The sequence below is a fragment of the Serratia sp. CY52157 genome (assembly GCF_052168495.1).
Classification (GTDB): Bacteria; Pseudomonadota; Gammaproteobacteria; order Enterobacterales; family Enterobacteriaceae; genus Serratia; species Serratia ureilytica.
Genome location: NZ_JBJNMO010000002.1, coordinates 54509 through 509080 on the forward strand (window position 1 = coordinate 54509; position 454572 = coordinate 509080).

General features: G+C 59.7%; 425 protein-coding genes, 14 tRNA genes, 4 other RNA genes, 4 pseudogenes, 2 riboswitches and 1 other annotated feature (1 of these 450 running past the window's edge). Of the genes and pseudogenes, 231 read left to right on the forward strand and 216 right to left on the reverse strand.

Annotated features, from left to right (window positions below; all coding sequences use genetic code 11):
- Positions 1 to 238, forward strand: partial view of a DNA polymerase IV gene (gene dinB / locus ACJ8IP_RS09950; RefSeq protein WP_033641978.1) — the end only. It extends 824 nt beyond the left edge of the window; the window shows 238 of its 1062 coding nt (coding positions 825-1062); the start codon falls outside the window, past its left edge; the stop codon is at positions 236 to 238.
- A 42-nt stretch (positions 239 to 280) separates the two neighbouring features.
- Here the strand turns inward: dinB and pepD are convergent, their stop codons facing one another.
- The gene (gene pepD, locus ACJ8IP_RS09955) at positions 281 to 1741 is read right to left on the reverse strand and encodes a beta-Ala-His dipeptidase (protein WP_046688291.1); all 1461 of its coding nucleotides are present in this window, start codon (positions 1739 to 1741) and stop codon (positions 281 to 283) included.
- A gap of 339 nt (positions 1742 to 2080) precedes the next feature.
- Between pepD and gpt the strand changes: the two genes are divergently transcribed.
- The 6 genes from gpt to ACJ8IP_RS09985 all read left to right on the forward strand — a co-directional run bounded on the left by gpt (position 2081) and on the right by ACJ8IP_RS09985 (position 7140).
- A complete protein-coding gene (gene gpt / locus ACJ8IP_RS09960; RefSeq protein ID WP_033651025.1) occupies positions 2081 to 2539 on the forward strand; it encodes a xanthine phosphoribosyltransferase in 459 nt (152 codons plus the stop codon).
- Between the two features lie 141 nt (positions 2540 to 2680).
- Positions 2681 to 3928, forward strand: coding sequence for an esterase FrsA (gene frsA / locus ACJ8IP_RS09965; protein ID WP_033651026.1), 1248 nt, complete (start codon positions 2681 to 2683; stop codon positions 3926 to 3928).
- A 60-nt stretch (positions 3929 to 3988) separates the two neighbouring features.
- Complete coding sequence (gene crl / locus ACJ8IP_RS09970; RefSeq protein WP_033641981.1) at positions 3989 to 4390, forward strand: sigma factor-binding protein Crl; 402 nt, start codon at positions 3989 to 3991, stop codon at positions 4388 to 4390.
- Positions 4391 to 4506: 116 nt separating this feature from the next.
- Positions 4507 to 5610 (forward strand): glutamate 5-kinase, encoded by a 1104-nt coding sequence (gene proB, locus ACJ8IP_RS09975; RefSeq protein ID WP_033651028.1) that lies wholly within the window; start codon positions 4507 to 4509, stop codon positions 5608 to 5610.
- 9 nt (positions 5611 to 5619) lie between these two features.
- Positions 5620 to 6873, forward strand: coding sequence for a glutamate-5-semialdehyde dehydrogenase (gene proA, locus ACJ8IP_RS09980; RefSeq protein WP_046688293.1), 1254 nt, complete (start codon positions 5620 to 5622; stop codon positions 6871 to 6873).
- 191 nt (positions 6874 to 7064) lie between these two features.
- Positions 7065 to 7140, forward strand: a tRNA-Thr gene (locus tag ACJ8IP_RS09985).
- A 183-nt stretch (positions 7141 to 7323) separates the two neighbouring features.
- Here the strand turns inward: ACJ8IP_RS09985 and ACJ8IP_RS09990 are convergent.
- The 3 genes and pseudogenes from ACJ8IP_RS09990 to ACJ8IP_RS10000 form a co-directional block, all read right to left on the reverse strand.
- A pseudogene (locus ACJ8IP_RS09990) lies at positions 7324 to 7464 on the reverse strand (integrase core domain-containing protein); the annotation flags it as partial.
- 61 nt (positions 7465 to 7525) lie between these two features.
- A complete protein-coding gene (locus tag ACJ8IP_RS09995; protein WP_089191223.1) occupies positions 7526 to 10618 on the reverse strand; it encodes a multidrug efflux RND transporter permease subunit in 3093 nt (1030 codons plus the stop codon).
- 167 nt (positions 10619 to 10785) lie between these two features.
- Positions 10786 to 11676 (reverse strand): ABC transporter six-transmembrane domain-containing protein, encoded by an 891-nt coding sequence (locus tag ACJ8IP_RS10000; RefSeq protein WP_089191224.1) that lies wholly within the window; start codon positions 11674 to 11676, stop codon positions 10786 to 10788.
- 96 nt (positions 11677 to 11772) lie between these two features.
- On the opposite strand from ACJ8IP_RS10000, the gene ACJ8IP_RS10005 reads away from it, so the two are divergent.
- Positions 11773 to 12369, forward strand: a complete 597-nt coding sequence (locus ACJ8IP_RS10005; RefSeq protein WP_089191225.1) for a TetR/AcrR family transcriptional regulator — start codon at positions 11773 to 11775, stop codon at positions 12367 to 12369.
- A gap of 87 nt (positions 12370 to 12456) precedes the next feature.
- Here the strand turns inward: ACJ8IP_RS10005 and ACJ8IP_RS10010 are convergent, their stop codons facing one another.
- From ACJ8IP_RS10010 to ACJ8IP_RS10030, 5 genes are all read right to left on the reverse strand, one after another.
- On the reverse strand, positions 12457 to 13431 hold the full coding sequence (locus tag ACJ8IP_RS10010) for a hypothetical protein (protein WP_089191226.1): 975 nt from the start codon (positions 13429 to 13431) through the stop codon (positions 12457 to 12459).
- A 380-nt stretch (positions 13432 to 13811) separates the two neighbouring features.
- Positions 13812 to 15059 (reverse strand): MDR family MFS transporter, encoded by a 1248-nt coding sequence (locus tag ACJ8IP_RS10015; protein ID WP_442524388.1) that lies wholly within the window; start codon positions 15057 to 15059, stop codon positions 13812 to 13814.
- Positions 15060 to 15070: 11 nt separating this feature from the next.
- Complete coding sequence (locus ACJ8IP_RS10020; protein WP_048326492.1) at positions 15071 to 15832, reverse strand: ABC transporter ATP-binding protein; 762 nt, start codon at positions 15830 to 15832, stop codon at positions 15071 to 15073.
- Positions 15832 to 16869, reverse strand: coding sequence for a FecCD family ABC transporter permease (locus ACJ8IP_RS10025; protein WP_442524389.1), 1038 nt, complete (start codon positions 16867 to 16869; stop codon positions 15832 to 15834). The genes ACJ8IP_RS10020 and ACJ8IP_RS10025 overlap by 1 nt, the downstream gene beginning before the upstream one ends.
- A complete protein-coding gene (locus tag ACJ8IP_RS10030; RefSeq protein ID WP_089191227.1) occupies positions 16869 to 17867 on the reverse strand; it encodes an ABC transporter substrate-binding protein in 999 nt (332 codons plus the stop codon). Before ACJ8IP_RS10030 ends, ACJ8IP_RS10025 begins: the two co-directional genes overlap by 1 nt.
- Positions 17868 to 18649: 782 nt before the next feature.
- On the opposite strand from ACJ8IP_RS10030, the gene ACJ8IP_RS10035 reads away from it, so the two are divergent.
- Entirely contained in the window at positions 18650 to 18868 is a 219-nt protein-coding gene (locus tag ACJ8IP_RS10035) for a TM2 domain-containing protein (protein ID WP_033641985.1), read from the forward strand.
- Positions 18869 to 18918: 50 nt separating this feature from the next.
- Here ACJ8IP_RS10035 and ACJ8IP_RS10040 read toward each other — a convergent pair whose 3' ends face one another.
- Positions 18919 to 19452 (reverse strand): hypothetical protein, encoded by a 534-nt coding sequence (locus tag ACJ8IP_RS10040; RefSeq protein ID WP_164107223.1) that lies wholly within the window; start codon positions 19450 to 19452, stop codon positions 18919 to 18921.
- A gap of 500 nt (positions 19453 to 19952) precedes the next feature.
- Between ACJ8IP_RS10040 and ACJ8IP_RS10045 the strand changes: the two genes are divergently transcribed.
- Positions 19953 to 21050: a hypothetical protein gene (locus ACJ8IP_RS10045; RefSeq protein WP_164107222.1), complete on the forward strand. Its 1098-nt coding sequence runs from the start codon at positions 19953 to 19955 to the stop codon at positions 21048 to 21050.
- Positions 21051 to 21053: 3 nt separating this feature from the next.
- Here ACJ8IP_RS10045 and ACJ8IP_RS10050 read toward each other — a convergent pair whose 3' ends face one another.
- The 6 genes from ACJ8IP_RS10050 to ACJ8IP_RS10075 form a co-directional block, all read right to left on the reverse strand.
- A complete protein-coding gene (locus ACJ8IP_RS10050; RefSeq protein ID WP_164107221.1) occupies positions 21054 to 21758 on the reverse strand; it encodes a hypothetical protein in 705 nt (234 codons plus the stop codon).
- Positions 21759 to 21774: 16 nt separating this feature from the next.
- Positions 21775 to 22950 carry a hypothetical protein gene (locus tag ACJ8IP_RS10055; RefSeq protein ID WP_164107220.1) on the reverse strand — a complete coding sequence of 392 codons (1176 nt, stop codon included), beginning with the start codon at positions 22948 to 22950 and terminating at the stop codon, positions 21775 to 21777.
- Entirely contained in the window at positions 22947 to 24233 is a 1287-nt protein-coding gene (locus tag ACJ8IP_RS10060; RefSeq protein ID WP_042783748.1) for a hypothetical protein, read from the reverse strand. Before ACJ8IP_RS10060 ends, ACJ8IP_RS10055 begins: the two co-directional genes overlap by 4 nt.
- 53 nt (positions 24234 to 24286) lie before the next feature.
- On the reverse strand, positions 24287 to 24811 hold the full coding sequence (gene cybB, locus ACJ8IP_RS10065) for a cytochrome b561 (protein ID WP_442524429.1): 525 nt from the start codon (positions 24809 to 24811) through the stop codon (positions 24287 to 24289).
- A 269-nt stretch (positions 24812 to 25080) separates the two neighbouring features.
- Entirely contained in the window at positions 25081 to 26682 is a 1602-nt protein-coding gene (locus tag ACJ8IP_RS10070; protein WP_042783749.1) for an ABC transporter substrate-binding protein, read from the reverse strand.
- A gap of 128 nt (positions 26683 to 26810) precedes the next feature.
- Positions 26811 to 27191 carry a winged helix-turn-helix transcriptional regulator gene (locus ACJ8IP_RS10075; RefSeq protein ID WP_042783750.1) on the reverse strand — a complete coding sequence of 127 codons (381 nt, stop codon included), beginning with the start codon at positions 27189 to 27191 and terminating at the stop codon, positions 26811 to 26813.
- A gap of 84 nt (positions 27192 to 27275) precedes the next feature.
- Here ACJ8IP_RS10075 and ACJ8IP_RS10080 point away from each other — a divergent pair, with 84 nt between their 5' ends.
- Positions 27276 to 28043, forward strand: coding sequence for an NAD(P)H-dependent oxidoreductase (locus ACJ8IP_RS10080; RefSeq protein ID WP_033651038.1), 768 nt, complete (start codon positions 27276 to 27278; stop codon positions 28041 to 28043).
- Here the strand turns inward: ACJ8IP_RS10080 and ACJ8IP_RS10085 are convergent.
- The gene (locus tag ACJ8IP_RS10085; protein WP_004940639.1) at positions 28040 to 28288 is read right to left on the reverse strand and encodes a hypothetical protein; all 249 of its coding nucleotides are present in this window, start codon (positions 28286 to 28288) and stop codon (positions 28040 to 28042) included. The genes ACJ8IP_RS10080 and ACJ8IP_RS10085 overlap by 4 nt on opposite strands.
- A gap of 192 nt (positions 28289 to 28480) precedes the next feature.
- Here ACJ8IP_RS10085 and ACJ8IP_RS10090 point away from each other — a divergent pair, with 192 nt between their 5' ends.
- The 3 genes from ACJ8IP_RS10090 to feaR all read left to right on the forward strand — a co-directional run bounded on the left by ACJ8IP_RS10090 (position 28481) and on the right by feaR (position 30674).
- On the forward strand, positions 28481 to 28885 hold the full coding sequence (locus ACJ8IP_RS10090) for an Exc2 family lipoprotein (RefSeq protein WP_042783751.1): 405 nt from the start codon (positions 28481 to 28483) through the stop codon (positions 28883 to 28885).
- 108 nt (positions 28886 to 28993) lie between these two features.
- Positions 28994 to 29635 (forward strand): DsbA family protein, encoded by a 642-nt coding sequence (locus ACJ8IP_RS10095; protein WP_033651040.1) that lies wholly within the window; start codon positions 28994 to 28996, stop codon positions 29633 to 29635.
- A 139-nt stretch (positions 29636 to 29774) separates the two neighbouring features.
- Complete coding sequence (gene feaR / locus ACJ8IP_RS10100; protein ID WP_164107217.1) at positions 29775 to 30674, forward strand: transcriptional regulator FeaR; 900 nt, start codon at positions 29775 to 29777, stop codon at positions 30672 to 30674.
- A 33-nt stretch (positions 30675 to 30707) separates the two neighbouring features.
- Here feaR and ACJ8IP_RS10105 read toward each other — a convergent pair whose 3' ends face one another.
- Both ACJ8IP_RS10105 and leuE read right to left on the reverse strand, forming a co-directional pair.
- On the reverse strand, positions 30708 to 32207 hold the full coding sequence (locus ACJ8IP_RS10105; RefSeq protein ID WP_164107216.1) for an aldehyde dehydrogenase family protein: 1500 nt from the start codon (positions 32205 to 32207) through the stop codon (positions 30708 to 30710).
- Positions 32208 to 32366: 159 nt separating this feature from the next.
- Positions 32367 to 33005: a leucine efflux protein LeuE gene (gene leuE, locus ACJ8IP_RS10110; RefSeq protein WP_004940625.1), complete on the reverse strand. Its 639-nt coding sequence runs from the start codon at positions 33003 to 33005 to the stop codon at positions 32367 to 32369.
- Between the two features lie 237 nt (positions 33006 to 33242).
- Between leuE and ada the strand changes: the two genes are divergently transcribed.
- Both ada and ACJ8IP_RS10120 read left to right on the forward strand, forming a co-directional pair.
- Positions 33243 to 34298, forward strand: a complete 1056-nt coding sequence (gene ada / locus ACJ8IP_RS10115) for a bifunctional DNA-binding transcriptional regulator/O6-methylguanine-DNA methyltransferase Ada (protein WP_164107240.1) — start codon at positions 33243 to 33245, stop codon at positions 34296 to 34298.
- Complete coding sequence (locus tag ACJ8IP_RS10120) at positions 34295 to 35008, forward strand: 2OG-Fe(II) oxygenase (RefSeq protein WP_197801154.1); 714 nt, start codon at positions 34295 to 34297, stop codon at positions 35006 to 35008. Before ada ends, ACJ8IP_RS10120 begins: the two co-directional genes overlap by 4 nt.
- Here ACJ8IP_RS10120 and tehB read toward each other — a convergent pair.
- Positions 35003 to 35866, reverse strand: a complete 864-nt coding sequence (gene tehB, locus ACJ8IP_RS10125; protein ID WP_442524390.1) for an SAM-dependent methyltransferase TehB — start codon at positions 35864 to 35866, stop codon at positions 35003 to 35005. The two genes, ACJ8IP_RS10120 and tehB, sit on opposite strands and share 6 nt — an antisense overlap.
- Before the next feature lie 178 nt (positions 35867 to 36044).
- Here tehB and ACJ8IP_RS10130 point away from each other — a divergent pair, with 178 nt between their 5' ends.
- Positions 36045 to 37148 (forward strand): DUF1615 domain-containing protein, encoded by a 1104-nt coding sequence (locus ACJ8IP_RS10130; protein ID WP_042783757.1) that lies wholly within the window; start codon positions 36045 to 36047, stop codon positions 37146 to 37148.
- A 52-nt stretch (positions 37149 to 37200) separates the two neighbouring features.
- On the opposite strand, the gene ACJ8IP_RS10135 is transcribed toward ACJ8IP_RS10130, so the two are convergent.
- On the reverse strand, positions 37201 to 38880 hold the full coding sequence (locus ACJ8IP_RS10135) for an alpha-keto acid decarboxylase family protein (protein ID WP_123061408.1): 1680 nt from the start codon (positions 38878 to 38880) through the stop codon (positions 37201 to 37203).
- Between the two features lie 671 nt (positions 38881 to 39551).
- On the opposite strand from ACJ8IP_RS10135, the gene ACJ8IP_RS10140 reads away from it, so the two are divergent.
- The 4 genes from ACJ8IP_RS10140 (at position 39552) to ACJ8IP_RS10155 (ending at position 41708) form a co-directional block, all read left to right on the forward strand.
- A complete protein-coding gene (locus tag ACJ8IP_RS10140; protein WP_216474010.1) occupies positions 39552 to 39980 on the forward strand; it encodes a universal stress protein in 429 nt (142 codons plus the stop codon).
- 207 nt (positions 39981 to 40187) lie between these two features.
- Positions 40188 to 40778, forward strand: coding sequence for a lipid IV(A) palmitoyltransferase PagP (gene pagP, locus ACJ8IP_RS10145; protein WP_033642007.1), 591 nt, complete (start codon positions 40188 to 40190; stop codon positions 40776 to 40778).
- A 126-nt stretch (positions 40779 to 40904) separates the two neighbouring features.
- On the forward strand, positions 40905 to 41393 hold the full coding sequence (locus ACJ8IP_RS10150) for a DUF2501 domain-containing protein (RefSeq protein WP_033642008.1): 489 nt from the start codon (positions 40905 to 40907) through the stop codon (positions 41391 to 41393).
- Positions 41394 to 41444: 51 nt separating this feature from the next.
- The gene (locus ACJ8IP_RS10155) at positions 41445 to 41708 is read left to right on the forward strand and encodes a putative hemolysin (protein WP_019454261.1); all 264 of its coding nucleotides are present in this window, start codon (positions 41445 to 41447) and stop codon (positions 41706 to 41708) included.
- A gap of 35 nt (positions 41709 to 41743) precedes the next feature.
- On the opposite strand, the gene ACJ8IP_RS10160 is transcribed toward ACJ8IP_RS10155, so the two are convergent.
- Positions 41744 to 42361, reverse strand: a complete 618-nt coding sequence (locus ACJ8IP_RS10160) for a hypothetical protein (protein ID WP_164107213.1) — start codon at positions 42359 to 42361, stop codon at positions 41744 to 41746.
- Between the two features lie 107 nt (positions 42362 to 42468).
- Positions 42469 to 43158 carry a transporter gene (locus tag ACJ8IP_RS10165; protein WP_164107212.1) on the reverse strand — a complete coding sequence of 230 codons (690 nt, stop codon included), beginning with the start codon at positions 43156 to 43158 and terminating at the stop codon, positions 42469 to 42471.
- A 138-nt stretch (positions 43159 to 43296) separates the two neighbouring features.
- Here ACJ8IP_RS10165 and ACJ8IP_RS10170 point away from each other — a divergent pair, with 138 nt between their 5' ends.
- Positions 43297 to 44079, forward strand: a complete 783-nt coding sequence (locus tag ACJ8IP_RS10170; RefSeq protein ID WP_033642011.1) for a DeoR/GlpR family DNA-binding transcription regulator — start codon at positions 43297 to 43299, stop codon at positions 44077 to 44079.
- A 2-nt stretch (positions 44080 to 44081) separates the two neighbouring features.
- Positions 44082 to 44465, forward strand: a complete 384-nt coding sequence (locus tag ACJ8IP_RS10175) for a VOC family protein (protein WP_033642012.1) — start codon at positions 44082 to 44084, stop codon at positions 44463 to 44465.
- Here ACJ8IP_RS10175 and ACJ8IP_RS10180 read toward each other — a convergent pair whose 3' ends face one another.
- Positions 44466 to 45374, reverse strand: a complete 909-nt coding sequence (locus ACJ8IP_RS10180; RefSeq protein ID WP_004940584.1) for a LysR family transcriptional regulator — start codon at positions 45372 to 45374, stop codon at positions 44466 to 44468.
- A 125-nt stretch (positions 45375 to 45499) separates the two neighbouring features.
- Between ACJ8IP_RS10180 and ACJ8IP_RS10185 the strand changes: the two genes are divergently transcribed.
- The 6 genes from ACJ8IP_RS10185 (at position 45500) to ACJ8IP_RS10210 (ending at position 50047) form a co-directional block, all read left to right on the forward strand.
- The gene (locus ACJ8IP_RS10185) at positions 45500 to 46381 is read left to right on the forward strand and encodes a pirin family protein (RefSeq protein WP_016928920.1); all 882 of its coding nucleotides are present in this window, start codon (positions 45500 to 45502) and stop codon (positions 46379 to 46381) included.
- A gap of 116 nt (positions 46382 to 46497) precedes the next feature.
- A complete protein-coding gene (ycaC, locus tag ACJ8IP_RS10190) occupies positions 46498 to 47124 on the forward strand; it encodes an isochorismate family cysteine hydrolase YcaC (RefSeq protein ID WP_004928476.1) in 627 nt (208 codons plus the stop codon).
- Positions 47125 to 47436: 312 nt separating this feature from the next.
- Entirely contained in the window at positions 47437 to 48612 is a 1176-nt protein-coding gene (locus tag ACJ8IP_RS10195) for a type I restriction endonuclease (protein WP_033651051.1), read from the forward strand.
- Between the two features lie 239 nt (positions 48613 to 48851).
- On the forward strand, positions 48852 to 49181 hold the full coding sequence (locus ACJ8IP_RS10200) for a hypothetical protein (RefSeq protein ID WP_033651052.1): 330 nt from the start codon (positions 48852 to 48854) through the stop codon (positions 49179 to 49181).
- 75 nt (positions 49182 to 49256) lie between these two features.
- Positions 49257 to 49709: a thiol-disulfide oxidoreductase DCC family protein gene (locus ACJ8IP_RS10205; RefSeq protein ID WP_164107032.1), complete on the forward strand. Its 453-nt coding sequence runs from the start codon at positions 49257 to 49259 to the stop codon at positions 49707 to 49709.
- Between the two features lie 86 nt (positions 49710 to 49795).
- Positions 49796 to 50047: a hypothetical protein gene (locus ACJ8IP_RS10210; RefSeq protein WP_033642017.1), complete on the forward strand. Its 252-nt coding sequence runs from the start codon at positions 49796 to 49798 to the stop codon at positions 50045 to 50047.
- Here the strand turns inward: ACJ8IP_RS10210 and ACJ8IP_RS10215 are convergent.
- From ACJ8IP_RS10215 to ACJ8IP_RS10225, 3 genes are all read right to left on the reverse strand, one after another.
- Complete coding sequence (locus ACJ8IP_RS10215; protein WP_099783849.1) at positions 50038 to 50586, reverse strand: GNAT family N-acetyltransferase; 549 nt, start codon at positions 50584 to 50586, stop codon at positions 50038 to 50040. The genes ACJ8IP_RS10210 and ACJ8IP_RS10215 overlap by 10 nt on opposite strands.
- A gap of 95 nt (positions 50587 to 50681) precedes the next feature.
- Positions 50682 to 51413 carry a DUF2076 domain-containing protein gene (locus ACJ8IP_RS10220; RefSeq protein ID WP_033642019.1) on the reverse strand — a complete coding sequence of 244 codons (732 nt, stop codon included), beginning with the start codon at positions 51411 to 51413 and terminating at the stop codon, positions 50682 to 50684.
- Positions 51414 to 51520: 107 nt separating this feature from the next.
- Entirely contained in the window at positions 51521 to 52324 is an 804-nt protein-coding gene (locus tag ACJ8IP_RS10225) for a helix-turn-helix transcriptional regulator (RefSeq protein WP_033642020.1), read from the reverse strand.
- A gap of 117 nt (positions 52325 to 52441) precedes the next feature.
- Here ACJ8IP_RS10225 and ACJ8IP_RS10230 point away from each other — a divergent pair, with 117 nt between their 5' ends.
- Complete coding sequence (locus tag ACJ8IP_RS10230) at positions 52442 to 53212, forward strand: class I SAM-dependent methyltransferase (protein ID WP_147838739.1); 771 nt, start codon at positions 52442 to 52444, stop codon at positions 53210 to 53212.
- A 57-nt stretch (positions 53213 to 53269) separates the two neighbouring features.
- Here the strand turns inward: ACJ8IP_RS10230 and aqpZ are convergent, their stop codons facing one another.
- Entirely contained in the window at positions 53270 to 53965 is a 696-nt protein-coding gene (aqpZ, locus tag ACJ8IP_RS10235) for an aquaporin Z (RefSeq protein ID WP_033642023.1), read from the reverse strand.
- 426 nt (positions 53966 to 54391) lie between these two features.
- On the opposite strand from aqpZ, the gene ACJ8IP_RS10240 reads away from it, so the two are divergent.
- Positions 54392 to 55753 (forward strand): esterase-like activity of phytase family protein, encoded by a 1362-nt coding sequence (locus tag ACJ8IP_RS10240; RefSeq protein WP_164107031.1) that lies wholly within the window; start codon positions 54392 to 54394, stop codon positions 55751 to 55753.
- A gap of 199 nt (positions 55754 to 55952) precedes the next feature.
- Here the strand turns inward: ACJ8IP_RS10240 and ACJ8IP_RS10245 are convergent, their stop codons facing one another.
- Positions 55953 to 57128, reverse strand: coding sequence for a low temperature requirement protein A (locus tag ACJ8IP_RS10245; RefSeq protein ID WP_033651057.1), 1176 nt, complete (start codon positions 57126 to 57128; stop codon positions 55953 to 55955).
- Between the two features lie 310 nt (positions 57129 to 57438).
- On the opposite strand from ACJ8IP_RS10245, the gene ACJ8IP_RS10250 reads away from it, so the two are divergent.
- Positions 57439 to 57723 carry a YdgH/BhsA/McbA-like domain containing protein gene (locus ACJ8IP_RS10250; protein WP_033634035.1) on the forward strand — a complete coding sequence of 95 codons (285 nt, stop codon included), beginning with the start codon at positions 57439 to 57441 and terminating at the stop codon, positions 57721 to 57723.
- A gap of 240 nt (positions 57724 to 57963) precedes the next feature.
- Positions 57964 to 58521, forward strand: coding sequence for a class I SAM-dependent methyltransferase (locus tag ACJ8IP_RS10255; protein ID WP_033642027.1), 558 nt, complete (start codon positions 57964 to 57966; stop codon positions 58519 to 58521).
- Here the strand turns inward: ACJ8IP_RS10255 and ACJ8IP_RS10260 are convergent, their stop codons facing one another.
- Positions 58522 to 58983 carry a GNAT family N-acetyltransferase gene (locus ACJ8IP_RS10260; RefSeq protein ID WP_033651058.1) on the reverse strand — a complete coding sequence of 154 codons (462 nt, stop codon included), beginning with the start codon at positions 58981 to 58983 and terminating at the stop codon, positions 58522 to 58524. It abuts the gene before it with no gap.
- 216 nt (positions 58984 to 59199) lie between these two features.
- Here ACJ8IP_RS10260 and ACJ8IP_RS10265 point away from each other — a divergent pair, with 216 nt between their 5' ends.
- The 4 genes from ACJ8IP_RS10265 to aroL all read left to right on the forward strand — a co-directional run bounded on the left by ACJ8IP_RS10265 (position 59200) and on the right by aroL (position 63637).
- Entirely contained in the window at positions 59200 to 60315 is a 1116-nt protein-coding gene (locus ACJ8IP_RS10265; protein ID WP_164107029.1) for an ABC transporter substrate-binding protein, read from the forward strand.
- The gene (locus ACJ8IP_RS10270) at positions 60308 to 62431 is read left to right on the forward strand and encodes a TonB-dependent siderophore receptor (RefSeq protein ID WP_442524391.1); all 2124 of its coding nucleotides are present in this window, start codon (positions 60308 to 60310) and stop codon (positions 62429 to 62431) included. The genes ACJ8IP_RS10265 and ACJ8IP_RS10270 overlap by 8 nt, the downstream gene beginning before the upstream one ends.
- A gap of 53 nt (positions 62432 to 62484) precedes the next feature.
- Positions 62485 to 63003, forward strand: a complete 519-nt coding sequence (locus ACJ8IP_RS10275) for a GNAT family N-acetyltransferase (RefSeq protein ID WP_164107027.1) — start codon at positions 62485 to 62487, stop codon at positions 63001 to 63003.
- A gap of 109 nt (positions 63004 to 63112) precedes the next feature.
- Positions 63113 to 63637: a shikimate kinase AroL gene (aroL, locus tag ACJ8IP_RS10280; protein ID WP_060659886.1), complete on the forward strand. Its 525-nt coding sequence runs from the start codon at positions 63113 to 63115 to the stop codon at positions 63635 to 63637.
- Positions 63638 to 63673: 36 nt separating this feature from the next.
- Here aroL and ACJ8IP_RS10285 read toward each other — a convergent pair whose 3' ends face one another.
- Positions 63674 to 64411, reverse strand: coding sequence for a helix-turn-helix domain-containing protein (locus tag ACJ8IP_RS10285; protein ID WP_164107026.1), 738 nt, complete (start codon positions 64409 to 64411; stop codon positions 63674 to 63676).
- A 96-nt stretch (positions 64412 to 64507) separates the two neighbouring features.
- Here ACJ8IP_RS10285 and ACJ8IP_RS10290 point away from each other — a divergent pair, with 96 nt between their 5' ends.
- Together ACJ8IP_RS10290 and ACJ8IP_RS10295 are read left to right on the forward strand one after the other, a co-directional pair.
- Entirely contained in the window at positions 64508 to 64912 is a 405-nt protein-coding gene (locus ACJ8IP_RS10290; protein WP_033651063.1) for a nuclear transport factor 2 family protein, read from the forward strand.
- 47 nt (positions 64913 to 64959) lie between these two features.
- Entirely contained in the window at positions 64960 to 65160 is a 201-nt protein-coding gene (locus tag ACJ8IP_RS10295) for a YaiA family protein (RefSeq protein ID WP_164107025.1), read from the forward strand.
- A 24-nt stretch (positions 65161 to 65184) separates the two neighbouring features.
- Here the strand turns inward: ACJ8IP_RS10295 and ACJ8IP_RS10300 are convergent, their stop codons facing one another.
- On the reverse strand, positions 65185 to 65406 hold the full coding sequence (locus ACJ8IP_RS10300; protein ID WP_147838735.1) for a hypothetical protein: 222 nt from the start codon (positions 65404 to 65406) through the stop codon (positions 65185 to 65187).
- 27 nt (positions 65407 to 65433) lie between these two features.
- Here ACJ8IP_RS10300 and ppnP point away from each other — a divergent pair, with 27 nt between their 5' ends.
- On the forward strand, positions 65434 to 65724 hold the full coding sequence (gene ppnP, locus ACJ8IP_RS10305) for a pyrimidine/purine nucleoside phosphorylase (RefSeq protein WP_004940463.1): 291 nt from the start codon (positions 65434 to 65436) through the stop codon (positions 65722 to 65724).
- Between the two features lie 64 nt (positions 65725 to 65788).
- On the opposite strand, the gene rdgC is transcribed toward ppnP, so the two are convergent.
- Positions 65789 to 66700, reverse strand: a complete 912-nt coding sequence (gene rdgC, locus ACJ8IP_RS10310) for a recombination-associated protein RdgC (protein ID WP_004940461.1) — start codon at positions 66698 to 66700, stop codon at positions 65789 to 65791.
- Between the two features lie 216 nt (positions 66701 to 66916).
- Between rdgC and mak the strand changes: the two genes are divergently transcribed.
- From mak to ACJ8IP_RS10325, 3 genes are all read left to right on the forward strand, one after another.
- Positions 66917 to 67831 carry a fructokinase gene (gene mak / locus ACJ8IP_RS10315; RefSeq protein WP_042783773.1) on the forward strand — a complete coding sequence of 305 codons (915 nt, stop codon included), beginning with the start codon at positions 66917 to 66919 and terminating at the stop codon, positions 67829 to 67831.
- Between the two features lie 102 nt (positions 67832 to 67933).
- On the forward strand, positions 67934 to 68167 hold the full coding sequence (locus tag ACJ8IP_RS10320) for a type II toxin-antitoxin system Phd/YefM family antitoxin (RefSeq protein WP_004940455.1): 234 nt from the start codon (positions 67934 to 67936) through the stop codon (positions 68165 to 68167).
- Positions 68164 to 68550 (forward strand): type II toxin-antitoxin system VapC family toxin, encoded by a 387-nt coding sequence (locus ACJ8IP_RS10325; RefSeq protein ID WP_033651066.1) that lies wholly within the window; start codon positions 68164 to 68166, stop codon positions 68548 to 68550. Before ACJ8IP_RS10320 ends, ACJ8IP_RS10325 begins: the two co-directional genes overlap by 4 nt.
- Here the strand turns inward: ACJ8IP_RS10325 and licT are convergent.
- The 3 genes from licT to sbcD form a co-directional block, all read right to left on the reverse strand.
- Entirely contained in the window at positions 68547 to 69395 is an 849-nt protein-coding gene (gene licT, locus ACJ8IP_RS10330) for a BglG family transcription antiterminator LicT (RefSeq protein ID WP_164107024.1), read from the reverse strand. The genes ACJ8IP_RS10325 and licT overlap by 4 nt on opposite strands.
- Before the next feature lie 231 nt (positions 69396 to 69626).
- A complete protein-coding gene (gene sbcC, locus ACJ8IP_RS10335) occupies positions 69627 to 72878 on the reverse strand; it encodes an exonuclease subunit SbcC (protein ID WP_442524392.1) in 3252 nt (1083 codons plus the stop codon).
- Positions 72875 to 74107 carry an exonuclease subunit SbcD gene (sbcD, locus tag ACJ8IP_RS10340; RefSeq protein ID WP_164107022.1) on the reverse strand — a complete coding sequence of 411 codons (1233 nt, stop codon included), beginning with the start codon at positions 74105 to 74107 and terminating at the stop codon, positions 72875 to 72877. Before sbcD ends, sbcC begins: the two co-directional genes overlap by 4 nt.
- 215 nt (positions 74108 to 74322) lie before the next feature.
- Here sbcD and phoB point away from each other — a divergent pair, with 215 nt between their 5' ends.
- From phoB to proY, 5 genes are all read left to right on the forward strand, one after another.
- Positions 74323 to 75012, forward strand: a complete 690-nt coding sequence (gene phoB / locus ACJ8IP_RS10345; protein ID WP_004940438.1) for a phosphate response regulator transcription factor PhoB — start codon at positions 74323 to 74325, stop codon at positions 75010 to 75012.
- A gap of 24 nt (positions 75013 to 75036) precedes the next feature.
- Positions 75037 to 76353, forward strand: a complete 1317-nt coding sequence (phoR, locus tag ACJ8IP_RS10350) for a phosphate regulon sensor histidine kinase PhoR (protein ID WP_042783777.1) — start codon at positions 75037 to 75039, stop codon at positions 76351 to 76353.
- A 14-nt stretch (positions 76354 to 76367) separates the two neighbouring features.
- The gene (locus ACJ8IP_RS10355) at positions 76368 to 77330 is read left to right on the forward strand and encodes a PstS family phosphate ABC transporter substrate-binding protein (RefSeq protein WP_197801165.1); all 963 of its coding nucleotides are present in this window, start codon (positions 76368 to 76370) and stop codon (positions 77328 to 77330) included.
- Between the two features lie 484 nt (positions 77331 to 77814).
- Positions 77815 to 79131, forward strand: a complete 1317-nt coding sequence (gene brnQ, locus ACJ8IP_RS10360; protein WP_021504688.1) for a branched-chain amino acid transport system II carrier protein — start codon at positions 77815 to 77817, stop codon at positions 79129 to 79131.
- A gap of 73 nt (positions 79132 to 79204) precedes the next feature.
- A complete protein-coding gene (proY, locus tag ACJ8IP_RS10365; protein WP_033651183.1) occupies positions 79205 to 80611 on the forward strand; it encodes a proline-specific permease ProY in 1407 nt (468 codons plus the stop codon).
- Positions 80612 to 80656: 45 nt separating this feature from the next.
- Here proY and ACJ8IP_RS10370 read toward each other — a convergent pair whose 3' ends face one another.
- The 4 genes from ACJ8IP_RS10370 to ACJ8IP_RS10385 all read right to left on the reverse strand — a co-directional run bounded on the left by ACJ8IP_RS10370 (position 80657) and on the right by ACJ8IP_RS10385 (position 82966).
- Complete coding sequence (locus tag ACJ8IP_RS10370; RefSeq protein ID WP_025160069.1) at positions 80657 to 80944, reverse strand: HigA family addiction module antitoxin; 288 nt, start codon at positions 80942 to 80944, stop codon at positions 80657 to 80659.
- Positions 80944 to 81222, reverse strand: a complete 279-nt coding sequence (locus ACJ8IP_RS10375) for a type II toxin-antitoxin system RelE/ParE family toxin (RefSeq protein WP_033651073.1) — start codon at positions 81220 to 81222, stop codon at positions 80944 to 80946. The genes ACJ8IP_RS10370 and ACJ8IP_RS10375 overlap by 1 nt, the downstream gene beginning before the upstream one ends.
- An 85-nt stretch (positions 81223 to 81307) precedes the next feature.
- Positions 81308 to 81577: a hypothetical protein gene (locus tag ACJ8IP_RS10380; protein WP_033651074.1), complete on the reverse strand. Its 270-nt coding sequence runs from the start codon at positions 81575 to 81577 to the stop codon at positions 81308 to 81310.
- 132 nt (positions 81578 to 81709) lie between these two features.
- Positions 81710 to 82966, reverse strand: coding sequence for a mechanosensitive ion channel family protein (locus ACJ8IP_RS10385; protein ID WP_197801166.1), 1257 nt, complete (start codon positions 82964 to 82966; stop codon positions 81710 to 81712).
- 246 nt (positions 82967 to 83212) lie between these two features.
- On the opposite strand from ACJ8IP_RS10385, the gene malZ reads away from it, so the two are divergent.
- On the forward strand, positions 83213 to 85036 hold the full coding sequence (gene malZ / locus ACJ8IP_RS10390) for a maltodextrin glucosidase (RefSeq protein ID WP_206358307.1): 1824 nt from the start codon (positions 83213 to 83215) through the stop codon (positions 85034 to 85036).
- Between the two features lie 53 nt (positions 85037 to 85089).
- On the opposite strand, the gene ggt is transcribed toward malZ, so the two are convergent.
- The 3 genes from ggt to ACJ8IP_RS10405 form a co-directional block, all read right to left on the reverse strand.
- Positions 85090 to 86853, reverse strand: a complete 1764-nt coding sequence (gene ggt / locus ACJ8IP_RS10395) for a gamma-glutamyltransferase (RefSeq protein ID WP_442524393.1) — start codon at positions 86851 to 86853, stop codon at positions 85090 to 85092.
- A gap of 235 nt (positions 86854 to 87088) precedes the next feature.
- Positions 87089 to 87691: a peroxiredoxin C gene (locus ACJ8IP_RS10400; RefSeq protein WP_004940403.1), complete on the reverse strand. Its 603-nt coding sequence runs from the start codon at positions 87689 to 87691 to the stop codon at positions 87089 to 87091.
- A gap of 229 nt (positions 87692 to 87920) precedes the next feature.
- A complete protein-coding gene (locus ACJ8IP_RS10405; protein ID WP_025301748.1) occupies positions 87921 to 88502 on the reverse strand; it encodes an ACP phosphodiesterase in 582 nt (193 codons plus the stop codon).
- A 120-nt stretch (positions 88503 to 88622) separates the two neighbouring features.
- Between ACJ8IP_RS10405 and queA the strand changes: the two genes are divergently transcribed.
- The 5 genes from queA to secF all read left to right on the forward strand — a co-directional run bounded on the left by queA (position 88623) and on the right by secF (position 94107).
- Complete coding sequence (gene queA / locus ACJ8IP_RS10410) at positions 88623 to 89693, forward strand: tRNA preQ1(34) S-adenosylmethionine ribosyltransferase-isomerase QueA (protein WP_033642054.1); 1071 nt, start codon at positions 88623 to 88625, stop codon at positions 89691 to 89693.
- 72 nt (positions 89694 to 89765) lie between these two features.
- On the forward strand, positions 89766 to 90890 hold the full coding sequence (tgt, locus tag ACJ8IP_RS10415; RefSeq protein ID WP_016928877.1) for a tRNA guanosine(34) transglycosylase Tgt: 1125 nt from the start codon (positions 89766 to 89768) through the stop codon (positions 90888 to 90890).
- Between the two features lie 33 nt (positions 90891 to 90923).
- A complete protein-coding gene (gene yajC, locus ACJ8IP_RS10420) occupies positions 90924 to 91256 on the forward strand; it encodes a preprotein translocase subunit YajC (protein WP_004940391.1) in 333 nt (110 codons plus the stop codon).
- Between the two features lie 24 nt (positions 91257 to 91280).
- Positions 91281 to 93128 carry a protein translocase subunit SecD gene (secD, locus tag ACJ8IP_RS10425; protein ID WP_442524394.1) on the forward strand — a complete coding sequence of 616 codons (1848 nt, stop codon included), beginning with the start codon at positions 91281 to 91283 and terminating at the stop codon, positions 93126 to 93128.
- Between the two features lie 10 nt (positions 93129 to 93138).
- On the forward strand, positions 93139 to 94107 hold the full coding sequence (gene secF, locus ACJ8IP_RS10430; protein ID WP_019454209.1) for a protein translocase subunit SecF: 969 nt from the start codon (positions 93139 to 93141) through the stop codon (positions 94105 to 94107).
- 65 nt (positions 94108 to 94172) lie between these two features.
- Here the strand turns inward: secF and ACJ8IP_RS10435 are convergent, their stop codons facing one another.
- A complete protein-coding gene (locus ACJ8IP_RS10435; RefSeq protein ID WP_033651081.1) occupies positions 94173 to 94733 on the reverse strand; it encodes a DUF3251 domain-containing protein in 561 nt (186 codons plus the stop codon).
- Between the two features lie 176 nt (positions 94734 to 94909).
- On the opposite strand from ACJ8IP_RS10435, the gene nrdR reads away from it, so the two are divergent.
- The 6 genes from nrdR to pgpA all read left to right on the forward strand — a co-directional run bounded on the left by nrdR (position 94910) and on the right by pgpA (position 99026).
- Positions 94910 to 95359 carry a transcriptional regulator NrdR gene (gene nrdR / locus ACJ8IP_RS10440; protein WP_004940387.1) on the forward strand — a complete coding sequence of 150 codons (450 nt, stop codon included), beginning with the start codon at positions 94910 to 94912 and terminating at the stop codon, positions 95357 to 95359.
- Between the two features lie 10 nt (positions 95360 to 95369).
- On the forward strand, positions 95370 to 96479 hold the full coding sequence (ribD, locus tag ACJ8IP_RS10445) for a bifunctional diaminohydroxyphosphoribosylaminopyrimidine deaminase/5-amino-6-(5-phosphoribosylamino)uracil reductase RibD (protein WP_102948085.1): 1110 nt from the start codon (positions 95370 to 95372) through the stop codon (positions 96477 to 96479).
- Positions 96480 to 96586: 107 nt separating this feature from the next.
- The gene (gene ribH / locus ACJ8IP_RS10450) at positions 96587 to 97057 is read left to right on the forward strand and encodes a 6,7-dimethyl-8-ribityllumazine synthase (protein WP_004940385.1); all 471 of its coding nucleotides are present in this window, start codon (positions 96587 to 96589) and stop codon (positions 97055 to 97057) included.
- A 20-nt stretch (positions 97058 to 97077) separates the two neighbouring features.
- Complete coding sequence (gene nusB / locus ACJ8IP_RS10455; protein WP_004940384.1) at positions 97078 to 97494, forward strand: transcription antitermination factor NusB; 417 nt, start codon at positions 97078 to 97080, stop codon at positions 97492 to 97494.
- A 52-nt stretch (positions 97495 to 97546) separates the two neighbouring features.
- Positions 97547 to 98539 (forward strand): thiamine-phosphate kinase, encoded by a 993-nt coding sequence (gene thiL, locus ACJ8IP_RS10460; protein ID WP_033642058.1) that lies wholly within the window; start codon positions 97547 to 97549, stop codon positions 98537 to 98539.
- Positions 98532 to 99026, forward strand: coding sequence for a phosphatidylglycerophosphatase A (gene pgpA, locus ACJ8IP_RS10465; RefSeq protein WP_033634010.1), 495 nt, complete (start codon positions 98532 to 98534; stop codon positions 99024 to 99026). The genes thiL and pgpA overlap by 8 nt, the downstream gene beginning before the upstream one ends.
- Before the next feature lie 32 nt (positions 99027 to 99058).
- Here the strand turns inward: pgpA and ACJ8IP_RS10470 are convergent, their stop codons facing one another.
- From ACJ8IP_RS10470 to xseB, 4 genes are all read right to left on the reverse strand, one after another.
- Positions 99059 to 100033 carry an aldo/keto reductase gene (locus ACJ8IP_RS10470; RefSeq protein ID WP_033642059.1) on the reverse strand — a complete coding sequence of 325 codons (975 nt, stop codon included), beginning with the start codon at positions 100031 to 100033 and terminating at the stop codon, positions 99059 to 99061.
- Between the two features lie 108 nt (positions 100034 to 100141).
- On the reverse strand, positions 100142 to 102007 hold the full coding sequence (dxs, locus tag ACJ8IP_RS10475; protein ID WP_033651082.1) for a 1-deoxy-D-xylulose-5-phosphate synthase: 1866 nt from the start codon (positions 102005 to 102007) through the stop codon (positions 100142 to 100144).
- Positions 102008 to 102041: 34 nt separating this feature from the next.
- The gene (ispA, locus tag ACJ8IP_RS10480; RefSeq protein ID WP_033651083.1) at positions 102042 to 102962 is read right to left on the reverse strand and encodes a (2E,6E)-farnesyl diphosphate synthase; all 921 of its coding nucleotides are present in this window, start codon (positions 102960 to 102962) and stop codon (positions 102042 to 102044) included.
- Positions 102963 to 102967: 5 nt separating this feature from the next.
- Complete coding sequence (gene xseB / locus ACJ8IP_RS10485; RefSeq protein WP_033642062.1) at positions 102968 to 103231, reverse strand: exodeoxyribonuclease VII small subunit; 264 nt, start codon at positions 103229 to 103231, stop codon at positions 102968 to 102970.
- A gap of 160 nt (positions 103232 to 103391) precedes the next feature.
- Here xseB and thiI point away from each other — a divergent pair, with 160 nt between their 5' ends.
- A complete protein-coding gene (gene thiI / locus ACJ8IP_RS10490; RefSeq protein WP_033642063.1) occupies positions 103392 to 104840 on the forward strand; it encodes a tRNA uracil 4-sulfurtransferase ThiI in 1449 nt (482 codons plus the stop codon).
- Between the two features lie 66 nt (positions 104841 to 104906).
- On the opposite strand, the gene yajL is transcribed toward thiI, so the two are convergent.
- Both yajL and panE read right to left on the reverse strand, forming a co-directional pair.
- Positions 104907 to 105497, reverse strand: a complete 591-nt coding sequence (gene yajL / locus ACJ8IP_RS10495; protein WP_033642064.1) for a protein deglycase YajL — start codon at positions 105495 to 105497, stop codon at positions 104907 to 104909.
- Positions 105460 to 106371: a 2-dehydropantoate 2-reductase gene (panE, locus tag ACJ8IP_RS10500; protein ID WP_033642065.1), complete on the reverse strand. Its 912-nt coding sequence runs from the start codon at positions 106369 to 106371 to the stop codon at positions 105460 to 105462. The genes yajL and panE overlap by 38 nt, the downstream gene beginning before the upstream one ends.
- A gap of 182 nt (positions 106372 to 106553) precedes the next feature.
- Here panE and ACJ8IP_RS10505 point away from each other — a divergent pair, with 182 nt between their 5' ends.
- Positions 106554 to 107045: a YajQ family cyclic di-GMP-binding protein gene (locus ACJ8IP_RS10505; RefSeq protein ID WP_004940373.1), complete on the forward strand. Its 492-nt coding sequence runs from the start codon at positions 106554 to 106556 to the stop codon at positions 107043 to 107045.
- Positions 107046 to 107079: 34 nt separating this feature from the next.
- Here the strand turns inward: ACJ8IP_RS10505 and ACJ8IP_RS10510 are convergent, their stop codons facing one another.
- The 8 genes from ACJ8IP_RS10510 to ACJ8IP_RS10545 all read right to left on the reverse strand — a co-directional run bounded on the left by ACJ8IP_RS10510 (position 107080) and on the right by ACJ8IP_RS10545 (position 115987).
- Positions 107080 to 108444 (reverse strand): MFS transporter, encoded by a 1365-nt coding sequence (locus tag ACJ8IP_RS10510; RefSeq protein ID WP_033651085.1) that lies wholly within the window; start codon positions 108442 to 108444, stop codon positions 107080 to 107082.
- Positions 108445 to 108642: 198 nt separating this feature from the next.
- Positions 108643 to 109533: a heme o synthase gene (gene cyoE / locus ACJ8IP_RS10515; RefSeq protein WP_025301761.1), complete on the reverse strand. Its 891-nt coding sequence runs from the start codon at positions 109531 to 109533 to the stop codon at positions 108643 to 108645.
- 17 nt (positions 109534 to 109550) lie between these two features.
- The gene (locus tag ACJ8IP_RS10520) at positions 109551 to 109889 is read right to left on the reverse strand and encodes a cytochrome o ubiquinol oxidase subunit IV (RefSeq protein WP_004940369.1); all 339 of its coding nucleotides are present in this window, start codon (positions 109887 to 109889) and stop codon (positions 109551 to 109553) included.
- Positions 109889 to 110503, reverse strand: a complete 615-nt coding sequence (locus ACJ8IP_RS10525) for a cytochrome o ubiquinol oxidase subunit III (RefSeq protein ID WP_004940367.1) — start codon at positions 110501 to 110503, stop codon at positions 109889 to 109891. The genes ACJ8IP_RS10520 and ACJ8IP_RS10525 overlap by 1 nt, the downstream gene beginning before the upstream one ends.
- Positions 110493 to 112484 (reverse strand): cytochrome o ubiquinol oxidase subunit I, encoded by a 1992-nt coding sequence (gene cyoB, locus ACJ8IP_RS10530; protein ID WP_033642067.1) that lies wholly within the window; start codon positions 112482 to 112484, stop codon positions 110493 to 110495. Before cyoB ends, ACJ8IP_RS10525 begins: the two co-directional genes overlap by 11 nt.
- A gap of 3 nt (positions 112485 to 112487) precedes the next feature.
- Entirely contained in the window at positions 112488 to 113438 is a 951-nt protein-coding gene (cyoA, locus tag ACJ8IP_RS10535) for a cytochrome o ubiquinol oxidase subunit II (RefSeq protein ID WP_033642069.1), read from the reverse strand.
- Positions 113439 to 113878: 440 nt separating this feature from the next.
- Complete coding sequence (ampG, locus tag ACJ8IP_RS10540; RefSeq protein ID WP_033642070.1) at positions 113879 to 115357, reverse strand: muropeptide MFS transporter AmpG; 1479 nt, start codon at positions 115355 to 115357, stop codon at positions 113879 to 113881.
- 51 nt (positions 115358 to 115408) lie between these two features.
- Positions 115409 to 115987: a lipoprotein gene (locus ACJ8IP_RS10545; protein ID WP_033642071.1), complete on the reverse strand. Its 579-nt coding sequence runs from the start codon at positions 115985 to 115987 to the stop codon at positions 115409 to 115411.
- A 314-nt stretch (positions 115988 to 116301) separates the two neighbouring features.
- On the opposite strand from ACJ8IP_RS10545, the gene bolA reads away from it, so the two are divergent.
- The 9 genes from bolA to ACJ8IP_RS10590 all read left to right on the forward strand — a co-directional run bounded on the left by bolA (position 116302) and on the right by ACJ8IP_RS10590 (position 126940).
- On the forward strand, positions 116302 to 116616 hold the full coding sequence (bolA, locus tag ACJ8IP_RS10550; RefSeq protein ID WP_004940361.1) for a transcriptional regulator BolA: 315 nt from the start codon (positions 116302 to 116304) through the stop codon (positions 116614 to 116616).
- 367 nt (positions 116617 to 116983) lie between these two features.
- A complete protein-coding gene (tig, locus tag ACJ8IP_RS10555) occupies positions 116984 to 118288 on the forward strand; it encodes a trigger factor (RefSeq protein WP_031300019.1) in 1305 nt (434 codons plus the stop codon).
- Positions 118289 to 118726: 438 nt separating this feature from the next.
- Positions 118727 to 119350, forward strand: a complete 624-nt coding sequence (clpP, locus tag ACJ8IP_RS10560) for an ATP-dependent Clp endopeptidase proteolytic subunit ClpP (RefSeq protein ID WP_016928858.1) — start codon at positions 118727 to 118729, stop codon at positions 119348 to 119350.
- Positions 119351 to 119493: 143 nt separating this feature from the next.
- Positions 119494 to 120765 carry an ATP-dependent protease ATP-binding subunit ClpX gene (gene clpX / locus ACJ8IP_RS10565; protein WP_004940354.1) on the forward strand — a complete coding sequence of 424 codons (1272 nt, stop codon included), beginning with the start codon at positions 119494 to 119496 and terminating at the stop codon, positions 120763 to 120765.
- A 194-nt stretch (positions 120766 to 120959) separates the two neighbouring features.
- Positions 120960 to 123314, forward strand: coding sequence for an endopeptidase La (lon, locus tag ACJ8IP_RS10570; RefSeq protein ID WP_019454189.1), 2355 nt, complete (start codon positions 120960 to 120962; stop codon positions 123312 to 123314).
- Between the two features lie 216 nt (positions 123315 to 123530).
- Entirely contained in the window at positions 123531 to 123803 is a 273-nt protein-coding gene (gene hupB, locus ACJ8IP_RS10575) for a nucleoid-associated protein HU-beta (protein ID WP_004940351.1), read from the forward strand.
- 178 nt (positions 123804 to 123981) lie between these two features.
- Complete coding sequence (gene ppiD, locus ACJ8IP_RS10580; RefSeq protein ID WP_033642073.1) at positions 123982 to 125865, forward strand: peptidylprolyl isomerase; 1884 nt, start codon at positions 123982 to 123984, stop codon at positions 125863 to 125865.
- Between the two features lie 138 nt (positions 125866 to 126003).
- The gene (locus ACJ8IP_RS10585; RefSeq protein ID WP_033642074.1) at positions 126004 to 126384 is read left to right on the forward strand and encodes a ComEA family DNA-binding protein; all 381 of its coding nucleotides are present in this window, start codon (positions 126004 to 126006) and stop codon (positions 126382 to 126384) included.
- Between the two features lie 154 nt (positions 126385 to 126538).
- Complete coding sequence (locus ACJ8IP_RS10590) at positions 126539 to 126940, forward strand: acyl-CoA thioesterase (RefSeq protein WP_033642075.1); 402 nt, start codon at positions 126539 to 126541, stop codon at positions 126938 to 126940.
- 47 nt (positions 126941 to 126987) lie between these two features.
- On the opposite strand, the gene queC is transcribed toward ACJ8IP_RS10590, so the two are convergent.
- Entirely contained in the window at positions 126988 to 127686 is a 699-nt protein-coding gene (gene queC / locus ACJ8IP_RS10595) for a 7-cyano-7-deazaguanine synthase QueC (protein ID WP_164107020.1), read from the reverse strand.
- A 94-nt stretch (positions 127687 to 127780) separates the two neighbouring features.
- Positions 127781 to 129517: an SgrR family transcriptional regulator gene (locus tag ACJ8IP_RS10600; RefSeq protein ID WP_047025762.1), complete on the reverse strand. Its 1737-nt coding sequence runs from the start codon at positions 129515 to 129517 to the stop codon at positions 127781 to 127783.
- A 104-nt stretch (positions 129518 to 129621) separates the two neighbouring features.
- Between ACJ8IP_RS10600 and cof the strand changes: the two genes are divergently transcribed.
- Complete coding sequence (gene cof / locus ACJ8IP_RS10605) at positions 129622 to 130443, forward strand: HMP-PP phosphatase (protein ID WP_094142063.1); 822 nt, start codon at positions 129622 to 129624, stop codon at positions 130441 to 130443.
- Positions 130444 to 130506: 63 nt separating this feature from the next.
- Here cof and ACJ8IP_RS10610 read toward each other — a convergent pair whose 3' ends face one another.
- Complete coding sequence (locus ACJ8IP_RS10610) at positions 130507 to 131547, reverse strand: PLP-dependent cysteine synthase family protein (RefSeq protein ID WP_033642080.1); 1041 nt, start codon at positions 131545 to 131547, stop codon at positions 130507 to 130509.
- Positions 131548 to 131669: 122 nt separating this feature from the next.
- On the opposite strand from ACJ8IP_RS10610, the gene ACJ8IP_RS10615 reads away from it, so the two are divergent.
- From ACJ8IP_RS10615 to amtB, 5 genes are all read left to right on the forward strand, one after another.
- Positions 131670 to 132131 carry an Lrp/AsnC family transcriptional regulator gene (locus ACJ8IP_RS10615; RefSeq protein WP_004940330.1) on the forward strand — a complete coding sequence of 154 codons (462 nt, stop codon included), beginning with the start codon at positions 131670 to 131672 and terminating at the stop codon, positions 132129 to 132131.
- Positions 132132 to 132223: 92 nt separating this feature from the next.
- Positions 132224 to 133999, forward strand: a complete 1776-nt coding sequence (gene smdA, locus ACJ8IP_RS10620; protein WP_033642081.1) for a multidrug efflux ABC transporter permease/ATP-binding subunit SmdA — start codon at positions 132224 to 132226, stop codon at positions 133997 to 133999.
- Positions 133992 to 135770 carry a multidrug efflux ABC transporter permease/ATP-binding subunit SmdB gene (smdB, locus tag ACJ8IP_RS10625; RefSeq protein WP_033642082.1) on the forward strand — a complete coding sequence of 593 codons (1779 nt, stop codon included), beginning with the start codon at positions 133992 to 133994 and terminating at the stop codon, positions 135768 to 135770. The genes smdA and smdB overlap by 8 nt, the downstream gene beginning before the upstream one ends.
- A 279-nt stretch (positions 135771 to 136049) precedes the next feature.
- Positions 136050 to 136388 (forward strand): P-II family nitrogen regulator, encoded by a 339-nt coding sequence (glnK, locus tag ACJ8IP_RS10630; RefSeq protein ID WP_004940327.1) that lies wholly within the window; start codon positions 136050 to 136052, stop codon positions 136386 to 136388.
- A 35-nt stretch (positions 136389 to 136423) separates the two neighbouring features.
- Complete coding sequence (gene amtB, locus ACJ8IP_RS10635; protein ID WP_042783788.1) at positions 136424 to 137710, forward strand: ammonium transporter AmtB; 1287 nt, start codon at positions 136424 to 136426, stop codon at positions 137708 to 137710.
- A gap of 90 nt (positions 137711 to 137800) precedes the next feature.
- Here amtB and tesB read toward each other — a convergent pair whose 3' ends face one another.
- Positions 137801 to 138664 carry an acyl-CoA thioesterase II gene (tesB, locus tag ACJ8IP_RS10640; RefSeq protein ID WP_033642086.1) on the reverse strand — a complete coding sequence of 288 codons (864 nt, stop codon included), beginning with the start codon at positions 138662 to 138664 and terminating at the stop codon, positions 137801 to 137803.
- Positions 138665 to 138895: 231 nt separating this feature from the next.
- Between tesB and ACJ8IP_RS10645 the strand changes: the two genes are divergently transcribed.
- The gene (locus ACJ8IP_RS10645; RefSeq protein ID WP_442524395.1) at positions 138896 to 139402 is read left to right on the forward strand and encodes a YbaY family lipoprotein; all 507 of its coding nucleotides are present in this window, start codon (positions 138896 to 138898) and stop codon (positions 139400 to 139402) included.
- Between the two features lie 64 nt (positions 139403 to 139466).
- Here ACJ8IP_RS10645 and ACJ8IP_RS10650 read toward each other — a convergent pair whose 3' ends face one another.
- Positions 139467 to 139781: an MGMT family protein gene (locus ACJ8IP_RS10650; protein WP_033642088.1), complete on the reverse strand. Its 315-nt coding sequence runs from the start codon at positions 139779 to 139781 to the stop codon at positions 139467 to 139469.
- A gap of 156 nt (positions 139782 to 139937) precedes the next feature.
- Here ACJ8IP_RS10650 and ffs point away from each other — a divergent pair.
- The 16 genes from ffs to ACJ8IP_RS10730 all read left to right on the forward strand — a co-directional run bounded on the left by ffs (position 139938) and on the right by ACJ8IP_RS10730 (position 153038).
- Positions 139938 to 140034, forward strand: an RNA gene (gene ffs, locus ACJ8IP_RS10655) — signal recognition particle sRNA small type.
- Positions 140035 to 140399: 365 nt separating this feature from the next.
- Positions 140400 to 141197: a winged helix-turn-helix domain-containing protein gene (locus tag ACJ8IP_RS10660; protein ID WP_033642089.1), complete on the forward strand. Its 798-nt coding sequence runs from the start codon at positions 140400 to 140402 to the stop codon at positions 141195 to 141197.
- Positions 141182 to 141676: a FidL-like protein gene (locus tag ACJ8IP_RS10665; protein ID WP_033642090.1), complete on the forward strand. Its 495-nt coding sequence runs from the start codon at positions 141182 to 141184 to the stop codon at positions 141674 to 141676. The genes ACJ8IP_RS10660 and ACJ8IP_RS10665 overlap by 16 nt, the downstream gene beginning before the upstream one ends.
- 434 nt (positions 141677 to 142110) lie before the next feature.
- Complete coding sequence (locus ACJ8IP_RS10670; RefSeq protein ID WP_226772955.1) at positions 142111 to 142554, forward strand: winged helix-turn-helix domain-containing protein; 444 nt, start codon at positions 142111 to 142113, stop codon at positions 142552 to 142554.
- Positions 142555 to 142584: 30 nt separating this feature from the next.
- Positions 142585 to 143088: a type II secretion system protein N gene (locus ACJ8IP_RS10675; protein WP_042783791.1), complete on the forward strand. Its 504-nt coding sequence runs from the start codon at positions 142585 to 142587 to the stop codon at positions 143086 to 143088.
- Positions 143089 to 143139: 51 nt separating this feature from the next.
- Positions 143140 to 145104 (forward strand): type II secretion system secretin GspD, encoded by a 1965-nt coding sequence (gene gspD, locus ACJ8IP_RS10680; protein WP_164107018.1) that lies wholly within the window; start codon positions 143140 to 143142, stop codon positions 145102 to 145104.
- Positions 145101 to 146597: a type II secretion system ATPase GspE gene (gspE, locus tag ACJ8IP_RS10685; RefSeq protein ID WP_182074074.1), complete on the forward strand. Its 1497-nt coding sequence runs from the start codon at positions 145101 to 145103 to the stop codon at positions 146595 to 146597. Before gspD ends, gspE begins: the two co-directional genes overlap by 4 nt.
- Positions 146587 to 147798: a type II secretion system inner membrane protein GspF gene (gspF, locus tag ACJ8IP_RS10690; protein WP_147880923.1), complete on the forward strand. Its 1212-nt coding sequence runs from the start codon at positions 146587 to 146589 to the stop codon at positions 147796 to 147798. The genes gspE and gspF overlap by 11 nt, the downstream gene beginning before the upstream one ends.
- A gap of 41 nt (positions 147799 to 147839) precedes the next feature.
- On the forward strand, positions 147840 to 148268 hold the full coding sequence (gene gspG, locus ACJ8IP_RS10695; RefSeq protein ID WP_033644207.1) for a type II secretion system major pseudopilin GspG: 429 nt from the start codon (positions 147840 to 147842) through the stop codon (positions 148266 to 148268).
- Between the two features lie 5 nt (positions 148269 to 148273).
- Positions 148274 to 148840, forward strand: a complete 567-nt coding sequence (locus ACJ8IP_RS10700) for a prepilin-type N-terminal cleavage/methylation domain-containing protein (protein WP_233092718.1) — start codon at positions 148274 to 148276, stop codon at positions 148838 to 148840.
- Complete coding sequence (gene gspI, locus ACJ8IP_RS10705; RefSeq protein ID WP_072022489.1) at positions 148734 to 149099, forward strand: type II secretion system minor pseudopilin GspI; 366 nt, start codon at positions 148734 to 148736, stop codon at positions 149097 to 149099. Before ACJ8IP_RS10700 ends, gspI begins: the two co-directional genes overlap by 107 nt.
- Positions 149096 to 149710, forward strand: coding sequence for a type II secretion system minor pseudopilin GspJ (gene gspJ / locus ACJ8IP_RS10710; protein WP_089191259.1), 615 nt, complete (start codon positions 149096 to 149098; stop codon positions 149708 to 149710). The genes gspI and gspJ overlap by 4 nt, the downstream gene beginning before the upstream one ends.
- Positions 149707 to 150609: a type II secretion system minor pseudopilin GspK gene (gene gspK, locus ACJ8IP_RS10715; RefSeq protein ID WP_198793343.1), complete on the forward strand. Its 903-nt coding sequence runs from the start codon at positions 149707 to 149709 to the stop codon at positions 150607 to 150609. The genes gspJ and gspK overlap by 4 nt, the downstream gene beginning before the upstream one ends.
- A gap of 3 nt (positions 150610 to 150612) precedes the next feature.
- A complete protein-coding gene (gene gspL / locus ACJ8IP_RS10720; protein WP_182074071.1) occupies positions 150613 to 151746 on the forward strand; it encodes a type II secretion system protein GspL in 1134 nt (377 codons plus the stop codon).
- Positions 151743 to 152207, forward strand: coding sequence for a type II secretion system protein GspM (gene gspM / locus ACJ8IP_RS10725; protein WP_033651100.1), 465 nt, complete (start codon positions 151743 to 151745; stop codon positions 152205 to 152207). The genes gspL and gspM overlap by 4 nt, the downstream gene beginning before the upstream one ends.
- A 15-nt stretch (positions 152208 to 152222) precedes the next feature.
- Positions 152223 to 153038 (forward strand): prepilin peptidase, encoded by an 816-nt coding sequence (locus ACJ8IP_RS10730; protein WP_187048670.1) that lies wholly within the window; start codon positions 152223 to 152225, stop codon positions 153036 to 153038.
- Here ACJ8IP_RS10730 and gspS read toward each other — a convergent pair.
- Positions 153035 to 153397 (reverse strand): type II secretion system pilot lipoprotein GspS, encoded by a 363-nt coding sequence (gene gspS / locus ACJ8IP_RS10735; RefSeq protein ID WP_147838717.1) that lies wholly within the window; start codon positions 153395 to 153397, stop codon positions 153035 to 153037. The genes ACJ8IP_RS10730 and gspS overlap by 4 nt on opposite strands.
- A gap of 253 nt (positions 153398 to 153650) precedes the next feature.
- Between gspS and gbpA the strand changes: the two genes are divergently transcribed.
- Positions 153651 to 155078: an N-acetylglucosamine-binding protein GbpA gene (gbpA, locus tag ACJ8IP_RS10740; protein ID WP_042783800.1), complete on the forward strand. Its 1428-nt coding sequence runs from the start codon at positions 153651 to 153653 to the stop codon at positions 155076 to 155078.
- Between the two features lie 52 nt (positions 155079 to 155130).
- Positions 155131 to 155649 carry a cytochrome b gene (locus ACJ8IP_RS10745; protein ID WP_033651103.1) on the forward strand — a complete coding sequence of 173 codons (519 nt, stop codon included), beginning with the start codon at positions 155131 to 155133 and terminating at the stop codon, positions 155647 to 155649.
- 281 nt (positions 155650 to 155930) lie between these two features.
- Here ACJ8IP_RS10745 and ACJ8IP_RS10750 read toward each other — a convergent pair whose 3' ends face one another.
- The 3 genes from ACJ8IP_RS10750 to ACJ8IP_RS10760 form a co-directional block, all read right to left on the reverse strand.
- Positions 155931 to 156134: an HHA domain-containing protein gene (locus ACJ8IP_RS10750; protein ID WP_004940313.1), complete on the reverse strand. Its 204-nt coding sequence runs from the start codon at positions 156132 to 156134 to the stop codon at positions 155931 to 155933.
- Positions 156135 to 156184: 50 nt separating this feature from the next.
- Positions 156185 to 156553: an Hha toxicity modulator TomB gene (tomB, locus tag ACJ8IP_RS10755; RefSeq protein WP_004940312.1), complete on the reverse strand. Its 369-nt coding sequence runs from the start codon at positions 156551 to 156553 to the stop codon at positions 156185 to 156187.
- A gap of 159 nt (positions 156554 to 156712) precedes the next feature.
- Positions 156713 to 157066 (reverse strand): hypothetical protein, encoded by a 354-nt coding sequence (locus ACJ8IP_RS10760; protein ID WP_047572432.1) that lies wholly within the window; start codon positions 157064 to 157066, stop codon positions 156713 to 156715.
- A gap of 407 nt (positions 157067 to 157473) precedes the next feature.
- Here ACJ8IP_RS10760 and ACJ8IP_RS10765 point away from each other — a divergent pair, with 407 nt between their 5' ends.
- From ACJ8IP_RS10765 to ACJ8IP_RS10775, 3 genes are read left to right on the forward strand one after another with little or no spacing between them, the layout of a single operon-like run.
- The gene (locus tag ACJ8IP_RS10765) at positions 157474 to 158187 is read left to right on the forward strand and encodes a metal ABC transporter ATP-binding protein (protein WP_042783802.1); all 714 of its coding nucleotides are present in this window, start codon (positions 157474 to 157476) and stop codon (positions 158185 to 158187) included.
- A complete protein-coding gene (locus ACJ8IP_RS10770; RefSeq protein ID WP_164107010.1) occupies positions 158184 to 159041 on the forward strand; it encodes a metal ABC transporter permease in 858 nt (285 codons plus the stop codon). Before ACJ8IP_RS10765 ends, ACJ8IP_RS10770 begins: the two co-directional genes overlap by 4 nt.
- A 25-nt stretch (positions 159042 to 159066) precedes the next feature.
- Entirely contained in the window at positions 159067 to 159945 is an 879-nt protein-coding gene (locus ACJ8IP_RS10775; RefSeq protein WP_164107009.1) for a metal ABC transporter solute-binding protein, Zn/Mn family, read from the forward strand.
- A gap of 105 nt (positions 159946 to 160050) precedes the next feature.
- Here ACJ8IP_RS10775 and ykgO read toward each other — a convergent pair whose 3' ends face one another.
- From ykgO to sdeX, 4 genes are all read right to left on the reverse strand, one after another.
- Positions 160051 to 160191, reverse strand: a complete 141-nt coding sequence (ykgO, locus tag ACJ8IP_RS10780; RefSeq protein WP_004940304.1) for a type B 50S ribosomal protein L36 — start codon at positions 160189 to 160191, stop codon at positions 160051 to 160053.
- A gap of 12 nt (positions 160192 to 160203) precedes the next feature.
- On the reverse strand, positions 160204 to 160458 hold the full coding sequence (locus ACJ8IP_RS10785; RefSeq protein WP_004940303.1) for a type B 50S ribosomal protein L31: 255 nt from the start codon (positions 160456 to 160458) through the stop codon (positions 160204 to 160206).
- 186 nt (positions 160459 to 160644) lie between these two features.
- Positions 160645 to 163791 carry a multidrug efflux RND transporter permease subunit SdeY gene (gene sdeY / locus ACJ8IP_RS10790; RefSeq protein WP_033651107.1) on the reverse strand — a complete coding sequence of 1049 codons (3147 nt, stop codon included), beginning with the start codon at positions 163789 to 163791 and terminating at the stop codon, positions 160645 to 160647.
- Positions 163792 to 163808: 17 nt separating this feature from the next.
- Positions 163809 to 164996, reverse strand: a complete 1188-nt coding sequence (gene sdeX, locus ACJ8IP_RS10795) for a multidrug efflux RND transporter periplasmic adaptor subunit SdeX (RefSeq protein WP_033642108.1) — start codon at positions 164994 to 164996, stop codon at positions 163809 to 163811.
- 142 nt (positions 164997 to 165138) lie between these two features.
- Here sdeX and acrR point away from each other — a divergent pair, with 142 nt between their 5' ends.
- From acrR to mscK, 3 genes are all read left to right on the forward strand, one after another.
- Entirely contained in the window at positions 165139 to 165798 is a 660-nt protein-coding gene (acrR, locus tag ACJ8IP_RS10800; protein ID WP_033642109.1) for a multidrug efflux transporter transcriptional repressor AcrR, read from the forward strand.
- A gap of 11 nt (positions 165799 to 165809) precedes the next feature.
- The gene (locus ACJ8IP_RS10805; protein WP_042783805.1) at positions 165810 to 166163 is read left to right on the forward strand and encodes a DsrE/DsrF/TusD sulfur relay family protein; all 354 of its coding nucleotides are present in this window, start codon (positions 165810 to 165812) and stop codon (positions 166161 to 166163) included.
- Between the two features lie 100 nt (positions 166164 to 166263).
- The gene (gene mscK, locus ACJ8IP_RS10810) at positions 166264 to 169656 is read left to right on the forward strand and encodes a mechanosensitive channel MscK (RefSeq protein WP_442524396.1); all 3393 of its coding nucleotides are present in this window, start codon (positions 166264 to 166266) and stop codon (positions 169654 to 169656) included.
- Between the two features lie 31 nt (positions 169657 to 169687).
- On the opposite strand, the gene rsmS is transcribed toward mscK, so the two are convergent.
- Both rsmS and priC read right to left on the reverse strand, forming a co-directional pair.
- A complete protein-coding gene (rsmS, locus tag ACJ8IP_RS10815; protein ID WP_016928837.1) occupies positions 169688 to 169867 on the reverse strand; it encodes a pleiotropic regulatory protein RsmS in 180 nt (59 codons plus the stop codon).
- A 108-nt stretch (positions 169868 to 169975) separates the two neighbouring features.
- On the reverse strand, positions 169976 to 170512 hold the full coding sequence (priC, locus tag ACJ8IP_RS10820) for a primosomal replication protein PriC (protein ID WP_033642112.1): 537 nt from the start codon (positions 170510 to 170512) through the stop codon (positions 169976 to 169978).
- A 134-nt stretch (positions 170513 to 170646) separates the two neighbouring features.
- On the opposite strand from priC, the gene ACJ8IP_RS10825 reads away from it, so the two are divergent.
- The 12 genes from ACJ8IP_RS10825 (at position 170647) to ACJ8IP_RS10880 (ending at position 184063) form a co-directional block, all read left to right on the forward strand.
- Positions 170647 to 171027, forward strand: coding sequence for a DUF454 family protein (locus ACJ8IP_RS10825; RefSeq protein ID WP_069100196.1), 381 nt, complete (start codon positions 170647 to 170649; stop codon positions 171025 to 171027).
- A 268-nt stretch (positions 171028 to 171295) separates the two neighbouring features.
- Complete coding sequence (apt, locus tag ACJ8IP_RS10830; RefSeq protein WP_019454166.1) at positions 171296 to 171847, forward strand: adenine phosphoribosyltransferase; 552 nt, start codon at positions 171296 to 171298, stop codon at positions 171845 to 171847.
- 92 nt (positions 171848 to 171939) lie between these two features.
- Entirely contained in the window at positions 171940 to 173898 is a 1959-nt protein-coding gene (dnaX, locus tag ACJ8IP_RS10835; RefSeq protein WP_033651109.1) for a DNA polymerase III subunit gamma/tau, read from the forward strand.
- Positions 173231 to 173295, forward strand: a sequence feature (DnaX frameshifting element). (Overlaps the previous gene by 65 nt.)
- A gap of 41 nt (positions 173899 to 173939) precedes the next feature.
- Entirely contained in the window at positions 173940 to 174269 is a 330-nt protein-coding gene (locus tag ACJ8IP_RS10840; protein WP_004940264.1) for a YbaB/EbfC family nucleoid-associated protein, read from the forward strand.
- Positions 174269 to 174874 carry a recombination mediator RecR gene (gene recR / locus ACJ8IP_RS10845; RefSeq protein WP_004940263.1) on the forward strand — a complete coding sequence of 202 codons (606 nt, stop codon included), beginning with the start codon at positions 174269 to 174271 and terminating at the stop codon, positions 174872 to 174874. Before ACJ8IP_RS10840 ends, recR begins: the two co-directional genes overlap by 1 nt.
- Positions 174875 to 175016: 142 nt before the next feature.
- Positions 175017 to 176882, forward strand: coding sequence for a molecular chaperone HtpG (gene htpG, locus ACJ8IP_RS10850; protein ID WP_033651110.1), 1866 nt, complete (start codon positions 175017 to 175019; stop codon positions 176880 to 176882).
- Positions 176883 to 177084: 202 nt separating this feature from the next.
- On the forward strand, positions 177085 to 177729 hold the full coding sequence (adk, locus tag ACJ8IP_RS10855; protein ID WP_004940261.1) for an adenylate kinase: 645 nt from the start codon (positions 177085 to 177087) through the stop codon (positions 177727 to 177729).
- Between the two features lie 165 nt (positions 177730 to 177894).
- Positions 177895 to 179028 carry a sugar diacid recognition domain-containing protein gene (locus tag ACJ8IP_RS10860; protein ID WP_164107007.1) on the forward strand — a complete coding sequence of 378 codons (1134 nt, stop codon included), beginning with the start codon at positions 177895 to 177897 and terminating at the stop codon, positions 179026 to 179028.
- A 119-nt stretch (positions 179029 to 179147) separates the two neighbouring features.
- Positions 179148 to 180413 carry a GntP family permease gene (locus ACJ8IP_RS10865; protein ID WP_042783808.1) on the forward strand — a complete coding sequence of 422 codons (1266 nt, stop codon included), beginning with the start codon at positions 179148 to 179150 and terminating at the stop codon, positions 180411 to 180413.
- Positions 180414 to 180422: 9 nt separating this feature from the next.
- Positions 180423 to 181586, forward strand: a complete 1164-nt coding sequence (locus tag ACJ8IP_RS10870) for a glycerate kinase (RefSeq protein WP_164107006.1) — start codon at positions 180423 to 180425, stop codon at positions 181584 to 181586.
- 119 nt (positions 181587 to 181705) lie between these two features.
- Positions 181706 to 182668 carry a ferrochelatase gene (hemH, locus tag ACJ8IP_RS10875; protein ID WP_004940253.1) on the forward strand — a complete coding sequence of 321 codons (963 nt, stop codon included), beginning with the start codon at positions 181706 to 181708 and terminating at the stop codon, positions 182666 to 182668.
- 90 nt (positions 182669 to 182758) lie between these two features.
- Positions 182759 to 184063 carry an inosine/guanosine kinase gene (locus ACJ8IP_RS10880; protein WP_033651114.1) on the forward strand — a complete coding sequence of 435 codons (1305 nt, stop codon included), beginning with the start codon at positions 182759 to 182761 and terminating at the stop codon, positions 184061 to 184063.
- Between the two features lie 53 nt (positions 184064 to 184116).
- On the opposite strand, the gene ybaL is transcribed toward ACJ8IP_RS10880, so the two are convergent.
- Together ybaL and ACJ8IP_RS10890 are read right to left on the reverse strand one after the other, a co-directional pair.
- Positions 184117 to 185808: a YbaL family putative K(+) efflux transporter gene (gene ybaL / locus ACJ8IP_RS10885; RefSeq protein ID WP_004940247.1), complete on the reverse strand. Its 1692-nt coding sequence runs from the start codon at positions 185806 to 185808 to the stop codon at positions 184117 to 184119.
- Between the two features lie 245 nt (positions 185809 to 186053).
- Positions 186054 to 187274, reverse strand: coding sequence for an MFS transporter (locus ACJ8IP_RS10890; protein ID WP_033651115.1), 1221 nt, complete (start codon positions 187272 to 187274; stop codon positions 186054 to 186056).
- Positions 187275 to 187452: 178 nt separating this feature from the next.
- Between ACJ8IP_RS10890 and ushA the strand changes: the two genes are divergently transcribed.
- Entirely contained in the window at positions 187453 to 189105 is a 1653-nt protein-coding gene (ushA, locus tag ACJ8IP_RS10895; protein ID WP_033642120.1) for a bifunctional UDP-sugar hydrolase/5'-nucleotidase UshA, read from the forward strand.
- A gap of 107 nt (positions 189106 to 189212) precedes the next feature.
- On the opposite strand, the gene ACJ8IP_RS10900 is transcribed toward ushA, so the two are convergent.
- Positions 189213 to 189980: an AraC family transcriptional regulator gene (locus ACJ8IP_RS10900; protein WP_442524397.1), complete on the reverse strand. Its 768-nt coding sequence runs from the start codon at positions 189978 to 189980 to the stop codon at positions 189213 to 189215.
- A gap of 99 nt (positions 189981 to 190079) precedes the next feature.
- Here ACJ8IP_RS10900 and ACJ8IP_RS10905 point away from each other — a divergent pair, with 99 nt between their 5' ends.
- Positions 190080 to 191243 carry a multidrug effflux MFS transporter gene (locus ACJ8IP_RS10905; RefSeq protein WP_164057368.1) on the forward strand — a complete coding sequence of 388 codons (1164 nt, stop codon included), beginning with the start codon at positions 190080 to 190082 and terminating at the stop codon, positions 191241 to 191243.
- A 3-nt stretch (positions 191244 to 191246) separates the two neighbouring features.
- Here the strand turns inward: ACJ8IP_RS10905 and ACJ8IP_RS10910 are convergent, their stop codons facing one another.
- The 6 genes from ACJ8IP_RS10910 to ACJ8IP_RS10935 form a co-directional block, all read right to left on the reverse strand.
- Positions 191247 to 192014: a thioesterase II family protein gene (locus tag ACJ8IP_RS10910; RefSeq protein WP_084587947.1), complete on the reverse strand. Its 768-nt coding sequence runs from the start codon at positions 192012 to 192014 to the stop codon at positions 191247 to 191249.
- A 63-nt stretch (positions 192015 to 192077) separates the two neighbouring features.
- Positions 192078 to 192815 (reverse strand): tryptophan 2,3-dioxygenase family protein, encoded by a 738-nt coding sequence (locus ACJ8IP_RS10915; RefSeq protein ID WP_164107004.1) that lies wholly within the window; start codon positions 192813 to 192815, stop codon positions 192078 to 192080.
- Entirely contained in the window at positions 192812 to 193624 is an 813-nt protein-coding gene (locus ACJ8IP_RS10920; RefSeq protein ID WP_042783815.1) for a cyclase family protein, read from the reverse strand. Before ACJ8IP_RS10920 ends, ACJ8IP_RS10915 begins: the two co-directional genes overlap by 4 nt.
- Positions 193611 to 199319, reverse strand: a complete 5709-nt coding sequence (locus ACJ8IP_RS10925; RefSeq protein WP_442524398.1) for an amino acid adenylation domain-containing protein — start codon at positions 199317 to 199319, stop codon at positions 193611 to 193613. The genes ACJ8IP_RS10920 and ACJ8IP_RS10925 overlap by 14 nt, the downstream gene beginning before the upstream one ends.
- A 68-nt stretch (positions 199320 to 199387) precedes the next feature.
- Positions 199388 to 200323 (reverse strand): diiron oxygenase, encoded by a 936-nt coding sequence (locus ACJ8IP_RS10930; RefSeq protein ID WP_147880905.1) that lies wholly within the window; start codon positions 200321 to 200323, stop codon positions 199388 to 199390.
- A gap of 13 nt (positions 200324 to 200336) precedes the next feature.
- Positions 200337 to 200621 carry a 2Fe-2S iron-sulfur cluster-binding protein gene (locus ACJ8IP_RS10935; RefSeq protein WP_072628252.1) on the reverse strand — a complete coding sequence of 95 codons (285 nt, stop codon included), beginning with the start codon at positions 200619 to 200621 and terminating at the stop codon, positions 200337 to 200339.
- Positions 200622 to 200975: 354 nt separating this feature from the next.
- Here ACJ8IP_RS10935 and dacB point away from each other — a divergent pair, with 354 nt between their 5' ends.
- Positions 200976 to 202442, forward strand: coding sequence for a D-alanyl-D-alanine carboxypeptidase/D-alanyl-D-alanine endopeptidase (dacB, locus tag ACJ8IP_RS10940; protein ID WP_089191273.1), 1467 nt, complete (start codon positions 200976 to 200978; stop codon positions 202440 to 202442).
- A 10-nt stretch (positions 202443 to 202452) separates the two neighbouring features.
- On the opposite strand, the gene ybaK is transcribed toward dacB, so the two are convergent.
- The 3 genes from ybaK to copA all read right to left on the reverse strand — a co-directional run bounded on the left by ybaK (position 202453) and on the right by copA (position 206812).
- Positions 202453 to 202932 carry a Cys-tRNA(Pro)/Cys-tRNA(Cys) deacylase YbaK gene (ybaK, locus tag ACJ8IP_RS10945; RefSeq protein WP_004940240.1) on the reverse strand — a complete coding sequence of 160 codons (480 nt, stop codon included), beginning with the start codon at positions 202930 to 202932 and terminating at the stop codon, positions 202453 to 202455.
- Positions 202933 to 203160: 228 nt separating this feature from the next.
- Positions 203161 to 203967, reverse strand: a complete 807-nt coding sequence (locus tag ACJ8IP_RS10950; protein WP_033651122.1) for a TraB/GumN family protein — start codon at positions 203965 to 203967, stop codon at positions 203161 to 203163.
- A gap of 133 nt (positions 203968 to 204100) precedes the next feature.
- On the reverse strand, positions 204101 to 206812 hold the full coding sequence (gene copA, locus ACJ8IP_RS10955; protein WP_198793341.1) for a copper-exporting P-type ATPase CopA: 2712 nt from the start codon (positions 206810 to 206812) through the stop codon (positions 204101 to 204103).
- Positions 206813 to 206919: 107 nt separating this feature from the next.
- On the opposite strand from copA, the gene cueR reads away from it, so the two are divergent.
- Positions 206920 to 207321 (forward strand): Cu(I)-responsive transcriptional regulator, encoded by a 402-nt coding sequence (gene cueR / locus ACJ8IP_RS10960; protein WP_025301807.1) that lies wholly within the window; start codon positions 206920 to 206922, stop codon positions 207319 to 207321.
- Here the strand turns inward: cueR and ACJ8IP_RS10965 are convergent.
- Together ACJ8IP_RS10965 and ACJ8IP_RS10970 are read right to left on the reverse strand one after the other, a co-directional pair.
- Positions 207318 to 207776, reverse strand: coding sequence for an NfeD family protein (locus tag ACJ8IP_RS10965; protein WP_198793340.1), 459 nt, complete (start codon positions 207774 to 207776; stop codon positions 207318 to 207320). The genes cueR and ACJ8IP_RS10965 overlap by 4 nt on opposite strands.
- A 2-nt stretch (positions 207777 to 207778) precedes the next feature.
- Complete coding sequence (locus tag ACJ8IP_RS10970; protein ID WP_004940203.1) at positions 207779 to 208684, reverse strand: SPFH domain-containing protein; 906 nt, start codon at positions 208682 to 208684, stop codon at positions 207779 to 207781.
- Positions 208685 to 209003: 319 nt separating this feature from the next.
- On the opposite strand from ACJ8IP_RS10970, the gene cfa reads away from it, so the two are divergent.
- Entirely contained in the window at positions 209004 to 210155 is a 1152-nt protein-coding gene (cfa, locus tag ACJ8IP_RS10975; RefSeq protein ID WP_033642134.1) for a cyclopropane fatty acyl phospholipid synthase, read from the forward strand.
- Between the two features lie 112 nt (positions 210156 to 210267).
- Here cfa and ACJ8IP_RS10980 read toward each other — a convergent pair whose 3' ends face one another.
- The 3 genes from ACJ8IP_RS10980 to tesA all read right to left on the reverse strand — a co-directional run bounded on the left by ACJ8IP_RS10980 (position 210268) and on the right by tesA (position 212641).
- Positions 210268 to 211122 carry a co-chaperone YbbN gene (locus tag ACJ8IP_RS10980; RefSeq protein WP_198793339.1) on the reverse strand — a complete coding sequence of 285 codons (855 nt, stop codon included), beginning with the start codon at positions 211120 to 211122 and terminating at the stop codon, positions 210268 to 210270.
- A gap of 77 nt (positions 211123 to 211199) precedes the next feature.
- Complete coding sequence (locus ACJ8IP_RS10985; protein ID WP_004940195.1) at positions 211200 to 211976, reverse strand: SDR family oxidoreductase; 777 nt, start codon at positions 211974 to 211976, stop codon at positions 211200 to 211202.
- A gap of 26 nt (positions 211977 to 212002) precedes the next feature.
- On the reverse strand, positions 212003 to 212641 hold the full coding sequence (gene tesA / locus ACJ8IP_RS10990; protein ID WP_162472522.1) for a multifunctional acyl-CoA thioesterase I/protease I/lysophospholipase L1: 639 nt from the start codon (positions 212639 to 212641) through the stop codon (positions 212003 to 212005).
- On the opposite strand from tesA, the gene ybbA reads away from it, so the two are divergent.
- The 3 genes from ybbA to ACJ8IP_RS11005 all read left to right on the forward strand — a co-directional run bounded on the left by ybbA (position 212612) and on the right by ACJ8IP_RS11005 (position 217491).
- On the forward strand, positions 212612 to 213298 hold the full coding sequence (gene ybbA, locus ACJ8IP_RS10995; RefSeq protein WP_046897614.1) for a putative ABC transporter ATP-binding protein YbbA: 687 nt from the start codon (positions 212612 to 212614) through the stop codon (positions 213296 to 213298). The genes tesA and ybbA overlap by 30 nt on opposite strands.
- Positions 213295 to 215727 (forward strand): putative ABC transporter permease subunit YbbP, encoded by a 2433-nt coding sequence (ybbP, locus tag ACJ8IP_RS11000; RefSeq protein WP_033642137.1) that lies wholly within the window; start codon positions 213295 to 213297, stop codon positions 215725 to 215727. The genes ybbA and ybbP overlap by 4 nt, the downstream gene beginning before the upstream one ends.
- 357 nt (positions 215728 to 216084) lie before the next feature.
- Entirely contained in the window at positions 216085 to 217491 is a 1407-nt protein-coding gene (locus ACJ8IP_RS11005) for a sugar porter family MFS transporter (protein ID WP_033642138.1), read from the forward strand.
- A gap of 64 nt (positions 217492 to 217555) precedes the next feature.
- On the opposite strand, the gene purK is transcribed toward ACJ8IP_RS11005, so the two are convergent.
- The 4 genes from purK to ppiB form a co-directional block, all read right to left on the reverse strand.
- On the reverse strand, positions 217556 to 218623 hold the full coding sequence (gene purK / locus ACJ8IP_RS11010) for a 5-(carboxyamino)imidazole ribonucleotide synthase (RefSeq protein WP_016928803.1): 1068 nt from the start codon (positions 218621 to 218623) through the stop codon (positions 217556 to 217558).
- Entirely contained in the window at positions 218620 to 219144 is a 525-nt protein-coding gene (purE, locus tag ACJ8IP_RS11015) for a 5-(carboxyamino)imidazole ribonucleotide mutase (protein WP_004940188.1), read from the reverse strand. The genes purK and purE overlap by 4 nt, the downstream gene beginning before the upstream one ends.
- A 149-nt stretch (positions 219145 to 219293) precedes the next feature.
- The gene (locus tag ACJ8IP_RS11020; RefSeq protein WP_108680259.1) at positions 219294 to 220016 is read right to left on the reverse strand and encodes a UDP-2,3-diacylglucosamine diphosphatase; all 723 of its coding nucleotides are present in this window, start codon (positions 220014 to 220016) and stop codon (positions 219294 to 219296) included.
- A 10-nt stretch (positions 220017 to 220026) separates the two neighbouring features.
- Positions 220027 to 220521 carry a peptidylprolyl isomerase B gene (gene ppiB / locus ACJ8IP_RS11025; RefSeq protein WP_016928800.1) on the reverse strand — a complete coding sequence of 165 codons (495 nt, stop codon included), beginning with the start codon at positions 220519 to 220521 and terminating at the stop codon, positions 220027 to 220029.
- A gap of 309 nt (positions 220522 to 220830) precedes the next feature.
- Here ppiB and cysS point away from each other — a divergent pair, with 309 nt between their 5' ends.
- A complete protein-coding gene (gene cysS / locus ACJ8IP_RS11030) occupies positions 220831 to 222216 on the forward strand; it encodes a cysteine--tRNA ligase (RefSeq protein WP_147880900.1) in 1386 nt (461 codons plus the stop codon).
- Positions 222217 to 222274: 58 nt separating this feature from the next.
- Here cysS and ybcJ read toward each other — a convergent pair whose 3' ends face one another.
- The gene (gene ybcJ / locus ACJ8IP_RS11035) at positions 222275 to 222487 is read right to left on the reverse strand and encodes a ribosome-associated protein YbcJ (protein WP_033642141.1); all 213 of its coding nucleotides are present in this window, start codon (positions 222485 to 222487) and stop codon (positions 222275 to 222277) included.
- Positions 222488 to 222497: 10 nt separating this feature from the next.
- Positions 222498 to 223364 (reverse strand): bifunctional methylenetetrahydrofolate dehydrogenase/methenyltetrahydrofolate cyclohydrolase FolD, encoded by an 867-nt coding sequence (folD, locus tag ACJ8IP_RS11040; protein ID WP_004940177.1) that lies wholly within the window; start codon positions 223362 to 223364, stop codon positions 222498 to 222500.
- Between the two features lie 205 nt (positions 223365 to 223569).
- Here folD and ACJ8IP_RS11045 point away from each other — a divergent pair, with 205 nt between their 5' ends.
- From ACJ8IP_RS11045 to ACJ8IP_RS11055, 3 genes are all read left to right on the forward strand, one after another.
- Positions 223570 to 223779 carry a hypothetical protein gene (locus ACJ8IP_RS11045; RefSeq protein WP_042783825.1) on the forward strand — a complete coding sequence of 70 codons (210 nt, stop codon included), beginning with the start codon at positions 223570 to 223572 and terminating at the stop codon, positions 223777 to 223779.
- Entirely contained in the window at positions 223776 to 224084 is a 309-nt protein-coding gene (locus tag ACJ8IP_RS11050; RefSeq protein ID WP_072628240.1) for a hypothetical protein, read from the forward strand. The genes ACJ8IP_RS11045 and ACJ8IP_RS11050 overlap by 4 nt, the downstream gene beginning before the upstream one ends.
- 96 nt (positions 224085 to 224180) lie before the next feature.
- Positions 224181 to 224257: transfer RNA gene (locus ACJ8IP_RS11055), tRNA-Arg, on the forward strand.
- A 24-nt stretch (positions 224258 to 224281) separates the two neighbouring features.
- Here ACJ8IP_RS11055 and ACJ8IP_RS11060 read toward each other — a convergent pair.
- Positions 224282 to 224422 (reverse strand): annotated as a pseudogene (locus ACJ8IP_RS11060) (integrase); the annotation flags it as partial.
- A 636-nt stretch (positions 224423 to 225058) separates the two neighbouring features.
- On the opposite strand from ACJ8IP_RS11060, the gene rfaQ reads away from it, so the two are divergent.
- The gene (rfaQ, locus tag ACJ8IP_RS11065) at positions 225059 to 226219 is read left to right on the forward strand and encodes a putative lipopolysaccharide heptosyltransferase III (RefSeq protein ID WP_198793338.1); all 1161 of its coding nucleotides are present in this window, start codon (positions 225059 to 225061) and stop codon (positions 226217 to 226219) included.
- Between the two features lie 51 nt (positions 226220 to 226270).
- A complete protein-coding gene (locus ACJ8IP_RS11070; RefSeq protein ID WP_060659843.1) occupies positions 226271 to 227518 on the forward strand; it encodes an O-antigen ligase family protein in 1248 nt (415 codons plus the stop codon).
- 177 nt (positions 227519 to 227695) lie between these two features.
- Here ACJ8IP_RS11070 and ACJ8IP_RS11075 read toward each other — a convergent pair whose 3' ends face one another.
- A complete protein-coding gene (locus ACJ8IP_RS11075; RefSeq protein WP_072626559.1) occupies positions 227696 to 229192 on the reverse strand; it encodes an NCS1 family nucleobase:cation symporter-1 in 1497 nt (498 codons plus the stop codon).
- 133 nt (positions 229193 to 229325) lie between these two features.
- Here ACJ8IP_RS11075 and ACJ8IP_RS11080 point away from each other — a divergent pair, with 133 nt between their 5' ends.
- The 5 genes and pseudogenes from ACJ8IP_RS11080 to ACJ8IP_RS11100 all read left to right on the forward strand — a co-directional run bounded on the left by ACJ8IP_RS11080 (position 229326) and on the right by ACJ8IP_RS11100 (position 233736).
- Complete coding sequence (locus tag ACJ8IP_RS11080) at positions 229326 to 230042, forward strand: GntR family transcriptional regulator (RefSeq protein ID WP_033651130.1); 717 nt, start codon at positions 229326 to 229328, stop codon at positions 230040 to 230042.
- Positions 230042 to 230909: pseudogene (locus tag ACJ8IP_RS11085) on the forward strand (aspartate/glutamate racemase family protein); the annotation flags it as partial. The gene ACJ8IP_RS11080 and the pseudogene ACJ8IP_RS11085, both read left to right, overlap by 1 nt.
- A pseudogene (gene puuE / locus ACJ8IP_RS11090) lies at positions 230878 to 231732 on the forward strand (allantoinase PuuE); the annotation flags it as partial. The pseudogenes ACJ8IP_RS11085 and puuE, both read left to right, overlap by 32 nt.
- 193 nt (positions 231733 to 231925) lie before the next feature.
- Positions 231926 to 232069, forward strand: coding sequence for a hypothetical protein (locus ACJ8IP_RS11095; protein ID WP_162837200.1), 144 nt, complete (start codon positions 231926 to 231928; stop codon positions 232067 to 232069).
- A gap of 125 nt (positions 232070 to 232194) precedes the next feature.
- On the forward strand, positions 232195 to 233736 hold the full coding sequence (locus ACJ8IP_RS11100) for a glycosyltransferase family 39 protein (RefSeq protein ID WP_042783828.1): 1542 nt from the start codon (positions 232195 to 232197) through the stop codon (positions 233734 to 233736).
- 75 nt (positions 233737 to 233811) lie between these two features.
- On the opposite strand, the gene cysE is transcribed toward ACJ8IP_RS11100, so the two are convergent.
- From cysE to ACJ8IP_RS11150, 10 genes are all read right to left on the reverse strand, one after another.
- Positions 233812 to 234579 (reverse strand): serine O-acetyltransferase, encoded by a 768-nt coding sequence (cysE, locus tag ACJ8IP_RS11105; RefSeq protein ID WP_049866655.1) that lies wholly within the window; start codon positions 234577 to 234579, stop codon positions 233812 to 233814.
- Positions 234580 to 234637: 58 nt separating this feature from the next.
- Complete coding sequence (locus ACJ8IP_RS11110) at positions 234638 to 235858, reverse strand: aminotransferase class V-fold PLP-dependent enzyme (protein WP_042783829.1); 1221 nt, start codon at positions 235856 to 235858, stop codon at positions 234638 to 234640.
- Complete coding sequence (locus ACJ8IP_RS11115) at positions 235855 to 237138, reverse strand: phenylacetate--CoA ligase family protein (protein ID WP_042783830.1); 1284 nt, start codon at positions 237136 to 237138, stop codon at positions 235855 to 235857. The genes ACJ8IP_RS11110 and ACJ8IP_RS11115 overlap by 4 nt, the downstream gene beginning before the upstream one ends.
- Complete coding sequence (locus ACJ8IP_RS11120; protein WP_042783831.1) at positions 237135 to 238142, reverse strand: TauD/TfdA family dioxygenase; 1008 nt, start codon at positions 238140 to 238142, stop codon at positions 237135 to 237137. The genes ACJ8IP_RS11115 and ACJ8IP_RS11120 overlap by 4 nt, the downstream gene beginning before the upstream one ends.
- A complete protein-coding gene (locus ACJ8IP_RS11125) occupies positions 238139 to 241249 on the reverse strand; it encodes a non-ribosomal peptide synthetase (protein ID WP_164057842.1) in 3111 nt (1036 codons plus the stop codon). The genes ACJ8IP_RS11120 and ACJ8IP_RS11125 overlap by 4 nt, the downstream gene beginning before the upstream one ends.
- Positions 241250 to 241257: 8 nt before the next feature.
- Positions 241258 to 241833 carry a DUF6817 domain-containing protein gene (locus ACJ8IP_RS11130; protein ID WP_232097504.1) on the reverse strand — a complete coding sequence of 192 codons (576 nt, stop codon included), beginning with the start codon at positions 241831 to 241833 and terminating at the stop codon, positions 241258 to 241260.
- A gap of 21 nt (positions 241834 to 241854) precedes the next feature.
- Positions 241855 to 246876, reverse strand: a complete 5022-nt coding sequence (locus tag ACJ8IP_RS11135) for a non-ribosomal peptide synthetase (RefSeq protein ID WP_164057843.1) — start codon at positions 246874 to 246876, stop codon at positions 241855 to 241857.
- A gap of 13 nt (positions 246877 to 246889) precedes the next feature.
- Positions 246890 to 254479: a non-ribosomal peptide synthetase/type I polyketide synthase gene (locus ACJ8IP_RS11140; RefSeq protein ID WP_164107190.1), complete on the reverse strand. Its 7590-nt coding sequence runs from the start codon at positions 254477 to 254479 to the stop codon at positions 246890 to 246892.
- Positions 254472 to 255254: a thioesterase II family protein gene (locus tag ACJ8IP_RS11145; protein WP_071883536.1), complete on the reverse strand. Its 783-nt coding sequence runs from the start codon at positions 255252 to 255254 to the stop codon at positions 254472 to 254474. The genes ACJ8IP_RS11140 and ACJ8IP_RS11145 overlap by 8 nt, the downstream gene beginning before the upstream one ends.
- A gap of 80 nt (positions 255255 to 255334) precedes the next feature.
- Positions 255335 to 256558, reverse strand: a complete 1224-nt coding sequence (locus ACJ8IP_RS11150; RefSeq protein ID WP_072628206.1) for an MFS transporter — start codon at positions 256556 to 256558, stop codon at positions 255335 to 255337.
- A 1189-nt stretch (positions 256559 to 257747) separates the two neighbouring features.
- Here ACJ8IP_RS11150 and ACJ8IP_RS11155 point away from each other — a divergent pair.
- Together ACJ8IP_RS11155 and ACJ8IP_RS11160 are read left to right on the forward strand one after the other, a co-directional pair.
- A complete protein-coding gene (locus tag ACJ8IP_RS11155) occupies positions 257748 to 258299 on the forward strand; it encodes a flavodoxin family protein (RefSeq protein ID WP_033642149.1) in 552 nt (183 codons plus the stop codon).
- Between the two features lie 603 nt (positions 258300 to 258902).
- Complete coding sequence (locus ACJ8IP_RS11160; protein ID WP_033644213.1) at positions 258903 to 260351, forward strand: GGDEF domain-containing protein; 1449 nt, start codon at positions 258903 to 258905, stop codon at positions 260349 to 260351.
- A gap of 6 nt (positions 260352 to 260357) precedes the next feature.
- Here the strand turns inward: ACJ8IP_RS11160 and ACJ8IP_RS11165 are convergent, their stop codons facing one another.
- Positions 260358 to 260519: a YnfU family zinc-binding protein gene (locus tag ACJ8IP_RS11165; RefSeq protein ID WP_216594421.1), complete on the reverse strand. Its 162-nt coding sequence runs from the start codon at positions 260517 to 260519 to the stop codon at positions 260358 to 260360.
- Positions 260520 to 260600: 81 nt separating this feature from the next.
- Complete coding sequence (locus tag ACJ8IP_RS11170) at positions 260601 to 261080, reverse strand: cold-shock protein (RefSeq protein WP_004940042.1); 480 nt, start codon at positions 261078 to 261080, stop codon at positions 260601 to 260603.
- Between the two features lie 167 nt (positions 261081 to 261247).
- Here ACJ8IP_RS11170 and ACJ8IP_RS11175 point away from each other — a divergent pair, with 167 nt between their 5' ends.
- Positions 261248 to 261757, forward strand: a complete 510-nt coding sequence (locus tag ACJ8IP_RS11175) for a VOC family protein (protein ID WP_015376923.1) — start codon at positions 261248 to 261250, stop codon at positions 261755 to 261757.
- A 36-nt stretch (positions 261758 to 261793) separates the two neighbouring features.
- On the opposite strand, the gene ACJ8IP_RS11180 is transcribed toward ACJ8IP_RS11175, so the two are convergent.
- The 6 genes from ACJ8IP_RS11180 to ACJ8IP_RS11205 form a co-directional block, all read right to left on the reverse strand.
- A complete protein-coding gene (locus ACJ8IP_RS11180; RefSeq protein ID WP_015376924.1) occupies positions 261794 to 262621 on the reverse strand; it encodes an amino acid ABC transporter ATP-binding protein in 828 nt (275 codons plus the stop codon).
- Between the two features lie 9 nt (positions 262622 to 262630).
- Entirely contained in the window at positions 262631 to 263518 is an 888-nt protein-coding gene (locus ACJ8IP_RS11185) for an amino acid ABC transporter permease (protein WP_004940038.1), read from the reverse strand.
- A gap of 30 nt (positions 263519 to 263548) precedes the next feature.
- A complete protein-coding gene (locus tag ACJ8IP_RS11190; RefSeq protein ID WP_033651141.1) occupies positions 263549 to 264076 on the reverse strand; it encodes a GNAT family N-acetyltransferase in 528 nt (175 codons plus the stop codon).
- Between the two features lie 9 nt (positions 264077 to 264085).
- Entirely contained in the window at positions 264086 to 265006 is a 921-nt protein-coding gene (locus ACJ8IP_RS11195) for an ABC transporter substrate-binding protein (protein ID WP_033642151.1), read from the reverse strand.
- A gap of 26 nt (positions 265007 to 265032) precedes the next feature.
- Positions 265033 to 266358, reverse strand: a complete 1326-nt coding sequence (locus ACJ8IP_RS11200) for an LLM class flavin-dependent oxidoreductase (protein ID WP_042783837.1) — start codon at positions 266356 to 266358, stop codon at positions 265033 to 265035.
- 188 nt (positions 266359 to 266546) lie between these two features.
- Positions 266547 to 267710, reverse strand: coding sequence for a M20 peptidase aminoacylase family protein (locus tag ACJ8IP_RS11205; RefSeq protein ID WP_033651144.1), 1164 nt, complete (start codon positions 267708 to 267710; stop codon positions 266547 to 266549).
- A gap of 345 nt (positions 267711 to 268055) precedes the next feature.
- On the opposite strand from ACJ8IP_RS11205, the gene cspE reads away from it, so the two are divergent.
- Positions 268056 to 268265, forward strand: a complete 210-nt coding sequence (gene cspE, locus ACJ8IP_RS11210) for a transcription antiterminator/RNA stability regulator CspE (protein ID WP_004940030.1) — start codon at positions 268056 to 268058, stop codon at positions 268263 to 268265.
- Between the two features lie 57 nt (positions 268266 to 268322).
- Here the strand turns inward: cspE and ACJ8IP_RS11215 are convergent, their stop codons facing one another.
- From ACJ8IP_RS11215 to crcB, 3 genes are all read right to left on the reverse strand, one after another.
- Positions 268323 to 269513: a multidrug effflux MFS transporter gene (locus ACJ8IP_RS11215; RefSeq protein WP_047025713.1), complete on the reverse strand. Its 1191-nt coding sequence runs from the start codon at positions 269511 to 269513 to the stop codon at positions 268323 to 268325.
- A 6-nt stretch (positions 269514 to 269519) separates the two neighbouring features.
- Positions 269520 to 270116 carry a TetR/AcrR family transcriptional regulator gene (locus tag ACJ8IP_RS11220; protein ID WP_033642155.1) on the reverse strand — a complete coding sequence of 199 codons (597 nt, stop codon included), beginning with the start codon at positions 270114 to 270116 and terminating at the stop codon, positions 269520 to 269522.
- A 289-nt stretch (positions 270117 to 270405) separates the two neighbouring features.
- Complete coding sequence (gene crcB / locus ACJ8IP_RS11225) at positions 270406 to 270789, reverse strand: fluoride efflux transporter CrcB (protein WP_072628201.1); 384 nt, start codon at positions 270787 to 270789, stop codon at positions 270406 to 270408.
- Between the two features lie 78 nt (positions 270790 to 270867).
- Positions 270868 to 270930, reverse strand: a riboswitch (Fluoride riboswitch).
- A gap of 83 nt (positions 270931 to 271013) precedes the next feature.
- On the opposite strand from crcB, the gene ACJ8IP_RS11230 reads away from it, so the two are divergent.
- Positions 271014 to 271442, forward strand: a complete 429-nt coding sequence (locus ACJ8IP_RS11230) for a GNAT family N-acetyltransferase (protein WP_442524399.1) — start codon at positions 271014 to 271016, stop codon at positions 271440 to 271442.
- A 1-nt stretch (position 271443) separates the two neighbouring features.
- Here ACJ8IP_RS11230 and ACJ8IP_RS11235 read toward each other — a convergent pair whose 3' ends face one another.
- On the reverse strand, positions 271444 to 272511 hold the full coding sequence (locus tag ACJ8IP_RS11235) for a diguanylate cyclase (RefSeq protein ID WP_442524400.1): 1068 nt from the start codon (positions 272509 to 272511) through the stop codon (positions 271444 to 271446).
- 218 nt (positions 272512 to 272729) lie between these two features.
- On the opposite strand from ACJ8IP_RS11235, the gene tatA reads away from it, so the two are divergent.
- The gene (tatA, locus tag ACJ8IP_RS11240; RefSeq protein WP_004940019.1) at positions 272730 to 272945 is read left to right on the forward strand and encodes a Sec-independent protein translocase subunit TatA; all 216 of its coding nucleotides are present in this window, start codon (positions 272730 to 272732) and stop codon (positions 272943 to 272945) included.
- 93 nt (positions 272946 to 273038) lie between these two features.
- Here the strand turns inward: tatA and lipA are convergent, their stop codons facing one another.
- From lipA to leuS, 13 genes are all read right to left on the reverse strand, one after another.
- The gene (gene lipA, locus ACJ8IP_RS11245; protein WP_004940018.1) at positions 273039 to 274004 is read right to left on the reverse strand and encodes a lipoyl synthase; all 966 of its coding nucleotides are present in this window, start codon (positions 274002 to 274004) and stop codon (positions 273039 to 273041) included.
- Entirely contained in the window at positions 273997 to 274665 is a 669-nt protein-coding gene (gene lipB, locus ACJ8IP_RS11250) for a lipoyl(octanoyl) transferase LipB (protein WP_033651147.1), read from the reverse strand. The genes lipA and lipB overlap by 8 nt, the downstream gene beginning before the upstream one ends.
- A gap of 134 nt (positions 274666 to 274799) precedes the next feature.
- Complete coding sequence (ybeD, locus tag ACJ8IP_RS11255) at positions 274800 to 275066, reverse strand: DUF493 family protein YbeD (RefSeq protein ID WP_004940012.1); 267 nt, start codon at positions 275064 to 275066, stop codon at positions 274800 to 274802.
- A 104-nt stretch (positions 275067 to 275170) separates the two neighbouring features.
- Positions 275171 to 276382 carry a D-alanyl-D-alanine carboxypeptidase DacA gene (dacA, locus tag ACJ8IP_RS11260; protein ID WP_004940010.1) on the reverse strand — a complete coding sequence of 404 codons (1212 nt, stop codon included), beginning with the start codon at positions 276380 to 276382 and terminating at the stop codon, positions 275171 to 275173.
- Positions 276383 to 276562: 180 nt separating this feature from the next.
- Entirely contained in the window at positions 276563 to 277636 is a 1074-nt protein-coding gene (gene rlpA, locus ACJ8IP_RS11265; protein ID WP_164107194.1) for an endolytic peptidoglycan transglycosylase RlpA, read from the reverse strand.
- A gap of 10 nt (positions 277637 to 277646) precedes the next feature.
- On the reverse strand, positions 277647 to 278759 hold the full coding sequence (mrdB, locus tag ACJ8IP_RS11270) for a peptidoglycan glycosyltransferase MrdB (protein ID WP_004940006.1): 1113 nt from the start codon (positions 278757 to 278759) through the stop codon (positions 277647 to 277649).
- 8 nt (positions 278760 to 278767) lie between these two features.
- Entirely contained in the window at positions 278768 to 280663 is a 1896-nt protein-coding gene (gene mrdA / locus ACJ8IP_RS11275) for a peptidoglycan DD-transpeptidase MrdA (protein WP_033642160.1), read from the reverse strand.
- Between the two features lie 38 nt (positions 280664 to 280701).
- Positions 280702 to 281172: a 23S rRNA (pseudouridine(1915)-N(3))-methyltransferase RlmH gene (gene rlmH / locus ACJ8IP_RS11280; RefSeq protein ID WP_004940002.1), complete on the reverse strand. Its 471-nt coding sequence runs from the start codon at positions 281170 to 281172 to the stop codon at positions 280702 to 280704.
- A gap of 3 nt (positions 281173 to 281175) precedes the next feature.
- The gene (rsfS, locus tag ACJ8IP_RS11285) at positions 281176 to 281493 is read right to left on the reverse strand and encodes a ribosome silencing factor (protein WP_004940001.1); all 318 of its coding nucleotides are present in this window, start codon (positions 281491 to 281493) and stop codon (positions 281176 to 281178) included.
- Positions 281494 to 281687: 194 nt separating this feature from the next.
- A complete protein-coding gene (gene nadD / locus ACJ8IP_RS11290) occupies positions 281688 to 282350 on the reverse strand; it encodes a nicotinate-nucleotide adenylyltransferase (protein ID WP_015376938.1) in 663 nt (220 codons plus the stop codon).
- Positions 282340 to 283374 carry a DNA polymerase III subunit delta gene (holA, locus tag ACJ8IP_RS11295; RefSeq protein WP_033651150.1) on the reverse strand — a complete coding sequence of 345 codons (1035 nt, stop codon included), beginning with the start codon at positions 283372 to 283374 and terminating at the stop codon, positions 282340 to 282342. The genes nadD and holA overlap by 11 nt, the downstream gene beginning before the upstream one ends.
- Positions 283371 to 283931, reverse strand: coding sequence for an LPS assembly lipoprotein LptE (gene lptE / locus ACJ8IP_RS11300; protein ID WP_033633932.1), 561 nt, complete (start codon positions 283929 to 283931; stop codon positions 283371 to 283373). The genes holA and lptE overlap by 4 nt, the downstream gene beginning before the upstream one ends.
- Before the next feature lie 14 nt (positions 283932 to 283945).
- Entirely contained in the window at positions 283946 to 286528 is a 2583-nt protein-coding gene (gene leuS, locus ACJ8IP_RS11305; RefSeq protein ID WP_047572364.1) for a leucine--tRNA ligase, read from the reverse strand.
- Positions 286529 to 286813: 285 nt separating this feature from the next.
- Here leuS and ACJ8IP_RS11310 point away from each other — a divergent pair, with 285 nt between their 5' ends.
- A complete protein-coding gene (locus ACJ8IP_RS11310; RefSeq protein ID WP_025301844.1) occupies positions 286814 to 287296 on the forward strand; it encodes a zinc ribbon-containing protein in 483 nt (160 codons plus the stop codon).
- Positions 287297 to 287336: 40 nt separating this feature from the next.
- Here the strand turns inward: ACJ8IP_RS11310 and ACJ8IP_RS11315 are convergent, their stop codons facing one another.
- From ACJ8IP_RS11315 to miaB, 12 genes are all read right to left on the reverse strand, one after another.
- Complete coding sequence (locus ACJ8IP_RS11315; protein WP_033651152.1) at positions 287337 to 288041, reverse strand: FMN-dependent NADH-azoreductase; 705 nt, start codon at positions 288039 to 288041, stop codon at positions 287337 to 287339.
- Positions 288042 to 288188: 147 nt separating this feature from the next.
- Positions 288189 to 289121: a pyrimidine-specific ribonucleoside hydrolase RihA gene (gene rihA, locus ACJ8IP_RS11320; protein WP_164107195.1), complete on the reverse strand. Its 933-nt coding sequence runs from the start codon at positions 289119 to 289121 to the stop codon at positions 288189 to 288191.
- 113 nt (positions 289122 to 289234) lie between these two features.
- The gene (locus ACJ8IP_RS11325) at positions 289235 to 289960 is read right to left on the reverse strand and encodes an amino acid ABC transporter ATP-binding protein (RefSeq protein WP_004939983.1); all 726 of its coding nucleotides are present in this window, start codon (positions 289958 to 289960) and stop codon (positions 289235 to 289237) included.
- Entirely contained in the window at positions 289960 to 290634 is a 675-nt protein-coding gene (gene gltK, locus ACJ8IP_RS11330; RefSeq protein ID WP_015376945.1) for a glutamate/aspartate ABC transporter permease GltK, read from the reverse strand. Before gltK ends, ACJ8IP_RS11325 begins: the two co-directional genes overlap by 1 nt.
- Positions 290634 to 291374 carry an amino acid ABC transporter permease gene (locus tag ACJ8IP_RS11335; RefSeq protein WP_004939979.1) on the reverse strand — a complete coding sequence of 247 codons (741 nt, stop codon included), beginning with the start codon at positions 291372 to 291374 and terminating at the stop codon, positions 290634 to 290636. The genes gltK and ACJ8IP_RS11335 overlap by 1 nt, the downstream gene beginning before the upstream one ends.
- Before the next feature lie 216 nt (positions 291375 to 291590).
- A complete protein-coding gene (locus tag ACJ8IP_RS11340; protein WP_033642166.1) occupies positions 291591 to 292487 on the reverse strand; it encodes an amino acid ABC transporter substrate-binding protein in 897 nt (298 codons plus the stop codon).
- 395 nt (positions 292488 to 292882) lie between these two features.
- The gene (gene lnt / locus ACJ8IP_RS11345) at positions 292883 to 294412 is read right to left on the reverse strand and encodes an apolipoprotein N-acyltransferase (RefSeq protein WP_042783847.1); all 1530 of its coding nucleotides are present in this window, start codon (positions 294410 to 294412) and stop codon (positions 292883 to 292885) included.
- Between the two features lie 7 nt (positions 294413 to 294419).
- Complete coding sequence (gene corC / locus ACJ8IP_RS11350) at positions 294420 to 295298, reverse strand: CNNM family magnesium/cobalt transport protein CorC (RefSeq protein ID WP_004939973.1); 879 nt, start codon at positions 295296 to 295298, stop codon at positions 294420 to 294422.
- A gap of 84 nt (positions 295299 to 295382) precedes the next feature.
- The gene (gene ybeY / locus ACJ8IP_RS11355) at positions 295383 to 295856 is read right to left on the reverse strand and encodes an rRNA maturation RNase YbeY (protein WP_004939970.1); all 474 of its coding nucleotides are present in this window, start codon (positions 295854 to 295856) and stop codon (positions 295383 to 295385) included.
- On the reverse strand, positions 295853 to 296884 hold the full coding sequence (locus ACJ8IP_RS11360) for a PhoH family protein (RefSeq protein WP_170853105.1): 1032 nt from the start codon (positions 296882 to 296884) through the stop codon (positions 295853 to 295855). Before ACJ8IP_RS11360 ends, ybeY begins: the two co-directional genes overlap by 4 nt.
- Before the next feature lie 258 nt (positions 296885 to 297142).
- The gene (locus ACJ8IP_RS11365; protein WP_116286592.1) at positions 297143 to 297478 is read right to left on the reverse strand and encodes a zinc ribbon domain-containing protein YjdM; all 336 of its coding nucleotides are present in this window, start codon (positions 297476 to 297478) and stop codon (positions 297143 to 297145) included.
- Positions 297479 to 297598: 120 nt separating this feature from the next.
- On the reverse strand, positions 297599 to 299023 hold the full coding sequence (gene miaB, locus ACJ8IP_RS11370; protein WP_033642169.1) for a tRNA (N6-isopentenyl adenosine(37)-C2)-methylthiotransferase MiaB: 1425 nt from the start codon (positions 299021 to 299023) through the stop codon (positions 297599 to 297601).
- A gap of 197 nt (positions 299024 to 299220) precedes the next feature.
- On the opposite strand from miaB, the gene ubiF reads away from it, so the two are divergent.
- A complete protein-coding gene (gene ubiF / locus ACJ8IP_RS11375) occupies positions 299221 to 300402 on the forward strand; it encodes a 3-demethoxyubiquinol 3-hydroxylase (RefSeq protein WP_089191295.1) in 1182 nt (393 codons plus the stop codon).
- Positions 300403 to 300490: 88 nt separating this feature from the next.
- Here ubiF and ACJ8IP_RS11380 read toward each other — a convergent pair.
- From ACJ8IP_RS11380 to nagB, 12 genes are all read right to left on the reverse strand, one after another.
- Positions 300491 to 300565: transfer RNA gene (locus ACJ8IP_RS11380), tRNA-Gln, on the reverse strand.
- Positions 300566 to 300569: 4 nt separating this feature from the next.
- Positions 300570 to 300646 (reverse strand) — tRNA-Met (locus tag ACJ8IP_RS11385).
- Between the two features lie 41 nt (positions 300647 to 300687).
- Positions 300688 to 300762 (reverse strand) — tRNA-Gln (locus ACJ8IP_RS11390).
- 44 nt (positions 300763 to 300806) lie between these two features.
- Positions 300807 to 300881: transfer RNA gene (locus ACJ8IP_RS11395), tRNA-Gln, on the reverse strand.
- A gap of 30 nt (positions 300882 to 300911) precedes the next feature.
- Positions 300912 to 300996, reverse strand: a tRNA-Leu gene (locus ACJ8IP_RS11400).
- A gap of 16 nt (positions 300997 to 301012) precedes the next feature.
- A tRNA-Met gene (locus tag ACJ8IP_RS11405) sits at positions 301013 to 301089 on the reverse strand.
- A 218-nt stretch (positions 301090 to 301307) separates the two neighbouring features.
- A complete protein-coding gene (asnB, locus tag ACJ8IP_RS11410; protein WP_033642171.1) occupies positions 301308 to 302972 on the reverse strand; it encodes an asparagine synthase B in 1665 nt (554 codons plus the stop codon).
- Positions 302973 to 303255: 283 nt separating this feature from the next.
- Entirely contained in the window at positions 303256 to 304698 is a 1443-nt protein-coding gene (locus ACJ8IP_RS11415) for a carbohydrate-binding protein (protein ID WP_342171276.1), read from the reverse strand.
- A gap of 190 nt (positions 304699 to 304888) precedes the next feature.
- Entirely contained in the window at positions 304889 to 305641 is a 753-nt protein-coding gene (locus tag ACJ8IP_RS11420) for an HAD-IIA family hydrolase (RefSeq protein ID WP_004939957.1), read from the reverse strand.
- 67 nt (positions 305642 to 305708) lie between these two features.
- Positions 305709 to 306929, reverse strand: coding sequence for a DNA-binding transcriptional regulator NagC (nagC, locus tag ACJ8IP_RS11425; RefSeq protein WP_019454064.1), 1221 nt, complete (start codon positions 306927 to 306929; stop codon positions 305709 to 305711).
- Positions 306930 to 306956: 27 nt separating this feature from the next.
- Complete coding sequence (gene nagA, locus ACJ8IP_RS11430; RefSeq protein ID WP_033642173.1) at positions 306957 to 308096, reverse strand: N-acetylglucosamine-6-phosphate deacetylase; 1140 nt, start codon at positions 308094 to 308096, stop codon at positions 306957 to 306959.
- 18 nt (positions 308097 to 308114) lie between these two features.
- The gene (gene nagB, locus ACJ8IP_RS11435) at positions 308115 to 308915 is read right to left on the reverse strand and encodes a glucosamine-6-phosphate deaminase (protein WP_004939952.1); all 801 of its coding nucleotides are present in this window, start codon (positions 308913 to 308915) and stop codon (positions 308115 to 308117) included.
- Between the two features lie 334 nt (positions 308916 to 309249).
- Between nagB and nagE the strand changes: the two genes are divergently transcribed.
- The 5 genes from nagE (at position 309250) to ACJ8IP_RS11460 (ending at position 318215) form a co-directional block, all read left to right on the forward strand.
- Positions 309250 to 311286, forward strand: a complete 2037-nt coding sequence (gene nagE, locus ACJ8IP_RS11440; protein ID WP_042783851.1) for an N-acetylglucosamine-specific PTS transporter subunit IIBC — start codon at positions 309250 to 309252, stop codon at positions 311284 to 311286.
- Positions 311287 to 311526: 240 nt separating this feature from the next.
- Positions 311527 to 313191, forward strand: a complete 1665-nt coding sequence (glnS, locus tag ACJ8IP_RS11445) for a glutamine--tRNA ligase (protein ID WP_033642175.1) — start codon at positions 311527 to 311529, stop codon at positions 313189 to 313191.
- A gap of 577 nt (positions 313192 to 313768) precedes the next feature.
- Positions 313769 to 315172 (forward strand): chitoporin ChiP, encoded by a 1404-nt coding sequence (gene chiP, locus ACJ8IP_RS11450; RefSeq protein ID WP_042783852.1) that lies wholly within the window; start codon positions 313769 to 313771, stop codon positions 315170 to 315172.
- 45 nt (positions 315173 to 315217) lie between these two features.
- Positions 315218 to 315544 carry a ChiQ/YbfN family lipoprotein gene (gene chiQ / locus ACJ8IP_RS11455; protein WP_164057452.1) on the forward strand — a complete coding sequence of 109 codons (327 nt, stop codon included), beginning with the start codon at positions 315218 to 315220 and terminating at the stop codon, positions 315542 to 315544.
- A gap of 13 nt (positions 315545 to 315557) precedes the next feature.
- Positions 315558 to 318215 carry a beta-N-acetylhexosaminidase gene (locus tag ACJ8IP_RS11460; RefSeq protein ID WP_047572350.1) on the forward strand — a complete coding sequence of 886 codons (2658 nt, stop codon included), beginning with the start codon at positions 315558 to 315560 and terminating at the stop codon, positions 318213 to 318215.
- A 249-nt stretch (positions 318216 to 318464) separates the two neighbouring features.
- Here ACJ8IP_RS11460 and fur read toward each other — a convergent pair whose 3' ends face one another.
- From fur to ybfF, 4 genes are all read right to left on the reverse strand, one after another.
- Positions 318465 to 318911: a ferric iron uptake transcriptional regulator gene (fur, locus tag ACJ8IP_RS11465; protein ID WP_019454058.1), complete on the reverse strand. Its 447-nt coding sequence runs from the start codon at positions 318909 to 318911 to the stop codon at positions 318465 to 318467.
- 329 nt (positions 318912 to 319240) lie between these two features.
- Positions 319241 to 319780, reverse strand: a complete 540-nt coding sequence (gene fldA / locus ACJ8IP_RS11470) for a flavodoxin FldA (RefSeq protein ID WP_004939938.1) — start codon at positions 319778 to 319780, stop codon at positions 319241 to 319243.
- 264 nt (positions 319781 to 320044) lie between these two features.
- A complete protein-coding gene (gene ybfE / locus ACJ8IP_RS11475; RefSeq protein ID WP_004939936.1) occupies positions 320045 to 320332 on the reverse strand; it encodes a LexA regulated protein in 288 nt (95 codons plus the stop codon).
- 256 nt (positions 320333 to 320588) lie between these two features.
- Entirely contained in the window at positions 320589 to 321362 is a 774-nt protein-coding gene (ybfF, locus tag ACJ8IP_RS11480; protein WP_080273370.1) for an esterase, read from the reverse strand.
- A gap of 224 nt (positions 321363 to 321586) precedes the next feature.
- On the opposite strand from ybfF, the gene seqA reads away from it, so the two are divergent.
- The 4 genes from seqA to ACJ8IP_RS11500 all read left to right on the forward strand — a co-directional run bounded on the left by seqA (position 321587) and on the right by ACJ8IP_RS11500 (position 324979).
- Positions 321587 to 322129: a replication initiation negative regulator SeqA gene (gene seqA / locus ACJ8IP_RS11485; protein ID WP_033651164.1), complete on the forward strand. Its 543-nt coding sequence runs from the start codon at positions 321587 to 321589 to the stop codon at positions 322127 to 322129.
- A 77-nt stretch (positions 322130 to 322206) separates the two neighbouring features.
- The gene (gene pgm / locus ACJ8IP_RS11490) at positions 322207 to 323850 is read left to right on the forward strand and encodes a phosphoglucomutase (alpha-D-glucose-1,6-bisphosphate-dependent) (protein WP_164107201.1); all 1644 of its coding nucleotides are present in this window, start codon (positions 322207 to 322209) and stop codon (positions 323848 to 323850) included.
- Between the two features lie 191 nt (positions 323851 to 324041).
- A complete protein-coding gene (locus ACJ8IP_RS11495; protein ID WP_164107202.1) occupies positions 324042 to 324680 on the forward strand; it encodes a PadR family transcriptional regulator in 639 nt (212 codons plus the stop codon).
- Positions 324680 to 324979, forward strand: coding sequence for a DUF3861 domain-containing protein (locus ACJ8IP_RS11500; protein ID WP_072628180.1), 300 nt, complete (start codon positions 324680 to 324682; stop codon positions 324977 to 324979). The genes ACJ8IP_RS11495 and ACJ8IP_RS11500 overlap by 1 nt, the downstream gene beginning before the upstream one ends.
- 27 nt (positions 324980 to 325006) lie before the next feature.
- Here the strand turns inward: ACJ8IP_RS11500 and kdpE are convergent, their stop codons facing one another.
- The 6 genes from kdpE to ACJ8IP_RS11530 form a co-directional block, all read right to left on the reverse strand.
- The gene (gene kdpE / locus ACJ8IP_RS11505) at positions 325007 to 325696 is read right to left on the reverse strand and encodes a two-component system response regulator KdpE (RefSeq protein WP_016928747.1); all 690 of its coding nucleotides are present in this window, start codon (positions 325694 to 325696) and stop codon (positions 325007 to 325009) included.
- A gap of 16 nt (positions 325697 to 325712) precedes the next feature.
- Entirely contained in the window at positions 325713 to 328409 is a 2697-nt protein-coding gene (gene kdpD / locus ACJ8IP_RS11510) for a two-component system sensor histidine kinase KdpD (RefSeq protein ID WP_442524401.1), read from the reverse strand.
- Positions 328410 to 328482: 73 nt separating this feature from the next.
- On the reverse strand, positions 328483 to 329052 hold the full coding sequence (kdpC, locus tag ACJ8IP_RS11515) for a potassium-transporting ATPase subunit KdpC (RefSeq protein ID WP_197849821.1): 570 nt from the start codon (positions 329050 to 329052) through the stop codon (positions 328483 to 328485).
- Between the two features lie 18 nt (positions 329053 to 329070).
- The gene (gene kdpB / locus ACJ8IP_RS11520) at positions 329071 to 331140 is read right to left on the reverse strand and encodes a potassium-transporting ATPase subunit KdpB (protein WP_164057449.1); all 2070 of its coding nucleotides are present in this window, start codon (positions 331138 to 331140) and stop codon (positions 329071 to 329073) included.
- A gap of 26 nt (positions 331141 to 331166) precedes the next feature.
- Positions 331167 to 332855 carry a potassium-transporting ATPase subunit KdpA gene (gene kdpA, locus ACJ8IP_RS11525; RefSeq protein WP_164107205.1) on the reverse strand — a complete coding sequence of 563 codons (1689 nt, stop codon included), beginning with the start codon at positions 332853 to 332855 and terminating at the stop codon, positions 331167 to 331169.
- Positions 332855 to 332944: a K(+)-transporting ATPase subunit F gene (locus tag ACJ8IP_RS11530; protein WP_016928742.1), complete on the reverse strand. Its 90-nt coding sequence runs from the start codon at positions 332942 to 332944 to the stop codon at positions 332855 to 332857. Before ACJ8IP_RS11530 ends, kdpA begins: the two co-directional genes overlap by 1 nt.
- Positions 332945 to 333385: 441 nt before the next feature.
- Between ACJ8IP_RS11530 and ACJ8IP_RS11535 the strand changes: the two genes are divergently transcribed.
- The 12 genes from ACJ8IP_RS11535 to nei all read left to right on the forward strand — a co-directional run bounded on the left by ACJ8IP_RS11535 (position 333386) and on the right by nei (position 343679).
- Positions 333386 to 333595 carry a YbfA family protein gene (locus tag ACJ8IP_RS11535; RefSeq protein WP_004939916.1) on the forward strand — a complete coding sequence of 70 codons (210 nt, stop codon included), beginning with the start codon at positions 333386 to 333388 and terminating at the stop codon, positions 333593 to 333595.
- Positions 333596 to 333737: 142 nt separating this feature from the next.
- On the forward strand, positions 333738 to 334694 hold the full coding sequence (locus ACJ8IP_RS11540; RefSeq protein ID WP_033651168.1) for a YbgA family protein: 957 nt from the start codon (positions 333738 to 333740) through the stop codon (positions 334692 to 334694).
- Between the two features lie 16 nt (positions 334695 to 334710).
- Positions 334711 to 336141 carry a deoxyribodipyrimidine photo-lyase gene (gene phrB, locus ACJ8IP_RS11545; RefSeq protein WP_442524402.1) on the forward strand — a complete coding sequence of 477 codons (1431 nt, stop codon included), beginning with the start codon at positions 334711 to 334713 and terminating at the stop codon, positions 336139 to 336141.
- Positions 336142 to 336163: 22 nt separating this feature from the next.
- Positions 336164 to 337144: an MBL fold metallo-hydrolase gene (locus tag ACJ8IP_RS11550; protein WP_042783859.1), complete on the forward strand. Its 981-nt coding sequence runs from the start codon at positions 336164 to 336166 to the stop codon at positions 337142 to 337144.
- An 18-nt stretch (positions 337145 to 337162) separates the two neighbouring features.
- Positions 337163 to 337906, forward strand: coding sequence for a type 2 GTP cyclohydrolase I (locus tag ACJ8IP_RS11555; RefSeq protein ID WP_016928738.1), 744 nt, complete (start codon positions 337163 to 337165; stop codon positions 337904 to 337906).
- Positions 337907 to 338065: 159 nt separating this feature from the next.
- On the forward strand, positions 338066 to 338722 hold the full coding sequence (pxpB, locus tag ACJ8IP_RS11560; protein ID WP_071997796.1) for a 5-oxoprolinase subunit PxpB: 657 nt from the start codon (positions 338066 to 338068) through the stop codon (positions 338720 to 338722).
- Entirely contained in the window at positions 338716 to 339648 is a 933-nt protein-coding gene (gene pxpC / locus ACJ8IP_RS11565) for a 5-oxoprolinase subunit PxpC (RefSeq protein WP_069100736.1), read from the forward strand. Before pxpB ends, pxpC begins: the two co-directional genes overlap by 7 nt.
- Positions 339638 to 340378, forward strand: coding sequence for a 5-oxoprolinase subunit PxpA (pxpA, locus tag ACJ8IP_RS11570; protein ID WP_004939906.1), 741 nt, complete (start codon positions 339638 to 339640; stop codon positions 340376 to 340378). The genes pxpC and pxpA overlap by 11 nt, the downstream gene beginning before the upstream one ends.
- Positions 340379 to 340432: 54 nt before the next feature.
- Complete coding sequence (locus ACJ8IP_RS11575; RefSeq protein WP_016928734.1) at positions 340433 to 341164, forward strand: DUF969 domain-containing protein; 732 nt, start codon at positions 340433 to 340435, stop codon at positions 341162 to 341164.
- Positions 341161 to 342180: a DUF979 domain-containing protein gene (locus ACJ8IP_RS11580; RefSeq protein WP_033642193.1), complete on the forward strand. Its 1020-nt coding sequence runs from the start codon at positions 341161 to 341163 to the stop codon at positions 342178 to 342180. Before ACJ8IP_RS11575 ends, ACJ8IP_RS11580 begins: the two co-directional genes overlap by 4 nt.
- An 8-nt stretch (positions 342181 to 342188) precedes the next feature.
- Complete coding sequence (gene pcp, locus ACJ8IP_RS11585) at positions 342189 to 342833, forward strand: pyroglutamyl-peptidase I (protein ID WP_016928732.1); 645 nt, start codon at positions 342189 to 342191, stop codon at positions 342831 to 342833.
- Between the two features lie 54 nt (positions 342834 to 342887).
- The gene (gene nei, locus ACJ8IP_RS11590; RefSeq protein ID WP_442524403.1) at positions 342888 to 343679 is read left to right on the forward strand and encodes an endonuclease VIII; all 792 of its coding nucleotides are present in this window, start codon (positions 342888 to 342890) and stop codon (positions 343677 to 343679) included.
- Positions 343680 to 343736: 57 nt separating this feature from the next.
- On the opposite strand, the gene ACJ8IP_RS11595 is transcribed toward nei, so the two are convergent.
- Positions 343737 to 345029, reverse strand: a complete 1293-nt coding sequence (locus tag ACJ8IP_RS11595) for a citrate synthase (protein WP_033642196.1) — start codon at positions 345027 to 345029, stop codon at positions 343737 to 343739.
- 729 nt (positions 345030 to 345758) lie between these two features.
- Between ACJ8IP_RS11595 and sdhC the strand changes: the two genes are divergently transcribed.
- The 8 genes from sdhC to sucD all read left to right on the forward strand — a co-directional run bounded on the left by sdhC (position 345759) and on the right by sucD (position 355512).
- On the forward strand, positions 345759 to 346148 hold the full coding sequence (gene sdhC / locus ACJ8IP_RS11600; RefSeq protein ID WP_004939893.1) for a succinate dehydrogenase cytochrome b556 subunit: 390 nt from the start codon (positions 345759 to 345761) through the stop codon (positions 346146 to 346148).
- A complete protein-coding gene (gene sdhD, locus ACJ8IP_RS11605) occupies positions 346142 to 346489 on the forward strand; it encodes a succinate dehydrogenase membrane anchor subunit (protein ID WP_004939891.1) in 348 nt (115 codons plus the stop codon). The genes sdhC and sdhD overlap by 7 nt, the downstream gene beginning before the upstream one ends.
- Entirely contained in the window at positions 346490 to 348256 is a 1767-nt protein-coding gene (gene sdhA, locus ACJ8IP_RS11610; RefSeq protein WP_015376974.1) for a succinate dehydrogenase flavoprotein subunit, read from the forward strand.
- 16 nt (positions 348257 to 348272) lie between these two features.
- Positions 348273 to 348989: a succinate dehydrogenase iron-sulfur subunit gene (locus ACJ8IP_RS11615; protein ID WP_015376975.1), complete on the forward strand. Its 717-nt coding sequence runs from the start codon at positions 348273 to 348275 to the stop codon at positions 348987 to 348989.
- Between the two features lie 275 nt (positions 348990 to 349264).
- Positions 349265 to 352072: a 2-oxoglutarate dehydrogenase E1 component gene (sucA, locus tag ACJ8IP_RS11620; protein WP_033644215.1), complete on the forward strand. Its 2808-nt coding sequence runs from the start codon at positions 349265 to 349267 to the stop codon at positions 352070 to 352072.
- 64 nt (positions 352073 to 352136) lie between these two features.
- Positions 352137 to 353351 (forward strand): 2-oxoglutarate dehydrogenase complex dihydrolipoyllysine-residue succinyltransferase, encoded by a 1215-nt coding sequence (gene odhB / locus ACJ8IP_RS11625; protein ID WP_033642197.1) that lies wholly within the window; start codon positions 352137 to 352139, stop codon positions 353349 to 353351.
- A gap of 122 nt (positions 353352 to 353473) precedes the next feature.
- Positions 353474 to 354640, forward strand: coding sequence for an ADP-forming succinate--CoA ligase subunit beta (sucC, locus tag ACJ8IP_RS11630; protein WP_015376978.1), 1167 nt, complete (start codon positions 353474 to 353476; stop codon positions 354638 to 354640).
- Positions 354640 to 355512, forward strand: coding sequence for a succinate--CoA ligase subunit alpha (gene sucD / locus ACJ8IP_RS11635; RefSeq protein WP_004939878.1), 873 nt, complete (start codon positions 354640 to 354642; stop codon positions 355510 to 355512). Before sucC ends, sucD begins: the two co-directional genes overlap by 1 nt.
- 72 nt (positions 355513 to 355584) lie before the next feature.
- Here sucD and ACJ8IP_RS11640 read toward each other — a convergent pair whose 3' ends face one another.
- On the reverse strand, positions 355585 to 357483 hold the full coding sequence (locus ACJ8IP_RS11640) for a bifunctional metallophosphatase/5'-nucleotidase (protein ID WP_164107209.1): 1899 nt from the start codon (positions 357481 to 357483) through the stop codon (positions 355585 to 355587).
- Between the two features lie 684 nt (positions 357484 to 358167).
- Between ACJ8IP_RS11640 and cydA the strand changes: the two genes are divergently transcribed.
- The 22 genes from cydA to pnuC all read left to right on the forward strand — a co-directional run bounded on the left by cydA (position 358168) and on the right by pnuC (position 370550).
- Positions 358168 to 359736, forward strand: coding sequence for a cytochrome ubiquinol oxidase subunit I (gene cydA, locus ACJ8IP_RS11645; RefSeq protein WP_004939873.1), 1569 nt, complete (start codon positions 358168 to 358170; stop codon positions 359734 to 359736).
- A 14-nt stretch (positions 359737 to 359750) separates the two neighbouring features.
- Positions 359751 to 360890, forward strand: coding sequence for a cytochrome d ubiquinol oxidase subunit II (gene cydB / locus ACJ8IP_RS11650; protein WP_015376980.1), 1140 nt, complete (start codon positions 359751 to 359753; stop codon positions 360888 to 360890).
- A gap of 17 nt (positions 360891 to 360907) precedes the next feature.
- Positions 360908 to 361021: a cytochrome bd-I oxidase subunit CydX gene (gene cydX, locus ACJ8IP_RS11655; protein WP_004939868.1), complete on the forward strand. Its 114-nt coding sequence runs from the start codon at positions 360908 to 360910 to the stop codon at positions 361019 to 361021.
- A complete protein-coding gene (gene ybgE / locus ACJ8IP_RS11660; protein ID WP_004939866.1) occupies positions 361021 to 361317 on the forward strand; it encodes a cyd operon protein YbgE in 297 nt (98 codons plus the stop codon). The genes cydX and ybgE overlap by 1 nt, the downstream gene beginning before the upstream one ends.
- Positions 361318 to 361447: 130 nt before the next feature.
- Positions 361448 to 361852 carry a tol-pal system-associated acyl-CoA thioesterase gene (gene ybgC, locus ACJ8IP_RS11665; protein ID WP_004939863.1) on the forward strand — a complete coding sequence of 135 codons (405 nt, stop codon included), beginning with the start codon at positions 361448 to 361450 and terminating at the stop codon, positions 361850 to 361852.
- Positions 361849 to 362532 (forward strand): Tol-Pal system protein TolQ, encoded by a 684-nt coding sequence (gene tolQ / locus ACJ8IP_RS11670; RefSeq protein ID WP_004939862.1) that lies wholly within the window; start codon positions 361849 to 361851, stop codon positions 362530 to 362532. Before ybgC ends, tolQ begins: the two co-directional genes overlap by 4 nt.
- A 12-nt stretch (positions 362533 to 362544) precedes the next feature.
- Entirely contained in the window at positions 362545 to 362973 is a 429-nt protein-coding gene (tolR, locus tag ACJ8IP_RS11675; RefSeq protein WP_004939859.1) for a colicin uptake protein TolR, read from the forward strand.
- 81 nt (positions 362974 to 363054) lie between these two features.
- The gene (gene tolA / locus ACJ8IP_RS11680) at positions 363055 to 364278 is read left to right on the forward strand and encodes a cell envelope integrity protein TolA (protein WP_164107210.1); all 1224 of its coding nucleotides are present in this window, start codon (positions 363055 to 363057) and stop codon (positions 364276 to 364278) included.
- A 133-nt stretch (positions 364279 to 364411) separates the two neighbouring features.
- Positions 364412 to 365704 carry a Tol-Pal system beta propeller repeat protein TolB gene (gene tolB, locus ACJ8IP_RS11685; RefSeq protein ID WP_004939856.1) on the forward strand — a complete coding sequence of 431 codons (1293 nt, stop codon included), beginning with the start codon at positions 364412 to 364414 and terminating at the stop codon, positions 365702 to 365704.
- Positions 365705 to 365748: 44 nt separating this feature from the next.
- Positions 365749 to 366264 (forward strand): peptidoglycan-associated lipoprotein Pal, encoded by a 516-nt coding sequence (gene pal / locus ACJ8IP_RS11690; RefSeq protein WP_004939853.1) that lies wholly within the window; start codon positions 365749 to 365751, stop codon positions 366262 to 366264.
- Positions 366265 to 366273: 9 nt separating this feature from the next.
- Positions 366274 to 367068 (forward strand): cell division protein CpoB, encoded by a 795-nt coding sequence (cpoB, locus tag ACJ8IP_RS11695; RefSeq protein WP_004939852.1) that lies wholly within the window; start codon positions 366274 to 366276, stop codon positions 367066 to 367068.
- A gap of 178 nt (positions 367069 to 367246) precedes the next feature.
- Positions 367247 to 367322: transfer RNA gene (locus ACJ8IP_RS11700), tRNA-Lys, on the forward strand.
- Positions 367323 to 367351: 29 nt separating this feature from the next.
- Positions 367352 to 367427 (forward strand) — tRNA-Val (locus tag ACJ8IP_RS11705).
- Positions 367428 to 367434: 7 nt separating this feature from the next.
- A tRNA-Lys gene (locus tag ACJ8IP_RS11710) sits at positions 367435 to 367510 on the forward strand.
- A 15-nt stretch (positions 367511 to 367525) separates the two neighbouring features.
- A non-coding RNA gene (locus ACJ8IP_RS11715) (RtT sRNA) lies at positions 367526 to 367650 on the forward strand.
- 152 nt (positions 367651 to 367802) lie between these two features.
- Positions 367803 to 367878 (forward strand) — tRNA-Lys (locus ACJ8IP_RS11720).
- Between the two features lie 13 nt (positions 367879 to 367891).
- Positions 367892 to 368015: non-coding RNA, RtT sRNA (locus ACJ8IP_RS11725), on the forward strand.
- 45 nt (positions 368016 to 368060) lie between these two features.
- Positions 368061 to 368136: transfer RNA gene (locus tag ACJ8IP_RS11730), tRNA-Val, on the forward strand.
- A gap of 6 nt (positions 368137 to 368142) precedes the next feature.
- A tRNA-Lys gene (locus ACJ8IP_RS11735) sits at positions 368143 to 368218 on the forward strand.
- A 78-nt stretch (positions 368219 to 368296) separates the two neighbouring features.
- Positions 368297 to 368421: non-coding RNA, RtT sRNA (locus tag ACJ8IP_RS11740), on the forward strand.
- 321 nt (positions 368422 to 368742) lie between these two features.
- The gene (nadA, locus tag ACJ8IP_RS11745) at positions 368743 to 369804 is read left to right on the forward strand and encodes a quinolinate synthase NadA (protein WP_072628167.1); all 1062 of its coding nucleotides are present in this window, start codon (positions 368743 to 368745) and stop codon (positions 369802 to 369804) included.
- A gap of 20 nt (positions 369805 to 369824) precedes the next feature.
- A complete protein-coding gene (gene pnuC / locus ACJ8IP_RS11750) occupies positions 369825 to 370550 on the forward strand; it encodes a nicotinamide riboside transporter PnuC (RefSeq protein ID WP_021504601.1) in 726 nt (241 codons plus the stop codon).
- A gap of 35 nt (positions 370551 to 370585) precedes the next feature.
- Here the strand turns inward: pnuC and zitB are convergent, their stop codons facing one another.
- From zitB to ACJ8IP_RS11765, 3 genes are read right to left on the reverse strand one after another with little or no spacing between them, the layout of a single operon-like run.
- The gene (gene zitB / locus ACJ8IP_RS11755; protein WP_069100742.1) at positions 370586 to 371548 is read right to left on the reverse strand and encodes a CDF family zinc transporter ZitB; all 963 of its coding nucleotides are present in this window, start codon (positions 371546 to 371548) and stop codon (positions 370586 to 370588) included.
- On the reverse strand, positions 371548 to 374748 hold the full coding sequence (locus ACJ8IP_RS11760) for an ATP-binding protein (RefSeq protein ID WP_442524404.1): 3201 nt from the start codon (positions 374746 to 374748) through the stop codon (positions 371548 to 371550). Before ACJ8IP_RS11760 ends, zitB begins: the two co-directional genes overlap by 1 nt.
- The gene (locus tag ACJ8IP_RS11765; RefSeq protein ID WP_033642206.1) at positions 374745 to 375350 is read right to left on the reverse strand and encodes a response regulator; all 606 of its coding nucleotides are present in this window, start codon (positions 375348 to 375350) and stop codon (positions 374745 to 374747) included. Before ACJ8IP_RS11765 ends, ACJ8IP_RS11760 begins: the two co-directional genes overlap by 4 nt.
- Before the next feature lie 212 nt (positions 375351 to 375562).
- On the opposite strand from ACJ8IP_RS11765, the gene aroG reads away from it, so the two are divergent.
- From aroG to ACJ8IP_RS11780, 3 genes are all read left to right on the forward strand, one after another.
- Positions 375563 to 376615, forward strand: a complete 1053-nt coding sequence (gene aroG / locus ACJ8IP_RS11770; RefSeq protein ID WP_025301893.1) for a 3-deoxy-7-phosphoheptulonate synthase AroG — start codon at positions 375563 to 375565, stop codon at positions 376613 to 376615.
- Positions 376616 to 376875: 260 nt separating this feature from the next.
- Positions 376876 to 378066: a YjgN family protein gene (locus ACJ8IP_RS11775; protein ID WP_108680289.1), complete on the forward strand. Its 1191-nt coding sequence runs from the start codon at positions 376876 to 376878 to the stop codon at positions 378064 to 378066.
- A gap of 7 nt (positions 378067 to 378073) precedes the next feature.
- Positions 378074 to 379111: a M48 family metallopeptidase gene (locus tag ACJ8IP_RS11780; protein ID WP_033652342.1), complete on the forward strand. Its 1038-nt coding sequence runs from the start codon at positions 378074 to 378076 to the stop codon at positions 379109 to 379111.
- A gap of 46 nt (positions 379112 to 379157) precedes the next feature.
- Here the strand turns inward: ACJ8IP_RS11780 and gpmA are convergent, their stop codons facing one another.
- The 9 genes from gpmA to modE form a co-directional block, all read right to left on the reverse strand.
- On the reverse strand, positions 379158 to 379910 hold the full coding sequence (gpmA, locus tag ACJ8IP_RS11785; protein WP_016928714.1) for a 2,3-diphosphoglycerate-dependent phosphoglycerate mutase: 753 nt from the start codon (positions 379908 to 379910) through the stop codon (positions 379158 to 379160).
- Between the two features lie 216 nt (positions 379911 to 380126).
- Complete coding sequence (locus ACJ8IP_RS11790) at positions 380127 to 380474, reverse strand: PsiF family protein (protein ID WP_033652343.1); 348 nt, start codon at positions 380472 to 380474, stop codon at positions 380127 to 380129.
- Positions 380475 to 380671: 197 nt separating this feature from the next.
- Entirely contained in the window at positions 380672 to 381715 is a 1044-nt protein-coding gene (gene galM / locus ACJ8IP_RS11795; protein ID WP_042783871.1) for a galactose-1-epimerase, read from the reverse strand.
- Positions 381709 to 382860 carry a galactokinase gene (gene galK, locus ACJ8IP_RS11800; RefSeq protein WP_042783872.1) on the reverse strand — a complete coding sequence of 384 codons (1152 nt, stop codon included), beginning with the start codon at positions 382858 to 382860 and terminating at the stop codon, positions 381709 to 381711. The genes galM and galK overlap by 7 nt, the downstream gene beginning before the upstream one ends.
- Positions 382857 to 383909: a galactose-1-phosphate uridylyltransferase gene (gene galT, locus ACJ8IP_RS11805; RefSeq protein WP_187048709.1), complete on the reverse strand. Its 1053-nt coding sequence runs from the start codon at positions 383907 to 383909 to the stop codon at positions 382857 to 382859. The genes galK and galT overlap by 4 nt, the downstream gene beginning before the upstream one ends.
- Positions 383910 to 384193: 284 nt before the next feature.
- Positions 384194 to 385012: a CPBP family intramembrane glutamic endopeptidase gene (locus ACJ8IP_RS11810; protein ID WP_033652347.1), complete on the reverse strand. Its 819-nt coding sequence runs from the start codon at positions 385010 to 385012 to the stop codon at positions 384194 to 384196.
- Positions 385013 to 385177: 165 nt separating this feature from the next.
- Positions 385178 to 385750, reverse strand: coding sequence for a cysteine hydrolase family protein (locus tag ACJ8IP_RS11815; protein ID WP_033642216.1), 573 nt, complete (start codon positions 385748 to 385750; stop codon positions 385178 to 385180).
- A 95-nt stretch (positions 385751 to 385845) separates the two neighbouring features.
- A complete protein-coding gene (gene modF / locus ACJ8IP_RS11820) occupies positions 385846 to 387333 on the reverse strand; it encodes a molybdate ABC transporter ATP-binding protein ModF (protein ID WP_342204913.1) in 1488 nt (495 codons plus the stop codon).
- Positions 387334 to 387423: 90 nt separating this feature from the next.
- Positions 387424 to 388215, reverse strand: coding sequence for a molybdenum-dependent transcriptional regulator (gene modE, locus ACJ8IP_RS11825; RefSeq protein WP_033652348.1), 792 nt, complete (start codon positions 388213 to 388215; stop codon positions 387424 to 387426).
- Between the two features lie 192 nt (positions 388216 to 388407).
- Between modE and ACJ8IP_RS11830 the strand changes: the two genes are divergently transcribed.
- The 4 genes from ACJ8IP_RS11830 to modC all read left to right on the forward strand — a co-directional run bounded on the left by ACJ8IP_RS11830 (position 388408) and on the right by modC (position 391243).
- A complete protein-coding gene (locus ACJ8IP_RS11830; protein ID WP_004939813.1) occupies positions 388408 to 388557 on the forward strand; it encodes an AcrZ family multidrug efflux pump-associated protein in 150 nt (49 codons plus the stop codon).
- Positions 388558 to 388715: 158 nt separating this feature from the next.
- Positions 388716 to 389489, forward strand: a complete 774-nt coding sequence (gene modA, locus ACJ8IP_RS11835; RefSeq protein WP_187048711.1) for a molybdate ABC transporter substrate-binding protein — start codon at positions 388716 to 388718, stop codon at positions 389487 to 389489.
- Entirely contained in the window at positions 389486 to 390175 is a 690-nt protein-coding gene (modB, locus tag ACJ8IP_RS11840) for a molybdate ABC transporter permease subunit (RefSeq protein ID WP_033642225.1), read from the forward strand. The genes modA and modB overlap by 4 nt, the downstream gene beginning before the upstream one ends.
- On the forward strand, positions 390176 to 391243 hold the full coding sequence (gene modC, locus ACJ8IP_RS11845) for a molybdenum ABC transporter ATP-binding protein ModC (RefSeq protein WP_033652350.1): 1068 nt from the start codon (positions 390176 to 390178) through the stop codon (positions 391241 to 391243). It abuts the gene before it with no gap.
- A 31-nt stretch (positions 391244 to 391274) separates the two neighbouring features.
- On the opposite strand, the gene ACJ8IP_RS11850 is transcribed toward modC, so the two are convergent.
- Positions 391275 to 392093, reverse strand: coding sequence for a pyridoxal phosphatase (locus tag ACJ8IP_RS11850; protein WP_033652412.1), 819 nt, complete (start codon positions 392091 to 392093; stop codon positions 391275 to 391277).
- A 178-nt stretch (positions 392094 to 392271) separates the two neighbouring features.
- On the opposite strand from ACJ8IP_RS11850, the gene pgl reads away from it, so the two are divergent.
- Positions 392272 to 393267 (forward strand): 6-phosphogluconolactonase, encoded by a 996-nt coding sequence (pgl, locus tag ACJ8IP_RS11855; protein ID WP_033652352.1) that lies wholly within the window; start codon positions 392272 to 392274, stop codon positions 393265 to 393267.
- 64 nt (positions 393268 to 393331) lie between these two features.
- On the opposite strand, the gene ACJ8IP_RS11860 is transcribed toward pgl, so the two are convergent.
- Complete coding sequence (locus tag ACJ8IP_RS11860) at positions 393332 to 393814, reverse strand: kinase inhibitor (protein WP_042783877.1); 483 nt, start codon at positions 393812 to 393814, stop codon at positions 393332 to 393334.
- A gap of 32 nt (positions 393815 to 393846) precedes the next feature.
- Positions 393847 to 394815 carry a CDF family Co(II)/Ni(II) efflux transporter DmeF gene (gene dmeF / locus ACJ8IP_RS11865; RefSeq protein ID WP_072628154.1) on the reverse strand — a complete coding sequence of 323 codons (969 nt, stop codon included), beginning with the start codon at positions 394813 to 394815 and terminating at the stop codon, positions 393847 to 393849.
- 78 nt (positions 394816 to 394893) lie between these two features.
- On the opposite strand from dmeF, the gene ACJ8IP_RS11870 reads away from it, so the two are divergent.
- Complete coding sequence (locus tag ACJ8IP_RS11870) at positions 394894 to 395169, forward strand: metal/formaldehyde-sensitive transcriptional repressor (RefSeq protein WP_025301915.1); 276 nt, start codon at positions 394894 to 394896, stop codon at positions 395167 to 395169.
- Between the two features lie 2 nt (positions 395170 to 395171).
- A complete protein-coding gene (locus tag ACJ8IP_RS11875; protein WP_047025679.1) occupies positions 395172 to 395573 on the forward strand; it encodes a YkvA family protein in 402 nt (133 codons plus the stop codon).
- 4 nt (positions 395574 to 395577) lie between these two features.
- Here ACJ8IP_RS11875 and bioA read toward each other — a convergent pair whose 3' ends face one another.
- Positions 395578 to 396852, reverse strand: coding sequence for an adenosylmethionine--8-amino-7-oxononanoate transaminase (gene bioA, locus ACJ8IP_RS11880; protein ID WP_240290296.1), 1275 nt, complete (start codon positions 396850 to 396852; stop codon positions 395578 to 395580).
- Positions 396853 to 396940: 88 nt separating this feature from the next.
- Between bioA and bioB the strand changes: the two genes are divergently transcribed.
- The 4 genes from bioB to bioD are packed head-to-tail and all read left to right on the forward strand — an operon-like array spanning position 396941 to position 400547.
- Complete coding sequence (gene bioB / locus ACJ8IP_RS11885) at positions 396941 to 397978, forward strand: biotin synthase BioB (protein ID WP_033652413.1); 1038 nt, start codon at positions 396941 to 396943, stop codon at positions 397976 to 397978.
- On the forward strand, positions 397978 to 399129 hold the full coding sequence (gene bioF, locus ACJ8IP_RS11890) for an 8-amino-7-oxononanoate synthase (RefSeq protein ID WP_047025677.1): 1152 nt from the start codon (positions 397978 to 397980) through the stop codon (positions 399127 to 399129). Before bioB ends, bioF begins: the two co-directional genes overlap by 1 nt.
- Positions 399113 to 399880, forward strand: coding sequence for a malonyl-ACP O-methyltransferase BioC (gene bioC / locus ACJ8IP_RS11895; RefSeq protein ID WP_047025676.1), 768 nt, complete (start codon positions 399113 to 399115; stop codon positions 399878 to 399880). The genes bioF and bioC overlap by 17 nt, the downstream gene beginning before the upstream one ends.
- Positions 399873 to 400547: a dethiobiotin synthase gene (gene bioD / locus ACJ8IP_RS11900; RefSeq protein WP_033652358.1), complete on the forward strand. Its 675-nt coding sequence runs from the start codon at positions 399873 to 399875 to the stop codon at positions 400545 to 400547. Before bioC ends, bioD begins: the two co-directional genes overlap by 8 nt.
- 24 nt (positions 400548 to 400571) lie before the next feature.
- On the opposite strand, the gene ACJ8IP_RS11905 is transcribed toward bioD, so the two are convergent.
- Positions 400572 to 401294 (reverse strand): ATP-binding cassette domain-containing protein, encoded by a 723-nt coding sequence (locus ACJ8IP_RS11905; protein ID WP_033652359.1) that lies wholly within the window; start codon positions 401292 to 401294, stop codon positions 400572 to 400574.
- A 453-nt stretch (positions 401295 to 401747) separates the two neighbouring features.
- On the opposite strand from ACJ8IP_RS11905, the gene ACJ8IP_RS11910 reads away from it, so the two are divergent.
- The 3 genes from ACJ8IP_RS11910 to ACJ8IP_RS11920 all read left to right on the forward strand — a co-directional run bounded on the left by ACJ8IP_RS11910 (position 401748) and on the right by ACJ8IP_RS11920 (position 404787).
- A complete protein-coding gene (locus ACJ8IP_RS11910) occupies positions 401748 to 401876 on the forward strand; it encodes a hypothetical protein (RefSeq protein WP_255326645.1) in 129 nt (42 codons plus the stop codon).
- A gap of 531 nt (positions 401877 to 402407) precedes the next feature.
- On the forward strand, positions 402408 to 404420 hold the full coding sequence (gene uvrB, locus ACJ8IP_RS11915) for an excinuclease ABC subunit UvrB (protein ID WP_033642236.1): 2013 nt from the start codon (positions 402408 to 402410) through the stop codon (positions 404418 to 404420).
- A gap of 100 nt (positions 404421 to 404520) precedes the next feature.
- The gene (locus ACJ8IP_RS11920; protein WP_004939783.1) at positions 404521 to 404787 is read left to right on the forward strand and encodes a VF530 family DNA-binding protein; all 267 of its coding nucleotides are present in this window, start codon (positions 404521 to 404523) and stop codon (positions 404785 to 404787) included.
- 6 nt (positions 404788 to 404793) lie between these two features.
- Here the strand turns inward: ACJ8IP_RS11920 and yvcK are convergent, their stop codons facing one another.
- Positions 404794 to 405711: a uridine diphosphate-N-acetylglucosamine-binding protein YvcK gene (gene yvcK, locus ACJ8IP_RS11925; RefSeq protein WP_033642237.1), complete on the reverse strand. Its 918-nt coding sequence runs from the start codon at positions 405709 to 405711 to the stop codon at positions 404794 to 404796.
- Between the two features lie 336 nt (positions 405712 to 406047).
- Positions 406048 to 406192: riboswitch (molybdenum cofactor riboswitch) on the forward strand.
- Here yvcK and moaA point away from each other — a divergent pair.
- From moaA to ACJ8IP_RS11955, 6 genes are all read left to right on the forward strand, one after another.
- Positions 406179 to 407165 carry a GTP 3',8-cyclase MoaA gene (gene moaA / locus ACJ8IP_RS11930; protein WP_016928681.1) on the forward strand — a complete coding sequence of 329 codons (987 nt, stop codon included), beginning with the start codon at positions 406179 to 406181 and terminating at the stop codon, positions 407163 to 407165. Its footprint overlaps the riboswitch before it by 14 nt.
- A 24-nt stretch (positions 407166 to 407189) precedes the next feature.
- Positions 407190 to 407705 carry a molybdenum cofactor biosynthesis protein B gene (moaB, locus tag ACJ8IP_RS11935; RefSeq protein ID WP_033642238.1) on the forward strand — a complete coding sequence of 172 codons (516 nt, stop codon included), beginning with the start codon at positions 407190 to 407192 and terminating at the stop codon, positions 407703 to 407705.
- 3 nt (positions 407706 to 407708) lie between these two features.
- On the forward strand, positions 407709 to 408188 hold the full coding sequence (moaC, locus tag ACJ8IP_RS11940; protein WP_164107172.1) for a cyclic pyranopterin monophosphate synthase MoaC: 480 nt from the start codon (positions 407709 to 407711) through the stop codon (positions 408186 to 408188).
- Complete coding sequence (gene moaD / locus ACJ8IP_RS11945; protein ID WP_004939768.1) at positions 408185 to 408430, forward strand: molybdopterin synthase sulfur carrier subunit; 246 nt, start codon at positions 408185 to 408187, stop codon at positions 408428 to 408430. The genes moaC and moaD overlap by 4 nt, the downstream gene beginning before the upstream one ends.
- Before the next feature lie 2 nt (positions 408431 to 408432).
- On the forward strand, positions 408433 to 408900 hold the full coding sequence (gene moaE / locus ACJ8IP_RS11950) for a molybdopterin synthase catalytic subunit MoaE (RefSeq protein WP_072628147.1): 468 nt from the start codon (positions 408433 to 408435) through the stop codon (positions 408898 to 408900).
- 130 nt (positions 408901 to 409030) lie between these two features.
- Positions 409031 to 409741, forward strand: coding sequence for a Bax inhibitor-1/YccA family protein (locus ACJ8IP_RS11955; protein WP_004939761.1), 711 nt, complete (start codon positions 409031 to 409033; stop codon positions 409739 to 409741).
- A 70-nt stretch (positions 409742 to 409811) separates the two neighbouring features.
- On the opposite strand, the gene ACJ8IP_RS11960 is transcribed toward ACJ8IP_RS11955, so the two are convergent.
- The 5 genes from ACJ8IP_RS11960 to cecR are packed head-to-tail and all read right to left on the reverse strand — an operon-like array spanning position 409812 to position 415530.
- Positions 409812 to 410918, reverse strand: a complete 1107-nt coding sequence (locus ACJ8IP_RS11960; RefSeq protein ID WP_047025671.1) for an ABC transporter permease — start codon at positions 410916 to 410918, stop codon at positions 409812 to 409814.
- A 12-nt stretch (positions 410919 to 410930) separates the two neighbouring features.
- Entirely contained in the window at positions 410931 to 412085 is a 1155-nt protein-coding gene (locus ACJ8IP_RS11965; protein ID WP_164107171.1) for an ABC transporter permease, read from the reverse strand.
- Positions 412082 to 413818, reverse strand: coding sequence for an ATP-binding cassette domain-containing protein (locus ACJ8IP_RS11970; protein WP_099785322.1), 1737 nt, complete (start codon positions 413816 to 413818; stop codon positions 412082 to 412084). Before ACJ8IP_RS11970 ends, ACJ8IP_RS11965 begins: the two co-directional genes overlap by 4 nt.
- An 8-nt stretch (positions 413819 to 413826) precedes the next feature.
- Entirely contained in the window at positions 413827 to 414813 is a 987-nt protein-coding gene (gene hlyD, locus ACJ8IP_RS11975; RefSeq protein ID WP_033652365.1) for a secretion protein HlyD, read from the reverse strand.
- A gap of 18 nt (positions 414814 to 414831) precedes the next feature.
- Complete coding sequence (cecR, locus tag ACJ8IP_RS11980) at positions 414832 to 415530, reverse strand: transcriptional regulator CecR (protein WP_033642245.1); 699 nt, start codon at positions 415528 to 415530, stop codon at positions 414832 to 414834.
- Positions 415531 to 415827: 297 nt separating this feature from the next.
- Between cecR and rhlE the strand changes: the two genes are divergently transcribed.
- The 3 genes from rhlE to dusC all read left to right on the forward strand — a co-directional run bounded on the left by rhlE (position 415828) and on the right by dusC (position 419296).
- Positions 415828 to 417207, forward strand: coding sequence for an ATP-dependent RNA helicase RhlE (rhlE, locus tag ACJ8IP_RS11985; RefSeq protein WP_042783890.1), 1380 nt, complete (start codon positions 415828 to 415830; stop codon positions 417205 to 417207).
- A 112-nt stretch (positions 417208 to 417319) separates the two neighbouring features.
- A complete protein-coding gene (locus tag ACJ8IP_RS11990) occupies positions 417320 to 418279 on the forward strand; it encodes a D-2-hydroxyacid dehydrogenase family protein (protein ID WP_108680300.1) in 960 nt (319 codons plus the stop codon).
- Between the two features lie 84 nt (positions 418280 to 418363).
- Positions 418364 to 419296, forward strand: a complete 933-nt coding sequence (dusC, locus tag ACJ8IP_RS11995; RefSeq protein ID WP_033652368.1) for a tRNA dihydrouridine(16) synthase DusC — start codon at positions 418364 to 418366, stop codon at positions 419294 to 419296.
- Between the two features lie 41 nt (positions 419297 to 419337).
- Here dusC and ACJ8IP_RS12000 read toward each other — a convergent pair whose 3' ends face one another.
- From ACJ8IP_RS12000 to ACJ8IP_RS12040, 9 genes are all read right to left on the reverse strand, one after another.
- Entirely contained in the window at positions 419338 to 419604 is a 267-nt protein-coding gene (locus ACJ8IP_RS12000) for a hypothetical protein (protein WP_033642249.1), read from the reverse strand.
- Positions 419605 to 419850: 246 nt separating this feature from the next.
- Positions 419851 to 420897, reverse strand: coding sequence for a ferric ABC transporter ATP-binding protein (gene fbpC, locus ACJ8IP_RS12005; protein ID WP_033642250.1), 1047 nt, complete (start codon positions 420895 to 420897; stop codon positions 419851 to 419853).
- 11 nt (positions 420898 to 420908) lie between these two features.
- On the reverse strand, positions 420909 to 422987 hold the full coding sequence (locus tag ACJ8IP_RS12010; protein WP_089191319.1) for an ABC transporter permease: 2079 nt from the start codon (positions 422985 to 422987) through the stop codon (positions 420909 to 420911).
- Between the two features lie 67 nt (positions 422988 to 423054).
- Positions 423055 to 424086, reverse strand: a complete 1032-nt coding sequence (locus tag ACJ8IP_RS12015) for an ABC transporter substrate-binding protein (RefSeq protein ID WP_047025665.1) — start codon at positions 424084 to 424086, stop codon at positions 423055 to 423057.
- Positions 424083 to 425411: an MFS transporter family glucose-6-phosphate receptor UhpC gene (gene uhpC, locus ACJ8IP_RS12020; protein ID WP_255352674.1), complete on the reverse strand. Its 1329-nt coding sequence runs from the start codon at positions 425409 to 425411 to the stop codon at positions 424083 to 424085. Before uhpC ends, ACJ8IP_RS12015 begins: the two co-directional genes overlap by 4 nt.
- A gap of 60 nt (positions 425412 to 425471) precedes the next feature.
- Entirely contained in the window at positions 425472 to 427013 is a 1542-nt protein-coding gene (locus tag ACJ8IP_RS12025) for an MASE1 domain-containing sensor histidine kinase (protein WP_042783896.1), read from the reverse strand.
- Positions 427013 to 427642, reverse strand: coding sequence for a response regulator transcription factor (locus tag ACJ8IP_RS12030; RefSeq protein ID WP_164107169.1), 630 nt, complete (start codon positions 427640 to 427642; stop codon positions 427013 to 427015). Before ACJ8IP_RS12030 ends, ACJ8IP_RS12025 begins: the two co-directional genes overlap by 1 nt.
- A 123-nt stretch (positions 427643 to 427765) precedes the next feature.
- On the reverse strand, positions 427766 to 428530 hold the full coding sequence (locus tag ACJ8IP_RS12035; protein ID WP_164107168.1) for an arylamine N-acetyltransferase family protein: 765 nt from the start codon (positions 428528 to 428530) through the stop codon (positions 427766 to 427768).
- 89 nt (positions 428531 to 428619) lie between these two features.
- The gene (locus ACJ8IP_RS12040; protein ID WP_046686607.1) at positions 428620 to 429909 is read right to left on the reverse strand and encodes an oligosaccharide flippase family protein; all 1290 of its coding nucleotides are present in this window, start codon (positions 429907 to 429909) and stop codon (positions 428620 to 428622) included.
- 155 nt (positions 429910 to 430064) lie between these two features.
- On the opposite strand from ACJ8IP_RS12040, the gene ACJ8IP_RS12045 reads away from it, so the two are divergent.
- Positions 430065 to 430916: an ATP-grasp fold amidoligase family protein gene (locus tag ACJ8IP_RS12045; RefSeq protein ID WP_164107167.1), complete on the forward strand. Its 852-nt coding sequence runs from the start codon at positions 430065 to 430067 to the stop codon at positions 430914 to 430916.
- A gap of 3 nt (positions 430917 to 430919) precedes the next feature.
- Here ACJ8IP_RS12045 and ACJ8IP_RS12050 read toward each other — a convergent pair whose 3' ends face one another.
- The gene (locus tag ACJ8IP_RS12050) at positions 430920 to 431816 is read right to left on the reverse strand and encodes a LysR substrate-binding domain-containing protein (RefSeq protein ID WP_164107166.1); all 897 of its coding nucleotides are present in this window, start codon (positions 431814 to 431816) and stop codon (positions 430920 to 430922) included.
- 117 nt (positions 431817 to 431933) lie between these two features.
- Here ACJ8IP_RS12050 and ACJ8IP_RS12055 point away from each other — a divergent pair, with 117 nt between their 5' ends.
- On the forward strand, positions 431934 to 432713 hold the full coding sequence (locus ACJ8IP_RS12055) for a HalD/BesD family halogenase (protein WP_047025660.1): 780 nt from the start codon (positions 431934 to 431936) through the stop codon (positions 432711 to 432713).
- Positions 432714 to 432750: 37 nt separating this feature from the next.
- On the opposite strand, the gene ansP is transcribed toward ACJ8IP_RS12055, so the two are convergent.
- Both ansP and ACJ8IP_RS12065 read right to left on the reverse strand, forming a co-directional pair.
- Positions 432751 to 434217, reverse strand: coding sequence for an L-asparagine permease (gene ansP / locus ACJ8IP_RS12060; RefSeq protein ID WP_047025659.1), 1467 nt, complete (start codon positions 434215 to 434217; stop codon positions 432751 to 432753).
- Positions 434218 to 434650: 433 nt separating this feature from the next.
- Positions 434651 to 435088 carry a PACE efflux transporter gene (locus ACJ8IP_RS12065; protein WP_033652378.1) on the reverse strand — a complete coding sequence of 146 codons (438 nt, stop codon included), beginning with the start codon at positions 435086 to 435088 and terminating at the stop codon, positions 434651 to 434653.
- A gap of 112 nt (positions 435089 to 435200) precedes the next feature.
- On the opposite strand from ACJ8IP_RS12065, the gene ACJ8IP_RS12070 reads away from it, so the two are divergent.
- Complete coding sequence (locus ACJ8IP_RS12070; protein WP_033642264.1) at positions 435201 to 436094, forward strand: LysR family transcriptional regulator; 894 nt, start codon at positions 435201 to 435203, stop codon at positions 436092 to 436094.
- 16 nt (positions 436095 to 436110) lie between these two features.
- On the opposite strand, the gene ACJ8IP_RS12075 is transcribed toward ACJ8IP_RS12070, so the two are convergent.
- Positions 436111 to 436674, reverse strand: coding sequence for a DedA family protein (locus tag ACJ8IP_RS12075; RefSeq protein ID WP_164107165.1), 564 nt, complete (start codon positions 436672 to 436674; stop codon positions 436111 to 436113).
- A gap of 50 nt (positions 436675 to 436724) precedes the next feature.
- The gene (locus tag ACJ8IP_RS12080; RefSeq protein ID WP_033642265.1) at positions 436725 to 437402 is read right to left on the reverse strand and encodes a DJ-1/PfpI family protein; all 678 of its coding nucleotides are present in this window, start codon (positions 437400 to 437402) and stop codon (positions 436725 to 436727) included.
- A 91-nt stretch (positions 437403 to 437493) separates the two neighbouring features.
- Between ACJ8IP_RS12080 and ACJ8IP_RS12085 the strand changes: the two genes are divergently transcribed.
- From ACJ8IP_RS12085 to pbpG, 3 genes are all read left to right on the forward strand, one after another.
- Complete coding sequence (locus tag ACJ8IP_RS12085) at positions 437494 to 438438, forward strand: GlxA family transcriptional regulator (protein WP_164107164.1); 945 nt, start codon at positions 437494 to 437496, stop codon at positions 438436 to 438438.
- Positions 438439 to 438483: 45 nt separating this feature from the next.
- Positions 438484 to 439587 carry an adenosylhomocysteinase gene (locus ACJ8IP_RS12090; protein WP_164107163.1) on the forward strand — a complete coding sequence of 368 codons (1104 nt, stop codon included), beginning with the start codon at positions 438484 to 438486 and terminating at the stop codon, positions 439585 to 439587.
- A 151-nt stretch (positions 439588 to 439738) separates the two neighbouring features.
- On the forward strand, positions 439739 to 440668 hold the full coding sequence (gene pbpG, locus ACJ8IP_RS12095; RefSeq protein ID WP_047572272.1) for a D-alanyl-D-alanine endopeptidase: 930 nt from the start codon (positions 439739 to 439741) through the stop codon (positions 440666 to 440668).
- Between the two features lie 34 nt (positions 440669 to 440702).
- Here the strand turns inward: pbpG and ACJ8IP_RS12100 are convergent, their stop codons facing one another.
- The gene (locus ACJ8IP_RS12100; protein WP_072628132.1) at positions 440703 to 441158 is read right to left on the reverse strand and encodes a GNAT family N-acetyltransferase; all 456 of its coding nucleotides are present in this window, start codon (positions 441156 to 441158) and stop codon (positions 440703 to 440705) included.
- Between the two features lie 76 nt (positions 441159 to 441234).
- Between ACJ8IP_RS12100 and ACJ8IP_RS12105 the strand changes: the two genes are divergently transcribed.
- The 3 genes from ACJ8IP_RS12105 to ACJ8IP_RS12115 all read left to right on the forward strand — a co-directional run bounded on the left by ACJ8IP_RS12105 (position 441235) and on the right by ACJ8IP_RS12115 (position 443729).
- The gene (locus ACJ8IP_RS12105) at positions 441235 to 441639 is read left to right on the forward strand and encodes a VOC family protein (RefSeq protein WP_072628131.1); all 405 of its coding nucleotides are present in this window, start codon (positions 441235 to 441237) and stop codon (positions 441637 to 441639) included.
- A 119-nt stretch (positions 441640 to 441758) separates the two neighbouring features.
- A complete protein-coding gene (locus ACJ8IP_RS12110; RefSeq protein WP_239507477.1) occupies positions 441759 to 442688 on the forward strand; it encodes an alpha/beta fold hydrolase in 930 nt (309 codons plus the stop codon).
- A gap of 120 nt (positions 442689 to 442808) precedes the next feature.
- Complete coding sequence (locus ACJ8IP_RS12115; protein ID WP_033642270.1) at positions 442809 to 443729, forward strand: DUF808 domain-containing protein; 921 nt, start codon at positions 442809 to 442811, stop codon at positions 443727 to 443729.
- Positions 443730 to 443771: 42 nt separating this feature from the next.
- Here ACJ8IP_RS12115 and ACJ8IP_RS12120 read toward each other — a convergent pair whose 3' ends face one another.
- The 6 genes from ACJ8IP_RS12120 to ACJ8IP_RS12145 form a co-directional block, all read right to left on the reverse strand.
- Positions 443772 to 443855 (reverse strand): membrane protein, encoded by an 84-nt coding sequence (locus ACJ8IP_RS12120; protein ID WP_016928643.1) that lies wholly within the window; start codon positions 443853 to 443855, stop codon positions 443772 to 443774.
- Between the two features lie 103 nt (positions 443856 to 443958).
- On the reverse strand, positions 443959 to 444501 hold the full coding sequence (locus ACJ8IP_RS12125; protein ID WP_164107162.1) for a GNAT family N-acetyltransferase: 543 nt from the start codon (positions 444499 to 444501) through the stop codon (positions 443959 to 443961).
- Positions 444502 to 444655: 154 nt separating this feature from the next.
- Complete coding sequence (locus ACJ8IP_RS12130; RefSeq protein WP_072628126.1) at positions 444656 to 445468, reverse strand: MetQ/NlpA family lipoprotein; 813 nt, start codon at positions 445466 to 445468, stop codon at positions 444656 to 444658.
- Between the two features lie 130 nt (positions 445469 to 445598).
- The gene (locus tag ACJ8IP_RS12135) at positions 445599 to 446450 is read right to left on the reverse strand and encodes a DUF1460 domain-containing protein (RefSeq protein ID WP_033642273.1); all 852 of its coding nucleotides are present in this window, start codon (positions 446448 to 446450) and stop codon (positions 445599 to 445601) included.
- Positions 446451 to 446554: 104 nt separating this feature from the next.
- A complete protein-coding gene (locus tag ACJ8IP_RS12140; RefSeq protein ID WP_033652386.1) occupies positions 446555 to 447097 on the reverse strand; it encodes a GNAT family N-acetyltransferase in 543 nt (180 codons plus the stop codon).
- Complete coding sequence (locus ACJ8IP_RS12145) at positions 447097 to 447564, reverse strand: acyltransferase (RefSeq protein ID WP_069100124.1); 468 nt, start codon at positions 447562 to 447564, stop codon at positions 447097 to 447099. The genes ACJ8IP_RS12140 and ACJ8IP_RS12145 overlap by 1 nt, the downstream gene beginning before the upstream one ends.
- A gap of 204 nt (positions 447565 to 447768) precedes the next feature.
- On the opposite strand from ACJ8IP_RS12145, the gene ACJ8IP_RS12150 reads away from it, so the two are divergent.
- Positions 447769 to 448359 carry a Yip1 family protein gene (locus ACJ8IP_RS12150; RefSeq protein ID WP_019453944.1) on the forward strand — a complete coding sequence of 197 codons (591 nt, stop codon included), beginning with the start codon at positions 447769 to 447771 and terminating at the stop codon, positions 448357 to 448359.
- A gap of 62 nt (positions 448360 to 448421) precedes the next feature.
- On the opposite strand, the gene ACJ8IP_RS12155 is transcribed toward ACJ8IP_RS12150, so the two are convergent.
- The gene (locus ACJ8IP_RS12155; protein WP_442524405.1) at positions 448422 to 449273 is read right to left on the reverse strand and encodes a DMT family transporter; all 852 of its coding nucleotides are present in this window, start codon (positions 449271 to 449273) and stop codon (positions 448422 to 448424) included.
- Positions 449274 to 449819: 546 nt separating this feature from the next.
- Between ACJ8IP_RS12155 and ACJ8IP_RS12160 the strand changes: the two genes are divergently transcribed.
- From ACJ8IP_RS12160 to ACJ8IP_RS12170, 3 genes are read left to right on the forward strand one after another with little or no spacing between them, the layout of a single operon-like run.
- Positions 449820 to 450602 (forward strand): ABC transporter ATP-binding protein, encoded by a 783-nt coding sequence (locus ACJ8IP_RS12160; RefSeq protein WP_232095495.1) that lies wholly within the window; start codon positions 449820 to 449822, stop codon positions 450600 to 450602.
- Between the two features lie 16 nt (positions 450603 to 450618).
- Complete coding sequence (locus ACJ8IP_RS12165) at positions 450619 to 451575, forward strand: ABC transporter substrate-binding protein (protein ID WP_042783910.1); 957 nt, start codon at positions 450619 to 450621, stop codon at positions 451573 to 451575.
- Complete coding sequence (locus ACJ8IP_RS12170; RefSeq protein WP_147837735.1) at positions 451572 to 452579, forward strand: FecCD family ABC transporter permease; 1008 nt, start codon at positions 451572 to 451574, stop codon at positions 452577 to 452579. Before ACJ8IP_RS12165 ends, ACJ8IP_RS12170 begins: the two co-directional genes overlap by 4 nt.
- Positions 452580 to 452592: 13 nt before the next feature.
- On the opposite strand, the gene ACJ8IP_RS12175 is transcribed toward ACJ8IP_RS12170, so the two are convergent.
- Both ACJ8IP_RS12175 and ACJ8IP_RS12180 read right to left on the reverse strand, forming a co-directional pair.
- Positions 452593 to 454116, reverse strand: coding sequence for a flavodoxin domain-containing protein (locus tag ACJ8IP_RS12175; protein ID WP_164107159.1), 1524 nt, complete (start codon positions 454114 to 454116; stop codon positions 452593 to 452595).
- Between the two features lie 5 nt (positions 454117 to 454121).
- Complete coding sequence (locus ACJ8IP_RS12180) at positions 454122 to 454547, reverse strand: PAS domain-containing protein (protein ID WP_023447580.1); 426 nt, start codon at positions 454545 to 454547, stop codon at positions 454122 to 454124.
- Between the last annotated feature and the right edge of the window lie 25 nt (positions 454548 to 454572).

Below are 454572 nucleotides of genomic sequence, written 5' to 3' on the forward strand. Positions count from 1 at the left end.
GCGCAAGGTAAAGCCGGATCTGCACATCGCCCGGCAGGGCGTGAAGCTGAAGTTTCAGGATTTTCAGCAAACCACCCAGGAGCACGTCTTCCCGGTGCTGAACCGGCAGGATTTGCTGGAGGTGGCGCGGCAGGCGTGGCGCGAGCGGCGCGAAGGGCGCGGCGTGCGGCTGGTGGGGCTGCATGTGACGCTGCTCGATCCGCAGCTGGAGCGGCAGCTGGCGCTGCCTTGGGAATAAAAAAGCCGGCGAGTTGCCGGCTTTTTGCGTTAAGCGCGCAGATTACGCGCGCTCAGGGATCGCTTTCAGCAGCGAGGTCAGCAGCTTCCAGTACAGACCGACGCTTTCGATATGCACTTGCTCATCCGGCGAGTGCGGGCCGGTGATGGTTGGCCCGATCGATACCATGTCCATGTTTGGATACGGCTTTTTGAACAGACCGCATTCCAGGCCGGCGTGGATCACCATGATGTTCGGCGTCTTGTTGAACAGCTCCTGATACAGCTCGCGCACCAGGTGCATCACCGGCGAGTCGGCGTCCGGTTGCCAGCCCGGGTAGCCACCCTTCGGCGCCACGTTGGCGCCGGCCAACTGGCCCAGCGCGGTCAGCATCTCGACCACATAATCTTTGCCGCTGTCGATCAGGGAGCGGATCAGGCAGATGATTTCCGCTTCGTTTTCGCTGGTGGTGACTACGCCGACGTTCAGCGAGGTTTCCACCACGCCTTTGACCGCGTCGCTCATGCGGATCACGCCGTTCGGCGTGCCGTTCAGCAGCGCCAGGAAGCGTTGCTGGCTGTCGGCGCTCAGCGCCTGCGAAGCGCTGGTGGTCGGCTCCAGCAGCACGGTGATGTTCTTCTCTTTGGCGGAGAGTTCGTTCTGCAGCACGGCCAGGAACTCTTGGCTCAGTGCTTTCAGCGCGTCGGCTTTTTCTGCCGGCACCGCTACCACCGCGGAGGCTTCACGCGGGATGGCGTTGCGCAGGGTGCCGCCGTTCAGGTCCAGCACGCGCAGGTTCAGCGCCTCCGCATGGGCGAACAGGAAGCGCGCCAGCAGTTTGTTGGCGTTGCCCAGCCCGACGTGGATCTCGGCGCCGGAATGGCCGCCTTTCAGGCCCTTGAGGGTCAGCTTCAGGGTTTGGTAACCGGCCGGCACCGCTTCGCGCTGCAGCGGCAGGGTAGTGATGAAGTCGATACCGCCGGCGCAACCCATGTAGATTTCGCCTTCTTCTTCGGAATCGGTATTGATCAGGATGTCCGCCTGCAGCCAGTTCGGCTGCAGCCCGAAGGCGCCGTCCATCCCCGCTTCTTCGGTCATGGTCAGCAGGACTTCCAGCGGGCCGTGCTCAACGCTGTCGTCGGCCAGCACCGCCAGGGCGGAGGCCATGCCGATGCCGTTGTCGGCGCCCAGCGTGGTGCCGCGCGCTTTCACCCACTCGCCGGCGATATAAGGCTGGATCGGATCCTTGGCGAAGTCGTGCACGGTGTCGTTATTCTTTTGCGGCACCATGTCCAGGTGCGCTTGCAGCGCCACCGGCTTGCGATTTTCCATGCCTTTGGTGGCCGGTTTGCGCAGCAGGATATTGCCGACCTGATCGCGCTCGGCGTGCAGGTTCTTTTCTTTGGCCCAGGTGAGGATGTGCTGCGCCAGCGCTTCTTCATGATAAGAAGGGTGCGGGATAGAACAGATCTTGGCGAAAATATCCCACAGCGGCTGTGGCGAAAGCTGAGACAATTCAGACACTATAAGTCTCCTGTGACGGCAAGCTCCGACAGGACGGGCGTGCCGCGCGGTTAAGGTGAGCGGGTATCTGTGCGTCGTGGCACGATCGTCAGAGAATATCACTTTATTTCCGGCGGTGCGCGCCCCGTATTGTGCGGTTTAAGCGCTTGATCACACGGCTTCGCGGCGGGAACGCTCGTTTTTTCAGCATCAATCACCGAAAAGCCGCCCGGCGGAAATCGCGAGGTTTTCCTCGGTACAGCTGGAATTCAACGCGGCCAGTCTCTATAATCTCGCGCAACCTTTTTTCCCCTGAACTATAAAGTAAGCCGCTTCACCAGCCGGCTGGGACACGATTCTATGAGCGAAAAATACGTTGTTACCTGGGATATGCTGCAAATACACGCACGCAAGCTGGCGCACCGCCTGCTGCCTGCCGACAAATGGACGGGCATCATTGCCGTCAGCCGCGGCGGCCTGGTGCCGGCGGGCCTGCTGGCGCGCGAGCTGGGCATCCGCTATGTGGATACCGTCTGCATTTCCAGCTATGACCATGACAACCAGCGCGAAATGAAAGTGCTCAAGCGCGCCGAAGGCGACGGTGAAGGCTTCATCGTGGTGGACGATCTGGTGGATACCGGCGGCACCGCGAAAGCGATCCGCGACATGTATCCGAAAGCGCATTTCGTCACCATCTTCGCCAAGCCGGCGGGCCGTCCGCTGGTGGACGACTACGAAGTCGACATCCCGCAGGATACCTGGATCGAACAGCCGTGGGACATGGGCGTCAGCTTCGTTCCCCCTATCGGCGGTCGCTAAGTCCAGCCAGTTCCAGCCCAACGCCCGGTTATGCCGGGCGTTTGCGTTATCTTGGTTTATCCCGCCAGAGTTAGGTACACTACCTCCAGTTAAGTAGGCCTTTTGCGGCCTATCGCCAGATTTACGGAGGCTGTTGTTACCATGGCACAGGCCAACCTTTCTGAAATTCTTTTCAAGCCCAAATTCAAACACCCTGAAACCTCGACGCTGGTGCTGCGCGCGCGCAACAAAGTGAGCGCCGCCATGCATTCCGCATTGGAAGGCGACACTACCGGCAGCTGGTATCGCATGCTGAACCCGCTGCTGTGGGCCTGGCGCGGCGTCAGCCCGATCGAAATCCACGAAGTGCTGGCGCGCATCGCCGCCTCGGACGCCGAGCGCAGCAATCCGCAGCGGCTGGATACCGTGGTGGGCTACCGCAACGGCAACTGGATCTACGAGTGGATCCATCAGGGCATGCAGTGGCAGCAGCGGGCGACGGAGCAGCAGGATCCGCTGGTCGGCGGCGAGTACTGGCTGAAGGCCGCGAGCCTGTACAGCATCGCCGGTTACCCGCACCTGAAGGGTGACGAGCTGGCTGAACAGGCGGAGATGCTCGCCAACCGCGCTTACGAAGAGGCGGCGCTGCTGTTGCCGTATCAGCTGAAAGAGCTGGAGTTCCGCATCGAAGGCGGCGGCTGCGTCACCGGTTTCCTGCACATGCCCGAGAAGGGCGAAGCGCCGTTCCCGACGGTGCTGATGTGCGGCAGCCTCGACACGTTGCAGACCGACTACCACCGCCTGTTCCGCGACTACCTGGCGCCGCACGGCATCGCCATGCTGACGCTCGATATGCCGTCGATCGGCTCCTCCTGCAAATGGAAGCTGACGCAGGACTCCAGCTACCTGCACCAGCAGGTGCTGATCCAGTTGGCCTCGGTGCCGTGGGTGGATCATCAGCGGGTGAGCGCCTTCGGCTTCCGTTTCGGCGCCAACGTGGCGGTGCGATTGGCCTACCTGGAGCCGCAGCGGCTGCGCGGCGTGGCCTGCCTGGGACCGGTGGTGCATCGCCTGCTGTGTGACAGCAGCACCCAGCTGAACGTGCCGGACATGTATATGGACGTGCTGGCCAGCCGCATGGGCATGGCTAACGCCTCGGACAACGTGCTGAAGGTGGAACTGAACAGCTACTCGCTGAAAATGCAGGGGCTGCTGGGGCGCCGCTGCCCGACGCCGATGATCTCCGGCTACTGGGAGCGCGATACGCTCAGCCCGAAAGAGGAGTCGCAGCTGATCGTCACCTCTTCGGTGAGCGGCAAGCTGATCGCCATCCCGCGCACCCCGGTTTACGATAGCTTCCATCGGGCGCTGCTGCAGATGTCCGGCTGGCTGAAGGACAAAATGCGTTAATTAGTTGCTAAATTTTAACAGTTTGTTAAAAAGAGTGGTCTACATTGAGGAGGTTAGAGAATGACGTTACCGAGTGGTCACCCTAAAAGCCGACTAATGAAACGTTTTGCCAGCTTGGGGCCGTACCTGCGTGAAGGGCAATGTGAGAACGACCGGTTTTTCTTTGATTGTTTGGCCGTCTGCGTCAATGTAAAGCCCGCTCCGGAGAAGCGTGAGTTCTGGGGCTGGTGGATGGAGCTGCAGGCGGAAGAGGCGCGCTTCACCTATTCGTACCAATTCGGCCTGTTCGACAAAGAAGGCGACTGGACGGCGCAAAACATTAAGGATGATGAAGTGAGCGCCAAACTGGAAGACACCCTGCGCGACTTCCATCGCCGCCTGGGCGAGCTGCTGGCGACCATGGAACTGGGGCTGGAACCCGCCGACGATTTCAAAGAAAAACTGATCAAACTCTCCGCCTGACCCCGTTTGACCACGTATTGTGCTGATTTCGCGTTGTGCCTGTTGGCATAACGCGTCTCTCCTGTTACAAAGACCTTTGCACTCTTCTTCTCATCATTACACACGGCAGAAATACTATGAACGGCAGCCAGACATTGGTTGTGAAATTGGGCACCAGCGTGTTGACCGGCGGCTCGCTGCGTCTTAACCGCGCCCACATCGTCGAATTGGTGCGCCAGTGCGCGCAGCAACACGCCGCGGGCCACCGCATTGTCATCGTCACCTCCGGCGCCATCGCCGCCGGGCGCGAGCACCTGGGCTACCCCGAGCTGCCCGCCACCATCGCCTCCAAGCAGCTGCTGGCGGCGGTGGGGCAGAGCCGGCTGATCCAGCTGTGGGAACAGCTGTTCTCCATTTACGGCATTCACGTCGGGCAGATGCTGCTGACGCGCGCCGATCTGGAAGACCGCGAGCGCTTCCTCAACGCGCGCGACACCATGACGGCGCTGCTGGACAACCGCATCGTGCCGGTAATCAATGAGAACGACGCCGTCGCCACCGCCGAAATCAAGGTGGGCGACAACGATAACCTGTCGGCGCTGGCGGCCATTTTGGCCGGCGCCGACAAACTGCTGCTGCTGACCGATCAGCAGGGCCTCTACACCGCCGATCCGCGCAACAACCCGCAGGCCGAACTGATCCGTGAAGTGCACGGTATCGACGACGCGCTGCGCGCCATCGCCGGCGACAGCGTCTCCGGTCTGGGCACCGGCGGCATGGGCACCAAGCTGCAGGCGGCCGACGTGGCCTGCCGCGCCGGCATCGACGTGGTGATCGCTGCCGGCAGCAAGCCGGGCGTGGTGGCGGACGTGATCGAAGGCAAACCGGTGGGCACCCGTTTCCACGCGCTGGAAACCCCGCTGGAAAACCGCAAGCGCTGGATCTTCGGCGCGCCGCCGGCCGGTGAAATCACCGTCGACGACGGTGCGGTGGAAGCGATGATGGCGCGCGGCAGCTCGCTGCTGCCGAAAGGCATCCGCGAAGTGAAGGGCGACTTCTCGCGCGGCGAAGTGATCCGCATCCGCAACCAGGCGGGGCGCGATCTGGCGCACGGCGTCAGCCGCTACAACAGCGACGCGATGCGTATGATCGCCGGGCACCACTCGCAGGAAATCAGCGAGATCCTCGGTTATGAATACGGTCCGGTGGCAGTGCACCGCGACGATATGATTGTCAGTTAAGGAGTGAGCATGCTGGAGCAGATGGGGAAGGCCGCCAAGCAGGCCTCCTGGCAGCTGGCGGTTCTGAGCACGGCGAAGAAGAATCAGGTGCTGTCGGTGATGGCCGACAGGTTGGAAGCCAACAGTGAAGCGATCCTGCTGGCGAACGAACAAGACATGGCGCAGGCGCGCGCCACCGGTATGAGCGAAGCGCTGCTCGATCGCCTGTTGCTGACCCCGGCGCGGCTGGCGGCGATCGCCAACGACGTGCGCCAGGTATGCCGCCTGAACGATCCGGTCGGCCACGTGCTTGACGGCAACCTGCTGGACAGCGGGCTGAAGCTGGAGCGCCGCCGGGTGCCTCTCGGCGTGATCGGCGTGATTTACGAGGCGCGGCCGAACGTCACCATCGACGTCGCCAGCCTGTGCCTGAAGACCGGCAACGCAGTGATCCTGCGCGGCGGTAAAGAGACGCACAACACCAACCAGGCGACGGTGAAAGTGATCCAGCAGGCGCTGGAACAGTGCGGCCTGCCGGCGGCGGCGGTGCAGGCGATCGACAGCCCGGATCGCGCGCTGGTGAGCGAACTGCTGCGCCTGGATCGCTATGTCGACATGCTGATCCCACGTGGCGGCGCCGGCCTGCACAAGCTGTGCCGCGAGCAATCGACCATCCCGGTGATCACCGGCGGCATCGGCGTGTGCCACACCTACGTGGATGCCGACGTTGATTTCGACAAGGCGCTGACGGTGATTGAAAACGCCAAGATCCAGCGCCCTAGCGCCTGTAACTCGCTGGAGACGCTGCTGGTGAACCGCAGCATCGCCGCCGAGTTCCTGCCGGCGCTGAGCGCCAAAATGGCGGCGGCGGGCGTGACGCTGCACGCGGCGGAAAACGCGCTGCCGCTGCTGCAGGGCGGCCCTGCGACGGTGGTGCCGGTGAACGCGGAGGATTACGACGACGAATGGCTGTCTCTGGATCTGAACGTATTGCTGGTGGACGATATCGATCAGGCCATCGACCACATCCGCACTCACGGCACCAACCACTCCGACGCGATCCTCACCCGCTCGCTGAGCAGCGCCGAGCACTTCGTGCGCGCGGTGGACTCCTCGGCGGTGTACGTCAACGCCAGCACCCGCTTCACCGACGGCGGCCAGTTCGGCTTGGGCGCGGAAGTGGCGGTGAGCACCCAGAAACTGCACGCCCGCGGCCCGATGGGCCTGGACGCGCTGACCACCTACAAGTGGATTGGCTACGGCGACGATCTGGTGCGCAGCTAAGGCCGGATTGCGGTAATAAAGAGGTCAGGGCGCAGCGGGCTGCGCCCTGATTGTTTTTGGAAAAGGGGGACTGCACGACAGTCTGGTTGCTTGCAAAACAACCAAACGCCCCGGCGGGCTATTGACTCATTTCGCGCGCAGGTCTACCTTGTTCAACGCACTTCCGGCTTGCCCCGCAGGCCCGACTCGATGCCGATATAGCTCAGTTGGTAGAGCAGCGCATTCGTAATGCGAAGGTCGTAGGTTCGACTCCTATTATCGGCACCATCCTACCTATTTTAACGTCTCCCCAAGTCTACTCAAATACCCTTTAAAGCCTTATAATACGCGGTTTGACGGACCTTATTGTCTCTGCTCGTCTACTCACGTTCACAGAAATCCACGGTGAGCTGGGGGTATCAATGGGGGTATTCGCTGTTCGGTAGGAGATACCCTGTAAGCATACCTGTTTTAGTTCCATGCACTTTTTGAGAGTTCCGGGTTTTCAGCCATAAGTCGGTACTCTTCCGGCGTCAGCTTATTCAAGGGTTCATGAGGCCGCTCGTTGTTATATTCCATCAGCCAGCGCTCGGTAACTTCCCGTGTTTCATTCCCGTCCTGAATCGTAATGCGTATTGCTGGCAAAGGGCATTCCTCCCCTTGCTCAGGCAAGTTATAGCTTTGCTTTTTCCAGCATACGCATGACGAATAGATAGAAGACAGGAACAAAGAATATGGCTAATAATGTTCCACTTATCATACCGCCAAAAACGCCAGTGCCGATGGAGTGCTGGGTCTTATCACTGGCGCCGGTAGCGAGTATTAACGGTACAACACCGAGCGTAAAGGCGAGTGAAGTCATCATAATAGGGCGCAATCGCTGCCGGGATGCCAGCAATATTGCGGAAATAATATCCATGCCTTGCATTCGTAGTTGTCTGGCGAACTCAATAATCAAAATGGCGTTTTTAGTAGAAAGCCCGATGATCGTTATCATTCCGACTCTAAAAAACACATCATTTGACATGTCAGCAATGAAGACTGCGCAAACCGCACCGATAAGCCCCAACGGCACAACCAACATCACGGCAAAAGGGGTTGCCCAACTTTCATAAAGGGCTGCCAGCACCATGAACACAACAAGAATAGAGAGCAAAATAAGCAATGGAAGTTGTGAAGCTGACTCTTTTTCCTGGAGCGAACTACCTGCCCATTCAGCTTTAAAGCCTTCGGGGAGATCTCTTGCCAGTCTCTCCATCTCTGCCATGGCAGTTCCACTAGAATGCCCATTAGCGGCACTACCTGTCACTCTGAGTGCGGGATACCCTTGATAGCGATTCAATTGCTGCGGTGACAAAGTCCATGATGAAGACACGAATGTTGAAAGAGGCACCATCTCTCCCATTTTATTTTTGATAGAGATTTTGAGTAAATCCGCGAGTTGCATCCGGTAAGCTATGTCAGCCTGGATAATGACCTGCTGAACACGGCCGTTATCAGTGTAATCATTGACATAGTAAGATCCAGAAGCCGCAGAGAGCGCTTCGCCAATTTCATTAAATGATACGCCAAAAGTTTCGGCCTTCTCTCTATCGACCTTTAATGAAAGACTTACACCCTCAGGTAAGCCATCAATAGCTACCCCTCCCAAAACCCTACTTTGATTAGCGTGCACAAGAAGCTGATCGGTTGCCTGTTTCAATGCGTGATAACCTTTTCCACCGCGATCTTCTATGTACATCATAAACTCTGAGGAAGTTCCCATATCAGAAATAGCCGGTGGCAATTGACTGGTTGTTTTACCATCATCAATATCCTTCATTGCGGCCTCAGCAAAATGAGCCTCATCCTGAGCCGTTGCCCCATTTCTATATGGCCAATCTTTTAGTGTTGTAAATGTCATCGCTGTGTTTTGGCCCGAACCGGAAAAACCAAAGCCAAGGATAGAGACATTATTCTCGATGGCACTACGGGTTGCTATCGCCGCCTCGTAGTGTTTCACAACTTCACGAGTACGCTCCATGGTTGCGTCGGAAGGAAGCTGGATTGATGACATAAAATATCCCTGATCTTCCTCAGGCAAAAACGATGAGGGGAGCTTTTTCAGCCCCAGAAAAAGCAGGCCGCAGAGGACAACATAAAGTAACATTACTCGCCCCCCACGTTTCAATATATATATCAATCCCGTTTCATAACGAATAGTTAACGCATTAAATCTGCGATTAAACCAACGTGAAAAGCGACCCGATTGATTCTCTTTTAGTTCATGTGCTTTCAGCAGGGATGCACATAAAGCTGGAGTCAACGTCAACGCCAAAAACGCGGAGAACAAAATAGATACGGCCATAGAGAGCGTAAACTGTTTGTAAATGACTCCCACCGAACCGCTGGCGAACCCCATAGGGATAAATACTGCGGTCAAGACCAGAGTAATACCGACAATGGCGGGAGTAATTTCTTCCATGGCTTGGTGTGTCGCCTGCTTGGGAGGAAGCCCTTTCTCCTCTATCAGACGTTCGACATTTTCCACAACTACGATAGCATCATCTACAATGATGCCGATTGCCAACACCATGCCAAACATGGTCAGTACATTGATGGAAAAACCACTGAACAGCATAACGGTGAACGTGCCCAACAATGCAACCGGTGCCACGATAGCCGGAATAAGCGTGCAACGGAGTTTATGCAAAAAAAGCAGCATAACGAGGAACACCAAAACCATTGCTTCAATGAACGTTTGGATGACTTTCTGTACGGATAATTTTACAAACGGGGCAGTATCAAAAGGGACTGAAAATTCCATCCCTTGTGGCAACGTGCTTGAAAGCTCTTTAAGTCGCGCATGGATGCCTGCAGCCGTACTGATGGCGTTAGCGCCCGGTGATAGTTTGATGGCAGCAGAGGTTGCTGGTTGGCCATTTTCACGCGTTTCAAATGCATAACTTTGCAAGCCCTGCTCTACGCGAGCAATATCAGCCAGTTTTAAACGACCGCCGCTGACATTCGCTTTAAGGGTGATATTGCGAAACTCTTCGACAGAAGAAAGCTGTCCGCTCACAGTAATAGGGTAAGTTACTTTTTGCCCAATAGCAGCTGGAGCATCACCAATCCGACCGGGTGAAACCTGTAGATTCTGTCGGCTAATCGCGGTAATGACATCATTAACCGATAGCTTGTAGCTAAACATTTTTATCGGGTCCAACCAGACACGCATTGCCTTTTCTGCGCCGAAAAGCTGAACTTTACCTACACCTGGTACGCGGCGCAGTTCATCGGTGATATGACGAGCAAAATAATCACTTAAGTCAGCCTCTTGATACTGGCCTGAAGGTGATTTCAAACCAATCAACATCAGAAAGCCAGAGTTGGCTGACTCCACGTTTATTCCATTCTGCCGCACAACTTGTGGAAGGCGCGCCTCGACCACCTTGATTTGGTTCTGAACGTCTACCTGAGCAAGTTTGATATCAGTACCAGGTTTAAACGTCATTGTTATTGAAGCGACACCCGATGTATCGCTGGACGACTCAAAATAAAGCAGGTTATCTACCCCAGAGATTTCACGCTCAAGCAGTGATATCACGGATGTATTCATGGTATCCGGTGTTGCCCCAGGATAGGTTACAGATATTGTCACACTGGGTGGTGCGACAGCGGGATATTGAGCTACCGGTAACTGGGGGATAGCAAGAACGCCACCAAGTATAATAAATAGTGCGATAACCCAAGCAAAGACGGGGCGTTCAATAAAAAAACGGGACATATAACACCATCCAAATTAATTATAAAGCGGTTATGGATTAATGTGACTGCAAAGCATAAAATGCTATAGTATGCTGAATCAAACTACGGTTCACTTTCCCACCTTATATACACGGTTCTATACGTCAAAAGCATCATGTAATAATAAGGGTGAGCTCACTGTCCAACTTACTCTGATTCTGTATTGACACGCCTACCAATATCCTTGAGTTCGGAATACTTCTCCAGTAATCGAGGTCCATCATCCAGGCTTGTGGCAAACATCCATAAGTAAGTCATTACCGAATAAATATGACCAGCATTGATGTTCACTGAATTGGACATCCATATAATCGTCAGGCTAAACAGCATGGCGACAAGACCACCGACCGACAAATACCCCAATGCTTCACGATCAGAAAGTCTTATGCGCAGCTTGGCAAGCGTAGAATAATGCCGGTTCAAAGATAACGTTGAAGCTTTGTTAACAAAGTCGACCTCTTTTTCAAGGCGATTGTTCAGTTTGTTATAAAGCACCTCATTTTTCCTGGTAAATCCGGACAGAAAACAAGCCAGGAATACCAAGATGGCCAAACATGAAATCCCTGCCCAGAATTCGATGATCAACAACATTACCGCTGCACCTATCATCGATGAAAGTGATGTAATGAGCGTAGGTAAGTGCAACTCAAAGAAATCGACAAATTCTCTGGACAGTGTCACCCGGGCTGCAACGGTAGAGTGGTTAAGATTATTTCTGCGTTGCGCCATAACAACAGAAACCGCCAGAGCAGCATAAATCTTGGCAAAAGTGCGGGTGTCCACGCTTCTACGTGCAGCTCCCAGACACCAGATAAATAAGATCATCAATCCGTAAAGCACTGCATTCAGCGTCTGCCCGGCCATGATGGCATTGATGGCGATACCAGCCAAAATCGGGTACAGAAGATAGGTCAGGTTTTCGGCAACAACCAGAAAAAAGGTGAAGAACAGCTTTTTCTTGTTTCTTTTTGCCAGTAATTTCAATGTATTGCTTGCACTTCCGACTGGCTTTTGGGCTGCGATATTATGACTGCTCATGACGTTTTTTTCTGTTAAAATTAAAAATTGAGCAACCGCTCAATACATGAGTGCATGCTATTTGAGCGCTTGCTCAAAGTCAATGGGAGAGGTTAAATGAAAGCTAAATCAGAGCTCATGAGAGAAAAAATATTGAATGGCGTCGTCGAGCTATTTATCGAAAAGGGCATTGAAAACGTCACTACGCGTGAGCTTACTGAGCATATTGGTGTCTCCAGAAGCCATATTTATCATTACTTTAAAGATTGGCAATCGTTGAGCATCGAAGCCGTTGCTAATTTCATGCGCAGCGAATTGGCAGAGTTTCGCACTATCATCACACCGCTACCAGCTATTCAGAAACTTCAAGAGTTCATTCATGGCATGATCTCAGAAGAACCTGACCCTACCAGAAAACTATATGGTTCGTTATGGTTACTTTCCTCCCACAACGGAGCTTATGCCGAACAGATGCAATTCTTTTTAGAGGAATGGCACAAGGTATTAACTTATATCATTGACTCCGGTATAGAGGAGGGCGTTTTTCAGCGAGTCGATGTACACCGTACAGCACGACAACTGGATGCAATGCTGTTTGGCTACAGCGAACATTTGTTTACTTTGCCCTCTTCAGCTGCGTTATTACAGGCAAAAGAGGATATTGAAAGTTTTATAGAGAGAAATTTACTCATCGATAATATTAAGGTTCTATAAAGAAACTGGCGGCAGTTATTATTGAATGGTGTCGCCAGGTCTTGATTTTGTATTTTTATTAAAATCAATAATAAAATAATTATTATTTCAAAGCATCAAGGATCTGCCTAAACTTAACACGTTGCACCATTGCTTTTTATACTCCCATCTTGGATCTTCCATGCCTAACGAGTAGATTGTCTTAATATTTTTTTCTTTACCTGTCTTTTTCGCTAACTCTATGTTTTTATACATGAGGAGACTCCCCACACTATAGTTGGCAAAGGCTTGATCAACACCACCATTATGGCAGTCAAAAAAAATCCACTCTTTGCATTCGGCCTTAAATACAAGGTCATATGCGCAGGGTACCCCGTTAATCAACAGTACATGGCCAAACACCAGATGGCGTAACTCACTAAAGACGTCTAATAGAATCTCCTCTGAATAACATTCTAGCTTTTTACCCCATCTTTTTTTAAATAAAGAAATATAAATCTCTGATAACGCCTTGTCAGAAAATTTATCAATAGATAAACATTCCCCTCCGTTATTAATGAAGTATTCATATTCGGCTCGTCTTTTTTTATGGGTTTTCTTAGAAAAGTCATCCTTGACTACACAGGTTTTCCTTTTTAATTTCTGCCAATGAATACAATTGGAGAAGTCCCCTTTATGATGATGAGATAGCTGTTTTGTCTTAAATGGCATTAAGATTTTTCCACTGCCCTTTTTAAACGGGATGATGATATCATCAAAAAAAATAGGGTAATTATGCTTCTTAAGAGAAAGCTCATTATTTAGTGAAAAAGCAGCAGCTATAACATCACCTTTCCGTTTGTAAACATAAAAATCAGGGGGAGCAAGACGCTTACTCAAAAAGTCAACCACATCGGGATGCGTACACACGCTCCCGCCGAAAAGAGAGTATGTATAACCATACTCTTCCCTGGTAGATTTTTCCCAGCCTAAAATACGTGCTTTCATATCGGACTTACCGCTATCAAAAAATAAAATGTAACAAAATGAATTAAAACGGTAGTCAAACGAACGAGTAAAAGTGGTGGTACCTTGTAATTTCATAATAAAATCATGTGGTTGAATCGTGATATTCAAGGTGCGCAACAAAATATAAAGCTTGTAATAGTGTAATCGGGTATTCCATGAATTACAAAATAATCATTATCATAGCAATGAGCGTTTAAGAATTGCTAGACCTGTTTTTATAAAGGGCCATATTTTCTGCAATGGTAAGGCTTTATAAAAAATTAGATAAGTAACTATTTGGCTTGTTAATCGAGGATGCTATCGCGAGAGAATTAATGTTTTTTTCAAAAATAACTTCCTAACCTGGTCCCGTTCTTATTTTTTTTGTTCAATCAATAAGTTTCTTACCTAAACATCATCATGAAGAAACCAAATGATATACCGTAAACTTTGTGGATGAGGCCACATCATCCTATTCAGGCTTTCGCGTTCGATGCACCTTGCAGTGGACGACAAATCACGGTCATAGCCGCAGCGCTGCACAAGGGAAACAGTGCCAACAGCAGCCAGGGATAAATGGCCTGCGTTGAAGGTACCAGCGCCTTATCCAGCAACGGACCAAACAACAAATTACCGGTCAGCACCGCGAAGCCTCCGGCGGTGGCTAACGCGCCATAGTGCGCGCCAAGCGTCGACTCATCGGCGAACCGCGGGATCAGATCCTTAGCCGACGGCACCAGTAGCATCTGCCCTAACGTTAAAAGCGTGACCAGACAAGCCGAAGGCATTAACCGCAGCCAGCCAGCCAGCGGCGGTGTCGCGGCGAACATGGCCACACTCCCAAAAGCGGCAGACAGCAGCAAAAAACCCATCGGTAAGATTTTGATCGCTCCTACTCGCCGTGCGAAACGTGCAAGCGGAAGCTGGAGGGCAATGATCAGGACGGAAGCTAACATAAAAAGCGGGCCGAGATCTTTTTCGCTGCCGCCCGTTCGCTGAATTTCAACCGGTAGCGCCAAATAGAGCTGGTTGTAGCTTAAAAGCCACGAACTGTAAGCGATGATAAAGGCGACGAAACGCGGCTGACGGAATGTCGTCCACCAGGGCACTCTTTCTAGCGCCCGCTCGCTGCGATGAGCGGCAGGAAGGCAGAAGTACAGCACCGCCAAGGCGACAACAAAGACCCCAGCCCCTGCAAGTGCCACCTGGCGGAAGCCGAGCCCTGTCAGCAGCGCGCCGACAACCGGGCCCAACACGGCGCCGAGTTCGCCGCACACGGCGAAAAGCGCGAACCACTCCGCGCGGCTGCGTTTTCCGTTTACCTCGCTGTGAGTGCCCGCTTTAGCCAACAGCGCTTCAATCGACGGTGAGAACAGTGCGCCGCCGATGCCGGTTAGGCAAGCCCCCAGAATAATGGGCCACAGGGATTGTCCAAGCGCCAGCAACAAATAGCCCGCAACGCGGATCATGCAGCCGCTCAGGATGACGACCTTTGCACCGTATCGGTCAGAAAGCGTGCCGCCCAAAATAAACATCCCTTGCTGCGAGAAGGTACGCAACCCGAGAATCAATCCGATAACGCCGCCGGAGAGCCGCATGTCGTCGCGCAAGAATATCGCCAGAAAAGGGACGACCGCGTAAAAGCCGATGTTGAAAACAAACTGGCTGCCCAGTAAAACGGGCGGCCGTAGCGTTGTGGCAGGACGAAGGGAGAAAAGAAACATGCCGCCGCATCCTAAACGATAAAATGGATGTGCTTTTTACCATGGAAGCGGGAGATCTCAATTTTCGTTTTCACCCTAAAGACGTCCCAGAGCAGTGCTTCCGACAAAATAGCCTCGGGGGTCCCGGTGGCGATGATTTGCCCGCCCTGCATCACAATCAGCGAATCACAGAACATCGCAGCGTGATTGAGATCGTGAATGGCCACAATGCTGGTGACGGGCAACTCGCTGATCAACTGCATGAGCTGCATTTGATGGTGAATGTCCAGATGGTTGGTCGGTTCATCCAGCAGGATCTCGCTGGGCGTCTGCGCCAGCGCACGGGCAATGTGCACCCGCTGGCGCTCCCCACCGGAGAGACTCAGCCAACCTTGAGCGCTTTTTTCCAGCATGTCCACTCTTTGCAGGGCGGCGGTGACGGTTTCATCATCGTGCGCGCTCCAGTTCGAAAAAGCGGAGTGATGTGGAATACGCCCGAGTTTGACCACGTCGCGAACGCGCATGTTGGCCTCAGTCATGCCATGCTGCTCAACGAAAGCTACCCGGCGGGCAAGCCGCTTTTTGGCGATACGGGCAATGTCTTGCCCATCCAGCGTCACGCGGCCGGCATCCGGGCGCCGCAGGCCCGCTAGGATGCGCAAAAGCGAAGATTTACCGCAACCATTGGGGCCAAGCAGCCCCACGGTTTCACCGCGAGAAACGCTCAGCGAGACGCCATTGACGATGACCTTTTTACCTACCTTCCAGGTAATATTGTCAGCGGATATGCTCATCACTTATTCCTTGAACGGTAAATAATCACGGCAAAGAAAGGCACCCCGACCAGCGCAGTCACCACGCCGACCGGCAGAGTTTGCGGCGCAATCAGCAGACGAGAGGCAATGTCGGCCAGCACCATCAGGATAGCCCCCGCCAACGCGCTGGCAATCAGCAACGTCCGGTGCAGCGGGCCAAAAAAGAAACGCATCACATGCGGAACCACCAGTCCCACAAAGCCGATAGAGCCCGCCATACTGACGATGGTCGCGGTGATGAGTGCGGTGACGGTAAAAAGAGTCAGACGCACCCAGGGCACCGCGATACCGAGCGATGCGGCGGCATCATCACCGAAAGTAAATGCATCCAATGCCCGGGAATAGTAAAGGCATACGGCAAGCCCTATCGCTACCACCGCCAGCACCAGCTGGAATTCAGGCCATCGTACGCCGCTGAAGCTGCCCAACAACCAGAACATCACATCACGCGCCTGCTGCGCGCTAGCCGACGTGCTGATGGTGTAAGCGGTAATCGCATTGAAGAGCTGGGAAGCCGCAACGCCTGCCAGAATAGTGCGTTCATTTCCGCCGCGCGCGCCGTTGGTCAGAAAAGCGACAAAGGCAAAAGCGGCAAATGCCCCGGCAAAAGCACCCGCAGAAAGAGAGACGGCTCCGGTGCCTATGTCCATAACCACAACGGAAACCGCTCCCGTCGATGCCCCGGCAGAAACGCCGAGTACATAAGGCTCGGCCAGCGCATTCTTCAGCAAGCTTTGCAAAACGGCGCCGCAAATGGCTAACCCTGCGCCGCTGCATGCTGCCACCAGTGCACGGCTCAGACGGAAGTCCCAAATCACGCTTTCCTGGATTCGGCTGAGCGGCATTTCAGTCAGCCCCATTTTATTACTGATGGCATAAAAGACGCTTTGCAGCGGGATCGAAAGCTCCCCCACGCTCACGCCAATCGCGATCACCAGGAATAACAGCACCATGGCGAGCAAGATCGTGAAGCTCCGAAACAGCCCCTTGCGAGGCTGAAGAACGGCGGTCGTCATCAGTTCAGTCCCAGTTTTCTGAGTTGTTCGCCCACCTGTTCCGCACCGTAGAGCGTCCTGATTGTCGGGTTCATCGCCTGGCCGTCCATCACCACGATATGACCTTTTTTCACTGCGTCCAGTTGGCTGACGGCCGGGTCGCTTTTTAGGAATTTGATTTTTTCCGCCGCGTTGTCCAGCCCCCAACGATTACGATCCAGACTGGAGACCACGATTACATCCGGATTCGCCGCGATAATACTTTCCCAACTTACCGTCGGCCACTCTGTCTCGGAAGTGATGGCGTTGTGTCCGCCCAGCACATTGGCGATAAATCCGGATGCGCTGTTTTTCCCCCCTACATAGGCGTCAGCTGAAGGGGATGAGCTCGAGAACCAAAAGACAAAGGAGAGATCCTGTTTGTTTTTACCGAACTCCCGGCGCAGGTTCGCCTCACGCTTTTTGAAATCGGCAATAACGGCCCGGCCGCGATCTTCAACGTTAAAAATGTTGGCGAGATCGGCAATTTCTTTATAGAGATAGGCCATATCCCACAACTTCTGCCGGCTGCCATACATGTCGCCGATGGCTTTTTTGGTGGCGCACATGCCCGGTGACACATAGCTGTTCACGCCCAGGGTCACCAGATCTTCACGTTTGGCGACCTTGCTTTCAGGCCCCAGCAACAGCGGTAATTGAGCAGCTACGAAGTCTGGATTCTGTGCAAGCACGGATTCAAGCGTAGGGATTTCTACCGTCAGCGTCTTGATTTTTGCATTCTGTTCAGCCAACTGCGGCAAGACTTTGGTCGGCCAAAATGCACTGGCGATTACCTTGTTTTGCAGGTTCAGCAGGAGCAAAATCTCAACGGTATTTTGCCCCAGCGCCACCACGCGTTCAGGTGCTTGGGAAAATGTCTCTTTATACCCACAGTTTTCGATGGTTAAAGGATAGGTGGTTGCCAGAGCAGAACTGACCGAGGCAAACGCTATACCCAACGCGCAGATGACCTTTTTCATTAGCTATCCTTCATTAAAATCGTTTTCGAAAATCCGGGGTGTTTTTTGAATGAAAATGAAACTCATTACTGAGGCGGGGTTTTATACAATGGCCTATATAGGGTGTCAATGAGAGATGGTACCCGCGCGTTATCATTGACGTGTGCAAGTACATGTGCATGAGTATGCAACCATATTGTACATATGGCTCAAGGTGGTGATCATGGTGTACATAGCAATGCTAAAGCATCCCATCGGCGGAGAACGGCCAATATCATGACTACAAGTACTCTTAAAACGGGTTAAACCTGTTTTTGCTTGAAGTTCATACTGTTTACCCCTCAGTGTACTGTGGTACATAGTGATACGGTAACTGTGCATTTGTTAATTTATTGAATTAAAATAAGAAAATCGATAATGAATAGTGCGCACAGTTTTCCTATAAATCTTTTATGCGCCAGGTTAAGCATCGGAGTTGTTTTAACTTAGATGCTACGGGACGGTGCAGGGACGATTGTATATATAAGTGTATATTTGGGTGTATTTTTAATTAAATGTTATTTAAAACAGTATGTTATTTTTTTATTTCATTCCTATTATCGGCACCATCTCCTCTCCATACTCCCTCTGCTTACCCTTTCTCCGGTTAAACAACCGTTTAATTAATCACTGTTATAATTACCCCTGTTGAGCCTTGATGGATGAATGTTTTCCTCCTCAAGCATTGCGATGCGGCGCTCTGTGGAGCGGCATCCGTTTTTAGGCATGCCGGTGGTTCGGTGAGAAGTTAGGAGAAGTGAACTATGAGCAGAAAAGACAAGCTCGCGGCGGCCCTGTTGGCCATCTTCCTGGGCGGACTGGGCATTCACAAGTTTTACTTAGGGATGAAGTGGTGGGGGCTGTTCTACCTGCTGTTCTGCTGGACGGGGATCCCATCGATTGTCGGCTTTATCGAAGGCATTATTTATCTGTTCCAATCGGAAGAGAAATTCAACCAGAAATACAATCCTGGTCTGATTTAAGGCTTTTCTGACGGCGCTTCCTGTTGCGGGAAGCGCCGTTTTTCATTCCGTTACTGTTTCTTCATCATCATCTTGCCGCGCATCTCTTTGCTCATCATTTTATTCGAGCTGGAGATCACACAGTTATATTGCTTGCCTTGGTTAATGATCATAAAGGTGCTGACCGGATTTTTAAAATCCTTGTCGATGGTGAAATAAATATAGGCCTGCGGTAGTGCAGCCGGTTTAAAGGCGCCGAAAGCATAGATATCCGCCAGGCCCAGCGCAGAGAGATCGACCGTCAGCTCCATGGGTTTCATGGAATCCGGCGATGGGAACATCGACTTGGCCGACATCATCATGGTGCTGCTGTTGATGGTGTAATCGGTTTTGACCTTCATGCCCATATATTTCGATTCCGGCATGGAAAGTTCTTTTTGGCAGGCGGCGTCGTGCTGCGGCGCCGGGCTGCCGTTTTCCATCACGGCGTGCACGTGTTCCAGCATCACTTCCGCGTTGCCGGTGGTAGGTTGTGCATCGGCCGCGTAAGCCGTGCCGCTGAAGGAGGCTACAGAGGTAAGGATAATGCCCGTAACGATTTTCATTGTCGGTCTCCGGAATGCTAATAATGATATTAATTGCGGTGTGTAGCCTATTGGCCTGATAAAACGCAAAGTGACCCGTTCCGTGGAGATAAAATATCCTCGGAATATTGCTGGAAAAGAGTATTTCTTCCTCGCGGCAAGCAAGGTTGTGTTAATTTTTTAAACGTCGTTCTGATTTTTTATTCGGTATTTTTCCTGCATATAAATAGTATGTCTAAACATAGTCAATGTTTAGAATATGTACAAATTATTGCGATTTTTTTCTCTTTACGCTTTCTGTTTTTTAATCGAGCAATAAATATTTATTGAGATACAGAGAGTTATGTTTTTACGCTGGGACCACTCGGTAAAGCGTTATTTATGTGATCTTCATAGTCACAGAAATAACGCTGAAATTATTACCTTTCTATTTAACGGCTAATTATTCATGGCATAGGCTTCAACCCCACTAACCGCCTGAGCTAGAATCAGGCGGTTTTCTCTTCGAAAAGGATATCGCCATGGCCGCTTGGGCGCTTTTGATCGTCGGTTGGTTATTGATTTGGCAGGATCACCCGGTTTGGGGTGTGCTGTGCATCGCGCTGTTTGCCGTGCTGCAATGGGCGAAGCATGCCGCTAAAAGCGGGCAAGAACCTGAAGAAGCGGCAGAGTGGCGCAAGACCGACTGGCGTTCGCAGCCGATTGAGATGGTGCACGCCGGCGACAGCGACCGGCAGATTGGCGGCGTGGGGGAACTGGGCATGGGCGGCCCCAGCTTTTGGACGCTGCTGCTGCGCGACGGGGCGATTGTGCATGGCGCTTGCGCCGCGCCGCAGGACGTGGACGATGGCAAGCTGCGCCTGATACCGACCCGCAGCCGCGAGGGAGAGGAACTGACGGTATACGAGCCCGCCGCCCGGGCGCTGTATGCGTTGCCTGCGTTGACCGATCGCGAGCTGGGAGCCTTGGCCGCCGGTTCCGCTGAGGCGCTGGTGCGGCTGCGGGCGACGTGTCGGCAGGTGGAGGCCACGCCGTTGCACCTTGTGCGCGGTCTGTGGGTGCCGCAGTGGGTAGCGGATCCGGCGGATCGGCTGGAGATCACGTTGCCCAGCGGCCGCGTGCTGGCGGCGCGCTCGATGTTGCCGGCGGATCTGCGCCAGGCGGACGATCCTGCCGCGCTGCTGCACACGCCGCCTTATGAACTGTTGTTGGATAACAGGCCGACCGATCGCTTCGTGCGCGATCTCGAACGCGTGGCGGGATCCCCGTCGGGTGACGGTTTGAGCGTCGGCGGCTGCCAGTTCCGCGGCGAGCATATCGTCGATGGCCTATACCATCTCTACTTCGCCGGCGAGTGGTTCAGCCTGCTCTCTTATGCGCATAAACCGGCGGGCGGTCGCGGTTCGGACACCACCTTTTTCGTCGAGCGGGTCGAGCCGCAAGACGGCGGGGTGTTTGTGATTGAATGGGATGCCTACAGCGTGGGGCCAGGCGGGCGTGAGCCGCGCGTGCCGGCCCCGCCGGTATTGGTTATCGCGGTAAGTTGGCAGGAAACGCCGCTGCAGTTGCCAACGGCCAACAACCGCGTGACCGTGCGCTTGCCCAACGCCACGGCGTAAGGCTTAAGGCAGCACCCTGACTTCGCCGTTGTGCATGGTCAGCACCGCGATCGGGCTGCCGGAGAAGCACTCCCTAAAGATCCAGTCGCTGGGCCGAAACGCCGCCGCAGGCAGCCCGGCCTGCCACTCCTCCCACTGCGGGGTCGGCTTATCCGGCGGTAAAGAGAAAGAGACCAGCCAACCGGCTTCGCAGTGCACCGTTTGGCCGGTTGGACGGGTGAAGGTATGCGCACCTGCCAGCTCCATCACCGGCGGTAAAACCTCGAAGGCGATGATCGGCACGCCGGCCACGCTCTGTGGCTGAGGAAAACGCACGGCAGTCACGCCGTCCATCGTGATGGGGCTGTCTTCGGTGCCGGGCTGGCGTGGTTCCTGGCGGTTCACCCAACTGCCTTTCGGCAGCGTGATTTCACCGAACGGTTTTGCCTCGTCGAGCGTCAGGTAGCTGCGCCGATTCCAGCGTTCTTCCGCCCGCTGGCTCTTGATATCCTGGATGGCGATGCCGATAAGCATCAGCACGCACGCCACCGGATAGACCGCCAGCGCCGAGGCCAGCAGAAAGCCGAGCCAGGAAAGCGGCGGCCGCGGGCGGCCGCAGCGGGCGGCGGCGTAGCGCCAGCCCCACCAGGCGAGCAGGATGCCGGTGGGCAGCAGCGCCAACAACAGCGCCACCAGCCCCGCGGCGCCGGCGCCATAGCCTAACAGCATGGCAGGTTCCTCATGTTCATGGCGTGGTGGATCGATAGCGAACGAAGTAGGGCAGCGCCGGGGTCTCCCCGTCATCGCCATAGTGGCTTTCCGGTTCGATCACGGTTTGGCGTGCGTCGTCGCGCCCGTTGTAGCGGTACTCCAACGGCTGTCGGTAGCGCACTTCGGATGAACGCAGATCGAAAATCAGCGAAAGGCGCGCATCGCCGTTATCCGTTTGGGCGACCAGCTTGTCGTTGCCCGCCCACAGCTGATACAGCGATTTATCGCCGTTTTCCAACAGCACCGCCAACTGCCCGTCGGATTGATAACGCAGAAGCTGATACAGTCCTCTGTCCAGCGTTTGGGCGATCAGGTAGATGCCGCCATCCGGCGCCTGCGCGCTTTCCTTGACGCGCACCGTTAGCCAATGCAGTTCGGCCACCTCGCCGGTTTTGCCGTTAACGGCAATGTGCAAGGCGCCGGAACCGAGCACCGGGTTCATCCAAAACAGCACGCGATCGCCATCAACGGCGGTAAAGATCTCGGGCATGGATTTGCGCTTACCGGAGGCGTAAGCCGTCGGTGACTCCTCCTCGCCGCGCTCAAAGCCCAGCAGCTGTCGCTCATCCAACAGCGCCGGCAGATCCAGCGTCTGCCGCCAATGGGCGCCAAAGTCCGGGCTGTAGAATACGCCTTCGGTGCTGATGAAATACAGCGCGCGCTTTCCCGACAGCGCCACCAGTTTGCCGCCGATAAAGGAAGGCAGATTGTCGTCGCCCTCCGGCCAGGGGATCAGCGCCCCGATGGTGCCCCGTTGCACATCGACCAGCCGGCGCCCTTTGGACAGAAAAAGCATGCACTCCTGCTCGACGCAAACCGCATCGTAGATTGATTCGTCGAGTTGCCCCAGCATCTGCAACCCCTTCGGGCCGGTGAATAACACCTGGCTGAGATAGTTGGCCGCCCAGCCGTAGAAGCTGTTGTAGGCGCTGGTCTCACTTCTTTTGCTGATGAGCAGCAGAGCGCCGTTCTGCGCCGGGTAGCTGTGGATGAGATCGTAACGGGCTATTGTCGGCAACGCCTCGTCGCTCTGGGTCCATTGCCACTGCGCATAGCGTTGTTCAGGGGCGAGGAAATAGACGCCCAGCGCGCTGGCCAAAAACAGCGTCAGGATAATAAGGGGTCTTTTATAAAGCGCTAGCGTCATCATTTCAGCTCCGTCACCTGTTCCTGCCGCCATAGCCTGCGGCGCAGATTGCGCAGGTATTTGAACGTCTTAAACGTGCGGTGCTGCTCAAAAGCGTAGAGGCGGCAGATCTGGGCGAAGCCCTCGATCAGCAGCGCCAGGCCGCTGACCATCAGCATCATCAGCAGCAGAATCGGCGGCAACTCACTGCCGAGGCGCTTCAGGGTCCAGGCATCCAGGTAAAAGCCCGCTGGGGTATCGGCGTTATCCCACACGATCAGACCGAGCATCAAACACATCATGATCGCGCCCAGGATGAAAACGACACGCGCGCTCAGGTTAAGGCCGGCTTCGGTGAAGTAGCGATTGCCGCCGATGAGATAGGTCTGGCGGTCGCGATGATTGATGATCCCACGCACCGTAGGCAACTCGGGGACGGTGTCGTTCTCGCAGTACAACACCTGCAGCGGATCGCCCTTAGCGATGAAAAGCGGATGCTGCCGACGAAATACCGGATGCAGTTTGGTCGTGGGGACGTTGAGCGCGCGGGTCGTCACCGCGAAGTGCGTCTCGTTCTGACGCCACGCGTAAGTGTCCAAATACTGCACCTGCCGCGGGATCTCATAGTGGCGAAGTTCGTAGCTCAGGGCGTTGACCGTCTCGATGCCGGAGGCCTCGACGCCGTCAGGAAGGGGAAGTGCGGTCTGCAGCGGTGCGGTCGTCGGCACGGCGTCTTTGCGGACGGCCCGGTATCTGATGCCGGGGATTTTCAGGCTGAGCGAATCGGGCGGCGTGACGTCTTGCCCCAGCAGCACGCGATCCAGCGCCCTGAGCAGGCGCCTGCGGCCGCGATGCCCGATCAGCAAGAGCTCTGAACCGACGAACAGCACCATGCCGATGCCGATGAGGCCGGCGATGATGGCGATAAAGAACAGGACGATGGTCAGCCAGGAGTCTTCCCGGTCCATGATGAAAAAGGCGGCCGGGAAGCCACCGGCCAGCGCCGCGCCCAGCACCAGCAGGGCGAAATATTTCAGCTTGTATTTAAGCGTTCTGTCGGGTTCCAGCCGGCCTTTCGTGCCGTGCAGCAGCCAGTGCAGCCAGTAGCTGCCGTCACGCAGGCGGTGAGCGCCAATCTTCACCCGATCGCCGGTGGCGAGCGTGGCCAGCAGATTTTCGCTGTCGCTGAAGTCGTCACGGTAAAAAAAGAACGTCTGGCCGGAGGCGATGATCCTCACCAGGTTGTCGGGCGCCGTCTGCTGGCAGGCGCATTGTTCGACGGTCACATTAAAAAATTGGGTTTGCATGTCATTCCCTGTCAGCGGGCGTGGCCCGAAAAGTCATCCCTGGCGCCGGGTATTCAGCGTTTTTTCATCAATGGCAGCATGCGCACCAGCGTATTGTCCTTGACGATGTAGTGATGGAACAGCGCGGCGGCGGCATGCAGGCCGATCAGCCAGTAGCCGAATGAGGCCAGCGTTTTATGCCAGCCGATAATCATCCGCGCCTGCGGCCGATCGGCCACGTCGGTGAACGGCATCGACAGGCCGAACAGATACCACTCCTTGCCGCCCAGATAGCGCGAATACACCCCCAGCACCGGCAGCGTCAGCAGCAGCAGATAAATCAGGGTATGCGTCAGGTGCGCCAGGCCGGTTTGCCACTTCGGCGGTTTGGGCGCGATGGCGGGCGAGGGGCGGCGCCAGCGCAGGAGCAGGCGGGCCAGCATCAGCGCAAACACCGTCACGCCGCTGCTGAAGTGGGTGATAACCAGCGCGTACCACGGTGCGCTGCCCGGTTCGGCAAAGCCCCGCAGCTCGATGGTGACGCAGGTGATGACCAGCAGGATCGCCACCAGCCAGTGCAGGCGAATTTGCCACGGCATATAGGTGTTCTGCACCGGGTTACCTTTTGATGTTAAAGGGTCTATGCGCCGATGGTAACGAAATGTTACATCGGAGGAAAGCGCGTGCGCGCAATTTAGGCAAAACGCCAGGCTCAACTCACTTATTAAGCGATTGGTTTAGTGGGGTATGCGCCAGGCGGTAGAGGGGCATCGTAAGTTGAGAAGCTAATGGACGACAGTTTCCGAGGCTGGCAGCTTATTAAGCGATGAAGCGGATTACGCCGCAGCCCTCGCTGCGGCGCCTGGGATCAGTTCAATTTGGCCTTGGCGAAATCGCTGCCGTTCACGTCCACCACGTAGCCGCTCAGGTTGCTGCGGGTGGCGTAGAATACTTTGCCGGTGGCCAGCGGCAGCCACGGCGCCTGTTTGGCGAAGATCACCTGCGCCTGTTGGTACAGCTTGGCGCGCGCCTGCGGCTGGTTCTCCTGGATCGCCTGCTGGATCAGGCTGTCATAATCCTTATCGCACCAGCGCGCCACGTTGGCGCCGCTCTGCACGCCGGCGCAGCCGAGCAGGGTGGCGAAGTTGTCCGGATCGCCGTTGTCCGAGACCCAGCCGTACAGTGCGCTCTGCTGCTCGCCTTTGCGCAGCCCGGCCAGATACTGGCCCCACTCCCAGGTGACAATCTTGGCCTTCACGCCCACCTTCGCCCAGTCGCTTTGGATCATCTCGGCGATGCGCTTCGAGTTCGGGTTGTAAGGGCGCTGTACCGGCATCGACCAGATGTCGGTCTCAAAGCCCTGCTCCAGCCCGGCCTGCTTCAGCAGCTCGCGCGCCTTCTGCGGATCGTAGGCGTACTCCGGCAGTTTATCGTTGTAGCCCAGCATGCCCGGCGGCAGCAGCGAATTGGCCGGCGTGCCGCTGTCTTTGAACACCGCGGCGACGATCGCTTTCTTGTCCACCGCGTAGCTCAGCGCCTGACGCACCAGCAGGTTGTCGAACGGTTTTTTCTGGGTGTTGAACGCCAGATAGCCGACGTTCAGCCCGGTAATGTCGTGCAGCTGCAGGTTGCCGTCGGCCTTGATGGCGGCGAACTGTTCCGGCAGCGGCGCGGGGATGATCTGGCATTCGTTGGTTTTCAGCTTGGCCAGCCGGGTCTGCGGATCCGGCGTGATGGAGAAGATGAGGTGCTTGCTGGCCACTTCGCCCTGCCAGTAGTGCGGGTTGGCGATGTAGCGGATTAGCGAATCCTGCTTGTACTGCTGCAGCGCAAACGGGCCGGTGCCGATCGGCCAGTTGTCGACGTATTCCGGCGTGCCCTTTTTCAGCATCGCGTCGGCGTACTCGGCGGACAGGATCGAGGCGAAATCCATCGCCCAGTCGGCGACGAAGGCGGCGTTGGGCTGGCTCAGCGTGAAGCGCACGTGGTGTTCGTCCACCGCTTCCACCTTGGTGATCAGCTTATCCAGACCCATGTCGGTGAAGTATTCATAGTTGCCGCCGGAGACCTTGTGATACGGGTTGGCCGGATCCTTCTGCCGCATCACGGTGAACACCACGTCTTCGGCGTTGAAGTCGCGCGTTGGGGTGAAGTATTTGTTGCTGTTGAATTTTACCCCCTGGCGCAGGGTAAAGGTGTAGGTCTTGCCGTCCGGGCTGACGCTCCACTCGGTGGCCAGCGACGGGGCGGGCGTTTTATCGCTTTCGCGCAGCGTCACCAAGCGGTTGTACAGCACCTGCGAGGTGGCGATAAAGGTCGGCCCGGAGCTGGAGAGCTGCGGGTTGAACGATTCCGGCGAGGCAACGGTGCAGTACACCAGCGCATCGGAAGCGGCCAGCGCGCCGCCCGCCGACAGCAGGCCGCAGCCAGCCAGCACCAGCGCGGCGATTGGGTGTTTTAAAAACGTCAAGGCAAGATCCTCAGGTGGAGTGGGCCGTTACCGGCGAATTGAATTAACTATAGATAACGGATGGCGAGACCGGGAACAAGCGTCTCACCTGCGCATTCTGTGCGCCGGACGTTGCTTGCCAAACCGCTTTACTCGCTCTCGCGCTTGTGGTCGGCATCATAGCGCTCGCGAGCGGCGTCCAGCTCGGGGAAATGGTATTCCGCCCAGCGGTCCAGCGCCGTCAGCGTCTCGACCAGCGAGCAGGCGACGGCGCTGAGCCGATATTCCACATGCGCCTGATTTTTTTCACTGAAATCCAGCCGTTCAAGCAGCCCGTTGCGTTCCAGCTGGCGCAGCGTTTGCGTCAGCACCTTCTGCGAAATGCCGTCGATGCGGCGCAGCAGTTCGCCGTTGCGCATCGGGCGCTGCGCCAGCGCAGGCAGGATCAACATCACCCACTTGCCGGAGATCAGCGCCAGCGCATCGCGCGCGGAGCACTTGCTCGAATAGACGTCGCCGGGATAAGCCATTGGGGGTTACCTTCAGGTGCGTAATTGCCAAGGGTGCGATAAAGCCACAGCATAGCAGCACCACCTTACAACGGGAGAAACAGGATGAACGTGCTGATTGTGCTGGCTCACCCCGAGCCGCATTCCTTCAATGCTCATTTGGCCGAACAGGCGCGGCAGGCCTGCCTGGCGCAGGGGCATCAGGTGAAGACGGTCGATCTGTATCAGGAGGGATTTGATCCGCGCGAGGGCGCCGGCCATTACCCCAGCAGAAAGCAGGCGGACAGATTTGATGCGATGCAGGAGCAGCGCCATCACTGGACGACTCAGGCGCTGCCGGCGGAGATCCGGCGGCATATCGAGCTGCTGCACTGGGCGGATACGCTGGTGCTGCAGTTTCCTTTCTGGTGGTTCGGCGCGCCGGCTATCATCAAGGGCTGGATGGATCGGGTGTTCGTTTACGGCGGGATCTACGACAGCCGCCACCGCCATGAGAACGGCGTAATGCGCGGCAAACGGGCGCTGCTGACCGTCACCGCCGGCGCTTCCGCACAGGCCTGCGCGCCGAACGGGCGCGACGGCGATATGCGGCTGATGCTGTGGCCCATCATGCATGCGTTGCACTATATCGGCTTTAGCGTGCTGGAGCCGTTCCTGGTCTATGGCGTGCGCGGCGGGTTGGCGGGCGAGGCTCTGCAGGCGCAAAACGCCGCTTTGGCGCAGGTGACGCAGGCGTACCGGGACGGTTTGAACGCGTTTTCCGCCTGGCCGGCGGTGCCCTTCAACCGCAATGAAGATTTTGACGCCGATCTGGCGCTGAAGCCCGGCGCGCCGGTGTACAGCCCGTTCGTGCGGCATTGCGATCCGGATTAGAATCCGGCCTTTAGCAGTTCCTCGCGCAAATCGTCGATAATCGCCGGTTCGATGTCGGGGAACTGCTGCTGAATATCGGCGATGGCTTCGGCCACGCTCGGGCCGGCGAAGGTGCCGGAGAAGGGCAGCAGCGGCAGGTTGGCGTCGCTGTCCGGCAGTTCGCCGCGGATGGTGCCGGTGATCATGCCCGCTTTTTTTTCCGCCGTGAGGTCGTACTCTCCCACGCTTTTGTCGATCGGTTTCATTGGCCGCCTCGCTGTCGGTGAGTGTTTATCCTGTCTGTTAAAGCATAGTGTTTCAGGCAATGAATACCAATCAATGTATATAATATTAATATAAAACAATGTGATGCGCGTTTTGTCGTTTGACGTTCGCCGGGGGCCGGCGCTATGCTCTTGGCGCTAAAGGAACCTTCCTCACTGACAGGGACAGACGACATGAAAAGACTGAAAAGCGCGGCGCTGTTGTTGCCGCTGTTGGCGCTCAGCGCCTGCACCCATCACCTCAGCAGCGCCGAGCGGCACGCCAAGCACTACATTTATCAAACCCGCGACGATTTCGATCCGCAATTCCGCACCGATGTGAACGGCAGTATTAAGAACGCCGTGCCGATGTTCGAACAGTTCTACCAGCTGGGGAAAAAGGATCGCGCGGCAGGCGTGGCGCGCAGCGAGGCGCAGAAAAAGGCTGACTATCTGGCCAGCCCGGAATTCCAGCAGAACATGGAACACAAAACCATTTTCATCAACCGCACTTACAGCGGCTCCGACAACCCTAAACGCCGCCAGGTGTTCTCGCAGGAAGCGGTGGGCGCGTACTGGGACGGTTACGAAGGGCGCTGAACATAATCCCTCACAAATAGAAGGTAATAAAAACTGGTCTTCTGGCGGTTATTTGATTATAAAAACCGCCGCTAAGGACGATGTTCATAGATGAAACCAGGAGTGTTTATGTTGGCAAAAGTTAAGCGTTCGTTCGCCGCCGCCGTCGTATTGATGTTGGCGCTGCCCGCGGTTCAGGCCGCGGATTACCGCGCGGGCGAGCAATACACCCGGCTGGATAAGCCGGTGGCCGCCGCGCCGGCGGTGGTGGAGTTCTTCTCCTTCTACTGCGGCCCTTGTTATCAGTTCGCCGAAACTTACCGTGTGGGCAGTACCGTGGCGCAGGCGCTGCCCGCGGGCGAGAAAGTCACCAAATATCACGTCAGCCTGATGGGCAAACTGGGCAATGCGCTGACCGAAGCCTGGGCGGTGGCGACGGTGCTGGGCGTGGAAGACAAGATTGAAGGGGCGATGTTCGACGCGGTGCAAAAACAGCGCGCCGTCAACAGCGCCGACGATATACAGCGGGTGTTCACGGCGGCCGGCATCGATGCCGCCACCTATGAAAACGCGCGCCACAGCCTGCTGGTCAAAGGGTTGATCGCCAAGCAGAATGAAGCGGTGAAAGCGTTTGACGTGCGCGGCACCCCGTCGTTCTACGTGGCTGGCCAATACAAGATAGACAATGCCGGCATGGCCGCCACCAGTGTTGAAGGCTACGCCAAAGAGTACGCGGCGGTGGTGCGTTACCTGTTGGACAAACAGCCTTAAGGTGGTTCTCCCTTCGGCACCCGATGATCTGTGATCGCGGCGCCAAATCCCCCGCTCGCCATTGATTGTGTGTTAACGGATTGTTATGGTGATTTTCTGTTCAACGGCGCAGCGCCGCCGGCGTTTGAAGGGAGAGATCATGACGGCATTGGCAACGCTCCGCGACGCCGGCTTCGAAGAGTGGCTGGGCAAAATCAACACCGCCTGCGGCAGGTTCTGCGCGAAAACGCTGGGGCCGGGTTTCAGCGGGGCGATGCAGGAGTTCCGCGCCCATGCGCTGCGTCTGAGCGTGGTCGACGTGGCCCAGGCCCGGCTGTATCGCACGCCGCGTGAAATCGCCCGCAGCGACGGCGCGCACTTTTTTACCGTCTTCCAGCTGCGCGGCAGCGCGTTGATGGAGCAGGGCGATCGCCAAACGATGCTCTCTCCCGGCGACATGACGCTGATCGACGCCTCACAGCCCAGCAGCTTCACCTTCCAGCGCGATTCGCGCCAAATCTCTTTGCTACTGCCGCGCGGCTGCCTGCCGCTGCCGCCGCCTTGCGCGCAGCGTCTGGGGGCGGAGCTGAGCGCGGTGCGCCTCAGCCGCCAGCTGGTGCTGAGCAGCATGCAGGATCCTCAGCTCGCCGCGGCGGAAAGCGAGGCGGTGCTGAATGCGCTGGCGGCGCTGCTGCGCCCGGCTCTGGCGCTCGAACAGGCGCGGCCGGAGGGGCAACACCCGGTCTTTGACAAGGCGCTGGCGCTCATCGACAGGCATATTCAGTCGGCGCAGTTGCGTCCTGAGTGGGTAGCGGACGAGCTGGGGGTATCGTTACGCAGCCTGTATCGGCTGTTCGCCCGTCAGGGGCTGGTGGTGGCGCAGTACATCAGGAACCGCAGGTTGGATCTGTGCGCGCAGGCGCTGCGCAGCGCCGCCGGGCAGGAAAAGCTGGCCGGCATTGGCCTTGACTGGGGCTTTGCCGATCACAGCCATTTCTCGACCGCTTTCAAGCAGCGTTTCGGCATGTCGCCGAGCGAGTACCGTCGGCAGTATCAGTAAGTCAGGGCGCGGGCCAGGCCCGCGCCGCTGCACTCAATAGCGGATGCAGACCGATTTCGACTCGGTGTAGGCATCCAGCCAATCCGGGCCGAAATCACGGCCGCTGCCCGACTGTTTGAACCCGCCGAACGGCATGTTCGGGTCGATCAACGTATGGGTGTTGACCCACACGGTGCCGGCCTGAATGCGCGGCGTAAACGCCATCGCCTTTTGCAGGCTGGTGGTCCACAGGCTGGCGGTCAGCCCGAAGTCGGTGTCGTTGGCTTTGCTCAGTGCCTCTTCGGCGCTCGCCACCCGGATCAGGTTGACCACCGGGCCGAACACTTCCTCGCGCGTCAGGTTCAGCCGGTCATCCGGGTTGATCACCAGCGTCGGCGGAATGTAGAAGCCGTTGGCGTCCGGTCCGGCCGCGCCGCCGATAAGCTCGGCGTTTTTCGCCCGGGCGTCGTCCAGGTAGGCCGCCACCTTGTTGCGGTGCGCGAGCGACACTAGCGGGTTGATTTGCGCCCCGGTATCCATCCCCGGCCCGACCGACAGCGATTTCACCGCCTGTTCGAATCCGGCCACCAACCGATCGTAAATCGGCGCTTCGATATAAATTCGCGAGCTGGCGGCACACACCTGCCCCTGGTTGAGGAAGCTGCCGAGCATCAGGCCTTCGATCACCTGCTGCGGATCGGCATCTTGCAGCACGATGGCCGGGTTTTTACCGCCCAGCTCCAGCGTCACGCGGGTCAGGCGATCCGCCGCCGCGCGCGCGATGCTTTTGCCCACCGGCGTGGAGCCGGTAAAGCTGACTTTGGCGATCAGCGGATGTTCGGTCAGCGCCTTGCCGCACACGGTGCCGCGCCCGGTGACCACGTTGAACACGCCCGGCGGCACGCCGGCTTCGCTCGCCAGTTCGGCGATGCGCAGCAGGGTGAGCGGGGTGGTTTCCGACGGCTTGATGACGATGGAGCAGCCCGCCGCCAGCGCCGGCATCACTTTCCACATGCCGATCATCAGCGGGAAGTTCCAGGGCACGATGCCGGCGACGACGCCGATCGGTTCTTTGCGGGTATAAACCTGATATTTGGCGCCCGGCGGCATCGGAATGGACACGTCCAGCGTCTGACCGGTGATTTTGGTCGCCAGCCCGGCGGTGTAACGCATCCAGTTCAGGGTGCTGCCGACTTCGAAAGCGCGGGCGATGTTGATGGATTTACCCTGCTCCAGGGTTTCGAGCTGCGCCAGCTCTTCGGCGTGCTGCTCCACCAGATCGGCGAAGCGCAGCAGGATGCGTTCGCGCTCGACCGGCAGACACTGCGCCCAGACGCCTTCGCTGAAGGCTTTGTGAGCGGACTGCACCGCCTGCGCCACGTCGTGTTCGTTGGCGTCGGCAGTGGTGGCGATTTGCTGCCCATTGGCGGGGTTATACACCGCCAGGCGGCCTTCCGCGGCGGACGCGCGCCACTGGCCGTCGATATACAGCCCATGCTGACGATCGAGAAAACGCGACACGCTATCCAGCACGGCTACGGTATTGTCAGACATACATCCTCCGATCAGATTCATCAGGTTATCGTTAACCCTGAGAGTCTAGATCAGCGGTAAAGCGGCGGCTTTGCTCTGCCTGACATTCGATTTGTCCTGCGTGTCATTTTGCCGTGACGGAACAGTAAACTGCGGCCGGCGGGCGCCGGCCGGGAAGGATTACGAACTCAGGGTCGCCAGACGGGTGGCGAAACCGAGGAACAGCAGGCCGATCAGGCCGTTGCCGAGCTTCGCCAGGCCTTTCTTGTGGTTGAAGAAATGCGCCAGCATCGCGCCGGAGAAGATCAGCGTGCTCATGTAGATAAAGCTGACGGCTTCGAGGATCAGCGCCAGAATGGTGAACGACAGCCCGGTGTGCGCGTAGTTGAAATCGATGAACTGCACGAAGAACGACACGTAAAACAGAATAGCTTTCGGGTTGGTCAGGCTCAGCGTCAGCGATTTACGCAGAATGCTGTGGCCACCTTCAATTTGCTGCTGTTGCGCCTGCGCCTTCTGCACGAAGGTGGCGTAGAGGATTTTTGCGCCAAGGAACAGCAGGTAAATCGCGCCGAGAAAACGCACCAGGGTAAACAGGAACGGCGTGGTGCGGATCAGCGAAGCCACGCCGATATAGGCGCAAAAGATCAGGATCGCATCGCCGATAAACACGCCCAGCGCCGCGGTATAGCCGGCGCGCACGCCGCGCGATATGCCGGTTTTCAGCACGTACAGCGTATTCGGCCCCGGCAGAATGATGATGAAGACCACCCCGGCCAAATAGGTCCATAAATTCAGGACGCCAAAACTCTCTAACACAATAACCTCTCCATGCGCGCAACTAACAGGCAGAAACACTGGCCACGCCCGTGGCCGGCCGCGATCCTAACGCCGTGCAACCGGGTTGGCAACGTAATAAACTTCATGTTGTTGGTTAAAAATTGTCGAAAGATTGTTGAAAACGTCGGCGACGAATTAAAAAGCAAGAGTCGGCGTGTTTCGCCAACGGCCCGTCACTATGCTGGTTAACATCGAAACCGCAGTGAGGAACGGATGATGAAAAACGTAATCGACAGCGCCGATCCGCGCTGGCTGGCGATTGTCAGCCGCGACAAGCACGCCGACGGCCGCTTTATCTACGCGGTGAAAACCACCGGCGTGTATTGCTCGCCTTCCTGCCCGTCACGCCAACCGAATCGGCAAAACGTGGAGCTGTTTGACGACGCGGAGCAGGCGGAGGCGGCTGGCTATCGGCCCTGTAAACGCTGCCGGCAGGGGCTGACGCCGCTGACGGAACAGCATGCGCGGCAGATAGCGGAGGCCTGCCGCTATATCGAGCAGGCGGAAAAAGCGCCGTCGCTGCAGACGCTGGCGCGCCACGTCGGGTTGAGCCAATACCATTTCCACCGGCTGTTCAAAGCGATCACCGGCCTGACGCCGAAAGGCTACGCCGACGCGCAGCGCAGCCAACGCTTACGCGCCGGTCTTACGCAGCGGGAAACGGTGACCGACGCGATCTTCGACGCCGGTTATGGCGCCAACGGCCGCTTCTACCAGCAGGCCAACGCCGCGTTGGGCATGACGCCGAAGGCCTATCGGGCGGGCGGCAAAGGCATGCGCATCCATTTCGCCGTCGGGCGCTGTTCGCTGGGCGAGATCCTGGCGGCCCAGAGCGAGGTGGGCATCTGCGCCATTCTGCTGGGGGACGATGCGCAGCAGCTGGTGCAGGATCTGCAGGACAAATTCCCCAACGCCGAGCTGATCGGCGGCGACGCGCAGTATGAAGCGCTGATGGCGCAGGTGGTGGGCCTGATTGAAGCGCCGGAGAACGGGTTGGCGCTGCCGCTGGATATTCGCGGCACCGTGTTTCAACAGCGGGTTTGGCGGGCGCTGCAGGCGATACCGGTCGGCGAAACCGTCAGCTATGCCGATATCGCTCGGCGCATTGGGGCGCCCAAAGCGGTGCGCGCGGTAGCCGGCGCCTGCGCCGCCAACATGCTGGCGGTGGCGATCCCCTGCCACCGGGTGGTGCGCAACGACGGCACGTTGTCCGGCTACCGCTGGGGCGTCGATCGCAAGAAAGCGTTGCTGGAAAAAGAGGCGCAGCGATGAGCGGCGCGCTGGCGACCCGGCTGGCCGAATTGGACTGGGCAGCAATTGAACGTGAACTCGATGCGCAGGGCTGCGCGCGTCTGCCGGGCGTGCTCAGCCAAGACCTGTGCCGCGAGCTTTCGGCGCTCTACCCGCAGGATGCGCATTTTCGCAGCCGTATCGTGATGGCGAAGCACGGTTTTGGCCGCGGCGAGTACCGCTATTTCGCCTATCCGCTGCCGCCGCCGGTGGCCGAAGCGCGCAGCCTGATGTATGCGCGGCTGGCGCCGGTGGCCAACCGCTGGAACGCCTTGTTGGGGCTGGCGGCGCGCTATCCCGCCGAACATGAGGTCTACCTGGCGGAATGCCACCGGGCCGGCCAGCGGCGGCCGACGCCGCTGCTGTTGCGCTACGAAACGGGGGATTACAACTGTCTGCATCAGGACCTGTACGGCGAACGAGTGTTTCCGCTGCAGGTGGCGTTTCTGCTCTCCGCCCCCGAGCAGGACTTCACCGGCGGCGAGTTCGTGCTGACCGAACAGCGGCCGCGGATGCAGAGCCGGGCGGAGGTGGTGCCGCTGCAACAGGGCGACGCGGTGGTGTTCGCCGTGCATCACCGGCCGGTGGAGGGAGTGAAAGGCTGTTATCGGGTCAATCTGCGCCACGGCGTCAGCCGAATACGCGCCGGCCAACGCCACACGCTGGGGATTATCTTTCACGACGCGCTATAGCTTGCACGCCAGCAGGGTGGCGAAGCGCAGCGAGATACGGTTGCCGGCGGCGTCGGTCTTGTGCAGTTGGCCGACGTCTTCGTTGTATTTGAGGATCTCCCAGCCGCGATAATAATGCTTCAGCTCACCCGGCCGGAAGGTAAACGGGAACGGCAGCGGGCAGGGATAATCCTCGGTATCCATCGCCGCCACGATCAGGTTATGGCCGCCGCGCAGGGTGCTGTCCTGCATGTCTTGCACGATATGCGGGATCTGTTGCCGCTCGAGGAACATCAAGACCACGGTGGACAGGATAAAGTCGTATTCGCCGCTGAAGCGGTGGGTGTTGAGATCCTGCACCCCGGCGCTCAGGCGGGTTAATTGCTCGGCGTCGATGATCTGGTTGAGGCGGGCTATCGACGGCGCATGCTTGTCCCAGGCGGTGACATCGAAACCTTTCAGATTGAGGTAGAGCGAATTGCGCCCGCCGCCGCAGCCCAGATCCAGCGCTTTGCCCGGCGCGATGCGCGCCGCCGCCTCAACCACTTCGGAGTGAGTGCGCGTCAGTTCGTATTTCTTGTGGTAGTAATCTTCCGGCGTGCAGTAAAACGCCAGCCGGCAGGTCATGTCGGCCGAGAAGGAAACGATGCGGTGCCACTGCTGCGGCGCGATAAACGGCGGCTGGCTTTCTGGGCTGAACTGCCAGGTCTCGGTGGTGGCGCCGTCTTCGGTCATCATGGCGAACGTCAGGCTGCCGCTCAGCACGGTGAGCTTCGCCCAGGTGCCGCTCTGGGTGTTGTGGCGCTGACGAAAGGCTTCCGGCAGCGTTTCGCTGTTCCATTCCGGCAGGGTTTTATAGCAAAGCAACTGCTGCTCCATAGGGGACTCCTCTGGCTGGGCAAGCAAAGTGATTTATATGATGTATATAAAATACATCTTTATCGATCGTTTGAACATAGCAGCCTGAAGGAAAGGCGCGGCGAGATCTTTATACTGGATTGTGCGCGGCGGCTGGGCTAATTTCAGTGCTGTTCATGTCATCACGTTCAGGGAAAAGATGCCGATACGCCGCTTATGCCACCCGAAGCCTCTCCGTTTGCTGAGCCTGGCCGCGCTGCTGGCGCTGGCGGGTTGTACCAGCAAAACCACCACCACCTCGCCGGCGGCGCGCCCCGCCGATGTCAAAGCGCGACTGATGACGCTGATCCCGGCCAATGCCGGCGATCGTCAGGGTTGGGCCACCGATATCACCGCCGCGTTCGCCGCGCAGGGCATCGAGCCGAGCGATGAGAACCTGTGCTCGGTGCTGGCGGTCACCGAACAGGAGTCGACGTTCCAGGCTAACCCGCAGGTGCCGGGGCTGCCGAAGATCGCCTGGAAAGAGATCGACCGCCGCGCCGATCAGATGCACATCCCGAACTTTTTGGTGCATACCGCGTTGAAGATCTCGTCGTCGAACGGCCAGAGCTACAGCGAGCGCCTGGATAAGGTGCGCACCGAAAAGGATCTGAGCGATATCTTCGATGACATGATCGACCGCGTGCCGATGGGGCAGAAGCTGTTCGGTCATTTGAACCCGGTTCATACCGGCGGCCCGATGCAGGTGAGCGTCGCCTTCGCCGAGGCGCATGCCAAAGGGTATCCTTATCCGGTTGACGGTTCGATTCGGCGCGAAGTCTTCAGCCGACGCGGCGGCATGTACTTCGGCATTATGCATTTGCTGGGGTACCCGGCCGACTATAGCCGGCCAATTTACCGTTTTGCCGACTTCAACGCCGGCTGGTACGCCAGCCGCAACGCGGCGTTCCAAAACGCGGTCAGCCGGGCGAGCGCCATTCCGCTGGCGCTGGACGGCGATCTGATCGACTTTGGCAGCGACAAGCCCGGCTCCACCGAGCTGGCGGTGCGCACGCTCGGCAAGCGCCTGAACATGAGCGACAGCGCCATTCGCCGGGCGCTGGAGAAAGGCGACACGGCCGGCTTTGCCGATACCGACCTGTATAAGAAGGTCTATGCGCTGGCGGGCGGCAAGCTGCCGCGCGAGATGCTGCCGGGCATCCAACTGGAAAGCCCGAAAATCACCCGTAAGTTGACTACCGCCTGGTTCGCCAAGCGGGTGGATGAACGCCGCCAGCGCTGCATGGCGCGCGCCGGCGGTTAACCCTAAAGAAAACGCCGCCGGTGGCCTGAGTCACCGGCGGCGCGATCGCGCATCAGGCGCTGCGGCGCGGGTTGGTCAGGCCGAAGTTAAAGCTGTTGCAACGGTTGCAGAACTCTTTCATCACCGGCGGCGTGTCCATCATCGGCACTTTCACCTCGATAAACGCCAGCCTATCCTGCCGCGAGGCGTGTTCCAGGGCCATTTCCAGCTGTTGCGTGGTTTCCACCGCCACGCTGAACGGCTGCGATCGAGTATTCAGCACCGCCGGCAGTTTGGCGTAGTCCCACGGGCTGATGTCGTTGTAGGACGAGCTTTCGCCGAGGATATAGCGTTCGATGGTGTAGCCGTCGTTATTGATCAGGAAGATGATCGGCTTTTGCTCGCAGCGCAGCAGGGTGGACACTTCCTGCGCGGTCAACTGGAAAGAGCCGTCGCCGATGAACAGCAGGTGGCGGCGTTCAGGGGCCGCCATCAGGGTGCCGAGCAGCGCCGGCAGGGTATAGCCGATTGAGCCCCAAATCGGTTGGTTGACCACCTTGACGCCGTCCGGCATGCGCATGCCGCCGATGGCCGCGCCGGAGGTGCCGTTTTCCACCACCACCACGTCATCCGCCCGGATGAAGCGTTGGATGCGCCGCCACAGATAGGCCTGGTCGATAGGCGCGTCGCTCGGCGTCGCCAGCTTCTCATGCGGGCTGGCCAACGGCGTCAGGGGCTGCGCCGGCGCGTCTTCGCTCAGATCCAACAGCGCCTGCAGCAGATCCGCCGTCGACACCGCCGGGTAGGAGGTGTTGCCCAGCTTCATTGAGAACGGTTGGATGTCCACCTGAGCGGCGGCGGGAATGTGCTGGGAGAAATAGCCGGTGGTGGAATCCACCAAACGCACGCCGAAGCTCAGCACGCAGTCCGAGTGGGCCATGTGTTCATACAGTTCGGGGCGCGACAGATTGCCGCTGTAGCCGCCCATCCAACCGGCGGTGTTTTCCGGGATAATGCATTTGGCGGTGGGCATATTGGTCAGCGGAATGGCGAAGCGGTGAGCGACCGCGATGACCAACTGCTGCAACTGGTAGCGATCCACCATTTGATCGACCAACATGATTGGGCGCTGTGCGCGTTTGATTTTGGTTAACAGCGCCATCGCCGCTAATTGCACATTGTATTTATCGCTGGCCGGTAATTGCGGTGCCGTCGCCGCCGCGGCGATTTCAATTTCCACATCGCAAATATCCGACGGCAGCTGTAAATACACCGGTTTCTTCTCTATCCAGGCGCGGGAAATAACGCGTGGGATTTCTTGTGCGGCATTTTCCGGTGTAATCAAGGCTTGCGCAACGGTGAATTGTTTAAAGCAGTTCATGACGTTGTCGAAATTGCCATCGCCCAGGGTATGGTGCAAGAGCTGGTGATTTTTCATCGCATGCAGCGGCGGCGTGCCGGCGATGCAGATAACCGGCGAAGATTCGGCATAGGCCCCGGCGATGCCGGACAGCGCGGCCAGATCGCCGACGCCGTAGGTGACGATCAGCGCGCCGGCGCCTTTCATGCGGGCGTAACCGTCGGCGGCGTAGGAGGCGTTCAATTCATTGCAGTTGCCGACAAACGCCAGCCGCTCGTCGTTTTCCAGCAGCTCCAGCAGGCTGAGATTATAGTCGCCGGGCACGCCGTAAATACGATCGACGTTCAGGGCGTGAAGCTGTTGCAGAATGAATGACCCGATAGTTATTTTCATTGATTGCTCCGAATTATTTATCTTTATTTTGTCAGGCGAAAATCAGCAAAAATAAATTGCTGGCGATGTTGTGTCGTTAGCATTAACAGTTATTTAAAGTGTCGGCTTGTTCAAGACAGGCGTGGCAGCCGATGAATAGGCGGTTTGTATTCGGCGCTTTACGCGATTGAATAATGTATAAATAGTGTGGTTATTATGCAGGTGGACAGTGCGGTATTTTTCCCTGGCGGTATATCGACAGAAAAATGGCGGCGTATTGGCATTTATCATGATGCAGGGCGAAGCATCCGGTACTTTTGACGCCGCGTTAAATCCCATCGGGTGGCGTAACGCTACTTTGCTGGTAAATAAAGGCAGAAGCCGGCGCAAAGGGGCATTTTGGTGATCCGCCGCACGCTTATTTCATGAAACCATCGCGCAACCAATCAAAAACAAAAAATTAACAATGTCGCTTTTTTATTCGCGTCGTGTTGTCAGTTTTACTTTACGGGGCTGCAATGCGCGCCGCCTCGGGCCGGCGTAAAAAAGCGTCGTTACGGGCGCTAATATAACGTGGCGACCATCACATTCCGTGGAGCCGATACGTAAACTTTTCTCTACGTGCGCCTGGATGGCGTATACCTACCAAAGGGCCTGCGTCCCAGCGGGGCTCGCCTGAGGGGGAAATAGCCATGAAAAGCTATCGACGTGTGCTGGTGCTGATCCACGACGAGCGTGATGGGTTGCCGTTGCTGCGCCAAACGGCGGCGATGGTGTATGGGCTGCCTGTCGCCATCACCGTCGGCCACCTGAACGCCGACTATGCCGAGTTGGAGTACGGCAGCGATGCGTTAATCAAGGATCGCCAGGCGCAGGAGGTGATCGCCGCCAAGGCGATGCTGAGCCGGCTGGTGCGCGCCGTCGATGCGCCGGTGGCGGTGAAGCAGATCGTTACCATTCGCCGCTTTAAGGACGTGAGCGATTTTATTCACCAGGCCGGCATCGATTTGGTGGTGGTCGGGCACCAAAACCGCCTGTTCGGCCTTTATTCCTCGTATTCTCTGGCGTTCGTGAACCGCCTCGATGTCGATGTGTTGGTCAAGCACCTGGCCCGCGAGTAGCGAACGACAAAGCGGACTTTTCCCACGGTTTTGCCGTCCGAAAGGCGCTAACATGCAGATGTCGGTGCAACCCGTTATAAACCAATGCGAATTTTCCGATGCTAAGCTTAACCAAGGCGAAACGGGCGTTGGATAAATTGGATACAGCTTGATCTTGCCTGGGCTATCGGTAAAAATCTTCGGCCGTATTTTTACAGGAGCTTTACCATGTTTCTCAAACGGACTCTGTTGGCATGTTCTCTGGCGTTGATATTTCCTGCACTGCCTTCTTACGCTGAGGTTAGTACAGAAAGTGGCAATACCGCGCAGGCCGAAAAACCGGGTCTATGGCAGCGCTTTACCCATAACGTGTCGGAGACCTGGAACAATTCGCCGAACCACGATCTCTATATTCCGGCCATCACCTGGCATAACCGTTGGACTTACGATGACGAACATATCGATAAGTACAACGAGCGCCCGTGGGGCGCCGGTTACGGCATCTCCCGCTACGACAGCGACGGTGACTGGCACGGCATCTACATCATGGCGTTCAAGGATTCCTTCAACAAGTGGGAGCCGATCGGCGGCTACGCCTACGAGAAGATCTGGCGTCCGTTGGATGACAAGGATTTCCGCCTGGGGCTAGGTTTCACCGCCAGCGTCACCGCGCGCGATAACTGGAAATATATCCCTATCCCGGCGCCGCTGCCGCTGGCTTCTATCGGCTATCAGCGGCTGACGTTCCAGGCGACCTACATTCCCGGCACCTATAACAACGGCAACGTGTTCTTCGCCTGGCTGCGCTGGCAGTTCTAAACTTCCTGAATTCCGAAAAACGGCGCGGCGGCGAGATAAAAGGAACTTGTCGCCGCAGGCGGCGTCGGAGAGGTATCCCGGCGCGCTGCGCCGATTGCATGCCGTTCTTACAGGAGTTTTATCACTATGATCACCAAACATCGTTTACTGCTGGCTTTGGCGCTGTCCGCGACCCTGGCCAGCGGCGCCACCCAGGCCGCCGGTCTGATGGATTCTCTCAGCAGCGCGGCGGGCGAACTGAGCAAGTCTGGCGGCGAAAGCGGCGGCGGCATGTCGCTCTCCTCGTTGACCGGCCTGCTGAACGGCGGCGACAAGGCGTTAAGCTCCAGCAGCATGACCAACGCCGCCGGCATCCTGCAATACTGTGTGAAAAACAATGTGCTGTCGGCTAACGGCGCCGAAGGGGTGAAAGATCAGTTGCTCAGCAAACTGGGCATCACCAGCACTGAAAACGCCAAGAGCCAGGATTATCAGCAGGGCCTGGGTGGCTTGCTGCAGACCGGTGAAGGCAAGAGCCTGGATCTCAACAGCCTGGGCACCTCGCAGATCACCGAGAAGGTGAAGCAAAAAGCCTGCGATCTGGTGCTGAAACAGGGCAAATCCTTTATTTCATGATCAACCCACGGCGGAGCGTTCCGCCGTGGGTATTTTGCATAAGCTGGAAAAATGAAAAAAACGTTGATGCTTTCCCTGCTGGCAGGGATGACGATGTTGCAGGGGTGTTCCGTGAAATCCAACGATGCGCCGCCACCGCCGCAGGTGAAACCGATCGGCATGGCGAACCCGGCCGACGTGTATTGCACCAAAATCGGCGGCAAGCTGAACGCCAAAGAAAACGCGGCGGGCCAGTATTCGACCTGTACGCTGCCGAATGGGCAGGAAATTGAAAGTTGGGAGCTGTTCCGCCGCGATCACCCGGTGAAAAAGTAACCTCTGCGGCGCCGGCGACTCTGCCCGGCGCCCGATCAGAATTGCCGATCGCCTATCGACTGCAGCTGCAGGCTGCCGTCCTTTTGCAGCGATAACGGTATGCGCCAATCGCTCCGTTTATCCAGGTTGAACGGCCTGGAGCGGAACATGCAGCCGGTCTTGATGTTCTTGATTTTCATCACGTGTTCCGCATCTGCATTCATTTTAACCTCGAAGCTGCCGGCGGCCGGAATAAAGACTTCCGCCAGCTGCTGCGGCGCGGCGGGCGTTTCCATTTTGACCAACACCGCGAAATCGTTGCCTTGATTGTCCAGCGTCAGCCGATGCAGGCCGGTTGCGGGCAGGCCGGTCGGCTGATGCAGATAGCCGGCTGACGCGGGCCAGGGTTGCCCGGTATTATCGTGCAGCGGCCCGCCGCATTGCTCACGTGCTTCGCGCTGCGGCATTTCGCGCTTGATGGCGCGGTTGTAATCGGTGGGGGCGGCGAGGCTGAATTCGTCGTCATACTGGTGGGTGAGCAGATAGCGCTTGACGCCGAGCACCCCGAGGGCGACCAGCATGAAGAACAGAAATACCCTCAGGCGATTTTTAAAAATCAGCCCAAACAGCTTCCCGGGTAATTGAAACAGCCACCTTGCGATCGTCAATAACATCGTTTTCCCTTTACGCCCAAGCCGTTACGTCTGCGGTAACTTCGCTTGCCTCAGTATAGCCAAAGCGTTGCCACCGGGCGGCATGCGCCATGAAATTCCTGTTTTTTTTATCCTAAACCTTCTTCCAACAGCAACAGCAGCAGGAAGCCGGCAAAGAACATCGCGGCGGCGAACGGGGTTTCCTTTCCGCCTTCATGCGCTTCGACCAGCAGCTCTTCGGTCACCAGGTAGAGCAGGGCGATCAGGCCAAAGGCCAGAAAGGCGGTCAGCCAAAATGCGCCCAGCATGGCCACCGGCGCCCCCAGCAGGCCGCCGATGGGCAACAGCAGCGCCAGGCCAACTATCGCCGCCATGACGCGCAGCCGCCTGCCGAGAAAGTCTTGCAAATCGCCGACGATCGACAATCCCAGGAACAGCACTTCCAGCGTTAACGCCAGCGTCAACAGCAGGCCGGCTTTGGCGCCGGCCGCGAAGGCAATGCCCAGCACCAGCCCATCGATAAAGATATCGACGCCGACCGCGGCGATAAAACCGACCGGCCCCTGCGCTTTTTCGCCCAGCCGCCGAACCAGCAACATTAACAGCACCCCCACAGCGCCGCCCAGCAACACCGCCAAAGGCGACTGCTGTTTGAGATCGGGCAAGATTTCGGTGGCGGCGGCGGCGAACACGATGCCGGCGGTAAAGTGATGGATGACGCGCATCGCGGCGTCGCCGGGGCGGCGATAGAGCGCCATCGCTGCGCCGACGACGGTGGCTGCGGCGGGAAACAGCGTATAAAGCACGGCGGAGGTCATCGCGTCATAATCCCTTATCTGTGATGTCACTTTCAGTCTAGACGAGCTCCGCCGCTTGAGTGTTGCCAAAAAAGTGTTTGTTCGATCGTGTACGTTTGTGTACATTCATGATCACTTTAGCATCGCCGGATTGACATGATGTCCAAACTGTTACCGAATGAGCGCCATCAGGCCATTCTCGACACGCTCCGCCAACAGGGGCGAGTGCTGGCTCTGGAGATGGCGCAGCGGCTGAATACCACCGAAGCGACCATCCGCCGCGACCTGCGTCAGCTGGCGGCACAGAATCTGTGCAAACGCATCTATGGCGGTGCGCTGGCGCCGACGCCGGCCGAAGGCCCCGTTGCGGCGCGCATTGCCCTCAGCGGTGATGAGAAGCTGGCGCTGGCACAGACCGCGCTGGGGGTGATCGGCGAAGAACAGCTGATCTTCCTTGATGCCGGCAGCACCCACCTGTATCTGGCGGATCTGTTGCCGCGCGATCGGCGTTTGACGGTGGTAACCAATGCGTTGAGCATCGCCGGCAAAATGCTGGAACGGCCGGGGATCCGCACCATCCTGATCGGCGGCGAACTGGATGCGCAGGTCGGCGGCTGCGTGGACGCCAAGGCGGCGGAAGAGATCGACGGATTTCATTTCGATCTGGTGTTCACCGGCATTTGCGCCTACGACCCGGCCGGGGGCTTCTCCGCGTTGAGTTACCAGGACGCCACGTTCAAAAAGCGGTTGCTGACGCGCGCCGGCAGCGTGGCGGTGCTGTGCACCCGCGACAAACTCAATACCTACGCCCCTTACCCCTTCCTGCCCGCCGGGCGGGTGGATCATCTGGTGACGGCGCGCGGCGCGCACCCGCAGCTTGAGCAGCAGGTGGCGCAGGGCGGCGGCCAGATCTGGCACAGCGATTTATCGACCGGAGAATGATGATGAAAATAGCCCATGTTGCCCTGTGGACCCGTGACATCGACGCGCAGCTGGCGTTCTGGCAGCGCTATTTCAACGGTGAAGCGGGGGAGGAGTACGTCAGCCGCAATCGGCCGGGGTTCGTTTCCCGCTTCGTCAGCCTGGCGGCCGGGCCAACGCTGGAGATCATGCGCGTGCCGACGTTGCTGCCGGCGCAGGCGCAGGAGGAGCGGGTGGGCTGGGCGCACATCGCGCTGTCGCTGGGGGATGAGCGGCAGGTCGATCGGTTGGCGCAGCGCGCACGGCAGGAGGGCATCTTGCTGTCCGCGCCACGCTGGACCGGCGACGGCTTCTACGAGGCGGTCATTCGCGATCCGGACGGCAACGCGATCGAAATCACCGCCTGATTACTCTTCTTCAATGCTGGCGAACTGCTCACCCAGATAGTCGAGCAGCAGCCGCACCGCCGGCAGCAGGCCGCGGCGCGACGGGTAGACCGCGTGCACGACGCCGCCCTGCGGCTGCCAGCCAGGCAACAGTTGCACCAGCTCGCCGCGCAGCATGTCGTCGCGCATCATCATCGCCGGCAGTTGTACGATGCCGGCGCCGGCGATGGCGGCGGTGCGCAGCATCAGCATGTCGTCGGTGACCAGCCGCGGCGTGTGCTCCCACTCCACCCGTTCACCCTGTGGGCCGGTCAGCCGCCATTGGTGCTGAGCGCGCGCCGGGCCGAGATCGAGCGTCGGGTATTTACGCAGGTCTTCCGGCGTTTGCGCCGGCCCGAGGGTGCGCACCAGCGCCGGGCTGGCGGCGACGCACCAGGTGCGCTGCGCGAGGATCTTCAGCACCAGATCGCTGTCCTCCAGCGGCGGCGGCCGCACGCGGATCGCCAGATCCAACCCTTCCCCCACCACGTCCACCCGGCGGTTGGTGGCCTCCAGATGCACCGTCACCTTGGGATAATCGGCCATAAAGGCCGCCACCATGCTGCCGACGCGAGTGTGCAGGATCGCCACCGGGCAGGACATGCGCACCGTGCCGCAGGGCTCGGCGCGCGTCTGCTCGATCGCCTGCTGCGCGGCTTCCGCTTCCACCAGCATCGCCTTGCAGTGCGCGTAATAGGTTTGGCCGACCTCGGTCACCGAGAAGCGCCGTGTCGAGCGCTGGATCAGGCGCACGCCCAGCCGCTCTTCCAGCAGCGCTACGCGGCGGCTGAGTTTGGATTTGGGAATGCCCAGCGCCCGGCCGGCGGGGGCGAATCCCTGGTGATCGACCACGCTGGCGAAGAAAAACAGGTCGTTCAGATCGGTCAGCATCGCATCCCTTATCGTTCTACCAGTAGAACGCTGAGTGTACATCTTGCCTACTACTGCAGCAAACCCCGGCGGATTAAACTTCTGATATCAACTTAAGGCCGTGAGGTCTGAAACGGGAGTTCAAGATGAAAAAAATCCTCGGTATTCACAACAGCCCGGAAGCACATTGGGTCGGTAACGGTTTCCTGGTGAATTCGCTGTTCTCTTATAACGATTTGGGAGCGGAAATGAGCCCGTTCCTGCTGCTGGATCACGCAGCGCCAACCAAATTCCGCTCCGCCTCCGGCACCCGTGGCGTGGGTCAGCACCCGCATCGCGGGTTTGAAACGGTGACCATCGTCTATCAGGGCGAAGTGGAACACCGCGACTCGACCGGCAGCGGCGGGGTGATTGGCCCCGGCGACGTCCAGTGGATGACCGCCGCCTCCGGCATTCTGCACGAAGAGTTCCATTCGCGGGACTTCTCGCGCAAGGGCGGCACCATGGAAATGGTACAGCTGTGGGTCAACCTGCCGGCCAAGGACAAAATGGCCGAGCCGGGCTATCAGACGCTGCTGAACGCCGATATTCCGGTGGTTCCTCTGGCGGACGGCGCAGGGCAGGTGCGGGTGATCGCCGGTGACTTTGGCGGCCACGCCGGCCCGGCGCGCACCTTCAGCCCGCTTAACGTGTGGGACATGAAGCTGAATGCCGGCCATACCACCACACTGACGGTGAAAGAAGGCCATACGCTGGCGCTGGTGATGCTGCACGGCGCGATCCTGGTTAACGGTGAAGACGTGGTGCGCGAAACCCAAATGGTGCGTTTCGACCGGGCGGGGGATTCGATCACCATCGAAGCCAACAACGACGTCGCGCTGTTGGTGCTGAGCGGCGAACCGATCGATGAGCCTATCGTCGGCTACGGCCCGTTCGTCATGAACAGCGACGCGGAAATCCAGCAGGCGTTCCGCGATTTCAACAGCGGCAAGTTCGGCAGCATGAACGCCGAAGCGAGCGCCGGTTGAACCTTGGCGCCTGGGGCGGACAGTGTTCCCCGGCTCAGGCGCTACACTTAAACCTCAACGCCCCGCCCTGCGGCGGGGCGTTTCATCCGCAACATCAACCCCACAGGAGTAAAACCATGACTGCAAATTACAAGCGCCTCGACAAAGACCAGGCCGCCGTATTGCTGGTGGATCATCAGGCAGGGCTGCTTTCGCTGGTGCGTGATATCGATCCCGATCGGTTTAAAAACAACGTGCTGGCGCTGGGTGATTTAGCGAAGTACTTCAACCTGCCGACCATTCTTACCACCAGTTTCGAAAACGGCCCCAACGGCCCGCTGGTGCCCGAACTGAAAGCCCAATTCCCCGATGCTCCCTTCATTCCTCGCCCTGGCCAGATCAACGCCTGGGACAACGACGACTTCGTCAAGGCGGTGAAAGCCACCGGCCGCAAGCAGCTGATCATCGCCGGCGTAGTGACCGAAGTGTGCGTGGCATTCCCGGCGCTGTCGGCGCTCAATGAAGGGTTCGAGGTCTTTGTGGTGACCGACGCCTCCGGCACCTTCAATGAGCTGACGCGTCAGTCGGCCTGGAGCCGCATGGAGGCCGCCGGCGCGCAGCTGATGACCTGGTTCGGCGTCGCCTGCGAGCTGCACCGCGACTGGCGCAACGACATCGAAGGCCTGGGCACGCTGTTCTCCAACCATATCCCGGACTACCGCAATCTGATGACCAGCTACAACACGCTGACGAACGGCAAGTAACGCGATAGATGGGCAGTATTTGCTGCCCATCATTTGTATTTGGATTCTGTATAAGTACCAGTACCAGCAATCGTTCACTCGCTATAAATTCCCATCTGTTAATACTTCTCTCTTTTTTATTGTGATCGACTTTAGGTCTTTTTGTTCCCATTTTGATTAAGGCTATTTGTTCTGCTATATAACTAATAATTAATGCTAATTCTATTAAATATTGACGGAGTTCTATTTAAGAGCCCCGCTTTGTTGCAAGAAAAGCGCTTTTGAACGTGTAATTTAAGACTACAGCGATTTAACACAGCAGAGGGATGATTGATGAATGCATTCAGAGATAAGCTTAAGGCCCATGTTCTTCATGTGGCCTCGGTAGGTCAGCATTGCAATACTGAGGAAACGACTAAGCAGGCATTAATTTTGCCGTTATTAGAAACCCTAGGCTTTCATCCATATGATCCTACTAAGGTGAAGGCAGAGTATGGTGCTGATTTTCCAGGTGTTAAGGTGGGTGAGCGCGTTGATTACGCCCTTTTTTGCCATGCGGTTCCCGTCATGTTCATCGAGGCGAAGTCTTTCAATCAAAATTTGTCAAATCATAGCCCCCAGCTATCTCGCTATTTTAATGCGACACCGGAGGTTACGGTTTCTGCAATAACCAATGGGAAAGAATGGCGATTTTTCACCGATCTGAAAGATAAAAACATCATGGATGATACACCATTCTTGAAGATAGATTTTAATAATCTAAACGATTCTGATATTGATCAGCTCTATCGATTTAGGCACGACCAATTTCAGCCGGAAGCGCTGCGGACATTAGCTGAAGAAAGCATCTATCTGACTTCATTTACAAAAACTATCAGCGCCAGTCTTCGAGATGTTGATTCTGATTTTGTTCGCTATGTAGCAAGTCGCTCTAACGTTCAGCGTCAGCTAAACCAACGATTTTTGGACACAATAACGCCATTGGTTCGTTTGGCTGTTGAAAAAGCGGTGAGTGCGATGGTCGTTTCTGGTCTGTCAGTGACGTCGGAAAATGTTGTAGCGTCTGAGTCACCAGATGAAGGTGAAGCGCAAAACAGACCGGATCCGCTCGCCCCGATCGTTGATCCCGATAATAGTAAAATAGTGACGACCTTTGCAGAAAGGTGCTTGTTTGACAATGTGGCGATGATCTTGGGCACTGAGGCAGAGCTGATTGCGAAAGACACGGAAAGCTATTACAGCATCCTCTTTCAAGGGAAGACGACGCGATGGGTTCTGCGCTATTTCGACAATAAGCAACGTCCAACCATTTTGCTTCCGCTTGAGATAGACGAGGCCAGACAGGCTGAGATAACTCGCGCCGGCCTGGAGTTGGCTGCAGGGGGGCATATCATTATCGACCGTCCGGAAAATATTTTGCGGCTAACGGGTTTGATCGTTGATTCTTACCAATATTGTATTAATGACGAAAACTTTAGGCAGAAGAGAAAAGATAAGCAGGAAAGTTAGTCCATACCCACTTTAAGCCGTTGATTGGCAAAAGAACATGAAGAGCTTTCCACGTAGGGCGGCATGTGCCGTGCGGAAAGTGGGAAAGATCGGAATGCTTACCAAATCTTCTGTTTTCATCACGTTAGACGCGGGATGTAAGCAAAGCGCAGCGGGGCGAAAAGGTAGCGAAAAGCGGCTTTCTCATGGGCCGGGGGCGGGGTAGCGTAATCCCGAACCCGGCAAATGAGGCTAATTCAATGAAACAAGCAATCAAGATCCTGGCGCTGCCCTGCATGGGCATGGCGCTGTTGTTCAGCGCGAGCGCGATGTCTGCTCCCGAGGCGCCTGCGGCCAAAGCGTTGCCGCCTGTGGCGGATGAACCGATGCGCATGCCGCCTTTCCCGGGCGGGCACCCGCCCAAGCCGGGGTTCTGCCGCGGCGGTGAGCTGTTCTGCGCCACCTCGGCCAGCGACAATCCGGTGGAAACCATCAACAAACTGACGGCGGTGATCCCGGCGGGCAGCGCCAAACATTACGAAGTGCGCGTCGCGGTGGTGGCGGTGCCTGACGCACCGCCCGCGCCTTAACACGCCCCGTCATCCCGCTCTGGCCTGGGCGCACCAGGCGCGTTAGGCTAAGGCGAGCATTTTTCGGGAGGCGGGATGACCCCTTTATCACAGCTGCCTTATCTGCAGCCCGGCGATCGCGCGTTGTTGTTCGACGGCGAATGCAACCTGTGTCATGGGCTGGTGAGATACCTTGTTCGCGCCGATCGGCAGCGGCGCATTCTGTTGGCGACGGTGCAATCCGTCGAAGGACAGGCGATCCTGCAGGCGCTGGGATTGCCGACCGACCGTTTCGATTCCGTGGTCTATGTGGAACAGGGGCGCTGTTGGCTGCGTTCGGCGGCGTTGTTTCGGGCGCTGCGCCAAGTGGGATGGCCGTACCGCGCGCTGGCGCTGGCGCGTTGCTTGCCGCCGCGACTGGAGGACAAGATCTACGATGCGGTCGCCGGCAATCGCTACCGGCTGTTTGGCCGCAACGACGGCAGCGGCCTGCCGGGTGCCGACCAGCCCGGGCGCTATCTGCCTCGACGGCGGGAGCCACCGGCCTGAGCTTTACGCTTCTTTACCATCCAACCGCTTGAAATATCAGCACTCCAGCTCCATATAATGGGTCATTCAGCCAACAAGGAGCGCGCATGGGAATCAGTGAAGAAGAGCACATCCGCCGTTTGACCCAAGAGAAAAACGACATGGGCAATACGGCGAAATGGGTGGCGATCGTTTCCGCCGTCTACTTTGCCTTGATGGTGTTTTATGGCCATCCAACCGGCGTATTGGCGATGTCGGGCGCGGTATTCATCGTCTCTACCGCCACCTGGTTGAAAAAGCGCCAGAAGGTCAAATCTTACCGCATGGCGTTGGCCAAAATCAGCGACGATCAGCCCTGATAGTCGCAGCGCTTTAGCGTATACACCAGGCTCGGCGCCGCGCCGGGCACGTCATCCAGCGTATCCACCCGCTGCATGCCGATCTTTTCCAGCACTCGCCACGAAGCCTGATTCTCCGCACGCACAATGGCGGAAATCTCCTCCAGCGCCAATCCGGCAAAACCGTATTGCAGCGATGCCCGCGCCATCTCGGTGGCCAATCCCATGCCCCAGACGCGAGTATCGAAGCGATAGCCGAGGTTCACGGTGCGCTGCGCCCCGAGCGGTTTCCGGGACAATCCGCCAAAGCCGATAATCCAATCCGGCCGTTCGCGCAGAGCGATCGCCCAGGAACCGTAACCGTGTTGTTGCCACCCGGAAATCCTCTCTTGCAGCGCCGATGCGGCCTGCGCTTCGCTGGTGAGTGGGCCGGCGGGATTGAAACGCTGCGTTTGCGGATCGCCGAAGATGGCGTAGAAACGCGCGAGATCCGCCATCACCGGTGGGCGCATCTGCAGGCGTTCACTGAAGAAAGGGGTGGAAGGATTAAAGCTTGTCATCGTTTCTCTCTGCTGGATAAATGAACAGTGTTCACTGTAGACCAGAATGGCGAAACGGGAAATCCCCCTCTGCGGGTGAGAGGGGGCGAAGGGAATTACAGGAAGGAGTCGTCGTCGTCGCTGTAATCGTCGTCGGCGTAGTCCGTGTCGTCCTGATAGTTGGCGTTCTGGAAGCCGTTGTCCTGGTTGAGGAAGCTGCCGCCATCGCCGTTGTTGAAGGTATCCAGGTTGTTGGAGGCGTCGAAATTGCGCATTGCGCTGTCGTCCAGCGGCGCCGGGGTTTCCTCGATAATATTTACGATTTCCTGTGGTTGCGAATGGCGGAACATGCCGGTCAGCATGTCGGCCAATACCACGCCACCGGCGACGCCCGCCGCCGTTTGCAAGGCGCCTCCCAGGAAGCCGCCGGCGCGTGAAGGCGCCGCCTGCTGCGGTGGGGCATAGGCCGGTTGCTGCGGCTGCTGCGCGTTGTTCCAGGCCGCCGTATTTTGCTGCTGCGCCTGATACTGTTCGCGCGGGCTTGGCGTACTGCGGCTGCCGCCGCCGAACAGGCCGGCCAGGAAGCCGCCGCTGCTCTGCTGGCCGTTGGCGGTTTGCTGCAGCTGCGCCACCTGGGCCTCCAGCTCTTTGACCCGCTGATCCATCTGCTTGAGCGCCGCTTCCTGAATAATCATCGCCTGCGCCATGTAATAAGGGGCGGAAGGCTGCTCGCGAATATGCTGGTTGATTTGCTGCTCTGCCTGGAGATCCCGTGGGCCCGTCTTGGTCTCGGCTTCTTTCAGGCGGCCAAACAGACCATCGATAAGGCGTTGTTCTTCGGATTGCATAGGAGTACCTCAGGAGATAAATAACGGTGCTGGATGATCACTATCATCGGTATCAATTACCCTAGCGCGTTTACATGAACCAATAAATAAATGGCGGGTAAACCTGCCTATGAATTTGTTACCAATTGCGGCAGCGGGATCAGCATCACCAGCTTCAGACCGGCGTGCTCCGCCGGATGGAAGGTGAGTTGGCGATAGCGCAGCGCGCCTCGCTGAGGATGCTCGAACGCTCTTTCGCCGCCTTCGCGCGCCATGACGTCATGTTGCTTCCACCAGTGATTAAAGTCCGCGCTGTTGTGCGTCATGTTGCGCACGAAGGCGCGCATCTCTTCGGTATTTTGATGATGGCTGGTCTCGGCGCGAAATTCGGCCACCACGCGGCGCGCGCGCTCTTCCCAATCGCTGACCAGCGTTTTCGCCAACGGGTGGAAGAACATGAAGTGCAGCAGGTTGGGGCTGTTGGCCACATCCAGCCAGCCGCTGAACAGCGCCGCCGCCTGCGGGTTCCAGGCGACGACGTTCCAGCTCACGTCCAGCAGATAGCAGGGCACCGTCATCTGATGCACGCTTTGCAGCACCGCGTCATTGGCGGTTTCGCGGTGCGCTTCCTGCTCGGGGTCGGCGATACGCGCCAGGGTAAACAGGTAGTGGCGTTCGGCCGGGCCGAGCCGCAGCGCTTTGGCGATGCGCGCCAGCGTGAAAGGGGAAATGGACACCTCGCGGCCCTGTTCGATCCAGGTATACCAGGTGGCGCTGATGCCGCTGATTTGCGCCAACTCTTCGCGGCGCAGGCCGCTGGTGCGGCGGCGCGAAGAGCTGGGCAGGCCGATCATTTCCGGCGTGATGCGTTCGCGGTGCGCGCGCAGAAACGCGCCGAGGGCTTTTGGCCCGGATAAGGCTTCTGATGACATAGCATGGTACCTATTTATACCAGGATAACTGCTCATATTGTACCCGTATAGTAGCCTGATTATAGTAGCCGAAAGCCTTCAGGCACAGGCGCAAGCCGGATAATAACAGGAGCAAACATGAGCAACAGCAACAGCCATAACAATGCGGTAGACCGGCAGTTCGGCGAGCAGGCCAACGCCTATTTAACCAGCGCGGTGCATGCGCAGGGCAAGGATTTGCAACGTCTGGCGCGGTTACTGGCGCCGCACGCCGAAGCGCGCCTGCTCGATCTGGGCTGCGGCGCCGGGCATGCCAGCTTCACCGCGGCGGCCAGCGTAGCGCAGGTGGTGGCCTACGATCTGTCGGCGCAAATGTTGGCGGTGGTGAAGCAGGCAGCGGCGGAAAAAGGCCTGAACAACATTCAGCAGCAGCAGGGCGTGGCGGAGTCTTTGCCGTTTGAGGACGCCAGCTTCGATCTGGTCATCAGCCGCTATTCGGCGCACCACTGGCGCGATGTCGGCCAGGCGCTGCGCGAGGTCAGGCGGGTACTCAAACCGGGCGGCAGCGCGATCTTTATGGACGTGGTCTCGCCGGGGCACCCGCTGCTGGATATCTACCTGCAAACCGTGGAAGTGCTGCGCGACACCTCGCACGTGCGCAACTATGCGCCGGGCGAGTGGCTGACGTTGCTGACCGAGGCCGGGCTGGTGGTACGCGAGGTGACGTCGGATCGATTGACGCTGGAGTTCGGCAGTTGGGTGGCGCGTATGCGCACGCCGGCGCATTTCGTCACCGCGATCCGCGCGCTGCAGCAAAGCGTGTCGCAGGAGGTGGCGGAGCATTTCGCCATCCAGCCGGACGGCTCCTTCACCAGCGATATCATGATGTTTGAAGTGACGAAGGGCTGAAAGCAACGGGGCAGCCGATGAAGGCTGCCCCGTGAAACGCGATCGACTGCGATACGCTTATTTTTTGTCTTCCAGCAGGCAGCGGTAGATCAGGCCGCCGATAATGCCGCCGACCAGCGGCACCAGCCAGAACACCCACAGCTGCTGCAGCGCCCAGGTGCCCTGGAAGATCGCTACGCCGGTGCTGCGCGCCGGGTTGACGGAGGTGTTGGTCACCGGGATGCTGATCAGGTGGATCAGCGTCAGCGTCAGGCCGATAGCCAGCGGGGCAAAGCCTGCCGGCGCGCGCTTGTCGGTCACGCCGTGAATAACGATCAGGAAGAAGGCCGTCAGCACCAGCTCAATCACGATTGCGGCTTGCAGAGAGTAACCGCCTGGCGAGTGTTCGCCGTAACCGTTGGAGGCGAAACCGCCTGCCGTGGCGTCGAAACCGGCTTTGCCGCTGGCGATCAAATACAGCACCGACGCTGCGGCGATACCGCCGATCACCTGTGCGATAACGTAAGGGATCACGTCTTTCGCCGCGAAACGGCCGCCGGCGAATAAGCCGACGGTGACCGCCGGGTTAAAATGCCCGCCGGAAATATGGCCGACGGCATAGGCCATCGTCACTACGGTCAGACCGAAAGCGAGCGCGACGCCGAGGAAACCAATACCCAGCTGTGGGAATGCCGCTGCCAATACTGCGCTACCACAACCACCAAACACCAACCAAAATGTGCCAAAAAATTCAGCAAAAAGTCGCTTTGACATAGATTCCATCCTGCGGAATAGACTAACGGGCGTTAGCACTAAAAACTATAGAACAGCTTTTTAAGTTCATGCAGATATTCTATAGAATTTTCTTAATGCACCTTGAATAACGGCGGTATTAAATCCCTGACATTTTATTTTGTCTATGAGAAAAACACCGTTTTTCGCCGTGTTGACGCGCGTTTGCCGATTTTTTTATCTTTGTTATAAGAATTTACCCTAAGCAAAACGGCGGGCTATTTCCGGGCGGTTTTTTCCAGCGGTTTTCTCCATTCAATACGCTCAGGTTAATTGCTCATTTCTATTTGCCAGCCAACCTTATTGCCTGATGTGCATTTGACGAATTGCCTATTGTCATCTAAGTGTCATGCTAAATTAATATCGTCTTCTGCCTGACAACGCTTCATTTAACCTCGGGTAAAAAATATGAAAATAAAATCGCTCTCCCTGCTGTTGGCTTCACTGTTTCCGGTATTGGCTCACGCTGCCGACATTGAGGTGGCGCGTTATGTGGTCGGCTTCCCCGGCGGGGAACGCGTCGCCTATCAGGGGGCGTTCGCCAAGCATTTCCCGCAGGGATTGCCGGTAGGGATCGGCTCCGGATTGATGTTCAACAAGAAGCAGGGCGACGATTTGGTGCTGACGACGCTGACCGATCGCGGCCCGAATGCCGATGCTCCTGCGGTAGGCAAGCAAGAGGCCAAGATTTTCGCCAATCCGCAATTCACGCCTCTGTTGATGGACATTCGTATCGGCGGCGGCAAGGCCGTAGCCGAGAATGCGCGGCCCTTGCACGACGAAAAAGGGCCGATCGGCGGGCTGCCGTTGCCGGGCGAGCTGATTGGTTCTACAAACGAAGTGGCGTTGAACGACGCGTTGCAGCCGCTGTCCGGCGATCGCCGCGGGTTGGATACCGAAGGGGTGACCGGTGACGGCAACGGCGGCTATTGGCTGTGTGATGAGTACGGCCCGTTTCTGATCCATATCGACGGCAAAGGTAAAATCCTCGCCAAATATGGCCCAACGCCGCAGGCCGGCGAACAGGCGGTGGCGGGCGGTTTGCCGAACATCCTGAAATGGCGTCAGCCCAACCGCGGTTTTGAAGGATTGACCCGGATGCCGGACGGGCGAATTCTGGCGGCGGTGCAGAGCACGCTGGATGTCGATGGCAAAAGCAAAAACAAGGCGCAGTTTACCCGGCTGGTGAGCTTCGATCCGCGCAGTGGCAAAACCGCCATGTACGGCTATCCCATCGATATCGACAGCTATAAAAAAGCCAAAGACGCCAAAATTGGCGATGTCGTGGCGTTGGACAACCAGCGCATCCTGTTGATTGAACAGGGAATCGGTAAAGATAAGTCGATGATAAACAAGATCTATCTGGTGGATCTCGCGCAGGCCAGCGATCTGAGCGCGTTTGACGGCCAGGGTAAAGCGCTGGAGTTCGACGATGCGAAAGATCTGGCTAAACGCGGCGTGAAGCTGGCGCAGAAACGGGAAGTGGCGGATCTGCGTCAGTTGGGCTGGCGCCAGGAGAAAGCGGAAGGGTTGGCGCTGATCGACGATCGCACGCTGGCGGTGATCAATGACAACGATTTCGGCTTGCAGGCCACGCTGGTGGATGCGTCGCCAAAGAGCAAGAAAATCGGCGACTATCAGCTGGAGAAAGGAGGGCGGTTGAGCCTCGACGGTGACAAAACCGACGCCCGCATCGAATTGCGCCCTCTGGAGCAGCCGGAATCGCTGAGTGAGCTCTGGGTGCTCACCTTGCCGCAATCCTTGAAGTGACCGACATCGGGGGCGATTGCGCCCCCGTCAGACCGTTGACAAAGGAGGAAAAAACGTGGTTTTTCCTCCTTTGTGGCCATCAGCCGAAAATCAATAAATTGATTTTCCTTGTTTTTTATCCACTGCTCTCTGCAAACCCGGTAATGGCATGAGGTTTGTCATCAATCTCACAGCGGGGGCGATTGCGCCCCCGTTTGATTCAGGCTTGCGCGTGCCGCTGCGGCGCTTTGCCGCGCGAGATGCTCTCCCACGCCGCCACCACCACCATGATCAGCGTCGTCAGGCCATTGACCATCAGCAGGTCGGTTAAATAGGCGATCGGGGCCAATACCGCCAGCGCCAGCAGCCCAACCAGATGCGACAGCGGGAAGCGGCGATACACCAGCCGTTTGTACAGCGCGTTGGCGAACAGGTAAATCGCCGGTCCGAGCAGCAGCACCGCCGCCGTGGCGTGTTGGATGCGGCCGTCGGGATGGGCGATCACCAGCTCGTTGGCCACGGCGCAGACGATGATCGCCCCCACCAGCGCGACGTGCACATAATGGAAATAAGCGCCCAGCTGGCCGGGATTTTCCGCCTGGCTGATGGCGTGGCTGCCGGCTTTGCTGCTGGTGTCGAAGTAAACCCACCACATCGCCAGGCTGCCGAGAAAGGCCACCAGCGAAGCGATGAGTACCGGCAGGCTCCAGCTTTCCATTTCGCTCAGGGTGGCGCCGGTGATCAGAATGGTTTCCCCCAGCGCCACGATCACGAACAGCTGGCAGCGCTCCGCCAGATGGTGGCCTTCGATGGTCCATTCGCTGCTGCTGTCCGAGCGCCCCAGCACCGGCAGGCGAAAACCGAACATCGGCGAGACGTACTCGCACAAGACGGCGATCGCCCACAGCGCCAGGCGAACATGGCCTTCCGCCAGCCCGCCGGCGATCCAGAAGATGGCGGAGATGCACAGCCAGCCGAGAATGCGGCGAAAGTTTTGTTTTAACGGATGATCGGGCGCCAGCAGGCGCAATACCGTGGCGGAGCGCCCGACCTGAATGGCGACGTAGAACAGGGCGAAGATCAGACCGCGTTCGCCAAACGCCTGCGGCAACGCGGCGGCGGCGAACAGCCCCAGCAGCATGATCGCGAACAGCAACAGGCGGATCTGGCGGGTATCCGGATTGAACCAGTTGGTGACCCAGGCGGTGTATTGCCAGGCCAGCCAGACGGCGAACCACAGCAGCAGGGTTTCCAGCGCGCCGGTTAGCGTCAGGTGATGCAACAGATAGTGGGAAAGTTGGGTCACGGCGAAAACGTAGATCAGATCGAACAGCAGCTCGGAAAATGAGACCGACGCGCCCTGACCGTCACGCACGCGCAGCAGGTTTTGCGACATAAGCGTTCTTCCTTAAAAGGGTAAGCCACAAAATTCAGCGTAGCTCAGCGCGCTCCGGCGGGTAAAAAATCTTAAATAGACGCGGCGCGCATTCTTTATCACGCGCCGTCTTTAATTGTTCATCAAATAGGGGTAAGGTGAAGCCTATAAAGTCATTCTCGCCTGAAAATACACACCCGCTCTCACTTCCTCCTTATTCTCCTCACAATGATTGATGTTCTTTACGTTGCATGACGTCCGTTTTCATTGGCTAGCGGATAATTAACATCACTGACAACGAGCGAATAAACAAGAACACCTGGAGTCAATCATGAAACTTATCCCAAGCATCGCAGCCGTATTGATCGCCGCCGCTTCATTTTCCACTTTCGCCGCGCCGCTGTCGTCGGTAAAACAGGTCAACAGCGAGCAGGCTGCCAATCTGCAAAGCCTCGGCGTCGTGTCGGTTTCCGGCGTTAGCGGCTCACCGCATGACGCCATCACCGCCCTGAAAGAAAAAGCCGCGGCGGACGGCGCCAGTCATTATCGCATTATCGGTCTGGACACCCCCGGGGACTCCAGCAACTGGCGCGGCAATGCGGAAATTTATCGCTAAGCGTTAGCTTTTTACCCTCTGGCCGCGGCAACGCGGCCAAAAAAATAAACGGTCGCAATAATTATCTGAACGGTCGGCGCATAAACCGCTTATTCTCAGATCATTATTGCGACCGTTTTTCTTTGCGCGCCGCTGACAAGGTTGCATTTTATTACAACTGTGTCCGCCGCTTTCGGAATCATGTTAATGATTACTTAAGAAATTCGGCTCACATTGAGGGCTTAACCCAAGGAGGCCTCAATGTTAAATGCGACCCGACTGCAACTGATGAATCACTTCGCTTACCTGCAGCAATTTATGGCTTCACCGCGCACCGTCGGTACGCTGGCGCCTTCTTCCCCGTGGCTGTGTCAGGCGATGCTCAATCAGGTTGAATGGACCCGGGCGCTGTCGATCGCGGAACTGGGCGCGGCGGACGGCGTGCTGACCAAACGCATTCTGGGGCGGATGCGCGCCGATGCGGCGCTGGAGGCCTTCGAGATCCAACCCCATTTCGTGCATCGGCTGCGCGGGATTGACGATCGGCGGCTGCAGGTGATGGGCCATTCGGCGACCCGGATGGCCACGGATTACGACGTGGTGTTTTCCTGCCTGCCGCTGCTGTCGATCCCGGTCAGGATCAGCGTGCGCATTCTTCAGCAGGCCCGGCAGCGGCTGCTGGCGCGCAACGGCACGCTGGTGCTGTTCCAATACAGCCACCTGTCGGAAAAATTGCTGTCGCGCTATTTTCACTGGAAGCGCCTGCGGGTAGTGCGCAACTTCCCGCCGGCGCTGGTGTATGTCTGTACGCCGCGTTAGCTACAGTTTTTTCTCCATCACCACCACCTCTTCGTCATGCTGCCGCCGGCGCTCCAGAGGTTGCCAACCCCAGCCGGCGTACAGCGCTTCCGATTTGTCGGTAATGAGATGCAGAACCGAGTGATGGCGCTGCCGCGCCGCCTCGACGATGGCCATTTCAAGACGGTGGGCGATGCCCTTGCGGCGGTGATCGGGATGCACGAAGACGCCGGCCAGCCACGGGGTGAGATCCTGGCGCTGATGGTCGTCGCTGGGCCATAGGCTGGCCATGCCCACCGGACGATCGCCGTCGATCATCATCAGCGTCAGGTGGTCGTCGCCCGGTCGGCTGCATTGGGCGAAACGCAGCTGGGTGCGCTCCAGCGAGCCGCCGCGCTGTGAACCCCACTGGCCGAATGCCCAGGCGGCGCATACATCGGCAAACTGCGGGCAATCCGACAGCGGAATGATGCGTTGAGTCATGGAGGTCTCCCGGTTTTTAGCTGTTTCCCCGTTCTATTTAACCGATTTCCCCGCCATTTTTTTAACTTTTTAAAGCCGTTATTTTAGCGGTTTCGCCGTGTTTGCCGCACGCCCGGCGCCGTTTCCCGGATTTCTTTTGGCAATGGCGGCGCGGGATTGCAAGTGCTAATGAGAGTGATTATCATGCGCACACTATTTCCCCCTTTCGGCTCAATCATGCGCAATTTCCTCATTTTACTGCTGCTTTCTCTGTGGTTCGGCGTGTTCTCCGCCCAGGCGAAGACGGTGACCGATATCACCGGCCGTCAGGTTGTGGTGCCGGACAATCCGCAGCGCATCGTGGTGGGGGAGAGCCGCATGTTGTATACGCTGGCGCTGCTGGAGCCGGGCAACCCGGCGCAGCGCATCGTCGGCTGGCCGGCGGATCTGGCGCGTTTCGATGCGCAAAGCTGGCAGCTTTATACGCAGCAGTTTCCGCAGATAGCCCAGATCCCCGTCATCAGCGGCAATAACTTTCGCCAGGTCAATGTCGAAAGCCTGCTGCAGCTGAAACCGGATCTGGTGATCCTGGCGCGCTATGCGCGTGAAGACGGCGACAACGATCGGTTGGTTTCTGCGTTGAACAAGGCCGGCGTGGCGGTGATCTACGTCGATCTGCGCATCGATCTGCTGAACAACACCGTGCCGAGCGTGCGGCTGCTGGGCGACGTGCTCAATCGCCGGCAGCGCGCCGAGCAGTTCATCCAGTTTTATCAGCAGCATATGGCGGTGATTCAGCAACGTCTGGCGGGCTATCAGGGGCCGAAGCCCAAAGTGATGCTGCACCTGCATCTGGGGCGGCGCGACACCTGTTGCACCACCGCCGCGCACGGCAACCTTGGCGATCTGCTGACCTTCGCCGGCGGTGACAACATCGCCAACGCCAGCGTCAAAGGGGTGTATGGCGAGCTGAACCCGGAAACCATTCTGAGCGCCAATCCCGACGTGTACCTCGCCACCGGCATGGCTGGGCCGCAGGGCAAACGGCTGTCCGATCTGCGCCTCGGGCCGCAGGTCAGCCGCCAAGAGGCCGCTGACAGCTTCCGCCGGCTGATCGCCAAACAGCCGATGCTGACCAACCTGCAGGTGGTGAAAAACCACCGCGCCTGGAGCGTCTGGCACAACTTTTACCTCAGCCCGTACCACGTGGTGCTGGTCGAGGTGTTCGCCAAAGCGTTTTACCCGGATCTGTTCGCCGACATCAACCCGCAGCAGACCTTCCAACAGCTTTATCAGCAGTTTTTGCCGTTACCTTTTTCAGGGACCTATTGGAGTCAGTTAGATAATGAATAACAACAAACGCGGTTGGTGGTGCGCATTGCCGTTGGCGGCCTGCGCGACATCGCCGACGTGGGCGGCGGAAAAAACCGCGTCGCAGGAAGAAAACCTGGTGGTGATCGGCCGCAAAGACGCCGACGGCGTGCAGAGCTATCAGCCGTTGACCAGCGTCACCGGTACCCGCAGCGAAACCAACCTGCTGAACGTGCCGCAGGCGATCGACGTGGTGCCGCAACAGGTGATTACCGATCAGGCGGTCAGCAGCCTGGACGAAGCGCTGTACAACGTCAGCGGCATAACCCAGGCCAACACGCTCGGGGGCACCCAGGACGCGGTAATGAAACGCGGTTTCGGCGACAACCGCGACGGCTCCATTCTGCGCGACGGCGTGCGCTCGGTGCAGGCGCGCAACTTTACGCCGACCACCGAGCGGGTGGAGGTGCTCAAGGGGCCGGCCTCGATGCTGTACGGCATGGGCGAGCCGGGCGGGATGATCAACATGATCACCAAAAAGCCCCAGCTGCAGCAGCATACCCACGTGGAAGGCTGGGGCAGCAGTTTCAACGGCGGCGGTGGCCAGCTCGACGTTACCGGGCCGCTCGGCACGTCGGGGTTTGCCTATCGGATGATCGTCGATCACGATGAAACCGATTACTGGCGCAACTTTGGCCGCAATCGCCAGACGGTGATCGCGCCCTCGCTGATGTGGTACGGCGAGAACACCACCGTGCGGTTGGCCTATGAACATATGGAATATCTGGTGCCGTTCGATCGCGGCACCATTATCGATTCGCGCACCGGCAAACCGGTGAATACGCCGCGCGATCGCCGTTTCGACGAAGCCTATAACGCCACCCGCGGCGATCAGGACAGCATTACCCTGCAGATCGATCAAACGCTCAACGAGCGCTGGAAAAGCTCGCTGACCTACGCCTACAGCCGCAACAGCTACAGCGGCAACCAGGCGCGCGCTACGGCGCTGAATCCGGTGACCGGTGTGTTGACTCGCCAGGCCGACTCGACCGCCCATGCCGTCAGCCACGCCAACGCGGTACAGTTGACGCTCAATGGCGACGTGGACTGGGGGCGCATCAACCACCAGATGCTGTTCGGCTTCGATTTTGAAGATAACCGCACCTACCGCGGCGACATGATCCGCGGCAAAAAGAACAGCGATTTCAATATCTATCATCCGGTATATGGCCTGATGCCGCCCTCGACCGCGGTCAGCGCCAAAGACAGCGATCAGCGGGAAAATCTCACCAGCTACGGCTGGTTTATGCAGGATTCCATCCAACTGACCGATAAATGGCTGGTGATGGGCGGGCTGCGCTACGACGCTTTCGACGTCTATGCCGGCAAGGGGCGGCCGTTCCAGACCAACACCGACAGCTCGGACGGCAAGCTGGTGCCGCGCGCCGGGGTGGTATACAAGCTGACGCCTTACGTGTCGCTGTACAGCAGCTATACCGAGTCGTTCAAGCCTAACTCCTCCATCGCCACCCAAATTGGTTCGCTGCCGCCGGAGCAGGGCAAGTCGTGGGAAGTCGGCGGCAAGCTGGCGCTGCCGAACGGCGTCACCGGCACGTTGGCGCTGTTCGACATCACCAAGCGCAACGTCATGGTCAATGAGCTGGTGGAGGGCGAAACCGTGACGCGCACCGCCGGGCGCGTGCGTTCGCAGGGCGTGGAGCTGGACGTGGCAGGCAACCTCACCGACTCGCTGAGCCTGATCGGTTCCTATGCGTATACCGACGCGCGCGTGGTGGACGATCCGGACAACAAGGGCAAAGAGATGACCAACGTGGCGCGCCATACCGCCTCGCTGTTCCTGACCCAGAACCTGGGCAGCCTGGGCCTGTACAGCGGCGATGAGGTGCGTATCGGCGCCGGCGCGCGCTACGTGGGCCGCCGCCCGGGCGATGCCGCCAACAGCTTCAATATGGATAATTACACCGTTGCCGATGCGTTCGCCGCTTACACTATGCCGATCAACGGCTATCGGGTGAAATGGCAGCTGAACGTGAAGAACCTGTTCGATAAAACCTATTACCCGTCCAGCGGCGGCAATTTGCGCGTGGCGGTGGGGGAACCGCGTGAGGTAGTGCTGCGCGGCAGTATCGATTTCTGAGCCGCGGGCGGTGAAATTTGCTTAAATAACCGCCCCAACGTTAAGGAGAACCCATGAGCCTGCAAATTCGTTTGGCGCAGCAGCAGGATATCGCGCATCTGATGGCGGTTGAACGCTCGGCGGCGCAGCTGTTTCGCCAGCAGCCGGCGTGGCGCTTTATCGCCGAAGGCGAGGTGATGAGCCCGCAACAGCACGCCGCGTTTATCGTCGAACGCCGTGAATGGCTGGCCGAAAGCGACAACGGCGAGTGCGCCGGTTTTATCGCCGTGCAGGCTCAGGGGAAAGACTGGCATATCGCCGAATTGTCGGTCGCCGGCGCCTGGCAACGGCAGGGCGTCGGCCGCCGCCTGATCGGAGCGGTGGCGGAAGAAGCCAAACGCCAGGGCGCCGCTCGCCTGACGCTCACCACCTTCATTGACGTGCCGTGGAATGCGCCTTATTACCGGCGGCTGGGGTTCCGGCCGCTCGACGACGCGCGGCTCACGGCCGCCTTGCGGCGGCATCTGGATGAGGATCTGGCGCACGGCTTTGCCGCTGGCAGTCGCTGTGCCATGGAATTTACACTATCGTAAATATTGAAATACAGAGCGGGCGGGGTATGATGCTGCCACCACGCCATCGCACCCGCTCGGTATTTTGGTATGCAATGCACTCAAGTCACCGCATAAGGGACAACCCGTAATGACACAAACCCTGTTCATGATAGGCGCTCGCGGAGCCGGCAAGACCACGGTAGGCAGCGCATTGGCGCTGGCGTTGGGCTATCAGTTCGTCGATACCGATCTGTTTATGCAGCAGGCGGCGCAGATGAGCGTGGCGGAAATGGTCGAGCGCGAGGGCTGGCTGGGGTTTCGTCGCCGCGAGACCATCGCGTTGCAAACCGTGACTAAGCCGTCAACTATAGTTGCCACCGGCGGCGGGGCGATCCTGGCGGAGGAAAACCGCCAGTTTATGCGCCAGCATGGCACCGTTATCTACCTGCGCGCGCCGGCCAGCGTGTTGGCGCAGCGGTTGGAAGAGTACCCGGAAGATGCGCAGCGCCCGACGCTCACCGGCAGGCCGATCGCCGAAGAGATGCTCGAGGTGCTGGCCGCGCGTGAAGCGCTGTATCAGGATGCCGCGCATTACGTGATGGACGGCGCCGCCGATCCTCAGCAGGTGGTGGAACAAATCCTCGCGGTGCTGCCGCGCGAGACGGTGAAATAACCTTTTCTTCTCTTCGGGCGCTGGGCGCCCGTTTTCCTATTCCCTTTGCCGAGCGGCCGCAAAGTACGCGCCGGGCGTGACGCCGAAGCGGCGGCGAAAGGCGGCGATGTAGGCGCTGACGTTGTCATAGCCGCAGGCGTCGGCCACCTCGCTGACCGCTTCGCCGCGTGATAATCCCTCCAGTGAACGCAATACTCGCGCCTGTTGGCGCCACAGCGCGAAGCTGATGCCGGTTTCCTGCAGAAAGCGGCGGCTCAGGGTGCGTGGGCTGAGCCCGGCCCAGGCGGCCCAGTCGCGCTGGCTGTGCAGGCTGGCGGGATCGTTCAGCAGCGCCCGGGCGATGTTCAGCAACCGGGCGTCCTGCGGCAGCGGCAATTGCAACGGCGCGCGGCTTGCCGTGTCCATTTCATCCAGCAGCACCTGCAGCAGCCGCCGTTGCGGCGCGCTCATCGGGCCGGCGGAGAACTGCGCGATGCGTTCCACCAGGGCCTGCAATAGCGCTGAGGCGGTGAACAGCTGCGGCGGCATCTCCGGCGCGCTTTCCACCGGCAGATACAGACTCCAGCCCGCCACATCGCCACAGGCCAGCGCCTGATGGGGGCACCCCGGCGGCAGCCAGCCCAGCGCACCGCCGGTGATCGCCCATTGCCGGCCAGGCAGTTCCAGCGCCAGCATGCCGCGCGTCAAGAGATAGATCTGGCCGCCGTCGTGCCGGTGCCAGGGCGTCAGGTGCTTTCTTTCATGCTGAAGGCGTTGGCTGCGGATCTGCGTCATGTTGGCCGTTTAACGTTATTGAAAGTCTTGATGCGGTTATTATGCCATCGCCTGGCCGGGATAGGATCGCCATTCCCCCCATTTCGGAGAAACGTGATGACTCAACTTACCCCGCTGAACCTGGTGCTCGATACGCTGCAGCAGGTGGTCGCCAGCCCGGAACATCGGCCGACGCAGCTCGCCGCCCGTTTCAGCGCAGGCTACCGCCAGCAGGTGGATGGCAAGGTGCTGAACTTCGAGCAGTTTGAGCAACATATGGCGCTGCTGAAACGGCAAACCCGCCGCATGACGCTGAAGGTGCTCGCGGCGGCGGCGCAGGATGAGTCGGTGCTGACCCACCATCTGGTCGAGGTGGAAAAGCGTGACGGCACCTGCAGCCGCGTGCGGGTGCTGGCGCACTTCACCGTGCGTGAAGGCCGCATTTGCGCCTGCGATGAACTGACCGAGCTGTTGACGGGCGCCCCCGGCGATCGCGATCTCGGCTCGCGCGTGCCGGAATGAGGGCGGCTGCTATACTTGCTACTGTGTGAAACACACGGGAGAACGGCATGCGCGAAAATGATCAACCTGCTTATCCACGGAGCGCCCGCGTCGTAGAGGTGTTTCGAGGCGACCCGAACCTGCATCTGCGCCGTTTTGAGGTGCGCACCGACGACATTGAGCCGAATACGTTGCTCAGTGAACATGAAACCGAGCAGGAAGCGCTCGACGCCAAGCACCGCTATGAATACGAGGCGCTAGAGCACTGACCTGCAGCCCAGCGGAAACCGGCGTCAGGCCGGTTTCCTGTTTATGGTTTGGAAATCGACGCCCTTGCTCTCTTTCCCGCGCGGATCGCGCCGCTTGTCCCGCCAGACGCTGCGCACCGACTCCATTGCGCTGTCCGCCCATTTGCCGGTAAGCGTCCCGGCCGCAGTTTGCTCTGCGCCGCGATCGCATTTCGCGTGAAAAACCAGTGACAGATCAACCGCAATCCCCCAATATGGATTTTCCATACAAGATGATGACGCGGGTGCCAGTCTATGCTGAAAGTGAATGAGTATTTTGCCGGAAAAGTGAAGTCTATCGGTTTTGACAGTAGCAGCATCGGTCTTACCAGCGTGGGTGTGATGGAAGAGGGCGAATACACCTTCTCCACCGCGCAGCCGGAAGAAATGACGGTGATCACCGGGGCGCTGAAAGTGCTGCTGCCGGGCGCGCCGGACTGGCAGGTGTTTACGCCGGGCGAGAAATTCTTCGTGCCGGGGCACAGCGAGTTCAACCTGCAGGTGGCCGACGCGACCGCCTATCTGTGCCGCTACCTGAGCAAATAAAGGTTGCTCGTTAGGGGAACGCAGGGCTCAGCGAACGCTGGGCCCTGGTCGTTTCTGAGCGGGATTAACGCTGGGCTTCGCCGCCGAGCGCTTCGATGGTGTTTTTGATCAACGCCGCCAGCTCGCTGGTCATCAGGATAAAGTCGGCGTCAAAGCGCTGAGCGAAGTCATCGCGATCGATATCGTCGTTCTGCTCGCGCAGCGTGTCGGCGAACTTCAGGCGCTTGAGCGAGCCGTCGTCCGACAGCATCAGCTGAATGCGCTCCTGCCAGTCCACCGCCAGTTTGGTCACCAGCTTGCCGGCTTCGATATGCACCGCGATTTCGTCGCTGATCAGATTCTGTTTCTTGCAGCGGATCACGCCGCCTTCTTCCAGAATCGCTTTCAGTTCCGCTTCATCCTGAATGGCGAAGCCGGCCGGCATCTCGCCGGAACGCACCCATTCGGTCAGCGTCAGTTCGATCGGGCTTTCCATGGTCAGCGGCACCACCGGCAGCGAGCCGAGGCTCTTGCGCAGCAGCGCCAGCGTATCTTCGGCGCGTTTGGCGCTGGCGGCATCGACCATGATCAGATCGTTGACGGTGTCTATCCACATGAAGGTCTGATTGAAGCGGCTGAACGCGCGCGGCAGCAGGCTGTGCAGCACTTCGTCCTTCAGCGCGTCTTTCTCGGTTTTCTTCAGTTTGCGGTGTTGTTCCGCCTCCAGGCGCTCAATCTTGGCCTGCAGCTCTTGCTTGATGACCGGCGACGGCAGGATTTTCTCTTCCTTGCGCGCGCAGATGACGATCTGGCCGTTGACCGCGTGCGTCAATGCATCGCTGTGCGAGCCCATCGGGGAGACCCAGCCGGTCTTCGCCATGTCCTGGCTGCCGCACGGCGTGAAGGCGAACGCGCTGAGTTGTTTTTCCATTTCATCCGCGTTTAACGCCACTTCGCGGCTCAAACGGTAAACCATCAAATTCTTAAACCACAGCATAATGTTATCCCAGGCTGGGCGTGCGTTCGGCACGCTGATTCGTCAAAAGCAGGGCGGCATGATAACGAATTGACGCTGAAAAATCGCCCCATTCTCTCTGAATTGCGTCGCTTTACGCAGCGAGAAAGGACGGGACGGAGGGTGGGAAACAGGTGATTCATTTGCGCGCTTACATTAGGCTGTGGCAACGCTGCGCGGCATCGAGGAGAAAAATACGTGCGCATTGGCATCGATTTGGGTGGAACGAAAATTGAAGTGATTGCGTTGGCGGACGACGGGCGGGAGCTGTTTCGCCATCGTATCGCCACGCCGCGCCATGACTACCGGCAAACTCTGGCGGCGATCGCCGGGCTGGTGAAACTGGCCGAGGATCATACCGGCGAACGGGGATCGGTCGGGATCGGCATTCCCGGCACGCTGTCGCCGTTTACCGGGCGGGTGAAAAACGCCAACTCGGTGTGGCTCAACGGCCAACCGCTGGACGAGGATCTGTCTGCGCTGCTGACGCGAGAGGTGCGCATCGCCAACGATGCCAACTGTCTGGCGGTGTCGGAAGCCACCGACGGCGCCGGCGCCGGCGCGAAAACCGTGTTTGCGGTCATCATCGGCACCGGCTGCGGCGCCGGCGTGGCGCTGAACGGCCAGGCGCATGCCGGCGGCAACGGCATCGCCGGTGAATGGGGGCACAATCCGCTGCCGTGGCAGGATGACGATGAGCTGCGCTACGCCCGCGAAGTGCCGTGTTACTGCGGCAAGCCGGGTTGCATCGAAACCTTTGTTTCCGGCACCGGTTTCGCCACCGACTATGTGCGCCTGAGCGGCAATGCGCTGCAAGGGCATGAGATCATGGCGCTGAGCGAGCGGGGCGATGCGTTGGCGGAGCAGGCGATTGGCCGCTACGAAATGCGGCTGGCGAAATCGCTGGCGCACGTGATCAACATGCTGGATCCGGATGTGGTGGTGCTCGGCGGCGGCATGAGCAACGTGGATCGTCTGTATCGCACGGTGCCGCAACTGGTGAAAGGCTGGGTGTTCGGCGGCGAGTGTGAAACGCCGATCCGCAAGGCCGTTCACGGCGACTCCAGCGGCGTGCGCGGTGCGGCCTGGCTGTGGCCGCAACAGCAGCGCTAAGCGTTGCAATAAAGCGCGAGGCTGCTCGCGCTTTAAACCCTTCACTGTACAAAAACTGGACGGCGCTTTATGCTTTAGCTAACTTAGCTAAGGAGGACGCGTATGCCGATTCAGGCCAATATGCACGAAGCCAAATCCAATCTGAGCCAGTTGGCGGACAGAGCCGCGGAGGGAGAAACCGTGATTATTGCAAAAGCAGGGAAGCCGTACGTACAGCTGGTCGCCATCAAGGGGGAAGCGCGCCGCCCTGGCGCCGCCAAGGGCAGGTTCACCGTGCCGGCGGATTTCAACGCCGGGGATGCGGCCATTGCGGCGTTGTTTGAGGGCGATGAATGAAGCGCCTGTTGCTGGATACCCACGCGCTGCTGTGGTGGCTGATCGACGACGCCTGCCTGGGCGTGAACGCCAAAAGGCAGATCGCCGATCCGGGCAATGCGGTGTACGTCAGCGCGGCCAGCATTTGGGAGATCTCGATCAAGCAGGCGCTGGGCAAACTGGCGCTGCCGGAAGACATCTTTGCGATCATCGAGGCCGAGGATTTTCTGTCGTTGCCGATGGACGCCTTTCACTGCCAACAGGCCGGGCAGCTGCCGCCCCATCATCAAGATCCTTTTGATCGCATGCTGATCGCCCAGGCGCAGGCCGAGGGGCTGACGCTGATCTCCGCCGACGCGGTGTTTCCGCAGTACGGCGTTCGGGTGGCGGACGCCCGCCGTTAAGCCGGCTTTTCCTCGCTTTCGCTGCGCACCCGTTCGATATGAATGGTCAGAAACATCATCTCTTCCGTGGTGAGCTGATGCTGATAGTGTTTTTCGATGTGGCGGTTGATCTTACCGGCGCAGGCGAATGACTCGCGGTACTTCTCTTTCACCACCTGATACAGCGAATCATCGTCGCTGTCGACGTAGTTTTTCCCCAGCAGCCGTTGGGCGAAAAATTTCAAGTGGGTCACGAACCGGTGGTAGCTCAGGGATTCCTCGTTGTAATCAAAGCGGAAATGGTACTTGACCAGGTTGAGGATCTCTTGCATCACGCGGGTAATGTGCAGCGTGTTGTGCATCTCGTCGTTAAGCTGGGCGTTGACCAGGTGCAGGGCGATAAATCCGGCTTCGTCCTCCGGCAACGCGGTATCCAGCCGCTGTGCGATCAGGGCCAGCGCCTCCAGCCCGACGGCGAATTCGGCCGGATAGAGTTTTTTAATCTCCCACAGCAGCGCATTTTTGATATCCAGCCCTTGCGCATGGCGCTGCAGGGCGAAGTGGATGTGATCGGTCAGCGTGATGTAGACGATGTTATGCAGCTTGCCCGACAGGCGTTCGCGGGCGAGGGTGATGATTCTGTCGGCGGTGGTGACGCAGGCCAATGGGATCTCGGCGAGCAGCTCTTTATAGCGCTCGGCGATTTCTCCGCCGTTATGGGTGAAGACCTTTTCGATCAGGCTTTCGTCCAGCGTATCGCCGGGCTTCTTTTTAAAGCCGATTCCTTTTCCCATCACCACCGTCTCTGCCTGACGGTCGTCCAGCGTAATCACCACGTTATTATTGAGTATTTTAGCGATTTTCATGGTTTTTCCCGGTGTTTCAGCATCCTGAAAACGAAAAAACCTGACGCCCGGAAGCGATCCCGGGCGTCAGGTTTTGCCTGTATTTTATCTTTCTGCCCTGCGGCCTGAGCGGCGGAGGGGATACAGTAACAATCCTGTTATGCTGGCATAATAACCCGTGCCCGCCGCGGCTCAACGCTTTTCACCGCGGAGTGCCGCCGCGGTCACACTTCTGCGCCGCAAGCCGCGGGATCATTCAAGCCTGAAGTGCGCTTCCAGCCGGCTGACGCCAAGCCCGTTGACCTTTTTCACCTTGATCTGCACCGGAATGCGTTCTTTCATCGCCTCGACGTGGCTGATCACGCCGATGGTTTTGCCGGAGGCGTTCAGGCTGTCCAGCGCATCCAGCGCGGTGTCGAGGGTTTCGGCGTCCAGCGTGCCGAAGCCTTCGTCGAGGAACAGCGAGTCGATGCTGGTTTTATGGCTGACCAGATCGGACAACGCCAGCGCCAACGCCAGGCTGACCAGGAAGCTCTCGCCGCCGGACAGGGTGCGGGTATCGCGCAGCGCGTCCGCCTGCCAGGTGTCCACCACCTGCAGCTCCAGCGCATCGCTGGTCTTGCGCTGCAGCAGGTAGCGCCCGTGCAGCCGGCCGAGCTGCCGGTTGGCCAGATAGACCAGATGATCGAGCGTCAACCCCTGAGCGAAGCGGCGGAACTTGTCGCCTTCTTTCGAGCCTATCAGCTGGTTGAGGTAGCTCCAGTCGTCGTAGTCTTGCTGGCTGCGGGCGATTTGCTCGAACAGCGCCTGCTGATTGAGGCGACGAGCGGCATCGCTTTCCAGCTGATTGCGCAGTTCTCCCTGTCGCAGCTGCAACGTTTTCAACTGTTGTGCCAGCTCGGCCAGCGATTGGGTGAGCGCATCGATATCCGCATTGGCTTCATCCAGCCCTTCAGGGCGGCACTGCCGATGCTGCTCCAGCGTTTGCGTCGCCTGTGTCAGCAGGGCGGCGGCCTCCACCTGTCGCTGTTGCAACCGCTCTTTGCGCTGCTGCAATTCGCGACGCAGGGCGTCGTCCAGCAGCGCGGCGGCGAAGGCGGTTTCATCGGCGAACTCGCTGTCGGCCAGCGCCTGCTGCCACTGCTGCTGCGCCTGCTGCAGCCGCTCCTGCATCTGAGTGAGCTGTTGTTGCAGCCCGGCCTGCTGGCCGGCCAGGCGTTCGCGCAGTTCCTGCGCCTTTTGCCACTGCTCGGCGGCCTGAACGCTGGCCTGTTCGCAGGCGGTTTGTTTGGCGCGCAGCTGTTCGCGCACCAGGGCCACCTGCTGTTCGCCGAACAGCGCCAGCCGCTGCGCACGTCGTTCAGCGAGGGTTTTCTCGCCTTCTTGCCAGCGTTGTTGCAGCTCTTGCTGCTGTTGCAGGCTGTCGGCGTGGGCTTTATGCAGCAGCGTAAAGCGTTCTTCGAGCAACGCCAGCTGTTGCTGCGTCTGCTGCTGCTGCGTTTGCAGAGCGATGAGCGCGTCTTTCGCCTGCTGTACCGCCTGCGCCGCCTGTTCATGCTGCTGCAGCGCCTGTTGCCCGCGCCGTTCTTCGTCGTCGCAGTCGTTCAGCCAGGCGCTGAGTTGCTCGCCATCCGCCAACGTAAAGTCGAACGCCAGCGGTGCGCTAAGCTGCCGCCACTGCTGCTGTTGGGCAGCCAGCTGCTGTTCATCCTGCGCGATGGTTTGCTGTTGGCGCTGCAACTGCTGTTGCAGGTTGTCGTAACGGGCTCGCAGCTCGACGCCTTGTTTTTGCAATGCTTCGGTCTGGACTTTCATTTGCTCCAGACGTTGCGCAGTTTCTGACAGTTTTACCTCTTGGTATTGCTCTACCGCCGGGTGCTCGCATGAGCCGCACAGCGGGCAGGGGGCGCCGGGTTGCAAACGGGCGCGCTCGGCCTCCAGACCCACGATCCGTTGTTCCAGCGCATAGGTTTTTTCAACATCGGCCTGGTGTGCTTTCTGCTGCTTAAATTGCTGACGGATGAGTTCTAGCTGTGGCTCCAACTGGGTCAGTTCATGTTGACCGATGTTTAGCTCTTGCCGCTGCTGTTCCAGCCGTTTAACGATTTGCTGCGACAAAGAGGATAGAGTAAACAGCTGCTGGCGCGTTGGGCGCAGATCCGCCAGGGCGCTCAGGCGCTGGCGCAGCGGGGCCAGCGGCGTTTTCGCCTCCAGTGCCTGCTGCTGTTGCTGTTGAGCGGCCAGCGCTTCACTCAGCGCATTCAACTGCTGCTGAAACTGTGCGGCCTGCGTCGTCAGCTGGCTGCGCTGAGCGGTGAGCTGCTCCAGCGTAGTTTGCTGCTGGGCGCACTGCTGCGCGGCGGCATCGCCGGCCTGTCGCCGCTCGGCCTGGGTCGATAGCAGTTGGGCTATCTGGTGATCGAGCGGGGCGACCTGCTCGTCGATCAGCTGTTGCTGTTGCCGCATATGCTCGGCATGGGTTTGCTGCGCCTGGCGGGTTTTCTCCACCGCCTGCTGCAGCGGGATCAACTGCGCTGACTGCTGTTCCTGCTGTTGCGCCAACAGAGCCGCTTGCTGCTGTATCGTCTGCAGCTCGGCGCGGCAGCGATCGCGTTCACCGCGCAGCGGCCGCAATTTCTCGGCCGGCTCGCTGAGCGTCAGCCGCTGCAGCTGTGGGGCGGCCTCTGCCTGCTCGCGCTGGGCGGTGTCCAGCCGCAATTGCCCCTCGTTTTGCTGTTGCCGGAGGCGTTGCCATTGTTGCAGCCAGCTCAGCGCCTGTTGCTGCCGCTGGGTTTGCTCGCCGAGGGCGCTTTCCTGCGTGCTCAGCGCCGCCAGCTGTTCGGTCAGAGACTGGCGCTGCTCGTCGTTCAGCAGTTCGATGCCGCTGGCGCGTTGGTGCAACGCATCCAGGTCAGTTTTGGCCTGCTTGTGCGACTCGAACACCTGCTCGGACAGCCGCCCATAGATTTCGGTGCCGGTCAGCTCTTCCAACAGCTCGGCGCGATCGTTGGCGTCGGCGTAGAGGAAGGCGGCGAACTGCCCCTGAGACAGCATCATCGATTTGGTGAAGCGGCCGAAGTCCAGTCCGGTGATGGCGGCGGTGAGCTCCAGCTTGTCGCGCACTTTGTCCGCCAGGATCTTGCCGTCCTCGCGGCGCGCCAGTTCGACCTTCGGCGCCTGCAGGTTGCCGTCCGGCGCATTTTTGGCGCGGCGCTGGCTCCAGAAGGCGCGATAGCCGACGCCCTTGACCTCAAACTCGACCTCCGCCAGCGACTCGGCGGTGTGGCGGGTCATCAGCTCATTCTGGCTCGGCGTGACGTTGAGGCGCGGCGTTTGGTGATACAGCGCCAGACAAATGGCGTCCAGCAGGGTGGTTTTGCCCGCGCCGGTCGGGCCGGTAATGGCGAACAGGCCGTTGCTGGCGAAAGGCTCGGCGGTGAAGTCAATTTTCCATTCGCCCTGCAGCGAGTTGAGGTTTTTTAACCGCAGGCTGAGGATCTTCATGAATTTGTCTCCTCGGCGTTGTGCTGCACCGCCTCGACCACCTGGCGGAACATCTGGCGCATCCGCTGTTGGCGCGTTTCGGGCATCTCAGCCTCCTGCGCCAGCCTGCGTTCGAACACCTCGTTGACGCTCAGCTCGTTCAGCGTTTCCTTATCCTGCTGCGCAATCGCCTGGCGGCGCTGCTCTTTGCTGCGCCGCAACAGCACCACTTCCACCGGCAGCTCATCCGCCAGCAGCTGGATGCGGCGCTGGATGTCGCTGAGGTAGTCCTGCGTCGCCACTTCGATATCCAGCCACACCGGCCGCTCGCCGGCATAGTCGGCAAATTGCCGCAGCTGCCGTTCGATCTCGGTCAGATCGCCTTTGATCAGCTGCATGGGCTGGAACTGCGGGATCGTTAACGCGTCAACCCGCTGCAGGGCGCCGTCGGCGAAATCCACCAGGAAGACGCTTTTGGCTTTGCCCAGCTCATCGAAGCTGAGCGGGATCGGCGAACCGCTATAGCGAATATGCTCCGATTTGGCGACGTTCTGCGCGCGGTGAATGTGGCCCAGCGCGATATAGTCGGCGGGCGGGAAGGCCTGCGCCGGGAAGGCGTCGAGGGTGCCGATATAGATATCGCGCACCGAGTCGGAGGTGGTGACGCCGACGGTGGTCAGGTGGCCGGTGGCGACGATCGGCAGCGGCAAGCCCAGCTGGTCGCGGCGCTCGCAGGCCGCCTGATACAGCGCTTGGTAATGTTCGGCGATGGCTTCCTGCAGCGCCTGCTGTTTCTGTGCGCCGGATTCGCCGGCGCGGCTGGTGAGCAGATCGCGCGGCCGCAGGAACGGAATGGCGCACAGCACCGCGCCCGGCTGGCCGTCGCGTCGGTTCAGCACCACGATTTGCTGTTCCGGGGCGCCCTGCGCGCTGGCGATCACCGTGGTGTTCAGGCAGGAGAGCAGCTCCCGCGATTCGTTCAGCGTCGCCACCGAGTCGTGGTTGCCGCCCAGCACCACCAACTGGCAGCCGGTGCGCTGCAGTTCCACCACGAAGCGGTTGTACAGCTCGCGGGCATAGCTGGGCGGTGAGCCGGTATCGAACAGATCCCCGGCGACGATCAGCGCATCCACCTGTTGCTGTTCAATCTGTTCGATCAGCCAGTTCAGAAAAGCCTGGTGCTCGGCGGCGCGGCTTTTGGTGAAAAAGTACTGGCCAAGGTGCCAGTCAGAGGTGTGGATCAGGCGCATGACACTCCCGGATGCAAAGATAATGGCGATGATTATAAAGGCCGCGACGGCGGCTGTCCCGGCGCAATGATGATGACAAGCGGATGATTTTTCTTTACTGCAGGAAATAATCGCTATGCTTACAGCCTATAACAGCCGGTTTTTTTCATAAAAGTGTCACAAAACTGACGCATAATGGCGCCCGAAAAGTCGCTAACACATTGGCAGGATTGACGATGGCAAGACGCATACTGGTGGTGGAAGACGAAGCGCCGATCCGTGAGATGGTGTGCTTTGTGTTGGAACAAAATGGTTACCAACCGTTGGAAGCCGAGGATTATGACAGCGCCGTGACGCGTCTGTCTGAGCCGTTCCCTGATTTGGTGTTGCTTGACTGGATGTTGCCCGGCGGTTCCGGCATTCAGTTTATCAAACATATGAAGCGCGAAGCGCTGACCCGCGATATCCCGGTGATGATGTTGACCGCGCGCGGCGAAGAAGAAGACCGGGTGCGCGGCCTGGAAGTGGGGGCGGATGATTACATCACCAAGCCGTTCTCGCCCAAGGAGCTGGTGGCGCGCATCAAGGCGGTCATGCGCCGCATTTCACCGATGGCGGTGGAAGAGGTGATTGAAATGCAAGGGCTGAGCCTGGACCCGTCCTCCCACCGCGTGATGGCGAACGATCAGGCGCTGGACATGGGGCCGACCGAGTTCAAGCTGCTGCACTTCTTTATGACCCACCCGGAGCGGGTTTATAGCCGTGAGCAGTTGCTTAATCACGTCTGGGGCACTAACGTTTATGTGGAAGACCGTACCGTTGACGTGCATATCCGTCGGCTCCGCAAGGCGTTAGAAACCAGTGGGCATGATAAAATGGTTCAAACCGTTCGGGGCACCGGCTACCGGTTCTCAACGCGCTACTGATCGCGCCGCGCTGGAGAATATGCCGTGTTAGAACGTCTGTCGTGGAAGAGGCTGGCTCTGGAGCTGGCTCTTTTTTGTTTGCCCGCCTTACTGCTGGGGCTGATTTTCGGTTATCTGCCCTGGTTCCTGCTGGCCTCCGCGCTGGCTGCGCTGGTGTGGAATTTCTACAACCAGCTCAAACTCTCCCATTGGCTGTGGATCGACCGCAGCATGACGCCGCCGCCCGGCCGCTGGAGCTGGGAGCCGCTGTTTTATGGCCTGTATCAGATGCAGCAGCGCAACCGCCGCCGCCGGCGCGAGCTGGCGCTGCTTATCAAGCGCTTTCGCAGCGGAGCCGAATCGCTGCCTGACGCGGTGGTGATGACCACCGTCGAGGGCAACATCTTCTGGTGCAACGGGCTGGCGCAGCATCTGCTCGGCTTCCGCTGGCCGGAAGACAACGGCCAGCACATCCTTAACCTGCTGCGTTATCCGGAATTCAGCCACTATCTGCAACAGCAGGAGTTTTCGCGTCCGCTGACGCTGCAGTTGAACAACGAACACTACGTCGAATTCCGCGTGATGCCGTATTCCGAAGGGCAGTTGCTGATGGTGGCGCGCGACGTCACCCAGATGCGCCAGCTGGAGGGCGCGCGGCGCAACTTCTTCGCCAACGTCAGCCATGAGCTGCGCACGCCGCTGACGGTGCTGCAGGGCTACCTGGAGATGATGGGCGACGAAGAGCAGGGCGGTTCGCTGCGCAGCAAGGCGCTCAGCACCATGCAAGAGCAGACCCGCCGGATGGACGGGCTGGTCAAGCAACTGCTGACGCTGTCGCGCATCGAGGCGGCGCCCAATGTCGACATGAACGAGCGGGTGGATATCCCGCTGATGCTGCGGGTGTTGCAGCGCGAGGCGCAATCGCTGAGCGGCGGCAATCATGAGATCACCTTCCGGGTGAACGAACAGCTCAACGTGTTCGGCAATGAAGACCAGTTGCGCAGCGCGGTGTCTAACCTGGTGTACAACGCGGTCAACCACACGCCGAAGGGCACCCATATCGAAGTGAGCTGGCAACAGACGGCGCATGGCGCGCAGTTCCAGGTCAGCGACAACGGGCCGGGCATCGCCGCCGAACACCTGCCGCGCCTGACCGAGCGTTTTTACCGCGTCGACAAGGCCCGCTCGCGCCAGACCGGCGGCAGCGGGCTGGGGCTGGCGATCGTCAAGCACGCGCTCAGCCATCACGACGCGCGGCTGGAGATCCTCAGCGAACCGGGGATCGGCACCCGCTTTATCTTTACCTTGCCCAATCGGTTGATTGTTCCCGCCGCTTTATCAGAGAATGCGGTGAAAAATTAACGCGAGACACCGGTATGACCCGAATAACCCGAGGGCTGTTGCTTTGCCTGGCGCTGCTGGCCGGACGCGGCGCGCTGGCGCAGCCTGACGGCATGTTGGCGGGCAACCTGTCCAGCGTCGGTTCCGACACGCTGGCGAATCTGATGGCGCTGTGGGCGCAGGATTTCAGCCAGCATTATCCCAACGTCAACCTGCAGATCCAGGCCGCCGGCTCCTCGACCGCGCCGACCGCGTTGGCCGCGGGCGCCGCGCAGCTCGGCCCGATGAGCCGGCCGATGAAGGCGGCCGAGATCTCGGCATTCGAACACCGTTACGGCTATGCGCCGCTGGCGGTGCCGGTAGCGGTGGATGCGCTGGTGGTATTGGTGCATCAGGATAATCCGCTGCGCGGCCTCAACCTGCAGCAGCTCGACCGCATTTTCTCCGCCACCCGGCGCTGCGGCGAAAGCCAGCCGCTGACGCGCTGGGGCGAGCTGGGTCTGCGCGGCAACTGGGCGTCGCGTTCGCTGCAGCGCTTTGGCCGCAACTCGGCGTCCGGCACCTATGGCTACTTCAAACTGCGCGCGCTGTGCGGCGGCGATTTTATGCCGCGCGTCAATGAGCTGCCCGGCTCGGCCTCGGTGGTGCAGGCGGTGGCCGGTTCGCTCAACGGCATCGGCTACGCCAGCATTGGCTTTCGCGCCAGCGGCGTGCGGCTGCTGCCATTGGCGGAATCGGGAGAGGACTATGTCGCGCCTACCGCCGCCAACGTGCGCAACAATCGCTACCCGCTGTCGCGCTATCTGTATATCTACATCAACAAAGCCCCCCATCAACCGCTGGAGCCGCTGACCGCCGCGTTCCTCGATCGCGTGCTGTCGACACCAGGCCAAAGCCTGGTCAACCACGACGGCTATCTGCCGCTGCCGCCGGCCACCCTGCAGAAGACCCGTCAGGCGCTGGGGTTGCCACCGCTCGCGCCGGCCATGGCGCAATAAGCGACAAAAAACGGCGTAATTTTCACCTTTTTTTATGGCGAAACGAAGCTCATACCACGCGAAAATCGGCTTTTTATTGGCGATTTCGAGCGGTAAAGCGATATATGCTTCACGTTTTGTGAATTCATTGTTCAAAAATGATACAAATCATGTAGTGTATATTTATTGATAGCCAATATGATCGACTGGTGGCTAAAGTTTATATGGTCGATAGCTCTGCTTTTCGCCGTGCGTCTTGCCTTGAAGCGCTATAAACGTTTACCTTAGCCTTCGTTGTCGGATTAAACCTCCATTTTTATAACTCCTAAAATTTTGCCCATCTTTATGAGCGGCCACTTTCGAATAGGGACATAAACGCCGGATCGACTGCGTTTAGGGTGCTTATTGGCGCGGCGACGATCGGGCATGCCGGCAACCGGGTGGGGCGTCACGCCACCACGCTATCGGACCCTTTTTTTCATTTGAACAGGCAACACGACATCGTATGAGTCATCGTTTAACGTCAAAAGATATCCTGGCACTGGGCTTTATGACCTTTGCCTTATTCGTCGGGGCCGGGAACATCATCTTCCCGCCGATGGTCGGTTTGCAGTCCGGTGAACACGTCTGGACTGCGGCGCTGGGCTTCCTGATCACCGCCGTGGGCCTGCCGGTCATCACCGTCATCGCGCTGGCGCGCGTCGGCGGCGGCATCGACGCCCTCAGTTCGCCAATCGGCCGCGGCGCCGGCTTGCTGCTGGCGACCGTCTGCTACCTGGCCGTCGGCCCGTTGTTCGCGACGCCGCGTACCGCCACCGTGTCCTTCGAAGTGGGCATCGCCCCGCTGACCGGCGACGGCGCCATGCCGCTGTTCATCTATAGCCTGGTGTACTTCGCGCTGGTGATCGGCATCTCTCTGTATCCGGGCCGCCTGCTCGATACCGTCGGCCATGTGCTGGCGCCGCTGAAGATCGTCGCGCTGGCCGTACTGGGCATCGCCGCGCTGCTGTGGCCTGCCGGCGCGCCGATTCCGGCGACGACGGCTTATCAGAGCGTGCCTTTCTCCTCCGGCTTCGTTAACGGCTATCTGACCATGGATACGCTGGGCGCGCTGGTGTTCGGCATCGTTATCGTCAACGCGGCGCGTTCGCGCGGCGTGAAAGACGCCGGTTTGTTGACCCGCTACACCATTCTGGCCGGTTTGATCGCCGGCGTGGGCCTGACGCTGGTGTACCTGAGCCTGTTCAAACTGGGTTCCGGCAGCGGCGCGCTGGTGCCGGACGCCACCAACGGCGCGGTGATCCTGCACGCTTACGTTCAGAACACCTTTGGCGGCCTCGGCAGCTTCTTCCTGGCGGCGCTGATCTTCATCGCCTGCATGGTGACCGCGGTGGGCCTGACCTGCGCCTGCGCCGAGTTCTTCGCGCAATACCTGCCGTTCTCTTACAAGACGCTGGTGTTTATTCTGGGCCTGTTCTCGATGGTGGTGTCCAACCTCGGCCTGAGCCACCTGATCCAGATCTCCATTCCGGTGCTGACCGCGATTTACCCGCCGTGCATCGTGCTGGTGGTGCTGAGCTTCACCCTGCGTTGGTGGCACAGCGCGCCGCGCATCATCGCGCCGGTGATGCTTGTCAGCCTGTTGTTTGGTATCCTTGACGCGGTGAAAGCGTCCAGCTTCCAGCAGCTGCTGCCGGCCTGGACCACTCACCTGCCGCTGGCGGAGCAGGGGTTGGCATGGTTGCCGCCTTCGCTGCTGATGCTGGCGCTGGTCGCGATTTATGATCGGGTGTGCACGCGTTCCCAAGTGACCGCGCACTGATAATCCCCCGGCTTAATCTAGGGCCACGGACATGTCCGTGGCTTTTTTACGTTTAAAACTATGGGTCATTTTCATGCAACAACAGTCACCCACCACTGTCCCCGACAATAAGCTGAAACGCGGCCTCAGCACGCGTCATATCCGCTTTATGGCGTTGGGGTCGGCCATCGGCACCGGCTTGTTCTACGGCTCGGCGGACGCCATCAAAATGGCCGGCCCGAGCGTGCTGCTGGCTTACCTGATCGGCGGCATCGTGGCCTTCATCATCATGCGCGCGCTGGGGGAGATGTCGGTCAACAACCCGCAGGCCAGCTCGTTTTCCCGCTACGCGCAGGACTACCTCGGCCCGATGGCGGGTTACATCACCGGCTGGACCTACTGCTTTGAGATCCTGATCGTCGCCATTGCCGACGTGACCGCCTTCGGCATTTATATGGGGGTCTGGTTCCCGGAAGTGCCGCACTGGATCTGGGTGCTGAGCGTGGTGTTGATCATCGGCGCCATCAACCTGATGAGCGTCAAGGTGTTCGGCGAGCTCGAGTTCTGGTTCTCGTTCTTCAAGGTCGCCACCATCATCATCATGATCGCGGCCGGCATCGGCATCATCATCTGGGGCATCGGCAACGGCGGGCAACCGACCGGCATTCATAACCTGTGGTCGAACGGCGGCTTCTTCAGCAACGGCTTTATCGGCATGATCCTGTCGCTGCAGCTGGTGATGTTCGCTTACGGCGGCATTGAAATCATCGGCATCACCGCCGGCGAAGCCAAGGATCCGAAAAAATCGATTCCGAAAGCCATCAACTCGGTGCCGTGGCGCATTCTGGTGTTCTACGTCGGCACGCTGTTCGTCATCATGTCTATCTACCCGTGGAACCAGGTGGGCACCAACGGCAGCCCGTTCGTGCTGACTTTCCAGCATATGGGCATCACCGTGGCGGCGGGCATCCTCAACTTCGTGGTGATCACCGCTTCGCTGTCGGCGATCAACAGCGACGTGTTCGGCGTCGGCCGCATGCTGCACGGCATGGCCGAGCAGGGCCATGCGCCGAAGATGTTCAGCAAGGTGTCGAAACGCGGCATTCCCTGGGTGACGGTGGTCGTGATGATGCTGGCGCTGCTGCTGGCGGTATACCTCAACTACATCATGCCGGAGAGCGTGTTCCTGGTGATCGCCTCCCTGGCGACCTTCGCCACCGTGTGGGTGTGGATCATGATCCTGTTCTCGCAAATCGCCTTCCGCCGCAGCCTGAGCAAAGAGCAGGTGAAGCAGTTGGCGTTCCCGCTGCGCGGCGGGGTGTTCACCTCGGTGGTGGCGATCGTGTTCCTGGTATTCATCATCGGTCTTATCGGCTACTTCCCGACCACGCGCGTCTCGCTGTACGCCGGCCTGGTCTGGGTAGTGTTGCTGTTGGCGGGGTACTGGTTCAAGGTCAACCGCCAGAAAAAACGCGCGCTGCTGGCGACGCAGCAAGACTAAATGGAAAAACACCGGCTGAGGCCGGTGTTTTTTTAGGGGCAGGCGTCAAGCAAAGTCCAGCTTGCGCAGTTTGGAAACGTCTATGGACTGCCTGGCCTGCCACAGATCGTAAGCATCTTGCATTCCCATCCAGACCTGTTCGGAACTGCCTATTACGATGGACAGGCGGATGGCCATTTCCGGCGAGATATCGGATTTACCGCTGATCAGGCGTTGAACCGTAGACGGCGCGACGTCCAATGCTTTGGCCAGCGCGCGCGCGCTGAGATTCAGCGTTTCCATGGTTTCTTTGATCAACTCGCCAGGATGAGGAGGATTATGCATGCGGTTCATTAGTGATAGTCCTCATAATTCACGATATAAACATCACCCTCGACCAGTTCAAACGTGATGCGCCAGTTACCGGTCACGGTGACGGACCATTGCCCATTGCGAGCGCCCGTTAGCGGATGCAAGAAGAAGCCGGGTAAATCCACGTCATCAATCACTTTCGCTAAATCCAGCACGCTCAGCCGCAGCGCGATTTTTTTCGCCTGTTTGGCGTCGATACCTGCTGTTGAACCGGTTTCGAAAAACTTTTTGAGTCCCTTATGCTTGAAGCTTCTTATCATCCTGATGGCTCCATGAGTGTTGCGCTATACGCATCATAGTAGGGCGTTGCGTATCACGCAACAAATTGGGGCGTTTTTTAACCCACTATGTCTGGCGTTTGTCCTCCGCTTCCTCATCCCCGGCGGCGCGGGCTTCGATGCGTATGCCGCCGTCGTTCAGGCGTTCCTCCTCTTCCTCGCCGGCGCAGCGCGCCAGCACTTCGCGAATGTCCTGCAGATTGCTGCTGAGGGCGCTCAGCGAAGGTTGCAGATTGCGGGGCATGCGGCTTTCATCCAGCAAAGCGTTGTGCAGGCAGCCGATAAACAGCAGGGTGGCCATCAGGGTAAACAGCCGATGACGTATCCGTTTCAGCAAGGGCTTTCCCTCTCGGTGGTGAAGGTGAGGGCGCATTAACGCCGTTTTCGCCGGGGAAAAGAAGGGGATGGAGATATCTGCTGGCAATTGAAAGCGAATAATTACCAGCAGACACAGTTACGTCAGCCGACGTCAGGAAGCGTTCGCGCTTTGTCGCAGCATGTCGCGCATGTCGTTGCCGGTCGGCGTCTGATGCACGCGCAGGCCGAACTCGTCGATCACCGCCAGGATATGGTCGAAAATATCCGCCTGAATGCTTTCGTACTCCGCCCAGACCGTGGTGTTGGTGAAGGCGTAGATTTCCAGCGGCAGGCCTTCCGGCGTCGGTGCCAGCTGGCGCACCATCAGGGTCATGTTCTGGTGAATGCGCGGGTGAGCGCGCAGGTAGGCTTCCAGATAGGCGCGCAGCGTGCCGAGGTTGGTCAGGCGGCGGCCGTTGAGCGGCGAGGCCAGATCGACGGCGATCTCCTGGTTGTGCTGGCTCAGCTCCTGGGTCTTAACGTTCAGGTAGCTGTGCAGCAGCGGGTTGCGCTGCAGGCGGCGCTGTTCCTCTTCCGACAGGAAGTGCACGCTGCCGGTGTCGATATTCAAGCTGCGCTTGATGCGGCGCCCGCCGGATTCCGACATCGAACGCCAGTTTTTGAACGAGTCGGAGATCAGCGCGTAGGTCGGTATGGTAGTGACGGTGTTGTCCCAGTTACGCACTTTGACCGTGGTCAGGCCGATGTCGGTGACCGCGCCGTCGGCGCCGTATTTCGGCATTTCCAGCCAGTCGCCGATCTTCAGCATGTCGTTGGCGGAGAGCTGAATGCCGGCCACCAGCCCGAGGATCGGATCCTTGAACACCAACATCAGGACCGCCGTCATGGCGCCCAGGCCGCTGAGCAGCAACAGCGGCGATTTGCCCATCAGCAGCGAGACGATCATGATGCCGATCAGGATCGCCGCCACCAGTTTCAGGCCCTGGAAAATGCCGCGCAGCGGCAGCTGATTGGAAATCGGGCTTTGGCGCAGCAGCGCCAGCAGCGTATCCAGCAGCGAGAACAGCGACAGCAGGGTGAAGGCGAGTATCCACACCTGCGCGGCGGTAACGATCACCGCCTGAGTCTGGCTGCCGCTCTGCAGCCACAGCGTCGCCTGGATGCTGATGATCACCCCTTGCAGCAGCAGCGCCACGCGCTGGAACAGTTTGTATTGGGTGATGGCCTGTTGCCAGACGCGTTGCGACTGCTGGCCGCGGCGCTGAAGGGCGGCCAACACCACCCGGTGCAGCACCAGGTGGATCACCACCGAGATCAGGACGATCAACCCCAAGACCATCAACAGCGACATCACTCCGCCGAATTCCAACCCAAATTGCTCCAGCCAGCGCGTTATCTGTTGTTGCATTACCGCTCCTTAAAAAATGCGCAAAAAATATCCTGTATGCTCAAAACGCGTTAGCCTAAGGGGTAACGTGCAGGATTTGTGCCTGTTTACCTTTTTTTACATCGGGTTAGCGTTATTTTTCGGTCTCCGCCCCCCGGCTCATCCCTGGGTTTTGCGGTCAGAGAGGAGGGGGAGTTGCACTTAACGTGGCATTGTTCGCTTCTTGAAGAATGCCGTCGATTTCGTTTGGTACAGCAGGAGAACAGTATGCTTAACGCCTGGCATCAACCGGTTCCGCCTTTTGTGGTGAAGCAAGGGCAACGTTTGGATATCACGCTGTGGTTACAAGGGGATGAACTGCCGGAACGGGTGTTTTTGCGCGCCGAGCCGGACAACGAAGAGTGGCTGCTGGTGATGAAAGCGCAGCGTCACGAGGGGATGCGGCGCTACCAGGCCAGCCTGACGCTGAATGAGGGCGAGCCGACGCGGCGATACTGCTTCAAGCTGCTGTGGGCCGATCGCCAGCAGTGGTTCGGGCCGCAGGGCTGGTCGCCAACGCCGCCGGGCCAACTGGCGCAATTCGCCGTCGACGAGCCTGACAACGGCCCCGAGTGGGTGGCAGATCAGCTGTTCTACCAGATTTTCCCCGATCGCTTCGCCAGCAGCGGCGGCGAGCACGGCATCCAAAGCGGCAGCTACCGCCATCACGCGGCCGGCGCCGAGGTGATCCGGCGCGACTGGCAGCATCCGCTGGAGGACAGCCACGCCGCTTCGACCTTTTACGGCGGCGATCTGGACGGCATTTGCGCCAAACTGCCGTACCTGCAGCAGCTGGGCGTGACGGCGCTGTACCTGAACCCGATTTTTACCGCGCCGAGCGTGCATAAGTACGATACCGAGGATTATTACCAGGTCGATCCGCACTTCGGCGGCAACGCGGCGCTGGCGCGTTTGCGAGTGAGCACTCACAAGGTAGGCATGAAACTGGTGCTGGACGGGGTGTTCAACCACACCGGCGACTCGCATCCGTGGTTCGACCGCCATCGCCAAGGGCAAAACGGCGCCTGCCACCATCCCGATTCGCCGTATCGCGGCTGGTTCAACTTCTACCCGGACGGCCGCGCGCTCGACTGGAAGGGCAACGCCAGCCTGCCGAAGCTCAACTTCGCCGAGCCGCAGGTGGCGGAAGCGATCTATCGCGGGGAAGGCAGCGTGGTGCGTCACTGGCTGCGCCCGCCGTACAGCATCGACGGTTGGCGGCTGGATGTGGTGCATATGCTGGGGGAGAACGGCGGCGCTGCCGGCAACCTGCGTCACCTGGCGGGCATCTATCAGGCGGTGAAGCAGGAGAATCCTCAGGCCTACGTAGTGGGCGAGCACTTTGGCGACGCGCGTCGCTGGCTGCACGCCGGCGTGGAGGATGCGGCGATGAACTACATGGGGTTCGCGCTGCCGGTGCGGGCGTTTTTGGCGGGGCTGGACGTGGCCTATCACCCGGTGCGGCTGGACGCCGCCGGATGCGTGCAGTGGATGGACGGCTACCGCGCCGGGTTGCCGCACGGCCGCCAGCTGATCCAGTTCAACCAGCTGGACAGCCACGATACCGCGCGTTTCCTCACGCTGTTGCAGGGGAACGCGGCGCGCATGCAGATGGCGGCGGTGTGGTTGCTGAGCTGGATCGGCGTGCCTTGCCTCTATTACGGTGATGAGATTGGCCTGGACGGCGGCAACGATCCGTTCTGCCGCAAGCCGTTCCCGTGGGACGTCGGCGACTGGGATCGGCCGCTGCTGGCGCTGTTCCAGCGCATGGCGGCGCTGCGTAAACAGAGCCTGGCGCTGCGTCGCGGCGGCTGTCAGGTGCTGTACGCCAGCGGAGAAACGCTGGTGTTCGTGCGCCTGTATCAGCAGGAGCAGGTGCTGGTGGCGCTGCAGCGTGACGGCAGCGGCCAGGCGCAGCTGCCGCACAACCCGCTGTTGGCCCGCGGCCCGTGGCGGCGTGTGGAAGGGCGGGGAGAGTTGAGCGAAACGGCCGGCGGGCTGCGCCTGCAGCTGGCGGAAGAATCGGCCACCGTGTGGCGCTGTGAAGGCTAAGGGAACTGGGGGGGCCGAAGGGCCCCCGCGATTAAGGTGAGTGGGCGTTTACATCAGTAACCGACCGCGGAGCCTGCCGGGCGACGCACGTCGTTGGCGCCGTACAGGTAACCTTCGCGCACTTTGCCGGAAACCGCCGAATCGTTGCCGGAGTTGGCCGGGCTGACGCCCGCCGCGCCCGGCAAACCGACCAGAATCAGTTCGGCGGCGCCCCACGGCGTTTGTTCGACCATCTTATAGCCCATGCCGCTCAGCAGTTTCAGCGTATCGGCGGAAACGCCGCGCTGTTCGTAGTACACCTCATCCGGCAGCCATTGGTGATGGATGCGCGGCGCGTCCACCGCTTCCTGCGGCGCCATGCCGTGGTCGATCACGTTCAACGCAGTCTGCAGGGTGATGGTGATGATGCGCGAACCGCCAGGCGAGCCCAGCACCATAAAGATCTTGTTGTCCTTGGTTACCAGCGTCGGGCTCATTGACGATAGTGGGCGCTTACCGGGGGCAATGCTGTTGGCGGTGCCCTGCACCAGCCCGTACAGGTTTTTCTCGCCCACTTTGACCGTAAAATCGTCCATCTCGTCGTTGAGGAAGAAGCCGGTGCCCGGTGCGATCACCACGGCGCCGAAGCGGCCGTTGACGGTATAGGTGGTGGAGACCGCGTTGCCGTCGTGATCGACGATCGAATAGTGGGTGGTTTCCGGCTTCTCATGCGGTTCCATGCCGGGCTGCACGTTTACCGACGGCGTGGCCTTGTCCGCGACGATTTTCTTGCGGATCTGCTCGGCGTAGCTCTTGCTCACCAGCCGGTCGATCGGGTTCTTGATGAATTCCGGGTCGCCGAGGTAGGTGTTGCGGTCCATGTAGGCATGGCGCATCGCCTCGGTCATGGTGTGAATGGCCGCCGCCGAGTTGAAGCCCATGCTTTTCAGGTCATAGCCTTCCACCACGTTGAGGATTTCGCACAGCGTCACGCCGCCGGAGCTGGGAGGCGGCGCCGACACGAACTTGTAGCCGCGATAGCTGCAGGTGATCGGCGGGGGTTCGGTGACTTTATAGTTGGCGAAGTCGGCCGCCGTTAAAATGCCGCCGCCCTGTTTGGCCGCCGCCTCTACCGCCTGCGGGATCTTGCCTTTGTAGAAGGCGTCGGTTCCCCCTTTGGCGATGGCTTCCAGCGTATTGGCCAGATCGGTTTGCACCAGTTTGTCCCCCGGCTGCAGCGGGCTGCCGTCCGGGCGCAGGAAGATTTTGGCCGACTCGGGATCCTGTTTGAAACGTGCAACGGTGGTGTCGAGAATATCGGTATCGGCGCGGGTCAGCACAAAGCCTTCGCGCGCCAACTTGATCGCCGGCGCAAGCACCTGTTCGCGGCTCAGTTTGCCGTACTTCTCGCGCGCGGTTTCCATCCCCAGCACGGTGCCCGGCACGCCCGCCGCCAGATAGCCGTACAGGCTGGCGTCTTTCTTCACCTTGCCGTCGGCGTCCAGATACATGTTGGCGCTGGCCGCCGCCGGCGCGGTTTCGCGGAAGTTGATGAAGGTGTCGGTGCCGTTCGCCAGGTGGACGGTCATAAAGCCGCCGCCGCCGATGTTGCCGCAGCAGGGATTCACCACCGCCTGCGCGTAGCCGACCGCCACGGCGGCGTCGATGGCGTTGCCGCCCATCTTCAGGATATCCACCCCGACCTGCGAAGCCAGATGCTGCGAGGTGACCACCATGCCGTTTTTGGCCTCCACCGCCGGATTGGACGCCGCATGCAGGCTGCCGCTGACCAGCAGCGCCGCCATGGTCAGGGGTTTGCTCCATTTCTGTAAAAACATAGTTATTCCTACCCTGTCAGTTTTTTATTGTGTTGTGTTTGCTTGGCTGTTGTTCACTTGCAAAGCGCGAGCCAGCGTTATTGATAGTAGCCGCAGATGGGCGCACGCGCGGCGAGCAGGGTGGGAAATGTGAGCGGAAACAGGGAAATAAAGCACTGAAGGCGGGCGTATTGCCCCAAAAAGGGGCATAAAAAAACCGGCCGCGGAGGCCGGTTGATTCACTATCAGGCTGAAATTACAGCTTGGCAGCGTTTTCAGACAGGTATTTTGCCACGCCGTCTGGGGAAGCGCCCATACCTGCTTTGCCTTTTTCCCACTGAGCCGGGCACACTTCACCGTGCTCTTCGTGGAATTGCAGCGCGTCAACGGTACGGATCATTTCGTCGATGTTACGGCCGATTGGCAGGTCGTTAACAACCTGAGCACGCACGATGCCGTCTTTGTCGATCAGGAAGGAGCCGCGCAGCGCAACGCCGGCTTCCGGGTGTTCGATGCCGTAAGCTTTCTGGATTTCACGCTTAACGTCAGCAACCATTGCGTATTTCACTTCACCGATGCCGCCTTTGTCGACAGGGGTTTTACGCCATGCGTTGTGGACGAACTCTGAGTCGAAGGAAACGCCAACCACTTCAACGCCACGCTTCTGGAACTCTTCATAGCGGTGATCGAAAGCGATCAGCTCGGAAGGGCATACGAAGGTGAAGTCCATTGGCCAGAAGAACAGCACGGCCGGTTTGCCGTTCAGGTGCTTCTTCAGGTTGAAGTTTTCAACGATTTCGCCGCTACCCAGTACGGCAGCTGCAGTGAAGTCAGGGGCTTGACGAGTTACCAGGACCATAATTACTCCTGTAATAGGTGTTAAAGGGTGGATGTAAAAACAAGGGCCAGTATAGGGGCCGCGACTTGGTGAATAAAGGGTAAAAGACCAATCGATGAGATAGCTTTCACCTATCAAAGTCGTTGATATAATTTAGCGAGCTTTAAAAATAACCTTTTCCCACAAAAGGGCAAGCGGCAAAACGTAAATTCTTGCAAGGCGCTGCAATTTCAAACGCTTGGGCTTGACCTCACAGCGTTTTTTCCTTCGCCTGCTGCATCATTTGCGGATAAAACTGCCAGAATTGTGTTTCAAGCTGATGATAATGCCGCTCGACGTCGGCGAATGAGCCGGCCAGGGCATCGAGGCGCGGACGGCGGCTGGCCATGCCCTGCAATACCCGGGCGATGAACGGCAATTCGGCGTAGCGTTCCAGCCAGCGTTCCGGCCACAGATAGCCGTTCAGGTTCTGAAAACGCGGCGGCGTGAGCGGCAGGTAAGGTTCGATCTGGCTGCGGGCTTCCTGGGTAAACTGGTGCAGGTCGCGTGAAGGCTCCAACTGCTGCCAGTGGCGCGCCAGAAAATGGTCCCACACCACGTCGAGGGTAATTGGCGCTACGCGGCGGTAGGGGGCGCTGAAATAGTCGCGGCAGGCTTTCACCTGCGGCAGGCTGTCGGTCAGCACGTCGACGCGGCGGTGCATCATGATGCCGGCCACCACGTCGGGCTGGTAGTCGGCTGCGGGGTTGCCGCGCACGAAATCGGCCAGCAGGTTGCCCAGCAGCGAGCTGTCCGCCAGCATGGCCAAGTGAAGATGAGCGAGAAAATTCATCCCTCAACTATACCCGAAGTCAGGCAAATCCTCCTTATTTCTTGCCGCTGACCGCCCCCGGCTTTAGACTAGGCCGCCTGTTTTTTACCAACCAGCCTTAAATTGAAGAAGTGAATACCCATGCGCGTCGCTGATTTTTCGTTTGAACTTCCCGAATCCCTGATTGCCCACTATCCCCAGGCCGAGCGCAGCGCATGCCGCCTGCTGCAGCTGGACGGGCCGAGCGGGGCGCTGACGCACGGCGTATTCACCGATCTGCTGGACAAGCTGGAAGCCGGCGACCTGCTGGTGTTCAACAATACCCGCGTGATCCCGGCGCGCATGTTCGGCCGCAAGGTCAGCGGCGGCAAGATTGAAGTGCTGGTGGAGCGCGTGCTGGACGACCATCGCGTGCTGGCGCACGTGCGCGCGTCGAAAGCGCCCAAGCCGGGCGCCGAGCTGCTGCTGGGGGATGACGAGAGCATCGCCGCCACCATGGTGGCGCGCCACGAGACGCTGTTCGAGCTGCGCTTCAACGACGAACGCGATGTCTTCACCCTTCTCAACGCGGCCGGCCATATGCCGCTGCCGCCTTATATCGCTCGCCCGGATGAGGACGCCGACCGCGAACTGTATCAGACGGTCTACAGCGAGAAGCCGGGCGCGGTCGCCGCGCCGACCGCCGGTCTGCACTTCGACGAACCGCTGCTGGCGGCGCTGCGCGCCAAGGGCGTTGAAATGGCGTTCGTAACGCTGCACGTCGGCGCCGGCACCTTCCAGCCGGTGCGCGTGGAAACCATCGAAGATCACGTGATGCACGCCGAATACGCCGAAGTGCCGCAGGACGTGGTCGATGCGGTGCTGGCCTGCAAAGCGCGCGGCAAGCGCGTGGTGGCAGTGGGCACCACCTCGGTGCGTTCGCTGGAAAGCGCCGCGGCGGCCAGCAAAGAGGCGCTGATTGCGCCGTTCTTCGGCGACACCAGCATCTTTATCTATCCGGGTTACCACTATCAGGTGATCGACGCGCTGGTGACCAACTTCCACCTGCCGGAGTCCACCCTGATCATGCTGGTGTCGGCTTTCGCCGGCTACAAAAATACCATGAACGCCTATCAGCAGGCGGTGGCTGAGCAGTATCGCTTTTTCAGCTACGGCGATGCGATGTTCATCAGCCGTAATCCGCAGGCGGAAAACGAGTCCGTCGGCGGTTAATTTCCCGGGCTGCGCCCACGGCGCGGCCCCGTTTCAACGACATCAGACTGTTTCTCTGATGCTGGAGGCTTTGTGAAGTACGAACTACAAACTACCGATGGCCGCGCACGCCGCGGCCGCCTGATTTTCGACCGCGGCGTAGTGGAAACCCCGGCCTTTATGCCGGTCGGTACCTACGGCACGGTCAAGGGCATGACGCCGGAAGAAGTGAAAGAGACCGGCGCGCAGATCCTGCTGGGCAACACCTTCCACCTGTGGCTGCGCCCTGGCCAGGAGATCATGAAGCTGCACGGCGATCTGCACGATTTCATGCAGTGGCCGGGCCCGATCCTCACCGACTCCGGCGGTTTCCAGGTGTTCAGCCTGGGGGCGATGCGCAAGATCAAAGAGGAAGGCGTGTACTTCCGCAACCCGATCAACGGCGACAAGGTGTTCCTGAGCCCGGAAAAATCGATGGAAATCCAGTATGACCTGGGTTCCGACATCGTGATGATCTTCGATGAATGTACGCCGTACCCGGCCGACTGGGACTACGCCAAGCGTTCGATGGAAATGTCGCTGCGTTGGGCGCAGCGCAGCCGCCAGCGTTTCGACGAGCTGGAAAATAAAAATGCGCTGTTCGGCATCATTCAGGGCGGCGTTTACGAAGATTTACGTGATGTTTCAGTAAAAGGGCTGGTGGATATCGGCTTTGATGGGTACGCTGTGGGCGGCTTGGCTGTAGGCGAGCCGAAAGAGGATATGCATCGCATTCTTGAACACGTTTGCCCGCAAATTCCGGAAGATAAGCCACGCTATTTGATGGGCGTCGGCAAGCCGGAAGATTTGGTGGAAGGCGTGCGCCGCGGCATCGACATGTTCGACTGCGTCATGCCGACCCGCAACGCCCGCAACGGCCATTTGTTCGTGACTGACGGTGTGGTAAAAATCCGTAATGCCAAGCACAAGGATGATACTTCTCCGCTGGATAAAGACTGTGATTGCTACACGTGTCGCCATTACAGCCGCGCCTACTTGCACCATCTCGACCGTTGCAACGAAATATTGGGTGCTCGACTGAACACAATTCATAACCTGCGTCACTACCAGCGCCTGATGGCGGGTTTACGCCAGGCTATCGAAGAGGGTAAATTAGAGCAGTTTGTTGCGGATTTCTATGGTCGGATCGGCAAGCCGATTCCGCCTTTAAACGCTTGATCTAATAATTGATAACTTAATGAGGGAATTTCAATGAGCTTTTTCATTTCTGACGCCGTCGCATCCGCAGGGGCTCCGGCTCAGGGAAGCCCGTACTCTCTGATCATTATGCTGGTGGTGTTCGGCCTGATCTTCTACTTCATGATCCTGCGCCCACAGCAGAAGCGCGCGAAAGATCACAAGAAGCTGATGGACTCCATCGGTAAGGGCGACGAAGTGCTGACCACCGGCGGCCTGATCGGTCGCGTGACCAAAGTGGCCGACACCGGCATCATCGCCATCGCGCTGAACGACACCACGGAAGTGATGATCAAGCGTGACTTCGTGGCGGCCGTTCTGCCGAAAGGTACCATGAAGGCCCTGTAATCTTTTTTCCCGAAGGGAATTGCCGTGCTAAACCGTTATCCTTTGTGGAAGTATCTGATGTTGATCGTCGTGATCCTCGTCGGTCTGCTTTATGCGCTTCCCAACATCTACGGTGAGGATCCGGCCGTACAAATCACTGGCGCGCGCGGCGTCGCCGCCAGTGAAACTACGCTGGACCAGGTCCGTACCGTATTAGAAAAAGACAACATCGCGAGCAAGTCGATTGCGCTGGAAAATGGCGCCATCCTGGCTCGCTTTAAAGATCCTGACGTTCAGCTGCGCGCCCGCGAAGCGCTGGTGACCGAGCTGGGTGACAAATTCGTCGTGGCGCTGAACCTGGCGCCGGCTACGCCGACCTGGCTGGCCATGCTGGGCGCAGAGCCGATGAAACTCGGTCTGGACCTGCGCGGCGGCGTGCACTTCCTGATGGAAGTGGACATGGACACCGCGTTGAGCAAGCTGCAGGAACAGACCATGGATACCCTGCGCAGCGAGCTGCGCGAGAAGGGCATTCCTTACGCGTCTATCCGCAAGCTGGACAACAACGGCGTGGAAGTTCGCTTCCGCGACGATGCGGCCCGTGACCAGGCCATCAGCTATATCGGCCCGCGTCAGCGCGATCTGGTGCTGTCCGCCAATGGCGCCAACACCATGAAAGCCAGCCTGACGGACGCCCGTCTGAGCGAAGCGCGCGAATACGCCGTACAGCAGAACATCACTATCCTGCGTAACCGCGTCAACCAGCTCGGCGTCGCCGAACCGCTGGTGCAGCGCCAGGGATCCGACCGCATCGTGGTTGAGTTGCCGGGCATTCAGGACACCGCACGCGCCAAAGAAATTCTGGGCGCCACCGCGACGCTGGAATTCCGTCTGGTGAACACCAATGCGGACGCCACTGCGGCGGCCAACGGCCGCGTGCCGGGCGATTCCGAGGTGAAATACACCCGCGACGGCCAGCCGATCGTGCTGTACAAGCGCGTGATCCTGACCGGTGACCACATCACCGACTCTACCTCGAGCACCGACGAATACAACCAGCCGCAGGTTAACATCTCGTTGGACAGCGCCGGCGGCACGTCGATGTCCAACTTCACCAAGGACAACATCGGCAAACCGATGGCGACCCTGTTCGTGGAGTACAAGGACAGCGGCAAGAAAGACGCCAACGGCCGTGCGGTGCTGGTGAAACAGGAAGAAGTGATCAACGTGGCGAACATTCAGTCGCGTCTGGGCAACAGCTTCCGCATCACCGGCATCGGCAACCCGAACGAAGCGCGTCAGCTTTCGCTGCTGCTGCGTGCGGGGGCGCTGATTGCGCCGATTCAGATCGTTGAAGAGCGCACCATCGGTCCAACCCTGGGTCAGCAGAACATCACCCAAGGTCTGGAAGCCTGTCTGTGGGGCCTGGTGGCGTCCATCGTCTTCATGGTGGTCTGGTACCGTAAGTTCGGCGTGATCGCCACCACGGCGCTGGTCGCCAACCTGGTGTTGATCGTCGGCGTGATGTCCCTGTTGCCGGGGGCGACGCTGACCATGCCGGGCATTGCCGGGATCGTGTTGACGCTGGCGGTGACGGTCGACGCCAACGTACTGATTAACGAACGTATCAAGGAAGAGCTGAAGAATGGCCGGTCCGTTCAGCAGGCGATCCATGAGGGCTATAAAGGCGCGTTCTCCAGTATCGTCGACGCCAACATCACCACCCTGATCACCGCGGTCATCCTGTACGCAGTCGGCACCGGTTCGATCAAGGGCTTTGCGATCACCACCGCTATCGGTGTGGCGACGTCCATGTTCACCGCGATTGTCGGTACCCGTGCCATCGTCAACCTGCTTTACGGCGGCAAACGCATTAACAAGCTGTCTATCTGAGGAGTGCGTTGTGGCACAGGATTATACTGTTGAGCAACTCAACTACGGCCGTAAAGTCTACGACTTTATGCGCTGGGACTACGTGGCTTTCGGCATCTCGTTGGTGCTGTTGGTCGCGTCGATCGCCACCATGTCGGTGCGCGGCTTTAACTGGGGTCTGGATTTCACCGGCGGTACGGTGATTGAAATCAACCTGGAGAAGCCGGCTAACCTCGACCTGATGCGCGATACGCTGGAGAAGGCCGGGTTCCAGGATCCGATTATCCAGAACTTCGGCAGCAGCCGCGACGTGATGGTGCGCATGCCACCGGCGACCGGCACCGCAGGCCAGGAACTGGGCAATAAGGTGATCGGCGTGATCAACGACTCGGTGGATAAAAACGCCACCGTGAAGCGCATTGAGTTCGTCGGCCCGAGCGTGGGCAGCGAGCTGGCGCAAACCGGCGGCATGGCGCTGCTGGTGGCGTTGATCTGTATCCTGATCTACGTCGGCTTCCGCTTCGAATGGCGCCTGGCGCTGGGGGCGGTTATCGCGCTGGCGCACGACGTGATCATCACGCTGGGCGTGCTGTCGCTGTTCCACATCGAGATTGACCTGACCATCGTCGCGTCCCTGATGTCGGTTATCGGTTACTCGCTGAACGACAGCATCGTGGTCTCCGACCGTATTCGTGAGAACTTCCGCAAGATCCGCCGCGGTACGCCTTACGAGATCATGAACGTGTCGTTGACCCAGACGCTGAGCCGTACGCTGATGACTTCCGGGACCACCCTGATGGTGGTGCTGATGTTGTACATCTTCGGTGGCGCGATGCTGCAAGGCTTCTCGCTGGCGATGCTGATCGGCGTGTCGATCGGTACCGTTTCCTCTATCTACGTCGCGTCCGCGCTGGCGTTGAAGCTGGGGATGAAACGCGAACACATGCTGCAGCAAAAAGTGGAAAAAGAGGGCGCGGATCAGCCTTCGATTCTGCCTTAACCGCCGCAGTATTCAGCGAAATGAGAAGGAGCGCCTATCGGCGCTCCTTTTTTTTGCCTCGGATTTCAGTGTTGCTGCACCACCGCCGGCTGGGCGGTGGCTACCAGGCTGTGCAGACGGATATAGCCCAGCTGTTCCGGCGTCAGGCCGCTGAAGCGCAGCTCGAAGTCCTGCCCGGGTTTCGGCAGCAGCGAGTCGGCGCTGGCGATCGGTTGCGACAGCGCCTCGGCGGTCAGCGGCCGGCCGGTGGCCGCGTCCAGTTGGCCCCATTCCACCACCGCTTTAAACGGCGGCAGCGTGGCCTGTGAGAGGATGCGCACATGCAGCTGCGCCTGGGCACCGTTGGCTTCGCTCTTGATGTGGCTCAGCGAAACGCTCAGTTCGCCGATGCCGCTTTGCAAACGGGCGGCGCTCCGCGCCGCCGGCAGCAGGTAGACGCCGTTGTCGGAGTGCTGATTGAGCTGGTTTTGCCGCTCCAGCGCGGTGGCCTGATCGGTCAATACGCTCACTTTTTGGTTCAGTGCGGCGACCTGATGGCGCAGCTGAGGCACGGCGGCGTTGTGCGCGCAGCCAGTGAGCAACACGGCGGCGGCGAGCAGGGCGATTTTGGGATAACGGGTTGTCATGACGGCGATTTCCTATGCTGAATCTCCTGCTATCAAGCTTAGCCCGCATGGCGGTGAAAGTCATATCGGCGCCGCCTGCCCGCCGCTTATCGCAACAAATGGCCGACGCCCTTTGTTGTGGCTTCACTTCGGGTTAAACTGCATTTATCTATAAAAAACGTTTATCAGGACGTGTTATGCATTGCCCTTTCTGCGCCGCCGTTGATACCAAAGTCATTGATTCCCGCCTGGTGGGGGACGGTTCGCAAGTACGCCGTCGTCGCCAGTGTCTGGTATGCAATGAACGCTTCACCACCTTCGAGGTGGCCGAGCTGGTGATGCCGCGAGTGATTAAAAGCGATGAGGTGCGCGAGCCGTTCAACGAAGACAAACTGCGTCGCGGCATGCTGAAAGCACTGGAAAAGCGCCCGGTCAGCTCGGACGACGTGGAAAACGCCCTTAACCATATCAAATCCCAACTGCGCGCCACCGGCGAACGCGAAGTGCCGACCAAGTTAGTCGGCAATCTGGTGATGGACGCGCTGAAAAAGCTGGATAAGGTCGCCTACATTCGCTTCGCGTCGGTGTACCGCAGCTTCGAAGACGTGCGCGAGTTCGGCGAAGAGATTGCCCGCCTGCAAGACTAAAGGATCTTTCATGCATCACGACGAATTTTACATGGCGCGCGCCTTCGAGCTGGCGCGGCTGGGGCGTTTCACCACCGCGCCCAATCCGAACGTCGGCTGCGTTATCGTGCGCGACGGCGAAATTGTCGGTGAAGGCTATCATCTGCGCGCCGGCGAGCCGCACGCGGAAGTGCACGCGCTGCGCATGGCGGGCGACAAGGCGCGCGGCGCCACCGCCTATGTGACGCTCGAGCCGTGCAGCCATCACGGCCGCACGCCTCCCTGCGCCGATGCGCTGGTGGCCGCCGGCGTGACACGGGTGGTCGCGGCGATGCAAGATCCCAATCCTCAGGTGGCGGGGCGCGGCTTGTACAAGCTGCAGCAAGCCGGCGTCGAAGTACGTCATGGCCTGATGCTGGCCGAGGCCGAAGCGGTCAACCTGGGCTTCCTCAAACGCATGCGCACCGGTTTTCCCTATGTGCAACTGAAGCTGGGCGCGTCGCTGGACGGCCGCACGGCGATGGCCTCCGGCGAAAGCCAGTGGATCACCTCACCCGAAGCGCGTCAGGACGTGCAGCGGCTGCGTGCGCAGAGCGCCGCCATTCTCAGCACCAGCGCCACCGTGCTGGCGGACGATCCGTCGCTGACGGTGCGTTGGGATGAGCTGGATGCCGAGACCCAGCGCCTCTATCCGCGCGAAAATCTGCGTCAGCCGCTGCGTATCCTGCTCGACAGCCAAAATCGCATCACCCCACAGCACCGCGTGGTGCAGCAGCCGGGCGCTACCTGGCTGGCGCGGCTGCAGGCGGATGAACAGGCCTGGCCGCAAGACGTTGAGCAGTTTATCTGCCCGGCGCACGGTGGCGGCGTCGATCTGGTGGTGATGATGATGCTGTTGGCCAAGCGCCAGGTGAATTCAATCTGGGTGGAGGCGGGGGCGACGCTGGCCGGCGCGCTGCTGCAGGCCGGCCTGGTGGATGAGCTCATTTTGTACATCGCGCCAAAACTGTTGGGCGATAATGGCCGCGGCCTGTGTCATTTGCCGGGCCTTGAGCGTCTGGCCGACGCACCGGAATTCGTCTTTAGCGACGTGCGCCAGGTTGGCTCCGATCTGCGTTTGCGCCTGCGGGCGAAACACTGAATCTCGCGCCCGCGCGCCGGTTTTACAAAAGCGCCGCGCAGGCGATGAAAGAATATGATAGAATCCGCCCCCCTGCGGGGTATTGAACCCATTTTTAAGGAAAGCCCATGAAAGTTATCGAAGGTGTTGTTGCTACTCCAAATGCCCGTGTGGCGATCGCAATTGCACGTTTTAACAATTTCATCAACGACAGCCTGCTGGAAGGCGCCATCGACGCGCTGAAACGCATTGGTCAGGTTGCTGACGACAACATCACCGTTGTCTGGGTCCCGGGCGCTTACGAGCTGCCGCTGACGGCGAGCGTATTGGCCAAAACCGGCAAATACGACGCGGTTATCGCGCTGGGCACCGTTATCCGTGGGGGCACCGCGCACTTCGAATATGTGGCGGGCGAAGCCAGCTCCGGCATCGGCAACGTTGCGATGAATGCCGAAATCCCGGTTGCCTTTGGCGTGCTGACCACCGAAAGCATCGAACAAGCGATCGAACGCGCCGGCACCAAAGCGGGCAACAAGGGCGCTGAAGCCGCGTTGACCGCACTTGAAATGATTAATGTTATCAAAGCTATTAAAGCCTGAATTTAGTTAAGGGGAATTCCGTGAAACCTGCTGCTCGTCGCCGCGCTCGTGAGTGCGCTGTTCAAGCTCTTTACTCTTGGCAGTTGTCTAAAAACGACCTTGCCGATGTTGAACACCAGTTCCTGACGGAGCAGGATGTCAAAGATGTTGACGTCGCCTATTTTCGCGAGTTGCTGTCCGGCGCGGCAGTGAATGCAGGTATGCTGGACGAACTGATGGCGCCTTACCTGTCGCGTCAGCTCGAAGAGCTGGGCCAGGTGGAACGCGCGGTGCTGCGCGTCGCGCTGTTTGAACTGAAAATGCGCGAGGATGTCCCTTACAAGGTGGCGATCAACGAAGCGATCGAGCTGGCGAAAACCTTCGGCGCGGAAGACAGCCACAAGTTTGTGAACGGGGTGCTGGATAAAGTGGCGCCAACCCTTCGCAAGAAAAAGTAAAAACATTAAGGCCGGCATTCCCGGCCTTAATTTCTTCTAGTGGAATATCGATATGGCATGCGGCGAATTTGACCTCATTGCCCGCTATTTTGACCGGTTTAAGCGCGTGCGCCGGGATGTACAGTTGGGCATTGGAGATGACTGCGCACTGCTGGCAGTGCCGGAAAAACAGCTGGTGGCCGTCAGTACCGATACGTTGGTCGCGGGCATTCACTTCCTGCCGGACATCGATCCGGCCGATCTCGGGTATAAAGCGCTGGCGGTCAATCTGAGCGATCTGGCGGCGATGGGCGCCGATCCGGCGTGGCTCTCGCTGGCCCTGACGCTGCCGGAGGTGAACGAACCCTGGCTGAAGGCGTTCAGCGACAGCCTGTTCGATCAACTCAATTATTACGGCATGCAGCTGATCGGCGGCGATACCACGCGCGGCCCGCTGAGCATGACCTTGACCATTCAGGGGCTGATCCCGGCCGGCCGGGCGTTGAGCCGCAGCGGCGCGCGCATCGGCGACTGGATCTATGTGACCGGCACGCTGGGCGACAGCGCCGCCGGTTTGGCGATCCTGCAGGATCGCCTGGCGGTGACGGATAGCGCGGCGCGCGATTATCTGGTCGCTCGCCATCTGCGTCCGCAGCCGCGGGTGCTGCAGGGGCAGGCGCTGCGCGATCTGGCCAGCTCGGCAATCGATCTTTCCGACGGCCTGATTTCCGATCTGAAGCACATCCTGAAGGCCAGCGACTGCGGCGCGCGCATCGTGCTGGACGAGCTGCCGATGTCGCAGGCGCTGAGCAGCCATGCTGATGCCGAACAGGCGCTGCGTTGGGCGCTGGCGGGCGGCGAAGACTACGAGCTGTGCTTCACCGTGCCGGAGATCAACCGCGGCGCGCTGGACGTGGCGCTGAGCCACCTCGGGGCCGATTACACCTGTATCGGCCAGATTGGCCCGCTGTCTGAAGGCATTCGCTATTACCGCAACGATGAGGCGGTGGTGCTGGACTGGGCCGGGTTCGATCATTTCAACGCGGAGCCGGGCACCCATGGATGAAGCCAAGCGTCGGCTGCGGATGAGCAATCCGTGGCACCTGCTGGCCACCGGTTTCGGCAGCGGTTTGTCACCGGTGATGCCGGGCACCATGGGATCGCTGGCGGCGATCCCGTTCTGGCTGCTGCTGATCCAACTGCCGTGGCAGCTCTACTCGCTGACGGTGATGTTCAGCATTTGCATCGGCGTCTATATTTGCCACCGCACGGCAAAAGACATGAAGGTGCACGATCACGGCAGCATCGTCTGGGATGAGTTCGTCGGCATGTGGATCACGCTGATGGCGCTGCCGGTCAACGATTGGCGCTGGGTCGCCGCCGGTTTCGTCATCTTTCGCATTCTGGATATGTGGAAGCCGTGGCCGATCCGCTGGTTTGACCGCAACGTGCATGGCGGCATGGGCATCATGGTCGACGATATCATCGCCGGCGTGCTGTCTGCGGGCATCATCTACCTGATTGGGCACCACTGGCCGATCGGGCTGTTCTGACAGCCGGGCGCGGTTCTTCGCGCCCGCTTTTCTTATTCAAATCCCGTCACCCGATGCGGCACGTAAGCCGTTTCCAACTCCGCCACCTCTTGCGGCGACAAACTCAAATCGACCGCGGCAATGGCGTCGTCCAACTGCTCGCTGCGTGACGCGCCAACGATCGGCGCGCTGACCGCCGGCTTGTTCAGCAGCCAGGCCAGCGCGATCTGCGCGCGTGGCACGCCGCGTTCCTCCGCCAGGCTGGCGACGCGCTCGGCGATAATGGCGTCGATGCCTTCGGTTTCATCGTACAGGCTCTTGCCGAACTGGTCCGAGACCAGGCGGGCGGTGGTTTCGCCCCAGGGGCGGGTCAGGCGGCCGCGCGCCAGCGGGCTCCACGGCAGTACGGCGATGCCTTCGGCGGCGCACAGCGGGTGCATCTCGCGCTCTTCTTCGCGCTGGATCAGGTTGTATTGATCCTGCATGCTGACGAAGCGCGTCCAGCCGTGCAGATCGGCGGTATACAGCGCCTTGGCGAACTGCCAGGCGTACATGGAAGAGGCGCCGATGTAACGCGCCTTACCGGCTTTCACCACGTCGTGCAGCGCTTCCAGCGTCTCTTCCAGCGGCGTTTCGTAATCCCAGCGATGGATTTGCAGCAAATCGACATAGTCGGTGCCGAGACGGCGCAGGCTGTCGTCGATGGACTGCATGATCTTGGCGCGCGACAAACCGCGCTCCAGGTTGCTCAGCGGGAAATAAACCTTGGTGGCGATCACCACCTCCTCGCGGCGTGCATAGTCGCGCAGCGCCCGGCCGAGGATCTCCTCGCTGCTGCCGTCGGAATAGCTGTTGGCGGTGTCGAAAAAGTTGATGCCGGCTTCCAGCGCCTGTTTCAACAGTGGGCGGCTGCTTTCTTCCGGCAGCGTCCAGGCGTGATTGCCGCGGCTCGGTTCGCCGTAGGTCATGCAACCCAGGCAGATGCGCGAGACGTTCAGATCGGTGTTGCCCAGTTTGAGATATTTCATGCTTGCCTCCCATTCACAGCTCAGACAGTAACTGTAGCGTGGATCCCGGAGGGCGGAAATGAAAACGCCCCCGAAGGCGGAGGCGTTTTATCAGGCGCGAGTGGCGAATTACTGCGCCAGCCAGGTTTCGATTTGACGCTGAATGCCGGCGGCGTCCAGTCCCAGATCGGCGCGCAGTTCTTCCTGGGTGCCCTGTGAGACGAAGCTGTCCGGCAGGCCGAGGTTCAGCACCGGCACCGGACGGCGTTTGGCCATCAGCAGTTCGTTAACGCCGCTGCCGGCGCCGCCCATGATGGCGTTCTCTTCCAGCGTGACCAGCGTTTCATGGCTGGCGGCCAGTTCGAGCACCAGCTGCTCGTCCAGCGGTTTGACGAAGCGCATGTCGACCAGCGTGGCGTTGAGCGCTTCCGCCGCCGCAGCGGCCTCCGGCAGCAGGGTGCCGAAGTTGAGAATGGCGATCTTTTCCCCCTGGCGGCGCACCACGCCTTTGCCGATCGGCAGCAGGCTGAGCGGCTCCAGCACAGCGCCGGTGCCGGTGCCGCGCGGATAGCGCACGGCGCTCGGGCCGTCGTTGTAGTGATAGCCGGTATATAGCATCTGGCGGCATTCGTTTTCGTCGCTTGGCGTCATGATCACCATGGTCGGGATGCAGCGCATGAACGACAGATCGAACGCCCCCTGGTGGGTCTGGCCGTCGGCGCCGACGATGCCGCCGCGATCGATGGCGAACATCACCGGCAGGTTTTGGATCGCCACGTCATGGATCAGCTGATCGTAGGCGCGTTGCAGGAAGGTGGAATAGATCGCCACCACCGGCTTGTAGCCGCCGATCGCCAGCCCGGCGGCGAAGGTGACCGCGTGCTGCTCGGCGATCGCCACATCGAAATATTGCTGCGGATAGTCGCGCGAGAACTGCACCATGCCGGAACCTTCGCGCATCGCCGGCGTGATCGCCATCAGTGAGCTGTCTTTGGCGGCGGTTTCACACAGCCAGTCGCCGAAGATTTTCGAATAGGTCGGCAGACCGCCGGCGCTTTTCGGCAGCGTGCCGCTGGCGGGATCGAACTTCGGCACCGCGTGGAAGCTGATCGGATCCTTCTCCGCCGGCGCGTAACCGCGGCCTTTCTTGGTCATGATGTGCAACAGCTGCGGGCCTTTCAGATCGCGCATGTTTTTCAACGTGGCGACCAGGCCTTGTACGTCGTGCCCGTCTACCGGGCCGATGTAGTTGAAGCCCAGCTCTTCGAACAGCGTACCCGGCACCACCATGCCTTTCAGGTGCTCTTCGGTGCGTTTCACCAGCTCCTTGATCGGCGGCACGCCGGCCAGCACTTTTTTGCCGCCTTCGCGCAGGGTGGAGTAAAGCTTGCCAGACAGCAGCTGTGCCAGATGGTTGTTCAGCGCGCCGACGTTTTCCGAGATCGACATCTCGTTGTCGTTCAGCACCACCAGCATGTCCGGATTGATGTCGCCGGCGTGGTTCATCGCTTCGAACGCCATGCCGGCGGTGATGGCGCCATCGCCGATCACGCACACCGTGCGGCGGCCTTTGCCTTCACGCTCTGCCGCCACCGCCATGCCGAGGCCGGCGCTGATCGAGGTTGACGAATGGCCGACCGACAGCACGTCGTATTCGCTTTCGGCGCGCCACGGGAAGGGGTGCAACCCGTTCTTTTGCCGGATAGTGGCGATCCGGTCGCGGCGGCCGGTCAGGATTTTGTGCGGGTAGGCCTGGTGGCCGACGTCCCACACCAGATGATCGAACGGCGTGTTGTAGACGAAATGCAACGCCACCGTCAGTTCGACGGTACCCAGCCCGGAGGCAAAGTGGCCGCTGGAGCGACTGACGCTGTTCAGCAGATATTGCCGCAGCTCATCGCACAGCTTCGGCAAGCTCTCTTTGGGCAGTGAGCGGAGTTCCTCGGGGTTTTCCGCTAGCGCCAGGGTTGGGTATTTGGCTATATCAAGACTCATTCGATACTCATATCAGAGGAGTTAACGTCACACGTTAATTGTCGCGTTCAATAATGAAGCTGGCTAACGCTCGCAATGGCGCTGTGTTATAAGATTGCGCTGCCAAAGTGTCTAATGCAGCTAATGCTTCCTGATAGAGATCCCACGCTTTTGCTTTCGCGCTGTCAAGCCCGAGTAACGCCGGGTAGGTACTCTTTCCGTGTTGTTGGTCCGCTCCCTGGCGCTTGCCGATCTTTTCAGTCTCGCCGACAACGTCCAAAATGTCATCCTGCACCTGGAACGCCAGGCCGACCGCAGCGGCGTAACGATCCAACTGCGGCAGCGCCGCTCGTCCTGCTTCGCCGGCGCTCAGCGCGCCCAGACGCACCGCGGCGCGGATCAGCGCACCGGTTTTGTGGCGGTGGATCTGCTCCAGCGCCTGCAGATCGACGCGCTTGCCTTCGGCCTCCAGATCCAGCGATTGGCCGCCGCACATGCCAGCGACGCCGCTGGCCGCCGCCAGTTCGGAGACCATCGCCAGCCGATCGCGCAGCGCCACGTCGGGCATTTCGGCATCGGCCAGGATCGAAAACGCCAGCGTTTGCAGCGCATCGCCGGCCAGGATCGCGTTGGCTTCGCCGAATTTAATGTGGCAGGTCGGCTGGCCGCGGCGCAGATCGTCATCGTCCATCGCCGGCAGATCGTCGTGGATCAGCGAGTAGGCGTGAATGCATTCCACCGCCGCCGCCGGCGCGTCCAGGTTGGTCAGCGATACGCCGAACATCTGGCCGGTGGTATACACCAGGAACGGGCGCAGGCGCTTGCCGCCCAGTAAGGCGCCATGACGCATCGCCGCCACCATGTTGCCGTCGTTGAACGGCAGCGGGGCGATGAAATCCAGCAGCGCGCGATCGGCGCGCCGGCGGAAAATCTGCAGTTGATCGGCAAAAGCGGCCGATGGGACGATCTCAGACATGTCGGTTACTCGGTATCCGGTGTGAAAGGCGCCAACGCCGCGTCGTCGGCGCTGTCGTTAAGGAGGATCTGCACACGCTGTTCCGCCTGTTGCAGTTTCTGCTGGCCTTGACGCGCCAGCTGCACGCCGCGTTCGAATTCGTTCAGCGCGTCTTCCAGCGGCAGTTCGCCCGACTCCAGACGCGTCACGATGCTTTCCAGCTCGCCGAGGGCGCTTTCAAAGCTGGCTGTTTGCTCTGTACTGGCTGATTGTGCTGGTTTTTTCGGCATAATTTTCTTTTTACGTCATCATGTGAACCGTGGCGCCAGAGCCTATCCTAGCGGATCTTGATTAGCAAATCATGGCGCTCATGTGTGGTTTTGTGCGCAGAGCACGGCGATATGGTGATATACTCCGCGCCGTAATTCTTATCTGACAACAAAGACCGCCATGAAGTTTATCATTAAATTGTTCCCGGAAATCACCATCAAGAGCCAATCTGTGCGCTTGCGCTTTATCAAGATTCTCTCGACCAATATTCGCAACGTCCTGAAGCAGTATGATGAAACGCTGGCGGTCGTCCGTCACTGGGATCATATCGAAGTTCGCGCCAAAGATGAAAACCAGCGGCCGGTCATCGCCGACGCGCTGACGCGGATCCCCGGCATCCACCATATTCTGGAAGTGGAAGATCGCGCTTATACCGATATCCACCACATCTTCGAGCAGACGCTGGAAGCCTACCGCGCCCAGCTGGAAGGCAAAACCTTCTGCGTGCGCGTCAAGCGCCGCGGCAAACAGGCGTTCAACTCGCAGGACGTGGAGCGCTACGTCGGCGGCGGTCTGAACCAGCATATCGACAGCGCGCGCGTTAACCTGACCCGCCCGCAGGTCACGGTAAACCTTGAGATCGAAGACGACAAGCTGATGCTGGTTAAACGCCGCCTCGAAGGCATCGGTGGTTACCCGGTCGGCACTCAGGAAGATGTGATGTCGCTGATTTCCGGCGGTTTCGACTCGGGCGTGTCCAGCTATATGCTGATGCGTCGCGGCTGCCGCGTGCACTTCTGCTTCTTTAACCTGGGCGGCGCCGCGCATGAGATTGGCGTGAAGCAGGTGGCGCACTATCTGTGGAACCGTTTCGCCAGTTCGCACAAGGTGCGCTTCGTCGCCATCGACTTCGAGCCGGTGGTGGGCGAGATCCTGGAGAAAGTCGACGACGGCCAGATGGGCGTGGTGCTCAAGCGCATGATGGTGCGCGCCGCTTCGCAAGTGGCCGAACGCTACGGCGTGCAGGCGCTGGTAACCGGTGAAGCGCTGGGGCAGGTGTCCAGCCAGACGCTGACCAACCTGCGCTTGATCGACAATGCGTCCGATACGCTGATCCTGCGTCCGCTGATCTCGCACGATAAAGAGCACATCATCAAACTGGCGCGTGAAATCGGCACCGAAGACTTCGCCAAAACCATGCCGGAATACTGCGGCGTGATTTCGAAGAGCCCGACGGTAAAAGCCGTCAAGGCCAAGATTGAAGAGGAAGAAAGCCACTTCGATTTCAGCATTCTCGATCGGGTGGTGAGCGAGGCGAAGAACGTCGATATTCGCTCCATCGCCGAGCAGGCGCAGGAGCAGGTGACCGAAGTGGAAACCGTCGCGGCCTTCGGCGCCGACGAGGTGATCCTGGATATCCGTTCCAACGACGAGCAGGAAGAGAAGCCGTTGCAGCTGGAACAGGTTGAAGTGAAAGCGCTGCCGTTCTATAAGCTGAGCACCCAGTTCGGCGATCTGGATCAGAGCAAAACCTATCTGCTGTACTGCGAGCGCGGCGTAATGAGCCGCCTGCAGGCGCTGTACCTGCTGGAGCAGGGCTTCAGCAACGTGAAGGTTTATCGCCCGTAACGCGGGCAGCGGCGTAAATGAGAGGGGCTGAACCGGTGTTCAGCCCTTTTTTTATCGGCAAACCGCTCAGTCGCGGAAATCGTACATCCCAGGGATCAGCACCAGCTGCGCGGCGATCTCCGCCGCTTTGGCCTTGCCGAGCAGCAGGTCTATCAGCTTCAGTGCAAACTCCATCGCGGTGCCCGGCCCCTGGCTGGTGAGCAGGTTGACGCGCGCGTCGTACACCACGCGGCGCTCCATCCATTTATCCGCCGGTATCCGATCTTTCAAACCCGGGAAACCGGTCATGTTGCCGATCGGGAACAGATCGTGGTGCTGCAACACCAGCGCCGGGGCCGCGCAGATGGCGGCGACGATGTGGCCCTGCAGATGCATCTGCCGCACTTTTTCCACCAGCAGCGGACTGTCGCGGAAGCATTCTGCCCCCTGCAGGCCGCCGGGCAGCACGATGGCGTCGAAAGGCTCATCGACGATCGCCACCAGCGGCGCGTCGGCCAGCAGCTTGACGCCGCGTGAACAAACGATAGTCAGCTCGCCGTCGCCGGCGACGCTGGCGGTAGTGACTTTAACGCCCGCCCGCACCAGCAGATCGATGGTGGTGACGGCTTCGGTTTCTTCGCTACCAGGTGCCAGGCAGACCAGCGCCGATACGCTCATATTCATTTTCCTTTCGTTTAATCAATTCAAACAGCCGCGCATTCTCCGGCAGCGTGAGGCCGTGGCTGCGCGCGCGGCGCAGCAGGTAGCCGGTGATGTAGTCGATCTCGGTATGCCGCTGGCTGCGGATATCCTGCAGCATCGACGAAACGTTGTCGGCGGTGCTGTGGATCACGTCCATCACGTATTGCATCAGGCCTTCGCAGGAGGTGTGGTAACCCTCCATGGCCATCACGCTGGCGACTTCACGACACAGCGCTTCGATCTGCTCCGGGTAGCGCTGCAGATCGCCGTTGCGGCAGCCGTACAGCGCCGTCAGCGGGTTGATCACGCAGTTGACCGCCAGCTTGCGCCAGTTGGCCGAGGCGATGTTGTTGTGCCAGGCGACGTCGGGCAGCGCCTGATGCAGCACTTCCGCCAGGTGGCTGAGGTGCTGGGCGGCCGGTGAGGTGGGGCCGATGTGGGTGATGCCGGTGGCGACGTGGATAATGGTGCTGCCTTCGTGGCGCGCGGCGTGGGTGGTGGTGCCCTGCAGGATGGGCTGGCCATTCGGCGGCAGCTCCTCCTGAGTGCCCATGCCGTTGTGCAGCAGCAAGATGGCGCAGCGGGGGCTCAGCTTCGGCAACAGCGCGCTGACCGCGCTGGACACCTGCCAGGCTTTCAGCGTCACCAGCAGCAGCTCGCTTTGCGCGAGGTGCTCCGGATCGTTGGTGGGCAAATTGCGATTAAACGAGACGCCTTCCGGCTCTATCACGTTAACGGCGCAAAAAGGCTGCGGCACTCTTAGCCATCCCTGTACATCGTGGCCCTGCTGATACAGCCGGGAGAGCCACAGTTGTCCGAGCGCGCCGCAACCAAGAATGGTTATTTTCATTCAGTCTCCTTGGAAACACGGGAATACCGCTCAATTACCGTGATCTAACTATAGGCTTTATGGCAGCCTGAAGCGCTATCCCTGCGTGCGTTCAGCAGATTTTGTCTGAGGCGGCAAAGCGGTTATCATGCTCGGCATCAAAATCGCCTAAGCTATTAGGCACTCATTCAGGAGGAAGAAGTATGCCATCTTTCGACATCGTTTCCGAAATTGATATGCAGGAAGTGCGTAACGCCGTTGAGAACGCCACCCGCGATCTCGGCACCCGCTGGGATTTTCGCAACGTGCCGGCCAGCTTTGAGCTAAACGAGAAGAATCAAAGCATCAAGGTTGCCACCGAGTCTGATTTCCAGGTGCAGCAGCTGCTCGACATTCTGCGCGAAAAGCTGAGCAAGCGCAGCATCGACGGCGCCGCGCTGGAGATCCCGGAAGAGTTTACCCACAGCGGTAAAACCTACAGCGTGGAAGCCAAGCTGAAGCAGGGGATTGAAACCAGCGTGGCGAAGAAAATCGTCAAGCTGATCAAAGACAGCAAGCTGAAGGTGCAGGCGCAGATCCAGGGCGAAGAAGTGCGGGTGACCGGCAAGTCACGCGACGACTTGCAGAGCGTGATGGCGCTGGTGCGCGGCGGCGATCTGGGCCAGCCGTTCCAGTTCAAGAACTTCCGCGATTAATCTCGACGGGGCCGGCATTGCCGGCCCTGATTTTTTACAGCGAATTGACCAGCGCTTCCAACTGACCGCGATTGGTCTGCTTGGTATCCACCTTGACGTAGGCGCTGCGCTCTTCCGGCACGACGATCGCCTCGGCCACGCCGGGCTGCGCCTTCAGGCGGCTTTCCAGCGCTGAATCCTTCACCGCCAGTTCCGACAGCGTAATGCGCAGGCTGCTGACATACGGCGGTTCTTTCATGGTGCTGCTGACCAGGAACCAGACGGCGGCCAATACTGCGCCGGCGATAAACACCAAGCCTGCCCCCTGCAAACCGTACAGCCAGCCGCCGAGGCTGCCGCCGATCGCCACGCCGATAAACTGGCTGGTGGAGTACACCCCCATCGCGGTGCCCTTGTAGCCGGCCGGCGATTCTTTGCTGATCAGCGAAGGCAGGATGGCTTCCATCACGTTGAAGGCCATAAAGAACAGCTGCACGCCGGCGATGATGCCCCATAGATGAGAGCCGGAGAGCCACAGCAGCACTTCGGCGCAGAACAGCACCGCCACGCAGCCCATAAACACCTGCTTCATGCGGCGATATTTCTCGGCATAGATAATGAACGGCACCACGGCGGCGAACGACACCAGCATGGTCACCAGGTAGACGATCCAGTGTTCGCTGGCCGCCAGCCCGGCTTTTTCCATCGCCAGCGGCAGCGCCACGAAGCTCGACATCAGCAGAATGTGCAGACACATGATGCCGAAGTTGAGTTTCAACAGGCGCGAGTTGCTCAGCACTTTGCGGAAGCTGCCGCGCACGATGCTGGACTCGCGGTTCAGCAGATGGGTGTCGGCGGAAGGCACCACCGCCAGGGTGATGACGATGCCGGCCAGCGCCAGCACGGCGATCATCCAGAACAGCGCGTGCAAGCCCAAGGCGTGAGTGATGATAGGGCCCAGAACCATGGCGATGGCGAAGGTGATGCCGAAACTGACGCCGATAAACGCCATCGCTTTGGTGCGGTTCTGCTCGCGGGTCAGATCGGAGAGCAGCGCCATTACCGCGGCGGCGATGGCGCCGGAGCCTTGCAACGCGCGGCCGAGGATCACGCCCCAGATAGAGTCAGTGACGGCGGCGATCACGCTGCCGAGGGCAAAGATCAGCAGGCCGCCGACGATCAGCGGCTTGCGGCCGATGCGATCGGACACCAGGCCGAACGGGATCTGAAACACCGCCTGCGCCAGGCCGTAAATGCCGATGGCGATGCCGATCAGCGCTTCGCTGGCGCCGTTGAGCGCCATGCCGTAGGTGGTCAACACAGGCAATACCATAAACATGCCGAGCATGCGCAGGGAGAATACGGTGCCTAATCCCCAGGTGGCGCGGCGCTCCTGCGGGGTCATTGAATTATCGTTCACATCAAACCTCGGTAAAAACCATGCCATCAGACGTTGAGACAGCGCCTGATGGCATGATTTCTGTAAAGCTGCGTCATTTTAGTGTGCAGGGCAGGGGGGGTAAATCGAATGTTGTTTAACAGATATTACAGTTTGGCCGCTTTTCGGCGTGACAAATAAAATGGGCCGCATACGCGGCCCATTGACAGATGATTTGGCTTACCAAACGTAGGTCACCAGCGCTTCAGGCGCCGCCGTGGCGCTGAAGTCGATCGACATCATCACGCTCAGCGAGGTGATGGCGACGATGGAGAACACGAACAGTTTACGCGCCCAGACGCTGTCGTTTTCGGTTTTGTAACCGCGCAGCGCCATGCCCAGCCACCATACGCTCACCGCCGCAGCGACGATCAGGTATTTGTAGCCGGCGTAGCCCACCAGGGTCAGCATCAGCGTGGCGATCATAAACGCCAGGATGTAGACAGTGATGTGGTTCTTGGCGACGGAAATGCCTTTCACCACCGGCAGCACCGGAATGTTGGCCGCCTGGTAATCTTTAAAGCGGAAGATAGCGATCGCATAAGAATGCGGCATCTGCCACAGGCTAAAGATAGCCAGCAGGATCAACGCGCCGGCGTCGAACTCGTTGGTGACCGCGCAGTAACCGATAACCGGCGGCGCGGCGCCCGACAAGCTGCCGATCAGCGTGCCGTAGACCGAGTGGCGCTTCATGTACAGGCTATAAACGCCGACATAAACCACGAAGCCCATCACCGCCAGCCACATGGCCAGCGGGTTGGCCGCGATATACAGCAACGCGAAGCCCACAATACCCAACGCGGTCGCATAAACCAGGGTGACACTCGGCGCGATCAGGCCTTTTACCAGCACCCGATTCTTCGTTCTCTCCATCTTCTTGTCGATGTCGCGGTCGATGTAGTTGTTAAACACACAGCCCGACGCGACCACCAACGAGACACCCACCAGGGTGGCGAGAAACAGGGGATAGTCGATGCTCCCTTTGGAAGCGAGCAGGAATCCCCCAACGACAGAAATTAAATTGCCGAAAATAATTCCTGGTTTAGTGACTTGCAGGTATTGCTTAATCATCACGTGCAGCTCAGCTCTTAATCGACCATCATATTGATGTTGAGGTTGTACATAATCCAGAGTGAACCTACAACAACGATACCGATGATCATAGCGGTGAACAGCAATGCCACCAGGTTCCAGCGCTCTTCCGATGAGGTGTTCATGTGCAGGAAGTAAACCAGGTGAACAATCACCTGGATAACCGCCATACCGACAACAACCGCCAGGATGGTGGAATGAGAGGCAGTGCCGTTCATTACCATCGCAAATGGAATTACCGTCAGGATGATCGACAGGATAAAGCCGATCAGGTATGACTTCACGCTGCCGTGGCTTGCGCCGCCGTGAGAGGTTTCATGGGATGAATGGCTCATTACATAACCCCCAGCAGGTAGACAACGGTAAATACGCAGATCCAGACCACGTCCAGGAAGTGCCAGAACAGGCTCAGGCACATCAGGCGGGTTTTGTTGGTCGCGGTCAGGCCGAACTTGCTCACCTGAATCATCAGCACGATGATCCAAATCAGGCCAGAAGTCACGTGCAGACCGTGGGTGCCGACCAGCGCGAAGAAGCTGGACAGGAACGCGCTGCGATCCGGACCGAAGCCTTCGGCGATCAGGTGATGGAATTCATAGATTTCCATCGCCACGAAGCCCAGACCGAACAGGAAGGTCAGGAACAGCCAGGTGTTTACACCGCCAACTTTACCCTTGTTCATGGCGATCATCGCCATGCCGTAGGTGATGGAGCTGAATAACAGCAGGAAAGTTTCGACCAAGACAAACTTCAGGTCGAAGATGTCTTTGCCAGAGGGACCGCCGGCGGTCCCGTTCACCAGGACTGCATAAGTCGCGAACAAGCTCGCAAACAAAATACAGTCGCTCATCAGGTAGATCCAGAATCCGAAGACCTTGGTCTCACCCGCATCGTGGTGCCCATGCTCTGCATGGGCTGCGTTATGATTGGTCAGAGTTTCAGTTGACATGGTTCACGCCTGCTTTACGGATTTGTTCGTAGTGTTGGTTCTCAATGCGCTCGATTTCATCAACCTGCACATAGTAGTCAACATCGTGATCGAAGCTCTTGCCGATCCAGACGACGATCATACCGATGAAACCGGCCAGAGCCATCCACCAGATTTCCCAAATCATTGCGAAACCGAATACCAGGCTGAAGAAGGCGATGATAACGCCGGCGCCGGTGTTCTTAGGCATATGAATCGGTTCGTATTTAGCCGGTTTCTTATAAGCTTCGCCTTTTTCTTTCATGTCCCAGAACTCGTCACGGTCATGAATCTGCGGCACTACGGCAAAGTTATAGAACGGCGGTGGAGAAGACGTTGACCACTCCAGAGTACGAGCGCCCCATGGGTCACCGGTCAGATCGCGGTTCTGTTCGCGGTCACGGATACTGACGAAGATCTGGGTCAGCTGGCACAGGATGCCGCAGGCGATCAGCGCCGCACCGCCGGCTGCAACCAGCAGCAGAGGGTGGAACTCAGGGTTGATGTTCTGGCTGATACGACGGGTCATGCCCATAAAGCCCAATGCGTACAGCGGCATGAAGGCGGTGAAGAAGCCGATGATCCAGAACCAGAACGCGCGGATGCCCCATTTTTCGTTCAGCGTGAAGCCGAAGGATTTCGGGAACCAGTAGGTCAGGCCCGCGAAGCAACCGAACACCACGCCGCCGATGATGACGTTGTGGAAGTGCGCGATCAGGAACAGGCTGTTGTGCAGCACGAAGTTCGCGCCCGGCACCGCCAGCAGAACGCCGGTCATACCACCCACGGAGAAGGTGATGATGAAGCCAACGGTCCACAGCATTGCGGAGTTGAGCTTGATGCGGCCCTGATACATGGTGAACAGCCAGTTGAAGATTTTCACCCCGGTCGGGATGGAAATGATCATGGTGGCGATACCGAAGAAGGCGTTAACGTTCGCGCCGGACCCCATGGTGAAGAAGTGGTGCAGCCAGACGATGAACGACAGAACGGTGATCGCGATGGTTGCCCATACCAGTGAGGTATAGCCGAACAGGCGTTTTCTGGAGAAGGTCGCGGTGACTTCGGAGAACACGCCGAACACCGGCAGAACCAGAATGTACACCTCTGGGTGACCCCAGGCCCAAATCAGGTTGATGTACATCATCATGTTGCCGCCCATATCATTGGTGAAGAAATGGGTGCCCAGATAGCGATCCAGGGTCAGCAGCGCGATGGTGACGGTCAGAATTGGGAAAGAAACGATGATCAGGACGTTGGTACACAGCGCCGCCCAGGTGAACACCGGCATCTTCATCATAGGCATGCCAGGGGCACGCATCTTCAGAATGGTGGCGAAGAAGTTCACGCCGGTCAGCAGGGTTCCCAGACCGGAAATCTGCAGACTCCAGATCCAGTAATCGACCCCGACGCCAGGACTGTACTCTTTACCCGACAGAGGCGGATACGCCAGCCAACCGGTCTGAGCGAATTCACCGACCCCCAGGGAGATGTTGATCAGCACAACGCCCACCACGAAGAACCAGAAGCTCAGGGAGTTCAGGAACGGGAAGGCGACGTCGCGCGCGCCGATTTGCAGCGGCACCACGACGTTCATCAGGCCAACCACGAAAGGCATCGCCATGAAGAAGATCATGATGACGCCGTGCGCGGTGAAGATCTGGTCGTAGTGGTGCGGCGGCAGGAATCCGGCTTCGCCGGCGGACGCCAACGCCTGCTGGCTACGCATCATGATGGCGTCGGCGAAGCCGCGCAGCAGCATGACCATCGCCACGACGATATACATGATACCAATTTTTTTATGGTCGACCGAAGTCAGCCATTCGCTCCACAGCCACTTCCATTTGCCGAAATAGGTCAGCAGCGCCAGCACTGCCAGGCCCCCGACGATAATTGCGGCTACGGTGACCATGATGATCGGTTCGTGGTACGGAACCGCATCAAGTGTTAATTTTCCCAACATCAGTTATTCCTCGGCTCCGGCGTGAGCAGCATGTTCACCCATGTCCATACCTTGGCTCATGTCCATGCCTTCGTGCGCGCCAGCGCCCTTGTGCATATCCATGTCGCCCATGAATTTGGCAATTGTTTCTTTGAACAAATTCGGTTTGACAGCGGCAAAGTACTCGACCGGGTTGTTTTCACTCGGCTCTGCCAGTTTGTTAAAGTCGTCGGTGGTGTTCAGGTTTTTAGGCGATGCCTTCACCTTGGCCACCCACTGATCGAAGTCGCCTTCGGTCGGGGTAACGATCGCGGTGAATTTCATACCGGAGAAGCCTGCGCCGCTGTAGCTGCTGGAGATGCCCTTGTAGGCACCGGCTTCGTTGCCGATCAGGTGCAGTTTGGTCTGCATGCCGGCCATCGCATAAATCTGTCCACCCAACTGCGGGATAAAGAACGAGTTCATTACCGAGTTAGAGGTGATCTTGAATTCGACTGGAACATCTTTCGGGAAAGCCAGCTCATTAACGGTCGCAATGCCTTGTTCCGGATAGATGAACAGCCATTTCCAGTCGAGCGACACCACTTCGATCGTCATCGGCTTCTTGTCGGTGACAATCGGCTTGAACGGGTCGAGTTCGTGGGTAGTCTTCCAGGTAATGGTGCCAAGGATGGCGATGATAATGATAGGAATGGTCCAGACGACCGCTTCGATCTTGTTGGAGTGGGCCCAGTTCGGACTGTACTTGGCGTCTTTGTTGGAAGCGCGATACTTCCAGGCAAAGGCGAACGCCATGAAGATAACTGGCACCACCACGATCAACATCAACGCGATTGCAGTGATAATCAGTGTCCGTTGCTCAACACCAATTGCTCCTTTGGGATTCATCAAAACCATATCGCAGCCACTGAGCAATACAGTGCCTGCAATTAATGACAGCATCCCAATACTTTTATTGTATTTCTTAAGTCTCATCTAACGACCTCAATAACAAAGGCTCAATTGTCGTTTCATGTGTGCGGGCATTTTACGGGAAGGTTGCAGTACTGTAAACATGCTTAAGGGAGTGTCAGCGGCTTGTTGACACTTTCTGTTAAGGGGGTCACAGATGTAACCCTGCGTGACAATTTACCAATGACAACAACGCGTTGGCACGCTGAATCGTGACGAGCAGTCCGTATGTTAAGGAAAACTAAAGGTATGATGAATCTGGCGAAGAAATGCGCGGCGGGGAAATACGCAGAAAAGGTTTATTTAATGTAAAATAATTGTGTCTTAAAGGTGAATTTAATTTTATTTCCGAGCGCCGCAGTCGGATAAAAAAATAATTTTCTCGCTGATTATCTTTTTTTAACGAAATAAATACACCCCCGGATCGCTTTTTTTTCGGCCGGCAAAATCGCCGGCCGGTCGGGTTACGCCAAACGAGCGCGGCGCAGCGCCAGATAATCCAGCATGCTGCCCATCGCGACGCCGAGCAGGCTCAATGCGGCGCCGATCTGCAGCAACCGGTCGGCCAACAGCGGCGCCTGCGTCCAGTCGAGCGCATTGGCGATCAGCAGCAGCAACCACAGCCCCAGCAGCGAGCAGCCCAGCGTCAGCAGGCGCAGCGCCCAGCGGTAAGCCTGGGTAAACGCGGTGCGCGGCATAAAGTCGCCATGCTGCTGGGTGTGTTCCAGCGTCTGGCGGCAGACGCCGAGCAACAGCAAGCCCGGCAGCGCGGCGGCGATCGAAAACAGATAGAACAGCGGCCAGCCATGGGCTTCGACGAACCAGCCGGCGATCGGGCCGACATAAACGCGGCCCACGGCGGACAGCGCCGACAGCAGCGCGAACTGGGTGGCGGAGAACGAACGGTTGCACAGCGTCATCAGCAGGGCGACGAAGGCCGCGGTGCCCATGCCGCCGCACAGGTTTTCAAGGAAGATGGCGCTGCCCATGGTGAGCAGGTTCTTGTCGGTCACGGCCAGAATCCAATAGCCGAGATTGGAGACCGCCTGCAGGACGCCGAACAGCATCAGGGCGCGGAACAGGGTGAGACGCTGCATCAGCACGCCGCCGAACAGAGCGCCGACGATGGTGGCGAACAGCCCGAGGGTTTTGTTCACCAGCCCCACTTCGCCGGCGTCGAATCCCACGCCGCGGATCAGGAAGGTGGTGCTCAGGCTGCCGGCGAAGGCGTCGCCCATTTTGTACATCACGATCAGCAGCAGGATCAGCCAGGCGTTGTTGCGGCCGAAGAAATCGCGCAGCGGCGCGACGACCGCCTGTTCCATGGTGCGCGGCGCCGGGATGCTTTCATCCGGCTCCGGCGCCATCAGCGTGGCAGCCACGCCGATCAGCATCAATCCGGCCATCAGCCAGTAGGTGGCTTGCCAGCCGAAATAGCGATCCGCCAGCCACAGCGCCAGGCCGCCGGAAACCAGCATCGCCAGCCGATAACCCAGCACCGATATCGCCGCGCCCGCGCCGCGTTCTTCGGCTTTCAGCAGGTCGGTTTTATAGGCGTCGAACACGATATCTTGCGAGGCGGAGCAGAACGCCACCAGCACCGCCAACGCCGCCAGCCACCACAGGTGCTGCGCGGGTTGCATAAAGCCCATCGCCACGATCGCCGCCACCAGCAGCAGTTGGCTGATCAGCAGCCAACCGCGCCGCCGCCCGAGGAACGGCGGGGTATAGCGATCCATGAAGGGCGACCAGAGGAATTTGAAGACGTAGGCCTGGCCCACCAGCGAGAAGATGCCGATGGTTTTCAGATCGATGTTTTCGACGGTCATCCAGGCTTGCAGCGTGCCGGAGGTCAGTGCCAGCGGCAGACCCGACGCGAAGCCCAGCAGCAGCAGAATGGCGGAGTTACGCTGGGTGAAGATGTTAAGATAGTGTTTCGACATGAGTTCCCTGTCTGCGCCGCCCGATCCGCCGGGCGGCGCCAGGCGCGCCGATTAGCGCGCGTTTTGCTTGATAAAGTCGTTGACGCTGGTGTCCTGCGCCATGTCGGCGATCACGTCGCCCAGCACGGAGTTGACGGCGTCGGTGATCTTGTCGTTGGTCGCCGTGAAGGCGCCCTGCACGTTATAGGTCGAGCGGTAGTTTTTCACCTGCTTGTTGCCGTTCTTCGCCTGGGCGATGATCGAGATGTCGGCTTTGGTGGTGATGTTGTAGCGCAGGTTGCCTTCGGATACGTCCGCGTACAGATTATTGACGACCACCTGCAGCGCGACCGGGCCGTCGGCGCCAATCATGTAACCGCGGGCGCCCATTTGTTTCTCCAGCACTTCCTGCAGCAGGAAACGCAGATCGCGCGACGGCGTCAGCGTGACCAGTTGGCCGTCGCGGTTCACCTTGGCCAGCGCCTGATCGGTGCGCTGATCCGCGCCGTTGATGCTGATGGTGATGCCCTGCAGGGTCGGATCCTGCTGCGGCAGAACGATTTTCGGCGTGACGTTCAGGGTGTTGCTGCTGGTCGCGCAGCCGGCCAGCAGCAGGGCGGTCAGCAAAGGAAGACAAAGTTTCTTTAACATGTTTTCTGTCTCATTCTCGATGGATTTAGCAATAATCAGAGCGGGATAGCCGACAACGAATTGCCGACATCATAGCATCGCCGCCGTGCGGTGGAAGCGCGGAAGGCGCCTGAGTGACAAATTTTTACCTGCCGTTGATAAAAACACGCTTTTTTGGCCCGCTCAATCGGATAATCCCCCAAGCGGCGGGGATGACGCTCATCCTCTGACCGCAGAAAAGAGAAATTTGTCCAGGCGATGGTCTAAACGGGGGAAAACCGGCTAATATTGAACTAGATGGGCACGGTCCTCTGCCGGTGTTGTAAGGAGATCCTATGATTCGCGAGCAAATAGAAGCAAAGTTAAGGGCGGCGTTTGAGCCCGCGTATCTGGAAGTCGTTGATGAAAGCTATCGTCATAACGTTCCGGCGGGTTCAGAAAGTCATTTCAAAGTGGTATTGGTCAGCGATCGCTTCGTCGGCGAACGGTTTTTGACGCGTCACCGCTCCATCTACGGGGTATTGTCGGAAGAGTTGGCCGATGGCGTACACGCGCTGGCGCTGCACACCTATACGCTCAAAGAGTGGGAAGGGTTGCAGGATACCGTGCCGGCCTCGCCGCCGTGCCGCGGCGCCGGGACGCTGGCCTGAGGGGGAAATTTTCAGGTATCAGTGGAACTTTGCCCTCGAATTAGGGTATTACTACTGACGAATTTTGAAACGGCCTGCGGGCCGTTTCTGTTTTTGACGACGACACGGCCGATGCGCAATATGGCCAACGTTCGGTCTGTTTTGGCGGCCTTTTGGCGATCGAATCGACAAAAGTGTGATTTTTAGCGCGCCTGCGCCGCCTAGCTTTCCTCGACTCGCCATGCATGCGCCGCTATAATGTCGCGTCTTATTTTTCCGGAATGGTTTCGGGACGCTTCTGTCATCAGGGAACTCGGTTCTTATTTGTAGCCGTCCTGGTTCTTGGAACGGAGTTGACCGAGCACTGTGATTTTTTTGAGGTAACAAGATGCAAGTTTCAGTAGAAACCACTCAAGGCCTTGGGCGCCGTCTCTCTATTACTGTACCGGCTGATACTATCAAGCAGGCGGTGAAGAAAGAGCTGATCAACGCAGCGAAAAGCGTGCGTATCGACGGCTTCCGCAAAGGCAAAGTGCCGATGAACATCGTGGAACAGCGTTACGGCGCCTCTGTTCGTCAGGACGTGCTGGGCGAAGCGATGCAGCGCAGCTTCGTTGACGCGATCATCAAAGAAAAGATTAATCCGGCCGGCGCACCAAACTACGTGCCGGGCGAGTACAAAGAAGGCGAAGACTTCACTTTCGCCGTTGAATTCGAAGTGTATCCAGAAGTTGAGCTGAAAGGCCTGGAAAACATCGAAGTTGAAAAACCAGTAGTGGAAGTGAACGACGAAGACGTCGACGCGATGCTGGACACTCTGCGCAAGCAGCAGGCGACCTGGAAAGAAACCGATCGCGCGGCGGAAGCTGAAGATCGCGTGACCGTTGACTTCACCGGTTCTATTGACGGTGAAGAGTTCGAAGGCGGCAAAGCGTCCGACTTCGTGCTGGCAATGGGCCAGGGCCGCATGATCCCAGGCTTCGAAGAAGGTCTGGTCGGTCACAAAGCGGGCGAAGAGTTCTCCATCGACGTGAACTTCCCGGAAGACTACCACGCGGAAAACCTGAAGGGCAAAGCGGCCAAATTCGCTATCGTGTTGAAGAAAGTTGAAGAGCGCGAGCTGCCTGAACTGACCGAAGAGTTCATCAAGCGTTTCGGCGTGGCGGACGGTTCCGTTGCCGGTCTGCGCACCGAAGTTCGCAAGAACATGGAGCGCGAGCTGAAAGGCGCCGTGCGTAACCGCATCAAGTCTCAGGCGATCGAAGGCCTGGTGAGCGCGAACGAAATCGACGTGCCTGCTGCGCTGATCGACGGCGAAATCGACGTGCTGCGTCGTCAGGCTGCACAGCGTTTCGGCGGCAACGAGAAGCAAGCGCTGGAACTGCCACGCGAGCTGTTCGAAGAGCAAGCCAAACGCCGCGTAGTGGTTGGCCTGCTGCTGGGCGAAGTGATCAGCACCAACGATCTGAAAGCTGACGAAGACCGCGTGAAGACGCTGATCGAAGAAATGGCCTCCGCCTACGAAGATCCGAGCGAAGTCATTGAGTTCTACAGCAAAAACAAAGAGCTGATGAACAACATGCGCAACGTGGCTCTGGAAGAGCAAGCGGTTGAAGCCCTGCTGGCAAAAGCGAAAGTGACTGAAAAAGCCACTACCTTCAGCGAGCTGATGAACCAAACTCAACAGGCGTAATGCCTGCGTGCCGGGCGCGATGAACGGCGTCCCCGGTTTCGCCTGGCGAACCGGCGCACGATGAAAAAGCCCGCAACCTCAGGTTGCGGGCTTTTCTTTTTGCCACGTTGCTGATTAATCTCAGGTTAAGCGGGGCAATATGCACTATATTTACCCTGTTGCCTGGGGAACTGGCTGGCATGATAACGGTCAGAATAACGGCATCGTTTCCGGCGCGCGGAGAAAATCGGCCTCTGGGCTTGAAATCGCGCCGGGCTCCCCCAATCTGTAAAGAATAATTCTGGGGCTGTTTGCCAAAGTGCGCGGGATGAAATAACCGTCGGGTACGTGTGGCGCGGGTCGAATGCTTGAGCATAGTCATCATGGCCGTTCTCAAGTAGAATCGGCGTATTAGGGTGACACCCTGGCCGCCAAGGCAATTTCTATTAGGAGACGGTAATGTCATACAGTGGCGAACGAGATCAATTTGCACCGAACATGGCGCTGGTGCCGATGGTGGTAGAGCAGACTTCACGCGGGGAGCGTTCTTACGACATCTATTCCCGCCTGCTGAAAGAGCGCATCATTTTCCTGACCGGCCAGGTGGAAGATCACATGGCCAACCTGATCGTGGCGCAAATGCTGTTCCTCGAAGCGGAAAGCCCGGAAAAAGACATTTTCCTCTACATCAACTCGCCGGGCGGGGTGATCACCGCGGGCATGTCGATTTACGACACCATGAAGTTCATCAAGCCGGACGTCAGCACCATCTGTATGGGGCAGGCGTGCTCGATGGGCTCCTTCCTGCTGACCGCGGGCGCCAAAGGCAAACGTTTCTGCCTGCCGAACTCGCGCGTGATGATTCACCAGCCGCTGGGCGGCTACCAGGGCCAGGCGACGGACATCGAAATCCACGCGCGTGAAATCCTCAAGGTGAAAGCGCGCATGAATGAACTGATGGCCGAGCATACCGGCCAGCCGCTGGAGCAGATCGAGCGCGATACCGAGCGCGATCGCTTTATGACCGCGGAAGAAGCCGTGGAATACGGCCTGGTTGACGGCATTCTGACACACCGCAGCTAGAACCACGCGGCGCCGATGGACTATAGTAATCAGAGTGGGCAGGGGCTCGCTCTGTTGTAGCCTCCCGGCGTTCCCGATATGAGTTTGGGCGCACTGCCGCCGTGATTTTCCTGCGGGACAAGACTAAAGAAGAGGTTTGACTGATGACAGATAAGCGCAAAGACGGTTCAGGAAAGCTGCTGTACTGCTCTTTTTGCGGCAAAAGCCAGCATGAAGTGCGTAAGCTGATTGCCGGGCCGTCAGTGTATATCTGCGATGAATGTGTCGATCTGTGTAACGACATTATTCGCGAAGAGATTAAAGAAGTTGCCCCGCATCGTGAGCGCAGTGCGCTGCCGACGCCGCACGAAATCCGCCACCACCTGGATGACTACGTCATCGGTCAGGAGCAGGCGAAGAAAGTGCTGGCGGTTGCGGTGTACAACCACTACAAACGCCTGCGCAACGGCGATACCAGCAACGGTATCGAGTTGGGCAAGAGCAACATCTTGCTGATTGGCCCAACCGGCAGCGGCAAGACTCTGCTGGCGGAAACGCTGGCGCGCTTCCTGGACGTGCCGTTCACCATGGCCGACGCCACCACGCTGACCGAAGCCGGTTACGTGGGCGAGGACGTGGAAAATATTATCCAGAAGCTGTTGCAAAAATGTGACTATGACGTGCAGAAAGCGCAGCGCGGCATCGTTTATATCGATGAAATCGATAAGATTTCCCGCAAGTCCGACAACCCGTCTATCACGCGTGACGTTTCGGGTGAAGGCGTGCAGCAGGCGCTGCTGAAGCTGATTGAAGGCACCATCGCCGCGGTTCCGCCGCAGGGCGGGCGCAAGCATCCGCAGCAGGAGTTCCTGCAGGTCGATACCTCCAAGATCCTGTTTATCTGCGGCGGCGCATTTGCTGGCCTGGATAAGGTGATCGGTCAGCGCGTCAACACCGGCTCCGGCATCGGCTTCGGCGCGACCGTCAAGGGCGAGTCCGAGAAGGCCACCGAAGGCGAACTGTTGCTGCAGGCCGAACCGGAAGACCTGATCAAGTTCGGTCTGATCCCTGAGTTCATCGGCCGTCTGCCGGTGGTGGCGACCCTGAGCGAGCTGAGCGAAGACGCGCTGATTCAGATCCTGAAAGAGCCGAAGAACGCTCTGACCAAGCAGTATCAGGCGCTGTTCAACCTGGAAGGCGTGGAGCTGGAGTTCCGTGACGAAGCGCTGAACGCCATCGCCAAGAAAGCCATGGCGCGCAAAACCGGCGCCCGCGGCCTGCGTTCCATCGTGGAAGGCGCGCTTCTCGATACCATGTACGATCTGCCGTCGATGGACAGCGTGGACAAAGTGGTGATCGACGAGTCGGTGATCGCCGGTCAATCCAAACCGCTGCTGATTTACGGCAAGCCGGAAGCCCAGGCGTCTGGCGAATAATTAGCCAGTTAAACCAGCGCGTTATCAGCAAAATGGGGGATTTCATCCCCCATTTCTTTTTCCTGCATTCTTGCCGTTGAATGTAAGAGATTCATCCCCATATACTCATTAACCAGATTTTATGAAACGTTAGATGCTTGCGTCTCATGAGATTCCCCCTCAACCTGGCGGAAATTAAACTAAGAGAGAGCTCTATGAACCCTGAGCGTTCCGAACGCATTGAAATCCCCGTTTTGCCATTGCGCGACGTGGTGGTTTATCCGCACATGGTGATCCCGTTATTTGTTGGCCGGGAAAAATCGATTCGGTGCCTCGAAGCCGCAATGGATCACGATAAGAAGATCATGCTGGTGGCACAGAAAGAGGCCTCAACGGATGAACCTGGCATTAACGACTTGTTCTCGGTTGGCACCGTAGCGTCGATCCTGCAGATGCTGAAGCTGCCGGACGGCACGGTAAAAGTGCTGGTCGAGGGGCTGCAGCGCGCACGCATCACTACGCTGTCCGACAGCGGTGAGCATTTTGCCGCGCAGGCGGAATACCTTGAATCGCCGGCTATCGACGAGCGCGAGCAAGAAGTGCTGGTGCGCACCGCGATCAATCAGTTTGAAGGCTATATCAAACTGAACAAAAAAATCCCGCCGGAGGTGCTGACGTCACTGAACAGCATCGACGACGCCGCGCGCCTGGCGGACACCATCGCCGCCCACATGCCGCTGAAACTCAGCGACAAACAGTCGGTGCTCGAGATGTCCGACATCACCGAGCGTCTGGAATACCTGATGGCGATGATGGAGTCGGAGATCGACCTGCTGCAGGTTGAGAAACGCATCCGCAACCGCGTCAAGAAGCAGATGGAGAAGAGCCAGCGCGAGTACTATCTGAATGAGCAGATGAAGGCGATTCAGAAAGAACTGGGCGAGATGGACGACGCGCCGGACGAGCACGAAGCGCTGAAGCGCAAGATCGATGCGGCGAAAATGCCGAAAGAGGCGCGCGAGAAAACCGAAGCGGAACTGCAAAAGCTGAAGATGATGTCGCCGATGTCGGCGGAAGCGACCGTGGTACGCGGCTACATCGACTGGATGCTTCAGGTGCCGTGGAACGCGCGCAGCAAGGTGAAAAAAGACCTGGTCAAGGCGCAGGAAGTGCTCGATACCGATCACTACGGCCTGGAGCGCGTCAAGGATCGCATCCTCGAGTACCTCGCGGTGCAGAGCCGCGTCAGCAAAATCAAAGGGCCTATCCTGTGTCTGGTTGGGCCGCCGGGCGTGGGTAAAACCTCGCTGGGGCAGTCGATCGCCAAAGCGACCGGGCGCCAGTACGTGCGCATGGCGTTGGGCGGCGTGCGTGACGAAGCGGAAATCCGCGGTCACCGCCGTACCTACATCGGATCGATGCCGGGCAAACTGATCCAGAAAATGGCCAAGGTTGGGGTGAAGAACCCGCTGTTCCTGCTGGATGAGATCGACAAGATGTCTTCCGACATGCGCGGCGATCCGGCTTCCGCTCTGCTGGAGGTGCTGGATCCGGAACAGAATGTGGCGTTCAACGACCACTACCTGGAAGTGGATTACGATCTGTCCGACGTGATGTTCGTCGCCACCTCCAACTCGATGAACATCCCTGCGCCGCTGCTGGACCGTATGGAAGTGATCCGTCTGTCGGGTTATACCGAGGACGAAAAGCTCAACATCGCCAAACAGCACCTGCTGCCGAAGCAGCTTGAGCGCAACGCGCTGAAAAAAGGCGAGCTGACGGTCGACGACAGCGCCATCATTGGCATCATTCGCTTCTACACCCGCGAAGCCGGGGTGCGCAGCCTGGAGCGTGAAATCTCCAAACTGTGCCGTAAAGCGGTGAAAACGCTGCTGATGGACAAGAAGCGCAAGCACATCGAGATCAACGGCGACAACCTGAAGGACTACCTGGGCGTACAGCGCGTCGATTACGGCCGTGCGGATACCGAAAACCGCGTGGGCGAAGTCACCGGGCTGGCGTGGACGGAAGTGGGCGGCGATCTGCTGACCATCGAAACCGCCTGCGTGCCGGGCAAAGGCAAGCTGACTTACACCGGCTCTCTGGGTGAAGTGATGCAGGAATCGATTCAGGCGGCGCTGACCGTGGTGCGCGCGCGCGCGGAGAAATTGGGCATCAACGCCGATTTCTACGAGAAGCGCGACATCCACGTGCACGTGCCGGAAGGGGCGACGCCGAAAGACGGCCCAAGCGCCGGTATCGCGATGTGCACCGCGCTGGTCTCCTGCCTGACCGGCAACCCGGTACGCGCCGATGTGGCGATGACCGGCGAGATCACGCTGCGCGGCCAGGTGTTGCCGATCGGCGGCCTGAAAGAGAAACTGTTGGCGGCGCATCGCGGCGGCATCAAAACCGTGCTGATCCCTTACGAGAACAAGCGCGATCTGGAAGAGATCCCGGACAATGTCATCGCCGATCTGGAGATTCATCCGGTGCAGCGAATCGATGAAGTTTTGAACATTGCGTTGCAAAACCCGGCCTTCGGCGCACTGCCGGTAGCGGCAAAATAGTGACGAATCGCAAAAACCATTGATAAAACTTATACTGGCAAGCCATTTCGGACTTGCCAGTATTTTTTTGTACCGCTAAGTTAGATCTCTGTCGGCCCACGTTTTGCCACGCAGTCGGTGGCTTGCCAAGGTTCGATGGGATTGATATAACAGCTGCGCTGTCGCAACCGTAGGGATTTTTCGGTGCGACGATAGAATTCTAGAGGGGATGATAGAGTGAATAAGTCACAACTGATCGACAAGATTGCCGCAGGTGCTGATATTTCCAAAGCGGCAGCTGGACGTGCTTTAGACGCAGTAATCGCTTCCGTTACCGACTCTCTGAAAGCTGGGGATGACGTGGCTCTGGTTGGTTTCGGTTCCTTCACCGTGCGTGAACGTTCGGCTCGTACCGGCCGTAACCCGCAAACCGGTAAAGAAATCAAGATCGCGGCAGCCAAAGTGCCGGCCTTCCGTGCAGGGAAAGCGCTGAAAGACGCTGTAAACTGATTTGGCGTCTAACCGTTTAGCGTAACAGGGTTTTGTAATAAACAATCACCTGACGCAGCGGTGCTGGTAAGGTAAGATACAAGGCGCATCGGACTGATGCGCTTTTTTTATTTTTGTCGCAGGGAACGCGCCTGCACAAGGGTTGTTAATCCACATCACAGCGGAGTGTTGTCACACTATGATGGACAATTTACGCGCGGCTGCCAATCACGTCGTGCTCAAAATCATCCTGGCCCTGATCATCCTGTCATTCGTCCTGACCGGGGTGGGTAACTACCTGATCGGCGGCTCCGGCGATTATGCTGCGAAAGTAAATGGTCAGACGATCGAACGCGCTCAGCTGGAACAGGCTTTCCAAAGCGAGCGTAGCCGCATGCAGCAGCAGCTGGGTGACCAGTTCTCTGCGCTGGCCGGCAACGAAGGCTACATGCAGCAGATGCGCCGTCAGGTGTTGTCCCAGTTGATCGACAACATGCTGCTCGACCAATACGCCAAGAAGCTGGGCCTGGCGGTCAGCGACGATCAGATCAAGGACGCCATCCGCAAGGCGCCTTATTTCCAAACCAACGGCCAGTTCGATAACGCCAAGTACCTCGACCTGATCGGCCGTATGGGCTACACCGCCGACAACTTCGCGCAGTCGATGCGTCAGCAGCTGGTCAATCAGCAGTTGATTCAGGCCTTCGGCGAATCCGGCTTCGTGCTGCCGTCCGAATCGCAAGCCATGGCGGCGTTGGTGCTGCAGGAGCGCGACGTGCGTCTGGCGACTATCGATCTGAAGGCGCTGCAGGCGAAACAGAGCGCCGGCGACGACGAACTGAAGGCGTATTACGATCAGAACAAGAACAGCTTCATCGCCCCGGAGCAGGTGAAGGTGAGCTATATCCCGCTGGACGCCGCGTCCATGCAGGACAAGGTGAAAGTGAGCGAAGAGGACATCAGCGCTTACTACGACCAGCACAAGAGCAGCTACGGCCAGCCGGAGCGTAAAAACTACAGCGTGATCCAGCTGAAAACCGAGGCGGAAGCCAATGCGGCGCTGGACGAGCTGAAGAAGGGCGCCGATTTTGCCACGCTGGCGAAAGAAAAATCCACCGACATCATCTCACGCCGTACCGGCGGTGAACTGGGTTGGCTGGAGCCGGAAACTACCGCCGACGAGCTGAAGCAGGCTAACCTGACTGAAAAAGGGCAGCTGTCCGGCGTGGTGAAATCTTCCGTCGGCTACCTGATCGTGCGTTTGAACGACATCGAACCAGAGAAACTGAAGCCGCTGAGCGAAGTGCATGACGCTATCGCCAAGCAGGTGAAGCAGGAGAAAGCGGTAGATGCGTATTACGCGCTGCAGCAGAAGGTGAGCGAAGCGGCGACCAGCGACAACGAATCCCTGGCCTCGGCTGAAGAAGCGGCGGGCGTGAAAGCGGCGCAAACCGACTGGTTCACCCGCGACAATATCCCTGCGGCGCTGAACTTCAAGCCGGTGGTGCAGGCGATCTTCGACGGTTCGCTGATCGGCGAGAACGGCGCGCCGGGCAGTAACTCCGACGTGATCACCGTAGACGGCGACCGCGCCTTCGTGGTGCGCGTGAGCGGTCACAAGCCGGAAGGCATCGAGCCGTTCGACCAGGTAAAAGACCGCGTGGCGGATCTGGTGAAGCGCAACAAGGCGGTGCAGGAAGCGAAACTGCAGGGCGAGAAGCTGCTGGTTGAGCTGAAGCAGGGCAAGGGCGACGAGGCGATGAAAGCCGCCGGCCTGAGCTTTGGCGCCGTGCAGAAGATGGCGCGCGCGCCGGAAGACAGCCAGCTGGTGGAGAGCGTGTTCGCGCTGCCGCACCCGCAGGACGGCAAACCGGTGTACGGCATGTCGCAGGATCGCCAGGACAACGTGGTGCTGATCGCACTCGATGCGGTGAAGCCAGGCACGCTGCCGGAAGACGAAATGAAAACCTTCGTCGGCAAGATGGAAGAGGGCGCGACCGGCGTTTCCTTCGATTCGCTGCTGGCGAGCCTGCGTAAAGAAGCCAAAATTAAAATGGGCGCCGCTGAGCAACAGCCGCAGTAATCGCCGCATTTTTCTGCAACGCAGTGCAACAAACAAAGGCCGCTTTCGCGGCCTTTTCCACATCTGATATCCGCCGATTGCTGAATATCCGCCGCCGCGGCAAGGTAGCCGTGCTGTCACACACAAGGAGGATACAGCATGCAACATACAGAGAAAAAAACGTTATCAGGTTACCGTCATCACGTTAAAGCCGCGCTGGCCGCGCTGTTGTTATGCCTGGCGGTGCCGGCCGCCGCGGCGGATAAAGCCGATGCGCCGGCGCCGATGCTCTCAACCCCGACGAGCAATGGCGGGCAACAGGCGATGACCAAGGCGGCCGAAGAGACGGCGGTCAGCATCAATCAGGCCACCGCCGAACAGCTCGCAGCGGCTTTGAGCGGTGTCGGTCTGAAGAAGGCGGAAGGCATTGTGCGCTATCGCGAACAGAACGGGCCATTCACCCAGGTTGAGCAACTGCAGGAGGTGCCGGGCATCGGACCGGCGCTGTTCGAGAAGAACCGCACTCGGCTGAAAATGTGATCCCGGTCGCGGCTGCGCGGCAAAATGCCGCTGAGGCAATGGCGACTCTGCTACATTTTACAGGTCTTACCAGTTTGGCGCGTTGACCAAACGGGCGAGGGAGCCCACGCGGCTCCCTCTTTCTGTAATCACCAGGCAGGAGCGATCGTTCCCTATGCAAACCTTTATCAAAGTTCGCGGTTATCACCTTGATGTCTACCAGCACGTTAACAATGCCCGCTATCTGGAGTTTCTGGAGGAGGCGCGCTGGGAGTGGCTGGAAAACGAGGCAGGGTTCCGCTGGATGACGGAAAACAACATCGCTTTCATCGTGGTGAACATCAATATCAATTACCGCAGCCCGGCGGTATTGGGGGATAAACTGCGCATCGACAGCCAGATGGTGCAGCTCAACGGCAAAAGCGGGGTACTGAGCCAGAAGGTGACGCAGGATCCGGCGGGGACGCCGGTGGCCGACGCGCTGCTGACTTTCGTGTGCGTCGATCTGAAAACGCAGCGGGCGCTGCCGATTGAAGGGGAATTGCGCGAGCACCTGGAAGCGCTCACGCCCAAATAACATTCGCAGTCAGCTCACCGGCGGCGGAGGCTGCCGCCGTCGCTGCCTCAGGCCAGACCGGCCTTCTGTTTCAACGCCGCCATCACTTCCGCTTGGTTGGCGCGATATTGCGTCAGGCCATTGGCGCGCAGGTTGCAGGCGGCGCATTCGCCGCAGCCGTCACCCTTGATGCCGTTGTAGCAGGTCAGCGTATCCTGACGCACCCGATCCAGCTGCTGGTAATAGTCAGCCAGCGCCCAGGTTTCGGCCTTGTTCAGCCACATCAACGGCGTTTCGAAGCGGATATCGCGGGCGATGCCCAACACCACCGCCTGGTTCAGCGCTTTGACGAACTCGTCGCGGCAATCCGGGTAGCCGGAGAAGTCGGTTTCACACACGCCGGTGATCACCGCCTCCGCTTCCACCTGGTAGGCGTAGATCGCCGCCAGCGTCAGGAACAGGATGTTGCGGCCCGGCACGAAGGTGCTCGGCAGCGCGTTTTTCTGGTTGGGATCGTAGGCGGGAACCGGAATATTGTCGCGAGTCAGGCTGCTGATGGCCAGCTCATTGAGCAACGTCACGTCCAGCACCTTGTGCGCCTTGGCGCCGAGGGCCACCGACAGCTCCTGAGCCACTTCAATTTCGGCGCGATGGCGCTGGCCGTAATCGAACGTGACGCAGTGAACTTCGTCATACTGTTGCAATGCCTGGATCAAGCAGGTCGTGGAGTCTTGTCCACCGCTGAAAACGACAACCGCGCGCTTCATAAAATCACCTTTTTGGGCTTTGGCCATTCCCGATACACATTCGGGCGGCAGGATAAAAATTGCGTTGCGGCGACAATAGTAGCAGAAAGGGCCGTCAGGCGCAGGGCGGTTCGGCTCCGGTCGGTGCGTCATCCACCGGCGGCGGCAGCCACGCCTGGCAAAAATCGAACCAGCCATGGGCGGTCAGCGTCACGCCATGCATACGCGGCGGCGCGCTGATCTGATACTGGTAGTGGAACAGCGGCGTGATGATGGCGGCGGCCATCAGCTGTTGATAATAGGCCTGCAGCCGTTCGAAGCGCAGTGGCTGCGCCTGCAGCTGTTGGATCTCCCGCAGCGTCTCCTGTTGCTGCTGCCAGCGGCTTGCCGTCAGGATGCCGCGCCACAGCGAATCCTGCCGCAGCCAGCTCTCCAGCGTCGCCTCCGGCGCCTCGCCGATCAGGTTGTCCGCCAGCAGCAGGTCGGCCTGGGCGATCTGCGCCTCGCTTTGCCAGCGTTTGCCGGCGTAGTAACGCACTTCCAGCTCGCAGCCGTGCTGCGCGAGCAGCCGCTGTAGCGCGACCGTCACCGTTTCCAGCTCGACCGGCGGCCGATACAGCAATGTTAGCCGAGCGGGCAGCGGGACATCTTCTTCAATCCGTTGGCTGGGGATGCGCCAGCCGGGCAGCATTTCATGGCTGGGGGTGATCACGCTGTTGGGGATCGGCAGATGGCTGAGCAGGCCGGACTGCTGGATCAGCATCAGCAGCTTTTGCCCCTGGGCTTCGCTCAGCACGCCGTGGCGCAGGTTCAGCGCCAGATAACACCAGCCCAGGCTCATGCTGCGCTGCACCGGCCGGGCCTGCGCCAAATCGTCTTGCTGACCGATGGTGATGCGCACCGGATGCCGGCAGCTGGCGTCGGCGCCGGTGATGGGCAGATCGGGCGTGATCCAGTATTCGATGGTGTCCAGATACGGATGCTGCAGATGGTAACCGGCATGCTGTTCCAGCCTCACCAACTGCGGTTCATTCAACGCCAGTTTAAATGGGCCGGCGCCGATGGCCGGCAGTTCGGGGTGCGTCATCAGACAAGGCAGCTCCGCCAGCCGGTGTGCCAGCCAATAGTCCGGCAGGTGCAGGTCGAACTGAATGCACAGCGGATGAGGCAGGCTGACGTTCGCGACGCTGCTCAGGCTGGGTTGGCTGCGTGGATGGCCCAGCAGTTTTTCCAGCGTTTGCAGCAGTTGCTGGCCGGTCAACGGTTCGCCGTTGTGCCAGCGCAGCTGGCTACGCAAAAAGAACCGCCAGCGCAGGCCGCCATCGCTTATCTGCCAGTGGTGCGCCAGATCGGGCTGCGGCTCCGGGTTACCGGTCATCAGGCGCGTCAGCCCGGCGTGCAGGGTCGACACCAGATGTTGCTCGGCGCGGCCGGTCAGCGTGAGCGGATCGAGCGCCTCCAGCGTACGGTAATAGGGAATGCGCAGCGTCGGGCTGCCGGCTTGCCATTGCCCGCCGAGGTGCGGGCTGAGCAGATCCTGCAGGTGTTGCGGATCGAGCTGCGCCATCTCCAGCGCCCCCTGATGATTGCCCTGTTGCAACAGCTGCTGCAACAGCTGCGCGCGCAGCTCATCCGGTGTTTTCAGGCAGTGCAGGCTGGCGCGTTTGCCGCGGCCGGGCTGAGAATGCCAGCTCAGCCAGCCCTGATCCTGCAGCTGCTGCACCAGCGTGCGGGCATGGCGTTCGCTGCAGTAGAACATTGCCGCCAGCTCGCCGATGGTCACGGCGACCGGCGCGTTGCCGAGCTGTTGATACAGGCGTTGATATTGGCTGAGACGGTGAACCAGGCGCATGAGCAGAAATCCGGAACAGTTTTCCCAAATTGTTCACTATTACTTCCGCAAATACCATCCCATACTGCACTGATTGTAATCGCGTTCACATTCATGAGGTCTTTATGTATCGCCTGGCGGCTTTCGATATGGACGGCACGCTGTTGATGCCGGATCACCGGGTTGGCCCGGAAACGCTGGCGGTGCTGAACCAGCTGGTGGAGCGGGAGATGGTGGTGACGTTCGCCACCGGGCGGCACTACCTTGATGCGCAGCCGATCATGGCGCAGCTGGGGCTGCAGGGCTATCTGATCACCGGCAACGGCACGCGGGTGTATGACAACCGTGGCCAACAGCTGCACGCCACCGATCTGCCGGCGGAGATCGCCGAAGAGGTGCTGCATCATCATTGGCGCACCCGCGCCAGCATGCACGTGTTCCGCGACGAAGGTTGGCTGACCGAGTTCCCCGCGCCGGAAGAGATGCTGCAGGCGCACCACCTGAGCGGCTTTCGTTTCCAACTGGCTGACGTGCGCCGCTTACCGGCGTTCGGCAACAGCAAGGTGTGCTTTGTCGCACCGCATGAGGCGTTGCTGGAATTGCAGGTGCAGCTGCGGGCGCAGCTGGGCGGCGAGGCCGATCTGTGTTTCTCCGCTTACGATTGCCTGGAGGTGCTGCCGCTCGGTTGCAACAAGGGCGCGGCGCTGGACCGGCTGAGCCGTCACCTGGGATTGACGATGGCCGACTGCATGGCGTTCGGCGATGCGATGAACGACAAAGAGATGCTGGGCGCGGTGGGACACGGCGTGGTGATGGGGAACGCCCTGCCGCAGCTGAAATCCCTGCTGCCGCAGCTGCCGGTTATCGGCCACTGCCAACAACAGGCGGTGGCTCATTATTTACAACATTGGCTGCGTTCACCTTGCCTCACCTATTCCCCCGAATAATGAGGTTCTCCTTACAGCCGGCCGGGTATGACTACCCGGCTTTTTTTTACGTTGCGCCCGGCGTTACAAATCCGCCAGCTGCGCCAGATACGGTTGCAGATCGCCAATGTTGTTGCTGACCCACTCCGGGTTGTAATAGGTATCGAGGTAGCGCTCGCCGCTGTCGCACAGCAGGGTGACGATCGCCCCTTGCTCGCCGTTTTCCCGCATCTGCTTCGCCAATTGCAGCGCGCCCCAGACGTTGGTACCGGTGGAGGCACCGACCTTGCGGCCGAGCACGGCCTCCAGCCAGTGAATGGTGGCGACGCTGGCGGCGTCCGGCACCCGCAACATGTTATCGACCACCGAAGGGATGAACGACGGCTCGGCGCGTGGGCGGCCGATGCCTTCGATACGGCTGCCGCAGCTGCCGATCAGGGTGCGATCACCGTGGTGGAAGCAGTCATAGAACACCGAGTTTTCCGGATCGACCACCGTCAACCGGGTGTCGTGCCCCTGATAACGGATATAGCGCCCCAGCGTGGCGGAGGTGCCGCCGGTGCCGGCGCTCATCACGATGTGTTTCGGCACCGGGAAGGGTTCGCGCGCCATCTGGCGGAAGATGCTGTCGGCGATATTGTTGTTGCCGCGCCAGTCAGTGGCGCGCTCGGCGTAGGTGAACTGATCCATATAGTGGCCGTTCAGCTCTTTCGCCAGCTGTTCGGAAGCGGCGTAGATCTGGGCGGCGTGATCGACGAAGTGACAGCGGCCGCCGTAAAAGGCGATCTGTTCTACCTTGCGGCGTGCGGTGCAGGACGGCATCACCGCGATGAACGGCAGACCGATCAGCCGCGCGAAGTAGGCTTCGGACACCGCCGTGCTGCCGGAAGAGGCCTCGATGATGGTGGTGTTCTCGGTGATCCAGCCGTTGCACAGGCCGTAAAGGAACAGCGAGCGCGCCAGGCGGTGTTTCAGGCTGCCGGTCGGGTGGGTGCTCTCATCTTTCAGGTACAGGCAGATGCCGGGAAACGCCGGCAGGTTCAGGCGAATCAGGTGCGTATCGGCGGAGCGTTGAAAATCCGCTTCTATTTCACCGATAGCATATTTTACCCAAGAGTTTGTCATGATTTGGCCTCAGAATAGGGGGCTGATTTATGGCGTAGCATAGCCTGTCGGCAGGAAAAAAGGATTGCCATTTTCCCTGTTTAATCGCCTAATGGGAGAAAATTTTTCTCCAGGTGGCCGCCATGTTAGATAAAACAGACCGTAAGCTGCTGTGCATGCTGCAGCAAGATTGCACCCAGTCGCTGCAGGCGCTGGCCGATGCGGTTAATTTGACCTCTACGCCGTGCTGGAAGCGCCTGAAGCGTCTGGAAGACGAAGGCTATATCCGCGGCCGGGTGGCCTTGTTGGATAACGAAAAGCTTGGCCTGGGGCTGACGGCGTTCGTACTGATCAAGACCCAACAGCACAGCAGCGAGTGGTATCAGGCGTTTGTGCAGCTGACCAGCCAGATGCCCGAGGTGCTGGCGTTCTACCGTATGGCGGGAGAGTACGACTACCTGATGCAGGTCGAAGTGGCGGACATGAAAAGTTACGACGGTTTTTACAAGCGCCTGGTGAACGGCGTGCCGGGCCTTATCGACGTCACCTCGAGCTTTGCCATGGAAAAAATCAAATACACCACCGCGCTGCCGGTGCCGGAGTGAAAAGTTCACCGGACGGGCGGCTCAACGGTGGTATCCTGCTCCGTTGAAGCGGAAAAAGAGACAAACCTCATAAAACCCTGGAATCAAACTGCGTGAGATTATTTGCACAAATCGGCTGGTACTTCCGCCGGGAGTGGCGCCGCTACCTGGGCGCGGTGGTATTGCTGATCGTCATCGCCATCCTGCAACTGCTGCCGCCTAAACTGGTCGGCATCATCGTGGACGGCGTCACCGAAAAACAGATGTCCACCGGCGTGCTGTTGGCCTGGCTCGGGCTGATGATCGGCACCGCGATCGTCGTTTACCTGCTGCGCTATGTGTGGCGGGTGCTGCTGTTCGGCGCTTCCTACCAGCTGGCGGTCGAGCTGCGCGAAAACTTTTACCGTCAGCTCAGTCGGCAGAACCCGGCGTTCTACCTGCGCCACCGCACCGGCGATCTGATGGCGCGCGCCACCAACGACGTGGATCGCGTGGTGTTCGCCGCCGGTGAAGGCGTGCTGACGCTGGTGGATTCGCTGGTGATGGGGTTGGTGGTGCTGGTGGTGATGAGCACCCAAATCAGCTGGCAGCTGACGGTGTTGGCGTTAATCCCGATGCCGCTGATGGCGATCGCCATCAAATATTACGGCGATCAGCTGCACCAGCGCTTTAAATCGGCGCAGGCGGCGTTTTCCAGCCTCAACGATCAGGCGCAGGAAAGCATGACCAGCATCCGCATGATCAAGGCCTTCGGGCTGGAAGATCACCAATCCAACCGCTTCGCCGACGTCGCGGCGCAGACCGGCGCCAAGAACATGCACGTGGCGCGGGTGGATGCGCGCTTCGATCCGACCATTTATATCGCCATCGGCGCTTCTAACCTGCTGGCCATCGGCGGCGGCAGCTGGATGGTGGTGAACGGTTCGCTGACGCTCGGGCAACTGACCAGCTTTGTGATGTACCTCGGCCTGATGATCTGGCCGATGCTGGCGCTGGCCTGGATGTTCAACATCGTCGAGCGCGGCAGCGCGGCCTACAGCCGTATCCGCAGCCTGCTCGACGAGGCGCCGGCGGTGCAGGACGGCCCGCAGGCGTTGCCGGCCGGGCGCGGCGTGCTGGAGGTGGATATCCGCGCGTTCCACTACCCGGAAAACCCGCACCCGGCGCTGCATGACGTGGCGCTGACGTTGAAGCCGGGGCAGATGCTGGGGCTGTGCGGGCCGACCGGGGCCGGTAAGTCGACATTACTGTCGCTGATCCAGCGGCAGTTCGACGTCGACCAAGGACAGATCCGCTATCACGGCCTGCCGCTTCCGCAGGTCAGGCTCGACGACTGGCGTTCGCGGCTGTCGGTGGTGAGCCAGACGCCGTTCCTGTTCTCCGATACCGTGGCGAACAACATCGCGCTGGGCCAGCCGGGGGCGACGCAGGCGCAGATTGAACAGGCGGCGCGGCTGGCCAGCGTCCATGAGGACATTCTGCGGCTGCCGCAGGGCTATGACACCGAAGTGGGCGAACGCGGCGTGATGCTGTCGGGCGGCCAGAAACAGCGCATCTCCATCGCGCGCGCGTTGCTGCTGGATGCGGAGATCCTGATCCTCGACGATGCGTTGTCGGCGGTGGACGGCCGTACCGAGCACCAGATCCTGCACAACCTGCGCAGCTGGGGGCAAGATCGCACGGTGATCATCAGCGCGCACCGGCTGTCGGCATTGACCGAAGCCAGCGAAATCCTGGTGATGCAGCACGGCGGCGTGGCGCAGCGCGGCGATCCGGCGGCGCTGGCGGCGCAGCCGGGCTGGTATCGCGATATGTACCGTTATCAGCAGCTGGAAGCGGCGCTGGACGAAGCACCGGAAAACGGCGAGGAGGCGTTGGCCGATGAATAAAGTGCAAAAGCTGTGGCCGACGCTGAAGCGGCTGCTGGCCTACGGCTCGCCGTACCGCAAACCGCTGGGGGTGGCGGTGCTGATGCTGTGGGTGGCGGCGGCGGCGGAAGTCGCCGGGCCGATCCTGGTCAGCTATTTTATCGATAATTACGTCGCCAAAGGGCAACTGCCGCTGATGATTGTCGGCGGGCTGGCGGCGGCCTACATTCTGCTGGAGCTGCTGGCGGCGGCGCTGCACTACTTCCAGGCGCTGCTGTTCAACCAGGCGGCGGTAGGCGTGGTGCAGCGGCTGCGTACCGACGTGATGGACGCCGCGTTGCGCCAGCCGCTCAGCGCCTTCGACACGCAACCGGTCGGGCAATTGATCTCGCGCGTCACCAACGACACCGAAGTGATCAAGGATCTGTACGTGATGGTGGTCTCCACGGTGCTGAAAAGCGCCGCGCTGATCGGCGCTATGCTGGTGGCGATGTTCAGCCTCGACTGGCGCATGGCGTTAGTGGCTATCTGCATCTTCCCGGCGGTGTTCGTGGTGATGGGCATCTATCAATATTACAGCACGCCGATTGTGCGCCGGGTGCGCAGTTATCTGGCGGACATCAACGACGGTTTCAACGAAGTGATCAATGGCATGGGCGTGATCCAGCAATTCCGCCAGCAGGTGCGCTTCGGCGAGCGCATGAGCGCCGCCAGCCAGTCGCACTATCTTGCGCGCATGCAGACCCTACGGCTCGACGGGTTTCTGCTGCGGCCGCTGCTCAGTCTGTTTTCGGCGCTGGTGCTGTGCGGCCTGTTGATGCTGTTCGGCTTCAGCGGCGAAGGCGTGATTGGCGTCGGCGTGCTCTATGCCTTCATCAACTACCTGGGGCGTTTGAACGAACCGCTGATCGAGTTGACGTCACAACAGTCGATCCTGCAGCAGGCGGTGGTGGCCGGCGAACGTATTTTCGAACTGATGGATCGCAGCCAGCAAAGCTACGGCGCAGACGATCGTCCGTTGGCCGGCGGCAGCATCGACATCACCGATCTGAGCTTCGCCTACCGTGCGGATAAAAAGGTGCTGCAGCATATTTCGCTGGCGGTGCCCTCACGCGGCTTCGTGGCGCTGGTTGGCCACACCGGCAGCGGCAAGAGCACGCTGGCTAACCTGCTGATGGGCTATTACCCGGTCAGCGAAGGGGAAGTGCGTCTCGACGGCCGTCCGCTCTCCAGCCTGTCGCACCGCACGCTGCGCCAGGGCGTGGCGATGGTGCAACAGGATCCGGTGGTGATCGCCGATTCGGTGCTGGCCAACGTGACGCTGGGGCGCAACATCGATGAAGAAGCCGTCTGGCGGGCGCTGGAAACGGTGCAGCTGGCGAGTCTGGTGCGCGGCTTCCCGCAGGGTATCCATACCCGGCTGGGGGAGCAGGGCAATAACCTGTCGGTCGGGCAGAAACAGCTGCTGGCGATGGCGCGGGTATTGGTGCAGGCGCCGCAGATCCTGATCCTCGACGAGGCGACCGCCAACATCGACTCGGGCACCGAGCAGGCTATCCAGCGGGCGCTGCGCGTGATCCGCGAGCACACCACGCTGGTGGTGATCGCTCACCGCCTCTCGACGATCGTCGATGCCGATTCCATTCTGGTGCTGCATCGCGGCCAGGCGGTGGAGCAGGGCAACCATCAACAGCTGCTGGCGCAGCAGGGGCGCTACTACCAGATGTATCAGCTGCAGCTGGCGGGCGAGCAGTTGGCGGAAGCGGTGCGCGACGAGAGCCAACCCGCCTGATCCCACGGGCCGCGATCGCGGCCCTTATTTTTCCCCAACGCACCACAAGCAGGCAACTCCGCCAGGCTACGCCCCCTTTCTGCACTTTTTCGACGCGACGCGCACCAAATCAGTGCGCATTATTTAACCCATTCAAGGTATCGGTACTGCACCGCGCCGCGGCGGCGCCCGCGTGCCCGCTAATCCGCTGAATCGCCATGCAAAATAAAATTTGGCACAGCCCTTGCTACATATGAGGCGTACCGGGGTGAGTTTGGGCTTAATTCGTGGAGAGGCAATATGAAGCTGGTGACCGTGGTAATCAAACCGTTCAAGCTGGAGGACGTGCGCGAGGCCTTGTCCTCCGTGGGCATTCAGGGGTTGACCGTAACCGAAGTGAAGGGCTTTGGCCGCCAGAAAGGGCACGCCGAGCTGTATCGCGGCGCCGAATATAACGTCAATTTCCTGCCCAAGGTCAAAATCGATATCGCCATCGCCGACGATCAGTTGGATGAAGTGGTTGATGTCATTAGCAAAGCCGCCTACACCGGCAAAATCGGCGACGGCAAAATTTTCGTTGCCGAATTGCAACGCGTGATCCGTATTCGCACCGGCGAAACCGACGAATCGGCACTGTAACCGCGAACTCAGTTAAGTGATGGGGATGATTGATAATGAAAAGACTGTTATCCATGTTGGGCCTGAGTTCGGTAACCCTGGTTCCTTCTTTGGCCCTGGCCGCCCCGGCGGTCGCCGATAAGGCCGACAACGCCTTTATGATGATCTGCACCGCGTTGGTGCTGTTCATGACGCTGCCCGGCATCGCGCTGTTTTACGGCGGCCTGCTGCGCGGCAAAAATGTGCTGTCGATGCTGACGCAGGTTACCGTCACCTTCGCGCTGGTCTGCGTGCTGTGGGTGCTGTATGGCTACAGCCTGGCGTTCAGCGAAGGCAATGCGGTGTTCGGCGGATTCCAGACGGCGATGCTGAAAGGCATCGGCATCGACAGCGTCACCGGCAGCATCAGCCAGATGATCCATGTCGCTTTCCAGGCCTCCTTCGCCTGCATTACCGTGGCGCTGGTGGTAGGGGGCTTCGCCGAACGCATTCGCTTCTCGGCGGTGCTGATCTTCGCGATCGTGTGGTTCACCCTGTCTTACCTGCCGATCGCGCACATGGTGTGGGGCGGTGGCTATCTGGCCACCGACGGTGCGCTGGACTTCGCCGGCGGCACCGTGGTGCACATCAACGCCGCCAGCGCCGGGCTGATCGGCGCCTATCTGCTCGGCAAACGCGCCGGCTTCGGTAAAGAGGCGTTCAAACCGCATAACCTGCCGATGGTGTTTACCGGCGCGTCCATCTTGTATATCGGCTGGTTCGGCTTTAACGCCGGTTCCGCCAGCGCGGCTAACGGCATCGCGGCCTTGGCATTCCTGAACACTGTGGTGGCTACTGCGGGCGCCATTCTGTCCTGGACCTTCGCCGAGTGGGTGCTGCGCGGTAAGCCTTCGCTGTTGGGCGCCTGCTCCGGCATGATCGCCGGGCTGGTTGCCGTTACGCCGGCGGCGGGCACCGTGGGCGTGGGCGGCGCGTTGATCATCGGCCTGGTGGGCGGCGTCGCCGGCCTGTGGGGCGTAGTGACGTTGAAAAAATGGCTGAAAGTGGACGACACCTGCGACGTGTTCGGCGTGCACGGCGTGTGCGGCATCGTCGGCTGTCTGCTGACCGGCGTGTTCACCGCTTCTTCCCTCGGCGGCACCGGCTATGCCGAAGGGGTGACGATGGGGCATCAGGTGTGGATCCAACTGCTGAGCGTCGTGATTACGCTGGTGTGGTCAAGCGTCGCTGCCTTTATCGCCTTCAAGATCGCGGGCGCGATGGTGGGGCTGAGAGTGCCGGAAGAGCAGGAGCGCGAAGGGTTGGACGTCAACAGCCACGGCGAGAGCGCCTACAACCAGTAAGACTCGAAGCAGGGCAGTGCGCTAAATACGAAAATAATGATGAAGCAAAAAGGGGCGATGGAAACATCGCCCCTTTCTTTATGCCGTAAATCAGGCGTCGCGTTGGCGAATCACCCCTTCCTGTACGGTGGTGGCGACCAGCACGCCGTCGCGGGTGTAGATCTGGCCGCGCACAAAGCCGCGTGCGCCGGAGGCGGAGGAGCTTTCCACCGCGTACAGCAGCCAATCATCCATGCGGAACGGGCGGTGGAACCACATCGAATGGTCGATGGTGGCCACCTGCATGCCCGGCTCGAGGAAGCCGACGCCGTGCGGCTGCAGCGCCGTCGGCAGGAAGTTAAAGTCCGATGCGTAGCCCAGCAGATATTGGTGGATGCGCGCATCGTCCGGCATGCTGCCGTTGGCGCGGAACCACACGTAGCGATGCGGTTCTTCCACGCTGCCCTTCAACGGGTTGTGGAATTTCACCGGGCGCATTTCGATCGGTTTCTGACCGATAAATTTTTCGCGTACTTTGGTCGGCAGCATCGGCGCCAGCTTCTGAGCAATCTCTGATTCGGACAGCAGCCCTTCCGGCGGCGGGACGTCCGGCATCTGGTTCTGGTGCTCGAAACCTTCTTCCGGGCTCTGGAAGGAGGCGGTCATATAGAAGATAGGTTTGCCGTGCTGGATGGCGCTGACGCGGCGGGCGCTGAAGCTGTTGCCGTCGCGCAGGGTTTCCACGTCGTAGACGATCGGCTTGCTGCTGTCGCCCGGGCGCAGGAAGTAGCTGTGGAACGAGTGCACGCTGCGCTCGTCCGGCACCGTCTGTTTGGCGGCGTACAGCGCCTGGCCGACCACTTGCCCGCCGAACACCTGGCGCAGCCCCAGATCTTCGCTTTGGCCGCGGAACAGCCCTTCTTCGATTTTCTCCAGATCCAACAGATCGAGGAGGTTTTGCAATGCCTGGCTCATAAAATTGTTACCTTTCTAATAATCATTTTGCGCAGTGTGCGGAATATCACGGCGCGGCGTCAATATGTTGCGTTAAAGGGCCGATGAGAATGCTCTTAATAGTGAGCGCATTGGGCTGGCTAAGTGATTAATAGGCGGGGCAAAGTGGATTTATCAGTGTTTTGTGCTAAGTTTAATGAGTGAGGTGGTGAAAGCCACCAACGTGTTGATAATAAAAAAGGAGACCGATCCATGAAACTCTGGCAAATCGTAGGCGGTGCCGCAGCACTGACGATCACGCTGGCAGGATGCGCGCAAAAGAGTGCTGATGTGCCTACACCGGCGGCCGGCAACCCGGCGGCCGGCAACCCGGCGGCTGCGCAAACGCAGATTCAGGGGCCGGCGGTGACAGGTTCGGTTAATATACGTCAGCGCATTGCGCTGCCGCCGGACGCCGTACTGACTGTCACCCTCTCTGATGCCTCGCTGGCGGATGCGCCGTCCAAAGTGATTGCACAGCGCGCGATACGTACCGAAGGGCAACAAGCGCCGTTCAACTTTACGCTGCCGTACAACCCGTCTGATATCCAACCGAATGCGCGCATCATTCTGAGCGCGGCGGTGACGGTCAACGGGCGACTGATGTTCATTACCGACACGATCCAGGAAGTGGTTAACCGCAACGGCACCCGCGCCGATCTGCTGCTGGTTCCGGTGCAGGGCGTGCCGATGCAGGCTGCGCCAAGCGCGATGCAGTAATTCTGCTGCGGTACGGCAAGACCCAATCAACAGCCTTTGCGCTTCGGCCAAAGGCTGTTTTGTTTTACCAGCGCCAGCCGTAGCGATCGAAATCGACCGTGCTGTGCGGGCCGAAAATAATTCCCTCCGCCAGCAATGCCTGCCGTTGCCGTTGAAAATCCTCCCCCTGTTGCGAGATTTGCCCGTGCCGGTTGATTACGCGGTGCCACGGCAGCGTGCTGCCTTCCGGCAAACGCCGCAGCACGCCGCCGACCTGACGCGCGGCGCGCGGCGAACCGGCCAGACGGGCGACTTCACCGTAGGTGGTGACTTTGCCGTACGGAATAGCGGCCACGATATGGAATACCCGCTGGCTGAAAGAGGCGTCTTCTGGTTGCATGTTGCAGTTCCTGCGCGAGTCAAAACCCAGGCGGAGAGTGTGCCACAATGCAGGTGGGCAAGAAAACAGCGGTTGGCCCCGGTTGGCTTGCTATTTGATGGGGCATCGCCGATAATGCCCACCGCTTCGGAGTACAGAAGCCGTCAATGGGGGCCCTGTTGGTTCTCCCGCAACACTAACTTGTGAACTCGGTCAGGTCCGGAAGGAAGCAGCCGCAGCAGGTGACGTGTGTGCCGGGATGTAGCTGGCAGGGTCCCCACCCATTTGCGTCCCGCAAAACGCTCTTCCCCGTTATTCATCAAGTCGATACGCTGAACAGGCGTTACTTTCACGTCGCGATCGCGAAGCGTGTCCTCTGCACCGTTTTAGCCTTTATCCCCCTGATAGAAATGTATTGTTGCCAACAGATCCGATGACGGCGAAAAAATAACGCGTATACCGCCATTTGTGGGACAAATAAGGATGGAGAGATGGGGAAAATTCTTAAAGTTGCGCACCTGTTGGGATGACGTTAGTATTGTTTTTTCTCTGTGCGAAAAAACTATCCGCGCTTAGCGGCGGTCGTCGAACTGGCTCAATAAGTTTAAATAATAACCCGTGTGCGCTGTCAGGCTAAACATGATTTATATCATTGATAAAGATATTACATTTAATACTGAAAACGGTTCATTGAAAAGTTTAAAGAAGGGGCGGGAAGTTTTCTTATCCAGCGTCAATGCCAGAGTATTCAAATGCTTGCTTGAACACGGCCATGAGACGGTGAGCCGCGAGACGCTGTTGCAGCAGGTTTGGACCGATCACGGCTTGAGCGCCTCTTCCGCGACGTTAAATCAATATATCAGCCTGACCCGACGCGCATTGACGTCTGTCGGTTTCAACGAGCGCCTCATCGTTACCCTATCCAAAAAGGGGTATAGACTTAATCGAATAATACCTGTCGACCGACTGCGGATTGATTTACCCGAGCCCCCTCAGCTTGCCGATGCCGCGGTGACGTTGGCGTCACCTGCCGCAACGACAAAAAACACCCATCACTATTTTTTTATTCTGCTGCGCAGTTTATCGATCGTCGTACCCTTATCTTTTCTGGCGCTGTGCTTCATCTATTACAAGCACCATCGCGACAGTGAAAAGAAGCAGGTATTGTCCTACGTCGGCACGGTGAACGGTTGCCCGATCTACTATGCCGGCCATTTTTTGGCGAATCACCAGGACGGCTACTTGCAGTTTCTGGTCAGGAAAGATTTGTATGGCCGGCATTGCCGATCCGGCGAGGTCGTCATTACCAAGGTTAACCGTTCTCAAAATGCCAATGAAGACAGCGGACGCCAGTTTATCGCCAAATGCACGAAGGACAGTGCGGCTGTTTTGCATAACTGTGAGAGCGAGTACATTCGGGCATGGAAAAAAAGTTAAATATTCTGTCAGCCACGCTGGTCGGCCTGTGCGTGTTGACCGGCAGCGTGATGTATTCCCTGATACGCAGCCATCATGACTTCAGTGATTTTTCCTGTGAAGCGAACGCCACGTTCAATTATTTCAATTCACTGGACGCGCAGGCGGCCCATAACGACATTCAGCTGTCGCTGAAAATAAACTACATCTTTTTGTCCGGCGATAAGGGCGTGATGGTCCTGTCGGGGTTAGCCAACGACGGTGAAAAGAAATACTTCGTCAATCGGCGGGTTAACTTCAGCTATGTTTCGCAGGGGAGTTTTTATCGATTTCAGTACGGCGAGGTCAACTATTCGCCGCGTGATACCTTACCGGAAGAGATTTATACCTACTTTTTCAGCAATGAGTCGACGTTTTATCATATTCGCAGCATTGATAAAAACACGTTGATGTTTAGCAATGCCTATTCGCCGATGTTCTTATGCAATATTGAATCCTGACGTTTACTTTATTGCCCCTCCGATAAAGATGTATTTTATTTGCCGTTTATAGCGTTCCGCCGTCTTTTTAGCGCACAACTAATAACATGAGTTATTATCGGTCATTGTCTATTTTTCGCATCACTAATCGAATTTAATGGCGGTTCACTTATTTTATAAATTCTTCTATCACTATGTTTTTAAATGACTTAATGGCTTTAAGTTTGTGTTGTTTTGTTAGATTAATTTTATATTGTTTATTTTAAATAAATAAGTTGCATGAATATTTTTAACATGATTAATTGAGCCAGCTCTTAACACGGCGAATCACTTATTTGCGTTGAAAATGCATCTGCCGCATGCGTGCAAAGGTAATGGCACAGGGAGCCTTTGGACTTCATTAAACTGATAGGCGAGAGATGGACATACATAGCATTGCCCTGAACGAGACTCTGTTGGAAAATGAGTTGGTGATCTTAAACAACAATGAAAAGACGCTGTTATTTAAAAAAGAGAATGTGCTCATCGAAATGACCGAATTGCAGCGGCGTTTCATGCTGTGCCTGTTGAGTGGCATCTATAAGAAAAATGACATTATACGCGCAGTCTGGTTCTGCAACCATGAGACCATCAGCGACAATAACTATTATCAAATGATATTCCAATGCCGCGCTTTGCTCTCCCGCCACGGTATTCCGGGCGAGGTGATCAAAACCATTCCCCGATTTGGCGTGATGCTGAGTTTCCAGGCCTGCGAACGCGCGAATACGCGGGAGCAATGCTTGGCACCGGCGGCTAATAAACAGCGGCGAACGTGGCTGGATGCCGTGAATTATAAAGTGGCGCTGGCCATCACGCTGCTGTTTTCCGTGGCGATGGTGTTGGGCATTTCCGCTTAGCGTTGGCGCCGTTGAATAACCGGGGGGCCAGTGAGCAAGCGGTTAATAGACTTTTTTATTCTACTTTTCTTCCTGGCTAATTTGACGTTCATGCTTTCTCAGGTGTGGCGAATGATAACCGTGAATAACGAACCCGTTGAGCCGCACCTTGAAAGTGGGCGTGAGCAAGTGCGCCATGGCGTCTTTCCCCAGGAAGATGACATCGAGAAAATTAACGACGCACACTGGTTTGGCCGCTATCAGGCGGCGAAAAGCGGCGAAAAGGCGCGCGGGTATAAGGTCGGCGAGTGGGCGATCGGCGCCGAGCTGCTGGCTAACGCGCCGGAGGCCGCGGCGCTCGGCAAGATAACCGGTCTGCTGTTCAGTGATAACGCCGAAAAAAGCCTGGTTATCGTGGAACATGGCGGTAAGCAAACCGGGTATGGCGTTGGCGATCGGCTGGTCGGCAGCAATGCCGTTATCGTGCGGATATTAAAAAACAAAATACTGCTCGATGAAAACGGTTATTACGCCGCGCTGACGTTTAAAGAGTAGCCGGCGCGCCGCTTCGGCGTAGGGTGTTTTACAGCATAAGGCAACACTGTGATGACGCATTTTATTTTTCGTTCCCGCGCAGGCTGGAGCGCCGGTTTATGGCGCGCGTTAGCGGCGGTGGCCGTCATGATTGCCCTGGGGGGCCTGGCGCGTGCGGAGCAATTCTCCGCCAATTTCAAAGGCACGGACATTCAGGAATTTATCAATACGGTCAGTAAAAACCTGAGCAAGACCATCATTATCGATCCGGCGGTGAAAGGTAAGGTTACGGTGCGCAGCTACGAACAGCTCGACGAGAAGCAATATTACCAGTTCTTTCTCAATGTGCTGGACGTCTACGGCTATACGGTCATCGGCATGCCCAACAATGTCCTGAAGGTGATCGCCGCCAAAGAGGGAAAAAGAGCCGCGCTGTCGCAAAGCGGCGGCGAGGCGATCGCCGAAGGGGATGAAGTGGTGATGCGCGTGGTGCCGCTGCGCAATATCGCGGCCAAAGACGTTTCGCCGATCTTGCGCCAGCTTAACGACAGCATCGGCGTGGGCAGCGTGGCGCATTACGAGCAGGGCAATGCGCTGTTGATCACCGGCCGAGCCGGGGTGGTCAACGGCCTGCTCGACCTTGTCAGGGAGATGGATCAGGACGACGGCAATCAGGTCGAGACCTTCGCGCTGAAGCATGCGGCGGCGCCGGAGATCGCGCGGATGGTGAACGAACTGTTTCGCGAAGAGGGCAAACGACGTATGGCCGGGGCAGGCTCGCTGCGGCTGGTGGCGGATGAGCGCACCAACAGCGTGATGATCGCCGGGGACGATCGGGCCCGCGAACACGCCAAAGAACTGATTGAGCAGTTGGATAACAAGAGTGTCATCCAAGGCAATACCCAGGTCATTCCGCTCAAATACGCCAAGGCGCAGAGCCTGGTCGAGGTGCTGACCGGCGTGAGCGCGGGCCTGCAAAACGAGAAAGAGAGCGCCGCCGCCAACGTGGCGCTGTTGAAAAATGTGGTGATCAAGGCCGATGAGCAGACCAATGCGCTAATCATCACCGCCGCGCCGGACGTGATGCGCGATCTGGAGGCGGTGGTCGCCAAGCTGGATGTACGGCGCGCGCAGGTGCTGGTCGAAGCGGTGATCGTCGAAGTGCAGGATGGGCAGGGGCTGAACATCGGCGTGCAGTGGGCCAACAAATACGGCGGCGGCACGCAGTTCGCCGGCCAGGCGCCCGGCATCTCGGCGGGGTTCGAAAACGGCATGAGCGATGTGTTCGGCAAGGCCAACGGCCTGATGACCGGTTTCTACAGCGGCAACTGGGGCGTATTACTGTCCGCCATCGCCAGCAACAACCAAAACAATATCCTGGCTACGCCGAGCATCGTTACGCTCGATAACGCCGAGGCGGAGTTCAGCGTCGGGCAGGATGTACCGATCCTCACCGGTTCGCAAACCACCAACAGCGATAACGTCTTCAATACCGTGTCGCGCAAAACGGTGGGCATCAAGCTCAAGGTCAAACCGCAGATCAATCAGGGCCAGTCCGTGCTGATGCAGATCGAGCAGGAGGTCTCCAGCGTTGCCGACAGCGCCGGCGCCACGCCGGATTCGTTGGGGGCGACCTTCAATATCCGCACGGTCAACAACACGGTACTGGTGGACAGCGGTGAGACCGTGGTGGTGGGCGGGCTGCTGGACAAGTCCAACTCGGAGCTGGAGAGCAGCGTGCCGATCCTGGGCAAGATCCCGCTGGTGGGGGCGCTGTTTCGCTCGAACGCCATCAAAGCGAGCAAGCGTAATTTGATGCTGTTTATCCGCCCGACCATCATTCGCAGCACCGAGGGGTATGCCCGGCAGAGCCAACGCAAGTTAGGCAAGTTCGACGCCGAGCAGCAGGACGATCGTGAGCTGAATAACGCACTGCGCAGCGAGATCGCCGGCGATAAGAAGGCGGTCGACAATCGGGCGTTCCTCGCCACCGTCGCGCGTATCGAGGCGTTTTATTCGCGCGGAGCGCGCCCGTGAAGCCCCGTTCTACGGGGGCGCGGCTGCCTTTTGGCTGGGCGCGGCAGCATGGCGTGCTGGCCGTCGACGGCCAGAGCGGCATCCAACTGTATTGTCATCCCGAGACCCGCCACGCCGCATTGATGGAGGCGTACCGCTGCCTGCCCGGTGAGCCGACGCTGGCCCGGCTGGACACGGAGGCCTTTGAACAACGGCTGGTGGCGCACTATCAGCGGGAAAGCGGCCAGGCGCAGAAAATGATCGACGATCTGGGCGGCGAACTGGATTTCTATGCGTTGGCGGAAGAGCTGCCGCAGCAGCAAGACCTGTTGGATGAACAGGACGATGCGCCGATTATCCGCCTGATTAACGCCTTGCTGAGTGAGGCGATCAAAGAGCGCGCCTCCGATATTCACATCGAAACCTACGAGAGCGAGCTGGTGATCCGTTTTCGCATCGACGGCGCGCTGCGCCGCATTCTGGCGCCACAGCGCAAGCTGGCGGCGCTGCTGGTGTCGCGCATCAAGGTCATGTCGAAGCTGGATATCGCCGAGAAGCGCGTGCCGCAGGATGGGCGCATGGCGCTGAAGGTTGGCGGGCGGGCGATCGACGTGCGGGTGTCGGTGATGCCGGCCAGCCACGGCGAGCGCGTGGTCATGCGCCTGTTGGATAAACAGGGCGTGCGGCTCGAACTGCCCAGCCTGGGCATGGCGGCGGCGCACCAACAGGCGTTGCTGCGCCTGATCCGCCAGCCGCACGGCATTATTCTGGTCACCGGCCCGACCGGTTCGGGCAAGAGCACCACGCTTTATACCTTGCTGAACCAGATCAATGACGAACAGCGCAACATCATGACGATCGAAGATCCCGTCGAGTATGAACTGGCCGGCATCGCGCAGACGCAGGTGAACCCCAAGGTGGACATGACCTTCGCGCGCGGGCTGCGCGCGCTGCTGCGTCAGGATCCCGATGTGGTGTTGATCGGCGAGATCCGCGACGGTGAAACGGCGCAGATCGCGGTGCAGGCCTCATTGACCGGGCATCTGGTGCTGTCGACCCTGCATACTAACACGGCGATCGGCGCCGTGACCCGGCTGCGGGACATGGGCGTTGAACCGTTTTTGCTTTCCAGCTCGCTGAGCGGCGTGTTGGCGCAGCGCCTGGTGCGCCGGCTTTGCCCGCACTGTCGCGAGCCTTATGCGCTGCCTGACGCGCAGCGGCGCCAACTGGGGCTGGCGTCGACGCGGGCACTGACCTGCTGGCGCCCGATAGGATGCGAGGCCTGCGGCGGGCAGGGCTATCGCGGCCGAATCGGTTTGCATGAACTGTTGGTGCTGGATGAACCGATGCGCAGGGCAATCCACCGTAGCGACGGTGAGCTGGACATCGCCAGGCTGGCCGGGGAGCGCTATCAGCCGCTGCGCCAGGATGGGATCGCCAAAATGTGCGCCGGAGAGACCAGCCTGGAAGAAGTGTTGCGGGTGACGCGCGAAGGGGATGGCGATGAAGTTTGATTATCGCGCCTGCGATCGTGAGGGGCGCGCCCGGCGTGGCGTGTTGGAGGCGGATTCTCTGCGCCAGGCCCGCGATCGGCTGCGTGAGAAGGGGTGGCAGGTGCTGGCGGTGCAGGCGCGCAGGCGATCCGCTCTTGCCGGCCTGCTCGCCGGCCGTTGGATGGGCGGCGTGAGCAGCGGCGATCTGGCGCTGCTCACCCGGCAACTGGCGACGCTGCTGTCTGCCGCGCTGCCGCTGGAAGAGGCGCTGATGGCGGTGGCGCGGCAAACGGAGAAAAAAGGCCTGCAGGCGGCGTTGACTCAGGTGAGGCAGCGCATTCTGGAGGGTTTCCCGCTGGCGCAGGCGCTGGGGCAGTATCCGCAGATTTTTGACCGTCTCTATTGCGCCATGGTGGCGGCCGGTGAGATTGCCGGCCATCTGGGGCCGGTGCTGGAACGGCTGGCTGACTATGTCGAACAGCGCCAGCACATGAAGAACAAGATCGTGCAGGCGTTGGTGTACCCGATGGTGCTGACGGCGGTGGCGATTGGCGTGGTGGCTATCTTGCTGACGGCAGTGGTGCCGAAGGTGATCGAACAGTTTGTGCATATGAAGCAGACCTTGCCGCTGTCGACCCGGATGCTGCTCGGCGCCAGCGACGGATTGCGCCAATGGGGGGCGGCGGTGTTGATGGCGGCGCTGGCGGGCCTTGGCGCTTTCCGTTATCGCCTGCGGGATCCGGCGCGGCGCGCACGCTGGCATGCGTTCATCCTGCGGCTGCCGGTGGTCGGCAAACTGTCGCTGGCGGTGAATACCGCGCGCTACGCCAAAACGCTGAGCATTTTGAACGCCAGCGCCGTGCCGTTGCTGGAGGCGATGCGCATCAGCGCCGGCGTGTTGGGTAACGAGGCTGCCCGTGAGAGCCTGCTGGCGGCGATGGAGCGGGTGCGAGAGGGGGAAGGATTGTCGCCGTCGCTTGAAGGCACCGCGCTGTTCTCGCCGATGATGCGACACATGATCATGTCCGGCGAGCGCAGCGGCGAACTGGACATGATGCTCGAACGGGCGGCGGCGATGCAGCAGGAGGCCTTCAGCCGGCAAATCACGCTGGCGCTGGGGCTGTTTGAGCCTTTATTGGTGATCGCGATGGCCGGTTCGGTGCTGTTTATCATTCTGGCCATCCTGCAGCCGATATTGCAGCTCAATAATATGGTCGGCTAATCATGCCATTAATGGAGAGTAAAGTGAGTCATATCAGCAATATGCGCAGGTCCCGGCAGCGTGGGTTCACGCTGCTGGAAATCATGGTGGTGATCGTCATTCTGGGGCTGTTGGCCAGCCTGACCATCCCAAGCCTGATGGGTAACAAGGAGAAGGCCGATCGGCAAAAGGCCGCCAGCGATATCGTCGCGCTGGAGAACGCGCTGGATATGTACAAGCTGGATAACGGCCGTTATCCCAGCGCGGAGCAGGGGCTGGCGGCGCTGGTGACCCGGCCGACGCTGGCGCCGATCCCAAGGAATTATCCCGAAGACGGTTATATCCGCCGCTTGCCGCAAGACCCCTGGGGACAAGCGTACCGTCTGCGCAACCCGGGGCGCCATGGCAAGCTGGATGTGTTCACGCTGGGACCGGACGGTGTCGCCGATACCGATGATGACATCGGTAACTGGGTGGCCGACGCGCCATGAGGCGCATGCGCGGTTTTACGCTGCTGGAGACCATGTTGGTATTGCTGCTGCTGGGGGTGACCAGCGGCCTGGTGATGCTGAGTTTTCCAGCGGATGAGAAGCCGTTGGCGCAGCAGGGAGAGCGATTGAGCCATTGGCTGAATGCCCTCGCCGAGCGGGCCGAGCGCGAAGGGGTGAGGTATGGCGTGGCGTTCGATGACGGCGGTTGGCGCAGCGTCGCCGAAGCGGGGCGGGAGAGCCGGGAGCAGTACGCTCTGCCGGACGGCGTCGCGCTGCGGCTGAGCGTTGAAGGGCAAACCGTCGCGCTCGCCGCAGAGGCGGCGCTGCCACAGGTGTGGCTGTATCCGGGGGGCGAAACCACGGCGTTCAGCGTGGAGCTATCCCAGGGCAAGTGTCTGTGGCGATTGCAGGCGCCCGGTTACTTTGTATTTGAAACGACGGACATTCGTTGCGATGACGCGGAAAATGAGACGCCAGCAGGGCATGACGCTGCTGGAAGTGATGGTGGCCATGATGATCTTCGCCATCGGCTGTCTGGCGCTGATCAACAGCACCGGCGGCCAGGTGCGTAGCCTGAGCGCGATCGAAGCCAAGACCGTGGCGCTGTGGGTGGCGGACAACCAGCTGACGCTGCTGCAGCTCGAGCCCCGCCCACCGACGCTCGCCTGGCATTCGGGCACCACGGTAATGGCCGGTGAAACCTGGCACTGGCGCTATCGCGGGCGGGAGACCAGCGACGCCGGGATGCGGGCGATCGCGATTGAAGTCAGGCGCGACCCGCAGGATCGCAATGCGCTGGTGGAGATGCTCACCTACAGGGCGTTGTTGTGAAGCGCGCTTTGCAACGGGGTTTTACGCTGGTGGAAATGCTGTTGGCCATCGCCCTGTTCGCCATGCTGTCGCTCACCGCATTGACGGTCTTCAGAGGCGTGCTGAAAAACGACGAAATCACCCAGCGCAAATCGACGCAGTTGACCCAGCTGCAACGGGCGCTGGCGATCGTCGAGCGCGATTTGACGCAGGCGCAGGCGCGCGCGCCGACCGGCGATAAACGCTGGCCGGCGGCGCCGGAGTTTGCGGTGCTGCAGACGGCGGGAGAGGAAGGCGGCGATTTTCAGCTGTTGCTGATCCGAAACGGCTGGCCGAACCCCCAGGCCCGATTGCCGCGCGCCACGCAGGAGCGGGTGGCGTATCGCTACCGGCAGGGGCGGCTCGAACGCCTCAGTTACCCGAATTTGAGCAGCCCGCAGGCGGCGGTGCGCAGCGTGCTGCTGCTGTCTGAGGTGACGCGGTTCCAATTGCGTTTTTACCGGCAGGGCGAATGGTTGACGGCCTGGCGCGCCGGCGGGCTGCTGCCGCAGGCGGTGGAGATCGCCATCGACACCCCCGCGCTGGGGGAAGTCCGGCGCATCGTCACGTTGCCTGCCGCGAGGCCATTATGAATAAACAACGCGGTATGGCGCTGTTGATGGTGTTGCTGATGATGTCGCTGATGGCGATCGTGGCGGTCAATATCAACGATAACTGGCAGCGTTCGCTGGCGCGCACCCAGTCTCAGCAGGATCGGTTGCGGGCGAAATGGTTGCTGCTGGGCGGCGAGAGCTACGCCCGGCAGCGGCTGCAGCAGGCGGGAGAGCAGCGGAAGGCGTGGGGGGCATCAGGGGTGACCTTCAGCATGCGCACCGAAGAGGGGGAAGTGGCGATACGTCTGCGCCGCGTTGACGCCTGTTTCAACCTCAACGCCCTGATCCGCGCCGCCGGCCCGGCGGATGTCGGCGATAGCGAGGGGGGCCCCCCCAATAAGGAGAGGCGAATATTCATGCTGCTATTGAACAATCAGGGGATCGCCGCTGCCCAGGCGGGCGCGATTGCCGATGCGATCGTCGCCAGAGCCTATGGCGAAGGGTATCTGATGGGGGATGTCAGCGAGCTGCGGGAGCTGGCCGGCATCGACCGCGAGCTTTATCTGCGTCTGGCGCCGCTGCTTTGTGCGGCGCCGGATGCCGAGCTGCGCCTCAATCCGGACGCCGTGAACGACGCTCAGCTGCCGCTGCTGCGGGCGATGTTGATGAACGCGCTGAGCGATGAGCGGCTGCGGGCGCTGCTGGCGGCCCGTCCGCCGCAGGGCTGGCAGACGCTGGCGTTTTTGTCGCAGGAAAAAGCGCTGCAGGCGCTGGGCGAGGATGGCCTTGGCGAGCGACTTATTTTCGACGATAACCGCTGGATTGCGCAGCTGCAGCTTAGGCTGAACGACGGACGCTATCGGCTGGTCAGCGCGTTGCAGCCGGGCCCGTCAGGCATCACGGTCAGCGGACGTCGGTTCGACAGAGGGGAAGGGTAAACGATGGCGAACACCATCCTGCTTATCGCGCTGGACGATGATGCGATGGCCGATGTGCGCTGGGGCCGCGTCGGCGAGACGCGCTGCCGCTTTGCCGCCCGCCTCGATCTGGCCGAAGGCGGTAGTGAGTTGGCGGCCATGGCGCAGGGCAGCCGGGTCGTGGTGCTGGTGCCTGCCCGTCATGTGGTGCTGAGACAAACGACATTCCAGGGCAAGGCCCGGCAGGCGACGCCGCTGGCGCTGGCGTACTCCCATGAGACCGGGTTGTTGACCGATGTCGAGCAGATGCATTGGGCGGTGCTGGGCAAGGTGCAGCGCGATTTCACTATCGCCGGCGTTGCGCTGGCGCAGATGCAAGGGTGGGTTGATAGCCTCAACGCCTGCGGCATTCGCGTCGATGCCCTGCTGCCCGACGTGCTGGCGTTGCCGTTGCCGAACCAATGCAGCGCACTGCGCTGGCGCGGACACTGGCTGCTCCGAACGGGGGGCATGCAGGGCATGCAGTTGCCCGATGCCTGGGGGGACAGCGTCCCGTGGCCGACGCCGGATTGGTGTCTGCACAGTGGCGGAGAGGTGCCGGCGGGCTGGGAAACGGCGCGTATCGATGAGGATCCGCTGTGGCGATTGGCGGAAGAGGCCTGGAACAGCACATCCACGCTGTTGCAGGGGCGTTTCAAACCGGGCGTGCGCTGGCCGCGCCGTCTGCCCGATAAGACCGCCTGCGCGATTCTGCTGCTCAGCGGTTCGCTGCTGGTGGGGGGCTTGCATCACCAATTGATGGCCAGACAGAGCGAAAGCCAGATAACGGCGCTGACTCAGCGCCTGCTGCCGAGTGGCGAGACCGCGCCGGCGTTCGCCGAACGGGCGGCGCAAGCGTGGGCACGGCGTATGCAAGACACCCTGAATGCGCCGCAGCTGTTCAGGCTGTTGCCCTACGCGGCCGAGGCGCTTGCTGTCTGGGAACCTCCGCAGTTGCAGGCGCTGGCTTTCGACGCCGCCGACGATCGTTTGGTGGTGACGGTAAACAGAAACGACGCGCCGCTGCCGGCGCCGGTCAACGACGGTGGCGTCAGCATGACGTTCAGCGAGGGAAGCGCGCCTAACCAGGCGATCCTGACGGTGAGAGGTGAGCGATGAACATCGGTTGGCGCGATAAGGCGCTGCGGCGGGCAGTGCTGTTAAGCCTGTTGATGCTGATGGCCTGCGGCTACTGCCTGTATCAGTTTTCGCAGGCGCAAAAAAACGCACAACGGCTGGCGGCGCTGCGGGAGCAGGCGCGCGTCATCCAACAATTGCAGGCGCGTTTGCCGCAGAGCGCCGCCGCGCGCGAGCAACTGCCGGAGCGACTGCGACAGAGTGCGCTGGCATATCGCATCGCCATCGCCGAACTGACGGAAAGTGAAGCGGATGTGCGGGTCACGCTGCCGCCCGTGCCGTTTGAACGCCTGTTGCCGTGGCTGGCCGCCCTGCAACGCGAGCACGGGATCCGCGTGCTCTCACTCGCCGCAGAACGTGCGGGGCAGGCGCCGGGCGTGGTGCAAATCAGCCAACTGCGGGTAACGGCGCAACCGGCGATGTCACCCACGCGACGACAATAGAGGATCCAGAGAACCATGCTATCCGCAATAAACGCAGTGGCCGATGAACACTGGCTGCTATTTAGCGCCGTGTTGAGCCTGTGCATCGGCAGTTTTATCAATGTGGTCGTTTATCGGCTGCCTGTCATGCTTGAGCGCGAAATGGAAATGGCGCAGGCCGAACGATTTAATCTCTTTTTGCCGCGTTCATTCTGCCCGTGTTGCACAATGAAAATATCGGCGCTCGATAATATTCCTTTATTAAGTTGGCTGCTGTTGCGCGGTCGCTGTCGTTATTGTCGCACGCCTATTTCCATCCGTTATCCACTGGTGGAGCTATTGCTGATGCTAATGGGAATAACGCTGGCCTGGCGCGTTGGCATCGGTGTGGATTGGTTTTTCATGTTGGCGTTTGCTGCATTGCTGCTGGCCTTGGCGGCGATCGACAGCGAGCGTCAGCTGTTGCCGGATTGCCTGACGCTGTCGCTGCTGTGGGCCGGGCTGTTGTGGCATTGCCTGGCGCACCCGGCATTTTTGTCGGCGGCGGTCATCGGCGCGCTGGCGGGGTATTTGACGCTGTGGCTGCTGTATTGGGGATTTCGTCTCGCGACCGGCCGCGAGGGGCTGGGATACGGCGATTTTAAACTGCTGGCGGCGCTCGGCGCCTGGGGCGGCTATGCCGTTTTGCCGTCGATTCTGCTGTTTGCCGCCACCGGCAGCCTGCTGTGGCTGCTGCTGCGGGTGTGGCGCGGCGGCGATGGGGCACAGCCCCTGCCTTTCGGCCCGGGGTTGGCGGTGGCGGGCGCCGGCGCGGTAGCCTGCCAGTGGCTTGCGCTACCGCTGGCGGGTTAACGGAGCTGGGCTAAAAACGGCGCCAGCGTTCGGTTGAGTCCGCTGCACTTCTCTCGCAACGGCGTGGCGTCGGCCTCCAGCTGCGCGGCGACGTTTTTGCCTGCGTCAAGCAACTGGGTGCGATTAAGCGCCGGCGCCCAGCCTTTTCTCTCCGCCGCCTGCAACGCCGCCGCCGCGAGTGGGTCGTTGGCCGGGATATCGGCGCGGTTGCAGCGTTCTCTCAGAAACTGGCCGGCGCCGACTAGCGATGACAGCTGGTCGCGCTGGATGGCGGCGTCAGGGGCCGATTTGGCGGCGTGCTGACAGCCGGATAACAGCAGGCATGCCATGAACGCCGTGGCGATGTTTTTCAATGTCACGTTATTTTCCCTGTGGAAGTGGCGCGGTGTCGGTATTTTCTTGCGCCGCATGGCGGCGCTTTATGAGGTCAGGAATATTTTAACCCTTTATCATGCGGTTTAATATTCTGACGGCATTAGGTTTTATTATTTTAATGCATTCTAAGTGCCGGGCGTTCAGGGCTTCTACTTATTATTCCTCTCGCGGTATCGCCGCATCTCTTTGAGTTTCTTCTCACTCAGTTGGAATCCAATAAATTTAACTGGAGTCGTAATGAAATTATCCAAAATCGCCCTGATGATGGCAGCGCTCACTGCCTCCTCGGCCGCCTGGTCGCACGGTTATATCGAAGTGCCCGAGAGCCGCGCTTACAAGTGCAAGCTGGGCAGCAACACCGACTGCGGCCGAGCGCAGTGGGAACCGCAGAGCGTCGAGCAGGTTTCCGGCTTCCCTGGCGGCGCGACGCCGCGCGACGGCCAGCTGGCCAGCGGCGGGGTGGGCGGTTTCGAGCCGCTGGATCGTCAGGGCGTCAACGTCTGGGCGTTGAACACCATGAAGCCGGGACCGCAGACGTTCACCTGGTACCACACCGCCAAGCACAAAACCAATAACTGGCGTTATTACATCACCAAACAAGACTGGGACGTGAATAAGCCGCTGTCGCGCGAGGCTTTCGAAAAAGAGCCGTTCTGTGAAGTCGATGGCCATGCTCAGGCGCCAAAAGATCGCGAAGTGCACCAGTGCGTGGTGCCGGAGAGAACCGGCTATCAGGTGATTTATGGCGTGTGGGAAATTAATGACACGGTGAACAGCTTCTATCAGGTGGTTGACGTCAACTTCGAGGACGACGGCGTCGTGTCCGAATGGCGCAAGCAGCTGCAAGGCTCTCTCACCGGCAAAAACCTGCAGGTTGGCGACAAGGTGATCGCCCGCTTCTTCGATGCGGACGGTGAAGTGCTGACGATGAAAACCGAGCTGGCGATCGACAGTGAGGCGCTGACCGACAAAAACCGCTGGAGCCACGCGCTGGCCAGCAAGATCAACGCCGAACAGAAAGCGGTGCGTGCCGGGGTGAAAGACGGTAAAGGCAACGTCAATCCGGTGTTTGGCAATAATGCGGTCTTCGCCAAACAAGGAAGCACGATGAAGAGCGTGGTGATCTCCTATGAGGAAGAAACGCCGGCTATCACCGAAGAGATCCGCATCGGCAACCTGTCCAGCACCAAGATCAAGGACGGTAAAGCTCAGCTGACCTTTAATGCCGAGGTTAAAGGCAAATTGACCGTTGAAGCGCGCGTTTACGATCACGGCCAGACGGAAAAAGGCTACGTGAAAGAGACGCTGGAAGACGCCAGCCAGCCGCTGACCATCGCGCTGAACAACGTCAGCGAGGGCCACCACATGCTGAAAGTGATCGCCAGCAACGACAATGGGCAGAGCATTCAGCCGGATATCGAAAACTTCAATCTGGAAGCTGAATCCACCGGCGGTGGCGGCAATGGCGACTACAACTTCGTCTTCCCGAACGCGCTGAGTAAATACACCGCCGGCACCACGGTGCTGCAACCGAAAGACGGCAAGGTTTATCAGTGCAAACCTTTCCCTTACAGCGGTTACTGCATGCAGTGGAACAGCGGCGCGACTCAGTTTGAGCCGGGCGTGGGATCCAACTGGCAGGACGCCTGGGTCGTGAAAAAGTAAGTGCGAATCGGATAGTCAAGCGGCCAATGATGGCCGCTTTTAAAGGAGCTTTATGTCACACGAACCTGCCCGTTACGATCTTTTCAGTCGGTTACTGCATTGGGGCATTGCCGCCGTGATGATCTACGTCATGATCGTGGGTTATTCACTGCATTTTATGACGGATGCGCGCATCTTCGCCTTTTTCTCCGTGACCAATATGTCGTTGGCCTTGGTGCTGACACCGCTGATGGCGGCGCGCTTTATCTGGCGTTTTTTCCGGCCTAAAGTGCCTTATGGCGATATGCTGCAAGGGCGCGAGAAGGGGTTGGTGCATCTGCTGCACGAAATATTCTACCTGCTGATTTTCGTGGTGTTGCTGAGCGGCTTTCTTATGCTGGAGCACGGCTTTGCGGTTTTCGGCGCGATCGATTTTCCCCGTCCGATTGCGAATCTTGAGGTTAATCGTTTCTTTTTCGCCGTGCACCGTTATTCATGCATCGCGCTGTCGGCCATGATTGTACTGCACATCGCGGCGGTGATTAAGCATCACTGTTTCGCCCGGCGGGCGATTTTACGCCGCATGCTCTGAGCCTGGCGGTGATGGATCACGCCGCCCGGCGCGGCGGCGTGGCAGCGATGGCCTCAGGGATATTCGCCGCGATGTGCACCACACAGGCAATGTGAGGCGAGCGTCTTCACGCGTGAATAGCGTTAAGGCGTAATACCCCGGGCATTAACCGAGAATTGTTGCTATTTATTATTAACGGCAAAGATGAGTGTAATTAACATTTCGTTGTCAATAGGAAAATGACCTATTCAACTTGAACATTGAAGCCGATAAAAGCATCGGCTCAACGCGTTGGGGGCTGATTATCTGACATATTTCCAAACGGAGGTGGGGATTTTGTCATACAGCTTGTTCATGGTCAGCTCCGCCAAACGATGATCGGCGGCTGAGTAAAACAGCTCCAGTTCATCATCGGAAAGCTCGTACTTATTTTTTTCAATAACACGTTCGAGAGTATCAATCGTGGTGCATTTACGTAAACGCATCAGATAGTCGGTTTTAGTCATGGTGGCCTTTTAGTTTAATAACCGTAAAATAGCTCGGGAATAATTATCCCCTAAGTTTTCATTGTCGTACAGATGTCCTCTCCTGAGAACATTCTGAATAATCTCGCCTTGGTTTTTTGCCAGCGGCGCAGGTCGGAATCATTGATACCGTAGCTGCTGAACAGCGTATAGGTATCGTCGAGATATTCCTCGACTAACTCCGACAAATCGGATTCGTCCATGTATTTAATTTTATAACTCATCACAAACGAAGCGATATGTTCGATCAACTCATTAAGCTGAAGGTTGACGGAGGATGTCGGATCGTTGACCCACCCGTGGTGGCTGTCTCCCAGGGTGGCGATACCTTCATCATACAAATTTTCGCACAAGAATTTGAGTTGAGCAATGTCGTGTCGCTTAGGCGAATACTCATCCATATCATCCCCTCCGTAAGTCTTAATGGCGGTGTTGATAACACTATGTGAGTAAGCTGATTTACATCATGAACGGAGGCAGCTTAACGGTGGTTAAATAAACTTCCCGTAAAATGAATATAAATCATTTTTTCGCGTTTGGCCTGCAGTTATTACGTAAACTTACAATTCATCCGCGGTTGATGGGCGTGAGTTATCAATGATGTCGAAGATTAAACCCCGTTGCGCCACACGGAACCGGACGCTATCGCTGATCGTGTCTTCGCTGTTGATATCCAGGCAAGCATTAAAAATGCCCCACTTATAGCGATAACTCATTGAATAATCGCTGTCACCTTGTTGCACTATATCAAGTATTTCTAATGAATCTTCGGCATAGCGTGCGCTTTCAGAATAAAAACTGAGTCCGCTGGTCAGCGCCGGCACTAACTCCGCAATATTGTCATTAATCACTTTCTTTAATTTTTTAACAGAAAGTGCGTTGACGTCCAGGTTACAGGCAAGGGTAACAAGCATTAATCTCGGCCAACAACAATGTTATCTGCTCATCTTACTCCTTTTCCACTCGCGCCGGTAAATTTTTCGATTTACCGCTGTTTTTTTTACCTTCCGCCAACATTTTTGCCGAACGGGAATATCCCTGAGTTTGATAAGGGGGCGAGGGGGGGACCTGCTGCGCGACGAGCTGTTACGTTCCGTTGCATTAATGAGTCCGGCAACGCTTGAGACATACCATTAATTGTGATGTTATATTATAACCATAAATCTGCTGCTTTGGTTATTCCCTTGATTCCCACTTCGCAAAATGACGCCGCGTCGTCACTGAATTCGTTGTTCACCACCTCCGCGGCCGTGCGCTGTGCGGGCGCTATCGTTTTGTTGACTCTGCTGTGGCTCGGCATTTTTTGGGCGGTGTCGCTGCCATGATTTCATTACGTCAGCTGGCGATAGGCTATGGCGCCACGCCGCTTTTCCCGCCGCTGAGCGGGCAGTTTAGCGCCGGTTCGTTAACCGCGGTGGTGGGCGTCAACGGGGCAGGGAAATCGACGTTGCTGAAAACGTTCGCCGGTTTGTTGCCGCCCTTGGCGGGTCGCCTGGACTTTAGCGGTGAAAAGCCGCCGCGCAAGGCTTATTTACCACAGCAGGCGGATCTGGATCGGCAATTCCCGATCGCGGTGAGCGATCTGGTGGCGATGGGATGTTGGCCGCAAAGCGGCATGTTCGGCGGTATGAACCAGCGTGCGGCGAGCCAGGTTAATGAGGCGCTGGCGAGCGTCGGCATGAGCGCGCTGGCGCACAGTCCGGTGGGCGAGCTCTCCGGCGGCCAGCTGCAGCGGGTGCTGTTTGCGCGCCTGTTGGTCCAACAGGCGCCGTTGATCCTGCTGGATGAACCCTTCACCGGCATCGACAGCGCCACTACGCAGATCCTGCTGCAGGTGATCGCGCAGCTGCACCAGCAGGGGAGAACGGTGATCGCCGTCCTGCATGACATGTCGATGGTCGCCGAGCATTTTCCGCAGGTGCTGTTGCTGACCCCGCAGGCGTGTCATTGGGGCGCGGCCGAGCGCGTGCTGGAACAGGTGCCGCGGTATCTCGCCGCCGAACGGCAGCCGGGCCTGCGGGTGGTGGCGCCATGATGCTGTTGCATGGGCTTATCGACCCTTTTCTCTCTTTCGGTTTTATGCGACGCGCATTGATGGCGTGTCTGGCGCTGTCGCTCAGCGCCGCCCCGCTGGGGGTGTTTCTGTTGCTGCGCCGCATGAGCCTGGTGGGGGATGCGTTGTCCCACGCGGTGTTGCCCGGCGCGGCAATCGGTTATCTGATTTCCGGCATGTCGCTGGTGGCCATGGGCGTGGGCGGCTTTATCGCCGGGCTGGCGGTGGCGATGTTGTCCGGCCTGGTGAGCCGCCGCACGCCGCTGAAAGAGGACGCCAGCTTCGCCGGATTCTATCTGGGGTCGCTGGCGCTCGGGGTCACGTTGGTCTCGCTGCGCGGTTCCAGCGTGGATCTGCTGCACGTGCTGTTCGGTTCGATTCTGGCGGTGGATGCGCAGGCGATGCTGATGGTCGGTGCGATCGCCACGGTGTCGCTGCTGGCGCTGGCGGCGCTGTACCGCGCGTTGGTGATCGAGTCCTTCGACGTCACTTTCCTGCGCGTTAACGCGCCGCGCCGGTTGGCGCTGATCCACGGCCTGTTTTTGGCGCTGGTGGTGGTCAATCTGGTGGCGGGGTTCCAGGTCCTCGGCACCCTGATGTCGGTGGGGCTGATGATGCTGCCCGCCGCCAGCGCACGCTTCTGGGCGCGCAATCTGCCGCAGACGCTGGCGGTGGCGATGGGCATCGGCGCGCTGTCAAGCCTGATTGGGCTGGTGTGGTCCTACTACGCTTCGCTGCCTGCCGGTCCGGCGATCGTGCTCAGCGCCAGCGTCATCTTCTTTGTCTCGATCCTGTTTGGAACGCGTGGAGGCATTTACGCCTTTGCGCGCCGTTGAGAAGTGCCATTTGCAAGGAGAAAATATGAAACGTTTACCTATATCGCTGGCGGTCGCTGCTCTGCTGGCCAGCCCATTGGCGATGGCGAAGACCGTCGACGCCGTCGCCAGCTTTTCCATTCTGGGAGATATCGTTAAACAGGTAGGGGGCGATCACGTCAAGGTCAGCACACTGGTGGGGCCAGATGGCGATCCGCACAGCTTCGAGCCTTCACCGCAGGATGGCAAGACGTTGGCGCAGGCCGACGTGGTGTTCGTTAGCGGCCTGGGGCTGGAAGGGTGGATCGATCGCATGGTCAGCGCTTCGGGTTATAAAGGACAGGTGATTACCGCGTCACAGGGCATCAACACCCGCCAAATGGAGGAGGACGGCAAACCGATTACCGATCCCCACGCCTGGAACAGCATGAAAAACGGCGTGCAGTACGCCACCAACGTGATGAACGCCCTGATCGCCGCCGATCCCGAGGATGCCAACTATTTTCGCCAGCGCGGCGCCGAATACATTCAGCAGTTGCAAAAGCTGGATCTGTGGGCCAAAACCCAGTTCGCCGCTGTGCCGCCGCAGAAACGTAAGGTGCTCACCAGCCATGATGCCTTTGGTTACTTTGGGCAAGAGTATGGCGTCACCTTCCTTGCGCCGGTCGGATTTTCCACCGAGGCCGAAGCCAGCGCCAGCGATGTGGCCGGCCTGATCAAGCAAATCAAACAGGAAAAAGTTAACGCTTACTTTATCGAAAACCAGACCGATCCGCGACTGGTGAAACAGATTGCCGCCGCCACCGGCGCCAAGGCGGGCGGCGAGCTGTACCCTGAAGCGCTCTCGCGCGTGGGCGGCCCGGCAGCCACCTATGAGCAGGCGTTCAAGCACAATGTCGACGCGTTGCTGAGCAGCATGAAGTAATCTCCGCCCCCGCTTGCCGGCGGGGGCAGCTTGCAGGCACTTTCTCGCCATAAAAAAAGCCCCGTTGAGCAGCAACGGGGCTTTGCGACAGATGACACTTTGGAGTTAACGCTTTTTCTTACGTCCCTGTACCGCTTTGAATCGCGGATTGCTTTTACAGATCACATAGATGCGGCCACGACGACGCACGACTTTGCAATCCGGGTGGCGATTTTTCGCCGAACGCAATGAACTCAATACCTGCATGGGGGTTCCTTGTTACTTATTGCCGATAAAGCGGCCAAAGCGCTGCTGGAAGCGCGCCGTGCTGCCTTCTTTGGAATAGTCTTTCTGCTTGCCGGTGTAATACGGATGCGAAGCGGAAGAGACGTCGAGGGTGACATACGGCCAGCTTTCGCCGTCCAGCTCGATGGTGCGATCGGTTTTGATGGTCGATCCCACTTTGAAGTAGGCGTTGGCGCTGACGTCGTGGAACACCACGGTGCGATAATCGGGATGGATGCCGGGTTTCATAATGGCTCTCTCATGTAATGTTATACTATAACAACAATTATGCGCCGACCGGGCATCACAATCAAGCGTAAATTGCACACACGAGTGAATTAATGAGAACGGTTTGCATTAAACAACTGAAGCAAAAGAAAAAGGCCGCATGCGCGGCCTTTTCGATTATCGGGTAGAAATTTCTTCACTGAACGATCAGTGATGTTCTACCGGGTGGCTGTGTTCCAGGTCTTCGTTCTTCTTGCTGAAGCGGCGGCGAACCACCACGAAGAACACCGGTACGAAGAAGATCGCCAATACGGTCGCGGTGATCATCCCGCCCATTACGCCGGTACCTACCGCGTTCTGTGCGCCGGAGCCTGCGCCGCTGCTGATAACCAGCGGCAGAACCCCGAGGATGAAGGCCAGGGACGTCATCAGAATTGGACGCAGACGCATACGCACCGCTTCCAACGTCGCTTCGATCAGACCTTTGCCTTCTTTCTCCATCAGATCCTTGGCGAATTCCACGATCAGGATGGCGTTCTTCGCCGATAGACCGATGGTGGTCAACAGCCCCACCTGGAAGTACACGTCGTTATTCATGCCGCGCATCGTCGCGGCCAACAACGCACCGATAACCCCCAGCGGCAATACCAGCATGACCGAGAACGGCACGGACCAGCTTTCATACAGCGCCGCCAGACACAGGAACACCACCAGAATCGAGATGGCGTACAGCGCCGGCGCCTGGTTGCCCGACAGACGTTCCTGATAGGACATGCCGGTCCAGTCGTAACCGATGCCGCTTGGCAGTTTGGACGCCAGCTGTTCCATCAGGTTCATCGCTTCACCGGTACTCTTGCCCGGTGCAGCCTGGCCCAGAATTTCCATCGACGGCAAGCCGTTATAGCGTTCCAGACGCGGTGAGCCGTATTCCCATTTCGCCGAAGAGAAGGCGGAGAATGGCACCATCTGGCCGCTGGTACCGCGCACGTACCACTTGTTGATGTCTTCCGGCAGCATGCGGAATGGCGCTTCGGCCTGTACGTACACCTTCTTCACACGACCGCGGTCGATGAAGTCGTTGACGTACGAACCGCCCAGTGCGGTGCTCAGCGTGCTGTTGATGGTGGTGATGCTCACGCCCAGCGCCTTGGCTTTCTCCTGATCGACGATCAGTTTGAACTGCGGCGTATCTTCCAGGCCGTTCGGGCGCACGCCCACCAGCACGTCCGGATGCTGAGCAACCATGCCCAACAGCTGGTTACGCGCTTCGGTCAGTTTTTCGTGCCCCAGGCCGCCCTGGTCAATCAGCTCGAAGTCGAAGCCGGTTGCGGTACCGAGTTCGATGATCGCCGGCAGGTTGAACGGGAACACCAGGCCTTCTTTAATCTGCGAGAAGGCGCCCATGGCGCGACCCGCGATCGCTTCCACCTTGTTCCCGGCCCCTGGACGCTCACCCCAGTCTTTCAGGCTGACGAATGCCAGGCCGTTGTTCTGGCCGTTACCGTTGAAGCCGAAGCCCGCGACGGTAAACACCGAAACCACGTTGTCCTTTTCCTTGTTCAGGAAGTAGTCGGAGACTTCTTCCAACACCTTGTTGGTGCGGGATTCGGTGGCGCCGGCAGGCAACTGCACCATGGTCAACAGGATGCCCTGATCTTCGTCCGGCAGGAACGAAGAAGGCAGGCGCAGGAACAGCAGGCCCATGCCAACCACGATCAGCAGGTAGATGATCAGGTAGCGGCCGGTGCTGCGCAGGATGTTGCCCACGCTGTCGGTATAGTGATGCGTGCTCTTCTCGAACATGCGGTTAAACCAGCCGAAGAAGCCCGTTTTAACCCCGTGATCGCCTTTCGGGATCGGTTTGAGCAGGGTGGCGCACAGCGCCGGCGTCAGGATCAAGGCCACCAGCACCGACAGCGCCATCGCGGACACGATGGTGATCGAGAACTGACGATAGATGGCGCCGGTTGAACCGCCGAAGAACGCCATCGGCACGAATACCGCCGACAGCACCATGGCGATACCCACCAGCGCGCCCTGGATCTGGCCCATCGATTTACGGGTAGCTTCTTTCGGCGGCAGCCCCTCTTCGGACATGACGCGCTCGACGTTTTCCACCACCACGATGGCGTCATCCACCAGCAGGCCGATCGCCAACACCATGCCGAACATCGTCAGGGTGTTTATCGAGAAGCCGAACGCCGCGAGTATCGCAAAGGTCCCCAGCAACACCACCGGCACCGCGATGGTTGGGATCAGCGTCGCGCGGAAGTTCTGCAGGAACAGATACATCACCAGGAATACCAGGATGATGGCTTCGATCAGCGTTTTCACCACTTCGTTGATGGAGATCTTAACGAATGGGGTGGTGTCGTACGGATAAACCACTTTCATCCCTTGCGGGAAGAAGGGCGCCATCTTGGCCAGCTCGTCTTTCACACCTTTGGCGGTGTTCAAGGCGTTGGCGCCGGTCGCCAGTTTGATACCCAGGCCGGCGGCAGGCTTGCCGTTATAACGCGCGGTAACGGCATAGCTTTCCGCGCCGCGCTCAATGTGAGCGACGTCGCGCAGGCGCACCTGGGAACCGTCGGTATTGACCTTCAGCAGGATCTTGCCGAACTCTTCCGGCGAAGTCAGACGGGTCTGCGCGATGATCGAGGCGTTCAACTGCTGCCCCGGCACCGGCGGCAGGCCGCCCAGCTGGCCTGCGGCGATCTGGTTGTTCTGCTCGGTGATGGCGGAGGTCACATCCGTGGTCGTCAGCTGGTAGTTGTTCAGCTTGTTCGGATCCAGCCAAATGCGCATCGCGTACTGGGCACCGAACAGCTGCACTTCACCCACGCCGGACGAACGGCTGATCGGGTCCTTGATGTTGGACGCCACGTAGTCCGCAATATCGTCCTGAGTCATGTTCGGATCGTCGGAAACGAAGCCGGCCACCATCAGGAAGCTGCTGCTGGATTTTTCTACTTTCAGGCCCTGCTGCTGAACTTCTTGCGGCAGCAGCGGGGTGGCCAACGACAGTTTGTTCTGGACCTGAACCTGTGCGATGTCAGGATCGGTGCCGGACTCAAACGTCAGGGTAATGGTGACGCTACCAGAGGAATCACTGGTGGAGGACATGTACATCAGGTTATCGATACCGTTCATGTTCTGTTCGATAATCTGTGTGACGGTATCCTGCACCGTTTTGGCATCTGCGCCCGGGTAGTTGGCGGAAATACTCACCGCCGGCGGTGCAATAGTGGGATACTGCGCGATTGGCAGTTTCATTATTGCAAGCACCCCCGCCAACATGACGATGATGGCGATTACCCAGGCGAAAATTGGGCGGTCTATAAAGAACTTAGCCATGTATTACAGGCTCCTTTTTATGACTTCTGCGCTTCAGACTGCGGCTGTTTTTGCGCCTGAGTGTCAACTTCCTGCACTTTTACCTGCGCGCCCGGATGCACTTTCATCAGGCCGGTGACGATGACGCGATCGCCGGCTTTCAGGCCATCGGTAACCAGCCATTTGTCGCCAATCGCCTGGTCCGCCTTCAGCGTGCGCAGCTCAACTTTGTTGTCTGCCCCTACCACCAACGCCGTCGCGTCGCCGCGCGGGTTGCGGGTGACGCCCTGTTGAGGCACCAGCAACGCATCGCTGCGTACGCCTTCGTCCAGACGGGCGCGCACGAACATGCCAGGCAACAGCGTATCGTTCGGGTTAGGGAACAGGGCGCGAATGGTGATGGAGCCGGTGGTCTCATCGACGGTGACGTCGGAGAACTCCAGCGTGCCTTCCTGCGCGTATTCGGTGCCGTTTTCCAGCATCAGTTTCACTTTGGCCTTGCCGTTTTCCTGCTTCAGCGCGCCGCTGGCCAGTTCTTGCTTCAGGCGCAGGAAGTCGGTGCTCGACTGGGTGACGTCGACATACATCGGATCCAACTGCTGCACGGTGGACAGGGCGGTTGCCTGGCCGTTGCTGACCAGCGCGCCTTCGGTCACGGCGGATTTGCCGATGCGGCCGGAGATCGGAGAGGTCACCTTGGTGTACGCCAGGTTGATGCGCGCGGTTTCCACGGCGGCCTTAGCGGCCACCACGGCGGCATCCGCTTGCTGCAGCGTGGACACGGCGTTGTCATAGTCCTGCTTGCTGATGTAGCTGGTGCCCAGCAATGGCTTGTAGCGGTTTACCGTCACGCGCGCGATGGAAGCGCTGGCCTGCGCTTTGGCCAAATCGCCTTTCGCGCTGTCGTAGCTGGCCTGATAGGTCGCGGGATCGATTTGGTACAGAGACGTCCCGGCCTTGATATCGCTGCCTTCAACGAAGTTACGCTTCAGGATGATGCCGCTGACCTGAGGGCGAACTTCGGCGATGCGATACGCAGCGGTGCGGCCAGGAAGATCGGTAGTGATATTGAGAGGCTCGGCCTTCAAAGTGACTACGCCCACTTCAGGAGCCTGCTGTTGGGCGCCTTGCTGTTGGGTTTCTTTATCGTTACATCCTGTTAGCACTAAGCTGCCTGAAAGCATCAGAACGGCCGCCAGAGGCGTTAACCCTCTGTTTTTGTTCATAGAAAAACCTCAAGTGTCCGATTTCAAAATGATCAATGGATCACAAGCTTTAAAACCCATTGCTGCGTTAATTATATGTGCGTGCTATGGTACATACATTCGCGAATGTATGTAAATCACACTCCCCCTAAATAACAATGCCATGGCACGAAAAACCAAACAGCAGGCGCAAGAAACCCGACAGCAAATCCTCGATGCTGCGGTGAGAGAGTTCTCTGAACGTGGCGTTGCTGCAACGTCACTGACAGATATTGCCACCGCTGCCGGGGTTACGCGTGGAGCCATTTACTGGCACTTCAAAAATAAGGTAGACCTGTTTAATGAAGTTTGGGAATCTACCGAGCCGAAAATTGACCAGCTCGAAACAGAGTATCAGGCAAAGTTTCCCGATAATCCACTGCGGGTTATCCGGGAAATTCTGATTTACATTCTGACGTCTACGGTTGAAGACGGCCGCAGGCGGGCGTTGATGGAGATTATATTCCACAAATGCGAGTTTGTCGGTGAAATGATGCCGCTGCTGGATTCGCGCAAGGTGTTGTACCTCGCCGGCTACGAACGCATCGAAGCGGTGCTGTATAACTGCATTCACCACGAGCAATTGCCCGCCGATTTGCATACCCGCCGTGCGGCGATCATCCTGCGCGGTTATATCACCGGCCTGATGGAAAACTGGCTGTTTATGCCGGAAAGTTTCGATCTGCGGGCCGAAGCCGAAGCGCTGGTCGATGCGTTTTTGGAGATGCTGCAGTTTTGCCCCACCTTGCGCCTCAACCCCGACGTCGACCGCCTTCCTTTATAAGGAGAGATTTCATGTCATCAGTTGTTCTCATCGCCAACGGCGCCGCCTATGGCCATGAATCCTTGTTCAATGCGCTGCGGTTGGCCATCGCGCTGAAAGAGCAGCAAAGCAGTCTCGACCTGCGGCTGTTTCTGATGTCCGACGCGGTGGTGGCCGGGCTGGCAGGACAGCAGCCGCACGAAGGATACCATCTGCAGCAGATGCTGGAGATCCTCACCGCGCAGCAGGTGCCGGTCAAGCTGTGCAAGACCTGCGCCGACGCGCGCGGCGTCAGCCGCTTGCCGCTGGCGGACGGCGTGGAGATCGGCACGCTGGTCGAACTGGCGCAGTGGACGCTGGCGGCGGAGAAAGTGCTCACTTTCTGATTTCGCGACAACGGGACATCACCGGCAACGTTTTTGTTGTTCGTTGCCCGCCGGCGATCGTGATAATCTTCAGGCTTCTTAACCGATCCGAAGCTAAATCATGCATCGCTGGTTGACTCTGCCCTCTCTGACGCCGCGCTCGTTTGTCGGCGCATGCCGGCGGCGCATCGCCGCCGCGACACTCCTTTTCCTGATTTGCACGCTGAGCTTGCCGGTGCAGGCGGCGCTGAACGGCGATTTGCCGCAGCGCAGCGAAGTGCAAAGCCAGCTGGAAGCGCTGAACAAGCAAAAAGCCCTGACGCCGGTCGAAAAGCTGTCCCAACAGGATTTAACCCGCACGCTGGAGCTGCTGGACGCCATCGAGCGCAATCGGCAGGATGCGGCGCAGCTTAAACAGCAGGTGCAGCAGGCGCCGGCGAAGCTCAATCAGGTGACCGCCGAGCTGGATGCGCTGAAGCGGCCGACGGACAGCGCGGCGGCGCGCGCCGCGCTGTTGCCGCTGTCGCTGCGCCAATTGGAAAGCCGGCTGTATCAAACGCTCGACGAGCTGCAAAGCGCGCAGGAGAGCCTCTCTACTTACAACAGCCAACTGGTGTCGCTGCAAACCCAGCCTGAACGAGTACAAAGCACCATGTACGCCGCTTCGCAGCGCCTGCAGGAGATCCGCAGCCAGCTCAGCGGCCAGACGCCGGGGCAAGATTCGCTGCGCAACAGCCAGCAGGTGATGCTGACCACCGAGCAGGCGTTGCTCAACGCACAGCTTGAGCTGCAGCGCAAAAGTCTGGAAGCCAATACCACGCTGCAGGATCTGCTGCAAAAACAGCGTGATTACACCACGGCGCATATCGACGCGCTGGATCGCTCGGTGCAGTTGCTGCAGGAGATCGTCAACAGCAAACGTTTGACGCTGTCTGAAAAGACCGCCAAAGAGGCGCAAAACCCGGAAGACTCCACCGATATCCAGCACGATCTGTTGGTCAGCAAACAGCTGGACGTCAACCGCCAGCTGAGCCAGCGGCTGATCGCCGCCACCGAAGAGAGCAACACCCTGTTCCAGCAGAATATTCGGGTCAAAAACTGGCTCGATCGCGGGCTGCAGGCGGAGCGTAACCTGAAAGAACAGATCCAGGTGCTGAAGGGCAGCCTGGTGCTGTCGCGCATCCTGTATCAGCAGCGGCAGAGCCTGCCGCAGGGCACGCTGTTGGCGGATATGGACACGCGCATCGCCGATTTGCGGCTGGAGCAGTTCGATATCAATCAGCAACGCGACGATCTGTTCAAGGGAGAGGATTACATCAACCAGCTGGTGGCCGAAAGCAAGGAAAAGGCCGGCCCAGAGGTGATCGACGCGTTAAACGAGATCGTCGATATGCGCCGCGAACTGCTGGATCAGCTGAACAAGCAGCTCAGCAACCAGCTGTCGCTGTCGATCAACCTGCAGATCAATCAGCAGCAGCTGACCAGCGTTTACGGTTCGCTGCAGGATACGCTGACCCAGCAGATTTTCTGGGTCAACAGCAACAAGCCGGTCGATCTGGCGTGGCTGAAGGCGATGCCGGAGGCGGTGCGCGATCAGATTGCTGGGCTCGATCTCAAATTCGACGGCGGCAAGCTGGTGCAGGGCGGGTTGAATGCGCTGGTGTTCCTGATCCCGATGCTGTTGGCGATCGGGGTATTGCGCTGGCGCTACCGGCTGATCGACGGCCATTTGCAAAAGCTGGCCAACGACGTGGGGCAACTGAAGCGCGACGGCCAACTGCACACGCCGAAGGCCATCGCGCTGACCTTGCTGAAAGTGTTGCCCGGCGCCGCGTTACTCCTCGGCGTCGGTTTCTGGATGTATCGCGCGGATTTCGGCATCAGCGACTTTATATGGGCATTGTCGCAGCAGTTGGCACTGTCGTGGCTGGTGTTCGGCTTCAGCTATCGCATGCTGAAACCGGGCGGCATCGCCGAGCGGCATTTCAACTTCGGCGCCAACCTGTGCGCGCATTACCGCCGTCAGACGCTGCGGCTGGGGTTGGCGCTGCAGCCGTTGATCTTCTGGTCGGTATTGGGCGAGAAAGCGCCGCTGCGTCTGGTGGAAGACGTGATCGGCCAGATCGTGGTGATGTTGACGCTGGCGCTGCTCACGGTGCTGGTGTTCCCGCTGTGCCGCGACAGCTGGCGTGAAAAAGGCTCGCACGCCGTGCGGCTGGTGGTGGTCACCGCGCTGGCCGCCACGCCGCTGATCCTGCTGGGGCTGATGTTCGCCGGCTACTTCTATACCACGCTGCGGCTGGCCAGCCGCTGGATAGACAGCCTGTATCTGTTTTTCCTGTGGAATATCGTATACCTGACCGCGCTGCGCGGTCTGAGCGTGGCGGCGCGGCGTCTGGCTTACCGGCGCGCGTTGGCGCGGCGGCAAAACGTGGCGAAAGAAGGAGCCGAAGGCGGCGAACCGGTGGTGGAAGAGCCGCCGCTGGCGCTCGATCAGATCAACCAGCAGTCGCTGCGCCTGACCACCCTGGTGCTGTTCGCCATCTTCGCCAGCGCCTTCTACGCCATTTGGTCGGATCTGGTGACGGTCATCGCTTATCTGGACAGCATCACGCTGTGGCATTACACCAGCACCGTGGCGGGCAGCAGCGTGTCGCAGGCGGTGACGCTGGGCAACATGATGGTGGCGATCGCCGCAGTGATTGTCGCCTACGTGCTCACCCGCAACTTGCCCGGTTTGCTGGAGGTGGTGGTGCTGTCGCGGTTGCAACTGCGGCAGGGGGCGTCTTACGCCATCACCACCGTGCTCACTTACCTGATTACCGCCGTGGGCGCCGTGGTTGCGCTGGGATCGCTCGGCGTATCCTGGGACAAACTGCAATGGCTGGCCGCCGGTCTGACGGTCGGGCTGGGCTTCGGCCTGCAAGAGATCTTCGCCAACTTCGTCTCCGGCCTGATCATTCTGTTCGAACGCCCGATCCGCATCGGCGATACCATCACCATCGGCACCTTCTCCGGTTCGGTCAGCAAGATCCGCATTCGCGCCACCACCATTACCGACTTCGATCGCAAAGAGGTGATCATTCCGAACAAGGCGTTCGTCACCGAGCGTCTGATCAACTGGTCGCTGTCCGATACCATCACCCGCGTGCTGATCAAGGTCGGCGTGGCCTACGGCTCCGATCTCGACAAGGTGAAAAAGGTGCTGCTGCAGGCGGCGCACGACAATCCGCGGGTGATGACCGATCCCGAACCGCAGGTGTTCTTCCTCAACTTCGGCGCCAGCACGCTGGATCACGAACTGCGGCTCTATGTGCGGGAACTGCGCGATCGCAGCTACACGGTGGACGAACTGAATCGCTCAATCGACCGCTTGTGCCGGGAAAACGGCATCGACATCGCCTTCAATCAGCTGGAGGTGTATCTGCATAACCAGCAGGGCAATGAAGTGCAGGAAGTGAAAAGAACGCTATCGCCGGACGACGGCGGCCAGACGGCGGCGGATAAGCAATGAGAGGCGAAAGGGACAGCGGCGCTGTCCCCGGTTACTGTCCGGCAGGCAGATAGGGAGAGGTGACGCCGGCGCGCTGCAGCTTTTCCTGATAATCCCGTTTGACGATATCCAGCGCCGCCAGCGCGGTGGCCGGATCGATCTCGTTGCATTCCAGCAGGTAAATCAAGTCTACCGCCAGCTGCAGTTCGGGTGAGGCGTTTTCCAGAGACATAGCACCTGCGCTTATTTAATTAATGGGATGAATAACTCGGGTATCGGCAGAGTATAGTGAACCCGGCGCGCAACCGGGGAATAATCATTAAAATATTGTGATAAATCTTCAAAAACCGTTTTCTTTGCGCTCGATATTGCGCTCGATGCGCGCCAACGCCTGACGACAGCGCATCAGCCGCCCCTCCAGCGCCGCCAGCTCGTGCTGCAGCTTTTGCTGCGCCGCCAGCGTGGTCTGGCGCCCCAGCAGGCTTTCCCGATCCTGAATCATGGCGATCAGCCGGCGTTCGTAATCCTGATGCTCGGCCAGCTTGTGGTAGAGATCGACCTCGGGGGCTTCCTTCGGCTGATTCTTGCGCCGCAGCGCCTGGGTCGCCAGCTCGCGCTGCAGGGCGGCGATCTGAGCCACCAGTTTTTCGGCCAGAAAAGCCACCTGGCTGGCGCGGCTGTCGTTAGCGGCGTTTTGCAGCTGGGCGAAGTTTTTCTCCACTTCGGCCAGGTAGTCGCGCAGCCGCGTGCCGCGGTTGGCGAACAGGGCGGCGTCGAACCGCGCCTGCGGGATCGGGGCGTCGCCGCGCGGGCTGACTTCGGCCGCCAGCGCCGCGATCTGCTGTGCCAACACCTGTAATAGACGCTGAGTGCTCACATAAGCTCCCTCTTGATTTCAACAGGCGTAAGCTTGCCCGCGATGCCGTCCTGAAACAAGCGCCGCATGCATATTCCGCCGGCGCGGCGCCGATGCTACAGTAAGCCGCAACCGATTGAGGAGCGAAGAACCGCATGACGCGTGGGTTATTGATCATTTTGGGCTGGTTGGCGGTGGCGCTGGCAACGTTGGGCGTGGTGTTGCCGCTGTTGCCGACCACGCCGTTCCTGCTGTTGGCCGCCTGGTGCTTCGCCCGCTCTTCGCCGCGCTTTCATCACTGGCTGCTGTACCGTTCCTGGTTTGGCCCTTATCTGCGCCATTGGCAGCAGCATCGCGCGCTGCCTCCGGGGGCGAAGTGGAAAGCGGTGCTGGTGATCGTGCTGACCTTCGCCTGTTCGCTGTGGCTGGTGAAAATCTGGTGGGTGCGCGGGCTGTTGCTGCTGATGTTGGCCATTTTGCTGACCTTTATGCTGCGCCTGCCGGTTATTGATCTGCCGCAACAAAAACAGCGCTGATTGTACCTTAAACTCCTCAATAGCTTTCAAGCCGCAGCCAGGCGACAAACGCAGGCATCCCCGGGAGCTTACTTAGGTAAGTAATGCGTGCGGTCAACAACGCTGTGGGGTGAAAGATGCAGGGGAGAGTTGCATTTGTCCGCCAGTTTGCATAGATTTGGGCGTTTTCGTGCGCGGATCGCCTGCCATTTTTTCTCCGGTGTGTTTCACCCGGGGGCGGCGGGTGAGCGGCGCGCCGGTTTTCAAGCAGTTTTATCAGGCAACAATTATGACCGCTACTGCGCAGCAGCTTCAGTTTATTAAAGACAGTATCAAAACCATCCCGGATTATCCGAAGCCGGGCATCCTGTTCCGCGACGTGACCAGCCTGCTGGAAAACCCGTTGGCCTACGCCGCCAGCATCGAGCTGCTGGTTGAGCGCTATCGCGAAGCGGGCGTGACCAAGGTGGTGGGTACCGAAGCGCGTGGTTTCCTGTTCGGCGCGCCCGTCGCGCTGGCGTTGGGCGTCGGTTTCGTGCCGGTGCGCAAACCGGGCAAACTGCCGCGCGCCACGCTCAGCGAAAGCTATGAGCTGGAGTACGGCACCGACAAGCTGGAGATCCACACCGACGCCATCACCGCGGGCGACAAAGTGCTGGTGGTGGACGATCTGCTGGCGACCGGCGGCACCATTGAAGCGACCACCAAACTGATCCGCCGTCTGGGCGGTGAAGTGAAAGACGCCGCGTTCATCATCAACCTGCCGGATCTGGGCGGAGAAGCGCGTCTGAACAAGCTGGGCATCGACTGCTACTGCCTGGTGGACTTCGCCGGTCATTGATGCGGCATCGCCCCTTGGGCACAACGGCCTCGCGGATTGCCGCGGGGCTGTGTTAGCATGACCCTCCAGATTACTCGACTTCTCCGGTATTAATGAGCTATCAGGTTCTCGCCCGTAAGTGGCGCCCTCAAACGTTCGCAGACGTGGTCGGCCAGGAACATGTCCTGACCGCGCTGGCCAACGGCCTCTCGCTGGGGCGGATCCATCACGCCTATCTGTTCTCGGGCACGCGCGGCGTGGGGAAAACCACCATCGCCCGCTTGCTGGCCAAAGGCCTGAACTGTGAAACCGGCATCACCGCCACGCCTTGCGGCCAATGCGACAACTGCCGCGAGATCGAGCAGGGGCGTTTCGTCGATCTGATCGAGATCGACGCCGCTTCCCGAACCAAGGTGGAAGATACCCGCGATCTGCTTGACAACGTTCAGTACGCGCCGGCGCGCGGCCGCTTCAAGGTCTACCTGATCGATGAAGTGCACATGCTCTCGCGCCACAGCTTCAACGCGTTGCTGAAGACGCTGGAAGAGCCGCCGCCGCACGTCAAATTCCTGTTGGCCACCACCGATCCGCAAAAATTGCCGGTGACCATTCTTTCCCGCTGCCTGCAGTTTCACCTCAAAGCGCTGGACGTCGATCAGATCCGCCAGCAGTTGGAAACGGTGCTGACGGCGGAGCAGATCACCAGCGACGCCCGCGCGCTGCAGCTGCTGGCGCGCGCCGCCGACGGCAGCATGCGCGATGCGCTGAGCCTGACCGATCAGGCGATCGCCATGGGGCAGGGGCAGGTGACCGCCGCCACCGTCAGCCAGATGCTCGGTACGCTCGATGACGAGCAGCCGCTGGCGATCCTCGAAGCGCTGGTCAGCGCCGACGGTGAAAAGGTGATGGCGCAGGTCGCGCAGGCCGCTTCGCGCGGCGTGGATTGGGAAAACCTGCTGGTGGAGACGCTGGCGTTGCTGCACCGCATTGCGATGGTGCAACTGCTGCCTTCGATGCTCGACAACCACTACGCCGCCGTGGAACAACGGCTGCGTGAGCTGGCGCGCACCCTGCCGCCGGCCGATGTGCAACTCTATTACCAGACGCTGTTGGTGGGCCGCAAAGAGCTGGCCTATGCGCCGGATCGCCGCATGGGGGTTGAGATGACCCTGCTGCGCGCGCTGGCGTTTCACCCGAAAGCGGTGATCCCGGAGCCGGTGGCGTTGGTGCAGACCGCGCCGGCGCCGATGGCGCAGCCGCAGCAGGCCGCATCGCCACAGCCGCCGCAGTTTCAGGACGCGCCGCCGCCGCTAGGGCAGCCGGCCGCGCCGCAGCGACAATCATCGACCCCTTTACCGGATGCCACCGCCCAGCTGTTGAAAGCGCGGTCCCAGCTGCAACGGCAGCAGGGAGCATCCACACCAAAAAAGAATGAGCCGGCGGCGCCAGGAATAGCGCGGCCGGCAAACTCGGCGCTGGGGCGTTTGGCTTCCGTGACCGAGCGCAGCCAGCAGCGCCTGGCGGAGAAGAAGGTGCCGGAAAAACCGGCGAAACCGGAAGCCTATCGTTGGCGCGCGCAGACCGAGCCCGAGGCGGCGCCGGAACCGCTGGCGACGCCGAAAGCGCTGCGCACGGCGTTGGAGCACGAGAAAACGCCGGAGCTGGCCGCCAAGCTGGTGGTGGAGTCGCTGGAGCGCGACGCCTGGGCGGCGGAAATCGATAAGCTGAAGATCCCGAAACTGGTGCAGCAGCTGGCGTTGAACGCCTTCAAGCAGCAGCCGGAGCCGGGCAAGATTAGCCTCCATCTGCGGTCTTCGCAGCGCCATCTGAATTCGCCTTCGGCGCAGAAGACGCTGGCCGACGCGCTCGGTGAGCTGTACGGCGGTCCGATCGAGCTGACCGTGGTGGAGGACGATAATCCGGCGGAGCGCACCCCGCTGGAATGGCGACAAGCCATCTATGAGGAAAAGCTGGCGCAGGCGCGCCAGTCCATCGAAGCGGATACCAACATTCAGACGCTGCGCCGATTCTTCGACGCGGATCTGGATGAAGAGAGTATTCGCCCCCTTTAAACGCTGCGCGATGTGCGCGGCCCTAGCGACGAGAGACGACTATGTTTGGTAAAGGCGGTCTGGGCAACCTGATGAAGCAAGCCCAGCAAATGCAAGAAAAAATGCAGCAGATGCAGGAAGAAGTCGCCAAATTGGAAGTGACCGGCGAATCTGGCGCCGGCCTGGTGAAAGTCACCATCAATGGCGCGCACAACTGCCGCCGCGTGGAAATCGATCCAAGCCTGATGGAAGACGACAAAGAGATGCTGGAAGATCTGATCGCCGCTGCGTTTAACGACGCCGCGCGCCGCATCGAAGAGACCCAGAAAGAGAAAATGGCCTCCGTCTCCAGCGGCATGCAGTTGCCGCCTGGCTTCAAGATGCCGTTCTGATGCAAACCAGCCCGCTCCTTGAATCCCTGATGGAGGCGCTGCGCTGCCTGCCGGGCGTCGGCCCGAAATCGGCTCAGCGCATGGCGTTTCAGCTGCTGCAGCGCGATCGCAGCGGCGGCATGCGCCTGGCGCAGGCGTTGACGCGCGCGATGTCGGAGATCGGCCACTGCGCCGACTGCCGCACCTTCACCGAGCAGGACGTCTGCACCATCTGCGCCAATCCGCGCCGCCAGCAAAACGGCCAGATTTGCGTGGTGGAAAGCCCGGCGGATATCCACGCCATCGAGCAGACCGGCCAGTTCGCCGGGCGCTACTTTGTGCTGATGGGGCATCTGTCGCCGCTGGACGGCATCGGGCCGGGCGATATCGGTCTGGATCGCCTGGAGCAACGGCTGGAAAAGGAAAGCATCACCGAAGTGATCCTCGCCACCAACCCGACGGTGGAAGGGGAGGCGACCGCCAACTATATCGCCGAGATGTGTGGCCAGTATGGCGTGCTCGCCAGCCGCATCGCCCACGGCGTGCCGGTGGGCGGCGAGCTGGAGATGGTCGACGGCACCACGCTGTCGCATTCGCTGGCGGGGCGCCACGCCATCAAGTTCTGATGTTTTCCCGGATGGGGCCGCCCGGCCCCATTGTTTTTTGCCAAAAATTTCCCGCCGTCCGCTTGAAAAACAAGACCCTGACCCTCATCTGATCCTCATTGTTCGATTTTGGTAGCCATTGTCTTTGAGGTAATCAATGAGTATGAAAGGTCAAGAAACCCGCGGGTTCCAGTCTGAAGTAAAACAGCTGCTTCATTTGATGATCCATTCGCTGTACTCCAACAAAGAAATTTTTCTGCGCGAGCTGATCTCCAACGCCTCTGACGCCGCCGACAAGCTGCGCTTCCGCGCTCTGTCCGCGCCGGAGCTGTATGCCGGCGACGGCGAGCTGCGCGTGCGTTTGTCCTTCGATAAAGAGCAGCGCACCCTGACCATTGCCGACAACGGCATCGGCATGCGCCGCGAAGAAGTGATCGAAAACCTCGGCACCATCGCCAAATCGGGCACCAAAGCGTTCCTGGAATCCATCGGTTCCGACCAGGCGAAAGACAGCCAACTGATCGGCCAATTCGGCGTTGGTTTCTACTCGGCGTTCATCGTGGCGGACAAAGTGACCGTGCGCACCCGCGCGGCCGGCGCCGCCGATGACGAGGGCGTGTTCTGGGAGTCCGCCGGTGAAGGCGACTACACCATTGCCGACATCACCAAAGAGACCCGCGGCACCGAAATCACCCTGCATCTGCGCGAAGGCGAAGATGAGTACCTCGACGCCTGGCGCCTGCGCTCGGTGATCGGCAAATATTCCGATCACATCGCCTTGCCGGTAGAGATCGAAAGCAAGAACGAAGAAGACGGCACCGTCACCTGGGAGAAGATCAACAAGGCGCAGGCCCTGTGGACCCGCAGCAAGGCTGACGTGACCGACGAAGAGTACAAAGAGTTCTACAAGCACATCGCCCACGATTTCACCGATCCGCTGAGCTGGAGCCACAATCGGGTGGAAGGCAAGCAGGAATATACCAGCCTGCTGTATATCCCGGCGCAGGCGCCGTGGGACATGTGGAACCGCGATCACAAGCACGGCCTGAAGCTGTACGTGCAGCGCGTGTTCATCATGGACGACGCCGAGCAGTTCATGCCGAACTATCTGCGCTTCGTGCGCGGCCTGATCGATTCCAACGATCTGCCGCTGAACGTATCGCGCGAGATCCTGCAAGACAGCCGCGTGACGCAGAACCTGCGCGGCGCGCTGACCAAGCGCGTGCTGCAGATGCTGGATAAGCTGGCCAAAGACGACGCCGAAGGCTACCAGAAATTCTGGCAGCAGTTCGGTCTGGTGCTGAAAGAAGGCCCGGCGGAAGATAACGGCAACCAGGAAGCGATCGCCAAACTGCTGCGCTTCGCCACCACCCATGGCGACAGCTCGGCGCAGACCGTGTCGCTGGAAGAGTACGTCGGCCGCATGGCGGAAGGGCAGGAAAAGATTTACTACATCACCGCCGACAGCTACGCCGCCGCCAAGAGCAGCCCGCATCTGGAGCTGTTCCGCAAGAAAGGTATCGAAGTGCTGCTGTTGTCCGATCGCATCGACGAGTGGATGATGAGCTACCTGACCGAGTTCGACGGCAAGCCGTTCCAGTCGGTCAGCAAGGCGGATGAAACGCTGGATAAACTGGCGGATGAAACCGAAGAGCAGAAGGCGGCCGAGAAGCAGTTGGAACCGTTCATCGAACGCGTGAAAACCCTGCTGGGCGACCGCGTGAAGGATGTGCGTCTGACGCACCGCCTGACCGATACGCCGGCGATCGTGGTGACCGACGCCGACGAGATGAGCACCCAGATGGCCAAGCTGTTCGCCGCTGCGGGCCAGCAGGCGCCGGAAGTGAAGTACATTTTCGAGCTTAATCCTGAGCATGCGTTGGTCAAACGCGCATCCGACGTGGGCGATAACGAACATTTCGCCGAGTGGATCGACCTGCTTTTGGATCAGGCGCTGTTGGCTGAACGCGGCACGCTGGAGGATCCGAACCTGTTCATCCGCCGCATGAACAAGTTGCTGTCCGCCTGAAGTTGATTATATGCGCCCTTAACGGCACCGTTAGGGGCGCATTTCCGGTTTTTCCCCGCATTTTCCCCTCTTTTGTTCGCTTGAATTTTTGCATGTTCCGCAATCGATTTCCTTCGCGCGCCTTGAGCCTGCCCCCCCTGAAATGGTATCGTTGAGCGTTTTCGCAATTTTATAAAAACTACATAGCAAGGGGATTTACGCAATGCGTATCATTCTGCTGGGCGCTCCGGGCGCTGGTAAAGGTACTCAGGCTCAATTCATCATGGAGAAATACGGCATTCCGCAAATCTCCACCGGTGATATGTTGCGCGCAGCCGTGAAGGCCGGCAGTGAACTGGGCAAGCAGGCGAAAGAGATCATGGACGCCGGCAAGCTGGTGACCGATGAGCTGGTGATCGCGCTGGTCAAAGAGCGCATCGCTCAGGAAGATTGCCGCAAGGGCTTCCTGTTGGACGGCTTCCCGCGCACCATTCCGCAGGCTGACGCGATGAAAGAAGCCGGCATCAACGTGGACTTCGTGCTGGAGTTCGACGTGCCGGACGAGCTGATCGTTGACCGCATCGTTGGCCGCCGCGTGCACGCGCCGTCCGGCCGCGTATACCACGTGAAGTTCAATCCGCCGCAGGTGGAAGGCAAAGACGACGTGACCGGCGAAGAGCTGACCACGCGCAAGGACGATCAGGAAGAGACCGTGCGCAAGCGCCTGGTGGAATACCATCAGATGACCGCGCCGCTGATCTCTTACTACAGCAAAGAAGCGGCAGCGGGCAACACCCAATACCGCAAAATTGACGGCACCCGCAAGGTGGCCGAAGTGAGCGCAGAGCTGGCGACTATCCTCGGTTGATAGCAAGCTGGCTGTGCATGACGCCGGGCCTGTGGTCCGGCGTTTTTTTTGCCGTTTTCCCGCCAAATTGTGATCGCGGCGGCTTGTTGCGGCCGTGCCCGTTAATCGCCCGCGCCAAATGGCGTATAACAAGCCTGCGTTTTCATCCTCAGCAGGGAGCCGGGCATGCTCAGACAGACCAAACTTCTGGCGGAAGCCACCGCGCGCCAGATCGTCCAGCGGGCGATGGGCATCATCAGCCATTCCGTCAACGTGATGGACAGCAACGGCGTGATCATCGCTTCCGGCAACCCGCAGCGCCTGTTCCAGCGTCATGAAGGCGCGGTGCTGGCGCTGGCGGAGAATCGGGTGGTGGAAATCGATCGCGCCACCGCCGAACACCTGAAGGGCGTGCGGCCCGGTATCAACCTGCCGTTCAGCTTTCGCAATCAGCGAGTGGGAGTGATCGGCATTTCCGGCGAGCCGGCCGAGGTGCGCGCCTACGCCGAGTTGGTCAAAATGGCGGCGGAGATGATGGTGGAGCAGGCGGCGCTGCTGGAGCAGCACCAGTGGGAAAAACGCTACCGGGAAGAGCTGGCGAACCAGCTGTTGCAGCCGCAGCCGAACACGGCGTCGCTGGAAGCGATGGCGGCGTATCTGGGATTGGATCTGCGCCAGGCGCGCATCGTCTGGATCGTCGAGCTGCAAGAGGCGCAGCCGCACCTGCTGCGCGAATTGCTGGCTGAGCTGGAGGCCACCCAGCGCGATGCGTTGATCGCCATTACCGGCTTTAATGAAATGACCCTGCTGCGCCCGGCCAGCATGGCGCAAGGCGAGTGGAGCCTGAAGCTGGAGCGCCAACAGGCTCAGCGTCTGCAAAACCAGCTCAAGCATCGCTTTCGGGTGCGGCTGATCGTCGGCGGTTTCTACGACGATCCGCAAAGCGCCTACCGCTCCAGCCTGACCGCGCGCGCCACCCAGGCGATGGCGCAGCGCCTGAAATTGCGCCACGCCACGCTGTTCTACCACGACTATCCGCTGCCGTCGCTGCTGTGCGATCTCGGGGAGGACTGGCGAGCGCAAGAGCTGGGGCGCCCCTGGCGGACGCTGGAGGAACAGGATGAAAAAGGCGTGCTGCGCGCCACGCTGCGCCACTATTTTTCGCAGAATTGTGATCAGACGCAGGCCGCCGCGCAGCTGCATATTCACGTCAATACCCTGCGCTATCGCCTGCAGCGCATCGAAGCCATAACCGGTATGAAAATCAATCAATTAACTGACTCTCTGCGGTTGTATATCGGCATGCTGATGCACGACTGAGTTGTGCCAACCCACAAATTCCGCGCCGTTCCTTCGGCGATTTTTTGTTGTTTCCCCTCAGGCCAACGCCGGGCGCGCGGGATATGTTGGCCTGCACATCAACCACGGAGAAAACAACAATGACAACCGTATCCACTCTGGGGGCGCTGGTGGCGTTAGCCGTCGCCATCGTCCTGATTCTACGCAAGGTTCCACCGGCTTACGGCATGATTGCCGGCGCGCTGGCGGGCGGGCTGTGCGGCGGCGCCGATCTGGTGCAGACCGTGACGCTGATGATCGGCGGGGCGCAGGGCATCACCAACGCCGTGATGCGCATTCTGGCGGCGGGGGTATTGGCCGGGGTGCTGATCGAATCCGGCGCGGCGCACACCATCGCCGAAACTATCGTACGCAAGGTGGGCGAAACCCGCGCGCTGCTGGCGCTGGCGGTGGCTACACTGATCCTGACGGCGGTGGGGGTGTTTATCGACGTGGCGGTGATCACCGTCGCGCCGATCGCGCTGTCGATCGCCCAAAAGGCCGGCATTTCTCGTGCGGCGATCCTGCTGGCGATGATCGGCGGCGGCAAGGCCGGCAACGTGATGTCGCCCAACCCGAACACCATCGCGGCGGCGGACAACTTCCACGTGCCGCTCACCTCGGTGATGATGGCCGGCATCGTGCCGGGGCTGTGCGGCCTGGTGGTGGCCTATCTGCTGGCGCGTCGCCTGAGCGATAAAGGTAGCAGGGTGATGGCTGAAGAGCTGACTCAGCATGCCGAAGGGGCGCGGCCGGGCTTCGCTGCGGCGATCAGCGCGCCGCTGGTGGCGATCCTGCTGCTGTCGCTGCGGCCGATCGCCGGTATCGCCGTCGATCCGCTGATCGCGCTGCCGGCCGGCGGTTTGGCGGGCGCGCTGCTGATGGGGCGAATTCGTCAGTGCAATCAGTTTATGGTATCTGGCCTGTCGCGCATGGCGCCGGTGGCGATCATGCTGCTCGGCACCGGCACGCTGGCGGGCATTATCGCCAACTCGGCGCTGAAGGATGTCTTGATTACCGGTTTGACGCACACCGGGCTGCCGGCCTGGCTGCTGGCGCCGCTGTCCGGCGCGCTGATGTCGATGGCGACCGCGTCGACCACCGCCGGCACCGCCGTCGCCTCCGGGGTGTTCAGCTCCACGCTGCTTGAGCTGGGGGTGAGCGGATTGGCCGGCGCGGCGATGATCCATGCGGGCGCCACGGTGCTGGATCACCTGCCGCACGGCAGCTTCTTCCACGCCACCGGCGGCAGCGTCAATATGGCGGTGCACGAGCGGCTCAAGCTGTTGCCGTATGAAACGCTGGTGGGGTTCACCATCGCGGCAATCTCGGCGCTGATGTTTGGCGTATTTAACCTGGCGGGATAAGGAACAGTGATGAAAACGCTGAAAAAAGTGGTTATTGCCCCGGATTCTTTCAAAGAGAGCCTGAGCGCGCTCGGCGTCGCCGACGCCATTGAGCGGGGATTCCGTCAGATTTACCCGCAGGCGCACTACGTGAAGCTGCCGATGGCGGACGGCGGTGAAGGCACGGTGGAGTCGATGGTGGCGGCCACCGGCGGTGAAATCGTTCAGGTGACGGTCACCGGCCCGCTGGGGGAGCCGGTGCAGGGGTTCTATGGCTTGTTGGGCGATGGCGAAACCGCGGTGATTGAAATGGCCGCCGCCTCCGGGCTGCATCTGGCGCCGCCCAACCGGCGCGATCCGCGCATCACCACCAGTTACGGCACCGGCGAATTGATGCTGGCGGCGCTGGATCGCGGCGTGAAGGCGATCGTTCTCGGCATTGGCGGCAGCGCCACCAACGACGGCGGCGCCGGAATGATGCAGGCGCTGGGCGTTAAATTGCTGGATAAGGATCGTCGCCCGCTGCCAATGGGCGGCGCGGCGCTGGCGCAGCTGGCGCACCTCGATCTCGCCGGACTGGACGCACGTTGGCAGCGGGTGAGCGTAACCGCCGCCTGCGACGTGGATAACCCGCTGTGCGGTGCAAAGGGCGCGTCGGCGGTATTTGGGCCGCAGAAAGGGGCGACGCCGGAGATGGTGGCGCAGCTCGATGCGGCGTTGCACCACTATGGCGAACTGCTGGAACGGGAAACCGGCCGCGCCGTGCTGAGCCAGCCAGGGGCGGGCGCGGCGGGCGGCATGGGGGCGGCGCTGCTTGGCATGCTCAACGCGCGCTTGCGGCCGGGCATCGAAATCGTCACTGAAACCCTGCGCCTGGATGAAGCGGTGCGCGATGCCGATTTGGTGATCACCGGCGAAGGGCGGCTGGACAGCCAGTCTGTCCACGGTAAAACGCCGATCGGCGTGGCGCGGGTAGCCAAGCGTCACGGCGTGCCGGTGATCGCCATTGCCGGCAGCCTGGCGCCGGATTATCCGGTGGTGCATCAACACGGTATCGATGCGGCGTTTTCGGTGCTCGATCGCATCGTGACGCTGGAAGAAGCGCTGGCGGACGCCGATCGCAATCTGCAGGTGACGGCGCGCAATGTGGCGGCGGTATGGCAGCTGGCGCAAGGAAGATGCCCACAGGCATAGCCTGTTGCTGTTATCGGTTTCGACGCAGGACTTTTCCGTTACAATAGCCGGCATTAATGGCTGCTGACATCCCGACCCAGAACGGAATGCCGGCCGGAAAGGAAATGAGGGGAACTGAGATGAAGCAAGAGAAACACGGCGTATTGCTGGTGAACCTGGGCACGCCAGATGCGCCGACCTCGTCGGCGGTCAAACGCTATCTGAAGGAATTCCTCAGTGACGATCGCGTGGTCGACACGGCGCCGCTGATCTGGTGGCCGATCCTCAACGGCGCGATCTTGCCGATCCGTTCGCCGCGCGTGGCTAAACTCTATCAGTCGGTGTGGATGGAAGAGGGTTCGCCGCTGCTGGTGTACAGCCGCCGCCAACAGCGGGCGCTGGCGGCGCGCATGCCGAATACGCCGGTGGAGTTGGGCATGAGCTACGGTTCGCCGAGCCTGGCGGAAGCCATCGACAAGCTGCTGGCGCAGGGCGTGACCAACCTGGTGGTGCTGCCGCTCTATCCGCAATATTCCTGTTCCACCAGCGCGGCGGTATGGGACGGCGTAGCCCGGGTGCTGAAAGGCTATCGCCGCTTGCCGTCGGTGGCCTTCATTCGCGATTACGCCGAACACCCAGCCTATATCGCCGCGCTGCAACAAAGCGTGGAGCGTTCGTTCGCCGAACACGGCCAGCCGGATCGGCTGGTGCTGTCGTTCCACGGCATCCCCAAGCGCTATGCGCGGCTGGGCGACGACTACCCGCAGCGCTGCGAGGATACGCTGCGAGCGCTGAGCGCCACGCTGCCGCTGGCGCCGGAGCGGGTGATGATGACGTACCAATCGCGCTTCGGCCGCGAGCCTTGGCTGACGCCGTACACCGATGAAACCCTGAAGGGGCTGCCGGCGCAGGGCGTGAAGCACATTCAGCTGATCTGCCCCGGTTTCTCGGCGGACTGCCTGGAAACGCTGGAAGAGATTAAAGAGCAGAACCGCGAGATCTTCCTTAAGGCCGGCGGCGAGAAGTTTGAATACATCTCAGCGTTGAACGACGAGCCGGCGCATATTGACATGATGCAGCAACTGGTGGCGCAGCGTCTGTAATCATCCATAATCTGTCTATTAGATGCATCGTGATCGGGCGGGGATGTGTTAACATTCTCCGCTTGTTAAACCGCCACCACCACCAATCACATGAAATTTCCTGGTAAACGCAAGTCCAAACACTATTTCCCGGTGAGCGCCCGCGATCCGCTTCTGCAGCAGGCCCAGCCCGAAAGTGAAATCAGCACCTCGTATATCGTCGGCATCGACCAGACGCTGGTGGATATCGAGGCGAAAGTGGACGACGCTTTTGTCCAGCGCTACGGCCTGAGCCTGGGCCACTCTCTGGTGATCGAAGATGACGTCGCCGAGGCGCTGTATCAGGAATTGAATGAAAACAACCTGGTCACCCATCAGTTCGCCGGCGGCACCATTGGCAACACCATGCACAACTATTCGGTGCTGGCGGACGATCGCTCGGTGCTGCTCGGCGTGATGTGCAGCAACGTGAAAATCGGCAGCTACGCCTACCGTTATCTGTGCAATACCTCCAGCCGCACCGATCTTAACTATCTGCAGGGCGTTGACGGCGCCATCGGCCGCTGTTTCACGCTGATCGGCGAAAGCGGCGAGCGCACCTTCGCCATCAACCCCGGCCAGATGAACCAGCTGCGCCCGGAAAGCATCCCTGAAGAGGTGATCGCCGGCGCGTCGGCGCTGGTGCTGAGCTCTTATCTGGTGCGCTGCAAGGAAGGGGAGCCGATAAAGGAGGCTACCCTGCAGGCGATCGAGTATGCCAAAAAGCACGATGTGCCGGTGGTGCTGACCCTGGGCACCAAGTACGTGATCGCCGACAACCCGCAGTGGTGGCGCGACTTCCTGAAGGAAAATGTGACCATTCTGGCGATGAACGAAGACGAAGCGCTGGAGCTGACCGGGCTGAGCGATCCGTTGACCGCCTCGGACATGGCGCTGGAGTGGGTGGATCTGGTGCTGTGCACCGCCGGGCCGAACGGCCTGTATATGGCGGGCTACACCGAAGAGGCCAACAAGCGTCAGACCCAGCACCCGCTGTTGCCGGGGCATATCGCCGAGTTCAACCGCTACGAGTTCAGCCGCGCCATGCGCCGCGAACACTGTGAGCATCCGCTGCGCGTTTACTCGCACATCGCGCCGTATATGGGCGGGCCGGAGAAGATCATGAACACCAACGGCGCCGGCGACGGTGCGCTGTCGGCGTTGCTGCACGATATCGCCGCCAACGGTTATCACCGCCACAACGTGCCGAACTCGAGCAAGCACGTGCGCAGTTACCTGACATACTCTTCGTTGGCGCAGGTGTGCAAATACGCCAACCGCGTCAGCTACCAGGTGTTGAACCAGCATTCGCCGCGTCTCACTCGCGGCCTGCCGGAGCGCGAAGACAGCCTGGAAGAGTCCTATTGGGAGCGTTAACCCGCTGAAAAAAAAAGGTCCGGCATGCCGGACCTTTTTTTGTGCGCGGTGCCTCAGATCGGGCAGCCCCCCATTTTTTCTTCTTCGCTCAGGGTATCCAGCTGCAGGATGTTCAGCATGCTGTTGGCGATCTCACGTTCGCCCATCACCACCTGATTGGCGCCGCGATCGGTGATGTAGGCCACCTCGTCGTCGTAGTGGGCGCGGGCGATGATCTCGATGTTCGGCCGCTTGGCGCGCGCCGAGGCGACGATCTCGCCGGCCTCATAGCCGTTGGGGATGGTCAGCAGCAGCCAGCGCGCGCAGTCGAGCCGCGCCAGATCCATCACTTCCGGATTGGCGGCGTTGCCCAGCACCGTCTTGATGCCCTGTTCGCGCAGCGCTTCCACCCGCGGGCGGGAGTTCTCGATCACCACCAGCGGAATGCCCGCCTCGGCCAGTTTGCCGCCCAGCAGGCTGCCGACGCGGCCGTAGCCGACCACCAGCGCATGGTTGCACATGTCCACCGGGATCTGCTTCTCTTCTTCCACCGCCTCTTCGAGGATTTGCTCTTCGATGGTTTCGGTTTTGGCCAGATAGCGCTCCAGCAGGGTGAACAGCAGCGGGTTGAGCATGATGGACAGAATGGCGCCGGCCAGCACCAGATTGCGCCCGTGTTCCGACATCATGCCCAGCGCGATGCCGAGGCCCGCCAGAATAAAGGCGAACTCGCCGATCTGCGCCAGGCTGGCGGAGATGGTCAGCGCGGTGCGCTTGGAGTGGCCGAACATTTTCACCAGCAGGAACGCGGCGGCGGATTTGCCGAACACGATGATCGCCAGCGTCGCCAGCACCGCCAGCGGTTCGTTAATCACGATCATCGGATCGAACAGCATGCCAACCGAGACGAAGAACAGCACGGCGAACGCGTCGCGCAGCGGCAGGGTGTCGTGCGCCGCGCGGTGGCTCAGCTCGGACTCGTTCAGCACCATGCCGGCGAAGAAGGCGCCCAGCGCGAAGGAGACGTCGAACAGCTTCACCGCGCCGTAGGCGATGCCAAGCGCCAGCGCCAATACCGCCAGGGTGAACAGCTCGCGCGAGCCGGTGCTGGCGGTTTTCGACAGGATCCACGGCACCAAACGGCGGCCGACCACGATCATCAACGCAATGAAGGCGATGACCTTGCCGATGGTCAGCGCCAGCTCCATCAGCAGCTGGCTGCTGCTGGCGTTGTCGTTGCCCAGCATATTGCCGAAGGCGGGCAGTAATACCAGCGTCAGCACCATCGCCAAATCTTCGACGATCAGCCAGCCGATGGCGATTTGCCCGCGCTGGCTGTCGATCAATTGCCTCTCCTCCAGCGCGCGCAACAGCACCACGGTGCTGGCGGTGGAGAGACAGAGGCCGAACACCAGGCCGGAGATCAGATCCCAGCCGAGCAGCTTGGACAGCCCCATGCCGAGCAGGGTAGCGACGGCTATCTGCGCCACGGCGCCGGGTATGGCGATAGATTTTACTGCGAGGAGGTCTTTCAAAGAGAAGTGCAGGCCAACACCGAACATCAACAGGATAACGCCGATTTCCGCCAGTTCCGGCGCCAGTGAGGTATCGGCGACGAAACCGGGGGTGAACGGGCCGGCGAGCACCCCTGCGGCCAGATATCCCACCAGGGGTGAGATGCGCAGGCGGTTCGCCAGCATACCGAGGAGGAAGGCGAGTACTAACCCTCCGACGATGGTGGTGATGAGCGGTGTTGAATTATGCATCCATACTCCTTCTGGCTATGCATCGCGGCACGGGAGAAACGCAACAAAGTTACGAAAAGATACATTTAGTTTATTGCATTTGTTCGCGGCTTGCTTGGCTAATTTGGCCTTTTTTGTAAAAAAGCAGAGGATTTCGCTTAAGGCGCGGCAATGAGGGAGTTTTGTGCCAGATAAACCAAATAACATTGATTTATCCGTAGGATAACCCGGATGAATAAATAATTTCATCCGGGCGGTTCGCGGGGTTATTGCGGTTTATGCTCCATATTGGGCAGTAGCGCGGTGATAATGCCGATCAGCGGCAGGAAAGCACAGATTTGGTAGACCAGCTCGATACTGGTCAAATCGGCGACATAACCAAGAACTGCCGCGCCTAACCCGCCCATACCGAAAGCAAAACCGAAGAATAAACCGGAAACCATGCCGACTTTACCGGGGATCAGCTCCTGTGCGTAGACCAGGATGGCGGAGAACGCCGAGGCGAGAATAACCCCGATGATCACCGTCAAAATGCCGGTCCAGTACAGGGATGCATGGGGTAAAATAAGCGTAAATGGTGCTGCGCCAAGGATTGAGCCCCAAATAACGTATTTTCTCCCTATCTTGTCGCCAAGAGGCCCGCCGATGATGGTTCCGGCGGCCACCGCGAACAGGAAGGCGAACAGGTGAATTTGCGCATTCTGCACCGAAACGCCGAACTTATGTATCAGATAAAAGGTGTAATAGCTGCTGATGCTGGCCAGATAGAAGTATTTAGAGAAAATCAGCACCAGCAGAATGCCCAGCGAGTAGGCGACGGTACGTTTTGGCAGCGGTTTCAGCATTGCGGGGCTTTTCGGCTGCCCTTTCGCCGCCCGATGCTGATGTTGGTACCACTTGCTGACCTGCAGCAATACCACGATCGCCAGCAGCGCCGCCAGCGTGAACCAGGCGACGTTGCCTTTGCCGTAAGGCGCGATGATCAGCGCGGCCAGCAGCGGGCCGAGCGAGCTGCCGAAGTTGCCGCCGACCTGGAACAGCGACTGCGCCAGGCCGTGTCGTCCGCCGGAGGCCATGCGCGCCACGCGCGAGGATTCCGGGTGGAATACCGATGAGCCGGTGCCCACCAGCGCCGCTGCCAGCAGCACCAGCGGGAAGGTGTTCGCCACCGACAGCAGCAGCAGGCCGGACAGGGTAAAGCCCATGCCGATAGGCAGTGAGTAAGGCTGCGGGTGTTTATCGGTGTAATAGCCGATCAGCGGTTGCAGCAGGGAAGCCGTTAGCTGATAGGTCAGGGTGATCATACCGATCTGCACGAAGCTGAGGTGGAAATCGGCTTGCAGGATCGGATAAATCGCCAGGATCAGCGACTGGATCATATCGTTGAGCAGGTGAGACACGCTGATGGCGCCGAGGATGGAGAAAGCGGTCCTCTTTACCGTACTGCCCTTGGCGGGCGGCATCGCGCTTTGGCTACTGTCGGTCATATTATTATTAGCCTGATAAGTTGTTGAGCACAGAGATGACATCTTAGGCAGGGCGTTCAATTTTTACCATATCTGAAATAATCAGACTCACATCGCAAAAAATTGAAATCAGCTGTCATTAATTCGCGCTACAATTTCGCCCTCATCATAAAAGCCATTTAATACACGGAGATCCGCCATGCGTTTTTCGCTGAAAACCACCGCATGCGCGTTGGCCGTATCCCTGACGCTGCTGTCGGGGGCCGCCAGTGCCTGGGAAAAGGATAAGACCTACGCCATCACCATTCTGCATACCAACGATCATCACGGTCACTTCTGGCAGAACGATCACGGTGAATACGGTCTGGGCGCGCAGAAAACCCTGGTGGACGGCATTCGCCGCGAAGTGGCGGCGCAGGGCGGCAGCCTGCTGTTGCTGTCCGGCGGCGATATCAACACCGGCGTGCCGGAATCGGACCTGCAGGACGCCGAGCCGGACTTCCGCGGCATGAACCTGGTGGGTTACGACGCGATGGCGATCGGCAACCACGAATTCGACAACCCGCTGAGCGTGCTGCGCCAGCAGGAGAAGTGGGCGACCTTCCCGCTCTTGTCCGCCAACATCTACCAGAAAAGCACAGGCCAGCGCCTGTTCAAGCCTTATGCCTTGTTCGACAAACAGGGTATCAAGATTGCCGTGATCGGCCTGACGACCGACGACACCGCCAAGATAGGCAATCCGGAGTACTTCACCGACATGGAGTTCCGCGTGCCGGCGCAGGAAGCGAAGCAGGTGGTGGAGCAACTGCGCAAGGACGAGAAGCCGGACGTGATCATCGCCGCCACCCATATGGGGCACTACGACAACGGCGAGCATGGCTCTAACGCGCCGGGCGACGTGGAGATGGCGCGCAGCCTGCCGGCGGGATATCTCGACATGATCGTCGGCGGCCACTCGCAGGATCCGGTGTGCATGGCCGGCGACAACCGCAAACAGGCGGATTACGTACCGGGCACGCCATGCTCGCCGGATCGTCAGAACGGCACCTGGATCGTGCAGGCGCACGAGTGGGGCAAATACGTCGGGCGCGCCGATTTCGAATTCCGCAACGGCGAGCTGAAGCTGGTGCATTATCAGCTGATCCCGGTGAACCTGAAGAAGAAGGTGGAGAAAGCCGACGGCACCAGCGAGCGCGTGTACTACACCCAGCAGATTGCGGAAGATCCGACCATGATGAAGCTGCTGACGCCGTTCCAGGATAAGGGCAAGGCGCAGCTGGGCGTGAAGATCGGCAGCGTCAACGGCAAGCTTGAAGGCGATCGCAGCAAGGTGCGCTTCGTGCAGACCAACCTGGCGCGGGTGATGCTGGCGGCGCAGAGGGAGCGCGCCGACGCCGACTTCGCCGTGATGAGCGGTGGCGGGGTGCGCGATTCGATTGAAAGCGGCGATATCACCTACAAGAACGTGCTCAAGGTGCAGCCGTTCGGCAACACGCTGGTGCATGTCGATATGAAAGGGCGCGAGGTTGAACAGTATCTGGCGGTGGTGGCCAACATGAAGCCGGATTCCGGCGCCTATGCCCAGTTCGCCAACGTCAGCCTGGTGGCGGACGGCAAGGGTGTCAGCGAGGTGAAGATCAACGGCCAGCCGCTGCAGGCGGATAAAACTTACCGCATGGCGACGCTGAACTTCAACGCGCTGGGCGGCGACGGCTATCCGAAGCTGGACGGGCTGCCGAGCTACGTCAACACCGGCTTTATCGATGCCGAAGTGCTGAAGCAGTACATCGAGAAACACTCGCCGCTGGATGCAGCGGCCTACGAGCCGAAGGGCGAAATCGTCTATCGCTAGGGGCGTCGCGGAACGGCGCTCTCGCTTGTCGCGGGGGCGCCGTTCCCCCCTCGCTTTTCTCCTCTGCATCAACGCCTTTTGTCAGCGTTGCCGTTTTAAACGGCGTCTTACTTCCTTCTCTCCATATACGCCCTCGGCGGGCAGCCCGCCATATTCTTGAAAAAAGTGGCGAAGGCGCTGTCGCTGGAAAACGCCAGCCGACCGGCGACGTCGGATTGGCTCATCCCTGCGGCCAGCATCTCTATCGCTTTGATCAGGCGCCATTGCTGACGCCATTGTTGATAACCGAGCCCGGTTTCACGGCGGAAAATCCGGCTGATGGTTTTCTCGGAAGCGCCGCTATAGCGCGATAGCTCGTGCAGCGGCGGAAGCATGTCCAGATTGGCCAGATGGCGCAGGCGGCGGTCGCTGGGCAGCGGCAGCAGCGTCAGTTCGCGCGGCGCGGCGGCGATCTCGTCCAGGCAGACCGCCAGAATATTGGCGTAAGGCCCATGCTGCCAGTCGGTGTCGAAGGCGGCGAACGCGATGCGTTCCAACACCTCGCGCAGCAGCGGCGAGGCTGTCAGTACGGCAAGCTGCGCAGGCAGACAGGCATAGCGATCGGCGTCGAGATAAAGCGAACGGTAACCGACGACGCCGTTGACCTGAACGCGGTGAGTCACCTGCGGCGGGATCCAGGCGACTCTGCCCGGCGGCAGCATGCAGATGCTTTGGTTGAGCGTGATGCGCATGCTGCCTTGCTGACAGAACAGCAACTGCCCCCTGTCATGCCAATGCGTGCCCGAGTCGTGCTGCGCCAGTTCGGCGGCGATCCCGAGCACCCCGTTGTCGAGCGTATCCGGATTAAAACTGTCCTGCGCCTGCAGCCACGCCATAGTCTGTCCGATTTTGTAAATTTATTGTCTTTTATATTGTAATCGGCGCTGGGACCAGATGCTACCTTGTGCAGCCTATTCTTGGCTACAGGATCTGTTATGCAACGTAAACTGACGCTGACGTTGGCGACGTCGATGATGATGTTTCCCCAGGTGGTGGAGACCATCTACAGCCCGGCATTGACGCATATTGCGCACGGTTTCCGGGTCAGTGCGGAAATGGCGGCGCAAACGCTCTCTTGTTACTTTTTCGCCTTTGCGCTGGGCGTGGTGGTATGGGGACGGATGTGCGACGTCATCGGACGCCGTCCCACCATTTTGGCCGGGCTGACGCTCTATCTGCTGGCTTCTCTCGTTGCGCTGTTCAGCGGCAGCTTCAGCGTACTGCTGGCCGCGCGGGTGCTGGCCGCCTTTGGCGCGGCGGTCGGTTCGGTCGGGACGCAAACGGCGATTCGCGATCGCTTCGACGGTTATGAATTGGCGCGGGTGTTCTCGGTGATGGGGATCGCCATGGCGATCAGCCCGGCGGTTGGCGTGTTGAGCGGCGCAGTGCTGACTCACTATTGGGGCTATCAGGGGGTGTTCGGCGGTTTGGCGCTGTTGGCGGCGCTGTTGCTGGGCTATGCCGGTTGGCAACTGCCGGAGACGCGTCCGCAGCAGGTGGTGAAGAATTCATTTTTCGGCACGCTGGGACGGATGGTCAAGGACGGGGATATTTGGCTCAGCGCGCTGTTGGTGGCGTTGTTCAATATTTGCATGTTCAGCTATTACCAGCTGGCGCCATTCCACTTCTCGGCGTTGGCGCTGCCGGCACAGTGGTTCGGTTATACCGGTTTGGTGTTGGCGGCCGGGGTGGGTATCGGCGCGGCGATCAACAAGTTTTTGATCGGCAAGCACTGGCTGTTCCCCGCGCTGTTGATGCTGGCCTGCGGATTATCGCTGACTGGCGGCCTGCTGGTACTGCTGCTGGAAGGGACCTTGTGGTTCGTTCTGCCGATGATGCTGGTGGTGATGGCGTACGGTATCGCCATTCCCAATATTCTGGCGCGCGCGCTGCGCCATTATAAAGACTGCATGGGCACCGCCGGCGCCATCCTTGGCCTGATGTATTACCTGATGCTCGGCGGTGGCTTGGTGTTGGCGGGGCTGTCGCAGCACCTGGGCGCCGTGCTGTCGCTCTGCAGCCTCTGCGTGCTGCTGTTGGCGTGGCGGGTGGTGCACAACGAGCGTCGTTTGGCGATGCTTGAGAGTGAAAACGCCTGACGGCTATATGCTGGCCGGTTCACTCAGGTGGCCTGCCAGCAACTGGTGAATGCCGGCTATCACGGCGTCGCGCTGCGTGGTGATATACATATGCCCGCCGGCAAAAGTGCGCTGCTGAAAATCGCCTTGCGCGATCCGGCGCCAGTCGAGCAAATCCTGCCGATCGATCAGCTCGTCGTTTTCACCATAAAACATCGCCAGCGGGGCGGGGTAACCCGGTTGCTCAGGGAAAAGCAATTGGCTGGACAGCATCAGATCGGCACGGATCAGCGGCAGATAGTAATCGAGCAGCGCGCTGTCGCCGATGAGCGACGCATCCAGACCCTCGCCGGCACATAGCGCGTTCAACAAAGCGGCACGCGGCATTCTCAGCAACGAACTGTGGCGCGCCAGGAAGGGCGATGAACTGGCGGAAATGATCAACTGCAGCGGCGGCTGAGGCAGCGCCGTCGCTAACGCCAGCGCAACCCGTCCGCCAAGACTGTGGCCGAAAAAGATCAGCGGTTTGTCCTGCAGTGGTTGCAGTGCCGGCATCAGTTGATTGATGAGTGATTGGGGGTGACAGAGCGGCGCTTCGTTTGCCCGCTCCTCTCGACCGGGGTATTGCACGGCATAGAGTTCGATGTCCTGATGCAACGAGGGGCTCCACCCCTGAAAGGCTGTGGCGCCGGCGCCGGCATGAGGAAAAGCGATCAGCCGCAGGCTGCCCTGGCGCCCTGGCGTCAGCGGTTTCAAGCTGCGTGGGGCGTTGGGGAAGTGGGTGCAATGCATGGCGAAATCCGTATTTTCAGGGGGCCAAGGAAGCCTTAGCTTCCTTGGCGTTAAGGAACGTATTCAGTTGATGGCGTTCCACAATTCATCGAAGATCGGCGTGAACAGCGTAGATTTCAGATAGTCTGAACCCGATGAACCGCCGGTACCTTTCCGCTGCCCGATAGTACGTTCCACCAGTTTCACATGGCGGTAACGCCACTCCTGCAGCAGTGAATCCAAATCCAGCAGTTGATTGAGCAGCAGCGACTCGCAGCTCGAACGCGTCAGCGATTGCCTGATGATGTCGTCGAAGCCTTGCGCCGCCTGATTGGACTGATCATTGAGACGCATCAGATGGCCGCGTATTGCCTGCCATAGTGAAACCGGTTGGATGATAGCCGCCAATCGGCGCTGTGCCTCTTCATCACCCTGATACTGCTGTAGTTTTTTCGGATTTTCCTTGCCGAGCAGCGCTTCTATGCCGGCGAACTGGTAGGATTGAAAACCGCTGGCGGTGCCGAGATAGCTGCGAAAACGCTGGAATTCGTGAAACTTCAGCGTGCAAATCACGGCGATCTGATTCACCACGGTTTGGGTAATGGCATTGACGCGCGTCATCGTTTCGATCGCCGCCGGTATATCTCCTTCTTCGATCTGCGCGATCGCCAGATGAAGCTCATCGATCAACTGCTTGAACCAGAGCTCGTAGGTTTGATGAGTGATGATAAACAAGTTTTCATTGCGGTGTTCCGCAGACGGCGAGGCTGGCTGTTGCAGCGACAGCAGCTGGTTTAGCTGCAGATAGCTGGCGTAATTCATGATGTCACTTTCCCTGTAGAAAACGAAAATAAGATGGGCCGGCTGGGAAGGGCATCCCCGCTCAGATCCGGCAGTTGAATGGTCAGAAAATAGTGTCCCGCCGTGGCCTGCGCGGGAACCTGAATCAGCTCGGTCACGGAGGCGTATTTGCGCCCTTCTTGCGGCCTGTCGGGGGCCTCAAGCCCCCAAAAACGTCGATGGTTGTCCATGCGTCCGCCGTCGTAGAGACGGTCGATCGACGGAATGTCCACCAACAGATGCTGGACGCCGAGTTCGACGATGCGCGCCAAGGCTTGATGGCTGAAGTAGGGCGCGCAGGACGCGGCGCGGAATTCGCTCGGTGCCTCGACCGCAATCACCAAAGCCTGCAGGTAGTCGCCCGACAACGGCGCCAACGCGTCATCGAGCGCCGCCCGGGTAATCAGCCAATCTTCACAGGCAGCGCTGGCGTTATAGCTCTCCGCGGTCGCGTCCGCTCGCTGCGGCCTGATGCGAATCAGGGTGGCGGCGATGAACGGTTCAAGCGGCAAGTCAGCCACGTTGCGCGTTTCAGGAAGAATATGGCCGATGCATTCGGTGTGCGTACCATGGCAGTGCGGCACCAGGCTGATGCGCTCGGCGTTGCAGACCCCGCCATGACGCACGCTGGCGACGGTATCGCCGTAACTCAGCGGCGCCGAGTCGGCGGGGGCCACACCATAAAGGTTGGTTGGGTTATCGGCGAAGTCCAGCCTGGCCGAGAGCCGCAGCGGCTCTCGGTGGTCAAGGTGATGACAACGCCCTTGGTGGTACACCTCAATGCGTTTCATCGGCGACCTCGGCAGTTTTGCTCAAGGCCAGCGCGGTAAGTCCGCGGATCTGGCTGTGCATGATGAATTCGCGGATAGTCAGCGAGACGCCCATCTGTTGACGAATGGCGTGCAGCAGCTGCGGGATCTGCAGTGAATTTCCACCCAGGCTGAAGAAGCTGTCGCAGACGCTGATCTGCGTCTGTGACAATACTTGTTGCCAGATATGCTGCATGGCGCTTTCCGCCTCGTTGGCCGCGGGCGTGTAGTCCGCTTCGGAAGCCGAGTAGCGGGTTTCCGGCGCCGGTAGCCGACGGATGTCGATTTTGTTGTTGTTGGTGAGCGGGAAGGCCGACAGCACCACAAAACCGGACGGGATCATGATATTCGGCAAACGGGCTTTCAGCGCCGTGCGTACCGCTTTTTCATTCAGCTCTTCGCCCGACGTTAACTGCAGGTAGCTGACGATGCGGGCCTGCTGGCCTTCACCGACAATTAAACTGAGTGACCGCTCGATATTGTCGAGGGACGATAGACTGAGATCGATTTCGCTCAACTCAATACGGTGGCCGCGAATTTTGACCTGGTGATCGTTCCGGCCGAGATACTCCAGCTGCCCCTGTCGATTAAAACGCACAATGTCGCCGGTGCGGTACATATAGCGCTCGGCGCCGAACGCCTGACGCCGTAGAAAGACCTTATCGCTCAGCGTCGGATTGCGCCAATACCCCGGCGATACCCCTGCGCCGCCCAGCCACAGCTCACCAAATGCGCCGCTTGGCAGCGGGTTGCCGGCCTGATCCATGACCAGAACCTCAGTCGCCTGGATCGGCGTGCCGATACAGTCGCTTGCGCCTTCGTGAGTCAGATCGGCGCAGGTCGACCAGATGGTGGTTTCCGTCGGGCCATACACCTGCAGCACCCGTGTCGCGATGCGTCGCAATTGCGTCAACAGGGCCGCCGGCATTTTCTCGCCGCCGCATAGCACGGTCAGGGGGCGTTGGCTCGCCGCCGGCAGGTGGTGGACGATGGTACTCCAGACGGTAGGTGTTGCTTGAATCACGCTGGGCTGCTGTCGCTCGATAAAGTGATACAGCTTGACCGGATCCATGGCGGTTTCTCGTGGACACAGCGTGACGTGCGCGCCGCCGGCCAGCGAGCAGAACAGTTCCAACCCAAAAATATCGAAACTGATGCTGGTCAGGCTGAGCACCCTATCGCGCGCGCTCAGCGCCAGCCGCCCGACGAAGTCGTTGGTGAAATTGTTCAGGTTGCCATGCGTGATCATCACCCCTTTGGGGTTACCGGTTGAGCCTGAGGTGTACATGATGTAGGCCAGCGTATCGTCGGCTGGGATCGGCAACGCGTCGGCCGCTGCAGGATGAGAAACCAGCGAGTCGAAACCGACGGCGGGACTGGCCCAACCTTGCTCTGGCTCACCATCGGTCACCAGCAACCGGGCTTGCGCGTTCTCGATCATGTAGCTCACGCGGTCGGCCGGGTAGTGTACGTCAATCGGCACGTAGTGTTTGCCGGCTTTCAGCACGCCGAGCAGGAGCACGGCGACGTGGCAACTTTTCTCCATCATGACGCCGACCGAGAAAGGCCGGCTGTCGATGCGCAGCAATGCATGCGCGACGCGCTCAGACTGCGCCCACAGCTGACGGTAGCTGTACTGTTGCCGTTCGCAGCTGACGGCGAGGCTGTCAGGCTGAGTATGTGCCAACCGGCCAATGTGCATCAGCAGCGAGTCACGTGAACCTGCGTCGGCGTTGACGGCCAACTGTTGCAGCCACTGTTGTTCCCGTTCGCATAGCGGGTTGAGGGCAAGCTGCGCCGTATTGGCCGGCAGGGTGAGCAGTTGCCGCAGCGTTTGCTGATAGTTGTCCAACAGCATTTGCATGCTGGCGGGATAAAACAGTTCGCTGGCGTAATCGAGTTCGATGGCGACGGCGTCCTGTTCCACACTGAAGTTCCAGGTCATATCGAACATCGAGAAGCCGGACGAAAGCGGCAAGCGATGCAGCGTGCAATCGCGCAGGTTTTGTTGGCATACGTCACCGGCGTTCTGCAGGATAGCCATGATCTGGAATAACGGATTTTTGTTCGACATCCGTTCGTATTCGATCTGGTGCAAGATCCGGTCGAAGGAGAGCTGCTGATGCTGGTAGGCGCCGATGCAGGTTTCCATCATGTTACCGATCAGTCCGGCCAGGGTGTCCTGTTCGCTCAGTTGGATACGCAGCGGTACGGTATTGACGTGGAAGCCGCTGACCTGCGCCTGATCCAGGTTGTCCCGCGCTGCGATGGCGGTGCCGATGACGATATCCTGCTGCTGGGTATAACGGCTGAGCAGCAAACTTAATGCCGCGCAGAGCAAGGCGAAAGGCGTGGCGCCCAGCGCTTTGCCCCGTGACGCCAGCAGACCGGCTACGTCAGGCTGCAGCTGATAATGGATGCGCTCTCCGGCGTGCGTCGGCATTAGCGGGCGCGGTTTATCCAGCGGGAAGTCCAGTTCGCGGCAGTCTTGCAGTTGCTGTTGCCAATAAGCAACATCCGCCGGCGCAGGTGACGCGATGCCGCTATTGACGATGTCGATAGTTTGAATCTGCGGTTGCGGTGCGTCTAAGCCGTGGTGATCGTCGAGCTCGTTATAGCGCTGCCACAGATCGTTAAGGATCAGTTGTTCGCTCCAGGCATCGGTAATAATGTTGTGTTTTACCCAAATCAAAACATGGTGCTGCTGCTGATACTGGACCAGCCGAAGCACCAGCGGCGGACGAGCGGTGATGTCGAAAGGCGTGGCACACAGTTGGCGCACCCACTTTTCTGCCGAAAGCGTTTGGCCGTCCACCCAGTGATCGGCAAGGCGAATCGGGGTATGTGGTTCTGCCAACTGATAGGCGATACCGTCGGTTTCGGTGAAACGAGTGCGCAGGCTTTCATGTTTTTCATAAATAAAATTGAGCGCCTGCTCAAAGCGGCCCAGATCAAGCGGGCCCTGGATGTCTATCGCCAGCGGCAGGTTGTAACTGCAGTCGTCAGGATTCAATGCGCTCAGGTACCAAAGCAGGTTCTGCTGTGGGCTGAGCGGCGCGCGGCGTTCGTCGCAGATCGCGATGGCGCGCTCCGCGGCAACGGCCTTATTCTCGATATATTCGGCCAGTTTGCGCACCGTATTGTGGCGGAACAGTTCGGCGATGCTCAGATGGCAGCAAAGATCGCGTGCGACGAGCGCGACGATTTTGCTCATGGTCAGCGAGTGCGCGCCCAGGTTGATGAACTCCTGGGTGACGTCGGCTTGCGGACAGCCGATCGCGTTGGCCACGATGCGCTCGAGAATGGCCTCCGTTTCGGTTTCCGGCGGCGTCAGGCGCTCATTCCGCTCATCCAGTGGCCAGTTTTCCAACTGTTGGCGGGCGATCTTGCCATTGATGGTCAGCGGCAGCGCCGGCAAGAAAATAAAGACGCTGGGGATCGCGGCGGGATGGAGCAGTGTGACCAACGCGTGGCGCAGCGCGTCGATCGTCAGCTCAGGCGAAGCGGGTTGCACGAAGGCGGCGAGAATTTTGCCCGAGGGCTGGCTGCGAGCGACCACGCAGGCGCTTTCAACCAGTGGATGACTGCGGACGGCGCTTTCCACTTCTCCCATCTCGATGCGCACTCCGCGTATCTTCACCTGGTGATCACGGCGGCCGACGAAAATAATGTTGCCCTGTTCGTCCCATTTGGCGATGTCGCCGGTTCGATAAAGACGCTCTTCGGCCGCCATATACGGTAGCCGACAGATAATGAACTTCTCTGCGCTCAGCGCCTCTTGATGCAGGTAACCGTGCGCCAGGCCGCTGCCGGCGATGCACAGTTCGCCCTCAAAACCGACCGGCAGTGGATTATGGTGGAGATCAAGGATGTGGCAACGGTAGTTTTTCAGCGGTTTGCCAATGCAGTTCCAGGGAACGCCGGGACGATACTCGCACAGCGAAGTGGCAATGGAAGCCTCGGTCGGCCCGTAACCGTTGCACAATCGGGTGCGTTCGGCCCACCAGGCGACGACGTCTGCAGGTGGGGCGTCTCCCATGACGATCATCGTCCGCAGTCCCGGCCACATTTCGCGGGGCAACAATTCCAGAATTGCCGGCGTAATAGTGATATGGCCGATATCGTGTTGAGTCAGATAGTCGTGCAGCGCGCCGACATCGGTATGCAGCTCCGAGGGCGCAAGATAAAGCGTCGCGCCGCTGACTAACGCGCCATAGACGTCCCAGCCGAAGGCGTCGAAACCCAGCGAGGCGATGGCCAGCACGCGGCTGCCTTGCGCCAGTCCAATGAAATCGCGGTGGTTTTGCGCCACGTTGCTCAGGCCTTCCCGCCCGATCATGACGCCTTTGGGCTTGCCTGTCGTCCCGGAGGTATAGCAGACGTAAGCCAGAGCGTCTCGCGATTGAGGGAGTTGCTCCGCATGGATGTTCAGCGAACGGTAATCAATGCTTGATGGCGCAATGCATGGCGCGTCGCCGGAGTGCAACGGCGAGTCGGCCAAAATCAGCGCGGGCTGTACGTCGTCAAGAATGCTTTGATTGCGTGCCGCTGGCGCCTGCGGGTCGAGCAGCACATAGGTTTTATTGCTTTTCAGTATCCCCAACAGCACGATCAGCAGCGTCGCTGACTTGTCCATCGAGACGGCGACGACCGAACTGGCGGCGCCGCTGTGTTCAAGCAGCCAACAGGCAAACTGATCCGAGGCGCGATCGATTTCTCCATAGCTGTATGTCTGGCCATCGGCATGCAGCGCGGCCTGTTGCGGATGAGCGGCGGCGGCGTGGCGGAACAAAGCGATGACGTCGTGCGCCAGGAGCTCGGCATCGTCGGTTGCGTTGAATTGGCTCAGGCGATGTAACGTGTGAGGTTGAGTAACAATGGGCGCGGCGATGGGATCGGCCGGATCTGCCAATAGCGCGTCAAGATAGTCGGTGAAGGCGTTGAAACGCATGTCGTCGCCATACAGGGTAAGCTGAGTGCCGTCACCGCAAGCCGCTACGTCGACCATCACTCGTGGCTGGGCATAGCGTCCCTGTTTGAGCGCGCCGGTTTCATTAAAGAAGAAATGTTGCAGCTGTGCGGGGGACGTGATGTCCGCTACCGGCACCGTATGGAAGTCGGCGCCGGGTTGCCAGGTGAGATGGCAGAGATCGCTGCCGCAACGTCCCTGCATCTGATCGCCAAGACGTTCCATCAGCAATGCGGTCAATTCGCGCATGCGCGTCGGTGATTCGGCATAGTATTTACGCGCCAAGCGGTAGGGAAGTTCTTGTACCGGCGGTATACCGCCACGCGACAGCTCGACCACAATGTCGACAAGCCTTTCCTGCAGCAGGGGAAGTTGGGCGTCAGTGGCCATATCCGACAGCGCATCGCACAGATAAGCGGCCTGGCCGGCGGAGCTAAAGTACAGAGAGAAGTGTTCTTGGTTTTGCAGGGTGTCAATGTCGTTAATATTTTTTTTATTGGTTGCGAGCGTCAGCAGATTTTTTCCCTGCTGTTGCAGTCGTCGTATTGTTTCAGCGTTATTTTCAGTGGTGATAATAAGGTCGAGCTTTTCGGTTGGGCGGTGTTCGAGACTGATAAAGCTAACCTGATGGCCGTATTCCTGGATTTCGTCGGTTAATAATTTACCGCAGGCGCTGTCGCCGAAATAGCCAATATGAAGTAATTCCATTTTTGCTTCCTGAGAATAATGGTTTCCCTTGCGGAATATCAAAGGCGGTGGATTTTTATACCGGTTAATTAGATTTTTACATGCAGCGCATCGGCGATAGGCAAATCAGCCAGAATGCCCGATTTATTCAGCGCCACCAACATTTGCTCCGTGACGATATTATTGGTTTCCCACGGTTTAACATGCGTTGCTGGATAAGTGTCTGCGATGATGTCGATAATTTCCGCTTCTGTCAGTCCGAGTTGGCGCAACATGCAGGCGCTGAAATCTTTGGCGATAGCGTCGGTTGCGTAGCCTTCCAGGAAAGCCAAAATCGGTTGTTGCAACGCTTGCTTGGTCGCCGCGTCGCTGTGGCGCCAGATATGGCTCAGCACCTGCTGTGAGAAGCGGGCATGGCGGCCTTCATCCGCAACGTGATCTTTCATCACCAGATAGAAGGTCGGGAAGATATCTTCGTTGTTGATCACATCGATCAGATCGGTCGTCAGCGCCTGCTCCGACAGGGACACGCAAACCAGTCGCAGCAGCTCACGCAGCCGTTCGTCGCCCATTGCCAACGATTGCGCCAGGGCATAGGAGGCCTCGGTATCTTTTGGCATCGGCAGCGGCGCAATGGATGTCATCTGCTCTACCTGATTGATCAGATCCAGCGCCACCAGGGCGTGATAGGACTCATCCACGACCACGGTCAGCGCGTCTAAGCGCATTTCAAGCGGAAAGTCTACGCCGACCGCGTTTTTGTAGAGCTTGTAACTGGAATCATTGATGATATCCAACTCGATGTTGGCGATGCCATTCAGGTAATGGTAGAGGGTTTGTACCTGAATATAGCGCAAGGCTTGTTCACCGAGCGCGGCAACGCGCGGATGGAGGCACAGCGGCAGACGTTCGAGGGGGAAGAAAAGGGTTGATTGGCTGTCCTGTTCGTTGAGAAGGCGACGCGGGCGGGAGCGGACAATCGCGGCGCGATCCCATTTTTTCAACGTGGTTTCAATGAGGCTCATCGGTTAATCCTTATTAATAGAGTTCTATTTCAATATCCGATTGTGAATAGGCGCAGCAGGCCAGAATAATATTCTCTTCTAACTCCTCTTCGCATAAGGCACTCTGTTTTTCATGGCGTATATTTCCGCTGATTAGAAGTAATTTGCAACAGCCGCACCTCCCCTTTCGGCATAGGTTGGGAATGTCGATATTTAATCTTTCAAAGTTTTCAAGCAGCGACGTTTCAGGACAAAAGTCACCGATGCCCGCGCCATCAAAAATAACTTGATGACCATCGGGCCCTGTATTTACAGACATGGCGTGTTATTCCCTATGGAAGTCAGTGAGTGAGATCACATTTTAAAATTCATATAAGTAAATTGTTATTAATAATAGGTTGTGAGTTTTAATGGGGAGTAACGATAGCTTTGGCTTTGTTTATTGTCAACACGACACATTAAAAACATTAACATTATATTAAAGGTTGTTTCACATAATATAGTTCATATTCAAACTTTATTGCCTGGATTGTTTAGCAATTCTTATTATTGCTTGTTTTATAATATCAATAGGCAAAAATCGTTGTTCAGTGAATGGAAAACAGGACGTCGCCGCCTTCCAATGATAGCCTGAGTGACAATTTGGTTTTGATAACGCAAACAGGAAGATGACATGTTGAAAACCGCAGGCTGGCTGCTGCCCGCCATTGTGGCGCTGGCGGGGTGTTCGTCATCCGGCGAACGTCATGGACAAACCCTCAGCCAGGCGCTGGCGGCCCTCGGCCAGGACAAGGCGTTGGTCGGGGCGTCGAACGGCGTGATGGTGCGCGATGCCGACAGCGGCAAGGTGCTGTATCAGGCGCACGCGGAGCAGCGTTTGGCGCCGGCTTCCAACATGAAGATATTCACTTCTTTGGCGGCGTTCGGCGTGCTGGGGGCGGATTACCGGTTTGAAACCCGGCTGCTGACCGCCGGCGAGCAGCGCGGCGACACGTTGCGGGGAGATCTCTATCTGCAGGGCAGCGGCGATCCGACGCTGCATCCGGACGATCTCGACACCTTCGCCGCGGCGCTGGCGCAGCGCGGCATCCGTCATATACAGGGGCGGTTGTTGCTGGACGCCGGCGCCTTCGATCAAACGCCATTCGGCGCCGGCTGGAGCTGGGACGATGAACCCTTCGCCTTCGCTGCGCCGATCTCGGCGCTGAACTACGCCTTTACTCCCGGCGGCGATATCAACGTGGTGCAGGTGGATGTGCGGCCGGGCGCTCGCGCCGGCGCGCCGGGACGGGCGAGCTTCTATCCCGCCAATGACGCGGTGACGCTGGTCAATCGCACCACCACCGGTAGTGACACCGCGCTGACGTACGAGCGCCGGCCGGGCAGCAACCGGATCGTGGTCAGCGGCACCATCGCCGCACAGGCGGAGGCCAGCTCGCGATTGATTACCGTCGATCAACCGGCCCTCGTCGTCGGCGCTTTATTGCAACATGCTCTGCGCGCGCACGGCATCACCCTGCGCGGCAACGCTGAAGAGGGCGTGACGCCGGCCGGCGCACAGCTGCTGGCGCAAAAAACCTCGCCGCCGCTCTCCCGCCTGGTCGTCACCTTCCTGAAAGTGTCCAATAACGGCTACGGCGAGATATTGACCAAGGCGATGGGCCGCAAGACGCAGGGTAAAGGGGATTGGGCCGCCGGCCTTCAGGCGATAAACGGATTTGTGCAAAGCCAGGGCATCGCGGCCGACGCGTATCGCCAGGTGGACGGTTCAGGGCTGTCGCGCATGAACCAGATCACGCCGCAACAGCTGACGACGCTGCTGCTGGCGGCCAGAAAACAGCCGTGGTTCGCCGACTGGTATCGCGCCTTGCCCGTCGCGGGCGAGCCGGGGTTGCTGGTGGGCGGCACGCTGCGTAACCGCATGGTGAAAAGCGCGGCGGCGGGGCGCGCTCACGCCAAGAGCGGTTCCATGACCGGCGTATCGTCGCTCAGCGGCTATGTTGATTCGGCGACCGGGCGGCCGCTGGCGTTCGCCATCATCAGCAATAACTATCTGGTGCCCGGCGCGCAGGTGAAGGCGTTGGAGGACCGCCTGGTGGAAACGCTGGCGGCCTGTGACGCCACGGTGGTGTGCCGCTGAGTACGCGGCGTCAGTCGCGTTTGGCGATGTCGGCGAAGCTGCCGGCCAGCAGGCGGCACAGATCGGCGGCGGCCAGCTCAATATCCAGCCCGCGTTTGCCGCCGGAAACGTAAATGGTGGCGAACGCTTGCGCCGGGCTGTCGATCACCGTCGGCAGCCGTTTTTTCTGCCCCAGCGGGCTGATGCCGCCCACCAGATACCCGGTGACGCGCTGCGCCAGCTGCGGATCGGCCATCTCGGCCTTTTTGGCGCCGAGGGCGCGGGCAACCTTTTTCAGATCCAACTGGGTTGCGACCGGCGTGACCGCCACTGCCAGGTGTTTGGCGTCGCCGTTCAGCGCCACCAGCAAGGTTTTGTAAACCCGATCGGCATCCAGCCCCAGCTTTCTCACCGCCTCATCGCCGAAGTTGGTTTCGTCGCTGTCGTGGTGATAAGGATGGAGGGTGAAGGCGACCTTTTGTTTCTCAAGCAGAACGACTGCGGGCGTCATGATGTGTTGTCCAAAATGTCCCCGGCGGGGAAAGGGTGATAACCAGCCTTAAAAATACAAAAATCCAACCAGCCCGGCAACCTGAGCGGCTGTTACATAAAGCGGGTTGCCAAGATATTCACCGGGTTGCTACCCTGTTTACTGTAACCGTTAACACGGTTGCTATGCGTATAACTAGAATACAAGAAATTCCTCTTTGACTGGCCAATAGCGATATTGGCCACTTTTTTACCCCTGCGGCTGCAGCATCGCCGGCAGGTTATCCTCGCCATACAGGTGCAATGCGCCAACCGCCACCACATAGTCTCCGGCCGGCAGCGCCTCCAGCTGACGCCGCCAGTCGCGATTGCGTTGATGCATCAGCACGTCGTAAAGCCCGGCGCTGAAGGTGGCCGGCAGCGTGTCCAGCGTACCGCGCGGTTTGGCGTCCAGCCACCAGCTCACCATGGTTTGCAGCAGCCGCGCGTTGGTATGCCAATGCTCCAGCGTATCGCGCAGCAGCGCGATGCCGCCTTCCGGCAGCTGTTCCAGCATCGCCAACTGCTGCTGCGCCCCCTCGAGTTCGATCACCGGTTTGTCCTGCGCTCTGGCGGCCTGCAGCAGCTGATAATCTACGCCGTACTCTGCGCGCAGACCCAGACGCTGGGCCTGCCGCGCCTGCATCATCAGCGCCACCTGCCAGCCGGGCAGGGTGGCGAAGGCGTGCGGATCGGCGCCCAGTTCGTGGCACAGCGCCAGCAGCTGTTGATATTCTTCGGCGGACAGGCGCTGTTCCAGTTCGGGCTGTTGCTCTGCGTGGTCGAAAGGGGAGGCGGTGCCGGTGATATCGGCTTCGACGATCAGCGCGTCGGCCTGTTGCAGCCGGGCGGCCAGCCGGGGCGGCAGCGGCGCCATATCGACGGTGCCCATATGGATGCTGCCCACCAGATGGAGCCGACGCTCGCCCGGCAGAGTGATGTCCAGCGCCGGATAAGCGTAACTTTTGGGCGAGATCAGGCCGAGAAAGGCGGCGAGGCGGCGTAACAGTTGACCCATACGGCGTGGCTCCTGAATAACGGGTGCGCGTTTTCGCGTGCAAGGCGAGGGAAAATCGTCATTCATGCTAAACGCTATCCGCCGCGCAGGGAAGCCCGGAAAACAGCGGGGCGCCTTGGCGGCGCCCCGGAGCTTACTTCCTGGGTTTAAAACGCAGCAGCCGGTTGGCGTTGCTGACTACGGTAATGGACGACAGCGCCATCGCCGCGCCCGCCACCACCGGGCTGAGCAGCGTGCCGGTCAGCGGGTAGAGCACGCCGGCGGCGATCGGAATGCCCAGCGTATTGTAGATAAAGGCGCCGAACAGGTTCTGCTTCATGTTGCGCAGCGTGGCCTTCGACAGTTCCACCGCATCCGCCACGCCGTGCAGGCTGTGACGCATCAGGGTGATGGCGGCGGTCTCGATGGCGATGTCGCTGCCGCCGCCCATCGCGATGCCCACGTCGGCCTGCGCCAGCGCCGGGGCGTCGTTGATGCCGTCGCCGACCATCGCCACGCGTTGGCCCTGCGCCTGCAGCTGTTTGATCGCCGCCGCTTTGCCGTCCGGCAGTACGCCGGCAATCACCCGATCGATACCGGCTTCTTTGGCGATGGCATTGGCGGTCACCGGGTTGTCGCCGGTCAGCATCACCAGCTGATATCCCTGCTGGTGCAGGCGCTGCAGCGCCGCGATGCTGTCCTCGCGCAGCGGATCGCGAATGGCGAACAGCGCGGCCGGTTTACCGTCAACGGCCAGCAGCACCGGCGTCACGCCGCGTTCGGCCTGGGCGCGCATCGGCGCCTCCAGTTCGTCGGCCGCGACCTGATGTTGTTTCAGCAGCGCGGCGTTGCCCAGCAGCACCTGCACGCCGTCGATCTCCCCGCTGACGCCGGCGCCGCGCAGGGTGCGGAACTGCGCCACCTGCGGCAGCGTTTGCCCGGCGGCGCGTTCCATGATGGCGCGCGCCAGCGGGTGATTGGAGCCTTGTTCCAGCGCGGCGGCCCAGCCGAGCGCCTGCTGTTCGCTGACCTGATTGAAGGTCAGGATCTCCACCACCTGCGGTTTCCCTTCGGTCAGGGTGCCGGTTTTATCGAACACCAGGGTATCCAACTGGCTGGCCTGCTGCAGGGCGTCGGCGTCGCGCACCAGCACGCCGAATTCCGCCGCGCGGCCCACGCCGGAGATGATCGACATCGGCGTCGCCAATCCTAACGCACATGGGCAGGCGATGATCAGCACCGTGGTGGCGATCACCAGCGTATAGACCAGCTGCGGCTGCGGACCAAAGAAGTACCACACCGCCGCGCTGAACAGGGCGATCGCCACCACCGCCGGCACGAACACCGCCGAGACGCGGTCGGCCAGTTGGCCAATCGCCGGTTTACTGCTCTGCGCCTGACGCACCAGTTTGATGATGCGCGCCAGCGTGGTTTGGCTGCCGATGGCGGCGGCGCGGAACAGCACGCTGCCGTCGTCGACTACCGTCCCGGCATGCACCGTGTCGCCGGGGCCTTTTTGCTGCGGCACCGCTTCGCCGGTCAGCATTGCTTCATCAAGCCAGACTTCGCCCTGCACGATTTCACCGTCGACCGGCACGCGATCGCCGGTGGTCAGCCGCAGCGTCATGCCGAGCTGCACCTCCGCCAGCGGAATATCGCGCTCGCCGTCGTCGGTTACCAACCGCGCGGTAGGCGGCGTCAGATCCAGCAACCGCTCCAGCGCCTGCGAAGAACGCTGACGGGCGCGCTGCTCCAGCGCATGGCCGAGGTTGATCAAACCGATGATCATCGCGCTGGCCTCGTAATAGAGGTGGCGCGCCTCCATCGGGAAGAAATCGGGCCAAATGTTGACGGCGATCGAGTAAAGCCAGGCAGCGCCGGTGCCGAGCGCCACCAGGGTGTCCATGGTGGCGCTGCCGTTCATCAGCGCGCGCCAGGCGTTGCGGTAGAAGTGCCCACCGGCGAACACCATCACTGCCAGGGTGATGACGCCGACCAGCAGCCAAGGGCGCTGGGTTTCCGGCGTCAGCGTCATGCTGCCGCCGAACAGCCCCCAGGCCATCAGTGGGATACCCAACGCCAGACCCAGCGCCGCCTGCCAGCTAAAGCGCTTCATGTTGGCGCGTGCGGTCTGCTGCTGGCGCTCGCGGCGTTCGGTTTCATCCTGAATCATTTCGGCGCCGTAGCCAGCTTTTTCCACCGCCGCCACCAGCGCCTGCGCATCGGCGGCGCCGGTCACCAGCGCGCTGCGTTCCGCCAGGTTGACGCGCGCATGCTCTACGCCGGGAACGCTTTGCAGCGCCTGCTGCACTTTATTGACGCAGCTGGCGCAGGTCATGCCGCTGAGCAGCAGCTGTACGCTGTCGTCCGCGCCGTCGGTTGCCGGAAGGGGAGATTGCGCCGCTGGCTGAACGTCCGGCAACGAAGGTGTTGCGTCAGTCAACGGCTCAGTTTTTGGGGCGACGGCGCCCGCTACGCTGGCGTGATAGCCGGCATCTTCCACCGCGGCGATCAGCGCCTGCGGATCGGCATCGCCGTATACTTTCGCGCCGTCGATAGCGACATCGGCGGCGAACACGCCCGGCACCGCTTCCAGCGCCTTGCGGGTGGTGCCGACGCAGTGCATGCAGCTCAGGCCGCTCAGCTGCAGTTCGGTATCGGCGTGCGGCGCGACTTCGGCCTGATAGCCGGCGGCGATCACGCTGTCGATCAGCGCGCTGTCCGGCGCGTCGCCGGTCACTTTGGCGTAATGGACGTTAACCTCCGCCTGTTCGACATCGCTGCGGCTTTCCAGGGCTTTTTTCACCCGCTGCGCGCAGTTCATGCAGGACAACCCCTGCAATGCCAGCATAGTGGTGTGTGACATGATTGAACTCCTTGCGTAGAGGCGGTGTTTAAAGGTTGACCGCCTGACCTATTTTCACTAAGAATGGAGCTTAAACCTTCCAGCAAGGGTAAGGTCAAGGAGGGAAAATGAATATTAGCGACGTCGCGAAAAAAACCGGTTTAACCAGCAAGACGATTCGTTTTTACGAAGAGAAAGCGTTGATTACCGCCCCGATTCGCAGCGACAACGGTTACCGCCACTATTCCGCCAAGCATGTCGAAGAGCTGACGCTGCTGCGTCAGGCGCGGCAGGTGGGCTTCAACCTGGACGAGTGCCGCGAACTGGTAGCGTTGTTCAACGATCCGGCCCGCCACAGCGCCGACGTGAAGGCGCGCACGCTGCAGAAGGTGGCGGAGATCGAAAAGCACATCAGCGAGCTGGGGAACATGCGCCAGCGCCTGTTGACGCTGGCGGAACAATGCCCGGGCGACGAGGGGGCGGAGTGCCCCATCATCAATAACCTGGCGGGGTGTTGTCGTTCTAATTAGCGGCCGATGGCACGGATCACCAGCGTGACCCCTTCCACCGCCACCACTTCCACTTCGGTGCCGGCGGGCAGATCTTCCGCCGCCTGCGCGCGCCAGCTGCTGTCGCCGATATTGATGCGCCCCATGCCGTTGTGCATCGGCTCCGTCAGCGTGGCGCGGGTGCCGATCAGCTGACGGTTGCGCTGGTTGAGCACCGGCGAACCGCCGGATGCGGCCGCCGGGCGACGCAGCCAGTACCACCACAGATAGGCGACGACGACGGTCAGGACGGCGAAGATCACGCCTTGCCATTCCCAGGAAAGCGGTGGCAGCAGCCAGATCAAGGCACCGACCAACAGCGCCGCCACGCCGCTCCACAGCAGGTAGCCGCCGGCGCCGAGCATTTCCGCCGCCAGCAGCACGCCCCCGAGGGAGAGCCAGAACCACAGCGGATTCGCCGCGATCAGTTCGAGCATGATTATTTGCCTTTGCTTTCTTTCAGCAGTTCGGTAATGCCGCCGATCGAGCCGAGCAGGCTGCTGGCGTCCAGCGGCATCATCACCACTTTGCTGTTGTTGGAGGAACCGATCTTCTGCAGCGCATCGGTGTATTTCTGCGCCACGAAGTAGTTCACCGCCTGAATGTTGCCGCTGGCGATGGCGTCGGACACCAGCTGGGTGGCGCGCGCCTCGGCCTCGGCGGCGCGCTCACGCGCTTCCGCCTGCAGGAACGCCGACTGACGTTCGCCCTCGGCCTTCAGGATCTGCGATTGCTTCTCCCCTTCGGCGCGCAGAATGGCCGCCTGACGCACCCCCTCCGCCTCGAGGATGTCGGCGCGCTTGGTGCGCTCGGCCTTCATCTGGGCGTTCATCGAGGCGATCAGTTCCGCCGGCGGCCGCACGTCGCGGATCTCGATACGGGTGATTTTCACCCCCCAAGGATTGGTCGCTTCATCGACGATGTGCAGCAGGCGGCTGTTGATGCTGTCGCGCTGCGACAGCATTTCGTCCAGCTCCATCGAGCCGAGCACGGTGCGGAAGTTGGTCATGGTCAGGTTGACGATCGCCTGTTCGAGGTTGCTGACCTCGTAGGCGGCGCGCGCCGGATCGACCACCTGGATAAAGCACACCGCGTCGATGGCGACGTTGGCGTTATCGCGGGAAATCACCTCTTGGGAAGGGATGTCCAGCACCTGCTCCATCATGTTGATTTTGCGGCCGATGCGGTCCATGAACGGCACCACCAGGTTCAGGCCCGGCATCAGCGTCTTGGTATAGCGGCCGAAGCGTTCTACCGTCCATTGGAACCCCTGCGGCACAATTTTGACGCCGGCGAACACCACAATCAGCGCGACGACGATCACGATGGGAATAAAAGTAAGCATGCGAACCTCCTGTCAGACATATGTAAACAGATATTACGTCAGCGCCGGAAAAATGCCTACTGATACCGCGACTTAATCCAGGGCGCTGACGCAACCCGCGAGCGGTGGATCCCGCGTCTGGAACAGAGTGTTGTCACGACAAGTGTGGCACAGCTGAAAAATAAGTATGCCTAAATGGCATGATTTCAATAATTTTTATTCATTTCATGATGTTGCTCTCCTTGGCTAGAGTAAAAACACCCCCGTGTTTACCGTCAAAAATTTGTCATTTTCATTTGCGACTATGCTTTTTGAAATGACATTTCGGCCAAGGATTGTTATGGATTCGCTCAGTGTTGATGAACTCGCCCAGAAGAACGATCGCTGGTATCGCATTGTGGAGGAGATGTTGGCGGAAGCCGGCGTCGCCATCAACGGCCCGCGCGCCTGGGATATCCGGGTGCATAACCCGGCGCTGTTCAAACGCATTTTGCAGGAAGGCTCGCTCGGCTTCGGCGAAAGCTATATGGACGGCTGGTGGGAGTGCGAACGGCTGGACATGCTGTTCACCCGCATTCTGCAGGCCGGCGTCGATGAACGGTTGCCGAAAAGCCTGAGCGACATCGCGCGCATCGCCTATGCCCGGCTGTTCAATCGCCAATCGCGCAAGCGCGCCTGGCAGGTGGGCAAAGAGCACTACGACATCGGCAACGACCTGTTCCGGGCGATGCTCGATCCTTATATGCAATACTCCTGCGGTTACTGGAAAGAGGCGCAGACGCTGGAGCAGGCGCAGCAGGCCAAGCTCAGGATGATCTGCGAAAAACTGCAGTTGAAACCGGGCATGACGCTGCTGGATATCGGCTGCGGCTGGGGCGGATTGGCGCAGTTTGCGGCGCAAAACTACGGCGTCTCGGTGCACGGCGTGACCATTTCGGCCGAGCAGCAGAAGCTGGCGCAGGAACGCTGCGCCGGGCTGGACGTCGAGATCTTGCTGCAGGATTACCGCGATCTGGATCGTCAGTTCGATCGCATCGTGTCGGTCGGCATGTTCGAGCACGTCGGGCCGAAAAACTACGAGACCTACTTCAGCGTCGCGGCGCGCAACCTGAAGCCCGACGGTCTGTTCCTTCTGCACACTATCGGTTCCAATCAGACCGATCTCAACGTCGACGCCTGGATAGACAAATACATCTTCCCCAACGGCTGCCTGCCTTCGGTGCGGCATATCGCCGAGGCCAGCGAAGGGCGTTTCGTGATGGAGGATTGGCACAACTTTGGCGCCGATTACGATCGCACGCTGATGGCTTGGCTGGAGAATTTCAAACGGGCGTGGCCGGATCTGATGGGCGGTTATTCCGAGCGCTTCGAACGCATGTTCACCTATTACCTGAACGCCTGCGCCGGCGCGTTCCGTTCGCGCAACATTCAGCTGTGGCAGGTGTTGTTCAGCCCGGCGGGCGTGGAGGGCGGGGTGCGGGTCTATCGCTAACCCCCGTCATATTTCAAGCTGGCTGCACGTTCGAGCCCTGGTCACTTAGCTATCTAAGCGCCCAGGGCTTTTCACATTTGCCGCCTGGATGCAGCTTCAAGTATGACGGAGATCAGTACAGCAGGGAGTACAGCTGGCGGCGATATTTAGCGGCCAGCGCGTCGCCGGTGCCGAGTGCGGCCAAAATGTCCATCAGGGTTTTGCGCGCGCTGCCGTTGGCGGCGGCCAGATCTTTCTTCAGATGCCCCATCAGCAGTTCCAGCGCTTCTTCGTTACGCCCGACCTGATGCAGTTGCAGCGCCAGCTGCACCGCCAGTTCGACGTTGTCCGGCTGCTGCTGCACCTGCTGTTGCAGCTGTTGGATTTCCGGCGTGTCCGCCGCCTGCTTCAACAATTCAATCTGCGCCACCAGACCTTGATAGCGGGTATCGCGATCCTGCAGCGGGATGGTCGCAAGCACCGCTTCAGCGTCTTCGCTGCGGCTGAGCGCGATCTGAGTTTCGGCCAGCGTCAGGCCGATGTCGCTGCGCTGTTGGCTGCTCTGCCAGGCGTCTTTCAGCAGCGGCAGCGCTTCGGCGGCGTTGCCGGCGACCAGCAGCTCCTGCGCCTGTGCCAGTTTCAGATCTTCTTCCTTCGGCAGGAAACGCTGCAGCAAATCGCGGATCGCTTCTTCCGGCTGCGGGCCCTGGAAGCCGTCGACCGGCTGACCGTCTTTGAACAGGTAGACCGTCGGAATGGAACGCAGCCCGAATTGCGAGGCGATCATCTGTTCGGCGTCGCAGTCCACCTTGGCCAGAATGAACTGACCGGCGTATTCCGCCGCCAGCTTGTCCAGCACCGGCGTGAGCTGCAGGCAGTGTTGGCTGCGCTCGGACCAGAAGTAGAACAGCACCGGTGTGGACATCGATTGTTCCAGCGTCTGGTGCAGGTTAGTTTCGTTAATATCAACAACAGCTTGAGCTAGCATCTTTTTTCTCTCTGATCGTGCGGAGCCATGGGGTGTAGATGGGGGCGCGCCGCCATTCTTCAACCCCGTCGGGCGAATTAAGCGTTGCTGCGCAGCAGCCAATCCAGACAGCGGCCCGGCAAAATGCGGCGCAGCACGCTCATCGCGTGCGCCAGCAGGGTGACCGGATAGCGCAGTTTGGCGCGCGGGCTTTCCAGCGCGTGGCGCAGTTTGGGCAGAATGGCCTCCGGCGGCAGCGTCAGGCGCTTGGCGATGCCGGGATTGTGCACCGGTTTGTCGCTCTGCGCCTGATTGACGTTCTGGCTAAAGTGGGTGGAGATCGGCCCCGGTTCGATCAGGCTGACCTGAATGCCGCTGCCGTGCAGCTCCATGCGCAGCGCGTCCGACCAGGCTTCCAGCGCGAACTTGCTGGCGGCATAGGCGCCGCGCCCGGCGCTGGAGACCAGGCCCATCACCGAACTGGTCTGAATGATCCGCCCTTCGCCGTGCGGCAACATCGCCGGCAACAGCAGCTGGGTCAGTTGGTGGGTGCCGAACAGGTTGGTGGCGAACTGCCGTTCCAGCTGGCTGCGCGAAATGCGGCTGAGCGGGCCGTAAACGCCGAAACCGCCGTTATTGAACAGACCGTACAGTCGGCCGTCGGTCAGCGCGATCACCTCGGCGGCGGCACGCTCGACGCTGGCGCTGTCGTCCAGATCCAGCTCGATGCCTTCCAGCCCGAGCTGGCGCATGTTTTCCACGTCCTGCGGCTTGCGGCAGGCGGCCAGCACCCGGTAGCCGCGGTTGCGCAGATCCTGCGCCGCAATCAAGCCAATCCCGCTGGAACAGCCGGTTATCAATACCGCTTTTTGCATAACTTTACCTAGTGTACGACCCTAATTTAGTGAGACTCATGCTTTACTAGAGGCTCCAGGCGCTCCGCCATCCAGGTGGCGATAAACGGCTGGGCGTCCCCATTGGGGTGCAATCCGTCATCCTGCATCCATTCCGGCTTCACCACCACCTGTTCCATATAGAACGGCAGCAGCGGAATGTTGAACTGCTTGGCCAGCGCCGGGTAGACGGCGCCGAACGCTTCAGTATAGCGGCGGCCGTAGTTCGGCGGGATGCGGATCTGCATCAGCAGCGGCTGCGCGCCGGCCTGCTGCACCAACGTGATGATTTGGCCGAGATCGCGCTGTACGTCCTGCGCCGGGAAGCCGCGCAGGCCGTCGTTGGCGCCCAGCTCGATCAGCACCCAGCGCGGCTGATGCTGTTTCAGCAGCGCGGGCAGACGCGCCAGCCCCTGCGCGGCGGTGTCGCCGCTGATGCTGGCGTTGACCAGCTGCGGCGCACCCGGTTTTTTCTGCCACTGTTCGGCCAACAGCGTCGGCCACGCCCGCTCGATCGGCAGGCGGTAACCGGCGCTTAAACTGTCGCCCAAAATCAACAAGGTATCGGCGGCGGCAGCGCGTAAACTGAATAATCCCAACAGCAAAAGGAAGGGAAGATGCCAGCGGAAAACGTTCTTGAAGTTCATCATCTTAGTAAACACGTTGGTCAGGGTGAGCATCAGCTCACCATCCTTACCGGAGTCGAGCTGCTTGTCAAACCCGCGCAGACGATCGCCCTGATCGGCGAATCCGGATCGGGGAAATCGACCTTGCTGGGCATTTTGGCCGGGCTGGATGACGGCAGCGAAGGCGAGGTACGCTTGCTCGGCGAGTCGCTGACCGCGCTGGACGAAGAGGGGCGCGCTGCGCTGCGTGCCAGGGACGTCGGTTTCGTGTTTCAGTCGTTCATGCTGGTGCCGACGCTGAACGCGCTGGAGAACGTGCAGCTGCCGGCGCTGTTGCGCGGCGAGAGCGACAGACAGAGCCGCGAGCAGGCGGTGCAGCTGCTCGAGCAGTTGGGGCTGGGGAAACGGCTCGATCACCTGCCGGCGCAGCTGTCCGGCGGCGAGCAGCAGCGCGTGGCGCTGGCGCGCGCCTTCAGCGGCCGACCGCGGGTGCTGTTCGCCGATGAACCGACCGGCAATCTCGATCGTCAGACCGGCGATCGCATCGCCGACCTGCTGTTTTCCCTCAACCGCGATTTTGACACCACCCTGATCTTGGTGACCCATGACGAAACCCTGGCGGCGCGCTGCCAGCGGCGGCTGCGGCTGCGCGAAGGCAAGCTGTGGGAGGAAGCATGATCTGGCGCTGGTTCTGGCGCGAATGGCGCTCGCCGTCGCTGCTGATCGTGTGGCTGGCGCTGACGCTCTCCGTCGCCTGCGTGCTGGCGCTGGGCAGCATCAGCGATCGCATGGACAAAGGGCTCAGCCAGCAGAGCCGCGATTTTATCGCCGGCGATCGGGTGCTGCGCAGCGCGCATCCGGTGCCGGAAGGCTGGCTGCTGGACGCGCAGCAACAAGGGCTGAAGGTGAGCCGTCAGCTGTCGTTCACCACCATGACCTATGCCGGCGATCGGCCGCAGCTGGCGGACGTGAAAGCCACCGATTTGGCCTATCCGCTGTACGGCAAGCTGGAAACGCGCCCGGCCAACATCCAGCCCGAACCGGGCAGCGTGCTGGTGGCGCCGCGTTTGCTGGCGCTGCTGAACGTGAAAGTGGGGGATTCGCTGGAGGTGGGCGACACCACGCTGCGCATCGCCGGTGAAATCATTCAGGAGCCGGACGCCGGTTTCAATCCATTCCAGACCGCGCCGCGCATCATGATCAACCTGGCGGACGTCGATAAGACCGGCGCAGTGCAGCCGGGCAGCCGCCTGACCTATCGTTACATGTTCGCCGGCGCCGAGCCGGATATTCAGCGTTACGAAGAACGGCTGACGCCGCAGTTGACGCCGGATCAGCGCTGGTTCGGGCTGCAGGAATCCGGCAGCGCGCTGGGCAAGTCGCTGCAGCGCTCCCAACAGTTCCTGCTGTTGTCGGCCCTGCTGACGCTGCTGTTGTCGATCGCCGCCGTGGCGGTGGCGATGAGCCACTATTGCCGCAGCCGCTACGATCTGATCGCGGTGCTGAAAACCCTTGGTGCCGGGCGCGGCGCGCTGCGCAAATTGATCGTCGGCCAGTGGCTGGCGGTGATGGCGCTGGCGGCGGTGTGCGGCGGGGCGATCGGGCTGGCGTTCGAGGCGCTGTTGATTCGCCTGCTGAAGCCGGTGTTGCCGGCCGCGTTGCCCGCCGCCGGCGTCTGGCCGTGGCTGTGGGCGCTCGGTGCGCTGGTGCTGATTTCGCTGCTGGTCGGGTTGCGGCCGTATCGCCAGTTGCTGGCCACCCAGCCGCTGCGGGTGCTGCGTCGCGATGTGGCGGCCAACGTCTGGCCGCTGCGCTACTTCCTGCCGGTGACGGCGGCGATCGTGGTCGCGTTATTGGTGTTGCTGATGGGAGCCAGCACGTTGCTGTGGGCGATCCTGGCGGGCATGGCGGTGCTGGCGCTGCTGCTGGGCGGTATAGGGTGGGGCAGCCTGCTGCTGCTGCGCCGCATCACGCTCAAGAGCCTGGCGCTGCGGCTGGCGGTCAACCGCCTGCTGCATCAACCGTGGGTGACCATCAGCCAGTTGGCGGCGTTCTCGCTGTCGTTCATGCTGCTGGCGCTGCTGTTGGTGCTGCGCGGCGATCTGCTCGAACGCTGGCAGCAACAGCTGCCGCCGGACAGCCCGAACTATTTCCTGCTCAACATGACCGAGGCGCAGGTGCCGCAGGTGAAAACTTTCCTGCAGCAGCACCAGATCAAGCCGGAAACCTATTACCCGATCGTCCGGGTGCGCCTGACCGAGATAAACCAGCAGGTGGCGACCGAACGGGTGCATGAAGACGATCCGGGCGGTGAGGCGGTGAACCGTGAGCTGAACCTGACCTGGCTGGCCGAACTGCCGGATCACAATCCGTTGGTGGCGGGCAATTGGCCGCCGAAAAGCGGCGAGGTTTCAATGGATGAAGGCATCGCTGGGCGGCTGAAGATCAAGCTGGGCGACACGCTGACCTTCAGCGGCGATACCCAGGCGTTCAGCGCCAAAGTCACCAGCCTGCGCCAGGTGGATTGGGAAAGCCTGAAGCCGAACTTTTACTTTATCTTCCCGCCGGGCGCGCTGGACGGCCAGCCGCAGACCTGGCTCACCAGCTTCCGCTACGACGGCGACGGCCGGATGTTGACCCAGCTCAACCGCCAGTTCCCAACGCTCAGCCTGCTGGACATCGGCGCGATCCTGAAACAGGTTGGCGGCGTGCTGCAACAGGTCAGCCGCGCGCTGGAGGTGATGGTGGTGCTGGTGGTGCTGTGCGGCGGCCTGCTGCTGCTGGCGCAGGTGCAGGTCGGCATGCGTCAGCGGCGGCAGGAGTTGGTGGTCTATCGCACGCTGGGCGCCGGTAAACGGCTGCTGCGCCGCACGCTGTGGTGTGAGTTTGCCCTGCTGGGGCTGGTGGCGGGCATCGCGGCGGCGGTGGGGGCCGAAGCGGCGCTGTGGCTGCTGCAAAGCCGGGTGTTCGACTTCCCGTGGACGCCGACGCCGGTGCTGTGGTGGGCGCTGCCGCTGGCCAGCGCGCTGCTGCTGTCGCTGTGCGGCGGCTGGCTGGGCGTGCGCTTGCTGCGCGGCCGGGCGCTGTTCCGCAGTTATGATGGCTGATCTGGCGATCGCAGGCCCGTTGCCGCCAAGCGTGGCCGGGCCTGCCGATTTTCTTTCGCGCGTCACTGGCGCAATTCCTCTTCATGCCCATTCATTGTGAAATCGATTACATTTATGTCATATCGATACGTTTGCCATTGGTCATCGGTGTAGCGGATAGCGGGCCGGCTTCGCCTGTTTTACGCATTGATTTAGAGGGTTACGCATGGATTAAGTGAATTCATCCGCCATAAAAAACGGCCTAAAAAGATTTAATGGAATGTAACCGTTTTCACTAATGTGATCGCACTCACTTATCTCCGACGCATTGCCTCCTATCATGTCGCACACTGATGACCGTTTTCTCCTGGAGGCTGTATGAGCGATACCGTCAAAGTGACACCGGCGGAGAAAAGCCCGACTCATGTCGGCATGACTTTTTTCGTCTGTTTTTTAGCCGCCTTGGCCGGCCTGCTGTTCGGTCTTGATATCGGCGTGATCGCCGGCGCCCTGCCGTTTATTACCGACACTTTTCAGATCACCAGCTCTCAGCAGGAGTGGGTGGTCAGCTCAATGATGTTTGGCGCCGCCGTCGGTGCTATCGGCAGCGGCTGGATGAACTTCCGGCTGGGGCGCAAATACAGTTTGATGATCGGCGCAATCCTCTTCGTGGCGGGATCGCTGTGTTCTGCGTTCGCTCCCAACGTGGAGGTGTTGATCGTTTCACGTATTCTGCTGGGATTGGCGGTGGGGATCGCTTCTTATACCGCGCCGATTTATCTTTCTGAAATCGCGCCGGAGAAAATCCGCGGCAGCATGATTTCGATGTATCAATTGATGATCACCATCGGCATTCTGGCCGCTTACCTGTCTGATACGGCATTCAGCTATACCGGCGCCTGGCGCTGGATGTTGGGTGTCATCACCATCCCGGCCGGGCTGTTGTTGGTCGGCGTGTTCTTTTTGCCTGACAGCCCGCGGTGGTTGGCCTCGCGTAATCGCCATGAGCAAGCGCGTCAGGTGTTGGAGAAGCTGCGCGACAGCAGTGCCCAGGCGCAGTATGAGCTGAATGAAATTCGTGAAAGCCTCAAACTGAAGCAAAGCGGTTGGGCGTTGTTCAAAGGCAATAAAAATTTCCGCCGCGCGGTTTTCCTTGGCATTCTTCTTCAGGTGATGCAGCAGTTTACCGGGATGAACGTCACCATGTATTACGCGCCGAAGATTTTCGGTCTGGCGGGCTTCGCCAGTACGGAACAGCAGATGTGGGGCACGGTGATCGTCGGTCTGGTCAACGTGCTGGCCACCTTTATCGCTATTGGGCTGGTTGACCGCTGGGGCCGCAAGCCCACTTTGATCCTTGGGTTTATCGTGATGGCCGTCGGCATGGGGGCGCTGGGCACCATGATGAATATCGGCATGAACTCGGCGGCGGAGCAATATTTCGCCATCGTCATGCTGCTGATGTTTATCGTCGGCTTTGCCATGAGCGCCGGCCCGCTGATTTGGGTGCTGTGCTCAGAGATCCAGCCATTGAAAGGCCGCGATTTCGGCATCACCTGTTCCACCGCCACTAACTGGATAGCCAATATGATCGTGGGGGCGACGTTCCTGACCATGCTGAATTCGTTGGGCAGCGCTCACACCTTTTGGGTCTACGCGGGGCTTAACGTGCTGTTTGTTTTCATCACGCTGGCGCTGATCCCGGAAACCAAAAATATTTCACTGGAACACATTGAGCGCAATCTGATGGCCGGCAAACCGTTGCGTAATATCGGCTCGCGTTGATCTTTGCGGCAATAAAAAAGGTTCAGCCTGGGCTGAACCTTCTTCTTTTCGGCGGTGTAAACCGTTAAGCCAGCTTCTGCTGTGCCCAGGCCAGCCCGCTTTGGTATTCGCCCGGCAGCAGCGGCGCCAGCGCCTGCAGCGCTTGACGTAGATCGGCGGCGCTCGGGTCGTTCAGATTGAGGTGGCCGACCTTGCGGCCCGGGCGCACCTCTTTCTCATACCAGTGCAGATGCACCAGCGGCAGCGACAGCCACTGTTCGTTGACGGCGGTGCCGATCAGGTTGACCATCACCGACGGTGTGCTCACCACCGGCTGCGGCAGCGGCAGGCCGAGGATGGCGCGCAGGTGCAGCTCGAACTGGCTGATGGATGCACCGTTTTGCGTCCAGTGGCCGCTGTTGTGCACGCGCGGCGCCAGTTCGTTGATCAACAGCCGATCGCCGACGATAAAGCACTCCATCGCCATCACGCCGACGTAGTTCAGCTCGTTCAGGATCGCCGCCAGCATCTGCTCGGCCTGTTGCTGCAGCGCCGGATTGGGCTGCGGCAGCGCCACGCTGGCGCGCAGGATGCCGTCTTCATGCAGGTTGTGGGTCAGCGGGTAGAAGACCGAACGGCCGTCGTGGCCGCGCGCGCCCACCAGCGACACTTCGCCGGAGAAATTGATGCCTTGCTCGACGATGCACTCGCCATAGGCATCGGCCGGCAGTTCGGCTTCCTGCCCCGGACGCAGGCGCCACTGGCCGCGGCCGTCATAGCCGCCGACCCGGCGTTTGACGATCGCCAGCTCGCCCAGCGCAGCGAACACCTGCGGCCATTCGGCGGCGCTCGCCAGCAGTTGCCACGGCGCGGTCGCCAGGCCGAGCTGATCGAGCAGCTGCTTTTGCGTCAGGCGATCCGCCAAACGCGGGAAGATGTCGCGGTTGACGAAGGCGCTGTGAGTCGCCAGTTCGCGCGTCAGCGCGGTTTCCGGCCAGCGTTCAATCTCGGCGGTAATGACGCTGTTCTGATACGGCACCGCCTCGGGTTCGGCATCGATGCCGACAGGGTAGACGGCGATGCCCAGCGGTTCGCCGGCCTGGCGCAGCATGCGCCCCAGCTGACCGTTGCCCAATACGCAAACCGGCTTCATGCGTCCTCCCGCGGATCGGGGTGGTTCAAAACGTCTTCAGTCTGCGCCTGACGCCAGTCCGCCAAACGCTGCGCCAGCGCGGCATCGTGCAGCGCCAGGATCTGCATCGCCAGCAGCCCGGCGTTGGCGGCGCCGGCTTTGCCGATCGCCAGCGTCCCCACCGGAATGCCGCGCGGCATCTGCACGATGGAGTAGAGGCTGTCCACGCCGCTCAGCGCGGCGCTTTGCACCGGCACACCCAGCACCGGCACCAGCGTTTTCGCCGCCAGCATGCCCGGCAGATGCGCGGCACCGCCGGCGCCGGCGATGATCACGTCAAAGCCGTTGGCGGCAGCCTGCTCGGCGAAGCTGAACAGCTTGTCCGGCGTGCGGTGAGCGGAAACGACTTCGACATGGAAGGGGACATCGAGCTGGGTCAGGACTTCGGCGGCGAACTGCATGGTGGCCCAGTCACTTTTCGATCCCATTACAATTGCGATTTTAGCCCCGGCATTGGCGGCTGAAGCGGCGTTGGCTCCCATGGGTGTAAGGCTCCTGTGATTTGTCTGGCGTCGGCTGAGGGCCGAATGAGGGCGTAGAGCATACCATGAGCGCACGGTAAGGAAAACGGTTGCGTCGCCGGTTTTCACCGGCGAAAGCGCGAATTTTCACCCGCGCGCCAGTGCGGAACTCAGAACGGGAATTGGATCAGCTCGACGGCGTCGGCGCTGACTTTGATCATCGATCCTTCGACGTGCCAGGCGCCCAGCACCCCGCGATGGGCTTCGCCGTTGCTCAACGCCAGCCGATGCACCGCCGGGCGATGGGTATGGCCGTGGATCATCCAGTGCACATCGTGGCGCAGCATCGTTTGCTCGACCGCCTGCGGGTTGACGTCCATGATGGCGTCCGACTTGTACTGGTTGGATTGCTGGCTGCGGGCGCGCATCTTGGCGGCGATCTTCAGTCGCCAGCGCAGCGGCAGCGCGAGGAACAGTTTTTGAATCAGCGGGTTGTGCACTTTACGGCGGAATTGCTGATAGGCTTGATCGTCGGTGCACAGGGTGTCGCCGTGCAGGATCAGGATCCTGCGGCCGTACAGCTCCAGCACTTTTTCTTCCGGCAGCAGCTGCATGCCGCTGGCGCGGGCGAAGCGCTTGCCGAGCAGAAAATCGCGGTTGCCGTGGATGAAATAGCAGGGCACGCCGGCCTGTTGCAGCGCTTTCAGCGCCGCGGCGATCTCCGCGTGCAGCGGCTCGGGATCGTCGTCGCCGATCCAGGCTTCAAACAGGTCGCCGAGGATGTACAGCGCGTCGGCGTGCACCGCTTCGCGCCGTAAAAAACGCAGAAAACCGGCAGTGATTGCCGGTTCCTGTGCGCACAAGTGCAGATCTGCGATGAACAGCGTACTCATGCAGCCGCGATTACTCGCTGACGGTCACGCTGTTGATCACCACGTCTTCTACCGGTACGTCCTGGTGCATGCCGCTGCGGCCGGTTTTCACGCCTTTGATCTTGTTGACCACGTCCATGCCTTCAACCACTTCAGCAAACACGCAGTAGCCCCAGCCCTGCACGTTTTCGCCGCGGAAGTTCAGGAAGTCGTTGTCAGCCACGTTGATGAAGAACTGTGCGGTGGCGGAGTGCGGATCGTTGGTGCGCGCCATTGCCAGGGTGCCGATGGTGTTTTTCAAACCGTTGTTGGCTTCGTTCTTGATGGCCGCGTTGGTCGCTTTCTGGTTCATGCCCGGCTCGAAACCGCCGCCCTGGATCATGAAGCCGTTGATCACACGGTGGAAGATGGTGTTGTCGTAGAAACCGGCGCGGCAGTAGTTCAGGAAGTTTTCAACGGTAACCGGCGCTTTGTCAGCAAAGGTCTTGATAACGATATCGCCGTGATTGGTGTGGAAAGTAACCATAGTTTTAATCCTAACAAGGTGAAGTGAGACGTCACGTAAAGCGAGTGAACATTCAGACCGCCCTTATAACATATCCGCCCCAGCGAGTCAGCAGCGGCTCAACCGCGCACTGTCTGTGGTAATTGTATTTATGTTATATTATAACAATTGCGCCGGCCGGCGAATTTTGCGCTTTTTCTTCGCGTGAAGTCAGCAAAGCATGGCCTTAACCTTGCAATAGATCAGGCTTCAGGTTTCAATACGCTACCGGGCGTTAAACCTGAAGCCCGGTTATCTTTTTTGTTATCACGCACACCACGGAATCTCCCGATGCTAAAGATTTTTAATACCCTGAGTCGTCAAAAAGAGGAATTCAAACCCATTCATGCCGGGAAAGTGGGCATGTACGTGTGCGGGGTAACCATCTATGACCTGTGTCACATCGGCCACGGTCGTACCTTTGTCGCTTTCGACGTGGTGGCGCGTTACCTGCGCTATCTCGGCTATTCGCTGAACTACGTGCGCAACGTCACCGACGTGGACGACAAAATCATCCGCCGCGCGGCGGAAAATCATGAGACCTGCGACCAGCTGACCGAACGCATGCTGGCGGAAATGCATGCCGACTTCGACGCGTTGCTGATCGATCGCCCGGACAGCGAACCGCGCGCGACCCAACACATCGCCGAGATCATTGAGATCACCCAGCGCCTGATCGATCGCGATCACGCCTATGTGGCCAGCAACGGCGACGTGATGTTCTCCATCGACAGCGATCCGCAGTACGGGCTGCTGTCGCGCCAGGATCTGGAGCAACTGCAGGCCGGCGCGCGCGTGGAGATCGATGACGTGAAGCGCAACCCGATGGACTTCGTGCTGTGGAAAATGTCCAAGCCGGGCGAGCCGAGCTGGCAGTCGCCGTGGGGGCCGGGCCGTCCGGGCTGGCATATCGAATGCTCCGCCATGAACTGCAAACAGCTGGGCACCCACTTCGACATCCACGGCGGTGGTTCCGATCTGATGTTCCCGCACCACGAGAACGAGATCGCGCAGTCGAGCTGCGCCCACGACGGCCCGTACGTCAATTACTGGATGCACTCCGGCATGGTGATGATCGACAAAGAGAAGATGTCCAAATCGCTGGATAACTTCTTCACCATCCGCGACGTGCTCGGCCATTACGATGCGGAAACGGTGCGTTACTTCCTGATGTCCGGCCACTATCGCAGCCAGCTGAACTACAGCGAAGAGAACCTCAAGCAGGCGCGCACCGCGCTGGAGCGCCTCTATACCGCGCTGCGCGGCACCGATGCCGACGCCGCACCGGCCGGCGGCGAAGCGTTCGAAGCCCGCTTCCGCGAAGCGATGGACGACGACTTCAACACCCCGGAAGCCTACTCAGCGCTGTTCGATCTGGCGCGCGAGGTTAACCGCCTGAAGGGGGAAGACATGGCGGCGGCCAGCGGCATGGCGGCGGAACTGCGCAAGCTGGCGAACGTGCTTGGCCTGCTGCAGCAGGCGCCGGAGCAGTTCCTGCAAGGGGGCGCACAGGTTGACGACGGCGAAGTGGCGGAGATCGAAGCGCTGATCAAACAGCGTAACGAAGCGCGCGCCGCCAAGGACTGGGCGCTGGCGGATGCCGCGCGTGATCGCTTGAACGAGATGAACATCGTGCTGGAAGACGGCCCGCAGGGCACCACCTGGCGCCGTAAGTAATCCGGCAGAAGGAAACAAAAAAGGCGCTGAATTCAGCGCCTTTTTCTATGGCTGCGGGTTAGGGTTTAACCATGACCTTGCCGCCGCCGAACTCCACCACCTGATCGGCGACGATCTTGCAGCGCTTGCGGGTTTCGACCTTACCGTCGACTTTCACCTGCCCTTCGGCGATGACTTCTTTGGCGGCGCCGCCGCTTTCACACCAGCCCTGGAACTTCAGCAGATCGCACAGTTCGACATGGGGATGATTGTCCAGATTGAAAATTTCCATACTGCCTTACTTATTTAGGTTGAACGTCGTGATATTCCTCGCAGGCTTGCAAGGTATTTTGGATCAGTGTAGCCACGGTCATCGGGCCAACGCCACCCGGCACCGGGGTGATGTAGGCGGCGCGCTCGCTGGCGGCGTCGAAATCGACATCGCCCACCACTTTACCGCTTTCCAGGCGGTTGATGCCGACGTCAACCACGATGGCGCCCGGTTTGATCCAGTCGCCCGGAATGAAGCCCGGTTTGCCGACCGCCACCACCAGCAGATCGGCGTTCTCGACGTGATGACGCAGATTCTTGGTGAAGCGGTGGGTGACGGTGGTGGTGCAGCCGGCCAGCAGCAGCTCCATGCTCATCGGGCGGCCGACGATGTTGGACGCGCCGACCACCACGGCGTTCAGGCCGTAGGTATCGATGTTATAACGCTCCAGCAGGGTGACGATGCCGCGCGGCGTGCATGGGCGCAGCTTGGGCGCGCGCTGGCACAGGCGGCCGACGTTGTACGGGTGGAAGCCGTCGACGTCTTTGTCCGGATGGATGCGTTCCAGCACCTTGACGTTATCGATGCCGGCCGGCAACGGCAGCTGCACCAAAATGCCGTCGATTTCCTCATCGGCGTTCAGCTGGTCGATCAACGCCAGCAGCTCGGCTTCACTGGTGGCAGCGGGCAGGTCGTAGGAGCGGGAGAGGAAGCCGACTTCATCGCAGGCGCGGCGCTTGCTGGCGACGTAAATTTGCGAAGCCGGATTCTCGCCGACCAGCACAACCGCCAGCCCTGGCGCGCGCTTGCCGGCCGCCAGACGTTGTTTCACTTGCTCAGCCACTTCGTTTCTAACCTGCTGCGCAATCGTTTTACCATCAATAATCTTTGCTGACATCAGTGTGGAAATCCATCAATTAAGAAAAGCGGGGATGCCGCTATTCTGTCAGAAGCTGAGCGCGCTGTCAGGCGCAGAATCACCCTCGCCACCGTTGCCGAGACCGATTTACGCTTTTTTTATGCCGGCTTCAGGAACCTCTACGCCATTTTTACCGGCATTTGCATACGCTGGGGCCATACACAGGGCGAAAGAGGGCAGGATCATGAGAGCGATAACCCGGCTTTATCCGTTGCATCATCAGCCTGATCAGCAACCGGCGCAGCCTAAGCACGTTGGTGAGACGGTGTTCGATTCTTCGCTGCATCCGGCGGACAGTGAGCAACTCACCGCGCTGCATCAGCTTTGTCAGCACCAGGCGACGCCGTCGTGGCGGGCGCGCCTGAGCGCCCTGTGGCGGAAGCTGTGCGCATGAACGGCAGCGCATGGGTAGGGTGCGCGCTATTGCTGGCTTGGGCGCCGTGGAGCCAGGCTTCTTTAAACAGCGCACGCCCTGACTCCGCTCTGGGGAAAAGAGGGGAGGCGACCTGCAACATGCAGGTGGTTGAGCATGCCGATTGGGGCGACATTACGGCGGTCGTTCAGTCCGTGCGCCTTTGCCTGCGGCGGGGCGATGGGCGGCAAGGGGCCGAACGCAAGCCAGGCGATACCGCTGTCGGCCTGGCGCAACGCAGCATAGCGCGGGCCGCCGCACGGGCGCTGGCGGAAAAAACGCCATAAAGCACCGTCGCCGCCGTAACGTCATGAAAAGGCATTGACTCGCTAACCTCTGACCGTATAATCGCAACCCGCAACCACAGGTTGCCGCATCTCAATGCGCCCTTAGCTCAGTTGGATAGAGCAACGGCCTTCTAAGCCGTAGGTCATAGGTTCGAATCCTATAGGGCGTGCCATTAAGTATCAATGAGTTACGCCTTTCATCCCGTCTTTCCGATTTCATCATGGGACAGATTTGGGACTAAACCTCCGAAAATCGCATCAATTTGCCTCGCATGCTCAGTGAGATGGTTCGGTGTAAGGTGAGCGTATCGCTGAACCATTTCTATGCTCACCCAGCCGGTCTATTCTCCAAAGCTCAGCTTTTCGACGGTCGTGCAATTTCTGCGCTTGGCGAGTGATTAGGTATCCGGCCTCGGCGCCGCTGTTCCACCGGTGAAAACTCCTATTTCTCCCTCCCACGTTTATTCGCTAACGATGGTTCACTTCCCGCACCGGGCTCTCCGGTCGGGGAGTAAGTTCAGCACGCGCCGCACGGTGCAGCAATAAAAGACATTAATAACCTCAATGGGTTAGGAATTTTCTCGGTAACCCTGCAATTTGTAAAGGATTGATCGTTTTCAACGATCGGTAAGATCTTATTGATCTGCACAACCAATTATCTTTGCTGCACGGTCGCCGTTAAGATCGGGCAGGATATTATTCGGCGGTAACTCTTTATTCATCCGGTGAATACCACGTAGCGCTCGACAATTTATCAGGATAAAACCCCCGTACTCAGCCATGACGAGAACGTCTGCTAATTGCCCGCTTTCCCGCGATAACGAGATTGACGGTTCAGGGAGCACGGCAGAGAGAACGGCGTTTTCTCCCTGCAGCATTCTCGGGGTTTCGAACCGTGGCGCAGCGCTATTTTTATCCTCACGGACTCTTTCGGCCCTGCAGTGGCCTTTTGTATTTTTCTGAGGCGACGAACCATGAATGCCCATCGCACCACCGGCAAACGCCCCGTATCCCCGCTGGCCACACTCCCCGATCGCCGGGTGCCCAATGCGCTTTTGCACCGGGATAGCGTGCAACGCATTCTCGTCATCAAGCTGCGCCACTTTGGCGACGTCCTGTTGATGACGCCGGTGCTCAGCACATTGCGCGTCAACTACCCCAATGCGTTGATCGATGTGCTGGTCTATGACGGCACCGAGGCGATGCTGGCCGGCAATCAGGATGTTTATCTGGCCTTTACCGTGGATCGAGAGCTCAAGCGCCAAGGGCTGAAAGCGCAATACCGCGGCGAATATGCGTTATGGAACAGCCTGCGGACCGGCCATTACGATCTGGTGATCAACCTCTCCGATCAGTGGCGGGCGGCGTTGTATTGCCGTTTTCTCAAACCGACCTTCAGTCTGGGGTTTCGCTACCCCAAACGCGACAATCGACTCTGGCGGGCCTGCCATTCGCTACTGGTCGACGTTGCCGGCCCGGCGCAGCACACCGTGCTGAATAATCTCAGCATTCTGGCGCCACTGGCCTTGCCCACGACAATCACGCAGGTGACGCAGGCCTGGCGGCAATCTGATGTGGATGACGTTGACCGGCTCAGTCGACGCCATCACCTGACCGATTTTGTGCTGATACAGCCGACCGCACGCTGGGCTTTCAAGACCTGGACGGTGGACGGATTCAGCGCCGTGATTAACCACCTGACCGCCCAGGGCAGAACGGTGGTGCTCACCGGCGGACGCACGCAAGATGAAGCCACCATGATAAGCGCCATCATGGCCCGCTGCCTGTTACCGCGGCGGGTGATTAATCTGGCCGGGCGTCTGGAGCTGCCGGAGCTCGCGGTGTTGATTGACCGGGCGCGGCTGTTTATCGGGGTCGATTCGGTGCCGATGCACATGGCCGCCGCGCTGAATACGCCCTCGGTGGTGCTGTTCGGGCCCAGCGACCTCGCGCGATGGTCCCCGTGGCAGGCGCCCCACACGTTGCTGTGGGCCGGAGACTATCGTCCGCTGCCCGCCCCGGACGCCGTTGACACCAATACCCGCGAGCGTTACCTCGCGGCCATCCCGGCCGGCGATGTGATACAGGCGGTTAACAGGCAACTGGCATCCCTCGTCGGGTCTGTGCAGCGTTAACCCTGCGCGGCCTTCCACCGTGTTTTTTCTCTTATCAATGAGTACGCCACGATGCTATTCAACTCAGCAGTTTCCTCGTCGATACAGACGCCCCTTCAGCAACGGTTGTTTGCGTTTACCGCCTTTTTGCTGGGAGCCTCCCTCCCGACCTCCAATCCCCTGATGAATATCTCACTGGGGCTGGTTGTCGTCTGTCTGCTCTGGCTGCGCGATATCCGGCAGTGGGCTGCACTGGCTTGTCATCCCCTGGTTTGGTTGCCGGCCCTGATGTTTGCGCTGCTGGCGTTGTCATTGCTGACGCATGCTCACGCCTACGGCCCCAAAATGGTCGGCAAATACCAAAAATTGCTGTATGTCCTGCCGCTGGCGCTGTTCTTTCTGGCCGACTCGCGGCTGATGACGCAATTTGTCCGCGGCTTTTTGTGGGCCAATGCCGCGATATTGGCCATCAGCTTCATGAGCGGGCTTGGCCATGTCACATTGGGCGGGCTGAACCCCGACAACCCTACGGTGTTTAAGCTGCAAATCACCCAAAACGTGTTTATGGCGCTGGCGGCGCTGGTCTGGTTGTCGCGTGCTTTTGCCTGTAGCGGAAAACGGCGCTGGGGGTATGCGGGACTGGTGTTGTTGGCGACGGTTAATGTTCTGCTGATGGTGCAGGGGCGTACCGGGTATGTGGCATTGGCCGTTGGCATGGGTATCTGGTTATTGCTTACCCTCCGGCGCAAGCAGCAAGTGGCCGTGCTCGCCTGCGGCATACTGGCTGTCGTGATGCTGGTCATGACCCCCAATCGCGCCATGGAGCGCCTGACGCTGGGCGTCCAGCAAATTCAGGGGTGCGTTTTCGCCCCGGCCCAAACGGCTTATGCGGCCTGCGACAACTCCATGGGCCAACGCACCGCCTTCGCCCGCGAAGCCCTGCGACTGATAAAGCAATCCCCGCTGCTGGGCAACGGTGCCGGCAGCTTTTGGTACGGCAATCCATCCACCGGCTATGGCGTGCATAATCCGCACAATGAATACCTGCTGGAAACGGTGCAGAGCGGCTTGCTGGGATTGATGGTGTTCCTCACCTGGATGTGGAGTTGCTACCGCGTCGCCTGGCGCTTGCCGCCGGCGCGCCGAAATCTGTTCGTTGCGGTGCTCAGCAGCTACATGGCCTGCCATCTGTTCAATTCATTCCTGCTGGACTCGTCCGAAGGGCACCTGTTTGTCATTATCGCCGCCTTACTGGCCGGGCTTTCCCTCACCACTCCGCCGTCTCTTCATGCAGATTTGCCTCAACCCCAGATGCGATAGGGGGTTGAAGTGCTTCGAAAATACGCGCTTGAACGCGGCGCTCAGCGCTCCTCCGCGCATCGGTGAAAAGCCGGCGGCCGCCTGGTTCGCTCACAACGGCCGCCCCGGCGTTAACGCCGGGGCGGCACGGTTGCGGATGGCTTTTTTCCCTTCCGGCGCAGTTTGCTGTGGGCGGAATTACTCTTTTTGCGCCATCACCTTCGCCCGGAACGCCGGACCGGCCACGGCGGTGCGCTCATCGCGGGCCAGCCAGCGGTAGGCGGTCGCGCCGAGGAAGACGCCGATAAACCAGCTGAAGTTGGCCACTTGGTGCAGAGCCGGAATAAAGCTGATGATCAGGCCAATGGCCACCGACGGCAGCAGCGCGGCAATGGCTTTCGGGTTAAAACCGTTGCGGTACCAGTATTTGCCTTTCGGGGTGTCATCAAACAGATCGTCCACGGATACCTGGCCGCGTTTGATCAGATAAAAATCGGCGATCAGGATGCCGAACAGCGGGCCAATAAAGGCGCCCAGCACGTCGAGGGTGTAGTGGATAAGTTCCGGCGAATTAAACAAATTCCACGGCGTCAGCAGAATCGACCCAACGGCGGCAATCATCCCGCCGGTGCGGAAGCTGATTTTCTGCGGTGAACAGTTCGAAAAGTCAAAGGCCGGCGAGACGAAGTTGGCCACGATATTGATGCCAATGGTGGCGGTGATCATCGTCAGCAGGCCAATGGCGACCGCCAGATCGTTTCCAATGCGGCTGACGGTTTCAATCGGGTCGGTGATCATGTGGCCAAACAGCGATTGTGTACCGGAAACAATCACTACGGTGACGATGGAGAACAGCAGGAAGTTGAACGGCAGGCCCCAGCGGTTGCCGCGGCGGATCTCGCCCATGTTTTTGCCGTAGCGGGAGAAATCGCCGAAGTTGAGCAGCGGCCCGGAGAAGTAGGAGACCACCAGCGCGGTGGCGGTGATCATTTGCCAGGTCTGCTCCCCGGCGGTCAGCGATTTGCTGGCCAGGGTAAAGGAAATCCCGTCAAAACCGGTCTTGTATACAATCCAGCCCGCCAGCGCCAGCATCACCACATAGACTGCCGGCCCGGCGATATCGATGAAGCGCTTAATGGCGTTCATGCCGTGCCAAAAGACCATCGCCTGCAGCAGCCACATGGTGGCGAAGCATAGCCAGCCCAGGAGCGACAGGCCGAGGAAGCTGGTTCCGGTGAGTGTGGACAGCGACGGCCAGAACTTGAGCAGCACCAGCATCAGGGCGTTGGCCGCAAGGTAGGTCTGGATCCCATACCAGGCGAAAGCGATAAGCCCGCGGATCACCGCCGGGATATTGGCGCCAAAGACGCCAAACGCCTGGCGGCAGATGACCGCATAAGGCACGCCGGCCATTTGGCTTGGCTTCGCCACCAGGTTGGCGCACAGCTGTACGATGCAAATGCCGATCAGCAGGCAGAGCAGCACCTGCCAACTGGCCAACCCGAGCGTGAAAAAGCTCGCCGCGACCACATAGCCCCCCATGCTGTGCACGTCCGACATCCAGAATGAAAAAATGTTGTACCAGCTCCAGTTTTGGTCGCGCGTCGGCGCGAGATCTTCATTACACAGTCGCGGGCTGTAGCCGGCGGTCGCGTCTTTGGCCGAAACCTGATGCATGTGTGTTGAATGTGGCATGAAACCTGCTCCTCTTGTTATGTGGATTGCTGAGGCTATTGCAGGATCCAGGCCACAATGGCTGATTTTGCATACAGAAACCGAGCGTTATGTATACGATTTTGCTATCGATAGGTGAAACCGGAGTAGGTGAATGAATACTGAACATTGTCTCCAGGCCGCGCCAGCGCTGCAGGACAAAGATGAAACCATTTATCAGGCGTTGATGACGGCGATTGTCGAGCATCAGCTGCCGCCGGGCAGCAAATTGCCGGAGGAGGCGTTGTCCGACGTTTTTGCCGTGAGCCGCACCGGCATCCGTAAGGTGCTGCAACGACTCGCCGCTGTGCAAATGGTTAGCCTGAAGCCCAAACGTGGTGCATATGTCGCCAGCCCGACGGTGGAAGAGGCGCAGGCTATCTTCCGCACGCGCGCGCTGCTGGAGGTCGCCAACCTTCCCGATATTATCGCCCGCTGTCGGGCGCCCCATCTGGCGGCACTGGAGCGCATTATTCAGCTGGAACAGCAGGTGCATGAGGCTTACGACGGCCCGGCGGCGATTCGCTATTCCGCCGATTTTCATATTCAGCTGCAGGCGATCTCGGGCAATTCGGTTATCACCGACATGGTGACGCGTCTTTGCCAGCGTTCTTCCCTGGTCATCGCCACCTGGGGCGCGCCGTGGCGGCAGGGGTGCCGTTGCGACGATCATCAGCAGTTGGTCGGTTTGTTGCGGGATAAAGCGCTGCAGCCTCTGAGCGACGCCCTGATGCGCCATTTTGATCATATTGTCGCCAGCCTGCGCTTTGAGCGCGATGGCGTCAGCCTGCCCGATTTTTCCCGGCTGTTCGCCGGTTACAAGGAGCCGTGATGTCTTCTGTTTGCATACAGGTTATCAACCCCAACACCAGTCAGGCGATGACCGACACCATCGCCGCCGCCGCGCGCACCGCCGCCGCGCCGGGCACCGAGATCCTGGCGGTGTGTCCGCGCGACGGGGTGCCGTCCATTGAAGGGCACTTTGACGAAGCCATCGCGGCGATCGGCGTGCTGGAACAGGTGAGGGCGGGGCGACGGCAGGGCGTTGACGGTCATGTGATCGCCTGTTTCGGCGATCCGGGATTGCTGGCCGCGCGCGAGCTGGCGCAGGGGCCGGTGATCGGCATTGCGGAAGCGGCGATGCATATGGCGTCGATGGTGGCGACCCGTTTTTCGATCGTCACCACGTTACCGCGCACGCTGATTATCGCCCGCCACCTGCTGCATCAGTACGGTTTTCATCAGCATTGCGCGGCGCTGCACGCCATTGACTTGCCGGTGCTGGCGCTGGAGGACGGCAGCGGGCTGGCGCAGGAGAAAGTGCGCGAGCGCTGCATCCGCGCTCTGAAAGAGGATGGCTGCGGGGCGATTGTGCTCGGCTGCGGCGGAATGGCGACGCTGGCGCAGGAACTGACCCGCGAGCTGCGGGCGCCGGTGATTGATGGCGTCAGCGCGGCGGTAAAAATGGTGGAGTCGCTGGTGGCGTTGGGGTTATCGACCAGCAAACAAGGGGACTTGGCCTATCCCGAAACCAAAGCGTTAAGTGGTCAATTTCAGTCGTTAAATCTATTTTAAAGGGATGAAGAATGGTCATTGTCGATGAGAATTACCCCCGTGACCTGCGAGGCTACGCCGGAGATCCGCCGCACGCGCGCTGGCCGGGCAACGCGCGGATTGCCGTGCAGTTTGTGCTCAATTACGAGGAGGGTGCGGAGAATCATGTGCTGCATGGCGATGCGGGATCGGAACAGTTTCTCTCCGATATTATCGGCGCCGCCAGCTATCCGGCGCGCCATATGTCGATGGATTCGCTGTACGAATACGGCAGCCGGGCGGGCTTTTGGCGGATCCACCGCGAGTTCAGCCGGCGTGGCCTGCCGTTGACGGTCTTCGGCGTGGCGATGGCGCTGGCGCGCCAGCCGGAGATTGTCGCGGCGATCAAAGCGGCGAAATACGATGTGGTCAGCCATGGTTGGCGCTGGATCCATTATCAACATATGGATATCGCTGAGGAGCGTGAGCATATGCAAAAAGCGGTGCAAGTGCTGGCCGACCTGTTCGGCAAAGCGCCTACCGGCTGGTATACCGGGCGCGATAGCCCCAACACTCGGCAACTGGTCGTGGAGCAGGGCGGTTTTGATTATGACAGCGATTATTACGGCGATGATTTGCCGTTCTGGAGCGAAGTGGCGTGCGGCGACGGCAGCCGTCGGCCGCACCTGATCGTTCCTTACACGCTGGACGCCAACGACATGCGTTTTGCCACCGCTCAGGGGTTTAATACCGCCGAGCAATTTTACACCTATCTGAAAGACAGCTTCGACGTGCTGTACGCTGAGGGCGAGGAGGCGCCGAAGATGATGTCGGTGGGGATGCACTGTCGTCTGCTGGGCAGGCCGGGGCGTTTTCGCGCGCTGCAGCGTTTTCTCGATTATATCCAGCAACACGAACGGGTGTGGGTCTGTACGCGGCAGCAGATAGCGGACCACTGGCGCGAGACCCATCCGTACCCGGGAACATGACGCATGCCTGGCGGCGCTGTGTCGGTTCCACTGCGCAGCGTGTTTTCATATGGCCAATAACGCTGCCGCTCAGCTCGCTCCAGTGCTTTGATGGATCGACAGAGCGGCCGTAGGGCAAACGACCCGCCGCCAATTGAACCTTCGTTTATTTTGCCGCGTTACAATAGGTGAAAATTTCCCCATGGAGCCTATCGTGCGCAAATCCAGATTCTTTCTCGTGACCTTGCTGTGCCTGTGCGGCGCCGCCGTGCTGTACGTCATGGCTTACCGGGCATTGGGGCATTACCTCAGCGACGGGGAGAAGGCCTACCCGGACATCACCGTTGAAATCCGCTGAGGGCCGTGCGCCGCCGCGGTGATTGCGCCGATTTTTTCGCACTGATTTACCCGCCATTTACCCGCCGTCGGCAATGATGACGCTGCGTCTCCACACTGTGTGATTCTCTTGGGCGGAATGCGGTTATGTCACTGCAACAGGTATCGAATGTTTCTTTGAGCAATAACGGCTTAAAAGGCATCGGTTACAAACATTACGCGTTGGCGATCGTGGCGTTTTCGGCGATCGTGCGGTTTATTTCCTTAACGGATCGGTATTTTTGGTGCGACGAGGCCTCCAGCGTGCTGACCAGCCGCTATGATGTGGGCGCTTTGCTGTACCATGCTTCCTTCGATGTTCACCCGCCGCTTTATTACCTGCTGCTGCATGGCTGGATGGTGCTGTTTGGCGACGGCATTATGGCGGCCCGCGCGCTGAGCCTGGTGTTCGGCGTGATGACGGTGGCGCTGGCGATGCGTTTTACCCGTTGGTTGGCCAACGAGCGGGCGGCGCTGACCGCGGGATGGCTGATGGCGATCATGCCGATGGCGGTGCGTTACAGCCAGGAGGCGCGCATGTATGCGCTGATGGGGCTGTTGGCGATCGCCGCCGCCATGGCGCTGGCGAAGTGGCTGAAAACGCCGGATAGCCGCCGCTATCTGGCGCTGTATGCGCTGTTGATGACGCTGAGCTTTTATACTCACTACTTCACGATTTTCACGCTGATCGCGCACTGGCTGGTGGTGTTGGCGCTGTCGTGCCGCCGCGAAGGCGAGTATTACATTAGGCAGCCGGCGTGGTGGGTGGCCAATGCGGCGATTGGAGTGGCCTATATTCCCTGGCTGCTGGTGCTGCTCAATCTGCTGGCGCATATTGCCGAACTGCGGGTCGGCGGCGACGTCGGTTGGATCCCTCAGGTTGCCTGGAGCGATCTGCCGGCGATGTATTGGCGTTTTCTCACCGGGCATGATGGCAGCAACTATCCCACGATCATTCTCTGGCTGCTGCCGGCGATGTTTGTCGCCTTATGTTCACTGCTGCTGTGGCGGCGCCAGATGCCGAGAAAATATGCGCTGCTGCTGCTCGGCGGCATGCTGATCCCGGTGACGTTGGTATTCGCCATTTCCTGGCGTTCGCCGCTGTTTGTCGATCGCTACCTTTATTCCGCCGCGCTCGGCATTCCGCTGGTATTGGGCGTGCTGATCGCCGGTACGAAAAGCCGGGTGCGCGGGATCTCTTTGCTGCTGTTCTTCAGCCTGCTGTTCGGCTGCGGCGTGCGCAACGACTATCCGGTCGAGAAAGATGAATTCAAGGTGATGGTGCACTACATCAACAGTAACTATCAGCCCAACGATGCGGTGGTGGTCAGCAACATGTTCAACTACCTGAGCTATGTGTATTACAACAAGAAGGGCTATCGCGCCTTGCTGTATACCCCCGCCAGGCCCAACGGCATTTCGGGCAAGCCCAATGCCTATGGTTTCGGCACTTTTTTCCACGATCGGGCGGCGCAGACCTACGTCGATAACCTCAGCGCGTTAGCGAAAGGCCATCGCCGGGTCTGGCTGGTCAGCGGCGGGGATTTCAATCAGGACTTTGGCCGTTCGCCGCCGGGGTGGGTCAATACCGGCACCTTCAAAAGCGGCGGTTTCGAGTCGAGGCTATTCGTGGTGCGCGACGCCAGATAGCCGGATAAATGCCCCAAATCTCGGAAGCCCCCACACACCGAAACTTTTTCACCGCTACCGGTGTGTGGGAGGCGCTTAGAGGCCGACAATCCGGGCGGGAACGCCCACTGCCGTGGCCGATGGCGGAATGTCCTTGAGCACAACGGCGCCGGCGGCAACACAGCAACTGTCGCCGATTCGCACATTACCCAATATTTTGGCTCCGGCGCCGATAACGACGCTATTACCCACCTTGGGATGGCGATCGCCGCCGGCTTTTCCTGTTCCTCCCAGCGTCACCGAATGCAGCAGGGAGACGTTGTCGCCCACCGTTGCCGTTTCACCGATGACAATCGCGTGAGCATGGTCGAGCATGATGCCTTTGCCCAGCTTGGCGGCCGGATGGATATCGATACAGAAGAGTTCTGATACCCGACTTTGGATGTGATAGGCCATTTCACGTTGCTGATGCCGATACAGCGCATGTGAGATGCGATAGGCTTGCAATGCGATAAACCCCTTGAAGAAAAAAAATATCTGTACCGTACTGTGGCAGGCGGGATCGCGTTCGTAAACCGCGCGCATGTCCGCCAGCGCGGCGTCGACAATGTCGGGCGCACGTTGCAGCGTTTGTTCAACAACGTTTCTCAGGCTCGTCGCATCGATATCGTCATTGGCCAGTTTCAAGGCCAGGCGGTTTGCGAGCGCCTCGTTGAAGGTGGCATGCTGCAATACTCCTTGCTGCAGGAGTTTGCTCATCGCCCCTTCTCTTTCGGCCAAGGCTTTTGCCTCTTGCCGGAGCTGTACCCAAAAGGGGTCGGAGACCGTCAGGTTCGGGAAAATGGCATAGTTCATCAATCGCATCTTTTTTCCTCGTCGCGTTATAGCGATAAAACGCCCGGCAAACGCCGGGCGTTTTTCATCAGTTTACCGTGGGCAGCCCCATGCACTCCGCCAGGTCATCAAGGGCCTGATACAGGGCATCGATATCAGCCGTCGTGTTGTATAGATAGGCGGATGCTCGCAGGATCTCTCCACCGGCCAGGGTGCTAACGAAAGGTTGCGCGCACAGATAACCGCTGCGGCACATGATGCCGTAGGCGTCGCTGAGCAAGCGGGCGATTTCTCCGACCGAAACGCAGTCCGAGAACTTGAAGGCGCCTATGGCATGGCGGTTTTCACCGTCGGCGGGGCCGATAAGTTTGAGGTAAGGGCGAGAGGCCGCCCCGGAAAGCAGCGCGTTGACCAAACCTTTGTCGTGTTCACGCCGCGCCGTCTCATCGAAGCCGGCTAACAGACGAAAAGTCGCGCCGGCGCCGATGACGGAAGCAATCGCCGGCGTGCCGGCCTCGAGATGATAGGGCGCCCGACGATTGACCTGGCCATCGGCATCCACCCAGTCAACCGTACCGCCACCGAATTGCAGCGGTTTAAGTGCATCGAGGCGATGTTGGTTCGCGTACAAAAAGCCCAACCCGGTTGGGCCCAGCATTTTGTGTGCGGAGAAGGCGACAAAGTCGGCGCCCAGCGTGTGGAGGTTGAGACGGCCGTGCGGGAGAGACTGTGCGGCGTCCAGCACAATAACGGCATCGCTTTGTGTGCGGATCATCGCGATCATCTGCTCAATGGGATGCACAACGCCGGTGACATTGGAGCAGTGCGTCAGGGCGACCACTTTCGGCCGTTGCGCGAGCAGCGTCTGGAAATGATCCAAATCGATCCTGCCCTGATCATCGGTTTGGATGAACCTCAGGGTGGCTACTTGTCGCCAAGGCAATAGTTGGGAATGATGTGAATCGACACCAGCGATAACCAGATCCGATTTTCTCAGCGCCAATCCTTGCGCCACGATGTTCAGCGCATGGGTCGTATTGTGGGTAAACACGACTTCGTTAGCCTGTGCGCTGACGTAGTCCGCTACTGCGAGGCGCGCGGCTTCATAGGCATTGGAGGCTTCATCGGAGAGACGGTGTTTGCCGCGATGGATATTGGCGCCGTTCTGGCTGTAATACTCCGTTACGGCGTCAATCATGACGCGCGGCTTTAGGGTAGTCGCGGCGCTGTCGAGATAGTTGAGAGGCCGTCCGTCTATTTCCTGCATCAGCGCAGGGAACTGACTGCGGTCAATAAAATGATTCGTCATGGATGAGATGCCCCGTTATATCTTGAAATGCAGGATTGGAATTTTCCGCTGCGTTCGCAGGCGATGTAATCCACGGCTTCGAAAATGATGTCGCGGGTTTGGCAAAGTGCGCTGATGCGCTGTTGCAATGCGAGTAGCTCAGACGATGATGCTTGATTGAGGATATAGCGAAAACGAAGATTCCCGAGCTCGTCTTGTTCCAACTTATATAAATCGATCGCTGGGCAATCGGCCACCGCCAGATCGACCTCGGCAGGCGTCACTATCGCCCCGTTTTTACCGATGACGTTGTGGGTGGCGCGCCCTTCGATGTTGACCACCGGCAAAGTGGCGCCACAGGTGCAGGGTTCCGACGATAGACGGTACAGGTCGCCGGTGGCGTAACGAATGCGCGGTAGCAAGCTGTCATCAATGGTGGAAATGACCAACTCGCCGACTTCATCCAAGGCCGATTCCTGCTCCCCGCTTAAAAACTCCAGGAAAAAATCTTGGTTGTTGATGTGCAAACAACCGTGGTGGCATTCGAAACCGAGGTAACCCAGTTCCGACATGCCCAGCATGTTGCCGATTGGCGTTTCGTCACCGAAGAAGCGCCGAATTTGACGTCGTGCAACCTGCGTCAAATGGGTATAGCCACAAACGATATGCAGCTTGTTGGTGGTGACGATAGTGCGTCCCAACTTGTCGGCCTCTCGAGTTAAAAAAGCTAAATGCGTCGGGTCCACCACCAAAATTTCCGGATCGTAGGCGGCGATTTCGTCCAGCGCCTGCTTGATCATCCTGGCGGGGGTCGCCAATAAGTCGTGAGCGACAGGCAAGACCAGCGTGCCGTCGGCCAGCGTGCGTTCCGCCATGGTTGTCAGGCCGATGCCGCACTCTACGTCAGAGCAGTTAGGTGGGGCATAGCGGCAAATGCGCGGCCGGGCACCAGGGCGCCACAGTGCGTTGAAGTTTGCATTGACGCCCATACTGGTGGCCTGTCGTCGCGCCAGGTCATAGGAAAGGATCGCGCTGTTCAAACGCTCTCCTGAGGTCCCAGAACTTTGAAAGCGCATCACATGCGGCCCGGTCAGTGTAAATCCGGCAGCTAGCACCCCTGACGGATAGTTGCGTCGATAGTGCATTTTGCGTGTGACGGGGATGCGTTTAAAGTCCGCCAGGGTTTTAATGTCGTCGGGCCGTAGGCCCGACGCTGCCATGTGAGCTTTAAAAAATTTCACATTTTCATAAGCGTACGCCACTTCACGACGTACATCTTTAAATGAACCTGATTCGCTCATGTCATTGCCACCATGATGTTGCGCGGCGGCGTAAATGGTCGCCGGCCGTGGGAAATGGTTTCGTTATCCAAAATCAGAATGTCGCCCTGTTCCCAGTCGAACAGGATTTCTTCTTGTTGATAGGCTTGTCGAATCAGCGTCAGGTCGGTTGACGGGATAGGACTGCCGTCGCCAAACAGGGCATTGCGCGGCAGCTCATGCTCGGCGAATTCGCGTCTTAACTCACGTTCCGCCTCCACCGGCAGATTGCTGATATGGAACAGATGCGCCTGATTAAACCAGATCCCCGCCCCCGTTCGCGGGTGGGCAAGGGTCGCCTGACAAATTTGGCGTGTGCGCAGGCGTCCTTCCCCCAACCATTGGCATTGGATGTCGTTCGCTTGGCAATACGCCTCAACCTCCGCCTGATTTTCCGTTTGGAATACCTGCTGCCAGCTGAGATCCAAACCTTGTCCAAAATTGCGCACGTACATCACGCCATGGGCTTCAAAACGCGCGCGCAGGTCTTCCGGCAGGCGTTCATAGACCCCCTGACTGTCGGCAAGCGGAGTCTGCCCTTGATCGCCTGGTTTGACGGCGCAGTGGAAGAACAGCCGCTTGGGCCAACTGCGGGTGTAGGACATCTCATTGTGTTGGGGAATATGCTGGTCGGCCGGATACTCGGTCGAGGTGTATATCCCTTCGCTGATATTGCTGCGCGGCGTAGAGCGGTGGGTGTATCCCAACAATGCGCCTGCCGACGTTTGCACAAAGGCGCGAAAAGCCGCGACATCCGCGACCTTGAAGCCACGCAGCAAAACGGCGCCAGATTCGGCTAACAGACTGGCGATATAATCCCAGCTGTTTTGCCCCCACTCAGGGGCGGATAGGTTGGCTAGCGCCGGGCGCAGCATGACACCTTTAGCGCCGGCATGGGTCAGTGGTGACGCGGTGACCAGACTGGTGACGGATACGCCTTGGCTCTGGCGCCGTCGGGCGAATAAACCGCTTGCTGTTTCGTTCATTTTGCCAGTTCCTGAGAGTGTCGTTGTTCATCAATGTTGCGGCTGAGGCCGGCTACGGTCGCATCCATAAAAACGCTGCGCAGATTGAACGGAATATCGAAGGTGGAACGGATTTGAGCGACCAACTTTGTGGCGATTAGCGAATGCCCACCGATATCAAAGAAGTCGTCGTGTATGCCTACACGGTTGGCCAGCAGCAACTCCTGGAAAATGGCCGCGACACTTTTTTCCGTTTCGCTTTGCGGCGCGACATAGTCATCGGCGTTGGCGGCGATAAGCGTATCCGGCGCCGGTAGCATGCGGTGATCGACTTTGCCGTTGTGGTTTAACGGGAAGCGGGAGAGCGACACGATTTGAGAGGGGATCATGAAATCCGGCAGGTAAGCGGCGAGATGCTCACGCAGCCAATCGGCATTGCCGTTGTCGCCGCTTTGCAGAACCACGTAAGCCAACAGATGTGCACTGCCGGATTCGCCTTGTTCAACGACGCAGCTGTCCAAAACCTCCGCATGTTTGCGCAGCGTGCTTTCTATTTCGGCCGGTTCTACCCGGAATCCGCGGATTTTCAACTGACGGTCGATACGGCCAAGAAACTCCAGGCTGCCATCGGGAAGCCTGCGAACTTTATCCCCTGAACGGTAAAGCCGGGCATTGGATCGCGGGCTCCAGGGATCGGCGATAAAGCGGGGACGCTGATCTTCAGCGCTTTGCACATAGCCGCAAGCGACCGTCTCGCCGCCAATATATAACTCACCCGCGACGCCCACGGGAAGCAATGCACCATGCGGGTCGACGACATAGCAGCGGGCATGCGGCAAGGGGGTACCGAGGGGAACGGTGGAAGCCAGCCTGGCGTATTTATCCGACGCTACCTGCTGCGCAATGGCGCCCACGCAGGTTTCGGTTGGCCCATAATGATTGTAGATGCGACAACCGTTCGCAAAATCGTTGAACAGGCGCCACATCCCCCAACTTAACACCTCACCCCCCAGCAATAAGGCCTTGCCAGGCATCAGGCGCGCCGGCGTGTCCGCCAGCGCGAATAAAGATGCCATATGAGAAGGGGTCAATTTGAGGACGTCATACTCGCTTTGCTCCATATAGCGAATTTGCTCCTGAATATCCTCGGCGTGCGTGAAAGGTGAGATGTCGATGCAGCCACCGGTGACCAGTGCGGGGAACAGGGTGGTATTACCCAAGTCGGTGGTGATGGGGCCAATGGAGAGATAGGTGAGCGCTGCGCCCAGTTCCGCACGCTCAATAATGCCGGACACATAGTTCTGCAATTGATGATGAGCGATCTTGACGCCTTTCGGCTCTCCGGTAGAGCCGGAGGTGTAGAGCACATAAGCGAGGTTGTCGGCAGACGCGGTGAATGGCAGCGCGGAGTCATCCAGCACGCTAATGTCATTCCACTGCTCATCCAGCGCCATCACGGGGAGGGTGAGCTGCGCCTGGCGGTGTTGCGCTTGAGCGACAAGCATCAGTGCCGGCCTGGTTTGCTTCAGGATGATCTCCACCCGCTGCTGGGGCAGTTGAGGGTCGAGAGGGACATAACAGGCTCCGGCTTTGTGGATGGCGATGATAGCCGCCAGCGCCAGATCGCTGCGCTCAAGCATCAGGCCGACCGCTGCGCCCTGTTCCACCCCATTGTTCAGCAAATGGCGAGCCAACTGATTGGTGAAGGCATCCAGCTCGGCATAGCGCCAAATTCGCGAGTTGTACTTTAACGCCGGCGCATCGGGAGTCTGCGACGCCTGGCGGCTGAAAGTATGGTACCAACAACCGAGGGCCGGCGATGACGACAACGCGTTATGGGTGTTTTCAATCAGAATGCGTGTTTCATCGTCAGTCATAAGCGGAAAGCGATCGAGCATGGCCTGTGGTGTCTTGAGCAGCGCCTGCAGCGTGGCGCGGAACGCCTGCTCAATCGTTGCGATCCCTGCCGTATCGAAGACGCCTTGCTGTATCTGCAACACAAGGTGGAGGCGTTCACCGGCATTCACCTGCAGAGATAATCTGCAGTGTTCCGGTACAGGGATGGCGGTACGGTTTTCCCAATGTAGCAGGGGTGTTTCGATTGCCGACGCCGCATTGAAGAATTGATAGCCGATCTCGCTGGCTGAATGAACATCACCCGGCTGGCGGCCGTCTTGCTGCTCGCTCAGTCGCAGTGCTTGCTGACAATGTTCAGCGAACTGCAGCAACGTCATGTCAGCGTTGGGCTGCGCGATCGTATGCACTGCATATTCGAACCGACCCAGAGCCTGTTGAAGTTCCGCAAAAGGGCGGCCGGCCAGGTTCGTGCTGAGCACAAAGCGGTCGGGATATTCCGCTATGCGCCATAACGCAGCACTCCAACAAGCGTAAAGCAGAGCGCGCAGAGACAAGGCGTTTTCTGTTGCCAGCGCTTGTAGCTGAGATTGTGTTTCCATCGTCAGCGTTATGGGGCGGCATTGCCAATCCTGGCTGTCGGACTTGAATTCGAGAGGCAGACGCAAAGAAGGGATGGGCTCGACATGAGTAACGGTAGTTTGCGGGGGGAAATCCTCGCGCTGCCATTGGGCAAAGTCGACGTATTGTACAATGGGGGACGACGTACCAGCCTCACCGGCATAGAGGCGACTCAGCGCCACCATCATCGCGTCGGCGGAGGCATAGTCCAGGCTGGCGGTGGGCAGTGAAATCACCAGCGTATGCCGGTCGGCTGTTATGCGGTAAAGCGCGGCTTTGAGAGGCCGTTCTCTGGCCGTGAGACTTGCGCATGCCGATGCCGCTTCTTCCTCGTTGAACGGGTTAACGTCCGAAGGCTCACCGTCAGCCATAATCAGCTCGGGCTGATAGGGATCATTGATGACCATCAGCACATCGCTGTTTTCTCCCAATACGTTTCTGAACGACGTTCGCAAAATCTCATGTTCATTAATCAGCGTGGACAAGGCCGCGATTAAACGGTTGGGGTCCAAAGCTCCTGACAGAGAATACGTTGCGCTGAAATATTGCGGGCTATTTCGGGTAGTTTGCTTAATCAGCTGTTGCTGCTGAAAAGACAGGGGAAACCCTTCCCAGTTATTCTCTGGTAATGCCATGTTTTCTGCAGTTTTCATGTTTTTTATTACCCGTTAATGGTTTTGTTCCAAATGGACAAGTGTTTTTCACCCAGATATTCCGCGACTAACTCCCAAAACATGCCGTATTCCGCCGGCAGATTTAGGCAGGTGTGATATTTCTGCGTAGGGGTGTGCGCCAATACGTCCGCCAGCTTTAAAGCTAACAATGCTTGGAAATGACTTACTGAAACGTTGAGCGTTTGGCCGTTCCTGCGATCCTTCAAACAAGGTTGCCCTTCCGGTTTGAGGATATTACGGAAACTTTTACTCAATGATTCGTAACTCATGACGGAGAAGTGATAAACCAGCTGCTCGGCGTTTTCACCGATACTGGCTCTGACAATTTCCCTTTGAGATGACGGAATGTCACCAATCTCATCGGTATGTAATCCCTGTGTGCCATATGCGCCGTGAAATAATCCGGATAAGCATATCGTCTCGTCACATTCCATTTCCCTGAGAAGATGGTGTGTTCGTATTAAATGATTCATTAGTGGCTCATCTAAATGAGCCACTTTATGTGCGCCCAACTTCACCAGCTGCGGCTGGTATTGCGCGATAAGCTTGGCATCTGCATCCATCATTTTTTCCTGTCAATAAGATCAGTCGTTGGCGGTGATTCGTTGTTTTCTTTGTTGCATTAGGCGTTGTCGGCCAGAGAGCCGCTGTTCGGTTGCCTGAGATGCGCCCGTTGCATCGTTCTCTATGTTGCCGGCCAGCCATTCGGCGAGGCTGCGCAAAGTGGTGTACTGAAAGAGCGTGACGATGGGGATCGTGCGGTTCAACGCGTTCTCCAGCGTTCTGTGTGTCCTTATCAAGCTGGCGGAGTTGCCGCCGAGATCAAAAAAGTTATCCGTAGCGTTCAGGGCCTCGCAGTTAAGTTCGTGCTTCCAGATATCGGCGATCGTCGTCTCATAGTGCCCTGTCGGGGGGGCGTGCCGATCGCCGCCGCCGTTCAGCGTTATTGGCTCCGGAAGCCGCTGCTTATCCAGTTTGCCGTTGGCGGTTAAAGGAAATGCTGACAGACAGGTGAATACGGCGGGGATCATGTATTCGGGTAATTTGGTGCGCAGATTGGCGCGCAGCCGTGCAATCGCCTCCTGATTGTGTTCCTCGCTGACGATATAGGCGCACAGCCAGAGGCGATGACGTTCACCTTTAATCACGACACAAGCGCCGTTTATTCCGGGGTGCGTGAGTAGCGCAGCTTCGATTTCGCCCGTTTCAATGCGGTATCCATTGATTTTTATCTGCGTATCTTGCCGTCCCAGGAATTCGATGGTGCCATCCGGAAAGAATCGGGCTCTATCGCCGGTTCGATACATTCTGGCGGTTGGCGTCAGGCCATATGGATCGGGCAGATAACTGCGCGCCGTTTTCTCTTGATCGCCGAAGTAACCTTCGGCCAATACCTCGCCGCCGATAAACAGATCGCCCTCGACCGCGATGGGAACGGGCTGCAGTTGCTTATCCAGTATGTAGTAGCGAGCATTTTGAATCGGTTTGCCGTAAGGGATGCTGCTTTGCTCCGGCGCTACCCGCTCGATGATAAAGAAGTTGGACCAAATGACGGCTTCAGTGGCGCCGCCCAAGCCAACCAGCTGCAGGTTGGGGAACGTCTTACGCAGCTTGTCCGGCAGCGATACGGGGATCCAGTCGCCGGACAAGAAGGCCAGGCGTAATGATGGAATCGGGTACGGCGGGAAATAGGGTTCGCATTGATCGAGCGCGATGGGCGCTGAGTTCCAGAAGGTGATGCCCTCTGCACAGACGATGTTGGCCAGTGTACTCGGATCCTTGGTTTCGTCTCGGCCGGCGAGGCGAATCGTTCCGCCTGCCGCAAGCATTCCCAGCAGATCGTAGACGGACAGGTCGAAGGCCAGTGACGTGACGAACAGCGACTTGTCGCTGGCGTTCACGGTGAAGGTCTTGTTTACCCACTCGATCAGATTGATTACCGGTTTATGCCTGACGGCGACCGCCTTGGGATCGCCGGTCGTTCCTGATGTAAAGATGATGTAAGCCAGTGCGTCCGATGTGATGCGGCTCTCCACGGGAGTCGAAGGCCAGGAGTGGTCCTCGCTTATCGCGACGTGCACGTGCGCCAACGAGGTGGACGCTTGTGCGATCAAGGTGGCGGCGGTATCGGCAAACAGCGCGTCAGTTGCGATACCGGTGATGCCGGCGATACGGATCATCGCTTGAAAACGAGCTGGAGGGCTGGCGGGATCGAAAGGCACATAAACACAGCCCGCTTTCAGAATAGCCAACATGGCGATGACCATCGCCGGGCTGCGATCGCACAGGATAGCGATGCGTGCGCCGGCGTCGAATCCCTGGGCCAGCAAGTAATGGGCCAAACGATTGGCACGCGTATCCAATTCAGCGTAACTCATCGCATTCCGCGCATTACATAGCGCGATGTGGTGAGGTGCCTGACTGGCTTGTGCTTCGAACAGCTGATGCACCAGCCGATCGCCGGCATAATCGCATTGCGTGGCGTTCCAGCCGTCGAGCATGTTGTGGCGCTCATCGTCAGAGAGCAAAGGCAGGGCATTGACGACGGTTTCATCGTTTGCGAGCGCTGCACTCATCAGCGTGAACCAATGGCCGATCAGGCGCTGAACCGCAGCATCGGTAAAGCGTTCCGTGTCGTATTCGAGATTCAGCTCAAGGCCGCCGTTGCTGAGACGGAAAAAGAAGCCCAGGCTGAAACGGCTGGTCAACAAGTCGATGGGCAGGTGGCTGGAGCCGGTATCCCTCATCGTCCACAGCGGCTGTTCTTGCTGCAGCGATAGCATGACGTTGAGCGCCGGCGTGCCATTGGCGGTGCGTAGCCCTTTGACGTTATCGAGCACCGTTTCATAAGGAACCTGGCCGAACTGCATGGCTTCCTGGGTACGTTGCCTGGCCTGACGCAATAATTCACCGACGCGCGGCTGGTGCCGCATATCGCCGCGCAAAATAACCGTATTGACGAAATTACCGATGGTTGCGGCAAAATCGTGGTTGTTTCGCGTTTGCAGTGGTGCGGTCAGCAGGACATCGTCGGTATCCGCCAGGCGTCCCAAATAAGCCCAAGTCAGCGCCAGCAACCCGTGGAACACAGAGACTTCGTGTCGGCGGCAAAGTTGAGAAAGCGCGATGAATTTATCTTCTGGAATGGGGACGCTTAACTGGCGACCTTGCCCCCGTTCCTGGCGCGGCAGCGGCCGATCGCAGGGAAGTTGCGGGGCGGCCGGTGGCTCGGCCAGCTGTCGTTGCCAATAAGCCAGAGCCTCGGTTTGCCGGCTTTCACATTGCGTCAGCCAGTGGCAATAGTCCTGGTAACTGAGGGGGGCAGGAGAGGCATCCGAAGCCGTATTCTCATAGGCCGCGGAGAGTTCGGACAGCAAGATGTCCATGGAGCCGTCAACGGCGATGTGGTGCGTCAGCAGCACCACCAGATGCAGGTCTTGCTTGATCTTGAGGGCCAGCACCTTGAACGGGATTTCTTCGGTCAGATCGAACGCCGTGCGAGCGAAGGCGTTCGCGCGGTTCCAGGCCTGTTCCCAGGCTGCTTTTTCATCCCATTCACACAGGTTTTCATGATGAACCACCGGCGGGTAGGTTTGGGCGACGCATTGCTGCAGACCCTGCGCGCCTTCGGCATAGCGCGTACGCAAGATGGTATGTTGCATCACGACTTGTTCCGCTGCGTTGGAAAGACGGCTTATATCCAGTGGCCCCACGATTTGAAAAGCGGCGGGAATGTTGTAACGAGGCGAGCCCGGCAACAGTTTTTCCAGCATCCACATTCTCGATTGCGAGGGCGAACAGGGTGCTTCGAGAGTGGTTTGTCGCGTATGGCCGATGCACGGCGGCGCATCGGCGTTTTTCGTCCATTGTTCAATAAGTCGTGCCTGACGCGAGAGCGTATCGGCAGCCAGGAGCCGTTCTATCGCAAGGTCAGCAGAAAACTGCTTTTTGATCTCATGAGCCAGTCGGGCGAGCAGTAAAGAATGCCCGCCGAGACCGAAGAACGTATCGGTGCGATAGACGTCAGCACAGTCCAGCAGCTGGCGCCAAAGTCCAGCCAACGATAGCTCTGTGGCGCCTTCAGGCGCTTGTCCCGCACGATTTTCATGTTGCGTTCGGCAGTGTCTTAAGGCACCTCTGTCAATTTTTCCGTTAGGCAAACGGGGAAGTTCATCGAAGGCCATCCACTCCGCCGGCAGCATGTAGACCGGCAGTTGGGTTGCCGCCCAGGCGATAATGGCATGACGATCCGCCGGAGAGTGCAGCTCCAGCGCGCAGCGTAAAGATTTGCCCTTGTTCGCTGATTCGACCACCACCACCGCCACTTCTCGCACACCGGGATGCCGACGGAGCACGGCGTCAATCTCACCGATTTCGATACGATGGCCGCGGATCTTGACCTGGTCGTCGCGACGCCCGAGGTAGAGCAGGCGTCCATCTTCAAGCTGCTTGCCATAATCGCCGGTGCGGTACATGCGCGCCCCTTTGGGGCCGGCGGGGTCGGGCAGGAAGGCGTCGTTGAGTTCTGGACGATGGTAGTAACCGCGAGCGACGCCCGGGCCGGCCACGTAGATTTCCCCCGTTTCTCCCGGCGCTACGGCGTTGCCTTCTGCGTCAAGCAGATAACAGCGTCGGCCCGTCAGTGGTGTGCCGATGGTGGGATGCGGGTCTGAGGCCAAGACTTCACCGCCGGTGGAGTAGGTCGTATCTTCCGAGGGACCATAGAGATTAAAGATTTTTGCCGTCGGGCATTGCCGCCTGAGCGTATGCACCAGGTGCATCGGCAGCGGTTCCCCGGCTAAGTTGATAATCGGCAAATGGGATGGCAACTCGCCGATTTTAACCATCTCGTTGATGACCGAAGGTACGGTATTGAACAGCGTAATATCGTCACGCTTGTGCCACTGTAATAACGCCAGGGGATCTGCCAGCATATGCACGCATCCGCCCTGAGTAAGCGGAGCAAAGATTTCAAAGACGGAGAGATCGAAGGTGATCGACGTGCCACAAGCGACCTGCGACAGCTGTTCGTCAGTATAGGTTTGGTGGGCCCAATCGATAAGCGACAGGGCGTTGCCGTGTTCGATCATCACCCCTTTGGGAACGCCGGTGGAACCGGAAGTAAAGATAAAGTAAGCCAGTTGAGTGGCGCAGGTGTTGCGCTGCAGTATGGCTTCGTCGGGGCGCCCGTTTTCGTCGATGAAAACGGGCGTAATGGTGTCGGGCAGCCTGCTCGCTAGCGCCGTTGTTGTAATGACGTATTTGGCCTGGGCGATCTCCAGCAACAGTTCGGTGCGCGCCTGGGGATGCTTGGGGTCGAGCGGCAGATAAGCGCAATCCGCCGCCATGATGCCCAATAAGCTGGCGGGGATATGGCGATCGCGCGGAAGATAGACGCCGACGGCCGTCTCTTTCGCCAGATTAAGCGCGGACAATTGCTGTGCGATGCTCAACGCGGCATGCCGTAAGCATTGATAGTCCATGATGCCGCTTTCGTCGATCACGGCCGGGCGTAGTGGCGTTGCCATCGCCTGATTAAAGACGGCTGCGTGCAGCGTATGGGATTGCGTCTGGTTTTCCGGTCCAATACCTTTCATGCTTTGCATTGTTAACCCTTATTTATTTGCGGCGATTAACCGAAAAGTCCCAAGAGGGCAATTCGTCTGAACAGGCTGATGTTTCATCGACTTTGGGTTGTTGTGCATCGAGATAGCCTTTTATTTCCGGCAAGGTGAGCGTCATGTCCTCAGAAACCTTCTCGATTAACTGCGTAAAGGCGACGGCAACATTTGCGATTACGTCGGGTGTAAACAAGGCGGTGCGGTAATCCAGCCCGCCTTCCATTGCGCCCTGTCTGGTAACCAGCGACAGTTTTATGTCGTGCACGTCCAGCAGAAATTCCGCATCGAGCAAGGTGGCCTTAATGCCTGATAACGTCCATGGCGGGGTCGCTACGTCATGCAAGACGAACCACGAGCGGTAAATCGGCGCCGACTGCGACATTTTTCGCTTCGGTCGCAGCGCGTTGACGATTTGATCGAACGGCAGATCCTGATGCCGGTAGGCATCCAGACAGGTTTGTTTGACGCGCAGGCACAGATCTGCAAAGGCGTCATGGCGTTGGAAGCGAGTGCGGATGGCGAGGCTGTTCACCATAAATCCGATGACGCCGGCGAGTTCGGGACGAGAACGATGGCCTGCTGCCGTTCCCACGACGATGTCGTCTTGTTGACACCACCAATGCAGCAGCAACTGCCAGGCGGTCATATACCCCATGAAAGGCGTGATACCCAGTTTGGCGCAGAGTGCATCGAAGCGTGCAGTGAGCGGCGCGCTTAAATGGAAAGGATGACGCGCGCCGGTAGCGGTCAGACGGTCGGTATCGACAGGCGTCGTCGGCAAAGCCAGCACCGGCAGGTTATCGCCGAGCTGATTGACCCAGTAATCCAATTGAGTGTTAAAGGTCCGGGATGCGCGTTGCGTTTGCTCCCATTGCGCGACGTCAAGGAAATTAAGCCTGTCTGACGATTCGGCTGGCGTCCTCCCTGCGACGAGAGCGTTATATATCTCGCTGATCTCACCCGCCATAATGGCAGTGGACCAGCCATCCCATACGATGTGATGCACGGCGATGATCAGGAGGTGACACTGCGCGGAGAATGCGATGAGGCTGGCTCTGAACATATCGCCGCAACGGGTATCGAACGGGCGCGTCGCCGCGGCAGCAAGTGCGCGCTGCATGTAGCCCTCTCTCTCGTGAGAGGGGATGTCGAACGCCTCTTCCAACTGCAGCTGAAATGAGGTCTCCAGCGACGGGGACATATAAGCGTCGGCCCGATCGTCGAGAATGCGGCATGTCAGCACCGAATGTCTGGCGACAAAGATCCGCAGAGCCTGGGACAAGGCATCCACATTGAGCAAGCCGTTCAGTTCGAAAGGTTCCACCAGGTTGTAGGTGCAGTTTCCCGGATGAAGCTGATCATGGAACCACAGCCGCTGTTGGGCGGAAGAAAGCGGCCAGCGGGACATGGCCGGTACCTTGACAATAGGGGGCAGTTCGTCCTCGGTGCGCTCAGCATCCAGCGCATTCCTGACCGCCTCTGCAATGCCCTGTATGTTGGGCGTTTCAAAGGCGGCGCGAAGCGGGAATGCCGGGGTAAATTCTCGGCGAATTTGGGTCACCAAATCGGTGAGACGGCGTGAGTCAATCCCGGATTTAAACAGATCCTGGGTAACGCTCAGCGCCTCGCCACCCAAAATCTTCTGGCCAAGCCGGCAGAGACGATGCTCGATATCGTCCGCCGGAGCGATAAATTCACCGCTATGGCGTGACAGTTGCGGCGTCGGCAGCTGTGAAATATCGACTTTGCCATTGGCTGACAGCGGCAACGTCGGTAGGATCATAATGACGCTTGGCACCATGTAGTCCGGCAGCTGTTCGGCAAAATGGCGATGGAGCTGCATTTCATCGAGCGTGGCGTCTTGCCTCGGGCAAAGATAGGCGAGCAGCAGTGCTGAGCCGTCCTGGCGGTGAAGGCGAACCACACAGCGATCGACTCCCGGGTGTTTACCGGCGGCGCGCTCTATTTCACCGGTTTCAATACGGAATCCATTGATCTTCAGTTGATTGTCTCTGCGCCCCAAAAACTCGATGGTGCCGTCAGGCAACCAGCGTCCCAGATCGCCGGTTTTGTATAATCGCTCGCCGCTTTGCGGGTGGGTGATAAAGCGCGCTGCGGTTTCTGCGGGATTGTTCAGGTAGCCGGCGGCCAGCCCTTTGCCGGCGATATAAAGTTCGCCCGCAACGCCTTCGGGCCGGTGGCGAAGATGGGTGTCCAAAACATAGAAGCGTTGGTTTGCCAAAGCCTTGCCATAAGGAATGCTGGTCATCGTCGGATCGATATCCTGGATGAGGTGGAAAATGGACCAAATGGCGGCTTCGGTGGCGCCGCCAAGACTGACGCTCAGGGCGTTTGGCATTGCGCGGTGGATTTTCTCCGGTAAAGCAACGTTGATCCAATCGCCGCTCATCATGACCAGCCTGATGCTCGTCAGCGTTGCGTTTTGATTGGCGGACAGATGATTGACCAAGAGTTCAACCAAGGCCGGCACCGAGTTCCAGACGGTGACCCGGTATTTCTGCACGCAGGTTTCCCAGTGCGCAGGATCTTTGGCAAGCTCATCTTTCGGCATCACGATGGCCGCGCCGCGCGCCAGTGGCCCGAAAATGTCGTAAACCGACAGATCGAAAGAGAGTGAGGAAAGCGCCAACACACGGTCGTTCTCGCCGATAGCGAAACGCGAATTGATATCGGTAACGGTGTTAGCGGCGGCGGCATGGGTGACAATGACCCCTTTGGGCTTACCGGTCGTGCCTGAAGTAAAGATAATGTAAGCCGGCGACGCCGCGTCGATCTCGGCATCGCGCCATTCGTCCGTGAATGCGTTCATCGCTTCAGTGATGGGCAGATGCGCGATGGTTGCCGGCCACTCAACGCGCCCGTCGCTGGCGGGCGTCGTCAGTGCGACTCGAATTTCGGCCTCGCTCAAAAGTGCCTGCATGCGCCCCTTCGGTAGCGTCGGGTCGAGTGGAACATAGACGCAACCGGCGCGCAAAATACCCAACACAGCGGCGACTTGTTGCCAGCCTTTTTCTGCGACTACGGCTACGCGTGCACCGGGCTGGAGCGCCTGCTTGGTCAGCGACAGCGCCACATTGGCGGAGATATTCGCCAAATCCGCATAGGTGAGGACGGTTTCCCCCAGGATAGCGGGAGCTGACGGCTTCTTGTTTGCATACGCCAAGAACCCCTGATGCAAGCAACTTTCGTCAAAGGCGACGGCCGTACGATTGGCTTCGGCGATGGCGCCGCTGTTGACGCGTTGAGCCAGAGCGTCGCGCCAATGATTTTCATGCCAGATGGCTTCTTCTTTGGGCAAACGCATAAGCAATGCGCGATAGTCCATAAACATCGCATCAAGCATGTCAGGATCGAAAAGGCCGTCGACCGCATCCCAGTTGATGAGGAGATTGCCTTTTTCTTCGTAAACCTGGCAGTCGAGCCATACGTGTGGCGTTTGCGATATCCCTTCCACCAATTTACCGAGCCGGCTCACAATCGGTTTATCATCGGCGGACGGGAAGATCAGGCTGGTAAAGACATAGGGCATGGTTGGCCGTTCGGCGCTTTTTTCCGCAATGTCTCGCAGCATTTTTACGCCGCTGTACTGCAAGGCAGAAAGATCGTCCCAAAGGCGTTTTTGCGTTTTTTTAGCGCGTTGAGTAAAGGTCTCCTCCTGCCGCAGGTCGGCTTCGAACAGCAGAACCGAGGTGAAATCCCCCATCACCTGATCGATTTGTGGATGCACCTCCAGACGATTGAAAGCCGGCAGGTTCAGGCAAAAATGGGGTGTTTCGCTCCAGTTCGCCAATATCTCCGTATAGGCGGTGAGCAATATGGTGGACGGCGTGAGGCCCTGGTGTGCGGCGGCGTCTTTCAGCTTGCGCCAGACGGCGTGGGGTATCGTCGTTTCCCGGCGAATGAAGCGGCGATGCTCCAGGCTTTGCGGAGCGATTCGCTGCGGCAGGGACGGGGCAGAAGGGAAGGCGTCGGCGCGTTTAAGCCAATAGTCGCGAGCGCGCTGATAGGCGGCGCTGTGTTCCAGGCGCTGTTCGGCCAGCACGTAATCTCTGAACGTGATGGCCACCGGTTCAGGCTGGTAATCGGCGTGGTAATAACGTTCCTCCAGCTCGCGCCAGAATAACGTAATGCTCCAGGCGTCCATAATCAGCAGATCGAAGCTGACGTGCAGCCGTACGGTGCCATCGGGCAATCGCGAGGCGGAAATATCAAACAGCGGCCATTGATCACAGGGCATCAGCTGATGAGATTTCCGCTCCCTGAGCGCCGTTAACTGCGCCACGGCGTCCTTAGGTTTCAACTGACTAAAATCGTTAGTGTCAATGATATATCGGGGGACGTGGGGGAGAACGCGCTGCATGCCGTCGTGCGTCATGACGGCTCTCAGCATATCGTGTTGAGCGATCAAGGCATTGAGTGCCTGTTCTAGACGCGCAAGATCCAGATCGGCGCATTCAAACTCTTCATAGGCATGCGCTGCAACATTGCCCGAGTTATTGCCCGCGTTACGTCCAACCCAATATGCGTGCTGAATATCGGTAAGCGGGAACGGCAAGAATGCCTCGTCCGGACGGATTTCCAAGGCGCTTGCATAAATGCTGGCCAGATCTTCTTCGGGTTGTGCCGCTGCGTCGCGTTGCCCTGCACGGTTCTCCAAAGCGGCGAGCAAGCTTTCCACCGTCGGAAACTCGAGGATGTCACCAGGGCCAAAATGCAACCCCAGCGTACGCGCGCGGTTAGCAATCTGGATGCTGAGAATGGAGTCGCCACCGAGATCGAAGAAATTTTCTTTCGGCTCAATTTGCGCGACTCCCAGCGCTTCGCTCCACAGCAACGTCAGTTTTTCCGCCAGCGTGTTCGCCGGCTTCGCCTGTTCAGGCGCATTTTTGTTGTCGACGGCGCTGATGGCCGGCACCATGTCAGCGGTTTGCGGTTCAGGATCGACCCAGTGACGGGCGCGATCAAAGCGGTAAGTCGGCAGCGGAATTTTGTTGCCCCGCGATGAGTGGGGTATTGCCTGGCCGTAACACCAGCGCTGCTCCTGGATGCGCAGAAGTGACGCCGGGCCACTCAATCCCGTGTGCTCGGGCGAGAGCAACGGGATGGCGTTGACATCTTTGCGGCCGGCGCCAATAGCGCGTGCAGCCTGGCTCAATGAGGTGCCTGGCCCGCACTCGAACAACAGGAAGGCGTGTTGATCGATAAGCGTTGCCAACCCATCGGCAAAACGCACGGTACCACGTAGATGACGCACCCAATAATCCGGGGCCGTCGCCTCTTCATCAGTGATCCATGTTCCGCTGAGATTGGAGATAAAGCGCTGACGCGGCGGTGTCAGGGTGACCTGAGCCAGCACCTCACCAAAAGCCTGCAAGCAAGGTTCCATCATGGCCGAATGGAAAGCATGGGAGGTTTCAAGGGCTCGGCAGCTGATGCCATCGTGCTCCAATGACCGGCGAAACGCGTCCATATCATGGGCGGGGCCGGAGATGACGGTTAATGCCGGCCGATTGACGGCCGCGATGGAGAGGGCGGAGGGTAGCCGAGAGTGCAGGCTTGCCTCATCAGACATGACGGCCAACATCTCGCCGTGATCCATGCTTTGCATCAAGCGACCGCGTGCCGAAACGACCTTGACGGCATCTTCAAGCGTAAAAACACCTGCGAGGCAGGCTGCGACATATTCGCCGATGCTGTGTCCTATCATGCCTTCGGGGGTCAGGCCGGAAGCCATCCAATGTTTCGCCAGCGCATATTCGACGGCGAAAATCGCCGGTTGCGAAAGCCAGGTTTGCGCCAGCAATTCGCCAGTGTCCTGCGCCTTGTTGAACAACAGCGAGCGTAAGTCGTGGTCGATAAACGGTTGGAACAGCTGCGCCAGCCGATCGAACTCTTGGGTGAAGATGCCGCCGGTGTGATACAGGTTGGCTCCCATACCCTGATATTGTGTTCCCTGGCCAGGAAACATAAACGCTGTTTTCATCGGCGCGTCGCAGGCTTCTCCGAAGCACGTGGTTTTAGCTCGCTCGGTTTCCAGCTGCGCGATGGCCTCTTCCACACTGTCGGCCGTTATGGCGGCGCGCACGGGAAACGCTTTCCGACCTGTCGCCAACGAATGGGCGACATCGGCGAGAGATACCTCGGTATGGTTGCGCAAATAATGGGCTAGTTGCTGCATTGTCGCGCGCAAGGCGACCTGGCTTTTGGCCGAGAAGCGTAATGCGCAGGTGGCGGGTTCTGCGGCAGGGGAGACGGCGGAAACCGGGGGTTGCTCCATGACGACATGGACATTAGAGCCGCCGATGCCGAAGGCGCTGACTCCCGCCCTGCGTGGCGAGCCTTCTTCCCAGGGCGTTCCTTTACTCGTCACGGTAAACGGGGTACCGGCGAAATGGATGGCGGGGTTTGGCGTCCGGTAATGCAGCGTAGCGGGAATATAACCGTGATAAAGGCTTAGCGCGGTCTTGATAAATCCGGCAATACCGGCACCGGCGTCAAGATGGCCTATGTTGGATTTGACCGAACCTATCTTACAGCTTGCGGCTGGACAATCGTCGCCAAAAGCGGCCGCCAGCGCGGCGATTTCTATCGGATCGCCCAAGCTGGTGGCCGTGCCATGAGTTTCAACGTATCCGATAGTGTCGGGCGTCACGTTGGCAACGGCGTGCGCCATTTGGATAACGCGGGTTTGGCCTTCGACGCTGGGTGCGGCATATCCCACTTTTTGTGCGCCGTCATTGTTGGTCGCAGAGCCGCGGACGATGGCATAAATATGATCCCGATCGTTGATCGCATCATCCAGACGTTTTAACACCACGATCCCGCCGCCATTCCCGCGCACTGTGCCGCTGGCATGTTCACTGAACGGTTTGCAATGCCCGTCCTGTGAAAGAATGCTGCCCGGTTCATACCGATAGCCTTCTTCAGCCGGGTACTCCAGCGAGATACCACCGGCCAGGGCGATATCACACTCTCCTGCCAGCAGGGACTGGCTTGCAGTGTGTACGGCCAACAACGAACTGGAACAGGCCGATTGAACGACGATGCTTGGGCCTTTCAAATCCAGTTTGTAGGAGATGCGGTTGGCTGCGTAATCCTTGTCATTGCCAATCAGCAATTGCATTTTGCTGGTGGTGGCGCAAAGCTGCCTATTGTTCGCGAGATTATGCAACCAATACCCGCTGGGACCGCTGCTGACATAGACGCCGACGTTTTGTTGGTGGCATGTGGCGGCATAGCCGGCGTTTTCCAACGCTTCCCACGCGCACTCAAGTAGCAGGCGTTGCTGCGGGTCGGTGATCGCCGCTTCTTTTGGCGACATAGCGAAAAATTTTGCATCGAATTGATCGACATCGGTTAGCAGGTAGCCTGCAGGGACGTGCCAGGAACCGTCCGTGGAGGCTTGCGGCGCAAAATCAGCATGCCAGGTAACGGAATCGATCTCCTGACAGAGATTATTCCAGTAAGCGTCAATGTCTCCTGCTCCGGGAAAACGCCCGGCCATTCCTATGACGGCCAGTTCGATGCCGGTAAATTCATTATCGAGAGTTTTTTCTAATTCAGACATGAGTATGATTCCCCAGGGATGTCGGCGGCATGTGCAGCGATAATGTGGCGAGCACTTTTTTCACGTCTTGCAGCCAAATATCTTTTTGTTCGTCAAATAAGAAATGGCCTGCATTAAATTCGCGCCATTCGACGGTATTGGCGGTAACGTCTATCCAGCCGCGAGTCGCCTGGCGATCGATCACCTGGTCGTGCAAGCCGTGGCAAACGTGTATTGGGCATGTCAACGGGGCTTTACCTGTTGGTGCATAGCCGTCACTCGCCTCCAAATCTGCGCGGATGGTTGACAGAAAAAGCTCATAGAATTCCGGTGTCGCGGCATCCTGTGCGTTGATGCCACCTAGTTTGACCAGGCAATCGATCAGCTTTTCCGCCGACATCTGATGCCAGTTTTGTCGTGTTTTGTGATAGTGGGGAGACCTCTGGCTGGCGATCAATAGCGCGTGAACGCAGGCACCATGCTGTTCCAGCCGCGTTGCCATCTCATAGGCCAGCAGGCCGCCGTAGCTGATGCCTGCCAACACCAGCGGCGTATCGAGATAGGGTTTTATACGAGCGAATACGTCATCGGCCACTTGTTCCAGCGTGGAAAAGGCAGGTTCAATAAAACGTTCTTCTCTGCCGGGAATAACAGGAATAAGAATATTGGCATATTCCTGTAATTCGGCATGCCAGGTACGATATCGGCTGGTGCCACCACCGGCATGAGCAAAGCAAATTAAATTTATGGCCGACGGGCGTGATGCAGACAGCTCACGGATAAAATGATTACCCATGCTAGGTCCTTAATTATTTTATGTAAAAAGGGTATGTAGCTGGCGGGCTTTATTCCCGCCGTGATGCTATTTTCCGATTTTTATTCAGATTTTTTTAGCGTGACAATTGCGGAAATTAACGAGAGCAACGCCAATAAGGCCAGGCTAAAAGTAATAACCAGGGGGGTTCCGCTATTGAACTCGGCAATAAACTGCGTGGCAACGCTCGCGAGAAGCATGCTGATGAACATGCTCAATCCTGCCGCGGTGCCCGCCAGAGGCTTGATCGCACCAATGGCGCCGGCCTGCGCTGCCGGGCTGGTGATACCGTAGAAAATACTGAATACCATCGTTGGGATGACCAGTGCGGGAATCGACCAGATGTTTATCAGGCTTAGCGTCAGAGCGAGCAAGCTGAAAATAAAGCCGATGATGCTGCCCAACAGCAAACGGCGCCGTAGCGACAGACTTTGCGGTAAACGGCTGGCCGACAAGTTACCGATAATGGCGCTGCCAGACACCATCAATAGCAACAAACTGGCGCCAGAGGCGGAAAGTTGGAAGGTCTGCGTCAGCACGATGGGGGCGGCGGCCATAAAGGCCATAAAGGCCGACTGAGCGAAACCAAATTGAAAGGCGTTGCCGAGAAAGGTGGCGTTTTTCGCCAACTGCCCATAGTCATGGAACAGATTGCTTTTGCCTGCTTCTACGCCAGTTTGCGCTTTGCGGGTTTCGGGGAGACTGAACAAGATGATAACAAACACGATGGCTGCAATAGCGCCGATCAGAATGAAATTTGAACGCCAACCAAAGTTATCCGTTAATAAACCACCCAATGGCACGCCCAGTAGCGGCGATATCATCATAGAAGCGACCAGTTTTGACATGACATTTGCCGCCTTTTCGCTGTGATAGATATCCATGACGATAATTCGCGCCGCAATAACGCCGGCCGCCCCGCCCGCCGGTTGAATAATACGGCCCAAAATTACGGCTTCAATGGACTGCGCCGATAAACAAATGAAACTACCAATAATCAGGATCGCCATGCCTAACAGTAATATGGTTCTGCGTCCCAGTCGATCAGCCAATCTTCCATATACCAGACAAGCAAGGGCAAAACTGATCATCGATAGAGAGACTGTCAGGTTGGCGGTCGCAGGTGTTGTTTCAAAGTATTTAACCAGGCTAGGCACTGAAGGCAGGAAAATTTGGAATGAGGTTGGTCCCAAACCTGACAATAGAATGAGAATGAATTGCAATAGGGCGTGATTGACGTGCGTTTGCTCGCTGGCGTTATCAGAGGACATTTGTCTTCCGTTCATTGCTTCTTCCTGTATTGAGTGTAAGAGACAGCTAAATACCCTCGACATACCGCAATGGGCATTCACCGCAAAAAAAACAAATTATTCGCATCCATTTAATTATCTTGCTAACCATTTGTGCCTGTGGTTGGCAAGGTGATTGGGTTTTTTGTTGTTTTTAAAAGACTTTTATCATCACGATGCTGCTGGTAGGGATTGTGATGTTATGTAAAGTTAAGTCCTTTTTTGTTGATCAAAGGTAAACATACGCAAATATTATTTATCTATAAGCTATATCCAAGTCAATCAGTAAGGTTAATTTATTTTAATGATTTTCCTGCTCCTGTAAGCCGAGTGTCGCTGCAGGCCTTGATAAGGCTGCAATCAGGCAGTCGTTGAGTATTCCTTGATTTTTTAATAATGAGTGGGAGGTCACAGAATAAAAATGATAAAAAACAGAACTATTTTTATAGCTTATGAAAATAGAAAAAATTGATATTTTGGTTTTTTGTATTGTTAATTTCGCAGGATTTTGGTTTTAAAAACTGCCTTGTTGTTGCTATTTGGCGATTTTAATCGACAAAGATAATGGGGTTTCTCTCCCTAGGCCTTCCTGTCGTCCATGTTTCAGAGTACGAAAGAAAAATGACGCTCTGATAGGACGGAATCTGGATCGCGAATGGGGTGATTAACACTTAATGTGATTATTGCATTTGTTAATTATTTGCGCTGATGTTTAATGCTGTTTTTTGTGCAAGGATGAATGATTGAACAACGAATTCAGTAAATGTTTGCATGGGATGACGAGGGCTTAGTGACATCTTCATCTTCAAACGGGTTTATGGGGGGACGTCGCTCTCGGCTATATGGCCGTGGATGAGTTTATCGGTTGTTTCATCTCCCCATTCGGCGTTACATCTGGCCGAGCAAACTTACGCGGGGATGACAGTTCTATACATTGGGATTGGTACTGTAGCTCTACCCGATGATGTTGTGTGTTATCCATTCCCTGTAGTGTATTACCCCATCCCTGTTAAGTTTATCCCGCCTTGTGCGGGATTTTTTTATCTGCACATACCCGGCGGCGCGTAGCGCGATTTTTTTGAATAACACCGTCAGTTTTATTCAGTATTCAGCCGTTGCGCGCTTGATTAGATTGAACGCGAGATGGGCGTCGTCGGCGCCTTTGTGCAATGAGTGGAGAATTTCTATGGCGAAGACAGTAGTGGTGTTTCATTCCGGCTACGGCCATACCGAGCGTTTGGCGAAAGTGGTGGCGGAAGGCGCTGGGGCCGAACTGATCGCTATCGATCAGGAAGGCGATATCAGCGATGAAGCGTGGCAGAAGCTGGATGAGGCGGACGCCATCATCTTTGGTTCACCGACCTATATGGGCGGCCCGTCTTGGCAGTTCAAGAAATTCGCCGACGCCAGCTCCAAAGCCTGGTTCGGCCGCAAGTGGCAAGACAAAGTGTTCGGCGGCTTTACCAACAGCGCCAGCCTGAACGGCGACAAACAGGTCACGCTGATAGCGCTGCAAACGCTGGCTTCACAACATGGCGGCCTGTGGGTCAGTCTGGGGCTGCTGCCGGCCAACACCAAATCGGCGCAGCGTACCGATGTCAACAACCTGGGCGGTTCGGTGGGGCTGTTGGTGCAAACGCCGTCGGATGCCGGCGTGGACGAGATGCTGTCGGGCGATCTGGCGACCGCCAAGCTCTATGGCCAGCGCGTGGCGGGCTTTGCCGCCAAACTGGCGTAAGGCCTTGCCGCGTGCAGCGTTCATTTTCTCTGCACATTTGGCGTGTAAGCTGCGAAATGTTATTAGCCTGCTTGGGCTAACGCTGCATTTCGTACAAATATTCCCGGTTCCTAGGCCGGGTTTTTTGTTGCTAAGGTCTGCTTAAGCTTTCGCCGCTACACTGCATGGCAGCACAGGCATGCAATGAATGGCTGTGTCGTAACTGTCGATTTGCTGTTGTTCAAGCAAGCCCGCTTTAGGCGGGCTTTTTTTGGGTTGTTATTGCACGGGCGGCCCAGTTGCAGGAAAATAATCGCGTAGTTATTCAAATATCATTCAACGAGCAATAACCACAATCTTATTAATGTAATTAACGTCGGTCGGCGGCCTATTACGCTTTGCGCTATGCTGTCAGCAGAGCTGAGCATTATTTTCCGACGGTATGCGGGGCAGTCCGCCGCCGCCACATTAGGTTAAGAAAAGTCTGTTAATTAATTGTTAATGTTTTTTATTGTTGATTTGTCTGGCTTTTTTGGTTGAAATCCGGGTTGATTATCCCTCACTGGCCGGGCGAGAGAGTATGCACATTATTATTCTGGTTATTAGCAAAATATGGGCGAGGCGATGAACGCCAGAATAAACGCCAGGCATGGCCTGCCGCTTACGGTTCAGCTCATCAATCTTTTCATGCTGGCCTTTTTACTTTCCCTGGTGGGCATTCTTAGCCGGCCGATTGGCTCGCTTTCTTTATTTTGGCCGGTGAATGCGATTCTGCTCGGCCTGCTGCTGCGCAAACCCGCTTACGCCACGCCGCTCGGCTGGCTCACGACCTATCTGGGCATGGTTGCCGCCGATCTCAGCACCGGCGAGGGCTGGTCTTTGGCGCTGTGGCTGAACGCCTGCAACATGTCGCTGATCGTCGTCGGTTACGGCATCATGCTGATGCTGCCGCAATCTCAACGGCGCATGGGTAAACCCCAGGCGATACTCTATATGTTCAGCGCCAGCCTGGCCGGTGCGGCGGTGGCGTCGACGCTGTCCGTGCTGCGTAACGATAGCCTGTACAACAACACGGTGGTGGTCGCCTGGCTGGCCTGGTTCAGCGAACAGTTTTCGACGACCCTGCTGCTGTTGCCGGTGCTGATGGCGGCGCCGCGGTTGAAACAGCTGTTGCGCATGCAGGTGCGTTGGCGCTTGAAAGGCTGCCTGCCGCTGCTGGCGCTGCTGCTGTCGCTGGCGTTCAGCGTCTATATCGGCGGGCCGGGCGCGATCGCCTTCCCGATCCCGGCGCTGCTGTGGTGCGCGGTGCGCTACCAGCTGTTCCCCGTGACGTTGCTGACGCTGTTGACCGGTATGTCCGAGATCAGCAGCATCTCCGCCAACCTGGTGCTGTATGAAACGCCGAACAACCATAATGCCTTCCTCGACACGCTGATGTCCGCCCGATTGGGTATCGCCATGCTGGTGATGGGGCCGCTGATCCTCGCCAGTTCCATCGCGGCCAACCGTAAGCTTATGCGGCGTCTGGAGCACAGCGCCAACCACGATTTCCTGACCGGCGTGCTGGCGCGCAGCGCGATGACGCGCAAAGCGGGCGAGCTGTTGGAGCACAAGCACCGTTCCAAAGAAGCGGTGTCGTTACTGCTGATCGATATCGATCATTTCAAGCAGATCAACGATACGCACGGCCACAGCGCCGGCGATCAGGTGCTGGCGTCGTTCGCGCACATCGTGCGGCGCGAGCTGCGGCACGATCAGCTATTCGGCCGCTTGGGCGGGGAAGAGTTCGCCATCATGCTGCCGCGCGCGTTGGCGGCGCAGGGCGTGGCGCTGGGGGAGCATCTGCGCCGGCTGGTGGAGCAGACGGAGCTGCAGGCGGAAGGCAAGCAGACGTTGAAAATCACCATCAGCGTCGGCGTCGCCAGTTTGGCGATGAACGAGGTGAAATCGCTGGAGCAGTTGATGAACATGGCGGATATCGCGCTGTATCGCGCCAAATCGCAGGGGCGTAATCGGGTGGAATCGTTCAACGTGGTGAACGGCAACAGCGTTGAGCATATCCTGTTCCGCTAACCGTTTTCAGCTTTGCCTGGGCTCGAAGCGGGTTTCGCAATTAGGGCAAATCAGTATCACGTCTTGCAGCATTGCCGCGCATTTTTGCCGGGTAACATAGCCGCATTTAGGGCAGACGATTTGGGTGGAGCGGTTGATAAAACCTTTAACGCTGCTGGAATCGGACATATCAATAGCCTGTGTCAGGTTAAAACTCACGCTAACACAGGCGACGACAAATTTCGTTGGTTATTTTCTGTACGCAGAGGCTTACAGGCTTTTCAGCGCCTTGATGGTTTCATCCATGTCGATCTCGTGCTCGGAGAAGGTATGGGTGGTGTTCTGGAAGGTGGTGATGGTCAGCATGCGCAGCGTTTGCATGGCCTGCGCCTGGTCTTCAGACTGCGGGCGAATGCGGTTCATCAGCAGGCCGACCGACAGCACGGTGTTCTCTTTATCCACGTCGGCTTTGACCGGCACTTCCTTGGTGAAGGTATTGAAAGACTTGATGCTGGTGATCTTGATTCTTTCATTGGCGATGATGATGTATTTGCTGGGCGCCAACACTTTGACCGCATAAGCCGACGGGCCTTTGGTGTTGTTGGTCGGTTCGAAGGTCACCGCCGCGTTTTTCTTAATCAGCTCCGGGTTTTGCACTTTAATCACGTGAAAATAACGATTTTCTCCGTTCTCGTCGGTAATAAAGCCGAAGCCTTTGTCTTCAAAAAAAGTCGTTATCTTGCCGTTCATCGCTATTCTCACAAAAAGGTTCAATACAGCGCTTATGATAGCGCGGAATGCCTTGCAGCGACAGATTGCGCGGGCGGCATTTAGTCATGCGATAACGGCATTTAGCGGCTTCCCAGCGACATGCTATGTTCATGCTGACTTTATTCAATGCGCAAAAAGGAATAGCGATGGGCATCAAACGTCTCAATCACGCCGTGCTGTACGTCAGCGACGTGCGGCAGAGCGCCGACTTTTATCATCAGGTATTGGGCTTCAAGCTGAAGCCGTCCGACAGCCCCGATCGGGCGGTATTTACCCAGGCCGCCGACTCGGACAACGATCACGATTTGGCGTTGTTCAGCAAGAACCTGGGCCAGCAGCGCGCCGGGGTGTTTCGCGCCAACGGCGAGCCGCCGGCGGAGCATGAGCCGCCGGCCGGGCTGTATCATCTGGCCTGGGAAGTGGACAGCCTGGAAGAGCTGGAGCGCATTCGCCATCAGCTGGCCGAACGCGGCATTCTCGGGTTGGAAGAGGATCACGGCGTGCACAAAAGCATTTATGGTCACGATCCGGACGGGCTGCTGTTCGAGGTGACCTGGTTTATTCCCCCGGCGTTGCTGACCGAAGAGGACAAAAACCAGCAGGGGATCCGCCCGCTGGATTTCGCCGCCGAGAAGCGGCGTTTCGCCGGCCTCTAACCTGCTCCTGCGCGGGGCGCATCGGCGCCCCGACGCTCACAGCACTTTGTTGAGGAAGTTAACGGTGCGCGGGTGCTGCGGCTGAGCCAGCACCTGCCTGGCGTCGCCCTGTTCGACGATCTGCCCGTCGACCATAAATACCACCCGATCCGCCGCTTCGCGCGCAAAGCCGATTTCATGCGTCACCACCACCAGCGTGACGCCCAGATCCGCCAACCCTTTAATCACGTCCAGCACTTCGCCGACCAGCTCGGGATCGAGCGCGGAGGTCGGCTCATCGAACAGGATCACCTTCGGGTTCAGCGCCAGCGCGCGCGCGATGGCGATGCGCTGCTGTTGGCCGCCGGAGAGGTGGCGCGGGTAGGCATCCGCCTTGTGGCGCAGCCCGACCGTATCCAGCAGCTCATAGGCTACCGCTTTCGCCCGTTCGCGGGAGTGGATCTTGTGCACCACCGGCGCTTCGATGATGTTTTCCAGCACCGTCAGGTGCGGGAACAGGTTGAAGTTTTGGAACACGTAGCCGACGTTGATGCGCTGCCGGAGGATGGCCTTTTCCTTCAGCTCGTACAGCCGGTTACCTTTGCGGCGGTAGCCGACGTAGTCGCCGTCGATGCGGATAAAGCCCTCGTCGACGCGCTCCAGATGGTTGATCGCCCGCAGCAGCGTCGATTTTCCGGAGCCGGAAGGCCCGAGGATCACGGTCACGGTGCCCGGCTGCAGCGTCAGGCTGACGTCGTCCAACGCCTTGTGTTTGCCGAAGAATTTGCTGACGTTGCTGATTTCGATCAGGCCGCGCGCCGGCACCGGGGTGAGATTGCGTGCCGGCTGTTCGGGCAAGGCGTAATAATCAATGGCTTCAGACATGCGGGTCTCCTAACGTTTTAGCCAGCCGGCCAGTTTCTGCCAGGGCGTCGGCGGCAGTTCGCGCACCGCGCCCCGGGCGAAATAGCGTTCGATGTAGTATTGGATCACCGACAGGGCGGTGGTGATGAACAGATACCAGACGGTGGCCACCATCAGCAGCGGTATCACCTGCTGGGTGCGGTTATAGATCACCTGGATGGTGTAAAACAGCTCCGGCAGCGCCAGCACATAAACGATTGAGGTGCCTTTCGCCAGACTAATGATCTCGTTGAATCCGGTCGGAATAATGGATCGCAGCGCCTGCGGCAGAATGATGCGGAAGGTGCGGCGATAGCCCGGCAGGCCCAGCGCCGCCGCCGCTTCGTGCTGGCCGTAATCCACGCCCAGGATGCCGCCGCGGATGATCTCGGCGGTATAGGCGGACTGCACCAGCGTCAGGCCCAGCACCGCCACGGCGAACTGGCCGAGGATATCGATGGTCGGGTAGCTGGCGAACACCACCGAGGTAAAGGGAATGCCCAGCGAGATGGCGTCGTACAGATAGGAAAAGTTATACAGGATGATCAGCACCAGAATCAGCGGCAGCGAGCGAAACAGCCAGATATACCCCCAGGCCAGCGACGCCAGCAGGTAAGAGCGCGACAGCCGCGCCAGCGCCAGCAGGGTGCCGAACAGAATGCTGAACAGCGTGCCGAGCAGCGTCAGCAGCAGGGTCTGTCCCAGCCCCGCCAGCACCGCCGGGGCGAAGAACCACTCGGCGAACACGCCCCATTCCCAGCGCGCGTTGCCCGCCACCGATTGCACGATGGCGGCCAGAATAAACAGCGAAAACAGCGCGCCGATCAGCCGCAGCGGATAGCGGGCGGGCACCACTTTCAAGACTTCTTGTTTGGACATGTCATGTCTCCTGATACAGATAAAGGGGCCTTAGGCGATTTTCCTTTCCGACGCGCAACAACAGGCGTCCTCTGCAATCAGGCTTTTGCGGAACGGCAGGCGGCCATCGTAGGGCGGGCGGCTGTAAACCTCGCTGTCGACGGTGGGATCGAACTGCGGCTGATAACCGTTGCTCAGGTACAGGCCCACCGCTTCGGGCTGGCGAAAGCCGGTGGTCAGATAGAGCCGGCGATAACCCTGCGCCAGCGCCAGCGTTTCCAACTGCTGCAACACCCGTTGCGCCAGGCCCTGTCGGCGCAGATCGCCCCGCGTCCAGATACGCTTCAGCTCGGCGGTTTGCCCGTCATAGCGCTTGAAGGCGCCCATGGCGATCGGCGTATCGGCGCGCAGCAGCACGATGAAGGCGCCCTGCGGCGGCGCGTACAGGTCCAGCGGTTCCGGTTCCTGGTCACCAAAATAGTCGCCGTAGCGCTGACGATATTCGCCGAACAGCCCCTCGATCACCGGGGCGATCAGCGGATCGGTCGGCAGCGTTTGAATGAAAGTGTCTTGCGTCATCGCGCGCTCCTAATCGCCCAGACCGGGCGGGTTGATTTCCGACTGCGCAAGGCGTTCGACGCTCTCGCCCCAGCGGTTGAGCACCTGATCGTACTGTCCGCCGCGGATCGCGCCGTTCAGCGCTTCATTCACCGCCTGCACCAACCCGTTGCCTTTACGGGTGGTGACGGCGATGTGCGCCGCCTTGGGCCAACCGCCTTCCACCGTGCCCGCCAGCCGGGTACGGCCATTCAGCGCCGCTTTATAGGCGCCCAGCACGTTGGGCCCGAAATAGGCGTCGGCCCGGCCGGACTGGATCGCCAGCGTGGCGGCCGCATCGTCGGTCACGTAGATCGGCTGGAAGGGTTTGAGCCCTTGCTGCCGATTCTGCTTGTCCCATGCCAGCAAGATGGCTTCCTGGTTGGTGCCGGAGCCGACGATGATCTTTAATCCGGCGATATCGGCAGGCTGTTTGATCGTCGCTATCTTGCCGCCGGTTTTGACATAAAAGCCGAGCGAGTCGATGCGATAGGTAGCGAAGTCGAAGCGGGTTTTGCGCTCTTTGGTGACGGTGACGTTGGTGATGGCCGCGTCATACTTGCCGGAAACCACTCCCAGCGGCCAGTCTTCCCACGAGGTTTGCACCACGTTCAGTTCCAGGCCCAGGCTGTCGGCCACCAACTGCGCGATATCCACTTCGCTGCCGATAAGCCGCCGGTTGTCGGCGGCGAACAGCGCCAGCGGCGGCGTGTTGAGCGCGGCGATCGCGACGGTGAACCGGCCCGGCTTCACGAAGCGGAAATCGGCCGGCAGCTTGGCGATCGCCTGCGGGTTTTTCGGCGCATGGATAGGGGTTTCATTGGCCTGCAAATCGATGCCGGTGCCCGCCTGCGCGGCGCCGGTCAGGCTCAACAAGGCCGCCACGAGAGCGGCGGTAACGGTTTTCTGCATAGCGGGTATCCCTGAAAACGATCTTATTATTGGGTGAATCTGTTCAACGGACGCTTCAGGCCCAGGTGCTCGCGCAGCGTATCGCCGTGGTACGCCTGGCGGAACAGGCCGCGCCGTTGCAGGACGGGGACCACCCGATCGACGAAGTGGCCGAAGGCGTTGGGCGTACCGCCGCTGATGATGAAGCCGTCGGCGGCTTCGCCGTCGAACCAGCGTTGCAGGCCGTCCGCCACCGCTTCCGGCGTGCCGCTGAACACCGGGCGCGGCGAGGCGGCTTCCAGCGCCACCTGGCGCAGCGTGAGGTTACGCTCGCGGGCGTTGCGCTTGATGGCGTCGGTGGTGCTGCGGAAGCTGTTTTGCCCCAGATCGCCGATGTCCGGGAAGGGGGCGTCCAACGGATGGCGGGAAAAGTCGTAATGTTCGAAATAGCGGCCAAGGTAGTTGAGGGCGTTCTCGATGCTGACCAGACGGGCCGTCTCCTGGTACTGGCGCTCGACGTCCGCATCGTCGTCGCCGACGATCACGCTGACGCCCTGGAAGATGCGCAGGTCGTCCGGTTCGCGCCCCTGTTCCACCAGCTGCCGCTTCACGTCCTGGTAGAAATCCTGCGCCTGCTCCAGCGTGTCGTGATGGGTGAAGATCGCATCGGCGTGCTTGGCCGCCAGCCGTTTGCCGTCTTCGGAGGCGCCGGCCTGGAACAGGATCGGGCGGCCCTGCGGCGTGCGGCCGATGTTCAACGGCCCCTGCACCGAGAAGAACTCCCCCTGATGATTGAGGGTGTGCAGTTTCCCGGCGCGGAAAAATTCGCCGCTGGCCTTATTGCGCACGAAGGCATCGTCTTCCCAGGAGTCCCACAGTCCTTTGGCGACGTCGAGAAACTCGCCGGCGATGCGGTAACGCAGGCTGTGCTCCGGGTGCTCGGCGCGCGAGAAGTTTTTGGCCGAACCTTCCAGCGGCGACGTCACCACGTTCCAGCCCGCGCGGCCGTTGCTCAGGTGATCGAGGCTGGCGAACTGGCGGGCGACGGTGAACGGATCGCTGTAGGACGTGGAGAGCGTGCCCACCAGGCCAATTTTGTCGGTGGCGGCGGACAGCGCGGCCAATAAGGTCAACGGCTCGAAACGGTTAAGAAAATGCGGAATGGACTTTTCGTTGATATATAAGCCATCGGCGACGAAGACGAAATCGAATTTCCCTTGTTCGGCTTTTTTCGCCGAGGCGATATTAAATTCGAGGTTGATGCTGGCGTCGGCGGTGGCGTCCGGGTGGCGCCAGGCGGACATATTTCCCGATGCGCCGTGCAGAATGGCGCCCAGCCGTAATTGCCGTTGATTATTCGCGTTGTCGCTCATCGTGATTATCCTGTCATGCGCCGAAAGGCGCGCGGTGTCTGATGCGTCCACTATTGATGAGCGCTGTCGGGATGTAAAACAACAAAACAGCATATTCAAATGTTGAAAACTGCAAATATCACGGCGAGCGAAAATAATAATCCCCGGCGCGGCATCAGCGGCGTCGGGGAAATACTATTTCACGTTATTCAGGCGTTGCTGAGGGCTTTTTTCGCTGCGGGGGTTAATTGCTGCAGCGTGCGCTCCGCCAGCAGCGAAAAATAGTGGGCGGCAGGAAAGAGGGCGCGCTCATCGGGATTGAAACGCGGATGGTGCAGGCCGAATTCGCTGGCGGAGCCGATGCTGACGAACGCGCCCGGCACGTGATGCAGATACAGCGCGAAATCCTCGCCGCCCATCTGCAGCTCCGCCTCTTCGACCCGGTAGCCGGCCTCGGCGGCGACGGTTTTGCTGAACGCCGCCCAATGGGCGTCGTTGATCACCGCCGGCGGCCCCGGCTGCCAGTGGAGTTCGGCCTGCGCGCCGAGCGCGGCGGCAACGCCGTCGATCACCTGGCGAATTTTATCCGGCACCTGGCGGCGCACCGCATCGCTGTGGGTGCGCACCGTGCCTTCCAGCTCGACGGTTTGCGGCAGCACGTTCCAGGTATTGCCGCCTTCGATGCGCGTCACGCTCACCACCAGCGATTCCAGCGAGCTGAAGCTGCGGCTGGGCAGCGTTTGCAGCGCGCCGACGATCTGGCTGGCGGTGACGATGGTATCGACACCCTGTTCCGGTTTGGCGGCGTGGGCGCCTTTGCCGGTGATGCGGATCTGGAAGCGATCGACGTTGGCGTAGAACGGCCCGGCGCGGGTGGCGAAGGTGCCGGTGGGCAGCTCCGGCGCATTGTGCAGGCCAAATATCGCCGCGACGTTATCCAGCGCGCCGGCGTCGATCAGGTGCCGGGCGCCGTTGAAGGTCTCTTCCGCCGGCTGGAAGAAGATGCGCACCGTGCCCGCCAGTTCGGCTTCACGCGCTTTGAGCAGGTGTGCGGCGCCGAGCATCACCGAGGTGTGAAAGTCGTGCCCGCAGGCGTGCATCACGCCGCTGTTTTGCGAACTGAAGGGCACGTCGGCGATTTCGTCGATCGGCAGAGCGTCGATGTCGCCGCGCAGCGCGATGATCGGCCCCTGGCCGCTGCCGATCTCCGCCACGACGCCGGTTTTCAGCGCCAACGGCAGAAGGCGAATGCCCGCCTCTTGCAGCCAGCGGGTCAGGCGGGCGGTGGTGGCGAATTCGTGATTGGAAAGCTCAGGGTTTTGGTGCAGTTCACGCCGATAGGCGATGATCTTGTCTGCCAACTGGCTGGTCATAGGCTTGGCTCACAGTGGGAAATAAACCCTAACCCTAGTGCAGGGGCCGCCGAAGCAAAAAGACCATCTGGTTATATTTCATAGCGATTGTGTTTGCACGGCGCGTCAACGATGGGGGAAAGGGGCAGGTTTAGGCGTTCGCGCGTTGTTTGCTGGCGCAGGGAGAGGATTGACCTGGAACGGTAACTTACTGCAACCGGTGTCATTCATTTACACCGGACAACACGGATTTTTTCACTCTTTATCGGATTTCTGTGATCGCGGTGGTGGACAAAATCCTGCCTGCTTGCTGTACTGTAATCGACACAGGTTTTGTGTCTTTCATTCACGTTAAAGGTAAGTTTGATGTCTAAGATTAAAGGTAGCGTTAAGTGGTTTAATGAATCCAAGGGCTTCGGTTTCATTACTCCGGAAGATGGTAGCAAGGACGTTTTCGTTCACTTCTCTGCCATCGTTAGCAACGGTTTCAAAACGCTTGCTGAAGGCCAGCGTGTAGAATTTGAAATCACGAACGGTGCCAAAGGCCCATCTGCCGCTAACGTTACTGCTATCTAAGCTGCGTAGCTGAATTTCTTAAAACCCGCTCATTGAGCGGGTTTTTTATTGGGCGCGTTATGCGTCGCTGCGGCGGGCCAACAGGCTGAACAGCAGGATGGCGATGGCGTAACAGCCGACGATGGTCAGCGCCATCGACAGGCCCGAGGTGCCGCCCAGCCCGGTGAGCGGCACGGCGCAGGCGCCGAGCGCGAACATGCACACGCCGATCAAGGCCGACGCGCTGCCGGCTTTGTCCCCCTGGCTTTGCATCGCCAGCGACGAGGCGGTCGGGCCGACGATGCCGATCACCGCCACCGAGAAGAACAGCGGCACCAGCAACACGACCAGCGGCGCATGCAGCGCGGCGGCCAACAGCAGCAACAGCGATGCGACGGCCGCCAGCGTTAATCCGCCCCTCAACACCCGGCGTTCCCCCCAACGTGAACTGAGACGGCTGGCCAGCTGCGCCGCAATGATCAGCCCGACGCCGTTCATGGCGAAGCACAGGCTGAACATCTGCGGGCTGAGGCCGTAGATCTGCTGCAAGACGAAAGGCGAAGCGCCGATATAGGCGAACATGCCGGCCATTACGAAGCCCTGCGTCAGGCACAGGCCCATGAAATAGCGCTGGGTCAGCAACCCGCCGAGCGACATCAGCATCGCCAGAATGCCGCCCTGGCTGCGGCGCTCGACCGGCAGGGATTCGCGCAGCTTCAGCGCCGACAGGCTGAACAGCAGCACGGCGATGGCCGCCAGCACGCCGAAGATGCCGCGCCAGTTCATCACCTGCAGCATGACGCCGCCCAGCACCGGCGCGACGATCGGCGCCAGGCCGTTAACCAGCATCAGCAGGGCGAAGAAGCGGGTCAGCTCGTGGCCGGCGTACAGATCGCGGGCAATGGCGCGGGAAATCACCGCGCCGCCGGCGCCGGCGATGCCCTGGAGCAGGCGGGCGATCAGCAGTTGGTCGATGGTGGGCGCCAGCGCGCACCACAGCGAAGCGCCCAGCAGCAGGATCAGCGACAGCAGCAGCGGGCGCATACGGCCCAGTTTGTCGCTGTAAGGGCCAAAAATCAGCTGGCCGACGCCCAGGCCGAGCAGCCCGGCGGTCAGGCTGAGCTGCGCGGCGGCGGTGGAGGTATTCAGCTCGCCCGCCATTTCCGGCAGGGCGGGCAGATAGAGATCGGTGCACAGCGGCCCCAGCGCGGCCAACAGGCCAAGCACGACGGCGTACACCAGACGTTGTCTGGCTAAGTGTTTGGTCATGGGAGATTAAGATTTCCTGAACAGATGAGAAATGGCCTGCTGATACAGATCGCGCAGCAGGGACGCATCGGCTTTTTGCGTGGTAAGGATACGGTAACCGGTGCCTTCGCTCATGACGGCGATAAACTCCACCCGGGCGGCGATCTCTTCCGCGCTGAAATCGGGATACAGCCGCTGCAGGTTGTGGCACACGTGGCGAAACAGCCGCGCCTCCGCATCGCTGAGCAGTTTGGCCACCACCGGGTTGCGCGTGGCCTCGGCGGTCACTTCCAGCATCAGCATGTGATCGGTTTCGCTCTCGCCCGGTTGCTGAAACAGCGTGCGCGCCGCCAGCGTGCCGGCGATCAGGTTGATGTGATCGCCAAGGTTTTCCAGGCGCTGCATCTTGCTGGTGATGATGCGATTGACGATTTCTTCGATAATCGCGTCTTTATTGGCGAAATAGCGATAGATTTGCCCGACGCTGAGCTGCGAGCCCTGGGCAATCTCCGCCATGCTGGCGGCATGGAAGCCGTGGCGGCGGAAGCTGGTTTTCGCCGCTTCGACGATCTGATCGCGGCGCGCCTGCACTTTGGCCTGTTTACTGTCGTTGGGGGAGAGCATCTGCCCGATCCTTTGCTGCGCGTGAGCCGGGTTCACAATTTTGGGTGTGAACGTTCATTCTCAATTGTAGTGTAACGGATGGGGAGGACGCAAGATGAACGCGCGTTGCGGGGAAAAGGTGTTTAGGCGAACAGGTAGGCGTTGATAAAGGCGGCGACGATCAGCACGCACAGCGCAACGGCGATCGCTTCGGCGGTGGTTTTCGGCAGGCTAAACATAGCGATTTCTCATCCAGTCAGGAGTTCTGGATGAGATTATGCGCATGCAAGATTAAGGAAACATTAAGGGCTTAGCGCCCGTTGACCCACATCACCAGCATGAAGGCCAGCAGCGTCATCGCCAGCGAGCCGGCCAGGTTAAGCAGCATGTTGGCCAATGCCCAGCCGAAGCGGCCGTCCTGCATCAGATACACCACCTCCAGCGAAAAGGTGGAGAAGGTGGTCAGGCCGCCGCAGAAGCCGGTGGTGATCAGCAGTTTCCAGGTGGGATCCAGGTGTGTCATGCGGGTGAAGATCGCCATCGCCAGACCGATGATAAAACCGCCGATCAGATTGACCATCAGCGTCCCGAGCGGAATGTGGGCGTTCAGCGGGTTCATTTTCATGCTTACCGCCCAGCGCAAAACGCTGCCGATGCCGCCGCCGATAAAGACGGCCAGTAAAGAACTCAACATGGGGCAACTCCCTTTCAAACAGAGAAATTCACGGGTTCGGAAAGGGACAGGCGTAACGCTACGCGCCTCTCTCCGAGAGGTTACGTAGACATCATCAGCCTGTGAAGGCGGTTAGGGAGGAATGTCATCTCCAGCGTGCCGCACGGCCTTTTTCACCGTACCCGATGGATGTTACACCTAACGCCGTCTATTTTGTAGTATCGATCCCCTGCGAGGTAAAACCGATGGAAATCAGAGCGGCGCGTCTGGGCGACCGGCACGCTATCGCCGAATTGATGACGGTGTTGGGCTATCCTGGCACCGAGGCGTTTCTGACGCAGCGCATGCAGCAACTGTTGGCGCACCCGGACGAGGCGCTGCTGGTGGCGGCGGACGGGGCGCAGGTGCTGGGCGTGTTGTCGCTGCATTTCCTGCCGCAGCTGGCGTTGGCCGGCGACATTGGCCGCATCAGCTATTTTTGCGTCGACGATCGGGCGCGCGGCGCGGGCGTGGGGCGGCGGTTGTTGGCGGAGGGAGAGGCGCTGGCGCACCGTCGCGGCTGCGATCGGTTGGAGGTTCATTGCCACAATCGCCGCGAGCGGGCCCATACGTTTTACCTGCGCGAAGGCTTTGTTGAAGCGCCGAAGTATTTTGCCAAGTTATTAAGTCAGTAAGTTACTCCCCTGGCGGCACTGCCGTTTCCAGCCGGTTGCGGCCGTTTTGCTTCGCCCGATAGAGCGCGCTGTCGGCCGCTTTCAGCCAGTCCAGATAGCCGCCCAACGCGGGGTGGTAGTTGGCGATGCCGGCGCTGATCTGCAGCCGCAGCTGCGGCGCCTCCTTGAAGCTGACCGCATCCAGCCGCTGCTGGATGCGTCGCAGGACGATTTCCGCCTGCTCGGCGTTGGTGTTCGGCAGCACCGCGCCAAACTCGTCGCCGCCGTAGCGCCCGACGATATCCACGTTACGCAAGCCGATCAGCAGCTCTTCCGCCAGCGCCGCCAGGGCCTCATCCCCCAAAGCATGGCCGAAGGTGTCGTTGATGGTTTTGAAGCGGTCGATATCCATCAGGATCAGCGTGGCCTTATCCTGGTAGCGACGGCAACTGTCGAACTGACGATGCAGCAGATGCTCCCAGTGGCGACGGTTGTATAAGCCGGTCAGCCCATCGCGGGTGCTGATGCGCTGCAGCTCCTGTTTCTTTTCCGCCAGCCGCTTGGCGGTGCGGTAAGTCACCAGCCCGAGCAGCGTCGGGTAAAGGTAGATCATCGGCAGGCACAGATAGACCTGCAACGGCGTGCTGTACGGGTGAAACGGGAAGCCGAGCAGCGCGGCGGTGAATGCCGCCGTGGCCAATTGCATGGCCAATCCTTTTACAAACAGCGTTTTGCCGGCTGAAGCGATGTTATTCATGCTCATCATCGACAGGATGACGATGGCGGGCAGCGCGTTGAACGCCATCATCGCCGCCCAGAAGCCGCCGAAAGCGGAGTCGATCAGCAGGTTGCGAATTTCGGCTTTGAACGGATCTTGGGCGCGGCAGGCCAGGCGGTACGCGAGATGCGGCCAGAGAAAGCCGTGAAAGGCCAGCAATAGCCAGATCGCCGCGGGCGGAGCCAGGGGATAGAGCGCGGCGCAGACGCAGATAAAGCCGAGCCCCAGACCGACGGCGCGGGGCAGGTAGGTGCGTTTGGCGAAGCTGAGGCCGGATTTTCGGGCATCGAAAATGGGTGGGGCAATATACATCCGGCATCTCCCTGATGAGTATCATGGCAGCGTATCATGCGGGTGATAAACTAAGAATAGTCTGGGATTCACGTCCAGAGGCCCTGTGGCATTACTGCGACCGATCTCACTCTGTTACATGTTGCGGTTGTGCGAGCCGAAGGAAAGTCGCTAAATATTCGCAGGCAAGGTCAGTTTTTCTCGCTGTTCACGCAGCGCTCTATGATAAGAAGGTGAGTATGGAAGGTATCAGCATTACCAAACTTCTGGTGATTGCGGTGTTGGTGATTTTACTGTTCGGCACCAGCAAACTGCGCACGCTCGGCGCCGATCTTGGCGCGGCGCTGAAAGGCTTTAAAAAAGCCGTGGGCGATGACAGCACGCCGCCGGCCGCCGGCAACAACGCCGCCGAAAGCCAGTCCGCTCAGCAGAGCGTCGAAAAGAAAGACGTTTAACCCCGTCTGACTGCGCGCAATAAAAAACGGATGCCTTGCGGACATCCGTTTTTTGGCGTTTCCGCCGTCTATAGCGTAACAAACTATTACGCGTTATTTCACTTCCATCCCTTTGGCCTGCAGATCGGCGTGGTAAGACGAACGCACGAACGGGCCGCAGGCGGCGTGGGTGAAGCCCATCGCCATCGCTTCTTCTTTCATCTCGTCAAACTCGGCAGGGCTGACGTAGCGCTGCACCGGCAGGTGGTGACGGCTCGGCTGCAGGTACTGACCCAGCGTCAGCATGGTCACGCCGTGGCGACGCAGATCGCGCATCACTTCAATGATTTCCGCGTTGGTTTCGCCCAGGCCGACCATCAGGCCGGATTTGGTCGGGATATCCGGGTGCGCTTCTTTAAAGCGCTCCAGCAGCTTCAGCGACCATTCGTAGTTGGCGCCCGGACGCACCTGGCGGTAGACGCGCGGCACGTTTTCCAGGTTGTGGTTGAATACGTCCGGCGGCGTGGCGGTGAGGATCTCCAGCGCGCGGTCCATACGGCCGCGGAAGTCCGGCACCAGCGTTTCAATTTTGATGTTCGGGCTTTTGGCGCGGATGGCGGAGATGCAGTCGGCAAAGTGCTGAGCGCCGCCGTCGCGCAGATCGTCGCGGTCAACCGAGGTGATCACCACGTAACGCAGCGCCATGTCGGCGATGGTTTGCGCCAGCTTTTCCGGCTCGTTGGCGTCCGGCGCGATCGGGCGGCCGTGGGCCACGTCGCAGAACGGGCAGCGGCGGGTGCAGATGGCGCCGAGGATCATAAAGGTGGCGGTACCGTGGTTGAAACACTCGGACAGGTTAGGGCACGAGGCTTCCTCACAGACGGAGTGCAGGCCGTTCTTGCGCATCGCGGCTTTGATGCCCTGAATGCGCGTTGAGTCGGCAGGCAGTTTGATCTTCATCCACTCGGGTTTACGCAACAGCTCCTGCCGTTCGGTGACCACCGTTTTGACCGGGATCAGCGCCATTTTGTCAGCATCGCGGTATTTGACGCCGCGTTCCATCTGAATTGGTTTACTCATAATCGTGCAGGTTCCAGTTACGAAGCTCGACCGTCTGGTAGCCGAGTAAATGAACAAATTCCTGTACCAGGATTGGGTGTATGTCTTCAATGCCAACGCCGGGCGCCAGCGCGCTGACCTGCGTCATCTGCATACCGGCGTAACCGCAAGGGTTGATGCGTTGGAAGGGGCTGAGATCCATCGCCACATTCAGGGCCAGGCCGTGGAATGAGCTGCCTTTGCGGATCCGCAAACCCAACGAACAGATTTTCTGCTCCCCCACGTACACGCCGGGCGCATCCGGACGGGCGCGCGATGTGAGGCGGAAGTGGGCGAGGGTGTTGATAACCGTATCTTCTATCGCCGTGACCAATTGACGTACGCCGACCTTGTTGCGTTTCAGATCGACCATCACGTACATCACCTGCTGACCCGGCCCGTGGTAGGTCACCTGGCCGCCGCGATCGCTCTGGACAACCGGGATGTCGCCGGGCATCAGCACGTGTTCGGCTTTGCCGGCCTGACCCTGGGTGAACACCGGGTGATGCTGCACCAGCCACAGCTCGTCCGGCGTGGTCTCGGTACGACTGTCGGTGAAGTTATGCATGGCTTGGGATACAGGCGCGTAGGGCTGCAACCCCAGCTGACGCAAAATGATCTTGTCTGGTTGCAAAAGAGTCATCGTCAGGTTACAGAAGTGGTAAAGCCATTATACCGGGCGCTCCGGCCTGCGACCAGCCTTTCGCTGACCAAAAATGCGCAACCCGGGAAGACGCTGCGCCATCCCGGGTTGATAAGCAGGGGTTTATGCTGGAATTACAGCACCATGCGAACAATTTCAATGTTGCCCAACTCTTCGTACAGGGTTTCGACCTGCTCGATGTGAGTGGCATTGATGGTGATGGAGACGGAGTGGTAGTTGCCTTTGCTGCTTGGCTTGACCTGCGGGTTGTAATCGCCCGGCGCATGGCGCTGCACCACTTCAACCACCTGGTCAACCAGCTCAGGCTGCGCCAGGCCCATTACCTTGTAGGTAAACGAGCAAGGGAATTCGAGCAGTTCGTTCAGTTTAGTTTTTTGCATGTGCGTGCGCTCCAGAGTGCTAGCTAATCTATAAAGTATAACTCCCGCCGGGGCGGGAGTTAGTGTTATTCACTATATGGGGACGATTTCGCCCGTTTCAACCGTTAACCGAACCAGTGGTGGAACATCAGTTTGATGTAGTCCACGATGCGGCTGAAGAAGCCGCCTTCTTTCACTTCGTTCATCACCACCAGCGGACGCTGGTCGATGGTTTTGCCGTCCAGCTGGAAGTTGATGCTGCCCACCACCTGGTTTTTCGCCAGCGGCGCGTGAATTTCCGGCGTGTTCAGCACGTAGCTGGCCTTCAGATCTTTCATGCGGCCGCGCGGAATGGTCAGGTAAACGTCTTTGTCCACGCCCAGCTCAACGCGGTCGGCATCGCCGAACCAGACCGGCTCGGAGGCGAACTCTTTACCGACTTTCAGCGGCGCCACGGTTTCGAAGAAGCGGAAGCCCCAGGTCAGCAGTTTCTTGCTTTCGGCTTCACGGCCTTTGTAGGTGCGGCCGCCCATCACGGCGGAGATCAGGCGCATTTGGCCTTCGGTCGCCGAAGCCACCAGGTTGTAACCCGCCGCGTCGGTATGGCCGGTTTTGATGCCGTCGACGTTCAGGCTGTTATCCCACAGCAGACCGTTGCGGTTCATCTGGCGGATATTGTTGAAGGTGAACTCTTTTTCTTTGTAGATCGCGTATTCTTCCGGCACGTCGCGGATCAGCGCCTGGCCGATCAGCGCCATGTCGCGCGCCGAGCTGTATTGGCCCTGCGCATCCAGGCCGTGCACCGTCTGGAAGTGGGTATTCTGCAGGCCCAGCTTGCTGACGTAGGTGTTCATCAGGTTGACGAACGCATCCTGGCTGCCGGCGACGTAGTCGGCCATTGCCACGCAGGCGTCGTTACCGGACTGCAGGTTGATGCCGCGGGTCAGTTTGGAGACCGGCACGCGATCGCCCGGCTTCAGGAACATCAGCGAGGAGCCTTTGAACACCGGGTTGCCGGTCGCCCAGGCGTCCTGGCCGACGGTCACCAGATCGTCCTGGCCGATTTTGCCCGCTTTCAGCGCCTGGCCGATGACGTAGCTGGTCATCATTTTGGTCAGGCTGGCCGGATCGCGACGCGCATCGGCGTTCATCTCGGCCAGCACCTTGCCGGAGTTGTAATCAATCAGGATGTACGCTTCCGCATCGATCTGCGGGACACCTGGGATCATGGTTTTGATGTTAACGTCATCGGCGTGCGCAACGGAGGCTGCGCTCATTGCGATAACGGTGCCGAGGGCGATGCTTTTGATTAAGCGAAAAGAAGTTACTTGTTTCATGATCGGGACTACAACATCCGTGAAAGTAAAGTTAAAAAACGAGCCACACTATAGCAGATGCGATCCCGGCAGGCATTACCCATTCATCTGACTAATTGCGGTTAGTGCCCTTTTAGCTGCAAGAAAATGTTTCAGCTAAATAACCGCTTATCGGCCGTGAATGCCCGCCGGGCTTAACGCTCAGGGTGCAGCAGTAACGAAAGACTGTTGTTGCGCTTCGCTCGCCAGGCGTTGCTGCAGCTGGGCCGCCTGCTGACGGCTGCTGAACGGGCCAAGCTGGACGCGGTAAACGTTGCCGTTGGCCGCCACTTTGCCCGGCACGCCAAACTGTTGGCTCAGGCTCTGTTGCCAGCTCTGGGCGCGTTCGGCGCTGCTCAGCGCGCCGACCTGCACCACGTAGCCGCCGGAAGAGGCGGCAGCAGCCGCAGCGCCGGCCGCGACCGGTGCGGCCACCGCGGCGGCTTCAGGTTCGGAACCTTCCAGCACCCCGGCCGGCACCGCGCTCGGCGCGCCGAGGAAACCGCTGCGGCCGTTGGCGGCATTGCCGCCGGCAGCTGGGGCGCTGTTGTCGTCGGTGCGCAGGGTGCTGTTATCGATCGGGCGCACCGCCGCGCCGCTGGCGATCGGCGCCTCCTGTTGAATAGGGGTGCCCATGCCGCTGGAGCCGAGATCCGGGCGCGCCGGCAGGGCGTAGCTCTGTTTCGCCACGATGGTGCCGATGGTGCCGGGGCCGCTCAGCGTGCCGTCCGGCGCCACGTTGATGAAATCTACCTTGACCTTGGTGTTGTTGGACAGGTTGAGGCGGTCGGCGGCGGCTTTCGACAGATCGATGATGCGGCCCTTGGTGTATGGCCCGCGATCGTTGACGCGCACCACCAGCTGACGGCCGTTGGCCAGGTTAGTGACGCGCACATAGCTTGGGATTGGCAGGGTCGGATGCGCCGCCGTCAGGCCGTTGGGGTCAAACTGCTCGCCCAGCGCCGTGGTGTTGCCGTTGGCCTCTTCGCCATACCAGGCCGCCAGGCCGGTCTGCGAGAAGTTCTGCGGATCTTTTACGATGCGGTAAGTATCGCCATTAACCTTATAATCCTGCATGTTATTAGGGTTATAGGGTTCATATTGAGGCTCGACGCCGCCGATTTCCACCACCGGGCCGTTGTACGGCTGCGGAGGGGCTTGCTGTTCCGTGGTCGGGGCGGTACAGGCGGAGAGCAACACCGCCGCGACGCCGATCCAAAGCCATTCCTTACGCATTACTCACCTCTTATAAACTTTTAGACAGCATTTTCCGATGCGTGTGGATCGACATGATGATGCCGAAACCGGCCATCAACACTATCAGCGCCGAACCCCCGTAACTGACCAGAGGCAAAGGTACGCCAACTACCGGCAAAATGCCACTGACCATACCGATGTTAACAAAGACATAAACGAACAAAATCAGCATCAAGCCGCCGACCATGACGCGGCCAAAGGTGGTTTGCGCCTTGGCGGCGATCATCAGCCCGCGGATGATCACCAGCAGGTAAAGCGCCAGAAGCACCAGCACCCCGATCAGCCCCAGCTCTTCGGCCAGGACGGCGAAGATAAAGTCGGTATGGCGCTCCGGCAGAAACTCCAGCTGCGACTGGGTGCCGTGCAGCCAGCCCTTGCCGGACAGGCCGCCGGAGCCGATGGCGATCTTGGATTGAATGATGTGATAACCGGCGCCGAGCGGGTCGCTCTCCGGATCGAGCAGCATCATGACGCGGTCGCGCTGATAGCCGTGCATCAGGAAGAACCACAGCACCGGGATGAAGGCCGCCAGCGCGACGGCGGCGACGGCGATCAGCTTCCAGCTCATGCCGGACAGGAACAGTACGAACAGGCCGGAAGCGGCGATCAGGATAGAGGTGCCCAGATCCGGCTGCGCGGCCACCAGCAGCGTCGGCAGGAAGATCAGCACCAGCGCGATGGCGGTGTTTTTCAGCGAAGGCGGGCAGACGTCGCGGTTCATAAAGCGCGCCACCATCAGCGGCACGGCGATCTTGGCGATTTCCGACGGCTGGAAGCGCACTACGCCGAGATCCAACCAGCGCTGCGCGCCTTTACTGATCTGCCCGAAGGCGTCCACCAGGATCAGCAAAATCACGCAGAAGATATACAGATAGGGCGCCCAGCTTTCGTACACGCGCGGCGGGATCTGCGCCATGACGGCCATCACGATCAGCCCCATGACGATCTGCCCGATCTTGCGCTCCATCATGCCGATATCCTGGCCGCTGGCGCTCCACATCACGAAGGCGCTGTAGACCAACAGGGCCAGGATCAGCAGCAGGAACGTCGGGTCGATGTGGATTTTGGTCCAGATCGAGCCTTTTTGTTGGCTTTCAGTCATGTTCTACCTTAGTCACCTTCTACGCCAGGCGGCAGCGGGGCCTCGCTTGGCAATTGCGTATTGTTGTCGCCCAGCAGAATGTGGTCGAGGATCTGGCGGGTGATGGTCCCCACCGCCGGACCGGAGCCGCCGTTTTCCAGAATGATGGCGACCGACACCGTCGGGTTGTTGAACGGTGCGAAGGCGGTCATCAGTTTGTGATCGCGCAGGTGCTCCGCCAGTTTGTGGGCGTTGTAGGTTTCATAGCCGAATACCTGTGCGGTACCCGATTTCGCCGCGGCTTTATAAGGTGCGTCCGCAAAGTATTTGCGCGCCGTCCCGTTCGGACGGTTGGCCACACCGTACATGCCGTCTTTGGCAATTTCCCAGAAGCCGGAGTGAATATCGCCGATCTGCGTGTTTTCTTCCTGTTTGAACGGCACCAGCGCGCCGTTGATGCGTGTGCTCTGCAGCAGGTGCGGCGTTTTGACGGTGCCGTCGTTGATCAGGGTGTTCAGCGCCTTGGCCATCTGGATCGGCGTCGCGGTCCAGTAACCCTGGCCGATGCCTACCGGAATGGTGTCGCCCTGATACCACGGTTTTTTATAGCGTTTCTGCTTCCATTCGCGCGTCGGCATCAGGCCGGAGCGCTCTTCGGACAGATCGATGCCGGTGTACTGGCCGTAACCGAATTTGGTCAGCCAGGTCGACAGCCGATCGATCCCCATGTCATAAGCGACCTGGTAGAAATAGGTATCTGCGGACTCTTCCAGCGCCTTGGTGACGTTCAGGCGGCCGTGGCCCCATTTCTTCCAGTCGCGAAAGCGTTTTTCCGAGCCGGGCAATTGCCACCAGCCGGGATCGAACACCACGGTGTTTTTGGTGATCACCCCGGCGCTCAGCGCCGACACCGCGATATAAGGCTTCACCGTCGAGGCGGGCGGGTAGACCCCCTGGGTGGCGCGGTTGATCAGCGGGCGATTCGGATCGTTCAGCAACCCCTGATAGTCCTTGCTGGAAATGCCGTCGACGAACAGGTTCGGATCGTAGCTCGGGTTGGAGACCATCGCCAGGATGGCGCCGGTGCGCGGATCGCTCACCACCACCGCGGCGCGGCTGCCGACCAACAGCTGTTCGATATAGCGCTGCAGGTTAAGATCGAGCGTCAGGTAGACGTCCTGACCGGCGGAAGGCGGCTGTTCGTGCAATTGGCGGATCACCCGGCCGCGGTTGTTGACCTCGACCTCTTCATAGCCGGTTTTGCCGTGCAGCGTGTCTTCGTAATAGCGTTCGATGCCCAGCTTGCCGATATCGTGGGTGGCGGCGTAGTTGGCCAGTTTGCCGTCTTTGTCCAGCCGCTCGACGTCGCGGTCGTTGATCTTCGACACGTAGCCGGTGACGTGGGTGAGGGCGGAGCCGTAGGGGTAGTAGCGGCGCTGGTAGCCTTTCACTTCCACGCCCGGGAAGCGGAACTGATTGACCGCAAAACGGGCGACTTGCACCTCGGTCAGCGCGGTTTTCACCGGAATGGAGACGAAACGGCGCGAGCGCTTGCGCTCTTTTTCGAAATTGGTGATGTCGTCATCGGTCAAGTCGACCACCGGGCGCAGCGCCTGCAGCGTGGCTTTGAGATCGTCGACCTTTTCCGGCATCAGTTCCAGCTGATAAATGGTGCGGTTGAGCGCCAGCGGAGTGCCGTTGCGATCGTAGATAATGCCGCGGCTGGGCGCGATGGGCACCAGCTTGATGCGGTTTTCGTTGGAGCGGGTGCGGTAATCCTCGACGCGGACCACTTGCAGATTATACAGGTTGGCGATCAGGATGCCGGACAGCACCAGGATGACCAAGAACGCCACCAGGGCGCGGCGTACAAACAGGGCGGATTCAGCCGTATAGTCGCGAAAAGGGTTACGTTCTATTTTCATCCCGCTGCTTTATTTCACTCTGTCACGGTCACCACCGGCTATTCCCGGTGGTAAGGATGATTTGTAGTAATACTCCAGGCGCGGTAGAGGCTTTCGGCCACCAGGACGCGCACCAAAGGATGCGGCAGTGTCAACGGAGAAAGCGACCAACTCTGCTCGGCAGCGGCTTTGCAGGCGGGCGCCAGCCCTTCCGGGCCGCCGATCAGCAAGCTGACGTTGCGGCCATCCTGCTTCCAGCGCTCAAGCTGCTGCGCCAGCTGCGGCGTTTCCCACGGCGTGCCTGGGATATCCAGCGTAACGATGCGGTTGCCTTTGCCCACCGCCGCCAGCATTTGTTCGCCTTCCTTGTCCAGAATGCGTTTGATGTCGGCGTTTTTGCCGCGTTTGCCGGCCGGGATCTCGGTCAGCTCAAACGGCATATCTTTGGGAAAGCGGTGCAGGTAATCCATAAAGCCGGTTTGCACCCAGTCTGGCATTTTGGTGCCGACCGCCACCAATTGCAGTTTCACCGCTTAGCTCCAGAGTTTTTCCAGCTCGTACAGGCGACGGCTTTCTTCCTGCATCACGTGCACGATCACTTCGCCCAGATCGACCACGATCCAGTCGGAGGCTTCCTGGCCTTTCATGCCAAACAGCTCCATGCCCGCGGCGCGGGATTCCTGCACTACGTGGCTGGCGATCGACATCACGTGGCGAGTCGACGTGCCGGTGCAGATGATCATGCAATCGGTGATGCTGGATTTGCCCTGTACGTCCAGAGCGACAATGTCTTGGCCTTTCAGGTCATCGATTTTATCGATGACGAAATCTTGGAGCGCTTTACCTTGCAAAGGTTCCCCCTCGGGTGTGTTCTGTTCAGTCGGCTGCGGCGGGCAAAATGCGCGCGCCGCGGCGTAACCGGATAAAGGTTTCGGCAGGCTGCCGCTGAAAGCCAGCTAACTGGTGACTGCCCGGCCAGCTAAGGTTTCCGGGGTTTTCAGCGGATACCTGAAAAATAGCGGCGCAGTATATCACGCACCTTTCGCTAGCGATATAAACCCTGCAACTCGATATAGCGCTGCACCGGGCGCGGCAGCAGATCGTCGCAGTTGAGGCCCTGATGGCGGCGCTGGCGGATCTCGGTGGCGGAAATTTCCAGCTCCGGCGTATCGGCCAGATAGATATGGCCGTGCGGGCGGCGGCTGAGCAGCGCCGGGTCGGCGGTGCGATGACGTTCCAGCCACTGCTGCAGTTCCGGCGTGTCCATGCGATCGTTATAGCCCGGGCGCGCCAACACCAGCAGATGGCAGACGTCCAACAGCGCCTGCCAGCGATGCCATTTATGCAGCGTCAGCAGCGAGTCCTGGCCAATAATAAACGCCAGCGGCTGGGCGGCGCCACGCTCTTTACGAATCGTTTCCAACGTCTCGATGGTGTAGGAGGGGGTGGTGCGATGCAGTTCGCGATCGTCGACCGCGAACAGCGGATTGCCGGCGATCGCCAGCTCGACCATCTTCAAGCGCTGCTGTGCGTTGGCCTCGGGCTGCGGGCGGTGCGGCGGCACGTGGTTAGGCAGCAGCGTGACGCGATTCAGGCCCACTTCGGCGGCCAGCGCCTCCACCGGCCGCAGATGGCCGTAGTGGATCGGATCAAAGGTGCCGCCAAACAGCGCGTGCAATACGGTGGGGTGTTCCGGATTAGTGGGCATCGGTAAAACTCGTGGCCAGGGGTTTGCCGCACAGCAGCATCGACAGGGTTTCCAGTTCCGGCCAGACCGACTGGCCATAGTCCTGCTTGAGGGTCAGCTCGATTTGCGTCAGCAGCTGTACCGCTTGCTGCAGCTGGGCGCCGGACAGGCGTTGCAGCGCCTGGGTGACCAGCGGGCGGCGGTTCTGCCAGACCTTGTGCTGATCGAACAGCGTGCGCAGCGGCGCGGACGCCATGCGGCGCTGCAGCGTCAGCAACAGCAGCAGTTCGCGCTGCAGGGTGCGCAACAGGATCACCGGCTCGACATCCTCTTGCTGCAGCTGCTGTAAAATATGCCAGGCGCGCTTGCTCTTGCCGGCCAGCAAGGCGTCCAGCCAGTGGAACGGCGTGAAGTGGGCGGCGTCGTTCACCGCCTGCTCGACGCGCGGCAGGGTGAGCTTGCCGTCCGGGTGCAGCAGCGACAGCCGCTCCAGCGCCTGCGACAGCGCCAGCAGGTTGCCTTCGTAGCAGTAGCACAACAGCTGATTGGCCGCGTCGTCCAACTCCAGCTTCATCGCCTTGGCGCGCGTGGCGACCCAGCGCGGCAGCTGTGCCTGCTCCGGCGTCTGGCAACTGACGAGGGCGCCGTGCGGGCTGAGCGCCTTGAACCAGGCGCTGTTTTCCTGCGCTTTGGTGAGGCGCGGGCCGCGCAGGATCAGCAGAATATCCTCGTGCAGCAGGGTGGCGAGCTTGGTCAGCTGTTCGCCGATCGGCGCCGTTGGGCCGTTTTCCGGGAAAATCAGCAGCAGCGTCTGGCGGCTGGCGAACAGGCTCATCGCCTGGCAGATGCCGAAGATGGCGTCCCAGTCGGTATGGGCGTCGAGGGAAATGCTGTAGTGCTCGCTGAACTGCTGCTGTTGCGCGGCCTGCCGGAGCAGATCCTGGCTTTCCTGCAGCAGCAGCGGTTCATTGCCGCTCAATAAATAACAAGCGCGCAGCCCCTCTCGGAGCTGCGCGGCAAGTTGTTCCGGATAAATGCGGATCATTGTGCGGTTTGGCTTGCCGCTCGTTCGCCGACGGCAGCGGCTTTTTGCCGGTTTTCTTCTTCCGCCGCGTGCACGGTCAGCAGTTTGCGCACCAGCTGTTGCGCCGCCTGCTCACGCATTTCCTGGCGAATGATCTCCTGCTCGGAGTCTTTGGCCAGCGCGGTCAGCGGGTTGTCGAAGAACGAACGGAACACTTTCACCGACAGCGGATACAGGTCGTGCCCCGGGATCAGCACCTGGGCCTGCACGGTCAGCACCAGCTGATACTCGGCGGTTTTACCGTCCTGGAAGATCGAGGCGGTATCCTGGCTTTCCGTCGCGCCGACGATGCGCAGAGAAGGCACGTCTTTACGCTTCGGATCGCTGACGATGGTCACGGCGTTCAAACGCAGTTGCTCACGCACCGCGCGCGTCAATGGCCCATAAGGATCCGAACTGTCCAGGATCAGCGTTTTCATTTCATTAGGCACCTGCGTGGTGCCACGCAGGTGAAAACCGCAGCCGGCGGTGACCAGCACCGCCAACCCCAGCAACAGCGTCAGAATACGTTGTCGCACAACTCCTCCTTGTGTTAACCCACAACCAGGTTAAGCAGTTTGCCCGGAACGTAGATCACTTTGCGAATCGTGACGCCGTCCAGATATTTAGCCACCAGATGCTCTTCGGCAGCGCGCGCGCGCACTTGCTCTTCGGTCGCATCGGCAGATACGGTGATTTTAGCGCGAACCTTGCCGTTCACCTGCACCACCACCAGCTTGGAGTCTTCGACCATCGCCTGCTCGTCGGCAACCGGCCATGGCGCGGTGTCCACGTCGCCTTCGCCGCCCAGCGCCTGCCACAGGGCGAAGCACACGTGCGGGGTGAACGGATACAGCATGCGAACGACGGCCAGCAGCGCTTCCTGCAGCAGCGCGCGATCCTGCTCGCTCTCCTGCGGCGCACGGGCCAGTTTGTTCATCAGCTCCATCACGGCGGCGATCGCGGTGTTGAAGGTCTGGCGGCGGCCGATATCGTCGGTCACTTTGGCGATGGTTTTATGCAGATCGCGGCGCAGCGCTTTCTGCTCTTCGTTCAGCGACGCCACGTCCAGCGGCTGCACCGCGCCTTTTTCCACGTGATCGTAGGCCAGTTTCCATACGCGTTTCAGGAAGCGGTTAGCCCCTTCCACGCCGGATTCCTGCCACTCCAGCGTCATTTCTGCCGGTGAAGCGAACATCATGAACAGACGCACGGTGTCCGCGCCGTATTTTTCCACCATCTCCTGCGGGTCGATGCCGTTGTTCTTCGACTTCGACATTTTGCTCATGCCAGCATAGACCAGTTCACGGCCTTGCGGATCGGTGGCCTTGATGATGCGGCCTTTGTCATCGCGCTCGACGGTGGCGTCAACCGGGGATACCCAGACGCGCTCGCCGCTGTTGCCGGTGTAGTAGAAGGCGTCGGCCAGCACCATGCCCTGACACAGCAGGCGCTTGGCCGGCTCATCGGAATCCACCAGGCCCGCATCGCGCATCAGCTTGTGGAAGAAGCGGAAGTACATCAGGTGCATGATGGCGTGCTCGATGCCGCCGATATATTGATCGACCGGCAGCCAGTAGTTAGCGGCGGCCGGATCCAGCATGCCCTGGTCATACTGCGGGCAGGTGTAGCGCGCGTAGTACCAGGAGGACTCCATAAAGGTGTCGAAGGTGTCGGTTTCGCGCAGCGCCGGCTGGCCGTTGACGGTGGTCTTCGCCCACTCAGGGTCGGCCTTGATCGGGCTGGTGATGCCGTCCATGACCACGTCTTCCGGCAGGATCACCGGCAGTTGGTCTTCCGGCGTCGGCATCACGGTGCCGTCTTCCAGGGTCACCATCGGGATTGGCGCGCCCCAGTAACGCTGACGGGAAACGCCCCAGTCGCGCAGACGGTAGTTGACCTTGCGCTGGCCGACGCCTTTGGCGACCAGTTTGTCGGCGATGGCGTTAAAGCCCGCTTCGTTGTCCAGACCGTCAAACTCGCCGGAGTTGAACAGCGCGCCTTTGTCAGTCATCGCTTCGGCGCTCACGTCAGGCTGGCTGCCGTCGAGGTTCAGGATCACCGGTTTGATCGGCAAATCATATTTGGTGGCGAATTCCCAGTCGCGCTGGTCGTGCGCCGGCACCGCCATCACGGCGCCGGTGCCGTATTCCATCAGCACGAAGTTGGCGACCCACACCGGCAGCTTCTCGCCGCTCAGCGGATGGACAACGAACAGGCCGGTCGGCATGCCTTTCTTCTCCATCGTCGCCATTTCGGCTTCGGCCACTTTGGTGTTGCGGCATTCGTCGATGAAGTCGGTCAGCGCCGGGTTGTTGCGCGCGCCCTGTTGCGCCAGCGGGTGGCCCGCGGCGACCGCCACGTAGGTGGCGCCCATGAAGGTGTCCGGGCGGGTGGTGTAAACCGTCAGCTTCTCTTCGCTGCCAGCCACGTCGAAGGTGATTTCCACGCCTTCGGAGCGGCCAATCCAGTTGCGCTGCATGGTTTTCACCTGCTCCGGCCAGCTTTCCAGCGTGTCCAGATCGTTCAGCAGCTGATCGGCGTAGGCGGTGATTTTGATGAACCACTGCGGGATCTCTTTACGCTCGACCTTGGTGTCGCAGCGCCAGCAGCAGCCGTCAATAACCTGTTCGTTGGCCAGCACGGTCAGATCGTGCGGGCACCAGTTCACCGCCGAGGTCTTCTTGTAGACCAGGCCTTTTTCATACAGCTTGGTGAAGAACCACTGTTCCCAGCGATAGTATTCCGGCTGGCAGGTGGCGATTTCGCGATCCCAGTCGTAGCCGAAGCCCAGCAGTTTCAGCTGGTTCTTCATGTATTCGATGTTGTCGTAGGTCCACGGGGCCGGCGCGGTGTTGTTTTTCACCGCCGCGCCTTCCGCCGGCAGGCCGAACGCATCCCAGCCGATCGGCTGCAGTACGTTTTTGCCCAGCATGCGCTGATAGCGCGAGATCACGTCGCCGATAGTGTAGTTACGAACGTGGCCCATGTGCAGTCGGCCGGACGGGTAAGGCAGCATGGATAGGCAGTAGTACTTTTCTTTGCTGTCGTCTTCGGTAACTTTGAAAGTCTGCTTCTCTTGCCAGTGAAGCTGTACGTTCGATTCTATGTCTTCTGGACGGTATTGCTCTTGCATGGCGGCCGGTGGTCCTGTAGGTGTAAACCGTTGCCCCGGTCAGAGGCAACGCAATGAACATTTAGTATTCGTAGATCCGCATAGCATAGCTGATAAGACCTCCCGGCAACAACTCCAAGCGCCTGACTCGGCGCATTTAAAAAAAACGCCGCCATGACGCGGCTCACAACCTGCGGATCCCGCGTCTTGCCAAGTGACATCAGTCATTTACGGCTAAAATAAGAACAAGTAGCTTAAGGGTATCCCCATGGCCAAGTCCGGCGCAGCGTTTATCGAGGAGAGTCTATGAACAAGGTTGCTCAGTATTACCGCGAATTGGTGGCATCGCTGACCGAACGTCTGAAAAACGGCGAACGCGATATCGACGAACTGGTGGCCAGCGCGGAGCGGCGGTTGAACGAGGCCGAAGATCTGACGCGCGACGAGGTGCGGCAGGTGACGCAGGCGGTGCGGCGCGATCTGGAAGAGTTCGCCCGCAGCTATCAGGAAAGCCGGGACGAGTTTACCGACAGCGTGTTTATGCGGGTGATTAAGGAGAGCCTGTGGCAGGAACTGGCGGATATCACCGATAAAACCCAGCTGGAGTGGCGCGAGGTGTTCAAGGATGTCAGCCACCACGGCGTGTATCACAGCGGTGAAGTGGTGGGGCTGGGCAATCTGGTCTGCGAGCAGTGTCACTACCACCTGGCGTTTTACACGCCGGAAGTGCTGCCGCTCTGCCCGAAATGCGGTCACGACCAGTTCCAGCGTCGGCCATTTGAACCCTGATGACGTCCCCCGCCGCGGCGGGGAACGCTGACGTTTACCGTTAACGGAACAGTTTCTTCAGCAGGTTGCTCAGGAAGCCGCCGCTGACGGCTTCTTGGGCGACGTTTGCCGGCGCAGGTGCGCTGGCCGGGACGGCGACGCCGGCCGGGATTTTCTGCGCGACCGCGATGCGGCTGTCCTGGGCGGCTTTCTCCGCCGCTTCCGGGCCGTAGGCGAAGCCTTCCGCCAGCACGAATTCAACGTCGGTGATGCCGATAAAGCCCAGGAACAGCTTCACGTACGGGGTGATCAGATCCGTCGGCGTGTCGGCGTGGATGCCGCCGCGGCTGGAGATGACGATCGCTTTTTTGCCCGTCACCAGCCCTTCGGCGCCGGCGGAGGTGTAGCGGAACGTCTGACCGGCGCGGGCGATCAGATCGAAGTAGATCTTCAGCTGCGTCGGGATGTTGAAGTTGTACATCGGGGCGCTGATGATCAGCGTGTCGTGCGACTTCAGCTCGGCAATCAGCTCATCGGACAGCGCCAGGGTGCTTTGCTGATGCGGCGTCAGCGGGTTGTCGCCGGCGGTAAAGCCGGCCATCACTTCGCCATCCAGCTCCGGCAGCGTTGGGTTAGCCAAGTCGCGCACGGTGAAGGTGTCTTCCGGGTGAGCTTCTCGCCATTGTTCAACAAAAAAATCGACTAATTTTCCAGACTGGGAATATTCACCCAGAATACTTGATTTCAGGACCAGTACGCGGCTCATTGGCTTATCTCCAGGCGAAGTGTAATCGGTAACGATGTCAATCGGTGTAAACGCATGGTAGAGGCAAGCCATCAACAGTGATAGCGCAAAAATTCGCTGAGTTAAATCAAAAAAGTTGAATGAGGGCGCGAGCGCGCCCCGAGAGGATTAATAACGCGCGACGCGCTCGGCCAGCAGATCGATAAAGCCTGCGCGATCGATGCCGGTCAGCACTTCCACGTTGGCCGCGTTGCCGGTTTGCTGGAAATAGTCCACCACCGTCATGCCGACGGTGTACTCCCCTTTGGTTTCCACACCGACCCAGCGTTCAACGCCGGTAAACAGCTGCGGCGCCAGCAGCCAGGCGATGGTGCAGGGATCGTGCATCGCCGCGCCAGGCAGGCCGCGCGGGTGGCTGAGATACAGCGGCAGGTAAAAATCGAGCATCTCCGCCACCGCCTGCGCGACCGGATTGGCTATCTGACGAATGCGCTCGATATCCTGCGGCAGCACCAGCGCCTGGTGGGTGACGTTCAGCCCGGCCATGGTCAGCGGCACGCCGGATTTCAACACCATCTCGGCGGCTTCGGGATCGACGAAGATATTGAATTCCGCCACCGGCGTGGTATTGCCGGCATTCATGCCGCCGCCCATAAATACGATGCGCTCGATACGGCTTTTCAGCTCGGCATGCTGGGCCAACAGCAGGGCGATGTTGGTCATCGGGCCGGTCACCACCAGGGTGATTGGCTGCGGGCTGGCGCGCAGCAGGTCGGCGATCAGCTCGACGGCGCCGCGGGGATCGGGTTTGAGGGCCGGCGTCGGCAGGTGGGTGTTGCCCATGCCGGTTTTGCCGTGGACATAGTCGGCGATCACCAGCTCGCGCATCAGCGGGCGAGCGGCGCCGGCGGCGACAGGGATGTCCTCGCGCTGCATCAGGGTCAGCAGACCCAGCGCGTTATGCAGGGTTTTCTCCTGAGTCTGGTTGCCGGCGGAGGTGGTGATGGCTTTGACGTCCAGCTCCGGCGAGCGCAGCGCCATAGCCAGCGCGATGGCGTCGTCGAGGCCGGGATCGCAATCGATGATAATAGGGCGGGGCATGTTCTTTCTCCTCTGTTTGTTATCCGGCGAGCATCGGATCAAAAACGAGGAGATACAAGCGCTTTTCGTGCCGGGAGAAAAGATGCGCCCCTGGCGGGGCGCATAGCGAGAACTTAGTGCAGGATCTTGGCGAGGAAGTCCTTGGCGCGATCGGACTCGGGGTTGTTGAAGAAATCGTCTTTGTTGCGGTCTTCGACGATTTTGCCTTCGTCCATAAAGATCACGCGGTTCGCCACCTTGCGGGCGAAGCCCATTTCGTGGGTCACCACCATCATGGTCATGCCTTCGTTCGCCAGCTCGACCATCACGTCCAGCACTTCGTTGATCATTTCCGGATCGAGCGCCGAGGTCGGTTCATCGAACAACATGGCGATCGGATCCATGCACAGCGCGCGGGCGATGGCGACACGCTGTTGCTGGCCGCCGGAGAGCTGACCGGGGAACTTGTTGGCATGGGCGGACAGGCCGACGCGTTCCAGCAGCTTCAGGCCCTTCTCGCGTGAGGCGGTCTTGTCGCGCTTGAGCACTTTTACCTGCGCCAGCGTCAGGTTGTCGATAATGGACAGGTGCGGGAACAGTTCAAAGTGTTGGAACACCATGCCGACCTTGGCGCGCAGCTGCGCCAGGTTGGTTTTCTTGTCGTTGACGGGCGTGCCGTTCACCAGGATGCTTCCCTGCTGGATCGGCTCCAGGCCGTTGACGGTTTTGATCAGGGTGGACTTGCCGGAACCTGAAGGACCGCAGACGACGACCACTTCGCCTTTTTTCACTTCGGTGGTGCAATCGGTCAACACTTGAAAGTGACCGTACCACTTGGAAACATTTTTCAGGGATATCATCAAACAGTCCTTTTCTTCAAATAGCTTACCAGCGCCGAGGCGGCGAGGCTGATAACAAAATAGACAAAGCCGGCGAACAGGATCATTTCAACCTGGGTGCCGTCGCGTTCGCCGATGGTCGATGCGGTGCGGAAGAAGTCGGCCAGGCTCAGTACGTAAACCAGCGAGGTATCCTGGAACAGGACGATGCCCTGGGTCAGCAGCAGTGGCACCATGGCGCGGAACGCCTGCGGCAGGATCACCAGCCGCATGGATTGCCAATGCGTCATGCCCAGCGCCAACGCGGCGGAGGATTGGCCGCGCGAGATGCTGATGATACCGGCGCGGATGATTTCCGAGTAATAGGCCGCTTCAAACAGGGAAAAGGCTACCATAGCCGAGATCAGGCGAATATCGGTTTTCGGCGACAGGCCTAGAACCTGTTGTAATAAGCTTGGAACCACCAGATAGAACCACAGCAGCACCATCACCAGCGGCACCGAGCGGAACAGGTTAACATACAGGGTGGCGAACCAGCTGATGGGCTTGAACGGCGACAGACGCATCACCGCCAGCACGGTGCCCCACAGAATGCCGACCACGATGGCGGTCACGGTGATCTTCAGCGTGATCGCCATGCCCTGCAGCAGATAAGGGAAGCTTGGGACGATCGACGCCCAGTCAAATTCGTACATTATTTACTCCCCAGGTTGCCAGGCAACTGCACTTTCTTTTCGACCAGACGCATAAACAGCATGATCACGGCGTTGATGCCGATATAAGCCAGCGTAATGGCGGTAAAGGATTCATAGGCGTGTGCGGAGTAATCCAACAGCTTGCCGGCCTGTGCGGCCATGTCCACCAGGCCGATGGTGGAGGCGATGGCGGAGTTTTTGACCAGGTTGAGCATCTCCGAGGTCATCGGCGGCACGATAACCCGGTAGGCGTTCGGCAACAGCACGTAGCGGTAGGTTTGCGGCAGCGTCAGGCCCATCGCCAACCCGGCGGCTTTCTGGCCGCGCGGCAGGGATTGAATGGCGGCGCGCACTTGCTCGCAAACGCGGGCGGCGGTAAACAGCCCCAGACAGAGCATGGAAGAGACGAAGAACTGCACGTTGGGATCCAGCTCGGTCTTGAACCAGGTGCCGATATTGGCCGGCAGCAGCTCGGGGATCACCAGATACCAGGTAAAGAATTGCACGATCAGCGGCACGTTGCGGAACAGTTCGACGTAACAGGTGCCGAGAGTGGAAAGAAAGCGGTTGGGCACGGTACGCAAGATACCGAACAGTGAACCGACGAAGAAAGCGATAATCCATGCACAGACGGAGAGGGCCACCGTGACCTGAAAGCCGGACCAGATCCAGCCGAGGTAAGTGGTGTTCCCAAACGGGGCCTGCTGCAGGAAGATACCCCAGTTCCAATCTATTGACATAACAAACTCCGATAAACGGGCGCAGGGCGCCGAAAAGTGATGACTTGATAGGCGCCGATCGCCGCGCGGCCAGTCGGGCTGGCTTGTTGTGTGCGGAGATCGGTGACGCGCCTTGGGGAAAATGAGGGAGGGGAACGGCCCCCCTCATTCCTGTCTGTCCCAGTCATCAACTGGGCCGGTTTGGCTTGGCGGCCGCCCCGGCTTTATTCTATTGAGTTAGTTCAACGCTTTGTCGTTAGGCGCTTTGAACAGTTGCTTCATGTCGTCCGACAGCTCGAAGTTCATGTTGAGGTTTTTCGGTGGGATAGGCTGCTTGAACCATTTATCAAACCACTTGGCCGCTTCACCGGAGGTTTGCGCCTGGGCGATAGTGTCATCGACCAGTTTCTTGAACTCAGGATCGTCTTTACGCAGCATGCAACCGTAGGCTTCTTTCGACTGCGGCGTGCCGATGATTTCCCATTGATCCGGCTTCTTGGCTTTGGCGCGCTCGCCCGCCAGCAGGGCGTCATCCATCATGAAGGCCACCGCGCGGCCGCTTTCCAGGGTGCGGAAGGAGTCGCCGTGGTCTTTGGCGCTGATGATGCGCATGTTCATTTTGTCGCTGTCGTTCAGTTTGTTCAGCAACACTTCGGACGTGGTGCCGGAGGTGACCACCACCGGTTTGCCGGCCAGGTCTTTAAAGTCTTTGATGTCGGAGCCTTTCTTCACCAGCAGGCGGGTGCCGACCACAAAGATGGTGTCGGAGAAGGCGGCCTGTTTCTGGCGCTCTACGTTATTGGTGGTAGAACCGCATTCGAAGTCATAGGTGCCGTTTTGCAGCAGCGGGATGCGGTTCTGCGAGGTAATCGGCAGCATTTTCACCTGCAGATTCGGTGCATTCAGCTTTTTCTTAACGGCTTCAACGATTTGGTTGGAGTAGTCCTGAGAGTAGCCCACAACTTTTTGCTGGTTGTCGTAGTAGGAAAAGGGCACAGACGATTCGCGGTGGCCGACAACGATAACGCCGTTGTCTTTGATTTTCTTCAGCGTACCGGTCAGGTCTTCCGCGTGCGCTACGCTACCTGCCATACCGAGCAGCAGTAACGATAACGCCAATTTACGCATTTGCATGGTCCAACTCCTTTGCTGTTGTGGTGGCTCTGACTAAAGAGCGTCAGGTTTAAATCGACTATTTATTGCTCAGGTTATAAAGATAGTCTTAGAACGGATAGCCGTTAAAAAATAACCGATTGTGAATATCTTGAAACTAAAATGTTTCATTTTTTGAGACGCCGCGCGCACCAAATCAATGCAACCAAACCCCGATGCACCTGCATGGTGCGTTCGGCGCCTCCAAAATGTGCACGGGTGCGACAAAACGTCAGCAAAAGTTAACCGACGTGCGATGTCACCTTAGATAAAGCAAGGAGTGTGCCAGCCGCGTTGATTTAACGACGTTTTCTGACCGAGGTGGGGGAACGTTTACGGAAACGCGGGGCGCGGCGGGCGCGCCCCGGCGAACAGGACTATTTGCGGCGCAGGCCCAACATCAGCGCCCAACCGCCCAGCAACAGGGTGATCACCCACAGCGGCGCGGCGCCGAAACGCGCGTAAGGCGTGACGCCGGTGGTCGGTGTGACCTTCACTTCAAGCACCTGACGAGTGAACTGCGGGATCTCGGCGATCACGTCGCCGTTCGCGTCCACTGCGGCGGTGACGCCGTTGTTGGTGCTGCGCAGCAGCGGCCGGCCCAGTTCCAGCGCCCGCATGCGCGCCATCTGGAAGTGCTGCCATGGGCCGATGGAGTGGCCGAACCAGGCGTCGTTGGAGATGGTCAGCAGGAAGTTGGTGTCCGGGCGGAAGTTATCGCGCACCTGCTGGCCCAACACGATTTCGTAGCAAATGGCCGCCGTCAGGTTGTAGCCGCGTACGCTGAGCTGCGGTTGTACGTAGTCGCCGCGGCTGAAGGAGGACATCGGCAGGTCGAAGAACGGCGCCAGCGGCCGCAGCAGCGTCTCCAGCGGTACGAACTCGCCGAACGGCACCAGGTGGTGCTTGTTGTAGCGATCGTTGGCCGGGTACCTGTACGGCGTCGGTTCACCGAGCACGATGGCGCTGTTGTAGATTTGCTGGCCCTGCGGCGTGGCGCGCACGTCGACGATGCCGGTGATGAGGCTGCTGTTCTTCGCCCGCATCAGGTCGTCCATCATCGTCAGGAAGCCGTTCTGATTGGCTTCATAATCCGGGATGGCGGATTCCGGCCAGATAACGATCGGTGCCTTACCCATGTAGGGACGGGTTTCGTCCAGATAGGTTTGCAGCGTGCTGACCAGCGCTTTCGGATCCCATTTCATCGATTGAGCGATGTTGCCTTGCACCATGGCGACATTCACCGCTTTATCCGTCTGCGGAGTAAACCACTGCAGCTGGCGCAGCGGCCATGGCAACAACAGCAGCGCGGCGGCGATCACCGCCGCCGAGAGGCGGCGCTGATTGACGGCGTACACCAGCAGGCCGGCGATGGCCATCAGCACAAAGGTGATGGCGTCGACGCCCAGCAGCGGCGCGATGCCTTTCAGCGGGCCGTTGATCTGGCTATAGCCGAACTGCAGCCATGGGAAGCCGGTCAGCACCCAGCCGCGCAGGAATTCCGTGACCTGCCACAGCGCCGGCGCGGCGATGGCCAGCCGCCACCAGCGGGTCGCCGGCCACAGGCGGGTCAGCAGCCCGGCGAACAGCCCGGTATACAGCGACAGGTAAGCGGCGAGCAGCGCCACCAGGAAGACGTTGACGGCGAAGGGCATGCCGCCGAAATCGGCGATGCTGACATACACCCAGTTGATCCCGCTGCCGAACAACCCGAAGCCCCAGACAAAGCCGAGCAGGGCGGACTGTTTGGTGGTGCGATTGAGGGTAACGGCCAGCAGGCCGAACAGGGAGACGATGGCCGCGGGCCAGAAATCGTAGGGCGAGAACGCCAGCGTCCCGCCGGCACCTGACAACAGCGCCAGCAGGGCGCGAACCCGCTGGCGTTCAAGTAATGAGGCTTTAGCCATGTTGGATTTAATCTTCCAGTTTCGGTGGTGGAGAATCGTCCGGAATTTTTACATGAACCTGGATGATACGTCGACTGTCGGCCATGGCAACTTTAAATAGGTAACCTTCGATTTCAATGGTTTCCCCGCGCGCCGGCAGGTGGCCGAAGGCCTGCATCACCAGACCGCCGATGGTATCGACCTCGTCGTCGCTGAAGTGGGTGCCGAAGGCTTCGTTGAAGTCTTCGATCGGCGCCAGCGCGCGTACGGTGTACATGTGGCGGCTGAGCTGGCGGATATCCAGATCGTCTTCGTCGTCGTATTCGTCTTCGATCTCGCCGACGATCAGTTCCAGAATGTCTTCGATGGTGACCAGGCCGGACACGCCGCCGAATTCGTCAATGACAATCGCCATGTGGTAGCGCTGGGAGCGGAACTCTTTCAACATCCGGTCGACGCGCTTGCTTTCCGGCACCACCACCGCGGTGCGCAGCACTTTGTCGATGCTGAACGGCTCAGAGTCTGCGCGCATGAACGGCAGCAGATCCTTGGCCATCAGGATGCCTTCGATGTGATCTTTGTCTTCGCTGATCACCGGGAAGCGCGAGTGGGCGGAGTCGATAATCACGTCCAGGCACTCTTCCAGCGTCTGGTTGCGCTTGAGCGTCACCATCTGGGAGCGGGGGATCATGATGTCGCGCACGCGCTGTTCGGCGATATCCATCACGCCTTCCAGCATGTCGCGGGTATCGGGATCGATCAGGTCGTTTTGTTCGGAATCACGGATCAGCTCGACCAGATCGCCACGGTTTTTGGGCTCGCCGTGGAACAGCTGGTTAAGGATAAGAGTAAAGAACCCCTTCTTGGGACTGGGGCTGTCATTGCTTTGTGAATGGTCGTCGCTCATGGCGTTTTCGTTACTGTCACTCATGTCAGAGTTAAGGGGCGTCAGCGACAGCCCCGTTAGGGGCTGTAAGGTAAACGGCTGACGTCAGACGGGGTCTTTTTCCGCCAGGTACGGATCAGGGTAGCCCAGTCCGTGCATGATTTCGGTTTCCAAAGACTCCATTTCTTCGGCTTCATCGTCTTCGATGTGGTCATACCCTAGCAGATGAAGGCTGCCGTGGACAACCATATGCGCCCAGTGGGCCTCCAGCGCCTTGCCTTGCTCAATCGCTTCCTGTTCAACCACCTGGCGGCAGATGATCAGATCGCCGAGCAGCGGCAGCTCGATGCCCGGCGGGGCTTCGAACGGGAAAGAGAGCACGTTGGTCGGCTTGTCTTTGCCGCGATAGGTCAGGTTCAGCTCGTGGCTTTCCGCTTCGTCCACCAGACGTACGGTGACCTCGGCCTCTTCCTGAAATTGCGGCAGCACGCCTTCCAGCCAGCGCTGGAACGTGGCTTCATCCGGCAGGCCGTCGCTGCTTTCACAGGCAATCTGCAGATCCAAAATCACCTGACTCATGGTGTCTCCTGCTCGGAGGCGGCGAGCGCCTCGCGCTTACGTTGTTCGGCAATTGCGTCTTTGCGTTTCTGTTCGGCCGCTTCCCAGGCCTCATAAGCGATGACCACGCGGGCCACCACCGGGTGGCGCACCACGTCTTCGCTGTGGAAGAAGTTGAAGCTCAGTTCTTCCACGTCCGACAGCACTTCCACCGCGTGGCGCAGGCCGGATTTCTGGTTGCGCGGCAGGTCGATCTGGGTGACGTCGCCGGTGATGACCGCCTTCGAGTTGAAACCGATGCGCGTCAGGAACATCTTCATCTGCTCGATGGTGGTGTTCTGGCTCTCATCCAGAATGATAAAGGCGTCGTTCAGCGTACGGCCGCGCATATAGGCCAGCGGCGCGACTTCGATCACGTTGCGCTCAATGAGCTTCTCCACGCGCTCGAAGCCCAGCATTTCGAACAGGGCGTCGTACAGCGGGCGCAGATAAGGATCAACCTTCTGGCTCAGATCGCCCGGCAGGAAGCCCAGCTTTTCGCCGGCTTCGACCGCGGGACGGGTCAGCAGAATACGGCGAATTTCCTGGCGTTCCAGCGCATCCACCGCGGCGGCGACCGCCAGGTAAGTTTTGCCGGTACCGGCCGGGCCGATGCCGAAGGTGATGTCGTGATCGAGAATGTTGGCGATGTACTGCGCCTGGTTAGGCGTGCGCGGTTTCACCATGCCGCGCTTGGTTTTGATGGTGACCGCCTTGCCGTAATCCGGCACGCTGTCCGCCACCTGTTCCAGCACCCGGCTCTCTTTGATAGCCAGATGGATTTGCTCCGGATCGATATCCGGGATCACGCCGCGAATCGGCGCGGTATCCACGTACAGATGGCGCAGGATATCGGCGGCGGCGACCACGCACAGGTTTTTGCCGACCAGCTTGAAGCGGTTGTCGCGACGATTGATTTCGATGCCCAATCGGCGCTCGAGTTGCTTGATGTTGTCATCAAACGGGCCGCACAGGCTGAGCAAACGCTTGTTGTCTGCGGGCTCCAACATAATTTCTTGTGTTGCGACGTTCAAACTATTCCTCTAGGTCACATCGGGCCTGGTTGATGTCACATAGCGCGTCCGGGACGCGCGCGTTCAGGGCGAGCCTGAATACTCTCTTTCTTGAATTATTCATGGTGCGCCGCAACGGCGCAAGTTTACCGCTGATCTATCTGTGCGCCGTCGGCGGAATTCAAGGGAAGATAAGGAAAAAACGCGGCGGGGCGCAAAGCCCGCCGCGTCATCACAGGACAAGGCCGCCGAGAATCAGTTCTTTTTCACGAACTCGGATTTCAGCTTCATCGGGCCGAAGCCGTCGATTTTGCAGTCGATGTTGTGGTCGCCTTCCACCAGACGAATGTTTTTCACCTTGGTGCCGATCTTCAGCATCGAGGAGCTGCCTTTGACCTTCAGGTCTTTGATCACGGTGACCGCATCGCCGTCCGCCAGCAGGTTGCCGTTGGCGTCTTTGACGATCAGCGCGTCCTGCTCTTCCGCCGGGGCGCTGTCGCTCCACTCGTGAGCGCACTCAGGGCAGATGAACAGGGCATTGTCCTGGTAGGTGTATTCGGAGTTGCACTTCGGGCAGTGTGGGAGTTGCATGTTATGTCGCCTCTTCAACAATAAAAAATAAAAAAAAGAACATCACCGGGCGCGGACGCCCGGCGGAGAAACGGTAAGGAGTAGCGCGAACGGGCGGCGATAATGCGGGCCGCCGCGGCGTCAGGGCTGGTAAATGCCGACGCCCAGCGCGTTTTCTTTGCGGGTACGGGCGATCACCGACTGCGGGGATTCATGTACGCGCAGATCCATCTGCTGTTCGGTGCGCACCACTGCGCCACGCAGGGTGTTGGTCAGCACCTCGGTAATTTCCACGTCGACAAACTGGCCGATCATGTCGGGCGTGCCTTCGAAGTTTACCACACGGTTGCACTCCGTGCGCCCGGCCAGCTCCATCACGCTTCTGCGCGAGGTGCCTTCCACCAGAATGCGCTGGACGGTGCCGAGCATGCGGCGGCTGAACTGCAGCGCCTGCTGGTTGATGCGATCCTGCAGAATATACAGCCGCTGTTTTTTCTCTTCTTCGCTGACGTCGTCAACCATGTCCGCCGCCGGCGTACCGGGGCGCGACGAATAGATGAAGCTGAAGCTGACGTCGAAGTTGACGTCGGCGATCAGGTTCATGGTCTGTTCGAAGTCGGCCTGGCTCTCGCCCGGGAAACCGACGATGAAGTCGGAGCTGAGCTGGATGTTCGGGCGCGCCTTGCGCAGCTTGCGGATAATCGCCTTATACTCCAGCGCGGTATGGGCGCGTTTCATCATGGTCAGGATGCGATCCGAACCGCTCTGCACCGGTAGGTGCAGGAAGCTGACCAGCTCCGGCGTGTCTTCGTACACCGCGATGATGTCGTCAGTGAACTCGATAGGGTGGCTGGTGGTGAAGCGAATGCGATCGATGCCGTCGATGGCGGCCACCAGGCGCAGCAGTTCGGCGAACGAGCAGATATCGCCGTCATGCGTGGCGCCGCGGTACGCGTTGACGTTTTGGCCGAGCAGGTTGACTTCGCGCACGCCCTGCGCCGCCAGTTGGGCGATTTCGAACAGCACGTCATCGCTCGGGCGGCTCACTTCCTCGCCGCGGGTGTATGGCACCACGCAGAAAGTGCAGTATTTGTTGCAGCCTTCCATGATCGACACGAACGCGGTCGGGCCTTCGGCGCGCGGCTCCGGCAGGCGGTCGAACTTTTCGATCTCCGGGAAACTGATATCGACCACCGGGCTGCGGGTGCCCTGAACGTGGTTGATCATTTCCGGCAGGCGGTGCAGGGTCTGCGGGCCGAATACCACGTCGACGCAAGGCGCGCGGCTGCGGATCAGTTCGCCTTCTTGCGAGGCCACGCAACCGCCGACGCCGATGATGACAGACGGGTTCTTCTCTTTCAGCAAGCGCCAGCGCCCCAGCATGGCGAAAACTTTTTCCTGCGCTTTTTCACGGATCGAGCAGGTGTTCAGCAACAGCACGTCCGCTTCCTCGGCGTTGTCGGTCCACTCGAAGCCGTGCGTGCTGTTCAACAGGTCGGCCATTTTCGATGAATCGTACTCATTCATCTGGCAGCCCCAGGTTTTGATATGTAGTTTTTTCGTCATTGACTTGCCATTACTCAGTGCGGAGCGAAAGTTGCGTTACGCGACATGCAGGGCGCGTATTGTAATCATTTGCCGCCGTTGTGACCAGCGCGGGGGAAAATGGCACGCAACCTGAAGCCGAAGCGAAAATCCGGTACACTGCGCAAAACGCCATGTCGGGTGGGATGGCGAGCATTCACATAGAAAACATAGCCAATATGAAGACATCTCAAAATCGGTACGACGCGGTGGTGGTGGGCGGCGGCATGGTCGGCGCGGCGGCGGCTCTGGGCCTGGCGCAGGCGGGCTGGTCGGTGGCGTTGCTGGAACATCAGGCGCCGCAGGCGTTCGAGGCGCAAAGCCCGCCGGACCTGCGCATTTCCGCTATCGGCTGCACCTCGGTGGGGCTGCTGAAACAGCTCGGCGCCTGGCCCGCCGTGACGGCGATGCGCACGGCGCCATATCGCCGGCTGGAGACCTGGGAATGGGCGTCGTCGCGCGTGGCGTTCGATGCGCTATCGCTGGGGCTGCCGGAGTTGGGCTTTATGGTGGAAAACCGCATTTTGCAGCTGGCGCTGTGGCAGCAGTTCGCACAGTGCGCCAATTTGACGCTGCTGTGCCCCGCCAGGCTGCAATCGCTGCAGCGGGCGGACAAGGCCTGGCAACTGACGCTGGACAGCGGTGAAACGCTGCAGGCGCGGCTGGTTGTCGGCGCCGACGGCGCCAACTCGCAGGTGCGCAAGCTGGCGGCGATCGGCACCAACGGCTGGCAGTATCGTCAGGCGTGCATGTTGATCACCGTCGATACCGGCGCGCCGCAGCAGGATGTGACCTGGCAGCGCTTCTTCCCGTCAGGGCCGCGCGCTTTCCTGCCGCTGTACGACAGCTGGGCGTCGCTGGTGTGGTATGACAGCCCGCAGCGCATTCGCCAACTGCAGGCGATGCCGCCGGCGCAGCTGGAGCGCGAGATCGCCGCCGCTTTTCCGGCGCGACTGGGCCCGGTCAAGGTGCATGCCGCCGGATCGTTCCCGTTGACGCGCCGTCATGCGCAGCGCTACGTGCTGCCGGGCCTGGCGCTGCTGGGCGATGCGGCGCATACCATCAACCCGCTGGCCGGGCAGGGCGTCAATCTGGGGTATCGCGATGTGGATGCCTTGCTGAACGTGCTGAGCGAGGCGCGGGAGCAGGGAGAAGACTGGAGCGGCGAGGCGGTGCTGCTGCGCTATCAACGCCGCCGCCGTACCGACAATCTGTTGATGCAGAGCGGCATGGATCTGTTCTATACCGCCTTCAGCAATAACCTGGCGCCGCTGACCGTGGCGCGCAATCTGGCGCTGATGGCCGCGCAGCGGGCGGGCAAGCTGAAAGAGCATGCGTTGAAGTACGCCTTGGGATTGTAACCGACAGGGCTCAGCGGTGGCTGGGCCTATTTAAGGTTGGCTGAACGGCAGACAGCAAAAAGCCCGCCGAAGCGGGCTTTTCTAAATATGGCTGGGGTGCCAGGATTCGAACCTGGGTATGCTGGTATCAGAAACCAGAGCCTTACCGCTTGGCGACACCCCAATTATGGTGGCTACGACGGGATTTGAACCTGTGACCCCATCATTATGAGTGATGTGCTCTAACCAGCTGAGCTACGTAGCCGATGTTACTTTTTACTTCTTTGATTTGCAAACAGTTTGTTATGGCTGGGGTACCTGGATTCGAACCAGGGAATGCCGGTATCAAAAACCGGTGCCTTACCGCTTGGCGATACCCCACCTGCAAACAAATCTTATGTTGAAACCCCGTTCCCGAAAGAATATGGCTGGGGTACCTGGATTCGAACCAGGGAATGCCGGTATCAAAAACCGGTGCCTTACCGCTTGGCGATACCCCATCAACATACTGCGCCGACGATGAAGAGAAATGGTGCGGGAGGCGAGACTTGAACTCGCACACCTTGCGGCGCCAGAACCTAAATCTGGTGCGTCTACCAATTTCGCCACTCCCGCAAATACAAAAAAGAGATGGTGGCTACGACGGGATTCGAACCTGTGACCCCATCATTATGAGTGATGTGCTCTAACCAGCTGAGCTACGTAGCCCTCTTTTTTTGCTTTGCCTTCATCGGCGTTGCGGGGCGCATTATGCGTATATGACCGATTTGCGTCAACAAGTTTTTTCCCGAAAAAGCGCCCGGAAGCGCCGTTTGTCTGGGTTGTGAACATTATGGCGATAAAATCGGCAATTCAGGCAGTTGGCGGGCGGAAAAGGCAACAAAAAGGCGGGCCAAAAGGCCCGCCTCGGGGAAAATGCCGCGCGATTATTTATAGGCGGCCTGGTGCACGCCGACGGCGCGGCCGGAAGGATCGTCCATCTTCTTGAACGATTCATCCCACTCGATGGCCTTGGCGGACGAGCAGGCGACGGATGGGCCGCCCGGCACGCATTCGGCGGCGCTCGGCAGCGGGAACAGCTCCTCGAAGATTTCGCGGTACAGGTAGCCTTCTTTCGACGTCGGCGTGTTGTACGGGAAGCGGAAACGCGCGGTTTCGAGCTGTTGATCGCTAATTTGCTGCGCAGCCACCTCTTTTAGCGTGTCGATCCAGCTGTAGCCGACGCCGTCGGAGAACTGCTCTTTCTGGCGCCAGGCCACGCTGGCGGGCAAATAGGACTCGAAACATTCGCGAACGATGTGTTTTTCCATTTTGCCGTTGCCGCACATTTTATCTTTCGGGTTGATGCGCATCGCCACGTCGAGGAATTTCTTGTCCAGGAACGGCACGCGGGCTTCGACGCCCCAGGCGGACATCGCCTTGTTGGCGCGCGCGCAGTCGAACATGTGCAGCGCCAGCAGTTTGCGTACGGTCTCTTCGTGGAATTCGCGGGCGTCCGGCGCCTTATGGAAGTACAGGTAGCCGCCGAACACTTCGTCCGCGCCTTCGCCGGAAAGCACCATCTTGATGCCCATCGCCTTGATTTTGCGTGACATCAGGTACATCGGCGTCGACGCGCGGATGGTGGTGACGTCATAGGTTTCGATGTGGTAAATCACGTCGCGGATGGCGTCCAGCCCTTCCTGCACGGTGAAGTGGATCTCATGGTGCACGGTGCCCAGATGGTTGGCCACCTCCTGCGCGGCGCGCAGATCCGGCGAGCCTTCCAGCCCGACGGCGAAGGAGTGCAGCTGCGGCCACCAGGCTTCGCTGCGTTCCTGATCTTCCACGCGGCGCGCGGCGTACTTCTTGGTGATCGCCGAAATGACCGAAGAATCCAGCCCGCCCGACAGCAGCACGCCGTAAGGCACGTCGGACATCAGGTGGCTTTTCACCGACTCTTCCAGCGCGGTGCGCAGGGCGGCGGCGTCGGTCACGTTGTCCTTGACGCTGTCGTAATCGAACCAGTCGCGGCGATAGTATTCGCGGATCTGGCCGTCCTGGCTCCACAGGTAGCTGCCGGCCGGGAATTCCTTGATGGTGCGGCACACCGGCACCAGCGCTTTCATTTCCGAGGCAACGTACAGGTTGCCGTGTTCGTCATGGCCCATGTACAGCGGGATGATGCCCAGGTGATCGCGGCCGATCAGGTAGGCGTCTTTTTCGGTGTCATACAGGGCAAAGGCGAACATGCCTTGCAGATCGTCGAGGAACTCCGGGCCTTTCTCCTGATACAGCGCCAGGATCACTTCACAGTCGGAGCCGGTCTGGAAGGCATAGCGGTCGCTCAGCTGTTGGCGCAGCGCCTGGTGGTTGTAAATTTCGCCGTTGACCGCCAGAACGTGGGTGTGCGCAGCGTTGTACAGCGGTTGAGCGCCGTTGTTGACGTCGACGATCGACAGGCGTTCGTGAGCCAGAATGGCTTTGTCGCTGGCGTAAACGCCGGACCAATCCGGGCCGCGGTGGCGCATCAGACGTGACAGCTCCAGCGCTTTCTTACGCAGTTCAACGGGATCGGACTTCAGATCGAGCACACCGAAAATAGAACACATACAACTCTCCTAACGGGCTTTTATGACTGTGATGTTGTTTTTACTGTTATGGGCAGCATTGCCGATTTATCAGCGATAACGCGGTTTTGCTGCGCTGTGGTTATGAAAATGCGCCAAAAGCTGCAGAGGATGCAAGCGTTTTAGCCATGCGCTGAGAAATAGTTGTTTGCGTGGCTGAGGTTTTTAACGGATTTTCAGTTATCGGCGTAAAAAATTGTCGATTATGCAATTTTTAGCGTGATGGCGGGATTGCCGGCCAGTTTGACCGGCAATCGATTAGCGATTAGGCGATGAGCTGCCAGAGGGTGAACGCGGCATCCGGCGTCCAGCCGGCATTGGAGGTGTGCGCCTGAATACAGGTGTATTTCTTGCCTTTATAACTCACGACGTCGCCGGCTTTGTAGCTGTGGTTGTTCTGCCACTCGGGCGCGCCCGGATCGGGCGGCGTACCGTCATTGGCGGTTTTGACCGCCAGCGCGCTGCTCGGCAGGGAGGTATTGCCCAGGGTGTCGGTCGCGGTAACGAAGTAGCTGTACTGGGTTGCCGGCGTCAGACCGCTGTCGGCCAGCGACAGACCGGCGGTTTGGCCGATCGGGTTGCCGTTGCGGTAGACGGTGTAGCTGGCGATCGGTGAGGCGCCGGTGGCGGCGGCCCAGCTCAGTTTCAGCGAGGTGGCGCCCAGCTCGGCGACCGTCAGCGCCGTCGGCGCATTAGGCTTTCCCGGCGGCGGGGTGACGCCGCCCTGAATCAGCGGCGCATAGCGGGTTTTGAACTCCCAATTGTAGGCGACGCCGGCTTTGCTCTTGCCGTTATCCCAGTTGATTGACCAGGTCATCAGGCCCTTGATCGACAGGTTTTTGGCGTCGAGACGTGAGAAAGCGTTATACACCGCCTGTTTATCGATCACGTAGCCGGTGGCGGCGGCATCGTTGTTGCTCGGCAGGCCGATGACGAATTTCGCCGCCGGGATCTTCGCATAGCCGCGGGTGCCGGTAACCAGGCTTTCCGTCAGGTAGTAGAGGAAGTCCTCTTTCATGGCGTCGTTATTCTGCGTGATCCAGGCATTGAGTTCATCCACCCAAATACCGTCGCCGCCCTGGTTATAATATTGCGGCGCGATAAAGTCGTAATAGCCTTCGAGGGCGCTGATATAATCCAGGTAGGTGCCATTTTCACGTAAGTATGGGAATTCCGGCGCCATGCTGATAATAAAGTTTTTCCCCTGGGCGGCGTAATGGTCTTTTACTTTTTTCAGCGCCGCAGGCAAGACGGTTTTATTATTGGCGGCGCCGATCGCCGCCTGTTCCAGATCGATATCCAGTCCGTCGAAGCCATAGACTTCCACCAGGCGAATAATCTCGTCTTTCAGCTTGTCTTCGTCGCCGGTTTTCAGCTCGATATGCGCGTCTGCGCCGCCGAGGGAGATCAGCACCGCGCGGCCCTGGCTGTTCAGCACGCCCACCTGGCGGCGGAACTCGGCGTCGGACAGGTTGTAAGGCTTGAAGGTTGGGATGCCCTGGCCTTTCATAAAGGCGACGGCCACCACGTTGTACTCGGCGGGAATGTCGGTCAGGTTCATATTGGTGAACTGGCCCTGCTGATAGCCGTCACTGGCGCCGGCGGCCCAGTTGTGCCAGAAACCCATCAGGATCTTTTTATTGGCGATAGACGGCATAATGGCCGCGTCATCGGCGGCGACGGCATTAATAGTGTTATTTGTGCTCATGGTAGCCTCATTAATTAGGGGTAAGGGTTTTTCGCTCGCCGGCAATATCAGCTATTGGCGGGGCGTAACGTTATAATGAGGATTTTTAACGCAGGCAGGCTGAAACCTTTTACGGCCATGAACGAATTAAATTCAAACTGACGCTGAGGGAGAAGGAAATAATGGCGGCCGGGCGGCCGCCATGGCCGCATCAGAAGATGGTGATATCGGCGACGGAAGGGTAGACGTAGCTCGGGCGGAACGGCATGGTTTCGATGTCGCTCAGCGTGGAGACGCCGGACAGCACCAGCACGGTTTCCAGGCCGGCCTGGAAGCCCGCCAGAATGTCGGTGCGCAGGTTATCGCCGACGATCACCGTCTCTTCCGAGTGCGCCTGCATTTTGTTCAGTGCGGCGCGAATGATCCACGGGCTGGGCTTGCCGACGTAAAACGGCTTGCGGCCGGTGATCTTCTCGATGGGGGCGCACAGCGCGCCGCAGGCCGGCGAGAAGCCGTGGCCGTGACTATCCGGGTTGGTGGCGATAAAGCGCGCGCCGTTGCTCACGAAGTAGGCGGCTTTATGCATCATGTCCCAGTTGTAAGAGCGGGTTTCACCGACGATCACGAAGTCCGGGTTGATGTCGGTGATGGTGAAACCGGCTTTGTACAGCTCATGGATCAGGGCGCCTTCGCCGACCACATAGGCTTTTTTGCCTTCCTGACGGCGCAGGAAATCGGCGGTGGCCATCGCCGAGGTGTAGAACGCGCTCTCCGGCACTTCCAGCCCGGCGGCGGCGAAGCGGTTCGCCAGATCCTGTGCGGTCTGTGATGGGTAGTTGGTCAGCACCACCAGCGGCATGCCCTGTTCCTGGATGCGCGCCAGGAACAGATCGGCGCCGGGCACCGGCGTATTGTCATGCAGCAGCACGCCGTCGATATCGCATATAACGTTTTTGATTTTCATTTGTCGCTGTTTCTCATGATTACGGCAGGCGAAGGGTGACGATAACACGCCTGCCAGAAGCGGCGGATCAGCTTTCCAGCAATCGCTGCAAGAGCACGCCGTTGAGCATCGCGCGTTTGGCCAGGGCGAAAGCGCCGATCGCCGAGCGATGATTGAGTTCGGAGGTCACCACCGGCAGATTTTTGCGGAAGTCCTTCAGCACCTGGGTATTGATGCAGCTCTGGATCGCCGGCAGCAGCACCTTGTCCGCTTCGGTGATCTCACCGGCGATCACCACCTTCTGCGGATTGAACAGGTTGATGGCGATGGCCACCGCCTTGCCCAGATAGCGGCCTACGTGTTCGATCACTTCGCTGGCCAGCAGATCGCCGCGGTTGGCGGCCTTGCAGATGGCGTTGATGCCGCAGTCTTCCAGCGTCAGTTTGCTCGGATAGCCCTGGCTCAGCAGCTGGCGCACGCGCTGTTCGATCGCGGCGTTGGCGGCCACGGTTTCCAGGCAGCCGAAGTTGCCGCAGTGGCAGCGTTCCCCCAGCGGATCGATCTGGATATGGCCGATCTCGCCGACGTTGCCGTTGTTGCCGAGAAAAATCTGCCCGTTGACGATGATGCCGGCGCCGGTGCCGCGGTGCAGGCGCACCAGAATCGAGTCTTCGCAGTCGCGAGTGGCGCCGAAGTAGTGCTCCGCCAGCGCCAGGCTGCGGATGTCGTGGCCGACAAAGCTGGTGACGTTAAAGCGCTGCTGCAGGTTGTCCACCAGCGCCCAATTGCTGACGCTGATGTGCGGCATGTAGCGCACCACGCCCAGCGCCGGATCCACCAGGCCGGGCAGGATCACCGCGATGGCGATCAGCTCGCGCAGGCGGCGCTGGTTAGCGTCGATGAATTGGGCGATGGCGGCGAACAGCGCATTCTCCAGCGTTTCTTGAGTGCGTTCCGGCAGCGGATAGTGTTCTTCGCTGAGCGACTTGCCGCTCATGTCATACAGGGTGATGGTGGCGTCGTGGCGGCCGAGACGCACCGCGACGGTATGGAAATGACGGGTTTCCGACACGATGGAGATCGCGCGGCGGCCGCCGGTGGAGGCCTGCTGATCGACTTCTTTGATCAGCCCGCGCTCCAGCAGCTGGCGAGTAATTTTGGTGACGCTGGCGGGGGCGAGCTGGCTGAGTTCGGCAATCTGAATGCGCGAGATCGGGCCCTGCTGGTCGATCAGGCGGTAAACTGCCGCGCCGTTAAGTTGTTTGACTAAGTCAACGTTCCCTATTTGTGCTTGTCCGCCAGTGCTCATCAATAATTTTACTCGCTGTTCATTGAATTAAACCTCGTTACCGTTAACGAGCGTTTTGGTGATCTTGAAATCACGGGTGAAGGCGGTCAGGTTAGCCACCTTGCCGGCTTCGAGGGTGCCCAGACGGTGATCGACGCCGATGGCGCGCGCCGGATACAGCGTCGCCATGCGCAGCGCTTCGTCCAGCGCGATGCCGATATGCTCGACGCTGTTTCGCACCGCTTCGATCATGGTCAGCGCGGAACCGCTCAGAGTGCCGTTCTCATCCACGCACAGCCCATCCCGATAGTATATTGTTTTACCGGCGAAAATAAATTGGTCAATATCTGCACCCGCCGGTGCGGTGGCATCGGTGACCAAGACCAATTTATCACCTTTCAGGCGTTTGGCGTTACGGATACTCGCCCAGGCCACGTGATGGCCGTCGGCGATGATGCCGGTATAGACCTCCGGCGTATCGAAGATTGCCCCCATCAGCCCCGGTTCGCGGCCGGTGATATAAGGCATGGCGTTGTACAGGTGGGTGGCGAAGCTGATGCCGGCGGCGAAACCGGTACGGGCCTGATCGTAGGTGGCATTCGAGTGGCCGGCGGAGACCACGATGCCGGCCTCGGTCAGCTGCTTGATAAAGTGCGGCTCAACCATTTCCGGCGCCAGCGTCACCTTGGTGATCACGTCGGCGTTGGCGCACAGGTAATCGATCATTTCCTGGGTCGGCTTGCGAATGAACGCCGGATTGTGGGTGCCTTTTTTCACCGGGCTGAGATATGGCCCTTCCAGGTGCAGGCCCAATGCCTGGTTTTGGTGCTTTTTCAGATAAGCGCGCATCACGTCGACGCTGTGCTTCATGAATTCGTCGCTGCTGGTGATCAGCGTCGGCAGATAGCTGGTGCAGCCGGATTTCTCGTTGGCGCGCTGCATGATCTCCAGCGTTTCTTCCGAGATCGCTTCCAGCGAATCGTTGAACTGTACGCCGCCGCAGCCGTTCAGCTGCACGTCGATAAGCCCGGGGGCCAGGATGGCGCCACCCAGGTCGCGCGTTTCGATGCCGGCGGGCAATTCAGCCGCCGGGCAGACTTTCTCGATCAGCCCATCAGCGATAATGACTGCATGGTCATCAAGTACGTCGTGGCCGGTATAGATTCGGCCGTGGGTTAAAGCGAACATCGTAGCCCCCTGCAAAGATTAAAGACTTTTAACGCTTTCCGCTTCTAACTCGCGGAAATATTTGACGGTTTTGACTTTCAGCTCCATGGTGGCCGGTTCGTCGCACACCACTACCGCTTTGGCGTGCAACTGCAGACAGCTGATGGTCCACATGTGGTTGATATTGCCTTCCACTGCGGCTTCCAGCGCCTGCGCCTTGGCGTGGCCGGTGACCAGGATCATCACTTCTTCCGCGTCCAGCAGCGTGCCCACGCCGACGGTCAACGCATATTTCGGCACCAGGCTGACGTCGCCGCCGAAGAAGCGCGAGTTGGCGATGCGGGTGTCTTCGGTCAGCGTTTTGATGCGGGTGCGCGAAGCCAGGGACGAAGCCGGCTCGTTGAACGCGATATGGCCGTCGATGCCCACGCCGCCCATGAACAGGTTAATTTTGCCGTAAGACTTGATCTTCTCTTCGTACTGGCGGCACTCGGCGTCGACATCCGCGGCGTTGCCGTTCAGCAGGTTGATATTTTCGCGAGGGATATCAACGTGATCAAAGAAGTTGCGGTACATGAAGGTGTGATAGCTTTCCGGGTGTTCCTGCGGCAGGCCAACGTACTCGTCCATGTTGAAAGTCACAACATGCTTAAAGCTTACTTCACCTGCTTTGTGCATCGCAATCAGATGTTTGTAGGCTTCCAGCGGCGTGCCGCCGGTGGGCAGGCCGAGAACAAACGGGCGCTCTGCGGTTGGCTTGAATGCGTTGATGCGTTGAACGATATGACGCGCGGCCCATTTGCCGACTTGTGCGGTATCTTTCAGTGGGATAAGTCTCATCTAACACCTCTTGGGATAAGTAAACTAAAGCTATACTGTACGGGCCTGCGGGAGTCGTAAGCGTAACCCAGCTTTATGATTCTCGCGTGAATCGTCCGTCCGGTTGATTTTTTGAATGATAAAATAAGTTTTGTGTGATGGCCAGCAATCTGGGAGGTAAAGACTACTTTTTGGTGATATTTATCACAAAAAGGGAGGTTTTAATTTGCGATACAAAATAAATTTTTTACACTCGGCATGAGTGATACGTGCCAAGCGCTGTTTCTAAAAAGGTAGTGAGAGCTCCAAATAAACTACTAATAGGGTCCGTCCGCGGACAACATAGGGGGAAAAGGTGAACATTCTTAGTTATTTGCAAAAGGTGGGACGGGCGCTGATGGTGCCGGTCGCCACGCTGCCCGCCGCCGCCATCTTGATGGGCGTCGGGTACTGGATTGACCCTGTTGGTTGGGGCGGCGACAACGCGCTCGCCGCTTTCTTCATTAAATCCGGCTCCGCTATCATCGACAACATGTCGGTGCTGTTCGCTATCGGCGTGGCCTACGGCATGTCCAAAGACAAGGACGGCGCCGCCGCGTTGACCGGCTTCGTCGGCTTCCTGGTGCTGACCACTCTCTGTTCGCCGGCCGCCGTGTCGATGATTCAGAAGATCCCGCTCGATCAGGTGCCCGCCGCGTTCGGCAAGATCCAGAACCAGTTCGTCGGTATTCTGGTGGGCATCATCTCCGCCGAAGTGTACAACCGCTTCAGCGGCGTCGAGCTGCCCAAGGCGCTGTCGTTCTTCAGCGGCCGCCGTTTGGTGCCGATCCTCATTTCCTTCCTGATGATCCTGGTGGCTTTCATCCTGATGTACATTTGGCCGGTGATCTTCAACGGTCTGGTGAACTTCGGTGAACACATTCAGAAAATGGGCTCGGTCGGCGCGGGCATTTACGCCTTCTTCAACCGCCTGCTGATCCCGGTCGGCCTGCACCACGCGCTGAACTCGGTGTTCTGGTTCGACGTGGCCGGCATCAACGATATTCCTAACTTCCTTGGCGGCCAGCAGTCGATCGAAGCCGGTAAAGCGGTTGTCGGCATCACCGGCCGTTATCAGGCGGGCTTCTTCCCGATCATGATGTTCGGTCTGCCGGGGGCGGCGCTGGCCATTTACCACTGCGCGCGTCCTGAGAACAAAGCCAAAGTGGCGGGCATCATGCTGGCGGCCGCTTTCGCCGCCTTCTTTACCGGTATTACCGAACCGCTGGAATTCTCCTTCATGTTCGTGGCGCCGGTGCTGTACGTGATCCACGCCGTGCTGACCGGTATCTCGGTGTTCATCGCCGCCAGCATGCATTGGATCGCCGGTTTCGGCTTCAGCGCCGGCCTGGTGGATATGGTGCTGTCGTCTCGCAACCCGCTGGCGACCCACTGGTACATGCTGATCCCGCAAGGCCTGGTGTTCTTCGTCATCTACTACGTGGTGTTCCGCTTCACCATCAAAAAATTCAACCTGATGACCCCGGGCCGCGAGCTGGCGGTTGCCGGTGACGAAACCGACGGCTACGACGTCAACGTCGACAGCAACGCCGGTAAAGACGAGAACGAAACTACCACCCTGGCTCGTCGTTACGTCGGCGCGATCGGCGGTTCCGACAACCTGACCGGCATCGACGCCTGCATCACCCGCCTGCGTTTGAATGTGAAAGACTCCGCGCTGGTGAACGACGCATTGGCGAAACGCCTCGGCGCGTCGGGCGTTATCCGCCTGAACAAGCAGAGCGTGCAAGTGATCGTCGGCACCCGTGCCGAACTTATCGCCAGCGCAATGCGCAACGTGATTGCAGCCGGCCCGGTAGCGGCAGCGGCGGCCCCGGCGGCGGCGCCTGCCGCGGAAGCCAAACCGCAGGCGGTGCCGAACGCGCCGAAAGCCGCGTTTGAAACGCTGGTGGCGCCGGTGACTGGCGAAGTGGTGGCGCTCGAACAGGTGCCGGACGAAGCTTTCGCCAGCAAGGCGGTAGGCGACGGCCTGGCGATTCGCCCGACCGACAAGATCGTGGTGGCGCCGGCTGACGGCACCGTGGTGAAAATCTTCAATACCAACCACGCATTCTGCCTGGAAACCGACAAGGGCGCCGAGATCGTGGTGCACATGGGGATCGACACCGTCGCGCTGGAAGGCCAGGGCTTCAAACGCCTGGTGGAAGAGGGCGCGGAAGTGAAAGCCGGTCAACCGATTCTGGAACTGGATCTGGATTACCTGAATGCCAATGCGCGTTCGATGATAAGCCCGGTGGTGGTCAGCAACTCTGACGAGTACGCCGGCCTGGCGGCGCTGGCCAGCGGCTCTGTGGTCGCCGGTCAAACCAAGCTGTATGAGATCCAGAAATAAGGCTGTTTTTACCTGAGTAGTGCCTGGGGCCAAACACGCATCATGGCGGCGTTTGCCCCGACTTGGCGGGAAGAGAGCGATCTCTTCCCGCTTTTTTTATCCCGTTTCGCCCCACGGCGGTGCGCTGCGCGCCGATGGTGCAACGCGCCGCATTTTTCATGAAACAAACGGTTGTTTCCAGACGTGGCTTGTTGGATCATAGGCGGTTATGTGTAGCGCTTTGCATTGAGGAACAGTGAAATGAGTGAGGCTGAAGCCCGCCCAACCAATTTTATCCGTCAGATCGTCGATGAAGATCTGGCGTCGGGGAAACACACGTCAGTACATACCCGTTTCCCGCCGGAGCCTAACGGCTATCTGCATATCGGCCACGCCAAGTCCATCTGCCTGAACTTCGGCATCGCCAAGGACTATCAGGGCCAGTGCAACCTGCGTTTCGACGACACCAACCCGGTGAAAGAAGACATCGAGTTCGTCGAGTCTATCAAGCACGACGTGGAGTGGCTGGGCTTTGAGTGGAGCGGCAACGTTCGTTACTCCTCAGACTATTTCGATCAGCTGCACCAGTACGCGGTGGAGCTTATCAGCAAAGGGCTGGCCTACGTCGACGAACTGTCGCCGGAGCAGATCCGCGAATACCGCGGCACCCTGACTGCGCCGGGCAAAGACAGCCCGTACCGCGGTCGCAGCGTGGAAGAGAACCTGGCGCTGTTCGAGAAGATGCGCAATGGCGAATTCGCCGAAGGCGCCGCCTGCCTGCGCGCCAAGATCGATATGGCTTCGCCGTTTATCGTGATGCGCGATCCGGTGCTGTACCGCATCAAGTTCGCCGAACACCACCAGACCGGCAATAAATGGTGCATCTACCCGATGTACGATTTCACCCACTGCATTTCCGATGCGCTGGAAGGGATCACCCATTCGCTGTGCACCCTGGAATTCCAGGATAACCGCCGTCTGTATGATTGGGTGCTGGATAACATCACCATTCCTTGCCACCCGCGCCAGTACGAGTTTTCGCGTCTCAACCTCGAATACGCCATCATGTCGAAGCGCAAGCTGCACCAGCTGGTGGCCGAGAAGATCGTCGAAGGTTGGGATGATCCGCGCATGCCGACCGTCTCCGGTCTGCGCCGCCGCGGTTATACTGCCGCCTCGATCCGCGAGTTCTGCCTGCGCATCGGCGTAACCAAGCAAGACAACAACGTCGAAATGGTGGCGCTGGAATCCTGCATCCGCGACGATCTGAACGAGAACGCGCCGCGCGCCATGGCGGTGCTGGATCCGGTGAAAATCGTCATCGAGAACATGGGCGATGCGGTGGAAATGGTCAGCATGCCTAACCACCCGAACAAGCCGGAAATGGGCAACCGCGATGTGCCGTTCAGCCGTGAGATCTATATCGATCGCGCCGACTTCCGCGAAGAAGCCAACAAGCAGTACAAGCGTCTGGTGCTGGGCAAAGAAGTGCGTCTGCGCAACGCGTACGTGATCAAGGCCGAGCGCGTCGAGAAAGATGAAGCCGGCGAGATCACCACCATCTTCTGCAGCTACGATGCGGAAACGCTGAGCAAAGATCCTGCCGACGGCCGCAAGGTGAAGGGCGTGATCCACTGGGTGTCTGCGGCGCACGCGCTGCCGGCGGAAATTCGCCTGTACGATCGCCTGTTCAGCGTGCCTAACCCGGGCGCGGCGGAGGACTTCCTCTCCACCATTAACCCGGAATCGCTGGTGATCAAGCACGGTTTCGTTGAGCCGAGTCTGGCGGCCGCACAGCCGGAGAAAGCCTATCAGTTCGAGCGTGAAGGCTACTTCTGCGCCGACAGCCATTACTCTTCGGCTGAGCACCTGGTGTTTAACCGCACCGTCGGTCTGCGTGACACCTGGGCGAAAATCGAAGGCTAATCTTAATCGCCTCGAAAATTAATGTATCAGCGCGGCTCAGGCCGCGCTTTTTTATGCCTGCTATTGAGTAAATCATCTATTCTCGCCACGTTTTTCCGGGCTGCGTTTAATTAACTGCGGTGCGTTAATCAATAAGTTTTCTTATATTGGGCTTAGTAGTCTTAATCTTTACTTATATATTCGTGATGCGAATTAATTTCATTTAGAGAGCGCTCTCAAATTTTATCTCCTGACTGACGGATTTAGTCAGGCTGAAACCATTAATCGTCTCTGGTTGACCTGGTATCCGTATTTATTCTGATTTAATTGAATTTTTTATTCGACACCTTCCATGAATGCCAGCGTAACAAATTATCACCGATATGTGCTCCTTGTCATACTTTGACAAATCTTCCGCATTTTTCATTTGATAATTCGCGTCGCGAAAAATAGTCTGTCTGTAGCAATTAGTGCTGTGGGAATAACATCTCGTCGGCAATATTTTTTACCCGTTCGGGTTTTTTATTGGCAGTCGTGCAGGGCAGTGGTGAACACAGGCGGCTGCAACTTTTAAGTTAAGTCAAAGAGGAATTTCAATATGGGTACGCACGGTGCTCAGCGTAAAACGCTGGCGCTCGCAGTCGCGGGCGCGCTGTTGGGAACAGGGTTTGCCATGGCGCCTGAGGCGAAAGCCGCAGGGTTTATCGAGGATTCCACGCTGACCGGCGGCATTTATTACTGGCAACGTGAGCGTGACCGTAAAGATCTCAATCCGGACAGCAAGGATTACAATCAATACACCACCAACCTGTCCCACTCTACCGCCAACCTGAGCCTGGATTTCGCGTCGGGCTACGCCTGGGACATGTTCGGTCTGGATGTCGGCGCCTTTACCGCCATCGAACTGGCTGAATCCAGCGCCAGCGGTCACCCGAACGAAATCGCGTTCTCCTCGAAGAACCGTACCTACGACGAAGACTACTCCGGTGATAAGGGCGGTATCAGCCTGTACAAAGCCGCCGCCAAATTCAAATACGGCCCGGTCTGGGCGCGCGCCGGCTATATTCAGCCGAGCGGCCAAACCCTGCTGGCGCCGCACTGGAGCTTCATGCCGGGCACTTATCAGGGGGCTGAAGCCGGCGCCAAGTTCGACTACGGCGATGCCGGCGCGTTGAGCTTCTCCTACATGTGGGCCGACAAATACAAAGCGCCGTGGCATATCGAGATGGACGACTTCCGCCAGAACGATAAGAAAACCCGTGTCTCCTACCTGCACTCGCTGGGCGCCAAGTACGATTTCAAAAACGATCTGGTGCTGGAAGCCGCTTACGGCCAGGCCCAGGGGTACGTGAATCAGTACTTCACCAAGGCGTCTTACAAATTCGATCTGCTGGGCAACCCGCTGACCACCAGTTACCAGTTCTATGGCGCGGAAGACCGCATCAGCAACAAGAACGATCCGAACAGCATTTATGACGGCCTGGCCTGGCTGCAGGCGTTGACCTTCGGTTACACCACCGGCCAGTTCAACTGGCGTCTGGAAGGCACCATGGTCAAGGCGGAAGGCAATCAGGGCTTCTTCCTGCAACGTATGACCCCGACCTACGCCTCGTCAAACGGTCGCCTGGACGTGTGGTGGGATAACCGCTCCGACTTTAACGCCAACGGCGAGAAAGCGGTGTATGCCGGCGTGATGTATGACCTCAGCAACTGGAACCTGCCGGGCATGGCGGTCGGCGGCTCTTACGTTTACGCCTGGGACGCCAAGCCGAGCACCAACCCGATCTACGATCAGAGCCAGCGCCTGAAAGAGAGCGCCTGGAGTCTGGACGCGATGTACACCATCCAGGAAGGGCGAGCCAAGGGCACGCTGCTCAAGCTGCATTACACCCAGTATGACAACCACACCAACATTCCGAGCTGGGGCGGCGGTTACGGCAACATCTTCCAGGACGAGAAAGACGTCAAGTTCATGGTCATCGCGCCATTCACCATCTTCTGATGCGTTCCCCGGCCTTGCCGCCGGGGCAGTTAAGGGAATTCAACGATGAAAAAAATCATGCTGATGTTGGCGGCCGCTGCGGCGCTGAGCGCCTGTGCGCAACCCGCCGCGCCGTCGGAAGACGCCAAGTTGAAACAGGCTTACAGCGCCTGCATCAATACCGCGGAAGGCTCGCCGGAGCGTCTGCAGCCGTGCAAGGCGGTGCTGAACGTGCTGAAACAAGAGAAACAGCACCAGCAGTTCGCCGCGCAGGAAACGGTACGGGTGATGGATTATCAGAACTGCATTATGGCGGTTCACAGCGGTAACGGTCAGGCTTACGACGCCAAGTGCGGCAAGCTGTGGCAAGAAATTCGCGATAACAATAATTAAGAAGGACGAGAAGATGAACGCATTCAAACTGAGCGCACTGGCCGCCTTGACGGCAACGATGGGATTCCTGGGCGGCATGGGGAGCGCCATGGCCGATCAACAGCTGGTGGATCAGCTGAGCCAACTGAAGCTGAACGTGAAAATGCTGGATAACCGCGCCGGGGAAAACGGCGTGGATTGCGCGGCGCTGGGCGCAGACTGGGCCTCATGCAACCGGGTGTTGTTCACCCTGAGCAACGACGGGCAGGCGATCGACGGCAAAGACTGGATCATTTATTTCCACAGCCCGCGCCAGACTCTGCGGGTAGACAACGATCAGTTCAAGATCGCTCACCTCACCGGCGATCTGTACAAGCTGGAGCCGACCGCCAAATTCAGCGGTTTCCCGGCCGGTAAGGCGGTGGAAATCCCGGTGGTCGCCGAATACTGGCAGCTGTTCAGAAACGACTTCCTGCCCCGCTGGTATGCCACGTCCGGCGACGCCAAGCCGAAAATGCTGGCGAATACCGACACCGAAAATCTGGATCAGTTTGTGGCGCCGTTTACCGGCGATCAGTGGAAGCGCACCAAGGACGACAAAAATATTTTGATGACGCCGGCTTCGCGTTTTGTCAGCAACGCCGATCTGCAGACGCTGCCCGCCGGCGCGCTGCGCGGCCAGATCGTGCCGACGCCGATGCAGGTGAAAGTGCACGCGCAGGACGCCGATCTGCGCAAAGGGGTATCGCCGGATCTGAGCACGTTGGTCAAGCCGGCGGCGGATGTCGTCAACCAGCGTTTCGCGCTGCTGGGCGTGCCGGTTCAGGCCAACGGTTACCCGATCAAGACCGACATCCAGCCGGGCAAGTTTAAAGGCGCGATGGCGGTGCCGGGCGCTTATGAGCTGAAGATCGGCAAGAAAGAGGCGCGGGTGATCGGCTTCGATCAGGCCGGGGTGTTCTACGGGTTGCAGTCTATCCTGTCGTTAGTGCCGACCGACGGCAGCGGCAAGATCGCCACGCTCGACGCCAGCGATGCGCCGCGCTTCCAGTATCGCGGCATTTTCCTCGACGTGGCGCGCAACTTCCATAAGAAGGATGCGGTGCTGCGCCTGCTGGATCAGATGGCGGCTTACAAGCTCAACAAATTCCACTTCCACCTGAGCGATGACGAAGGTTGGCGTATCGAAATTCCCGGCTTGCCTGAGTTGACGGAAGTCGGCGGCCAGCGCTGCCACGATCTGAGCGAAACCACCTGCCTGCTGCCGCAGTACGGCCAGGGGCCGGATGTCTACGGCGGTTTCTTCACTCGTCAGGACTACATCGACATCATCAAATACGCCCAGGCGCGCCAGATTGAGGTGATCCCGGAGATTGACATGCCGGCGCACGCCCGCGCGGCGGTGGTCTCGATGGAAGCGCGCTACAAGAAACTGCATGCCGCCGGCAAAGAGCAGGAGGCCAACGAGTTCCGCCTGGTGGATCCGACCGATACCTCCAATACCACCTCGGTGCAGTTCTTTAACCGTCAGAGTTACCTGAACCCGTGCCTGGATTCCTCCCAGCGCTTTGTCGACAAGGTGATTGGCGAGATTGCCCAGATGCATAAAGAAGCCGGCCAGCCGATTAAGACCTGGCACTTTGGCGGCGACGAAGCGAAAAACATCCGCCTGGGCGCCGGCTACACCGACAAGGCGAAACCGGAACCGGGTAAAGGCATCATTGACCAGAGCAATGAAGACAAGCCGTGGGCCAAGTCTCAGGTGTGCCAGGTGATGATCAAAGAGGGCAAAGTGGCCGACATGGAGCACCTGCCGAGCTACTTCGGCCAAGAGGTCAGCAAGCTGGTGAAGGCGCACGGCATCGACAGAATGCAGGCCTGGCAAGACGGCCTGAAAGACGCCGAGAGTTCGAAGGCGTTCGCCACCTCGCGCGTGGGGGTCAACTTCTGGGACACCCTGTACTGGGGCGGTTTCGACAGCGTCAACGACTGGGCCAATAAAGGGTATGAAGTGGTGGTCTCCAACCCGGACTACGTCTATATGGACTTCCCTTACGAGGTGAACCCGGACGAGCGCGGTTACTACTGGGGAACCCGCTTCAGCGACGAGCGCAAGGTGTTCAGCTTCGCGCCGGACAACATGCCGCAGAACGCGGAAACCTCGGTTGACCGAGACGGCAACCACTTCAACGCCAAGAGCGACAAGCCGTGGCCGGGGGCATATGGACTTTCCGCTCAGCTGTGGAGCGAAACCCAGCGCACCGACCCGCAGATGGAATACATGATCTTCCCACGCGCGCTGTCGGTGGCGGAGCGCGCCTGGCATCGCGCCGGTTGGGAGCAGGACTATCGCGCCGGCCGCGAATACAAAGGCGGGGAAACCCACTTTGTCGATACCAAGACGCTGGAGAAAGATTGGCTGCGCTTCGCCAATATTCTGGGCCAGCGTGAACTGGCCAAGCTGGACAAAGGCGGCGTGGCTTATCGTCTGCCGGTGCCGGGCGCTCGCGTGGCGGGCGGCAAGCTGGAGGCGAATATCGCGCTGCCGGGGTTGGGCATCGAGTACTCCACCGACGGCGGTAAGCAGTGGCAGCGCTATGATGCCAAGGCTAAACCTGCGGTCTCCGGCGAAGTACAGGTGCGCTCGGTCAGCCCGGACGGCAAACGCTACAGCCGCGCCGAGAAGGTCTAAGAAGGGCGGTGCGGCCCGCAGTTTTGGCGGCGGGCCGCATCATAACGAAGGGGGAATGCGTTCGCCCGCGCGTGTCGGCGCAGGGCGGACGTTGTAGTGAGAGTAGTGCGTGGAGTCGCTGTGCCGCTGCAATTGTGGTATTTCATGACATGATTTTCCCCGGCTGGTCCGGGGATTTTTTTTCCCGCTGTACGGCGGGCATAAAAAAACCGCCTCAAAATGAGGCGGTTTTTCATAGCCGGTCAGGGCTTATTTCTTGTCGTGCAGCGTTTCGTCTTCGCGACAGTCACCGGTTTCACAGTGGCCGTACAGGTACAGACTGTGGTTGGTGAGCTTGATGCCGTGCTGCTTGGCGATGTCACGCTGGCGCACTTCGATGGATTCGTCGCTGAATTCGATCACTTTGCCGCAATCCAGGCAAATCAGGTGATCGTGGTGATGCTGTTGGGTCAGCTCGAACACGGACTTGCCGCCTTCGAAATTGTGACGTGTCACAATGCCCGCATCGTCAAACTGGTTCAGTACGCGATAAACCGTCGCCAGCCCGATCTCTTCGCCCATATCAATCAGTTTTTTGTACAAATCTTCCGCACTGACGTGATGGCATTCCGGATTTTGCAGTACTTCCAGGATTTTGAGTCGCGGAAGCGTGACTTTTAAGCCGGCCTTCTTCAATGCGATGTTGTTGTCGGTCATGCGAATTCAGTCCTGTTACTATGCTAATCAAGTTGAGGCGTACTCGCCTGTGGCATCGGTCGGCACAAAGAGTTAATGCGTCTCATTATAGAACCGGTTGTACTAAATGGAAACCGCCGGTTGTTAACAAAGATATAATTGCACTATTGCATGTTTTGCATGCAACGCCTTGATGGATGGGATAAACCGATATCTCAGTCTACCGTGACGGGGTGGGAAGTTACAAATCTGTAGCTTCTATCGCAGCAATCCCTGTTGCCGATGACGGCCCTGTCGGCACACTATGCACTTTACAGGGCCTTTGTTCAACCTTTCGCCAGTCCCGGCGTTTAGCCGACGATATCGGCCAGGCTCAGCTCTTCGACGATCTGTTTGACCCAGGCGTCGACACGCTCGTTGGTCAGCTCCGGCTGACGGTCTTCGTCGATCGCCAGACCGATGAAGTGGTTGTCGTCCGCCAGGCCTTTGGAGGCTTCGAAGTGGTAGCCTTTGGTCGGCCAGTGGCCCACGATGGCCGCGCCGCGCGGTTCGATGATGTCGCGGATGGTGCCCATCGCGTCACAGAAATATTCCGCGTAGTCTTCCTGGTCGCCGCAGCCGAACAGCGCCACCAGTTTGCCGTTGAAATCGACTTCTTCCAGCGTCGGGAAGAAATCGTCCCAGTCACACTGCGCCTCACCGTAGTACCAGGTTGGGATGCCCAGCAGCAGGATATCGAACCCTTCCAGGTCTTCTTTGCTGCTTTTAGCGATGTCATGCACTTCAGAGACGTCGTCGCCAAACTGTTTCTGGAGAATTTTCTGGATCATTTTGGCAATGTTTTCGGTATTGCCAGTGTCGCTGCCAAAGAAAATGCCTACAGTAGCCATATCGCGTATAACCTTTAAATTCAAGTAATTGCATTACTCGATGCCAGCACTGCCGCCGCTGACGCCGATTAAAATGATGCCATGGCAAGAGCCGTTCGCCGCGGGGGGCGGGGCGCCGACAGGCGCAGTCTCTTACCGGTAAATGCGTATCATGCCAGAAAGTGGCGCCGGGGTTTTATCGCATTTATGCGATGCCGGAGATGAAGAAAAGCGTGCCGATCCGGCGTTGTCCTTAACGCCGTGCCGCGCGTGCGGCCGAAGAGATCAATGTTCCGGCTGTTCTTCCGCCAGTTGCGCCAACAGCATCTGCTCGATGAGTTCGCTGCGGCTGATGTTGCGCTGTTCCGCCAGTTTGTTCAGGGCGTCCACCGCATCCGCGTTGATTTTCAGCTCTACGCGCCGCAATCCACGCACTTTATCGCGCCGTAACTGATTGCGCTTATTGATTCTAAGCTGTTCATCGCGGGAAAGCGGGTTGGTTTTCGGGCGCCCCGGACGGCGTTCATCTGCGAACAGATCCAGCGTCGTGCGATCCGTTTGTTCTTTTGCCATAGGTAGCGGTACTGCAAGGGAGTTTGCATCAAAAAGCGCTCTCACGCTTCCGGAGGCATCGGTTAACACACTTCGGGCCAATAAACCCTAACCCAAATTCACCCCCGACCCGGCGTTCGCGAACGCGCTGGCGCGGCGGCAAAATTATAGCGCGCCATATTACCCCAGCAGATGGAGCGGCGACAATGCCTAACTGCGGGCTAAACGCGCTAAGCCGTTATCTTTAGCGCGTTTTTTCGCCAGGTGAGCGTGTTTTTCAGGCTTCGTCGAGGAAACGGTGGATGGCGCGCAGCACCGCCTCCGGTTTTTCGGCGTGCACCCAATGGCCGGTGCCGGCAACGACGTGCGCGCGGGCCTGCGGGAACTGGCGGGCGATGTCCGCACGGTAGCTGTCCTGCACGTACGGCGACAGGCCGCCGCGAATGAACAGGGTCGGGTGCGGCCAGGCCGGCACGTCCTGCCAGCCGGTGATGTCATCATAGCGCTCAATCAGCACCGGCAGGTTGAAGCGCCATTCGCCGTTATGGAAGGATTTCAGCAGGAACTGGATCACGCCTTCTTCCTGCAGGTAATCGCGCATCAGCTGGGCGGCGGCCTGGCGCTGGGTGATGCCGGCGGCGCTGACGGCCTTCAGGGCGGCGAAAATCTCGTCGTGACGTCGGGTCTGGTAATTCACCGGCGCGACGTCGATGACGATCAGCTTGGCGACGCGCTCGGGTGCGATGGCGGTCAGCGCCATCGCCGCTTTGCCGCCCATCGAATGGCCGATGACGATCGCTTTCTCAAGCCGCAGTTCGTCGAGCAGCTCCAGCAGATCCTGCGCCATCGCGGGGTAGTTCATCTCGTCGGCGCGCGGGGAGAGGCCGTGGTTGCGCAGATCGACCTTAATTACGCTGTGACGCTGATGCAGATCGCGCGCCAGCACGCCCAGGTTGTCCAGATTGCCGAACAGCCCGTGGATCAGCAGCACCGGCAGCGCGTCTGACTCGGCGGCCAGCAGTTGATAATGTAATTTCATGGCGAAGTTCATACTGAGAGAGATTCAGATTAGGGTATCATGATTGAATCGCACGATGAATCATGCGGAATTTTCGCGGCGCGGGCTTGGCAGTGCCGGCTATAGGTATTAGTCTGCATTTGCCGTCCGGAGGCACATTGTTGTGTTCGCCCCAGCGCTTTTAACCTTATAATCCCATGGCTTGAATGCAGGATCTGGCTTCAGGTTCTAAGTAGAAAAAACAGTATTGGATAAAGATGAAAACTATTGAAGTCGACGAAGAGCTTTACCGTTATATTGCCAGCCACACGCAACACATCGGTGAAAGCGCGTCCGATATTTTACGCCGCATGTTGAAATTCACCGCCGGTCAGCCGGTGCGCGCGTTGCCTGCCGCCAGTGCGTCGCCGTCCGTCGAAGCGGAAAAAGCGGCGCCGGTTCAGCGCCCGCGCGATCGCGTACGCGCCGTGCGTGAACTGCTGCTGTCGGATGAATACGCCGAGCAGAACAAAGCGGTCAACCGTTTCATGCTGGTGCTGTCCACGCTGTATACCCTCGATGCCGCCGGTTTTGCCGCCGCCACCGAGGCGTTGACCGGCCGTACCCGCACCTATTTCGCCGGCGATCAGCAGACCCTGCTGGCCAACGGTACGCATACCAAGCCGAAGCATGTGCCGGGCACCCCTTACTGGGTGATCACCAATACCAATACCGGCCGCAAACGCAGCATGATCGAACACATCATGCAGGCGATGCAGTTCCCGGCGGAACTGATCGAGAAAGTTTGCGGTACCGTCTAATTTAGCGAACAGCCCGTCATGATGGCCGTGCGCGACGTATTTGCCCGGTCACCGACAGGGATGAGGGAGATATGTCGATGGCGAATAATCCACGTGCCGGGCAGCCCGCCCGTCAAAGCGATCTGATCAACGTAGCCCAGCTGACGTCGCAGTACTATGTGCTGCAACCGGAAGCCGGCAATGCCGCACATGCGGTGAAGTTTGGCACCTCCGGCCACCGCGGCAGCGCGCAGCGCCACAGCTTCAACGAAGCGCACATCCTCGCCATCGCTCAGGCGATCGCCGAAGTTCGTCATCAGCAGGGCACCAGCGGCCCGTGCTACGTGGGCAAAGACACCCATGCGCTGTCCGAGCCGGCCTTTATTTCCGTGCTGGAAGTGCTGACCGCCAACGGCGTCGATGTGATCGTGCAGGAAAACAACGGCTTCACGCCAACGCCGGCGGTATCGCACGCCATTTTGTGCCACAACCGCCGCGGCGGCGCGCAGGCCGACGGCATCGTCATTACGCCGTCCCACAATCCGCCGGAAGACGGCGGCATCAAATACAATCCGCCGAACGGCGGCCCGGCTGACACCAACCTGACGTCAGTGATCGAAAAGCGCGCCAACGAACTGCTGGCGCAGCAGCTGAAAGGCGTGCAGCGTCAGTCGCTGGACAAGGCCTGGAACAGCGGCCACCTGCACGCCAAAGATCTGGTGCAGCCTTACGTCGAAGGGCTGGTGGAGGTGGTCGACATGCCGGCCATCCAACGCGCCGGCCTGAAGCTGGGCGTGGATCCGCTCGGCGGTTCCGGCATCGCCTATTGGCAGCGGGTGGCGGAACACTACAAGCTGGATCTGACGCTGGTGAACGATTCCATCGATCAGACGTTCCGCTTTATGCACCTGGATCACGACGGCATCATCCGCATGGACTGCTCGTCGGAGTCGGCGATGGCCGGCCTGCTGGCGCTGCGCGACAAATTCGATTTGGCGTTCGCCAACGATCCGGATTACGACCGCCACGGCATCGTCACGCCGAAGGGTCTGATGAACCCGAACCACTATCTGGCGGTAGCCATCAACTACCTGTTCCAGCATCGCCCGCAGTGGGGCGCCGATGTTGCGGTAGGTAAAACGCTGGTGTCCAGCGCGATGATCGATCGCGTGGTGGCCGATCTGGGCCGCAAGCTGGTGGAAGTGCCGGTCGGCTTCAAGTGGTTCGTGGACGGTCTGTTCGACGGCAGCCTGGGCTTTGGCGGCGAAGAGAGCGCCGGGGCCTCGTTCCTGCGCTTCAACGGCCAGCCGTGGTCGACCGACAAAGACGGCATCATCATGTGCCTGCTGGCGGCTGAAATCACCGCGGTAACCGGTGAGAACCCGCAGCATCACTATGACGATCTGGCCAAGCGTTTCGGCGCGCCAAGCTACAACCGCATCCAGGCGCCGGCAACCCATGCGCAGAAAGCGGCGCTGTCCAAGCTGTCGCCGGAGATGGTCAAGGCCAGTACGCTGGGCGGGGACCCGATCATCGCACGTCTGACCGCAGCGCCGGGCAACGGCGCGTCGATCGGCGGCCTGAAAGTGATGACCGACAACGGTTGGTTCGCGGCTCGTCCTTCCGGCACCGAAGAGGCTTACAAGATCTACTGCGAGAGCTTCCTCGGGGCGGAGCACCGCGAGAAGATTGAGCACGAAGCGGTCGAGATCGTCAGCGAAGTGCTGGCTTCCGCCAAGTAATCACTTTTCTTGATTGATAAAAAGCGCTGTTTTTACAGCGCTTTTTTTATGGGCGCTATTTAGATATATCTTTTTCACGGCACGCGCTTGCGCATTTAGATATATCGATCTAGATTAGCGCTATCGATGCTGTTTAGATATATCTAAACAACCTCGTATTGATGTTCCCTACTAAAGCGAGGTCTCACCTTATGTTTCATCGATTAGGTTTACACCGGCATCATCATCACCATGAATGCGAAGAGGGCCGTCGTCATCGCGGCGGGCGCCATCACTTCGGCGGCGAAGGCGAAGAGCACGGCCGGGGTGGGCGCGGCGGCCGGGGCGGGCGTCATCGTCTGTTCGAACACGGCGATCTGCGCCTGGTGCTGCTGGCGCTGGTGGCGCGCAAGCCCAGCCACGGGTACGAATTGATCAAGGCGATCGAGGAAGCGTCATCCGGCCTGTACGTGCCGAGCCCGGGGGTGATTTACCCCACGCTGACGCTGCTGGAAGAGCAGGACTTCCTCGAACCGCTCACCACCGGCAACGGCCGCAAAAGCTACCGCATCACCGCGGCGGGCGAGAGCGAGCTGCAAAAGCATCAACAGGTGGTTGAGGTCATTCTGGCGCGTCTGGCGGGCGCCGGCCGCGAGCGTCATCGGCACGGCAACCTGGCGGAAGGCATCTACGACGCCATGAACCGTCTGCGTAGCCTGCTGCGCGGCAACGTGATGCGCGCCGATCTCACGCCGCAGCAGGTGGAGCGCATCAACGCCGCGTTGCTGACCGCCGTGGCGGCGATCGAAAGCGAAATGCAGATTCAACCTTCGCAACAGGAGAATAACTGATGCCCGGCCACCGTTTTAACATTATCGTTGAAGCCCTGAGCGATCGCCAGGGCAATCCCGTCGAGAAAGCGCCGCTGAGTTTTGAAGTGAGCAACCACGACGATATTCTCGAGATCGTCGAACGCATTCGGGCGCGTGACGATCTGAACTTCGGCCCCGAGCAGAGCGCGGCCTTTGCCGTGGGGTTGAAGCTGTTCTCCGAAGTGATGATCGAAAACCGCAAACACCCGGTGTTCGCTCCGCTGCGCGAGGCGTTTAAGGAATTTATGGTCGGATTGAAGAAGGGCCCGGCGGCGTAAAGGCGCGGCAAACCGCGCCCACCGGGGTTAAGGCATGAAGCGATAGCCGACGCCGGTTTCGGTCAGCAGGTGTTTGGGCCGGGCCGGATCGGCTTCAAGCTTCTGCCGCAAATGGCCCATGTAGATGCGCAGATAGTGGCTGTGCTCCACGTAGTTCGGCCCCCAGACGTGGCTCAACAGCTGGCGTTGGGTGATCACCTTGCCGGCGTTGGCCAGCAGCTCCGCCAACAGGCGAAACTCGATCGGCGTCAGATGCAGATCTTCGTCGTTGCGCAGCACCCGGCGATTCACCAGATCGACGGTAATCGCCGAAAAGCTCACCAGCGGGCTTTCCTGTTGGTTAGCTGAGTGGCGGCGCAGCGCGACCCGCACCCGCGCCAGCAGCTCACCGATGCCGAACGGCTTGCTGAGGTAGTCGTCGGCGCCGGCGTCCAGCGCGGCGATCTTGTCCTCTTCGGCGTTGCGCGCCGACAGCACGATCACCGGAATGGCGCTCCACTGCCGCAGATCGCGGATGTAGCTCAGCCCGTCGCCATCCGGCAACCCCAAATCCAGGATGATCAGATCCGGTTTGCGCGTGCCGGCCTCAATCAGCCCCCGCTGCAGCGTTTCACTTTCAAACACCCGCAGGCCTTCGCTCTCCAGCGCGGTGCGCACGAAGCGGCGGATCTCTTTTTCATCTTCAACAATCAGAATGTTGGTTGGCGTTATGCTCACGTTTCCCCTGCGTTGATTACAGATCGAAGGCGTCGCCGTCGATCTCGGGCGGTTTTTCCAGCGGCAGCACGAAGCGGAAGCTGGCGCCGCCGTTGGCGCCGTTTTCCGCCCAGATGCGGCCGTCATGCACTTCAATAATGGCACGACAAATCGCTAACCCCAAGCCGACGCCGGGGATCGCCGACTCTTTATTGCCGCGTGAAAACTTGTCGAAAATCAGCTGCAGCTGATCGGCGGGGATGCCGGGGCCGTTATCCCAGACCTCGACTTCCAGCCACTCGGGCAGCGTGCGGGCGCGAATGCCGATGGTGGCCTCGGCGCCGGCGTATTTATTGGCGTTTTCCAACAGGTTGGTGAACACCCGTTCCAGCAGGCTGCCGTCGCAGTTGACCAGGATCTGTTCCGGCGGCAGCTCGACCTCGATTGGATGCTGGCTGAGCAGCGGCTCCAGCATATGCAGCGAAGCGCCGACGATCTCTTCCAGCGACTGCCACTCTTTACGCAGACTGAAACCGCCAGACTGGATGCGCGCCATATCCAGCAGGTTGTTCACCAGCCGGGTGGTGCTCAGCACCTGCTGGCGGATCTGGCTGGCCTGGGTGGCGTGATTGGAACCTTCGGCCGCCAGGTCCAGCGTGAGAATTTCCGCCTGGCCGAACAACACGGTCAGCGGGGTGCGCAGATCGTGCGACAGCGCCGCCAGCAGCGAGTTGCGCAGCTGTTCGCGTTCGGCGTCCAGCTTGGCTTCTTCGGCGCTGCGCGCCAGGTGCAGCCGTTCCAGCGCGCTGGCGATCAGCACTGCGAAGGTTTGCAGCAGCCGCTGTTGTTCCGGCACCATCAGCTGGCGCAGGTTGTTGGGTTCGATCGCCAACAGGCCGAAGGTCTGTTTGGGGGTATTGAGCGGCAGCAGTTGGTAAGGCACGCCGGGCAGGGTGTCGGTGCCGGCGCCGGCCGGCAAGCCTTTATCGAAACTCCAGCGCGCGATGGCTTCGTCTACCGACAGCAGCCCGCCTTCCTCGCCGATCATTTGCTGCAGCCGGCCGTCTTCCTGCGGCAGCAGCAGCACGGTTTTCGCCTGGAAGCTGCTGGAGAGGAAATGACGGCTGGTGTTGGCGATGTCGGCCACGGTCAGCGCGCGGCTCAGCCCGCGTGACATTTCGTACAGATGGCGCGCCCGCTGCTCGCGATAGCGCGCCACCCGGGCCTGATAACGCACCCCGGCGGTCAGGTTGCCGATGATGATGCCGACGGCGAGCATCACGCCGAAGGTCAGCAGATACTGCATATCGCTGACGGCGAACGACCATTCGGGCTGAACGAAGAACAGATCGAAACTGGCGACGTTGATCACCGCCGCCAGCACCGATGGCCAGCGGCCGAAGAACAGCGCGACGATCGCCACGCCGAGCAGGTAGACCATCACCAGGTTGGCCTGATCGAAGCCCGGCAGCAGCCACTGCGAGAGCAGGGTGATCTGCGCGCACAGCGCCACCGCCACCGCGCAGCCGCGCAGCTGCATGCGCCATTTCTCATTGAAGCTGCGGCCGTCGTGCTCCTTGCCCGGCGGCGGCTGTGCGGCGTCGCTGTCCAGCGCGACGATCACCAGATCGAGATCCGGGCCCAGCCGGCCGAGGCGATCGGCGAAACTGCCGCGCAGCTTCCAGCGCTGCTCGCTGCGGCGGCCGATGATGATTTTGCCGAGGTTATGCTCGCGGGCGTAGCGCAGCACTGCGCGCTCTTCGGACGGATCGGCCAGGGTGGCGGTTTCGGCGCCCAGCTCCTGCGCCAGCCGCAGCGCGCGCAGAATGGCGCGGCGCTGGTTTTCCGGCAGCCGGTGCAGCTTGGGGGTTTCCACGTAGACCGCATGCCAGTGGCAGCCGAGCCGCGCCGCCAGCCGGGCGGCGATGCGCACCAGCTTTTCGTTGCCGCTGTTGTGGCCGACGCATAGCAGAATGCTGTCGCGGGTGTGCCACACTTTCTCGCGTCCCTGGGTGTCGCGAAACTCGCGCATCTGGTCATCGACCCGATCGGCGGTGCGGCGCAGCGCCAACTCGCGCAGGGCGATCAGGTTGCCTTTACGGAAAAAATGCTCGATGGCGCGCTCGGCCTGACCGGGAATATACACTTTGCCTTCGTGCAGCCGTCGGCGCAGATCGTCCGGCGGCAGATCGACCAGCACCACTTCGCTGGCCTCGTCAAACACGTGGTCGGGCACCGTTTCGCGCACCCGCACGCCGGTCACGCCGCCCACCACGTCGTTCAGACTTTCCAAATGTTGTACGTTGACGGTAGTCAGCACGTCGATGCCGGCGTCCAGCAGCTCTTCCACATCCTGCCAGCGTTTGGGGTGGCGCGAACCGTGGGCGTTGCTGTGCGCCAGTTCGTCCATCAGGATCAGCGCCGGATGGCGCGCCAACGCGGCGTCGAGGTCGAATTCCTGCACCAGTCGCCCGCGATGCTGGATGCGCTTTTGCGGCAACAGCGCCAGGCCGTCGAGCAGGGCGGCGGTCTCGCTGCGGCCGTGGGTTTCCACCACGCCGACCAGCACGTCCAGCCCCTGGGCGCGCAAACGCTGGGCCTCCTGCAGCATGGCGTAGGTTTTGCCCACGCCGGCGCAGGCGCCGAAGAATACCTTCAACCGGCCGCGCGGTTTTTCATTGGCCAGCGCCAGCAGGCTATCGGGATCGGGACGCTGCTGTTCTTCTTCGACCATGACAATTCCTTGTGTTACCAAGCAAAAAGGGGTTCGGCATGCCGAACCCTATCACTATGCTGAATACGGCGCGTTACTTCAACGCATCCAGCGCCAGGTTCAGCTTCAACACGTTGACCACCGATTCGCCCATGAAGTTGGGCGTGGCCCGATCGGTGTTGTCTTCGATCAGTTTGGCGACCTGTTCCGGCGGCAGATGACGCGCCGCCGCGACCCGCGCCAGCTGATACCGCGCCGCAGCGGTCGAGATATGCGGATCCAGCCCGCTGCCGGAGGCGGTCAGCAGATCCACCGGGATCGGGCCGTTCATGGCTGGATTGGCCTGGCGCAGCTGCGCCGCGCGTTCGGCGATAGCCTTATCCAGCGCCGGGTTGGTGGCCGCCAGGTTGCTGCCGGCGGAGGCCAGTGGATTATAGGCTGAATCGCCGGTCGCCGACGGGCGGCCCCAGAAATAGTCGGCGCGCGTGAAGTTCTGGCCGATCAGCGCGGAGCCGACCGCTTTGTCGCCCTGGTATAGCAGCGAACCGTTGGCCGCGCCCGAAAACAGCAGCTGCGCCAGCCCGGTGGTCAGCAGCGGATAGGCGATGCCGGTGATCAGCGTCAGCAGGATCAACATCACCAGCGCAGGTCGTAAATACGTCATGTTCATTTCCCTCAATGGTTAACCGGCGACGTGCAGCGCGACCAGGATCAGGTCGATCAGTTTGATGCCGACGAACGGCACCAGCAGACCGCCGACCCCGTACAGCCACAGGTTGCGGCGCAGCAGAGCCGCGGCGCTCATCGGTTTGTAGCTCACCCCTTTCAGCGCCAGCGGGATCAGAAACACGATCACCAGGGCGTTGAAGATCACCGCCGACATGATGGCGGAGGCGGGGGAGTGCAGGTGCATCACGTTCAGCGCGTTCAGCTGCGGATAGGTGGCCGCGAACGCCGCCGGAATGATGGCGAAGTACTTGGCCACGTCGTTGGCGATGCTGAAGGTGGTCAGCGAACCGCGCGTCATCAGCATCTGTTTGCCGATATGCACCACTTCGATCAGCTTGGTCGGGTTGGAATCCAGATCGACCATGTTGCCCGCCTCTTTGGCGGCCTGGGTGCCGGAGTTCATCGCCACCGCCACATCGGCCTGCGCCAGCGCCGGGGCGTCGTTGGTGCCGTCGCCGGTCATCGCCACCAGACGGCCTTCCGCCTGATACTGGCGGATCAGCGCCAGTTTGGCTTCCGGCGTGGCTTCCGACAGGAAGTCGTCCACCCCGGCTTCGGCGGCGATCGCCGCCGCGGTCAGCGGGTTATCGCCGGTGATCATCACCGTTTTGATGCCCATCTTGCGCAGCTCATTGAAGCGCTCTTTGATGCCGCCCTTGACGATATCCTTCAACGCCACCACGCCCAGCACCCGGGCGCCTTCCGCCACCACCAGCGGCGTGCCGCCGGTGCGCGCCACGCTTTCCACCAGATCGTCCACCGCCCGCGGGAAGTGCCCCTGATTGGTTTCGACGTGACGGCGAATGGCGTCCACCGCGCCTTTGCGGATCATGCGCTCCTGCACGTTGACGCCGCTCATGCGAGTCTGGGCGGAGAAGGGCACGAAGGTGGCGTTCAGCGCCTGCAGATCGCGCTCGCGCAGGTTAAAGCGCTGTTTGGCCAGCACCACGATGCTGCGGCCTTCCGGCGTTTCGTCCGCCAGCGAAGCCAGCTGCGCGGCGTTCGCCAGCTCTTGTTCTTTCACGCCCGGCGCCGGCAGGAACTCCGAAGCCTGACGGTTGCCCAGCGTAATGGTGCCGGTTTTATCCAGCAGCAGCACGTCCACGTCGCCGGCGGCTTCCACCGCGCGGCCGCTGGTGGCGATCACGTTGGCGCCGAGCATGCGGCTCATCCCGGCCACGCCGATGGCGGACAGCAGGCCGCCGATGGTGGTGGGGATCAGGCAAACCAGCAGCGCGACCAGTACGGTGATGGTGACCACGCTGCCGCTGCCGGCCGCCTCGACGCTGTATTGCGAGAACGGGAACAGGGTGGCGGTGGCCAACACGAACACGATGGTCAGCGCCACCAGCAGGATGGTCAGCGCGATTTCGTTCGGCGTTTTGCGGCGTTTGGCGCCTTCCACCATGGCGATCATGCGATCGAGGAAGGTTTCCCCTGGGTTGACGCTGCACTGCACCACCAGCCAGTCGGACAGCACGCGGGTGCCGCCGGTGACCGAGGAGAAGTCCCCGCCGGATTCGCGGATCACCGGGGCGGATTCCCCGGTGATGGCGCTTTCATCCACCGAGGCGCCGCCCTCCAGCACTTCGCCGTCGCACGGAATGGTGTCGCCGGCTTCCACCAGCACGATATCGCCTTTGCGCAGGTTCTCGGCGGCCACTTTCTCCGTGGCGCCGTCGCGGCGCGGGCCGGCCAATTTTTTCGCCCAGCTGGTTTTCTTGGTGCCTTTCAGGCTTTCCGCCTGGGCCTTGCTGCGGCCTTCGGCCAGCGCCTCGGCGAAGTTGGCGAACAGCACGGTGAACCACAACCACAGGGAGACGCTGCCGGTAAAGGCGGCGGCGCCGTCGGTTTGGCCGGCGAGGATCGCCAGCCAGATGGCGGTGGTCAGCAGGCTGCCGATATACACCACGAACATCACCGGGTTGCGCCATTGAACGCGAGGGTCCAGTTTTTTCACCGCATCGATCAGCGCGGTGCGCACCAGAGCCGGTTCAAACAGCGCGCGTTGTTTGCGAGTCATCTCTTATTCTCTCTCTGTGACGTCTGTTAGTTTGCCAACCAAAGTTGCAAATGCTCGGCCACCGGGCCCAGCGCCAGCGCCGGCACGAAGGTCAGCGCGCCCACCAGCAGCACGGTGCCGATCAGCAGGCCGATAAACAGCGGCCCATAGGTCGGCAGGGTGCCGTTGCCCGCTGGCTGGCGTGGCTTGGCGCTCAGCGAACCGGCGATCGCCAGCACCGGCAGGATCACCCCGAAGCGGCCGACGAACATGGCGAAGGCCAGCAGCAGGTTGTAGAACGGCGTATTGACGCTCAAGCCGGCGAAGGCGCTGCCGTTGTTGTTGGCGGCGGAGGACAGGGCATACAGCACTTCGCTGAAGCCGTGGGCGCCCGGATTGAGGATGCCGGCGCGGCCCGCGTCGGTGCCGATGGCCAGCGCGCTGCCCAGCAACACCAGCGTCGGCGTGACCAGGATCGCCAGCGCGGTCATCTTCATGTCGTAAACGTCGATTTTTTTGCCCAGGTATTCCGGGGTGCGGCCGATCATCAGGCCGGCGATAAACACCGTCAGCAGCACGAACAGCAGCATGCCGTACAGGCCGGAGCCGACGCCGCCGAACACCACTTCACCGATCTGCATCAGCCACATCGGCACCATGCCGCCCAGCGCGGTAAAGGAGTCGTGCATGGCGTTGACCGCCCCGCAGGACGCGGCGGTGGTCACCACCGAGAACAGGCTGGTGGCGAGAATGCCGAAGCGCGACTCTTTGCCTTCCATATTGATGTTGCTGTCGGCGCCCAGCGCGCTCAGGTGCGGGTTGCCCGCCAGCTCGGCGTACATCACCACCACCACCGCCACCACGAAGATCAGCGCCATCGCCCAGATCAGCGCGTGGCCCTGACGGTTTTCACCGGCCAGTTGTCCGAAAGAGAAGCACAGCGCGCAAGGGATCAGGAAGATGGCCAGCATCTGCACGAAGTTGGTCAACACGGTCGGGTTTTCGAACGGGTGCGCCGAGTTGGCGCCGAAGAACCCCCCGCCGTTGGTGCCGAGCATCTTGATCGCTTCCTGCGAGGCGACCGGCCCCATCGGCAGCGTCTGCTGCGCGCCTTCGAGCGTGGTGACGTGCAGGTAAGGCAGGAAGTTTTGCAGCGTGCCCTGGCTGACGAAGAACAGGGCGATCAGCAGCGCGATCGGCAGCAGCACATACAGCGTGATGCGGAACAGATCGGCCCAGGCGTTGCCGACGGTCTTGCCGGCGCGGCGGGTAAAGGCGCGGATCAGCGCAAAGGCCACGGCGATGCCGGTGGAGGCGGAAACGAAGTTCTGCACCGCCAGCCCGGCCATCTGGCTGAAATAGCTGAGGGCGCTTTCACCGCTGTAGGCTTGCCAGTTGGTGTTGGTGACGAAGCTGACGGCGGTGTTGAGCGCCAGATCCCAGGAGAGGCCAGGGAAGCCTTGCGGGTTGAGCGGCAGCGAGCCCTGCGCCATCAGCAGGGCGAACAGCAGCGCCAGGCCGAGCAGGTTAAACGCCAGGATCGCCAGCGCGTACTGCCACCAATTCATCTCGGTGGGGCGGATGCCGCAGGCGCGCCAGACGCCGGCTTCCACTGAGCGCAGCGCAGGCAGCGGCTCACCTTCGATCAGGCGCGCCATAAAACCGCCCAGCGGCCGGGCCAGCAGCAGAAGCACCAGCAGAAAACTGGCGATCAGTAAAAAGGCTGAAGCCGCCATCAGAAATCCTCCGCGTTAAACAGGGCGTAGACCAGATAGGCCAACAGCAGCAGAACCAACAGCGCACCACCAATAACGCTGAAACTCACGGGACACCTCCAGAGGTGTTGTTTTTGATAGAGGCAGTGTAGGGAGCGGGGTAGAAAGAAGATGAAAAAATCGCGCAGGCGGGTGTAAAAAAAGTATAAAAATGGCTGAAATTTCAGCAAAAATTGAGCATTTCAACCAGCAGGTTGGCGGCGAGATTGCGCCTGATGAGTGAATAAGCAAGGGCAGCGGCGTGGAAGCAGGAACCGGATAATAACCACAACGTAACCAATGTTAAGTTAAAAATTAACTTGGTTGTAACAAAATTACGAATCGCCGCGGTGATTAGCGATTTTTTGTGCGATTTAGTGGTCGGATGAGTAGTAAACTTTCATCAAGTGCGCTAAAATTTTGTCCAGTTACCAAATTACCGATTGTTCATTTGATACGCCCACGCCGTTTTCCCTGACAAATCAACGGCAGGCGTTTTTAAGGAGGTTCGCATGTCTACGACCTATCACGCTTATTCACTGCATCGGATTCTCCTGCGCCGCAGCGCAGTGGTGATCGCGGGCATTTTGGCCCTGCCGGTGATGCTGTTCCGCAGCGATCGCGGGCGTTTTTACAGCTACCTGCACCGCGTCTGGTCAAAAACCAGCGATAAGCCGGTCTGGCTGCAGCAGGCGGAACTGGCGTCCTGCGACTTCTACTGAGTCACTGCCGACTCACGAACAACCCTCGCCCTGCGGCGGGGGTTTTTTTATGCCCCAAGCCCGCTGCCGTCAAGCGCAAGGTCGTATTTGGCAAGCCATTCTTCTACACTTTCCTCATCGACCAACACCACGAGAGAACGGTATGAGTGACAAGATCCCTATCGGCATCAGCGCCTGTTTACTGGGCGACGCGGTGCGTTTCGACGGTGGCCACAAGCGGCTGGCCTTCGCGGTGGAACAGTTGGCGCCCTATGTGCGCTTTGAGCCCGTATGCCCGGAAATGGCGATCGGCCTGCCCACGCCGCGCCCGGCGCTGCGCCTGGTGAAACAGGCGCAGCCGTGGCCGGCGATGCGCTACAGCAACGACGCCGGCGTGGATCTGACCGAGGAGATGCGCAGTTTCTCCGCGCAGCGCGTGGCTGCGTTGCAACACCTGTGCGGCTATATCGTCTGCGCCAAGTCGCCGAGCTGCGGCCTGGAGCGGGTGCGGGTCTACAGCGAGAACGGCAAGGACTCGCGTAAAAACGGCGTCGGGCTGTTTACCGCCGAGCTGCTGCGCCAGATGCCGTGGCTGCCGGTGGAAGAGGATGGGCGTTTGCAGGATGCGGCGCTGCGGGAAAACTTTATCGAGCGAGTGTACGCGCTGTATGAGTTGAACATGCTATGGCGTCAGGGGCTGACCCGCGGCGGGCTGATCGCGTTTCACAGCCGCTACAAGCTGTCGCTGCTGGCGCATTCGCAGCCGGCGTACCGCGAACTGGGGCGTTTCGTCGCCGACATTCATCGCTGGGACTCGCTGGAAGACTTCGCCGTGGAGTACCGCAGCCGCCTGATGGCGCTGTTGGCGCACAAGGCGACGCGCCGCAACCATACCAACGTGCTGATGCACGTGCAGGGTTACTTCCGCCGCCAGCTCAGCGCGGCGCAGCGCCAGGAGCTGGCGCACCTGATCGACCGCTACCGGCAGGGCATGCAGCCGCTGCTGGCGCCGATCGCCTTGCTTAAGCATTACATGGCGGAATACCCCGACAGTTATTTGGCGGAACAACGCTATTTCGAACCTTATCCGGAGGCGCTGCGTTTGCGTTACGGCCATTGATTGACAAGGGAATTTTATGACCACGCATCTGGTCTGGTTGCGTAACGATCTGCGTATCACCGACAACAAAGCGCTGCACGCTGCCTGCAGCGATCCCAAAGCCCGGGTGCTGGCGGTGTTTATCGCCACCCCGCAGCAGTGGCGGGAACATGAGATGGCGCCGCGGCAGGCGGCGCTGATCCACGCCAGCCTGCGGGCGGTACAGCAGGCGCTGGCGCAAAAGGGCATTGCGCTGCATTGCCATGCCGGCACGGACTTTGCCGCGTCGATCGACTGGCTGGCGGAGTATTGCCGGCGAGAGCAGGTGGACGCGCTATTTTACAACCGCCAGTACGAACTGAATGAACGGCGACGCGATGCGCGGCTGGAGCAGCAGTTGAATGGACGGGTAACGTGCCACGGTTTTGATGACAGCCTGCTGTTGCCGCCGGGCAGCGTGCTAACCGGCGGCGGCGAGATGTACAAGGTTTATACACCGTTTCGCAACGCCTTTATTCAGCGCCTGACTGAGTCCGACGTGAGCTGCCTGTCGGCGCCGAAGATCCGTGCCGATGGCGCGTTGCCTGCGCCTGAGGCGCCGGCGGCGTTCGATTACCCCGCGGCGGACATCGGGGATGACTATCCCGCCGGCGAGGAGGCCGCGCTGCAGCGGCTGCGCGCCTTTTGTCGTGAGCAGGTGCAAGATTACCTTCGGCAGCGCGATCTGCCCGCCATCGCCGGCACCAGCAGCCTGTCGCCCTATCTGGCGATCGGCGCGCTGTCGCCGCGCCAGTGTTTTAACCGCCTGCGCGCCGAATGCCCGCAGCTGCTGGAAGATCGCGAGAGCGGCGCTTTCGCCTGGCTGAACGAGCTGATTTGGCGCGAGTTCTATCGCCACCTGCTGGTGGCCTATCCCGAGCTGTGCCGCCATCGTCCCTTTATCGCCTGGACGGACAAGGTGCGCTGGAGCGCTGACGCGGCGAAGCTGCAGGCCTGGCAGCGGGGCGAAACCGGCTATCCGATCGTCGATGCCGCCATGCGCCAACTGAACGCTACCGGCTGGATGCACAACCGGCTGCGCATGATCAGCGCCAGTTTTCTGGTGAAGGATCTGCTGATCGACTGGCGCGCCGGGGAGCGCTATTTCATGTCGCAACTGCTGGACGGGGATCTGGCGGCCAATAACGGCGGCTGGCAGTGGGCGGCCTCCACCGGCACCGACGCCGCGCCGTATTTCCGCATCTTTAACCCGACCACCCAGGGTGAACGTTTTGATCCACAAGGCACTTTCATCCGTAAATGGTTGCCGGAACTGGCGGATGTGCCCGACAATGACATCCATTACCCCCACCGCTGGGCGGAAAAGCAGCGCCGTACGCTGAACTACCCGCTGCCGATCGTCGATCACAAACAAGCCCGCGTGGAGACGTTGGCGGCGTTCGAGGCGGCGAAACGGGGAGAGTCTTGAGGCAACTGCAAGGAGCGACGTAATGATGAAAAAGGTGCTGGCCCTGTGCCTGAGCGGCTATTCCGCGCTGGCGATCGCCGGCTTTGACGTGGTGGCGCTGGGCGTCGACGGCGGCGTCAGCGACGGCAACCTGACCTCTTATCTGATCCGCAGCGATAATCAGCCGCAGTATGTGGCGCTGGACGCCGGCTCGCTGCTGCCGGGCATCGCCAAAGGGCTGGAGAAGGGCAGTTTCCCGCAGGTGACCCCCGAGCTGGCTGCGCCTTACACGCCGCAGGGCTATGTGTTCCGGCAGTTGATCGGCGGCTATTTCATCAGCCACGGCCATCTGGACCACGTGGCGGGGCTGATCGTCGGCTCGCCAGAGGATAATAAAAAAACCGTTTACGCCCAGGCGGACACCGTGCTGACCCTGCGCAACCATTACTTCAACTGGAAGGCCTGGCCGAACTTTACCGACGCCGGCAACGGCTCGCGGCTGGGCACCTACCGGCTGCAAACGGTGCGGCCGCAGCAGCGCTTTACCCTCGGCCTGACCGGGTTGACCGGCGTGATGTACCCGCTCAGCCACGATCGCTACCCGTCGTCAATGCTGCTGATTTCCAACGGCAACGAGTTCTTCGCCTACTTCGGCGATACCGGGCCGGACAAGGTGGAGCAGTCGCGCGATCTCGATGCCGTGTGGCGCGTGCTGGGGCCGCTTGTCGAGCAGAAAAAGCTCAAGGGCATGATTATCGAAACCTCTTACCCTAACGGGGTGGAGGACAAACATCTGTACGGCCATCTGACGCCGGCCTGGCTGCTGAAGGAGCTGAAGAACCTGACGCAGTACAGCGGCGGCGAAGGCTCGCTGAACGGTCTGCCGGTGGTGATCAGCCACATCAAACCGAGCCTGAAGCAGGGCGAAGACGCGCGCGCCGCCATTGCGCAGCAGCTGGCGCAGGGCAACGATCTGGGGGTGAAATTCATCCTGATGGCGCAGGGCGACCGGCAGACATTTTGACTATGAAGAGAGAAGAGAATGCGTAACCTCGATCTGGAACAACTGATCAACACGGAACTGAACGCCGCGGCGTTTCAGGACTATGCCCCCAATGGATTGCAGGTGGAAGGGCGCCCGCACGTGCAGCGCATCGTGACCGGCGTCACCGCCTGTCAGGCGCTGTTGGACGCCGCGGTGGCGCATCAGGCCGACGCGATCATCGTGCATCACGGCTATTTCTGGAAAAACGAGGCGCCGGCGGTGCGCGGCATGAAGCGCAACCGTCTGAAAACGCTGTTGACCCACGACATCAATCTGTACGGCTACCACTTGCCGCTGGACGCGCATCCGGTGCTGGGCAACAACGCGCAGCTGGCGCAGGCGCTGGGCATTCGGGTGATTGGCGACGTCGAGCCGCTGGTGCCGCACGGGGAATTCGAACAGCCGCTGACCGGCGAAGCGCTGCAACAGCGCATCGAAAGCCGGCTGGGGCGCGCGGTGCTGCACTGCGGCGATAACGCGCCTGAGCATATTCGCCGAGTGGCCTGGTGCACCGGCGGCGGCCAGGGCTTTATTGACAGCGCGGCGCGCTTCGGCGTCGATGCTTTCATCAGCGGTGAAGTGTCTGAGCAGACCATTCACAGTGCGCGCGAAATGGGCGTGCATTTCTTTGCCGCCGGCCACCACGCGACCGAGCGCGGCGGCGTGAAAGCGCTGGGGGAATGGCTGGCTCAGCACCACGGTTTTGATGTGACCTTTATCGATATCCCGAATCCCGCCTGATTTTTTTCTGCGTCGGATCCAGCCCGGCCTGCGCGCCGGCTGAATCCTTTTATCGCGCTATTTCCTTATTTTCCTTATGGTTGCGTTCTATTGACAGCCGGGGCTGCGTCACGCATAACTGGTGTGTTTTTCAGCGCGATAATAATAAGGAGAATAAGGGTGCAACAAGCGCGTTATTACCTTTTAGGTGAAAGAGCGGTAGTGCTTGAACTGTCACCGCCGGTGACGTTGCCGAGCCAGCAGCGCATCTGGGCGCTGGCGGAAAAGCTGAATCATCATCCTGACGTGCGGGAAGTGGTGCCGGGAATGAACAACCTGACGCTGCTGTTGCATACGCCGCAGGCCGACGCCGAAGCGATGCTCGCGTTACTGCAGCAGGGGTGGGAAAGCAAAGAGCGCCTGACGCCGGAGTCGCGTCAGGTGGAGATCCCGGTTGTCTACGGCGGGGAACAGGGCCCTGATCTGGATGAGGTGGCGCGCCATACCGGCATGACGCCGCGACAGGTGGTGGAATGCCATGCGGCGGCGGCTTACGTGGTCTATTTTCTCGGCTTTCAGCCGGGCTTCTCCTATTTGGGCGGCATGCCGGAAAAACTGGCGACGCCGCGCCGCGCCGAACCGCGTCTGGCGGTGGCGGCCGGCTCCGTCGGTATCGGCGGCGGCCAGACCGGCATCTATCCGCTGGCGACGCCCGGCGGCTGGCAGCTGATCGGCCGCACGCCGCTGGCGTTGTTCAATCCCCATGAAATGCCGCCGACGCTGCTGCGCCCGGGCGATAGCGTACGCTTTGTGCCGCAGAAGGAGGGCGTATGCTGATTATTCTGCGCGCCGGCATCTATACCACGGTGCAGGATTTGGGCCGTGAAGGATTTCGCCGTCTGGGCATCAGTACCGGCGGCGCGTTGGATCAACCGGCGCTGAAGATCGCCAACCTGCTGGTGGGCAACGCGCCGGAGGCCGCCGGGCTGGAGATCACGCTCGGCCAGTTCAGCGCCGAGTTTACCCGTCCCGGCTGGATCGCCCTGACCGGCGCCGGCTGCGACGCGCAGCTGGACGGTAAGCCGCTGTGGACCGGCTGGCGCTACCCGGTGAAAAAGGGGCAGCGGCTGGTGCTGGGCACGCCGAAGCGCGGCATGCGCAGTTATCTCGCGATCGCCGGCGGTATCGCCGTGCCGGAAATGCTGGGCTCGCGCAGCACCGACATGAAAGCCGCTTTTGGCGGGTGCGAGGGGCGTAATCTGAAGGACGGCGATCGGTTGCCGCTGGGCAAATCCACCGCGCTGCCGCAAACCCGCTGTGGCGTGAAGCAGTTGCTGTTCACCAATCGCATCCGTGCGTTGCCGGGGCCGGAGTACGCCGAATTCAGCGAAGAGGCGCAAGATGCGTTTTGGCGCGCCGCCTGGCAGCTCAGCCCGCAGAGCAACCGCATGGGCTACCGTCTGCACGGCGGCACGCCGCTGGCACGCACCACCGACAGAGAGATGCTGTCGCACGGCCTGATGCCCGGCGTGGTGCAGGTGCCGCACAACGGCCAGCCGATCGTGCTGATGGCCGATGCGCAAACCACCGGCGGTTACCCGCGTATCGCCTGCGTGATCGAAGCCGATCTTTACCATTTGGCGCAGATCCGTCTCGGCGAACCGATCCATTTCGTTCTCTGTTCACTGGCCGAGGCGCAGCGCGCCAAGGCCGAGCAGGATCTTTTCCTTCGACAGATTGCCTGGGGGTTACATGATCGTTGATTTGAACGCCGATCTCGGCGAAGGCTGCGCCAACGACCAAGCGCTGTTGCAATTGGTGAGCTCGGCCAACATCGCCTGCGGCTTCCACGCCGGCGATGCGCAGACCATGCGTCAGTCGGTGCGCTGGGCATTGCAGTACGGCGTGGCGATCGGCGCCCACCCGAGTTTTCCCGATCGGGAGAATTTCGGCCGCACTCGCATGCAGCTGCCGCCGGAAACGGTGTACGCGCAGGTGGTGTATCAGCTCGGGGCGCTGGCGGCCATCGCCCGCGCCGAGGGCGGGGTGATGGTGCACGTTAAGCCGCACGGCATGCTGTACAACCAGGCGGCGGTTGAGCCGGCGCTGGCGGAAGCCATCGCCCGGGCGGTGCAGGCGGTCGATCCGGCGCTGCGGCTGGTGGGGCTGGCCGGCAGCGAGCTGATCCGCGCCGGGCAACGGCTCGGTCTGACCACCCGGCAGGAGGTGTTCGCCGATCGCGGTTATCAGGCCGACGGCACGCTGGTGCCGCGCGGTTTGCCGGGGGCATTGATCGAGGATGATGAACAAGCGCTGGCGCAAACCCTGGAGATGGTGCGCCATCACCGGGTGCGCAGCGTCGATGGCGTTTGGACCGCCGTACAGGCGGAGACCGTCTGCCTGCACGGGGACGGCGAGCATGCGCTGGCGTATGCGCGCAAGCTGCGGGACAGTTTTGTTCAACAGGGCATCCGCGTCAGCGCAGAGCAGTAAAGCAAGACACAACATCACAAACAAAAAATTATTAGAAAATATCGAGGGAAGACTATGGAACAGGCCGTGAATCTCTGGCCACTGATCGGCATCGCCGCGATCGTGGTCGGGTTTGTATTGCGTTTCAATCCGGTGCTGGTGGTGATCGCCGCCGGCATCATCACCGGTCTGGCGGCGCTGATGCCGCTGGACGTCATTCTGGAAAAGCTCGGCGAGGGTTTTCTCAATACCCGAAACCTGCCGCTGATCCTGCTGCTGCCGCTGGCGGTGATCGGCCTGCTGGAACGTCACGGGCTGAAAGAGCGGGCGCAGGCGTGGATCGCCAAGATCAAAAGCGCCACCGCCGGCCGTTTGCTGATCGTGTACCTGTTCGTGCGCGAGATCACCGCGGCGATGGGGCTGACCAGCCTGGGCGGGCATCCGCAGATGGTGCGGCCGCTGCTGGCGCCGATGGCGGAAGGGGCGACGGAAAACCGTTACGGCGAGCTGCCGGAGCGCACCCGCCACCGCCTGCGCGCCATGTCGGCCGCTACCGACAACGTCGGGCTGTTCTTCGGCGAGGATATCTTCGTGGCCTTCGGTGCGATCATCTTCATGCATAACTTTATGCTGGAGTCCGGCGGCATTCAGACCGAGCCGCTGCATATCGCGCTGTGGGGCATTCCGACCGCCATTTTCGCTTTCCTGATCCACGCGTTCCGGCTGTATCGGATGGATAAACAGCTGAGCGCCGAGCTGGCGCAGCTGAATCAGGCGGCGCTGCAGGCGAAGGGGGAAGCGCGATGAACTTCCAGCAACAATACCTTTACTGGCTGGCCGGCGCGGTGCTGCTGATTGTGGCGGTGATGTCCTTGCGCGATCGCGCCAACCCGCGCCGCATCACCACCGGGCTGTTTTGGGGGCTGTACGGCCTGGTATTCCTGGTCGGCGACTGGACTTATCGCCTGCTGGGCGATGTACTGGGCGAGGGCAGCAACGAAAAACGCATGCTGCATATCATCGTTGGCGCGGTGGTGGTGGTGATGGCCCTGATTGCCGGCTTCGGCGGCGTGCGCCTCGGCAGCTATCACCAGCGGACGCCGCAGGAGCGCGAGGCGAGCGCCAAGCGCCTGGGCAACAAGCTGTTCATTCCCGCGCTGGCGATCCCGGTGGTGACGGTGGTCGGCGTGCTGCTGTTCAACAACGTGCCGGCGTTGCAAAACGCGGTATTCGGCAGCGGTAACCACGCGACGCTGATCACCCTGTTCTCGATGACCGTCGGCTGCCTGATCGGGTTGGCGATCGCGGTGACAATGACCCATGAGAAGGCGCTGCAGCCGATACAGGAAGCGCGGCGCCTGCTGGATTCGATCGGCTGGGCGTTCATTCTGCCGCAGATCCTCGCCACGCTGGGGCTGCTGTTTACCGTCGCCGGCGTCGGCACTGCGATCTCGCATTTGACCCAGGAATATCTGGCGGTCGATAACCGTTTTATCGCCGTGGCGGTCTACGCTATCGGTATGGCGGTGCTGACCATGGTGATGGGCAACGCCTTCGCCGCTTTCCCGATCGTTACCGCCGGCATCGGCATTCCGATCCTGGTGTTGCAGCACGGCGGCAACCCGGCGGTGATGGCGGCGATCGGCATGTTCTCCGGCTATTGCGGCACCCTGATGACGCCGATGGCGGCGAACTTCAACATTGTGCCGGCGGCGCTGCTGGAGTTGCCGGACAAGAATGCGGTGATCAAGGCGCAGGTGCCGACCGGCGTGCTGCTGCTGTTGGTTAACGTGTTCCTGCTGTATTTCCTGATGTTCCTGTAGGAGTAAGGATGCAAAAAGTATTGATTACCGGCTTCGAGCCGTTTGGCGGCGAGCGCCTCAATCCCTCCTGGGAAGTGGTGAAGCAGCTCAACGATATGGAACTGGTGGGCACGCGTATCGTGGCGCGCCAGTTGCCGTGCGTGTTCGGCGCCGCGCTGGAGGCGCTCAATGCGGCGATCGACGAGGTGCAGCCGGTGATGGTGCTGGCTATCGGCCAGGCCGGCGGCCGCACCGATATCACGATTGAACGGGTGGCGATCAACGTCGACGATGCGCGTATTCCCGACAATCAGGGGCAGCAGCCGGTGGATGAGCCGATCGTCGCCGGCGGTCCGGCTGCCTATTTCAGCACTTTGCCGATCAAAGCGATGGTGAGTTCGATGCGCGAGGCCGGCATTCCGGCCGCCGTTTCGCAGACTGCCGGCACCTACGTGTGCAACCATGTGATGTATGGGCTGCTGCACCGTTTGAGCGGCCAACGCGAGGTGAAGGGCGGTTTTATCCATATCCCGTATCTGCCTGAGCAGGCGGCGGCGCACCCCGGCGCGCCGAGCATGGCGGCTTCGACGGTGCTGTTTGCGCTGGAGCTGGCCGTTTCCATCGCTTTGCAGGTGGAACACGATCTGAAAGTGGTGGGCGGCGCGACGCATTAATCAAGATAATCCCCGGCGCATCGGGCTGCGCCGGGTCTACGCAAGGAGTGGTCTATGCCGGAAGGACCGGAGATCCGCCGGGCTGCGGACAAACTGGCGGCGGCGGTGATCGATCAGCCGCTGACCGCCGTCGATTTCGCTTTTCCCCAGTTGAAGCACTACCGCCAGCGTTTGCTCGGCGAGCGCATCGTCGCCATCGAGCCGCGCGGCAAGGCGCTGTTGACCCACTTTTCCAATGGGCTGACGATGTACAGCCATAACCAGCTGTACGGCGTATGGAAAGTGGCGGCGGCGGGAGAGACGCCGGAGACCAAGCGCGATCTGCGGGTGCGCCTGGAAACCGCTCGCAGCGCAATATTGCTCTACAGCGCTTCCGACATCACCGTCGGGCCGCGCGAGGAGATAGAACAGCACCCGTTCCTGCAACGCATCGGCCCCGACGTGCTGGACATGACGTTGACGGTGGCTGAGGTGCAGGAGCGTTTGCTGACGCCGCGTTTTCGCCGCAGGCAGCTGGGCGGCATGCTGCTCGACCAGGCGTTTCTCGCCGGATTGGGCAATTATCTGCGCGCCGAAATTCTGTGGCAGGCCGAACTGGCGCCGCAGCACAAACCGCAGGATCTGGCGCCGGAAGCGCTTTGGCGTCTGGCGGAGGCGCTGCTGGCGGTGCCGCGTCTTTCCTATCAGACGCGTGGGCAGGCGGATGAGAACCGCCATCACGGCGCGCTGTTTCGCTTCAAGGTGTTTCATCGCAGCGGCGAGCCCTGTGAACGCTGCGGCGCGATGATTATGCGCACCGACCTGTCGTCGCGGCCGTTTTATTGGTGCCCGGGCTGCCAGAAATAAGCAAAAAAAACGCCGCCCGAAGGGGCGGCGCTGTGCGGTTTCAGCCGGGGAAGCGGCTTACTTGGTTTTCAGCTGGGATTTGAAGTCACGCTCGGCATAGCCGGTGTACAGCTGACGCGGACGGGCAATTTTGATGCCTTCGTCGTGCATTTCGTTCCAGTGCGCGATCCAGCCGATGGTGCGCGCGATGGCGAAGATCACGGTGAACATGGAAGAAGGAATGCCCATCGCCTTCAGGATGATGCCGGAGTAGAAGTCGACGTTCGGGTACAGTTTCTTCTCGATGAAGTACGGGTCGTTCAGCGCGATGTGCTCCAGCTCCATCGCCACCTGCAGCAGGTTGTCGTCCTTCTTGTTCAGCTCTTTCAGCACTTCGTGACATGTCTCGCGCATCACGGTGGCGCGCGGATCGTAGTTCTTGTACACGCGGTGGCCGAAGCCCATCAGGCGGAAGGAGTCGTTCTTGTCCTTGGCGCGCTTGATGAATTCCGGAATGTGATCGACGGTCTTGATCTCTTCCAGCATTTTTAGCGCCGCTTCGTTGGCGCCGCCGTGCGCAGGCCCCCACAGGGAGGCGATGCCGGCCGCGATGCAGGCGAACGGGTTGGCGCCGGAAGAGCCGGCGGTGCGCACGGTCGAGGTAGAGGCGTTCTGCTCATGGTCGGCGTGCAGGATCAGGATGCGATCCATGGCGCGTTCCAATACCGGGTTCACCACGTACTCTTCGCACGGGGTGGCGAACATCATGTGCAGGAAGTTGCCGGCATAGGACAGATCGTTGCGCGGATAAACGAACGGCTGGCCCAGGGAGTATTTGTAGCACATCGCGGCCACGGTCGGCATTTTGGACAGCAGACGGAACGCGGTGATTTCACGGTGACGCTCGTTGTTGACGTCCAGCGCATCGTGGTAGAACGCCGCCAGCGCGCCGGTCACGCCGCACAGCACCGCCATCGGGTGCGAGTCGCGACGGAAGCCACGGAACAGATGGGTGATCTGGTCGTGGATCATGGTGTGACGGGTAACGGTCGTTTTGAAGGTCTCGAACTCTTCCGGCGTCGGGGTCTCGCCGTACAGCAGGATGTAGCACACTTCCAGGTAGGAAGATTCTTTCGCCAGCTGTTCGATAGGGAAGCCGCGGTGCAGCAGCACGCCTTTGTCGCCGTCGATGAAGGTAATCTTGGATTCGCAAGAAGCGGTGGAGGTAAAGCCGGGATCAAATGTGAAATAACCTTTGGAACCCAGAGCGCGGACATCGAGGACATCAGGGCCCAGTGTCGGTGTCAATACGCCCAGTTCGATCGGAGCTTCGCTGTCGTTAATGGTTAGCGTCGCTTTCTTATCAGTCATTTACTGTCTCCTTAGCGCCTTATTTTAAAAACCACTAACAACTGAAATACCTTAAATCTCTGCAGGTTGCCCGCAAAAAATGGTGCGGACGCTAACTCTGTGAGCGACTGCGCAACTGTGCGCGGGTAGGGTACAGAGTGCTGACCAGGCGAACGAGACGGGTGACCAGTTGTTAACGATTCAGAGTAATTCGTTATAGTCTGTTAATCTTACCTATGAGCTGTTCGAAGAGATGTGAACCTATCCCAATAAACTGTTTTTATTTGCTTTATTTGCTTTTTGACGCCGGCAAAATCGAGCGGGAAACAACGGCTATTGGGATAGGTTCGCCAAATACACTGTTGCATAACTCGAACCCGGGGGGAAGTGTATCTGCTGACCCGTAGCGCATCATAGGACCGTTTGTGCCCCTATATGTAATGGAAATGTTGATCTCTTGTCAAATCAGATAATTAATTTTGCACTAATTGTGAAATCCGTGATCTGAATCACTGTTCGGGGGAAATGTTATCAAAGCGGTTGTATGAGAATTGTAATCAGAATGTGATCCTCCTATACTGCCGCCAGGTCTCCGGATTACCCTGAAGTAGGAGCACCCAGCGTTATAAATGCGCGCCGTTTGAGCACAGAGGATGTTGATGTTTGAGCGCGTGACGTGTAAGGGTTTTAGGCTCTTAACGCTGTCTGATCCCCGCCCAGGCCCGGAGGAAGGAAAATAATAAGAGCTGTGTGGGCAAATACGTGAAAAAACAACGACCTGTCAACTTGGATCTGCAAACGATCCGGTTCCCCGTAACTGCGATAGCGTCTATCTTACACCGAGTCTCTGGCGTAATTACCTTCGTTGCCGTGGGTATCCTCCTCTGGCTGCTGGGCCTGTCACTCTCTTCCCAAGAGGGGTTCCTGCAGGCGGCCGCCATCATGAATAGCTTCATCGTCAAATTCATATTCTGGGGCATCCTCACGGCGCTGGCCTATCACATTTGCGGTGGCATCCGTCACTTGTTAATGGATTTTGGCTACATCGAAGAGAGTTTGGCCGCCGGCACCCGTTCCGCCCAGGTGGCGATCGGTCTGACCGTCGTGCTGTCAGTTCTGGCTGGAGTCCTCGTATGGTAAACAACGTTTCTGCATTAGGGCGCAACGGCGTGCACGATTGGCTGCTGCTGCGTGCTTCCGCTATCATCATCACCCTGTACGTCCTGTATATCCTGGGCTTTTTCGTCACGGCTCCGGAACTCACTTATGACATCTGGCGCGGTTTCTTCGCCACTTCCATTACGAAAGTGTTCACTCTGCTGACCTTGCTGTCGATTCTGGTTCACGCCTGGATCGGGCTGTGGCAGGTGCTGACGGACTATGTCAAGCCGCTGGCGGTTCGCCTGGTGTTGCAGCTGGCTGTCGTGGTCGCGTTGCTGGTCTATTTACTGTACGGAACAATCGTAGTGTGGGGTGCTTAAATGAAACTGCCAGTCAGAGAGTTTGATGCCGTCGTAATCGGCGCCGGCGGTGCGGGCATGCGTGCCGCGCTGCAAATTTCCCAAGCGGGCTCGACCTGTGCCCTGCTGTCCAAAGTTTTCCCGACCCGTTCCCATACCGTGTCCGCCCAGGGCGGCATCACCGTCGCGCTCGGCAACAGCCACGAGGACAATTGGGAATGGCATATGTACGACACGGTGAAAGGTTCCGACTATATCGGTGACCAGGACGCCATCGAATATATGTGTAAAACCGGCCCGGAAGCGATTCTGGAACTGGAACACATGGGTCTGCCGTTCTCTCGCCTGGACGACGGCCGCATCTATCAGCGCCCGTTCGGCGGCCAGTCGCTGAACTTCGGCGGCGAGCAGGCGGCGCGTACCGCAGCCGCAGCCGACCGTACCGGCCACGCGCTGCTGCACACCCTGTACCAACAGAACCTGAAAAACCACACCACCATTTTCTCTGAGTGGTATGCGCTCGATCTGGTGAAAAACCAGGACGGCGCGGTGGTCGGCACCACGGCTATCTGCATCGAAACCGGTGAAGTGGTTTACTTCAAAGCCAAGGCCACCGTGCTGGCGACCGGCGGCGCAGGCCGTATTTACCAGTCCACCACCAACGCCCACATCAACACCGGCGACGGTGTCGGCATGGCGCTGCGCGCCGGCGTGCCGGTGCAGGACATGGAAATGTGGCAGTTCCACCCGACCGGCATCGCCGGCGCGGGCGTGCTGGTGACCGAAGGCTGCCGCGGCGAAGGCGGTTACCTGTTGAACAAACACGGCGAGCGCTTCATGGAGCGTTATGCGCCGAACGCCAAAGATCTGGCGGGGCGCGACGTGGTTGCCCGTTCGATCATGATCGAAATCCGCGAAGGCCGCGGCTGCGACGGTCCTTGGGGCCCGCACGCCAAGCTGAAGCTGGATCACCTGGGCAAAGAGGTGCTGGAATCCCGTCTGCCGGGCATTCTGGAGCTGTCCCGCACCTTCGCGCACGTCGATCCGGTGAAAGAGCCGATCCCGGTTATCCCAACCTGTCACTATATGATGGGCGGCATTCCGACCAAGGTGACCGGTCAGGCGTTGACCGTAAACGAGAAAGGCGAAGACGTGGTGATCCCGGGGCTGTTCGCCGTGGGCGAAATCGCCTGCGTATCGGTGCATGGCGCCAACCGTCTGGGCGGCAACTCGCTGCTGGACCTGGTGGTGTTCGGCCGTTCCGCCGGCATGCACCTGCAGGAATCGTTGGAAGAGCAGGGCGTGAGCCGTGACGCCAGCGACTCCGACGTGGAAGCTTCGCTTGATCGTCTGAACCGTTGGAACAATACCCGTTCCGGCGAAGACCCGGTCGAAATTCGCAAAGCGCTGCAGTCTTGCATGCAGCACAACTTCTCGGTATTCCGCGAAGGCGATGCGATGGCCAAGGGCCTGGAAGAACTGAAAGTGATCCGTGAACGTCTGAAGAACGCACGCCTGGACGATACCTCCAGCGAGTTCAACACCCAGCGCATCGAGTGCCTGGAGTTGGATAACCTGATGGAGACCGCGTATTCCACTGCCGTGTCGGCCAACTTCCGTACCGAGAGCCGTGGCGCGCACAGCCGCTTCGACTACCCGGAACGCGATGACGCCAACTGGCTGTGCCATTCGCTGTATCTGCCGCAATCGGAAAGCATGACGCGTCGTGAAGTGAACATGCAACCGAAGCTGCGCCCGGCATTCCCGCCGAAAGTGCGTTCTTACTAATTGCGGAGATCGACAGATGAAACTCGAATTTTCCATTTATCGCTACAATCCGGATGTCGACGACGCGCCGCACATGCAGGACTACACCCTGGAAGCGGAAGAAGGCCGTGACATGATGCTGCTGGATGCGTTGATCCAGCTGAAAGAAAAAGATCCGACTCTGTCGTTCCGTCGCTCATGCCGCGAAGGCGTGTGCGGTTCCGACGGCCTGAACATGAACGGTAAAAACGGCCTGGCGTGCATCACCCCGGTTTCGTCGCTGCGCAAAGGCAACGGCAAGATCGTGATCCGTCCGCTGCCGGGGCTGCCGGTGGTGCGCGATCTGGTGGTGGATATGGGGCAGTTCTACACCCAGTATGAAAAGATCAAGCCATACCTGCTGAACGACGGCAAGAATCCGCCGGCGCGTGAGCACCTGCAGTCGCCGGAACAGCGCGCCAAGCTGGACGGTCTGTACGAGTGCATCCTGTGCGCCTGCTGCTCGACTTCTTGCCCATCGTTCTGGTGGAACCCGGACAAGTTCATCGGGCCTGCCGGTCTGTTGGCGGCGTATCGCTTCCTGATCGACAGCCGTGACACGGAAACGCAAGAACGTTTAGATGATCTGGACGATGCTTTTAGTGTTTTCCGCTGCCATAGCATTATGAATTGTGTCAGTGTATGTCCTAAAGGCTTGAACCCGACGCGTGCGATCGGGCATATCAAGTCCATGCTGCTGCAACGCGGCGCATAAACGGAATGAGATGCTGCGCCGGGCTCTTTTCCGGCGCACATCCCATAGGGGAGGGAACCTCTAAAAACTGACCCGCGGCTGCGGCGCTATGCAGCCTGGTTCTTCCGCCGGTTTTTAGAGGTTCCTTGTAAGGGACCGCAAGGTCCATAACAGAACGTATCGGGCCGTCATGGCCGCAAGTACGTCGAGTGAACCGTTTTACGGCAAACCGTATTCATCACGGTAATTATGTTAACCACGGCGAAAACTAAAGCTTCAAAGCTTAAGGGATCATGATGCAGAACGGCGCAATGAAGGCCTGGCTGGATTCCTCCTATCTGGCGGGCGCGAACCAGTCTTACATAGAGCAGCTCTATGAAGATTTCTTAACCGATCCGGGTTCCGTTGAAGATAGCTGGCGTTCCATTTTTCAACAGCTACCAACCGCGGGTGTCAAACCCGATCAGCTCCACTCTCAAACGCGCGACTACTTCCGCCGCCTGGCGAAAGACTCCGCGCGCTACAACACCACCATCACCGATCCGGCAACCGACGCCAAACAGGTCAAGGTACTGCAGCTGATCAACGCCTTCCGCTTCCGCGGACATCAGCATGCCAACCTCGATCCGCTCGGCCTGTGGCAGCGTGAGCAAGTTCCTGACCTTGAGCCCGCTTACCACAACCTGACCGAAGCCGATTTCCAGGAAACCTTCAACGTGGGCTCTTTCGCCATCGGCAAAGAAACCATGAAGTTGGGCGATCTGTACGCCGCGCTGAAGCAGACCTACTGCGGTTCGATCGGCGCTGAATACATGCACATCACCAACACCGAAGAGAAACGCTGGATCCAGCAGCGCATCGAGTCGGTGGTGGGGCGCGCCAGCTTTACCGCCGACGAAAAACGCCGTTTCCTGAACGAGCTGACCGCTGCGGAAGGCCTGGAACGCTACCTGGGCGCCAAATTCCCGGGCGCCAAACGCTTCTCGCTGGAAGGCGGCGACGCGCTGGTGCCGATGCTGAAAGAGATGGTGCGCCACGCCGGCAAGAACGGCACGCGTGAAGTGGTGTTGGGCATGGCCCACCGCGGCCGTCTGAACGTGCTGATCAACGTGCTGGGCAAAAAGCCGGCCGACCTGTTCGACGAATTCGCCGGCAAGCATAAAGAACACCTCGGCACCGGTGACGTGAAATATCACCAGGGCTTCTCCTCCGACGTGGAAACCGAAGGCGGCATGGTTCACCTGGCGCTGGCGTTCAACCCGTCGCACCTGGAGATCGTCAGCCCGGTGGTCATGGGGTCGGTTCGCGCCCGTCGCGATCGTCTGGACGAAGCGCGCAGCAACATGGTGCTGCCGATCACCATCCACGGCGACGCCGCCATTACCGGCCAGGGCGTGGTTCAGGAAACCCTGAACATGTCTCAGGCTCGCGGCTACGAAGTGGGCGGCACCGTGCGCATCGTCATCAACAACCAGGTTGGCTTCACCACCTCCAACCCGCTGGATGCGCGCTCTACCGAATATTGCACCGACATCGCCAAAATGGTTCAGGCGCCGATCTTCCACGTTAACGCGGACGATCCGGAAGCCGTGGCCTTCGTCACTCGCCTGGCGTTGGATTTCCGTAACACCTTTAAGCGTGACGTGATGATCGATCTGGTCTGCTACCGTCGCCATGGGCACAACGAGGCCGATGAGCCGAGCGCCACCCAGCCGGTGATGTATCAGAAGATCAAGAAACACCCTACGCCGCGCAAAATCTACGCTGACATTCTGACCGAACAGAAAGTGGCCAGCCTGGAAGATGCCACGGAAATGGTCAACCTGTATCGTGATGCGCTCGACCGCGGCGATTGTGTGGTTGAAGAATGGCGTCCGATGAATCTGCACTCCTTCACCTGGTCGCCGTACCTGAACCACGAGTGGGACGAAGAGTACCCGAGCAAGGTTGAGATGAAGCGTCTGCAGGAACTGGGCCGCCGCATCAGCACCGTGCCGGAAGCGATCGAAATGCAGTCACGCGTGGCGAAAATCTACGCTGACCGCGCCGAGATGGCGGCGGGCAACAAGCCGTTCGACTGGGGCGCCGCCGAAACGCTGGCCTACGCCACCATGGCGGATGAAGGCATTCCAATCCGCATCTCCGGCGAAGACGCCGGCCGCGGCACCTTCTTCCACCGTCACGCGGTGGTGCACAACCAGAAAAACGGTTCGGTCTATGTTCCGCTGGCGAATATCCACAGCGGCCAGGGCGAATTCAAGGTCTGGGACTCCGTGCTGTCTGAAGAGGCGGTGCTGGCGTTCGAATACGGCTACGCCACGGCGGAACCGCGCACGCTGACCATCTGGGAAGCGCAGTTCGGCGACTTCGCCAACGGCGCGCAGGTTGTTATCGACCAGTTCATCAGCTCCGGCGAGCAAAAATGGGGCCGTATGTGCGGCCTGGTGATGCTGCTGCCGCACGGCTATGAAGGCCAGGGCCCAGAGCACTCCTCCGCGCGTCTGGAACGTTATCTGCAGCTGTGCGCTGAGCAGAACATGCAGGTGTGCGTCCCGTCCACGCCGGCACAGGTTTACCACATGCTGCGTCGTCAGGCGCTGCGCGGTATGCGTCGTCCGCTGGTGGTGATGTCGCCGAAGTCGCTGCTGCGTCACCCGCTGGCTGTCTCTTCGCTGGACGAGCTGGCCAATGGCACCTTCCTGCCGGCGATCGGCGAGATCGACGATTTGGATCCGAAAGCGGTCAAGCGCGTCGTGCTGTGCTCCGGTAAGGTTTACTACGACCTGCTGGAACAGCGTCGCAAGAACGAGCAGAAAGACGTGGCCATCGTGCGCATCGAGCAGCTGTATCCGTTCCCGCATCAGGCCGTGCAGGCCGTGCTGGAGCAATACTCGCACGTGCATGACTTCGTCTGGTGTCAGGAAGAGCCGCTGAACCAGGGCGCCTGGTACTGCAGCCAACACAACTTCCGTGAAGTGGTGCCGTTCGGGGCTTCTTTACGTTACGCAGGACGTCCGGCCTCCGCCTCTCCGGCGGTGGGTTATATGTCCGTACACCAGAAGCAGCAGCAGGCTCTGGTGAATGATGCGCTGAATATTGACTAATGTTCGCTCGCTTGCCGGCCGAGGGGCCGGCAAGCAGATGATAAAAAACTTAAGGGAAAGCTAAATGAGTAGCGTAGATATTCTGGTTCCTGACCTTCCTGAATCGGTTGCCGATGCGACCGTAGCCACCTGGCACAAGAAACCGGGCGACAGCGTTCAGCGTGACGAAGTCCTGGTTGAAATCGAAACCGACAAAGTGGTGTTGGAAGTGCCGGCCAGTGAAGCGGGTATTCTCGATGCTATCGTGGAAGAAGAGGGCGCGACCGTACTGTCTCGCCAGCTGCTCGGCCGCATCCGTCCGGGCGACAGCTCCGGCAAGCCGACCGCTGAGAAGAGCCAGGAGAAAGAAGCCACGCCTGCGCAGCGCGCGACCGCGAGCCTGGAAGAAGAAAGCAATGACGCACTCAGCCCGGCGATTCGCCGCCTGATTGCTGAACACGATCTCGATGCCGGCGCCATCAAAGGCACCGGCGTGGGTGGCCGCATTACGCGTGAAGACGTGGAAGCGCACCTGGCCAAAGGCGGCGCCGCTGCCAAACCAGCCGCCGCTGAAGCCGCGCCGCAGCCTGCTCTGGCCGGCCGCAGCGAAAAACGCGTGCCGATGACCCGCCTGCGCAAACGCGTCGCCGAGCGTCTGCTGGAAGCGAAAAACAGCACCGCGATGTTGACCACCTTCAACGAAATCAACATGCAGCCGATCATGGATCTGCGCAAGCAGTACGGCGAAGCCTTCGAGAAACGCCACGGCGTGCGTCTGGGCTTCATGTCCTTCTACATCAAGGCGGTGGTTGAAGCGCTGAAGCGTTTCCCGGAAGTGAACGCGTCGATCGACGGTTCCGACGTGGTTTACCACAACTACTTCGACATCAGCATCGCGGTTTCTACTCCTCGCGGCCTGGTGACGCCGGTACTGCGCGATGTGGACGCCATGAGCATGGCTGACATCGAGAAGAAAATCAAAGAGCTGGCCGTTAAGGGCCGCGACGGCAAACTGACCGTGGAAGAGCTGACCGGCGGTAACTTCACCATTACCAACGGCGGCGTATTCGGCTCCCTGATGTCCACCCCGATCATCAACCCGCCGCAGAGCGCCATCCTGGGCATGCACGCCATCAAAGATCGCCCAATGGCGGTCAATGGTCAGGTGGTGATCCAGCCGATGATGTATCTGGCGCTGTCTTATGACCACCGCCTGATCGACGGTAAAGAATCCGTCGGTTATCTGGTGACGGTCAAAGAGATGCTGGAAGATCCGGCTCGTCTGCTGCTGGACGTCTAGTAACCCTTGCCGGGCGCGGCATGCCGCGCCCGCACTCTGTGCTATGTGGCCGGAAAACCATGCGGTTTACCGCGTAATAATGGTCCGGCTAAAAACCTTCAGAACTGAATGGATAGAACATCATGAATTTACACGAATATCAGGCAAAACAGCTGTTTGCTCGGTATGGCATGCCGGCACCAACCGGTTACGCCTGTACCACTCCGCGTGAAGCAGAAGAAGCCGCATCCAAAATCGGCTCCGGCCCGTGGGTGGTGAAATGTCAGGTTCATGCTGGCGGCCGCGGTAAAGCGGGCGGCGTTAAAGTCGTCAACAGCAAAGAAGATATCCGTGCCTTCGCGGAAGCCTGGTTGGGCAAACGTCTGGTGACTTACCAGACTGACGCGCTGGGCCAGCCGGTTAACCAGATCCTGGTAGAAGCGGCGACCGACATCGATAAAGAGCTGTACCTGGGCGCCGTTGTAGACCGCGCGACCCGTCGCATCGTATTCATGGCGTCTACCGAAGGCGGCGTGGAAATCGAGAAAGTGGCGGAAGAAACCCCGGAACTGATCCACAAAATGACCATCGATCCGCTGGCGGGTCCACAGCCTTATCAGGGCCGTGAGCTGGCCTTCAAACTGGGCCTGACCGGCAAGCAAGTCAGCCAGTTCGCCAAGATCTTCATGGGTCTGGCGACGCTGTTCCTGGAGCGCGACCTGGCGATGGTTGAGATCAACCCGCTGGTGATCACCAAGCAGGGCGATCTGGTGTGCCTGGACGGCAAACTGGGCGCCGACGGCAACGCCCTGTTCCGTCAGCCTGAACTGCGTGAAATGCGTGACCCTTCGCAGGAAGACGAGCGTGAATCCCGTGCGGCTCAGTGGGAGCTGAACTACGTTGCCCTCGACGGCAACATCGGCTGCATGGTGAACGGCGCCGGTCTGGCGATGGGCACCATGGACATCGTTAAACTGCACGGCGGCGAACCGGCCAACTTCCTGGACGTTGGCGGCGGTGCGACCAAAGAGCGCGTGACCGAAGCGTTCAAAATCATCCTGTCCGACGACAAGGTGAAAGCGGTTCTGGTTAACATCTTCGGTGGTATCGTACGTTGCGATCTGATCGCTGACGGCATCATCGGCGCAGTGGCTGAAGTGGGCGTTAACGTCCCGGTCGTGGTGCGCCTGGAAGGGAACAATGCCGAACTGGGCGCCAAGAAACTGGCGGACAGCGGCCTGAATATCATTGCTGCGACCAGCCTGACTGATGCGGCTCAGCAAGTTGTTGCAGCAGTGGAGGGTAAATAATGTCCATCTTAATCGATAAAAACACCAAAGTAATTTGTCAGGGCTTCACCGGTAGCCAGGGGACTTTCCACTCCGAACAAGCTATCGCTTACGGCACCAAAATGGTTGGCGGCGTCACCCCGGGCAAAGGCGGCACTCAGCACCTGGGTCTGCCGGTGTTCAACACCGTGCGTGAAGCGGTTGAAGCGACCGGCGCGACGGCCTCTGTCATCTACGTTCCAGCGCCGTTCTGCAAAGACTCCATTCTGGAAGCGATCGATGCCGGCATCAAACTGATCATCACCATCACCGAAGGCATCCCGACCCTGGACATGCTGACTGTGAAAGTGAAGCTGGACGAAGCCGGTGTGCGCATGATCGGGCCGAACTGCCCTGGCGTGATCACCCCGGGCGAGTGCAAAATCGGCATCATGCCTGGCCACATCCACCTGCCGGGCAAAGTGGGCATCGTTTCCCGCTCCGGCACCCTGACCTATGAAGCGGTGAAACAAACCACCGATGCCGGTCTGGGCCAGTCCACCTGCGTGGGCATCGGCGGCGACCCGATCCCGGGCTCCAACTTCATCGATATCCTGAAGATGTTCCAGCAGGATCCGCAGACCGAAGCGATCGTGATGATCGGTGAGATCGGCGGCAGCGCTGAAGAAGAAGCGGCAGCTTACATCAAAGAACACGTCACCAAACCGGTTGTCGGCTACATCGCCGGCGTAACCGCGCCGAAAGGCAAGCGTATGGGCCACGCGGGCGCCATCATCGCAGGCGGCAAGGGCACGGCGGACGAGAAGTTTGCTGCGCTGGAAGCGGCGGGCGTGAAAACCGTTCGCAGCCTGGCGGACATCGGCGACGCGGTAAAAGCGGTGCTGAAGCGCTAAGCATTGAGTACGAAATAACACTATCTCGACATGTTTGGCCACCCATTGGGTGGCCTTTTTTATGGGTGAAGATCAGAAGTCGTTAAGCGCCTTGATCAGCGCGATCCGATCCTGCAGGCGGCGCTGCCGCACCGGATCCGCGGCGGTTTGCCGCTGTAGCTCCAGCGAGGTGAGGGCGGTGCGGTAATCGTCGGCATTGTTGAACAGCGCGTCTTTGACGTTGATCGAGGCGACGTTGGTATAGCGCCCGTCGTCGGTGGTCGGCACCTGGATAACGCCTTCATTGAGCAGCCGTTTGACGATCGCCCGCTGCGGTTCGTATCCTTCCATGCCGGCCAGCTTCCAGCGCTGCGGCGGCACGCTCTGATACTGGCCGTGTTTCACTTCCGTCAGGTAGCGCAGAGTCAGGTTGCGAATGGTGCCTTCTTCTTCACCGTATTGCGCTTTGCTGTCGAACAGCACCGGGAAGGATTGCCCCTCCAGCGCGCCGCCCTTCTGCGTCAGGTGGCCCATACGGTAACTGTTCATGCCCAGGCGGATCGGCATGTCGTCGGTGACCGGCGTGCCGTCTGCCAGGCGCAGACTGACGATGCGTGAACCGGCCGGTTGACGCAGATCGATGGTGTAAGTGACGCCGTCGAAGAAATCGTTGGTGGAATATTTGGACGAGCGCCGCGCCGGGTTAAAGCTGTAGGTGACGTCGCCCGGCTGCAGCTGATTGAAATAATCGGCAGACCACTCCATGTAGCGTTTAAGCGCTTTGCCGTTGAGCTGATAAACGGTGATCTCGCCGCCGGCGTATTGGTAGTTAAAGGCGATATCCTTGGCCTTGATGTCGCCGACATCCAGTTTGGCGCGATCGTTGTCGATCTGCAGGGCGATCACCTGCGCCAGCGGTGCATAGTGACGGGCGGCCTGCTGGAATAACTCACTGATGCCGGTATCCTGAACGTGTACCTGAGGAATGCCGCGGAACTCGTCGGCAGGCACCAGATCGCTGCCGCTCAGCTTCGCCACGACTCGGTTGGCGTTGGCGCGCAAAATGTCATGATACGGCTGGTAGAGAGCCTGCATGGCGCTGTCCGGCGCCAGCCCCTTGATGGAATAGGTGTAGCTGTTTTTGTCGATCAGCGTGAATTTGCCATCGCGGCGTTCAAATTGCAGGTCAATGCGTGACAGCGCGCGACCGTACTTATCCGGCTCCGTGATGATGACGCCGTTCACCACCGCTTTGTCGATTTTCACATGCATGTGGCCGGCGACGATCGCCGCCAGCTCCGGGTTGGCGTTGGCGATGTCCGCCACGCCGGTGCCGGGGCGCTGGTTCTCGTTGTCGATGCCCATATGCGCGACCAGCACGATCGCGTCGACCTGGCCGTCGATCTGCCTGATGACCTGTTTCACCGCCTGTACCGGATCGGTGAAGTTCAGCCCTTTGATGCGATCGGTGCCCTTGGCGAATTCCGCAGTCATCGGCGTGTCCATGCCGATGATGCCGATCTTCACGCCCTGGCGTTCGAGGATGGTATAGGCCGGCAGATAAGGTTTGCCGCTGTCCCAGACGATGTTGCCCGCCAGCGCCGCGCCTTTAAACTGTTTGAGCGGCGTGGCCAGCGCCGGCAGACCGAAGTCGAATTCGTGGTTGCCCATCACCCAAACGTCGTAGTCAAGCGCGTTGAGGCCCAGCATCATCGGGCTGACGGCCTCCTGTTTGAAGGTTTCGACGAAGTTGCCCTGGATGGTGTCGCCGGCGTCCACCAGAATCAGGTTGGGCTGTTCGGCGCGCACCTTTTTGACCTGGGTGGCTATCTGGCTCAGGCTGCCCGCCAGGTTTTCCGTGTCGCTGGCGTAGTCCCAGGGCACGAAAGTGCCGTGCAGATCGGAGGTGCCCAACAGGGTGATATTTACCGTTTCGGCGGCCATGGCGTTTCCCGAGAGTCCCAAGACAGAGGCAAAGATGATTTTTTTCATAAGTTATTGTCACTCAATGCAATTTTAACATAAGTGGTCATTTTGCTACAAAATCGCAACCTTTACGATCCCATTGCGAGAAATAGACTAATATTGGAGAGAGATTTGTTGTTTTGTGACTGCTATCACTGTCACGGCTTATTGGAAATAAAAGGTTAATTATGTCGCATAATAAGTGCGTAATAATACAATGGCGGCTCTTTTGAATTACATTTATTTAACACAAAAATATCATTAAAAAACAATTAAACCATTGCGCAACATGACCCTAAGAAAATTATGCGAAATGTGCTGATGAATATGGAAATAATATGCGGATAGGCTTAAATTGTCTCAGATCAAATTAGGCCGAAGTACCTCTTTCGGCTAAGATTTGACCTGTAACCAAAAGTCCAACCCACGTCACGTAAAAACCTATTTATTGTGTGGGATTGGGCGAGTATCATCCATGTTGTGATTATGGATGGTTGATCTTGTTGCATTTGTTACCCGTTGTCGGTTTTCAGTGGCGTGCTTGTCGACGGCCCGTGCGGGCTATTGGCCGAGTGTGCGGTTGAAAGCGGAGAAGCTGGATCAAATTTGTTGTGTTTAAGGGCATTCACTGCGGGGCGTTACTGGCGGCTTTGAAAGAAGCGTGCCGATAACCGCGTGTCGGAGTCTTCCTGCGAGGAGCAAGGAGTCAAGATGTTTGATATTGTCGAACTGTCGCGCTTACAGTTTGCTTTAACGGCGATGTACCATTTCTTATTTGTCCCATTAACGCTCGGTATGGCGTTCTTGCTGGCAATTATGGAAACGGTATATGTCCTGTCTGGCAAACAAATCTATAAAGACATGACCAAATTCTGGGGAAAGTTATTTGCGATTAACTTTGCTCTGGGTGTGGCCACCGGTTTGACCATGGAGTTCCAGTTCGGGACTAACTGGTCATATTTCTCTCATTACGTCGGCGATATCTTCGGGGCCCCACTGGCTATCGAAGGTCTGATGGCGTTCTTCCTTGAATCGACGCTGGTCGGCCTGTTCTTCTTCGGCTGGGATCGTCTGAGCAAGGTGCAGCACATGGCGGTAACCTGGTTCGTGGCCCTCGGCTCCAACCTGTCCGCGCTGTGGATCCTGGTCGCCAACGGCTGGATGCAGAACCCGATCGCGTCGGATTTCAACTTCGAAACCATGCGCATGGAGATGGTCAGCTTCTCCGAGTTGGTGCTTAACCCGGTTGCGCAGGTGAAATTCGTTCACACCGTGGCTGCAGGCTACACCACCGGCGCCATGTTCGTGCTGGGCATCAGCGCTTACTACCTGCTGAAGGGCCGCGACATCGCTTTCGCCAAACGCTCCTTCGCCATCGCCGCCAGCTTCGGCATGGCAGCGGTGCTGTCGGTGATCGTGCTGGGTGACGAATCCGGTTACGAAATGGGCGACGTACAGAAAACCAAACTGGCCGCCATCGAAGCGGAGTGGGATACCCAGCCGGCGCCGGCGTCCTTCACCCTGTTCGGCATCCCCGATCAGGACAAGATGGAAAACTCCTTCTCTATTCAGATCCCGTATGCGCTTGGCCTGATCGCCACGCGTTCCACCGACACTCAGGTCACCGGCCTGAAAGATCTGCTGGCGCAACATGAAGTGCGCATCCGCAACGGCATGAAAGCCTACCAGCTGCTGGAAGAGCTGCGCGGCGGCAATACCGATCCTGCGGTGCGTGCGGAATTCAACAAAACCAAGCAAGACCTGGGCTACGGCATGCTGCTGAAGCGTTATACCCCGAACGTCAGCGACGCGACGGAAGCGCAGATCCAGCAGGCGACCAAGGACTCCATTCCACGCGTGGCGCCGCTGTACTTCGCCTTCCGCATCATGGTGGCCTGTGGCGTGCTGATGCTGCTGATTATCGGTCTGTCCTTCCTGAGCGTGGTGCGCGGCCGCATCGGCCAGAAAAAATGGCTGTTGCGTGCGGCGCTGTATGGCTTGCCGCTGCCGTGGATCGCGGTGGAAGCCGGCTGGTTCGTGGCGGAATACGGCCGTCAACCGTGGGCGATTGGTGAGGTGCTGCCGACCGCAGTCGCCAACTCTTCGCTGACCGCGGGCGACATTCTGTTCTCGATGGGGCTGATTTGCGGCTTGTACACCCTGTTCCTGGTGGCTGAAATGTACCTGATGTTCAAGTTTGCGCGTCTGGGTCCAAGCAGCCTGAAAACCGGCCGCTACCACTTTGAACAACCGACTGCCGCCGTGCAGGAAGCGCGCTAAACAGGAGTCCACGTATGTTTGACTATGAAGTACTGCGATTTATCTGGTGGGTGCTGGTTGGCGTACTGCTGATCGGCTTCGCCGTCACCGACGGTTTCGACATGGGCGTCGGCATCCTGGTGCGCATCATCGGTAAAACCGATACCGAGCGCCGGGTGATGATCAACTCCATCGCCCCTCACTGGGACGGTAACCAGGTGTGGCTGATCACCGCCGGCGGCGCGCTGTTCGCCGCCTGGCCGATGGTCTACGCAGCGGCCTTCTCGGGCTTCTACGTCGCCATGATCCTGGTGCTGGCGGCGTTGTTCTTCCGCCCGGTCGGTTTTGACTACCGTTCCAAGCTGGAGAGCAGCCGCTGGCGCAACATGTGGGACTGGGGCATCTTCATCGGTTCCTTCGTGCCTGCGTTGGTGTTCGGCGTGGCGTTCGGCAACCTGCTGCAGGGCGTACCGTTCCATGTGGACGAGTACCTGCGTCTGTTCTACACCGGCAACTTCTTCCAGCTGCTGAATCCGTTCGGTCTGTTGGCGGGCGTGGTCAGTCTGACCATGCTGGTCACTCAGGGCGCGACCTATCTGCAGATGCGCACCACCGGCGAGATCCACCTGCGGTCACGCGCCGCAGCGCAGATCGCGACGCTGATCATGGCGGTATGCTTCCTGCTGGCGGGTGTGTGGCTGGTTAAAGGCATCGACGGCTACGTGATCACTTCGGCGCTGGACACCATGGCGGAATCCAACCCGCTGCGTAAAGAAGTGGCGCATCAGGCCGGCGCATGGCTGATCAACTTCAACAAGTATCCGCTGCTGTGGGCCTTGCCTGCACTGGGCGTAGTGCTGCCGTTGTTCACCATCCTGTTCTCGCGTCTGGAGAAAGGCGCGCTGGCGTTCGTCACCTCGTCGCTGACCATCGCCTGCGTCATCCTCACCGCCGGGGTCACCATGTTCCCGTTCGTGATGCCGTCCAGCACCGTGCCTAACGTCAGCCTGACCATGTGGGACGCGACGTCGAGCCTGTTGACGCTGAAAGTGATGACCGTCGTAGCGGCGATCTTCGTGCCTATCGTTTTGGCGTACACCAGCTGGTCGTACTACAAAATGTTCGGTCGTCTCGACAAGAACTACATCGAAAACAACAAGCATTCGCTGTACTAAGGATAAGGAGCTAAACCATGTGGTATTTTGCCTGGATTCTCGGAACGCTTCTTGCCTGCGCCTTCGGCATCATCACGGCGCTGGCGCTTGAGCAGAGCGAAGCGACCAAAGCTCAGCAAGACGGTAAGTAATGAGCTCGTCCGTGATTGACAAGCTGTACGCTGTCACCGACAAGGGCCCGGTTCGGGCCCTTTCACTGGTGCTGGCGTTGATTTTGGCGGGGTGCGTGTTCTGGGATCCGACGCGTTTCGCCGCCAAAACCAGCTCGCTGGAGATTTGGGAAGGGCTGTTGCTGATTTGGGCCGTATGCGCCGGAGTGATCCACGGCTTCGGATTCCGCCCGCAGCGCAGCGTCTGGCGCGCTTTTTTCGCGCCGCTTCCTGCAATTGTGATCTTGTGCGCAGGATTACTTTACGTTTCTTTATAATCTCCCCGATGTCCCCACGTTATGGGCCCTCACGGCCCATAATTATTTTCATTCCCATCTTGTAACCCATTCCCAACCCGATCTGTCTTGCGTATAGTAGCAGCGTTAAATTGCATTGCTGGGAAGTAGAGTGAGTAATACGTTGTTTCGATGGCCGGTTCGCGTTTACTACGAGGATACCGATGCCAGTGGTGTGGTCTATCACGCCCGCTACGTCGCCTTTTTTGAAAGAGCGCGCACAGAGATGCTGCGTCAGCACAACTTTCATCAACAGCAGCTGCTCAGTGAACAAGTCGCTTTTGTCGTCCGGCGCATGACGGTGGATTATCTGGCTCCGGCTCGTCTCGACGAGCAACTGGAGGTCCAGAGTGAAATCACCTCTCTGCGCGGGGCTTCTCTCACGTTTGCTCAACGCATTGTCAATTCTGACGGGGCCCTACTGAGCCAGGCAGATGTCCTGATTGCCTGTATTGATCCACACCAAATGAAGCCAAGAGCGCTTCCTAAGTCTATTGTCGCGGAGTTTAAGCAGTGACTGACATGAACATCCTAGATTTATTCTTGAAGGCGAGCCTGCTGGTTAAGCTTATCATGTTGATTTTGATATGCTTCTCGGTAGCCTCTTGGGCGATCATCATTCAGCGCACCCGCATCCTCAATGCGGCGACGCGTGACGCCGAAGCCTTTGAAGACAAATTCTGGTCCGGTATCGAGCTTTCCCGTCTGTACCAGGAAAGTCAGGCGCGTCGCGATAGCCTGACCGGTTCCGAGCAGATCTTCCATTCCGGCTTCAAAGAGTTCGCCCGCCTGCACCGCGCCAACAACCATGCGCCGGAGTCGGTGATCGAAGGGGCGTCGCGTGCGATGCGCATTTCGATGAACCGTGAGCTGGAAACGCTGGAAACCCATATTCCGTTCCTCGGCACCGTCGGTTCGATCAGTCCGTACATCGGCCTGTTCGGCACCGTGTGGGGGATCATGCACGCCTTTATCGCGCTGGGCGCGGTGAAGCAAGCCACGCTGCAGATGGTGGCGCCGGGTATCGCCGAAGCGCTGATCGCCACCGCGATCGGTCTGTTCGCCGCCATCCCGGCGGTAATGGCCTATAACCGTCTCAACCAGCGCGTCAACAAGCTTGAGCAGAATTACGACAACTTTATGGAAGAGTTCACCGCTATTCTGCATCGTCAGGCCTTCTCCAGCGACAGCAAATAAGTAGGAGGTAGCATGGCGAGAGTACGTGGACGTAGTCGGCGCGAGCTGAAGTCCGAAATTAACATCGTTCCGCTGCTCGACGTGTTGCTGGTGCTGCTGCTGATCTTTATGGCAACTGCGCCAATCATCACGCAGAGCGTGGAGGTTGACCTGCCGGACGCCACCGATTCCAAAACGGTGTCCAGCGATGACAATCCGCCGGTGATCCTCGAGGTTTCCGGCGTAGGTCAATACACCCTGGTGGTGGATCACAACCGTATGGAGCTGCTGCCGCCTGAACAAGTCGCGGCCGAAGCCAAGTCGCGTTTGGCGGCTAACCCGAAAACGGTCTTTTTGATCGGCGGTGCGAAGGAAGTCCCTTACGATGAGATTATCAAGGCATTGAATATTCTCCATCAGGCGGGCGTGGCTTCCGTGGGGCTGATGACCCAGCCGATCTGACCGTAAGGCGAACGGCAACCCGGTTCCTGCGCTGCGGCCCAGGAACCCCGTATAAGCAACACCAGTTTTTGGGAATCTATTTTGGTAAAGGCAACTGAGCAAAACGATAAGCTGAACCGCGCCGTTATTGTTTCGGTCGTTCTGCACTTCATACTGATTGCCCTGCTGATTTGGGGATCGCTGCAGGAAAAGGTCGACATGAGCGCCGGCGGCGGCGGCGATGGTTCTGTAGTGGGCGCGGTGATGGTCGATCCCGGCGCGGTGGTGGAGCAGTACAACCGCCAGCAGCAGCAGAGCAACGATGCGCAGCGTGCCGAGAAGCAGCGCCAGAAAAAAGCGGAGCAACAGGCCGAAGAGCTTCAGCAGAAGCAGGCGGAGCAGCAGCAGCGCCTGAAAGAGCTGGAGAAAGAGCGTTTGGCGGCGCAGGAGAAAGCCGCGCAGAACGCCAAGGCGCAGGCGGAGCAACAGCAGAAGGCGGCGGAGCAGCAGAAGCAGGCCGCCGAGCAGCAAAAAGCGGCGGAAGCCGCCGCAGCGAAAGCCAAAGAGCAACAGAAGGTCGCCGAAGCCGCCGCCGCCAAGGCGAAGGCCGAAGCGGACAAGGTCGCCAAGGCGCAGGCGGACGCGCAGAAGAAAGCCGAAGCGGAAGCCAAGAAAGAAGCGGCCGCCGCTGCCGCCGCCAAGAAACAGGCGGAAGAGGCGAAGAAAGCCGCCGCCGCTGCCGCAGAGCAAAAAGCTGCAGAGGCCGCGGAGAAGAAAGCGGCTGCTGAAGCCGAGAAAAAAGCCGCAGCGGAAGCCGAGAAGAAGGCTGCCGCCGAGGCAGAGAAGAAAGCGGCCGCCGCTGAGAAAGCTGCGGCAGCCAAGAAAGCGGCTGCAGAGAAGAAAAAAGCCGCCGCCGAGGCTGCGAAGCAATCGGCGGAAGTTGATGACCTGTTTGGTGGCCTGGCGGACGGCAAGAACGCGCCGAAAGGTGGTGGCAAGCAGAAGGGTGACGGTAAACCGGCTGGCCAGGGCAATGCCAAAGCGGCTGGGGCCAGCGGGGCGGAAATCAATGGCTATCTTGGCCAGATTACCGCTGCGATTCAAAGCAAGTTCTACGATGCGGATCTGTACAAGGGCCGTAAATGTGACCTGCGAATCAAGCTGGCCCCGGACGGTTTTCTGGTAGACGTTAAATCTGAAGGGGGCGATCCGGCACTGTGTCAGGCGGCGATAGCCGCGGCGAAACAGGCGAAGATCCCGAAACCGCCAAGCCAGGCGGTGTATGAGGTGTTTAAGAATGCTCCCCTTACGTTCAGGCCGGAATAATGGTTGTTTGAGCTAAGTAAGATCACAGGGATGTACTAAGGTAACCAACAGGGATTATGTAGTTTTACGTGAGTTGGTTTGTTAAAATTCTGCTAATTTATCGCAGGCATCCCGCCTGGATAAGGGAGATGAGATGAAGCAGGCATTTCGAGTAGCGCTAGGTTTTTTAATTCTGTGGGCGTCCGTGTTGCACGCGGAAGTTCGCATTGAAATCACCCAAGGGGTCGACTCCGCTCGTCCGATTGGCGTGGTGCCGTTTAAATGGGCGGGCCCAGGCACGCCGCCGGAAGATATCGGCAAGATTGTCGGTGCGGATCTGCGCAACAGCGGCAAATTCAACCCGATCGACGTGGCGCGCATGCCGCAGCAACCTACCTCCGCGTCTGAAGTGACGCCGGCGGCCTGGACTGCATTGGGCATCGACGCCGTAGTGGTCGGTCAGGTTCAACCTGGCGCCGACGGCAGCTACCTGATCTCCTACCAGTTGGTGGACACCTCGGGTTCGCCGGGCACCGTATTGGCGCAGAACCAGTATAAAGTGACCAAACAGTGGTTGCGTTATTCTGCCCATACCGCCAGCGACGAAGTGTTCGAGAAGCTGACCGGCATCAAGGGCGCGTTCCGCACCCGTATCGCCTATGTGGTGCAGACCAACGGCGGGAAATTCCCGTACGAGCTGCGCGTAGCGGATTACGACGGTTACAACCAGTTCACGGTGCACCGTTCGCCTGAGCCGCTGATGTCGCCGGCCTGGTCGCCGGATGGCAGCAAACTGGCTTACGTGACCTTCGAGAGCGGCCGTTCCGCGCTGGTGGTGCAAACCCTGGCTAACGGCGCCATCCGCCAGATCGCTTCGTTCCCGCGCCACAACGGTGCGCCGGCGTTCTCGCCGGACGGCAGCAAGCTGGCCTTCGCGCTGTCCAAGAGCGGCAGCCTGAACCTGTACGTGATGAACCTCGGCTCCGGCCAGATCACGCAGCTGACCGATGGCCGCAACAACAACACCGAACCGACCTGGTTCCCGGATGGCCAGTCTCTGGCGTTTACCTCCGACCAGGGCGGGCGTCCGCAGATTTATAAAATCAGCGCCAGCGGCGGTGCCGCACAGCGTCTGACGTGGGAAGGCTCTCAGAACCAGGATTCTGAAGTCAGCTCCGATGGTAAATTCCTGGTGATGGTCAGCACCAACAGTGGTGCACAACACATCGCCAAACAAGATCTTGGATCAGGCGCCGTTCAGGTTTTGACCGGCACCTTCCTGGATGAAACGCCTAGTATTGCGCCAAACGGCACCATGGTGATCTATAGCTCCACGCAAGGTATGGGCTCCGTGCTGCAGTTGGTGTCAACTGATGGGCGTTTCAAAGCGCGTCTTCCGGCAACTGATGGACAGGTCAAATTCCCTGCCTGGTCGCCGTATCTGTGATGCATGTGTAAATATGTATGGCAAACTATAAAAGGATCAAAGAAATGCAACTGAACAAAGTGCTGAAAGGGCTTCTGCTGGCACTGCCAGTTCTGGCTGTAGCAGCTTGTAGTTCTAACAAAAGCGCGAACAACGACCAATCTGGTATGGGCGCTGGCGCCGGCACTGGTATGGAAAACGGCAGCAGCAACCTGTCTTCCGAAGAACAAGCTCGTCTGCAGATGCAAGAACTGCAGAAGAACAACATCGTTTACTTCGGCCTGGACAAGTATGACGTAAGCTCCGAATTCGCTCAGATGCTGGACGCGCACGCTGCATTCCTGCGTAACAACCCGTCTTACAAAGTGACCGTTGAAGGCCACGCTGACGAACGCGGCACGCCGGAATACAACATCGCTCTGGGTGAGCGTCGTGCTAACGCCGTTAAAATGTACCTGCAGGGTAAAGGCGTTTCCGCTGACCAGATCTCTATCGTTTCTTACGGTAAAGAAAAACCAGCAGTACTGGGCCACGACGAAGCGGCTTATGCTAAAAACCGTCGTGCCGTTCTGGTTTACTAAGAGAATCGCATGAACAGTAACTTCAGACGTCACCTGTTGAGTCTGTCGTTACTGGTTGGCGTAGCGGCCCCTTGGGCCGCTACTGCCCAAGCGCCAATCAGTAATGTCGGCTCCGGCTCGGTCGAAGACCGCGTCACCTCGCTTGAGCGCATCAGCAATGCTCAAGGCCAGCTTTTAAACCAACTCCAGCAACAACTCTCTGACAATCAACGCGACATTGATTCTCTCCGTGGGCAAATCCAGGAAAGCCAGTATCAGTTGAATCAGGTCGTTGAACGCCAGAAGCAAATCTATCAACAGATGGATAGCCTCAGCCAGGGCGGCGCTCAGAGCGCCTCTGCGGCAGCGGGCGCTGCCGGCGGGGCAGCCGCAGGCGCATCTTCCGATGCGGGCAGCAGCGCGCCTGCAGCCGCTTCTGCAACGCCGAGCGGCGGTGATGAGAACAGCGACTACAACGCCGCTGTTTCTCTGGCGCTGGAAAAAAAACAGTATGACCAGGCGATTTCCGCCTTTCAGTCCTTCGTAAAACAGTACCCGAAGTCTACTTACCAGCCCAACGCCAACTATTGGCTGGGCCAGTTGTTCTACAACAAGGGTAAAAAAGACGATGCGGCCTATTATTTTGCGGTGGTGGTGAAGAATTACGCTAAATCACCGAAGGCGCCGGACGCCATGTACAAGGTGGGTATCATCATGCAGGAAAAAGGGCAGGCCGATAAAGCCAAGGCCGTGTTCCAGCAGGTGATTAAACAATACCCAACCAGTGCGGCGGCCAAGCAGGCGAAAAGTCGCGTAGGCGGTTAACGGTTAGAAAAATGAGCCCAGAAGTTAGTCGATTTGACCGATTTCTGGGCTCATTCGCGTGAAGAACAAGCAGTTGAACGCATCGGTAAAAAATTTAGGTTGCGCTGCCAAGATAAATTAGTAATATATGCCGCCGTTGCCAAGACATCTTGCAAGATGTTAAAGCGGCAGGGAAATTGGGTCGTTAGCTCAGTTGGTAGAGCAGTTGACTTTTAATCAATTGGTCGCAGGTTCGAATCCTGCACGACCCACCAATTTCTGAAGTAGCAGTAACCACAACAGTGGGTGATTAGCTCAGTTGGTAGAGCATCTCCTTTACACGGAGGGGGTCGGCGGTTCGAGCCCGTCATCACCCACCACTGTTATGGGTCGTTAGCTCAGTTGGTAGAGCAGTTGACTTTTAATCAATTGGTCGCAGGTTCGAATCCTGCACGACCCACCATTCTTCGAGAATGGCTGCGATAGAGAATCGTAAAGGATGAGAACCGTAAAGGTTCGAGTCTCGCGCAGCGAGACAACATCACTCCGGTGATGGCCCGCAAGGGCGAGGCCAAAAGCCGAGTTATCCTGCACGACCCACCATTCTTCGAGAATGGCAGCTTCAGAATCGGTTTGATGTGGCAAAGTAAAGGTCCGAGTCGAGTACCCGTCGAGTTGTCCTGAACATCCCCATCCTTGTTTTCCGCGAGTCGGTTTTTGTAACCTATTCGCCATCAGCAGTAAACCACATCAGTGGGTCGTTAGCTCAGTTGGTAGAGCAGTTGACTTTTAATCAATTGGTCGCAGGTTCGAATCCTGCACGACCCACCACTCTTTGATAGAGCAAGGTGTTAAATCGTCAGGATGAGAACCGTAGAGGTTCGAGTCTTGCGAAGCGAGACAACATCACCCCGGTGATGGCCCGTTAGGGCGAGGCCAAAGGCCGAGTTATCCTGCACGACCCACCACTCTTTGATAGAGCAGGATGTGAAAAATAGCAGTACCACAGCAGTGGGTGATTAGCTCAGTTGGTAGAGCATCTCCTTTACACGGAGGGGGTCGGCGGTTCGAGCCCGTCATCACCCACCACACTGCGGGTCGTTAGCTCAGTTGGTAGAGCAGTTGACTTTTAATCAATTGGTCGCAGGTTCGAATCCTGCACGACCCACCAATTCAGAAAAAAGCGCCTTTTGGCGCTTTTTTCGCATCTGCGCCTACCTGGCTCTGCCTTATTATCTTCTTGCTGACATAGCCCACTGAGTCGTGCGGGTGAGATCCTGCGTTCAGGTTCGAGCATCGCGCAGCGATACGACAACGCGCAGCGTTGCCCGTAGGGTGAGGCCACAGGCCGAATCAATCCTGCACGACCCACCCATTCAGAAAAAAGCGCCTTTTGGCGTTTTTTTCACCTCTGCAGCACCCCAACCTGAATCCCTGCTTTCTCGTTTCAACTCTGCGCCAATCGGCATCCGGGTCTTCTCTGGGCGTTATGCGTCTTCGCCAGGCCATTATCCGCTGTGCTCTGCGCGGCTCATTCCAGTGTTTTTAATCCATTAAACACTAAGTGCGCAAATTTGAAAATATCAGCGGACTTTTCGCGCAATTTTAGGTATTTTGTTTAGTATATAAAACTAAGGGCGTTGCGGCAGGCGATATTCAAATGGCAGGCGCCCAGCCTAGCATGAGATTGCAGCGATGAGTGAAATGTTTGATGTCAACGCGGCGGTGTATCCTTTCCCGCCCAAACCGGTACCGCTGGACGTAGCGGAAAAAGCCTTTTATCGCGAAAAGATCAAAACCTTGCTCAAGCAGCGCAATGCGGTGATGGTCGCCCACTACTATACCGATCCGGAAATCCAGGCGCTGGCGGAAGAAACCGGTGGCTGCGTGGCGGATTCGCTGGAAATGGCGCGCTTCGGCAGCACCCATCCGGCTTCCACGTTGTTGGTGGCCGGCGTGCGCTTCATGGGGGAGACCGCCAAGATCCTCAGCCCGGAAAAACAGGTGCTGATGCCGACCCTGTTTGCCGAATGTTCGCTTGACCTGGGTTGCCCGGAAGAGGAGTTCCATGCGTTTTGCGATAGCCATCCCGATCGCACTGTGGTGGTCTATGCGAACACCTCGGCGGCGGTCAAAGCGCGCGCCGACTGGGTGGTGACCTCCAGCATCGCCGTCGAACTGATCGAGCATCTGGATAGCCTGGGCGAGAAAATTATCTGGGCGCCGGATCGCCATCTCGGCAGCTACGTGCAGAAGCAGACCGGCGCCGACGTGCTGTGCTGGCAAGGCGCCTGCATTGTCCATGACGAGTTCAAGACCCAGGCACTGCGGCGCATGAAGGCGCTCTATCCGCAGGCGGCTATCCTGGTGCATCCCGAATCGCCTCAGGCGGTGGTCGAGCTGGCGGATGCGGTGGGGTCTACCAGCCAGTTGATTCAGGCGGCGAAAACATTGCCGCATCAACAGCTGATCGTTGCCACCGATCGCGGTATCTTTTACAAGATGCAGCAGGCCTGTCCGGACAAGGAGCTGTTCGAAGCGCCGACCGCCGGAGAAGGCGCGACCTGCCGCAGCTGCGCGCATTGCCCGTGGATGGCGATGAATGGCCTGAAGGCGATTGCCGAAGGTCTGGAGCAGGGGGGCGCACAGCATGAGATCCACGTGGACGCTGCGTTGCGTGAAAAGGCGCTGGTACCGCTGAACCGCATGCTGGATTTCGCCGCTCAGCTTAAGATGCAGGTTAAAGGCAACGCTTAACCGTTTAAAAGGATGACCTCATGAGCTTCTTCAGTACCAGCAATATTCTGGTGCATATTCCGCTTGGCGCGGGCGGTTACGATCTGTCGTGGATCGAAGCCATCGGCACACTGTTCGGGTTGCTGTGCATCTGGTACGCCAGCAAGGAAAAAATCATCAACTACCTGTTCGGCCTGATCAACGTCACGCTGTTCGCGGTGATTTTCTTCCAGATCCAGCTGTACGCCAGCCTGCTGCTGCAGCTGTTCTTCTTCGGCGCCAATATTTACGGTTGGTATGCCTGGAGCCGCCAGACCCAGGATAATCAGGCTGAACTGCAGATCCGCTGGCTGCCGCTGCCGAAAGCGCTGGCTTGGGCGGCGGTCTGCGTCATCGGCATCGGCCTGATGACCTTCAACATCGACCGCGTGTTCGCCTGGCTGACGCAGATTGCGGTGGCGGTGATGCAAGGGCTGGGGCTGAACGTACAGATGCCGACGCTGCAGCCGGACGCCTTCCCGTTCTGGGATTCGGCGATGATGGTGCTGTCCATCGTGGCGATGATCCTGATGACGCGCAAGTACGTGGAAAACTGGCTGCTGTGGGTGGTGATCGATGTCATCAGCGTGGCGATCTTCGCTTACCAGGGCGTTTACGCGATGGCGCTGGAGTACGTCATTCTGACGTTGATCGCGCTGAACGGCTCCTGGCTGTGGATCAAGAGCGCCGGGCGCAACCATTCCAATCCGTTATCTTCCGCTCCGTAACAACGCAGAGGGCGCCGTGATGGCGCCCTCTTGGCTTAGTGGCGATGCCCCAGGTGCGAATGCGCTTCGGCATGTGAGTGTTCACTCGGCTCCGGCGCCCGATTGATACCGCAGTCCGGCGTCTCGCAGTGCCGGTACTCCATCTGAATGGTCACGTGGCCGATCTTGTAGTGTTGCAACAGATAAGCCTGGATGCGTTGCAACAGCCCATCGTGGTCATGTGGCGGGATCACCTGCGCATGCAGCGTCATCAGCTTCTGTTCGCCGATCTGCCAGACGTGTACGTGGTGGATATTGCGCACTTCCGGGATGTTCAGGCACAGGTCTTTTTGCAGCTTGGCGATATCGACCTCCTGCGGCGTGCCTTCCAGCAGCTCGTGGAAGCTCTCCTTCAGCAGCCGCCAGGCGCTGCGCAGCACCAGACAGGAGACCAGCACCGACAGGATCGGGTCAATCGGCGTCCAGCCGGTGGCGAGAATGACGATGGCGGCGACGATGGCGCCCACCGAGCCGAGCAGGTCGCCCAGCACATGCAGCGCGGCCGCCCTCACGTTGATATTTTTCTCTTCGCTGCCGCGATGCAGCAGCCAGAAGGCGAACAGGTTCGCCAGCAGCCCCGCTATGGCGATGATCAGCATCGGAGTACCCATCACCGGCTGTGGTTCGAAGAAACGCCGTATCGCCTCCCACAGGATGAATACCACGATCACCAGTAGCGCCGCGGCGTTGAGGAAGGCCGCCAGGGTGGTCAGGCGCAGATAGCCGAAGGTGTGGCGCGCGTTGGGCTTGCGCTGGGAAAAGTGCACCGCCATCAGCGCCACCAACAGCGCGGCGGCATCGGTCAGCATGTGCCCGGCGTCGGCCAACAGCGCCAGCGAGCCGGACAACAGGCCGCCGGCCACTTCGGCCACCATAAAGACGGCGGTGACTAAAAAAGCGGTCAGTAGGCGTTTACTATTACTGTCTTTCGGCAGGTGTACGTGTGGAGTGTCCGACATTATTCATCCTTATGCATAGCGAAAGTGGGGGCGGCGGCGAGCAGAGCGTCCAGCTCCGGTTCTATCTGCGCCACTGACGCCTTTAATTTAGTATAAGCGGCGGCGGCAAGTTCGCCCCGACGTGCGGTATCCACCAGCTGTTGGCACAGCTGTGCGGCTTCCGGCAGCTGCAGCATCAGCAGGCTGCCCTTGATGCGGTGCGCCGCCTGTTCCAGGCGTGGCCAGTCGCTCGCGGCGACGGCATCCGCGAGCCGCTGCCGGTCTTGCCGCAGCGTATCGCCGAGCGTCTGCGCCAGCCGCTGCAGCATGGCGCGATCGCCGCCCGCCATTTCGGCCAGCGTTTGCCGTAGGTCAGTAAGGACTGACTTTTCTTCCTGAGCCTGCGGTTGCTGAGCCAATACCTGGCCGATCGCCGTCAGCGAAATCGGCTTGGTCAGGAAGTGATCGATCGCCACCAGCCCCGGCGGGATGCGGGTAAACTCCTGCACGTCCGCCGAACAGAGCACGATGCGGCAAGGCGGGCGCTGCAGCCGCTGTTCGTCGCGCCGGATCAGCCTGGCCAGCGTCAGGCCGTCCGGGCGCGGCATGTTATAGTCGATAAACAGCAGGTCAAACGGCTGCCGTCGCTGGGCCTTCAGCAGCGCATAGCCTTGTTCGAAGCGGGCGGGTTGCTGCCCGAAGTGGCGCAGTTGGCGTTCCAGCAGCAACAAATTGGTGGGATGATCGTCGATCAGCGCGGTACGCAAGGCGGAAGACGGCAGAGCAAAGGTGTGCTCCTCCTGGGCGTCAGCCGGCGCGTCGCCGCTCAGCTCGACCGGTATCACTACCTCGACGCGGGTGCCGACGCCCGGCTGCGAGTGCAGCTCTATGCGGCCGCCCATCTGTTCGACGATTTCTTTGCAGATAGACAGGCCCAAACCGGTGCCTTGCACCGAGATGCGTTGCGCGCCGCGCGCGCGGTAAAACGGTTGAAACAGCTTGCCTACCTCATCGGCGGCGATGCCGCAGCCGCTGTCGTTCACCGTTAACTGCAACTCTCCCCGTCGTTCATCCTGCGTGCGCCAGCCGACCTCGACCTGAATGGTTCCGCGCGTCGTGAACTTTATCGCATTGTTTATCAGGTTGTTAGCCACCTGAAGTAAACGCTCACCATCAATGACCACCGCCTCCGGCAGCGCCGGATCTGCCGTCACCTTCAACGTCAACGGCCGTTCGCCGATAAGCGGCCGGTAAAGGGCGTCAATGCGAGCGACCCAGGGGCGCAGCGCCACCGGTTTTGGCGCCAACGTCAACGACCCGGTTTCCAGTCGGGCGTGATCCTGCAGGTCGTTGAGCAGGTTGAGCAGCGATGAGGCCGAACTGTAAATCACCGGCAGGCCTTCCGGCGCAGGTTGGCGTTTGAGTTCCAGTTCCAGCAGGCCAAGGATGGCGTGCATCGGCGTGCGCAGTTCATGGCTGACGGTGGCGAGGAATTTGCTCTTCATGCGGTTTTCCGCTTCGGCGCGGCGGCGCGCCTGCTCGAGCTCCTCGCGTTCGCGTTTTTCACGGCGCTGCAGCATGAAACGGCGCAGCGTCAGCGCCAACAGCAACACGGTGGCGGCGGCCAACAGCGCCAGCAGCCAGGTGGTCTGCGGCGGCATGCGGTTGTCGTTCACCGCGTCGATAAGGTTGCTGCGGTCGACGATCCACTCATCGCGCAGCGATTGCAGGGTATCCGCCGGGATCTGCATCAGGTTCTTATCGAGGATCGCCAGCAGCAGCGGCTGATCGCGGCGTACGCCGAAGGCTACCGGATAGGGGATGTTGTTGGCGGCGAAGGCCAGTTTGATCGCGCCGGAATAGCGCGACAGCGCCAAAAAGTTGGCGGAAATGACGTTATCCACCAGCGCATCCAACTGGCCGTTGGCCAGCGCGTCGTACATCGACTTGCTGTCGGCGAAGCTGACGGTCTGTTCCTGATCCGGCACCAGCCCCTGAGCCAAATCGCCCTGCAGCACGCCGATGCGCTTGCCGGCCAGATCGCTCCAGGTCGAGACGCCGTTGGCATACTGGCCGACGTAAACGCCCCACAGCGAACGGTGGATCGGCATGCTGGCGCCATAGCGCGCCTTGACGCCGCGCGCCAGCGGCAGGGCGGCGCGGAAGCTGGCCTGGCCGGATTGCACCAGCTGATCGGCCTGCTCGGCGTTGCGCGCCCACAGCGGCGCGAAACGCAGCCCGGTGTTTTGCGCGATGATGTTGAGAATATCGATGGCGTAGCCGCGCGGCTGGCCGTCGGAACCGCGGTAGGCGAACGGGAAGTTGTTCTCGATGGCGGCATAGTAAACCACGCGGTGGCTCGCCACCCAATTCTTCTCCATCGTCGTCAGATCGGCATTGCCGGTATCGAGGTAGCTGGGGATCTTTTTGCTCCAGCGGCTCTGCAGGGCATTCATCAGTTCCATCGGCGCGTCGGCGATGGCGGTGTCCAGCGTGTCTATCAGGCGCGGGTCGGCGGCGGCGAACACGAAGGAGAGGTTGCCCAGGTTCTCGTTGCTTTCAATTTGATAGAGCTGGCCGAGCTGCAGCTGGTCGATGATAAAGCTGGCGCTGGCCTCGTCGGCGATAAAGTAGTCGCTGCTGCCGTTGAGCAGCGAATAGACCGCCTGCAGGTTGTTGTCGTAGCGCTGGATCTGCGACGCCACCGCCTGCAGGGCGCCGCCGGACTGCATGTCGGTCAGCGCGCCGATCGCGACGCGGGCGTTGGCGGAATTGAGCATCACCGGCCTATCGTTGCTGCGATCGCGCAATACGCGCAGGTTGCTGATGTAGTAAGGCTGGGAGATCTCCAGCCCGTGCAGCGCTTCGCTCTGCGGGATGCCGTACAGCAGATCGACCTTGCCGTCGTGCAGCGCCTGTTCCAGCTGGGTCAGATCGGCGAAGCCGTAAATGGCGAAGCGGATGCCGGTCACCTGCTGAATATAGCCGAGGTAGTCGGCGTTCAGCCCATACAGATCGTCGTCCACGATGATGTTGTACGGGCTGGTGTTCTCACTGATGATACCGACGCGCAGCGTGCGATCGCGCCAGGGATTTTTCTCGCCGACGATCAGCATATTCTCGGGGGTATTCAGGTTGCTGACCAGCTGATAGCGCACCGGCTCCGCCGCCTGCGCCAGGCCGCACCACAGGATCAGCAGCAGCAGGGCGCGGCGCATCATGGCGCCAGCTCTTTAAACACCGCCACCAGCTCCAGCAGGTTGCCGGCGCCGGTTTTGCGCTGGATGTTTTTTTTGTGCGTGCTGACGGTCTTGTTGCTGATGTGCAGCCGGTCGGCGATCTGCAGGTTGGACAGCCCCTGGCTCAGCAAGCCCAGCACCTCGAGCTCCTTAGGGGTGAGCAGCCCGCCGTCCGCCGTCGGCGCCTCTTCGGCCAGCGCGGCGGCGGGGAAGCTGATTTCACCGTCCAGCACCTGTTCGATCGCCTGCACCAACTCCGCCAGCGAGCTGCCTTTATTGACGAAACCGTCGGCGCCGGCGGCATGCGCCATGCGCGCATAGACATCGGCTTCCTGCGCGGTGTAGATCAGGATCTTTTGTTGCGGATAGCGTCGGCGGATTTTTTTCAACAGCTGCAGCCCGTCGACCTGCGGCAGGCCGATATCCAGGATCACCAGGCCGAAAGCGGCCTCGGCCAGCAGGGCCAGCGCCTGTACGTCATCCTGCGCCGCCTGCAGGCGGTAGGGGCGGGATGATTTCATTAGCGCCGCTTCCAGTGCGACATGAACCACCGGGTGGTCATCAACTAATAGCAGAGAGGGCATGTTCAACTCGGGTCACTTTATATTCTGATCGCTAGCATAGCGAAAAAGGAGGCTCTGCGCTCGCCAGATGAAACAGCACAATCTGCTGTTAATTTGGCGGTTCCAGCGGCGGGGGGCAAAGGTGATTTACAGCGCCATTCTCACAGGCTAGATTGTTGGGATCTACACCGTTACGCACTGCGAAATACCCCACGATACCGAATGGAAAAGCTATGAATTACCAAAACGACGATTTACGCATTAATGATATTAAGGAACTCCTGCCGCCGGTGGCTTTGCTGGAGAAATTCCCGGCCACTGAACGCGCGGCAAAGACGGTGTCCCAGGCCCGCAGCGCAATTCACAATATCCTCCGCGGCAGCGACGATCGCCTGCTGGTGGTAATTGGCCCTTGCTCCATCCATGATACCCAAGCCGCCAAAGAGTACGCGGGGCGCCTGCTGGCGCTGCGTGAAGAACTGAGCGGCGAGCTGGAAGTGGTGATGCGCGTGTACTTCGAAAAACCGCGCACCACCGTGGGCTGGAAAGGCCTGATCAACGATCCGCAAATGGACAACAGCTTCAACATCAACGACGGCCTGCGCCTGGCGCGCAAGCTGCTGGTGGAGATCAACGACAGCGGGTTGCCGGCCGCCGGCGAATTCCTCGACATGATCACGCCGCAGTACCTGGCGGATTTGATGAGCTGGGGCGCCATCGGCGCGCGCACCACGGAATCGCAGGTGCACCGTGAACTGGCCTCCGGTCTCTCTTGCCCGGTCGGCTTCAAGAACGGCACTGACGGCACCATCAAGGTGGCGATCGACGCCATCAACGCCGCCGGCGCGCCGCACTGCTTCCTGTCGGTGACCAAATGGGGCCACTCGGCGATCGTTAACACCAGCGGCAACGGTGACTGCCACATTATCCTGCGCGGCGGCAAAGAGCCAAACTACAGCGCGGCGCATGTGAAGGACGTCAAAGCCGGTCTGAGCAAAGCGGGGCTGCCGGCGCAGGTGATGATCGACTTCAGCCATGCCAACAGCAGCAAACAGTTCAAAAAACAGATGGACGTGAGCGCCGATGTTTGCGGGCAAATTGGCGGCGGTGAAAAAGCGATTATCGGTGTAATGATCGAAAGCCACCTGGTGGAAGGCAACCAGAGCCTCGAAAGCGGCGAGCCGCTGGTTTACGGCAAGAGCGTCACCGACGGCTGCATCGGCTGGCAGGATACCGAAACCGTGCTGCGCGATCTGGCGGCGGCGGTGAAAGCGCGCCGCGGTTAATCGCGTAAAGAGGGGCTCGCCAGCGGGCCCTTTTTCTATTTACCTTAAAATTTTATATCTCCTGTCAATTTAAGGCCTACAGTCAATGGGCTTATTAAATCTTTAAGCGGCCGTATTCGCATTATTCCTATTTAATAAAAGAATAATTGTCACCGCTCTCGGCATTGTGCTTATATAAGACGCTTTTTTTATTCCATAAACCCCGCAGGCCTAATAAGTGGGGAGTGGTATGACCTTATTCCTTTCAGGACGAAAGAATTATGACAAACAATACCTCGCAGCCGCTGGGGCTGCACCGGATTAAATTCCATGGGAAAGGTGGTGAGTACTTCGCTATTTGGTTAGTCAACGCGTTATTGACCGCTCTGACCCTGGGCATCTATTCCGCCTGGGCGACGGTGCGTCGTCGTCGCTATTTTTACGGCAACACGGAATTGGACGGCGATCGTTTCGATTATCATGCGCAGCCGCTGCAAATTCTGAAAGGACGGCTGTTGGTGATCGGCGGCATCATCGTATTTTATTTCCTGCTGGCGGTGACGCCATTGCTGGGGCTGTTGGCGCTGCTGGTATTGCTTGCCCTGTTGCCGTGGATTGTTATCCGCAGCTGGCGCTACAATGCGATTATGTCGAGCTATCGCGGCGTGCGCTTTAATTATGTCTGCCGCACCGGGCGCGCCTATTGGGCTTTGCTGTTCTGCCCATTATTGCTGATTATCGGACTGTATGTCGGTCTGATCGTCTTGCTCGGCATTGGCAGCGGTCTTGGCAGCGTCAACGCCATCGCATTTATGCTGGTGCTGACGCTGATTTTGGCCGTACCGGCATTTGCGGCGGTAAACGGCATTATTAGCGCACTGCAGCATGATTTGTACGTTAATAACCTGTTTTTCGGGAACACGCCGTTTATTGCCGAACTGAAGAAATCGGCCTTTATCAAATTTGCCTTGATCGGCCTGCTCATATTCCTGCCGTTCATGTTGGTCGCGCTGGTGTGCATCGGTTCGTTCTTCTTTACCCTCTATCAGATGGTGTTGATGGGCCTGTTGACCAACGAAGCCATCGATGTGCTGGTGCTGGACAATATCAGCAGCCTTCTGCTGATGATGGTGGTGCTGCTGATCGGCGCCCTGGTGGCCAGCAGCTACCAGGTTGTCGCCCAACGCAACTATCTGTTTAATCAGGCAAGGCTGAACGGCGACATCAAGCTGCATTCCTCAATGAAAACGCTGCCGTACATGGGATTGTTGATCACCAATACCCTGATTACCCTGTTCTCGCTCGGTTTGGCGGCGCCGGTGGCGGAAGTGCGTCATGCCCGTTATCTGGCGGCGTGCACGGCGGTTGAAGGCGATCTGGCGCTGCTGGATATTACGGCGCATCAGGAAACCGCCAACAGCGCGGTGGCCGAAGAAGCGGTGCAGGCGCTGGATCTGGGCGGCAGCTTCTGAGGCGCCGATGATCCTTGAAGGCGCTTATCAGTTGCCGGGGCGGGCCGCACGTGAGGCGGCTCGTCTGCTGGTGAACGAAAGCGGCGAAGGCGTGACGTTGCAGCGGCAGGATGAACAGCGTTACATCCCGCTGACGGACATCACCGTTTCTGCCGCGCTGGGCAATATTCCGCTGACGCTCACCTTCAAGGGGGGCGGGCGCTTTGTGCCCGACGACGACGCGGCCTTTCGCCGCTGGTTCTATCAGCGCCGTTCGCCGGGGTGGGTGCATCGCCTGGAACGCCATAAACGCGGCGTCGCCCTGGCGCTGCTGATGACGCTGTTGGCGGTAGTGGCTTACGTTTACGTGGTGCTGCCGTGGGCGAGCAGCGAGATCGCCATGCGCATCCCCACCTCGGTGGAACAGAAGCTGGGCGAACATACGCAGACGTTCTTGGAGCAGAGCGGCTTCGCGCCCTCGGCACTGCCGGCCGAGCGGCAACGGGCGCTGCAGCAGCTGTTCCGGCAGGTGATGCCGGCCGACATGCGCCAAGAGCGCACGCCGCTCTCGCTGAAGTTGATGGCGGCGCCCGGCGCGCCGAACGCCTTTATGTTGCCGGACGGCACGCTGGTGCTCAGCGATAGCCTGGTCACCTTGTCGAAAAACGACGATGGCTTGGCGGCGGTGATGCTGCACGAAATGGGGCATCACGCTTATCGCCATCCGATGCGCATGTTGGTGCGCTCGTCACTGGTGGCATTGACGCTGATGTGGATGACGGGTGACGTCAGCGGCATCGGCGACACGTTGCTGCAGTCCGCATCCTTCGTAAATGAGATGCAGTTTTCTCGCGGGATGGAGCGTGAGGCGGATGCGTTTGCGATAGCGGAAATGCAGCGCCAGGGGCGTTCGCTGGCGGAAATGGCGGCGATCTACCGCGCGTTGGCACAGGCGCCTGAACGAGAAAAGACCGATGACTGGGCGCTGCCTGCCTGGCTCAGCACTCATCCGGCGATGCAGGAACGGCTGGATGCGGTAAATGAGGCGATGGCGCAGCAGAAATAAAAAAGCCCCCGGTTTTCACCGGGGGCTTTTTCGTGAACGGGCGAAATTACTTCGCTTTACCCTGGTTCGCCACGGCCGCCGCTTTTGCAGCGATCTCATCGGCGTTACCCAGGTAGTAACGTTTGGTTGGTTTGAAGTTCTCGTCGAACTCATACACCAACGGCACGCCGGTTGGGATGTTCAGCTCGAGAATTTCGTCTTCGCTCAGGTTATCCAGGTATTTCACCAGCGCGCGCAGCGAGTTGCCGTGCGCCGCAACGATCACGCGTTCGCCGCTCTTGATGCGTGGCAGGATCTCTTCGTCCCAGTAAGGGATAACGCGATCGATGGTCAGCGCCAGGCTTTCGGTCAGCGGCAGCTCTTGCTCGCTCAGTGAAGCGTAGCGCGGATCGTGGCCAGGGTAACGTTCGTCTTCTTTGGTCAGCTCCGGCGGGGTCACCGCGAAGCCGCGACGCCATTGTTTTACCTGCTCGTCGCCGTATTTTTCAGCGGTTTCGGCTTTGTTCAGACCCTGCAGCGCGCCGTAGTGACGTTCGTTCAGCTTCCAGGATTTTTCGGTTGGCAACCAGGCCTGATCCAGCTCGTCGAGGATGTTCCACAGGGTGTGGATCGCGCGCTTCAGTACGGAGGTGTAAGCGAAGTCGAAAGTGAAACCTTCCTCTTTCAACAGCTTGCCTGCTGCTTTCGCTTCGGTGCGGCCCTTGTCGGACAGATCAACATCATACCAACCGGTGAAGCGGTTTTCTTGGTTCCACTGGCTTTCGCCGTGACGCACCAGAACCAGCTTAGTTACAGCCATAGCTTAACTCCTTAATAATCTGACATTTCAATGATAACGAAAATCATTATATTGCCGCGGGCCGGGGCTCGGCAATCGATAGTGTCTAACCATAGCCAATTTCTTGCCGCAAAGTAAGGGCTGGAGAAAGGAAAAAGCTGAATCGTTCAGCCTGAGGCGGAAGGGGGAGAAACGGCGCGTCGGAATCGCTTCGGACGCGCCGTGGCAGAGGGAGAATCAGGCCGATTTTTTCAGGCAGTTGCTCATGAAGGTTTTACGCGCGTCGCCCTTCAGATCCTTGGTCTTGGCGTCGGCGTTGCAGGTTTTCATCTTCTGCTGCTGCGGCGTCAGGGTTTTGCCCGTCGCAGCGGCGCCTTCGGATTTCAGACAGGTGCTCATAAAGGTGGAGCGATCCGCGCCTTTCAGCGACTTGGTGGATGCCTGCTGGTTGCAATCGGTCATGCGTTTCTGTTGGGCCGCCTGCGCCGGCGAAGGCGTTTTCGTCGCCGTCGTCGCGTCGGCCGCCATCAGATTGGTGCTCAGCATTAAGCCCGCCAGCAATGGAAGTGCAGTAATCAGACGCATAGGTGTTCCTTCAGCTATTGATTGGCCGCCATCGGCCGAAAATTGTGACGTTGCACAAGGCGTTGTGCTTATCACGGTAGCCTGAGTGTAGTGCGCGCTTTGGAATAAGGGAAGGTGGGCGCCGGCGGGGGGATAGGGCTAAAAGGTAAGCATTTATAACAAATCGCCCCCGGCCGCACGGCGAGGGGCATGGCGGGTTAGATAGGATAAAACTGATAATGCGTGGCGCTGCGGTAGCGGCTCCCCGGCTGCAGCCAGCAATCCGGCTGCGGCCACTCGGGATGGTGCGGGCTGTCCGGCAAAAACTCGCTTTCCAGCGCCACGCCGGCATGGTTGGCATAGCTGCCGCCGTCGCGCGCCGGCGTGCCGGCCAGAAAATTGCCGCTGTAGAGTTGCAGCGCAGGTGCGTCGGTGAACACGCTCATTTGCACCTGGCCGTCGGCGGACCATAAATGGGCCGCCGGGCTTTCCAGCGCGCCGCAGATGCGGTGCAACAGAAAGGCGTGATCGTAGCCGTTGACCCGCTGTTGGTCGCGATCGCGCAGGAAATCCTGCAGCAGCGTTTTCGGTTGACGAAAATCCATGCCGCTGCCGTCCACCGGCGTCAGCTCGGCGCAGGGAATGCCCTCGGCGTCGACGGGCAGATAGCGATCGGCGAACAGCTGCAGCCGTTGGGCGCGGGCGTCGGTGCCGGGGCCGTCCAGATTGAAATAGGCGTGGTTGGTCAGGTTGACCGGGCAGGGGCGATCGGCCTGCGCCAGATAGCTGATTTCCAGACGATTATCGGGGGTCAGGCGGTAGCAAACCTGCACGTCGAGATTGCCGGGGAAGCCCTGATCGCCATCCGCTGAATGCAGCGCATAGCAGACCTGGTGCGCATCCTGCTGTACCCGGCGCCAGCGGCGGGCATGAAAACCGTCGGGGCCGCCGTGCAACTGGTGCGCGCCCTGATTGGCGAGCAGCGCATGGGATTTACCGTCGATGGGCAGGCTGGCATTGGCGATGCGGTTGGCGTAACGGCCAACGGTGGCGCCCAGATAGGCGCCCTGACGTTGATAGTCCGCGGCGCTGCGGCAGCCGAGCAGCAGCTCGCGTTTTTCGCCGGATGTGAGCGGTAATACCGCGGACAACCAGGTGGCGCCCCAGTCCATCAGGGTGACGGTCATGCCGCCGGCGTTTTGCAGCCGCGTCAGCTGGTAAGGCTGCCCATCGGGCGCCGCTTCCGTGCTCACCGTCAGCATGTGCCGGCCCCCTGCGAAGCGTGGCAGACGTAAAACGTTTCCCGCAATCCGCCGGTTTGCAGCGGATACTCGTGCGCCACGGCGGCGCGCACCGTTTCCACGAGGTCCTGTGGCATCAGCGCGACGATGCAGCCGCCAAAGCCGCCTCCGGTCATGCGCACGCCGCCGCGCGGGCCGAGGGTCGCTTTGACAATCTCGACCAACCGATCGATTGGCGGCACGGTGATTTCAAAGTCGTCACGCATCGAGGCGTGAGACTCCGCCATCAGCCGGCCCATGCGTTGCAGATCGCCGGCCGCCAGCGCATCGGCCGCCGCCAACGTGCGGGCATTCTCGCTGATGACATGGCGCGCGCGCTTGGCCACCAACGGATCCAACTCATGTTGACGCGCTGCAAACTGTTCGGGGCTGACGTCGCGCAGCGCCTTGACGCCGAAGAAACGCGCCGCTTCTTCGCACTGTTTGCGGCGGGTGTTGTATTCGCTGTCCACCAGCCCGCGTTGCACATTGGAGTTGATGATCACCACCGCCACGCTGTCCGGCATCGGCACCGCGCGGGTCTCCAGCGAGCGGCAGTCGATCAGCAGAGCGCTGTCGCGCCGGCCGAGCGCGGAGATCAGCTGGTCCATGATGCCGCAGTTGCAACCGACGAATTGGTTCTCCGCCTCCTGGCCGTTCAGCGCCAGCGCCACGCCGTCCAGCGGCAGCTGATAGAGCGCCTGCAGCGCCTGGCCCACCGCCACTTCCAGCGCGGCGGAGGAGCTGAGCCCCGCGCCCTGCGGCACATTGCCGGCGATCACCAGATCCGCGCCGCCGAAATCGGCGTTACGGCGCTGAAGGTGCTTCACCACGCCGCGGACATAGTCGGACCAGCGCTGGTCGGGATGGCTGACGATCGGATCGTCGAGCGAGAATTGATCCTGCTGATTCTGATAATCGGCGGCCAGCACGCGGATCTGACGGTCGTCGCGCTTGGCGCAGGCGATAACGGTTTGGTAATCAATGGCGCAGGGCAGCACGAAGCCGTCATTGTAATCGGTATGCTCGCCGATCAGGTTCACCCGCCCCGGCGCCTGGATGGTCAACGCCGGCGCATAGCCGAAGTGTTCGGTAAACAGGGAATGGGTAAGCGGTTTCAGGCTCATGCTTGGGCTCCGGCTTCACGGTAATGAATATCGCTGACGGCGCGCAGACGCTCTGCGGCCTGTTCGGCGGTCAGGTCACGCTGGGTTTCCGCCAGCATCTCGTAACCGACCATAAATTTGCGCACGCTGGCTGAACGCAGCAGCGGCGGATAGAAATGGGCGTGCAGCTGCCAGTGCCGGTTGTCGGCGCCGTTGAACGGCGCGCCGTGCCATCCCATCGAATAGGGGAACGAGCACTGGAACAGGTTGTCGTAGCGGCTGGTCAGCTTCTTCAGCGCCAGCGCCAGATCGCGGCTTTGCGCCGCGCTGAGATCGGTGATGCGCTGCACCGCCGTTTTCGGCAGCAGCAGCGTTTCAAACGGCCAGGCGGCCCAGTAGGGCACCACCGCCAGCCAGTGTTCGGTGTTCACCACGATGCGTTCGCCTGCGGCCAGCTCGCGCTGCGCATAGTCCAGCAGCAGCGGGGAGGCATGTTCCCGGAAATAGTCGTGTTGCAGGCGATCTTCGCGTTCGGCCTCGTTCGGCAGAAAACTGTTGGCCCAGACCTGTCCGTGCGGGTGCGGGTTGGAGCAGCCCATCGCCGCGCCTTTGTTTTCGAACAGTTGCACCCAGGGGTAGTGCTTGCCCAGCTCCTCGGTTTGCGCCTGCCAGGCGGCGATCACCTGCTCCAGCGCCGGCAGCGTCAGTTCGGGCAGGGTTTTGCTGTGATCGGGAGAGAAGCAGATAACCCGGCTGACGCCGCGCGCGCTCTGGCTGCGCATCAACGGATCGTGGCTGTCGGGCGCCGGCGGCGTATCGCTCATCAGCGCGGCGAAATCGTTGGTAAAGACATAGGTGCCGCGATATTCCGGATTGCGATCGCCGGTGACGCGCGCATTGCCCGGGCACAGGAAACAGTCGGGATCGTGCGCCGGCAGCGTTGCCGTGGGGACGCTCTCCTGTTGGCCCTGCCAGGGGCGCTTGGCGCGGTGCGGTGAGACCAGCACCCACTGGCCGCTCAGCGGGTTAAAGCGGCGGTGCGGATGGTCGATAGGGTTAAATTCCGTCATACGGTTCCTTTCTTGGCGTCGACGAGGGTGTAATCGCTTCCAATTACCGTCTTGATACGCCCATTGCTGAACAGGGAGTGGTCAATGCGCAAAAAGATAGCATGGCTACAGCGATAAAAAGGTGATCCAACGCGAAAAATGGAATCGTTTACACTTCAGTGAAAAGCGCCGGACAGGCGGCGTAAAGCAGCATGCAAAGCGGTTGATGGCGGGGCGGTGAGGCGCTTGTGATAGCGTTTTCATCCAGCCACCGGCAGAGAAGCGCTCTCTGCCGGTGTCAGACGTTAGGGATGCTGATACAGCGGGTAGGTGAAGAACAGCAGATGGGTCAGGTTCAGTCCGAAATGGAACAGAATCGGCACCCACAGACGGCCGCTCCACATCCACGCCAGGCCGTAGATCACCCCGGCGAGGGTCGCGAAGATCACCATCAACGTACCGCCCGCCAGATGCGCGGCGCCGAACACCAGGGAGGCGACGATCAGCGCCGGCCAGGCCCCCAGCCACTGGCTGAGGCGCTGCTGCAGGTAGCCGCGAAACAGCGCTTCTTCGGCCATGCAGACGAAGAACAGGTTCGCCATGACGAAGGGCAGGATCCAGGCGGGCGCATGCAGCTCGATTTTTAAGCCGCCCAGCGCCACCGCCAGCAGCAACAGCGCCGGGACGGCCAGCAGCAGCGCAATCCAGCCCGCCTTGCCGCCGTTGCCGCCGCGTTCGGCGGAAAACAATGTGGGCAAGCAGGCGAACAGCAGGAACGGTACCATCGCCTTGTCGAAGTTGTAATACATGGTGAACGGTGCGCTGAGCGGGCCGGCCTTTTCGCCGTCGATCATCAGCTGGTTGTGGATGCCCGGCACCAGATGCAAGAACAGCGCCACGCAGCCGGCGATCACCAACCCTTCGAGCGCGATCGCCAGATTACGTTGCGCGCGAAAATAATGACGTAGACCCGCCAGCGCCACGATGGCCAACAGGCAACCCAGGCTGAGTGGCGTCAGCACCCCATGATAAAGCCCCATGCCCGCCGAGGCGGCCAGGATCACCCAGGCTATCAGCCGGTTAAACGGCAAGAAAAATAACGAAGCAGCCAGTACGCCCCACATAATATATCCCTTAAATATGTACACGGCGCTCAGCGCCTTTGCGGCGTGCGATGATGGCGAAATTGAGCGCTAAAGCGGATAGTAGCACACCAGAATGACGCTAAAGGTCGGGGCAGTGATGCATTCGTGCATTATGCCGGCCGACACAACCGGCGGCGATGCAGCTTAGCCTCTCATCCAGGCCTGCGAACGGGTGATTTCGGCCAGATTTTGCAGGGTATCCAGACTCTGCTGGTGGATCTCCTGCGTAGGGGCTGCGCACAGATCGTGCAATACGGTCACCTGAAAGCCGGCGTCGTGCGCCTGACGCGCGGTGCTTTCGATGGCGAGCGGCGTGCTGATGCCCGCCAGCAGCAAATGGTGGCACCGATGTTGCCGCAGCCAGGCTAACAAATTGTTACCGGAGAAGGCGCTAACCGCCGTTTTTTCAAACTGCAGATCGGTCTCTTCCCGGTGCAGTTCGGGCACCCAGCGGCATCCCGGGCCGTTTAGCCGCAGCGCGCCGATCTGCTTGAGATGGTTGAACAGCGGCGAGTGAGGCGGGATGTCATGATAATCGTCGGCGAATCCCACCCGCACCCAAATTACCGGGATTTTTCGCACCCGCGCGTAGGCCGCGGCGGCATTGACGTTGGCGAGCAGGTGGGTCGCCGCCACCTGTTCACGGCAGTGGTTGGCGCGGCCTTTGGGCCCGATAAGATCCTCGATCAGGTCGATGATAATCAACGCAGCGGACATGGCGTCTCCAGAAAATGGCCTTCTTTCTTTCTATGATAAAAGGCCAAATGTGATGTGCTGCGGTGAAGTGTTGCCGGATATGTTTACGCCGCGTTTCAGACGGAGGCTGCCTCCAGCCGCTGGTGTTGATAGCCGTAGCCGCCCTCGCCGTCGGGCACGAAGCTGAGGCGGTGGGTGATACACTGCGGCGCATCTTCGGCATGGTGCGAAACGAACAGCAGCTGCGTGGCGCCCTGACCGATCAGCACGTCGATGAAGCGGCGCACCAGCTGGCGATTGAGCGGATCCAACCCTTGCAGCGGCTCGTCGAGGATCAGCAGCGCCGGGTGCTTCACCAGCGCGCGGGCGATCAGCGCCAACCGCTGTTGGCCCCAGGAAAGGCTGTGGAACGGGGCGTCACCGCGCGCGCCGTCGAGCCCGAGCAGCGCCAGCCATTGCTCGGTCAGCTGCCGCTGGCGATCCGAGACCGCCTGATAAATGCCGATCGAATCGAAGAACCCCGACAGCACCACGTTGCGCACGCTGGTGTTGACGCGATAATCCAGATGCAGGCTGCTGCTGACGTAGCCGATATGGCGTTTGATTTCCCAGATGGTTTCCCCGCTGCCGCGGCGGCGGCCGAACAGCGTCAGATCGTTGCTGTAGCCCTGCGGGTGATCGCCGGTGATCAAACTGAGCAGGGTGGATTTGCCGGCGCCGTTTGGGCCGACGATCTGCCAGTGTTCACCAGGGTTAACCTGCCAGTCGAGATGATTGAGGATCGGCCGATCGTTATAGCTGACCACGCCGTCACGCAGGACGATCAGCGGACGATCCGCCGGCAGGGCCACTTTATGCGCCGGATCCTCCGTTTCCGGCAGCGCCAGCCCGCTGAGGTTTTCGCTGTGCGCCAGCTGCGCCACCAGCGCGTCCGCCATCACCTGGCTGCGCGGCCCGCGGTTGGTCAGGGTGCAGTCCGCCAGCACGCCCACCTGCCGGACAAAATCCGGTATTTCGTCGAAACGGTTGAGCACCAGCACCACGGTTTGCCCCTGGGCGGAAAGCTCGCTCAGCAGTGCGGCGAGCTGCGCGCGCGAGTGCACGTCCAGCCCGTCGAAAGGTTCATCGAGGATCAGCAGGTCGGGCTGCGGCATCAGCGCGCGGCACAGCAGGGTTTTGCGCGTTTCGCCGGTGGAGAGGTATTTGAAGCGGCGCGTCAGCAGGGCGGTAATGCCGAACTGCGCGGCCAGTCGCTCACAGCGCGCGGCGTCTTTCACCTCTTCCTGAATGATCTCCGCCGCGGTACGGCCGGTGTCGTCTTCGTCCGCGCTGAGCAGATCGGTATTGTTGCGTTGCCACTCGTCGCTGACCATCTTTTGCAACTGTTCGAAGGAGATGCGCACCGCATGCTGAAAGTCGCTGCGGCGTTCGCCGCGCAGCAGAACCAGTTCGTCGGCCAGCGCGCGCGCCAGGGCGGATTTGCCGCTGCCGTTGGCGCCGACGAAGGCCCAGCTTTCACCGGCCTGGATCGCCAGCGCTTCCAGCGCCAGGGTGCGGGTATCGCTCAAGCGGAATGAACCTTGCGAAATGTGCAACGACGACATCACCTGTTCCTTTTTTTGCAATTATTTGCCTTAGAAATAGGCGCATTGCCGGGTGATGTCAATCAACAAAAACGCAACATCACGTTGCGCTTAACACAACGTGGCGACAATCACCCGATCGGCGTTGAACAGGGCGTGTACGGCGTCGCCGACGCTCAGCTGCAGGCGCTGCAGCTCCGCCGTCGTCAGGGTGGCGCACAGGGTTTCGCCGCCCGCCAGCGTCACCAGCACCTCGCTGTGTTCGGCGCCCGGCTGAATGCCGGCCACCACGCCCGCCAGCGCATTATCCGCGTCGGCGTTATCGGCCGCATCGACGCTCAGACGCACCCAGGGCGCCTTGATCAGCGCCAGCACCTCTTTGCCGGGCGTCAGCTGCAGCCGATCGGCGCTTTGCTGGGTAATGGCCGCCGTCAGGCGAGTGCTGCCGTCGTTCAGCAGGATCGCCAGATGCTGCTGTACCTGCTGGTGGTCGCGTTCGATCACGGTGCCGAAAAACTGATTGCGCGCGCTGGTTTGCAGCGAGAAGCGCGAGATGGCCGCCAGCAGGCTGTCGAGCGGCAGATCGTCCTGCTGCAGCACGTCGAAGGCTTTTTGCTGCACCTGGCCCAGCAGATCGTACAGCTGGATCAGCCGTTGGCCGTAGTGCGTCAAATGCGCGCCCCCGCCGCCTTTGCCGCCGGTGGCGCGTTCCACCACCGTTTGTTCCGCCAGTTGGTTCATCTCATTGATGGCGTCCCAGGCGCTTTTGTAGCTGATGCCCGCCAGTTTGGCGCCCTGGCTGATGGAGCCGGTGTGCTGCACCTGTTTCAGCAGCGCGATGCGGCGCGGATCGGCGAACAGCTTTTGCTGGAGTTTGAGAGTCAGAAGAATTTCGGCCTGCATAGCGCATCCTGTCGGCGGCAAAAATCGTATTGTCGCCGATTTGGCGGCAAAGCGCCAAAGGGCACGTTTGGCCGATCACAATTTCGCCTCGCTGGCTAAAATAACTCCGGTTTTAGCGATTTTTTGGGTTAGAATAACCTGATATGCGGTGAAAGGCATTTGCCGCTCAATGGGCAGTTAAGCGAGGCTATCATGTTGGAATTATTGAAAAGTCTGTTATTCGCCGTGGTGATGGTGCCGGTGGTCATGGCGCTCATTCTCGGCTTGATCTACGGTTTTGGCGAAGTGTTCAACGTCTTCTCCAAAGTGGGCCGTTCGAAAGAAAACCGCACCCAGCACTGACCGTTCCCCATCCCGATACCCGTCGGCATCGCCCGGCGGGCATTCCTCAAGTTATCTCACGCTTTGCCGATAAACCGCATGACAAGCTTTCGCGCAACGTTATATTATTTTTTATATAACGAAGAGTGATAATGCACGTTAACTTGCGGAGAAAAACAATGAAACAGCAATGGACCCAATGGGTTGGCGGGATCGTGTTGGCATCGGGCCTGGTGGCTCAGGCCTCGGCGGCGGAAAAGATCACCGTGTTCGCCGCCGCGTCGCTGACCAACGCGCTGCAGGACATCGCCACCCAGTATCAAAAAGGCAAGGACGTGCAGGTGGTTTCCTCCTTCGCGTCGTCCTCGACGCTGGCGCGCCAAATTGAGCAGGGCGCGCCGGCCGATCTGTTTATCTCCGCCGATCAACAGTGGATGGATTACGCCATCGACAAGCAGCAGATGGTGAAAGACACCCGCTATACGCTGCTGGGCAACGAACTGGTGCTGATCGCCGCCAAGAACGATAAACAAGACAAGATCGCCATCGACAAGCAGACTGATTGGGCCAAACTGCTGAACGGCGGTCGTCTGGCGGTGGGCGATCCGGATCACGTGCCGGCCGGCATCTACGCCAAAGAGGCGCTGGAGCATCTGGGCGCCTGGCGCGCGCTGGAGCCTAAACTGGCGCGCGCCAACAATGTGCGCAGCGCGATGGCGTTGGTGGAGCGCGGTGAAGCGCCGCTCGGCATCGTCTACGGTTCCGACGCGGTCGCCAGCGACAAGGTGAAAGTGGTGGGCGTGTTCCCGGAAGACAGCCACAAACCGGTTGAATATCCGATGGCGATTGTGAAAGATCGTCAAAATCCGACGGTCAGCGCTTTCTATACCTATTTGAAGAGCCCGGAAGCGGCCGCTATTTTCGAACATTATGGATTCACCCCGCGTAAATGATTCTGAGCGAGTACGAGTGGCAGGCGGTTGAGCTGAGCCTGAAAGTTTCCGGTTTGGCGGTAGTCTGCAGCCTGCCGTTCGGCATTCTGATGGCCTGGGTGCTGGTGCGCTGCCGTTTTCCCGGCAAGGCGCTGCTCGATGGCGTCATTCACCTGCCGCTGGTGCTCCCGCCGGTGGTGGTCGGTTATTTGCTGCTGATCGCCATGGGGCGGCGCGGCGTCATCGGCGAGCGGCTGTACGATTGGTTCGGCTTCAGCTTCAGCTTTAGCTGGCGCGGCGCCGCGCTGGCGTCGGCGGTGGTGGCGTTTCCGCTGATGGTGCGCGCCATTCGGCTGGCGCTGGAGGCGGTGGATACCCGGCTGGAACAGGCAGCGCGCACGCTGGGCGCCAATCCGTGGCGGGTATTTTTCACCATCACGCTGCCGCTGTCGCTGCCCGGCGTCATTGTCGGCGTGGTGCTGGCCTTCGCCCGCTCGCTGGGGGAGTTTGGCGCCACCATCACCTTCGTCTCCAACATTCCCGGGGAAACCCGCACCATTCCGCTGGCGATGTATACGCTGATTGAAACGCCGGGGGCGGAGGCCGCCGCCGCGCGTCTGTGCGTGATCGCCATCGTGCTGTCGCTGGCTTCGCTGATGGTGTCCGAATGGCTGGCCCGCTGGGGCCGCAAACGGATGGGGGTGTAAATGCTGGAGCTGGATTTCTCGCAGCAGCTGGGCGACCTCAATCTCAACGTCCGCGCCGATTTGCCGGCGCAGGGCATCACCGCGATTTTCGGCCTGTCTGGCGCAGGCAAAACTTCCTTGATCAACGCCATCGGCGGCCTGACCCACCTGCAGCAGGGGCGTATCGCGCTCAATGGCCGCACGCTGGTGGATACCGCCGCGGGCCTCTGCCTGCCGCCGGAAAAGCGCCGTATCGGCTATGTGTTTCAGGATGCGCGCCTGTTCCCGCACTATCGGGTGCGCGGCAACCTGCAGTACGGCATGGCGGCCGGCATGCGTACGCAGTTCAACACCATCGTCGAGCTGCTGGGCATCGGGCCGCTGCTTAATCGGCTGCCCCTGACGCTCTCCGGCGGTGAAAAACAGCGGGTGGCGATCGGCCGCGCGCTGCTGACGGCGCCGGAACTGCTGCTGATGGACGAACCGCTGGCCTCGCTCGATCTGCCGCGCAAACGCGAGCTGCTGCCGTATCTGGAGCGGTTGGCGCAGGACGTGAACATCCCCATCCTCTATGTCAGCCACAGTCTGGACGAGATCCTGCGCCTGGCCGAGCAGGTGTTGGTGCTGGATCGCGGCGAGGTGCGCGCGTTCGGCGGGCTGGAAGCCGTCTGGGCCAGCAGCGCGCTGCGGCCGTGGCTGCAACGTGAAGATCAGAGCAGCGTGCTGCGCGTCAGCGTGATTGAGCATCATCAACGTTATGCCATGACCGCGCTGGCGCTCGGCGATCAGCGGCTGTGGGTCAGCGGCATCGACGCCGAGTTGGGCACTCAGCTGCGCATTCGCATCAATGCCGCCGACGTCTCGCTGGTGCTGCAGCCGCCGGTCAACAGCAGCATTCGCAACGTCTTGCCGGCCAAGGTCAGCGAGTGTCTGGACGTGGACGGGCAGGTGGAAGTGAAGCTGGCGGTCGGGGAACACGTGCTGTGGGCGCGCATCACGCCCTGGGCGCGAGACGAACTGGCGATCCGCCCCGGGCAGTGGCTGTACGCGCAGGTGAAAAGCGTGTCGATCAGCCGCGAGAGCCGTTAAGGCGGGCCCTCCCGGCGGGAGGGCGAAAAGACTACAGCACGCGGGTGCGGATCACCTCGGCGATGCCCGGCTGCAGGTTATCGGCGATCACCAGATCGGCGCGTTCCTTGATCGCGTCATCGGCGTTGCCCATCGCCACGCCCAAACCGACCGCTTCCAGCATGCTGATGTCGTTGTAGTTGTCGCCGAACGCCACCACCTGATCCATGCTCAGCCCCTGCGACTCCACCCATTGGCGCAGGCGTTTGCCTTTGCTGTTGCCGCCTTTGGCGATATCCACCTGATCGTGCCAGGACCATTCGCACGCCAACCCCAGCTCTTTTTCCACCGTGTCGGCAAACTCGCGCAGCGCCGGAATATCGGCGTGCGAGGTGGCGAATTTCCAGATCGCCTGTGCGTCGTCGGCCGCCTGCGCCAGGCTGCCGACCTGCAGCAGCGTCGGGCGCTGCGCCGCAGGCAGGGTTTCGGCCCAGGCCAGCGAGCGAGTCACGTGGCCGCTCGGTTCCTGATACAGCATGGCGTCGTCAACGTACATCAGCCCGTGAATGTCGGTCTGTTTGAGCATCTGCAGCACCTGTTTGGCCTGCTCCTTCGCCAAGGGATCGGCGGCCAGCACCTTTTTTTGCTGAAAATCATACAGGTAAGTGCCGTTGCAGCAGATGGCCGGCGTGTCAATCTGCAGCGCCTGGTAGAACGGATGGATGGCGACGTGATGGCGGCCGGTGACCACCACCACCTGGACGCCGGCGGCGCGCGCCTGCGCCAGCGCTTCCAGCGACTGCGGTAAGATGCGTTTTTGATTGTCCAGCAGGGTGCCGTCAAGATCGAGGGCGATGACGCGGTAGCTCATAGGGTTCTCGTTATCGTTAGCCATAAAATTAATCCGATGGTACACCGGATAGCCAATGGAGAAAACCGCGTGAGCTTCCGGTGCTAAGCAGGGTTGCCATGCGACGGATGTGCGGTAAGCTAGGGACAATCGAACGGCCTGAAACCGGTTCCTCTTTTACCCTTTGCAAGGAGAACACATGAAGCAAATCGTTTATGTCGCCAGCCCGGAGAGCCAGCAGATCCACGTCTGGCAGTTGGACGACGCCGGCGCGCTGACGCTGCTGCAAACCGTTGACGTGCCGGGCCAGGTGCAGCCGATGACCCTTCATCCGGACAAGACTCACCTGTACGTCGGCGTGCGTCCGGCGTTCGGCATCGTCAGTTACCGCATCGAGGCGGACGGCACGCTGCAGCAGGCCGGCATGGCGCCGCTGCCGGGCAGCCCGACCCATATCTCCACCGATTTGCAGGGGCGTTACCTGTTCTCCGCTTCCTACAGCGGCAACTGCGCCAGCATCAGCCCGATCGGCCACGACGGCGTGGTCACGGCGCCGATCCAACAGATCGACGGCCTGAGCGCGCCGCACTCCGCCAACATCGATCCGACCAACCAGCTGGTGCTGGTGCCGTGTCTGAAAGAAGACCGCATCCGTCTGTTCAACCTGAGCCTGGCGGGCCAGCTGACGCCGCACGCGCAGGACGCGGTGGATATCGCCGCCGGCGCCGGTCCGCGCCATATGGCGTTCCACCACAACGACAAGTTCGCTTACTGCGTCAACGAGCTGAACGGCACGGTGGACGTGCTGGCCATTTCGGAAAACGGCGGCAAATACACCGTGACGCAAACGCTGGATATCATGCCGGACGATTTCGACGGCACCCGCTGGGCGGCGGACATTCATATCACGCCGAACGGCCGCTTCCTGTACACCAGCGATCGCACCGCCAGCATTCTGACCCTCTTCAGCGTCTCCGAAGACGGCGGCACGTTGAGCGTGGTCGGCTATTATCCGACCGAAGCGCAACCGCGCGGTTTCAATATCGATCACAGCGGCCGCTTCGTGATTTCGTCCGGCCAGAAGTCCGATCACATCGCGGTGCATGAAATTGATCAGGCCAGCGGTCAGCTGACTATGTTGGCGCGTTATCCGGTGGGCAAAGGCCCGATGTGGGTAAGCGTGCTGGCGAAGTAATTCGGCGGGCAGAGCAGAAAAGCGCGGTTCGGTTGAGCCGCGCTTTTTTATGGGCGGAGATCAATCAGTTGAACATCACCGTCAGCGTGGCGCTGCCGAGGCTGTGGAAATGCACGTTAAAGCCCACCAACGCGCCGCTGGAGCCTTCATCCACCTCAATGCTTTCCACGTCCAGCGCATGCACGGTGAACTGATAGCGGTGGCGTTCGCCATTCGGCGGCGCGGCGCCGCCGTAACCGGCCGAGCCGAAGTCGGTACGGGTTTGCAGCGCGGCGCTCGGCAACGGCGCTTTGCCGGAGCCTGCGCCCTGCGGCAGCTCGCGCACGTCGGCCGGAATATTGGCCACCACCCAGTGCCACCAGCCGGAGCCGGTCGGGGCATCGGGATCGTACAGGGTGACGACGAAGCTTTTGGTGCCGGCGGGCACGCCGTCCCAGGCCAGGTGCGGCGACAGGTTATCGCCGCGGTAGCCCATGCCGTTGAAGACCTGAGTCTGCGGCATTGTGCCGCCGTCCTGCAGATCGTTGCTGTACAAACGAAAAGCCATAATGACTCCCAGTTGTCGATAAACGCGGACCCTTAAGCTAGATCTTTTCGGTGGAACAATACAACCCCTTGCGCCAGCGGCGGACGGTTGATCTCGACGGTGACATGCACCAGTTCGGGATGCGCGGCCAACAGTTGGCGCACCCGATCGGCGGTGAGGGCGCGATCGGCGCTGCTCAGGGCGAGGACGCAATGATATTTTCCTTTGCCGATGCGGCCTACATGCAAATCGGTCAGCGTGAGCGCGTGGCCGGAAGCGGCCAGGGCCTGGCGGATCTCTTGCGCCACCGGGGCGTCCATTTCGGCATCCAGCAAAATCTTTCCGCTATCGCGCATCAGGCTATAGGCCCAGGCGGCCACCATCGCCGCGCCGACGATGCCCATCAGCGGATCGAGCCAGGCGGCGCCCCAAAGCTTGCCGCCGAACAGCGCGACGAGCGCCAGCACCGAGGTGGCGGCGTCGGCGAGCACGTGAACATAGGCAGAACGCAGGTTGAGGTCGTGATGAGTGTCGTCGTGGTCATCCCCGTGATGATGATGGTGGCCGCCGCCGCGCAACAGCCAGGCGCAGAGCAGGTTGACGGCCAGCCCGATCGCGCCGATGGCGATGGCTTCGTTGTAATGAATCGGGCTGGGATTCAGCAGCCGCTGCCCAGACTGAAACAGCATCAGCGCCGCCACCAGCACCAACAACACCGCGCTGGTGTAACCGGCCAGCACTTCGATCTTCCAGGTGCCGAGGCTAAAGCGGCGATCCTTGGCCAGCCGGCGTGCGGCGCCGTAAGCCAGTACCGACAGGCCCAGGGCCAGCGCGTGCGAACTCATGTGCCAGCCGTCGGCCAGCAGCGCCATCGAGTTAAACAGCCAGCCGCCGGCGATCTCGATAGCCATCATACTGGCGGTGAGTATCACCGCCCATCTGGTGTTTCTTTCGGCCAATGGGTTACCATCGTCAAAAACGTGGCTGTGCTCGCGGTGCAAAACGGGCGCGTGAGACGTCATGGTGAAGTTCCTCAGCAAAAGATAGTGTGCTGAAATATACTATACCCCAGTATAGTAAATAACAATCAGGCGGAAATGATGAGCCATACCCACAGAGATCAAAAGAAGCTGTTGGCGCGGGTGCGCCGCATTAAAGGGCAGGCCGAAGCGCTGGAGCGCGCGCTGGAGAGCGGCGGCGAATGTTCGGCTGTTCTGCAGCAGATCGCGGCGGTGCGCGGCGCGGTCAACGGCCTGATGGCGCAGGTGCTGGAAGGGCATGTGCGCGAACATCTGGCTGCCGCGGACGCTACGCCGCAGCAGCGCGAGCAGGACATCGAGCAATTGATGACCGTTTTACGTTCTTATATGAAGTAATCATGATTTCACTGAAAAAACGCACGCCGTGGTTCGGCTGGCTGCGCCGTTGGGCCAAAGGCATCAAGCGCGATATCTACGCGCTGTGGCTTGCCGCCCGTGATAAGCGCACCCCGTGGTACGCCAAGCTGATCGCGCTGCTGGTGGCCGGCTATGCGATCTCACCGATCGATCTGATCCCGGATTTTATTCCGGTGCTGGGCTATCTGGACGATGTGATCATCGTGCCGTTGGGCATCATGTTGGCGGTGCGGCTGATCCCCAAACCGCTGATGGCCGAGCTGCGCGAGAAGGCGCAAAAGCGCGTCGATAATCCCACCGGCCGCATGGCGGCGGCGATGATCATTGTACTGTGGCTGCTGTGTTTGGGATTGCTGGCCCGCTATCTGGACCAGCATTGGTAAGGCATTAACGCGCGGCGGCGGCGACGGCGGCGGTCAGGCGGCTGAGCTGGTCCGCTTCGATGATGTAAGGCGGCATCAGGTAAATCAGCTTGCCGAACGGCCGGATCCATACCCCGCGCTCGACGAACCCGCGCTGCAGCTCGGCGACATCCACCGGTTCGCGCATCTCCACCACCCCAATCGCGCCCAGCACCCGCACGTCGGCCACCTTCGGCAGCGCCGCCAACGGCAACAGTTCCCGCTTCAACTGGGTTTCGATGGCGCTCACCTGCGCCTGCCAGCGATTTTCCGCCAGCAGCGCCAGACTGGCGTCCGCCACGGCGCAGGCCAGCGGATTGCCCATAAAGGTCGGCCCGTGCATAAAGCAGCCGGCCGCGCCGTTGCTGATGGTCTCCGCCACATGGCGGGTAGTCAAGGTGGCGGAAAGGGTCATATAGCCACCGGTCAGCGCCTTGCCCAGACAGAGAATGTCCGGCACCACCTGCGCGTGCTCGCAGGCGAACAGCTTGCCGGTGCGGCCGAAGCCGGTGGCGATCTCGTCGGCGATCAGCAGCACCTGATGGCGATCGCACAGCTCGCGCACCCGCTTGAGATAGGTCGGATGATAGATGCGCATGCCGCCGGCGCCTTGCACCACCGGTTCCAGGATCACCGCCGCCACTTCACCGGCGTGCTGTTCCAGCAGCGCGGTGAACGGCGCGATATCCTCTTCACGCCATTCCTCGTCGAAGCGGCACTGCGGCGCGGTGGCGAACAGGTGCGGCGCCAAATACCCCTGATAGAGGCTGTGCATCGAGTTGTCCGGATCGCAGACCGACATCGCGCCGAAGGTATCGCCGTGATAGCCGTGGCGCAGCGTCAGGATGCGCTGCCGGCGCTCGCCGCGCGCCTGCCAGTACTGCAGCGCCATTTTCAGCGACACTTCTACCGCCACCGAACCAGAGTCCGCCAGGAACACGCACTGCAGCGCTTCCGGCGTCATTTCCACCAGCCGACGGCACAACGAGATGGCGGCCGGATGGGTAATGCCGCCGAACATCACGTGCGACATCTTCTCCAACTGCTGGCTGGCGGCCTGATTCAGGCGCGGATGGTTGTAACCGTGGATCGCCGCCCACCAGGAGGACATGCCGTCCACCAGACTCCGGCCGTCCGCCAGCTGCAGTTCGACGCCGTTGGCCGATTCGATCGGGTAACAGGGTAACGGGCGGCTCATGGAGGTGTAGGGGTGCCAGATATGGCGTTGGTCAAACGCCAGGTCGGAAGCGGTGACAGACATTGTTGTAAACCAAATTGGATTAAGATTGGTTGACAGTATATCCACAATATTTAAACTGGCGACACTTTTTCGTTTTGGAGACGCCATGATGGCCGACCGCATTCACTGGACAGTAGGGCAAGCCCAGGCCCTGTTTGATAAACCGCTGCTGGAACTGCTGTTCGAAGCGCAAACCGTACACCGCCAGCACTTCGACCCGCGTCAGGTGCAGGTCAGCACGCTGCTGTCGATCAAGACCGGCGCTTGCCCAGAAGACTGCAAATACTGCCCGCAGAGCTCACGCTACAAGACCGGCCTGGAGTCGGAGCGGCTGATGCAGGTCGAGCAGGTGCTGGAATCGGCGCGCAAGGCCAAGGCGAACGGTTCGACCCGTTTTTGCATGGGCGCGGCGTGGAAGAACCCGCACGAGCGCGATATGCCTTATCTGCAGCAAATGGTGCAGGGCGTGAAAGCGATGGGCATGGAAACCTGCATGACGCTGGGCACGCTGGACGGCACCCAGGCCGAGCGGCTGGCGGAGGCCGGGCTGGATTACTACAACCATAACCTCGACACCTCGCCGGAGTTCTACGGCAACATCATCACCACCCGCAGCTACCAGGAGCGCCTGGATACGCTCGACAAGGTGCGCGACGCCGGCATCAAAGTGTGCTCCGGCGGCATCGTCGGGCTGGGTGAAACGGTGCGCGATCGCGCCGGGTTGCTGGTGCAGCTGGCCAACCTGCCAAAACCACCGGAGAGCGTGCCGATCAACATGTTGGTGAAGGTGAAAGGCACGCCGCTGGCGGATAACGATGACGTCGATCCGTTTGATTTCATCCGCACCATCGCGGTGGCGCGCATCATGATGCCATCTTCTTATGTCCGTCTCTCAGCAGGCCGCGAACAGATGAACGAACAGACGCAGGCGATGTGCTTCATGGCCGGCGCCAACTCGATCTTCTACGGTTGCAAGCTGCTGACCACGCCGAATCCGGAAGAAGACAAAGACCTGCAGCTGTTCCGCAAGCTGGGGCTCAACCCGCAGCAGACCGCAACCGAACACGGCGACAACCAGCAACAGCAGGTGCTGGCCAAGCAACTGCTGAACGCCGATACCGCCGAGTTTTACAACGCGGCGCCGTGATGAGCTGGCAGCAACGCATCGAGCAGGCGCTGGCTGAGCGGCGCCTGAACGCCGCCTACCGCCGGCGACAGACCACCGAGGGCGGCAATGGCCGCCAGATCCGGCTCGGCGATCGTCTCTATCTGAACTTCTCGGGCAACGACTACCTGGGGCTGAGCCAGGATACGCGGGTGATCGCCGCCTGGCAGCAGGGCGCGCAGCGTTACGGCGTCGGCAGCGGCGGTTCGGGCCACGTGACCGGTTTTAGCGCGGCGCATCAGGCGCTGGAAGAGCAACTGGCGGCGTGGCTCGGCTATCCGCGCGCGCTGCTGTTCATCTCCGGCTACGCCGCCAACCAGGCGGTGCTGGCGGCGTTGATGCAAAAGGGCGATCGCATTTTGGCCGATCGTCTCAGCCATGCCTCGCTGCTGGAGGCGGCGGCGCAGTCGCCGGCCGAGCTGCGCCGGTTCCAGCACAATCAACCGCAGGCCTTGGCGGATCTGCTGGCCAAACCCTGCGACGGGCAGCGGCTGGCGGTCACCGAAGGGGTGTTCAGCATGGATGGCGACGGCGCGCCGTTGGCAGAGCTGCATCGCTTAACCCGTGCGGCGGGCGCCTGGCTGATGGTGGACGACGCCCACGGCATCGGCGTGCGCGGCGAACAAGGCCGCGGCAGCTGCTGGCAGCAGGGCGTGCGGCCTGAACTGCTGGTGGCGACCTTCGGCAAGGCGTTCGGCGTCAGCGGCGCGGCGGTGCTGTGCGATGAGGCGACCGCCGAGTATCTGCTGCAGTTCGCCCGCCATCTGATCTACAGCACCGCGATGCCGCCGGCGCAGGCCTGCGCGCTGCAGGCGGCGCTGGTCTGCATTCGCGAGGGGGATGATCTGCGCACCCGGCTGCAGGACAACATTCGGCGTTTCCGTCAGGGCGCGGCGCCGCTGGCGCTGACCCTGACGGATTCCGACACCGCCATCCAGCCGCTGCTGGTGGGGGACAATCAACGCGCGCTCGATCTGGCGACCCGCCTGCGCGAGTGCGGCCTGTGGGTGAGCGCCATCCGTCCGCCGACGGTGCCGCCGGGCGGCGCGCGGCTGCGCATTACCCTGACGGCGGCGCATCAGCCGCAGGATATCGATCGCCTGCTGGAGGTGCTGAATGACGTCAGCCAATGACACAGTGAACAAACAGGCGGTCGCCTCGGCCTTCAGCCGCGCGGCCGGCAGCTACGACGCCGCCGCCGAGCTGCAGCGTGACGTTGGCGAGCGCTTACTGGGGATGGGGAGTTCCCACTCGGGCGAACAGCTGCTGGACGCCGGCTGCGGCACCGGCTATTTCAGCCGTATGTGGCGTGAGCGCGGCAAACGGGTGACCGCGCTCGATTTGGCGCCGGGCATGCTGGACGTCGCCCGCCAACGGCAGGCGGCGCATCATTATCTGCTGGGCGATATCGAACAGGTGCCGCTGCCCGATGCGGCGATGGACATCTGTTTCAGCAGCCTGGTGGTGCAGTGGTGCAGCGATCTGCCTGCCGCGCTGGCAGAGCTGTATCGCGTGACCCGTCCCGGCGGCGTGATCCTGTTTTCCACGCTGGCGGCGGGCTCGCTGCAGGAATTGGGGGACGCCTGGCAACAGGTGGACGGCGAACGTCACGTGAACGCCTTTTTGCCGTTGACGCAGATCCGCACCGCCTGCGCCGCCTATCGACACGAACTGGTGACGGAGTTGCGTATCCTGAACTACCCGGACGTGATGACGCTGATGCGTTCGCTCAAGGGCATCGGGGCGACGCATTTGCATCAGGGGCGCGAGGGCGGCCTGATGTCGCGCGGCCGCCTCGCCGCGCTGCAGGCGGCTTACCCGTGTCGGCAGGGGCAGTTCCCGCTCAGCTATCATCTGGCTTATGGAGTGATTTATCGTGAGTAAACGTTGGTTCGTGACCGGCACCGACACCGAAGTGGGGAAAACCGTCGCCAGCAGCGCCTTGCTGCAGGCCGCCAACCGGGCGGGCTACCGCAGCGCCGGCTATAAGCCGGTGGCCTCCGGCAGCGAGATGACCGCCGAGGGGCTGCGCAACGGCGACGCGCTGGCGCTGCAGGCCAACAGCGGCGTGGCGCTCCGTTACGACGAAGTGAACCCTTACGTATTTGCCGAACCGACCTCGCCGCATATCGTCAGCGCCGATGAAGGCCGGCCGATCGACGCGGCGCGGCTGTCCGATGGCCTGCGCCGGCTGGAGCAGCGCGCCGACTGGGTGCTGGTCGAGGGGGCCGGCGGGTGGTTTACCCCGTTGTCGGCGGAGTACACCTTCGCCGACTGGGTGCGGCAAGAGCAACTGCCGGTGATCCTGGTGGTGGGCATCAAGCTGGGCTGCATCAACCACGCGGTGCTGACGGCCCAGGCGGTGCAACAGGCCGGGCTGACGCTGGCCGGTTGGATCGCCAACGACGTGGCGCCGCCGGGGCGGCGGCATCAGGAATACCTGGCTACGCTGCGTCGTATGCTGCCCGCGCCGCTGCTGGGCGAAATCCCGCACCTGCCGCAGGCCGAACGGGCGCCGCTGGGGCAGTATCTGGATATCAGCCTGCTATAAATTTCCATGAGGGGGGCCTCTCCCTCATTCTCCTTCCGATCCCGCCAGCCCGGCGCCGATCAGCGCCTCATCCAGCTGCGCCAGCGCGCCGTGCGCCACGGTGCGCCCGCTATCGAGCAGACAAAAACGATCCGCCACCCGGCGCACGAACGGCAGCTGATGCTCTACCAGCAAAATGGTCATGCCCAACTCATAGTTGAGCCTGCGGATCACGTTGCCGATGTCGGCGGCGATCGAGGGCGGTACGCCCGTTGTCGGTTCGTCGAGGATCAGCAGCGCCGGCTCCTGCGCCAGCGCACGACCAATCGCCAACTGGCGCTGAGCGCCTTCGCACAGATCGCCGGCGCGGCGGGTGCGCATCTGGCGCAAATTGGGAAACAGGCTGTAGATCAGCGGCGGAATGCGGTAAGGGGCGCCGCGCACGGCCATCTGCGCCACTTGCAGATTCTCTTCCACGCTCAGCTGCGAGAAGAGTTGCCGCCCTTGCGGGACGTGGCTGATGCCGAGTGCGGCGCGGCGCTCCATCGGTTGCAGCAGCAGGTTTTGCGGCGGCTGATCCGCCGGCTGCCAGGTCATGCTGCCGCTCACCACCGGCAAATGCCCCATGATGCAGTTGACCAGCGTGGTCTTGCCCACGCCGTTGCGCCCGAGCAGCACGGTGCACTGGCCGCGCGGCAGCTCCAGGTTGATGTCCCACAGGGTATGATTTTGCCCGTAAAATTGATTGACCGATCTCAGACTCAGCATGTGGCATTCTCCTCATAGACATAGGCGCCCGTTCCACTCGTTGGTGGGGTGCTGCAAAGGCCGCATTGGCGGTTGATTTCCCGAGTGTGGCAATGTCCGGAACAAAATGCCGTCCCTCCGATTCACCTGAGCAATGTCTGCGGTGGACGGAAAGACAGTCAATATGTCGTGAAAAACGACGTTTATGACGACTTGGTGTCGTTCTCGCGCTTTTACGAGGCATAGCCAGGCGGCGGTTGCACGCCGCATTCGGCAGCGCATTATGCTGTCGCGCCTCGTTCGCACGCGGGAAGATAAAGCAACTCCCAGGCCAGTTTTGCCACTGGCCGAAAAGGGGGAGTGTTATCGCTTTGTTAACCGCCTGTCAGGCCCGACGCGCTCTGCCGCGGCGGCCTGAAAATACGCCGGGAAGTTAACCCGGACGTTTTTTGCACTCTTGTGGTGCTCTCCAGCGTGGGCGTGGTGCAAGGCGTTGCGCCGCCGTCAAGCGCGATCGGCGTGAAAGGGGGCAATGCGATTTTGGCAATGGGGATTTTTAGTATTAATCGGCATAAACAAAGCGATATTTTTATGAAAAAATAACTAAAAAAGCCATTTTGGCGAGTGTAAAGGGCGAAAAGCTTTCTTTCTGTAACTCCCGCCACGGGCGGGGCGGTGAGAGTTATCCACTATTCCTGTGGATAACCTTGTGCATTAGATTTAGAAAAACGCTGTAAAGCGAGAGCCGACGCGGGTTCTGTTCGCTTTGTCCGCAATCTCGTCTTTTTATTAAAACTATTAATTATCAATAAATTAACTAAAATCAAGACGCCAGGGCATTGATCGGGTTTCTATGTGTGATTTTTCGCCGCGGTGCTATCAATAAGTTAATTTTCGGCAAGTTCTGGGGATAAATCTGTTATTGACAATAAAAATGTCACCCCACTGTAACCTCACGGTGCAACGGCGTTGCCGCGCTGCCGCGCGCAGCGACGAATCCGCTTGAAGCTGGTTTTATATCCAGTATCATGGGCACTGGCGCAAATCGCCGACACTTTCCATAATTAGGGGCCACGTCCGGCGCAGAGCCGGCTGGCCGCCTGAGCGCGCGCATCTCCACAGGGTAGCCGAGCAATGAGTAAACTTTTCAAACTGCATTCTGATTTCAAACCGGCCGGCGATCAGCCGGAAGCCATCCGCAAACTGGAAGAGGGGTTGGAAGACGGCCTGGCGCACCAGACGCTGCTGGGGGTAACCGGCTCGGGCAAAACGTTCACCATCGCCAACGTGATAGCCGATCTGAATCGGCCGACCATGGTGCTGGCGCCGAACAAGACGTTGGCGGCGCAGCTGTACGGCGAGATGAAAGAGTTTTTCCCGGAGAATGCGGTGGAGTACTTCGTCTCCTACTACGACTACTACCAGCCGGAAGCCTACGTGCCCAGCTCCGACACCTTCATTGAAAAAGACGCTTCGGTGAATGAGCACATCGAGCAGATGCGCCTTTCCGCCACCAAGGCGCTGCTGGAGCGGCGCGACGTGGTGGTGGTGGCGTCGGTGTCGGCGATCTACGGCCTGGGCGATCCGGATCTTTACCTGAAGATGATGCTGCATCTGACCAAGGGCATGATCATCGATCAGCGCTCCATTTTGCGCCGGCTGGCGGAGCTGCAGTATTCCCGCAACGATCAGGCTTTCCAGCGCGCCACCTTCCGCGTGCGCGGTGAGGTGATCGACATCTTCCCGGCGGAATCGGACGAGCTGGCGCTGCGCGTCGAGCTGTTCGACGACGAAGTGGAGCGGCTGTCGCTGTTCGATCCGCTGACCGGGCAGATTGAGCAGGTGGTGCCGCGTTTTACCATCTACCCGAAGTCGCACTACGTGACGCCGCGCGAGCGGATCATTCAGGCGATGGAAGAGATCAAGGTCGATCTGGCGGACCGCCGCAAGGTGCTGTTGGCCAACAACAAGCTGCTGGAAGAGCAGCGCCTGACGCAGCGCACCCAGTTCGATCTGGAGATGATGAACGAGCTGGGTTACTGCTCGGGCATCGAAAACTACTCGCGCTACCTTTCCGGGCGCGCCGAGGGCGAGCCGCCGCCGACGCTGTTCGATTACCTGCCGGCGGACGGCCTGCTGGTGGTCGACGAATCCCACGTCACCATTCCGCAAATCGGCGCGATGTTCAAGGGCGACCGCGCGCGCAAGGAAACGCTGGTGGAGTACGGTTTCCGCCTGCCGTCGGCGCTGGACAACCGCCCGCTGCGCTTCGAGGAGTTCGAGGCGCTGGCGCCGCAGACCATCTATGTCTCCGCCACGCCGGGCAAATATGAGCTGGAGAAATCCGGCGGCGATCTGATCGACCAGGTGGTGCGCCCGACCGGGCTGCTGGATCCGATCGTGGAAGTGCGGCCGGTCGCCACTCAGGTGGACGATCTGCTCTCCGAGATCCGCAAACGCGCGGCGATCAACGAGCGCGTGCTGGTGACCACCCTGACCAAACGCATGGCGGAAGACCTGACCGAATACCTGGAAGAGCATGGCGAGCGCGTGCGCTACCTGCACTCGGATATCGACACCGTGGAACGCGTCGAAATCATTCGTGACCTGCGTCTGGGCGAGTTTGACGTGCTGGTGGGCATCAACCTGCTGCGTGAGGGGCTCGACATGCCTGAGGTGTCGCTGGTGGCGATTCTGGACGCCGACAAGGAAGGCTTCCTGCGTTCCGAACGTTCGCTGATCCAGACCATCGGCCGCGCGGCGCGTAACCTGAACGGCAAGGCGATCCTGTATGGCGATCGCATCACCGATTCGATGGCCAAAGCGATCGGTGAAACCGAGCGGCGGCGCGCCAAGCAGCAGGCTTACAACGAAGCCAACGGCATCGTGCCGCAGGGGCTGAACAAGAAGATCGGCGACATTCTGCAGATTGGCCAGCCGGTCAACCGCGCCAAGGGTAAAGGCAGGGGCAAGGCGGCGGACAGCGGCGCTCAGCTGCAGAACCTCACGCCGAAAGCGCTGGATCAGAAAATCCGCGATCTGGAAGCGCAGATGTATACCCATGCGCAAAATCTGGAGTTCGAGCAGGCGGCTGCGCTGCGCGACGAGATCCACCAGCTGCGCGAGCAGTTCATCGCGATTTCCTGACCGTTGGACGGCGCCCGCGCTGTGGGCGTCAAAATTCCTTGTCGGCCGCGTCAAAGCTGTTATGGTGTGCGGCCCGATTTGACCACGAAGAGTACCGAACATGAGCCAACACCAGTCTAAAGACCCGCTGCACGGCGTGACGCTGGAGCAACTGCTGAATAAACTGGTGGATCACTACGGTTGGTCCGAGCTGGGCGCGCGCATTCGCATCAACTGCTTCCGCAGCGATCCGAGCATCAAGTCCAGTCTGAAATTTTTGCGTCGCACGCCCTGGGCGCGTAAAGAGGTGGAAGATCTGTATATCGATATGGTCAGCCATCCCGCCCCAGCCAGCGATAATCCCTGGCTGCGCGGGCGAGACGGTTAAATTCGGTTAGCGGCGGTCGGCCAGCTCCACCAGCGCTTGATCCAGCGCCTGGCGCAGCAGCTGGCGATCGTGGCGATAAGGGATGTCGCTCGCTTCCAGCGGTTGCTGAATCACCACCCGATCCTGCACTTCACTGGCGTCCACCGCCGGGCCGACGATCAGCGCATCGATCATTCGGCGGCCGATCTTCTCTTCCATCAGCGTCAGCTTATCCTTTAACGACAGCGCCGCGGCGGCCACGCTCAGCTCGCGGCCGAGGTTGCCGATATAGATCATGCTGGCGCTGCTGCGGCGCAGCGCCTGGGTGAGATCGTCGAGCAGCAGCAGCGGCATCAGGCTGGTGAGAAAACTGCCCGGCCCAATCAGGATCACGTCGGCCTGCGCGATGGCGTCCAGCGCTTCGCGCGTGGCGTTGACCGGGGGAGACAGCATCAGCTCCTGCGGCATATGAGTCAGTTGGTCAACATTCACTTCACCGTAAACATGGTTGCCTTCGTGATCGTGCGCCATCAAATCCACCGGCTGTTCCGACATCGGGATCAACGCCGCGTCCACCTTCAACAGGCTGCGCACCAGGTTGATCGCTTCCAGCGGGCGCACGCTCAGATGATCCAGCGCTTTCAACATCAGGTTGCCGAGGTTATGGCCGGCCAGTTCGCCGTTGCCGCTGAAGCGGTATTCGAACATCGCCGAGGCGACGCTCGGCTCGGTGATCAGCTGGTTGAGACAGTTGCGGGTATCGCCCCAGGCTATACCGCCTTCCGAACGGCGGATGCGGCCGGTGGAACCGCCGTTGTCGGTGGTGGTAACGATGCCGGTCAGGCGGGAGCCTAAGGACGACAGGGCCGACATCACACGGCCCAGGCCGTGTCCGCCGCCCAACGCCACCACGCGGTCGAGATCGGCCAGGGTACGATTACGCATAAATTTCCTTACAAAGGGGCTGAACTGCCCGCATAAGGTAGCGGATCCGGCGTAAAAACGCGATATACCCGTTATCCTTGACGTTGCCTCTGGGGTGAACGCGCTTGCCGTCGGGAGGCGACGCCCATCATTTAGGGGATAAAGAGTGCCATTTGCGTGATTCTGGTCAATTCGCCCTCGTAAGCGATGTTTATCATGGTTTACCCGATTACGCGGCGTCTAAAAACGCTGTATAGACAGTTATATAGCGAATTAACGCGTTGGCTATCGTTGCCGATTAGCGCTAGAATTCTGCTGAAAACCACGGTTTCATTCCGGCTACTCAAGGTAGCGGGAAGAGAAATCAAACTCCTAGCCCCTGCGCCTACGTTGTTCATCCGGAACGATATGGCGCCTGGGCCGTGGCGAAGTCAGCCACCAGGGTGCAGAGGGGAAACGCTCGCATCTCCCGACTTTGGAAAGGTGTTATGGTACCGCAACTCATTGATGCTTATGAGCGCAAGTTCTATTACCTGCGCTTGTCGATCACCGACGTGTGCAACTTTCGTTGCACCTACTGTCTGCCCGACGGCTACAAGCCGAGCGGCAGCCCGAAAAGCTTCCTGTCGCTGGATGAAATCCGCCGCGTCAGCCGCGCGTTCGCCGAACTGGGCACCGAAAAGGTGCGCCTGACCGGCGGCGAGCCTTCGCTGCGCCGCGACTTTACCGAGATCATCGCCGCCGTGCGGGAAAATCCGGCCATTCGCACGCTGGCGGTCACCACCAACGGCTACCGTCTGGCGCGCGACGTCGCCGCCTGGCGTGACGCCGGTCTGACGGCGATCAACGTCAGCATCGACAGTCTGGATCCCCGCCAGTTTCACGCCATTACCGGTCAGGACAAGTTCCGCCAGGTGATGGACGGCATCGACGCCGCCTTCAGCGCCGGTTTCAGCAAGGTCAAGGTCAACGCCGTGCTGATGCGCGACGTCAATCACCAGCAACTCGGCGCGTTTCTCGCCTGGATCAAGGATCGGCCGATCCAGCTGCGCTTTATCGAACTGATGGAAACCGGCGAGGGGGGCGAACTGTTTCGCAAACACCACGTTTCCGGCGAAGTGATTCGCCTGCAGTTGGAGCAGCAGGGCTGGCAGCGCCAGGCGCGCGGCCGCAGCGACGGCCCGGCGCAGGTGTTCAGCCATCCGGACTACCAGGGTGAGGTGGGTCTTATCATGCCGTATGAAAAAGACTTCTGCGCCAGCTGCAACCGGCTGCGCGTTTCTTCCATCGGCAATCTGCATCTGTGCCTGTTCGGCGAGCAGGGGGTGCCCCTGCGCGATCTGCTGGCGGACGACGGCCAGCTCGACGCGCTGAAGGCGCGCATTCAGAGCGGGCTGCTGAGCAAGAAGCAGACCCATTTCCTGCATCAGGGTAACAGTGGGATCACCCAGAACCTGTCGTTTATCGGCGGCTGACAGCCAATAGGAGCTTATTGAACCATGAGCCATGCGAGCAGCGAGTTTATTCCGGCGCATATCGCCATCCTGACCGTGTCCGACAGCCGCGGCGCGGCGGAAGACACCTCCGGCCAATATCTGCAGGAAGCGGCGCAGGAAGCCGGCCATCAGGTGGTGGATCGCGCCATCGTCAAAGATGACATTTACCAGATCCGCGCACGGGTTTCCGCGTGGATCGCCGATGACAACGTGCAGGCGGTGCTGATCACCGGCGGCACCGGTTTTACCGCGCGCGACAACACGCCGGAAGCGCTGTTGCCGCTGTTTGACAGAGAGGTGGAAGGGTTCGGCGAACTGTTCCGCATGGTGTCGTACGAAGAGATCGGCACCGCGACGATCCAGTCGCGCGCGCTGGCCGGTCTGGCCAACCGCACGGTGATTTTCGCCATGCCGGGCTCCACCCGCGCCTGCCGCACCGCCTGGGAGCGGATTATCGAAGAGCAGTTGGACGCGCGCCATCGCCCGTGCAACTTCCAGCCCCATTTGAAGAAGCCCTGAGTCATGACACAGCTAACCCACATTAACGCCGCCGGCGAAGCCCATATGGTTGACGTTTCCGCCAAGGCCGAAACGGCGCGCGAGGCGCGCGCCGAAGCCTTCGTCGAGATGCTGCCCGCCACGCTGGCGATGATCGTCGATGGCAGCCACCACAAGGGCGACGTGTTCGCCACGGCGCGTATCGCCGGCATTCAGGCGGCCAAACGCACCTGGGAGCTGATCCCGCTGTGCCACCCGCTGATGCTGAGCAAGGTCGAAGTGCAGCTGGAGGCGCAAACGGAGCACAGCCGGGTGCGCATTGAAACCTGCTGCCGGCTGACCGGCAAAACCGGCGTCGAGATGGAAGCGCTGACCGCCGCCTCGGTGGCGGCATTGACCATCTATGACATGTGCAAAGCGGTACAGAAAGACATGGTGATCGGCCCGGTGCGCCTGCTGGCGAAAAGCGGCGGCAAATCCGGTGATTTTAAGGTGAACGCATGATCGATATTCTTTTCTTCGCGCAGGTGCGCGAACTGGTGGGCACCGGCGCGCTGTCGATGCCGGCGGATTACCCGACCGTCGAGGCGCTGCGCCAGGCGCTGTGCGCGCGCGGCGATCGCTGGGCGCTGGCGCTGGAGTCCGGCAAACTGCTGGCGGCGGTCAATCAGTCGCTGGTGGCGGCGGATCACCCGCTGCGCGCCGGCGATGAAGTGGCCTTCTTCCCGCCGGTTACCGGGGGGTAAGCATGGAAAACACCCGCATTCGCGTGGGCGAAGCGCCGTTCAACGTCGGCGACGAGTATCAGTGGCTGGCGCAGTGCGACGCCGACGGCGCGGTGGTGACCTTCACCGGCAAGGTGCGCAACCATAACCTCGGGGACGACGTCAGCGCGCTGACGCTGGAACACTACCCCGGCATGACCGAGAAGGCGCTGGCGGAGATCGTGGCCGAGGCGCGCAGCCGTTGGCCGCTGGAGCGCGTGACGGTGATCCACCGCGTCGGCGCGCTGTATCCCGGCGACGAGATCGTGTTCGTCGGCGTGACCGGCGCGCACCGCGGCATGGCGTTCGCCGCCAGCGAGTTCATCATGGACTACCTGAAGACCCGCGCACCGTTCTGGAAGCGCGAAGCGACCGGCCAGGGCGATCGTTGGGTGGACGCTCGCGACAGCGATCGTCAGGCCGCGCAGCGCTGGCACGACGCGGCTAAATAACGCCTCAACAGCGGAAACAAATCAAGACCTTTGCCGCTTTCGCGCGGCCTATTCTGTGGTACGCTTATAGCAGGCGAAGCCCCGTTTACGGGGCTTCGGAATCTTGTTTACAACGCAAAAGGTAACCGTCATGGACCGATATCCACGCTCTAATGGTTCAATCGTCGAACGTGCCAACAGCGGCATTCAGGCCTACATGGCGCAGGTTTACGGCTGGATGACCTGCGGTCTGCTGCTGACGGCGTTCGTTTCCTGGTATGCGGCCAATACGCCCGCGATCCTCAACTTCATCTTCTCCAGCCAGATCACCTTCTTCGGTCTGATCATCGCCCAGTTGGCGCTGGTGTTCGTGATTTCCGGCATGGTCAACCGCCTGAGCGGCGCGGTGGCCACCTCGCTGTTCATGCTGTACTCGGCGCTGACCGGGCTGACGCTGTCGAGCATCTTCATCGCGTACACCTACAGCTCGATCGCCAGCACTTTCGTAGTCACCGCCGGCATGTTCGGTGCCATGAGCCTGTACGGCTACACCACCAAGCGCGATCTGAGCGGCTTCGGCAGCATGTTGTTCATGGCGCTGATCGGCATCGTGCTGGCTTCGCTGGTGAACATCTGGCTGAAAAGCACCGCGCTGATGTGGGCGATTACCTACATCGGGGTGGTGGTGTTCGTCGGCCTGACCGCGTACGACACGCAGAAACTCAAGGCGATGGGCGAGCAGCTGAACGCCGATGATAAAGACGGCTTCCGCAAGTACGCCATCGTCGGCGCGCTGACGCTGTATCTCGACTTCATCAACCTGTTCCTGATGTTGCTGCGCATCTTCGGCAACCGCCGCTAAATCCGTCGTCTTTCATGCCTTAGGGTATCTGGCGATCAAAAAGCTCTGCATGTGACATGCAGAGCTTTTTTTATGCGATCTTGCGGCGGAACAGCGCGTAGGCGGCGCTGCCGGTGGTGGCGGTGATCACCAGCAGCGGCCACAGGCTGCGCCAGATAATGCTGAAGCTGGCGTCCTTCAGGTAGATCTGCTTGGTGATGTCGGTGAAGTGGCGTATCGGATTCACCCAGGTCAGATCCTGCAGCCACACCGGCATATTCTCCACCGGCGAGACATACCCCGAGAGCAGGATCGCCGGCATCATGAACACGAACACGCCGATAAACGCCTGCTGCTGAGTGGCGCACAGCGACGAGATCAGCAGGCCGAAACCGACCAGCGACAGCCCGTAGATCAACATGGTGGCGTAGAACAGCAGCAGCGATCCGGCGAACGGGATCTGATACAGGAAGATGCCGATCAACAGCACGATGCTGGCCTGGAAGCTGGCGACGATCAGCGCCGGCACCGCCTTGCCGATAAAGATCTGCCAGGTGGTGAGCGGCGAGACCAGCAGCTGTTCCAGCGTGCCCTGTTCACGTTCGCGCGCCACCGACAGCGAGGTGACGATCAGCACGCCGATGGTGGTGATCATGGCGATCAGCGACGGCACCACGAACCATTTGTAGTCCAGATTCGGGTTATACCAGTTGCGTACCACCAGTTCGCTGTTGTTGGGTTTCGCGCGCTTGCCGAGCAGCTCGTTCTGATATTCCTGCACGATCTGCTGCACGTAGTTGGCGGCGATCTGCGCGCTGTTGGAGTTGCGCCCGTCGAGCAGCAGCTGCAGCGGCGCGGTGTTGCCGGTGGCGATATCGCGCGAGAACTGCGCCGGGAAGCGGATCAGCAGCAGCGCCCGCTGGTTGTCGATGGTGGTCTTTATCTCCTGCGGATTGCGCAGCAGTAGGACATGGGAGAAGGCTTTGGCCTTGGCGAAGCGTTGGGTCAGCTCTACCGAGGCCTGGCCGCTGTCCTCGCTGTAGACCGCGATGGTGGCGTTGGTGACTTCCAGCGTCGCGGCGAACGGGAACAGCAGCACCTGCAGGATCACTGGCATGATTAAAATGGCGCGGGTTTGCGGATCGCGCAGCAGCGCCTGCATTTCCTTGATGATGAGCGTCAACAGACGATGAAACATCGCTCTTTCTCCTCAATCCAGCCGGCGCTGGGTTTTCCAGGCCGTCAGGCCGATGAACACCACGGCGGAAGCGATCAGGAACAGCAGATTGATTAGCAGCACGGTGCCGACGTTGCCCGCCAGGAACAGCGTTTGCAGCGTGCTGACGAAGTAACGCGCGGGAATGATGTAGGTCACCGCGCGTACGATGGCCGGCATGCTGTCGATCTGGAAGATGAAGCCGGACAGCATGATCGACGGCAGGAAGGCGGCGTTCAGCGCCACCATCGCCGCATTGAACTGGTTGCGGGTGAGGGTGGAGATCAGCAGGCCCATGCCGAGGGTGCTGGCGAGGAACAGGCTGCTGATCAGCAGCAGGATCGGCAGCGAACCGCGATAGGGCACGCCGAGCACCCAGACCGCCACCGCCATGCACAGCGCCATGGCGATCATGCCGAGGAAGTAATACGGGATCAGCTTGGAGAGCAGCAGCTCGCTGCGCGTCACCTGGGTGGAGAGCAGGGCTTCCATGGTGCCGCGCTCCCATTCGCGGGCGATCACCAGCGAGGTGAGAATGGCGCCGATCACCGTCATGATGATGGTGATGGCGCCGGGAATGATGTAGTGCCGGCTGATGGCCGCCGGGTTGAACCAGTAGCGCATCTGCACGTCAATCAGCGGCTTGTCGTTGCTCCCCCGATCGGCGGCGCGCTGCTGCTGCCAAATTTGCCATACGCCCTGGGCATAGCCCTGCACGAAGTTGGCGGTGTTCGGCTCGCTGCCGTCGGTGATCACCTGGATGGGGGCGCTGTCGTGCGGGCGCGCCATGCGCTGGTCGAAATCCACCGGGATCACCACCAGGCCGCGGATCGTGCCGGCCTGCATCTGCTGGATCAGCTGCTGGCGGTTGTCGCTGATGGTCGGTTCGATATAGGGCGAACCGGCGAACGCCTGGGCCAGATCGCGCGCGTCTTCGCTCTGTTGCTCCATCAGAATGCCCAGATGCAGCTTGCTGGAGTCCAGGTTGATGCCGTAGCCGAAGATAAACAGCAGCATCAGCGGGATAACGAAGGCGATCAGGCCGCTGCTGGGATCGCGCAGTATTTGCCGCGTCTCCTTCAGGCACAGCGCGCGCAGTCGGCGCCAGGAGAAGCCGCCGTCGTCGATTGGGGCTCGATTGTCGCTCACCGCGGTTCCTCCTCGTCGTAGCCCTGCACCAGTTCGATAAACGCCTGTTCCATCGAGGGGTTGGGGTTGTCGTCGCGCGCTACCTGTTGTTTGAGATCGTCCGGCGTGCCGGCGGCGATGATCTTGCCGCGATACACCAGGCCGATGCGGTCGCAGTATTCCGCCTCGTCCATAAAGTGGGTGGTCACCATCACCGTGACGCCCTTGTCGACCATGCCGTTGATGTGCAGCCAGAACTCGCGCCGCGTCAGCGGATCGACACCGGAGGTCGGTTCGTCGAGGAACAGAATATCCGGTTCGTGCATCAGCGCGCAGGCCAGCGCCAGGCGTTGCTTGAAGCCGAGCGGCAGGGCATCCGGCGTCTGATCGAGGATCGGCGCGAAGTTGAAGGCGCGCGACATCTCGTCGATTTTGTCGCGCTGCGCCTTGCCGCTCAGGCCGTAGACCCCGGAGAAGAACTTCAGGTTCTGCGCCACCGTCAGGTTGCCGTACAGCGAGAATTTTTGCGCCATGTAGCCGAGGCGTTGGCGCGCCTTGCCGGAACTGGTCTTCAGATCCATCCCCAGCACCAGCGCCTTGCCGCCGGACGGCACCAGCAGGCCGCACATCATTTTGAAGGTGGTGGACTTGCCGGCGCCGTTCGGGCCGAGCAGGCCGAAGATTTCGCCACGCCGCACCTGAAAATCGACGTGATCGGTGGCGGCGAAATCGCCGAATTTCTTGGTCAGCTGCACCGCTTCAATCACCGTTTCACCGCTTTCTCCGTCAACGGTCGGCATGATCTCCGCCAGCGCCGAGCGATGGTTGGGGCCGCCGCCGAGCAGATCGATAAACGCATCCTCGAAGCGCGGATCCGCTTCGTCCAGTTCGGCGTCCGGCAGATCCAGCGCCTGCAGCAGCTGCCGATGATCTTCGCCTTCTTTCAGGATCAGGCGCAGGTACTTGCCCTGGATCACGCCGTCGGTGACCGCCGGCAGGCAGATCGCCCGCTGCAGCAACGATCGATGGCTGCCGGGCGGCGCGGCGATCAATACCGTGCGTCCGGCCATGCGCTGGGTCAGATCCTGCGGCGCGCCGCTGAACAGCAGCTCGCCCTCGTTGAGCAGCAGCACTTCGCGACACTGCTCGGCCTCGTCGAGATAAGAGGTGCTCCACAGGATCAACATGCCGTCATTGGCCAGCTCGTGCACCATGCGCCACAGCTCGCGGCGCGAGATCGGATCGACGCCGACGCCCGGTTCGTCCAGCAGCAGCACCTGGGGTTCGCCCACCAGCGTGCAGGCCAGTCCCAGTTTTTGCTTCATGCCGCCGGACAGCTTGCCCGCCAGACGCTCGGTGAAGCGGGTCAGATCGGTGAATTTCAGCAGCCGTTCGAAGGTCTGGCGGCGAAGATCGCCGGTGACGCCGCGCAGATCGGCGTACAGCGTCAGGTTCTCCATCACCGTCAGATCCTCATACAGCCCGAATTTCTGCGGCATGTAGCCGAGGATCGCATGCAGTTGGCGATCCTGGCCGATCGGATCCAGCCCGGCGACCCGCAGTTTGCCGCTGCTTGGCTTCAGCAGCCCGGCCAGCATGCGCAGCAGGGTGGTTTTGCCGGCACCGTCCGGGCCGACCAGTCCGATGACCGCGCCGCTGCGCAGGGTGGTGGTCAGGCTGGCGACCGCCGGTTTCTCAAGCGACGGGAAGCGCTTTTCCAGCCCTTCCAACTCGATGGTGTGCGCCTGTTCCATGGCCGGCCTCAGGGTTTGGCGAAGCGCAGGGTGACCGGCATGCCCTGACGCAGCGCATCGTCGGCGTCGGTGACGATCACCCGCAGGCGGTACACCAGATCGGTGCGCAGATCCGGCGTTTCAACGCTTTTCGGCGTGAATTCCGCGGTCGGCGAGACGAAACCGATCTTGCCGTGGTAAGGCTTGCCGGGGCGGCCGTCGGTGTAGATCTCAAGCTCGGTGCCGGGCACCGCCTGGTTCAGGCTGGTTTCGTTGACGTAGGCGCGCACCCACACCGGCCGGGTCAACGACAGGGTGAACACCGTGCCGCCGGCGCCGAGCATGGTGCCCGGCTCTACCGCACGGGTCAGCACCGTGCCGGCGGAAGGGGAGAGCAGCGTGGCGTCTTGCAGGTTCAATTGCGCCTGCGCCAACGCCGCTTCGCTTTGCGCCACCTCGGCCTTGGCCTGTTCAATCTCTTGCGGGCGATTGCCGCTGCGGTATTGCGACAGTTTGTCTTTCGCCGCTTGCAGGTTGGCCTGCGCCTGGTTGCGGGCGGTGCGCGCATCCTCCAGCGCGTCGGCGGAGGTGGCGTTTTTCGCCCACAGCCCTTGCTGGCGCTTCAGGAAACTGTCGGCGTAGGCGAAAGCGGACTGGCGCTGCGCCATTTCTGACTGCACCTGGGCTATCTCTTCGCTGCGATAGCCGGCCTGCAGCAGCGACAGTTTGGCGCGCGCGCTGCCGACGTTGGCTTCGGCCTGTTGCAGCGCGTTGCGGTAGGGAGCATCGTCCAGCTTGCCGAGCAGCTGGCCCGGCTGAACGGTATCGCCTTCATCCACCGTCAGCGACGCCAGGCGGCCGTCGACGCGAAAGCCGAGGTTGACCGTGCGGATATCGACGTTGCCGTACAGCGTCAGCGGCCGCTCTTGCTGCTGTTGGTAATGCCATACCCCGTAAGCGACGGCCGCGATCAGCAGAATCAACAACACGATCAAGGCACTGCGTTTTTTGTTCATAACACTCCCTGCCTGAATTTACGCGCCGTGACGTTGGCGCAGCCCAATAACTAAAATCTCGATATGCTCGCTCAGCACCGCCGCGATTTGCGCCGCTTCGCCCTCACCAATCTCTTGCCAGCCGGCCTGACGGCGGATGGTCTCCCGCGCTACGCGGAACGACAGCACCTCGCCAATCAGCGCATGGGTATGCAACACGAGGCGGGCGGCGCGTTCGTCGATGCCGGTGGCGGCCGACAGCAGGCGGCACAGCCGTTCGTGCATCGGCGCGATCACTTGGCGGTGGATCAGCGGATAGGCGTCGGTTGGGGCGAGCTGTTCGCGCGACATGATTTTGCTCAGATTCAGCGTGTGCGGCTGGGTCATCAGCTCGCTGAAGGCCAGTAGGCCACGCTGCAGCAAACGCAGCGCCGCGTCGGGCGATCGCTGTGCGGCAGGCTGCTGCCCAAAGCGATCGACCTCTTCGGCCAGCGGGGCGAACGCCTGCTGGATGAAATCGGCGAGCGACTGCGCCACGGCCAGATACAGCCCCTCTTTGGAGCTGAAGTAGTAGGTGATGGCGGCGATATTCTGGCCGGCGCGCTGGGCGATATCGCGGGTGGTGGCGCCCTGCAGGCCATATTCACCGAACAGGTCGGTCGCCGCGGCGAGCAGTTGCCGGCGCGTTTGCTCGCCGCGCGCCCGGCCGGCGGCCTGATGAGGGACGGAAGCTGGCATAGGTCACGCTCAAAGTTAATCAATCATATGATTAACTTTATGCCAGATTGTTTAAAACGCAACCGCTAACCACAATGAGTTATGTGACCGACTTCAGATAATGCTGAATTTACGGCAGATTGTGCTCTCTGCACGTAAAAGTGCTTTTTATTGCGCGACTTCTGTTACAATCGCCGCCTGGTGCACTGCAGTTTGTGCCAATCCCTCGTGGTCATGCTTAATGCCCCGTCTGATCATCCTCCCAGGAAACTGCACCGAACACTGTTAGGTTAGGGGGGATCTGGAGTTTTTCTCTTTATGTCATTTGAAACCCTCGGCTTAAGTGCTGAAATTGTGCGCGCTGTTGAAGAACAGGGCTATCGCGAACCGACGCCAATTCAGCGTCAGGCTATCCCTGTCGTGCTGGAAGGTCGTGACCTGATGGCCAGCGCCCAGACCGGCACCGGTAAAACCGCCGGTTTTACCCTGCCGCTGTTGCAGCTGCTGAGCAAGCATGACCATCCGGTCAAAGGCCGTCGCCCGGTGCGCGCGCTGATCCTGACGCCAACCCGTGAGCTGGCGGCGCAGATCGGCGAAAACGTCGATGCCTACAGCAAACACCTGCGCCTGCGTTCGCTGGTGGTGTTTGGCGGCGTGAGCATCAACCCGCAGATGATGAAGCTGCGCGGCGGCGTCGATATCCTGGTGGCGACGCCGGGGCGTCTGCTGGATCTGGAACATCAGAACGCGGTTGACCTGTCCAAAATCGAAATTCTGGTGCTGGACGAAGCGGACCGCATGTTGGACATGGGCTTTATCCACGACATCCGCCGCGTGCTGGCCAAGCTGCCGGCCAAGCGCCAGAACCTGCTGTTCTCCGCCACCTTCTCCGACGACATCAAGGCGCTGGCCAACAAACTGCTGCATAACCCGGCCTCGGTGGAAGTGGCTCGCCGCAATACCGCGTCCGAGCAGATCGAGCAGAGCGTGCACTTCGTCGACAAGAAGCGTAAGCGGGAACTGCTGTCGCAGATGATCGGCGAAGGCGACTGGAAACAGGTGCTGGTCTTTACCCGCACCAAGCACGGCGCCAACCACCTGGCGGAACAGCTGAACAAAGACGGCATCACCGCTGCGGCGATCCACGGCAACAAGAGCCAGGGCGCCCGTACCCGTGCGCTGGCCGATTTTAAAGACGGCCGCATCCGCGTGCTGGTGGCGACCGACATTGCGGCGCGCGGCCTGGATATCGACCAGTTGCCGCACGTGGTGAACTACGAGCTGCCTAACGTGCCGGAAGACTACGTGCACCGCATCGGCCGCACCGGCCGCGCGGAGCGTACCGGCGAAGCCATCTCGCTGGTGTGCGTGGATGAACACAAGCTGCTGCGCGACATCGAGCGTCTGCTGAAGCGTGAAATTCCGCGCATTGCGCTGCCGGGCTACGAGCCGGATCCGACCATCAAGGCCGAGCCGATCATCAACGGCCGCCAGGGTGGCGGACGCGGCGCGCCGCGCGGCAACGGCGGTGGCCAGCGTTCCGGTAACGGCGGCGGTCAGCGCAGCGGTAACGCCAACGGCGGCCAGCGTGAAAACCGTGGCAACGGTAACGGCAACGCTCGCCCGCAGGGTGACGGCCAGCGCCGTTCCGGCGCGCCGGCCTCGCGTCGCCCGCGCAACCGCAAACCGGCCGAATAAGCCCGATTGCGCAAAAGCAAGCCGCCTGTATGGGCGGCTTTTTTTTGCCTGGCGGAACGACATTTTCGTACTAGGCTGGACGGTGGCTATCCCTACATTCCAGGAGACGGAGATGAAATTGAAGTGCGCAATTCTTGATGATTACCAGCAGGTGGCGCTCAACATGGCGGATTGGTCAGCGCTGGCCGATCGGGTGGAGGTGTCCGCCATCAGCGCGCACTTTACCGATGAGGCGGAGCTGGCGGTGCATCTGCAGGAATGCGACATTCTGGTCATCATGCGCGAGCGCACGCCGATAACCGCCTCGCTGCTGGCGCGGTTGCCGCAGCTGAAGCTGCTGATCACCTCCGGCATGCGCAATGCCGCTATCGATTTGGCCGCCGCCGCCGAGCGCGGCGTGGTGGTGTGCGGCACCCGCAGCGGGTCGGCGGCGCCGATGGAGTTGACCTGGGCGCTGCTGCTCGGGCTGGCCAAGCATATCGTGCCGGAAAGCGCCGGGCTGCGGAACAACGGCCCGTGGCAGCTGGGCTTGGGCGTCACGCTGCAGGGGAAGACGCTGGGGCTGCTGGGGCTGGGCAAGATCGGCGGCCAAATGGCCAGGGTGGCACAGGCGTTCGGCATGCGGGTGTTGGCCTGGAGCCAGAACCTGACGGCGGAACGGGCGGCGCAGGAGGGCGCCCTGCTGGCGCCGTCCAAACGGGCGCTGTTCGAGCAGAGCGATTTTGTCTCCATTCACCTGGTGCTGAGCGATCGCAGCCGCGGGCTGGTAGGGCGGGACGAATTGACGGCGATGAAACCCACCGCTTACCTGATCAACACCTCGCGCGCGGGGATCGTCGATCGGGCGGCGCTGGTGGACGTGCTGCAACAGCGGAAGATTGCCGGCGCCGGGCTGGACGTGTTCGAGACGGAGCCGCTGCCGGCCGACGATGTGTTTCGTCAACTGCCCAACGTGCTGGCGACGCCGCATGTGGGTTACGTGGCGGACGACAACTACCGCGCCTACTTCACCGAGGCGGTCGAGGACATTGCGGCGTTTCTCGCCGGTCAACCGATCCGTCGGCTGGGCTGATGGCGTTTTTAATGCCCGCAGAGGCTTGTCTGGCGCGGGCATTCACCCGTATCATTGCGGGTCTTTTTTTAGCTGGGATTGGTCATGCGCGTATTATTGGCTCCGATGGAGGGCGTTCTCGACTCTTTGGTGCGTGAGTTACTCACCGAAGTGAACGACTACGATCTGTGCATCACCGAATTTTTGCGCGTGGTCGATCAGCTGCTGCCGGCCAAGTCGTTCTACCGGCTGTGCCCGGAGCTGCGTCACGCCAGCCGCACGCCGTCGGGCACGCTGGTGCGGGTACAGCTGCTGGGGCAGTACCCGCAGTGGCTGGCGGAGAACGCCGCGCGCGCGGTGGAATTGGGCTCTTACGGCGTCGATCTCAACTGCGGCTGCCCGTCCAAGCTGGTGAACGGCAGCGGCGGCGGGGCGACGCTGCTCAAAGATCCGGAATTGATCTACCAGGGCGCCAAAGCGATGCGCGCGGCGGTGCCGGCCCATCTGCCGGTCACGGTGAAGGTGCGCCTGGGCTGGGACTCTTCCAATCGCAGCTTTGAAATCGCCGATGCGGTGCAGCAGGCGGGCGCCAGCGAACTGACGGTGCACGGCCGCACCAAAGAGGACGGCTACAAGGCGGATCGCATCAACTGGGCGGCGATCGGCGAGATCCGTCAGCGGCTGAGCATCCCGGTTGTCGCCAACGGCGAGATCTGGGATTACCAGAGCGCGCAGGATTGCCTGCAGACGACCGGCTGCGACGCCATCATGCTGGGGCGCGGCGCGCTCAACGTGCCGAACCTGAGCCGGGTGGTGAAATATAACGAACCGCGCATGCCCTGGCCGCAGGTGGTTGAGCTGCTGCAAAAATACGTCCATCTGGAAAAGCAGGGCGACACCGGCCTATATCACGTGGCGCGCATTAAACAGTGGCTGGGTTATTTGCGTAAAGAATATGATGAAGCAACTGAACTGTTCAGCGAAATCCGCGCGCTGACGACGTCCGGGGATATTGCGCGCGTCATCTGCCGCAGCTGAAAATAAACCCGCGCGTGGCGGGTTTATTTAAATCGGCATTATCAGGCGGCTTTATCAAGACGGTTTAATTCTATCTCGATATCCTGAATGGTTTTTTCCAGCCCTTCCAGACAGGCGCCTTGTTTATTCAATAGGTCGTTAATGGCTTCGGCGAATGCCTTATTTTTGCATTCCCCCTGATCGAAGGCCAGCCAGTGTGCGGAGAGCGTCTCGATATTCGACTGCGCGTAGTGGCGCATTTCCTTCAGCTGGGAAGCGACATTGCGTAAATTATCCAGCTGCGCCTGTGCATTTGCATTGTTGCTCATGAATTTCTCCTTGAGTTGGCCGTTAAATAATTTCGACTGCGGGATCAAGCTTACCCTATTTAAATAAAAATATCACCCTGAGTGGTCTGGGTGGTTATTTTTTGGTGGGTGTGGCTATATTTATTTTTCGGCTGAACAAGGACTTGGGTGGAATTGTAAAAATAGATAAATACGGTGTTTTTGGCGATTATTTTCGGCCATCCCGTTCGGGATGGCCGTTATTCTACCCCTTAAGCGTGAGGCCGACTATGCCGCGTCCGCCAGCATAAACATGCCGTAGGGGTGAATTTCCAGATAATACTGCTCGCCGACGTTCGGTTGCAGGCGGGTGGCGTTAACCTGCAGCAAAATCTGTTGCCCGTGCCACGCCACCGTCACCTCATACTGCGGCCCCATGTAGGCGACATGCTGGATCTCGCAGCGCTGGCTTTCATCGCCATGCTCGCTCAGCGTGATCGCTTCCGGCCGCACGCCCACCGTGCCGGCGCCCTGGGCGGCAAAGTGCGCGGGGCGCGGCAGGCGATAGCCGCTGATATCGACATGATCGGCGCTGAAGCTGGCCGGGAACAGGTTGGCGTCCCCCATAAAGCTCGCCATAAAGCGCGAGGCGGGCTGCCGATAGAGATCCTGCGGCGAGCCCATCTGCATGATATGCCCCTTGTTCATTACCAGTACGGTGTCGGAGACCGCAAAGGCCTCGCTCTGATCGTGGGTGACGTACAGCGACGTGATATCAAACTGCTTTTGCAGCTCGCGGATCTTTTCGCGCATGCTGCGGCGCAGGTTGGCGTCGAGGTTGCTCAACGGCTCGTCGAACAGCAGCACTTTCGGCTTGAGGATCAGCGCGCGCGCCAGCGCCACGCGCTGCTGTTGGCCGCCGGAGATCTGATCGACATAGCGATCGTCGAACCCCGCCAAGTCCACCATCGCCAGCGCTTCCTGCACGCGCGCTTTCACTTCGGCGCGCGGAATGCCGAGCATCTTCAGGCCATAGCCGACGTTCTCCCCCAGCGACATGTGCGGGAACAGGGCATAAGACTGGAATACCATGCAGATGTCACGCTGCTGGATGGAACGATGGGTGACGTCTTCACCATCAATGAATATCTGCCCGTCGCTCGGTTTTTCCAGCCCGGCGACCAGGCGCAAAATGGTGGTCTTGCCGCAGCCGGAAGGGCCGAGCAGCGTCACCATTTGCCCCCGTGGGATGGTGAGCGTGATGTTATCGATTACCGTGTTGCTGCCGAACCGTTTGGAGACGTTACGCAGTTCAACGAAATTTTTCTGGCTCATCATGGGCTCCATTACGCCTGGTTTTTGGCTTTTGAACGGGAGATGCGTGCCTCGCCGATCAGCCAGTCAAAGAGGAAAATAATCGCCAGCATCACCACGATCAGAATTGAACCGTAGGCGATCGCCACGCCGTATTCGCCGTCTTCCACGCGGTTGAGGATGTAGGCGGTGGCCACGCGGGTATCGGGGGTGACCAGGAAGACGATGGCGCTGACGGTGGTGATGGCGCGCACGAAGCTGTAGATCAGCGCCGACAGGATAGCCGGGCGCAGCAGCGGCAGCAGGATGTGCGTGATGGTGCGCAGCGAGCCGGCGCGCAGGCTGAGCGAGGCTTCGTCCAGCGATTTGTCTATCTGGCCCAGCCCGGCGATCCCGGCGCGAATGCCCACCGGCACGTTGCGCATCACCATCGAAATAATCACGATGGCGGCCGTCCCGGTGAGGTACACCGGCGCGCCGTTAAAGGCGAGAATGTAAGAGACGCCGGCCACGGTACCCGGCACCGCAAAGCACAGCATGGTGGTGAACTCGATGGTCTTTTTGCCCTTGAACTGCTGGCGCACCACGATCCAGGCGATCAGCAGGCCGAACGCGGCGGTGATCGGCGCGGCGATCCCGGCGTATAGCAGCGTGTCGAGCAGCGAAGGCCACGCGCCGTCGCTCATGCCCTGGCCGAACAGTTTGATGAAGTTATCCAGCGTCAGCGTGTAATCCACTCCCCAGTTGACGGTGAAGCTGCCGTAGAAAATGCTGCCGTAAAGCAGGGCGTTAAAGGCTACCCACACCGCCAGCAGCGCGATCACGCCCCACACCAGCGTGACCGGCAGCGGCTGCACGTCGCCGCGATACGATTTGCCGGACACGGTGACGTAGGAACGTTTGCCGATCCACATATACTGGATGCAGAACACCAGCAGTGAGAACAGCAGCAGGAAGGCGCCGAGGGTGCTGGCGGCCTGATAATCGAGCTGCGAACCGGTGATGTAAAAATAGATTTGCGTCGCCAGCACGTCGAAGTTGCCGCCGAGCACCAGCGGGTTGCTGAAATCAGCCAGCGATTGCACCACCACGATCAAAAACGCGTTGGCCAGCGCCGGTTTCAGCAGCGGCACGAACACGCCGTTAAAGGTTTGCCAGCGGCTGGCGCGCAGGGTGTAGGAGGCCTCTTCCAGCGAAGGATGAATGGTCTTGATCGCGCCGTCGAGGATCATGAACGCCATCGGGGTGAACGCCAGCACCTGCGCCAGCCAGATGCCGGTAAAGCCGTACAGCCAGTTGGTGTTGGTCAAACCGAACCAGGCCACCATCCACTCGGTGACGTAGCCGGAGCGCCCCATCATCAGCGTGACCCCCAGGCCGACGACGAACGGCGGCGTGACGATGGGCAAGATGGAGAAGATGCGGCCGATAATGGCGCTGCGCCTGGCGATGCGGGTAGTGTAAATCGCCAGCACCAGGCCGAAAAAGGTGCAGCCGGCGCCCACCGCGATCGACAGGGCGATGGAGTTGAGGATCACCTGAATGATATGCGCCTGCGACAGCACGTTCATAAAGGCCAGCGGCGCGAACGCGCCCGTCTGGTCGGTGAACATCGGAATGAAAATCGCGATGCTCGGCCAGACGATGAAGACGCCGATCAGCGCCACGATGGTGACCAGCGCGCCGATAACGAAACGGTCGCCGCCCAGCCAGTCGAGGCGGGTCAGCGCCAGCGTCATGATGGCGCCCAGCGCGGTCAACTGCACCAGGGTGGCGTAGCCTAAACCGCGTCCCGCCACCGTGGCGCTGACAACGATAAAGGCCATGCACAGCAGCGCCCAGCCGGCATCGAACGCGTGGCGGCGCCGCTGCTCACGGCCCGCCGCAGCGTAAGGGCGCAGCAGCAGCAGGCTCGGCAGCAGGCACCAAAGCCAGCTGATATTGCGGTGTGACCAGCCATAGGCCGCGAGGATCTCTTCGCCGGTGGACTCCAGCAGGCCGTAATCCAGGCTCCAGCTCGGCAGCAGGGCGAACGCCAGCCAGCCAAGCAAAACCCAAAGGGATATCGCATCTCGTTTTTTCACGAGATGGAGTGCATGTGTATGTGACATAAGTTTCCCGGATGTTCAGGCCGGGCAAGCCGTGAGGCTTACCCGGCAACAGGCGCAGAATGTGGGCTTATTTACCCATCTTGACTTCGCTGACCCATTTATTGATCAGCGCCTTGCGGACCTCGGTCGAACCGTACTTGTCCATGTCGTAGTTGATCAGCTTCAGGTCGTCGAGCTTCAGCGAGTTCGGCGAGGTATCGGCGGTGGTGTTGGTCAGGATCTGATAGGACTTGCCTTGCTTCCACGCCAGCTCCTGCGCCTCTTTCGACAGCACCCAATCCACGAACAGCTTGGCGTTGTCGAGGTTGCGCGCGCCTTTGAGGATGCTGACGCCGCCGATTTCGTAGCCGGTGCCTTCACACGGCGAGATCAGCTCAAGCGGCGCGCCCTGTTCCTTTTCGAGCGAGTAATCATGCAGGAAACCGATGCCGATCGCCGTTTCGCCGCGGGCGGCGTTGCGCGCCGGGGCAATGCCGGACTTGGTGTACTGCGAGACGTTGGCGTTCAGCTGTTTGAGGTAAGCGAACGCCTGATCGTCTCCCCACAGCTGGGCAAAGGTCGCCAGCGCGGTGTAGGCGGTGCCGGAGCTTTGCGGATCGGCGATTTGAATCTCGCCTTTGTATTCCGGCTTGGTCAGGTCTTTCCAGCACTTGGGCACCGGCAGATTTTTCTCTTTCAGGCGCTGGGTATTGACGCCAAAGCCGAGAATGCCGACGTAGACCGCCGAGGAGTAGTTGCCTTTCAGCTTGGCCGGATCGCGGAATTGCGTCATGACCTGGTCGAGATTCGGCGATTTGTACGGCTGCAGCAGCCCCATTTCACCGGCCTGGGATTGCGGATCGAGCGTGCCGCCGTACCAGACGTCCGCCTGCGGGTTCTTCTTCTCGGCGTCCACTTTTGCCAGCGTGCTGCCGGAACCGTTGCGGATGAACGCGGTTTTCACGTCATATTTCTCGCCGAAGGCTTTGGTTTCCGCTTCGCACATTTCATTGGTGGCGCTGCAGTAGACCACCAGGCGGCCCTTGGCGTACGCGGCGCCGCTCAGGGTCGCCAGCGCGATGCCGGACGCTATCAGGGTAGTGACCCACGTTTTTTTCATTGTTTTATCCTTCTCTCGGTAGAGGTGGTAACGCTCGCCATCAGCAGCGGCATCAGCAATAAACCCATAAGAACAGCGGCGATCGACAGCAAACTGAACATGCCTGACCAGCCGTAGCCTTCGATGACCCGCGACAGCGGCCAGCCCGCCAGCGCCGCCCCCAGATAGGCGAACAGGCCGAGAAAGCCGGTGATGGAGCCCGCAGCGCCTTTGTGCCCGCATTCCACGGCGGCGAGGCCAATCAGCATCTGTGGGCCGAAGACAAAAAAGCCCACCGTAAAGAAACAGCCCGCCAGCAGCGCGTAGTGATGCACCGGCGCCAGCCACAGCGCGGCGACGGAAACCATCAGCCCGAGCGTGAACAGCAAAATCATCGGCGCGCGCTGCCCGCCGAACAGCACATCCGAGCCCCAGCCGGCGAACAGCGCGCCGAGCAGGCCGCCTATCTCGAACAGCATCACTGTCGCATTGGCGCTGAGCAGGTTGACGCCGTGGCTTTCCGTCAGCCACAGGTTGCCCCAGTCGTTCAACGCAATGCGGATCAGGTAGACCAGCACGTAAGAGACGCCGAGCAACCAGATCATCGGGTTCTTCAGCATCGTGGTGCGCAACATTCGCCACAGCCCCATCGGCGGGCTTTGCTGTTCCTGGCGCAGCTCCAGCGGATCGTGGCGCCACTGGCCGACCGACGGCAGGCCTTCTTCCTGCGGCGTGCCTGTCAGCTGCCGCGTGAGCCAGATGCCCAGCACCATGCTGACGGCCCCCGGGATCAACATCGCCGCCTGCCAGCCCCAGCGCTGGGCGGCGAAGGCGCTGATCAGCGGCACAATCGCGCCGCCGAGGTTGATCGACATATTCCAGCAGCCCCACCAGAAGCCGCGCTCGTTGCGCGAATACCAGTGGGTCAGCAGCCGCGCGCAGGGCGGCCAGCCCCAGCCCTGAAAGAAGCCGTTCAGCGCCCAGACCGCCAGCAGCAGCGTCAGCGATTCGCCGAAGGCGAACGCCACGTTCAGCAAACCGGTGGCGAACAGGCCGATCCCCATAAACCCGCGCTGCCCATGGCCGTCGTGCCACAACCCGGCAGCGAATTTCGACAGGCCGTAGCTCAGATAAAACAGCGAGCCGAGCAGGCCGATGTCTCCTTTATCCAGCCCCAAATCCGTTTGCAGCGCCGGCAGCACGTAATTCACGCTTTTGCGCGTCAGGTAAAAGGCGGCGTACCCGATGACCATGTACAGCAGCAGCCGCGGGCGCAGCGCGCGGTAACGATGATCGATTTCAGATGCTGAGCGTGCTTGCATAGCCGCCTCCCTGGTGCTGACTATAAGAAGGTGAAAAGGAAAGGGGATGAGATAAAGTCCGGAGTGGCTAAGACTTTTTCCTAGTTAGTCGGCGGTTTGTTGCAAATTTGTGGGCAGGTTAACAATTACCCGGGTGCCGCGCTGCGTTTCCAGCGTCAGTTCGCCGCCGAGCGCGCTGACCCGTTCGCGCATTCCCTGAATGCCGAAGCCCGGCGCGTTGCCCGCATGGATGCCGACGCCGTTGTCCCTTACCTCGAGGTGCAACATGGCGCCTTGCTGATACAAAACGATGGCGACTTCGCTGGCCTCGGCGTGTTTGCACACGTTGTTGAGCAGCTCTTGCAGCAGCCGGTAGAGGGTGAAGCGCACCGTCTCGCCGGCGGGCGTGTCGGTCAGGCGGTAGTCGAAACGGCAACGGATGCCCCGTTCGCTAAAGGCGAATTCGCTCAGCAGGTGGTGAAGCGCGTCTTTGAACGCCAGCTCGTCCAGCGCGGGCGGGCGAAGTTGGCGCAGCAGCTGGCGCGTGGAGTGATGAATGCGCCGGGCGAGATCGCCTATCTGGTTCGCGGCGGCCTGGGTTTGCGCCGGATCGCGCGCCCGCTTGACCAGCTGCGACTGAATTTGAATGGCGGTGATGTTCTGGCCGATTTCATCGTGCAGCTCGCGCGCCAGGTTCTTTCGCGTGTCTTCTTCGGTGTGGATCAGTTTTTCGGTCAACGCCCGCCGCGCCGCCAACTCTTCTTCCAGGCGTCGGCGATAGTGGTGCAGGTTTTGCGCCAGGTGCTGCTGACGGCTGATGGCGATGCCCAGACCGATGCCGAGCAGCGCCTGGGTCGCCAGAAAGATTTCCAGCTCGACCAGATTGCCGAACCCCACGCCGACCTGCCGGGCGAGGGTGATCATCATGCTGCCGAGCAGGCCGGACAGCACGCCGCCCTGCCAACCGAACTTCCACGCCATCACCACGTTCGGCAAAAACACCACGATCAGCAGCAGGCGCTCGATTTCCGGCGACAGCACCATCTGCGTACCGATACCGATAACGAAAAACAGGCTGCACCAGATGATTAAGGACGCGCGCAGCGGCGGGTTGGCGGTGTCCAGCCCGAGCAGATGGTAGCGGTGCTGCTGGCGCAGAAATTCAAAGATCAGGTAGACGAACGGGGTCAACAAAACACCGCCGGTAAACGACGCCAGGCCGAGCAGCATCGCCGGGCTCTGCGCGAAAGGTGACAGCAGGGCGGTATTGAGCAGCGAGGCGGCGGTCACTGCGGCCAGCAGCAGCGTCAGTCGTTGCCAGTAGAGCGGAAAACGGCGCCAGACCCGTTGCGCGAGAAGAGCCGGGATCAGGGTGATGAACGGGGCGGCCAGCAGGCCGTAGCCGCTCAGCAGGCGTTCGCCGTGCAGCCAGAACAGCAGCAGCGCCGGCGGCGCTATCAGGGCGGGCCAATAGCGCCGCCCCAGCAAGATCAGCAGCGCGAGATAGACGCCGTGGGGCAGAAACAGCGCCGCCTGATTGCCGTTGTGGGTCAGATAGAAACCGAGCGTCCACAGCATCAGCCAGCCGCTGCCCCAGGCCAACAGGATAAACAGCGAGATAACCCAGCGCCGTGAGCGGAGTGACATCAATGCCCCGCCAGCAGCTGATGATCGAGGGCGAAATGCACCAGCTCGATGGTGCTGTTGCACTGCAGCTTGCCCAGGACGTTGGCGCGATGTACGTGTACCGTTTTATGGCTGAGATCGAGCTTGAAAGCGATCTCCTTTACGCTGTCGCCTTTGACCAGCAGCTCGAAGATTTCGCGCTCGCGCGGGGTCAGCACTTCCAGCGCCGTGGCCGGCTGCTCGCCGCCGCGCAGCGCCCGCAGCGCGTCGGCGCACAGGTAATGGCCGCCCATATCGACGGAGCGCACCGCCTGCACCAGCTCTTCCGGCCCGCAGCGTTTGGTCAGATAACCGCTGACACCGGCATCCAGCGCGCTCTGCACGAAGGTGGGGGAGTCATAAATGCTGAGTATGATCGCGCGAAACTGCGGCTTCTGCGCCCGCAGGCGTTTCAACAGGCTCAGGCCGTTTTCATCCGGCATGGCGATGTCCATCACCGCGACGCTGACGTCGTCGCGCAGCAGCGCCGGCCAGGCCGCCGCTGCGCTGCTGTATTGCCCCGCCACGTCGATGTCTGCTTCGAGGCTGAGCAATTGCGCAAAGCCGGAGCGCACCACCACATGGTCATCGACCAGTATCACACGGATCATTTTTCGCACTCTGTTGCCGAATCATGATCCTATGATGCCTGCCGCCGCGATGCTGGCAATCAGCCAAGCGCGGTTATGCAATCGATGTAACAGAATCGTAATAAAAGGACGCCGCCCGCGCCGTCAACGATCCACATCGATGGTGAAATGCCGCCACAGCGCGGCCCGCCGTTCCTCTTCCGAATGCAGCGTCGTTTCGTGGCGTTGGTGATCTTCGGTCACGATCAGCTTCATGTCGCTGAGGGTCACTCGGCCCTGTTCGGTCGGCCGTGAACACACCAGGCGCTGGGTGAAGTGCGACTGCGGCGAGGTGCTGTGGAAGTGGCACATCTCGTCGAATTCATGCGGTTCGCGCGGCTGAACGGTAAAGCGATACAGGGTTTTGGCATGCGAGCGCTGGTCGCCGTTGCGGCGTTCCAGCAGGTAATATTCGCCTTCCCGCTCCAGGTGGAAGGTGCCGCTGGCCTGCGGTTGCGGCTCGGCAACGACGATTTTGAGCGGCGTCAGGAAGGAATCGCCGAAACCGACGTCCACCAGCCAGGCCTGGCCCGCCAGATCCACCCGCAGCGCCAGATGGTCGTAGGGTGGGCCGAAATGGCCGTCGCGCGCGCGGATCTCGCCGGAGATAAAGCTCACCCTGAAACCGATCTCCCGCAGCAGCAGGGCGAACAGCGTATTCAGCTCATAACAGAAACCGCCGCGGTTACGCTCGACCACTTTGTTGAACAGCGCTTCGGGCGCCAGCTGAATACCCTGATGATAAATAATGCTCAGGTTCTCGAACGGCACGCTCAGCATGTGGCGATGGTGCAGCTGTTGCAACGTGGGGAGATCGGGGCGGGCGACGCCGGTAAAGCCGATATGCTGCAGGTAGCGTTGGGTGTCCACAGGGTGTCTCGCATGAGAAAAAGTAGGCTTAAAATAGCGGGCTTTGTGGCGTTTGTGAGCGCATTACGTGCTGCGCCTCGGCAGCCGGATTACTTTCCCGACGGGCGTCTTAGGTAAAGCGCCGGGTTCAGTGAGCGCAGATGCATTTTCAGTACGGTACCCCGTTGAAAGAGATAGTTGAGTACGGTCAATGACAGCAGTTCGGTCAGCAAGGTGCTGTAAGCGGCGCCCATCATGCCGTATTGCCGAATCAGGCCGTATGACAGGGGAATGTTAATGATAAACACCAACAACATTTTGCGGGAAAGGAAGCCGTAACCGGAAAACAGCACGATGTATTTATAGGCCACGGTCCCCAGGGCGGAGAGCAGGGTGGCGACGGCCAACACCCCCATGGCGGCATAGGCCGCCAGGTATTGCTCGCCGTACAACAGTGCGATGACCGGTTTGCCCAGCCAAACGATCCCGGCGACGATGGCTAAGGCGATAGCCAGCACCAACCCATTCAGTTTGGCCGCGGCGCGCATCGCGTCTTCGCGCCGATAGGCGAATATTTTCGCGAAGAACGAGGTGATGACGGCATCGGTAACGAACATCCAGGCGGTCGCCAGGGTAATGGCGACCGAGTAAATGCCCAGCACCGCGGCGGAAACGAACCACATCAAAAACAGCTGCGCCAGCCGGGTATAGATGGCGATGGAAACATTGGATACCGCCAACGGCAGGCCGCTGGCGAGCAGATAGCGCACATATTTGCGCCGAATACGGCCGGGGGCCGAAAAGCCCGGATGGCGGCGATGATAAAGGTGATGACGGATCAGATAGGGGATGAGGTACACCATCACGATAGGGATGGCCAGAAAGTACAGGTGCAGATCAAAAAACACGATCAGCCAGCGAGCCAACAATGCGCTGGCTAAGCCGGCCACGTTGGCCAGGGTATTGAAACGCGATTCCAGCCGGGCGTCATGGTAAATGGCGAAGACGTCTTTGAGTGAAAAAAACGAGGCCAGGAATGTGGCGGCGCAAAAGTAAAAGGTCGTGAAGTCTTCCCGCAGCCCGGTATAAAGCAAGATGATCGCAGAAAAGGCCAGGAAACAGGCTTGCCTCAGCCGGTTGGTGGAGAACATCAGCGCTGCGCCGGAGCGCGGATTACGGCTAATGCGTTTGAAGAGGATGGTGTCCGACCCCAGCAGCGCCAACGTTTGGGTAATGGCGAAAATCGCCGTGGCAAAGGTAATCTTTCCGAAGCTTTCCGGCCCAATATATTTGGCCATGTAGGCGGTGATGAATATAACGCCGAGGATTGATACCGTCTTTTCCGCTATCATCCAGGAAGCGTTTCTTATTATGCTGAAGTCTATGATCTTTAGTTTCACTGACGCTTCCCTGAATACCTTATGATATAGGATTATTCCGTTTTTTATCCTTTAATAATCACCAAGGCTTTTTTTATATTTTACAATTGAAGTCAATTGCATTTAAACTTTAGCTGGGTCTTTTGTTATGTTGGATTAATGGATGAATCAACGGAATGAGAAAATTCGTAAAATACCTCTATAAGGTTTCGCCTGACTTTATTTATTATCAGCTGTCGCATTATTCTGTTCATGGAGGCTTTGTTAACTTTTTGAATCCTAAAAGTTTTTCTGAAAGGATTTACCACAGAATGCGCTACCCGCGCGAAGAGTTCAGCCTGTTGGCGGATAAGGTGGCGGTGAGGGATTATATATCCAGTCGCGTTTCGGAAAAATACCTAACGCCGGTCATCATGATAACGGAGAACTTCACTGAGCAAGACTATTTGTCGTTGCCTCAATCTTTTGTTATCAAAACAAATAATGCCTCGCAGCAAGTTAAGATTGTCAGAGATAAAGCGCGAGTGAGTTATGATGAGATTGCAAGCACTCTCAAGAAATGGTCAAAAATAACGTATTGGAAGCGCTTTCGTGAGAAGCACTATGCGAAGATCCCACTGCAAATTGTGGTTGAAAACCTGTTGGACATCGAACGCGACGGTGAATTGATCGACTATAAAGTGCATGTTTTTAACGGCAGCCAGCCTTATCTGTTCGTGGAGTTGCTGCGGGGCGGCCCGGAGCCGACGTCGCTGGAGTTCTTGGACCGCCATGCGCATCACTGCTTTTTTACCCAGAAAGATATTCCCCAGATCAACACGTTGCACGCGAAGCCTGACTTTTGGGATGAGATGATTGAGGTCGCCCAAGCCGTTGCCGCCGATCTGGACTACTGCCGGGTCGATTTCTACCTGACGCAAGACAGGCTCTATATCGGCGAGCTGACGCTCACCCCCGGTGCAGGCAATGAAGTGTACCAACCGCGCGCCACCAACCTGCTGCTGGGCGAGCTGATGGCCAAAACCTGAACGCTATGCCGAGCGTTGGGCCAGCTCCCGCAGCCAGCCCAAAAACGCCGCGGCGCCGGGTTTTTCCAGCGTGCGCGGCGGGTAAACTACGTAGTAGGGCTTGCTGAGCGGCAGCGCCGGTTCGGCCAGGGTGACCAGCCGGCCTTCCGCCAGTTCACGGGCGATCAGTCGCCGCTGGCCGAGCAGCACCCCGTGCCCTTGCACGGCGGCGTCGATGGCCAGCGAGGTCAGGTTATAGGTCAGCCCGCGGCGCGGCGGCGGCGACCGATCGGCGGCGGTGAACCACTCGTGCCAGCCCGGCAAAAACTGGCTCTCCTTGCCCCAGTCGACGTGGATCAGCGGCAGCTGCGTCCAGTCGCCGCGATCGCGCAGCGCCGGGCTGCATACCGGCTGCACCCGATCCTGAAACAGCCGCGCCTTTTCCAGCAGCGGGTAATCCTGATCGCCGAAGCACAGGGCGAAATCCGCCGCCGAATGGGCGAAATCGACCGCCGCATGGGTCGCGTGCAGCCGCAGATCGCCGTCGGGGCACTGCGCCAGCCAGTCGCCCAGCGCCGGGTTCAGCCATTTGGAGGCCAATGCCGGCAGGGTGAACACCGTTAGCGTCTGCTTGCCGCGCTGGCGTTCCACGTGCTGCTGCGCCACGCGCAGCGTTTCAAACGCCTCCTGCACGTAGGCCAGGTAGTCCGCGCCCTGCTCGGTCAGCGTGACGCCGCTTTTGGCGCGAATGAACAGCGTGATGCCCAGATGTTGTTCGAGCTGGCGGATCTGCTGGCTGACCGCGGCGGCGGTCAGCGCCAGCGCATCCGCCGCGCGAGCCAGGCTGCCGGTGCGAGCGGCGGTTTCGAACGCCAGAATGGCGCTCAGCTTGGGCAAGCGCGCACGGGACGGTGAGTGCATGAGCAGGGCTTATCGCTAAGAATTCGTTAGCTTATCCATAACGTATTTTTGTTATGGCGGCAATGCGGCATTCGCTACAGTGGGAGGCATCCGGCTTTCGCACACGAGGGGAACGTCATGCCGCAACTTGCCGATATTATCGATCTGTCCGCCCACCCCATCGACGACGCCGCGTTCCGCGTCCGCTGCCGGCAAACGCTGGCGCGCGCCGGCGCGCTGGTGCTGCCGGGATTTCTGCGCGAAGCCGCGCTGGCGACGGTGCGGCTGGAAGGCGCCGAACAGCACCATGCGGCGTTTTACGCCACCAGCAAACACAACGTGTATCTGCGGCCGCAGGACGACGCGCTGCCGGCCGAGCATGCGCGCAACCGGCTGGTGGTGTCGTCCAAGGGCTGCATTACCGACGAGGATATTCCGCCGCAGTCGCCGCTGCGCGCGTTGTACGACGCTCCGGCGTTTCGCGCGTTCCTCTGTGCGGTGCTGGATGAGGCGCAGCTGTATCCCTACGCCGATCGTCTGTCGTCGATCAACCTGCATTACGCCCACACCGGTCAGGAGCTGGGCTGGCATTTTGACAACTCCTCGTTCGCCATCACGCTCCTGATCCAGAAACCGCAGGCGGGCGGGCGCTTCGAATACGTGGAGAACCTGCGCGACGCCGATCGCGGCGAGATGAACTATGCCGGGGTCACGCAGGTGCTGGACGGTGAGCGGGCGGTCAAACAGCTGGCGATGGAGGAGGGGGATTTGGTGCTGTTTCGCGGGCGCAACGCCATGCACCGGGTGACGCCGACCGAAGGCGACACCACGCGCATGCTGGTGGTGCTGGCCTACAATGCGCAGCCGGACGTGATGCTGTCGGAAAGCGCCAGAATGACGTTCTACGGGCGGTTATAGCGGATAAAAAAACCGCCCCGGAGGGCGGTTTGTCGATTCAGTGCGGGTTCTGCTCTTCGTGAGCCTGCTGTTCCAGCTTCACTTCCTGCGCGCGTTTGCGCAGGCCGAACCAGCCCAGCGTCAGCAGCGCCGCCAACACCGGAATGGTGGCGATGGTCCAGGTGCCGTTCGGGTAGTCGAAGGCCATCATCACCACCACGATCAGCAGGAACGCCAGCGTCAGCCACGAAGTGAACGGCGCGCCCGGCATTCTGAACGACACCGGCTGAGCGCGGCCTTCGCGCACGGCTTTGCGCAGGCGCATCTGGCAAACGATGATAAACGCCCAGGAGGCGATGATGCCCAGCGAGGCGATGTTCAGCACGATCTCGAACACCTGCGACGGCACCAGGTAGTTGAGCACCACGCCGATCACGTAGATGCCGCAGGTAACCAGGATGCCGGCGTAAGGCACCTGCTGGCTGCTCATTTTGGCCATCAGCTTCGGCGCGGAGCCGCCCATCGCCAGCGAACGCAGGATGCGGCCGGTGGAGTAGAGGCCGGAGTTGAGGCTGGACAGCGCGGCGGTCAACACCACGATGTTCATGATGGTGCCGATGTAAGGCACGCCCAGCTTGCTGAAGAAGGTGACGAACGGGCTTTGGCCGGCCTGATAGGCGTTCCACGGCAGCAGCAGCACCAGCAGCACCACGGAGCCGACGTAGAACAGACCGATACGCCAGATCACGCTATTGATCGCTTTAGGCATCATTTTGGCCGGATCTTTACACTCGCCGGCGGCGGTGCCGATAAGCTCGATGCCGGCGAAGGCGAAGATCACCCCTTGCACCAGCACCAGCGCAGGCAGCAGGCCGTGCGGGAACATGCCGCCGTTTTCGGTGATCAGGTGCATGCCGGTGGTGTGGCCGGCCACCGGCGTGCCGGTGCCGAGGAAGACAACGCCGACAATCAGGAACAGCGCGATGGCGGCGACCTTGATCAGCGCGAACCAGAACTCCATCTCGGCGAACCACTTCACGCCGATCATGTTCATGGTGGCGACGATGCCGAGCGCGCCGAGGGCGAACAGCCACTGCGGCACGTCGGCGAAGGTGCCCCAATAGTGCATGTACAGCGCCACGGCGGTGATGTCGACAATGCCGGTCATCGCCCAGTTGAGGAAATACATCCAACCGGCGACGTAAGAGGCTTTTTCACCGAGGAACTCGCGAGCGTAAGAAACGAAGCTGCCGCTGGAAGGGCGATGCAGCACCAGTTCGCCCAGCGCGCGCAGGATGAAGAAAGAGAAGATCCCGCACACCAGATAGACCAGCGCCAGCGCCGGCCCGGCCAGTTCGAGACGGCCGCCGGTACCGAGGAACAAGCCGGTGCCGATGGAGCCGCCGATGGCGATCATTTGGATTTGCCGGTTGCCCATGCTTTTGTGATAACCGGATTCATGAGAGTCTAGCCAGCGTCTTCTGGCGGCGTGTTTTTCATCCGCAGACTGTTTTTGTGAGTGCATTATCCGTCCTGTTTACCTGTCTATGTTAACCCTGCTCTTACCGAGAGCAAACGATTGCTATGACCAATCGTCATGAGAATGAGGTCGTGGCATCATTCCGCTGTTTATTGTGTATACAGCCATCATTAAAATAACGGCGAAGCATGCTACCTTTTCTCCGTAATGGTGGCAAAAAATACTGCGCATAAAACGTGAACAAGTGTGTTTATTTTTTAATCCAAATATAAAAGGATATATTATTCAAAAAGATGTGATGTTTTATCAAGACGGAAATATCGAGGAATAAAAAGTGATTAAAATCACAAAATAATAATTACCGTGCAAATTACAGGGTGTTGTTCTTATATTTCGCGGTGAGAAATAAGGGGGGGAGGAAATGGCGACCCGCGCAGAAAATGGCATCAGCAGCGGGTCGGTTGGCGCGTAACGAGTCTTAGGCCGATTCACCGGCCGGCAGGGCCGATGCGGGCAGGCCGAACAGCTTGTCGAATGCCCAATTGAACACGAAGGTATAACAAGGAATGATGACGATCAACGCCATATCCAGCAGCAGCGCCTGCCACAGCGTGATGCCCATCCACCAGGCGATCAGCGGGATCAGATACACTACCAGCGTCAACTGAAAGCCGACGGCGTGCAAAATGCGGCGTTTGAGCGTGCGGGCGCGCGACGCCTGGCGGCTTTCCCACCACTCGAATACATAGTTGTAAATAAAGTTCCAGCTTACCGCGATGGTGGTGATCACCACCGCCAGCGGCCCGGTGGTGCTTGGCGCGTGGCCCGACAGCAGCGCCAGCCCCAACGCCGAGATCGCCATGCCGATGATTTCATAAGCGGTGACATACACCAGTTTGCGTTTGACGCCTTGCATCGTTTTCTCCCGATCTGTTTTTAGTTGCCTCTGTGGCGACGGCGGCTAAGATAACGTCAATCACATTGATAGAAAAAGTCAGGAGTTGTCAGTTAATCTGACAGGTTGAACAATGAATTTTTCCAGCGACAACATCGAACTGTTTTTGGCGGTGCTCGATCGCGGCTCGTTTTCCGCCGCCGCCCGCGCGCTGCGGCGCGTGCCCTCCGCCGTCAGCATGGCCATCGCCAACATGGAGGCGGAGCTCGGTTTCGCCTTGTTCGACCGTTCTCACCGTGAACCGACGCCGACCGCGCTGGCGTTGGCTCTGGCGCCGCACGCCCGCCTGATCGCCGGGCAGCTCAAGCAGCTGCAGGTGCACGCCATCGAACTGTCCCAGGGGCTGGAGAGCCGGCTTTCGATCGGCGTGGCGTCGGATATCAACGGCGCCGGCCTGCTGGCGGCGGTGAAAACGCTGTCGCAGCGTTATCCGCTGCTGAACATCGAAGTGCTCAGCGCGCCGCAGGACGACGTGTTGCACATGCTGCACGAGGGGCGCATCGGCGTTTGTCTGGCGTTCGGCGGGCTGAACGTCAACAGCGCGGAACAGTTCCACTTCGTGGGCGCGGAGTCACTGGTGGCGATGCTGTCACCGCAGCACCCGGCGCTGGACGGCGCGGCGGGCGAGCTGTTTCTCGAGGATCTGGTCAACGTGCGGCAGATCATGGTAGCCAGCCGCGATCTGCCGATCGGCGATCTGCGTCCCCAGGTGGCGGAGGCTTACTGGCGCACCGACAGCCTGCCGATGGCGCTGAACATGGTGGAAGCGGGTCTGGGGTGGGGCAATTTTCCGCTGTCGTTGGCCGAGCCGCTGCTGGCGCAGGGGCGGTTGGTGCGGCTGAAATTCAAAAACACCAAGAACGAGCTGCGCTTGCCGATGCATTTGATCTGGCTTAAGAATCGCCCGTTGGACAAAGCGGCGCGCGAACTGGTCGCGCTGATGCGCGAGGCGCCGCAGGAAAGCTGACGCCCGCTGCGTTTGCTTACTCCGGGTGGCGTTTACGCCACCAGAAACGCACCAGCAGGATGGCGACGATCGCCAGCGCGACAAACAGCAGGCTGGAGAGCTTTTTGTCGAAGCCGGTAACGAAGCGTTCGATCGCCTGGCCGCCAAAATAACCGAGCATGACGAAGATCGTCGCCCATAACATGGCGCCGAGGATGTTCAACGGCACGAAGCGCGACGGCGGCAGGCGGCTGGCGCCGATCAACACCGGGCCGATGATGCGGAAACCGTACATGAAACGCACCCCGATAACGAACAGCATCGGGTGGCGGGCGATCAGCCTTCTGGCGCGCGCGATGCGTTTTTCCTGTCCCTTGAGCCGCGAGATGACGCGGCCTTCAAACCGGCGGCCGGCGAAGTACAGCAGCTGGTCTCCCATCATGCCGCCCAGCGCCACCACTGCGATCACCCACGGCCAGTGCAACAGCCCTTCATGAGCGGCGATGCCGCCCAGCAGTGTGATGGTTTCCCCTTCCGCCAGGCAGCCGATAAACAACGCCCAGTAACCGTAGTCCGTAATATAGTGGGCTAAATCGGTCATTCCTTACTCCTTATGTGGCTGACGCATAAGGGCAAGTATACGCCCGATTGCTAACCTTGGGCGATCTGGGCCACCAACGCTCTGCGCCGCTGAAGGCTCTCCGCCATCTGCGCCTGTACCCTGGCGTAAATGTGCGGCGGGGCCAGTTCCGGCGTGCCGCCCTCGAACGGCGGCGCCGGGGCGTATTCCAGATAGAGCTGGATCATTTGGGCGGTCTCTTCGCCGTGCAGTTCGGCGATCAGCGCCAGCGCGAAATCGATGCCGGCGGTGACGCCGCCGCCGCTGATCACATTGCCGTCGCGCTCCACGCGCGCTGAGCTCGGCACGGCGCCGAACAGCTTCAGGCTGTCGCGCATCGACCAGTGACAGGCGGCGCGTTTGCCTTGCAGCAGACCGGCGGCGGCCAGGATCAGCGAACCGGTGCACACCGAGGTCAGGTAGCGGGCATCGGCGCCCAGCCGACGGATCTGCTGCATGAAGGCCTCATCTTGCAGCGCCTGGGTGCAGCCGCTGCCGCCCGGCACGCACAGCACGTCGCAGCGCGCGATCTCCGGCAGCGGGCGCAGCTGGGTGAAGTGCAAGCCTTCCGACTCGACATCCGCGCCGTCTACCGAGGCGACGACGATTTCCGCGCCCGGCATGCGGCGCAGGAACTGCAAGGGGCCCGTGAAGTCGAGCTGGGTGACGCCTTGATAGATGGGAAATACAATCACGAGTGATTCAGACATGATATTCGCCTCATTTTTATCGTTGGACCTGGGTCATAATAGCCGCCCTGTTTTTGGCTGATATGACAGATAACCCTCAAAAAGCGCCATCATGAAAACGATCGGTTTTGTGGTTTTTCCCGGCTTTAACCTGCTGGACTTTGCCGGGCCGCTGGCGGCGTTCGATAACGTCAGCCAGTTCACCGACCCGCCGGCCTACCGCTGTGTGGCGATCTCGCCGCAGGGCGGCATGGTCGCCAGCTCGGCCGGGGTGGAAATCGCCACGCAGCCGTGCGGCGACGAGCGTTTCGATACGTTGGTGGTGGCCGGCGGCAGCGGCAACGTGATGGCGGCGCAATCACCGGCGCTGGCGGCGTTCCTGGCCAACCAAAGCCGACGAGCGCGGCGCATCGCCAGCGTATGTACCGGCGCGTTTATTCTGGCGGCCTGCGGGCTGCTGGACGGCAAGCGCGCCACCACTCACTGGTATCATGCGGCGCGGCTGCAGCAGAACTACCCGCGCATTCGCGTCGACAGCAACCGCATCTTCATTCGCGACGGGGATATCTGGACCTCGGCCGGCATCAGCGCCGGCATCGATCTGGCGTTGGCGCTGATCGAAGACGATCTGGGCGCCACCCTGGCGGCGGCCGTGGCGCGGCAGCTGGTGGTCTATCACCGCCGCCCCGGCGGGCAGTCGCAGTACTCGCTGCTGCTGGCGCTGAATCCGTCGTCGGATCGCATGCGCACCGCGCTGTCGTACGCACGCGAGCATTTGCATCTGCCGCTGTCGGTGGCGGATCTGGCCGACGCCGTCTGCCTGAGCGAGCGGCAATTCGGCCGGCTGTTCCGCGCCGAAACCGGGCAGACGCCGGCCAAGGTGATCGAGCAGCTGCGGGTAGAGGCGGCCAGAGGGCGTATTGAAGAGAGCGCCGAACCGCTGGAGGCGATCGCCCGCTCGGTGGGGTTCAGCGATCCGGAGCGTATGAGGCGGGCGTTTATCCGCGTATTTGGCCTGTCGCCGCAGGCGATCCGCCGGCTTGGCCGCGCGGGATAACTTTTTTGCCACGCCTGGCGGCGGGGCGCATCAGAGGAGCAACGGATGTATCAGGATTTTGAGAGCGAATTGAGCTGGGCGATGCGTCATATGCCGCGCACCCGGGCGGCGGTGGCGGCATTGCCGGACCTGCACGGGGTGCGGTTGGCGTGCAATATGCACCTGGATCTGAAAATGGCGCCGCTGGTGGCCGGCCTGCTGGACAAGGGCGCGGCGATCTTTCTGACCACCTGCAATCCCACCACGGTACAGAACGACGTGGTGGCCTGGCTGGAACGGCGGGGCGCGCAGGCTTACGCCTGGCGCGATATGAGCGCCGGCGAATGGTCGGAATCTTTCGATCGCGCGCTGGCCTGGCGGCCGACTCACCTGTGCGAAATGGGAGCGGATCTGACCACCCGTCTGCACCAATCGCCGAACGGCACGCAGATCGTCGCCGGGCTGGAGGCCACCGGATCAGGCATCAGCCGGTTGAACGGCGTGGCGCCGCGCTACCCGATCTTCAACTGGGACGATCTGCCGGTGAAAGAAGGGCTGCATAACCGGCACATGGTTGGGCTGACCGCCTGGCATACCTTCTTCCAGACCACCCATTTGACGCTGCACGAGAAGCGCGTGCTGGTGATCGGTTACGGCCTGGTCGGGCAGGGCACGGCGGCCGCGGCCAGAGCCTACGGCGGCCAGGTGATGGTGGCGGAAATCGATCCGGCGCGTGCGCTGCAGGCGCGTTATGACGGCTGGCAGGTGGTGGATCTGGCGAGCGCGGTCGCGCAGGCGGACGTTATCGCCACCGCGACCGGCGCGAAAAACGTGCTCTCGGCGCAGCATCTGCAACAGGCGCAGGACGGCGTATTTATCCTCAACGTCGGCCACGTGGCCGAAGAGATCGATGTCGGCTTCCTCAAGAGCCTGCCGCACCACGAGCCGATGCCTTATGTGAATGCTTACCAACTGAATGAAAAGACGGTCTATTTGCTGGCCAACGGCTCGATGTTCAACCTGACCGCCGGCTATGGCGACAGCCTTAACGCCTTCGACGTCACGCTGGCGGTGATGGCGGTCGGCATCGGCCATATCGTCGGCGCGGGAGCGCGGCAAACGCCGGGGCTGTACCTGTTGCCGCAGTCGGCGTGGCAGCCGGCACTGTAACTTTTTCCCCGCGGGCGTTCATCCCAGAGCGCCCGCGGGCTGTACCGATTTTCGGCCGACAGAATTTGTCACAAATCCGCCATACAATCCCAGTGCCAAGCGCTGAACCCTCACATATAATTCGCTGAGTTCAAGCCCCCATTTCAGAGTAATGCCTGTGAAAATACGTGTTTTGGTTCTGACTCTGCTCGCTTTACAGACGGGCGCGGGCTTTGCGCCGCGCGCGCTGGCCAGCGATAACGCCGCCGCCCTGCACGCCGCCCAGCCGGAGCTGGCTTCCGGCAGCGCGATGGTCGTCGATATGCAAACCCATAAGGTGATGTACGCGCGCAACCCGGATGAGGTGGTGCCGATCGCCTCGATCACCAAGCTGATGACCGCCATGGTCACGCTGGACGCGCACCTGCCGCTCGACGAGATGCTGTCGGTGGACATCCACCAGACGCCGGAGATGAAAGGGGTGTATTCGCGGGTGCGGCTGAACAGCGAAATCAGCCGCAAGGATATGCTGCTGCTGGCGCTGATGTCGTCGGAAAACCGCGCGGCCGCCAGCCTGGCGCACCACTATCCGGGCGGCTACAGCGCCTTCATCAAAGCGATGAACGCCAAGGCCAGGGCGCTCGGCATGACCAATACCCATTATGTGGAACCGACCGGGCTCTCTATTCATAACGTGTCGACGGCGCGCGATCTGACCAAACTGCTGATCGCCACCAAGCAATATCCCTTGATCGGCCAGCTCAGCACCACCACCGAACGCATGGCCAGCTTCAAGGATCCCAACTACACGCTGCCGTTCCGCAACACCAACCACCTGGTGTACAACCCGAAATGGAACATTCAGCTGACCAAGACCGGCTTCACCAACCAGGCGGGGCACTGCCTGGCGATGCGCACCGTGATCGGCAACCGCTCGGTGTCGCTGGTGGTGCTGGACGCTTTCGGCAAATACACCCACTTCGCTGACGCCAACCGTCTGCGCAGCTGGATTGAAACCGGCAAGGTGACGCCGATCCCGGCCGCCGCGCGTGACTATCGCCGCCAAAAAGACGCCCGTCTGGCGAAGAACGACAGCGAATAACCCGCCTGGCGGTCCGCCCGTTTGCGGCGGGCCGCTATCGGCCCTCGGGCCGTCTGATGACAAATCCCCGCTCGCGATCGCCGTCGAAGCCCGCTTTCAGGTAGAGCTGGTGCGCGCCGGTGCGTTGCTGCCCCGACAACAGCATCACCTTGTAACAGCCTTTGCGCCAGGCCAGCTGCAGCGCGTACTCAATCATGGCGAGCGCCACGCCGTGGCCGCGGTAGGGCTCCGCTGTCACCACGTGTTCGATGACGCCGAACGGCTGCGCCTGATGCGCCAGCCCCGGGATCAGCGCCAGCATGCAGGTGGCGATCGGGTGATCTTCTTTCACCGCCACCACCAGACGGATCGCCGGATCGTCCAACAGGCGTTGCAGGGTACGGCGCGCATCGTCGGCGCGCAGCGGCGCGTCCTGCGGGCGCAGCTCGTGATACAAGGCTAACAGGCCGTTGAGATCGTCCGGCTGCGCCAGGCGATGAATGATGCTCATGGTTGCTCCTTTCCGCCGCTTCAACGGTAATCCGCTATCCTCCATTAATACCACAACGTTTGCCGGAGGGGATGTTATGAGCCAGGTTTCGACCTTTGTCATGTTCCAGAGAGAGGCGCAGCGGGCGATCGATCTCTACAGCCAGGTGTTCGAGCGTTTTCGGCTCATGCAGGTGCAGCATTACGATCCGACGCCGGACGGCCGGCGGTTGATCAAGCATGCGTCCATCGATTTTGATCGGCAGAACCTGGTGTTTACCGATAGCCCGATCAGCCATGACTTCAGCTTTACCCCGGCGGTGTCGCTGTTCATCAACCTGCCTAACGAAGAAGCGTTGGAGCGGGCGTTCCACCGGCTGGCGGAGGGCGGCAAGGTGCTGATGCCGCTCGATGACTACGGATTCAGCGCCCGTTTCGGTTGGCTCAACGATCGTTTCGGCCTTTCCTGGCAGCTCAATGTGCCGGCGGGCGATCTGCCCTGAGCTCAGCGCGCGGCGTGCAAAAGGGATGGTAGTGCCTACTGTTGTTTCATATGCTTATCGGCATGGCGGCAGGGCTCTCTGCCGTAGGAAATACCGACAACATCATGGAAAGGTGCGCTTTGATTGATTTTGACCGCTATGTTGAGCAAGCGAAGTCTTACGGCGAGTGGCCGGGCGGGCATGTGGACATGTCGTCCGGTTGCGTCGAGGGGTTGAGCTATCGTCTGTATCGGCACGCAGCCGAGAGTGAAGACGCGATCGTGGTTTATCACGGCGGCGGGGTGAACAGCGCTGCCGGGTATGACGTCCTGGCGCGCCAGCTGGCCGCCGAGCCAACGCTCGTGGTGTGCCTGGTGGATATCCGCGGACATGGCGATTCCACGGGAGAGCGGGGGACGGTTGAGCGGCCTGAGCGTATTTGGCGCGATGTCGATGTCATCCTGGCGGAAATGCGCCGCCGGTTTCCGTTGGCGCGCAGGCACCTGCTGGGCCATTCGAGCGGCGCCGGCATGTTGCTCAACTACCTGACCCGTTACCCTGGCGAACAGCAGGCGGACAGCCTGATCATGCTGGCGCCCGAGCTGGGGCCATTTTCCGGGATGGCCCGCGATCTGGCGGCGACGGCCCGTTTTGCGCAGGTGCGACAATGGCCGTTTGTCGCCAATGCGCTCAGCGGCGGGCGCTGGTTTGGGCACGTTCGGGCGGTCAGCCTGAATTTTCCCCCGGCTGTGCTGGCCGCCGCCCCCGATTTTGTCTGCCAATACAGCGTCAATATGGCTAACGCGTTGACGCCTCGCGCCCCGGCCAGGCAACTGGCGGCGCTGCGATTACCGACCTTGCTGCTGGCGGCAGCGCAGGATGAGTTGTTCAATGCGCAAGCGATGCAGCGCTTCGTCGAGCAGCATGGCAACGCCCAAACCGCCTTTGGTTTGCTTGAAGGCAGCACGCACCTATCGTGCGTATTTGATGCCCATCGCCTTGTCCTTCAACATATCTCGCGTGCGGCCGCTACCGGATCCGATGAGGGGCCGGCGGGCGAGGGGGCTTAACGTCGGCGCGGGGCGGCCATTGATGGCCTGGCGTTTTCCTCTCTCATCCTATATCCCTGCATGGCGCTTAACCGCTATGCTAAACAAATAATAAATGTGAATGTAAAAGGATGAATCATTTTGGCAGGAAGTAGCTTACTCACTCTCATCGACGACATCGCCTCATTGCTGGACGATGTCTCTTTAATGAGCAAGATGGCGGCGAAAAAAACCGCCGGGGTGCTGGGGGACGATCTGGCGCTCAACGCGCAGCAGGTCACCGGCGTTAAAGCCGACCGCGAGCTGCCGGTGGTGTGGAGCGTCGCCAAAGGCTCGCTGATCAACAAGGCGATCCTGGTGCCGTTGGCGCTGCTGATCAGCGCCTTCGCGCCCTGGGCGATTACGCCGCTGCTGATGGTGGGCGGTGCCTACCTGTGTTACGAAGGGTTCGAAAAGGTGTTCCACAGCCTGAGCCCCGGCAAGGCGGCGCAGGAGGAGACATCGGACGGGCCCGGCGCCAATGAGGACGCCGCGGCCTATGAAAAGCGCAAGGTGAAGGGGGCGATACGCACCGATTTTGTGCTGTCCGCCGAGATTATCGCCATCACCTTGGGCACGGTCGCCGGCGCCACCTTTAGCCAGCAGGTGATCGTCTTGTGCGGCATCGCCGTCGTGATGACGCTCGGTGTGTACGGCATTGTCGCCGGCATCGTCCGCCTGGACGATCTGGGGCTGTATCTGAGCCGCAAACGCAGCGCGGTGGCGCGCTCCCTCGGCGGCGGCATCGTGCGCGCCGCGCCTTATTTGATGAAAACGCTGTCGATCGTCGGCACTGTCGCCATGTTTATGGTCGGTGGCGGTATTCTGACCCACGGTTTGCCGCCGGTGCATCATCTGTTCGAAGACTGGGCCTCGTACACCACTGTGGTGCCGACGTTTGGCCATCTTTTGCAGGGGGTGATCCCGGCGCTGTTGAACGTGGCGTTCGGGCTGGTGGCCGGCGGTGTCGTGCTGGCGGTGGTGTCGGCGCTGGGCGCCGTGCGCGCGCGTTTCAAGGCTTGATGAAAAGTCTCGCCCCGGGAGGGGCGGGACGTATCAGACGAATTAAAAGATCAGTTTGAGAACGCCGGTAATCGTCAACAAACCCACGATGAAGATGATGGCGACAATCCACAGAATAATTTTCATTGGCTTCTTCCTTACCGGTTAAAGGTGGGGCGCGATTGGCGCTAACTTAATGAAATCATTCTTCACTATAGACGCTATCTCTCTATCGTGCGTCGTCATGCCTTCACGGGCGCCGCTTGTCGCCCGCGCCCAGCGCGCGCTGCATAATCTGCGTGTCGCGCCATTCCCCCAGCTTGAACCCCACCGCTTTTAACGTCCCTGCACTGGTGAAGCCGAGTGACTGATGCAAGGCCAATGAGCCGCGGTTGGCGGCGGAATCGCCGACGATCGCCAGCATCTGGCGCCAGGGGCCTTGTTCGCAGCGGGCGATCAAGGCGCTCAGAAGCGCGCTGCCGATGCCTTTACCCTGTTCCCCTTCGGCGATGTACACCGAGTCTTCCACGGTAAAGCGGTAAGCCGGCCGGGGGCGATAAGGCGTGGCATAACAGTAACCCACAATGACGCCTGCGCTTTTCGCCACCAGCCAGGGCAGGCCGGCCTCCCGCACCTTGCTCAGGCGCAACTGCATTTCCGCCAGCGTCGGCGGCTGCTCTTCAAATGAGGCCGCGCCGTACAGCACGTGCTGGGTGTAAATACGCAGCACGGCGGCCATATCGTCCGGTGTGGCGTCAAGAAGGCTGAGTACGGGGGCGGAGAGCGTTGTCACGTGTCTGTTTACCTTGAAAATCAGCGGATAAACGCCATTATGCGCGCTGCTCGTCGCCGGGATAAATCGGGTTTTCTTATGGTGAGATAAGAAAAGGCGATGATGAGCGGGAAGGGGCTCTTTGGGGAGAGCCCCTGAGGCGGTTTGCCTGGCATTACCAGCCTTTAACCGCGCCGCCGTTGAAGATTTTTTCGGCGGCTTTGGCCACTTCGTCCGACTCATAGGCCTTGATGAAGTTCTGCACGTTCGGCGCGTCCTTGTTGTCTTCGCGAGTGACGATGATATTGGTGTACGGCGAGTCTTTATCTTCGATGAAGATGCCGTCTTTGGTCGGCGACAGGCCGGTTTGGTTGATGTAGGTGGTGCTGATGACGGCGACGGTGACCTTCGGATCGTCCAGCACATGCGGCAACTGCGCGCCTTCCAGCTCCATGATCTGGTAATGATGCGGGTTGGCGCTGATATCCAGCGCGGTAGGCAGCAACCCTTTGCCAGGCTTCAGGCTAATCAGCCCGGTTTTTTCCAGCAGCAGCAGGGCGCGTCCCAGGTTGGTCGGATCGAGCGGAATGGCGATCACCGCCCCGTCCGGCAACTCTCTCAGCGATTTTATCTTTTTGGAGTAGCCGGCCATCGGGAAGACGAAGGTATTGCCGACCGCCACCAGCTTATAGCCGTGATCTTTGTTTTGCTGTTCGAGGAACGGGCGGTGCTGGAACACATTGGCGTCCAGTTCGCCTTTGTCGGTGGCGTCGTTCGGCAGCAGCGAGCCGCTGAAACCGACCAGTTCGACGTCCAGCCCGTATTTCTCTTTCGCCACCTGCCTGGCGACTTCCGCCACGTCCTGTTCCGCGCCGTTGATGACGCCGACTTTGATATGGTTTTGGTCGGTTTTTTGATCGCAGCCCTGAAGCGCCAAGACGGCGGCGAAGGCCGCCGCCAGAGGGGTGATACGCCAGCGTAAGGTCATCGAACTCTCCCTGAAAAGAACAATAAAATCAGTTGGTTTTTGTTCTTACAGCTAAGCCTGAACCGCCGATGAAGTCAAACGCTCGTTCAGCATAAACGGCTATAGCTTATAGCCGTTATGCGATGGGGGATTATCGGCTGAGCGAACGCAGCACCACGATACCCGGCGTGGCCATCACGTAATCCATAAAGGGCGAATCGACGACCTGCATGTTGGCCTTGCGCGATGAGGCGTTGCGCAGCACCGGGCCGTTGTCGGTCATGACGAAGATGCCGGTATGGGTCACGTCCAGCCCGGCGAGGTTGGTGTAAATGCCGATGTAGTCGCCGGTGCGCAGCTGGGCCAGCACCTTGTCGTCGACGCGGTCGCTGGGAATGTAGGTCACGCTGCGCTGCACGACGGGCAAGCCGGGCAGGTAGCTGCCGCCGTCGGCTTTCTGATTGAGGTTTTTCACCAGGCTGACGGCGTGCGGGCTGAGCTGGGCGGTGATGTCTTCGGCCACTTTTTTCGGCCGCTGCGCCCAGTCGGTGAAGAAGTGTTTGCGCTGCGGGAAGGCGATTTTGCCGTCGACATAGCGGATGTCCACCAGGCGCTGAACGAACTCGGCTTCGCTGCGGGCGGTGCTGAGCGCTTCGACATAATCGATGTAGGTGAAGCAATCCAGCCCGCGGAAGTCGATCACCAACTGCTCGGGCGTGCTTTGCGAACCGATCAGGCGGTTGGCGAGATAGGGCGTGCCGAGGAATTCGCGCGAAATCAAATCGACGGTGCGGCCATGCGGCTGCGCGGCGGGCCAACCGGCGCGTAGCGCGAGGATCTCACGCAGCTTGCTGCGGGTGCTGTCATCCATCTGCGGTTGCAGGTTCGGCGGTGAAACGGCGGCGTCGGTCGGCGGCGTTGCGGGAGTGACGGCGGTGGGGCGATCGGCGCATCCGCTCATGGCGATAGCTAACATCAGTAAAACAGCCTTGTTCTTGTTCATACGGCCCTCCATGGGTGTCGCTGGTTTATCAGAGTAAGTGATAACAGTTCTCATCCGATGGTAGGGGTTAAAAAGTAAACATAACCTCAATGGCAATCGATAAATCAGTAACCGATTTCGCTATTGAACGGCAAATACCAGAACAGCGCGATTTCGTGATCGGCGATCTCCGGTTCGGCGCGGTACAGCAAGCGATCGATGCCGCCGAGGATAAACCCATAGTGCTGGTAGCAGCGGCAGGCCGCCAGGTTGTTGTTCTGCGTTTCGAGCATCATACCTGAGGTTTCCTGCTGCCGCGCCCACTGTTTGGCGCAGTCCAGCAGCGCCCCGGCGATGCCCTGGCGGCGCGCGTCAGCGCTGACGGCGATCTCGTCGATCAGGGTGTAGCCGTTCCAGTTTTTGCTCAGCGTGATGTGGCCAACGGCGTCGTTCTGGCGATAAGCCAGGAAGGTCACGCTGTCTTCGTTGGCGAACGGCGCCAGGGGATAGCGTTTGCGAAACGGCGCCACCGGGCGGGTTGGCCAGCTGTCCACCGGGCTGTCGAACTGCGGCAGGGCGTAACAGGCGATGGTGAAGCTGAAATCGCCGCGGGCCAGATAATCGTCGGGCAACGTCTCAATGGCCGCGATGCGGATGGCCGGGTTCATTACGGCAGCTCCCGCAGCAGACGCGCCGGGTTGCCGGCGTAGATCCCCTTGCGGGTGATGTCGCGGGTCACGACCGCCCCGGCGCCGATCACCGCGTCGCTACAGATCGTCACCGCCAGGATCGTGGCGCCGGAACCGATGGACACCCGATCGCCGATGCAGGTGCGCCCCCAGCTGGCCGGATCGGCGTTGGGCGCGCCGTCCCGGAACAGATCGTTGGCGAAGGTGACGCCGTGGCCGACAAAGCACGCTTCGCCGAGGGTAACGTATTCGCAGATAAAGCTGTGCGACTGAATTTTACTGCGCGCGCCGATGCTGACGTGGCGCTGGATCTCGACGAACGGGCCGACGAAGACATCGTCGCCGAGCCGGCAGCCGTAAAGATTGCAGGGTTCTACCACGGTGACGTTGCGCCCGGCGTCGACGTCGACGATCCCCGCCTGGCGGGTGATGATAGCGGATGACATAACCTTCCTCACAGCCTGGGTTTAATGGGGGGAGTATAAGACAAAGCGCCGCGCCTTTCGCTTTCCGCACGTTTTTTCGCCAAAAGACTATAATTAGTACAGGGGAGAGAGCCCCGTGGCCGCAATCCTCGCACGGGTAGCTGTCCGTCAGAGGTGTGAAATTCGTTCGCCGATCGCGGCCTACGGCGAGATAGGAGGTGTCTCATGGTCAGTCATGTTTGGGGACTTCTGGCGCATCCCAGCGCCGAGTTCGAACAGATCAAAAGCGAGAATGAAAGCGTCTCGCACCTATACACCCATCACGTGTTGCTCTTGGCAGCAATCCCGGTGGTCTGCGCCTTTATCGGCACCACCCAGTTGGGCTGGCTCTCCGGCGAGGGACATGCCATCAGGCTCGACATGTTTACCGCGTTTTATACCGCCGTGGCGTTCTACCTGCTGATGCTGGCAGGCGTAGCGGCCATGGGGAAAGTCATTCACTGGATGGCGCGGCGTTATGAATCGCGCCCAAGCCTGCACCGCTGCATGGTGTTCGCCGGCTACGTGGCGACCCCGATGTTCCTCAGCGGGGTAGTGGCGCTTTATCCGGTCGTCTGGCTGTGTCTGTTTGTCGGCATTATCGGCCTGTGCTATTCGGGCTATCTGCTGAATCTGGGGATCCCGCACTTCCTGAATATCGACAGTAAGGAAGGGTTCATCTTCTCCAGCTCGACCTTCGCCATCGGCATTCTGTTGCTCGAGCTGCTGCTTGGGGTGACGGTGCTGCTGTGGGGGTACGGTTCCTGGTTGTTCTGAGTTAACGGTTGTTGTTATCGCCCCCGCGCCGGTGGAACGGCGCGGGGGCTTTTGTTTTTAGGCTATGCGCGGCGGAAAACCAGCATCACGCCGAGCACGATGCCCACCATGCCCAGCAGGCTCAGCGCGGCCAGCGCGTGGCCGAGCAGCAGATAATCCAGCAGGGCGGTGACCGCCGGGATCAGGTAGAACAGGCTGGTCACCTGCACCAGGTTGCCGCGCTGGATCAGCCGATACAGCAAGAACGTCGCCAGCACCGAGATCACCACCGCCATCCACAGCAGCGGCAGCACGAACTCAGGCTTCCATTCGACCCGCAGCGGCTCAAACGGCAGCGCCAACGCACACATCAACAGCCCGACGGCATACTGCAGCGGAAACACCGCCAGCGGCGGCTGCGTCATGCCCTTTTGCAGCAGGGTGCCGGCGGTCATGCAGCCCAAGGCGATAAAGGCGAACAGCATGCCGCTCAGCGAGAAATGGGCCACCATCAGGCTTTGGTACATCACCAGCGTCAGCCCCGCCAACGCCAGCGCCAACCCGAGCGCGCGCAGCCCGGCGCAGCGCCGTTCGGTAATGAACTGGGTCAGGATCGGCTGTACGCCAAGCAGCGTGGCCAGCACGCCGGGGGTAATGCCCCGTTCGAGGGCCAGCAGATAGCAGATCTGATAGCTGCCGATCATCAGCACGCCGATCAACGCTACGCGCCGGCGGGTGCCGGCGGCGGGCAGGCACTGGCGCTGCCACAGGCCGATGGCCAACAGCACCGCCAGCGCGATGGCGCAGCGGAAGAACAGAAAAGCGAAGGCGGAGGCGTGCTCCAACCCCCAACGGGAGAAGATCGCGCCGCTGCTCCAAAGCAGGACGAACAGCGTAGCCAGGCCGGCATTGGCCCAGAGAGAAGGTAATCGCATATCAATTTCACCTGTCGTGAAAATTACAGGCTCCGGCGCGCGCGGCGGTCTACGCCTGAACGCAACAAATCAACATAAGCCGGAGGTAAAAAGTCGGTGTGGCTTAGCGCACGACCACAATGCGTGGCGGGTAAGCGGCAACCGCGGAAACGACAGAGAAAACGGCGGGTGGAGCGGAGGAAGCACACAGCAAAACGACGGCCGGAACGGTCGCGTTTGTCGGATCTGTGCTGTGCGCCAGGTAGGTCATGTGAGTTCCTGAAAACCGTGAATGAAACCAATCGCTTCAAACATAGCCAAGTTCAGCGGGGCGCGCAACCGAAAATCACAGAAGCGTAAATGATAATGAAAACCATTATCATTAAATTGAAGGTGTGCTATGTTGCTGCAAAAACGCAGTTTTAACGCCAGCGCGAAGCGCAAGGGGGTAGGCTCCCCGCCGCCGTTTCCCGTCATGCGTGCGGCAAGAGACTTTACGATTCGTTTTTGCAGAGGGCGCGCAATCGTGATAAAAATATTGAAATGTTATAATATAACAATTAATGCATGATGAATTCAGCTCACGACATCCTCCATGTTGATGGGGTTAGCCTGACCGGCCACGGCGGGGCCTCGATACTCGACAACATCCATTTCACGCTGCGCGCCGGTGAGAAGCTGGCGGTGATCGGCCCTAACGGCAGCGGCAAATCCAGCCTGTTGCGCACGCTGATCGGCGAAACGCGGCCGGACAGCGGCGAGATTTACTGGCGAGGGCGCGCTTTGTCCGGCTTGTCGGCGGCGGAACGCGCCAGAAGCATCGCCTTTCTGGCGCAAAACGATCTGCCGGATTTGCGGCTGTCGCTGGAGGACTATGTGGCGTTAGGGCGTTTGCCGCATGGCGAACGGCCCGCGGCGGGAAAACGCATCGTTGACGAGATCATCGGGGAAACCGGTCTGGCGCCGCTCAGGCACCACCCGTTGGGGCGGCTCTCGGGCGGCCAGCGTCAACGCGCTGCGTTGGCCCGGGCGTTGGCGCAGTCTCCCGACCTGTTGTTGTTGGATGAGCCGACCAATCACCTCGATCCCCCCGGGCGTTCGGCGCTGCTGTCGTTAGTAAAACATAAAGCCATCGCCGTGATTGCGGTGCTGCATGACCTGCCCGTGGCGGAGGCGTTCGCCGATCGGATCCTAGTGCTCAACGAAAGCCGCCAGGTGGCCTGCGGCTCGCCCGCGGCGGTGTTGCAAACCCCGGTAATTCTGCCGGTGTTCGGCATGCACAGTTTCAGCGTGGCGCATCCCGTCAGCGGGAAAACGCTGCGTATTTTTGAAGTTCCCCATTGCGCTTGATAAACCAGAGAGAAACATGAACATACGCGTATTCCCCTTGCTCCTGCTGTTGGCCGGCGGAGCGGCAGCGGCCGAAAAATTTCCCGTCACCGTAGAAAGCTGCGGGAAGCCGATCACCTTCAATCAGGCGCCGCAGCGCGCCGTCATCAACGACATCAATATGGCCGAGATGGCCTTTGCGCTTCATCTGCAGGATCGGATCGTCGGGCTGACCGGCATCACCGGCTGGTACAAATTGACGCCTGATTTCAAGGCGGCGATGGGCGCCATTCCCGAACTGGCGCCGAAGTATCCCGCTCTGGAAACGTTGCTGGCGGCGCAGCCGGACTTTTTCTTCGCCGGCTGGAATTACGGCATGAAGATCGGCGGCGACGTCACGCCGGAGACGCTCGCGCCGTTCGGCATCAAAACGCTGGTGCTGAGCGAGAGCTGCGTACAGGCCGGCGGCCGGCCGCAGAAGGCCGATATGAACCTGCTGTATGACGATGAGCTGAAGCTCGGCAAGATTTTCGGTAAGCAGCGAGAGGCCGCCGCGCTGGTTGAGGGCTGGCGCCGCCGGTTAGCCGCGCTGCCCGCCAGACCGGCGGGTCAGGCGCCGCTCAAGGTGTTCGTGTATGACTCGGGAGAAGAGAAGCCTTTTACCAGCGGTAAATACGCCATGCCGACGGCGATTGTCGAAGCGGCGGGCGGCCGCAACGTGATGGACGGTTTGGCGGCGAGCTGGACGACGGCATCCTGGGAGGCGGTGGCGGCGGCGGAACCCGACTTCATCATTCTGCTGGATTACCAGACCGGGTCAGGCGCCGAGGCGCTGCGGCGTTTCCTCGAGTCTCATCCGTTGATGAAGTTGACGCCTGCGGTACGGCACCATCGTTATCTGAAACTGCAGTATGCGGAGCTGACGCCGGGGCCGGCCAATATCGGTGCGGTGGAAAAGCTGGCGCGGGCGCTGTACGCGCCGGAGGCTGAATGAACTCGCTGACACGGCGGTTTATGGTGCTCGCGCCGCTGGCGATGTTGACGTTGTGCGGATTAATGGTCTGGAGCCTGCAATTGGGCAGCGTCGCGCTGTCATGGCGGCAGGCGTTGGCGGCGTTAGGGATAGGTTCGGCGCCGCTTTCCGGCATGCTGGACACTATCGTCGTGCAACTGCGCGTGCCTCGGGCCTTGTTGGCGGCGTTGACCGGCGCCGGGCTGGCGATGACCGGCGCGCTGCTGCAGACCACCACCCGCAATGAGCTGGCCGATCCTTTTTTGTTTGGGCTCTCCTCCGGCGCCGCCGCCGGCGCGGTGCTGGTCATCACGCGCTTCGGCGATGCGCTGGGGGCGCTGACGTTGCCGCTGTCCGCTTTCGTCGGCGGCATTCTGTCCGCGTTGGCGGTGATGATCCTGTTTCGCGTCAGCCGGGTCAGGCGCGCCGAGCAGCTTATCGTCTGCGGCCTGGCGGTCTCATTTTTGTTCAGCGCGCTCACCAGCTATCTGGTTTTTTCCGGCGATCAGCGGGCGGCCGGTTCAGTGTTGTTCTGGTCGCTGGGCGGCTTGGGGTTGGCGCGTTGGGATAATCTGTTCATTCCGCTGGTAAGTTTCGCGCTGCTGGCCGGGTTTACGGCGCTGCGTTGGCGGGCGCTGGACGCGCTGCTGGCGGGTGAGCAAACCGCCCATTCGATGGGCGTCAACGTGGCGCGCCTGCGCACCGAGACCTTTCTGTGCTGCGCATTGTCTACAGCGTTTCTCGTTTCGCTGACGGGCGTGATCGGTTTTGTCGGGCTGATGGTGCCTTATCTGGCCCGGCGCCTGGTGGGCGTGCGCCACCGCTTGTCCGTGCCGATGTGCGGCCTGCTGGGGGCGATGCTGCTGACCGGCGGCGACATGCTCAGCCGCAGCCTGATCCCCAATCAGGAGCTGCCCATCGGCATCATTACGGCGGGGCTGGGGGGCGCGTTCATCGTCTCCTTGCTGCTGCGCGCGGAGCGGTGAACGCCGCCCTGTCTCAATAGAGTTCCAGGTGCAGCCGCTGCTGTTCAATCAGCGTCTGCCACAGGTTTTCCGCCCCGCAGGCTTGCTCCAGCGCCGTCGCCACGGCATGTTCCAGATACTGACGATTGCCGCACAGGTAGACATGCGCGCCCCGTTGCAGCAGGCCGCTGACGGCATCGGCGTGATCGTCGATGGCGTGTTGCACGTAATACTTGTCGGCGGCGTCGCGCGAGAATGCCGTGATGAGCCGTGTGAGTACGCCCGTCGCGTTCAGCGTGACCAACTCCTCGCCATACAGGAAGTCTTCATCGCGCCTTTTCTCACCGAAGATCAGGACGGTTTCACGCCGTTCGCCTTGGGCGGCCATTTCGCGCAGTAAGCCAATCAACGGTGCGATGCCGGTACCGGTACCGATAAGCAGCACCGGCAAGGCGGTGTCGCGCGGCAGGTAAAAGCCGGGGTTGGCGCGGCAGAAGAGGCGGAAAGGGCCGGGGTGCTTGAGCAGCCAGCCGGTCGCCGTGCCGCGCCGCGTGCGGCCGCCGCGTTCATAACGCACGTCGCGCACGCACAGATCAAGGCTCTCTTCCCGCGTTGCCGAAGCGATGGAGTAGGCGCGCGGCAGGCAAATGGGCAGCAGCGCCAACAGGTTCTCCAGCGTGATCGCGTGCGGCGGGCAAAAATCGTGCAGCACGTCCAGCAGATCGGCGCCGTACAGATAACTCTCCAGGGATTTGCGCTGACGGATCTTGAGCAGGCTTTTGAGCTCTTCGCTGTCGGCCAACTGCGCCAGTTCGCGCAGCGTCGTTTTGCTGATCTGGCGCAGCTCCCGGCGCCGCAGCGCGTCGATGGCCTCCGGCCTGCCGAGCCACTCTGCCAGCCGGATCAATAATCCTTCGTCGTTCTCCGGCAACAGATAGACGGTATCCCCTGCCCGGTAAACGATGCCGCTGCCGGCGATATTCAGCCGCAGATGCCAGGCTTGCGGCGTGCGTGCGCTAAGCGGCCGCCGTTCGAGGAGGGCGGCGTTGAACGCATGGTCTTCACCGTAGGCGGTCACGCGCAGATGCAAATCGCGGCCCGCCTGGGCATCGCCGGCCAGCACCTTATCCAGCGTCGTTAGCCAAGTGGTGAAGAACCGTTCGACGTTAACGTCGGCGTCAACGCGATTGATGATGGCACGGGCGCCGTATTGCGTCAGGCGCGCATCCAGCGCCTGGGTAAACCCGCAGAAATGCGGGTAAGCGGTGTCGCCGAGACCGAAGATGGCATAGCGCAACCGGTGGCGATCCGGCCATTGCGCCAGCGCGTCGGGAAAACGTTCGGCGTTGGCGGGCGGTTCACCGTCGCCAAATGAGCTCGAGACAATCAACAGGGCGTCGCATTCGCCCACATCGGTAGGCTGGATGGCGTTGAGTTCTTTAACGACGGGGCGGTAGGGTTGCAGGCTGCTTTGCTCGCCCAGACGCATCGCCAGCGCCCGGGCGTTGCCCGACTCCGAACCGTAACCAATCAGGATGCGTTCGATGATGTCGGCCATAGCGGTTACTTGTCGTAGTGGTTGTCGAACTGTTCTTTGGCGAATTCCACCGATTCGAAGTCGGTCATCAGATCGTTAATTACGCGGCGGATGCTGATATAAGCCTCGATATTGCCTTGGGCGTCATACAGCGGTTGCACCGTGGTGTCGACCACGTACAGCACGCCGCCCTTGCCGACGTTCGGGATGATGCCGGTCCAGATGCCGCCCGCCTTGATGGTGTCCCACATTGCTTTGTAAACGGCTTTCGGCACGGAAGGGTGACGCACGATGCTGTGGGGCTGGCCCACCAGCTCTTCCCGGGAAAAGCCGGTCAGTTGGCAGAACAGGTCGTTGACGTAGGTGATGGTGCCCTGCAGATCGGTGGTGGAGATCACCATCACTTTATCGAGCGCGGCCAACAGCTGGGCGGAATCGAGGGTCTGACTCATGGTAGGTTCCTTCTCATTAAGTTCG

Coding starts and splice junctions, on each gene's coding strand:
- modF (WP_342204913.1), bottom strand. CDS start 387,333: ATGTCGTCGTTGCACATTTCGCAAGGTTCATTCCGCTTGAGCGATACC.
- tesA (WP_162472522.1), bottom strand. CDS start 212,641: ATGAACTTCAAGAACGTTTTCCGCTGGCATCTTCCCTTCCTTTTGCTG.
- ACJ8IP_RS10045 (WP_164107222.1), top strand. CDS start 19,953: ATGGCCGCTTGGGCGCTTTTGATCGTCGGTTGGTTATTGATTTGGCAG.
- ACJ8IP_RS10030 (WP_089191227.1), bottom strand. CDS start 17,867: ATGAAAAAGGTCATCTGCGCGTTGGGTATAGCGTTTGCCTCGGTCAGT.
- ACJ8IP_RS11075 (WP_072626559.1), bottom strand. CDS start 229,192: ATGCCACATTCAACACACATGCATCAGGTTTCGGCCAAAGACGCGACC.
- ACJ8IP_RS10615 (WP_004940330.1), top strand. CDS start 131,670: ATGTTAGATAAAACAGACCGTAAGCTGCTGTGCATGCTGCAGCAAGAT.
- ACJ8IP_RS10150 (WP_033642008.1), top strand. CDS start 40,905: ATGATCACCAAACATCGTTTACTGCTGGCTTTGGCGCTGTCCGCGACC.
- ACJ8IP_RS10700 (WP_233092718.1), top strand. CDS start 148,274: ATGCGCGGTTTTACGCTGCTGGAGACCATGTTGGTATTGCTGCTGCTG.
- modB (WP_033642225.1), top strand. CDS start 389,486: ATGATTCTGAGCGAGTACGAGTGGCAGGCGGTTGAGCTGAGCCTGAAA.
- sdeY (WP_033651107.1), bottom strand. CDS start 163,791: ATGGCTAAGTTCTTTATAGACCGCCCAATTTTCGCCTGGGTAATCGCC.
- ACJ8IP_RS10015 (WP_442524388.1), bottom strand. CDS start 15,059: ATGTTTCTTTTCTCCCTTCGTCCTGCCACAACGCTACGGCCGCCCGTT.
- ACJ8IP_RS09995 (WP_089191223.1), bottom strand. CDS start 10,618: ATGTCCCGTTTTTTTATTGAACGCCCCGTCTTTGCTTGGGTTATCGCA.
- dmeF (WP_072628154.1), bottom strand. CDS start 394,815: ATGACGTCTCACGCGCCCGTTTTGCACCGCGAGCACAGCCACGTTTTT.
- ACJ8IP_RS10295 (WP_164107025.1), top strand. CDS start 64,960: ATGCGCGAAAATGATCAACCTGCTTATCCACGGAGCGCCCGCGTCGTA.
- ACJ8IP_RS11045 (WP_042783825.1), top strand. CDS start 223,570: ATGAGAGCGATAACCCGGCTTTATCCGTTGCATCATCAGCCTGATCAG.
- zitB (WP_069100742.1), bottom strand. CDS start 371,548: ATGTCGGACACTCCACACGTACACCTGCCGAAAGACAGTAATAGTAAA.
- ACJ8IP_RS11775 (WP_108680289.1), top strand. CDS start 376,876: ATGACAAACAATACCTCGCAGCCGCTGGGGCTGCACCGGATTAAATTC.
- ACJ8IP_RS10890 (WP_033651115.1), bottom strand. CDS start 187,274: ATGACCGACAGTAGCCAAAGCGCGATGCCGCCCGCCAAGGGCAGTACG.
- ACJ8IP_RS12140 (WP_033652386.1), bottom strand. CDS start 447,097: ATGAACCCGGCCATCCGCATCGCGGCCATTGAGACGTTGCCCGACGAT.
- apt (WP_019454166.1), top strand. CDS start 171,296: ATGACCGCTACTGCGCAGCAGCTTCAGTTTATTAAAGACAGTATCAAA.
- phrB (WP_442524402.1), top strand. CDS start 334,711: ATGACCACGCATCTGGTCTGGTTGCGTAACGATCTGCGTATCACCGAC.
- modC (WP_033652350.1), top strand. CDS start 390,176: ATGCTGGAGCTGGATTTCTCGCAGCAGCTGGGCGACCTCAATCTCAAC.
- dacA (WP_004940010.1), bottom strand. CDS start 276,382: ATGAAACAAGTAACTTCTTTTCGCTTAATCAAAAGCATCGCCCTCGGC.
- sucD (WP_004939878.1), top strand. CDS start 354,640: ATGTCCATCTTAATCGATAAAAACACCAAAGTAATTTGTCAGGGCTTC.
- tolR (WP_004939859.1), top strand. CDS start 362,545: ATGGCGAGAGTACGTGGACGTAGTCGGCGCGAGCTGAAGTCCGAAATT.
- lipA (WP_004940018.1), bottom strand. CDS start 274,004: ATGAGTAAACCAATTCAGATGGAACGCGGCGTCAAATACCGCGATGCT.
- ybaK (WP_004940240.1), bottom strand. CDS start 202,932: ATGACGCCCGCAGTCGTTCTGCTTGAGAAACAAAAGGTCGCCTTCACC.
- pnuC (WP_021504601.1), top strand. CDS start 369,825: ATGAGCTTCTTCAGTACCAGCAATATTCTGGTGCATATTCCGCTTGGC.
- ACJ8IP_RS10910 (WP_084587947.1), bottom strand. CDS start 192,014: ATGCATTGCACCCACTTCCCCAACGCCCCACGCAGCTTGAAACCGCTG.
- aroL (WP_060659886.1), top strand. CDS start 63,113: ATGACACAAACCCTGTTCATGATAGGCGCTCGCGGAGCCGGCAAGACC.
- ACJ8IP_RS12030 (WP_164107169.1), bottom strand. CDS start 427,642: ATGATCCGTGTGATACTGGTCGATGACCATGTGGTGGTGCGCTCCGGC.
- odhB (WP_033642197.1), top strand. CDS start 352,137: ATGAGTAGCGTAGATATTCTGGTTCCTGACCTTCCTGAATCGGTTGCC.
- ACJ8IP_RS10185 (WP_016928920.1), top strand. CDS start 45,500: ATGAAAAAAATCCTCGGTATTCACAACAGCCCGGAAGCACATTGGGTC.
- purK (WP_016928803.1), bottom strand. CDS start 218,623: ATGAAGCCGGTTTGCGTATTGGGCAACGGTCAGCTGGGGCGCATGCTG.
- chiQ (WP_164057452.1), top strand. CDS start 315,218: ATGAAAAAAATCATGCTGATGTTGGCGGCCGCTGCGGCGCTGAGCGCC.
- kdpD (WP_442524401.1), bottom strand. CDS start 328,409: ATGGTCGAAGAAGAACAGCAGCGTCCCGATCCCGATAGCCTGCTGGCG.
- malZ (WP_206358307.1), top strand. CDS start 83,213: ATGCTTAACGCCTGGCATCAACCGGTTCCGCCTTTTGTGGTGAAGCAA.
- ACJ8IP_RS11200 (WP_042783837.1), bottom strand. CDS start 266,358: ATGAGCGACAACGCGAATAATCAACGGCAATTACGGCTGGGCGCCATT.
- pgm (WP_164107201.1), top strand. CDS start 322,207: ATGGCGAATAATCCACGTGCCGGGCAGCCCGCCCGTCAAAGCGATCTG.
- sdhA (WP_015376974.1), top strand. CDS start 346,490: ATGAAACTGCCAGTCAGAGAGTTTGATGCCGTCGTAATCGGCGCCGGC.
- panE (WP_033642065.1), bottom strand. CDS start 106,371: ATGAAAATAACCATTCTTGGTTGCGGCGCGCTCGGACAACTGTGGCTC.
- cecR (WP_033642245.1), bottom strand. CDS start 415,530: ATGCCAGCTTCCGTCCCTCATCAGGCCGCCGGCCGGGCGCGCGGCGAG.
- ACJ8IP_RS12175 (WP_164107159.1), bottom strand. CDS start 454,116: ATGGCCGACATCATCGAACGCATCCTGATTGGTTACGGTTCGGAGTCG.
- ACJ8IP_RS11215 (WP_047025713.1), bottom strand. CDS start 269,513: ATGACCAAACACTTAGCCAGACAACGTCTGGTGTACGCCGTCGTGCTT.
- corC (WP_004939973.1), bottom strand. CDS start 295,298: ATGAGCGACGACCATTCACAAAGCAATGACAGCCCCAGTCCCAAGAAG.
- ACJ8IP_RS10060 (WP_042783748.1), bottom strand. CDS start 24,233: ATGCAAACCCAATTTTTTAATGTGACCGTCGAACAATGCGCCTGCCAG.
- bioF (WP_047025677.1), top strand. CDS start 397,978: ATGAGCTGGCAGCAACGCATCGAGCAGGCGCTGGCTGAGCGGCGCCTG.
- ACJ8IP_RS11185 (WP_004940038.1), bottom strand. CDS start 263,518: ATGTCCAAACAAGAAGTCTTGAAAGTGGTGCCCGCCCGCTATCCGCTG.
- gspK (WP_198793343.1), top strand. CDS start 149,707: ATGAATAAACAACGCGGTATGGCGCTGTTGATGGTGTTGCTGATGATG.
- ACJ8IP_RS11495 (WP_164107202.1), top strand. CDS start 324,042: ATGTTTCATCGATTAGGTTTACACCGGCATCATCATCACCATGAATGC.
- nei (WP_442524403.1), top strand. CDS start 342,888: ATGCCGGAAGGACCGGAGATCCGCCGGGCTGCGGACAAACTGGCGGCG.
- ACJ8IP_RS10250 (WP_033634035.1), top strand. CDS start 57,439: ATGAAACTTATCCCAAGCATCGCAGCCGTATTGATCGCCGCCGCTTCA.
- ACJ8IP_RS12055 (WP_047025660.1), top strand. CDS start 431,934: ATGCCGCAACTTGCCGATATTATCGATCTGTCCGCCCACCCCATCGAC.
- ACJ8IP_RS11990 (WP_108680300.1), top strand. CDS start 417,320: ATGAAATTGAAGTGCGCAATTCTTGATGATTACCAGCAGGTGGCGCTC.
- ACJ8IP_RS10200 (WP_033651052.1), top strand. CDS start 48,852: ATGAAACAAGCAATCAAGATCCTGGCGCTGCCCTGCATGGGCATGGCG.
- ACJ8IP_RS10155 (WP_019454261.1), top strand. CDS start 41,445: ATGAAAAAAACGTTGATGCTTTCCCTGCTGGCAGGGATGACGATGTTG.
- xseB (WP_033642062.1), bottom strand. CDS start 103,231: ATGCCGAAAAAACCAGCACAATCAGCCAGTACAGAGCAAACAGCCAGC.
- ACJ8IP_RS11760 (WP_442524404.1), bottom strand. CDS start 374,748: ATGATGCGCCGCGCCCTGCTGCTGCTGATCCTGTGGTGCGGCCTGGCG.
- ACJ8IP_RS10375 (WP_033651073.1), bottom strand. CDS start 81,222: ATGATAAGAAGCTTCAAGCATAAGGGACTCAAAAAGTTTTTCGAAACC.
- ybfF (WP_080273370.1), bottom strand. CDS start 321,362: ATGAACTTCGCCATGAAATTACATTATCAACTGCTGGCCGCCGAGTCA.
- ACJ8IP_RS10770 (WP_164107010.1), top strand. CDS start 158,184: ATGATGCTGTTGCATGGGCTTATCGACCCTTTTCTCTCTTTCGGTTTT.
- frsA (WP_033651026.1), top strand. CDS start 2,681: ATGGCACAGGCCAACCTTTCTGAAATTCTTTTCAAGCCCAAATTCAAA.
- ACJ8IP_RS11180 (WP_015376924.1), bottom strand. CDS start 262,621: ATGTCTGAAGCCATTGATTATTACGCCTTGCCCGAACAGCCGGCACGC.
- brnQ (WP_021504688.1), top strand. CDS start 77,815: ATGAGTCATCGTTTAACGTCAAAAGATATCCTGGCACTGGGCTTTATG.
- ACJ8IP_RS10120 (WP_197801154.1), top strand. CDS start 34,295: ATGAGCGGCGCGCTGGCGACCCGGCTGGCCGAATTGGACTGGGCAGCA.
- ACJ8IP_RS10385 (WP_197801166.1), bottom strand. CDS start 82,966: ATGCAACAACAGATAACGCGCTGGCTGGAGCAATTTGGGTTGGAATTC.
- ACJ8IP_RS10225 (WP_033642020.1), bottom strand. CDS start 52,324: ATGTCATCAGAAGCCTTATCCGGGCCAAAAGCCCTCGGCGCGTTTCTG.
- ACJ8IP_RS11050 (WP_072628240.1), top strand. CDS start 223,776: ATGAACGGCAGCGCATGGGTAGGGTGCGCGCTATTGCTGGCTTGGGCG.
- ACJ8IP_RS10970 (WP_004940203.1), bottom strand. CDS start 208,684: ATGCTTACTTTTATTCCCATCGTGATCGTCGTCGCGCTGATTGTGGTG.
- ispA (WP_033651083.1), bottom strand. CDS start 102,962: ATGTCTGAGATCGTCCCATCGGCCGCTTTTGCCGATCAACTGCAGATT.
- miaB (WP_033642169.1), bottom strand. CDS start 299,023: ATGACGAAAAAACTACATATCAAAACCTGGGGCTGCCAGATGAATGAG.
- ACJ8IP_RS11575 (WP_016928734.1), top strand. CDS start 340,433: ATGGAACAGGCCGTGAATCTCTGGCCACTGATCGGCATCGCCGCGATC.
- yajC (WP_004940391.1), top strand. CDS start 90,924: ATGAGCTTTTTCATTTCTGACGCCGTCGCATCCGCAGGGGCTCCGGCT.
- ACJ8IP_RS10270 (WP_442524391.1), top strand. CDS start 60,308: ATGAATAACAACAAACGCGGTTGGTGGTGCGCATTGCCGTTGGCGGCC.
- moaA (WP_016928681.1), top strand. CDS start 406,179: ATGGTACCGCAACTCATTGATGCTTATGAGCGCAAGTTCTATTACCTG.
- ribH (WP_004940385.1), top strand. CDS start 96,587: ATGAAAGTTATCGAAGGTGTTGTTGCTACTCCAAATGCCCGTGTGGCG.
- chiP (WP_042783852.1), top strand. CDS start 313,769: ATGGGTACGCACGGTGCTCAGCGTAAAACGCTGGCGCTCGCAGTCGCG.
- ACJ8IP_RS11120 (WP_042783831.1), bottom strand. CDS start 238,142: ATGAACGAAACAGCAAGCGGTTTATTCGCCCGACGGCGCCAGAGCCAA.
- ACJ8IP_RS10765 (WP_042783802.1), top strand. CDS start 157,474: ATGATTTCATTACGTCAGCTGGCGATAGGCTATGGCGCCACGCCGCTT.
- leuS (WP_047572364.1), bottom strand. CDS start 286,528: ATGCAAGAGCAATACCGTCCAGAAGACATAGAATCGAACGTACAGCTT.
- ACJ8IP_RS10215 (WP_099783849.1), bottom strand. CDS start 50,586: ATGACAAGCTTTAATCCTTCCACCCCTTTCTTCAGTGAACGCCTGCAG.
- gspG (WP_033644207.1), top strand. CDS start 147,840: ATGCGCAGGTCCCGGCAGCGTGGGTTCACGCTGCTGGAAATCATGGTG.
- sucC (WP_015376978.1), top strand. CDS start 353,474: ATGAATTTACACGAATATCAGGCAAAACAGCTGTTTGCTCGGTATGGC.
- ACJ8IP_RS10370 (WP_025160069.1), bottom strand. CDS start 80,944: ATGAACCGCATGCATAATCCTCCTCATCCTGGCGAGTTGATCAAAGAA.
- dacB (WP_089191273.1), top strand. CDS start 200,976: ATGTTGAAAACCGCAGGCTGGCTGCTGCCCGCCATTGTGGCGCTGGCG.
- ACJ8IP_RS12050 (WP_164107166.1), bottom strand. CDS start 431,816: ATGCACTCACCGTCCCGTGCGCGCTTGCCCAAGCTGAGCGCCATTCTG.
- proB (WP_033651028.1), top strand. CDS start 4,507: ATGAACGGCAGCCAGACATTGGTTGTGAAATTGGGCACCAGCGTGTTG.
- ACJ8IP_RS12080 (WP_033642265.1), bottom strand. CDS start 437,402: ATGTCTGAATCACTCGTGATTGTATTTCCCATCTATCAAGGCGTCACC.
- holA (WP_033651150.1), bottom strand. CDS start 283,374: ATGATCCGCATTTATCCGGAACAACTTGCCGCGCAGCTCCGAGAGGGG.
- cysS (WP_147880900.1), top strand. CDS start 220,831: ATGCTAAAGATTTTTAATACCCTGAGTCGTCAAAAAGAGGAATTCAAA.
- ACJ8IP_RS10010 (WP_089191226.1), bottom strand. CDS start 13,431: ATGAAATTACAAGGTACCACCACTTTTACTCGTTCGTTTGACTACCGT.
- lipB (WP_033651147.1), bottom strand. CDS start 274,665: ATGACTCTTTTGCAACCAGACAAGATCATTTTGCGTCAGCTGGGGTTG.
- mrdB (WP_004940006.1), bottom strand. CDS start 278,759: ATGACTGAAAGCCAACAAAAAGGCTCGATCTGGACCAAAATCCACATC.
- galT (WP_187048709.1), bottom strand. CDS start 383,909: ATGACGGAATTTAACCCTATCGACCATCCGCACCGCCGCTTTAACCCG.
- asnB (WP_033642171.1), bottom strand. CDS start 302,972: ATGTGTTCTATTTTCGGTGTGCTCGATCTGAAGTCCGATCCCGTTGAA.
- kdpC (WP_197849821.1), bottom strand. CDS start 329,052: ATGACGTATTTACGACCTGCGCTGGTGATGTTGATCCTGCTGACGCTG.
- galM (WP_042783871.1), bottom strand. CDS start 381,715: ATGCTGACGGTGAGCACGGAAGCGGCGCCCGATGGGCAGCCTTACCAG.
- cyoE (WP_025301761.1), bottom strand. CDS start 109,533: ATGATTAAGCAATACCTGCAAGTCACTAAACCAGGAATTATTTTCGGC.
- ACJ8IP_RS11230 (WP_442524399.1), top strand. CDS start 271,014: ATGGAAATCAGAGCGGCGCGTCTGGGCGACCGGCACGCTATCGCCGAA.
- acrR (WP_033642109.1), top strand. CDS start 165,139: ATGGCACGAAAAACCAAACAGCAGGCGCAAGAAACCCGACAGCAAATC.
- moaB (WP_033642238.1), top strand. CDS start 407,190: ATGAGCCATGCGAGCAGCGAGTTTATTCCGGCGCATATCGCCATCCTG.
- clpX (WP_004940354.1), top strand. CDS start 119,494: ATGACAGATAAGCGCAAAGACGGTTCAGGAAAGCTGCTGTACTGCTCT.
- uvrB (WP_033642236.1), top strand. CDS start 402,408: ATGAGTAAACTTTTCAAACTGCATTCTGATTTCAAACCGGCCGGCGAT.
- ACJ8IP_RS10840 (WP_004940264.1), top strand. CDS start 173,940: ATGTTTGGTAAAGGCGGTCTGGGCAACCTGATGAAGCAAGCCCAGCAA.
- gbpA (WP_042783800.1), top strand. CDS start 153,651: ATGAAATTATCCAAAATCGCCCTGATGATGGCAGCGCTCACTGCCTCC.
- ACJ8IP_RS10660 (WP_033642089.1), top strand. CDS start 140,400: ATGATTTATATCATTGATAAAGATATTACATTTAATACTGAAAACGGT.
- ACJ8IP_RS10300 (WP_147838735.1), bottom strand. CDS start 65,406: ATGGAAAATCCATATTGGGGGATTGCGGTTGATCTGTCACTGGTTTTT.
- ACJ8IP_RS11870 (WP_025301915.1), top strand. CDS start 394,894: ATGAGCCATACCCACAGAGATCAAAAGAAGCTGTTGGCGCGGGTGCGC.
- ACJ8IP_RS11555 (WP_016928738.1), top strand. CDS start 337,163: ATGCGTAACCTCGATCTGGAACAACTGATCAACACGGAACTGAACGCC.
- ACJ8IP_RS12070 (WP_033642264.1), top strand. CDS start 435,201: ATGAATTTTTCCAGCGACAACATCGAACTGTTTTTGGCGGTGCTCGAT.
- nagA (WP_033642173.1), bottom strand. CDS start 308,096: ATGTTCGCTTTAACCCACGGCCGAATCTATACCGGCCACGACGTACTT.
- ACJ8IP_RS11810 (WP_033652347.1), bottom strand. CDS start 385,012: ATGTGGGGCGTACTGGCTGCTTCGTTATTTTTCTTGCCGTTTAACCGG.
- aroG (WP_025301893.1), top strand. CDS start 375,563: ATGAATTACCAAAACGACGATTTACGCATTAATGATATTAAGGAACTC.
- ACJ8IP_RS10005 (WP_089191225.1), top strand. CDS start 11,773: ATGAAAGCTAAATCAGAGCTCATGAGAGAAAAAATATTGAATGGCGTC.
- ACJ8IP_RS11150 (WP_072628206.1), bottom strand. CDS start 256,558: ATGAACGGAAGACAAATGTCCTCTGATAACGCCAGCGAGCAAACGCAC.
- ACJ8IP_RS10965 (WP_198793340.1), bottom strand. CDS start 207,776: ATGCTCGAACTGATCGCGGCGAATCCGCTGTGGTTCTGGCTCTCCCTC.
- ACJ8IP_RS11070 (WP_060659843.1), top strand. CDS start 226,271: ATGCTATTCAACTCAGCAGTTTCCTCGTCGATACAGACGCCCCTTCAG.
- ACJ8IP_RS11190 (WP_033651141.1), bottom strand. CDS start 264,076: ATGACGCAAGACACTTTCATTCAAACGCTGCCGACCGATCCGCTGATC.
- ACJ8IP_RS10075 (WP_042783750.1), bottom strand. CDS start 27,191: ATGGCTTATCCCGGCGACGTCTATTCGAGCAAGTGCTCCGCGCGCGAT.
- cydA (WP_004939873.1), top strand. CDS start 358,168: ATGTTTGATATTGTCGAACTGTCGCGCTTACAGTTTGCTTTAACGGCG.
- ACJ8IP_RS10930 (WP_147880905.1), bottom strand. CDS start 200,323: ATGAGCCTCATTGAAACCACGTTGAAAAAATGGGATCGCGCCGCGATT.
- clpP (WP_016928858.1), top strand. CDS start 118,727: ATGTCATACAGTGGCGAACGAGATCAATTTGCACCGAACATGGCGCTG.
- ACJ8IP_RS12000 (WP_033642249.1), bottom strand. CDS start 419,604: ATGAGCAACAATGCAAATGCACAGGCGCAGCTGGATAATTTACGCAAT.
- bioC (WP_047025676.1), top strand. CDS start 399,113: ATGACGTCAGCCAATGACACAGTGAACAAACAGGCGGTCGCCTCGGCC.
- ACJ8IP_RS11920 (WP_004939783.1), top strand. CDS start 404,521: ATGAGCCAACACCAGTCTAAAGACCCGCTGCACGGCGTGACGCTGGAG.
- queA (WP_033642054.1), top strand. CDS start 88,623: ATGCGCGTCGCTGATTTTTCGTTTGAACTTCCCGAATCCCTGATTGCC.
- ACJ8IP_RS10590 (WP_033642075.1), top strand. CDS start 126,539: ATGCAAACCTTTATCAAAGTTCGCGGTTATCACCTTGATGTCTACCAG.
- ACJ8IP_RS11540 (WP_033651168.1), top strand. CDS start 333,738: ATGAGTGACAAGATCCCTATCGGCATCAGCGCCTGTTTACTGGGCGAC.
- ACJ8IP_RS10180 (WP_004940584.1), bottom strand. CDS start 45,374: ATGCTGACCGATCTGAACGACCTGTTTTTCTTCGCCAGCGTGGTCGAT.
- ACJ8IP_RS10405 (WP_025301748.1), bottom strand. CDS start 88,502: ATGAATTTTCTCGCTCATCTTCACTTGGCCATGCTGGCGGACAGCTCG.
- ACJ8IP_RS11830 (WP_004939813.1), top strand. CDS start 388,408: ATGTTGGAATTATTGAAAAGTCTGTTATTCGCCGTGGTGATGGTGCCG.
- ACJ8IP_RS11780 (WP_033652342.1), top strand. CDS start 378,074: ATGATCCTTGAAGGCGCTTATCAGTTGCCGGGGCGGGCCGCACGTGAG.
- ACJ8IP_RS11125 (WP_164057842.1), bottom strand. CDS start 241,249: ATGAAAACTGCAGAAAACATGGCATTACCAGAGAATAACTGGGAAGGG.
- pagP (WP_033642007.1), top strand. CDS start 40,188: ATGTTTCTCAAACGGACTCTGTTGGCATGTTCTCTGGCGTTGATATTT.
- yvcK (WP_033642237.1), bottom strand. CDS start 405,711: ATGCGTAATCGTACCCTGGCCGATCTCGACCGCGTGGTGGCGTTGGGC.
- nagB (WP_004939952.1), bottom strand. CDS start 308,915: ATGAGACTTATCCCACTGAAAGATACCGCACAAGTCGGCAAATGGGCC.
- ycaC (WP_004928476.1), top strand. CDS start 46,498: ATGACTGCAAATTACAAGCGCCTCGACAAAGACCAGGCCGCCGTATTG.
- ACJ8IP_RS11955 (WP_004939761.1), top strand. CDS start 409,031: ATGGACCGATATCCACGCTCTAATGGTTCAATCGTCGAACGTGCCAAC.
- ACJ8IP_RS11875 (WP_047025679.1), top strand. CDS start 395,172: ATGATTTCACTGAAAAAACGCACGCCGTGGTTCGGCTGGCTGCGCCGT.
- gspI (WP_072022489.1), top strand. CDS start 148,734: ATGAGACGCCAGCAGGGCATGACGCTGCTGGAAGTGATGGTGGCCATG.
- bioB (WP_033652413.1), top strand. CDS start 396,941: ATGGCCGACCGCATTCACTGGACAGTAGGGCAAGCCCAGGCCCTGTTT.
- pgl (WP_033652352.1), top strand. CDS start 392,272: ATGAAGCAAATCGTTTATGTCGCCAGCCCGGAGAGCCAGCAGATCCAC.
- ACJ8IP_RS10870 (WP_164107006.1), top strand. CDS start 180,423: ATGAAAACGCTGAAAAAAGTGGTTATTGCCCCGGATTCTTTCAAAGAG.
- purE (WP_004940188.1), bottom strand. CDS start 219,144: ATGGGAGCCAACGCCGCTTCAGCCGCCAATGCCGGGGCTAAAATCGCA.
- dnaX (WP_033651109.1), top strand. CDS start 171,940: ATGAGCTATCAGGTTCTCGCCCGTAAGTGGCGCCCTCAAACGTTCGCA.
- nrdR (WP_004940387.1), top strand. CDS start 94,910: ATGCATTGCCCTTTCTGCGCCGCCGTTGATACCAAAGTCATTGATTCC.
- tehB (WP_442524390.1), bottom strand. CDS start 35,866: ATGGAGCAGCAGTTGCTTTGCTATAAAACCCTGCCGGAATGGAACAGC.
- licT (WP_164107024.1), bottom strand. CDS start 69,395: ATGAAAATCGCTAAAATACTCAATAATAACGTGGTGATTACGCTGGAC.
- ACJ8IP_RS12165 (WP_042783910.1), top strand. CDS start 450,619: ATGAACATACGCGTATTCCCCTTGCTCCTGCTGTTGGCCGGCGGAGCG.
- ACJ8IP_RS10935 (WP_072628252.1), bottom strand. CDS start 200,621: ATGTCTGTAAATACAGGGCCCGATGGTCATCAAGTTATTTTTGATGGC.
- recR (WP_004940263.1), top strand. CDS start 174,269: ATGCAAACCAGCCCGCTCCTTGAATCCCTGATGGAGGCGCTGCGCTGC.
- ACJ8IP_RS10095 (WP_033651040.1), top strand. CDS start 28,994: ATGTTGGCAAAAGTTAAGCGTTCGTTCGCCGCCGCCGTCGTATTGATG.
- cyoA (WP_033642069.1), bottom strand. CDS start 113,438: ATGAGACTTAAGAAATACAATAAAAGTATTGGGATGCTGTCATTAATT.
- dxs (WP_033651082.1), bottom strand. CDS start 102,007: ATGAGTCTTGATATAGCCAAATACCCAACCCTGGCGCTAGCGGAAAAC.
- ACJ8IP_RS10775 (WP_164107009.1), top strand. CDS start 159,067: ATGAAACGTTTACCTATATCGCTGGCGGTCGCTGCTCTGCTGGCCAGC.
- pbpG (WP_047572272.1), top strand. CDS start 439,739: ATGCCTGTGAAAATACGTGTTTTGGTTCTGACTCTGCTCGCTTTACAG.
- ybbA (WP_046897614.1), top strand. CDS start 212,612: ATGCCAGCGGAAAACGTTCTTGAAGTTCATCATCTTAGTAAACACGTT.
- moaE (WP_072628147.1), top strand. CDS start 408,433: ATGGAAAACACCCGCATTCGCGTGGGCGAAGCGCCGTTCAACGTCGGC.
- ACJ8IP_RS10920 (WP_042783815.1), bottom strand. CDS start 193,624: ATGAAACGCATTGAGGTGTACCACCAAGGGCGTTGTCATCACCTTGAC.
- ACJ8IP_RS11335 (WP_004939979.1), bottom strand. CDS start 291,374: ATGTCAATAGATTGGAACTGGGGTATCTTCCTGCAGCAGGCCCCGTTT.
- rdgC (WP_004940461.1), bottom strand. CDS start 66,700: ATGCTGTGGTTTAAGAATTTGATGGTTTACCGTTTGAGCCGCGAAGTG.
- fbpC (WP_033642250.1), bottom strand. CDS start 420,897: ATGAGCCAGAAAAATTTCGTTGAACTGCGTAACGTCTCCAAACGGTTC.
- tig (WP_031300019.1), top strand. CDS start 116,984: ATGCAAGTTTCAGTAGAAACCACTCAAGGCCTTGGGCGCCGTCTCTCT.
- ACJ8IP_RS10055 (WP_164107220.1), bottom strand. CDS start 22,950: ATGATGACGCTAGCGCTTTATAAAAGACCCCTTATTATCCTGACGCTG.
- cueR (WP_025301807.1), top strand. CDS start 206,920: ATGAATATTAGCGACGTCGCGAAAAAAACCGGTTTAACCAGCAAGACG.
- ACJ8IP_RS11550 (WP_042783859.1), top strand. CDS start 336,164: ATGATGAAAAAGGTGCTGGCCCTGTGCCTGAGCGGCTATTCCGCGCTG.
- ACJ8IP_RS11315 (WP_033651152.1), bottom strand. CDS start 288,041: ATGAGCCGCGTACTGGTCCTGAAATCAAGTATTCTGGGTGAATATTCC.
- ACJ8IP_RS10230 (WP_147838739.1), top strand. CDS start 52,442: ATGAGCAACAGCAACAGCCATAACAATGCGGTAGACCGGCAGTTCGGC.
- ACJ8IP_RS11235 (WP_442524400.1), bottom strand. CDS start 272,511: ATGTATATTGCCCCACCCATTTTCGATGCCCGAAAATCCGGCCTCAGC.
- bioA (WP_240290296.1), bottom strand. CDS start 396,852: ATGTCTGTCACCGCTTCCGACCTGGCGTTTGACCAACGCCATATCTGG.
- ACJ8IP_RS10545 (WP_033642071.1), bottom strand. CDS start 115,987: ATGTTAAAGAAACTTTGTCTTCCTTTGCTGACCGCCCTGCTGCTGGCC.
- ybgE (WP_004939866.1), top strand. CDS start 361,021: ATGAGCTCGTCCGTGATTGACAAGCTGTACGCTGTCACCGACAAGGGC.
- ACJ8IP_RS10275 (WP_164107027.1), top strand. CDS start 62,485: ATGAGCCTGCAAATTCGTTTGGCGCAGCAGCAGGATATCGCGCATCTG.
- crcB (WP_072628201.1), bottom strand. CDS start 270,789: ATGTTGAGTTCTTTACTGGCCGTCTTTATCGGCGGCGGCATCGGCAGC.
- ACJ8IP_RS10175 (WP_033642012.1), top strand. CDS start 44,082: ATGAAAATAGCCCATGTTGCCCTGTGGACCCGTGACATCGACGCGCAG.
- cof (WP_094142063.1), top strand. CDS start 129,622: ATGTATCGCCTGGCGGCTTTCGATATGGACGGCACGCTGTTGATGCCG.
- ACJ8IP_RS10170 (WP_033642011.1), top strand. CDS start 43,297: ATGTCCAAACTGTTACCGAATGAGCGCCATCAGGCCATTCTCGACACG.
- rlpA (WP_164107194.1), bottom strand. CDS start 277,636: ATGCGTAAGGAATGGCTTTGGATCGGCGTCGCGGCGGTGTTGCTCTCC.
- ACJ8IP_RS11115 (WP_042783830.1), bottom strand. CDS start 237,138: ATGAGCGAATCAGGTTCATTTAAAGATGTACGTCGTGAAGTGGCGTAC.
- ACJ8IP_RS10730 (WP_187048670.1), top strand. CDS start 152,223: ATGCTATCCGCAATAAACGCAGTGGCCGATGAACACTGGCTGCTATTT.
- rhlE (WP_042783890.1), top strand. CDS start 415,828: ATGTCATTTGAAACCCTCGGCTTAAGTGCTGAAATTGTGCGCGCTGTT.
- ribD (WP_102948085.1), top strand. CDS start 95,370: ATGCATCACGACGAATTTTACATGGCGCGCGCCTTCGAGCTGGCGCGG.
- ACJ8IP_RS10900 (WP_442524397.1), bottom strand. CDS start 189,980: ATGGCGTGGCTGCAGGCGCAGGACAGTTTTAATCCGGATACGCTCGAC.
- ACJ8IP_RS11160 (WP_033644213.1), top strand. CDS start 258,903: ATGAACGCCAGAATAAACGCCAGGCATGGCCTGCCGCTTACGGTTCAG.
- ACJ8IP_RS10210 (WP_033642017.1), top strand. CDS start 49,796: ATGGGAATCAGTGAAGAAGAGCACATCCGCCGTTTGACCCAAGAGAAA.
- cspE (WP_004940030.1), top strand. CDS start 268,056: ATGTCTAAGATTAAAGGTAGCGTTAAGTGGTTTAATGAATCCAAGGGC.
- ACJ8IP_RS10985 (WP_004940195.1), bottom strand. CDS start 211,976: ATGCAAAAAGCGGTATTGATAACCGGCTGTTCCAGCGGGATTGGCTTG.
- ACJ8IP_RS11815 (WP_033642216.1), bottom strand. CDS start 385,750: ATGTCCGCTGCGTTGATTATCATCGACCTGATCGAGGATCTTATCGGG.
- ubiF (WP_089191295.1), top strand. CDS start 299,221: ATGAAGACATCTCAAAATCGGTACGACGCGGTGGTGGTGGGCGGCGGC.
- ACJ8IP_RS10165 (WP_164107212.1), bottom strand. CDS start 43,158: ATGACCTCCGCCGTGCTTTATACGCTGTTTCCCGCCGCAGCCACCGTC.
- ACJ8IP_RS10320 (WP_004940455.1), top strand. CDS start 67,934: ATGCCGATTCAGGCCAATATGCACGAAGCCAAATCCAATCTGAGCCAG.
- copA (WP_198793341.1), bottom strand. CDS start 206,812: ATGTCACACACCACTATGCTGGCATTGCAGGGGTTGTCCTGCATGAAC.
- sucA (WP_033644215.1), top strand. CDS start 349,265: ATGCAGAACGGCGCAATGAAGGCCTGGCTGGATTCCTCCTATCTGGCG.
- ybfE (WP_004939936.1), bottom strand. CDS start 320,332: ATGGCAAAAGAACAAACGGATCGCACGACGCTGGATCTGTTCGCAGAT.
- tomB (WP_004940312.1), bottom strand. CDS start 156,553: ATGGATGAGTATTCGCCTAAGCGACACGACATTGCTCAACTCAAATTC.
- ACJ8IP_RS11170 (WP_004940042.1), bottom strand. CDS start 261,080: ATGAACGGCAAGATAACGACTTTTTTTGAAGACAAAGGCTTCGGCTTT.
- ybbP (WP_033642137.1), top strand. CDS start 213,295: ATGATCTGGCGCTGGTTCTGGCGCGAATGGCGCTCGCCGTCGCTGCTG.
- ACJ8IP_RS11205 (WP_033651144.1), bottom strand. CDS start 267,710: ATGACCAGCCAGTTGGCAGACAAGATCATCGCCTATCGGCGTGAACTG.
- ACJ8IP_RS10135 (WP_123061408.1), bottom strand. CDS start 38,880: ATGAAAATAACTATCGGGTCATTCATTCTGCAACAGCTTCACGCCCTG.
- ACJ8IP_RS11640 (WP_164107209.1), bottom strand. CDS start 357,483: ATGAAAAAAATCATCTTTGCCTCTGTCTTGGGACTCTCGGGAAACGCC.
- ACJ8IP_RS11145 (WP_071883536.1), bottom strand. CDS start 255,254: ATGGGTAATCATTTTATCCGTGAGCTGTCTGCATCACGCCCGTCGGCC.
- ACJ8IP_RS10205 (WP_164107032.1), top strand. CDS start 49,257: ATGACCCCTTTATCACAGCTGCCTTATCTGCAGCCCGGCGATCGCGCG.
- feaR (WP_164107217.1), top strand. CDS start 29,775: ATGACGGCATTGGCAACGCTCCGCGACGCCGGCTTCGAAGAGTGGCTG.
- tesB (WP_033642086.1), bottom strand. CDS start 138,664: ATGAGCCAGGCATTGCAAAACCTCCTCGATCTGTTGGATCTGGAGAAA.
- ansP (WP_047025659.1), bottom strand. CDS start 434,217: ATGCACTCACAAAAACAGTCTGCGGATGAAAAACACGCCGCCAGAAGA.
- fldA (WP_004939938.1), bottom strand. CDS start 319,780: ATGGCTACTGTAGGCATTTTCTTTGGCAGCGACACTGGCAATACCGAA.
- ACJ8IP_RS10040 (WP_164107223.1), bottom strand. CDS start 19,452: ATGAAAATCGTTACGGGCATTATCCTTACCTCTGTAGCCTCCTTCAGC.
- gspM (WP_033651100.1), top strand. CDS start 151,743: ATGAACATCGGTTGGCGCGATAAGGCGCTGCGGCGGGCAGTGCTGTTA.
- pcp (WP_016928732.1), top strand. CDS start 342,189: ATGCAAAAAGTATTGATTACCGGCTTCGAGCCGTTTGGCGGCGAGCGC.
- ACJ8IP_RS10470 (WP_033642059.1), bottom strand. CDS start 100,033: ATGAAATATCTCAAACTGGGCAACACCGATCTGAACGTCTCGCGCATC.
- ACJ8IP_RS10140 (WP_216474010.1), top strand. CDS start 39,552: ATGAAAAGCTATCGACGTGTGCTGGTGCTGATCCACGACGAGCGTGAT.
- tatA (WP_004940019.1), top strand. CDS start 272,730: ATGGAAGGTATCAGCATTACCAAACTTCTGGTGATTGCGGTGTTGGTG.
- dusC (WP_033652368.1), top strand. CDS start 418,364: ATGCGCGTATTATTGGCTCCGATGGAGGGCGTTCTCGACTCTTTGGTG.
- bolA (WP_004940361.1), top strand. CDS start 116,302: ATGATTCGCGAGCAAATAGAAGCAAAGTTAAGGGCGGCGTTTGAGCCC.
- ACJ8IP_RS11080 (WP_033651130.1), top strand. CDS start 229,326: ATGAATACTGAACATTGTCTCCAGGCCGCGCCAGCGCTGCAGGACAAA.
- queC (WP_164107020.1), bottom strand. CDS start 127,686: ATGAAGCGCGCGGTTGTCGTTTTCAGCGGTGGACAAGACTCCACGACC.
- rfaQ (WP_198793338.1), top strand. CDS start 225,059: ATGAATGCCCATCGCACCACCGGCAAACGCCCCGTATCCCCGCTGGCC.
- cfa (WP_033642134.1), top strand. CDS start 209,004: ATGGATTCGCTCAGTGTTGATGAACTCGCCCAGAAGAACGATCGCTGG.
- htpG (WP_033651110.1), top strand. CDS start 175,017: ATGAAAGGTCAAGAAACCCGCGGGTTCCAGTCTGAAGTAAAACAGCTG.
- ACJ8IP_RS10020 (WP_048326492.1), bottom strand. CDS start 15,832: ATGAGCATATCCGCTGACAATATTACCTGGAAGGTAGGTAAAAAGGTC.
- ACJ8IP_RS11365 (WP_116286592.1), bottom strand. CDS start 297,478: ATGCAACTCCCACACTGCCCGAAGTGCAACTCCGAATACACCTACCAG.
- ACJ8IP_RS11970 (WP_099785322.1), bottom strand. CDS start 413,818: ATGGAACAGGCGCACACCATCGAGTTGGAAGGGCTGGAAAAGCGCTTC.
- gpt (WP_033651025.1), top strand. CDS start 2,081: ATGAGCGAAAAATACGTTGTTACCTGGGATATGCTGCAAATACACGCA.
- ACJ8IP_RS11420 (WP_004939957.1), bottom strand. CDS start 305,641: ATGAAAATCAAAAACGTTATATGCGATATCGACGGCGTGCTGCTGCAT.
- moaC (WP_164107172.1), top strand. CDS start 407,709: ATGACACAGCTAACCCACATTAACGCCGCCGGCGAAGCCCATATGGTT.
- cydX (WP_004939868.1), top strand. CDS start 360,908: ATGTGGTATTTTGCCTGGATTCTCGGAACGCTTCTTGCCTGCGCCTTC.
- nadD (WP_015376938.1), bottom strand. CDS start 282,350: ATGCCCACTAATCCGGAACACCCCACCGTATTGCACGCGCTGTTTGGC.
- ACJ8IP_RS12130 (WP_072628126.1), bottom strand. CDS start 445,468: ATGACCTTACGCTGGCGTATCACCCCTCTGGCGGCGGCCTTCGCCGCC.
- ACJ8IP_RS12065 (WP_033652378.1), bottom strand. CDS start 435,088: ATGCAAGGCGTCAAACGCAAACTGGTGTATGTCACCGCTTATGAAATC.
- ACJ8IP_RS12145 (WP_069100124.1), bottom strand. CDS start 447,564: ATGTCATCCGCTATCATCACCCGCCAGGCGGGGATCGTCGACGTCGAC.
- ACJ8IP_RS11500 (WP_072628180.1), top strand. CDS start 324,680: ATGCCCGGCCACCGTTTTAACATTATCGTTGAAGCCCTGAGCGATCGC.
- ACJ8IP_RS10130 (WP_042783757.1), top strand. CDS start 36,045: ATGCCGATACGCCGCTTATGCCACCCGAAGCCTCTCCGTTTGCTGAGC.
- pxpC (WP_069100736.1), top strand. CDS start 338,716: ATGCTGATTATTCTGCGCGCCGGCATCTATACCACGGTGCAGGATTTG.
- rihA (WP_164107195.1), bottom strand. CDS start 289,121: ATGCCCCGCCCTATTATCATCGATTGCGATCCCGGCCTCGACGACGCC.
- ybcJ (WP_033642141.1), bottom strand. CDS start 222,487: ATGGAAATTTTCAATCTGGACAATCATCCCCATGTCGAACTGTGCGAT.
- ACJ8IP_RS12150 (WP_019453944.1), top strand. CDS start 447,769: ATGGTCAGTCATGTTTGGGGACTTCTGGCGCATCCCAGCGCCGAGTTC.
- proA (WP_046688293.1), top strand. CDS start 5,620: ATGCTGGAGCAGATGGGGAAGGCCGCCAAGCAGGCCTCCTGGCAGCTG.
- ACJ8IP_RS10520 (WP_004940369.1), bottom strand. CDS start 109,889: ATGAGCCATTCATCCCATGAAACCTCTCACGGCGGCGCAAGCCACGGC.
- cybB (WP_442524429.1), bottom strand. CDS start 24,811: ATGCCGTGGCAAATTCGCCTGCACTGGCTGGTGGCGATCCTGCTGGTC.
- ACJ8IP_RS11310 (WP_025301844.1), top strand. CDS start 286,814: ATGAACAAGGTTGCTCAGTATTACCGCGAATTGGTGGCATCGCTGACC.
- ACJ8IP_RS10090 (WP_042783751.1), top strand. CDS start 28,481: ATGAAAAGACTGAAAAGCGCGGCGCTGTTGTTGCCGCTGTTGGCGCTC.
- ACJ8IP_RS10505 (WP_004940373.1), top strand. CDS start 106,554: ATGCCATCTTTCGACATCGTTTCCGAAATTGATATGCAGGAAGTGCGT.
- ACJ8IP_RS10745 (WP_033651103.1), top strand. CDS start 155,131: ATGTCACACGAACCTGCCCGTTACGATCTTTTCAGTCGGTTACTGCAT.
- ACJ8IP_RS11790 (WP_033652343.1), bottom strand. CDS start 380,474: ATGCGTCTGATTACTGCACTTCCATTGCTGGCGGGCTTAATGCTGAGC.
- ACJ8IP_RS10665 (WP_033642090.1), top strand. CDS start 141,182: ATGGAAAAAAAGTTAAATATTCTGTCAGCCACGCTGGTCGGCCTGTGC.
- ACJ8IP_RS12170 (WP_147837735.1), top strand. CDS start 451,572: ATGAACTCGCTGACACGGCGGTTTATGGTGCTCGCGCCGCTGGCGATG.
- ACJ8IP_RS10760 (WP_047572432.1), bottom strand. CDS start 157,066: ATGCTTGTTACCCTTGCCTGTAACCTGGACGTCAACGCACTTTCTGTT.
- lon (WP_019454189.1), top strand. CDS start 120,960: ATGAACCCTGAGCGTTCCGAACGCATTGAAATCCCCGTTTTGCCATTG.
- ACJ8IP_RS11535 (WP_004939916.1), top strand. CDS start 333,386: ATGTCTACGACCTATCACGCTTATTCACTGCATCGGATTCTCCTGCGC.
- gltK (WP_015376945.1), bottom strand. CDS start 290,634: ATGTACGAATTTGACTGGGCGTCGATCGTCCCAAGCTTCCCTTATCTG.
- tolB (WP_004939856.1), top strand. CDS start 364,412: ATGAAGCAGGCATTTCGAGTAGCGCTAGGTTTTTTAATTCTGTGGGCG.
- ACJ8IP_RS10785 (WP_004940303.1), bottom strand. CDS start 160,458: ATGAAACCCGGCATCCATCCCGATTATCGCACCGTGGTGTTCCACGAC.
- ppnP (WP_004940463.1), top strand. CDS start 65,434: ATGCTGAAAGTGAATGAGTATTTTGCCGGAAAAGTGAAGTCTATCGGT.
- ACJ8IP_RS10525 (WP_004940367.1), bottom strand. CDS start 110,503: ATGTCAACTGAAACTCTGACCAATCATAACGCAGCCCATGCAGAGCAT.
- ACJ8IP_RS10585 (WP_033642074.1), top strand. CDS start 126,004: ATGCAACATACAGAGAAAAAAACGTTATCAGGTTACCGTCATCACGTT.
- hlyD (WP_033652365.1), bottom strand. CDS start 414,813: ATGAACAAAAAACGCAGTGCCTTGATCGTGTTGTTGATTCTGCTGATC.
- glnK (WP_004940327.1), top strand. CDS start 136,050: ATGAAGCTGGTGACCGTGGTAATCAAACCGTTCAAGCTGGAGGACGTG.
- fur (WP_019454058.1), bottom strand. CDS start 318,911: ATGACCGACAACAACATCGCATTGAAGAAGGCCGGCTTAAAAGTCACG.
- ACJ8IP_RS10400 (WP_004940403.1), bottom strand. CDS start 87,691: ATGGTCCTGGTAACTCGTCAAGCCCCTGACTTCACTGCAGCTGCCGTA.
- ppiB (WP_016928800.1), bottom strand. CDS start 220,521: ATGGTTACTTTCCACACCAATCACGGCGATATCGTTATCAAGACCTTT.
- ACJ8IP_RS12085 (WP_164107164.1), top strand. CDS start 437,494: ATGAAAACGATCGGTTTTGTGGTTTTTCCCGGCTTTAACCTGCTGGAC.
- ACJ8IP_RS12090 (WP_164107163.1), top strand. CDS start 438,484: ATGTATCAGGATTTTGAGAGCGAATTGAGCTGGGCGATGCGTCATATG.
- lnt (WP_042783847.1), bottom strand. CDS start 294,412: ATGGCTAAAGCCTCATTACTTGAACGCCAGCGGGTTCGCGCCCTGCTG.
- rsmS (WP_016928837.1), bottom strand. CDS start 169,867: ATGTCTCTGGAAAACGCCTCACCCGAACTGCAGCTGGCGGTAGACTTG.
- nagC (WP_019454064.1), bottom strand. CDS start 306,929: ATGAGCACTGGCGGACAAGCACAAATAGGGAACGTTGACTTAGTCAAA.
- ACJ8IP_RS10650 (WP_033642088.1), bottom strand. CDS start 139,781: ATGCAACCAGAAGACGCCTCTTTCAGCCAGCGGGTATTCCATATCGTG.
- ACJ8IP_RS11175 (WP_015376923.1), top strand. CDS start 261,248: ATGGGCATCAAACGTCTCAATCACGCCGTGCTGTACGTCAGCGACGTG.
- ACJ8IP_RS11140 (WP_164107190.1), bottom strand. CDS start 254,479: ATGTCTGAATTAGAAAAAACTCTCGATAATGAATTTACCGGCATCGAA.
- ACJ8IP_RS10610 (WP_033642080.1), bottom strand. CDS start 131,547: ATGACAAACTCTTGGGTAAAATATGCTATCGGTGAAATAGAAGCGGAT.
- ACJ8IP_RS10000 (WP_089191224.1), bottom strand. CDS start 11,676: ATGAGCAGTCATAATATCGCAGCCCAAAAGCCAGTCGGAAGTGCAAGC.
- ACJ8IP_RS10915 (WP_164107004.1), bottom strand. CDS start 192,815: ATGAATTACGCCAGCTATCTGCAGCTAAACCAGCTGCTGTCGCTGCAA.
- ACJ8IP_RS11325 (WP_004939983.1), bottom strand. CDS start 289,960: ATGATATCCCTGAAAAATGTTTCCAAGTGGTACGGTCACTTTCAAGTG.
- modE (WP_033652348.1), bottom strand. CDS start 388,215: ATGCAGGCCGAAATTCTTCTGACTCTCAAACTCCAGCAAAAGCTGTTC.
- mscK (WP_442524396.1), top strand. CDS start 166,264: ATGCATCGCTGGTTGACTCTGCCCTCTCTGACGCCGCGCTCGTTTGTC.
- adk (WP_004940261.1), top strand. CDS start 177,085: ATGCGTATCATTCTGCTGGGCGCTCCGGGCGCTGGTAAAGGTACTCAG.
- ACJ8IP_RS11765 (WP_033642206.1), bottom strand. CDS start 375,350: ATGCCCTCTCTGCTATTAGTTGATGACCACCCGGTGGTTCATGTCGCA.
- ACJ8IP_RS10290 (WP_033651063.1), top strand. CDS start 64,508: ATGACTCAACTTACCCCGCTGAACCTGGTGCTCGATACGCTGCAGCAG.
- smdB (WP_033642082.1), top strand. CDS start 133,992: ATGAATAAAGTGCAAAAGCTGTGGCCGACGCTGAAGCGGCTGCTGGCC.
- ACJ8IP_RS12015 (WP_047025665.1), bottom strand. CDS start 424,086: ATGAAAAAAACGTGGGTCACTACCCTGATAGCGTCCGGCATCGCGCTG.
- ACJ8IP_RS11110 (WP_042783829.1), bottom strand. CDS start 235,858: ATGACGAATCATTTTATTGACCGCAGTCAGTTCCCTGCGCTGATGCAG.
- phoB (WP_004940438.1), top strand. CDS start 74,323: ATGGCAAGACGCATACTGGTGGTGGAAGACGAAGCGCCGATCCGTGAG.
- ACJ8IP_RS10905 (WP_164057368.1), top strand. CDS start 190,080: ATGCAACGTAAACTGACGCTGACGTTGGCGACGTCGATGATGATGTTT.
- gspF (WP_147880923.1), top strand. CDS start 146,587: ATGAAGTTTGATTATCGCGCCTGCGATCGTGAGGGGCGCGCCCGGCGT.
- aqpZ (WP_033642023.1), bottom strand. CDS start 53,965: ATGTCAAAGCGACTTTTTGCTGAATTTTTTGGCACATTTTGGTTGGTG.
- ACJ8IP_RS11580 (WP_033642193.1), top strand. CDS start 341,161: ATGAACTTCCAGCAACAATACCTTTACTGGCTGGCCGGCGCGGTGCTG.
- cpoB (WP_004939852.1), top strand. CDS start 366,274: ATGAACAGTAACTTCAGACGTCACCTGTTGAGTCTGTCGTTACTGGTT.
- gspL (WP_182074071.1), top strand. CDS start 150,613: ATGGCGAACACCATCCTGCTTATCGCGCTGGACGATGATGCGATGGCC.
- ACJ8IP_RS12075 (WP_164107165.1), bottom strand. CDS start 436,674: ATGACCGATTTAGCCCACTATATTACGGACTACGGTTACTGGGCGTTG.
- ushA (WP_033642120.1), top strand. CDS start 187,453: ATGCGTTTTTCGCTGAAAACCACCGCATGCGCGTTGGCCGTATCCCTG.
- ampG (WP_033642070.1), bottom strand. CDS start 115,357: ATGTCGAAACACTATCTTAACATCTTCACCCAGCGTAACTCCGCCATT.
- ACJ8IP_RS11340 (WP_033642166.1), bottom strand. CDS start 292,487: ATGCAAATGCGTAAATTGGCGTTATCGTTACTGCTGCTCGGTATGGCA.
- ada (WP_164107240.1), top strand. CDS start 33,243: ATGAAAAACGTAATCGACAGCGCCGATCCGCGCTGGCTGGCGATTGTC.
- ACJ8IP_RS10080 (WP_033651038.1), top strand. CDS start 27,276: ATGAACGTGCTGATTGTGCTGGCTCACCCCGAGCCGCATTCCTTCAAT.
- thiL (WP_033642058.1), top strand. CDS start 97,547: ATGGCATGCGGCGAATTTGACCTCATTGCCCGCTATTTTGACCGGTTT.
- ybeY (WP_004939970.1), bottom strand. CDS start 295,856: ATGAGTCAGGTGATTTTGGATCTGCAGATTGCCTGTGAAAGCAGCGAC.
- moaD (WP_004939768.1), top strand. CDS start 408,185: ATGATCGATATTCTTTTCTTCGCGCAGGTGCGCGAACTGGTGGGCACC.
- ACJ8IP_RS11195 (WP_033642151.1), bottom strand. CDS start 265,006: ATGCAGAAAACCGTTACCGCCGCTCTCGTGGCGGCCTTGTTGAGCCTG.
- pal (WP_004939853.1), top strand. CDS start 365,749: ATGCAACTGAACAAAGTGCTGAAAGGGCTTCTGCTGGCACTGCCAGTT.
- cyoB (WP_033642067.1), bottom strand. CDS start 112,484: ATGTTGGGAAAATTAACACTTGATGCGGTTCCGTACCACGAACCGATC.
- ACJ8IP_RS10925 (WP_442524398.1), bottom strand. CDS start 199,319: ATGGAATTACTTCATATTGGCTATTTCGGCGACAGCGCCTGCGGTAAA.
- ACJ8IP_RS10325 (WP_033651066.1), top strand. CDS start 68,164: ATGAAGCGCCTGTTGCTGGATACCCACGCGCTGCTGTGGTGGCTGATC.
- ACJ8IP_RS10245 (WP_033651057.1), bottom strand. CDS start 57,128: ATGTCGCAAAACCTGCTGCGCGTGCGTGACGGTCAGGGCGCGTCGGTC.
- ggt (WP_442524393.1), bottom strand. CDS start 86,853: ATGTTTTTACAGAAATGGAGCAAACCCCTGACCATGGCGGCGCTGCTG.
- sbcC (WP_442524392.1), bottom strand. CDS start 72,878: ATGAAGATCCTCAGCCTGCGGTTAAAAAACCTCAACTCGCTGCAGGGC.
- ACJ8IP_RS10880 (WP_033651114.1), top strand. CDS start 182,759: ATGAAATTTCCTGGTAAACGCAAGTCCAAACACTATTTCCCGGTGAGC.
- ybeD (WP_004940012.1), bottom strand. CDS start 275,066: ATGCAAAAAACTAAACTGAACGAACTGCTCGAATTCCCTTGCTCGTTT.
- ACJ8IP_RS11860 (WP_042783877.1), bottom strand. CDS start 393,814: ATGGCTTTTCGTTTGTACAGCAACGATCTGCAGGACGGCGGCACAATG.
- ACJ8IP_RS10645 (WP_442524395.1), top strand. CDS start 138,896: ATGAAACTCTGGCAAATCGTAGGCGGTGCCGCAGCACTGACGATCACG.
- ACJ8IP_RS12120 (WP_016928643.1), bottom strand. CDS start 443,855: ATGAAAATTATTCTGTGGATTGTCGCCATCATCTTCATCGTGGGTTTG.
- ACJ8IP_RS11020 (WP_108680259.1), bottom strand. CDS start 220,016: ATGAGTACGCTGTTCATCGCAGATCTGCACTTGTGCGCACAGGAACCG.
- kdpA (WP_164107205.1), bottom strand. CDS start 332,855: ATGGCGGCTTCAGCCTTTTTACTGATCGCCAGTTTTCTGCTGGTGCTT.
- ACJ8IP_RS10255 (WP_033642027.1), top strand. CDS start 57,964: ATGTTAAATGCGACCCGACTGCAACTGATGAATCACTTCGCTTACCTG.
- galK (WP_042783872.1), bottom strand. CDS start 382,860: ATGAGCCTGAAACCGCTTACCCATTCCCTGTTTACCGAACACTTCGGC.
- gspD (WP_164107018.1), top strand. CDS start 143,140: ATGACGCATTTTATTTTTCGTTCCCGCGCAGGCTGGAGCGCCGGTTTA.
- ACJ8IP_RS10750 (WP_004940313.1), bottom strand. CDS start 156,134: ATGACTAAAACCGACTATCTGATGCGTTTACGTAAATGCACCACGATT.
- gpmA (WP_016928714.1), bottom strand. CDS start 379,910: ATGGCTGTAACTAAGCTGGTTCTGGTGCGTCACGGCGAAAGCCAGTGG.
- ACJ8IP_RS11360 (WP_170853105.1), bottom strand. CDS start 296,884: ATGTTGGAGCCCGCAGACAACAAGCGTTTGCTCAGCCTGTGCGGCCCG.
- ACJ8IP_RS12180 (WP_023447580.1), bottom strand. CDS start 454,547: ATGAGTCAGACCCTCGATTCCGCCCAGCTGTTGGCCGCGCTCGATAAA.
- ACJ8IP_RS12100 (WP_072628132.1), bottom strand. CDS start 441,158: ATGAGCATCATTCATCGCCTGGCGCAGCCGGACGATCTCAACGGCCTG.
- thiI (WP_033642063.1), top strand. CDS start 103,392: ATGAAGTTTATCATTAAATTGTTCCCGGAAATCACCATCAAGAGCCAA.
- crl (WP_033641981.1), top strand. CDS start 3,989: ATGACGTTACCGAGTGGTCACCCTAAAAGCCGACTAATGAAACGTTTT.
- sbcD (WP_164107022.1), bottom strand. CDS start 74,107: ATGCGCCTGATCCACACCTCTGACTGGCACCTTGGCCAGTACTTTTTC.
- ACJ8IP_RS12025 (WP_042783896.1), bottom strand. CDS start 427,013: ATGTCACTCCGCTCACGGCGCTGGGTTATCTCGCTGTTTATCCTGTTG.
- mrdA (WP_033642160.1), bottom strand. CDS start 280,663: ATGAAAATAGAACGTAACCCTTTTCGCGACTATACGGCTGAATCCGCC.
- ACJ8IP_RS10950 (WP_033651122.1), bottom strand. CDS start 203,967: ATGGGTCAACTGTTACGCCGCCTCGCCGCCTTTCTCGGCCTGATCTCG.
- ACJ8IP_RS10285 (WP_164107026.1), bottom strand. CDS start 64,411: ATGACGCAGATCCGCAGCCAACGCCTTCAGCATGAAAGAAAGCACCTG.
- ACJ8IP_RS11005 (WP_033642138.1), top strand. CDS start 216,085: ATGAGCGATACCGTCAAAGTGACACCGGCGGAGAAAAGCCCGACTCAT.
- ACJ8IP_RS12155 (WP_442524405.1), bottom strand. CDS start 449,273: ATGCGATTACCTTCTCTCTGGGCCAATGCCGGCCTGGCTACGCTGTTC.
- ACJ8IP_RS10600 (WP_047025762.1), bottom strand. CDS start 129,517: ATGCGCCTGGTTCACCGTCTCAGCCAATATCAACGCCTGTATCAACAG.
- hemH (WP_004940253.1), top strand. CDS start 181,706: ATGAAGCAAGAGAAACACGGCGTATTGCTGGTGAACCTGGGCACGCCA.
- ACJ8IP_RS11220 (WP_033642155.1), bottom strand. CDS start 270,116: ATGCTCTCCCCCAACGACAGTAAACAGGCCAAAGTGCAGGCGCGCCGC.
- pxpA (WP_004939906.1), top strand. CDS start 339,638: ATGATCGTTGATTTGAACGCCGATCTCGGCGAAGGCTGCGCCAACGAC.
- ACJ8IP_RS10980 (WP_198793339.1), bottom strand. CDS start 211,122: ATGCTAGCTCAAGCTGTTGTTGATATTAACGAAACTAACCTGCACCAG.
- sdeX (WP_033642108.1), bottom strand. CDS start 164,996: ATGAACAAAAACAGAGGGTTAACGCCTCTGGCGGCCGTTCTGATGCTT.
- amtB (WP_042783788.1), top strand. CDS start 136,424: ATGAAAAGACTGTTATCCATGTTGGGCCTGAGTTCGGTAACCCTGGTT.
- ACJ8IP_RS12160 (WP_232095495.1), top strand. CDS start 449,820: ATGATGAATTCAGCTCACGACATCCTCCATGTTGATGGGGTTAGCCTG.
- ACJ8IP_RS10240 (WP_164107031.1), top strand. CDS start 54,392: ATGAAAATAAAATCGCTCTCCCTGCTGTTGGCTTCACTGTTTCCGGTA.
- ybaL (WP_004940247.1), bottom strand. CDS start 185,808: ATGCATAATTCAACACCGCTCATCACCACCATCGTCGGAGGGTTAGTA.
- ACJ8IP_RS10860 (WP_164107007.1), top strand. CDS start 177,895: ATGCTCAGACAGACCAAACTTCTGGCGGAAGCCACCGCGCGCCAGATC.
- ACJ8IP_RS10825 (WP_069100196.1), top strand. CDS start 170,647: ATGACGCGTGGGTTATTGATCATTTTGGGCTGGTTGGCGGTGGCGCTG.
- ACJ8IP_RS11100 (WP_042783828.1), top strand. CDS start 232,195: ATGTCACTGCAACAGGTATCGAATGTTTCTTTGAGCAATAACGGCTTA.
- ACJ8IP_RS11595 (WP_033642196.1), bottom strand. CDS start 345,029: ATGACTGATAAGAAAGCGACGCTAACCATTAACGACAGCGAAGCTCCG.
- ACJ8IP_RS10865 (WP_042783808.1), top strand. CDS start 179,148: ATGACAACCGTATCCACTCTGGGGGCGCTGGTGGCGTTAGCCGTCGCC.
- ACJ8IP_RS12105 (WP_072628131.1), top strand. CDS start 441,235: ATGAGCCAGGTTTCGACCTTTGTCATGTTCCAGAGAGAGGCGCAGCGG.
- seqA (WP_033651164.1), top strand. CDS start 321,587: ATGAAAACTATTGAAGTCGACGAAGAGCTTTACCGTTATATTGCCAGC.
- ACJ8IP_RS10805 (WP_042783805.1), top strand. CDS start 165,810: ATGTCATCAGTTGTTCTCATCGCCAACGGCGCCGCCTATGGCCATGAA.
- nadA (WP_072628167.1), top strand. CDS start 368,743: ATGAGTGAAATGTTTGATGTCAACGCGGCGGTGTATCCTTTCCCGCCC.
- ACJ8IP_RS10085 (WP_004940639.1), bottom strand. CDS start 28,288: ATGAAACCGATCGACAAAAGCGTGGGAGAGTACGACCTCACGGCGGAA.
- ACJ8IP_RS10025 (WP_442524389.1), bottom strand. CDS start 16,869: ATGACGACCGCCGTTCTTCAGCCTCGCAAGGGGCTGTTTCGGAGCTTC.
- ACJ8IP_RS12045 (WP_164107167.1), top strand. CDS start 430,065: ATGAGAAAATTCGTAAAATACCTCTATAAGGTTTCGCCTGACTTTATT.
- ACJ8IP_RS10435 (WP_033651081.1), bottom strand. CDS start 94,733: ATGACAACCCGTTATCCCAAAATCGCCCTGCTCGCCGCCGCCGTGTTG.
- ACJ8IP_RS10260 (WP_033651058.1), bottom strand. CDS start 58,983: ATGACTCAACGCATCATTCCGCTGTCGGATTGCCCGCAGTTTGCCGAT.
- ACJ8IP_RS11135 (WP_164057843.1), bottom strand. CDS start 246,876: ATGCAAAGCATGAAAGGTATTGGACCGGAAAACCAGACGCAATCCCAT.
- ACJ8IP_RS11155 (WP_033642149.1), top strand. CDS start 257,748: ATGGCGAAGACAGTAGTGGTGTTTCATTCCGGCTACGGCCATACCGAG.
- ACJ8IP_RS12135 (WP_033642273.1), bottom strand. CDS start 446,450: ATGAACAAGAACAAGGCTGTTTTACTGATGTTAGCTATCGCCATGAGC.
- ACJ8IP_RS10035 (WP_033641985.1), top strand. CDS start 18,650: ATGAGCAGAAAAGACAAGCTCGCGGCGGCCCTGTTGGCCATCTTCCTG.
- ACJ8IP_RS11960 (WP_047025671.1), bottom strand. CDS start 410,918: ATGTTTCATCGTCTGTTGACGCTCATCATCAAGGAAATGCAGGCGCTG.
- ACJ8IP_RS11415 (WP_342171276.1), bottom strand. CDS start 304,698: ATGAGCACAAATAACACTATTAATGCCGTCGCCGCCGATGACGCGGCC.
- ACJ8IP_RS11165 (WP_216594421.1), bottom strand. CDS start 260,519: ATGTCCGATTCCAGCAGCGTTAAAGGTTTTATCAACCGCTCCACCCAA.
- ACJ8IP_RS11460 (WP_047572350.1), top strand. CDS start 315,558: ATGAACGCATTCAAACTGAGCGCACTGGCCGCCTTGACGGCAACGATG.
- ACJ8IP_RS10220 (WP_033642019.1), bottom strand. CDS start 51,413: ATGCAATCCGAAGAACAACGCCTTATCGATGGTCTGTTTGGCCGCCTG.
- ACJ8IP_RS11905 (WP_033652359.1), bottom strand. CDS start 401,294: ATGCTGAGTCTGAGATCGGTCAATCAATTTTACGGGCAAAATCATACC.
- cydB (WP_015376980.1), top strand. CDS start 359,751: ATGTTTGACTATGAAGTACTGCGATTTATCTGGTGGGTGCTGGTTGGC.
- ACJ8IP_RS10265 (WP_164107029.1), top strand. CDS start 59,200: ATGCGCAATTTCCTCATTTTACTGCTGCTTTCTCTGTGGTTCGGCGTG.
- kdpB (WP_164057449.1), bottom strand. CDS start 331,140: ATGACTCGCAAACAACGCGCGCTGTTTGAACCGGCTCTGGTGCGCACC.
- ACJ8IP_RS10050 (WP_164107221.1), bottom strand. CDS start 21,758: ATGCTGTTAGGCTATGGCGCCGGCGCCGCGGGGCTGGTGGCGCTGTTG.
- ACJ8IP_RS10195 (WP_033651051.1), top strand. CDS start 47,437: ATGAATGCATTCAGAGATAAGCTTAAGGCCCATGTTCTTCATGTGGCC.
- ACJ8IP_RS11130 (WP_232097504.1), bottom strand. CDS start 241,833: ATGGATGCAGATGCCAAGCTTATCGCGCAATACCAGCCGCAGCTGGTG.
- sdhD (WP_004939891.1), top strand. CDS start 346,142: ATGGTAAACAACGTTTCTGCATTAGGGCGCAACGGCGTGCACGATTGG.
- modA (WP_187048711.1), top strand. CDS start 388,716: ATGAAACAGCAATGGACCCAATGGGTTGGCGGGATCGTGTTGGCATCG.
- ykgO (WP_004940304.1), bottom strand. CDS start 160,191: ATGCAGGTATTGAGTTCATTGCGTTCGGCGAAAAATCGCCACCCGGAT.
- ACJ8IP_RS12010 (WP_089191319.1), bottom strand. CDS start 422,987: ATGTCACATACACATGCACTCCATCTCGTGAAAAAACGAGATGCGATA.
- ACJ8IP_RS10355 (WP_197801165.1), top strand. CDS start 76,368: ATGACCCGAATAACCCGAGGGCTGTTGCTTTGCCTGGCGCTGCTGGCC.
- glnS (WP_033642175.1), top strand. CDS start 311,527: ATGAGTGAGGCTGAAGCCCGCCCAACCAATTTTATCCGTCAGATCGTC.
- ppiD (WP_033642073.1), top strand. CDS start 123,982: ATGATGGACAATTTACGCGCGGCTGCCAATCACGTCGTGCTCAAAATC.
- ACJ8IP_RS10160 (WP_164107213.1), bottom strand. CDS start 42,361: ATGTTATTGACGATCGCAAGGTGGCTGTTTCAATTACCCGGGAAGCTG.
- ACJ8IP_RS10105 (WP_164107216.1), bottom strand. CDS start 32,207: ATGTCTGACAATACCGTAGCCGTGCTGGATAGCGTGTCGCGTTTTCTC.
- cysE (WP_049866655.1), bottom strand. CDS start 234,579: ATGCGATTGATGAACTATGCCATTTTCCCGAACCTGACGGTCTCCGAC.
- proY (WP_033651183.1), top strand. CDS start 79,205: ATGCAACAACAGTCACCCACCACTGTCCCCGACAATAAGCTGAAACGC.
- folD (WP_004940177.1), bottom strand. CDS start 223,364: ATGTCAGCAAAGATTATTGATGGTAAAACGATTGCGCAGCAGGTTAGA.
- ACJ8IP_RS11850 (WP_033652412.1), bottom strand. CDS start 392,093: ATGAGCTACCGCGTCATCGCCCTCGATCTTGACGGCACCCTGCTGGAC.
- yajL (WP_033642064.1), bottom strand. CDS start 105,497: ATGAGCGTATCGGCGCTGGTCTGCCTGGCACCTGGTAGCGAAGAAACC.
- ACJ8IP_RS11615 (WP_015376975.1), top strand. CDS start 348,273: ATGAAACTCGAATTTTCCATTTATCGCTACAATCCGGATGTCGACGAC.
- pgpA (WP_033634010.1), top strand. CDS start 98,532: ATGGATGAAGCCAAGCGTCGGCTGCGGATGAGCAATCCGTGGCACCTG.